Genomic DNA, 461,373 nt, shown 5'->3' with positions numbered 1-461,373 from the left:
CAGTAATTTGTTTATTCAGACTGAGCTTGATCCTGAGCGTGACGCTATTCTTTGCCACCGCCGCCCGCGCTCGCCGGATGAGCCGAGCCCCTGTCTGTTTCACATGATGGTCGTACATGATGGTAAACGTCATGACGTCTCGTTTGAAACAGACAGGGCAAAATTTCTTGGCCGCGGCAGAACCCCTGTTAATGCCATCGCATTAGAGAGCGAAGGTGCGCTCAGCAATACATCGGGGTCAGTACTGGACCCTGTACTGGCGATACGCCACACCATCATTCTACAGCCGGGGCAGCCGGTCACGATTGATATCATTTACGGCATTAGCGATACCCGCCAGCAAAGTCTGGCGTTGCTGGAAAAATACCGCGATTACCCTATCGCTGATCGCGTCTTTGAACTGGCATGGTCTCACAGCCTGGTGGTATTACGTCAGATGAACGCCAGTGAAGATGATGCCACGTTGTTTAATCGGCTCGCCAGCGCAGTGCTTTACCCAGTCCAGGAGCTGCGTGCCGAAGGTTCGGCGATCAGCCGAAACCGGCGTGGTCAGTCAGGTCTGTGGGGCTGGGCTATATCAGGTGATCTGCCGATAGTGCTGCTCAGTATTACCAGCGAGGAAAGTATCGCTTCCGTTACCACACTGATTCAGGCACACCGGTACTGGAGACAGAAAGGGTTGAATGTTGATTTGGTTATCCTCAATAACAGCCCGGGCGGCTACCAGCAGGGATTACAAAATCAGATTATGGATTTAATTTATGCCGGGTCTGAGGCCAGTCTGCTGGATAAGTCGGGTGGACTTTTCGTCCGTAATGGCGAGCATCTCTCCGCTGAGGATAAGTTGCTTTTGATGAGCGTGGCCTGTCTTTATCTTGATGACCGCGCAGGTGGCATTAAAGAGCAGCTTAACCAGCGCGTTCATCCCCTGAAACCCACGGTCACAACCTTCACTCCACGTGCTGTGCGGGAGCGTAACCAACATACGGACTGGAACCCGGATATCAGTCAATTATGCCATTTCAATGGGTATGGTGGGTTTTCACAGGATGGTCGGGAGTATCAGATTGTCCTGCGGGAAAATGCGCTGACACCGGCGCCCTGGTCAAACGTACTGGCAAATTCCCGCTTTGGCAGCGTGATTTCAGATGCGGGACAGGCCTACTCCTGGTATGAAAATGCGCATGAATACCGCTTAACGCCGTGGGAAAACGATCCGGTGAGCGATCGCAGCGGCGAAGCGTTTTATCTGCGTGATGAAGAGAGCGGTCAGTGCTGGTCACCAACGGCTTTGCCCGTTCGCGGACAAGGCGATTACCTGACCCGCCATGGTTTTGGCTATAGTGTCTTTGCCCACCGGGAAAAAGGTATAGACAGTGAGCTGACTATCCTGGTCGCCGAAGAGGCACCGGTCAAAATGGCGATCCTCACACTCAGTAACACTTCGGGACGGACACGAAAACTCTCCGTCACTGGCTATGTAGAGTGGACGCTCGGAGAATCGCGAACCCGCTCAGCCCCCCATATTGTGACTCAGGCAGCCACTATCCCTCACGGCTGCGGGGTGCTGGCGAACAATTTTTACGGTGATAACGGTGGCGGTCGCACTGCCTTTTTTGCCGTCAGCGGTAATGATTGTTCGCTGACAGGCGACCGTCGAGAGTTTATTGGCCGTAATGGTTCCCTGCACGATCCCTGTGCCCTGAAAATGCGCAGGCTTTCAGGCAAAACGGGAGCCGGTCTGGACCCCTGCGGGGCGGTACAGTCGACGGTTACCTTAATTGATGGGGATCAGAGGACATTTATTTTTATTCTCGGCGCAGATGAGAATCATGCACGCGCTCAGGAGACGCTGGCACATTATCTTAATGAGGACACAGTCCGTCAGGAGTTGAACCGGGTTCACAACCACTGGCATAACGTGCTCGATAAAATCGTGGTTAACACCCCCGACACGTCCGTAAATTTACTGGTTAATGGCTGGCTGTTGTATCAGACCGTCGCCTGTCGCCTTATGGCCCGAAGTGGTTACTATCAGTCTGGCGGCGCATTTGGTTTTCGCGATCAGTTACAGGACACGCTGGCACTGAGCCAAGCCGATCCGAAGCGGATGCGTGAACAGATATTACTGTGTGCATCACGGCAATTTATCGAGGGTGATGTACAGCACTGGTGGCACCCGCCTCACGGTAACGGTGTACGTACCCGCTGTTCCGATGACTACCTCTGGCTTCCGCTTGCCGTTTGCCACTATGTTGAAACGACGGGGGATAAAGATGTTCTGGAAATACGTACCCCTTATCTGGAAGGACGTCTGCTTCAGCCTTGCGAAGAGTCTGTCTATGACACGCCGGTCATCAGCGGCACCGAAGAGACACTCTGGTTGCACTGTGTCAAGGCTATCCAGTATGGGCTGAGGTTTGGAGAACATGGTCTGCCGCTGATGGGGGCGGGTGACTGGAATGACGGGATGAACCGGGTTGGTATTGAAGGTAAAGGTGAAAGTGTCTGGTTGGGCTTCTTCCTGTACGACATTTTACAGCGATTCGCGGAACTGGCGGAGCGCAGGCAGGACGACAGTATCGCCCTGATGTGTCGCTCGCAGGCCCTGCGCCTGCAACATAATCTCGAAGCCCACGCCTGGGATGGTGAATGGTACCGACGCGGGTATTTTGATGATGGTACTCCCCTTGGGTCGAAAGCTTCGCAGGACTGCCGTATTGATGCGATTGTGCAGAGCTGGTCTGTATTGTCCGGGGCCGCAATGCCGGGCCGCTGCGTGCAGGCAATGAAGGCGCTGGATAAACACCTTGTGGATAACGAGAAGGGACTGATCAAGCTGTTAACGCCTCCTTTCGATGGCCACGGTCCAAATCCGGGTTACATACAGGGCTACCTGCCCGGTGTGCGGGAAAACGGGGGGCAGTATACACATGGCGCCATCTGGGCTGTGATGGCATTTGCCCGCATGGGCAACGCCGAACGCGCCTGGCAACTCTGGTCCATGCTCAACCCGATAAATCATACCCTCAATGCCGATTCGGTCGGGATTTATAAAGCCGAGCCTTATGTCATGAGCGCCGATGTCTACAGCGTCGCTCCCCATAACGGACGAGCAGGCTGGAGCTGGTATACCGGTTCAGCTGGCTGGGCCTGGCGTCTTCTTACCGAGGAGTTGCTGGGAATAAAACGGTCCGGTACCGCCTTCACTATCCATCCACTGTTGCCTGATGAGTGGCCATCTTTTTCTATGACATACCAATACGGCGAAAGCCATTATCAGATTAATGTCTCACGTGGCGATGGCGAGTATCAGGTCACTCTGGATGGTCATCTTCTGCCTGACGACAGAATTCCTCTGCTGGACGACAGACAAAATCATACGATTGAAATCATTCAGAACTGACGCTGACTTAACATGCGCATTAACGCCTGCCGTTAATGCGCTGATTATCCCTGAGAACATCAATTGCGGTCTGCATGGCAACTTTATCATCACGTCTTTTTTGCCTGCCCTGCATCACCTGCAGATATTCAAGTAAGGTTCGGGTGTTGATTGGCCGGCCCTGTTTGCCTACAGCCAGCACGGCTTCACCAAGGATTATTTTCACGGGTGGTAACTGTGCCGGATACCAGTCAAGGGTGTCTTCTGATTTCATCATAAATTTCTCATGGAAGGACATTGTATCATAAATCAGGGATTCAATTTCTGATTCAGTAATAAATGTTCGCGACTCAACACCGCCATGTTTGTATGAGAGCAGATAATAACCCTTAAATTTTGCAGAGAATTATTTATTATAAACAATCACTCATCCCCCTTTCATGTTACGCACAGAACCACTCAGATACTGAGACACTACGAAAGAGGCGTTTTCCGGCAAGTTTCAGGGATATGTTTCAAACCAGGCTGATTATTCAGAAAAAACGATTACAAGTTATTTTATATTTTTACCCATATTCGTCTTCACCCTGTTGAATTTGAGAGCATAAAAAATCCAGAGGATAATTTATCGGACACCAGCAATAGCAAGGTTTATTTTTCACCGATAAAATTTCACTGATTTGACATTTCCGCTTAGCTCTTCTGGATTTCTGACCAGAAGCTGACAAATAATTTTATTTATTGAATTTAGATCTACATAAACTGTCTAACATGATGTGTATCGCTAAAGACGAATTTCTCATTTTTTCCTTATGCGTTACTACCTTCAATTGCATCAAGGAAAATTATGTCACAACCATTTACTAATCATTTACTTCATCCTCGTTATTGGCTTACATGGTCTGGTTTGGGCCTGTTATGGCTTATCGTTCAGCTTCCTTACCCCATATTACATATTCTGGGCTCTGGCCTTGGAAAACTCTCGAGACCCTTTCTGAAACGCCGGGAAGGAATTGCGATTAGAAATATTGAACTCTGCTTTCCCGAAATGACATCATTTGCCCGAAACCAGATGGTTAATAAAAATTTTGTTTCTCTTGGTCTGGGACTAATGGAAACGGGTATGGCCTGGTTCTGGAATGATGCGAGAGTCAAAAAATGGTTTGATGTCGAAGGAATTGAAAACCTGACCAATGCAACCAGAGGAGTAATGGTTGTCGGCGTTCATTTCATGTCTCTTGAATTATGCGGAAGAGTCATGGGGTTATGTCATCCGATGATGGCAACTTATCGCCCACATAATAATCCATTAATGGAGTGGGTTCAGACAAAAGGACGTATGCGCTCAAATAAAGCCATGATTAATCGACGTAACTTATCTGGCTTTGTCCATGCACTCAGGGCCGGTGAAGCTGTATGGTTTGCACCCGATCAGGATTATGGGCCTAAGGGCAGCGTTTTTGCCCCCTTTTTCTCCGTAAAAAATGCAGCCACGACTAATGGAACTTATGCACTGTCAAAACTTGCTGGTGCAGATTTAATCACTCTGAGTATGATCCGACGGAGCGATAAAAAAGGTTATCGGATGTATATCAGTAATCCATTATCAGGCTACCCCGAGGGAAACGAGGTCGTCGCAGCCACTTATATGAATAAAATCATCGAAAATGAAATCCTCCGCGCCCCTGAACAATACCTGTGGATGCATCGCCGGTTTAAAACCCGTCCGGAAGGCGAGGCTTCTTTATACGAATAAGAACATCAATTAACTGTTAGATATAACTTTTTATTGTCAACGAACTTATTTGTGAAACCTGAGATGATGAATTCCCGGTGATACGTCCCCCCGGTATTTCGCCAGGATACTGAACTCGGCCGGATGTTTTCACTAAAGACATGCTTTATTTCAGGCGTTTAGCGAAGCACGCCGCGGCTGCGACCAAGAAACAAGTTATCTCACCTGGCGGCAGTGCCGACATTATTCCCCGATTCAGCGTCCATCACTTTTTCCTTTAACCGCATCAGACAAGGGTGCGCACCACGCCGCCATCGACACGCAAAGCCGCCCCCCGTCGTTGCGGATGCCTGCTGCGACGCGATGTAAACCACCATGTTCGCGACCTCATCGGTGGTGGAGAAACGCTCAAGGAGAGAGGTAGGACGCATCGTTTTCAGAAAATCCTGCTCAGCCTGGGCCGGTGAAATTCCTTGTTCTTGCGCAGACGCCTCCATCCATGCCGATAAGCTCTCAGAGCGGGTCGGACCAGGCAAAACCGCATTAACAGTGACGCCACTACCCGCAATCAGTTCAGCCAGTCCTCGCGACACGCCCAGCAATGCCGTCTTGGTCACACCGTAATCAATCATCTCTTTCGGGATATTCAACGCCGATTCGCTGCTGATAAAAATGACGCGCCCCCAGCCGACGGCCTTCATTTTCAAAAGGTAATGTCTCGACAAACGCACCGCACTCAATACGTTGGTCTGAAACAAATCCAGCCATTCTTCGTTGGTCTGCTCGAAGAAACCATTAGGGTGTGCCGTACCCGCGTTATTAATCAGAATGTCGGCCTCTGGTACAGCGGCGACCAGCTCCGCACACCCCCGGGCAGTACTGATGTCCGCAACAACTCCGCTGAGGGCTGCGCCAGGCAGCAGCGCACGCATTTCATGCAATGTTGCCTCCACGCGCTCCCGCGAGCGCCCATTAATAACGACTGATGCGCCTGCTCGGGCCAGCCCCTCTGCAATTGCGCGGCCAATGCCTGCGGTGGAGCCAGTCAAGATAGCGGTGCGGTTTTTCAGTTCAATATGCATGTCAGTTATCTCTTGCTCATGGGATTAATTCTCAGTCGGCCTGATTTGCGGCATCGACTTGTACCGAACAGGCCAGAAAGGGTGTAACGGTATAGTGCGCCTGCCCGGTGACGGGCTGGCATGACGGGAAGCGGATGCTTTATCGTTTTAACGAACGAGAATAAGGACAGACTTACTCACATGGTCAAAAACGTTTCCTGTAAAGGGCTGCATTCATGCTTCCTGTGCCGTTGTGGAAAAGATGGTAATCAATTCTTTTGTGGATGATAATTACCAAATTATTCATAAAATTAATTCCAAAATAGAATGGATCGCTTTCAGGAATTGAGTGCTTTTATCGCTGTGGTCGAAACTGGCGGCTTCACGGCTGCCGCGCGAATATTGGGCGAGTCGCAGTCATCCATCAGTAAAGCAGTGAATGCCCTGGAAAAACGTCTCGGCGTTGCCTTGCTCCATCGCAGCACACGTAAAGTGACGCTGACAGACCAGGGGCAGAAATATTATGAGCGCACGAGACCGCTGCTTGATGAGATCAACATTGCCGATAATGAACTCGCCAGCAGCACGCTGGAAGTCACAGGCCTGGTCAGGATAGCCGCGCCCTCCACCTTTGGTCGCTTGCATGTGCTGCCGCTACTCCCCGAACTGCTGTCTCGCCATCCGGGTCTTAAGGTCGATCTGGTATTGTCCGATACGCTAAGAGATATGGTTGCAGATCGCATCGTTCTGGCGATTCGCTTAAGCCCCAGTAACGACCCTGATTCTGTTGTCCGCCGCGTCGGCAACACCTCCCTAATCTGTGCGGGCTCCCGCCACTATTTCGCCCAATACGGCATACCCGGTACGCCCGCCGATCTCATCGAACACAACTGCCTGGTCTATGGCGAGATGACGGAGTGGTCATTCACAGGACCAGCAGGCCGATTCAGCGTCCCCGTCTGCGGAAACCTCTCGTCGAATAGTGCCGAAACCATTCTGGCAGGTGTGCAGGCGGGTGTGGGGATTGGTATGTTTTACCGGGCGTCGCTTGTTGAAGCGTTGAAGCATGCCGATGTGATCACGGTGCTGGATGAGTTCGTCAATGAAAACCAGGACGTCAATCTTGTCTGGCCAAAGCGTCGGTTCATTTCCACCCGCGTGCGGCTCGCGACAGATTTTTTTACTCAGAAACTTCCGCTACGTATCTAGCCAAAAAAATCGCATTACCAGAGGTAGCGATGGCAACATCTTTGCTGATGTTGCAACAACCCATCGCTTTAGCGGTGCCAAAGCAGCACAGGCAAAACGAGATATGCGGGGTGTGACAGGAAGTTTGGACTTCCGCTCCTCGCTCATAGCGGCCCATCGGTTCAGTCGTTTTGTCCGCTCTGTGCCAGGTATAGTCATTCGAACCCTGAGGGTTACACTTTTAAGTGATTCAGGGTATGCGCTTACTGGTTACGAATATTGTGCCAGAATCATGTGATTTGATGATTGCCGCTTTGCTTTCGAGCCAGTAAGTGCTCCACGTTCGCTAACGAATACTCAGGGCATGCAGATAAACTGCTGGCTATATTTCTTTCGAAGAGCGTGGAATGCATACCAATCCCCGGTTAAAAGGAGTTGGTGATGACTGCTATAGATCAGTTTGCTGCTCATGTTGGTCTGGACTGGGCGGATAGAAAGCACGATGTCTGCGTTCAGTTTAAAAACGGTGAGCGCACATTCCATGTGATTAAACATACCCCGGAAGCGCTTGATACCTGGCTCAATGAGTTGCACCAGAAGGTCAGAGGCAGGATCGCTATCGCCCTTGAACTCAAGAAAGGCCCGGTAGTGTATGCTCTCCAGAAGTACCCCTTTGTTACTGTCTTTCCTGTACACGCGTTATCATTGGCCCGCTATCGGCAGACCTTCTGGCCAAGTGGTGCGAAGGATGATCCGCAGGATGCCGAGTTAGCGTTAGATCTGATGCTTCGCTATCCCCAAAAGATAAAAGCCATCGAACCCGACAATGCTGATATCCGTTTACTTCTACAACTAGTGGAGCAGCGTAGACTGCTGGTAGAAGACAAACGCCGCTTTGTTAATCGGCTCATTAACACGCTTAAGCAGTATTATCCTCAACCCCTTGAATGGTTCTCACATCGGGGTAGTTTGCTGTTGTGTGAACTGATTATACGGTGGCCCAGTCTGCAAAAACTGAAACGAGCCAGACGCGACACCGTTCGCCACTTTCTGAATGCCAAAGGTGGCCGCGCAACAGCCCTCACCGAGCAACGTGTTGCAAGTATTAATAACGCGATCCCATTGACTGCAGACCCGAGTGTTATAGAAGCTAATGCTTTGATGGCAACAGCACTGGCGACACAAATTAAAGTCGTGAGTGAAATCATCAAAACCTATGACGAACGCATTGAAACGCTATTTGACCCATTGCCAGATGCTGAACTGTTCAAATCACTTCCAGGCATGGGGCCGTGTATGGGACCGCGTATGCTTGCCGCACTCGGTGATAACCGCGACCGCTTTAACAGCGCCGAAGAAATTCAAAACTATGTTGGCATCGCGCCAGTAACCGAGCGAAGCGGTCAAAAATCTTGGGTTCACTGGAGATGGCAGTGTGCCAAGTTCGTCAGACAAACCTTTATCGAATGGGCTGCCAAGACGGTTAACTCATCATACTGGGCCAAGTTGTATTATCAGGGGATGCGAGAAAAAGGAAAATCTCACCAGTCTGCAATCCGGGCTCTGGCATTCAAATGGATAAGGATTATTTACCGCTGCTGGAAGACCAGAACCCGTTATGACGAAGCGAAATATTTGCTGGCACTGGAAGCGCGAAAATCGCCCTTACTAATGCCGTAGAAAGCTTGTCGAATGTCTCAGGGCGTGAAGCGGACGTTGTTAAGCTCATGCAGTATGGATTAACGAAGAGCAGACGTTATATTTTGTCCTGATTGACACGGGATGAAAGCTCCTGATGGCTCTCTTTTCGCTCGCTGTAACGATCAGCAAGATAATCGGTTTGTCCCTTAAGCAGCAGTGTGATTTTAAACAGCTCCTCGGCTACATCGACGATGCGGTCATACCATGACGAAGGTTTCATTCGTCCGTTTTCGTCGAACTCTTGCCATGCCCTGGCTACGGAGGACTGGTTGGGGATCGTAAACATCCGCATCCAGCGGCCCAGAATACGCATCTGGTTCACTGCATTGAAGGACTGTGAACCGCCGCAGACCTGCATTACCGCAAGTGTTTTGCCCTGCGAAGGACGAACCGCGCCTTCACTTAATGGTATCCAGTCAATCTGCGCCTTCATAACTGCGCTCATAGCCCCGTGCCGTTCAGGAGAACTCCACACCATCCCGTCACACCATCTGACCAGACCGCGCAGTTCGGTGACTTTAGGATGCGTGTCCGGCGCATCATCCGGCAGGGGTAAACCGGAGGGGTTAAACAGTTTTACCTCCGCGCCCATCGCCGTCAGCAGGCGACCAGCTTCTTCCGCGGCAAAGCGGCTGTAGGAGCGCTCTCTTACTGAGCCATACAGGATAAGAATCCGTGGCGGCTCCTCCAGGTGCAGGCGTTCAGCGATGTGTTGATCAAAGCATTCAGTATTCAGGGCAGGAAATTGTTCCATTATTCTTCTCCGGAGAGAGCAGGTGATTTCAAAGTTAACATATATGATTTATCATATGTATATTCTAAAGGGAACGGAGTGAAATATGCTACAACCTGTTCAGCTTTTCAAAATCCTGTCGGATGAAACACGGTTCGCCATCGTCATGCTTCTCCGGGAGTCAGGAGAACTGTGTGTCTGCGATATCTGCGCGGCCATTTCCGAATCTCAGCCCAAAATCTCGCGGCATATGGCTATCCTTCGCGAGGCCGGGCTGGTTCTGGACCGTCGTGAAGGCAAATGGATCCACTATCGTCTGTCACCCCACATACCAGCATGGGCCGCTGAAACAATCACGACGTCCTGGCAGTGTATGTGGGAGGATGTGCGTGGATGGCTGGATAAATCAACCTGCACCTCCTGCTAAGAAAGAAAAACACATTCGAATAATCATATGTAATGGAGTCTGATATGCTTTTGGCGGGGAGTATTTTTTTACTGACGCTGGTACTGGTGATTTGGCAACCCAGAGGCCTGAGTATTGGCTGGAGCGCGAGTATCGGGGCTGTGCTGGCGCTGGTAACCGGTGTCATCCATATCGCTGATATTCCCGTCGTCTGGAATATCGTCTGGAACGCGACAGCGGCTTTTATTGCGGTCATTATCATCAGCCTGCTGCTCGATGAGTCCGGTTTCTTTGAGTGGGCCGCACTGCACGTCTCCCGCTGGGGTAACGGACGTGGCCGCCTGCTGTTTACCTGGATAGTATTGCTCGGTGCCACTGTTGCTGCTTTGTTCGCCAATGACGGCGCCGCGCTGATCCTGACGCCAATTGTAATTGCGATGCTGCTTGCAATGGGATTCAGCAAGGGCACAACGCTGGCTTTTGTGATGGCCGCAGGATTTATAGCAGATACGGCCAGCCTGCCTCTCATTGTTTCTAACCTGGTGAATATCGTCTCGGCGGACTTTTTCAGTCTGGGGTTTACGCAGTATGCCTCCGTTATGATCCCCGTAGATGTGGCAGCGATTGCGGCCACGCTGGTCATGCTGCATCTCTTCTTCCACAGGGACATTCCTGCCACGTATGACGTTTCGCTGCTGAAGACGCCTGCCAGTGTGATAAAGGATCCAGCAACGTTCAGGGCGGGCTGGATTGTCCTGTTATTGCTGCTTGTCGGCTTCTTTATTCTGGAGCCTCTGGGGATCCCGGTCAGTGCGATAGCTGCTACTGGCGCAGCAGTACTGTTTATAGTGGCGAAAAGAAGTCACGCCATCAACACCGGAAAAGTCCTGCGCGGTGCGCCATGGCAGATAGTTATTTTTTCACTGGGCATGTACCTGGTGGTCTATGGTCTGCGCAATGCAGGACTCACGCAGTATCTGTCAGGCGTGCTGAACCTGCTGGCAGAAAAGGGGTTATGGGCAGCAACGGTCGGCACCGGCTTCCTGACCGCGTTCCTGTCGTCGGTAATGAATAATATGCCGACGGTGCTGATTGGCGCGCTGTCGATTGACGGGAGTACGGCGACTGGCGTCGTCAGAGAGGCAATGATTTATGCCAACGTGATTGGCTGCGATTTAGGCCCGAAAATCACCCCGATTGGCAGTCTGGCAACCCTGCTTTGGCTGCATGTGCTTGCCCAGAAAAATATAACGATTACTTGGGGATATTACTTCCGTATCGGCATTATCATGACTCTGCCCGTGCTGTTTGTCACTCTGGCCGCGCTGGCGTTGCGGCTCTCCATCACTTTGTAATGAGATACAGATATGAGCAAAATTACCATCTATCACAACCCTGCCTGCGGCACTTCACGCAACACGCTGGAGATGATCCGTAACAGCGGCAACGAACCGACGATAATTTATTATCTCGATACGCCACCGACACGTGATGATCTGATTAATCTTATTTCAGATATGGGAATTACGGTGCGTGCATTACTGCGTAAGAATGTTGAGCCTTATGAACGCCTGGGTCTTGATGAAGAGAAATTTAGTGATGAGCAGTTGATTGATTTCATGCTTCAACATCCGATCCTGATTAATCGGCCGATAGTCGTTACGCCGCTTGGTACTCGTCTTTGCCGCCCTTCAGAAATAGTGCTGGATATTCTACCGGAAGGTCAGAAAGGAGCGTTTACCAAAGAGGATGGCGAGAAGGTCATTGACGAAACGGGGATGCGGGTTAAGTAATTTGCCCACTTCAAAATATCTGACGCCTGTATACGCTATGCAGGCGTCCGCTTTTCGCTCACAGCAGACCTTATAAACACTAAGGTATGAGCGTCTAGGGGGCAGTCTTGGGCTATTAGGGTTTGAACTCATCACGACCCGAGAAGATCGTAACAGACTTAGCCCCCCTTGAGAGCGCAACATACAAATCAGTTGCCCCCATATTTCCCGCATCTAATATCACCGCGTGGTCGCATTCCAGACCTTTCAGAAGAAGAGTTGAGCCTATTGAACGGTGCGATACGCGTCCTTCACCTTGGTATCTACGTTGTTCACGAATAACTGATGCTGACTCTCTAATGCTTTTGTCAGGTGAGCTGATGGACAGATTTATCGCATCTTTTAGAACGTGCAGAGCTCCGGCCCTGAATACGCGCGTCTCCTCCTTCTCCTCGAGCAAAAAAAGTGCCGTTCGAATATTTTGTCGGGTGGGGGCCAGAGCAAGCGCTACTAATGCATTCTCAAGCGAAGAAGGAGCTGTTCTGTTTCGTCCAGCCTGAATAGAACTAATTCTTCGTAAGGTTGTGCTAACGCCAACGTTTGTCATCAACTCAGCTGCTGCCTGTAAAAGCTTTGGCATCACGTTGGTAGCATTAGCATCGTCAAGGGATGTAGCCATTTTTATCACGTCACTCAGTTCTACCGGTTCGACAACATCAATGCCATTGATTCGCTGTGCAAATTGATGCCTGGATGAAGCTCTTCGTGAATCACCTATAACTAAAACCGAGTCGTTGGGAAACTGTCGCAGCAGCGCGTAATATTCGCGCTGCTGGCGCTGGATATTGTCATTATGATTTCGTGAAAGAGGTCGAAAACGTACATAGTCAGGACAGGACTTTAAGTCGATACGCTCCCGGCGAAATAATCGATGTCTTTGCTCAAGGATCCACTGGCCCAAATATGGCGTTTGTGCATTTTTCCAACGCCAGGGCGTTTGTAAGGTTGCCAGAGTAGGGAAAAAAGTTTCAACGGTTTGGTTCCAGTCGGGCATAGGGCCGCTAAAGTTGAAGATACACTGCATCGGGTCACCAAAGACTACCGTTGGTAGCAAACGTGAAAGCGCACAAGTCAGTTCATGTTGCTCGCTATTGCAGTCCTGGTATTCATCGACCAGCAAACGCGAATAAGTAGCTGTGATGATTTCGCTAATATTACCGTTAACAACCAGATTCCGTACGGCACGGCGAAGAGAAGGGTAAAAAACGGCTGGATTTTCAGGACCCACACCAAGCGGACACAATCCCGGAAAGCAGCCAGCTATTTTCAGAGCCCATCCATCTATTGTTGTCACAACATAGTTCTGCGGAGGAATTGCAAAACGGCTCAGTCGCTTTTTGAGTGCCGTTACACCTGCGGTTGTATGTGTCAGCACGAGATACGGCTTCCTTTGCGCAAAACCAAGAACTTCAGTAATCAGGTGAGTTTTGCCACATCCCGCTGGTGCTACAATCAGGCCTTTAGTGGCGTTTAAAACGGCATCCACACTCATCGTGGATCACCGTTTTCCGCAGCCCACGCCAGCAGATCTCTTATAAATATTTTGAATGGTTGTGAAAACTGATTGATGACTGGACCCACGATATTCTCCGCCAGATCCTCAGCCTTCCCGATCGTTTTAAACCAACCATACTTGCCAGCAGCGTGAGCCACTGGCGTTCTCATTTCTTCTGTTGGTTCACCTGTGCACGTATCAAAGTTATAAGCCCCTCGGGAGCAGTTCTGAATGTGCTGATCCACTTGTTGTTGGCTGTTCAGATCTGCAGCAAGGAGAACGATGTCACGGATAGTCTCAGCAGGACACCAGGCTAGCAGGGCACCCTCTGTTGAAAAACCATTACCCCATTCAAAAATGGTCACACCACTAGCCCGGCAATGTTCTGTCTGTTGCCTGTGTGCAGGTGTCGTGATATCTGAATCTTTTAATAAGGCAGTTCGATATCCCAGTTGTGCAAAAACCTCGGCGCGTTTGAAATAATTGTCCCCGCCGCCGCCATCTGTAGCAAAGGCCCCCTGATCCTGAAACCCTGTTCTTCCCCTGCATTGTCTGGACAAGTCCAACCCTCTGATAAAACCAACCTCAGTTCCACCTTCGCCCACAATTACGGCTTTACTGAAAAAGGCTTCAGCGCAGGCCCTTAAGGTAGCTTGTTCCTTATCGTCCCCACTTAGTGTCAGGAAATTGTGTGAATGCTCTGGGGCTGGTTGTTCTAGTTTCCGCAACACACAGAGCTGGGTTGCCTTGAGTTCCCTGAGAACATATGGGGAATGGGTGGTGATGAATACCTGCGAAGTGGGTTCATCATCACGAGAACCCAGTTGATTCAAGAGTCGGCTGATCCTGTAAGGTTCCAGTCCGTACTCTGCTTCATCAACCAGTATGATCCCAAGACGCCCAACAGCTTTTTGTAACCCGCTCACCAGCAATCGGGTTGATCCTGTTCCAAGCATTCTCAGTGGCGTGTTATCACTGTTATGTAGGCTGATTGCGCTGTTAGACAGGGAGACGCCATTCACGTCCAGCAGCGCTTTAAGTTCTCCAACCTGAACGCCTAACTCATTTGCAATGGTTCTGACCTCGGTAAGGATGTTATCCAACTGCGGTAGTTGCCGGGCAGCAAAGTTGTGTCGTGTCTGTCGGGACAGTTCGGCCAACGTTAAACTGATATCAAAATCTTGTGCAGATAATTTATTCAGCACTGAGCGGTTGCCCCATGCCAGATGATGATGCGAGGTTGCCCCAAGGCGAGTAGGGCTTAACTGCTCACGGTGCTTCCACAATAACCTTTTCTCCAGCCCTTCCGCTGTTGCTCGTTCTGAAAATAAGCACCAGTCTGGTTCGAGATCTGCACCGACGACCATTCTCAGCGTGAGTACGGTTTCATCTCCTGCCCGAGGTTCATCATGGATCTCCTTTGTTTCGCTATTGAAACCACGAAGATAACGCCCATAGTTCTCAAGGTTCCGAAGCCCGTCATCAAGCTGTCCGAGAGTTACACTGATGCATACTGGATTGGCCGAATTCATGAGATAAAAATCAGCATCACTGAATGTGAACGATCTTCGCGCTCCGAGTACTAGGTCAATAGCATCAATAAAGGTCGATTTTCCTGAATCTCCAGGGCCTATCAGGCAATTCATCCCTGAACCTGGAAACCATTCTGCCTGCCGTATTGAGCGAAAATTCTGAATGCTGATGTGGCGGATAACAGCCATGTTTCGTTCCTTCTCAATCCACGAATGTTGTATTTGCGCCGTAATGGCAGGAATTATGGCACACCCTTTCTTATTTAATTGTGATGTTGCGGGTATCCACGCTGACTCAGCGGAGAGGAAACACTTCAATCAAAGGTCCGCTGTTCGTTCAGAGCAGACGTTCCTTGTCTCTGGCTATGTTGATCCCTAGGAAAGAGGTCATCACGCTGTGTTTATCAACCAGGGATGAACCTGAGCTAATTGGATGGCCTTTTAATGTTTTTTCTCAATCAAAAGGTATGGATGTGACCAGTCAGTTACCTCTTCGTAGGAAACAAACCCATCGTGCTCCAGCGCGCAAACGCCCTTGTGGCTGATAACATAATCGTACACAGCCTGGCTTTCCAGGCCCTGTAACATGTGCGACAGCAGCTTGCGTCGCATCACATCCGACTTCCAACGTTTACGCGCTGCCAAATCTTTCCAGGTGATGTTGAAAGGCTGGCCTACCGCATTGGTAACGCATTTACCGTAACGATTGGTTTTAGCAGTGCCTTCATAATGATCCAGCAGTAAAGCCAAATCTCGCCGTAAAGGCTTCAGAAGGCGTTTCCAGCGTTTCAGTACTCGTTCAGCCTCTGCCTCACCTAGCTCACGATTCAACAAGCGTCGGGTACTGGATTTAAGTGATAGGGTAACAAAACCAGCATTGAATACACTGGAAAACCGGAATTGCTTAACCAGCTCTTCCGCAACGCGCAGTACCCGGCAGATATAGCTCGTTTCCAATACTTCTAGGCTCTTTGCTGACACACCGACAGACCACAGCTCATGTCGCAGTATCTCAAGCTGGCACCCCTTGATATCATAATTGACACCACGTGCCAGACATGCCCACTTCATGGCAGAGGGCAAGCTCTGAAAGCCTGTACCAACTTCAAAGGATCTCCCGCCAATGTACGCAGTTTTATACGATTGCCTGTAAGCCACCGTTAACGATGACTCTTTCACCAGTTCCACGCCTGTTTCAGCCAGTCTCGACAGGAAATTGAAAATGAATACTTTATTCTTCGTAGTGGGATTCTCGTTATAGTAATCCAGCAGTGCATCCAGATTGATTTCAAGCGGCTCAAGATTGTTCCAGACCCCCACTACCAACTCCCTGAAGGCAGCGCTAGGGATATCGCGTTTAGACTGCACATGTTTGGCATGCTGCCCACGATCAATAGCAATCCCAATCAGTTCATCAAATGAGTAACTTTTACGCTTGGTGAAAATGTCAGTCAGATAATGGTAGCGATCCTTACGGCTAAGGTATGCCTCTCTGTCGTTGCCAAACAACTTACGCAGGAAACGTTGAGAAACAGCATATTCCCGGCAAGAGCTTTGAGCATTGGAATACCCGGTTAGTTTGATAATTCCCGCGCATACCAGTGCCTCCATTGCACGCTCGTTGGTCGGCCCACTTTTCTTGAATACTCCGGGGAGTTTCGCCCTACCCAGCTCAAAGGATACTGGCACAGAATAAGACCATTTTTTATTCGCCTTAATCTTTGCTTTTTTCCTGTTCTTGCGACTACAGGTAGCAACACAAATAACGTGCTGCAGAAATACTGCAATATTACGATAAAAAGGGCGCCGTAGACTTGGTACACCATTATAAGGAATACTGAAAACAACTTCTTTGAAATAATCCAGCGTTGAATCTGTGACAAGAATATTGTTGTACGTAATGTATGGCTTCATAATTCACCTGTATATAGAGATCAAAGCCCCATGCCCTGACCCCATTTATTTACAGCTGAATTACTCAAACCTTACGTGAACCCAACAAGGTTCAGATGGTTATTAGATGATAATAATATTGGAGGCTGGAGCCTCATGATAGCTGATACTGGGTAATGGCTATAGTATGTAATGACATATATATAATAATACAGCAACAGACCGTATAAATAGCCCTGCAGATGCAGCTATATACCCTGCAGACAAAAATAGCGAATAAATATCAGCTCAGTCAGAATGGGATTAGCGGATATGCAAAATATTACCGGTTTATTAAACGCTGAAACTCACGGCCCGTGATATTGAACAACAGTTGGGGCGCATGTTATTTTCTGAACTTCATCGTTTTGAAATCATTAAATCGCTTAAAATCGGCAATCCTTATAAACCCAGGTTATGGGGGAAAATGATCTCAGTCTTTCTCCTGTTATTGCACGAGGCAAAGCAATTGGGCTAAACCCTACCGGTAGTTAACAGGTCTGTCGTATCAAACCTGGGCGGTTTAAAACCATCTCTTTACAGAATTCAGGTTTCATACACCGGCCATTTCCACGTCCCCCAAACAAACGGCATCCCTGCCGCAACACTATTATCCCTGTTTCTGACGCGATTGAAGCCACTTCAGACGAAGGTTGTATTGCCAGTACTGCGGCTGCGCAAGAATCCCAAGCTTATCCAGCACAAGCGGCAACATAGCCCAAATAGCCTCTGAGTCGAACAACTGGATACGGTAGCGTGCCATAAGTTTATCAACGCGCTTGTCAGCAGCTTTTTTCGTTGTGCTAACCTGTTTACCATTTATGCTCGCTGACGGCTTGTACTTTGCTCTGGCAACCGGATAAGGAACATACTCACGTAGTAAGCGGGCGAACTCGGATTCAAGCATCGGATTTGCCAACGCGTCACGATCATAAAAAGCCAGCTTAGCAATCAGGTTCTCCATATTACGCAGGTTGTTCAGCATCAGTTTTTGCTTGCCAGGAGACAAACGCAATTCCAGACGCAGAAACCGCCGGAACTGGCGTTCATCAAGTACAAGAACCGTTTGCTCGTACCTCTTCTGAGTACTTATCTCCGGTGCATCAACCTTTTCGTATACGGAGGCCACAATGGTCGTAGACCCCAGCCTTAACCCTTCCTGCTCTCCATGTAAGTCATAAAAATCGCCCCTCCTGACCCCAGACAACCCAATGAAATAATCATGGAGTTTCATGCCAACCACATCCAGTGCGTAGTGGATAGTTGTTACCCAGGCATTGCGCAAGCCGCGATACAGGAACTTACCTATGCGCCCCTTACGCCCCAGCCACACAAACAAATCCGTTATCCGTTGCGAAGAGTAGTGCTGAGGACTGCATTCCATTCGCTGAAATCCACGCTGACTACTGGTCGGGTCAAAATGGATCACCAGCAGTATGGGGTGATTATGTGTTTTACCTTTCAGACGAATTTCCACTACCCAGCGATAATGTCCATCGCACTCATCCCTACCAGCAGGCCGAACTTCTATCAGATAGTCACCACCAGAGACAAGACCAAGCAAACGCTGTTTGAGTACAAGATTTTTCTTCCAGTCATGCATATCCGTTACCCATGCCAGTTTATCTACACCTCCATACATAGACTGGCCTGCACCATTAACTCCCAGAGGAACTTTGTCAGTTAAAGATGACACCCGTTCACGATTAAATTGCTGCTTCATATTCTGTTCCAATAGTTCATAGCAGCAACAGTGATCACTCATGCATATGCAGGTACCATCACTGTTACTGTTTATATTGTTGGTATGTCAGGGGTGGAATAAGGCTTACAGAGCACGTGTATTGCTAAGCCCGCGTGACTGAATCCAGCGTTGAATTTCATGTAACTCCCACCCCACAGCCCGACCACCATTGCCAGTGAGTTTTTTGGATGAGGGAAAATCCCCTTTTGATATGAGTCGGTACATCGTGGCGGCGGAAATCCCGGTCAGATGAAGAACCTCTTTTTTACGGAGAATACGGTTGGTGTTCATGCTTGTGCTCCTTTGAGCTGCTTCAGGAGCGGGGTTATTTACAAGCATGAAAAAGCGTGACGATCGGCTCGCGGATGGCCTTAACAGGCCTGAATCAGCCTTCCTTACAAAATTCCTTCGTTATAAAACGAATAAATGCCACCAAAAACCTTCATGAAAACGCGCGGCTTTCCTTGAGGCTCAATGCTGATAAAATAACCAGACATTAAATTAACTGGAGAAGGAAATGAGGGAACCTAGTAAAAAAGCAGACGCGGTATGCCATCGTGAGCGCATGAGTCGTAACGAGACATTTGAACTCCTGCAGAAGAAGCTCTATCTGGGGAGGGACACCCGGCATAAGTTGTCACTGATTGCCAAAAAATTGACGGGTGCAGGGTTTAATCCACATACAATCGACGGGGAAAAAGCCGCTCATGTTATTAGCACTTGCGTAAGCCACATGTACAACGAGCTCTTTGACAATAATGAGGAAAACTCTGTCGAAGGCCTTGAAGAACACCACAAAATTGCCGCAGCAACATGTCAGATATCCATGGATATTTACGCGGTTTATCAGCTCATCAGAGGCCGCTTCGACAAGTTATATTTCACAGGCGCGACTGATAAGGAAAAATACGATTCAGTTGCAGAAAAACTCAATGAATGTGAAGTCAAAAAACCCAAGCTAAAAGCACTGTCCGCTGGCCCTAAATGGACGCGAAGTGATGTAGCCTGGATATGTAACCCTGCGAATATTAACGAGTGCATTGAACGAAAAAACAAGAAACATGCGCCCCTTAAACTAACCAGGAATGACTCTGAGTTGTAGGGTTGAAAGCGATCGTCCTTAGTCCCCCAAGGGCTCTGCTCTTACATTAGCAAAAAAACATAAAGCCAACTCGTCGGGTTTAAGCAATGAATGCCAATAAATGCTACCTCGTGCAGAGCCCTTGGGGGACAAGGGGTTGGTGTATTTTTTTCGATTTCTTTGCCTTTTCTACGCTTATCTGAGTTATTTCCCATCTGTCGTTTCGTTGCTACTCTTTATTGGGCTACGAACACATGGTGGAAGCCCTATGGATACTGCTTTACTTGCGTCTCTTGATGGTGAAGGAAAGAAAAAGCTGGAGCGGGCAATCGCAACGCTACAGGGTGATGTGAATGCTGCTTCGGGCGTATTGTATGTTGATCCAAAGCTCAGACTTGAGTACTCACGCCGCATCAAAGCCATGTCTGACGATCTCTACGCCAAAGCTTCACGCGGGATCATTAGCTGGGAAAAAGCCGCAGAGGAAGCGAACCAGACGCGCAACCTTCTGATGGAGCTCATCCGCTACCGAAGCACACCTGTTGGCAAAGCACTGGCGCAAAAAATGAAGGCGCAGGGCAAGACGCTCAATGAGCTGATAGCCTATAAAACAAAGGCGTTGTACGGCGACAAAGTTAACTTTAATAATCTGTCTGTTTCACAGAAAAACGCGGTTTACAGCGCCGTGGTGCAATCGGCTGGTAAATCCAACCTCGAAGTAAATATCAAAATGCAGCGTTTGTCAGGTGCCGGACGTGGATTGATATTCCTTTCTCTTGCAGTAGCTGTCTACCAAATCTATGAAGCTGAGGATAGAGTGCTTGAGACTCAACGGCAGCTTGCCATCAGTAGCGCCGGGATTGCAGGTGCGTGGGGAGGAGGAGCGCTGGCGGGACTGATGTGTGGTCCTGGCGCACCTGTTTGCGTTGTTATTGGTGCTTTTGTTGGCGGTGCGATTGCCGCATGGGAAATCAGCGGATTCTGGGACTAACTATGTTTAAGCAGCTCGACAACGTAACACTTATGCTCAGGGAAGAACCTACACCGACATCAATGGGAAAATATGAAGTCCTGATTGCTGGAAAAGGTACGGGCATTATGGTTCCAGTACAGGTGATAGAAGCTGCTGTTCAGGTTGATGATAAACGCCTGCTGTTGTTTCTTACCGATGACGTTCCCTATGAAGAAGCGCTTAAAATCGCACTGCTCGACCTGAAAGAGGGTGTGAAAGAGATACTGACGTTGGGTGGCGCATATCTGACAGGATCGTTTACGGACCTGAACATACAACCTAATGCAGTTGAATTCAGCTTTATTGGCGATACAACATGGCGGGTTGAAATACCAGCGATGCCCTTTATGAAACTCCCGTTCATCGGCGATCCACGGGGCGTTTCGCGTCCACCGGCATTGAAGCATTACATCAAAATCACCGCCAGTCCCGCACCTGCTCGCTTCGACGGTAGCCGCTAATTATTGAGTAAGAGAAGGGAATGTTCTAGTAGCACTGAATCCGTCGGCTGGCTCTGACTTTTACCTTATCCCCACGGCAGTCATAGCGGGTAGTTGTGGATATGTCGCTGTGCCCTGCCAGCTGGCGTACTGTATTAATATCAACGCCCTGTTCTAACAAGCGCGTAATGAAGGTCCTGCGCATGTCATGCGGAGTAAAACGCGCTATGCCTGACGTTTGCTGTAACTGCTCCAGGATACCCGTTAACCCGGTTGTTGTCAGAGGTTGGGTGGCGGTCTTCCCGTTGCGCTGAATGCGGTTAAACAATGCATCCCCGGCCTCTTTCACGCCACTGGCTTTAATCCATGCGCGGATGGCTTTATCTACCGCTGCCGCAACGTGTATCTCCCGGTATTTACGCCCCTTCCCCTGCCTCACTGTAAGGATGCCGTTGTCATAGTCCCGGCACTCAAGGCTGACCAGTTCCCCGGTCCGCAAACCCGCGCCGCAAAGGGTCATGACAATGGCGGCATCACGACAACAGCGGATACGTTGCGGATGCCGTTTAGCAGCCTGAACGAGTGCACGAACCTCCTCCCGGCTGAGTGCCCTTCCCTTGCGCTGGTTATCGCCATTTACGCGCTTAACTGCCCGGATACGGGCAAGTGTGTCCGCCTCCAGGCAATTGAGGTTAAAGGCCGTCTGCGCGATGCCCCGGAGCGCGGACAGTGCCATGTTGACCGATGACACTGCGTAACCGCCATCCAGCAGTGCCGCACGTACTTTAGCGACAGCGGCGAAACTCAGTTGCTCCCAGGGGTAGCTGGCTGCATCCGCACCGCATTTAAGTATGCTGGCACTGCGGTTTAACAGGCTGGTGATACCCCTGCGTCCCGACGGGGCAAGACCGCTGATATAAGCGTCCAGCACGGTGGTTTCCACCACCGGCGCGACCTGACGCAGTGCAGCCCTTCTCATGTGTTTAACCTGCTATAACATGTATTAAACCAGGTAACTGTCTGCATCACACCAGCCCTCGCTCAGCCAGTGACACCGTCTCAGTCCCGGCCACAATAAAGTGGTCCAGCAACCGTACATCCAGCATTTGCAGTAGCTCCTGCAGCCGCTTAGTTATCTGGATATCACACTTGCTGGGTTCAGCCTCACCGCTGGGGTGGTTATGCACCAGGATGACCGCGGCGGCGTTATGCCTGAGTACCCGCTTGATTACCTCCCGGGGATGAACGCTGACCGTGTTTAATGAGCCCCGGAACAACATTTCGCGATGCAAAAACTGGTGCTGATTATCGAGCAGGATGATGCCAAACTCCTCATGCTCCAGCAGGGCCATTTCATACATCACGCACCGCCGTACATCATCAGGGGAGCAAAGCTGAACACCACGCTGGTAGCACCGGCTGATAATGTCGCGGGCCTGGTCCAGGATGCGGGTTTCACGCAGGGTAAACGTCGTCATGTTCAGAACTCCCGTTCGATGAAGTAAATGGCTTCGGGAAACAACTGGCGGCGAGCCGCGCCAGCACGCAAGGAGAAGGCTTTGCGGGGCATGGAGGTTCGCCCGTTGCTGTCGAAGAACCGGAGCGTTTCTTCGTCCATTCTGGTGACAAGGGACCAGTGAAACTGGTCGCTGAGCATAATCAGGCGGGAGTGGTCTGTTACCGCCAGAAACCGCCTCATTTCACTGAAAATCCGCCCTTCCACAAGACCGCGACTTCCCTCGAAAGGTTTGGTGATTTGGACCGGAAACTGGCGGTGGTAGTGGCCTTTCCGGAGTACCTGTGCAATCAGCCAGTCGAGCCGGTTTTCATCTATCCCTTCGGTCAGCCACTCATGCAAAGGCCAGCGTTGCTGATAGGCCTGAAGAAGTCGGTTCATGAGTGGTTTTCGCTTCACCCGACCGTCATACAGCCAGCTCAGCATATTCACCACACAGTACGCGCCGCAAAGACAGTCAAGCTCTCCCTGTACAGACGCGTGGATCCCTCTGTTAGCAGTCACAGATAATGTCTCCATTAATAATTAGCTGTCAGTGTGGCGGGATTAGCTTTCCCACATAACGGTGAGGGTGTAGATATTCAGGAAGTGGTAATGAACGAAATTTCTTTGCCAGAGTGCAAAAATGTCGCGTCCTTCCCCTGGGGGTAAATCACCGGCATAAGACAGGAAAACATAGCGCTGGCTCCAGCTGATATCGATTTCCTTTTCGAGCTCCGGGTCTGTCCCCATGTATTTGAAGTCAGTGATGTAATCGAAATACCATTCATCGTTGCGGGAAATAAGCCTTATTTCTACCGGATGAAACCCACCATTTTCAGCGCTGTAATTGATATCTTTGAATAGCAAAGTAACAGCACGAATATTCGGTTTAACTGGTGGATTTTTACTGAGTTCAGCCAGTAGAATATTAATGAGTTCCTGACTTACGGGCATGGACAGCCCTTCCTGACGGATAATATTCATTGTATTTATTCCGGTAAATATGCGTTTGGATTGATGACACAAATCACTAATTAATCCTAACCCGTAGTGGCTTTTCAGACGATAGGCGTCCTCCCGCCAGAAGGGATATAAAACGAAACGCTAAGTTGGCTATTAGTTTATGCATCAGTTACTGAATAATATGACACTATCCAGTAATGACATTTTACCAGAAATATACTTATAGAGCAAATAATTTCATCAAGAAACTAATTTCCCAATATTAATATGCTAACCCAAATATTTATTTCTAAAGAAGAATGGCATACTGATTTACCTCCATGGCAGGTGGGCAGGGTTCCGGGGTGGTTCCTCCTGCCTGCAGTGGCTGGAAATAAAGGTAACCGGTTAAAGTTATTTTTTATCGGGCGGCTATCCCGGCATAATAAATAAGTTCATTACTGACCTTTGAATTGCTCAAGCAAACGCTCACGCTCTTCCGGGGGAAGTTTCATTATTTGTTCAGCCAGGAGGGAAACATCCTGATGCTGGCTGGCCAAATCTTTTGTCACCTGCTTTAAAGCCTGCTCCATCAGCAATGCACGTGAGGCTGGCGACATGTTACGGAAAAGCTGAACCCACAGACTCAGCTGTTTATCAGCTCCCGCAACGCTGAATGCGTCATCTTTGGCCCTGCTTCGTTCGTTTTCAAGCGACATCGCAGCAGCACTTATATGGTAAACCACACCTTTGCCGACTTTTCGCTTACGCCGGATTTCCGGGTGGATCTCTGCCAGCTTTTCAAGGCGCATTCTTGCTCCCCTTGCAGTGCCCGGCATCCCTTCAATGCGCGTAAATTCGTCAGCCGTCAGCCAGTCTCTGGTTTCATCTGCAACCGTGGAAGGTAAGGTTTTTTTGTCCATATTAGCCTATGCGTTACTCATCTAAATTCTTACAGATATCAATGCGTTAATTCAAAAACCACAAGAAGATAATAAAAATACTTGAAAGGTATCTTTTGTTTGCATTTAATATCTGTGTACTGATTCCATGGAGTTAATACAGTGCCTAACTCAACAGCATCGCAGAAAAACCGGGGCAACGGAAGTTCCGGGAACTGGCATCGTGCCGATATTGTGGCGGCGCTGCATAAACGCGGGCTTACTCTTGCAGCCCTTTCACGCAGCCATGGACTCGCTCCCCGCACACTGAACAATGCTCTGGAGCGCCATTACCCTCGTGCGGAACGTATTATCGCAGATGCTCTGGAAACTACGCCGGAGAGCTTATGGCCGGAAAGATATGCCCTTAAATCAGTGCGACAAAGCAAGTAAGGAAGACAACAATGGCGACGACCATTACAGAAATAACGGAATGCTTTGAGTATTTTTTCAGTTCTCTTTACCGACGTGAATTTGTGAAAACACTGCGTCTGAATGAATGTAGCGAGCGGGAATTACTGCCATTAGTACGTTGCTATTTACTGGGTTGGTTTGCGGATAACGTCTCGCCTGAAGTCAAAAGCAGACTACCAGGAACGGTATCCGGGCATGGTTTCATTGACTTTGTGATTGACGATGTGGCTGTTGAGTTTGCAGTCCGTAAGCCAACAGCAGCTCGTTCCAGTGTCTCCGCAACCGTAAACAGCACGGAAGTGAAGAAGCTAATGAAGCACGACGGCAAAGCCCTGCTTGTACTGTTTGACTTCTCTGACACGCCCTATTCAGAAGAACAGATTGAATCTTTCCGTAACTGGCCCTCCCTGGGTCGGGGGAATCACCGTAAATCAGCTTTCAACGTTGTGTATTTCTTTGTGGAAAAACGCAGGCCGCTGGCACTGGGGAAAATCACCAAAAACATTCGTATCAGCTAACAGGATATTTAATGATGAAGAGAATTGTTACTTGAATCGCCACGGGTTTAACAGACACCTCAGAGTCATTTAAGATGGCTTAAAGAGAGGTGCCCATGAGCGGTAAGCGTTATCCCGAAGAGTTTAAAATTGAAGCAGTCAAACAGGTTTTTGATCGTAGTTATTCTGTTTCCAGCGTTACATGATAAAAGTTTGGATAAAACTATTCTCCCTCGCCCAAAATACCTACGCAATTTTTGACAATAGATTAAATGCCTTCATTTACTCTTAGAAATTCATTCACTCTGGATCCTACTGCAATACACTTAGCTTCTACCATGCTGATATAATAGTACGAAGGATTTGGCATATGCTCCATCATCCAAGGAAGTTCTTCTGAATATTCATTATCAGATGTTGAGATCATCCATACAGGTTCACCATTTAGGATTATAGGGGTGGCTTCATAGTAACGCTCATCCCAACCTCGCCCATTTTGGTCGGCATAATCCTTTGCTATTTGTATTGCTTTGTCCTGCGTAATCATTGCTGTGCTCCATACCAGACACTATACATAATCCCCCCGACCGTCACTGGTCCCAAGAGAATCCCTGCGGCTTCCTGTCGTAGGAGGGAAAAAGTAATCTCATAGGTATTCCCCAAAGGAAATTTAAATCCCTGAATGATGTATTCAGCGCTCATTCCCCTTGCTCTTAGCAAACCGATAGTTTCGGCAAGAGCTTCTTCAAGATAGCGTAGTATATATGACTTTGAATAAGCAGATTGCCTCATAAAGACCCGTAACTCGCGCAGCAGGTAAAATTTAGGGGCAATTGCCATATGGACTTGCTCGTGGTAAAGCGTGGTGAGCATTTTAAGGTAGGCTTCCTCTTTTGACATAGCTTCCGGATAGAAGTTACGGCCAACCACAGCATCTCCCCAGGGTTTTGTCGCCCCCTGTATAACATCCTTGTATTTGGTAATTTTTATTATTGGTTTATAACGCCAGCCACCGTTGCGGGGTAGATTCATACGCGAAGCAATCTCACCACTGTAACGAGGCATAACGACCCCCCTTAGAGGCTTTTTAAAAGTATCCCCAGGTTTCTTTCTGAACAGCAGTATCAGAACGGTATTAACGCCGATTAGGGTGATGGCTTCAGCCAGATCTTTAGCAGCAGCATCTAGGTCTGCTTCTGTTCTGGCATTGTTAGTTTTGACAGCAAAGTCATACAGCTTTTTTCCGGCTTCAAAAGCAACACCACCTATCGCCACCCACCCTACTACCAGCAGTATGATATCAGCAATCTCGCCAATCCCAAAGAAATGGGCACCAGCCCATATCACGACTACTCCAGCCATCGTAGCAAGCGCTTGTGGAGTAATCATAGCCAGAAGCTGTTCCCCGATATCAGACGGTAGCAGGGATGCAGCTTTAGTTAGGACTACCTGCAGTTTTGACTGCAAATCCATCCGGATAACGTCCATTGATATTCCTCATGGTAAGCAATGCTTTCGATTATAAGACTGCCAGAAAGTAAGGTATTGGGATATTTCTGATTAAGGCTAAAACTTATTCGGGGTAAGGGGCACTTCTTTGATCACAGGAAAAAAATTGCTTTACCAAACTGTAAGGTTGGTACGGTCTTGTCCTGTTCACTTTGTGCATATCCTCTCCCCTGAACCTTAATATTTCTATATATCGCCACTTTACACTTTTGCCATGATGCCTGTCTTTATGAGGCTCTCAGCCGTGGTTTACACTTTCCATTTTTGCCCCAAAAATCCTGGCATTTCTAATGCATGAAAGACATGGTGTTTTTTCGCATAAAAATGATTGTGACGTTCTACTAAATTCAATGAAAAGACAGGATTGATGCAAGCTGTTTCCCACCAGCAGCCTGCAACAAAACCAAGCGGCTAGAACCTGTTGCGAGGCATAGCCAGCAGGTATGACATCGAGAAGAATAATGCGCCCCAATACACCGAGTCATAGCTGTACGGGTCAAAATCAATATGCAGAAACCCTTTTACAAAATCGTAGCCGTTAGCAAAGATGTTAATCTGGATGGCTGCAATTACCCCTTGGCTACCCAGTCATATATTGTCTGGCGGCTCACCCCACAATGACGAGCATAAGCAGTTTTCGATATTAACATTCTGATACCTTTTCAGAAGTTCATTTTGGCGGATAAAGTTTAATAAAATGCTCGCTAATTTCTACAATTGAATTAAGTATGGGTTTAAACAATGAAAAATCAATGACTTTTCTATTCTCTCTAACTATATAGTTAGCGAATCTATCTTTACCAAATGTAGTTGCACTGTCATGCTCATTGCTTTTATCGAAGCTCTTCCCGTTATACTTCATGCCCAATACTGCTGGTTTGAAAAAATCCTCCAGAGAAGAATACTTACCTCCAGGTAATAATGGGGTGAATAGGACATAAAGGTTTTTCTCCAAGTGATAAAATGTCCCTTTCCTGACATCCTCCTGTGATTTTGGCAGATGCGGATACTCTTTTATTATCTGATTAATGAAATCAGACGGTCCGGTGTCATTATCAAATAGAATTATTACTGGGTTCTTTGGTAGCTGTCTTTCATACATTTTACAAAACAACCCATGCCGCTTTAAAAATCTGGTATAATCAGCCGCCCCACCAGATAAATCTAGAAAATATTTTTTCTTTTCATTAGCTTTAAATAAATTTATTTTTAATATCCTATTTTTTGTGTTTTTCTCCTCTCTAACCAGTTGTGGAAATTCTAAATACAAGGAATCAATCGCACACTTAAGATAAACAGGATCAGTTTTACCCTCCGTTAAGACTGTCAATTGTTCATTCCCATAGAAATTTTTATAGTAGAGAAATTTACTATATGCTTTCTCCCGGGAGTTTAATCTCTTCTTAAAATCCAATCCAAACCCTTTAATCACATATTTTTCAGGAAGTGCATTTTTCTTATCTTCTACATTATTATATTTATCAAGCATGTCGATAAAAGAAAATCGACCTTCTAATTCACTGAGCGTGCCTTTTCTTGGTTTACCATCTTTCCCAATTATAGTGTATGATCCCTCAAGATATAAAGAATGTGCCATGGCTCTTGTATTCTTTATATACTCTCTGCTTACATTTATTTTTTTGTTTACAATTAAACCTGTAACTTGCTGCCTTGATGTACACCTAGACACTCTGCTCTTTTGATGGTTTAGCGTGAAGCCCGCACGATGAATTTCGTTAACTAAAATCTCACCGACCTCATTTTTCTCTTCATTAGAAACTAATGCTTCAGGAATGTTTTTTTTGTTTGTTGAAAATGTAATGTCGTCTGCATAGCGACTATAGCTACAACCATACGCGACTGCCAGCCTTGATAATCTAAAGTCTAAAACCCTACAAATAAGGTTAGTTATTACTGGAGAACAAGGGCTTCCTTGTGGAAGCTTTCCATCAAAGCAAGCTATCTGTGCAATAATTGTTGCTACATTAGGATGTAATTTGAAATGTTGATTGGCTATGAAAAAACCTCTCACGCGACCAAAATTAAAGGATGGGAAGAAATTCTCAATATCAATATTAAGCACAGCATTTTTATTTCTATGCCTTTCAGCATTTGTTATTATCGTTTTATTTCTCTCAAAACCATGAGATAAATTCCGATTTGTATTATTTTTTGTCAAAATTTCTTCTTGGCATATATAGAGAAGTTCTGAAAGGCGTTTTTGAATATCTTTTAGTTTATCATCCGGGGCAAAAATCTCCCGTTCCCCGCCAGATTTTTTCTTTATAGTAAATCTTTTATATTGATTTTCTGGCCTTATTCTATATAAAACATTCGTCAAAAATGTAATTTTGATTTGAAGTAAATCAGCTAGCTCGAATTTGTTACGACATGCTTGCAACCTTGCAAGATAGGTAGGTTTAAACATAACAGTAAGTTCCATTATTGATTATGTTAATGCACATGCAGGCACTCTTACGCATTTAACGGTGACGCCAAGATGACTTGATGTCAGTCAGAGGGCGAATACTCCCGACCTTGTTTACACTGATTGCGATACCACAACCAACAAATCTACCTGCATGTGCTGTATCAAATTAGCATAATCATCATATAACTCAAGCTCTCTCAGTCGAATTTCCCGGAATCCTCAATAAGTTATCAAGACAATGAGTTTTGTGCTGACTCTGGATCCGCTTCCGGAGAGAAGAAAAACGCCTATAGATATACAAAAAGTGGTTGCCTCATTGCCTCATTGCCTCATTGCCTCATTGCCTCATTGCCTCATTGCCTCAAAAAAAACACAACACATTGAATTTAATGAATTTAATATTCAATACTGAGGCAAATCAGGGACAATTTGAGGCAACTCGCGTTGAAATCAGGTAGCCTCAGCATTTCAGTTGCCTCAAAACACCTCTTATTTGCCTCAATTAGGTTAATAATTGCCTCAACGTTGCCTCAAAAAAATTAATAAAAACCCATATATATTACACAGAAAGAAAATCAAACAAGCTCTGAGGCAACTGAGGCAATTAAAAATCACGTTGTTATTGAGTTTTTTCTTCACACCACTAGGGGTAAACAACAGAACGTAAGTCCACGGTTGTGCATTGTTCAGATGTTTTAAACGCGGCGTTTTAACCTGCCACCCTTTCCCGTGGGCGGGCTTTTTCAGCATCCCCGATTCACTGAGAATTCTCGCGACCGTGTCCTTATTGAAACCCTTAGCCACTTCATTCTTGAATGGAGCAGGCAGGACATAAAATAGAACCGGTTCGTCTTGCAAGAATTCTTTGGTTTGTCAGCTCTTACGATATATGTTATTGCTCAAGATATGCTTTCAAGATAATCTGCCCAGACCTGCAACCATTTCCTACACTCTGCATCATACTTGTAGAGGTTATAAATTCCTTCCACACCGCCTTTTGTATGCCCCAGAATAGCCTCAGCCACTTCGTTAGGACATTGAAGCCGCGATAGCCCGGTACGTACAGTCCGCCGTAAATCATGCGGTGTCCAGCTCGGTATATCTAACATTTGACCGGATTCACGTAAGCGCCAGGCATTCTCTGTCAGATACTTTTGCTGGATTGGTCGTCTTGTTCGTGTAGACGGAAAAAGGTAGGTGTCCGAGTTGAGGCGGAGCACTTTTAGAAAATCTATAGCCTGTGTCGATAGCTGAACGTAACGTTCTACGCCTGTTTTAGTCTCTCTCAGGTGTATCGTACCCTTCTCCAGATCAACATCCTTCCACGCCATGTTACAGACCTCACCGGTGCGGCAACCTGTCCACAAGGTCAGACGAAGCACGTTTTTGATTGTCGGTGAAAAGGCAGAACCCGGAAGCCACTGGAGAAACTTTTTAAGCTCAGCTTCACTCAGCACACGCGTACCACGATTATTGGTAAGCTTGATTCGAGTCTGACGGAGGCTGGACTTTGCCAACAGCGCGGGATTAGCAAAGCTGGCATCAAAACGCCCCAGACCGATAGCGAACTCATAGGCCAACGAGAGCTCCCGTAGAACGTTACCGGCTTGCACTTTTGCTCCTCTGGCGATAATGCCATTGATTAGCGTAATCACGTCATTGCGTGTGATTTCAGCGGCATTACGATCGCCCAGCTTATCAACCGCATCGGCATACAGTGTTCTGCGCACTTCATCCTGGCCCTTCTTCTTCCGGGCCCCCGGAATGATTTTGCCATCCTTAGTTTTGCGGTCCTCAATGCGCTCAGTCAGGTAGAGCTCAACTAATCCCTGCACAGTTAATTCAGGTACTTTAGCCTGTTCAGCCTCGATTGCACGAAGTTGTTTTTCCTGCTTGAGTTCTGATGCAGGACACCGACCTTCCTGACGGATGAGCTTTAATTCGTTGAGTTTAAGACGTGCAGCGGCGAGAGAAGTCTGCGGGAAGTTGCCAATTTTGACCTGGGCAAGTTTTCCAGTCACAGGGCTCGTGTAACGGTAGAAAAAAGACTTAACCCCAGTGGCACCGCAGGAGACGCGTAAACCACGATTTTCGCCAATATCAGCTTTATCTTTGTCGCCTGGCTTCATCATTTCTATCGCTTTAAACGACAGTGGCTTTGCCTCTTGTTTTCCTGCCATAAAGACTCCGTTATCATGCTCCCTACGCATTTATGAAACGAAATGTAGGTTGTGCTGTATGTAGCCATATTTTACCAGGCTATAGGTTGGCAAGCTACACTTTAACCTACATTTAAATGTAGGATTTCATGAGATCCAATGAGACAAAGTGAAACTCAATGAGAACAACAAATATCACTAACTCATTAAAATTTAAGAAAATGGACATCATAAACTGATGAGTACACTAGAGAATTTCGACGCCCACACGCCAATGATGCAGCAGTATCTGAAACTGAAAGCGCAGCATCCGGATATCCTGCTCTTCTATCGCATGGGCGACTTTTACGAGCTGTTTTATGACGATGCGAAACGCGCATCTCAGTTGATGGACATCTCGTTGACGAAACGCGGCGCTTCCGCAGGTGAACCCATCCCGATGGCCGGGGTGCCGCATCACGCGGTAGAGAACTATCTGGCAAAACTGGTCAGCCTGGGTGAATCGGTCGCCATTTGCGAGCAAATCGGTGATCCGGCCACCAGCAAAGGGCCGGTTGAGCGCAAAGTGGTGCGTATCGTCACCCCCGGCACCATCAGCGACGAAGCGTTATTGCAGGAGCGTCAGGACAACTTGCTGGCGGCCATCTGGCAGGACAGCAAAGGGTTTGGCTATGCCACGCTGGATATTAGCTCCGGGCGTTTTCGCGTCAGTGAACCCGCTGACCGTGAAACCATGGCGGCAGAACTGCAGCGCACTAACCCCGCTGAGTTGCTCTATGCCGAAGACTTCGCCGAAACATCGCTGATTGAAGGCCGCCGTGGCCTGCGTCGTCGCCCGCTATGGGAATTTGAAATCGACACCGCACGTCAGCAGCTCAACCTGCAATTTGGTACCCGCGATCTGGTTGGCTTTGGTGTGGAAAATGCCCCGCGCGGCCTCTGCGCTGCGGGTTGTCTGTTGCAGTATGTCAAAGATACCCAGCGCACCGCCCTGCCCCACATTCGTTCCATCACCATGGAGCGCCAGCAGGACAGCATCATTATGGATGCCGCCACGCGCCGCAACCTGGAAATAACCCAGAACCTGGCGGGCGGTATCGAAAACACCCTGGCATCCGTGCTCGACTGCACGGTCACGCCGATGGGCAGCCGTATGCTCAAACGCTGGCTGCATATGCCGGTACGCGATACCAAAACCCTTCTGGAACGTCAGCAGACCATTGGTGCATTGCAGGAAAACACCGGCGAATTGCAGCCAGTACTGCGTCAGGTTGGCGATCTGGAACGTATTCTTGCCCGTCTGGCACTGCGAACCGCCAGACCCCGCGACCTCGCGCGCATGCGCCATGCGTTCCAGCAACTGCCGGAGCTGCGCGCCCAACTGGCGCAGGTAAAGAGCGAACCGGTGCAAAACCTGCGGGAAAAAATGGGTGAGTTTACGGAGCTATGTGAACTGCTGGAACGCGCCATCATTGATGCCCCGCCGGTGCTGGTGCGCGATGGCGGCGTTATCGCGCCGGGGTACAACGCCGAGCTCGATGAGTGGCGAGCGCTGGCAGACGGCGCAACGGACTACCTCGACAGGCTGGAAATTCGCGAGCGCGAAAAGCTCGGTCTCGATACCCTTAAAGTCGGCTATAACGCCGTACACGGCTATTACATTCAGATTAGCCGCGGGCAGAGCCATCTTGCCCCCATTCACTATGTTCGCCGTCAGACGCTTAAAAATGCTGAGCGCTACATTATTCCTGAACTGAAAGAGTATGAAGACAAGGTTCTGACCTCAAAAGGCAAAGCGCTGGCGCTGGAAAAACAGCTTTATGATGAACTGTTCGACAAATTGCTTCCACACCTTGGCGATTTGCAGCAGAGCGCCACGGCGCTGGCAGAGCTGGACGTGCTGGTCAACCTGGCAGAACGTGCGGACACGCTGAACTACTGCTGTCCGACATTCAGCGATAAACCGGGTATCCGTATTGTTGAAGGCCGTCACCCGGTCGTGGAGCGTGTGCTCAATGAGCCGTTTATCGCCAACCCCTTGAACCTTTCGCCCCAGCGCAGGATGCTAATCATTACCGGGCCGAATATGGGTGGTAAAAGTACCTACATGCGCCAGACGGCGCTGATCGCGTTGCTGGCCTATATTGGCAGCTACGTTCCGGCGCAGAAGGTGGAAATTGGCCCTATTGATCGCATCTTTACGCGTGTGGGCGCGGCAGATGATCTGGCAAGCGGGCGGTCGACCTTTATGGTGGAGATGACCGAAACGGCCAATATCCTGCATAACGCCACGGAAAACAGCCTGGTGCTGATGGATGAAATTGGTCGCGGCACTTCTACCTACGACGGTCTGTCGCTGGCCTGGGCCTGTGCAGAGAATCTGGCCAATAAAATCAAAGCGTTGACGTTGTTCGCCACCCACTATTTCGAACTGACCCAGTTGCCAGAAAAAATGGAAGGCGTGGCTAACGTCCATCTTGACGCGCTGGAACATGGCGACACCATCGCCTTTATGCACAGCGTGCAGGATGGCGCGGCGAGCAAAAGCTATGGTCTGGCGGTTGCCGCACTGGCAGGCGTTCCTAAAGAGGTGATCAAGCGCGCACGTGGAAAATTACGCGAGCTGGAAAGCCTGTCGCCGAGTGCCGGCGCCACGCAGATTGATGGTACGCAGATGTCGCTGTTAGCCGTACCGGAAGAGACCAGCCCGGCAATGGAAGCGCTGGAAAATCTGGACCCCGATTCCCTCACGCCGCGTCAGGCGCTTGAGTGGATTTACCGCCTGAAAAGCCTCGTCTAACTCCCCCGGCCCGCAATGACCTTGCGGGCCATGCTTTATCGAATAATTTCCCCGAATGCCAGGCAAGCCCGATATCGGCTTCTATACTTTTTATTTGTCTCGACTGATTTCTCTCAATAATGAAAAGGAACCATGCTATGGCAATTCACAAGAAAGGGCAGGCTCACTGGGAAGGTGATCTGAAACGTGGGAAAGGGACTGTTTCAACAGAAAGCGGTGCCCTTAAAGAACTTCCTTATGGCTTCAACACCCGTTTCGAAGGCGTTCAGGGGACTAACCCGGAAGAGCTGATCGGCGCGGCACATGCGGCCTGTTTCTCAATGGCGCTTTCGCTCATTCTGGGCGAAGTAGGCTACACGGCAGATAGTATCGACACAACGGCAACCGTCACGCTGGACCAGGTTGACGGCGGGTTCGCGATTACCAAAGTCGCCCTGAAAAGTGCGGTAAAAGTACCGGGTGCCGACCCTGCTAAATTTGATGAAGCCATTCAGAAAGCCAAAGCCGGTTGTCCGGTATCGAAAGTATTAAATGCGGAAATCTCGCTGGAATACACGCTGAACTAATACGTCGTATTTTGCAGGAAACACTCCGTCCGGATTGTTTCCTGCCCTTCCCTACTGACTCAGCGCATCATCCGACGAACAAGCTTCGTGAATTGCTCACGTTCTTCCTCGCTTAACTTGCCAAGAAACTCTGCGTCCACGCCATTACCCACCGGGATGCTTGCATTCAGCACCGCTTCACCTTCCTCGGTCAAAAATAAAAAACGGCGTCGTTTATCGTCCGGATCGTGCTCACGGCGGACCAGACCACGCGTCTCCATACGGCTGAGCATTTCCGCGAGGGTCGCTTTCGTGCTGACCGCCACCTCCGTCAGGGCGACCTGTTCAATACCGGGATTTTCGGCAATAGAACGCATCACCGCATATTGTGGTTTGGTCAGTTCCGGCAGTACCTGTTGCCAGCGCGCCGTGTGCTGCTGGAATAGCTGACGTAGCAGGTGAAAGGCCTCTTTTCTTAACTCCATGAATGCTCCGTTATGGGTTTCTCCTCCCTATGATAGCCATTAACTTGCCGAATTTTAACGCGACTTTTTTTAGCAAAAAATGCGCATGTATACGAACAATCTTGTCTGTGACGATCCTCAGGAGTAGGTTATTTCAAAACGTTCGCATACGAACAATGATTGAGGTGGTGAATGAAACTGATAATCGGGATGACGGGGGCAACCGGCGCACCATTAGGCGTGGCGTTATTGCAAGCGCTACGGGAGATGCCAGAGGTTGAAACTCATCTGGTGATGTCGAAGTGGGCGAAAACCACTATTGAACTGGAAACGCCCTGGACTGCCCGCGAAGTGGCGGCACTGGCTGATGTCACTCATAACCCGGCCGATCAGGCAGCCACCATCTCCTCAGGCTCGTTTCGCACCGACGGCATGATAATTATTCCCTGCAGCATGAAAACGCTGGCAGGTATCCGTGCGGGCTACGCCGAAGGGCTGGTTGGTCGCGCCGCCGATGTGGTGCTCAAAGAGGGCCGCAAACTGGTGCTCGTCCCGCGTGAAATGCCGCTTAGCACCATTCATTTAGAAAATATGTTAGCGCTTTCCCGCATGGGGGTGGCGATGGTCCCTCCCATGCCCGCGTATTACAACCATCCGCAGACTGTTGATGACATTACCCAGCATATCGTGACCCGCGTGCTCGATCAGTTTGATCTGGAGCACAGCAGAGCACGCCGTTGGGAAGGCCTGCAGGCGGCACAGCATTTTTCACAGGAGAAAGAATATGGCTTTTGATGATTTACGAAGCTTCTTGCAAGCCCTTGATGATCAGGGACAACTGCTGAAAATCAGTGAAGAGGTTAACGCCGAGCCAGATATTGCGGCGGCGGCCAATGCCACCGGGCGTATCGGCGACGGCGCGCCTGCACTGTGGTTCGATAATATTCGCGGCTTTACCGATGCGCGCGTGGCAATGAACACCATTGGTTCCTGGCAGAATCATGCGATCTCTATGGGGTTGCCATCGAACACGCCAGTTAAAAAGCAGATTGACGAGTTTATCCGCCGCTGGGATACCTTCCCTGTCGCACCGGAGCGCCGTGCAAATCCGCTTTGGGCGGAAAATACTGTCGATGGTGAAGAGATTAACCTGTTTGACATCCTTCCGCTGTTTCGTCTGAACGATGGCGATGGCGGTTTCTATCTTGATAAAGCGTGCGTTGTCTCCCGCGATCCGGTCGATCCTGACCATTTTGGTAAGCAAAACGTCGGCATCTACCGTATGGAAGTGAAAGGCAAACGCAAACTGGGCCTGCAGCCGGTGCCGATGCACGACATTGCGCTACATCTGCATAAAGCGGAGGAGCGTGGCGAAGACTTGCCGGTTGCGATCACGCTCGGGAACGATCCGATCATCACCCTGATGGGTGCCACGCCGCTGAAATACGATCAGTCTGAATACGAAATGGCCGGGGCGCTGCGCGAAAGTCCTTACCCCATCGCCACCGCGCCGCTCACCGGTTTTGATGTACCGTGGGGCTCGGAAGTGATCCTCGAAGGGGTTATCGAGGGGCGTAAACGCGAAATCGAAGGCCCCTTCGGCGAATTTACCGGTCACTATTCCGGTGGACGCAATATGACGGTCGTGCGTATCGATAAAGTCTCTTATCGCACAAAACCGATTTTTGAATCGCTTTACCTGGGTATGCCGTGGACTGAAATCGACTACCTGATTGGCCCGGCGACCTGCGTCCCCCTGTATCAACAGTTAAAAGCGGAGTTCCCGGAAGTGCAGGCTGTGAATGCCATGTACACCCACGGCCTGCTGGCCATCATCTCCACCAAAAAACGCTACGGCGGTTTTGCCCGCGCGGTGGGCCTGCGCGCCATGACCACGCCGCATGGCCTGGGCTATGTAAAAATGGTCATTATGGTCGATGAAGACGTTGACCCGTTCAACCTGCCGCAGGTGATGTGGGCGCTGTCGTCAAAAGTGAACCCGGCAGGCGATCTTGTGCAGTTACCGAATATGTCGGTACTGGAGCTGGACCCAGGCTCAAGCCCGGCAGGCATTACCGACAAACTGATTATCGACGCGACGACGCCGGTCGCACCGGATACGCGCGGTCACTACAGCCAACCGGTACAGGATCTCCCTGAAACCAAAGAGTGGGTTGAAAAACTGACCGCCATGCTGGCCGCACGTAAATAAGGAGAAGAGAATGATTTGTCCACGTTGTGCCGATGAACACATTGAGGTGATGGCAACCTCACCGGTGAAAGGTATCTGGACCGTTTATCAGTGCCAGCATTGTCTGTATACCTGGCGCGATACCGAGCCACTACGCCGCACCAGCCGCGAACACTATCCGGAGGCGTTTCGTATGACGCAAAAAGATATTGATGACGCTCCGCAGGTGCCAACGATCCCACCGCTGCTGGCGGCAGATAAGCGTTAAGCCGGAAAGCGCGCAAGAAAAAGGCCGGTCATTTGACCGGCCTTTTGATGTTCAATGCTTATTCGCGGAAAAGCGCTTCGATATTCAGCCCTTGCGCCTGCAGGATTTCACGCAGACGGCGCAGACCTTCAACCTGAATCTGACGTACGCGCTCGCGTGTCAGACCGATTTCACGACCCACATCTTCCAGCGTTGCTGCTTCATATCCCAGCAGACCGAAACGACGTGCCAGCACTTCACGCTGTTTGGCGTTCAGTTCGAACAGCCATTTGACGATGCTCTGTTTCATATCGTCATCTTGCGTTGTGTCTTCCGGGCCGTTTTCTTTTTCATCGGCCAGGATATCCAGCAACGCTTTCTCGGAATCACCGCCCAGCGGTGTATCCACCGAGGTGATACGCTCGTTGAGGCGCAGCATGCGACTCACATCATCGACCGGCTTGTCGAGTTGTTCGGCAATCTCTTCCGCACTCGGTTCGTGGTCCAGTTTATGGGACAACTCACGCGCGGTACGCAGGTAGACGTTCAGCTCTTTAACAATATGGATTGGCAGACGGATAGTACGGGTTTGATTCATAATCGCCCGTTCAATAGTCTGACGAATCCACCAGGTCGCATAGGTGGAGAAACGGAAACCACGTTCCGGGTCGAATTTTTCAACCGCACGGATCAGGCCCAGGTTCCCTTCTTCAATCAGGTCCAGCAACGCCAGGCCACGATTGCTATAACGACGGGCAATTTTCACTACCAGACGCAGGTTACTTTCGATCATGCGGCGGCGAGAAGCAACGTCACCACGCAAAGCGCGACGTGCAAAATAAACTTCTTCTTCGGCCGTTAGCAGTGGGGAATAACCAATTTCCCCAAGATAAAGCTGAGTCGCATCCAGCACACGCTGGGTAGCGCCCTGCGATAACAATTCCTCTTCGGCCAGGTCGTTATCACTGGGTTCCTCTTCAACTAAGGCTTTCTCATCAAAAGCCTCTACTCCGTTCTCATCAAATTCCGCATCTTCATTTAAATCATGAACTTTCAGCGTATTCTGACTCATAAGGTGGCTCCTACCCGTGATCCCTGGACAAAGCACCTGAAAAGCACTTCATTACTGACCATTGCAGCGGCATCTGCGCGCGCTGCAACGACAACAATGAGGAACGGTTCAACCACTTTGCCGATTTATCGCTGCGGCAAATAGCGCAGCGGGTTTACGGATTTCCCCTTGTAACGAATTTCAAAATGCAAGCGTGTAGAACTGGTTCCGGAGCTACCCATGGTAGCGATTTTTTGCCCCGCCTTAACTTCTTGTTGTTCCCGGACCAGCATCGTATCGTTATGGGCGTAGGCACTCAGGTAATCATCGTTATGTTTGATGATAATAAGATTACCGTAACCGCGAAGCGCGTTACCGGCATAGACGACGCGCCCATCTGCGGTCGCGACGATTGCCTGTCCTTTGCTACCTGCGATATCAACACCTTTGTTGCCACCTTCGGTAGCAGAGAAGTTGTCGATAACTTTGCCATCTGTCGGCCAGCGCCAGGAAGCAATCGGCGTACTGGTTGACGTGCTGCTGATGGTCGGTTCGGTCGTGCTGACAGTTGGAGCCGTAACAGGCGCTGTGACAGGGGTCGCAGGCTTGTTGTTCGGCAACATTTTGTTAGCACTTTGTTCACCTGAATCCTCAGAATACGTAATTGTTGGTTTTGAAGCAACAGCTACGGTGGAATTTTGTGCAGGTTTTGAGACAATTCCTTGTGCGCTCGCATCTGCCTGAGTTATCGCGTTTCCGCCCGTTATTGGCGTACCTGATGCATTACCCACTTGCAAGGTTTGACCCACTGTCAAGCCGTAGGGTGCAGCAACATGGTTGCGCTGGGCAAGATCGCGGAAATCGTTCCCGGTTATCCACGCAATATAAAATAAAGTATCACCGCGTTTTACGGTATAGGTACTGCCGCCGGTATAGCTCCCTTTCGGAATGTTCCCATACTGACGGTTATAGATGATTTTGCCATTAACAGTCTGAACAGGCTGTTCCGGAACAGACTGAACAGGCGCGGTCTGTACCGGGCGCTGAACGGGCTGTACGGGCTGAATTTGCGGCTGTGACGCGGTACCGATTTTTGGTGGCGGAGTGATTAACATTCCGGAATTGCTGCTGGAGCTGGTGTTGCCACCCACCGAACTGACCGGAGCGGGTGCGTTGCTGGAGCTAGTACAGCCTGCCAGCCAGATAGAAACCAGTGATAGTGCCGCAACACGGCTTACGGTGAATTTAGGGCTTCCCGTGCTCATTTATCCCCCAGGAATGTGTTAGCTACCAATGACTTAAAATTAACCGTGAACGGTTTCGGCAAATTTGCCCACCATACGCTGATGCGGCATGAAAACATCAGGAAAAATCTGTTTATCAGGCCAGTTCGCCTTTAACCAGCGGCACAAAGCGCACGGCTTCCACGGTATCGATTACAAATTCGCCTCCCCGCCGACGAACACGTTTAAGAAGTTGCTGCTCGTCGCCCACAGGTAAAACGAGAATCCCGCCTTCATCCAGTTGGGACATCAACGCCGCCGGAATTTCTGGCGGTGCGGCGGTGACAATAATGGCATCAAATGGACCCCGTGCCTGCCAACCCTGCCAGCCATCGCCATGTCGAGTTGAAACATTATGTAAATCAAGTTGTTTAAGGCGACGTCGTGCGTGCCATTGCAGACTTTTAATGCGTTCAACCGTACAAACGTGATGCACCAGATGCGCCAGTATCGCAGTCTGATAACCAGACCCCGTGCCAATTTCCAGCACCCTGGATTGCGGTGTCAGCTCGAGTAAAGCCGTCATCCGCGCCACCATATAAGGCTGAGAGATAGTCTGGCCCTGGCCGATAGGCAGCGCCACGTTATCCCAGGCCTTATGTTCAAACGCCTCATCGATAAATTTCTCGCGCGGTACCAGAGAGATGGCTTCCAGCACATGCTCATCGGTAATGCCCTGCGCGCGTAATTGATCAAGCAGTGTTTGTACGCGTCTGTTCACCATCGTTCAGTCACTCCGGCGCGATCCAGCCAGCCCGAAACCACATCATGCGCGCTATGCGCAGTTAAATCCACGTGTAGCGGGGTGACAGAAACAAAACCCTCATCGATGGCGGCAAAATCGGTATCCGGCCCGGCGTCGTATTTCTCGCCCGGAGGGCCAATCCAGTAAAGCGTGTTGCCTCGTGGATCCTGCTGCGGAATGACCTTATCCGCAGGATGACGACTACCGCAGCGGGTAACACGAATACCCTTGATTTCACTGAGCGGCAAGTCCGGGACATTAATATTCAGAATACGCCCGGTACGTAACGGCTCGCGCGACAGCGCACGCAGAATGGAGCAGGTGACAGCCGCGGCTGTCTCGTAATGCGTCTGGCCGTTTAATGACACCGCCAGGGCCGGAAAGCCCAGATGGCGTCCTTCCATCGCTGCCGCGACAGTACCAGAATAGATAACATCATCCCCAAGGTTCGGCCCGGCGTTAATGCCAGAGACGACAACGTCCGGGCGCGGGCGCATCAGCGCGTTGACGCCCAGATAGACACAGTCGGTCGGGGTGCCCATCTGCACCGCAATGTCGCCGTTTTCGAAGGTGAAAGTTCGGAGGGAGGATTCCAGCGTTAACGAGTTGGATGCGCCGCTACGGTTACGATCGGGAGCCACGACCTGTACGTCGGCAAACTCCCGCAGGGCCTTTGCCAGCGTCTGAATACCTGGCGCATGAATCCCGTCATCGTTACTCAGCAATATTCGCATAATCACCCAAAGTATTGATAATTTCCCTTACCACACTGGTGGCGAAGCTACCTGCCGGCAGCCAGAAGCGTAACTCGACGGTCACGTCATCCCACCAGTTCCAGCTTAATTGTTGCGGAAAGAGCAGCATTGCGCGGCGCGACGCCTCAACCTTTTCACGTACCAGCAACGCCTGCAGTTCCGGCGCATCGGCAACGGCGGCCTGTTCAAATGACAGCGCTTCGCCCTGCGTTCCCCATTCGCCGCTTCCCGGCATTGAGGCGGTAATCATCAGCGCTTTATCATCAACGCGCGTCTGCAGCTCAGCACGCTCTTCTGCGGTCGCCACAAACCAACTTCCGCGCCCCGATAATTGTAGCGCATCGCCGTCAACAACTTGATTAAAGTCTGTTTTTTTCAGGCGCTCGCTAACAATCTGATTAAACAATGCACTGCGTGCCGCCGACAACCAAAAACTGCGCTTATTACGATCGCGCACCGGGGCATCGCTTTGAGCCCAACGTAGCGCCCCCTGTAGATTGCTGCCGCCGATGCCAAAACGTTGCGCACCAAAATAGTTCGGTACGCCGCCCTCGCGGATTGCCTGCAGGCGGGATTCCACGTCGTCCCGGTTGCTGATTTCGCGCAGCACAAGGGTGAAACTGTTGCCTTTAAGCGCGCCTAAACGCAGTTTGCGCTTATGGCGGGCATATTCCAGCACTTTACAGCCTTCCGGCTGAAACGCGCTCAGGTCCGGCATATCTTTACCCGGCACGCGCGCGCATAGCCATTGCTCGGTCACCGCGTGTTTATCTTTCTGCCCGGCAAAGCTGACTTCACGGGCGTGTATTTTAAGGAACTTCGCCAGCGCGTCGGCAACAAAGCGCGTATTGCAGCCGTTTTTCAGAATTCGCACCAGAATATGTTCACCTTCACCGTCGGGTTCGAAGCCTAAGTCCTCGATAACCACGAAATCTTCCGGATTGGCTTTCAGTAAACCGCTAGCCGCAGGTTTACCGTGCAAATAGGTTAGCTGGTCGAAGCCGGTCATTTCGCCGCCTTAAGCAGGAGCGCCACCGCCTCACAGGCAATACCTTCGCCACGTCCGGTAAAACCGAGTTTCTCGGTCGTGGTTGCCTTCACGTTCACGTCGTCCATGTGGCAGCCCAAATCTTCGGCGATAAACACGCGCATCTGCGGGATATGCGGCAACATTTTCGGTGCCTGCGCGATGATAGTGACGTCCACATTGCCAATCACGTAGCCTTTGGCCTGGATGCGACGCCATGCCTCGCGCAGCAGCGCACGGCTGTCTGCCCCTTTGAACGACGGATCGGTATCCGGGAACAGCTTACCAATATCCCCCAACGCCGCCGCGCCTAACAGGGCATCGGTCAGGGCATGCAACGCGACGTCGCCATCGGAGTGCGCCAGCAGGCCTTTCTCCCAGGGAATGCGAACGCCACCGATAATAATGGGGCCATCGCCGCCAAATGCGTGTACGTCAAAACCGTGTCCAATGCGCATTATGCCTTCTCCTGGTGTTAAGAATGGGTGAGATAAAATTCTGCAAGTTTCAGATCCTCAGGACGCGTCACCTTAATATTATCCGCGCGTCCGGCGACCAGTTCCGGGTGGAATCCACAATATTCGAGTGCCGAGGCCTCATCGGTGATGGTCGCGCCTTCGTTGAGCGCACGCGTCAGGCAGTCGTGCAGGAGTTCCAGAGGGAAAAATTGCGGCGTGAGCGCATGCCATAAATCGTTACGCTCAACGGTGTGGGCAATAGCCGTTTTACCAGGTTCAGCACGCTTCATGGTGTCGCGAACCGGCGCGGCAAGAATACCGCCGACCCGGCTGGTTTCACGCAGTTGTAGCAGGCGATTTAAATCATCCTGATGCAGGCAAGGACGTGCGGCGTCATGCACCAGTACCCACTGAGCCCCTTGCGCGGCTTTCAGCCCCGCCAGTACGGAGTCCGCACGTTCAGCGCCACCAGCCACAACGGTAATGGCGGGGTGTTGCGCCAGCGGCAAGCGGGCAAAGCGCTCATCACCGGGGCTGACGGCGATAATGACACGCCCCACGTTCGGGTTGACCAGCAAGGCCGCCACCGCGTGTTCGAGGATCGTTTTATCGCCAATGGAAAGATATTGCTTGGGACATTCCGTTTGCATGCGGCGGCCAAATCCGGCAGCCGGCACCACCGCACAAACGTCCGGAATAATTACAGACATGTCGTAAACCCGGGATTGTTTATCGATTATTTTGTGTGTTCTGTACTGACCCCTGGTTGCGTTTGGACGCGTCCGGCACCAGACGATAAAAGGTTTCGCCCGGTTTGGTCATCGTTAATTCGTTGCGAGCGCGTTCCTCAATCGCTTCCTGGCCGCCATTGAGATCGTCAATTTCAGCAAAGAGTTGATCGTTTCGCGCTTTTAATTTGGCGTTTGTCGCCTGCTGTGCGCCCACATCTTCGCTGACACGGCTATAGTCGTGAAGACCATTTTTGCCAAACCACAGTGAATACTGTAGCCAGACCAGCAAAGCCAGCAATAGCAGCGTTAGTTTACCCATCCTGCCCCCTGAAAAACGGCATCATCATCCCATAACTTTTTCTCAGACTCCACACCGGGGCCGGGTGATAACGAGTCACCGCGACAGAATGTAACATATTTACGCACCTTTCCGTAGGGTTGTCCCCAGGACACATCGTCTTAATGTGAGTTACGGTTTGAAGTATGGATGGCTTTAGCCCATCAGCCACATAAACAACGCGCCAAACATGGCCACAACCGTGAGCGCAGTGAGGACAATGCTGTAGAGCAGTTTGCCATTGACGATGGAATGCAGGGCTATACCCACCACAACCGAAACGGGCATCAACGCAAGGAAGAAAGGCCAGGTGTAGAGGAGGAAGAACAGCGTGTTAGGACCGTAAATCAGAAAAGGGATAGCCAGCGCCAACAGCCACGCGACAAAGCCCACTGCGGCCCCAGGCAGGGACCAGGTGGTCTCTTCGCTGGTCGTGATGGTATCCGACCTTGAGATGGTGATGTTCTGACTATTACGCATATCTGATCCCATTAACTGACTGGCCGACGAAACAGGATACGCCCCACGTTCTGCGTATCCCCGGCACTGTCTCAGGATCTGATCATATCGTCCCGTCTCATGAGGTCTAATAATTGGCTCACCAAATTTGTTACCAATTGTTCACCTTGCAGGTGAACTTCGGGTGTTTCAGGCGCTTCGTAAACGGCGTCGATGCCGGTGAAGTTGCGTAACTCCCCCGCGCGCGCTTTTTTATAAAGTCCCTTCGGGTCGCGTGCTTCGCAAATCGCCAGCGGCGTATCCACGAAAACTTCTATAAAACGCCCTTCCCCCACGCGCTCACGCACCATCTGCCGCTCAGCACGGTGCGGGGAGATAAACGCGGTCAGCACCACCAGCCCGGCATCAGCCATCAGGCTGGCGACTTCCCCGACCCGGCGAATGTTCTCTTTGCGGTCTTCATCGCTAAAACCCAGATCGCTACACAGGCCGTGACGCACATTATCACCATCGAGCAGGTAAGTACTGACACCCTGCTGATGTAATGCCTCTTCCAGCGCCCCCGCTACCGTCGATTTACCGGAACCAGACAGCCCGGTAAACCACAGCACAACCCCACGGTGGCCGTGGAGTTGCTCACGCTGCGCAACGGTCACCGGATGAGGATGCCAGACGACGTTCTCATCATGAGCGGCCATTACTTACCTCCCAGCAAATCACGCGCGCCCCAGTGTGGGAAATGTTTACGGATAAGCTGATTCAACTCCAGCTCAAAGGCGCTGAACTGCGACGGTACAGTCGTCTCCTGCTGATGCACTTCACGCACCATGCCGGCGCCTACGGTCACGTTGCTCAGGCGGTCGATAAAGATAACACCGCCAGTCACCGGGTTTTGTTGATACGCATCCAGGGTCAGCGGCTCATCAAAGGTCAAATCGACCAGACCGATACCGTTTAACGGCAGCGTATCCACCTGACGCTGGGTGAGATTGTTAATATCTACCTGATATTGAATGGCATCGACGCGGGCGCGGGTCTTTTTACCGGCCACTTTGATGTCAAAGCTCTGTCCTGGCGCCAGCGGCTGCTCAGCCATCCATACTACGTCGAGGGACGCGCTCTGCACCGCAGGCACGCTCTCCTGGGCATCCAGGATCAGATCGCCACGGCTGATGTCGATCTCGTCCTTAAGTACCAGGGTAATCGCTTCACCCGCATGGGCTTCCTGTAGGTCGCCATCAAAGGTCACGATGCGCGCAACGGTGGATTCCACCCCAGACGGCAGTGCTTTGATGCGCTGGCCAACCTTCACGCTGCCCGAGGCCAGCGTACCGGAGAAGCCACGGAAATCGAGGTTCGGGCGGTTAACGTACTGCACCGGGAAACGCATCGGCTGGGTGTCCACAACGCGCTGAATTTCGACGGTTTCGAGGACTTCCAGCAGCGTCGGGCCGCTGTACCACGGAATGTTGGCGCTCTGGCTGGCGACGTTATCCCCTTCCAGCGCCGACAGCGGTACAAAGCGAATGTCCAGATTGCCCGGTAGCTGTTCAGCAAAGGTCAGGTACTCTTGACGAATGTTCTCAAAGGTCTCTTCGCTAAAGCCGACCAGATCCATTTTATTGACCGCCACCACCAGGTGTTTAATGCCCAGCAGGGTGGAGATAAAGCTGTGGCGACGGGTCTGATCCAGCACGCCTTTACGGGCGTCAATCAACAGGATCGCGAGATCACAGGTTGACGCACCGGTAGCCATATTACGGGTGTACTGTTCGTGCCCCGGGGTGTCGGCAATGATAAATTTGCGCTTCTCGGTTGAGAAGTAACGGTACGCCACGTCGATGGTGATGCCCTGTTCACGTTCCGCCTGCAGGCCGTCGACCAACAGGGCCAGGTCGAGTTTTTCCCCCTGGGTGCCGTGACGTTTGCTGTCATTGTGCAGCGTAGAGAGCTGATCTTCATAAATCTGGCGCGTGTCATGCAGCAGGCGGCCAATCAGGGTGCTTTTCCCGTCATCGACGCTGCCGCAGGTCAGAAAACGCAGCAGGCTTTTGTGCTGCTGTGCGTGCAGGTACGCTTCGACGCCGCCTTCGTTGGCAATTTGTTGGGCAATAGTGGTATTCATGGCGGCTCCTTAGAAGTATCCCTGACGTTTTTTCAGCTCCATGGAGCCTGCCTGGTCGCGGTCAATCACGCGGCCCTGACGTTCACTGGTGGTGGAAACCAGCATCTCTTCGATAATTTCCGGCAGCGTCTGCGCTTCGGACTCCACAGCGCCGGTCAGCGGCCAGCAGCCAAGCGTACGGAAACGCACCATCCGCTGTTCGATCACTTCGCCAGGTTGCAGGTCGATACGATCGTCGTCGATCATCATCAGCATGCCGTCGCGCTCCAGCACCGGGCGCTCTGCGGCCAGATACAGCGGAACAATTTCGATATTTTCCAGGTAGATATACTGCCAGATATCCAGCTCGGTCCAGTTTGAGAGAGGGAACACGCGGATGCTCTCGCCTTTGTTAATCTGGCCGTTGTAGTTGTGCCACAGTTCAGGACGCTGATTTTTCGGGTCCCAGCGGTGGAAGCGATCGCGGAAAGAGTAGATTCGCTCTTTGGCGCGGGACTTCTCTTCGTCACGGCGTGCGCCGCCGAAGGCCGCATCAAAACCGTATTTGTTCAGCGCCTGCTTAAGCCCTTCGGTTTTCATGATATCGGTGTGCTTGGCGCTGCCGTGGACGAATGGGTTAATGCCCATCGCCACCCCTTCCGGGTTTTTGTGCACCAGCAGCTCACAGCCATACGCTTTCGCGGTGCGGTCACGGAACTCATACATCTCACGGAATTTCCAGCCGGTGTCCACATGCAACAGCGGGAATGGCAGCGTACCAGGATAGAAGGCTTTACGCGCCAGATGCAGCATCACGCTGGAGTCTTTACCGATGGAATACATCATCACCGGATTGGAGAATTCGGCGGCCACCTCGCGAATGATATGGATGCTTTCGGCTTCCAGTTGTCGCAGGTGAGTGAGTCGTTTTTGATCCATAACCGTTCCTTAAGCCAGATTCACCACGGAGGCGTCAAACGCTTCCGGGCCTGTCGTGTGTTGAAACCAGGCGAGTTCATGATGCAGTTGTACCACCTCGCCCACGACCAGCAGGGCGGGCATTGGCGCATCTTTCGCCAGTTCCTCAAGTTGTTGTAATGTGCCGGTTCTGACCTGCTGGTCAGCCCGTGTGCCGCGCGAAATCACCGCGACCGGTGTCTGTGCCTCTCGCCCGTGAGCGATGAGTTGTTCGCCAATTTCTGCCGCTTTCATCGTACCCATATAGATAGCCAGCGTCTGGCGACTTTGCGCCAGTTGCGACCAGTCAAACGGTGCGCTGTCGGCTTTGTAATGTCCGGTAACAAAGGTGGCACTTTGCGCGTAGTCGCGGTGTGTCAGCGGAATGCCTGCGTAAGCCGTCGCGCCGGATGCCGCCGTCACGCCGGGCACCACCTGGAAGGGGATACCTGCTGCCGCAGCCGCCTGTAACTCTTCGCCACCGCGACCAAAGATAAACGGGTCGCCGCCTTTCAACCGCACCACAGTTTTGCCCGCCTGCGCGGCCTCAACCAGCATGCGATTGGTATCATGCTGCGCAACCAGGTGCGAGCCTGCGCGTTTACCCACGCTGATCAGTTCCGCATCGCGGCGTACGAGTTCCAGCACGCCATCGGTTACCAGATGATCGTAAAACACCACGTCAGCCTGCTGGATAACCTGCAAACCACGCAACGTTAGCAGCCCGGCATCACCAGGCCCCGCGCCAACCAGAATGATTTCGCCGGTGCTACTGCCCGGTTTCGCGAGTTCATCAGCCAGCACCTGTTCCGCGGCCTGCTCTTTGCCCGCCGCCATCAGGCTGGCAAAGCGGCCACGAAAAGCGCTCTCCCAGAAACGACGACGTTCATCGGTGGTTTTACGAAATGCTTTAATGCGCGTGCGCCAGCGCCCGGCCACCTCAGCCATACGGCCTAAGTTCGCGGGCAACAACGCTTCAATTTTTTCACGCAGCAATCGCGCCAGTACCGGTGCGTTGCCGCCGGAAGAGATCGCCACCAGCAGCGGCGAGCGGTCAACAATCGACGGGAAGATAAATGAGCACAGCGGCTGGTCATCTACCACGTTGACAAGACGATGGCGGGCATTTGCGGCGTCAAAGACACGACGATTGACGTCCCCGTCATCCGTTGCTGCAATCACCAGAAAGACGTTGTCGAGTTGCGCTTCATCGAACGTATCCGCCAGCAGGTGGATCTCTTGCTCATCCACCAACTGTTGTAGTGAGGGTTCGAGATGTTTTGTCACCACCAGCACGCGTGCCCCCGCGCGGCGTAAAAAAGCAATCTTACGAGCGGCAACGTCGCCACCACCGACAACCAACACGGGGCGGTCTTTGACGTCAGCAAATAAAGGAAGGTAATCCACAGGGCAACAACTCACTCGCAACCAGTAATAGTGGGACTATAGGGGGGAGAGTAGAGTGAATGAAATTACGAATTGGAATGAGTAGTTCCGCAAAGGAATAACGAGATAAAAAAGCAAATGCCAAAAAGTGCTTAACCACCACATTTTTGCAGAGTTAAGAACAAATGAAATTGTGTAAACCGGGTCACAGTTTCATACTAAGCGCGATAAAATTTTTGTCGTAAAAGGACTCTCTATGCTCTCCGCATTGCGCCACCGTACCGCTGCCCTGGCGCTCGGCGTATGCTTTATTTTTTCTGCTCAGGCACGAGCACCTCATCCCGGTGAATTTGCAAGTAATCAGGCGCGCCATATCGCCACCTATTTTCCCGGCCGCATGACCGGCTCGCCGGCTGAAATGCTCGCAGCAGATTATATACGCCAGCAGTTTGCGCAGATGGGCTATCAGAGTGACATCCGCAAATTCAACAGCCGCTACAGTTGGGCTTCTCGTAGTAATCAGCACAACTGGCAGAACGTCACCGGCAGCACCGTTATTGCCGCGCATGAAGGCAAGCACCCACAGCAGATCATTATTGTGGCGCATCTGGACACCTACGCGCCGCGCAGCGATGCGGATACCGACAATAATCTGGGTGGTCTGACGCTACAGGGGCTCGATGATAACGCCTCAGGAGTGGGAGCGATGCTGGAGCTGGCGGAACAACTGAAATCGGTGCCAACGGAATACACTATTCGCTTTGTGGCGACCAGCGGTGAAGAGCAAGGTAACCTCGGGGCCGAGAACTTCCTCAAACGCATGAGTGAGCACGAGAAGAAGCAAACGCTGCTGGTGATTAATCTCGATAACCTTATTGTCGGCGATAATCTCTATTTCAACAGCGGTAAGAAAACCCCCGCATCGGTGCGTAAGCTCACCCGTGACAGGGCGCTGGCTATCGCACGCTCTCTGGGGATTAGCGCGACCTCCAATCCGGGCCTTAACCCTGATTATCCTCAGGGAACAAGCTGCTGCAATGATGCAGAAGTCTTTGATAATGCCGGTATTCCGGTGCTATCCGTTGAGGCCACCAACTGGAATTTGGGGAAAAAGGATGGCTATCAGCAGCGCGCGAAATCGAAATCCTTCCCGGATGGCGTGAGCTGGCATAACATCAAGCTCGATAACGTCCAGCATATCGATCAGGCCCTGCCGGGGCGTATCGACCGACGCAGCCGCGATGTAGTGCGTATTATGCTGCCGTTGGTCAAAGAACTGGCAAAGGCGGGGACAAAGTAAATCTGCTGTTCGTAAAAACGAAAAAAGGGAGCATCGGCTCCCTTTTTGTTATTTGATGCCCAGTGAGGCATTAAGTTGTTTTACTGCCGCCAGTCCCTGCTTACAGCCTGCATCCTGTTGCTCTACGCTGTAAGTCTCAAGCTGTTTTCTGCCTTCCGCGAGCTGGGTTTTCAGCATGTCCACCTGCGCTTTCGCTTCTTCATGTTTTGACGCTTCTTTGATGAAGCTGTCCATTTCAGCGAAGTATTGTTTGCAGGTTTCGGTTTCCGCATAAGACGCAGTGCACATCCCCATCAGCAGCGCCGCCAGCGCGATCTTTTTCATTGTCATATCCCTGAGTGATTAAATTAACGCCATCCCAAATGGCGCCAATACGATAGCAGAATCCGTGCGTGGGAATATGTCCGGAATCGGACATGGAGATGGAGTATGTGGCGGGGGATCCCTGCTGGCGCGGGGAACACTTGTTGATAAGCGCTACGATTTTTTCCTCGTCCGGTTTATCCCCGCTGGCGCGGGGAACACTCTAAACGTAACTCATTAAATTTAAACAGCAATTACCACTCCCAAAATTCTACCAACATTTCCGTCTTTTTTAAGATCGGTAATTCTTTGATTTTACTCATTAAAGAAAACCACACCATGTACAAACTCTCATTTCACCAGCGTATAACCCATAAAAAACGCCCGGTGGTTAGCCGGGCGCTTATCTTATCTATTTACTGAAAAGCCAAAAATCAGCCTTCGTGCAGGCCGCACTCGCGTTTCAGGCCGAAGAAGCGGGTGTCCTCTTCTGCCATGCCCGGTTCCCATTTACGGGTGGTGTGCGTATCGCCCACAGACAGGTAGCCTTCATCCCACAGCGGATGATATTTCAGGCCGTGTTTTTGCAGGTACTGATACACCGTACGGTTATCCCAGTCGATGATCGGCAGCACTTTGAAAACACCGCGCTGAATATCCAGCACAGGCAGGTTGGCACGGCTACTGGACTGTTCACGACGCAGGCCTGCAAACCATGTCCGGGCGTTCAGTTCTTTCAGCGCCCGGTTCATCGGCTCAACTTTGTTGATGTCGTTGTATTTTTCAATACCCTCAACGCCCTGCTCCCACAGCTTGCCGTAGCGTGCTTCCTGCCAGGCTGGGCTTTGCGGCGCACGGTAAATCTGCAGATTCAGGCCAAGCTTCTCGGTCAGCTCATCAATAAACTGATAGGTTTCCGGGAACAGATAACCTGTGTCCGTCAGGATAACCGGAATGTTCGGGCGCACCTGATTCACCAGATGCAGGCTCACCGCCGCCTGGATACCAAAACTGGACGAAAGCACATACTCACCCGGCAGATTTTCCAGCGCCCAGGCCACGCGTTCCTCTGCGGTTTGCGCTTCCAGTTGGGCGTTAGCCTCCGCCAGCGCCAGCGTGCGGTCGTCTTTCGACAGAGCATTCAGGGCAGATAGATCGAGTACGGACATAATTACCTCTCGTATGTTTACTTCCCTCACCCCTCCCTAAGGAGAGGGGGAAGGCAAGGAAGCTTAATCCCAGAGATCGCGCGCCGGGTCGAGCACCGGGCGGATAATGCCCGCACGGATGGTGAAATCACCGAACCCTTCACCCGCTTCGCGTTCTTTCGCCCAGCGCCCTACCAGTTCATCGAGCGAGGCAATGATTTCCGTCTCGGTAATGTTCTCTTTGAACATGCGCGGGATGCGCGTACCGATGCGGTTACCGCCCAGATGCAGGTTATAGCGACCAGGCGCTTTCCCCACCAGGCCCACTTCCGCCAGCATCGCGCGGCCACAGCCGTTCGGGCAACCCGTCACGCGCGTCACGATATGCTCATCACTCAAACCATGCTTCGCCATCACCTCTTCCACTTTATCGATAAACGACGGCAGGAAGCGCTCTGCTTCGGCCATCGCCAGCGGACAGGTCGGGAATGACACACAGGCCATCGAATTTTCACGCTGTGGCGTTACGGCATCCATCAGGCCGCTCTGGCGCGCGATTTTTTCGATTTTCGCCTTCTGGCTATCCGGCACACCGGCAATGATCAGGTTCTGGTTTGCCGTAATACGGAACTCGCCTTTATGGATCTTCGCGATCTCCAGCAGACCCGTTTTCAGCGGACGCCCCGGATAATCGAGAATACGACCGTTTTCGATAAACAGCGTCAGATGCCATTTATTATCGACCCCTTTCACCCAGCCAATGCGATCGCCGCGCCCGGTAAATTCATACGGACGAATCGGTTCGAATTTGATACCTGCACGACGCTCAACTTCCGCTTTGAAGGTCTCAACACCCACACGTTCCAGCGTATATTTGGTCTTCGCGTTTTTACGGTCGGTACGGTTACCCCAGTCACGCTGAGTGGTGACAACGGCTTCGGCAACCGCCAGCGTATGCTCAACCGGCAGATACCCAAACTCGCTCGCCGTGCGGGCATAGGTTTTCTTATTACCATGCTCGATGGACAGACCGCCGCCCACCAGCAGGTTAAAGCCCACCAGCTTGCCGTTTTCCGCGACCGCGACAAAGTTCATGTCGTTGGCGTGCAGATCGATATCGTTCTGCGGCGGGATCACGACCGTAGTTTTAAACTTACGCGGCAGATAGGTCTGACCGAGGATCGGCTCTTCATCGGTGGTCGCTACTTTTTCCTGATCGAGCCAGATCTCTGCGTAAGCGCGGGTACGCGGCAGCAGATGTTCAGAGATCTTCTTCGCCCACTCATAGGCTTCGGCGTGCAATTCTGACTCGTACGGGTTGGAGGTACACAACACGTTACGGTTCATGTCATTAGCGGTCGCCAGGGCGTCCAGACCAACAGAGTGCAGCATCTGGTGTACCGGTTTCACGTTCTTTTTCAGAATGCCGTGGAACTGGAACGTCTGACGATTGGTCAGGCGGATACTGCCGTAAATGGTGTTCTCAGCGGCGAACTTATCAATCGCCTGCCACTGTTTGGTGGTGATCACGCCTCCCGGCAGGCGGCAGCGCAGCAGCATCGCATGACGCGGCTCCAGCTTCTGTGCAGCACGCTCAGCGCGAATATCGCGATCATCCTGCTGGTACATGCCGTGGAAACGGATCAGCAGAAAGTTGTCGCCTTTAAAGCCGCCGGTCAGCCCGTCGTTAAGATCTTCCGCAATGGTCCCGCGCAGATAGTTGCTTTCCAGCTTCATGCGCTCGGCGTCTGTCAGTTTACCTTCGACCACCAGTGGGCCTGGATGTTTTTCACTCATTAGTAGACATCTCGCTGGTAACGGCGCTCTACGCGCAGCTCACTTAAATATTCGTCCGCCGCTTCGGCGTCCATCGCGCCAAATTCGGCAATCACGTCCAGTAAAGCCTGCTCAACGTCCTTCGCCATGCGATTCGCGTCGCCGCAGACATAAATGTGCGCACCGTCATTAATCCAGCGCCACAGTTCCGCGCCTTGCTGACGCAGTTTGTCTTGTACGTATACTTTTTCTTTTTGGTCACGCGACCAGGCCAGATCGATACGGTTCAGCACGCCTTCTTTGACGTAACGCTGCCACTCAACCTGGTAGAGGAAATCTTCCGTAAAGTGCGGGTTGCCGAAGAACAGCCAGTTTTTGCCTTCTGCCCCATCTGCCGCTCGCTGCTGCATAAAGGCGCGGAACGGTGCGATACCGGTACCCGGCCCAATCATGATGACCGGCGTTTCCGGGTTGGCAGGCAGACGGAAGTTATCGTTATGTTCGATGAACACACGCACTTCGCCCTCTTCTTCCACGCGATCGGCGAGGAAGCTCGACGCCCCACCCGCACGCGCGCGACCTTCAATGTCATAGCGCACCACACCGACAGTGACGTGCACTTCGGTTTCCACTTCCGCCTGCGAAGAGGCGATGGAGTAAAGACGCGGTGTCAGCGGACGCAGCAGGCCAATCAGCGCAGTGGCATCCAGTTGTGCCGGGGAGAAACGCACCATATCCACAATCGGCGTGGTCGCCGCATAGTGCTGTAATTTGGCCTTATCGCCCACCAGCGGCAACAATGATTCGCTGCGGGTCAGAGTGGCATAGTTTTCCACTATATTGCCGGTGTTGACCGTCAATTCGAAATGCCACTGCAGCGCTTCGGACAGCGGCAGAGTTTTGCCGTCGACGCTGACCGGTTCATCGCCTTTAAGCCACAGCAGCTCAACCAGCTCTTTCACCAGTGCCGGATCGTTCTGATACCAGACGCCCAGCGCGTCGCCCGGCTGATAGCGCAGGCCAGAATCGCCCAGATCGATTTCGATATGACGCACATCTTTTTCTGAGTCACGACCCGTGATTTTTTGATTCACTGAGAGTGTCGCGGTCAGCGGTTCTTCTTTCGTATAAGGGCTGGAGAAAACCTCATTCACCGCCCCCGTTGCCGTCACAGCGGCCTGGGCCGGCGTCTCTTTCGGGACTCGTGCTTTCAGTACTTCAACTACGCGCGCGCGCCATTCAGCGGCGGCGGCCTGGAACTCAACGTCTGCGTCGACGCGATCCAGCAGGCGCTCGGCACCCAGTTCAGCCAGTTTGCTGTCAAAATCTTTGCCTGCCTGGCAGAAAAATTCATAAGACGTATCGCCAAGCCCCAGCACGGCGAAAGCAGTGCCATCAAGCTTCGGCGCTTTTTTCGAGAACAGGAACTTATGTAACGCAACGGCCTCTTCCGGTGGCTCACCTTCCCCTTGTGTGGAAGCAACAATAACCAGCAGTTTTTCGTTAGCGATTTGTTTGAATTTATAGTCGCCCGCGCTCACCAGTTTGACGTTGAGTTTCGCCGCCAGCAGATCGTCACGCAGTGCTTCCGCAACGCGACGGGCATTACCGGTTTGCGAGGCGGAAAGTAGCGTAATGGTCGGGGTCTCGGCCGCCGCAGGTGTTGCCGTTGCAACTGCCGCTCCGGGTTGCTGGTTCAGCACGCCCCAAAAATAGCCGGAAACCCAGGCAAGCTGGGTGGGAGTTAAATCGGTTGTGACCGCCTGAAGGCGTGCCAGTTGCTCCGGGTTCAGCGGAAGCAAAGCGGAAGGTGGGACCTGAGTCGTCATGCGTCGTTATGTTCCAGTAAGCAAAAGCTGCTTATACGCCCTGTCAGCGCCATAAAAGCAGAAGAGAAAGTAAGGTTAACGGCGGGGATAATAACAATTAAAGAAAGGTTGGAAATAATAAATAACCAAAAGAACTAACCTGTTTTATTCATAGTTTATAACAGTAAAACAGATTAATTAATCTATTGATTTATAATGGAAAAATACAGGTCATCAGGCAAAGCGTAACGGTTAATCGCTTTTGCCGATTTTAGTTAATGATAAAAAAGGTCATTTCGGCTACCATGCCGCGGTTTTTCTAGCCAGTCAGAGAGTTCAGAATGTCCACCACGTTATTTAAAGATTTCATGTTTGAAGCCGCTCACCGTTTGCCACATGTTCCAGCAGGGCATAAATGCGGTCGTCTTCATGGTCACTCATTTATGGTGCGTCTGGAGATCACCGGCGAGGTGGATCCGCATACGGGCTGGATCATGGATTTTGCTGAGCTTAAGGCGGCGTTCAAACCGACCTATGATAGTCTGGATCACTACTATCTTAACGATATCCCGGGCCTTGAGAACCCGACCAGCGAAGTACTGGCAAAATGGATTTGGGATCAGTTGAAACCCATCGTTCCGCTGCTGAGCGCCGTGATGATCAAAGAGACCTGCACCGCAGGGTGTATCTACCGCGGCGAGTAATTTCGCTTCTGTGTCGTCAGCGCACCTGAGTGCGCTGATTTTATGGCTCGGTTTATCCCCGCTCGCGCGGGGAACACCATCGGGATGCCTAACATCTCGTTTTTGCGTACGGTTTATCCCCGCTCGCGCGGGGAACACAGCACTGGCGTTATCATGTTTGATATTGTTAACGGTTTATCCCCGCTCGCGCGGGGAACACAACTACTTCCGGGAAGCGCGGGAACGGCTCGGCGGTTTATCCCCGCTCGCGCGGGGAACACTCTAAATTTAACCCATTGAATTATAGAATTATTTATCACAGCTCAAATTCTACCGATTTTATCGACGTAAGCTGAATAATTAACCCATTGATTATTAATCAAAATAAAAACACACCGCAGGCAAAAGCTGATTTCACCGAACATCGTTGTTTCACAAACCTATATCCTGCCTGCCGGGCAGGTAAACGAAAACGCCCGGCCATAAGGCCGGGCGCTCAGGTAATACCTGTCTTGTCGGTGCAATAACACCGGCAGAAACCGAATCAGGCAATATTCAGATACTTATGCGTTTGCATCGACAGCCGCCAGTTGCGGGCGATACAGGTTTCAATGCACAAGCGGGTGGCGTCGTCTTTTTGGCTGATAGGCTGCAATGCAATGACCCGGTGTTTGTCATCGGTCAGTTGCGTCAGAAGCTCATCAAGCGCCTCAATGTCTCGGGTACGTCCAACCGGGTGTTTGATCTCATCGGCGCGTTCCAGCGCCTGCTGGAGGATGTCATAGCCTCCGCGCATATTTACCTTCGGTGACACGGTGACCCAGGTCGCATGAGACGTGCGCACTTCATGGGTACCGCTGGTCTCAATCTGGCAACTGAACCCCTGTTTTTCCAGAAGATGAGTCAATGGAATCAGATCGTGGATACAAGGTTCGCCACCGGTAATCACCACATGGCGCGCAGTCCAGCCCTGACGCTCAATAATTGCCAGCAGATCTTCACTGCTCGCCGCGCCCCATTTATCGCTCTCTTTGGTCTTGGCCAGAATGCTGTAGAGGGAGACTTCCCGATCTTCAAGCTTATCCCAGGTATGTTTGGTGTCGCACCAGGCGCAACCAACCGGGCATCCCTGTAAACGAATAAAAATGGCGGGAACGCCGGTAAAATAGCCCTCGCCTTGCAAGGTCTGGAACATCTCATTAATCGGGTACTGCATAATCAACTCTGATCGGGGAAAACATTAATTATTACAGATTTCGCTCTTGAGGGCGAGTTGAGGCAGGGGTAAATGTTGCGTGATTGTCATCGAAATAAAGCAAAAAAATGGACAATGGATAGCAGGCTTAGCATCATTTTATTTGTAATTAATTATTTCAGTAACGCTCATTTATATAAGAAAACCATTAAAATAAAACGCTAAACCAGAGAATAAAAATACTTTAATTTCAATATGTTATAAATATTTTTATTTTTAATGAATTTATTTCTGCGTTTGTCTGTCCAATTAAACTTGTTCCGCATTTAAAGCTTAAAATCACCTTAAGAAATCGATTTATTTCCGCCTCTCTTATTTAAGCATTGTTTAATTTTCGCTGAATACAATCCGCGAATTAACAACAATGAGCATGCGATCATGAAAACTCTACTGATCACCGGCGTCACCGGATTCCTCGGTGGTGCAGTGTTTGAGAAAATACTTAATGATGATAGTCAAATCAACTATTTACTTTTAGTCAGGGCAACGGATAGCCAGGCTGGCGTTGAGCGCGTAAAAGAGAACATGCGCAAATTCAATATCAGCGAATCTATCCTCTCCCGTCTGACCTGCGAACATATCATCATCGGTGATCTGGGTACGCCGGAGCAATTTCTGGACGACCCGCGTCTGGACAGTGTCACCCACGTGCTGAACTGCGCAGCCGTCGCCTCTTTTGGCAACAACCCGCTCATCTGGAAAGTGAACGTGGAAGGCACTCTGGCCTTTGCCGGACGTATGGCGAAAGTACAGGGGCTACAGCGTTTCCTGCATGTCGGCACCGCTATGTCGTGTGCGCCAGAAGCCGATTCGCTGGTCTATGAGAGCCAGGAATTCAAAGAAAACGCCGAGCACCTGGTGGAGTACACCCACTCCAAATCCACCATCGAACACCTGATGCGCAAAACCTATCCGGATCTGCCGCTGGTTATCGCACGTCCGTCTATAGTGGTGGGGCATACGCATTACGGCTGCCAACCCTCCAGCAGTATCTTCTGGGTATTCAGCATGGCGCTGATGCTGCAAAAATTCATGTGCTCACTGGAAGACCGTATTGATGTGGTGCCGGTGGACTATTGCGCCGACGCGTTGATCATGATGCTGAAAAGCGACATCCCGGCGGGTGAGGTCATTCATATCTCCGCAGGCGAAGAGAACAGCGTGAAGTTTTCTGATATTGATGCCGCGATGGCGTCCGCGCTGGAAACGGTACCGGTTAAAGATGTCTACACGCAGGTTAGCTACGAGACGCTGGTGAAGATGCGCCGTGAATTGAAAAACATCTTCGGCCCCTGCAACGAGCGCCTGATGCTTAAAGCCATGCGTTTGTACGGTGCGTTCGCCATGCTGAATGTCCGCTTTAGCAATGACAAGCTCATAGAGCTGGGCATGCCGAAGCCGCCACGCTTTACCGATTATATCGCTCAGTGCGTACAGACCACCCGCGGACTTTCCATTCCGCAGCAAATGGCCGTCGATTTTAAATAACGGTTATTGCAGGTAAAAAAATGCCAGCCCGAGGGCTGGCATTTTCATTTCAGAGAAAGACAGGCTTATGCCTGACCTTTGATCTCTTTACGACCGTTGTACGGCGCTTGTTCACCCAGAGCTTCTTCGATACGAATCAACTGGTTGTATTTAGCTACGCGGTCAGAACGGCTCATAGAGCCAGTTTTGATCTGGCCAGCAGCGGTACCAACAGCCAGGTCAGCGATGGTAGCGTCTTCAGTTTCGCCAGAACGGTGAGAGATGACAGCAGTGTAGCCAGCGTCTTTCGCCATTTTGATCGCAGCCAGAGTTTCGGTCAGAGAACCGATCTGGTTGAATTTGATCAGGATGGAGTTAACGATGCCTTTTTCGATGCCTTCTTTCAGGATTTTGGTGTTAGTTACGAACAGGTCGTCACCAACCAGCTGGATTTTGTCGCCCAGAACTTTGGTCTGGTAAGCAAAGCCAGCCCAGTCAGACTCGTCCAGACCATCTTCGATGGACACGATCGGGTACTGTTTGGTCAGGTCTTCCAGGAAGTGAGTGAATTCTTCGGAGGTGAATGCTTTGTTGCCTTCGCCAGCCAGAACGTATTTACCGTCTTTGTAGAATTCAGAAGCCGCGCAGTCCATCGCCAGAGTGATGTCTTTGCCCAGCTCGTAACCCGCAGCTTTAACAGCTTCTGCGATAACAGCCAGCGCTTCAGCGTTAGAACCCAGGTTCGGCGCATAGCCGCCTTCGTCACCAACAGCCGTGTTCATACCTTTGGATTTCAGAACTTTAGCCAGGTTATGGAACACTTCTGAACCCATACGTACCGCTTCTTTCAGGGATTTCGCGCCAACCGGCTGAATCATGAATTCCTGAATGTCTACGTTGTTGTCAGCGTGCTCACCACCGTTGATGATGTTCATCATCGGAACCGGCATGGAGTATTTGCCCGGGGTGCCGTTCAGTTCAGCGATGTGTGCGTACAGCGGCAGGCCTTTAGAGGCAGCAGCAGCTTTAGCAGTCGCCAGAGAAACAGCCAGGATTGCGTTAGCACCGAAGTTAGATTTGTTTTCAGTACCGTCCAGGTCGATCATGATCTTGTCAATGCCAGCCTGATCTTTGGCATCTTTGCCCAGGATTGCCTGAGCGATCGGGCCGTTAACCGCGCCAACCGCTTTCAGTACGCCTTTACCCATGAAGCGGGATTTGTCGCCATCACGCAGTTCCAGCGCTTCGCGGGAACCGGTAGAAGCGCCTGACGGAGCAGCTGCCAGACCAACGAAACCACCTTCCAGGTGTACTTCGGCTTCAACAGTCGGGTTACCACGGGAGTCGATGATTTCACGACCGATGACTTTAACGATTTTGGACATTAGGATTTCCTCAGTACAAGTTAAACTAAAACTCCAGACAAACAGTGCACCCATTTGGGTGCACTGCCGTTCTAACTCTTACTTCGCCTGACGCTTCTGGTACTCACTGGCGGCTTTCACGAAGCCTGCAAACAGTGGGTGCCCATCACGCGGCGTAGAAGTAAATTCCGGGTGGAACTGACAAGCGACAAACCACGGATGATTTGGCACCTCGATGATCTCGACCAACTGATCATCGCCGGAACGGCCTGCAACACGCAGACCCGCAGCTTCAATTTGTTTCAACAGCAGATTGTTCACTTCATAGCGATGGCGATGGCGTTCGACAATGGTCGGCTCGCCATACAGTTGACGGACCAGGCTGTCGTCGCCAAGCTGGCACTGCTGTGCGCCGAGGCGCATGGTGCCACCGAGATCGCTCTTTTCCGAACGTACTTCAATCTTGCCTTCTTCATCACGCCATTCGGTAATGAGCGCCACAACCGGGTACTTACAGTCTGGCACAAATTCCGTCGAGTTGGCGTTCTCCATACCTGCAACGTTGCGAGCAAACTCGATCAGCGCAACCTGCATCCCCAGGCAGATGCCCAGATAAGGAATATTGTTTTCACGCGCGTAGCGTGCAGTGGCGATCTTACCTTCCACACCGCGATAACCGAAACCGCCAGGGATCAGGATAGCATCCAGACCTTTCAGAATTTCGACACCACGTGTTTCAACATCTTGCGAATCGATCAGTTTGATGTTGACGGTAACACGATTTTTCAGGCCACCGTGTTTCAGCGCTTCGATAACTGACTTATAGGCATCCGGCAGTTCAATATACTTACCGACCATACCGATGGTGACTTCGTCTACCGGGTTCGCCTGCTGGTAAATAACCTGTTCCCATTCGGCCAGATTTGCTTCCGGGCAGTTCAAGCTGAATCGTTTACAAATATAATCGTCCAGCCCCTGCGATTTCAACAGGCCCGGAATTTTATAAATGGAATCGACGTCTTTAAGGGAGATAACCGCCTTTTCCGGAACATTACAGAACAAAGCAATCTTTGCACGCTCGTTTGCCGGCACGGCACGATCGGAACGACAAATCAGAATGTCAGGCTGAATACCGATAGAAAGCAGCTCTTTTACTGAGTGCTGAGTCGGCTTGGTTTTGACTTCACCCGAAGCGGCCATGTAAGGCACCAGCGTCAGGTGCATATACAGTGTGCGTTCGCGACCCACTTCAACGGCCATCTGGCGAATCGCTTCGAGGAACGGCAGCGATTCGATATCGCCTACGGTACCGCCGATTTCCACCAGCACCACATCATGGCCTTCACCGCCTTCGATGATGCGCTCTTTGATAGCATTGGTGATGTGCGGAATAACCTGAACGGTCGCGCCCAGGTAGTCGCCACGGCGCTCTTTGCGCAGCACTTCGGAATAGATACGGCCAGTCGTGAAGTTGTTACGACGGGTCATCTTGGTGCGGATGAAACGCTCATAGTGACCCAGGTCCAGATCGGTTTCAGCGCCGTCTTCGGTAACGAACACTTCCCCGTGTTGGATTGGGCTCATGGTACCCGGATCGACGTTAATATATGGATCCAGTTTCATCATGGTCACATTGAGGCCACGGGCTTCAAGAATGGCTGCGAGGGAGGCTGCGGCAATGCCTTTACCCAGAGAGGATACGACCCCGCCGGTCACAAAAATATAGTTCGTTGTCATGCTGAACCTGAGAAGTTAGGGTGAAACGATGGAATAACCAGGACGGGAAAGTAGTATACCTGAACAGGGCGTGCCTCACAAACTTTCATTCTCACCCCTTATCCCTAACCTCACCTGTAATAAGGAGTGAGAAAATAGCCACTTTCAGCAAAATGATTTTGACGTAAATCAAGCGCTTGTTATTTAAAAAATCATACAAATCGCACTTGAAAGCATAATATCTTTAGATATCAGTTTCCTGGCGTTTTACCTGCTGCCATACCTCTTCCATCGCTTCCAGGTCGATTCCGCTCATTTCCAGGCCGCGAGCGGCAACGATCCGCTCAACTTCGCGGAAACGACGTTCAAATTTCAGGTTCGCTTTTTGCAAGGCGACTTCCGCTTTTACCCCCAAATGACGCGAAAGATTGACCGTTGCGAACAACAAATCGCCCATCTCTTCTTCCAGTTTCGCCTCATCCACGACAGCCTGTTTTGCCTCATCCATCACTTCGTCGATTTCTTCGTAGACTTTGTCCAGCACCGGTCCCAGGGAGGTCCAGTCAAAGCCCACGGTTGCGCAGCGCTTCTGGATTTTGTGGGCACGCATCAATGCCGGGAGGCTATGAGGAATGTCATCCAGCGCGGAATGCTGTGACTTTTCGGCGCGTTCAGCGCTTTTAATCTGCTCCCAGCGGGCCAGCACTTCACTGCTGTTTTCCGCCTGCGCGTCACCAAAAATATGCGGATGACGGCGCTCCAGCTTGTCACTGATGGCCGCACACACATCGTCGAAGTTGAACAGATTTTGCTCCTGGGCCATTTGTGCATAAAACACCACCTGGAACAGTAAATCGCCTAATTCGCCGCGTAAATCGTCGAAATCCTCACGGGAAATAGCATCCAGCACTTCATACGTCTCTTCCAGGGTATAGGGTGCGATGGTGGCAAAGGTCTGTTCTTTATCCCACGGACAGCCATTTTCCGGGTCGCGCAGACGTTGCATGATGCCCAGCAGGCGGGTGATTTGAGTCATAGTTCTGTCCTGATGAAAAAAATGCCGGGTGGCGGCGTCGCCTTACCCGGCTTACAGAAGAGTGGATTTAACCGCCGTGCAATCGACGCGCGTCGATAACGTCCGGCACCTGGTTCAGCTTGCCAAGCACACGGCCAAGCACCTGCAGGTTGTAGATTTCAATATTCATATCGATAGTGGCCAGTTGCTCTTTGGTATCACTGCGGCTGGCGACGCCCAGAACGTTAACTTTCTCGTTAGCGAGAATGGTCGTGATATCGCGCAGCAATCCGCTGCGATCGTTGGCGGTCACACGCACCACCAGCGAGTAACCTGCCGAGTAGCTTTCCCCCCACACTGCATCGACGATGCGCTCAGGCGCGTGGGTGCGCAGCTCTTCGAGTTGGTCGCAGTCCGCCCGGTGAATAGAAATCCCACGGCCCTGGGTGATAAAACCAACAATGTCATCACCGGGGATCGGCTGGCAGCAGCGTGCAATGTGATGCATCAGGTTACCCACCCCTTCCACCACTACCCGGCCATTATCTTTGCTACGGTTTTGCGGCGCGTAGGTCTTCTGCTGCAACTGTTTCAGTGCCGCGGCATCCTGCTCTTCCGCGCTCGGCTTGTTGAACTGCGACTGCAGGAAGTTGACCATCTGGTTGAGGCGAATATCGCCGCCGCCAATCGCCGCCAGCAGTTCTTCCAGATCGTTAAAGTTGTAACGCGGCAGTAGCTGTTTTTCCGCCTCTTTCAGGCTGATACCGAGATGTGCCAGTTCGTCATCAAGGATCTGACGACCTGCGAGGACGTTTTTATCCCGATCCTGCTTACGGAACCAGGCATGGATTTTGGAACGGCCACGGCTGGTAGTAACGTACCCCAGGTTCGGGTTCAGCCAGTCACGACTCGGGTTCGGCTGCTTCTGGGTGATGATTTCTATCTGATCGCCCATCTGCAACTGATAGGTGAACGGTACGATACGTCCGCTGATTTTCGCCCCAATGCAACGGTGCCCCACATCGCTGTGGATATGGTAAGCGAAGTCGAGCGGCGTGGAGCCGGCAGGCAAGTCCACCACATCGCCTTTCGGCGTAAACACATAGACCCGATCGTCGAACACCTGGCTGCGTACCTCATCGAGCATTTCGCCCGAATCGGCCATCTCTTCTTGCCAGGCAATCAGTTTACGCAGCCACGCGATGCGGTCTTCATAACCACGACCGCCGCTGTTGGTGCCTGTCGTTGCGCCCTCTTTGTACTTCCAGTGCGCGGCCACGCCCAGCTCGGCGTCTTCATGCATCTGCCGGGTACGAATCTGGATTTCTACGGTTTTGCCCCCCGGCCCTAAAACTACCGTGTGGATAGACTGGTAGCCGTTCGGTTTCGGATTCGCGACATAATCATCGAACTCATCCGGCAGGTGGCGATAATGGGTGTGGACGATACCGAGCGCGGCATAGCAATCCTGCAGACGCTCGGCAACGATGCGCACCGCCCGGACATCAAACAGTTCATCGAAGGCGAGATGCTTCTTCTGCATTTTGCGCCAGATGCTGTAGATATGCTTAGGACGGCCATAAACCTCAGCTTTTACGCCCTCTTCTTTCATTTCTGAACGCAGGTGCCCAACAAACTCTTCGATGTAGTGCTCGCGGTCGATACGGCGCTCATGCAGCAATTTGGCGATGCGTTTGTATTCCGCCGGATGCAGATAGCGGAAGCAGTAATCTTCCAGTTCCCATTTAAGCTGACCGATCCCTAAGCGGTTGGCCAGCGGCGCATAGATGTTTGTACACTCTTTCGCCGCCAGCACGCGTTCGTCTTCCGGCGCTTCTTTCACTTCACGCAGATGGGCAATACGTTCGGCAATCTTGATGACGACACAGCGGAAATCGTCCACCATCGCCAGCAGCATACGCCGCACGTTATCCACCTGCTCAGAGGAGACGGAATCGGTATGGGTGGCTTTCAACTGCCGAATAGCCGCCATATCCCGGACGCCATGGATAAGCTCGACAATCGATTTGCCCACGCTTTCACGCAGGGTATCTTCACTGACGACATCGGCATCTGCCAGCGGGAACAGCAGCGCCGCTCGCAGCGTATCGAGATCCATACTAAGCATGGAGAGAATTTCCACCATCTCAACACCGCGCCATAACAGCAGATCGGCGTGAGGATGTCCCTGTGTTTGTCGCAGACAATATTCCCAGGTTTCGGCTAAGCGTTCACACGACGGCTGGCTGGAGATACCCAGACTGGCGATCCACTTCTTAGGATCGAATTCACCCGCTTTGTTCAAATGCGCACTTCTTACCGCAACCATTGTCCTCTCCTTTAAGGGACCGAGCCTGTCGAACTCGACAAGCCGAAATTAATCACTTGTGCTCGAATAACACCATGGATTCCAGATGCCCAGTGTGCGGGAACATATCCAGCATCGCCAGCCGCTTAATCTGGTAACCCGCATTGACTAACGCTTCGCTGTCACGCGCGAGCGTCGCCGGATTACAGGAAACATACACTACTTTGCCGGGCGCTAATTTTACAATGTATTGCATAACACCAGCGGCACCCGCACGCGCGGGATCAAGAAGTATTTTATCAAAACCCTGACGCGCCCACGGCTGCTTTGTGACATCTTCTTCCAGATTTTCATGAAAAAAGGTCACGTTCTGCAAACCATTTTGTCGGGCATTTTCACGCCCTTTCGCGACCAGTTCGCCAACCCCTTCAACGCCCACCACGCTTGCCGCCCTTTTTGCCAGCGGCAAGGTAAAGTTGCCCATTCCACAGAAAAGATCCAGTACGCGATCGTCCGGCTGCACATCCAGCCATGCCAGCGCGCGGGCAACCATTTGCTGATTTACGCCGTCATTGACCTGAATAAAATCCCGCGGGCTGAACGTTAAGCGTAGCCCGTCAGAGTTATACCAGGGAGATTCTCCTGTAACCTGTTCAAGTATCTCGCTTTCGGGCGCCAGAAAAAGCGCCAGTCCCTCGGAATGCGAAAAGCGTTCCAGTTTTTCCCGGTCAGCAGCACTCAGCGGCGCGGTATGGCGCAAAACCATCAGCGGACCATTATCCGCCAACACCAGTTCAACATGCCCCAAATGGCGCACCGCTTTTAGGCTCGCCAGACAGGTGTGCAAGGGCACAAGTAATGCCTCAAGACGGGGCACCAGGACCGGGCAACGTGAGACGTTAATGATGTCGCTGGCATTTGCCTTACGAAACCCCATCTCCAGACGCTGAGTTTTAGGCTGCCAGCTTAGACTCAGGCGCGCCCGACGCCGATAGGCCCAGGGCGACGCGCAGATAACCTCTTCGACATCGTGCTTCATTAAACGGGCAAGGGCGGCGCTTTTGCTGCGCTGTTGCAGGGCCACACTCGCATGCTGCTGCTGGCAGCCGCCGCAGACCCCGAAATGAGGACATACCGGCGCAACACGGTCAGGACTGTCGTTCAGACGGCGTTTTACTTCACCGCGTGCAAACTGTCGCTTGTCTTCAATCAGGGTAATTTCCGCCGTTTCTTGCGGCAACAATCCGGGGATAAACAACGCCTTACCATTATGTCGCGCACCCCCCTGCCCAAAGGTATCGAGGTCGTTTACTGTGACAGTTATGATCTGACGCGTCGTCACGCGCCGTTTTGCAGAGTAGAATTGCGCCATTGCCGAGAATTTTCTCAATTACAGATAATGACCACATTCTCCCATAACGGAACCCCATGACCAACTACAGCCTGCGTGCGCGCATGATGATCCTGATCCTCGCCCCGACCGTATTGATCGGTGTGCTGTTGAGTATCTTCTTCGTCGTTCACCGCTATAACGACTTACAGCGTCAACTGGAAGACGCAGGTGCCAGTATCATTGAACCGCTCGCCGTCTCCAGCGAATACAGCATGACGTTGCAGGACCGTGAGGCTATTGGGCAACTGATTAGCGTATTGCACCGTCGCCATTCCGAAATCGTGCGCGGCATTTCCATTTACGATGAGCAAAATCATCTGTTCGTCACCTCAAATTTTCAGCTCGATCCGGGTGAGTTACGCCTCGCAGACGGGTCTGCACTCCCCCGGCGATTAAGCGTAACGCGTAAGGGAGACCTGATGATCCTGCGCACGCCTATCATCTCGGAGGGTTACTCGCCGGATGAGTCCGCCATATCCGACGCCAAGCCCGCCGGTAATATGCTGGGGTATGTGGCGCTGGAACTGGATCTCAAATCCGTTCGTCTGCAACAGTACAAAGAAATTTTCATCTCAAGCCTGATGATTTTGTTCTGTATCGGTATTGCGCTCATTTTCGGCTGGCGGCTCATGCGCGATGTCACCGGGCCGATTCGCAATATGGTTAACACGGTAGACCGTATCCGCCGCGGCCAACTGGACAGCCGGGTGGAGGGGTTTATGCTCGGCGAGCTGGACATGCTTAAGAACGGCATTAACTCGATGGCAATGTCGCTGGCGGCCTATCACGAAGAGATGCAGCACAATATCGATCAGTCCACCTCGGATCTGCGCGAAACCCTGGAGCAGATGGAGATCCAGAACGTTGAACTGGACCTGGCGAAAAAGCGCGCCCAGGAAGCGGCGCGTATTAAATCTGAGTTTCTGGCTAATATGTCGCACGAGCTGCGTACGCCGCTTAACGGGGTTATCGGTTTTACCCGCCTGACGCTGAAATCGGAGCTGAATCCCACACAGCGCGACCATATGCTGACCATTGAACGCTCGGCCAACAACCTGCTGGCTATCATCAACGATGTGCTCGATTTTTCGAAACTTGAAGCCGGGAAACTGATTCTGGAGAGTATCCCGTTCCCGTTACGCAGCGCGCTGGATGATGTGGTGACGTTGCTGGCGCACTCCGCTCACGATAAGGGACTGGAGCTGACGCTAAATATCAAAAATGATGTGCCGGATAACGTCATTGGCGACCCGCTGCGCCTGCAACAGGTGATCACCAATCTGGTGGGCAATGCCATCAAATTCACCGAAAACGGTAATATCGATATCCACGTTGAACGGCGCTCGATTAGTAACAATAAAGTGCAAATTGAGGTGCAAATCCGCGATACCGGGATTGGTATTCCGGAGCGGGATCAGTCGCGCCTGTTCCAGGCATTCCGCCAGGCCGATGCCAGTATTTCACGTCGCCACGGCGGTACCGGCCTGGGGCTGGTTATCACCCAACGGCTGGTCAACGAAATGGGTGGCGACATCTCTTTCCACAGCCAGCCTAATCGCGGCTCCACCTTCTGGTTCCACATCAACCTGGACCTGAACCCGAACGCGGTTTCCGAAGGCCCTGTTACCGGTTGTCTGGCGGGTAAACGCCTTGCCTATATCGAACCGAACGCCGCCGCGGCACAAAGCACGCTGGATGTACTGAGCACCACACCGCTCGAAGTGATTTACAGTCCGTCGTTCTCAGCGCTGCCGCCGGATCACTATGACATTCTGCTGTTGTCTGTTCCGGTCACCTTCCATGAACCGCTGACCATGCAGCATGAGAAACTCGCTGCCGCCGCGGCGATGACCGATCATCTGCTGCTGGCGCTGCCCTGCCACGCCCAGATTAACGCCGAAGCGCTTAAACAAGATGGCGCGGCAGCTTGTCTGCTCAAACCGTTAACCTCAACGCGACTGCTGCCCGCCCTGACAGAGTATTGCTGTTCAACCCGTCAGATGGACTCGGTAGATATGAGCAAGCTGCCGATGACGGTGATGGCGGTGGATGACAACCCTGCCAACCTGAAATTGATCGGCGCGCTGCTGGAAGACCAGGTGCAACAGGTTGAATTGTGCGACAGCGGACCTCAGGCGGTGGAAAGGGCCAGGCAGATGCAGTTCGATCTCATTTTGATGGATATTCAGATGCCAGGCATGGACGGTATCCGCGCCTGTGAGCTGATTCACCAGCTTCCGCACCAACAGCAAACGCCGGTGATTGCGGTGACCGCCCATGCTATGGCGGGGCAGAAAGAGAAGCTGCTGAGCGCAGGCATGAACGACTATCTGGCAAAGCCGATTGAAGAAGACAAGCTTTACAATTTGCTGCTGCGCTACAAGCCCGGCGCGCTGGCCAGTAATGTTGTTGCAGCGCCGGAGCCTGTCGAACCCGACGTGCCGGCGGACGTGACGCTGGACTGGCAACTGGCGCTGCGTCAGGCGGCGGGAAAACCGGATCTGGCGCGCGAGATGCTGCAAATGCTGGTGGCTTTCCTGCCTGAGATTCGCAACAAAGTGGAAGAACAACTGGTTGGCGAGGCGCCAGAAGGGTTGCTTGATCTGATTCACAAGCTACACGGAAGCTGTGGTTACAGCGGCGTACCGCGGCTGAAAAACCTCTGTCAGCTTATTGAGCATCAGTTACGCAGCGGTGTGCCTGCTGAGGAACTGGAACCGGAGTTTCTGGAACTGCTTGATGAGATGGACAACGTCACCCGCGATGCCCGTAAAATGATGGGATAATCCTGATACCCTCTCCCACAAGAGAGGGTAATAACCAGGACAAAGCGTTTTATCTGCCCTGCCCAATTTTCAGTACAGCCGCCACGTTACGCGCGGTCATACGGACGTTTTCACCGGCATTGGCCAGCGCATCTTCCAGCGTACAAATTTTATAAATCACGCTGAAAACCGCATCAATACCGTGATCGTGCACAACACCCACATCCGCCGTCAAACTACCCGCAATGCCAATAACCGGCACGTTATAGCGTTTCGCCACTTTCGCAACGCCGACCGGCACTTTGCCGTGCACCGTCTGGCTATCAATACGACCTTCGCCAGTGATCACCAGGTCGGCATCAGCAACATGTTTATCCAGCGCTAACGCATCGGTCACGATTTCAATGCCCTGACGCAGTTCCGCGCCGCAGAATGCGTACAGCGCAGCACCCATTCCCCCTGCCGCGCCACCACCTGCAAGGTTCAGCACATCCTGATCCAGATCGCGGGCAATGATCTTCGCATAGTGCCCCAGCGCCTGATCCAGCCGGGCGATCATTTTCGGTGTCGCGCCTTTTTGCGGACCGAAGATTGCCGAAGCTCCCTCTTTACCCGTCAGCGGGTTCGTCACATCGCAGGCCACTTCAATGCGGCACTGCGCAAGACGTTTGTCCAGCTCACGAATATCGATCCTGGCGAGCGTTTCCAGTGCCGCACCGCCCGGGCCAATCTGCTGATCTTCGTTATCCAGCAATTTCGCCCCCAGCGCCTGCACCATCCCCGCTCCACCGTCGTTGGTGGCGCTGCCGCCAATCCCGATGATGATATGCTTTACGCCTGCGTCCAGCGCATGGCGAATCAGCTCGCCGGTTCCCCATGAGGTGGTGACAAGCGGATCGCGTTGCGCGGGTGGCACCAGTTCAAGGCCGCTGGCCGCCGCCATCTCGATAAACGCACATTTTTCGTCGCCTGACAGGCCATAAAATCCGTCGACGTGTTCGCCAAGCGGGCCTTTGACTGTAACCGAAACGATGCGCCCGCAGGTCGCGGCAACCATGGCTTCAACCGTCCCTTCTCCGCCATCCGCAACCGGCAATTTTACATATTCAGCCGTCGGGAAAATTTCGCGAAACCCGCTTTCAATCGCGGTCGCCACATCCAGAGCACTCAAACTTTCTTTATAAGAGTCAGGTGCGATAACTATTTTCATAAGCCATCCTTACGCATATTCACTGCCGCAAGCATATACCCGGAAGCTTCTGGAAAATGCCAGCCCGGGCATGGGCTGGCAATTCCATTAACGCACCATGCAAGGACGTTTGTTGTCGAACGTCCAGCCGGGGATAAGGTACTGCATCCCCATTGCATCGTCGCGCGCGCCCAGACCGTGTTTCTGATACAGCTCGTGCGCCTTCATCACCTGATCCATATCCAGCTCCACGCCCAGACCCGGCGTTGTCGGCACCTGCACCATCCCGCCTTTAATCTCAAACGGCTCTCGGGTCAGACGCTGGTTGCCTTCCTGCCAGATCCAGTGGGTGTCGATGGCGGTGATTTTACCCGGCGCCGCTGCCGCCACGTGGGTGAACATCGCCAGTGAGATGTCGAAGTGGTTGTTGGAGTGGGAGCCCCAGGTCAGGCCAAACTCGTGGCACATCTGCGCCACACGCACGGAGCCCTGCATGGTCCAGAAGTGCGGGTCCGCCAGCGGGATATCCACCGACTGCAGGGAGAGCGTGTGCCCCATCTGACGCCAGTCGGTGGCAATCATGTTGGTGGCGGTCGGCAGGCCGGTGGCACGGCGGAACTCCGCCATCACTTCACGCCCGGAGAAGCCCTGCTCCGCGCCACACGGGTCTTCCGCATAGGCCAGCGAGCCTTTCAGGTACTTACCGATTTTGATGGCTTCGTTCAGGGACCAGGCGCCGTTCGGGTCGAGGGTGACGCGGGCCTGCGGGAAGCGCTTCGCCAGGGCGACAATGGATTCCGCCTCTTCTTCACCGGCCAACACGCCGCCTTTCAGTTTGAAGTCATTGAAGCCGTATTTTTCATACGCGGCTTCCGCCAGACGTACCACGGCATCCGGGGTCATCGCCTCGTCATGACGCAGGCGGTACCAGTCGCATTTGTCATCCGGCTGGCTCTGGTAGGGCAGCGGCGTCGCCTTACGGTTGCCGACGAAGAACAGGTAGCCGAGCATTTCCACTTCGCTGCGCTGCTGGCCGTCACCGAGCAGGGAGGCGACGTTGACGCCCAGGTGTTTGCCCAGCAGGTCGAGCATGGCGGATTCAATGGCGGTAACCACGTGGATGGTGGTGCGCAGGTCAAAAGTCTGCAGGCCCCGGCCCGCGGCGTCACGGTCAGCAAAGGCGCTGCGCACCTCATTGAGGACATTTTTGTAGGCGCCGAGGGTTTTGCCGACAATCAGCGGCGTCGCGTCTTCCAGAGTCTGGCGGATTTTTTCGCCGCCGGGGACTTCGCCGACGCCGGTGTTGCCGGCGTTGTCGGTGATGATAACGATGTTACGGGTGAAGAACGGCGCATGCGCACCGCTCAGGTTCATCAGCATGCTGTCATGCCCGGCGACCGGGATGACCTTCACTGACGTAACAACAGGAGTCGAACATTGAGCGCTCATATTTTATCCTTTTACTCTGTCACTGACGTCCAAATACCGGGCGTTTTCTGTCAAATTTCCAGCCGGGGATCAGGTATTGCATCGGACCAGCGTCGTTACGCGCACCGCCTGGCAGGCTTTTGTAGATGGCATGGGCTTTTTCAATCTGCGCCCAGTCAATCTCCACGCCGAGCCCCGGCGCATCCGGTACCGCAATCTGCCCGCCTTTGATTTCCAGCGGCTGTTTCGTCAGGCGCGCCTCGCCTTCCTGCCAGATCCAGTGGGTATCGATGGCCGTCGGATTACCCGGCGCCGCCGCGCCAACGTGGGTGAACATCGCCAGTGAAATATCGAAGTGGTTATTGGAGTGGCAACCCCAGGTCAGACCCCAGTCATCACACAGTTGCGCCACACGTACCGCCCCGGAGAGCGTCCAGAAGTGCGGGTCCGCAAGAGGGATGTCTACCGCATTCAGCATTACAGAGTGGCCCATTTCACGCCAGTTAGTGGCGATCATGTTGGTGGCAACGGGCAGACCGGTGGCGCGACGGAATTCCGCCATCACTTCACGCCCGGAGAAGCCCTGCTCTGCGCCACACGGATCTTCCGCGTAGGTCAATACATCCTGGAGGCCTTTGCACAGTTCAATGGCTTCATCAAGCAGCCAGGCGCCATTCGGGTCCACGGTGATACGCGCATCCGGGAAGCGTTTTTTCAGGGCGCGGGCCGCGTCAATTTCCTGCTCGCCCGGCAGCACGCCGCCTTTCAGTTTGAAGTCTTTAAAACCGTAACGGTCCTGAGACGCCTCGGCCAGACGCACAACCGCGTCGCTGTTCATCGCTTCCTGATGACGCAGACGGTACCAGTCGTGATTGCCATCGGTTTTATCAAGGTATGGCAGGTCGGTTTTGGTGCGGTCGCCGATATAGAACAGATACCCTAGGACGGTTACGGCATCACGCTGCTTGCCCGGCCCCAGCAGCTCGCAGACCGGCACGTTCAGCGCTTTACCTAACAGGTCGAGCAGTGCGGCTTCAAGTGCGGCCACGGCATTAACGCGCAGTTCAAACGTCCATGCGCCTTTGCCAAAATTATCGAAATCGCTCGCCTGATTACCCTTATGAACGCGCTGAACCACTTTGTTCAGCCGCGCCACCTCCTGCCCCAGCACCATCGGAATAGCATCCACCAGCGTCTGGTAAATCACTTCCCCACCCGGTGCTTCGCCAACGCCGGTGTTACCGGCGTTGTCTGTCAGTACCACGATGTTACGTGTGAAATAAGCGTTATGCGCACCGCCAATGTTCAATAACATGCTGTCATGACCGGCAACCGGAATGACTTTCATATCTGTAATAACGGGGCTTGCTTGCGTACTCATAATTATCGTCCTGTGACAGGTTTCAATTCGATACGTTTGATATCTCCCACCAATACCAGGTAGCTCAGTACTGCCACCAGAGCATGGATACCAACGTAGATCAGCGCGCCGTTAAACGAGCCTGTAGTCCCAACGATGTAACCGATAGCAATCGGGGTAACGATACCGGAGATGTTACCGAACATATTGAACAGACCACCGCTCAGACCGCTGATTTCCTTCGGCGCCGTGTCGGCCATAACAGCCCAGCCCAACGCACCGATGCCTTTACCGAAGAACGCCATGGACATGAAACCGATAATCATCCATTCAACGTCGGTGTAGTTACAGAACACCATCACCATAGAGAGCAACATGCCAAGTACGATGGGGGTTTTACGTGCAATATTCAGAGAACCCGTACGACGCATTAACCAGTCAGAGATAATCCCGCCGAGCACCCCACCCGCAAAGCCGCAAATTGCCGGGATAGACGCGATAAAGCCCGCTTTCAAAATAGACATACCGCGAGCCTGAACCAGGTAAACCGGGAACCAGGTGATAAAGAAGTATGTCAGGGCGTTGATGCAATACTGCCCCAGGTAAACACCAATCATCATACGGGAGCCAAGCAGTTGCTTGATCTGACCCCATTTTTCGCTGAACGGGACTTTCGCTTTTCCGCTTTTCTGATCCATGTTGATCAGTGCGCCGCCTTCTGCGATGTATTCGAGCTCTTTCTTGTTCACCTTCGGATGCTGGTTCGGTTCGTAAATCACTTTCAGCCAAATGAAGCTGATAACGATACCCAGACCACCCATAAAGAAGAACACGTGCGACCAACCCACCTCATGGGTTAACCAACCCATAATCGGGGCGAAAATTACCGTTGCGAAGTACTGTGCGGAGTTGAAAATCGCGACTGCCGTCCCCCTTTCCTGTGCCGGGAACCAGGCCGCGACGATGCGACTGTTACCAGGGAAGGATGGCGATTCGGCCAGCCCTACCAGGAAGCGCAGGGTGAACAGCGCAACGATGATACCGAAGCCACTGAATACATCGACAAACCCTTGCAGCAGGGTAAACAGGGACCAAATGAAAATGGACCAGAAATAAACACGTTTGGAACCGAAGCGGTCAAGCAGCCAGCCACCCGGAATCTGCCCTATAACATAGGCCCAGGAAAACGCGGAGAAAACATAACCCATACCGATTGGATCAAGGCCGATATCTTTGGCCATTTCTGACCCGGCGATTGACAGCGTGGCGCGGTCACCGTAGTTGAAGGATGTGACGATAAACAACATCACCACTATCCAGTAGCGAGCATTGGTACGCTTTTCAGCGCTGCTCGCTGCTTGGCTTAATGTACTCATTGTTGTACTCCCGAAGCATAAATGTTCATGTACATTCATCCGGAACAGGACAACCTGTAGGGGTGAACCGAATGATGTATTTGTGTTTTTTGCAGTTTTACTGCCGGGTCGCTATTCCCTGCGTACTGCGTTTTTTTAACTTGCGGGAAAAGTATAAAAAGGGGTACCTGAACACTCACCGTGCAACAACACAACATTGTGTGGTCACGGCATGAAGGTTTCTTGCAAAAGCCCAGGGGGATGGGGACTAACTCACGGAAATGAAAAGTTGAGGCGCTAACATTTGGTTAAAAGTCAGCCTGTTTTGAATAATGTGAAACGCATCGCTTGACGCAGTGTAAATGCACTTTTTACCCCTCAGGAGAAGAGGGTTTTTACTGGCAAACGCCCAATGCTTACTCGATTCAGTTGCCGCATAATGTGCCGCGTCGCTATTTTACCGCTTACCGCCAGATAAGTGGGTTGCCCTCCTGTAGGGGGAGGGCAAAACCTCATTTTAACAATGTCGCCCAGTGTTCCACCCACGGGTTAGAAACCGACTCAGGCTCGGGATCCTCGCTGGCATCGATCAGCAAAACGTCTCCCACGCGCTGCGCACTTTGTTCCTGCAATAACGCGTCAAACTGTTTTCCGCCGCCGCAGAAATTTGTATAGGTGCTGTCGCCCAGGGCAATCACACAATAACGCAGCGCTGGCTGATAGCCGATTTTGTCACGAATGTACTGAAACAACGGCACAATGCTGTCCGGCAAATCACCCTGCCCGGTCGTTGATGTCACCACCAGCGCATACTTATCTTTATAAGCATCCCAGTCCGCAGGTTCCGGATCTTCAAATACGGTGGCGCTGTGCCCTTGTTCGCCCAGAATCGTTTGCGCCTCTTCGGCCACCAGCAACGCATTGCCGTACATGGTGCCAACGAAAATTCCGACTTCCGCCATGGTGCTCACTCCTTGCGTTAAATGTGAATCCCGCCATCCTGACCGCACCGCGAGACAAACTCAACCCTTTCATTGTCAGGGAGAAGCCCCAGCCAGCCAAACTGCGACAACGCCCGCATCCAGACATCATCCAGCCCGGCATGCAGCGTCAGCGGTTCGCCGGTAAAGGGGTGAGTAAGCGTTAACTGACTGGCATGGAGCATCAGTCGGTTACAGCCAAAATGTTCTGCCGCACTGCGGTTCTGACGCAAATCACCGTGTTTACTGTCGCCGATAATCGGATGGCGTAAATGGGCGAGATGGCGACGGAGCTGATGCTTACGCCCGGTTTGTGGGAGCAGTTCGACCAGGCCGTAACGTGTGGTCGGAAATTTACTGGTCGCCACCGGCATTTCGGTCGTCGCCATGCCGCGATAATGCGTCACCGCTGGCTGTGGGCCTTTATCTTCCCGGGCAAATTTGTCCGCGATTTTATCCAGCTCTTCAACCAGCGGATAATCCAGCACCGCCTCGTCCATCAGCCAGCCGCGCACGATCGCATGGTAGCGCTTCTGAATTTGGTGCTGCTCAAATTGCTGCGCCAGAAGACGCCCCGCCTCGCTCGACAGCCCCATCAGCAATACACCGGAGGTCGGTCTGTCGAGACGATGTGCAGTAAAGACATGCTGGCCTATCTGGTCGCGGACGGTTTGCATCACCACCACTTTTTCATCCCGATCAAGCCAGCTTCGGTGTACCAGCCAGCCTGAGGGTTTATTCACCGCAACCAGCCATTCGTCCTGATAGATAATCTCAAGCATCAGGCATCATCATTTGAGAAGAGCGCGTCGAGCTCTTGCAATTGCACAAGAATGACATCACGCGCGGGATGCGTCGCCTCGAGCGCAATTTCATAGTAAGGCGCAATAGCGAAGGATTCAGGCAGCGGATGCTCACCGTCCAGCAAGGCGTGCATGCGGGGAATCAACACCCATTGCAGCCACTCGTACGGTTCGAGGGTATCCATACAGAAAGGTTGAGTACTGTTGAACACGCTGGCATCCGGCGCAACGGACTGCCATTGGTTATGCTCACGTAACAGCGCCTCGATAAGCTGTAATTGCTGGCGCACGCGGGAAGGAAGCGTCATGAAAACCTCGATAACAAACGAACTGGCGCGCAGGATAGCATCTGTAGCGAGAAATAAAAAAAGGGAGCACTGTAAAAACAGTGCTCCCGGTTCGTTTCGCAGCAATCCAGCTACTTTTCGTGCTCCCTGCTCATCCTTGACAACTTTTCCTGCGGGTCTCCTGACCCTTGTTCATCCTTAAACTAGCGCATCCTGCCCACACCACCTCGATGTGGATTAGCCTCATCCGTAAAGCGTGTCCTTGATCTTCCTGATCCACCGAACATCCTGACCGGCTCTCGTTCTCCCTCCTGGAGGTGTCCTTTAATGCGTTCCTGCATTTTCCCTTTTACTTCATCCAGAAGCCTGTCCGTGAAGCACCATCCTGGTGTATCCCGTCTCGAAACAACATCATCCTGATGTTCGTTTCAGTGTGCGACTCCTTGTCGACGCAGATAGAATTACCCATTCCTCTTCGTCTTACAAGTGCGCCTAAGGCAAATATTTCCCCTGCTAACTATAATTTGACTAAGGTTATTATTTTCAATTTATTGATTTTATTATAAAAAACTAATAAAGAGACGTAGACCATAGGAAAGCAAGCAGGCGATCTCTCACAAGCTTTGTAAGAGATCTCTCACAAGAGGAATAGCAATAAAGATTACAGAACAGGCTCAAGTTGATTGAGGAAGTCCGCAAGATCTGAGGAAAGAACCGTACGCTGGCGGGTGCCCAATGTTTCTTTAATGACTTCACCGCTCAAGTTACACAGCGAAATCACATCAATGTCGCTGTCCAGAGTAGCAATAAAAAGTGTAGGCGAAAGCTTAAGTCTTTTCTGGGTGACCAGGTGGCCAATCAGGTTCTCCTGAACTCGCTGGAAATCGTCAGCGCTCCAGGTTTGCAGTAGTGTAAGCGTTTCCCCACGGAAGGTCGCTTGCATATCCCCGGCAAATTGTGTGGTGTAAAACACGCGAAGCGCAGGTTGTACCATAATATCCAGCGCGCGTTCAATCGCGTTTACATTTTGCTCCGGTAAAAACGGCTGCGGCTGCCACGTGACGAGGGTATCGGTCGAGGAGATAATGCACGGTGAAGGCACGCCATACAGCTCTTCACTTTGCGGCCAGGTACCGTATGACTGCTGCCATGCATCGCAATAGCGCGTAGTAAACGCTTTCAGGGCAAGGGCTATCTCTTTTTCCACCGCTTTCTCTCTTTATCTAAGCCAGGATACACTTTGCCTATTAGTGTACCCGTAAATATGGCGATGAAACATGTCTTCCTATGATAACCACCAGGCGCTGTCTGGCCTGACGCTTGGCAAAACCACCGACTACCGCGATCGCTACGACGCCAGCCTGCTGCAAGGTGTTCCCCGCAGCCTGAACCGCGATCCGCTGGGATTAAAAGCAGAGAATCTCCCCTTCCAGGGCGCAGATATCTGGACGCTCTATGAACTCTCCTGGCTTAACGCCAACGGTCTGCCGCAGGTGGCGGTCGGCCATGTGGAGTTAAACTACGCCAGCATCAATCTGGTGGAGTCAAAAAGCTTTAAGCTTTACCTTAACAGTTTTAATCAGACTCGCTTCGCGAGCTGGGACGAGGTACGTGAGACGCTTGAGCGCGATCTTAGCGCCTGTGCGCAAGGCGAGGTTTCCGTCGCGCTATACCGGCTCGATGAAATTGAAGGCCAGCCTATTGCCCACTTCCACGGCACCTGCATCGATGACCAGGATATCGTGATTGATAACTACGACTTCGACGCGGCACTGTTGACTGACGCGGCGAGCGGCAAAGTGGTGGAAGAGACGCTGGTTAGCCATCTGCTCAAATCGAACTGTCTGATCACCCACCAACCCGACTGGGGCTCCGTGCAAATCCAGTATCGTGGTCCGAAAATCGACCGGGAAAAGCTGCTGCGTTATCTGGTCTCCTTCCGTCATCATAATGAATTTCATGAGCAGTGCGTCGAGCGCATCTTTACCGACATTCAGCGTTTTTGTCAGCCAGAAAGCTTAAGCGTTTACGCCCGTTACACCCGACGTGGTGGGCTGGATATCAACCCGTGGCGCACAAATACCCGGTTTATTCCCGCAACCGGGCGTCTGGTTCGCCAGTAAACACACAATTTTTTGCTATCTGCGAGGGAGATTCATCGCGGCAGGTTGTTAAACGTCATAACCCGAGGCTATTGTAATCATCAGGGAAGATACAATTTTCATCCCGTAAGGAGTTCACTTGATTACACATATTAGCCCGCTTGGCTCGATGGATATGTTGTCGCAACTGGAAGTCGACATGCTGAAACGCACGGCCAGTAGCGACCTGTATCAACTGTTTCGTAACTGTTCACTCGCAGTACTTAACTCCGGAAGTCTGACTGATAACAGCAAAGAGCTGCTCTCTCGTTATGAAAGTTTTGATATCAACGTCTTACGCCGTGAACGCGGCGTAAAACTGGAGCTTATTAACCCGCCAGAAGATGCATTTGTCGATGGGCGTATTATTCGCGCGTTGCAGGCAAACCTCTTCGCCGTCCTGCGCGATATTTTGTTTGTGAATGGACAAATTCACAGCGCCGGGCGACTCCAGCATCTGAATCTTGAAGATTCAATTCATATCACCAACCTGGTCTTCTCCATTCTGCGCAATGCCCGCGCGCTGCACGTTGGCGAAGCGCCGAACATGGTCGTGTGCTGGGGCGGTCACTCCATCAACGAAACGGAATACCTGTATGCGCGCCGCGTCGGCACCCAGTTGGGTTTGCGCGAACTGAACATCTGCACCGGTTGCGGTCCAGGTGCGATGGAAGCGCCGATGAAAGGCGCGGCGGTGGGACACGCGCAGCAACGCTATAAAGACGGGCGTTTTATCGGGATGACCGAACCCTCAATCATTGCCGCTGAGCCGCCTAACCCGCTGGTCAACGAACTGATCATCATGCCGGACATTGAAAAACGTCTGGAAGCCTTTGTCCGCATCGCCCACGGTATCATTATCTTCCCGGGTGGGGTGGGTACAGCAGAAGAGCTGCTTTATCTGCTGGGTATTTTGATGAACCCGGCCAACAAAGATCAGGTGTTGCCGCTGATCCTTACCGGGCCGAAAGAGAGCGCCGACTATTTCCGCGTGCTGGATGAGTTTATCGTCAATACGCTGGGGGAAAGCGCACGTCGCCACTATCGTATCGTCATTAACGACGCTGCCGAAGTGGCCCGCCTGATGAAAAAAGCCATGCCGCAGGTGAAAGAGAATCGTCGCGAAACCGGCGATGCTTACAGCTTCAACTGGTCAATTCGTATTGCGCCGGATCTGCAGGTACCGTTCGAACCGACGCACGAAAACATGGCGAACCTGAAACTGTATCCTGACCAACCCGTGGAAGTTCTGGCAGCCGATCTGCGCAGGGCCTTCTCGGGCATCGTCACCGGTAACGTGAAGGAAATGGGTATCCAGGCCATTGAAAAATACGGACCGTACAAAATTCATGGCGACCGCGACATGATGCGTCGTATGGATGATTTACTGCAAGGCTTCGTCGCTCAGCACCGTATGAAGCTGCCGGGCTCGGCCTACATTCCTTGCTACGAAATCTGCACCTGAACCATAAGGGCGACCTATGTCGCCCTCTCTTTTCCTGGCTAGCCAATCGTTTGCGTTGCTCTGACGCCACAGATAAATATTCACAAAACCTATATTAATGCTGATAAAACGCTAAAACACGCAAATCAGGCAGGCCTTTTATCGCGTTTTAACCCACATACTTTGCTTGTGAATCCCGCCAATGATAGCCTTCGCGCCCATAAATTTCATGCGGCGATCTGTTCGCAGAGCTTTACCCCAACAATAACCGTATAAAAAGTGGATTATTGCATTTGCGATCGGGATCACTGATCCATCCATAACATAAATGTATCGTGCCGCCCGCCAATAGTTACGAGATGAAATTATAAAAAAACCGTAAAAGCGCAGAATTTCGTATTACCGCCGTGTTCTTTGGCATTGGATTTGACCAAAAAGCGGCATTTACTTTCCCTGGAGATATTAGATGGAAACGACTCAAACCGGCACCGTTGCTTCAATCGAGACCCGAAGCGCATGGCGTAAAACGGACACCATGTGGATGCTCGGACTGTATGGCACCGCCATTGGCGCAGGGGTTCTGTTCCTGCCCATTAACGCGGGCGTAGGTGGGATGATCCCGCTGATTATTATGGCGATTCTCGCCTTCCCAATGACCTTCTTCGCCCACCGCGGCCTGACCCGTTTCGTCCTCTCAGGTAAAAACCCAGGGGAAGACATCACCGAAGTTGTAGAAGAACATTTCGGCAAAGGCGCCGGTAAGCTGATTACCCTGCTCTATTTCTTTGCTATCTACCCAATCCTGTTGGTCTACAGCGTGGCGATTACCAATACGGTGGAAAGCTTTATGACCCACCAGTTGGCCTTAACCCCGCCGCCGCGCGCAATCCTGTCGCTGATTCTGATCGTCGGCATGATGACCATCGTACGTTTCGGTGAGCAAATGATCGTCAAAGCGATGAGTATTCTGGTGTTCCCGTTCGTGGTGGCACTGATGATGCTGGCGCTGTACCTGATTCCACAGTGGAGCACCAGCGCGCTGGATACTCTCTCTTTGAGCAGCGCAAGTGCGTCAGGCAACGGTCTGTGGATGACGCTGTGGCTGGCGATTCCGGTGATGGTCTTCTCCTTTAACCATTCGCCGATTATCTCCTCTTTCGCAGTCGCAAAACGCGAAGAGTATGGCGTGGAAGCCGAACGTAAATGTTCGCGCATTCTCTCTTACGCGCATATCATGATGGTACTGACCGTGATGTTCTTCGTGTTCAGTTGTGTACTGAGCCTCTCCCCGGCAGACCTGGCGGCGGCAAAAGCACAGAACATCTCCATTCTGTCATACCTGGCAAACCACTTTAACGCACCGATCATCGCCTGGATGGCACCGATTATCGCGATTATCGCCATTACCAAATCCTTCCTCGGCCACTATCTGGGTGCGCGTGAAGGCTTTAACGGGATGGTGATTAAATCCCTGCGCGGTAAAGGTAAATCCATCGAAATCAACAAACTGAACAAAATTACCGCGCTGTTTATGCTGGTAACCACCTGGGCCGTTGCGACGCTGAACCCGAGCATTCTCGGCATGATCGAAACCCTGGGCGGCCCGATTATCGCGATGATTCTGTTCCTGATGCCGATGTACGCCATTCATAAAGTACCGGCCATGCGTAAATACAGCGGCCATATCAGCAACATCTTTGTTGTTGTAATGGGTCTTATCGCTATCTCCGCCATCTTCTTCTCTCTGTTCAGCTAATCCCTTAGCGCCGTCAGCACGGCGGCGCTTTTCCCTGATCTTTTTAGCCATGGATACTGCATCATGATCAGCGTATTCGATATTTTTAAAATCGGTATTGGCCCTTCCAGCTCCCACACCGTTGGGCCAATGAAAGCCGGTAAGCAGTTCACGGACGACCTGATCGCACGCGACATGCTGCAAAACGTTACCCGCGTTGTGGTGGACGTTTACGGTTCCCTCTCACTGACCGGGAAAGGTCACCATACGGATATCGCCATCATTATGGGGCTGGCGGGAAATCTGCCGGACACGGTGGATATCGACGCCATTCCTGACTTTATTCAGGACGTTAATACCCACGGACGGCTGCTACTGGCAAACGGCGCCCATGAAGTGGAGTTCCCGGTTGATAAGTGCATGAATTTCCATGCAGATAATTTATCGTTGCATGAAAACGGGATGCGCATCACCGCTCTGAACGGTGAAAACGTGCTGTACAGCCAGACTTATTACTCTATCGGCGGCGGCTTTATTGTTGATGAAGCTCACTTTGGTCAGAGCAGTGACGCCCCTGTCGCCGTACCTTACCCGTACAAATCGGCTGCGGACCTCCAACAACACTGCCGCGAAAGCGGACTCTCTCTTTCCGGCCTGATGATGCAAAACGAGCTGGCGCTGCATGGCAAGGCAGAGCTGGAGGCGCATCTTTCCGCCGTCTGGGACGTCATGCGCGGTGGAATTGAACGCGGCATCACCACCGAAGGTGTGCTGCCAGGCAAACTGCGTGTTCCGCGCCGGGCGGCGGCATTGCGCCGTCTGCTGGTGAGTAGCGATAAAACCACCAGCGACCCAATGGCGGTGGTCGACTGGATTAACATGTTCGCGCTGGCTGTTAATGAAGAAAACGCGGCAGGCGGGCGCGTGGTGACGGCCCCAACCAACGGTGCCTGCGGCATTGTCCCGGCGGTACTGGCCTACTACGACAAGTTTATCCGTGAGGTCAACGCCAATTCGCTGGCGCGCTATCTGCTGACCGCCAGTGCCATTGGCTCGCTCTATAAAATGAACGCCTCAATTTCCGGTGCGGAAGTGGGTTGCCAGGGCGAAGTTGGCGTCGCCTGCTCCATGGCCGCCGCCGGGCTGGCTGAACTGCTCGGTGGAAGCCCTGCCCAGGTATGTATCGCCGCAGAAATCGGCATGGAGCATAACCTTGGCCTGACCTGCGATCCGGTGGCCGGACAAGTGCAGGTGCCCTGTATCGAGCGTAACGCCATCGCCTCGGTAAAAGCGGTCAACGCCGCGCGGATGGCGCTGCGCCGAACCAGCGAGCCGCGTGTTTGCCTGGATAAAGTTATCGAGACAATGTACGAAACGGGCAAGGATATGAATGCCAAATATCGCGAAACCTCGCGTGGTGGTCTGGCGATGAAAATCGTCGCCTGCGATTAATCATCCGGTGCCTCGTTTTGCGAGGCGTCTTCCCGAATCCCCTGCAGCGGATAGTCTCCCGGCCCCGTCAATGTTACCCTGAACGCCTGTATCATGGCCTGGAGGGAACGGTGGCTATCCATCTGCTTATTGTTGACGCACTCAACCTTATTCGACGTATTCACGCGGTTCAGGGTTCGCCCTGCGTCACCACCTGCCAGCACGCGCTGGATCAGCTGATACTCCACAGCCAGCCTACCCACGCGGTCGCCGTGTTTGACGATGAGGCCCGCAACCAAAGCTGGCGGCACCAGATGCTGCCCGATTACAAAGCCGGAAGGCCGCCAATGCCGGAAACCCTGCATGATGAGATGCCGGACCTGCGTGCCGCTTTTGCACAGCGCGGCGTACAAAGTTGGGTGTCGCCGGGTAACGAAGCTGACGATCTGGCCGCTACGCTCGCCTGCAAAGTGGCAAATGCAGGACATCAGGCCACCATTGTCTCCACGGATAAAGGCTACTGCCAGCTTCTGGAGCCGGGCATCCGCATTCGTGACTATTTTCAGAAGCGCTGGCTGGATGCCCCCTTTATCGCCAGCGAGTTCGGCGTTTCACCCCAACAGCTCCCCGACTACTGGGGCCTTGCGGGTATCAGCAGTTCAAAAATACCGGGGGTCGCGGGGATTGGCCCGAAAAGCGCGGCACAATTGCTGACCGACTTTCAGGATCTGGAGGGTCTGTATGCCCGTCTGGATGAGGTGCCGGAGAAGTGGCGCAAGAAGCTCGAAGAGCATAAAGAGATGGCCTTTGTCTGCCGCGATATCTCGCGCCTGCAAACGGATATTCATATTGATGGCAACTTACAGCAGTTGCGTCTTTCCCGGTAACCACCAACCGGCGTTTAGTCTGTAAAAGCGGGAAAGTAAACTGACCCGCCAGGCAGGTCAGTTATATGGGAAACGCTTAGCGCTCGTCGCGACGCCCACCCACCGCAGCCCACCAGCGACGGACGTGAACCGTCACCTCTTCGCGGTCATGGTAAAGCTGGCGCGCCTGGATCTCGGCATTGATGCCGTGCGCCTGAAGCTGTTCCTGAATATACGCCAGGTTCTGCTGCACCTCTTCGTAGCGCTTTTTCATTGGCAACTTGAGATTAAAAATGGCTTCACGGCACCAGCCGTTAACCAACCATTGCGCCATCAGCGCGGCCACTTTAGCTGGTTTTTCCACCATGTCGCAGACCATCCACGAAATGTTGTTGCGGTTTGGACGGTAGCGGAAGCCATCTTCCGGCAACCAGGTCACCTGGCCGGTATCCATCAGGCTTTGCGCCATCGGACCATTATCCACGGAGACAACCCACATATTGCGTTTGACCAGTTGATAGGTCCAGCCGCCAGGGCAAGCCCCCAGATCCACCGCGTGCATACCGTTCGCCAGGCGCTCGTCCCACTCATCGGCCGGGATAAACACATGGAAAGCTTCTTCCAGTTTCAGCGTTGAGCGGCTCGGCGCATCAGAAGGGAACTTGAGACGCGGGATGCCCATATAAAACGGTGAATTATTGGTAGTGTAAGAGTACCCGGTATAGCAACAGCCCGGCGCGATAAAGAACACATGCACCACCGGGCGCTTCGGCGTCTCGTAGTTCACCAGAATGCCCGCCTCACGCAGCGCCGCACGCAGCGGCACGGTGAATTTGCGGCAGAACTTCATCAGCTCTTTGCTTTCGTTGGTGTCAGCCACTTCAACGCGTAAGTCACCGCCTTTCTCCACGACACCCTGCAACATTCCCACGATCGGAGTAATGCGATCTTCCGGCGGCAGATTCTGTAATAACTCGCCGACCACAAACATCTGACGAGCGAAGATCAGCGAGCTGAACGGCAGTTCACGTGCCAGCTTGTCTGCGTCTTCAGGCTGATAACATTCGAAAATGACATAGCCCGCGTTCTCTTTGACGCGGGCAAAACCAAACACCTCGCGGCGCCCGGCTTTGTCGGTAATTTCTGCGGCACACTCTTTCTCGAAACCAGGGCGGCACAGTAAAACAACTTTATTCATGAACAACGCCCTTACGTTTCAGACGGATTGCACCAATAAACATTAACACCCATCCTGCCAGGAAGCAGACGCCGCCAACAGGGGTGACAAACGCCCACAGGCGCAGATGCGAAAGCGCCAGGCAATACAGACTGCCGCTAAATAACACCGTGCCCAGGGCCAGAAATACACTACTCCAGTAAAACCAGATGCTGATACGACGCTGCATCGCCACCGCCAGCCCCAGAACCGCCAGCGTATGGAATGCCTGATAGTTGAGGCCGGTTTGGATCCAGCCCATCTCAACAACGCCCATCGATTTACTTAAAACATGTGCGCCGAATGCTCCCAGCGCAACATAAACAAAACCGCTCACTGCGGCGAAAATCAACATGAAACGGCTGGTCATGTGCGTACCCTAAAGTCATGCGCTTACCGCGCGTACAATTATTGTTCGTAGCGGAAACGAAATTTTTCCTGCTCGCTTGCCGCTTTTGCCAGGATCCACTGTCGAAAGGCGGCTATTTTACCCAGTTCTGCCTGGCTGTCATGACAAACCAGATAAAACGCGTTCTTACTGACCAGAACATCATTAAAAGGGCAGACCAGACGGCCTGCTTCAATTTCGGACTGTGCCATCACATTGTTGGCCAGTGCGATCCCCTGTCCATGGATTGCCGCCTGTAGCACCATCGCGCTATGGCTAAAAATAGGTCCCTGCTGAACGTTAAGATTAAGACCCAATTGCCGCGTATAAGTTTGCCAGTCCCGGCGAGACGCATCGTGCAACAGGGTGTGCTGAGCCAAATCCGCTGGCGTTTTCAAGGGCTTATCACCGGTTAATAATAACGGTGAACAGACCGGCAACAGATATTCCGCGTACAATTTTTCAACACGCAATCCCGGCCAGTTGCCGCGACCATAAAAAATGGCCACGTCGACGTCATCCGCCAGTTTGTCTTCCTGGCGATCTACAGCCTGGATTCGAACGTCGATTCCCGGATAAGCTGAGTTAAAGCTAGAGAGGCGGGGTACCATCCATTGAATGGCAAAACTGGGCAGCAAACTGACCGTCAACGCCCCTTTAGCACTGCGGGCCTGGAGTTTACGCGTCGCTTCGGTCAGTTGGGAAAATATCTCTTTAATATCCTGAAAATAACTCTGCCCTTCCTCGGTTAATAGCAGAGAACGATTACGCCGACGAAACAATTTGAGCCCCAGAAAATCCTCGAGAGACTTGATTTGGTGGCTTACTGCGGCCTGCGTCACAAATAACTCATCTGCCGCGCGCGTGAAACTTAAATGGCGCGCCGCAGCATCAAAAACACGTAATGCATTAAGGGGTGGTAATCGCTTGGACATGGTTATCAGGCTTAGATGTTAAGGCGTTTTAACAAACAGGAAACAATGCGTAACCTATTAGTTTTTTTTATCTGAGCCATTATAATTTGTCCGTTGAGCTTCTACCAGCAAATACCTATAGTGGCGGCACTTCCTGAGCCGGAACGAGAAGCTTTTTTTGGAATGCGTGTTCTGAAGGGCTTTTGGCTTACGGTTGTGATGTTGTGTTGTTGTGTTTGCAATTGGTCTGAAATTCAGGCCACGGTAGCGAGACTACCCTTTTTCACTTCCTGTACATTTACCCTGTCTGTCCATAGTGATTAATGTAGCACCGCAAGATTGCGGTGCTTTTTTTTGCCCGAAAAACGGCGTTATTTCTTCTCCAGCGCAACCATCTCTTTCACATCGCTACGGTTGATTTGCTGTTCATTGCCGTTGGCATCTTTATACGAAATCATACCGGTTTGATCGTCAGTTTTCGGTTTCCCGTCGGAGACAATCGTACGCCCGTCATTGGTATGTAAGGCGTAGTTAGGACCGGAACAGGCGCTCAGTGCAAAAGTAAACAAACAGGCAGAAATAATTGCAGCAGTCTTTTTCATCTTCTTTCTCCTCATAGCAATTAATGCTAAATAAACCTCAATAACTGACAGGCTTAAACATCCATCTAACAGTAATTAGCATAACCTGCTTACAGAAGGTTGCCTGGACAAACAGACAATTCCGATGGTTATCAACCTCCTTGCTCCGGGGATGAATTTGCGCGACGATCAACAGATTGATACGAGGAATACCATGAACGCTTTCAACCCGGCGCAGTTTCGCGCCCAGTTTCCCGCGCTCGCCGATGCCGGTATTTATCTGGACAGCGCCGCCACAGCGTTAAAACCGCAGGCGGTCATCGATGCAACGCAGCAATTTTATAGCCTGAGCGCCGGTAACGTTCACCGCAGCCAGTTTGCCGAAGCGCAAAAACTGACAGCGCGTTACGAGTCTGCCCGCGATCAGGTGGCGACGCTGCTTAATGCTCCGTCGGGTAAGAACATCGTCTGGACGCGCGGCACCACCGAAGCCATCAATATGGTGGCGCAAAGCTATGCACGCCCTCGCCTGAATGCCGGGGATGAAATCATCGTCAGCGAAGCCGAGCATCATGCCAACCTGGTTCCGTGGCTGATGGTCGCAGAACAGACCGGCGCACGCGTGATTAAGCTGCCGCTGGGAGTGGATAACCTGCCGGATATCAGTCAATTACTACAGCTTATTACTCCACGAAGCCGCATTCTCGCTCTGGGGCAGATGTCGAACGTCACCGGCGGGTGTCCGAACCTGGAGCAGGCTATCGCTATTGCGCATGAGGCTGGCATGGTCGTGGTGGTGGATGGCGCACAGGGGGTCGTGCATTTCCCGGCTGATGTTCAGCGTCTGGACATCGACTTTTATGCCTTTTCCGGCCATAAGCTGTATGGCCCAACGGGCATCGGCGTGCTGTACGGTAAATCGCATCTGCTGGATGTCATGTCACCGTGGTTAGGCGGCGGCAAAATGATTACCGAAGTGACATTTGACGGTTTTCAGACGCAGCCTGTGCCGTACAAACTTGAGGCGGGTACGCCAAACGTGGCCGGGGTGATTGGCCTCGGCGCGGCGCTGGAGTGGCTTAACGGTGTTGATATCGCCCAGGCGGAAAGCTACAGCCGTGGCCTGGCGACGCTTGCCGAAGACGCGCTCGCAAAACGGGCGGGCTTTCGCTCTTTCCGCTGCCAGGATTCCAGCCTGCTGGCCTTCGATTTTGAAGGTGTACACCACAGCGATATGGTCACTCTGTTGGCGGGTTATGGCATTGCCCTGCGGGCCGGGCAACATTGCGCACAACCGCTGCTGGCGGCGCTTGGGGTAAAAGGGACGCTTCGCGCCTCTTTTGCACCCTATAATACCCAACATGATGTGGACGCGCTGGTTGACGCCGTTGACCGCGCCTTAGATTTACTGGTGGATTGATGATTAATGCCGCATTTGCCGGGCATCCCTTTGGCCATTCCATTACCGAAGAGACGCTACGCCAGACCTTTCTTCCTCTTAAACAGTGGGAAGATAAATACCGTCAGCTAATTTTGCTGGGCAAACAGTTACCCTCGCTTTCCGACGAACTGAAAGCGCAGGCGCGAGAAATCGCAGGCTGTGAAAACCGTGTCTGGCTGGGGTGTACAGCCGCAGAAAACGGCGCGCTGCACTTTTTTGGCGACAGCGAGGGTCGAATCGTTCGCGGTATGCTGGCCGTGCTGCTGACGGCCATCGAAGGCAAGCTGCCACAGGTCTTGCTGGCAGGCGATCCGCAGGCACTCTTTGACGAACTGGGATTGCGCGCGGAGCTAAGTGCTTCACGTAATCAGGGGCTGGCGGCCCTGGCGGCCGCCGTGCAGGATGCCGCACGTCAGGCGCTTGCCTGACGCTCCGCTTTTGCCATCATTTTTTTCAGTGCATGGGACACCGCCACAAAACCAAAGGTGGCGGTCACCATGGTCGCGGCGCCAAAACCTGACGCACAATCCATCCGTTTTGGCCCTTCTGCCGTGCTTTTCATCGCGCACACTGAGCCATCTGCCTGCGGGTAAACCAGCGCTTCGGTGGAAAAAACACAATCCACGCCCAGTTTGCCTTTGCTGTTTTTGACCACGCCAAAATCGCTTTTGAGGCGCTCACGCAGTTTTGCCGCCAGCGGATCCTGAATGGTTTTTGCCAGATCGGCCACCTGGATTTGCGTCGGATCGATCTGTCCGCCTGCACCGCCTGTGGTCACCAATGGGATTTTATTGCGGCGGCACCAGGCGATCAGCGCCGCTTTCGGGCGCACACTGTCGATGGCGTCAATCACGTAGCTGTAACCGGCCCCCATGTACTGGGCGACGTTATCGGCCGTCACGAAATCGTCAATCACGGTGACGCGACACTCCGGGTTGATCAGCGAAATACGCTGCGCCATCACTTCCGCTTTTGCCAGACCAACGTTGTCACGCAGGGCGTGAATCTGCCGGTTGGTATTGGTCACGCAGACATCATCCATATCGATCAATGTAATAGCGCCAATTCCTGTGCGCGCCAGCGCTTCGGCAACCCATGAACCGACTCCGCCGATGCCAACGACGCAGATATGCGAATCGGCAAACAGTTGTAGCGCTTTTTCACCGTATAAACGCGCCGTGCCGCCAAAACGCTGACGCCAGGCATCGCTGATTACCACAGACATAAGACCTCAGATGTAAAAAGGGTGAGGTTTATCCCTCACCCATGATGTTGCTGACAACCCTGGAGCGATGAAGTTAGGGGAACTCCCGGTGGCGCTTCGCTTACCGGGGCTACAAGCCCGTAGCCCGAGTCAGGCGCTTGCGCCGCCATCCGGGGCAACGCCACGCCATAAATCCGTTATTCTTGAAAACCAATTTTAGCGTATCACACTCAACCGCTAAAGACGTTACCCGTCCCCGGCGCGGTTTTCAGCACCCACACGCGACCATAATGGTTGTACCACCCGGCACGGTGACCGGCATCCGGGCCAATCCCCTGATAGATATCGAAGTGCTGCCCTTTAATGGCGCCCCCAACATCCAGCGCCACCATCAGCCGTAACTCATACTGACCGGTAAATTTGCCATTCGCATCAAGCAGCGGCACTTCTGCCAACAGCGTGGTGCCCGCCGGGATAATACTGCGATCAGATGCTACAGATGCGCGGCCAATCAGCGGTACCGCACTCGCCCCTTTCACCGGTGCGTAGGATTGCGGTTTAAAGAAGACAAATGACGGGTTTTCTTCCAGTAAGGCACGCACTTCCGCTTCACTGTGTGTTTCACCCCAGTGGCGGATTGCCTGCATCGACATGTCTTCTTTTTTATACTCGCCCCGGTCGATCAGCACTTTACCGATACTGCGATAGGGATGACCATTTTTGCCAGCATAGCTAAAGAAGTTCAGCGGGCTACCGTCGCCAAAATCAATATAGCCGCTCCCCTGAACGTCCATGATGAAGTTATCCATCAGCGAATTGCTATAGGCCAGCACGTAGCTGTCGCTCAATGCGCCCGCGTAAATCTCGGCGCGGGAAGGCAGACGCCCACGTTTAGGCGGCATGCGATAAATCGGATACTGGAACTCGCCCTGGCGGGTATGGCGCGCCTGCACAACCGGCGTGTAATAACCGGTGAACTGGACGTTACCGTAGTTATCCGCCCCTTCCATCTGCCAGGCATCAATACCGTACTGGCGCATCGTGCGGGTATCGCCTCCGGCACGCAGCCACTGCTGTACCGCGTTATAAACGTTGCTCTGTCCTGAATAGAGGCGCGGAGAAGCGCTGCGGATTTGATTTACCTGCTCGGCAAAGTCGCCCGCGTTAATCGGCGCGCCAGTCGCATCAGGCTGGTTTACCAGAGAGAAAGGCTGGGAGAATTTCCCGTCCTTATATTGTTGACCGCGATCGGTCGGCTTTGAAGTACAGGCGGCGAGAAGTGCTGCCATTGCGCCTGCGAGTAGATATTTTGCCCAACGTCCTTTCATTTCTCTCATCTTCTGGTTAATCCGGAGCGTGATGAAGATAACAAACCGCCCCTGCGAATGAAATGCGATTGCGCAACCTGCCGCAAATGCAGTACAAAAAACACCCTTATCGTACTGTTTTTATACAAATGTCGCGCTAATAAGCTATTCCGTTAAAAAAGGGTTGCATCAAAATGTTAGCGGAGTATAGTGCGCATCCACGGACGCGGGGTGGAGCAGCCTGGTAGCTCGTCGGGCTCATAACCCGAAGGTCGTCGGTTCAAATCCGGCCCCCGCAACCAATTAAAATCAGAAGTAAATTTACTCGATGGAAGAGTAAACGCGGACGCGGGGTGGAGCAGCCTGGTAGCTCGTCGGGCTCATAACCCGAAGGTCGTCGGTTCAAATCCGGCCCCCGCAACCAATTACAATCTGATGCAAGTTTACTCGATGAAGAGTAAAGACGGACGCGGGGTGGAGCAGCCTGGTAGCTCGTCGGGCTCATAACCCGAAGGTCGTCGGTTCAAATCCGGCCCCCGCAACCAACATATTAAGCACCCTCAAGGGTGTTTTTTTGTTTTTATTCTTCACCCTTCAGGCTGTGCCATTGTTGGCTGCCCTCATTCACCCCAGTCACGTACCTTTGTACGCTCCCGGGGATTCATTCCGTTGCCGCCTCGACACAACCTGAATGTTTCGAATAAAAATCCTGATTTCACCCTTCACGCTGTGCCATTGTTGGCTGCCCTCATTCACCCCAGTCACGTACCTTTGTACGCTCCCGGGGATTCATTCCGTTGCCGCCTCGGCACAACCTGAATGTTTCGAATAAAAATCCTGATTTCACCCTTCACGCAGTGCCATTGTTGGCTGCCTCATTCACCCCAGTCTCGTACCTTTGTACGCTCCCGGGGATTCATTCCGTTGCCGCCTCGAATAAAATCCTGACTAAAACACTAGCCTCTTCTTGCCAGCGTTGCGCCATCGGCAAAGTACGCCTTAATCCCTGCAAGAATCGACTCCGCCACCTCTTGCTGGAATTTCGCCGTCTTAAGCTTACGCTCTTCTTCCACGTTACTGATAAACGCCGTTTCGACCAGAATCGACGGAATATCCGGTGCTTTCAGTACCGCGAACCCGGCCTGCTCGACACTGTTTTTATGCAGGTTGTTAACATTACCTAGCTTGTTGAGCACCGCTTTGCCAAATTTCAGGCTGTCGTTAATGGTTAGTGACTGCACCATATCGAACATCGTATGGTCGAGATAACGATCGCCGCTCTTGCTAACCCCACCGATTAAGTCGGAGGCATTCTGCGTTTCCGCAAGGTATTTCGCCGCCGTACTGGTCGCCCCTTTGGTTGAGAGGGCAAAGACCGACGAACCGCTAGGCTGGCGGCTGCTAAAGGCATCCGCATGAATGGAAACAAACAGGTCGGCGCGCTGCTTTTGCGCTTTGGCGACACGCACTTTCAAGGGGATAAACACATCCTCATTGCGCGTCATGTAAGCTTTCATATTGCCTTCCTGCTCAATCAGCGCGCGCAGGCGACGGGCGATTTGCAGCACCACATCTTTTTCGCGGGTCCGGTATTTCCCGATAGCGCCCGGATCCTCACCGCCATGGCCAGGATCCAGCATAATAACGATCGGCCGATCCCGCCCCGCTTTGCCCGGTTGTGGCCCGCTTTGCGCTGGCGGCACCTGTTTTTCCAGGTCGCCCTGGTTGTACTCTTCCAGAAGCGCGAGCAGCGGATCCTGAACATCTTTCGCATTCGCCGGATAAAGATCCATTACCAGACGTTCTTTAAACCCTGCCACCGGCGCAAGGGCGAAGAGCTGCGGTTTAATATCCTGCTTAAGCTCAAACACCATACGCACCGTTTTTGGATCAAACTGCCCAACGCGCGCAGATTTGATAAAAGGATCATCGCCGCGAATTTGACTCCCCATCCCTTTCAAAACGGAGTTCAGGTTAACGTCTTCAATATCAACAACCAGCCGATCCGGATTGCTGAGCGCAAACTGGCGATATTTCAGCACACGGTTAGACTCAACGGTCACGCGAGTATAGGTTGACGCAGGCCAGACGCGCACCGCCACCACCTGACTGACGGCGGCAAGACCGACCTGACTCACGCTCAATAACCACATAGCGCCCGCCCCTTGTAACAATCGGCGGCGGCTCAGCCTTGATTGACTTCCCGACATGCTTCTCCCGAGCAAAAAAGATGAAATACTAAGTAAACGTCAGATTTGACCGAAAACTTTAACGAATGACGCATAAACTGTCATCTATAAAAGGGTAAACATACACAATCCATGCAATGGCACACAGGAATTATTCTTTGTCTAAGGCGAATTTATGGCTTGCACCCAGCGCCATAAAAGAATAAAAATACACAATTTACGAATAATCATGCAGTGAGGGTTGGCCGTGGTAAAGGAACGCAGAACCGAACTGGTACAGGGATTTCGCCATTCTGTTCCCTATATTAATACCCATCGGGGAAAAACGTTTGTCATCATGTTGGGTGGCGAAGCCATTGAACATGAAAACTTTTCCAGCATTGTCAGCGACATAGGCTTACTCCACAGCCTCGGCATTCGCCTGGTGGTGGTGTATGGCGCACGTCCGCAGATTGATGCCAATCTTGCTGCGCATAATCACGAACCGGTGTATCACAAACATACCCGTGTGACCGATGCCAAAACGCTTGAACTGGTGAAACAGGCCGCCGGTCTGCTGCAACTGGATATTACCGCTCGCCTCTCCATGAGTCTGAACAATACGCCATTGCAGGGCGCGCACATTAACGTGGTGAGCGGTAACTTCATCATCGCCCAGCCGCTGGGCGTGGACGATGGCGTTGACTATTGCCATAGCGGACGTATCCGTCGTATCGATGAAGAAGCCATCCACCGTCAGTTAGACAGCGGCGCGATTGTGCTGCTCGGCCCCGTTGCGGTGTCTGTCACTGGCGAAAGCTTTAACCTCACCTCGGAAGAGATTGCGACACAACTGGCCATCAAACTGAAAGCAGAAAAGATGATTGGCTTTTGTTCATCGCAGGGTGTCTACAACGAAGATGGACAGATTGTCTCCGAGATGTTCCCGAACGAAGCCCAGTCGCGGGTCGAATCGCTGGAAGAGCAAGGCGATTACCACTCCGGAACAGTACGTTTCCTGCGTGGCGCGATGAAAGCCTGTCGCAGTGGCGTTCGCCGCAGCCACCTGATCAGTTATCAGGAAGATGGCGCCTTATTGCAGGAGCTATTCTCTCGCGACGGTATCGGTACGCAGATTGTGATGGAGAGCGCGGAACAGATCCGTCGTGCCACCATTAACGATATCGGCGGCATTCTTGAGCTGATTCGTCCACTGGAGCAGCAAGGTATTCTGGTGCGTCGTTCGCGCGAACAACTGGAGATGGAGATCGATAAATTCACCATCATTCAGCGCGATAATCTGACCATCGCCTGTGCGGCGCTCTATCCGTTCCAGGAAGAAAAAATCGGCGAAATGGCCTGCGTAGCGGTACATCCGGACTATCGCAGTTCATCGCGCGGCGAGGTGTTGCTTGAGCGCATTGCGGCCCAGGCGAGACAGATGGGTCTGAGCAAACTCTTTGTCCTCACCACCCGCAGCATCCACTGGTTCCAGGAACGCGGCTTTACCCCGGTGGATATCGATTCCCTGCCGGAAAGTAAAAAAGAGATGTACAACTATCAGCGGCGTTCAAAAGTGCTGATGGCAGATTTGGGCTAAGTTGCACCATAGCCCTCACCGCCGGGTGAGGGCTATGTTCTAAAGCGTTTCAAAAATGGCATTCAGCCCGCTTCGCCGTTCGGTACGCGTGGCAATGGCCTGCGCCAGTATGCGTTCATCGGCATACAGCGACAGGCGTTTTTTCGCACGGGTAATCGCGGTATAAACCAACTCTCTTGTTACCACTGGCACAATCTGGCCTGGCAAAATCAGTGCCGCATGATCAAACTCCGAGCCCTGCGATTTATGCACCGTCATCGCCCAGGCGGTATCATGTTCCGGTAAACGACTGGGCTGTACCGATTTCAGACTACCGTCAGGTAACGGGAACCAGACCCGAATGCCCTGCCCCTGATCGAGTGCAATCCCAATATCGCCGTTAAACAACCCCAGCGAGGCGTCATTACGCGTGATCATGACCGGCCTGCCGTGATACCAGCGCGCATGCGCCGGGCGGGTAATCCGTCGCTGCCGGACCAGAGCCTGCTCAACACGATCGTTCAGCCCACTCACGCCAAATGGCCCTTCACGTAATGCGCACAGCAGTTGATATTCGCCAAAAGCGGCGAGGACCTCTTGCGGCTGCGCGCCATCGCGTACCAGCCCAAGAAAATGACCATAGCCTGCCAGCGCATCATCAATCATGCTCTGATAGTCTTCTGCGCTTTGCAGGTGCTTGTTTTCGATATCGCTAAAGCCCTGGCTCAGCACCGCGCTTGCCGCCGTTTTATCACCACGGTTAACCGCCGCCGCCAGTTGCCCGATACCCGAATCGCTGCCGAAGCGGTAACTTTTTTGCAGCAGGCACAGGCTGTCACGTAGCGCACTGGCCGAAGTGCCTTCTCCTGCGGGTACGGTTGTTCCTGTTATCCGCGAGAGCTGCGCGGCACGCTCTGGCGTAAACCCTTTATTGACCCAGGCGCAAATGTCTCCAAGTACCGCACCGGCTTCTACGGACGCCAACTGGTCTCGGTCCCCGAGGAATATCACCCGGGCATGTTGCGGCAGTGCATCAATCAGCCGCGACATCATCGGCAGGTCAATCATCGAAGCTTCATCCACCACCAGCACATCCAGATGCAGTGGATTGCCAGCGTGATAACGCAGCCGTTGGCTACCGGGCAGCGCGCCCAGAAGACGATGCAGGGTACTGGCTTCATCAGGTAGCGTCGCCTTTTGTTTGTCAGTCAACGGCAACTGGCGAAGCGCCGCTCCCAAAGATTCCGTCAGGCGAGCGGCTGCTTTTCCGGTTGGTGCGGCAAGACAAATGCGACAGCGTGCGCCATCAGCCATTTGCACCAGCGCGGCAAGCAGCTTCGCCACCGTCGTGGTTTTCCCGGTGCCAGGGCCGCCCGAGATCACCGATACGCGGCGGGTAAGCGCAACCGCCGCTGCCACCTTCTGCCAGTTAATGTCATCCGAAGGCTGAAACAGGTCGTCCAGCGCCTGCCGCAGACGGTTTTCATCTACCTCCAACGGTTGATTAACCCTGGCAAAAAAGTCGGCAATACTGCATTCGTTGCACCACATACGGTTCAGATACAGTCGCTCACCCACGAGGATCATCGGCGTTGCCACCTCACCCTCACTCACCGCAGGCGAGGCCAGTAACGTTTTTCGCCAGTCCGCCGGATAACCGGCTTCTTCATAAAGAGAGGCCAACAGCGGATGCGCTCTGGCGGGCAGGTTTTCCGGCGCTAAACGGGAAAGCGGCAGGCAGACATGCCCTTCTCCGGCATCAAAGCTCAGCATTGCCGCTGCCAGCATTACCGCCGGTTCATCATCGCTGGCCACGGCCAGGGCAAATTGCACATCCAGCGGACGCAAGATTTTTAGCTCTACAGCGTGTTGCAGTAACGTACGCAGTCTCATTGCGCCACCTCCAGCGTTTCCCCGGCAAACAGGGCATCCATCTGGCTTATCAGTGCCGCGTCAGGCCGGGTGGTAAAGATCCCCTGCTGCGAATTATCGGCCTCGACGCCACGCAGGAAGAGGTAAATAACGCCACCAAAGTGGTGCTCATAATCGTACCCGGCGATGCGGTGGCGCAGGTAACGATGAAGGGCAAGTGTATAAAGCTGATACTGCAAATCGTAACGGTGAGATTGCATGGCGGCAGCCATTGCCTCGCGGGTATAGGCCTCGGCGGATTCTCCCAGCCAGTTCGATTTATAATCCAACAGGTAGTAACGCCCTTCGTGGCGGAATACCAGGTCAATAAACCCTTTAAGCATGCCGCGCACCTCGCGAAAATCCAGCGGCGGACAGCCGGCAGACAATGGATCGTACTGGCGTATCAGCGCATCGAGCGTCCCGGCGCGCAGATTTTGGGCAATCGGGATATAGAACTCCATCTCTACCTGCTTTTCCTTTGCCGTTAACTGATGCAACGACGCCCCCGTATCGGCCAGGGGAACGTGAAGGATCGTGTCGATCCATTCGCTAATAACCGGCTGCCAGTGCTCTTCAAAACCGCCGCGCTGGAGTTTCTCTGCCACCCAGGCTGGGGCAATCGGCTGGGTGAAATCCAGATCTTCAAACAGGCTGTGTAAGAACGTCCCCGGCGAGGCGCCACGTGGGAACTGATGCGGCGTCAGCATTGGCTCAGCCAGCAGATCTCGCTCCCCGGCGGCATCAAGGTCCAGACGCGGCAATAAATCCTGCGCAATGCCATGCGCACGCTGTTGCAGCCCGGAATAGCTGGTCACGCGCCAGTCATCACGTACGGTTCGCGTCATCTGGCGGGCCGTTAACGCCTGCACGACGTCTTGCGGCGCCTGCCAGCGAACGTTGTCCGGCACATCGGGCATACAAAGGGCGATATTATCATTACACAGCGCCTCGACGCAGGCCCGAAGCCCCTGCGCATCGCGAGGTTGTCCCTGCTGAATAAGCCGCCCCAATGCGTTGAGATGGAAATCGCTGTCACCCGTTTTCTCGCCGCGACGACGAGAAATAGGGGCAATTCCCAGACTGCAATGCCAGACCGAGCGCGTCAGCGCCACATACAGCAGACGCAGATCTTCCGCCAGGCGTTCCGTCTCCGCCAGTTCTATGCTCTCCTCGGCTTTGCTGAGGTCCAGCACTGGCGCAAACGACGTGCGGTCGTGGTAAAACGCCTGATCCTGAACGCGGAAATTGGCGATAAAAGGCAGCCAGACCAGCGGGTATTCCAGCCCTTTCGATTTATGGATGGTGACGATTTTCACCAGATGTTTGTCGCTTTCCAGACGCAACTGTTCACTCGACGAATTCGCATCCGGTTCGGCGATATGCTGTGCCAGCCAACGCACCAGCGCATGTTCGCTCTCTACCTGTGTGCCTGCTTCCTGCAGTAATTCACTCAGGTGCAAAATGTCCGTCAGACGGCGTTCGCCACCCGGCGTCGCCAGCAGGTTTTCCGCCACGTGGCGCGCACTCATCAATGCACGCAGCATTGGCATAACGCCGCGCTTAAGCCACCTGTCCCGCCAGCCAGCAAACTCTTCTACTATCGCATCCCAGGCGGCTTCGTCCTGGTTAAGCGTTTCGATATCCAGTGCACTCAAACCGAGCATGGAGGTCGCCAGTGCGCTACGTAACGTGTTTTCACGTTCCGGCGCCAGCACCGCCTGTAATAGCCAGAGCAGCTCCTGCGCCTCCGGGGTATCAAACACGCTGTCACGGTTAGAAAGATAAACCGAGGGAATATTAAGAAGACCCAACGCATCGCGAATCAGTGACGCCTCATGGCGGCTACGAATCAGCACGGTAATATCAGAAGCTTTTACAGGACGAGTCGTTTTTCCCTCATGCAGCAACGCCTCCCCCTTCTGCCCGGCTATCAGCCAGTCGCGGATTTGCGTCGCGCAGAGTTCAGCCATAAAGGTTTGATAATCCCCGACGCCGACACCCTCGCTTTTCATCAGCCACATCGCCATTGCTGGCTGTTTTTCTCCTTTTATCGTAAACCGCAGCGACTGGTTCTTCGCCGCTGATTTCACTGGCTGGAAAGGAATTTGCCGAAACATAAAGGCGTTGTCGGTCTGGCTGAAAAGCTGATTAACACTCTCCACCATTCCCGGCGCGGAACGCCAGTTGGTATCAAGCGTATAGCGGGCGTTTACTTCATCGCGCGCTTTCATGTAGGTAAAAATATCGGCCCCACGAAACGCGTAAATAGCCTGTTTCGGATCGCCTATCAGAAGTAGCCCGCTTTCCGGCTGGTGGTGCCAGATACGACGGAAAATACGATACTGCTGGGGGTCGGTATCCTGAAATTCATCAATCATGGCGACCGGGAAACGGGTGCGGATCGCCGTTGCCAGCGCCTCGCCACTCGCGCTTTGCAAGGCGCTGTCCAGCCGACTCAACATGTCGTCAAAACCGAGTTCGCCACGGCGACGCTTTTCTCTGGCCACCGCTTCACGGATTTCGCGCATCGCGCTGGTTAGCATCAAATCGTTGAGCGTCAGCGGTGCATTCAGTAAGGTTTCAATCGCCTCGAAAACCGCATGTTCCGGTACCACACCGCCCTCTTTGGTCCGCTCACGCAGGAACGATTGCGCAAACTTTTCCAGCGCTTCCGGTAACTGATAACTACAGGTCGTCTCATTGGCCCAGGCGCTGATCTTCTCGATCCAGCGGGCCTGGTTGGTACGATTGAATTTTTGCCGCATGATCCCGGAGCCTTCAATTAGCGGCCCCAGTTCGTCCACGGAGGCAACCCACTGCTGCTTAACGCTATCGATCTGCTCAATGATTTTCTGATGGCGACTCTCCAGCGTTTCATCCGCTGGCGGTGCGGCTTTGATTTGCGGCGCTTCACCCTGCAAATAGCGGTCGATGGCTTTGAGCAAATCATGCGGGCCTTTCCACGACTCGTGAACCACCTGCGCCAGATCACGCGGCAAGGGGTAACAGTGGCGACGCCAGAAGTCTGCGCAGGCCTGGTAGCGCAGCAGTGACTCGTCTTCGATCAGTTGCTGTTCAAACAGCATGCCGGATTCAAAGGCATTGAGGCTAAGCATGCGCTGGCAAAAGCCGTGGATAGTAAAGACGGCCGCTTCATCCATCTGCCGTTCAGCGAGCATTAGCCACTGCGCGGCCTGTTGCTTATCGGTGATCTCGCGCAACAGGCTGGCATATAACGGGTTGTCTGTTGTTTCGCGCAAACAGGCGATGCGAAGTTCATGGATATTGCTGCGAATGCGACCGCGAAGTTCTTCGGTGGCGGCCTCGGTAAAGGTCACCACCAACAGCTCTTCGACGTTTAAAGGGCGTGGAAAGGCGGCATTGCCGCCTAAACCAAGTAACAGCCGCAGGTAAAGTGCGGCGATGGTGAAGGTCTTACCGGTGCCCGCAGAGGCTTCAATCAGGCGCTCGCCGGTTAGCGGCAAGCGGAGTGGATCAAGGGTCTCAGCGGTTTCACTCATTTTTCTCGCTCATCAGGGGTAAAGATTGCTGCAACGCGCTGACGCTGTCCCAGACTTTCCACCCTTCGGGCTGCGCATACTCCGCTTTCCCACTTTGGCTTCCGGAAATCTGTGACAATACCGCCATGCCCTGCGGCTCAACCACCGCCTGATGGAAGAAATCGGCAAGTTTCTGCGGCGTCAGCAGTTTTATCTGAGCCACTACTTTATCACGTGAATCGAAGCGCATATTGCCCCGATCAAAATCTTTACTGAGTTTTGAGGCTTCTTCGCCCAGCGTCTGCGGCGCCTGCTGGATTTGCGCGATAACCCCTTGTTGGATTTGCGCAAATTCTTCCGGCTTCATGGCACGCAGCTTCGCTTCCGCGGTGGGGAAGAAGGCCTTATAACGCTCCCACAACCAGGCAGGCTGCTTGCTGTTGCTCTGTAATAAGAAACCCATCCCCCACTGACGTCCAATGCTCATTGGGAAGGCGAAAACCGCATAACCAAGCTGCTCTTCGGTACGCAATTGGTTATAAAACCACGGCTGGATGATCTGCCCGAGCATTGCGCTATAAGCCGAGCTGGTGTACTCATCGACCCCTGACGGAACAAACACGGCGGCCAACGCGGAATCGGTGCTGTTGCCTGCTTTTTCGAATATCACCGACTGCGGTTTGTCGATCAGTACCTCTTTGTTGCGACACCATTCGCTGCCTTTCGCGCTCAATTGCTCCTGAACGCCGTGCGCCAGGTCTTTAGCCTGCTGGTCGGTAAGGTTCCCCACCACCAGAAATTCAGGACGCGCATTGGTTTTCAGTGCATCACGATAAGCAAGAATGTCATCCAGTGTGATTGACGGCAGCAGCGCACGACGGTCTTCTCGCTGGAAGTATGGCACCTGAGAGAGCATCTGGACTGGCATGATAGCCTGATCAAATGCTTTGCCTTTATCCGCGGAGTCCATCATTTGCGCATACCAGGATTTCGCCTGTTCAAGTTGCTCTGCGGTCGGCGTATAGCTGAAATATCCCGCCAGCAACGCCTGGAACAACTGTGGCAAACGCTGGGTATACCCGTTGGCGTTGAGCATCAGACCATTATTGGCATTGGTCGAGAAACTGATGCCGCCTGCCGCCGCCTGATTACTTAACTGGTCCAGCGCGATCCCCGCCAGATAGTCGTTCAGGGCGAACATTACCTGGTTTTTCGCGCTATCCATCGCTTTTGGATTACGCAGCACCACGCTCACATCCGCTTTCGGTTCGTTCGCGAAATAGCGGCTCGGCATGTAGACCACCCGCAGATTTGGCTCGTCAACGATCAGCTCCGGATTAGTGTACTCTTTCGCCGGTTTGATCAGCGTAAAGTCATCCGGAATATACGGATTAAGTTCGGGAGTTTTCAGCGTAATTTCGGCCGACTGCTGCTGCCACTGTGCAAACAGTTGTGGGGTGATTTTATTCACCTGATACGGCGCATCGACAAAATATGCTGTTTTGTCATGTGGCTCAGTAGGGCTGATATACCAGATACGGGCATTTTGCGGCGTCATTTCATCCAGACGTGCCTGCACGGCTTTGGCGTCGTACTGGTCGGCAATATTTACCGAATCCAGCGTATGCGCCACCGGCACGCGGATCATAGTGTCCGCCAGCCATTCCACGTATCCCATATCACGCGTAATCGACGGGTAGCGAAAATCGAGATCCAGAATGTGCGCCAGTTCGTCAAAATAGCGTTTATCCACGCCCTTCTCGCGCAGCATAGTGAGATAGCTAAAAATAGCCGCCACCACCTTATCACGGTTGGCCTGGCCTTTATCCGTCAGGGTCGCAGAGATAGCCAGCACACCGCTATTTCCGTTCACGACCGGGTCAGAATCTGCCCGGATACCTTCTGCCAGCCCCTGTTTTTGCAGCCAGTCAGAAAGCGTTCCCGGGCTACGGTTACCGATAAGATAGGTGATCAGCTCATCCGTTTTGCTACGAAATTGCGCGGTGTTGTTATCAATGCGAAATTCAACGCGCAGCACCTTGCGCGGCACCGCCGGAACATAGTGAATAATGATGCCTTTTTGCGCATCGGTAACTACCGGAACATCGATAGCTGGACGTTCAATGTTTTTATTCGGCACCCGGCCAAAGGTATCAACCGCAATTTTCGCCAGCTCAGGCAAAGGGCGATTACTGTAAATCACCGCTTTCATCAGATTGGCAGAATAGTATTTTTCGTGAAACGCGAGCAGCGCTTCGTGCACCGGACTACCGGGCTTATCACTCAGCGTTTCGAGGTTACCACCAGAGAAGCGTGCGCCAGGGTGCGCCGGGTTGATGGTCTCCGCGCTCACCTGCGCCATACGCATCCCGTCACGGGTACGCGCCATGGTCAACTCTGCATTGACAGCGTTACGCTCGCGATCGGCATATTTTTTCTCAAGCAACGGTGCGGCAATCGCATCAGCCAGTCGGTCAACGGCCCCTTCCAGCGCATTGTTTTCCACTTCCAGATAAAACGCGGTGCGATAGGGCGCGGTGCTGGCGTTATGGCTACCACCGTGCATTTTCAGAAATTCGGAGAGGCTATCCGGCTGCGGGTATTTTTTCGAGCCCATCAGAGACATATGCTCAAGATAATGGGCAAGGCCGGGATGCGCGGCAGGGTCTTCAAGGGAACCTACCGGGACGACAAGTGCAGAAAGGGATTTTACCGCCTGGGAATCGGAAACCAGCAATACTACCATGCCGTTGTCGAGACGAATCGCCTGATACTGGCGGGTATCTTTATCGCTCTTACGGATAGTTTCTTGTATCGGCTGCCAACCATTATCTGCCTGACTGTACGACGCCCAGAGGGCAAAGAACACAACGAAAGCTTTTAACCAGGTGCTGCGGGGCATTCACGAACCTCATCATTAACAATCCCCTCGCTTTCCAGCCTTGCTGAAACGTTCGGGGCAAAACGTGCGTCGGCAGCATGCCGAACTCTTGGTATATCAGTCCGTGACCCGTCGCGCATAATAAAGGATGGTTCTTATTTGCGCAATTTTTATACAGTCATTTGGACTGATTAAATCGATACAGCGGTAACAGGTAACGCTGCGAAAGTGTCGTTATCTGCAGGTAATGCTCAGGGGTGAGGGTTCTCCACAGCCTCTGATACCAGATATCTTCACCTTCGCCGGTTGAAAACAAACCGCCTTCATACGCTTGCAAGAATTTACTTTGCGCTTTTTGCAGCGTTGTCTCATCCGATAACATGGCATCAATTGCTGCGTCGTAACAGGCTTTTATCCATGCGCCACCGCTTTCTGGTAGCAGCAGCAATGGTTTTGCCATCCCTTCGCGATAGCCTTCAATCATGAGCGCCAAATGTTGCAATGCGTCGTCCGGCTTCATCGCAGGGAAACGCCATTCGCCACCACTGCGGACAAATAAACGACTCTCCCCAACCCCGCCGCTAGCACAGTAGACAAGATGCTCAAGCCAAAGTTGCAAGCCCTGGGTAACGCTGAGTTTCGATGGTCGCCAGCGTAACAGGCCATCGGGCTGTACATGCGCCAGCCATCCGCTCAGATGCACGCCTGCGCATTCCAGATCGACCTCCATGCTTTGACCGGGCTGGCGCTGCGCGATCACCCGGTCTGCCAGCTCCTGCATTTCAAGCTGCTGGGCTTCCCAGATAATCTCGCCAAACGCGCCATAGGGCAATGCTCCTGCCGCACGATAGTGACGAAAAAGCTTTTCAACGTCCTGTTGGTCCACCAGCGCATTGAGCAGTTCCTGGTTGAGCTGGTAGCGACTTAACCCTTCCAGAATAAAAGGTTCGGCATCGGGGATATCGCTCTCTTCCGGACGGAAATTGACGCGCAGTCGCATCTGGAAGAAGGCGCGTACCGGGTGTGCCCAGAAACGCAACAGTTGCTCAAGCGTGAGCGATTCCAGCGCAAGCGGGGAAAGTTGCTGAATAAATTCCGGGTGCGCCGTGCCCTGTTGGCTTGCCGCGGGCAACCAGTCGCTGGCAAAACTTTGCCATTCGCCAGGGCGGAAATTGGCAGCATCAAACGGCATACGAGGATGCAGATAGCAAATATGTTCTTTAACGCGCTTTTCACTCTCATCGCAATTTAGCGCTTCATCACCCGGCAGGCAGTGGCTTTGCCCAATATAATCAAGTAACTCCTGCACCAGCACAGACGCAAAACGTTCGCTGTTATCCTGAATCGAGCGACCGATATAGCTGATGTAGAGTTTTTCCTGCGCGGAAATCAATGCCTCAAGGAACAGGTAGCGGTCATCATCACGACGGCTACGGTCGCCGCGCTGGGATTGATGGCTCATCAGATCGAACCCCAGCGGTGCAAGGGTTCGCGGGTAGACGCCGTCATTCATACCCAACAGGCATACCACTTTAAAAGGGATAGAACGCATTGGCATCAGGGTACAGATATTCACCGGACCGGCCAGAAAGCGCTGGCTGATGCGCTCCTGATCGAGACGCTGCGCCAGTTCGTCGCGTAAGACGGAAAGTGGGATATCTTCGCCGTACGCTGCATCAATACCCTGTGCAATTATCGCCTGCCACTGCTGTTCGATGAGCGCCAGCGCGGCTTCTGTGTCCTGATCGGGCAGGAAAAAGTCATTGAGCATCTCCCGACAGACCGGCAGCCACTCTTCAAGCGGACGCGCCTGCGCCAGTCCCTGCCGCCAGGTATTAAGCTGCATGAGCAAGGAAGCGAGATGACCGACCAGCTCAGCAATCAGCCCGCTGGATTCATCATAAGGCAGAATGGATTGCCATTCCCCCTGACGACTTTCCATCGCGTATCCCAGCAGCATGCGGGTTAAACCAAATTGCCAGGTATGTTGTCCGGTCGCCGGGAGTTCCAGTTCACGAACATTATCGTCATCCATTCCCCAGCGAATGCCCGACTCATTGACCCACTGGCGCAGGTAACGCAATCCCTCTTCATCAATATTGAAACGCGCCGCCAGCACGGGGACATCCAGCAGCGCCAGTACGTCTTCCGAAACAAAGCGGCTATCGGGTAACGACAGCAAACTAATAAATGCCTGTAGCGCCGGATGCGCCTGACGTGCACGGCGATCAGAAATGGCGTAAGGAATGTAACGCTCACCCACAGCGCTACCAAAAACAGACTGGATATACGGACTGTAGCTGTCGATATCAGCCACCATCACCACAATGTCTCTTGGCGTTAGCGACGGATCGGCCTCCAGCATCGCCAGCAGATTGTCATGTAATACTTCAACTTCCCGCTGTGGGCTATGGCAGATATGAACCGTCACACTACGGTCATCGGGCTCAAGCAGGCGCTTTTTATCACTGCGCTCGTACTCTTCGGCATTTACTCCTGCGACGGCGCTATTTTGCAGTTCCAGCATGTCGTATTGCAGGTTCTGCAGAATGTGCCCCGGCGTAACATCAACAAACGCATCCAGGTCCTGGTAATTCTCCAGCCCGGCAAGCAGGTGCACATAATCGCGCCCCAGTTTGCCCCACGAGGCAAGCAGTGGGTTCGGTAAATTTTGCTCACCATCGCTGTTAAACAAGCCTTGTACAGCGCTCGTATCACGAAAAAGCGGGAGCGTTCGCTCGTCGCGATGATGTCGGCGCTGGCGGGTCAGCAGTTTGGCTAAAAATGCCGGGTCTTTAATATCACCCCAGTAGTAGCGGCAAGGGTTGGTAAAGAGCAGGTGTACATCAATATGCTTACCCAGCGCCTGTAACGCCTGTAGGTAGACTGGCGGCAGCGCTGAAATGCCACATATAAATACACGCGACGGTAACCCAGGCGGGCACTGCTCAGCCGATTCAAGCACATTGATAAAGCGCTGATAAAGATTGGCACGGTGCCAGTGCGGCTGTCCAAGCTCGGCTGTATGCTCCACCAGACGACGCCATAGCGGCGCCTGCCAGATTTGCGCCTCATCAAGGCCATCCACTTTTTTCCCGGCTTCCCAGAGGGTGAGCCACTCCCAACGATAGACAAGGTATTGATCGAAAAGATCCGCAATACGGGAGGAAAGCTGAAACAGCTTGCGCTTGTCGTCGTCATCGCTCAGATAGTGGCGCAACATAACAAATTCGTCCTGCTCCAGCATCTCTGGTAGCAGCGACATCAGTTTCCAGCTCATACTCTGTTTATTAAATGCGCTCTCTTTTGGGATGTCCGGCAGGACACGCACAAACATATCCCAGATAAAACTGGCAGGGAGCGGAAAGTCGATATTGGCGGCAATGCCAAACTTCTGCGCCAGCGTCATTTGCAGCCATTGCGCCATACCCGTGCTCTGAACCAGCACCACTTCGGGTTCAAAAGGATCGCTGAGGTGGTCGCGTTCAACGATAAACTCCATCAATGCTTCCAGCACATCCAAATGATTGGAGTGATAAACCCTTAGCATACGTGCTCCTGACTACTGGCTGTTTGGGCAAAATGTTCGCGTCATTTGCCCTTTTCTGCCCACTGGCGAAATGATAATAACCCTGATGCTGACACATCCCTGGTCGCTTGTCTGCTCCTTCTGTACCTGCCACCCTGCGGGTAGCGGCGGCGGATACATTTGCGCCTGCTGCCAGGCGTGGCGCCACAAAAGTCGGTACTGGCTCCATGCGTGAAAACCGGAGGCAAGCGCCCGATGATAGCCTCCCAGCGCGGTAACCACCATCACCAGCAAAACCATAGCCAGCAGCACTTCGGGCAGGCTAAATCCGCGCTGTCTTATGGAATCTGACATAGCGCCGTTTCCTTACTTGGGCAAAAATCACTCCAGCCGTGTGCGGAAAACACCACATTGTTACGCTCAACATGCCCGCCTCGCCATAAACGCTGTTTGCCACTTCCCACGGTTAATAACACGGCCTGGTCTGTGAGCACACGCAGGCATGCCTGCCAGGGTTCAGTTGGGTGTTGCAGACATTGCAACGCGGGCTCCCTGAGCCACGGGTGCCTTTGCGCCCACATCATCGCCGACTGCACCTGCGCATACTGGCGAAGGTGCTCGCTCTCCGTGCTCACCCGGCGTATATGGGGCTTCAATTGCTGGTTTAACCCATTAAGCATCAGGCTACCGAGTATGAGCATAAGCAGCACCAGTGCCAGTGAAGACATCCCGCGCTCACGGTTCACAAGTTAAAACCACTCACGCTAAAGGCAGCCGAAATATGTTGCGTGTTCTGCTCTTTGATTTGGCCTGCAAGACTGATGGTAAAGACAGGCGCAAAGCCAGTGATTTGCTGCCGGGTTACCGTAAACAGGGTGATATCTACCGTATTGGGATCCGTCATTTTATCCCAGCCCTTTCCCTCGCAGGATGTTGCGCCGCGCAAGGTTTCCAGCACGCCGTTTTGCAGACGAAACCCCGTCTGGTCGGCATCGCTGGCTGGCGATGTTTCCCATCGTCCGTTGCTGTTAGCATCCCATTGCACCACCACGCAACTCCCATTACGCCCGATAGTCAACGCTTGCCCCACACATTCACCGTTGCAATATCCGGCACGCTGAATGTGCCTGGCAACGGTATACAGGCGCTGCCAGAGTTCATCTTCAAGCATCTGATGACGAGTCTGTTGCAGCACAGCAGACTGTAACGCGGGAAGAAAGCGCGCCGCCGCCAGCAGAATAACGCTCCCTATCGCCATCGCCAGTAAGGTCTCCAGCAAGGAAAACCCCTGTTGCCGGTCTAACATGATTCGTCCGCCGCACGTTGACACATCCGTATCCTCCCCCAGCCCGACACCACGATCCGCCACTCACCCGCATCACTTGCGACCCGAATATGCCCTCCCCATGCCGTATTACGCAGGCCATAGAAACCTAATGAAGGTGTAATTTCCACGAGGTTAACCTCAGGCCACACAGGGCGAATAAGATACGGGGAATCGATCGAGCAGCCTGTTTGCAGCTCCTGGGTATGCAGGCACCAGACATCCTCAGAACGAGATGCCAGAATAAGCCGCTCCTGGTTATGCCAGTTGGCATCATCGCGCAGCATCTCCAGGAAATGCCGTACCTGTAACGCGGTTTGCCATAAGCGCTGCTGGGCCTGCCAGGTACGCCAGCCGGTAATCCCGATGCCGCTCAGAATAACGATCAGCACCACCGCAACCATCGTCTCAATCAGAGTAAATCCGTGTTCGTTTTTCATGGCGGCAGTCTGGCGCAGCATCGTCATAATGGCGAGCGGCCAGCGCCCGTTTTACGAGACGTCACGAAACAAACTGGCGGGTTTGCAGCGGGTTACAAACGGTCTGGAAGATATGCCGAAGAATACGTAATGAGGATAAAAAAACCGGCGCTCTGTGGCGCCGGTTATGCGATGCTGCGTTCGGTCAGATAGCGACCGGGGCTTTAATCGCCGGGTGCGGATCGTAGCCTTCGATTTCAAAATCATCGAAGCGGTAATCAAACAGCGATGCGGGTTTACGCTTGATTTTGAGCGTGGGCAGCGCACGCGGTTCGCGGCTTAGTTGCAGGCGCGTTTGCTCCAGGTGGTTGCTGTACAGGTGAGTATCGCCACCGGTCCAGACAAAATCCCCAGGTTCCAGGTCACACTGTTGCGCCATCATATGCACCAGTAATGCGTAGCTGGCGATATTAAAAGGCAGACCAAGGAAGATATCGCAAGAGCGCTGGTAGAGCTGGCAGGAGAGCTTGCCATCCGCGACATAGAATTGGAAAAACGCGTGGCACGGCGCAAGAGCCATTTTATCCAGTTCGCCCACGTTCCAGGCTGACACGATGATACGGCGCGAATCCGGATCGTTTTTCAACTGGTTCAGTACGGTCGAGATCTGGTCAATATGACGGCCATCCGGCGTTGGCCAGGCACGCCACTGTTTGCCATAAACCGGCCCGAGGTTGCCCTGCTCATCAGCCCATTCATCCCAGATAGAGACCTTGTTCTCTTTCAGGTAAGCGATATTGGTATCGCCCTGCAGGAACCACAGCAGCTCATGAATAATGGAGCGCAAATGGCAACGCTTGGTGGTCACCAGCGGAAAACCGTCCTGCAGATTAAAGCGCATCTGATGGCCAAAAATAGAGAGCGTGCCCGTCCCTGTACGGTCGTTTTTCGGGGTGCCCTCATTGAGCACCTTTTGCATCAGTTCTAAATACTGTTTCATGGTTCCTCAGGAAACGTGTTGCGGCGCACGACGACGATACGCCCAAACCATCATGATAATACCCGCAACAATCATCGGGATGGAGAGGATCTGCCCCATGCTGATGTATTGCACCCACGTCCCCGTAAATTGTGCATCCGGCTGGCGGAAGAACTCAACGATGATACGGAACGCGCCATAGCCAATCAGGAACAGGCCAGACACAGCACCCATCGGGCGAGGTTTGCGGATATAGAGATTCAGGATAATGAATAACACGATGCCTTCCAGCACCAGCTCATACAACTGGGAAGGATGACGAGGCAGAACGCCGTAAGTGTCAAAAATGGATTGCCACTGCGGATGAGACGGCAGTAATGCGGCATCTTCTGCGCGCGACCCCGGGAAGAGCATTGCCAGCGGGAAGCTCGGATCGACACGGCCCCACAGTTCGCCGTTGATAAAGTTACCCAGACGTCCGGCACCCAGACCAAAAGGAATCAGCGGGGCAATAAAATCTGCAACCTGGAAAAAGTTACGTTTGGTGCGTTTGGCAAAGACGATCATCACAACGATAACGCCGATCAAGCCGCCGTGGAAAGACATGCCGCCGTCCCAGACGCGGAATAAATACAGCGGATCGTTGAGGAAGATCGGGAAGTTATAGAACAGAACGTAGCCAATACGCCCGCCCAGGAACACCCCAAGAAAGCCTGCGTAGAGCAGATTTTCAACTTCATTTTTCGTCCAGCCACTGCCAGGACGGCCAGCACGACGGGTTGCGAGCCACATGGCAAAGACAAAGCCAACAAGGTACATCAACCCGTACCAGTGAAGAGAAACCGGCCCAATGGAAAAAATTACTGGATCAAATTCAGGAAAACGCAGATAGCCACTATTCATCTGTCACCACAACATGTTGTTATTCCGCCGAAAGTGGACAGCGGTATAGATGCGCGCCCGTTCTGGCGGGCGCTCCAAAGGCGCGAATGATAGCATAAGGAGGTCAGGCTGGATGCGGCGAAGTTGTAAAAGATATGTATACCCGTCATCCTTTACGCCGCAGGTGCGTTGGCTTCCCCAGCGCGCCACAGAGTTATCAGTACTCCGGGAATCTTACGTCTACAACCCACCGCGAATAAGACCACCCAGACCGCGTCGCTCCATAAATGCCGCGACCTGATGTCGTACTTCGGTCGCCAGTTGCGCCTCAAGCGTACGGTTGGCCAGCGTTTGCGCCTCAGCAAAATCAATACGCCGTAGCAGATATTTAATACGCGCTACCGACTTACCGTTCATCGACAGATGGCTAAAGCCAAGGCCAATCAGCACCGCCACACACATGGGATCTCCCGCCATTTCACCGCACAGACGCAGATCGACGCCCGCCTGTTCGGCTTCTCTGGCAATCATCGCCAGCGCGCGCAACACGGCAGGATGCAGGCTGTCATACATACTGGCCACACGCGTATTGTTACGATCAACCGCCAGAATATACTGAGTAAGGTCATTAGTGCCGATAGAGATAAAGTCGACCCGATTCGCCAGGTGCGAGAGCATAAACACCATTGATGGTACTTCAATCATCACGCCAATACGCGGTTTCGGAATGGCGTAACCAATCATCTCTTCGACTTCACGCCCGGCACGTTCAATCAGCCGTTTTGCTTCATCCACCTCATCAATGCTGGTGATCATCGGCAGCAGGATGCTGAGATTTCCGGTAGCCGCGTTCGCACGCAGCATTGCGCGCACCTGCACAAGGAAGATTTCCGGCTGATCGAGCGTAATCCGGATGCCACGCCAGCCCAGGCACGGGTTCTCTTCGCTTATCGGCATATACGGCAACTGTTTATCCGCGCCGATATCCAGCGTACGCAGGGTCACCGGCTTATCGTTAAACATCTGCAGCATGCCTTGGTACTGTGCGACCTGCTCTTCCTCCGACGGGAAACCACTTTGCAACATAAAGGGAATTTCGGTGCGATAAAGCCCGATGCCGTCAATACGACTACCGAGCTTCTCTTCATGCTCCGGACTGAGCCCCGCGTTGAGCATCACCCTGATGCGCTCACCGCTTTTAAGCTGCGCGGCGAGGTTCACATCATCTTCGGCAAGCCGGGTTAATTCATTCTCTTCGGTGATAAGTCGCTGGTATTCCTGCAACAGAACGGGCTCTGGATCCACCAGCAGCTCACCGCGATAGCCGTCCACCACCAGCGTGCGACGATGCAGCACAGAAGGCTGAATATCCGCCCCCATAACCGTCGGGATCCCGAGCGCACGAACCATGATTGCCGCATGGGAGTTGGATGCGCCATCGCGGACTACAACACCCGCGAGCCTGTCATGCGGAAGCTCCGCCAGCGTTGTCGCAGATAATTCATCGGCAACAAGAATAAAGCGTTCCGGCCAGGTATTGGGGCCTTGAATATTATCATCGAGATGGAACAGCAAGCGCTGGCCGAGCGTGCGTAAATCGCCAGAGCGTTCTTTCAGATAACCGTCACTCAATGCCGCAAACTGCTCGGCGAATCGTTCAATAACCGTTTTGACCGCCCATTCAGCGACCAGACCTTTATCTACCTCGGCAAACAGCTCACGGCGCAGACGCGCATCGGAAAGCAGATGCGAGTAAAGATCGAAAATCGCCGCCGTCTCTTTTTGCGCCCCAGCAGAAAAGCGCTTGCTATAACGACGAAACTCACCCGCCGCCTCTTCCAGCGCGCTGGTCAGCCTTTCCCTTTCAAGCGTTGTGTTGAGGGTCGAGGCTTCATAAACCTGTTCCATCAACGGCAGCGTTTCATCCATCCAGCCTTCGGCAATGGCCACGCCGGATGACGCAGGAAGCGCGCGAATACGCGTCTGGCGATACTGACCAAACAGCGCGGTTAGCTGCGACTGAGAGAGAATGGCCGCCATTTGGGTAGCCAGCGTCACCAGGAAGGACTCTTCGCTTTCATCGTACTGGCGCAGTTCACGTTGCTGAACAACCAGAACACCGAGAAGCTGACGACGCTGAATAATCGGCACGCCGAGAAAAGCGCGAAAACGCTCTTCTTTTACGGCAGGGATGTATTTAAAACTGGGGTGTTTTTGCGCATCAGCAAGGTTAATAGGTTCCGCCAGCCTGCCTACCAGGCCGACGATACCTTGATCAAACGCGAGAGTGACCGTACGCCCGCGCGGCTTTTTTAAACCGCGAGTCGCCATTAAGTAATAACAACGCCGGTCATGGTCTGCGAGGTAGACGGAGCAAACTTCCGTCTCCATCGCCTCGCAAATATCTGTGACCAGTATTTCCAGCGCTTCGTTCAGTCGCGGCGCGCTGGCAACTTTTTCAACGATTTCTCGCAAGCGGGTGAGCATAATGTGCGTGGCTTAACCTCTTTTACGTCGCCAGGCAGGTGCACTTTGTGGCTTAGGCGGAATCTCCTGAAGCGCCATCACGGCCCCTGCAAACTCTTTCATCACCCGTCGGTAGACATCGCGTTTGAACGACACTACCTGACGAACAGGATACCAGTAGCTCACCCAGCGCCAGCCATCAAACTCAGGGGTACTACTGGTTTGCATATTGACATCAGCATCACTGCTGACCAATTGCAGAAGAAACCATTTTTGTTTCTGGCCGATACAGACCGGCTTTGTATCCCAACGCACCAAACGTTTCGGTAACTTGTAACGCAACCAGTTACGGGTAGAAGCAAGGATTCGAACATCTTTACGATTTAAGCCTACTTCCTCGAACAGCTCCCTGAACATCGCCTGCTCCGGAGACTCACCTGGGTTGATTCCCCCCTGGGGAAACTGCCAGGAGTGCTGCCCGAAGCGTCTGGCCCACATGACCTGGCCCTGTCGATTACAGATTACGATACCCACATTTGGGCGGTAGCCATCGTCATCAATCACCGGACTACCTCAAAATAAACCTGAATTAATCGATTGTTTCACACTCGTGGAAAACGGTAAACCACTCAATTACGACGGAACAAACGGATAACATTTGAATAACTCACAATTATCGGCAAAGTTATAAACAGACGTCCCCTCGCCTGCCCGGTTTTATTCACCTTTTCTGTGGATAGACTTGTGAAGAACCGGAGATTTAACATTGGAAAACCCGGAGTAGTCTGAATATGCAAATAATCGACCCAGTGAATAATTACCTTAAATTCATTGAGTTAATAGGTTTATTTCTGTATTTGCATCACATAATGTGATGATCGTCACTATAGTGATCCTTGTACTGATGAAAGATCGAACAACGTCGTTTTTATCCACAGATTATGCCAATAACTTAGGCACATTTTGTGCAGAAATTCGATTTTCGTCGCACGTCAAGGCTGTAAATCGAAACAGTAGTGACACTTTTACCCAGTTATCCCATTTTTCTGTGGATAACATGGTGTAAGATCCTGTTCATTGTCAGTGACCAGATTTGAACAACCGCGTAGCGAGTTGCGCAACACCACCTTTTTCACGGAAAATTATCTTATGAATCAGTCCTTTTACCAGGACGGGTGGAAAAAGATCGCAGCCAGCGACGGTGTGCATAATTGCAGTTCATTTTTTAATCAAGGTTTTAGCATGTCCGCCATACAACCTTTACTAACGTCTCCTGAGTCTGAAATTCAGTTGCTTACCCAGGCGCAACATCTCGCAGGCTACACCCTGGGCGAACTTGCCCGGCTTGCCGGATTGCCCATTCCTCGCGATCTTAAACGCGATAAAGGCTGGACGGGTATCCTGCTGGAGCAGTGGCTCGGCGCCAGTGCAGGCAGTAAACCGGAGCAGGATTTCGCAGCGCTGGGCGTAGAGCTGAAAACGATCCCCATCGATAGCGCGGGCCGGCCGCTGGAGACGACGTTTGTCTGCGTCGCCCCGCTAACAGGCAATACAGGGGTGGTGTGGGAAACCAGTCATGTACGTCATAAATTGCGCCGCGTGTTATGGATCCCCATCGAAGGTTCGCGCGACATTCCCCTTGCCGAGCGCCGCGTAGGCTCGCCGCTGCTCTGGAGTCCCAGTGAAGAGGAAGAAACCCAGTTGCGCATGGACTGGGAAGAGTTGATGGACTTGATTGTGCTTGGCCAGGTTGAGCGTATTACAGCGCGTCACGGGGAGGTGTTGCAGTTACGCCCGAAAGCGGCAAACAGCAAAGCGCTGACCGAAGCCGTCGGCGCACATGGAGAACCTATCCTGACGCTGCCGCGTGGTTTCTATCTGAAAAAGAATTTCACCGGCGCGCTGCTCGCCCGCCATTTCCTGGTGCCAGGGGATTAACTTTTACCTCCGCGCGGCTGGCGCTTATAATCAGCCTTTCTTTTTTGGCAGGACTTTATAGATGTTATTTGCATGGATTACCGATCCCAATGCCTGGCTTGCCCTTGGCACGCTAACGCTGTTGGAGATTGTGCTTGGGATCGACAATATTATTTTCCTCTCACTGGTTGTGGCGAAGCTGCCCACCGCGCAGCGTAACCACGCCCGAAGGCTCGGTCTGGCTGCCGCGATGGTCATGCGATTGCTGCTGCTGGCTTCAATCGCCTGGCTGACAAAACTGACCACCCCGCTGTTTAGCGTATTGGATCATGCGGTATCTGCGCGCGATCTGATCCTGTTTTGTGGCGGTGTGTTCTTAATCTGGAAAGCCAGTAAAGAGATCCACGAAACGATCGAAGGTGATGAAGAGGATCTGAAAACCAATGTTCACTCGTTCCTCGGTGCAATCGTACAGATTATGCTGCTGGACATTATTTTCAGTCTCGATTCCGTCATTACTGCGGTTGGCCTGTCCGACCATCTGTTTATTATGATGGCGGCAGTGGTGATTTCGGTTGGCGTGATGATGTTTGCCGCACGCCCTATTGGTGAATTTGTGAATCGCCATCCTTCGGTGAAAATGCTGGCGTTATCCTTCCTGATTCTGGTGGGCTTTACCCTGATTCTGGAAAGCGTCTCGATTCATGTACCGAAAGGGTATATCTACTTCGCGATGTTCTTCTCTATCACAGTTGAGACGCTCAACTTGATGCGCGGTAAAAAAAACCCGTCGTAATACAAGGCTTCCCCGCAAGGGGAAGCTATTTTCCCCGTCTTTTTGTCCCTGCCCACACTTTAAGATTTTCCCCCTTTTTTGCACTGATACATCAGGTTATTACTAGAATGATGTGAGACACGAGCCAAATGAGGACAGAACGATGAAAAAATGGGCAGTGATTATCTCTGCAGTTGGATTGGCATTTGCAGTTTCAGGTTGTAGTAGTGATTACGTTATGGCAACCAAAGATGGCAGGATGATCCTGACTGACGGTAAGCCAGAAATTGACGATGAAACCGGCCTGGTTAGTTACCATGACCAGCAAGGCAATAAGATGCAGATCAACCGTGATGATGTTTCTCAGATCCTCGAGCGCTAAAAATCTTTAAAAAGGTCAGTCACCTGCTGACCTTTTTTGGTCTCCCCTCTTTCCCTTTGTTCCGCCCTCTGCCATGTTTATATTCCTTTGTCAGGACAACTGACGCAGTAAAGTAAGTTAAAGGAAGCCGGCTATGCACTATCACCGTATCCCCCACAGTTCACTTGAGATAAGTACCCTGGGGCTGGGCACAATGACGTTTGGTGAACAGAACAGCGAAGCCGACGCCCACGCACAGCTTGATTACGCCATCAGCCAGGGGATCAACCTGATTGATGTCGCAGAGATGTATCCCGTCCCGCCGCGCCCGGAAACACAAGGGCTGACGGAGACCTATGTCGGTAACTGGCTGGCGAAGCGCGGCAATCGTGAGAAAGTGGTCCTCGCCTCGAAGGTTAGCGGCCCCTCGCGCAATAATGACAATAGCATTCGACCAAACCAGGCGCTGGATCGTAAAAATATCCGCCTCGCGCTTGAAGCGAGCCTGAAACGCCTGCAAACCGATCATCTCGATCTCTATCAGGTGCACTGGCCGCAGCGTCCTACCAACTGTTTTGGCACACTGGGCTATAAGTGGACGGAATCTGCCCCTGTCGTCACGCTACTGGAAACGCTGGAGGCGCTGACCGAGTTCCAGCGCGCGGGCAAAATTCGCTATATCGGCGTGTCGAATGAAACGGCCTTTGGCGTGATGCGCTATCTGCAACTGGCGGAAAAACATGAACTACCGCGCATCGTCACCATTCAAAACCCCTACAGCCTGCTTAACCGTAGCTATGAAGTGGGTCTGGCTGAGGTGACGCAATATGAAGGGGTTGAGCTGCTGGCTTACTCCTGCCTGGCGTTCGGCACCCTCACCGGGAAATACCTGAACGGTGCGAAACCCGCAGGTGCCCGCAACACCCTGTTCAGCCGCTTTACCCGTTACAGTGGCGAGCAGGCGCAAAAAGCGGTTGCTGCCTACGTGGATATCGCCAAACGCCACAATCTGGATCCGGCGCAGATGGCGCTGGCATTTGTGCGTCGTCAGCCGTTCGTTGCCAGCACCCTTCTGGGCGCAACAACAATGGAACAGCTAAAAACGAATGTGGAAAGTCTGCATCTTACGCTCAGCGAAGAGGTGCTCGCCGAAATTGAAGCGGTGCATCAGGTCTATACCTACCCGGCACCCTAATATGAATCAGGCCGGGTAACCCGGCCTGTCTCTTAGCGGCGGCGTTGCCAAATCCACAGTGCCGCAATTGCCAGCGCAAACAGTACGCCGAACCCGACACCGACACCAACCACCGGCACACCCACTTTGACCGCCAGGGAGTAGAGTCCCAGCATCAACAGCATGGCGGTGTTCTCGCCGAGATTCTGTACCGCAATAGCGTTTCCTGCGCCAACAGAACGCTTACCCCGCTCCTGCAACACCGCATTAAGTGGCACCACGAAAAAACCACCCAGCATGCCGATAAGCATTAAGATTCCATAAGCCGGAAGTACTGCATGTTGTAACGAAAAGAAGGTTACTGCCACGCCAATCAAAATCCCGGCAGGCATACAACGCGCCACCGTCTCAAGCGTAACCAGTTTTGCGGCAAGCCCGGCCCCCACCACAATGCCCACCGCCACCATGGCATTGAGATAAGTCGGCGTGGCGTTATCCGTAATGCCCAGCGCAACGGGCACCCACAGTACCAGCAGAAAACGCAGCGTTACACCCGCGCCCCAGAACAGGCTGGTACCAACCAGTGAAAAACGCGTCTCGCCATTGCGCCACAACAATGAACAGGCAGAGAAAAAACTGCGCGTCATCGGGGTGAAACGCCAGGACTGCCCCGGACGCGCAGCCGCCAGGCGTGGAATCATCAGGTTTGCCGCCACCGCGCCTGCGTAGACCAGCGCACAGACGCCCAGCGAAGCCAGCACGTGCCAGTCAGCCAGAATACCGCCCGCCATGGAACCCAACAGGATCGCGGCAATCGTTGAGGACTCCATCAGTCCGTTCGCTTTGACCAGTTTGTCACCGGTTGTCAGTTCACCCAGGATACCGTATTTCGCCGGGGAATAGGCCGCCGCTCCCACGCCCACCAGGGTATAGCCGATGAAAGGGTTGATGCCGATGCAAATGCTGGCCGCCCCCAACAGCTTGAGGCCGTTGGCGACCATCATCACGCGTCCTTTGGGGAAGCTGTCAGCGATCTGCCCGACAAAGGGGGCAAAAAGGATGTAAGCGCCCACAAACACCATCTGCAGGATCGGTTGACTCCAGTCGGGGTAGAACTCCGCTTTCAACAGCGCCAGGGTGGCAAACAGCAGCGCATTATCACCAAAGGCCGACAGGAACTGGGCGACAATGACCGCTTTCATCCCCTTCGACCACAGTGAAGTGTTAGTGGGTACTGACTCATGCATTTTGGGTTTCCGCCTCTTCAACCATGCCTTTTAACGTCACAAAGTCAGGCTTCCCGCTGCCCAGTAACGGCAACTGTTTGAGGAAGCGTATATCGCGCGGAACCGCCAGTTCCGGCACACCTTGCGCACGCGCCTGCTGCTGGAGTTTCTCGCGCGTCAGTTGTTCATCGGTGGTGAACAGGACCAGCGCCTCGCCTTTGCTGGCGTCGGATTTGATCGCTGTGGCATGCATCTTCTCAGGCGATACCGCCAGCGCCAGTTGCTCCACCATCTCCAGCGAAATCATCTCACCGGCAATTTTGGCAAAGCGTTTGGCACGGCCCTGAATCTGCACGAAGCCTTGCTCATCAAAGCGCACAATATCGCCCGTGTCATACCAGCCGCTTTCCAGCTCACCCTGGGCATTTTCTGCCGCAGGCGCTTCCAGCACGCCGGGGTTCTCCACGCGCAGATAACCGTTCATGATGTTCGGTCCTTTCAGTTGCAGCCGGCCACCGTCATCAATACCCGGCACTTCAAGCAGGCGCGCGTCCATACCGGGCAGAATACGCCCAACGGTACCGGGCTTCGCCGCCATCGGCACGTTGATTGACACCACTGGCGCGCACTCTGTTACCCCGTAGCCCTCCAGAATGCGCAGACCAAATTTGTCCTGCCAAAGCTGACGGGTGCTGTCCTGGAGCTTTTCAGCCCCTGCTACCACATAACGCAGGCGGAAAAAGTCATACGGATTGGCGAAGCGGGCGTAATTCCCCAGGAATGTCGATGTGCCGAACAGCACGGTACAGTTCCGGTCGTACACCAGCTCCGGCACAATGCGATAGTGCAGCGGGCTTGGGTAGAGGAACACTTCTGCCCCGGTCAACAGCGGCGTAAACAGCCCCACCGTCAGACCAAAAGAGTGGAACAGCGGCAGCGCCGACATAAAGCGATCATTGGCGGTGAAATCGGCAATGGTGCGGATTTGCTCGACGTTCGCCAGAATACTTTTATGACTATGGACAACCCCTTTCGGATTGCCCTCAGAACCGGAGGTAAAAAGTATGATCGCCGCATCTTCGGGTTTTTGCGGCACCTGCGCCAGACGTGGCATCAGCACGCGGCTAAAGATCCACAGCTTATCTTCCAGCGTGACGCTGCCTTTTAAATCTTCCAGATAGACCCAGCGCACCTGGGTTAGCTGTTCCGGCAGATGCCAGAGCTTCCCTTTGTCCATAAAGGTACGTGAGGTAAATACCGTTTTGATTTCCGCTGCGGTAATGGCGCTGGTCAGCCCTTTAACACCGGCGGTGTAGTTCATCATCGCCGGAACGCGCCCGCGGGCGATGGCGCCAAAAATCACCGCGGCGCTGATACCGGCGTTCGGCAACATCAGGCCGATTTTCTCACCCTGTGCCGTGTATTTGTCGAGAATACGGGCGACAAACAGTGTCTTGGTCAGCAGCTTACGGTAAGTGTCCGGGGTGAAATTAATGTCTTCTACGCAGTGCTTGCCTGCGCCGTAACGATATTGTGCGGCAAGGAAGGCGTCGAATAAGGTTTCGCGCGGACGCACCGCCATGCGGGCTTCCATCATAATCTGATGCAGCATCTCACCGGCAATCTTACGGCGGTCGCGGGCGCGCGGCGCTTCCGGCATTGGCAGTTGCGTTGGCGGCAGAACATGCAGATGAATCTGTGGGAATAACCGCTGTTTAACCAGCCCTTTCAGACGGCTGAAAAAGGTCAGCTCCGCCCCCTCTATACGCAGCGGTACGACGGTTGCCGCCGACTTCGCCGCCACAAACCCCGCACCATCGTAGATTTTCATCAGCGAGCCGGACACCGAAATGCGCCCTTCCGGGAAAATCACTACCGGACGCCCTTCGCCAATCAGGCGGACAAGGTGTTTGACGGACATCGGCTTCGTCGGATCCAGCGGCACAAAATCGATGATCGGTTTAAGCCAGCGCATGTACCACTGCTGGCTAATGGAGGTATAAACCGCAAAGACCGGGCGAACAGGAAGAAAGAGCGCCAGCAAAATCCCATCGATAAAGGAGACATGGTTGGGGACAATCAGCACGCGCTCGCCGTGCAACGCCTGTGTATTGCCCGTGAGTCGCACACGGAACAGGACGCGAAAGAGGCCACGAAAAAAGCCAAATAACATTTCAACTCCTTTTGTTAGTCAATTCGACAGGTTATGAATAAATTGTGGCAGATTACACGAGAAGTGGGGGGCGGCGAAATGCGGGCGAAAAAAAACCTGCGCATCCGCGCAGGTTGGTGCAAGAAATTAAGTACGAAATGCGTACCGAAATAATCACCAATCAATACCTCTGGGATCTTGATTGTGGCTGGCGGCGCGTTAGCTCGCCAGCAGTAAAAAGCAAGCGAATGAGCCTAAGTGCAACGAGGTGTTTCTAATCATCCAGCTTGTTACACATTGACTTAATGGCAAAAAAAAACCTGCACATCTGCGCAGGTTGGTGTAATTCAAGTGTTCAACCCTCAGGTTGACTTCACCTATCAATACCTCTGGGATTGCTACTGTAGCAATCCGGCCAAATGCTCCTCCAGCAGACAATAGAAACAGCCTTTCGCAAAGTGTAACTAAAGGTTCGAACTGTATATTTCCGGATATATTTTCCATGTAACGTTTTCACGTCATTTCGCCGCGTCAGTTCACGTTTGCGGAAAGTGCCCTGGCGACAACCTTGATTAGCCAGCGCATTCCCGTAACATAACTGGGTGTGTAAACGCTTACCCCTAAATGAAGGTGCTCAATGGCGACAATAAAAGATGTAGCCCGGCTTGCAGGTGTCTCTGTCGCTACAGTCTCTCGCGTAATTAACGACTCCCCAAAAGCCAGCGAAGCCTCACGGCTGGCGGTCCAGACCGCCATGGAGAGTCTGAGCTATCACCCCAACGCCAATGCCCGAGCGCTGGCGCAGCAGTCGACGGAAACGGTCGGTCTGGTGGTCGGAGATGTCTCTGACCCTTTTTTTGGCGCCATGGTAAAAGCGGTTGAACAGGTCGCCTCCAGCACTGGCAACTTCCTGCTCATTGGCAACGGTTATCACAATGAGCAAAAAGAACGTAATGCGATTGAACAACTGATTCGCCACCGCTGTGCGGCACTGGTTGTCCACGCCAAAATGGTGCCGGATGCTGAGCTCATTGCGTTGATGAAACAGATCCCCGGCATGGTACTGATTAACCGCATTCTGCCCGGTTTCGAACAGCGCTGCGTGTCGCTGGATGACCGCTACGGTGCCTGGCTGGCAACGCGCCACCTCATACAACAGGGCCATACCCGGATAGGCTATTTGTGTTCCAACCACGCGATTTCCGATGCCGAAGACCGCCTGCAGGGTTATTACGACGCCCTCAAAGAAAACGGTCTGCCGTGTAATGAGCGTCTGGTCACTTTCGGCGAACCGGACGAGAGCGGCGGTGAACAGGCAATGACCGAACTGCTCGGGCGCGGCAAGAATTTTACGGCGATCGCCTGCTATAACGACTCGATGGCAGCGGGCGCAATGGGAGTGCTTAACGATAATGGCATTACAGTGCCAGATGAGATCTCGCTGATTGGCTTTGACGATGTGCTGATATCACGCTATGTCCGCCCGCGGCTGACCACGGTGCGCTATCCCATCGTGACGATGGCGACACAGGCAGCGGAACTGGCACTGGCGTTGGCAGAAAACCGTCCGCTCCCGGATGTCACGCATGTGTTTAACCCGACGCTGGTAAGACGCCACTCGGTCGTGACGCCGCAGGACAACTAGAGGGTAAAGCGATAGAGGTGGACGGTCGTGTCCGGGTAATCGAGGCCGTCGCCGATATAGTGCCAGCCAAAGCGCTCATAAAAATCACGGCAGGCGGAGTAAAGATGAAGCTCGCTAAACCCCATTTCCCGTGCAGACTCAATCACATGCTGCTGTAAAGTACGCGCCAGCCCCTGCCCGCGTGCGGATTCATCAACATAGAGCGCCGCCAGCCAGGGGAACAGATCCTGGCGGCTTATCAAATCGCAACGCCACAACCCTACGGTGCCAAGCAGCGTATCGTCATCCACCAGCACAAAGGTTAGCGGCAGATTGCCCGGCGTCTGGCTGTGGTCAATAATGCTTTCGAAGAACGCGCGCGGCAGCGAGTCACCAAACTCGCGCCAGAGCCACTCGGTCACCTGTTCAGCATGCTGTGGCGCGTCGTATAACGGAACCACTTTCACATTAATTTCCCCTGAAAAATCGGTACGGATTCAAACAGATAGCCGTCAAAGTCCGGGGCATCCTCGTCCGAGAGCTCCAGCAAACTCTTTTTTACGTTTTCAAGATGCTGCCACATGGCCTGCCAGGCGCCCATCACATCGCGACGGCGCAGGGCAGCGAGCAGTGTCTGCCTGTCGCCAAGCCATTTCAGGCGATAAGGACGGCTGGTAATGTGCACGTTGAACTGCTGCCACAGCGGGCTGCTGTCCATGTGGTGCCAGACACTTTCTACTGTTGCCAGTAGCATCTGGTTTTGCGAAGCCCCCGCCAGCACCAGATGAAACATTTTGCTGTTGTCCTGGCTGGTGTCGTTCAGGGCAATCGCGCGCTGTTCCTGTTCGAGGATGCGGCGCAGGTTATCGATATCCGCCCGCGTCGCCATTTTAGCGGCAAAGGCGGCGATGTTGCTCTCCAGCAACTGACGAGCCTGCAATATTTCAAACGGGCCGACATCACTGCTGAGAAAGCGCTCTTCTTCGTTTTCATGCTCCTGAGGAATACGCATCACATAGACGCCGGAGCCCTGGCGAATGTCGACAGTGCCCTGGAGTTCAAGCATTAAGAGAGCTTCACGGACAATAGTACGGCTGACGCCATACTTTTCGGCAATATTGCGCTCAGGCGGAAGGCGGGATCCCACAGGGTAATGCCCCTGGATTATTTGCGCGCGTAAATCTTCGCCAATCTCCTGGTACTGTTTTTTTTCCGGCGGGATTACAGCTTTTTCCACAATATCACCATCACCTGTACAGACCTGTAGTTGAAGCTCAGGCCGGAGAACCCCGGCCTTTGGGCGCGCTATCTTACCAAATTTAGTGCCTGATCGAGAACTTTCGCGCCATTTAAGGTGCCATATGCCACCGGATCGATCACATCAATAGGGATAGCGTATTGGTCGGTAAGTTTCTTATTTTCCGCGAGCTTAAAGCGCACCTGCGGCCCCAACAGTACAGCGATAATCTCGCCGCTGTGGTTGTCTAATTCATCGCGTAGCGCCTGCTCAGCGATGGCATAGATTTTCAGTTCAAGACCGCGATCGGCGGCGTTTTTTTCCATCTTAGTGACCACCAGTGATGTAGACATCCCGGCAGAACAACACAGGACAATACGTTTCATCACAGCTCCTTATTTCCATTCATCATCAAAAGAGATCGTAAGCTGGCGCTCGTCGCTTAACTGGCGATACCAGGAGAGCGACTTTTTCGCCCGCCGGTCACGGTTGTGGTCCAAATCGATCTCCACCAGCCCGTAGCGATTTTTAAAGGCATTCATTGGCGATACGTTATCCGTAAACGCCCAGAGCATATAACCGTGACAGTTGGCGCCATCCTCCCGCGCGCGCAACGTCTGGTACAGATGCTCACCAATAAATGCAATGCGGTAATCGTCTTCAATCACCCCATCGGCATTGCGGAACTGCCCTTCGTTCTCAACCCCCATCCCGCTTTCCGCCACAAACCAGGGGATGTTGCCGTACTCGTTTTTAATCCGCATCGCCATGTCATAAATGATAAACGGCCCAATTTCCCAGCCGCGCGACTTATTCATGCGCCGCCCCGGTAGCTCAAAGGGTTCGTAGTAATAAGCCGGGTGGAACGGCGTGTCGGGGTGCCAGGCGCGGGAAGGGGCTTTTACCCGATGCGGGTAATAGAGGTTAATGCCCAATTCATCCACGGTATTTTCACGAATGATCGCCAGTTCGTCGTCGGTGTAGTCCCAGCTCACCTGATGCTTCTCAAGCAGGGTAAACAGCTCCGGCGGGTATGCCCCTTTTACCATTGGGTCGAGGAAGACGCGGTTATAAAAGAGATCATACATGGCTGCCGCATGGACATCGTGCGGCGCACGGGAGCGCGGATAGGTCACTTCCGGGTTCAGAATGCACCCCACCGTTCCCGCGTACCCTTTCTCGCGAAACAGTTTCACCACTTTCGCCGTGGCAAGATTCTTATGATGATTCCACTGCATCCAGGTGCTGGTGTTCTGCTCATACGGCCAGCGCAGCGCATCCAGATAGACTCTGGTTTGCACCACGATGGGCTCGTTAAAAGTGAACCAGCGCGTCACTTTTTGGTGAAACCGTTCAAAGACCTTTTCGACGTAAAGCAGATAGAGTTCGACCACTTTTTTCGATGCCCAGCCGCCGTAGGTTTCCAGCAGGTAACCGGGCAATTCGTAATGTTCAAGGCAGATCATCGGCACAATGCGGTTACGCGCCATCTCGTCAAAGAGCTGGTCGTAATAGGCCGCATACTCTTCATCCACGACGCCATTTTCATAGTCGGTCAGAAAGCGCGACCAGTTAATGGAGGTGCGGTAGTGGGTCAGGCCAGCCTGCTTCATCAACTGTACGTCTTCGCGAAAACGGTGATAAAAGTCAGTCGCCACCGCCGGGCCATAGCCCTCATGCCAGACCTGCCTGTCGTTTTTGTACCAAAGATCGGGCCATGAATCCTGCCCCTCTTTTTTGCCGCTCCAGCCCTCGGTCTGCCAGGCTGACGCCGCCGCACCAAGCATAAACGACGGCGGGATGGTGAGTGTTTTCGTGCTCACGTCAGGCTCCTTTAGGCATTTTTCGCCATGTCAGTGGATTCAGCCTGCAGTTGCGCCTGCTCCGCGCGGCGGGATGCAATCTTCACAAAAGGCAGGTAAATAAGGATCGAGGCCAGGATACACACCAGTTGTGTCACTACCGCCCCCATCGAACCGGCGGTGGAAAGCCAGGCGTTAATCAGCGGCGGCGTGGTCCAGGGCACCATCACCACGGCCTTGCCCGCAAAGCCGGTAACCGTAGCAAAGTAACCGATTGAGCCGGTCACCAGCGGGGTGATGATAAAGGGGATCGCGAGGATCGGATTGAGCATGATCGGCATGCCGAATATCACCGGTTCATTGATATTGAAGATGCCAGGGCCGATGGAGAGCTTGGCGATCTCTTTCATCTCTTTGCGTTTGGTGGCAATCATCACCGCGATCAGCAGGCCAATGGTCAGACCGGAGCCGCCGATACTCATATACACATCCCAGAACGGCATGGTGATGATATTCGGCACCTCTTTACCCTGCTCAAATGCGCTCATGTTGACCGTGATCGCACCGAGCAGCAGAGGTTCGCGGATCGGCTTGATCATCTGGTTGCCATGAATGCCGATAACCCAAAACAACTGAGCGACAAACATCAACAGCAGGATACCCGGCAGGCTTTGCACCACGCGCTCTAACGGCTGTTGCACCACCTGATAAACGGCATCATAGAGGTACATGCCGGTGATCTGATGGAAGACAAAACCAAAAGTCGCGATAACCGTGGTGGTAATAATGGCGGGGATCAATGCAGAGAACGAGGCCGAGACGTTAGGCGGCACTGTATCCGGCATTTTGATTTTCAGCCCTTCACGGTTTTCCAGCCAGCAGTAAATCTCAACGGAGAGAATCGCGATAAACATGCCGAGGAACAGGCTACGGGTATCCGAGAACTGGCGCAGCAGCACATCTTTTACCACGTGCATTTGGCCATCGACCAGCATTTCCACCGTGGTTGGCGTCACGCAAATAAAGCAGATGACCGCCAGCAAACCGGGGAACAGGGTTTTGATGCCGTTAATACGCCCAAGCTCAATACCAATCAGGAATACCGCGCCGATATTCAAAAAGTTGAGCGTGGCGTAGTTGATAGCGCTGGTAATTGGCTTGAGCGCGGCCAGGAACGATAGCGCGTCAAAGCTGGCGAGGCCGTTTTTCGGATCCAGCACCATATTGGAGATAAGCACGGAGAAGGCGCCGACGATGATGACCGGCATCAGGGTAATAAACGAAGCCTTGATCGCCATAATGTAGCGATAGCTGTTGAATTTGGTCGCGAAGCTACCCAGAGAATCGATTAACTTTTCCTGTAGAGCCATTAGAGGTACCTCAGTAAAAGGGCTTTTTATCGTGTCAGGTATACAGCTCAATACCTTTTGGCATACCAAAAATAGCTATCGCTGGAAAATAGTTCTGTGATTAAGGTCGCAACGCGGCATCTGGTATTCCAGATTTGCCATATTTAGCAAATTTGGCATACCACCCTAAATAAACCAGGGTTTTCTTCCCGTTGCATCAAAAGCGTGATCGGCCCGGTTATTGTCTCTCCCTTGCCCCGCTGCGCTTTGATGAATGTGATAAAATAGCGGCCTTCATGTGATACAGGATCAGGTCATGGCGACAATGCTGGATGTCTCACTGCGCGCGGGTGTCTCCAAGGCTACGGTATCGCGCGTGTTGAACGACACAGGTCAGGTAAAAGAGAGCACCCGTAAACGGGTTTTTCAGGCGATGGAAGAGCTGGGCTATCGGCCTAATTTTCTTGCCCAGTCGCTGGCAACCCGCACCAGTAATAACATTGGCCTGGTGGTTTCCAGTTTTAACGGTTTCTATTTTGGCCGCCTGTTACAGCAGGCATCGCGCCAGGCGGAAGCCTATGGCAAACAGCTCATTGTGACCGACGGGCACGATGCCCCGGAACGCGAAGAGTTAGCGGTGCAGATGCTGGCCGACAGACGCTGCGACGCCATTATTCTTTACACCCGCTTTATGAGCGAGAAAGCGATCATCCGCCTGATCGATACCACCCCGATGCCGCTTATCGTCATTAACCGCGAAGTGTTTCAGGCCCACGATAAATGCGTTTTTTTTGAACAGCAGGATGCGGCGTTTCAGGCGGTGGATTATCTGATAAATCAGGGTCATCACGATATTGCCTGTATTACCGCCCCTATCCACACGCCAACCGGCAAAGCCCGCCTGATGGGATATCGCAAGGCGCTGGAAAAACACGGTATTCGCTGGGATCCAGACAAAGTGAAATACGGCGATTCAACCATGTCGCGCGGCTATGAACTGTGCCAGGAGATCTTACAAGAGGGCATTAAAGTCAGCGCGCTGTTTGCCTGTAATGACGATATGGCGCTGGGTGCGTCTAAGGCGCTGCATCAGGCGGGGTTACGTATTCCGCAGGATATTTCACTGTTTGGCTTCGATGATGCCCCCAGTGCCCGTTGGCTGGAGCCGGGGCTATCGACAGTCTATCTACCGATTGACACCATGATCACCACCGCCATCGATCAGGCTATGCGGCTGGCGAACAAAGAATCGATCGAAGCGATCCCGCCTTTTACCGGCACCCTGGTGCTGCGCGATTCAGTCGCCCCCGGGCCATTTTTCCCGGATGCGGCGGCGCCTGATCCGGGCGACCGATCGCACCAGCCGTAGCCCCGGTAAGCGTCCGCGCCACCGGGGTTATTCCCGGATGCGCCTTATTCGGGTTACGTTTTTGAAAACCGTTGATACCCTCGCCTCTCGGGGCGAGGCAGGACTTATACCTGCTCCAGTGCCAGCAGTTCTTCAATGGTCTGACGACGACGAATCAGCCGTGCAACGCCCTTATCAAACAGCACCTCCGGCAGCAGCGGACGACTATTATAGTTCGACGACATCGAGGCACCATAAGCCCCGGTATCATGCAGCACAAGGTAATCCCCTGGCGTCACGGCAGGCAGTGCGCGGGTTTCGACTTTACCGCCCTCCTGCTGGGTAAACACATCGCCAGACTCGCACAGCGGCCCGGCCACCACGGTATCGATACGCGGCACGGTGGTTAAATCACGCCCGTCCGCCGCCAGTGCGGTAATGTGGTGATAGCTGCCGTACATGGACGGGCGCATCAGATCGTTAAAACCAGCGTCAATCAGTACAAAGTGGCGGCTGCCCATCTCTTTCACGCTGCGCACCTGTGCCACCAGCACCCCGGACTCCGCCACCAGGAAGCGTCCCGGTTCGATCTCCAGTTTTACCGGATGACCCAGATGTTTCGCCACCTGTTCACGTGCGGCATTCCACAGGCTGTAATAGTGGTCCGTATCCACCCCCTCCTCCCCTTCATGATAAGGAATGGAGAGACCGCCGCCTGCCGAAATAGCCTGCAGATCCTGGCCAAATTCCACCACCTGGCGCACCATCGCACCGCACACCTGTTCAAGGTGGCCGTAATCCACCCCGGAACCAATATGCATATGAATGCCGATCAGTTTGAGGTTAAAACGCTGCATCACTTCCAGCGCGGCAGGCAGGTCGCTATACCAGATGCCGTGCTTGCTGTTTTCGCCACCGGTATTGGTTTTCTGGCTATGGCCATGACCGAAGCCGGGGTTAACGCGCAGCCAGACCGGGTGACCGGGCGAAACCTGCCCCAGTTGTTCCAGCATATCCACTGACCCGGCATTAACCGGAATGCGCAGCTCGCTCACGCGGGCCAGCGTCGCGTCATCAATCACGTCCGCCGTGAAAACAATATCCTCCGGATGCGTTTTCGGGTCGTAACCTGCGGCCAGCGCACGCTCAATTTCCCCTAACGACACGGAATCCACCTTCACACCCTGCTCACGCATCAGCCGCAGGATATGAATGTTCGAGCAGGCTTTTTGCGCGAAACGGATCACATCAAACTGCGTCAGGCGGGCAATCTGGTCGCGAATAATTTGCGCGTCATAAACCCAGACCGGGCAGCCAAATTCAGCAGGCAACCGAAGAAGATTAGCGGCATTAAGGTCGGTTGTGGTTTGTGTCAGTGGGCGTGGCATAACAGACTCCGAAAACGTTTTTTTATGATTACGCCACAGGCCAGGAGGAATAAAAAATATCGTTTTATCGTGAGTCTATGCAAAAATGATATGGATTCTCTTACCAGGATGCCGCCATGCCCGCCGTAAACTTACGCCACATTGAAATTTTTCATGCCGTGATGACCACCGGGAATCTGACGGAAGCCGCTCAGTTGCTGCATACCTCGCAGCCTACCGTCAGCCGGGAGCTGGCGCGCTTTGAAAAAGTACTGGGGTTGAAGTTATTTGAACGCACGCGCGGGCGTCTGCATCCTACGGTGCAAGGGTTACGTCTTTTTGAGGAAGTACAGCGCTCCTGGTACGGGCTGGATCGCATTGTCAGCGCCGCCGAAAGCCTGCGTGAATTCCGCCAGGGTGAGTTGTCGATTGCCTGCCTGCCAGTCTTTTCCCAGTCATTTTTACCGCTACTGTTGCAGCCTTTTCTGGCCCGCTACCCGGACGTTAGCCTCAATATCGTGCCGCAAGAGTCGCCGCTGCTGGAAGAGTGGCTCTCCGCCCAGCGTCATGACCTGGGGCTGACGGAAACAATCAGCACGCCTGCGGGGACGGAGCGCACGCCACTGCTGACTTTTAACGAAGTGTGTGTCCTGCCGGAAAACCACCGACTGGCGCATAAAGCACAGCTTACGCCAGGAGATTTTCATGGTGAGAATTACATTAGCCTGTCGCGCACCGACAGCTACCGGCAATTACTCGATGCTTTGTTCAACGAACATCAGGTGAAACGCCGTATGGTGCTGGAAACGCACAGCGCGGCGTCAGTCTGCGCGATGGTTCGCGCCGGGGTGGGAATTTCGGTGGTCAACCCGCTGACCGCGCTCGATTACGCCGCCAGCGGGGTGGTAGTGCGCCGTTTTAGTATTGATGTTCCCTTCACGGTGAGCCTGATCCGCCCGTTGCATCGCCCCTCTTCGGCGCTGGTCGAGGCATTCAGTCGCCATTTACAAGAGGCGATGCCGTTGATTACCGGTCCACTGAACGCAGTGCTGAACGCCGTTTAAGAGAGCATAAACGTTACGGCATCGGCGGCATGCAGGGCAGCCGTATCAAATACCGGGATCGGCGACTGATCTTGTGAAACCAGCAGGCCAATTTCAGTGCAACCGAAAATCACCCCCTGCGCCCCCTGCTCCGCCAGTTGCGCAATCAGACTGACATAATAGGCACGCGAAACATCGCTAAACGTACCGAGGCAAAGTTCGTCAAAAATAACCTGATTGACCCGCACGCGGTCTGACTCCCCTGGAATCAGCGTTTCAATACCAAACGCGTCACTCAGACGACCACGATAAAAATCCTGCTCCATGGTGTAGCGGGTGCCAAGCAGCGCCACTTTGGATTGCTTCTGCGCCACTATCGCCCGCCCGGTGGCATCGGCAATATGTAAGAAAGGCACATCGCAGCGTGCTTCAATCTGCCCGGCGATTTTGTGCATCGTGTTCGTACACAGCACGATACCCTGCGCACCAGCGTTTTGTAGCCCGACGGCCGCATCGGCCAGGATATCCCCGGCCTTTTCCCATTCGCCGCTGCGCTGGCACTCTTCAATCTCATGAAAATCTACGCTGTGCAGCAGCAGGCTGGCAGAGTGCAGACCACCCAATTGCGCCTTCACCCCTTCATTAATCAGGCGGTAATACGGAATGGTAGATTCCCAGCTCATGCCACCCAACAGTCCAATCGTTTTCATCATTCATCTCCCTCTGAGTAAGCACACAGTCAAGCAAACTCAGGGGGGAGTTTCAACCTGTCATGTCGAATTGCCGTCATGCCGCAACCAGACACTCATTCTTTATGAACTCTTAGTTTTCCTTTGTTGCACATCAAATCTCTTCCTGGGCACAGCGCAATCTGTAATCATCAATTTTTTAGTAAAAATTTTCGTATTTAAAACATTATCAGCCCCGACATCATTTTGTTATTTATAATAAGGATATTTTTAATGCCACAGCTTGAAAATTTTACAGTCGCAAAACCAAAACGTATAAAAGAAGGCGAAGAACCCTATGTTCATCATGTAATAATAAGTAGAACAAAAAGATATGATGCGATGATTGCCTACGGCGGACATGGCGGCGCGGAAATGCTGAAAGCCGCAGAGTTTAAAAGAAAGCGACTTCTGGAGAAAGACCCTGAGAGTGTGATCCCGGCACCTAAGATATTCAGAAGCCAACAGGAATTTAAAGATATCTGGACAAGTATCTTTAATGACCTGCAATTACGGAATAAATCGGGAATGTACACCTATGAGCTGTATGAAATCCATATTTTTGCGCATAGTAATTCTGATTTCATCATCATCAAAGAGGGCGAACATATTACAGAAGAAGTAGTAAAAACACTGGAGAAACTTAGGTGGCATCCACAAAATGGTTACCTGGTACTGCATAGCTGCCGGTCCGGGCGTTTTGAAGATGATGATATCATCGAACGAAATAGCAAAGAATGTATCGCCCGCTCGTTCTCCAAATTCCATGAAACTAACGTTATTGGACAAATGGTGTTTGCTTCTTACAATTCCATCATCCATTCGAGTGAAATCAGATATAGAGAGATGGCCAATGATTATGTCGAAGTCGACATTCTGGGAAGTAAAAACCTTGTACTTTGGGGGTATAAATCAGGAAACAAAATCAAAAAGCATTATTCGAAACAAGAAGAGTTCTCAGCATTAAACGATGGGCAAATCTGGCCGTGTAGGAAATTTCGCAATGGAGAAGAGTATAATCGTCATGTTGCACCAGAAAAGTTTAACTTTGATGATTTAACCTTTATATAAAATGAAGTTTCAATAACAGGCCGCAATCCATGACATTAATACGTTCATTATTTCTGATGGTTATGACGCTACTTACTAACTCTGCGCATGATGGTACAATTGATATGGCTTTTTCTATAACACCATCACTACTTCCCAAGTCTGAGTTATGGACAGTGAAACAGTCATGGATGATGCAACGAAAAGCCATAACGCCAGAAACGCATATAATTGAAAGTGATGAAAATCTGATAAACCTCATTATACATGCCTGGCAGGGTGATAAAAATGCGATGATTCAATATGCACGCATTCAGTTTCTCGTTGACGACAACGTTTTTCTTGAAGATTTTTATAAAAAAAATGCGCACCGTATTGTCAATCGCTATGGGCATCGTCTTAAACGCCCTGACGTATTTAATATGGATTACAGCGAATTTATTACTACACTGGCTGAAATGCGTTATCCGCTGGCTGCCAGACTAGCTACCGGAAGACTTAAATGGACAGCAGGTACAACCTACACAAAATTTAATCCATTAACACATGAAAACCGAAATAAGCTTATCCGGTATATGCGATATGCCATTGAGGGTGGGTATCATGAATATTCATCATTAGCAGATTATATACTCTTCCCATCAGGATTCGCATTCAAGAACAGCTACTTTAGCGAAGTAAATTCACTATTAGACAGAATTACCAACTTGTCTAAAGAAGAACTGATGGAAAGTTTTTCTGCCTATAAAATGAGCGCGCTCCATGGTTCACAATATGCCCAGATAAGAATAAGTGAATTTTATCTTTATGGTGCTGGTATAGAACAGAATCTGGAACAGGCATATGCATGGTCTTTAGTCGCTCAAATGAATTATCGTAATTATCAACAGAAATACGCTGACCAATACCGTTCTGAATCAGAAAATGAAGAAATCTTCGACAATTTTAATAAAACTATACGTGTCAAACTCAAAGAAAAAGGGCTTAGCCCCGAACAAAAAGAAAAAGGCTTGAAGATTGCTCTACAAATTAAAGATAACATATTAGAATGGAATTACTATACGTGGCGATCCGAGCATGATCCTATAATGCCAGAACCTTGAATTATCGATGTTTAAGTGATAAACAAAAAAACGCTGAATATAATACGCTATTTGGCGGTCAACTCTGGCCATGTAAAAAGTACAGAAATGGAAAGAAGACAAACAGAAAAGTGGCTTAGGATCAGTTTAATGACGATGTTCTTAATTTTATGTGAGAGAACAAGCATAAAATCGTTGACCTGCATGGCAGGCATCTCAGACGGCCGGATATCCTGGATTTACATTACCAAGATCTTATTCTCAAACTGGCAGATATGCAGTATCCCATGGCAGCGGCGTTGGTTTTAGGACGATTCCGGTGGAGTGCTGAGAGAACAGGTTTAATTCATAATCCATTGACACAGGAAAATCGTAAAAAGTTAATACACTATACTCGTTATGCCATAAAAGGCGGGTTTCCTTATCATTTATCACTTGCCAGTGCGCTACTTTTTGCCAGTGGTTTTGACTATTAAAGACAATAATCACATACAGATTAATATTTTACAGGAAAGAATTCCCAACCTATTACCAATAGTGCTGGAGGAGAGTTTCCTTGCATATAAAAAGTGTGCACTACAAGACTCGCTTTATACCCAGATTAAAATGATTGAATACCACTCCCATGGTTTTAGAGTAGCCCGGGACGTGGTGCAGGCTGGGCCTGGTCATTAATAGCCAGAAAAAACTTTCTCAATTTCATCAAAATCAATCACCACCTCCCCAGGAGGTGGTTTAGGGGTGACAATAAAAAGCCAGTCAGCTTACCACTGACTAGCTTTTTTATTACCCTTCAAAGAAGAACGCTATCAGGCGAATTAACGCGCCAGCCAGCCGCCGTCGACCGCGATGGTATAGCCGTTAATGTAATCAGATGCACTGGAGGAGAGGAAAACAATCGGCCCCATCAGGTCACTCGGTAAACCCCAGCGCCCCGCCGGAATACGGTCGAGAATAGCCGCGCTACGCTCTTCGTCAGCACGTAATTGCTGGGTGTTATTGGTCGCCATATAGCCCGGCGCGATGGCGTTGACGTTGATGTTGTGTTTCGCCCATTCGTTCGCCAGCAGACGGGTCACGCCCATCACGCCGCTTTTAGAAGCGGTATAAGACGGCACGCGGATACCGCCCTGGAACGAGAGCATAGAGGCGATATTAATGATCTTGCCGCCATTGCCCTGAGCGATGAAGTGTTTCGCCGCTGCCTGGGACATAAAAAAGACGCTTTTAATATTCAGGTTCATCACGTCATCCCAGTCCTGCTCGCTGAAATTGATCGCGTCTTCGCGACGGATCAGGCCAGCGTTATTGACAAGAATGTCGATTTTGCCGAACTCGGCCACCGCACGATCCAGCAGTGCCGGGATACCGTCGATTTTACGCAGGTCAGCCGTCAGGCTCAGGAAACGACGGCCCAGCGCCGTAACGCGCTCGATGGTTTCGGTCGGTTCAACAATGTTGATACCCACGATATCGCAACCCGCTTCCGCCAGACCCAGCGCCATGCCCTGGCCCAGACCTGTATCACACCCGGAAACGACAGCCACTTTACCTTGAAGAGAGAATGCATCCAGAATCATGTTGGTTCCTTAATCTTTCAACGCCTGCACCCGCAGGCATATTTTCGTTATGCCTGTGGTGCTTAGCGCAGATCTTTAACCGCGACGTGGTCCATATCATCAAAGACCTGGTTTTCACCGACCATACCCCAGATAAAGGTATACGCCTTCGTCCCCACACCTGAGTGAATAGACCAGCTCGGCGAAATCACCGCTTGTTCGTTATGCATCACAATATGGCGGGTCTCCTGCGGCTGCCCCATCATGTGGAACACGCATGCGTCCTCATCCATATTGAAGTAGAAGTAGACTTCCATGCGGCGCTCATGGGTATGACACGGCATGGTATTCCACAGGTTACCCGGCGCGAGTTCGGTCAGCCCCATGCTCAACTGGCAGGTTTCCAGCACGTCCGGCACGAAGTATTTATTGATGGTGCGACGGTTGCTGGTGAGGTTGTCACCCAGCGTGACCGGAGAAACATCCGCAGGCGTCACTTTTTTGGTCGGGTAAGTAGTATGTGCCGGTGCGCAGTTGTAGTAGAACTTCGCGGGTGTCGCGGTATCGACGCTGGCGAACACCACTTCTTTCGCCCCTTTGCCGACATATAACGCGTCGCGATGGCCGATTTCATAGCACTGACCATCAACGGTAATGGTGCCCGGGCCGCCGATATTGATAACGCCCAATTCACGGCGTTCCAGGAAGTAGCTTACGCCCAATTGCTTGCCCACTTCACCGCCAACAGAGACGGTTTTGGCGACAGGCTTAATGCCACCGACGATAATACGGTCGATGTGGCTATAGACCATGGTGTATTCGTCATCCACGAATACCTCTTCAACCAAAAATTCATTGCGCAGTCCCTGGGTATCCAGCGTTTTCGCATGCGCACTGTGGATGCTTTGTCTTACGTCCACATTTACCTCCGCAGTCAATGTTTCATTCGAATCGCACGTAACGGAGCGAATAAAAAACGTTCCGTTTTGCAGTATGGGCACATCTTATCCCGGCTAAAACACGTTTTCAATGTTATATAAAACAACGTTTCATTTTTTTAGTAATATATTTCTAAAACTGTAGTTGCGATCACGAACGTCTGGCATTTACACGAGGAAGAGGGGCGGTTCATTGGGCATGAGAACAGAATTTAATGATAACAAACAAATAGTTAATAACATCTTGAAGTTTTAACAGTCTGCAGGCATTTTTACTGCGCGAAATCTAAGATCCTTTTTGATATCGCAACGTTATCGCGTTTTTCAGGATGCGAAGCGCTACGTTTTCTTTTAAACTGCGCAGGTCGTCACACAAAGTAAAACGATGTTTTGATAAATTAACACCGAATTTTTGAAATATTGATGGCGTGTATAGCGGCACAAAAATGAATGCGTATACACCAGGGAAGTATCGACAAAGAAACAACAGGGTAGCGCGGCGCGTTGCCCGGGGACGTTTGAGTTAGTGTTTCTGTAACTGGCCTTGCCCTCCTTAACGGAGGGCTTTTTTTTAGGGGGAAAGGACGTTATCTGCAAGAAGGACTCAGTCGCGCTCTATCGCCAGCGCCACACCCTGCCCGCCACCGATACATAAGGTTGCCAGCCCTTTACGGGCATTACGTTTTTTCATTTCGTGCACCAGCGAGACCAGAATACGGCAGCCGGATGCACCGATAGGATGGCCAAGCGCAATGGCACCGCCGTTCACATTCACCCGCTTTTCATCCCACTCCAGCACTTTACCGACAGACAGCGCCTGGGCGGCATAGGCTTCATTGGCCTCAATCAGATCGACGTCATCCAGGTGCCAGCCCACGCGCTCAAGGCAGCGACGGGTGGCATAAACCGGTGCGATGCCCATCAGGGCAGGATCGACGCCTACGCTGGCAAAAGCACGAATACGGGCCATCACCGGTAAATTCAGCTCCTGCGCTTTGGCTTCACTCATCATCATCACAGCGGCGGCACCGTCATTAATGGACGAGGCGTTACCCGCGGTGACCGACCCCGTCAGTTCAAATGCCGGGGAGAGTTTCGCAAGCCCTTCTGCGCTGGCGTCGGTGCGCGGTTGCTCATCGGTATCAACCAGTAATGGTCGCCCGTCGGTGGACAGCGCTTTCACCGGCACGATTTCATCGCGAAAACGTCCGGAATCAATAGCGGCGCGCGCTTTTTGCTGCGAACGGAGCGCCCAGTCATCCTGGTTGGCACGGCTGATGCCGTACTCCCGCGCGAGGTTTTCTGCGGTTACGCCCATATGGTAATCGTTGAAGGCATCCCATAATCCGTCATGAACCAGGCTGTCGATAAGTTGGCTATTACCCAGTCGCGCCCCGGTACGGCTGTCAGTCAGCACATGGGGGGCACGGCTCATATTCTCCTGGCCGCCCGCAATGACCACATCGGCTTCACCGCACTGAATCGCCTGCGACGCCAGATGCAGCGCTTTCAGCCCTGACCCGCACACATCATTAATAGTGATAGCCGAAACCGTCATGGGCAGCCCGCCTTTAATCGCCGACTGGCGGGCAGGGTTTTGCCCGGCGCCTGCGGTAAGCACCTGGCCTAAAATGACTTCATCAACGGTCTGGGGGTGAATCCCGCTGCGATCGAGAAGCGCCTGAACGACATAACTTCCCAGCTCAACGGCAGAATGGTGCGATAGCGCCCCCTGAAAACAGCCGATAGGCGTGCGAACCGCAGCCACGATAACGACATCTTTCATTTCTACCTCAGCGCAAATTGACCCAGGCAATAGTAGTACGTTGTTATCAAGTATTATCGCAATTGTTTAAAATCGGTGAGATTCATCACACAGGCGGGCAGGAACAGGTTCGGGAAAGGAGGTGCGACGGGCAAGCCCGTCGCACAGAAGCAGCAGTAATCAGTTGTTTACCGGGATTACCGCACCTTTGTATTTGGTGCGGATCCAGTCCTGAATCTCTTTAGAGTGCAGCACGTTTACCAGCGCTACGATGTCTTTTTTCTTCTCATCGCCACGGTGTACGGTAATGATGTTGGCGTACGGGTTGTTTTCGCCGCTCTCAACCGCGATCGGATCGTGTACCGGGTCCAGGCCTGCGTCAATGGCGTAGTTGGCGTTGATCACCACCGCGTCACCTTCGTCGTTGTTATACATCTGCGGCAGCAGCGCCGCTTCTACGTTCGGCTGGAACTGCAGTTTTTTCGGGTTTTCAACGATATCGCTGATACGCGCAGAGACTTTATCCACGCCCGGTTTCAGCTTGATCACGCCCTCTTTTTCAAAGATAGAGAGGATACGACCTTCTTCGGATACCGCATCACGCATGATGATTTTGCCACCCTGCGGCAGGTCTTTCAGCGACTTGTATTTTTTGGAGTAGATACCAATCGGCTCAATGTGGATTGCGCCCGCGCTGACGAAATCATAGGTTTTATCGCCCGCGTGATCTTTCAGTACGCTGTTCAGGTACGGAATGTGCTGGAAGTAGTTGGCGTCGATTTCACGGCCAGCCAGCGCGGTGTTCGGCAGAATGTAATCCTGGAACGGTTTGATCTCCAGATCGATACCTTGTTTTGCGAGAATCGGTTTCGCCTGCTCCAGAATTTCAGCGTGCGGCACGTTAGAAGCGCCCACGGTCAGTTTGTCGGCCCAGGAGGAGAAGCTCATTGCACCCAAAGTCATGGCGGCAATCAGTGTCAGTGTTTTTTTCATGATGTGTTTCCCTAATTTTATTAGCGTTTATCTAACAGAGAAGTCAGTGCGTCGCCGCAGAACTGGATGATGAAGACAATAATCAAAATGGTCACTGTCGCCACCAGCGTGACGTCGCCATGGTTGCGCTGGAATCCTTCCAGATAAGCCAGATTTCCTAAGCCACCCGCACCGATAACCCCGGCCATAGCGCTGTAGCTCACCAGAGCAATCAGCGTCACCGTGATACCGGAAACCAGTGCAGGCGATGATTCAGGCAGTAAAACCCGAAAAATCAGTGTGCTAAGGCGTGCCCCCATCGAACGGGTCGCCTCGATAACCCCTTTGTCCACCTCACGCAGGGCAATCTCCACCAGGCGGGCATAAAACGGCGCGGCACCGACAATCAGCGCGGGCAGCGCGGCGTTCGCCCCGAGGATGGTGCCGACAATCGTTTTGGTAAACGGAATCAGCAGAACAATCAGAATGATGAACGGGATCGAGCGGAACACGTTCACCACAATCGAAATCAGGCTATAGAGCACGCGGTTTTGAAATAATCCGCCGCGGGCAGTCAAAAACAGCGCCAGTCCAAGAATGATCCCCAGCACAAAAGTCGCCGCGCCAGAGAGTGCCGTCATGTAGAGCGTCTCCTGCGTGGCCGCCCACAGTTGGGCCAGTTTCAGGTGCGGAAATAGTGTCTCAAGCATGTTTAATCACCTCGCCTTCAATATCGCTATGGCGTAAATCCGCGAGGATATTGTTTACCTGTTCCTCTGTGGCGACGACATGCACCCACAGTTGACCAAACACGCCATGAGCGGTTTGGGTCATTTTTCCATGCAAAATGTTGAAAGGCAGGCCGTAGCGCAACGTCAGTTCACCGACGACAGGCTGATGCGTGTTATGCCCGGTAAAGGTCAGCTTGATAACCGTACCGTCGAGACCCGCATTCAGCTCAGGGTTAAACTCTGCTTCTTCATACTGGCTAATCTGGCGCACAAACTGGCGGGTGATCGGCTGCTGAGGATGCGTAAAGACGCTGATCACATCCCCCTCTTCCACCACGCTGCCGTTTTCCATCACCGCCACGCGGTCACAGATTTTGCGCACCACATGCATTTCATGGGTGATGAGCACAATCGTCAGTTGGAAACGACGGTTAATGTCCAGCAACAGATCGAGGATCTGATCGGTGGTTTGCGGATCCAACGCCGATGTCGCCTCATCACAGAGCAGCACATCCGGGTTGTTTGCCAGCGCACGGGCAATCCCCACGCGCTGCTTTTGCCCACCGCTCAATTGCGACGGGTAAGCATTTTCACGGCCTTTCAGCCCCACCAGCTCAATCAACTCCGCCACGCGGGCATTGATTTTCGCTTTTGGCGCACCGGCAATCTGCATGGAAAAGGCGATGTTTTCTGCCACCGTGCGTGACCACAATAGGTTGAAGTGCTGGAAGACCATGCTGATTTTCAGCCGGGCCTGGCGCAATTGCTCGCCCTTTGCCGCAGAGATGTCCTGACCGTTTATCACTACGCTGCCGGAGGTCGGCTTTTCCAGACCGTTCAGCAGACGAATCAGCGTACTTTTTCCGGCGCCGCTGTAGCCGATAATCCCGTAAATTTGCCCCTGCTCAACCGACAGATTGACGCTGTCTACGGCGGTAATCGACGCCTTTCCCTGGTCGAAAATCTTAGAAATATTCCTGAGAACGATCATTGCATTACTTTTCCGTTTGGCGGTTTAGCAGTATGGAAGTCCAAACGATAATAATCAGTCATGAATATAATTCAAATAACTAAATAGACATTAGATATAACTTTCGGCGCTAAGAGGCGGCGATTCTCGCTATTCTGTCTAATGACTAAATTCAGCAATGGTTATCTGCTAAACGCATAATACGCAGGAAGATTGCTGGCAAAGTGGCTAAAAACACAGCAAAAATGCCAAATTCTGGCAATCGACACATCCGGACGGCTAACCACCTTTCCCTCCTGATGTCTAAATAGCACTTCATATTTCTTTTTGTTCTAATCGCCGGATAAACGTTCTTTAAACAGGCAAATTGACAGACCTATCATCCGCTCATCACGTTTATCTGTGGGTGATTAACCATGTCAGTATTGCATTCGATTAGTGAACTTATCGGCCAGACTCCGCTCCTCCAGTTGCATAAGCTGGAGACGGGCCCCTGCAGCCTGTTTCTGAAGCTGGAAAACCAGAACCCTGGCGGTTCTATCAAAGACCGCGTTGCGCTGTCGATGATTAACGAAGCCGAACGGCTGGGCCATTTACAGCCAGGCGGAACGATCATAGAGGCGACGGCGGGCAATACTGGCCTTGGTCTGGCGCTGATTGCCGCGCAAAAAGGCTATTCATTGATTCTGGTGGTGCCAGACAAAATGAGCCGGGAGAAGATCTTCCACCTGCGGGCGTTGGGGGCGAAAGTGGTTTTAACGCGCTCTGATGTCAACAAAGGGCACCCGGCCTATTATCAGGATTATGCCCGCCGCCTGGCGCAAGAGACGCCGGGTGCGTTTTACATTGACCAGTTTAATAACGAAGCCAATCCGCTGGCGCACTTTAGTACCACCGCGCCGGAAATTTACGCCCAGCTTGACGGTGATATCGACGCGATTATCGTTGGCGTCGGTTCCGGCGGCACGCTGGGGGGGTTGCAGGCATGGTTTGCCGAACACTCGCCGAAAACCGAATTTATCCTCGCCGACCCGGCAGGGTCCATTCTTGCCGATCAGGTTGAAACCGGGCAATACGGTGAACCCGGCTCCTGGCTGGTCGAAGGCATCGGTGAGGATTTTATCCCACCGCTGGCGCATATCGACGGCGTGCATAAGGCCTACCGGGTTACCGATGCTGAAGCGTTTGCCGCCGCGCGAGCTCTGCTACAAACCGAAGGCGTGCTGGCCGGTTCTTCAACCGGTACGCTGCTCAGCGCCGCGCTACGCTATTGCCAGGCGCAGACCACCGCCAAACGTGTGGTAACGCTCGCCTGCGACAGCGGCAATAAATACCTCTCCAAAATGTTTAATGATGACTGGATGCGCCAGCAAGGCTTGTTAAGCCGCCCGACGCGCGGCGACCTGACCGATTTCATTGCCCTGCGCCACGACGAAGGGGCCACCGTCACCGCCGCGCCGGATGACACCCTGGCCGCCGTGCTGGCGCGCATGCGTCTGTATGATTTCTCGCAGCTTCCCGTGCTGGAAAACGGCCGGGTCGTCGGCATTGTCGATGAGTGGGATCTGATAAGCCACGTACAGGGTGATAGCGCGCGTTTTTCATCACCGGTGAAAGAGGCGATGACACGCAACGTGGAAACCCTCGACAAGCACGCGCCGGAAAGCGCGCTGAAAGCCATTTTTGACCGGGGCCTGGTGGCTGTGATTGCCGACAATGACCGCTTTCTTGGCCTGATTACCCGCAGCGATGTTCTGACCACCTGGCGTAACCGCCTGGAACAATAAAGGAGTACAGATGAAAACGTTGAATACGTTGAGCGTGCACAGTGGCACCTTTACCGACCAGCACGGCGCGGTGATGCCGCCGATTTATGCCACGTCCACCTTTGCACAGCCTGCGCCCGGTCAGCATACCGGTTATGAATATTCCCGTAGCGGTAACCCGACTCGTCACGCGCTGGAAACCGCGATTGCCGAACTCGAAGGCGGCACGCGTGGTTATGCCTTTGCCTCCGGGCTGGCGGCGATTTCCACGGTGCTGGAATTGCTGGATAAGGATAGCCATATTGTCGCGGTTGATGATGTATACGGCGGCACTTACCGGCTTATCGAAAATGTGCGTAAGCGCAGCACCGGCCTGCGGGTGAGCTGGGTGAAGCCCGACGATCTGGCAGGGCTGGAGACCGCCATCCGCCCGGACACGCGGATGATCTGGGTTGAAACACCGACAAACCCACTGCTTAAGCTGGCAGATCTGGAAGCGATTGCGGCCATCGCGCAACGGCATAAGATCCTGAGCGTGGCGGATAACACCTTTGCCTCGCCGGTGATTCATCGCCCGATTGAACTGGGTTTCGATATTGTAGTGCACTCCGCCACCAAATACCTGAACGGACACTCTGACGTGGTGGCCGGGCTGGCGGTGGTGGGTGATAACCCGGCGTTGGCAGAAAAACTGGGCTATTTGCAAAATGCCGTAGGCGGCGTGCTTGACCCGTTCAGCAGTTTCCTGACGCTACGCGGAATCCGCACGCTGTCGCTACGTATTGAGCGCCACAGCAGTAACGCGCTGGCCCTCGCCCAGTGGCTGGAGCAGCAGCCGCAGGTGGAAAAAGTGTGGTTCCCGTGGTTGCCGTCGCATCCGCATCATGCGCTGGCGCGTAAGCAGATGGCGCTGCCCGGCGGGATGATTTCGGTGGTAGTGAAAGGCGATGACCAGTACGCCACTGCGATTATCAGTAAGCTAAAACTGTTTACGCTCGCCGAGAGTCTGGGCGGTGTGGAGAGTCTGGTGAGCCAGCCCTACAGTATGACGCACGCCTCTATTCCGCTGGAGCAGCGGCTGGCGAATGGCATTACGCCGCAGTTGATTCGGTTATCAGTGGGCATCGAAGGGGCGGATGATTTGATTGCCGACTGGCAGCAGGCGCTGGCGTAACGGCATTGACCTTCCCCGGTGGCGCTGCGCTGACCGGGGCTACAACGCCTCTCCTTTGAGGGAGAGGCTCAGGGTGAGGGGCAATACGACTTAGCGCTTATCGATACCGTTGAGGATATCCAGCACATCATCTGGCAGTGTCAGTTGCGCGCTGGCCAGGTTTTCCTGCAGATGCGCAGGCGACGAGGTGCCCGGAATCAGCAGGATATTGGGCGAACGTTGCAGCAGCCATGCCAGCGCAACCTGCATTGGCGTGGCATTTAAACGTTGCGCCACCGCGTTCAGTTCCCCGGATTGCAGCGGCGTGAAGCCACCCAGCGGGAAGAACGGCACATAGGCAATGCCCTGTGCGTTCAGCACATCAATCAGCGCATCATCTTCACGGTTTGCCACGTTATACATATTCTGAACGCAGACAATCGGCGTCATCGCCTGCGCATCGGCGACCTGCTTCGCCGTCACATTACTCAGCCCGATATGCCGGATCAGTCCGCGCTCTTTAAGGGCAATCAGTGTTTCCAGTTCAGCTTCCAGCGAACCTTCCGCAGGCCCGTGCACACCATGCATACTGCGCAAGTTGACCACTTCTATAGCGTCGAGGCCAAGATTACGCAGGTTATCTTCTACCGCGCGCGTCAGTTCTTCGGCGCTAAACGCAGGCAGCCAGTTGGCTTTGTCATCCCGACGCGCCCCAACTTTAGTCACGATGCACAGATCGGCCGGATACGGGTGCAGCGCTTTTTTGATTATCTGGTTAGTGATATGCGGACCATAGAAGTCGCTGGTGTCGATATGATTAACACCAGCCGACACGGCGTCACGAAGCACCTGAATCGCCTTCGCTTCGTCAGCCGGCGGCCCGAACACGCCGGGACCGGCCAGTTGCATTGCGCCATAGCCAAGACGACCAACTTCGCGGTCGCCAAGACGATAAGTAAGCGTGGGTTGAGACATGGAATACCTCCTGGGTGATAAGTGAACACATTGTAGGACGGCGCCGACAGAGGCAACAGCGTAATCTGTGCCATGCTACACGAGGAGAATATTTCTCATACAACGTAAAGGTGAGTCTTGAGGCGCTACCTAAATAAGAAACCTCTGATATAGTAAATCTATAGCTAATGAGGCCTCACTATGAAATTTCCTGAAATACCAGAAAACGAAACCGAGCGTCTTAAATCTCTTTATATGATGGACCTGCTCGATAAAAAGGATGACGAGCGCTTAGATCGCCTGACTCGTCTGGCAAAAACGGCATTTGACGTTCCAATAGGCATAATCAGCTTGTTAGATCGCGATCGGCAATGGCTGGTTTCCTGCAGCGGCGAAGTGAAAGTCCGTGAGACATCTCGCAATATATCCTTCTGTGCACATGCGATCCTGGCACAGGGGATTTTTATTGTGAAAGATACCAGCGTGGATGAGCGTTTTCACGATAACCCATTTGTTATTGGTGAGCCGCATATACGTTTTTACGCAGGCTGCCCGGTCCGCCTGCCAGATGGCTCGATCGCCGGAACAATATGTATTATTGATGACAAACCGCGCGACTTTACCCCGGAAAATATCAACGCGTTGCTCGATCTGGGTGCCATTGTCGAGGACGAATTTCATATCATCAGCATGGCGATGACGGACACATTGACCGAATTACCCAATAAGCGTGGTTTTTACAAACTGGGTGATAAACGCTTCTCATGGTTAACTGATAATAAACGATCGTTTAGCCTCATTTACTTAGATGTTGAAAACATCACCGCTATTAATGAATTCTTCGGACATAACGAAGGCGACAATACGCTCAAAAAATTTGCCTCGGTGCTTCTGCGCTGCCTGAAAAAGAATGACGTTGCCGCACGTCTGGAAGGAGGAAAATTTGTCATCCTGCTGGGCCATGACGATGATCGGGATGTGGACACCTTCCTGTTCAGCTTGCAGTCAAAAATTGATGATCTCAATGAAAAATCAATGAAAAAGTTCCGGCTACACTATTCTTACGGCATCGTGGAGTACGATCCAGACAGACACGGCAACCTGCTGGAGATGATGAACAACAGCGAGCACGTGATGTATCTGGAAAGAAAAAAACCGCCGCTAAACCCGACGCAGGCGCATAAATCCAGCGAAAACTCATAGCTCGCCGGAGTATAAGCAGTTATCACGAGGGTAAATGAAAATTTACCCTCTTTTTTTGAATGAATACCACCACCAATTCAACTATTATTTCATTGCCTCTCTTATTCAGCCATCAATTTATTTATACAAACCTACCCACCTCTTTATTAATGATAGATAGCATCTATTTATATAAATAAATTTTAAGCACATTCTTTTTTCTCATGGATTTTTCGATTTCAACGGTTATTATCCAGTTTAGGTTTAGTCAACATTCTGTATTTAGACAGTCGAACATTCAGAGAAAGACGTTTTGTTGATTAACCCACCCGGTATCCACAGTGGATTTATATTCCTATCCGTTCTTTTGGCTCACCGCAAACCCTTGCGGTGGTTACGATTTATTAACGCTAATCTGAAAGTAAATTCTAATGGGTATCGAGAATAGTCAAAGTAAAACCACCAGCACGAATCCTGTATATCGTTCTGGTCGTCATATGTCCTGGGGTGTGCTGGGATTTTGTTTGCTATTACTGATACTGAAATACATCAGTTGATCTTGCTTTTAATAACGGCATAAAAATAAACACCACCAGGTGATATATCCTGATGGTGTTTATTCACAGACGAAACAGACTGAGCGTAAACGCAAGCTATTACTCAAGCACAATTTCGCTACGCAGACGATTTTTCACCCATCCTGCTAGTGCCGAGGCATTTAACGCCCGTGAATAGAGATACCCCTGAGCAATATCACACTGCAATTCCCGCAGTTCATTACGCTGCTGTTCCGTTTCGACGCCTTCAGCCACAACAGTTTGATGCAGGCTCTGTCCAATCCTCACCACCGTTGTGGCAATGGCTTTCATCTTGCTACCTTCCCGCAGGTCGCGCATAAAGCTTTGATCGATTTTCAGCTCGGTCATTGGCAAATGCGCCAGCCGGGACAAGCAGGAAAACCCGGTACCAAAATCATCCATCGACAGCCCCACCCCCAACTCACGTACCGCACAAATGACTTCCATGGTTTCCGGTCGCTTATCCATCATGACGCCTTCGGTAATCTCAATGGTCAGGCAGTGTGCGGGGATGCGGTATTGGCGTAGCAGATAAGAGATATACTGCGGCAAACTGCTGTTATAAAAGTTAATCGGCGAAAGATTTACCGACACCACGGGCACATGAATGTCATTACTACGCCATTCCGCCATCTGGCGGCAAGCTTCATGGAGCGTCCAGCGACCAATGCCTTCGATTTCACCGGTCTCCTCAGCAAGTGCGATAAATTTACCTGGGGGAATATCGCCCAATACCGGGTCGGACCAGCGCGCCAGCGCCTCAACCCCATAAAGCTCGCCATTTTTGAGCCAAATCTGCGGCTGGTAGTGCAGATGTAAATGGTTGCTGGCAATAGCGAGTTTCAGTGCCGCCGCCAGCTTTAACCGCTCCTGATCCACCTGGTTCATTTCACTACTGAAAAAAAGATAGCCGCCCGACGCCGCCCCTTTTGCCAGATGCGAGGCGTGATTAGCCTGCTTAAGCAATAGATCGCGGGATATCCCGTGATCGGGATAGAGGCTGATGCCGGTACTTACCGTCACGTTCAGTGCAAGATCAGCCACATTAAACGGCAGACGGAATAACGCCTGAATACGCTGCGCAATTGTGGTTGCCTTCGCGGCATCGCAATCCGGGAAGACCAGAACAAAGGTGTCGCTGTCAGGATGGCTGACAAACGCCTGGCGGGAAAATTCCGCCGTCAGCCGCTGGGCAATGGCGGCCAGTACGCTGTCCCCGGCGGCATAGCCCAGAGCATCGTTAACATCTTTAAAATGGTCGAGGTCAAGGAAAAAGAGCGCGGCACACGCACAGGCGCCCTGCTGAAAAAGCGCATCAATATGACGATGCAGCGCGCTACGCTTTGGCAGACCGGTCAGCAGATTAAAGGTCGACAGTTGCGTAATCTTTTGCTGATCGATATGCACGACCACCATGCAGGGTGCGCCCGCACGCGCCGCCCCGTCATAGCGCACTGTGGCAGAAAGCGTGGTTTCTTCCCCGGTTGCCGACACAATCGTAAGCGACGTTTCCTCGCCGGGCGCCTCCGGGGAGGTGAACAGGGGAATATCCGCTGCTTTTCTGCCCAGCACCTGGCTTCGCGAATAACGCCATAGCGTCTCGGCCGCTTTATTAAAGAAAAAAACATTTTCCGCGCCGTCGATAAGAACAACAGCATCATGAACATATTCCAGCGCGGCAAGCATTGACTGCGAGCCGAAAATATCATTGTCAAAAGGCATGATAGTTTTTCTATACCAGGGAGGTCGGGGCAATACTAATAGAAAGCAGCCATTGGTTCAATATCAGCCAATAGCGATATTTGCAGGAAACTGCATTTATAGAGAAATTAAATAAATGGATAATTATTTATTGATAAAGTTTTAGCAAAAGATGCCGATAGGGTAAATAATAAAAACATGAATCAAATATGAAGAAATTGAGGAGATTGAGGTTTACTACAATTATTATTGAAAACTATCGTCTACGCTAAATACATCATCTTTTCATCTTGCCACCACGCAAGCCTGACGCCGCGCGGCCTCCCGCCATACAACGCAATTAACAACAGATAGATTAATAGACATCTTAAATAAGTGAATTTCTATTTATTGATAGCGTCACTTGACCTGCAACTTTGCCCACCTCAGTATATAAGGAAATTCTCAATTAAAGCGGACATCAACAATAAATGATGATCCACTTAACGTATTCAATGATTGATGGTAATACGTTCCGCAGAAATAAGGAGCCAGCGGTAATAGAGAAAGAGGCAGATAACATTGCTTAAATTTAGTGCGTGTTTAACACATCGAGGACAGGCAAATACTATGTATGACGATTTAAGTTCTTTGACTGCAAAACTGAAGATGTCCGGTGTCTCTTTCCAGAAAATAAACGACGAAGATGGTGCAACGATGCAAACAGCAGTAACAGTCACAACGCCCGATGTTAATGGTGATGTTAAAGAAACCATTGTTGAAACCGTGCCTGCGGATATTCACCTGGAAAGCTCTCAACCGGCACCCAACGTCAATACCCTCTCCTGGCCGAAAGCAAAACCTGCGCTGGTACAAAACGCGTTTTCCTCTCCGACCGGTGGCATTCTGGAAAGTGTTGCGGCCCTGTCCCGCCAGACGTCCGAACCGGAAATTCGCGAACGCAACCCAGTACGTCTGGACGTGTTATTTACCGTCATTGGCAGATAGCCCCGCCCAATTACCGGGTTGGCGCCCAGTTTTTCTCATAAGCGTGTCCTGACTCAGGTGAGGAAATTAGCCGCTCGTTGTGCTTTTCGACAGGGGCTATTCAGTCTGACAAGTCATGATTTTTAACAGGGTTACCGGAACGGAAACAGACCGGTCGGCCTTACTGTTTTCCGTACAGATTATTAAACATGCAAAAAATCATCGGAATTATTCTCACGCTGACGCTGCTTTTATTATCGTTGTTGGTGGTAGTCACCCCAATGAGCAGCGATAAACAATACCTTTTCGGCCTGTCAGTGATTGTGGCCGTTTTTATTCTTGGTCGATTTAAAAGCAAAAAATCGGTCCTGGCTATGCTGGTATTTTCGCTGCTGATGTCCACACGTTATATCTGGTGGCGCGCAACGACGACGCTGCATTTCGACTCCACGCTGGAGATGGTACTCGGCGGTCTGCTTTTTGCGGCTGAAATCTATTCCTGGACTATTCTGGTGCTCGGCTATGTACAAATGGCCTGGCCGCTGGAGCGCCCCATTGCCCCGATGCCGAAAGATCACAATACCTGGCCGACCGTCGATATCTATGTGCCTTCATATAATGAAAGCCTCGACGTGGTTCGCGATACGGTGCTGGCGGCGCAGTGCATCGAATATCCACAGGATAAAGTGAAGGTCTATATTCTGGACGACGGCAAGCGGGATGAGTTCCGGGATTTCGCTGCGCAAGCAGGTGTAGGCTATCTGACTCGTCCGGATAACAGCCATGCGAAGGCCGGTAACCTCAACCACGCGATGACCATCACCAAAGGTGAGCTTATCTGCGTATTCGACTGCGACCACGTGGCGACCCGCGTGTTCCTGCAGGCGACCGTCGGTGAGTTCTTCCGTGATGACAAACTGGCGCTGATTCAGACACCGCACCACTTTTATTCCCCGGATCCGTTTGAACGTAACCTGACGGCAGCAAAGAAAGTGCCCCATGAAGGCGCACTCTTCTACGGCCCGGTTCAGCAGGGTAACGACAACTGGAATGCGACCTTCTTCTGCGGCTCCTGTGCAGTTATCCGGCGCTCCGCGCTGGAGGAAGTGGGCGGTTTTGCGGTCGAAACGGTCACCGAAGATGCCCATACCGCGCTGAAACTACAGCGTCGCGGCTGGAATACGGCGTTCCTTGATATCCCTCTGGCGGCAGGCCTGGCGACCGAACGTCTGGCGCTGCATGTGAACCAGCGTATTCGCTGGGCGCGCGGCATGACGCAGATTTTCCGTATCGATAATCCGCTGCTCGGGCGCGGCCTCAAGCTGACCCAGCGTTTGTGCTACCTCAATGCGATGCTGCACTTTCAGTATGGGTTGCCGCGAGTGGTATTCCTTACCTCACCGCTGGTCTTTATGCTGTTTAATCTGAACATTATCTCTTCATCCGCGACGCTGATTTTCTCCTATGTGTTGCCGCACCTGGTGCTTTCCACCCTCGTGAACTCGCGCATCACAGGCAGGTATCGCTACGCGTTCTGGGGGGAAATCTATGAGACGGTGATGGCCTTCCATCTGATTCTCCCGACGCTGCTCAGCCTTATCTCACCGCGCCTTGGGAAATTTAACGTGACGGATAAAGGCGATCTGACCGATCGCGATTACTTTGATGCCTATACCGTGCGCCCGCTGATTATCACTGTGCTGCTGATGGTCGGCAGCATGATCTGGGTCGGCGTGCGTTATTACATGAATGACTACGCTGGCATCGACCCCCGCGTCATCCTTTTTAACATTGCCTGGGGCTGCTTTAGCACCATCATTTTATTGGCCTCAATCGCCGTGGCGAAAGAGAGTAAGCAGATCCGCAAAACGATCCGCATCTACGCCAGTCTGCCGACAAAAGTACTTTTCTCTGACGGCTCACACATGCTCACCCGCACCTTTGATATCTCCATGGGCGGTGCGCGCGTGGCGCTACAGAAAGGGGAAGACCTGCGCTACAAAGTCCCGGTACAGATTGAACTGGGGCTGGGGAATGAAATTGCCCATGTGCCGCTGCGTGCCGCTGGCGTGGGAAACAACGATATTCGCGTAGAGTTCGACAACCTGCCCCTCAACGAACGCCGCAAACTGGTACGCGTAGTGCTCTCTCGCGCCGATGCCTGGTACAAACCGCCCCATGCCCCGGACCGCCCGCTGGCCTCTTTCGCAGGCATTTTGCAGTGTGTATGGGAACTGTTCTTTGGCCGTAAAAAAAGCAGTGCAACGGTGAAATGCAAAATGGCCACCGTGGCGAAAAACCAGGAAGAGGTTAAACATGCGCTGTAATCCTCTGCTGTTAGCCACGGTCTTGCTGTGTGGCACCAGCGGTATCGCCTGGGCGGCACTGTCGACCAACAATGACGCATTGCCGGAACTGCCTCCGCTGCAAGGGGTAAAAAGCACTCAGGCAACCCCCGCTGCGGTTGTCGCCGCCGCGCCAAATGCCAGCAATCAGAACATCTCCAGTTCGTTGAGCTTTGGCGATATGGGGGCCGCAGGCGGCCTGACGCTTTCCGGCCAACAGTTGCAGAATGGCGTGAGTTTTACGCTGCCGGGCGATCTGGTGATTACCGATGCACATATCAGTCTGAATGTGGAGGTGAACCGCACGGATGTGCCAGGCGAAAACCTGCAACTGATGCTTAACGGGCAACCGCTGGGTGCCATTCCGCTCGATCAGGTCCAGCAGGAGAAAGGCTTCTGGAGTCTGGATGTTCCGGCATCAATGATTGCCTCGGGTAATAACCTGAGTTTCCAGTTAAAAACCAGCGACGACATTATCAATAATGGCTGGAGCTGTCAGCGCACGCTGCCGGAAGATTACCGCGTGACGTTAACACCCACATCGACGCTCAATTATCAGGGGCTGTGGCTGAACGTGCGCAAAACGCTCAGCACCTTCCCTCGCCCGTTCTTTGATACGAAGCAGACTAAAGATCAGGCGCTGAGCATCGCCTTTTCCACCAGCCCCGACGCGGATGTCCTTACCGCAGCCGCCATTGTCACCTCACACTTTGGCGTGATGAGTGCCGGTAAGCCCAGCCGTTTCGATGTGCAGTACAACACGCTACCTGCGGGTAACGGTATTTTACTGGGCAAACCTGGCGATCATATCGGTGAGGTGACCCTCGGCGAAAACCCAGGGGCGGCGTTGCAGGTGATTGATAACCCGCTGAACCCGGCTTACAAGCTGCTGGTGATAAGCGGCCACAACGAGACAGAACTGCGCCAGGCCGCCTGGCGTCTTACCCAACCGGCCCTGCCAGACAGCGACACTCTGCAAGTGACGGCGGTAAAAATGACGCAACGTGGTGAATACGACGCCCCACGCTGGGTCAACACCAGCCATCCGGTTGCGCTTCGCAGCTTACAGGCTGATGACGGCACTCTGGTGGCGCACGGTGTCTGGCATGGGGAAAACCAGCTCCCCTTCGTCACAGCGCCGGATCTGTTTATGTGGGATGGCAGCGCCGTACCGCTGCGTCTCACTTACAGTTTTGCGCAAAAAGTCTGGATCGATGACAGCAACTCGTTCCTCAATGTCAGCCTGAACGGTGAGTTCCTCAAGCGCCTGCCAGTGAGCAAAGACGGCATTTTCGCACCGGTAATGAATATGCTCGGTCTGACCCAGCGCCAGCAAAGCGCGGTGGTGAATATTGACCCACGCGCCATTCTCGGTAGTAACCAACTGGGTTTCTGGTTTGGTATCAAACCGCAGAAAAATGCCCCCTGTAATGCGCTGGGCGATGACAACGTTCAGAGCCGCATTGATGGCAACTCAACGCTGGATTTCTCCCATTCGTGGCACTTTGGGCAGTTGCCAAATCTGAACTGGTTCAGCAATGCCATGTTCCCATTCACCCGCAACGCTGACCTGGCGAACACCAGTGTTCTGATGTCTGCGCACCCGAACCTGGAAGAGACCTCTGTGCTACTGAACCTGATGGCGAAATCCGGGCGTGATACGGGTGTTAGCGCCAGCTACCTGCATTTGTTCACCGGAATGCCGCAACAGGAGAGCGGGCAGCAACAGTTAGCCAGTAGCGACGTGCTCGCCATTGGCAGCCTGCGTAATGGTGAACTGCTCAAACCACTGTTACAGGGCAGCGCCTTCTCCCTTAATGAAAACACGCTAGAAGTGAGTACCGCCAGCGTCTTCAGCCGCCTGACATCACTGTTCAGCGGCGAGCAGGCACGGACAGATATCGATGCCGCAAGTTACCTCAGCGACACCAGCCAGTGGCGTGGCCTGGTAAGCGTTCGTTCGCCCTGGAACACCGGGCGTGTGGTGGTGATTGCCACCGGCACAGACGATCATCAGTTGCAGCAACTGCCGGATGATATGACGAAACCGACGTTTAAAAGCAATGCGAACGGCGATTTTGTGGCGACGGGAGATGCTGGCGATGTGCGTAGCTGGCGCGTTGGCGAGCAATTTACCCGCGGCGACCTGCCGGGTTATCTGATGATTTTGTGGTTCGCCAGCCAACACATTTTCTGGCTGTCGCTTCTCGCGTGCCTGATTGCCGCGATTGCCAGCCCCATGTTGTACCGCACGTTGAAGCGACACGCTCAGCAACGCCTGCAGGATAAGACCGAACATGAATAAGCGTATTATTGGCAAACCACTGACGCACGCCTTTTACCTGCTGTGTCTGATTGGCACGAGCCACCCGGCATCTGCCGCCGACACAACGGATGCCAGCCAGAGCGCCAATGATGCGGCGGTAAAAAAACTGCTGACCCAGGCAAGCTACTGGCACAGTAAAGCACATGATGATATGGCGCTCGAAGCGCTGCAAAAAGTGCTGGCAGTGGATGAGCACAACGTCGACGCGATGTACCTGACGGCGCTTTATCAGCTCCAGCGGGGTAACACCCAGCAGGCAGACATCTGGCGCAAAAAAATGGCTGAGATAGCCCCGCAGGACCCGCGCCTGTCGGCGCTGAACAGTGCCAACTCGATGCAGTCCATTTCACCCTCTCAGCTCAATGCGGCGCGTAACCTGGCACAGCACGGGCAAACCAAAGAGGCGGTTGCAGCCTATCGCGCGCTGTTTAAAGGCAACCCGCCGGATGAACTCGCGCTGGAGTATTACCAGACGATGGCGGGCGACAGCGCCACCTGGTCAGAAGGGGTGGCCGCCCTGCGTCAGCGCGTGAAAATGATGCCGGATGACAACGCCAGCAAGCAGGCGCTGGCAATGGCGCTGACCTGGCAGCAAGAGACCCGTCGCGAAGGGATAGCACAACTGTCGGCCATCGCCGCAGATGACAAAAGCGCCGATAAAGCGCTGCAACAGGCGCTGCTGTGGCTGGAACCTAAAGCATCGGATCTGCCCGTTTATACCAGTTATGCTCAGCGTCACCCGGAAGATAACGCGCCGATGGACCACTACCGCAAGAGCGTGGAAGGGGATGCGACCAAATCCGGTTTTGATGCGTTGAACAGCGGCGATCTCGACTCAGCGAAGGACAAATTCGCCCAGGTTTTGCAGGGGCAGGCCAGCAATGGCAACGCGCTCGCCGGAATGGGCTATGTGGCGCTGCGCCAGAGCCGCTTTGCGGATGCCCAAAAGTATCTGCGCCGCGCATCACAGGAAAATAGCAACAACGAGAACAGCCTGCAGTGGGCGAAGGATGCCGATAATGCGCGGTTCTACGCCTCGCTAAACGAGGCCCGCAGCCTGAATCAGAAGGGACGCTATGCCGACGCACTCGCCAGCCTGGACACCAGCGTCAGCAGCGACTCCCGCCAGCGTCAGGCAGCAGATATGCTACGCGCCGACATTTTGCGCCGTCAGGGTAAACCGGCGGAATCGGAGCAGGTCTATCGCCAGTTGCTGGCGGATAACCCGCAAAATACCGATGTCCGCACCGGCCTGATGTGGGTACTGCGTCAGCAAAACAAACAGACCGAAGCCGAGCAGATCCTACGCACGCTGCCCGCCAGTCTGCGAACCCGCTACGCTACCTTTGGCGATAACGGTGATGACGAGCGTAAAGCCGCGCAGGCTGCATTGCAGTCGGGCAATGGGTCGAAAGCCATGCAGATCCTGCAGGCTGCCTGCGGCAAATACCCGCAAAACGTCTGGCTGCAACTCGATTATGCCCGTCAGTTGCGTAAAGCCGGGCAGAAACAGCAGGCCGCCACGCTGATGGCAAGCGTGGCGCAACATGCCGACAAGCGTAATGAAGCGCTGTATGCCGCCGCGGTATATGCCGCCGAGGATAACGACTGGTCGAAAAGCCAGAGTCTCCTTTCGCAGGTCCCACGTGTGACATTCAGCGCTGACATGACGGCGCTCAACAGCCGCGTTCAGAGCAACCTGCAAATGGATATCGCCCAGAACTATCTGCGTCAGGGTAATACACAGGCCGCCCGCAACTCCCTGCGATCGCTGGAACGTACGCCGCCGCAAACGCCTGTCGATCTTGGCCGTTACGCTCAGTTGATGATGCAGGCCGGGGATACGCCGCTTGCCCTGCAACTGGTTCGTGAAAACCAGGCTCAGGGGCTACATGGAACCCTGGCCGACTATGCCGGGCAAATCCGCGTGCTGAACCAGGCCGGACGCTTTGCGGAAGCAGAAAGCGTGCTTAACTCGCCGGTGCTGCAAAACAGCGCCAGCCAGCAAGAGATCGACAATATTCGTATCGCCAGCGTCATTGCCCGCGCCGACCGGTTACGCGAAAAAGGCAAACCCGATGCCGCCTGGAACCTGGTGATGCCCGCCCTGCGCGCCAACCCGGCTAATACCGATTTGTTACTGGCGATGGCGCGGGTGTATCAGTCCGATCATATGGACGATAAAGCCGATGAGATTTACACGTTCGTGCTGCGCAAATCGCCACACGACAAGCAGGCGTTAACCGGGATCGTCAACCTGGCGCTGGCACGTAATGATCATGATGCCGCCCGCCGAGCGTTTAGCGCGCTGGAACCATCGCAGGATGCGGATTACATGATGCTGGCCGCGAGAGTGGCGGCCGCAAACGGTGAAAATCAACGGGCAATGTCGCTGTTGCGTACCGCACAGTGGCGTCTGCAACAGGGTACAGAGGAAGATGAAAGCGACGTGATAAGCGACGTGGTCTCCCTCCCCTCCCCCACGCAGCAGGCACAACAGACCGCAATGACCAGCATTAATAACATGATGCAGGATCTACAGGACAAGACCGCGACCTGGACAGGTGGCGGTGTGTCACTGCGCACCCGTAGCGGTGAGTCTGGCCTTGGCGCACTGGACGAGGTGAAAGCGCCGCTAACGATTTCCGGCACGATAACCGATAGCGCCCGTCTGAGCCTGAACGTCTCGCCGGTCTCATTGAATGCCGGAGAGATGTCCGGCAACTCGGCAAACCGCTTTGGTTCGGGTCAGATCACGCATGCCACCAAACTGGCTGCCGCCGCAAGTACAACCACGACCACCACATCAACCGATGCGGACACCCAGAGCGGCCAACAGGCAAACGGTATGGAGACCAACCTGAGCCTGACCGGCGACAGCTACAAACTGGATATCGGCAATACGCCAACCGGCGGTGAGTTCACCCGCCTGGTCGGCGGTGTCGAGTGGATGCCGAAACTGTCGCGCAACAGCTCACTCGATTTGAAAGCTGAGCGCCGTGCGGTCACCGATAGCCTGCTCTCGTATGTCGGTGCGAAAGATAAAACCACTGGCGAAAGCTGGGGGGCGGTCACCCGTAACGGCGTCTCGGCCCAGTACGCGTGGGATAACGATCTTGTGGGTTTATATGCCCGTCTGGGCTTTGATACCTGGATTGGCGAAAACGTGCCAACCAACCACTCGGTCAACGCGCTGGCAGGCAGCTATTTGCGCCTGTTCCGCACCACAGAAAGCGAACTCAAGATGGGCGTCAACGTCAATTACATGGACTTTGACCGCAACCTGAGTAACTACAGCCTCGGTCAGGGCGGCTATTTCAGTCCGCAAAACTATATGGCGGTCTCGCTGCCCGTCACCCTGACACGCAAGATAGATAAATGGGACCTGACGCTGAATGGCGCGGTGGGGTATCAATCCTGGCGACAGGATCAGAGTGACTACTTCCCCGGCCACAGCACTTTGCAGTCACAACTGAATAGCCTGGCCAGTACCGTCGACAACGTGGATTCGGTGTACAAAGCCTCCGCGAAAAACGGTGTGGGCTATACGTTGGGCGTCGACGCACGCTATCGCCTGAGCGACAACGTGGCGCTCGGCGCCAATCTGGGATATGACACTTTCGGCAGTTATAACGAAGGTAAAGCGTTGTTTTATTTTAAATATTTTGTCGACCAAAACAAATAACCCGTGGGATGAATGATGTTTAGTAACCAAGACACCTATTTGCAACGCAACTATCAGGCAGGCTGGCATGACCTGGTGTATCTGTTTTTCAATGAATTTTCAGACGGGCAGTCGGACAAAGACCCGGAAGCGCTGAGACGTATTGGACAGATGATGGCCCAGTGGTATCCCATCGATCGTGCCACTACGGTGAGCGAACTGGAGAGCAGCATCAACCGCGTACTGGAGCTGTTTAACTGGGGATTCGTCAAGATGGCCCCGGCACAGCGTGAACTTATTCTGATGCATTGCGCCTGGCCGCACGCGCCGGAGCATCGCGATGAAGCGGGCTGGCGCCGCGCCAGTGCTACCGTACTGGAAGGGGCCTATTCGCAGTGGCTGGTTTCTCAGGGGGCGGGTAACCATGTTCCGGTTCGCTGGAAAGATAACGCCACCGAAGATGTATTGATTTTCCGTTACGCCATCAGCGAATAACGCCGCAAAGGTATTTCCATCCTGAACAGAGACAGTCAGGTGACCATTATGTTGAATGAAATTATTGTTGCTGGAAAAAAACTCGAGCTCGAAGATGTTCACTTTATGGAGGAAAATGCCTTTGTTTCACTGGTCTTTGATACCGCCGGGCGTATTATTTTTGCCAATCGCTATTTCTGCCAGTTAAGCGGTTTTAGCAGCGATGAAATTAAGGGCAAAGTATTATTCCAGGCCACGGATGAAGCATCCTTCTCGTCAGTACTCACGGCGATAAATATTATCCTGCTTACTGGTGAAACCTGGCACGGTGAAATTTATCAGCCAACAAAGAATGGCGAACAACTATGGATTGATGCCCGATTAACGCCGCGCAAAGATGAACAAGGCGAAGTGTTCGCCTTCGTGATGCTGGGCTTTGATATTACGCGGCATATGACCATACGCGAGAAGTTACACTATCGCGCGCACAATGACGCCCTGACCAGGACGTTGAATCGACAAGGCTATTTTATCCGTAGCCGCAAAAAAATCCGTGCCGCCAGAGCGCATGGCGCCCACACATTCGTGGCGATTCTTGATCTGGATAACTTCAAAAATATCAATGACGATCTGGGGCATGCTGCCGGCGATGAGGTGCTGCGCTGTTTTATTAGCCGGGTGAAAAACTGTATTTCGCAAGATACCCTGTTAGGTCGTCTTGGGGGGGATGAGTTTGCCCTGACCTTTATCGAAGGTATTGATGAGCCCGACGGACGACAATTATTACAGCACATTGTCGAGGAAACTCGCCAGCCCATGACCATAACCTCTCAGGCTCAGCCGGTCGGGTTATCGGTCAGTATTGGCGTAGCCAGATATCCCGAACATGGGCCAAATTTTTCATCGGTATTAAAAGCCGCCGACACCGCGCTTTATAAAGTTAAAGCACAAGGCGGAGACGATTTTATTAATTATCAGGTGACCGGAGTAACCGAGCCTGGCGGAATTATCAGTACCCTCGAGTGCTGATATTTAAGTTCACACAAAAACAGAGTTTGTCTCCAGAGGAAATAAGAATGTTAAAGGCTGTCATCCCGGTCGCAGGCCTCGGTACGCGTATGCTGCCCGCCACCAAAGCTATCCCCAAAGAGATGTTACCCGTGGTGGATAAGCCACTGATCCAGTATATCGTGCAGGAGTGTTATGCCAGCGGTGTCCGGGAAATCGTGCTGGTGACCCACTCCTCAAAGAATGCTATCGAAAACCATTTCGATACCTCCTTTGAGCTGGAGTCTCTTCTGGAATCACGTGTAAAAAACCAACTGCTGGAAGAAGTAAGAACCATTTGCCCGGCAGGTATGAAGATTATGCATGTCCGTCAGGGGCATTCGAAAGGTCTGGGCCACGCCGTGCTGTGTGCTGAATCGCTGATAGGCGACAACGATTTTATCGTGGTCCTGCCGGATGTGCTCATTGACGACAGCCGGTGCAACATCGCACAGGACAATCTTGCCGCGATGATCAACCGCTTCACCAGCACCGGCGCAAGCCAGCTAATGATTGAGCGCGTGGCACACGAAGATGTCTCGCGTTATGGCGTGGTCGACTGTGGCGGTTACAACCTGTCAGAAGGTAGCTTTGGCCTTGTGCGTGGCATGGTGGAGAAACCTAAAGTGGCGGATGCACCGTCGGATATGGCCGTTGTGGGGCGCTATGTGTTGTCGAAAGCTATCTGGCCGCTGTTGCACAAAACTCCTGTCGGGGCAGGCGGTGAAATTCAGTTAACCGATGCTATTGCCATGCTGCTTGAGCAATCCCCGGTTGAAGCTTACTGCCTGACCGGTAAATCCCATGACTGTGGCGATAAAATTGGCTACATGAAAGCCTTTGTTGAGTACGGTTTGCGACATGGCGCGACCGGCGAAACTTTCCGCCACTGGCTGCGTGATGAGCTTGTGTTGGCCCGCGCTGAGGCCGAAGCCGTACTGTAATTCGTTCCACAACCGGTAACGCCGTAGATCTTTTCTTTCACGGGTAGCCTCATTCAATAACAGGAAATCTCATGTTAAGAACTGCCTGGTTAATGACCTGTTTATCCCTTTCATTAGCCATTATGTCATTCTCAACACAGGCGCAGGATAATAACTGGACGCTGTTTAAGCATAATTATCTCAACGAAGATGGCCGCATTGTTGATCATGAGAATGGGGATATCAGCCACTCTGAGGGGCAGGGTTATGGCATGTTACTGGCGGTAATGAATAACGACCCGGCGACGTTCGAACAAGTGTGGCGCTGGACGCGCAACACGCTGCTTCGACCGTCGCTTTGGCTTTTCGCCTGGCGCTATGACCCCATCGAAAAGCGAGTGACCGATGAAAATAACGCCAGCGATGGCGATACGTTAATCGCCTGGGCATTATTACTGGCCGGGAAAAAATGGCATGACCAAAGTTATCTCACCGCCTCGGAGAATATTCAGGACGCACTGATCAACTGCCTGATTATTGAGCAGGACAACCAGACGTTACTTTTGCCTGGCTTATCAGGGTTCACCCGCGATGAGGGTTACGTGATTAATCCTTCATATTTTATCTTTCCGGCGTGGGAAAGTTTCTGGCAGCAACGACACAATGATATTTGGTTAAAACTCAGTAAATCGAGCGTTGCATTACTCGGCAAAGCCCGTTTTGGAAAAACTCAGTTACCCAGCGACTGGATTTTTGTCAAAAATGGTGGTGAAGTCGAGCCTGCCGATAACTGGCCCGCCCGATTCAGTTATGATGCCATCCGTATCCCGCTTTATTTAAGTTTGAGCGAGACACAGCCGCACTCAATGGACAACTTTCGGCATTTCTGGGCAAATTACAGCCGCAACGCTACCCCCGCCTGGGTAGATGTTTCCGGTGACGGGCAGGCGAATTATGACATGTCCGGTGGTATTCTGGCGGTGCGTGATTTAACGATGGGCGATTATCAACGAATGGATAAATCCCTGCATCCGGGAGAAGGTTATTATTTATCCGCTCTGCATATGCTTTCGTTATTCGCCGCGTCATTAAAAGGGTATTAAACCTGTTTTGGCAATTTGCCGCACTCCCTCGCGACAGGCACGAGGGCAGCATTAGATTCTGGCAGGACGCCTCAAAGAATAAACACTTATCGACCAGGAAAGCGCCTGTGCTGGTCGATGCGTTGTGTGGCGATCCGGGTGGCAAGACAAAGGCCAACCGCTAACGAATAATAAAAAACAATCACATCTCATGTGCAGGCATGAGGGAGAGACTTAATGGCAAAGTTGAAAATAATAAGATGTCATATGCAAATCACAGGGGTGTTTGTACGTCCACAACAGAGTGGGAATCTGCGGGCCGGGGAAATCAATGAACATCCGTAACCTTGAATATCTTGTCGCACTGGCAAAATACCGCCATTTTCAGCGCGCAGCGGAAGCATGTAATGTCAGCCAGCCGACGTTAAGTGCCCAATTGCGTAAGCTTGAAAACGAACTGGGCCTGCAACTGCTGGAGCGCACCACCCGAAAAATCCGCTTCACACAGACGGGATTGCGCCTGGTCGAACAGACCCAGGTCGTACTCCGGGAAATTGAAGCGCTGAAAAATATGGCCAGCAGCAGCTATCATCAGAGTCTGTCGCAAACGCTGGATATCGGCATTATTCCAACCCTGGCGCCTTACATGTTTTCCCACATGAACGCCGTGTGCCACGAGAATTTCCCGGAGATCGAGCTGGAAATTCATGAGGCGCAAACCAACCAATTGCTGAATATGCTGGAGTCAGACGCCATAAAATGCGCCATTATGACGTCCAATAAAGACACCAGCAAATACGTGGAACTGCCTTTATTTGATGAGCCTTTAATGCTCGGCGTCAGTCACCAACACCCCTGGGCGCGTCTTAATGATATTAATATGGGGCATCTGAAAAACAGTAAAATTCTGATGATTGATGATGGCAACTGCCTGCACAGCCAGGTGCTGCGTTATTGCTATCAGTTTGAGCTGGAACCCGATACGCGCTTCGTGGCAATGCACCTGGAGACATTACGTCGCGGTGTGGCATTCAACCGCGGCGTCTCCTTCTTCCCGCTGCTGTCCACCCAGCATGGTAATAATGAGAACATTAAATATCTGCGCTGTATCGCGCCGGAACCAAAACGCAAAGTGGTGCTGATTTTTCATCGCAGCGATCCGATGCGTAAGAAATACGAAATACTGCGCAACGCAATTGCACGATATATGGAACGCTACTTTATCGATTTCAATGTGATGGCGTAGCAGAACTCAGCATTATGGATGCTGACACATATCGCCGTGTTCCCGATTCTCTTCGCGACAATCATGCGCCCGCATGGTTGTCGCTTTTTCCATTAGCCCCTGCATAATCTGCTCCGGCAATACCACTCCGCGATGGTACAACTCTTCAATATTTAACCAGACCGTCACCAGCAGAATGGTGTAATCCGCAACCGCTAAGGGTGCCTGCTGCGAAGCGATAAACGGCAGACGCGCGCTAAGCCGGGCAAAATGTTCAGTGCTGACCTCATCCTGATAATAAGGCCGTGATAAAAGTTGATAGAGCTCGCTCTCATCGCCAGCGGCTACCCAGGACAGCCGCACCGCAATAGTTTTTACAAATGGCGGAACCAGGACATTTTCATCGGATAGCGGATCCAGATGTAAAGGGTGGCCTTGACTTTGCGGTTCAGCTTTCATCGTTTCCTCGATACCGGGTGTAATTATCCGTGGTCATTCTTATATTCATCGACCTGCCCGGGAATTTCTTTAGTGTTTTATATAAAATAGATAATAATTGCGTAATGATCCATGCTCATTTTCCTAAAACACGAATAAAAACCAATAAAAGCAAAAGCTTAAATACTGATCAATTATTGATAAAATCGATCTAAGTTTCTTCTATTTATATACGGCGTTTATTAAAGTGGCGATTATTCCGTTTTTAATAGGCAAACAAGGGAGATTGAAGGACTTATTTTAAAAAGGTGGCGTAAGAAAATTCCCATGTCGGGAATAATGATAAAGGAAATGTGATGGAGAAAGTGCCGGACATCAAACACAGTTTATGGAACTGATGGACAGGGACAGCAGCCAGGAGAGGGTATTAAGCCCGACAGTGTGTGCCGGGCGGCTGTCATTTACGGTCTTGAGGACGTACCGTCAGGGGTACGCGCCATCGTCCAGGAAGGTATTCCCCCCTCGCATGGATATTTCGCCGCTTTGGCTTCGTCAATGTCGATACCCAGACCCGGCTTGTCGTTCAGGTAGGCATAGCCGTGATCGATCTCCGGACATCCCGGGAAGACATCACGCAACGCGTCGTTCATGGGGGTGTATTCCTGAATACCAAAGTTCGGCGAGCTCAAATCAAGGTGCATGTTGGCGCAAACCCCGACCGGAGAAATGTCGCCCGGCCCATGCCATGCGGTACGCACACCGTTCAGTTCACTGTAGACGGCGAGCTTCTTCGCTGGCGTAATGCCGCCGATGGTGCTCACGTGGCAGCGAATGTAATCGATCAGTTTGTTATCGATAAGCGGCTTCCACTCATTCACATTCACAAACAACTCACCCATCGAAATGGGGGTAGAAGACTGCTGACGCAGCATTTTCAGCCAGTCAATGTTTTCCGGCGCCACCGGATCTTCAAGATAAAAGAGCTGATACTGTTCGAGCGTTTTGGCCAGATTAATGGCGGTCACTGGGGTCACGCGTTCATGCACGTCATGAATAAATTCGATACCAAAACCGAGCTTGTTACGCAGGTGGTCGAACAGACGTGGAACGCTTTTCGCGTAGGCATCCGGATCAAAATAGATACCGGGCGTTTTGCTGCGCGGAGAACGCTTCGGCTGAATGTTCTTCGCGCGAGCCAATTGCGTGGCGATCAGTTTGAGGTCATCGGTCCCCGCGCCGCCATACATCCCCATCTGGCAGCGAACATACTGATAGCCCTCTTCCATTCTGGCGCGGATGTTATCCTCCACTTCCACTTCATCGCCACCGTCGGTGTGACAATACAGTGGGATCCCATCACGGCATTTTCCGCCCAGCAGATCATAAACCGGCATCCCAGCCAGCTTACCTTTGATATCCCACAACGCCATGTCCACACCGGACAACGCATTGTTCATGACAGGGCCATTACGCCAGTAGCCGCTCACCGCGCCCGATTGCCAGATATCCTCAATACGCGTTGGATCTTTGCCAATCAGGAATGGCGCCATGTACTCATCGATCGCGCTTTTTACCGCGAAGATACGTTGGGTAAATGTTGCACATCCCAACCCATATAGCCCCGGCTCGTTGGTCTCAACCTTAACAACCGCCAAATCAATGCCACCTGGCGCCGTCAGAATCGTTTTCACGTTGGTGATTTTCAGATTACTCACTTTCACTCCTCAACTCAGCGAATTTACCGCATGTCATACCGTTGTGGACGACATGACGCATATTTGTAAGTTGTCCTACAACTTGGCATTGTTATATCACGCTTCTTTTACAGAGGAACATTGTGAGTTCCATTCTGTGACAGCGATCAAATCGCATTTAGCAAAAAGCAAATATATAATTTAAATTCAATTACTTAATATTATCCAAACGATCGTCATACGGAACTATTTGTGATCCTTGTTGCAAATTTATAGGTGGACTGTTGATTTTATCAGGGTGAAAATTCAACCTCTAAAAAGATAGTCGTCATACAAATTAAACGAGAGAGGAAACAACATGACCGCTTTATTTGATTTAACCGGGAAAACGGCACTGGTAACGGGCTCTGCGCGTGGACTGGGCTTTGCCTACGCAGAGGGCCTTGCCGCTGCGGGCGCGCGGGTTATCCTCAATGATATTCGCGACACGCTGCTTGCCGAATCCGTGGATACGCTGACAAGCAAAGGCTACGACGCACACGGTGTGGCTTTCGACGTCACCGATGAACAGGCCATTGAGGCGGCTTTTAGCAAGCTCGATGCAGAAGGGATCAGCGTTGATATCCTGATCAATAATGCCGGTATTCAGTACCGCAAACCGATGGTCGAACTGGAACTGGAAAACTGGCAAAAGGTGATCGACACCAACCTCACCAGCGCTTTTCTGGTCTCCCGCGCAGCAGCAAAACGGATGATTGCACGCAACAGCGGCGGTAAAATCATTAATATCGGTTCGCTCACCAGCCAGGCGGCCCGCCCTACCGTTGCCCCGTACACGGCGGCAAAAGGTGGCATCAAAATGCTCACCTGCTCGATGGCCGCAGAATGGGCGCAGTTTAATATCCAGACCAATGCCATTGGGCCCGGCTACATCCTTACCGACATGAACACCGCGCTTATCGAAGACAAGCAGTTCGACAGTTGGGTGAAAAGCAGCAACCCTTCTCAGCGTTGGGGGCGTCCGGAAGAGCTCATCGGCACCGCCGTCTTCTTATCATCCAAAGCATCAGATTATATCAACGGGCAAATTATTTACGTCGATGGTGGCTGGCTCGCAGTGTTGTAATTAACATCTACTGCCATTCGTTAAGCGAACGGCAGTAATTAAACGGGAAAATATCATGATTCAAAACATACAAAAAAAGTTAGCACCGATTCGCTGGCGTAAATTAATTCCGCTGGCATTTATTACCTATAGTCTTGCCTATCTCGATCGAGCTAACTATGGATTTGGCGCAGCTTCCGGTCTGGCTGAGGATCTCAATATCACACCAGGGATCTCCTCTTTACTCGGTGCACTGTTCTTCCTTGGGTATTTTTTCTTTCAGGTACCGGGAGGTATTTACGCTGAAAAAAGAAGTGCCAAGAAGCTTATTTTTTGGAGCTTAATCCTGTGGGGAATATTAGCAACAGCGACCGGTATGGTCCACGACGTTAAGGTCCTGGCAGTCATTCGCTTCCTGCTTGGCGTGGCTGAAAGTGTTGTGATGCCTGCCATGCTTGTTTTCTTAAGCCATTGGTTTACTAAGAAAGAAAGGTCAAAAGCCAACACCTTCCTTTTTCTTGGCAACCCCATCACCGTACTCTGGATGTCAGTACTGTCAGGCTATCTCGTGGATGCTTTTGGCTGGCGCGGTATGTTTATTATCGAAGGCGTCCCAGCTATCATCTGGGCGGCTATCTGGTGGTTTATCTTTGTTGACCGCCCCACGGATGCTAAATGGTTAACAGAGCAAGAAAAAGAAGATATTGAAGCGGCACTAGCAGCAGAACAAACCAATATTAAAGAAATTAAAAACTACAGCGAAGCATTTCGTTCTGGCAAAGTCTTATCACTCTCCTTTATTCATTTCTTCTGGAATATTGGGATGTATGGTTTCATTATGTGGCTACCCTCTATTTTGAAATCAGCATCTGGATTGAGCATCGTAGCAACAGGCTGGCTATCCGCAGCCCCTTACTTATTAGCTGTGCCACTTATGCTGAGTGCATCCTGGTATTCAGATAAATTTCTGAACCGTAAAATCATTGTTCTTCTGTTTTTAGGATTGGGCGCAATCTGCTTTATTGGATCGTTTACTGTTGGGGCATCCAATTTCTGGCTCTCGTATGTCTTGTTGATGGTTGCCGGTGGCGCGATGTATACCCCTTACGGACCGTTCTTTGCCGCAATACCGGAAATGATCCCACGTAATGTGATGGCAGGCGCGATGGCATTTATCGTTAGTTTCGGCGCTCTGGGCTCATTCGTCGGCTCATGGATTGTTGGTTATCTGAATGGCTTAACAGGCGGACCTGGTGCTTCTTATGTCTTTATGGGAGCCTCACTGGTAGTGGCGGTGTTGCTCACCTCACTCACCTCGTTTAGCACAAAAGAATCCGCGCAAGCAAAAGTACAAACTTGTTAAGATCGGGCGCCCGCCTGGGCGCTTTGATTTTAAAAATGATATAAAGTATGACGTTTCTAAACTGACTGTGGACACCCATCTTGAGCATAAAATCCATTCAAAAACAGAATGTTGTAAATGAAATTTATGATCAGATAAGCGCAAAACTGCTGGATGGCAGTTGGGCGCCGGGTAGCCGTTTGCCTTCAGAAGCGGAGCTGACCACTTCATTTAATGTCAGCCGGGTCAGCGTACGCAGCGCGGTTCAGCGCTTTCGCGATCTTGGGATTGTGGTGACACGCCAGGGCAGTGGCAGTTACGTGAGCGAAAATTTCACCCCGCAAATGTTGAGTAACGATCCGCGCCCAATCATGCACCTCAGCCGCGAAGAGTTTCACGATATGATGATTTTCCGTCAGACCGTGGAGTTCAAATGCGTGGAGCTCGCGGTCACACACGCGACTGATGACGACATCCGCCAGCTTGAAGAAGCGCTTAATAATATGCTGATCAACAAGGGCGACTACAAAAAGTACTCGGCAGCGGACTACGAGTTCCATCTTGCGATTGTCAGGGCATCACACAACAGCGTGTTTTATAACGTGATGAACTCTATTAAAGATATCTATTACTACTATCTTGAAGAGCTTAACCGTGCGCTGGGGATCACTCTAGAAAGTGTGGAAGCCCATATCAAAGTTTATATGTCGATCAAAAACCGCGATGCCACCACGGCGGTTGAAGTTCTTAACGAGGCGATGTCAGAAAATATTACTGCTATCGAAAAGATCAAATCGACGGACAGCGCTAAGAAATAGAAAAGGCTCGCCAGTAGCAGTCGCGAGGTGAAAGGGATTACCGGGTAGACTCCCGCTCCCCATGTATACCTTTCCGGGCAACCCGCCTCCCAAAACGAAAAATTCGTGACTCCTTTCGCATTTGTTTTCCAAAATGGCAGCTTTTATAAGCCCTGCTATTTCGGCCATGTACACGGCGGGAAAGCTCTGCTTTCAGATTTTCATCAAGAAGATAACCCAAAGCATCTATGACCATTTGTGAATGATCTGAGGGGCTCACCAGCGCCTGTTTTAACGCAAATGTTACTTTGGCGTTGTATTTCGTGAATACCGTCGCGCTAAACTGGGCAAATGACAGAAAAACACCTTTATTCCAGGGTAGAAAAACAGGCAAAAGCACAGCGAAAAAGCGCATAAAAATACCTATAATTTGGTTAATTTGCCGATGTTTTACGGCAAATTTTATCCCCTCAACCACGTTCATTTTCAGTTATTTTCCTGCCTGCACATGATCACATTTTAATGACGCCACATAGTTTGAAAAATAACATAAGCCTTTAATAATTAAAGAATTACTTCATTTTTATTGATTCAATTATTGAATTAATAAAGCACTCATTCAGTCTGTTTTTGTTGGAATGAAAGTCATAGAATCCTGGCAACACGCAATTCAGCGCCACATTTTATATCCATGGCAGATGACCGTTTATGACGTCGGTATTCGGTTACCATCTATCCGCAGGAGGAATTATGTCAGGCCAGTCTTCTACTCCAGTCGTAACATCCGTCAAAGTGATCCCGGTCGCCGGGCATGACAGCATGCTGATGAACCTGAGCGGTGCGCATGCGCCGTTCTTCACCCGTAACATCATTATCATCACCGACAACGCCGGCAACACCGGTGTCGGCGAAGTCCCCGGCGGCGAAAAAATCCGCCAGACTCTGGAAGACGCGACGCCGCTGATTGTCGGCAAAACCCTCGGCGCCTACAAAAATGTCCTCAATGAGGTGCGCAGCGCCTTTGCTGACCGTGACGCCGCGGGCCGCGGCCTGCAGACTTTTGACCTGCGCACCACCATCCACGTGGTCACCGCCATTGAATCCGCCATGCTCGACCTGCTGGGCAAACACCTGGGCGTCAACGTCGCCTCCCTGCTCGGTGACGGCCAGCAGCGCAGCGAAGTGGAAATGCTCGGCTACCTGTTCTTCGTCGGCAACCGTAAGGCGACGCCGCTGCCCTATCAGAGCCAGCCGGATGACAAATGCGACTGGTACCGCCTGCGTCATGACGAGGCGATGACCCCGGATGCCGTGGTACGTCTGGCGGAAGCCGCGTATGAAAAATACGGCTTCAATGACTTCAAACTGAAAGGCGGCGTGCTGGCCGGTGAAGAAGAAGCGGAATCCATTGTCGCCCTGGCGAAGCGCTTCCCACAGGCCCGCGTCACCCTCGACCCGAACGGCGCCTGGTCCCTGAACGAAGCCATCAAAATCGGTAAGTACCTGAAAGGCTCGCTGGCCTACGCGGAAGACCCGTGTGGCGCGGAGCAGGGCTTCTCCGGGCGTGAAGTGATGGCGGAGTTCCGCCGTGCCACCGGCCTGCCGACCGCCACCAACATGATTGCCACCGACTGGCGTCAGATGGGGCACACGCTGTCGCTGCAGTCGGTGGATATCCCGCTGGCGGACCCCCACTTCTGGACCATGCAGGGCTCCGTGCGTGTGGCGCAGATGTGCCACGAGTTTGGCCTGACCTGGGGCTCCCACTCCAACAACCACTTCGACATCTCGCTGGCGATGTTCACCCATGTGGCGGCCGCGGCGCCGGGTAAAATCACCGCCATCGACACCCACTGGATCTGGCAGGAAGGCAACCAGCGTCTGACCCGAGAGCCGTTTGAGATTAAAGGCGGGATGGTGCAGGTGCCGACAGCGCCGGGTCTGGGCGTGGAGCTGGATATGGATCAGGTGATGAAGGCGCACGAGCTGTATCAGAAACACGGTCTGGGCGCGCGCGACGATGCAATGGGGATGCAGTACCTTATCCCCGGCTGGACGTTCGACAACAAACGTCCTTGCATGGTGCGTTAATCCATAGTGATTCATACAAGGCCCGCAGGCGTAAACCTGCGGGCTTTTTTACAGCATGTTGATGACAAAGAAGCCCAGTGCGGTCATCAACAATGAGCCAAACACATGCACCATCACCGACGTGATGGCCCACAGATAATTGCCCATCTGTAGCTGGGAAAAAATTTCCAGCGAAAACGTTGAAAACGTGGTCATTCCCCCGCACAGCCCGGTAGTAATCAGTAATCGCCAGGTCGGATCCAGATGTGGCTGTCGCGTAAAGAACGCCAGCGCCCCGCCAATAATAAACCCGCCAGTCAGGTTCACCAGCAACGTGCCGGGCGGCAGATTCGGAAAGAGCGCATTCAGGCGCACTGAGAGCAGCCAGCGGATCACGCAGCCAGCCGAACCACCGACAATGACGGCAATGAGAGATTTCAGCATGTTTTCCTCAACAACAATAAAAGTGTCCGAGGCATGCAGGAGGGAAAAAGATAAGCGCCCGACATGCCTCCATTAAAAGAGTCATACCAGGCGTCATCAGCTTCGCTGGGAAGCGGTTGGGTAAGGTGGAACGCCATCACCTTGCATGCATTGTTCAACGTTTTTTGCCGGGAGGCAAGAAAGGAACATTCACACCCCGAATACATCCACATAAACGCAGCGGCACGACATTACAAGCTTACGTCACGTCAGCCCGGCGCAACGCCTTCATTCTGCAACGATAAAACCAAACATAGCCAGTGCAATAAAACATAGCCAATACTATATATTGTTGATTTATAAGATATTTTTTGCATTTATGATATTTACATGGCAGCATGACACTCTCTGATATTTGATGCATTTGACCCGTTTCGACACAGACGGGTATTGAAAGGTACGCACATGAGCTTCTACGCACTCCTCATTCTGGCATTTGGGATGTCTATGGATGCCTTCGCGGCATCCATCGGTAAAGGGGCGGCACTTTATCGCCCACCGCTGAGAGAAGCGCTGCGCACTGGCATCATCTTTGGCGTGGTCGAAGCCATCACTCCGGTGATTGGCTGGGGGATTGGCCTGGCCGCCAGCCAGTATGTTCTGCGCTGGGATCACTGGATTGCCTTTGCTCTGCTGATACTGCTCGGCGTGCGTATGGTAGTTGAGGGGATGAAAAAAGACGGGCAGGAACCGGTAAATGCGCCCAGACGGCACGGCTTTTGGTTACTGGTCACCACCGCTATCGCCACCAGTCTGGATGCTATGGCTGTCGGCGTAGGGCTGGCTTTTCTGGAGGTGAACATTGTCACCACCGCCTTGCTGATAGGTCTCGCCACCACCATTATGGCCACGACAGGGATGCTGCTGGGCCGTTTTCTGGGTGTCGCGATGGGTAAATGGGCCGAAGTGATGGGTGGCGTAGTGCTGATCGGCATCGGCTGCACCATTTTGCTGGAACATCTGGCAGTCTTTGCCTGACCTTTCCATCCCTTGTCCCGCCCCGAATGGTAACTGTGTCAACAGGTTGAGTCGGCGCTTCAATGCTTCTTAACCGTACTGAATAAAGAGCAGTTGCCATTCCCGATTATCATACCCGACTCTCTTTCTGCATTTTTTATTTCGATATTTTCGAACAAAAAATTGGGTTAGGGAAAACGAAATTATGCCTCTTAGTTTTACGCTCAATTTAAAGACGCCATAGCGCGTGTAATGTCTCTTTTTACGCTTTATACACATCCCAGTAACAGACTAAAAATACTTTATTTTTTCTGAAACCGTTGCCTGAAGCGCTATGAACTGCAAAACAGTTTGTTTAGAATATGAAAAGAATTGTAGTTTTTGTAAGTTCATGTATCTGGCATTATTTCGCTAAAACCTGATAGTTATCCAGAATATCAATTAGTAATCACACTAATTTAATAGCTTATTTTGAATGGAGTTCTTATGAAGAAAGTGGGTAAGTGGTTTACCGCACTGGTTGTTGTGGGTGCCCTGGCTGGCTGCGCGCGTACCGCACCGATTGAAAACGTCCGCACAACTGTCGGCACTGGCCATACTGCTGAGCAAGTAAAAAGCGCAATCTTTAAAGCAGGCGTACAGCGCCAATGGATTATGAATGAAGCGGGTCCGGGGGTTATTAAAGCTCGCCAGCAGAACCGCGATCACGTTGCAGAAGTTCGCATTAACTACACTGCAACAGGCTATACCATCAATTATGACAGTAGCCTCAATCTGCAAGCCGCAAACGGTAAAATCCACAAAAACTACAATCGCTGGGTAAATAATCTGGATAAAGACATTCAGGTTAATCTTTCCGCAATATCAGCACATTAAGAAGACATTCAGTTGGACCAGGCCGCTGGTCCAATTGCCCTATTTTCACCTCGGACAGGTAAGTGATGTATACAAAGGACACTCTCAGCGCATTGGATGCCATCACAGAGGCGCAGCGTATTGCTTTTGCGCCAATGTTGTTTCAAACCGCACGTTGTTTACGTAATACCAACGTGCTGACTTACCTTGATAAACAGGGAAAAGCGGGGGCGACAATCGAAGAAATAACAACCCATGTCAGCCTCAGCGAATATGCCATTAGTGTGTTACTGGATATGGGACTGAGCGGAAGAATTGTCATTTGCAAAGAGGGACGTTATTACCTGTCGAAAGTGGGTCATTATCTTCTTCATGATTCAATGACTCGTGTGAATATGGATTTTACTCAGGACGTCTGTTATCAAGGCTTATTCTTTTTAGATCAGTCCTTAAAAGAAACGAAACCCGCAGGACTTAAAGTATTTAGCGACGCGGAAACCATCTACCCGGTGCTTTCGCAATTACCATCGCCAGTCCGTAAAAGCTGGTTTGCTTTCGATCACTATTATTCCGACGGCGCATTCAATGCCGTGCTGCCGTATGTTTTCGCACATCGTCCTGCAATACTTTATGATGTCGGCGGCAACACTGGAAAATGGGCGTTACGTTGCTGCGAATATGATGATGATATCACAGTCACCATTCTTGATTTACCGCAGCAGATTGCATTGGCTCGCCAGAATATTGAAAACGCAGATTTATCGCATCGTATCCACTTCCACGAGGTTGATATGCTCAGCGAGGCATCGCTGCCTGCTGAGGCTGACATCTGGTGGATGAGTCAGTTCCTGGATTGTTTCTCCCCTGAGCAAATCATTGACATATTGGGGCGAATCTCAGCCGTTATGAAGCCAGGAGCACAACTTTACATCCTTGAGCTTTTCTGGGATGCACAGCGATTTGAAGCCGCGTCGTTTAGCCTGAATGCAACATCGCTTTATTTTACCTGTATGGCGAACGGTAATAGCCGCTTCTATAGTGTTGAAAAATTTTACTATTTCCTTGAAATAGCAGGTTTTAAGGTGGCGCAACGCGTGGATAATCTCGGCGCTGGGCACACCTTATTGATCTGCGAAAAATGTTAATATTTACCTTGTCTGGCGGCCGTGAATCGCGGCGCCAGGTCTATCGTTTTATCGCGGAAGCGCGTTGATGAAATTAGCCCTGAATCTGATCGACTGGCAGGCCCGAGCGCCTGGATTAAGTGAAGTAGCCGAGTGGCAACAATGGTCACGGCAGCCCCACGCCATAAACCCTGACGCGCCACAGGCCAAACTGACAGAACTGCCAATGATGACGGCAAGACGATTAAGTTCAGGCAGTAAACTTGCCGTGGAATGCGGTCTGGCGATGTTACGTCGCCACAGCATTGATGCGGTACTCTATACCAGTCGTCACGGTGAACTTGAACGTAACTACCGCATTCTGGAAGCCCTGGCCAATAAGCAGGATGTTTCGCCAACCGATTTTGCGATGTCGGTGCATAACTCTTCCGTGGGTAATCTGACTATCGCGGCGAAACAACCCATTGTCTCGTCCTCTTTATCTGCTGGCATGGACACCTTTCAACAGGGGCTTTGCGAAGTTACCGCACTCCTGCAGGCAGGGTTCAAACGGGTGCTGATGGTGGATTTCGATGGGCATCTGCCGGTCTTTTATCACCCGCATCTGCCCGAGAAAATGCCAACCTGGGCTTACGCTGTCGCGCTGGTCTTTGAGGCTGGCGACGAACTGCAATGTGCCACACAAAGCGGAAGCGATGGCGAAGAGCATCCGTTGCCCCAAAGCATGCAATTTTTGCAGCACTACCTGTGCGACGTCCCTGCCTTTACCATTAGCGGAGAGAAAGTTCAGTGGCAATGGAGCCGTCTATGACACGCCTCGCTGCCATATTAAACCGCCTGTGGCGGATACCAATGACCGGCTTTTGTTTCGCTCTGTTCGGTCTTGGGGGCGTATTGCTCTCTGTTATCTGGTTTAATCTTTTGTCGCTGGTCATTCGTGACAAACAGACCCGGCGACGTTACGCCCGACGCAGTATTTCAGCCTGCTTTCGCTTTTTTCTGGCAGTTGTCAGATTCGTGGGTGTCCTCGATTACCGGATTGAAGGTGAAGAAATCTTACAACAGGAAAGCGGCTGTCTTGTGGTCGCCAACCATCCGTCGCTTATCGACTATGTCATGATCGCGTCGGTGATGCCGGAAACGGACTGCCTGGTGAAAAGTGCCTTACTGAAAAACCCGTTTGTGAGCGGTCCCATACGCGCGGCCGACTATCTAATTAACAGCCAGTCAGAGACGCTGCTATCGCAGAGTCAACAGCGTCTTGACCGCGGCGATACCATTTTGATTTTCCCGGAAGGGACACGTACTCGTCCAGGTGAAGAGATGACGTTACAGCGCGGTGCGGCCAATATCGCCGTCCGTTGCGCCAAAGATTTGCGTATCGTTACCATTCATTGCACCGAACATTTTCTGAGTAAGCAGAGCAAATGGTACGACGCCCCACCGTCCAGACCGCTGTTTACCATAAAAGTTGGCGAACGCGTCCGTATTGATCGTTTTTATGAAGCTGAAACACAAGAACCGGCGCTGGCGGCAAGGCAGCTAAACCGGCATCTTTTACAGCAATTACAATCTGTTGAAATATCTATAGCAGGACTTAATGATGCAAGCGCTTTATCTCGAAATTAAAAATCTTATTATCGACACGTTAAATCTTGATGAGTTGACGGCGGAAGATATCAACACCGATGCAGCATTATTCGGGGATGGGTTGGGTCTGGATTCTATTGACGCGCTTGAGCTTGGTCTGGCGGTGAAAAATCAATATGGCATAGTGCTTTCAGCCGAGAGCGAAGAAATGCGACAGCATTTTTATTCCGTGGCAACACTGGCCTCTTTCATTCATTCACAACGCGCCTGAGAACGAGTCTTTTATGACAGAACAACGTGCTATCTATCAGGAAGTCTCCGCGCTTCTAACCAAACTGTTTGAAATCGATCCTGACGACATCAAACCTGAGGCCCGCCTGTACGAAGATCTTGAGCTGGACAGCATTGATGCCGTCGACATGATCGTGCAATTACAGAAAAAAACCGGAAAAAAAATCAAACCGGAAGAGTTCAAAGCGGTTCGCACGGTGCAGGATGTTGTCGAAGCGGTAGAACGTCTATTAAAAGAAGCCTGATTCACGGTGCGCGGTTTTAAAGCATTGCCGGGGATAGGTGCAGCGACTGGAGTGTTACTGCTGGCCTGGCCATTTATTATTTGGTTTGGCCTGAGGTATAACAACCTCCAGTGGTTGCTACCATTGATGGCGGTTATGCTAGTGTTACGCTTACGTCAGGTACGGCAAAAAGCCGGGCCGATGCGCTTTGTTATGCAAAGCGTGGCGTTGGCGGGAATTGTGCTGTGTATCGCCAGCATCCTGCTCAAAACCCACCAGCTTCTGCTGTTTTACCCGGTCGTCGTAAATATTGTGATGCTCACTGTCTTTGGCGGATCGCTATGGACAGCGATGCCGCTGGTCGAACGTCTGGCTCGTCTGCACGATCCCCATCTTCCTCCCGAAGGCATACAGTATACCCGCCGCGTTACCCAGGTATGGTGCCTGTTTTTCATCATCAACGGGGGGATTGCCCTGTTTACAGCAATGTATGGCGATATGTCGCTATGGGCTGCATGGAACGGCATGATTTCCTATTTGCTGATCGGTGCGCTAATGGGGGCTGAGTGGTTGGTACGTAGCCGGTTAATGAAACGAGAAAAACCATGAATCAGACCCTTCCCCTCGCGCAGTGGCTTAGCACGACTCGTCCGGATGATACGCCCGTGGCCTGGCTTGGTGAGCATACCTGGACGCTGGGGCAGCTTCGTTATGATGTCTCGCGGGTGGTCAATGCGCTGCAAGAACAGGATGGCGAGCGCTGGGCGCTATGCTTTGAAAATAGCTATCTGTTTATTGTCGCGCTGCTGGCAACGCTGAGCGCAGGAAAAACACCGGTTGTGCCTGGTCACTGCCGTGTCTCATTGCTGGAAGAGCAGCGCGCCCTCTTCAACGGGGTATTAAGCGATAAAACACTAGGTTGGCAAGGCACGCTTCTGGTGGTCAATTCGGCAAAAATGGTGCTGCCACTGGCCGCAACATTACCCGCTATCAATGACTGTCAGGTTATCGAGCTCTTTACCTCCGGTTCTACCGGCCAGCCAAAGCGGGTGGTAAAAAGCATTGCCTCGCTCGATCAGGAAGCCCTGCTTCTTGCCACACGCTTTGCCAAACGGCTGGAGGGTTGTAGAGTCGTTGCCTCCGTCCTCCCACAACATCTGTACGGTTTAACGTTTCGCATTTTCCTGCCAATGTCGTTAGGCCTGACGCTACATGCGGCAATGATTTTTTACGCGGAACAACTCAGTGCGGTGTCCTCTCAGCATACTTATCTTTTCGTCAGCAGTCCGGCGTTTCTTAAGCGCCTGGATCGCCAGTTGGCACCACCTCCCGTGACCATGGTCCTCTCAGCAGGCGGTATGCTGCCATGGAAGGAAGTGATGGATGTACAAAGCTGGTTTGGCATCTGGCCCGATGAAATCTATGGCAGTACGGAAACGGGGGTTCTCGCCTGGCGCCGTCGGTTACAGGATGGCACCCCCTGGCTGCCTTTCCCTGACGTGAGCATTACTGCAGAAGGCGACGCGTTTCGTGTCATATCGCCGATAATTGACGAAAAAGCCGGGTTATTGATTGATGATATTTTGCATTTTGAAGAAAACGGACAGTTTCACCTGCGTGGACGTCGTGGCCGGGTAGTGAAAATCGAAGAAAAACGTATTTCATTAAGTGAGATTGAACGTCGTCTGATGGCGCTGGACGGCATTGTTGATGCCGCAGCGCTCCCTGTATCGCGTGGGGGCCGACAGAGTATTGGCGTGTTGCTGGTGCTAAATGATGCCCTGCGCCAGACCTGGCGAAACAACAATGGCGAGGCGCTGGAACTGTCGTGGCGACGGGCACTCATTCCCTGGCTTGAGCCTGTCGCGATACCTCGCTACTGGCGTGTTATTGATGAAATCCCGGTCAACACTATGAACAAGCGTGTCTATGCGCAATTACAGGAGTTATTTTATGAAACCCCGTGAAATTGAACGTCATCAGACATCGCCAGAGCAGATCAGTGTTGTCCTGTACCTTGACCCAGAACTGTTCTGGTTTCAGGGGCATTTCAACGTTCAGCCGCTCCTGCCTGGCGTCGCACAACTCGACTGGGTGATGCACTACGCCAGTGAGCTACTTGCGCCGGGTTTTCATTTTCACAGCATCCAGAACGTTAAGTTTCAGTCGCCGCTGGTTCCGGGCAATACGCTGACGTTGACACTGATCTGGCAGGAAGAAAAACAGACGCTGACGTTCTGCTATCAACGTCATGATGGCGAGGCGCGCCATACCGCAAGCAGTGGGAAGATCCGTTTATGTCGCTAACCTATTCCCCTTGCGTGGTGATCCCTTGTTACAACCACGGGGCGATGATGGCGCGCGTACTTGCTCGTCTTGCGCCGTTTCAACTGCCGTGCATTGTTATTGACGATGGTAGTGACGACGATACCCGCCGGCTCCTTGATGATCTCACCGCCAGTCATCCCACGTTAACCTTGATCCGCCTCACACGGAACGCCGGAAAAGGTGTTGCCGTCATTCGCGGCCTGGAGGCAGCGGAACAGGCGGGCTTTACCCACGCGGTACAGGTTGATGCCGACGGGCAGCATGCCATTGAAGATATTCCGGCACTGCTGACACTGTCAAAACAGCACCCGGACGCGCTGATATCTGGTCAGCCCATCTATGACAGCTCTATTCCGCGTTCACGTCTGTATGGCCGTTGGGTTACCCATATCTGGGTGTGGATCGAAACGCTCTCACTGCAACTCAAAGACAGCATGTGCGGGTTTCGCGTCTATCCCGTCGCACCGACCCTGCAGTTGGCAAAACGCGCCAGACTCGGTCAGCGAATGGATTTTGATACCGAAGTGATGGTGCGTCTCTACTGGCAGGGCAATACCAGTTACTTTGTGCCGACACGCGTGACCTACCCGCTGGATGGCCTGTCACACTTTGACGCACTGAAAGACAATATTCGTATTTCACTGATGCATACACGTCTGTTTTTCGGCATGTTGCCGCGTATCCCTTCGCTGCTGTTTCGTCGCCGCCACTCACACTGGGCAAAGCAGCGGGAAGTGAAAGGGCTATGGGGAATGCGGATCATGCTGACCGTCTGGCGATTCCTTGGACGCCGTGTATTTTCACTGTTGCTCAGACCGGTGGTGGCGGTTTACTGGCTAACGGCCACATCCGCACGCCACGCTTCGCAAGGGTGGATTGGCCGCGTTAAAGCGCAGCTTGCCAGTCGCGGTCTGCCAGAGCCTTCGCACCTCAATAGCTATCAGCATTTCCTGCGCTTTGGCAATGCCATGCTCGATAAAGTGGCGAGCTGGCGCGGTGAACTTCGTCTGGATCGCGATGTGGTCTTTGCTGAGGGCGCAAAAGCAGCGCTGGGAGTTGAATCGCCACAAGGGAAACTGCTGTTGGCATCGCATCTGGGCGATGTTGAAGCGTGCCGCGCGCTGGCGCAACTGGATGGCACTAAAACCATAAATGCGCTGGTCTTTAGTGAAAATGCACAGCGCTTTAAGCAAATCATGCAAGAGATGGCGCCTCAGGCGGGGCTCAATCTGTTGCCTGTGAACGATATTGGGCCAGACACCGCGATAGTGCTCAAAGAGAAGCTGGATCGCGGAGAGTGGGTGGCGATTGTCGGCGACCGCATTGCCGTGAAGCGCCAGCGGGGTAGTGACTGGCGAGTGGTCTGGAGCCCGTTTATGGGTCAACTCGCCCCTTTCCCGCAGGGTCCGTTTATCCTCGCATCCATTTTGCGCTGCCCCGTAGTGCTTATTTTCGCCATTCAGCAACAGAACAAACTGCATATACACTGCGAACCCTTTGCCGATCCACTGCTACTGCCTCGTCCGCAACGCCAGGCAGCACTGCAAGACGCGGTCAACCGCTATGCCGCCCGGCTTGAACACTACGCGCTGCTCTCGCCACTGGATTGGTTCAACTTTTTCGATTTCTGGCAGTTGCCAGATGCAGTCACCGATAAGGAGTAAAGGTGCTTAACGATCCCCGTTTTACAGCCGAAGTAGAGCTAACCATTGCGTTTCATGACGTCGATATGATGGGCGTGGTGTGGCACGGCAACTACTTCCGCTATTTTGAGATTGCCCGCGAAGCCCTCCTGAATCAGTTCAATTACGGCTATCGCCAGATGAAAGAATCAGGCTATGTCTGGCCGGTGGTGGACACCCGGGTGAAATATCGCGATGTGTTGACCTTCGAACAGCGTATCCGCGTTCGGGCAACGCTTGAAGAGTATGAAAACCGCCTGCGGATCGCCTATCAAATTTTTGATGCGGCAACAGGTAAACGCACCACCACTGGCTACACCATCCAGGTTGCCGTCGAGGAGAAAAGCCGCGAGCTGTGCTTTATCAGTCCGCCGGTTCTGTTTGCATGCATAGGAGTTACGCCATGAAGTACTGGCCCCTGCTTATGTTATTGCTCAGCCCATGGGTTAACGCCGTCACGCTTGATGAACTCCAGCAACGTTTCACCGAACAGCCGGTCATCCGCGCCCATTTTGCCCAGACGCGAGTAATAAAAGATCTACCGCAGCCGCTACGCTCTCAGGGTGAAATGCTGATTGCCCGCGATAAAGGTCTGCTTTGGGATCAAAAAGCGCCGTTTCCGATGATGCTGATGCTGGATGACTCCCGCATGGTGCAGGTCGTCAATAATCAGCCTGCGCAGGTGATTACCGCTGAAAATAATCCGCAAATGTTCCAGTTTAATCACCTGTTGCGCGCGCTGTTTCAGGCCGATCGTCACGTACTGGAGCAAAACTTCCGTATCGAGTTTCATGACAAGGGTGAAGGGCGCTGGACGCTTAGCCTGATGCCTGTCACTACGCCGCTGGATAAGATCTTCGCGTCGATCGACCTCGCCGGACAGACCTATCTTGAGTCGATCCAGCTTAACGATAAACAGGGCGATCGTACCGATATCGCCCTTTCCCAACACCGACTGACGCCAGCTACGCTTACCGATGACGAACGCCAACGCTTTGCCGCACACTAACGCCCGTCGCGCGATGCTGCTGTGGGTCTGCGCCTGCCTTGCGATGCTGGGTATTCTGCTCATGCTCATCCCACAGGCCAGAATGAATAGCAGCGTGCTGGCAATGCTGCCCAAACAGGCGATGGGTGCCATTCCACCGGCGCTCAACGATGGCTTTATGCAGCGCCTGGACAAGCAGCTTGTCTGGCTGGTCAGCCCCGGTAAAACCGCTAACCCGGCGGTGGCTCAGGCGTGGTATGCACAACTGAGTAAAACGCCGGAACTCGTGGACGTAAAAGGGCCAATGGACGCCGTCAGTCAGCAGGCATGGGGCACTTTTTTCTGGCAGCATCGCAACGCACTGATTGATAGCATCACACGCGAACGCCTGCAAAACGGCGGAGAAAAACAGGCACAATGGATCCTGTCACAGCTTTACTCAGGGTTTTCCGGTGTCAGTGGTAAGGAGTTGCAAAACGATCCGCTGATGCTGATGCGCGGACAGCAAATGGCGATGGCGCAAAATAGCCAACGCTTGCGGTTAATGGACGGCTGGCTGGTTACCCAGGACGATGACGGCAATTACTGGTATTTGCTGCACGGCGAACTGGCGGGTAACTCTTTCGATATGCAGCAAACCCATCAGTTGGTTAATCGCCTCACTGCGCTGGAACAAACACTCACGGCGCAGTATCCGCAGGCCCGCCTGCTATCGCGCGGGACGATGTTCTATAGCGATTACGCCAGCCAACAGGCAAAGCGCGATATCTCAACGCTTGGCGTGGCGACAATCCTGGGGGTGATTCTGCTGATTGTCGCTACCTTCCGCTCAGTGCTGCCGCTTTTGCTGTGCCTTGTTTCTATAGCCATCGGCGCGCTTGCCGGGACAGTCGCCACCTTGCTGCTTTTCGGCGAACTTCATCTGATGACGCTGGTCATGAGCATGAGCATTATCGGTATCTCTGCAGATTACACGCTCTACTATCTGACTGAGCGGATGGTACATGGCGAGCACGCCACACCGTGGCAAAGCCTGACAAAGGTACGCAAAACGCTGCTGCTTGCGCTGCTCACCACTGTGGCCGCTTACCTTATCATGATGCTTGCCCCCTTCCCCGGCATTCGCCAGATGGCCGTATTCGCCGCCAGCGGCCTCAGTGCTGCCTGCCTGACGGTTATCTTCTGGCACCCGTGGCTCTGTCGTGGGCTGCCGGTACGTCCCGTACCGGCAATGGCACTTATGTTGCGCTGGCTGGCGGCCTGGCGACGCAACAAGACCCTCTGCATTGGACTCCCCACGGCACTCGCGCTCTTCTCGCTGGCAGGGCTTTCCCGTCTGCATGTTGATGACGATATCGCACAACTACAGGCGCTACCGCAGTCTATTCTGGCGCAGGAAAAAGCCATCACCCGCCTGACCGGACAGAGCGTCGATCAGAAGTGGTTTGTGGTGTATGGCGATACCCCGGAAGAGACGCTGACCCGCATGGAGAATTTTATCCCCGCCCTTGAACAATCGCGCCGCGAAGGGAAGATCGGCGGCTGGCGCACGGTTCCACTCAATTCGATGGCCCGCCAGCAGCAAGACCTTTTGCTCTTACAGCAGGCGGTACCGACAGTGAAGAAGACACTGCAGAGCGCCGGGCTAACCAACGTCGATCCCGATCTGAGCCCAATGACCGTCTCCGTGGACGCATGGCTTGCCAGTCCGGCCAGTGAAGGCTGGCGTCTGATGTGGCTGACGATGCCCGGCGGCGCAAGCGGCGTGCTGATTCCGGTTAGCGACGTCAAAGAAAGCGCTGCGCTGAGTGCGCTGGCTCAAAAACAATCGGGCGTAGCCTGGGTGGACCGAAAACAGACGTTCGATTCACTCTTTGCGCTGTATCGCGGTGTTCTGACCAGCCTCCTGACGGTGGCGCTGGCGGTGATTGCTTGCGGTGCGATGGCACGCCTGGGCTGGCGTAAGGGGCTTATCAGCATGGTACCCTCGGTGTTATCGCTGAGCTGCGGGCTGGCGGCGCTCTCCTTGAGCGGTCATTCGGTGAATTTATTCTCACTACTGGCGCTGGTGTTAGTACTGGGAATCGGCATCAATTACACGCTGTTTTTCAGCAACCCACAGGGGACGCCTCTGACGTCGCTGCTGGCTATCACGCTTGCGATGCTCACCACCCTGATGACACTGGGCATGTTGGTCTTTAGCGCTACCCAGGCAATCAGCAGCTTCGGCATTGTCCTTATCAGCGGTATTTTTACCGCGTACCTGCTTTCCCCGCTGGCGATGCCCAATAAAAAAAGAGAAAAAAGATGACGATACGAAATTTCTGGCAGGCCTGTGCCCTTGGCGCAACACTCCTGCTGGCGGGCTGTAGCCACTCAACGAAACAGGATGAAAACGGTCGCCCTCAGGCATGGCTGGAACCCGGCGCTCGCGTCACACTTCCCGCCCCCGGCATTACACCCTCGGTGAGTTCACAGCAATTGCTTACCGGTACCTTTAACGGGCAAACGCAGTCGCTGATGGTAATGCTCAACGCGGATGAGAAAAAAGTCACCTTAGCCGGGCTGTCATCTGTCGGTATCCGCCTGTTCCTGGCCACCTATGACAACAAAGGGCTGCATACCGAACAATCGATCATCGTGCCACAGCTCCCACCCGCCAGCCAGGTGCTGGCAGATGTGATGCTCAGCCACTGGCCGCTTTCAGCCTGGCAGCCACAGTTACCGAAGGGCTGGACGCTGCGAGATATCGGCAACAAGCGCGAGCTACGCAATGCGCGTGGCAAGCTGGTCACTGAGATCATCTATTTGCAGCGCAAAGGCAAACGCGAGCCGATTAGCATTGAGCAGCATGTCTTCAAATACCACATCACCATTCAATATTTGGGTGACTGATATGATTTATATTTCTGCCGTTGGCATCATTAATGCGCTCGGAAAAACGTCGGCCGAGGTTGCAGACAATCTGGTACGCGGCGTTTCTCCAGGGATGCGCCCCCGCAAGGACTGGCTAGTCAACCAGCCAGATGCCGTACTGGCAGGCGTGGATGGCGAGTTGCCCGCAATACCCGATGCTTTTTCTGCCCACCGTACGCGCAATAACCAACTCTTATTGGCCGCGCTGGCGCAAATCCAACCGAAGGTGGAAGACGCCATCGCCCAATATGGACGAGAACGCGTTGGGGTGGTGTTGGGTACCAGCACCTCCGGGCTGAATGAAGGGGACGAGCATGTTAATTTACGTCTCAACAACGAACCCAGCCTGCACTGGCAATATCCGCAGCAGGAGCTTGGCGACCCCTCGCGTTTTCTCAGCCACTGGCTGGCACTGGAAGGCCCGGCGTATACGTTGTCTACCGCCTGCTCTTCCAGCGCACGTGCCATTATCAGCGGTCGCCGCCTGATCGAGGCCGGTCTGGCAGATGCCGTTATCGTTGGCGGTTCAGATACGCTGAGCCGCATGCCGGTCAACGGTTTCAATAGCCTGGAGGCATTATCGCCCACACGTTGTCTTCCTTTCGCGCGCGACCGCAGCGGCATTACCATCGGTGAAGGCGCAGCGCTGATGCTGCTCACTCGAGAACCACAGCCTGTCGCGCTGCTTGGCGTTGGCGAGTCGAGTGACGCCTGGCATATCTCCGCGCCGCATCCTGAAGGTGAAGGGGCTATCCGCGCCATTAAGCAGGCGCTGGCAGATGCCGGAATACAACCGGACGAGGTCGGCTATATCAATTTGCACGGTACGGCGACAACACTCAACGATCAGATAGAGTCGAAAGTTATTCACGATCTGTTTGGCGAAAGCGTACCTTGCAGCTCCACCAAACATTTAACCGGGCACACGCTGGGGGCCGCAGGTATTATCGAAGCCGCCATCAGCATGCTTATCCTGCAGTTGAACCTTCCGCTGCCGCCGCAGGATTTTTCCCTCTCGCCTATTGATCCGGCGCTGCCCGCCTGTGGCATTTTACGCCAGCCTCAACCGCTGACGCGCCCGGTGATTTTGTCTAATTCGTTCGCCTTTGGCGGTAATAACGCCAGTATTCTGCTGGGGAGGATCGTATGAGCCGTTATCTCACCCCTTCTGAGTACCTGCCACACGATGCGCCGATGATGCTGCTCGAAGAGGTTATCGATGTCACCGACAGTTCGACGCATTGCCGGGTGAGCGTTACACATGACAGCGTACTGGCCCCCTTTATTGATGCGCAGGGTAATCTGCCAGGCTGGTTCGCACTGGAACTGATGGCGCAAACTGTCGGCGTCTGGTCTGGCTGGCATCGTCGGCAGAATGGTCAGCAGGCCATCACGCTGGGAATGATGCTGGGCGCCCGCGAATTTATCTGCGCCAGGGGGATTCTTCCCGCCGGAGCGACACTGGACATTGATGTTAAGTTGCTGATGCAGGACGAACGTTTCGCCAGTTTTGATTGTGCCATTTTCGTAGGTGATGAGCGCGTGGCCACCGGTCGCGTCAATACCTTCCAGCCTACGCCAGAAGAATTAACTTCGCTTTTTAATCAGGGAGATACACCATGATTCGTTCCGTTCTGGTTACTGGAGCCAGTAAAGGTATTGGGCAAGCGATTGCCTGCCAGCTTGCCGCTGATGGTTTTGTTATCGGCGTGCATTATCACCGGGATGAGACGGGAGCAAAAGAAACACTGGCAGCGATTGAAAACGCGGGCGGACAGGGACGCTTGCTCTGTTTTGACGTCGGCGATCGCCAGCAATCCAGAGACATTATTGAGGACGATATTGCCCGTCATGGCGCGTGGTACGGCATTGTCAGCAACGCGGGTATCGCCCGTGATGGGGCATTTCCGGCGCTAAGCGAAGAAGACTGGGACAGTGTTATCCACACTAACCTCGACAGTTTTTATAACGTCATTCACCCCTGCATTATGCCGATGATTGGCCTACGCAAAGGGGGGCGAATTATTACGCTGTCGTCGGTTTCTGGCGTGATGGGCAATCGGGGACAGGTGAATTACAGCGCCGCAAAGGCAGGCATTATCGGGGCGACAAAAGCTCTGGCCATTGAGCTGGCAAAGCGAAAAATCACCGTGAACTGCATCGCGCCGGGGCTGATCGATACCGGCATGATTGAAATGGAAGAAGCGGCGCTGAACGAAGCGATGGCTATGATCCCCATGAAACGTATGGGCCAGGCGGCAGAAGTTGCCGGACTGGCCAGCTATTTGATGTCAGATATTGCGGGTTATGTGACCCGCCAGGTTATTTCCATCAATGGAGGAATGTTATGACACGTCGCGTCGTGATTACGGGCATGGGCGGCGTGACCGCCTTCGGCGAGAACTGGGAGAGTGTTTCAAAACGTCTGCTGACCTATGAAAATGCCGTGCGCAAAATGCCGGAATGGCAAGTTTACGACGGGCTGCATACGCTGCTGGGCGCGCCGATTGATGACTTTACGCTACCGGATCACTATACGCGCAAGCGTATCCGCGCCATGGGGCGCGTCTCGCTATTTTCCACCCGAGCCACAGAGCTGGCGCTGGAGCAGGCGGGATTGATTGATGATCCGGTGCTGACCAACGGTCAGACAGGCATTGCCTACGGGTCGTCAACCGGCAGTACGGGGCCGGTAAGTGAATTCGCCACCATGCTGACGGAAAAACACACCAACAACATCACTGGCACCACCTATGTACAGATGATGCCGCACACCACCGCTGTTAATACGGGCCTGTTTTTTGGTCTGCGTGGTCGCGTGATTCCCACCTCCAGCGCCTGCACCTCTGGCAGCCAGGCCATTGGTTATGCCTGGGAAGCCATTCGCCATGGTTATCAGACGGTGATGGTGGCTGGTGGTGCAGAAGAACTCTGCCCTTCCGAAGCGGCTGTCTTTGATACGTTATTCGCCACCAGCCAACGCAACGACGCGCCAAAAACCACACCATCGCCCTTTGATCAACAGCGCGACGGCCTGGTGATCGGTGAAGGCGCGGGTACCCTGATCCTTGAAGAACTTGAACACGCCAAAGCCCGTGGCGCCACGATTTACGGTGAAATAGTGGGCTTTGCCACCAACTGCGATGCGGCGCATATCACGCAGCCCCAGAAAGAAACCATGCAAATTTGCATGGAACAGGCGCTGAATATTGCCGGGTTAAGCCCGCTGGATATGGGATACATTTCCGCTCACGGCACCGCCACAGACAGGGGTGATTTTGCTGAAAGTCAGGCAACCGCGGCTATTTTCGGCGAAAACGTCCCTATTTCTTCGTTAAAAAGCTACTTTGGTCATACTCTGGGTGCCTGTGGCGCACTGGAAGCCTGGATGAGTTTGCAGATGATGCGGGAAGGCTGGTTTGCTCCCACGATTAACCTGCAACAACCGGATGAACGCTGTGGTGCGCTGGATTACATCATGAGCGAAGCACGCCGCATCGACTGCGAATATCTGCAAAGCAACAACTTTGCATTCGGCGGGATCAACACATCCATCATCATCAAGCGCTGGGCCTGATAATGCTGCGCGTGGGCATGGGGAAAGTGTCGGTGCTTAGTGAAATGGCGCCTTCGGCACTGCGTCAACAGGTGCCGGAGAGGCCTCACCGTGCCTCCTGGCTTGCAGGGCGCGTACTGCTTAGCACCCTGCTCTCCCCGGCCTGCGTCCCGGTTATCGTTTACGGACGAAATGGCAAGCCGTACTTCGAAGAAAACATTCCGCTATGGTTTAACATCAGCCATAGCGGCGATGACATTGCGATAGTGGTCAGCGATGAGGGGGAAGTCGGCTGCGACCTTGAAGTCATACGTCCCAGAAAGAACGTGCAGCGGATTGCCCATGCGATGTTCACTGACGCGGAACAGCAGGAGCTTGCCTCTGCGGATGAAGCGCAGCAGTCCTGCATCTTCTGGCGTATCTGGACGCGCAAAGAAGCCATCTTAAAACAGTGCGGCAGCAGCGTCTGGCAGATGAACACTCTGGACAGTCATGAAGGGTTTTTTATTAGCCAGTTTTGTCTGGCAGATTCACTTGTTCTGGCCGTTTGCACCGCCCACCCGCACCAGCTCACCCCCCGCGATTTCTCCTTTCCGGGCTATATTGATGCGCTTCTTCCGACAGATAAAATCATCCGTCTCCAGTAACTTTATTCCGCGGACGGGGCAACAGAACGCTCAGCGGCCCGTTCGTTACGCTAATTTCGACAGATGAGTGCCCGTTTTGATCTTGCGTTTAAAAGCCCCGCCTCACCTGACGGGGCGACATTGTGGTTGTTAGCGGAATACAGAAATGGCTTCCGCCAGGCGTGTCACCTGACTGTTCAACCGATCTGACGCTTCTGCGCCCTCCTGAACACGGTCGGCATTTTGGTGGGTGAGTTTATCGAGCTCTTCTACCGCCAGGCTCATTTGGCTTATTGCCGACGCCTGTTCAGATGTCGCCTGACTGATATGCTCGATCAACTGGGTGACATGTTTAACCTTACCGACAATCTCCTGCATTGCTTTCCCTGCGTCATCGGCCAATTGACTACCGGAGCGAACCTGCGTCACGCTGGACTCTATCAGCGCTTTGATTTCGCTGGCTGCGCTGGCGCTACGCTGGGCGAGAATGCGTACTTCACCGGCCACCACCGCAAAACCTTTTCCCTGCTCCCCCGCGCGGGCGGCTTCCACTGCGGCATTCAGTGCGAGGATGTTGGTCTGGAAGGCGATACTGTCGATGATGCTGGTAATACTGGCGATTTGATCGGAGCTGGAGCCAATGTTGCCCATCATTTCTATCATGCCGCTCATCACTTTGCCGCCCTGCTCCGCCGCTTCACGCGCCCCCTGCGATAAGGCACTGGCTTCTGCGGCGGTAAGGGTATTGCTTTTTACGGTGGCCGCCAGTTCGTTCATTGTCGCGGCTGTTTGCTGCACATTCGCCGCCGCCTGATCCGTCTGGCGACTCAGGCTATCGTTTCCTTTACATAAGGCATCCGCTGCATTCAGCACGCTCACGGCCTGACTACTGACATCGTTGATCAGCCATCGGAACATCAGCCCAAGCTGGCCAATGGCCCGCAGAGTAACGCCGACTTCGTCGATGCGTTTCGGTTGTTCAACCTGCTGCGTTTCCCCCGTTGCCACCTGCAGGGCCTGATGACACAAACGCTCGACGGGGCGCACAATTTGCATTTCCAGCCATGCCATCAACGCCAGAAGCAGGACAGCCATCACCCCGGTAAACATGCCCATTTGTCCAGGCGCTAACTGACATAACATCCCGACGAGAATACTCAATAAAAAGGTCGTCATTAACGCCGATCGAAGCCGCCAGCGTAATGGCATAGTCACAAACAACGAGCGCCAGCGCATAAATCCTTTACGAATGATCAACCCTTTGAAAAGGCGCTTACTGTTTGTCCCGCTCTCACGAAACTGACGATACAGCGTTTCTGCACTGGCGACTTCGTCGGCATCAGGCCTGGTGCGTACCGACATATATCCCTTCACATTCCCTTTGCGGATGATCGGGATTGCGTTGGCGCGAACCCAATAATGATCGCCATTTTTGCAGCGGTTTTTTACCAGTCCGCTCCATGGTTCTCCCTGCTTAAGGGTAAACCACATATCTGCGAATGCGTGCGGCGGCATATCAGGATGACGAACCAGATTATGCGGTTGCCCCTCAAGTTCACTGAGCGAAAAACCAGACACCTCAATAAAGGCATCATTAGCGTAATTAATATAACTCTCAGGATCTGTTGTAGACATTAACGTCGCATCATTATCAAAAATGCGTTCTTGCTGTGTTACAGGGTGATTCTCACGCATAGAATGTATTCCCCATAAAGCTTAAGAGAGTTTAATTTATATTGAAGGCCTGTCGTTATGTTGAAAGAATCGAGATAAACGCAATAAAATTATGCTATTGAAATAAAATAGCCATTGATCTCAGCATAGTTCACAAACAGATTTTATCACCACAAAACGCCACTTCTATAATCTACGACAATTATTTTCATTTAAAAAAACTAAGCTTGCTTATCATTCTTAGCATCAATTAATAGAAGCACCCAGACCTGAAGAAAATAAAATCAAACCTTAATGCAAATTATAATGCTTATTTTAAATTGATATTTTAGAGAGGCTGAATTGCATTTTTATATACGCTTCAATTAACGGTGGGTTATTTTGGTTAAGTAAGGGGGCTATTGCTCCCTTACTTATAAGGCAGGCGGCGAGATAAACCAGTTTTACCCGGCATGATCCTCATGGGAGGATTCGCTATTGGCTTGATTTATAATAGCTTTAGCCATCCATTGCACGTTATCAATGACTTGTTGATTGTCCATGCCCCAGATATCTTTCATCACCAGAAAGACTTCCGAACCGTACAATAACGAAAAGGCGGCAATAACTTTGCGATACATCTCGGGGGAATATTTGTCCTTCACCGGTTCCATTACGCGAGCGAGCGTCGCTTTACGATTACCACGGACCAGCTTTTTTTCCATTTTATCCGGGGAGTGACGCTCAAGCGCCCATTGCTGCAATGAAACAAGCAGCGCAGCGCGCAAGGCACCTTCATGGCGAAACATTTCCGGGAACGCGAAATCAAACAACTCGGCAATACGCTCACCGACTTTATCATCGCTTTTGGGTTTCCATTCCCGAATGGTTTCCAGGCTCGCACCAACGGCAGCGGCAATAAGATCGCTTTGCGTAGGGAAGTAACGGTAAGCCGTCGCCCGTGAAACACCTGCTTCGGTGGCGAGTCTTGAAATGGAGGGAATCTCCCCTTTTTCAAACAAAAATAACGCTTTATTCATTAGCAAATCATACGTTTTCTTGCGTGTTACAGATGGCTCCAAAGCTTCCTCTCCATACATCATGACTTTCCCAACCACACCCGTTGTAACACAAACATAGCAAATCAACACTCGCCCATCCAGGCGGTGCGAAATGCAAAATCATGATCGGCTAAGAAATTAATTACCTTTAAAAACATGTGGTTAATTTTAACACTGAAAATTATTTGAGACAACCGTCTCATTTATGCTAGTTTTTTTGAGACGACCGTCTCAATCACTGCTACATTTTTTGAGACGGCAGTCTCAATCGTTGTCACACCAAATGCATTTCACTCTTCCGAATCTGAAATACTCGTTCGTTACAAAAGTGAGTTTAGTTAAGGAGAACACGTGAGCAAAGACAATGGCTACATATACGTCGTAACAACTCTTGACACGAAAAGCACGGAAGCTTTTTACGTTAAGTCGTTAATAAAAAAAACAGGCGCCGATGCCCTTATCGTTGACCTGACGACAGTGGCTGATAGCTCCGCAAGGGGTGCGGATATTTCAGCAACAACCGTGGCCCGCTTTCACCCTGAGGGAGAAAGTGCTGTCTTTTGTGGTGACAGAGGAAAAGCTATCACCGCAATGTCTCTCGCCTTTGAACTGTTCTTAAAAAGCCGTGAAGATGTGCTTGGGATAATCGGCTTAGGAGGGTCTGGCAATACCGCGTTAATTACGCCAGCCATGCAGGCCCTGCCAATTGGCGTTCCCAAACTGATGGTGTCAACTATGGCATCCGGAGACGTGTCCGGTTATATCGGTGCCAGCGATATCGCCATTATGAACTCCGTCACCGATATTTCAGGCTTAAACCGAATTTCCCGCAAAGTATTAAAAAGCGCAGCTAACCAGATTGCCGGTGCGGTGGTGTTCTATCAGGACGACAGCGAAGCCGTCACGGATAAACCCGCCATTGGTCTGACGATGTTCGGCGTCACCACGCCCTGCGTACAGCAAATCACACAAAAATTAGAAAACGATTATGACTGTCTGGTTTTCCATGCCACCGGTAGCGGGGGTAAGGCAATGGAAAAGCTGGCAGATAGCCACTTATTACACAGCGTACTGGATATCAGCACCACCGAAGTATGCGACTTCTTATTTGGCGGCGTTCTGGCCTGTAGTGATGACCGCTTCGGCGCGATCGCCCGCTCTAAAATCCCGTATATCGGCTCTTGCGGGGCACTTGATATGGTTAATTTTGGGTCCCGATCTTCGGTACCCGAGCACTATCGGGGTCGTCGGCTTTATCAGCACAACCCACAAGTAACATTGATGCGCACAACACCAGAGGAAAACGGCAAGATGGGGACATGGATTGCCGAGCGTTTAAATCGATGTGAGGGAGAAGTCAGATTTGCTATCCCCATGGGCGGTTTTTCTGCCCTGGACAACGTTGGCGGGGATTTCTGGGATCCAGAAGCAGATCGGGCTTTTCTCGATGCGTTTAAGGCAACATTTATCGAAACGCCGCACCGTAAACTGATCGTCAGCCCACACCACATCAATTCTGCCGAATTTAATCAGCTACTTATAAATTTACATAAAGAATTAATCCACTAAAGACGGAATTAAAGCCATGAAACATACGCGTGAAGGATTATTGCAAAAATTTCATCAGATGATTGCCCGGGGGGAACCCATCATCGGCGGCGGAGCGGGCACAGGTTTGTCGGCAAAATGCGAAGAGGCCGGGGGCATCGATCTGATTGTTATCTATAACTCTGGTCGTTATCGCATGGCGGGCCGTGGTTCATTAGCCGGTCTGCTGGCTTACGGCAACGCCAATGAAATTGTTATGGATATGGCAAAAGAAGTGCTGCCGGTCACCAAGAAAACGCCAGTCCTGGCGGGTGTGAACGGTACCGATCCCTTCTGCCAGTTTGATAAGTTTCTGGATGATATTAAAGCGATTGGCTTTGCAGGCGTACAAAACTTCCCAACCGTGGGGCTGATCGACGGTAATTTCCGTGCCAACCTCGAAGAGACCGGAATGGGATACGCTTTAGAAGTGGATATGATTCGTCTGGCGCATGAAAAAGGCCTATTCACGACGCCTTATGTCTTTAGCCGCGATGATGCCATTGCGATGACCGAAGCTGGTGCAGACATTATTGTGCCGCATATGGGGTTAACCACCGGAGGGAATATCGGCGCGGAAACGGCTCTCACCCTGAAAGACTGCGTGCCATTAATTAATGACTGGGCGAAAGCGGCAAAAGCAGTGCGTCCGGATGTTATCGTCCTGTGTCACGGCGGCCCCATTGCGACACCAGAAGATGCGAAATTCATTTTAGAGAACTGCCCGGAATGTAACGGCTTCTATGGCGCCAGTTCTATGGAGCGCCTGCCGACTGAAATAGCATTAACTGAGACCACAAGGCAATTTAAAGCAATAAGAAACTGATCGGGAGCACGTGTAGCCTGATAATCGATCCACCTTTTACCGGGGTTTGTATATGCACCCCGGTTTTTTATTGCCTGTTATTTCCACGGCCCGACATCACGCTACATTCAACGGACCATGTTTCTCATGCACCGGCGACAGCAGACTTGCCAGAATAAACGCCGGGTAATATCAAGGTCAGGAAGCGGGAGGTGTAAGAGGCTGAATCTCCTTATTTTTAACCCAGCCGCGAATCGTTTTCCCTGTTCCACTAATAAACTCAATTTGCGTCCAGCCCGCTTGCGTCTGTAAAACCCCCACCACATCATCCTTAACGATCCATGCTTTACGCCGGGTACTGGCATCTGCAGTTGAACTCAGATAAACACGTTCAGCATTCGCCTGTGCCAGCGTTTGCCAGTGCGTCTCTTGTGTTTTTTCCAGTTCAAGGCCCGTATTAATTTCAGGCATTAGTACGTCCATGCACCCGGCATGCGTTTGGCCGTCCGGGATCGTCAGTATTACACCGTCCGTGCTGGCGCTAATTTGGCCTGTCAATACTGATGTGGACCATGAGGTAATGGAATTCGTTTCCTGTGCTGAAACCTGCCCTGACAAAGAAAATGAACAGGTGCGTTTCACGCCACCTTCAGCAGATTCTGCATAATAACCGGTAATATGCCCGGCAGGTGATATAGCTAACATTAAACCTTCATACACTCCCGACTGGAGGCTGCTGGCATGAGAAGAAACGGCTGCCATTAATAGTGAAAAAGCTAAGGTCGTTCGCATTACTCGATTGTTTACCACTGTTTCGTCTCCAGGCTTTTATATGTGGATTTTAACATCGTAATCACCAAAATTACGTCGACTCAGGCATCTCATTATTTACCTGCATTCGGTTTCATGTCATTCAAACACGAATCGAAAGAGATGAAACCGCATAGTCAGGTTGCGTATCAAAAGGGAAATAGACGGAGCAGGTAAGATAGTGGCAGTCTGTAAAGCAGAGTGAATGACCTCTCTTTTATCTACGCCATTTATGGTTAACATCACCACGTCTGAGCCAGTGTCGTCATTTAAAGTGGTCGTAACAACTTGTGTAGCTGTCTGAATAAAGGCCATTGATTTACTTGGCTATGCAAAAAAGGGGAAGATATGCATGAAACGTCCAAACTGGTTTCAGATTTCTGCTGAGACTAATATCGAAGCCCAGAAAAAAGAGAATAATGGAATGGGCAAAAGCATGGCGTAGCGTGAAAAAATCTCCTTCGAAGTACTTTTTTGTTTCTGTTTGTTCTGCTATCGGAGTGTCATGATCTGAAAAGGTAGGACCGGTATTAAATTTACGGGTTCTCAATTGATTTTAACTAAAGCTCATTGGTCGGCAGATCGCGAGGCTATTCTCCGTCCGGCGAAAGAGACTAACCTTACCTTATTCGATACATTTCGCATCGTCGCTGTCAATTACTGCAAGAGTTTATATACTTCTCTATTGAACCGGGCTAGAAATTGCGAGCCAGCAGGCTTCATGCCCACCCGCAAAGCAATCCTTTTTGTTAAGGATAACAAATGCATACCAGTAAATGGAATGATGTGTTCCAGGAGTCAATATCATGACAAGTTACATGGCATTGACTTACATTTTCGAGGAAAAAGTTGCTCCATGGCGCTTTCCCTTCATCGTCCATCCTGACCTTGCCGTGCAAAGAATCAGAACGATGCCCCCCTCTTCGCTGAACTCGATGTTAAGTCGTCAGGATAAATTTCAGTCACAAAGTGGAGCAAATCCTTATCAGGCTGGTCGGGACATCCGTACTGTTGCCACAGTGGAGCTTGAGCGTGGCATTATGGTGGCTATTGATGATCGCTTTGGTTTGTGGTCGCCCGCGGTCGCTCTGTTCTTCATTGATAATGAGGGATGCCTTCAACTTCATGCTACGACGCTGCCTGATGCCTATCCGGTTAGCTCTATCATCCGTCGATATGAAGAAATGGTCAGCACATTCGGTAATCGTCCCGCGCCAACAGACATTCCTCTAAGTCAACGTCAACTTAGGCGTGCTGATTCAGCTATGCGAGGTGAAGAACCCAGTGCTGGCGGTGGCCGTAGTAGTCGAATAAATGAGCCTGACCGCCCACTCACAAAAGCTGAACGTTGGCAGGCGAGAAAAAATCTCATCAGTAAAGGCCAGCGTAGTGTGTATCCTGATGCGCAGACCGCCGCTAACCGGCTTGCTGAGAATAATATCGCAGTCGAAAAAGCAAAACTCGCTCAAAATGTCTATGGCCGTGCCGGGCAACCGATAAATGCGCTTGAAACCATGCCGGATGTGCCTGAAGGGTGGATTGATATAAGTAATGATGAGGACGCGCTATCTGCGATGGGGCTCACCCCCAAAATGCTGGCTGATAACTCTCTGGATCCTGATTTTTTCGCCCGTGTTTACGCGCCCGATGAATACGTATTTGGGAAAGATATGAATCCTACCGTTGTTTTTCGGGGAACACGACCTGATAAAATGATTGACTGGGCCAACAATGCAGCTCAGGGAATGGGACTCAATTCATCTTATTATAACAAGGCGGTTTCGATTGGTAGCAAACTTGCTGATAATGCAGGAAAAATCGATATTGCCGGTCACTCGCTTGGCGGCGGCCTGGCATCGGCTGCCGGGATGGCAAGTGGTAAAGCAACCTGGACATTTAATGCCGCAGGGTTGAACAGTGGTACTGTGACAAAATATGGAGGTGAACTTATAGGTGATGGTTCTGCAATATCCGCTTTCCGAGTGAATGGTGAAATACTGACAAAAACCCAGGAAATAAGTTTTTCAGATCTCCAGGATGCTAATTTTGACACCTCGCTTTTCGCATTAAAAACCGGCGTTTCGAATATGTTCCCTGATGCCATAGGTAAATCTCACGCACTGACAGGAGGAATAGGAAACATGCTGGATAAGCACGGGATGTCACAGGTAATTGATTGCATCGAGGCGCAAAAGGATGAGGATATTAGTTTTATTAAAAGCAGAGTTTAGCATGAAAAAGCTTATGCCCTTGATACTATTATCTTTTTTATTTTTTCTTTTATCGGCGTGTAATGATATGAAACAGATAGATCCAGAAAAACATTTTGCGGGTCCGCAGCTTGTTCTGGCTAAAGCCATTCAGGCGGCAGATCGTGGTTCCGTTTTGCGTCTGGCGAAAGAGACTGACCTTAATACGCCAGGCTCCGATGACCTTACGCTGCTGTTTTTCGCGATTAATGAGTCGATTTACAATGACAATCCACCTGAGCGATTAGAGATTGTGTCGGATTTGGTTCGCGAAGGCGCGGACCCGCTACAACCACAGCGAAATATGCCGGGTAGCCCAGCCGAGATCGCGGCAAAAGGCGATAAAGACATTTGGTTAAAAGCACTACTGGATGGTGGGCTGGATCCTAACGCCCGCGATAAGCCCTATCATGTCCCACTGATTTTCACCACTCTCGAGTCGAAAAACACAGCCACGCTCGCACTAATGCTTGAACGAGGGGTTGATATCAATACAAGGAATTCACTCGGTGAAACACCACTTGTGGATGCCTTCTTTAAAGGCGATTTTGATAAAGTTTTCTTTCTGTTAGACCACGGCGCCGATCCTAACCCAGTGAATAAGCAAGGTCGTTCCTTCAGACAGATGGTGAACAGAAAGATCCAGCAAGTTAAAGAAGACAGTGATTATTACAATAACTTAAAAAAACTGGATGCAAAAATGCATAGCCTCGGTGGTTGAATCACTGCTTTATACCGGAGCCAACGCTGAGGGGGCAAGTTATCCAATTGATGCCTTCACAGTAGGATTGTCCAGAAGGAGTAATATTCAGTTCAATTGACGAATAGAATGCTATTACTGCTGATTTAGCAAGGAAACTTGAATGTAATAGAGTTCGGGGAGTCGAAATTGGAGCGGGTGAAGGGAATCGAACCCTCGTATAGAGCTTGGGAAGCTCTCGTTCTACCATTGAACTACACCCGCCTTGTGGTGTGACAGGCATTATAAACCTTAAACACCGACTGGCAAGACGCTAAACGACTAACTGACCATAAATTAATCGCTTAGCGCAAATCTTAACACTTAGGTGGGCTACCTTGTGGCGGCAGATAACGCAGCGGATCAATAGCTGTTGCCTTATAACGGATCTGGAAGTGCAACTGTACTCCGTCTGCATCAGTGCTGCCCATCGTGGCAATTTTTTGCCCAATCTTCACACTCTGCCCGTTATTAACGAGGATAGTGTCGTTGTGCGCATAGGCCGTGATGTACTCGTCGCTGTGCTTAATCATGATCAGGTTGCCATAACCGCGCAATTGGTTCCCGGCATAGACCACCTTCCCTGCTCCGGCGGCGTAAACCGCCTGCCCGCGAGAGCCTGCGATATCAATCCCCTTGTTACCGCCTTCGGATGTGGAATAGGGTCTGATCACCTTGCCAGTGGTCGGCCAGCGCCAGCAGCGCTGCCCAACGGGCGGCCAGGAAGAGAGCGGCACAGCCGATGATGGCACGACTTTAGCCGTTTGGGCGCCACCTTTTGCAGAGGACGATTTCGACGCGCCATTCAGTTTCAGACGTTGACCGACCTCAATGGTATACGGCGGGGAAATCCCGTTAAGCCGGGCAAGGTCATTCACGCTAGTGCCGGTCTGGCGCGAAATTTTATATAGCGTATCCCCACGTTTTACCGTGTAAACATTGCCGCTATCAGACGATTTGCTGCCAGAACACCCCGCCAGCAATAACGCCACGGCCAGGCAAATGACAATGTGGAATGGGTTTCTTGTCAGGCTTCCTGCACGCAAAACAGATCCTCTGTAAAAAATGAATGACCCCTTATTCTAGGCAGGCAACGCCAGGATGCCAACCACTTACCGCTCACTGGCGATAAAGGGGTAGCCGTGAGCAATAATCTCCATGATTTCAGGTAGCCAGTTCGTGGCCGGGATTGCGTATCTGCAATATAAAACCGTTTCCGGTTGCCAATATGCTACCCGGCCTTTTGCTGGTAATGCCCTTTTCCGCCCTCTGGGCCAAACTGTTTGCCTGAGAACGGGTATAATGTTTAACCGTTGGCGCGACGCCACCGGTCAGGCTACGGAGTTGCGCCGTAGTCACACTGGCGTCGCGTCATACGGTTTTATATCGATCCGGAGAAATCATAAGCATGCAAGAACATGTCATTTTACTGGATGAGCACGGCTCACCCATCGGCATGGAAGAAAAGTATACCGCTCATCACCATAACACTCCGCTACATCTCGCCTTCTCTTCCTGGCTTTTCAATTCACGCGGCGAATGTCTGGTTACCCGCCGGGCCATGAGCAAAAAAGCCTGGCCGGGCGTGTGGACTAACTCCGTTTGCGGGCATCCGCAAGAGGGGGAAACGCCTGAGCAGGCAATGGTTCGTCGCTGTCGCTATGAAATAGGGGCGAATATTATCGACATCACGTCTATTGCTCCGGGTTTCCGCTACCGCGAGACCGATCCATCCGGGATTGTCGAAAACGAAATTTGCCCGGTCTTCGCCGCACAAATCATCACGCCATTGAATATCAATGCAGAGGAAGTCATGGCGTATCAGTGGGTAGAACTTGATGCCCTCTGCCATTCGCTGGTGGCAACACCCTGGGCATTTAGTCCGTGGATGGTGCTGGAGGCAGAAAACGCAAACGCGCAACTCAGAGAGTTTGCCGCCAGCGTCAGGCAATAAAAAAGCCCCGTGTTTGCACACCGGGGCTTTTTGACTTCTTAGCGACTTATTTTACCGGACGCATCGCCGGGAACAGGATCACGTCGCGAATGGTGTGGCTGTTGGTAAACAGCATAACCATACGGTCGATACCAATGCCCAGACCCGCAGTCGGCGGCAGACCGTGTTCCAGCGCGGTCACATAGTCTTCGTCATAGAACATCGCTTCGTCATCGCCTGCATCTTTGGCGTTAACCTGATCCTGGAAGCGCTGCGCCTGATCTTCAGCATCGTTCAGCTCGCTAAAGCCGTTACCGATTTCACGACCACCGATAAAGAACTCGAAGCGGTCAGTGATTTCCGGGTTCACGTCATTACGGCGCGCCAGCGGAGACACCTCAGCCGGATATTCGGTGATGAAGGTCGGCTGAATCAGATGTGCTTCGGCCACTTCTTCGAAGATCTCGGTCACGATGCGGCCCAGGCCCCAGCTCTTCTCAACTTTGATGCCAATGCTTTCTGCGATGGCTTTCGCTGAGTCGAAGTTATCCAGATCCGCCATGTTCGTTTCCGGGCGGTATTTCTGAATTGCTTCGCGCATGGTCAGTTTTTCGAACGGCTTGCCGAAATCGAACACTTCATCGCCATAAGGCACTTCAGTTTTACCCAGAATATCCTGCGCCAGGGTACGGAACAGGGATTCAGTCAGTTCGATCAGATCTTTGTAATCCGCGTACGCCATGTAGAGTTCCATCATGGTGAACTCAGGGTTGTGGCGAACAGAGATACCTTCGTTACGGAAGTTACGGTTGATTTCGAATACGCGATCGAAGCCGCCAACCACAAGACGTTTCAGATACAGTTCCGGCGCGATACGCAGGTACATGTCCAGGTCCAGCGCATTGTGGTGGGTTATAAATGGACGTGCAGACGCACCGCCAGGAATCACCTGCATCATCGGGGTTTCCACTTCCATAAAGTCGCGATTCACCATGAACTGGCGAATGCCGGCCATGATTTTGGAACGCACTTTGAAAGTGTTGCGGGAATCTTCGTTAGAGATCAGATCCAGATAACGCTGACGATAGCGGGCTTCCTGATCCTGCAGGCCGTGGAATTTGTCCGGCAACGGGCGCAGGGCTTTGGTCAACAGACGCAGCTCAGTACAGTGAATGGACAGCTCGCCAGTCTTGGTTTTGAACAGTTTACCTTTCGCGCCCAGGATATCGCCCAGGTCCCATTTTTTGAACTGCTCGTTGTAAACGCCTTCCGGCAGATCGTCACGGGCAACATAAAGCTGAATACGGCCCCCCACATCCTGCAGGGTGACGAAAGACGCTTTACCCATAATGCGGCGGGTCATCATACGGCCAGCGACAGCCACTTCAATGTTCAGCGCTTCCAGCTCTTCGTTTTCTTTTGCATCGAAGTCAGCGTGCAGAAGGTCTGAGGTGTGGTCACGACGAAAATCGTTCGGGAACGGCACGCCTTGTTCACGCAGCAATGCCAGCTTTTCGCGGCGAGTTTTCAGTTCATTATTAAGATCGACTGCCGCGTCAGCGCCCTGTGCTTGTTGTTCAGACATGTTGGTTCCTCATAACCCTGCTTTCAAACTTGCTTCGATAAATTGATCCAGGCTGCCATCCAGCACCGCCTGCGTGTTACGGGTTTCAACTCCGGTGCGCAGGTCTTTGATGCGAGAATCATCAAGGACATACGAACGGATCTGGCTACCCCAACCGATGTCGGACTTGTTGTCTTCCATCGCCTGTTTCTCAGCGTTCTTCTTCTGCATTTCCAGTTCATAAAGCTTCGCTTTCATCTGCTTCATGGCCTGGTCTTTGTTCTTGTGCTGTGAACGGTCATTCTGGCACTGGGTTACCGTGTTGGTCGGAATGTGGGTAATACGTACCGCAGATTCCGTACGGTTAACGTGCTGACCACCCGCGCCGGATGCGCGATAAACGTCGATACGCAGATCCGCCGGGTTGATTTCGATATCAATATCGTCATCCACTTCCGGGTACACGAATGCAGAGCTGAATGAGGTATGGCGACGGCCACCGGAATCGAACGGGCTCTTACGCACCAGGCGGTGCACGCCGGTTTCGGTACGCAGCCAGCCATAGGCGTAATCGCCGGAAATCTTGATGGTAACGGATTTGATACCCGCCACTTCACCTTCGGATTCTTCGATGATTTCGGTCTTAAAGCCGCGCGCTTCTGCCCAGCGCAGATACATACGCTCCAGCATGCTCGCCCAGTCCTGCGCCTCGGTGCCGCCGGAACCAGCCTGAATATCCAGGTAGCAATCGGCGTTGTCGTATTCACCAGAGAACATACGGCGGAATTCAAGCTGTGCCAGCTTCTCTTCCAGCGTATCGAGTTCAGCGACAGCTTCGTTGAAGGTCTCTTCGTCATCGGCTTCGACAGCCAGCTCCAGCAGACCGGAAACATCTTCCAGCCCCTGACTCATTTGGTCGAGCGTTTCAACAATGGCTTCGAGGGAGGAACGTTCTTTACCCAGCGCCTGTGCGCGATCAGGTTCGTTCCAGACATCCGGCTGTTCCAGCTCGGCGTTTACTTCTTCCAGACGCTCTTTCTTGGCGTCATAGTCAAAGATACCCCCTAAGAACGTCGGAGCGCTCCGTGAGGTCCTGAATGCGATTTTTTACCGGGTTAATTTCAAACATGGTCTGATTTCTTTAGATGGACTTGTCAAAATGCGGTCATAAGGGCGGAATTTTACCGGATTTCAGCCCTTATTAGTAGAGAATACTGGCGTTAAATTGGCCACAGGTGATCAATGATTAATTGCACGCTGCGATTGCCGCGAAACTCATTCACATCCAGTTTATAAGCGATATTGACGACGCGCACGCCGTTATCAGGCCAGCAGGTGGTGTCGACATTAAAAGCGATACCGTCGAGCAGCGGGCCGCCGCCGACCGGTTCAACCATCACTTTCAGATGGCGCTCCCCCACCAGCCGTTGTTGCAGAAGACGAAATTCGCCATCAAACAGCGGTTCCGGGAACATCTGTCCCCAGGGGCCGGCATCGCGCAACATTTCGGCTGTATCGAGGGTCATTTCATCAGGTTTTAACAGGCCATCAGAAACGATTTCACCTTGCAACAGTGCCGGATCCAGCCACTCGGTGACCAGCTCGCCAAAGTAGCGCTGGAACTCCTCGAAGCGAGCCTCCTCAAGCGACAGCCCCGCCGCCATGGCATGGCCGCCGAATTTGAGCATCAGCCCTGGGTAGAGTGTATCCAGACGCTCCAGCGCATCGCGCATGTGAAGGCCCTGGATTGAGCGTCCTGAGCCTTTTAAAGTGCCATCCCCGGCAGGCGCAAACGCGATAACCGGGCGGTGGAAACGCTCTTTAATGCGCGACGCCAGAATACCCACTACCCCCTGGTGCCATTCGGGATGATACATAGCAAGACCGCCCGGCAGGGTATCGCGGCTACGTTCCAGCTTCTCGCACAGCGTCAACGCCTCTGCCTGCATGCCCTGCTCAATCTCTTTGCGCGTCTGGTTTAGCGCATCAAGTTCGCTGGCCAGCACCCGAGCTTCGCCAAGATTGTCACTGAGCAATAGCGCCACGCCAACGGACATATCGTCCAGACGACCTGCGGCATTCAGACGTGGGCCAAGCGCAAAACCTAAATCGCTGGCCGCCAGTTTTTGTGCGTCGCGGTTGGCGACTTCCAGGAGCGCTTTGATGCCAGGACGGCACTTTCCGGCACGAATGCGGCTTAAGCCCTGCCAGGTCAGAATGCGGTTGTTGGCATCCAGCGGCACGACATCGGCAACGGTACCTAAGGCCACTAAATCAAGCAGTTCCGCCAGATTAGGGATAGCCAGCCCGCGCTCATCAAACCAGCCTTTGTCGCGTAAAAAAGTTCGCAGTGCCAGCATCAGATAGAAGGCCACACCCACCCCCGCCAGTGACTTCGACGGAAAATCGCATTCGCGCAGGTTCGGGTTGATGATGGCTTCGGCATTGGGCAATGTTTCGCCGGGAAGATGGTGGTCGGTGACCACCACCGGAATGCCCAGCGCATGTGCCCGTTCAACCCCGGCATGTGACGAAATACCGTTATCCACGGTCAGGATCAGTTGCGCGCCGCGTGCGTGTGCCTGATCCACCACTTCCGGACTTAACCCGTAGCCGTCTTCAAAACGGTTCGGCACCAGGTAGGCGATATTAGTGCCGCCCAGCGCACGTAAGGCCAGCACACTCAGTGCGGTACTGGTTGCGCCGTCGGCATCAAAATCACCGACAACCACAATACGCAACCCCTCGCGCAAGGCGTTATAGAGGATCTCTACCGCTTTATCGATGCCATGCAGCCGCTGCCAGGGCAGCATGCCTTTCACCCCGCGCTCCAGATCCGCCGCGCTACAAACACCGCGGCTGGCATAAAGGCGACGCAGAAGTGGGGGAAGATCGGCAGGTAAATCCGCCGCGTCGTTTGCCTCGCGGCGGCGAAGTCGAATTTCGGCTTTCACGTGAATTACTTACCGCCAGTCTGTTTTTGATGTTCGTCGAGGAAGGCTTTCATCTCTTTCGGCCCCTGATATCCCGGCACAAGGTAGCCATCGTTTAACACAACGGCTGGCGTACCGTTCACGCCAAACTGCACGCCGAGCGCATAGTGATCGGCGATATCAAGATCGCAACTGGCTGGCTTAACACCCTTACCGCTCATCGCATCATCTAAGGCTTTGTTGCGGTCTTTCGCACACCAGATAGCTTTCATATCCTGCTCGGCCTGACTCTGCAGCCCCTGACGCGGGAAAGCCAGATAACGCACGGTGATACCCAGCGCGTTGTAGTCTGCCATCTCTTCATGCAGTTTGTGGCAGTAACCGCAGGTGATGTCCGTGAAGACGGTGATCACATGCTTTTCCTGCGGCGCTTTATAGACAATCATCTCTTTTTCCAGTGCGTTGAGATGCGCTGTCAGCAACTGGTTGGTGACATTCACCGGCTGGGCGCCGCTGACGTCGTACATCGGCCCCTGAATGATGTGTTTGCCGTCATCGGTGACATACAGCACGCCGCTATTGGTCAGCACGGTTTTCATTCCGGCAACTGGCGCAGGCTGAATATCGGAACTCTGTACACCCAATTTTGCCAGCGATTGCTTGATAGCGGCATCGTCCGCATGCGCGGTACTGGTCAGCGCCGCCGCCAGCAGGGTGAACATGATAAAACCTTTTTTCATAACGTATCCTTTAAAAAACAACGATCACGCCCGCGGGTGATGTTGCTGATGAAGCTGTCGCAGCCGCTCCGTCGCGACATGCGTATAAATCTGGGTCGTAGAGAGATCGCTGTGGCCAAGCAACATCTGGACCACACGTAAGTCTGCACCGTGATTCAGTAAATGGGTAGCAAACGCATGACGCAAAACGTGCGGCGAGAGTTTTTCGCTGTCGATACCCGCCAGTTGCGCATAATGTTTGATGCGATGCCAGAATGTTTGCCGTGTCATCTGCTGAGCACGCTGGCTCGGAAACAGCACATCGATTGAGACGCCATTCAACAGCCAGGGACGCCCATGTTCCAGATAGTTTTCTACCCAGTACACCGCCTCTTCCCCCAGCGGAACCAGGCGCTCTTTATTTCCTTTACCGATGACGCGCACAACCCCCTGGCGCAAGCTGATGTCGCTCATCGTCAGCCCTACCAGTTCCGAGACGCGAAGCCCGGTAGCATAAAGCACTTCCAACATCGCTTTATCGCGTAACTCCAGCGGCTGGTCAATGGCTGGCGACGCCAATAACCGCTCAACCTGCGCTTCACTGAGATCTTTCGGAAGACGTTGTGGCAGTTTTGGCGAAGCAAGTAATGCGCTGGGATCGTCCTGACGAAACTTCTCCCGGTACAGATGCTGGAAGAAACGGCGCATCGCGCTGAGCAAACGTGCTGAGCTGGTTGCCTTGTAGCCGCCGTCCATCCTTTGCGCCAGCAGGTTTTGTAAATCATCCGCCTGTGCGCTTTCCAGCGACAGCCCCTGATGATGTAGCCATTCCACAAGCCCCTGCAAATCACGACGATACGCACTGAGGGTATTTTCCGCCAGGTTTCGCTCCAGCCAGAGGGCATCAAGAAATTGTTCGATACGTGCGAAATCTTGTTCCACCTGTGCTCCTCCTTGCTTCGAATCGTTGCATTATGCCTGATTGCGGTGTGATTCTGGTACACTGCTTGCAAAGACACATCCGGAATTGAGACGTTTACGTTATGAACATCGGCCTGTTTTATGGTTCCAGTACCTGCTACACCGAAATGGCGGCAGAAAAAATCCGCGATATCATTGGCCCGGAACTGGTGACGTTACACAACCTGAAAGACGACGCCCCCGTATTAATGGAGCAGTACGATGCTCTGATTCTTGGCATTCCCACCTGGGACTTTGGTGAATTGCAGGAAGACTGGGAAGCCATCTGGGAGCAGCTCGACACACTCAATCTCGACGGAAAAATCGTCGCACTGTACGGTATGGGCGACCAGCTCGGCTACGGCGAGTGGTTCCTCGACGCGCTCGGAATGCTGCACGATAAGCTGGCTCCGCGTGGAGTAAAATTCATTGGTTACTGGCCAACAGAAGGCTACGAATTCACCAGCACCAAACCGATCATTGCCGATGGACAGTTGTTTGTGGGTCTGGCGCTGGACGAAACCAATCAATATGACCTGAGCGACGAACGTATCCAGAACTGGTGCGAACAGATTCTGGTAGAAATGGCCGGACAGTTCGCCTGAGCTTAGTGCTGACGCTGCGCCGATTGTTGCGAAATCAGTCGGCGCAAATCACGCCACTCTTGCGCATCCATGCTATCTGCGGCCAGCCACAGATGCTGTCGGCGACCATCTTTTTCCCGACGCAAACGCAGAATCATGCCAATATTCAGCATCCACGGTGTTCCTACGATTTCCCACTCCACGCCTTGCCAGCGCAAACGTGCATCCATCAGCAGTTTGATCTCTCCCTGACAGGCATTAATGCGGCGCTGACTCCGTACGCTGTCGAACACCACCAGTGACAAAAGCAGTAACCAAAGCGGCGTATAGCTCAATGGCCAGGGTAACAGCAACACGAAAGCCGCCATCAAGCCATGGAGTAAAAGTGAGAGCCACTGTGAGCGCCATGAGACGCGTATATCAGATTGCCACAGGACCACGTTCCCGATTCCGTGTCTGAATTAACTGGATCATTCGCTGCAACGCCTCGTCCTGAGGTTTGCCGTGATTCATCAGCCAGTTAAATAAATCAGGGTCATCGCTCTGCAGAAGACGCACAAACACACGTTTGTCATCATCACTCAGCGAATCATATTCATGTTCAAAGAAAGGCATGATGGAAATATCCAGCTCACGCATTCCGCGCCGACATGCCCAATGAATACGGGCTTTGTTGTTAATATCCATGTTCTGAAACCTGCATAGCCACGATGGGTTGCCATTGTAACGTGTTTTTAATCATCCATCGGCGGAATATTTATGTTTACGAGGAGACTTCCAGAATAAATCCCATGCATTGCAACCATTACAGCCATTTTGCGTGCTTTTTCCCATACTCTTTATAAGGCACAAATCGCCTGTTTTTATCGCTTGCATTGGGCAACGGCTCTTTTACCATTAAGTGAAAATATGCATCAGGCTAATCAGGACAATACTATGGCTTTTACTCCGTTTCCTCCGCGCCAGCCGACCGCATCAGCGCGACTGCCGCTGACGCTTATGACTCTCGATGACTGGTCACTGGCGACTATCAAGGGCGCAGACAGTGAGAAATACCTGCAAGGCCAGGTTACAGCCGATGTGGCGAAACTGACTGACGATCAACATCTGCTGGCCGCGCACTGCGATGCAAAAGGCAAAATGTGGAGCAACCTGCGTCTGTTCCGCACCGCTGAGGGTTTTAGCTGGATTTTACGCCGCAGCGTCGCGGAGTCTCAGCTTAAAGAATTGAAAAAGTACGCCGTGTTCTCCAAAGTCACTATCGAAGCAGACAACGAACATGTCCTGCTGGGTGTCGCGGGGTTCCAGGCTCGCGCCGCGCTGGCCAATCTGTTTTCGGCCCTGCCGGATGCAGACAAACAGCTTGTTCATGAGGGTGAAACCACTCTTCTCTGGTTTGCCCATCCGGCAGAACGTTTTTTACTGGTGACCGACGTCGCCACCGCAGAAAAAGTAACAGAAGCCCTGCGTGGCGAAGCCCAACTTAACAACAGCCAGCAGTGGCTGGCGCTCAATATCGAAGCGGGCCTCCCGGTCATTGACACCGTTAACAGCGCGCAATTTATTCCCCAGGCCACAAATATTCAGGCACTGGGTGGTATCAGCTTCAAGAAAGGGTGTTACACCGGCCAGGAGATGGTTGCCCGCGCGAAATTCCGTGGCGCGAATAAACGCGCATTGTGGTATCTGGCGGGAAAAGCCAGCCGGGTGCCGGAAGCCGGTGAAGATCTGGAACTGAAAATGGGTGAAAACTGGCGTCGTACCGGTACAGTGCTGGCTGCCGCGCAACTGGATGACGGCAAACTGCTGGTACAGGTTGTGATGAACAACGATATGGAGCCAGACAGCGTGTTTCGCGTGCGTGATGATGCGAACACTCTGGCTATCGAGCCGCTGCCTTATTCGCTGGAAGAAGAGTAACGGACAGGAGCGCCTGCTGCGCTCCCCCGTGCTTGATGTTCAGGCTGCCAAATCCCAGCTATTCGTAGCCCCGGCAAGCGCCACGCCGCCGGGGAATTTTCGGCTAACGATTCCGCTTTTAAGCCTGTCCGACATACAAATAAATCGCCAGGAAGTGACATATGCTGCCGCCCAGCACGAAGCCGTGCCAGATAGCATGGTTATAGGGAATGCGCTTACAAACGTAAAATATCACGCCCAGCGAGTAAACCACCCCACCCGCGGCCAGTAACGTCACCCCGCCAATCGACAGTTTGGTCGCCAGTTGGTAAACCACAATCAGCGACAACCAACCCATGGTGAGGTAGGTCACCAGCGACAGCACTTTGAAACGGTGGGCAATGGTCAACTTGAACAGGATCCCCAGCAGTGCCAGGCCCCAGATAACAACCATCAATCCCCTTGCCAGCGGCGAATCCAGTCCCACCAGCAGAAAAGGCGTATAGGTTCCGGCAATCAACAGATAGATTGCGCAGTGGTCGAATTTCTTAAGCCACACTTTTGCCCGCTGATGCGGTATAGCGTGATAAAGCGTGGAGGCGAGAAACAGCAGAATCATGCTGCCGCCATAGAGACTGTAGCTGGTGATCGCCAGCGTGCCGGCATTACTGTCAACGGCCTGCACCAGCAGAAGCACCAGTCCAACAATACCAAACACCAGCCCGATGCCATGGCTGATGCTGTTGGCTATTTCCTCAGCCAGCGTATATCCCTGTGCGATTAATGGTCTATCCACCATAGTTAACTCCGGGAGAACTCAAAATAAAACGTCGCGCCTATAGAGTAACTGAGAATGATTCCAGTGCACACCTGTTCGCTTAAATAAATCATGATATTTATATGAACAGATAAATATCAATTAGTTATATAAGAATTTAAACTAACAGGCGTTACTGTTTTTCTAAAGAACCTTGAAATCAATCACATAAAACTGGTTCTGTCCGGGGTAGATATCGGCAATGACATTTTTGAGCTCAGGCAGGGACATGTTCTCCTGCTGCGCATGTTCTTCTGTCAGGTTGTCAAGGGTGGTCGTTGAGGTACCAATCACCTTGATGATGCAAAAATAGCCGTCATCCTCATAACGTCCCACGCGCAAGATATCCCCGACGCGAAAGTGCGATTCACTTTGATCGCGGATAGTAATTGTTTTGCGGCCTGCCAGAATGTCGTCCTGAAAGCGCTGAAAAAAAGTGATGTCGTTCGGCTGCATGTTATTATTCCCTGATGATAAATCTGATAAGTGAGTCGTTGACACAGTGAGTATGTTCTCCCACGCCGCTATCGCCAGTCTCAACAATCTTGAGATGATGGTCTACAACTATGTCGTCAAAAATCGTGACAAAGTGATGTACATGACCATCCGCGAACTGGCCGACGGCGCTGGAGTCTCAACCACCACGGTGCTGCGTTTCTGCCGCAAACTGCAATGTGAAGGTTATTCAGAATTTCGCGTCCGCTTTAAATTATATTTAGAGCAAAACGAACCCCAGCAGGCTAATTTTGGCGCCAGCGAAATTATCAGCTTTTTTAAAAGTGTGAATAACGACGAATTCGACACGTTATTAGATAAAGCAGTCGACATTATTTTATCGTCGGAGCGTATTATTTTTGTTGGTGCGGGCACATCCGGTGCTCTGGCAAAATATGGCGCACGCTTCTTTTCGAATGTCGGGAAATTCAGTAATCATATCGATGACCCTTATTTTCCGGTCACAAATGACATGGCCAGAAATGCACTGGCTATCGTGTTGTCTGTCTCCGGGGAAACCGAGGAGATCCTGCGTTTCGCCAGCCAGTTCAGCCTCCATCACTGCAAAGTCCTGACCATCACCAGCCATGAGCATTCGCGCCTGGCAAAACTGGCGGATTTCAATCTTTCCTGGCATGTCCCGCAAACACGCATTGCCGGTGTGTATGATATTACGACGCAAATTCCGGTGATCTATATTCTGGAATCACTTGGCCGAAAACTGGCGAAGAAAATAGCATAAAAAAACATATTGTTTTATTGGTGTAACAAATCACCTTAAGGGTAATTTGTTATATCGTGACATTTTTATTCCCTTTGCTAAACTCGAGCGCAGATTTTATTACCAGGGCGAGAGTAGCAACGATGAAAAAATTGACCTTACCGAAAGACTTTTTATGGGGCGGCGCCGTTGCCGCACATCAGGTTGAAGGCGGCTGGAATCAGGGCGGAAAAGGCCCAAGCATTTGTGACGTGCTCACCGGTGGCGCGCACGGCGTTCCACGCGAAATCACCCGGCAGGTCATCGAAGGAAAATACTACCCGAACCATGAAGCGGTCGATTTTTACGGCCACTACAAAGAAGACATCAAACTCTTCGCCGAAATGGGCTTCAAATGCTTCCGTACCTCTATCGCCTGGACACGTATCTTCCCGAAAGGCGACGAATTGCAGCCTAACGAAGAAGGCCTGAAATTCTATGATGATATGTTTGATGAACTGCTCAAATATAACATCGAACCGGTAATTACCCTGTCTCACTTCGAAATGCCGCTGCACCTGGTGCAGGAGTACGGCGGCTGGACCAACCGTAAGGTCGTGGATTTCTTTGTCCGCTTCGCCGAAGTGGTGTTTGAGCGCTACAAAGCGAAGGTTAAATACTGGATGACCTTCAACGAAATCAACAACCAGCGTAACTGGCGCGCGCCACTGTTCGGCTACTGCTGCTCCGGGGTGGTCTATACCGACCATGAAAATCCGGAAGAGACCATGTATCAGGTCTTGCACCATCAGTTCGTGGCCAGCGCGCTGGCCGTGAAAATAGGTCACCGCATCAATCCAGAAATGAAAATCGGCTGCATGCTGGCCATGGTGCCGCTGTATCCGTTCTCCTGTAAGCCAGAAGACGTGATGTTTGCACAGGAATCCATGCGTGAGCGCTATGTCTTTACCGATGTTCAGTTGCGTGGTTACTACCCGTCTTACGTGTTGAACGAATGGGAACGTCGTGGTTTCAACATCAAAATGGAAGCGGGCGACGAGCAGGCTCTGCGTGAAGGGACCTGTGATTACCTCGGCTTTAGCTATTACATGACCAATGCGGTAAAAGCCGAAGGCGGCACTGGTGATGCCATTTCCGGCTTCCAGGGCAGCGTACCGAACCCGCACGTAAAAGCGTCCGACTGGGGCTGGCAGATTGACCCGGTAGGTCTGCGCTATGCGCTGTGCGAACTGTATGAGCGTTATCAGAAGCCGCTGTTTATTGTTGAAAATGGCTTTGGCGCGTACGATAAAGTAGAAGAAGATGGCAGTATTATCGACGATTATCGTATCGATTATCTGCGTGCTCACGTTAAAGAGATGGTTGAGGCGGTCACATATGATGGTGTTGACCTGATGGGTTACACACCGTGGGGCTGTATCGACTGCGTCTCTTTCACCACCGGCCAGTACAGCAAACGCTACGGCTTTATCTACGTGAACAAGCATGATGACGGCACCGGCGACATGTCCCGTTCCCGTAAGAAGAGTTTTAGCTGGTATAAAGAAGTGATCGCCAGCAACGGCGAGAATATCTAACCGGGATACTGTTCCTCCGGCCCTTCTCCCCATCGGGGAGAAGGGCCGGGCAGAGGGGGAGTCGCTTACTTACCCCCCGCCAGTTCGATAAAGCTTCCCGTCACGTAGGATGCCTTATCGCTCAACAGCCAGACTATCGCCTGCGCCACCTCTTCCGGCTGGCCGCCACGCTGCATCGGCAGCATCGACTTCACCCGATCGACCCGCCCGGGTTCACCACCAGAGGCATGCATTTCCGTATAGATAAAGCCTGGTCGAACGCTGTTAACCCGAATACCCTGCGCCGCGACTTCCACCGACAAGCCCGTGGTAAGCGTATCCATCGCCCCTTTTGACGCGGCATAATCAACATACTCGCCGGGCGAACCCAGACGCGCCCCGGCCGAAGAGACATTCACTATCGCACCGCCTTTTCCGCCGTGCGGCAGCGCCATACGTTTAATGGCCTCCCGACAGCAGAGAAAGGTGCCCGTCACGTTAGTCCGCAGAACCTGGTTGATGCGCTCCGCCGTCATCGCTTCCACGCGACTTTGGGTAAACAGGATCCCGGCGTTATTCACCAGCGCGGTCAGCGGTTCATCCGCCTCATCAATGCGCGCGAACATCGCGGCGACCTGCTCTTCTTCGCCAATATCCGCCTGAACTGCGAACGCTTTTCCGCCCGCCGCGATAATGGTTTCAACCACTGACTGCGCGGCCTGCGCATTGTGTTGATAATTGACCGCGACCGTGTACCCTTCTGCGCCCAGCAGCATCGCTGTCGCCTTTCCTATTCCCCGGCTACCGCCAGTGACCAGTGCAATTGCCAATCTATATTCCTCCTGATAAAAAAGGCCGGGTAACGCGAACGTTCACCCGGCCTGTAGAAGCGTAGCGCTAATTACTGGTATTCGCTCATCGGCACGCAAGAGCAGAACAGGTTGCGGTCGCCGTAAACGTCATCAAGACGTTTTACCGTCGGCCAGTACTTGTTCGCTACACCCGCCGGGAAGACAGCCTGCTCACGGGTATAACCGTGATGCCACTCCGCCACCAGCTCGTTCTGCGTATGTGGTGCATTCACCAGCGGGTTATCGGCAAGCGGCCATTCGCCTGCTTTTACGCGGTTGATCTCGCCACGAATGGCCAGCATCGCGTCAATAAAGCGATCCAGTTCCGCTTTGCTTTCTGACTCCGTCGGCTCAACCATCAGGGTACCCGCAACCGGGAAAGACATGGTCGGCGCATGGAAACCGTAGTCAATCAGGCGTTTCGCAATATCCAGTTCACTGATACCGGTCTCTTCTTTCAGCGGGCGAATGTCGAGAATACATTCATGCGCCACGCGACCATCGCGCCCCGTATACAGAACCGGGAATGCCTCTTTCAGACGGCTGGCGATGTAGTTGGCATTCAGAATCGCCACCTGGCTTGCCTGTTTCAGCCCTTCGGCGCCCATCATGCGGATGTACATCCAGCTAATTGGCAGAATCGACGCGCTACCAAACGGGGCGGCAGATACCGCGCCCTGACGGGTCAGCATGCCTTCAATCTGCACCACACTGTGGCCCGGTACGAACGGTGCCAGATGCGCTTTCACGCCAATCGGCCCCATACCCGGACCGCCACCGCCGTGCGGAATACAGAAGGTTTTATGCAGGTTGAGATGCGACACATCCGCACCGATAAAGCCCGGAGAGGTAATTCCCACCTGAGCATTCATGTTCGCGCCGTCGAGATAAACCTGCCCGCCAAATTGATGCACAATTTCGCACACTTCACGGATAGTCTCTTCGTAGACGCCGTGGGTGGACGGGTAGGTCACCATGATGCAAGAGAGATTTGCCGCATGTTGTTCCGCTTTCGCGCGCAGATCGGCCAGATCGATGTTGCCGTTTTTATCACAGGCCACAACCAGCACCTGCATACCTGCCATCTGTGCGGATGCCGGGTTGGTACCGTGTGCAGAGCTTGGGATCAGGCAGATATCGCGATGGCCTTCGTTGCGGCTCTCATGGTAGTGACGAATCGCCAACAGGCCCGCATATTCCCCCTGCGCGCCAGAGTTCGGCTGCATACAAAGGGCATCGTAACCCGTCAGTTTCACCAGCCAGTCGGAAAGCTGGTTGATCATGTGGTGGTAGCCTTCGGCTTGTTCTGCCGGGCAGAACGGATGCAGTTCGGCGAATTCAGGCCAGGTGATCGGAATCATTTCCGCTGCGGCGTTCAGCTTCATGGTGCAAGATCCCAGTGGGATCATCGCCTGATTGAGCGCCAGATCTTTGCGCTCCAGAGAGTGCATGTAACGCATCATCTCGGTTTCGCTGTGATAGCGATTAAAGACCGGGTGGCTCAGGATCGCATCATCACGCAGCATGGCGGCAGGCACAGAGCGGCTGTCGAGCGCCACGTCTTTATCCAGCACGTCAATATCCAGTCCGTGCGCATCGCCCAGCACGACGGCAAAAAGTTTCTGCACATCTTCACGCGTGGTGGTTTCATCGAGCGTGATACCCACGGCATTCAGAATGTCGCTACGAAGGTTGATTTCAGCCGCTTGCGCACGCGCCAGCACGGCGGCTTTGTCGGCCACTTCCACGCACAGTGTGTCAAAGTAGTGCGCGTGACGCAGCTTAAGCCCTTTTTGCTGCAGGCCGGCCGCCAGAATATCGGCCAGACGATGGATACGACTCGCAATACGTTTCAGACCAACCGGACCGTGATACACCGCGTACAGGCTGGCGATGTTGGCCAGCAGTACCTGCGAAGTACAGATGTTGGAGTTCGCTTTTTCGCGACGGATATGCTGCTCGCGGGTCTGCATCGCCATACGCAGTGCGGTATTGCCCGCCGCGTCTTTGGAGACACCGATAATACGTCCCGGCATTGAGCGTTTGAATTCATCTTTTGCGGCAAAGAATGCCGCATGCGGGCCACCGTAGCCCATCGGCACACCGAAGCGCTGCGCAGAACCGAAGACAATGTCTGCCCCTTGTTTGCCCGGCGCGGTCAACAACACCAGCGCCATAAAATCGGCGGCTACGCTGACCACAATTTTACGGGCTTTCAGCTCGGTAATCAGTGCGCTGTAGTCATGCACTTCGCCGGTCGTGCCCACCTGCTGCAACAGCACGCCAAACACATCCTGATGATCCAGCACCTTGCTGGCATCATCCACGATAACCTCAAAACCAAAGGTTTCGGCACGGGTGCGCACCACATCGAGCGTTTGCGGATGAATGTCGGCGGCAACAAAGAAACGGTTGGCATTTTTCAGTTTGCTGACGCGCTTTGCCATCGCCATTGCTTCGGCAGCGGCGGTAGCTTCATCCAGCAGAGAAGCCGAGGCCATGTCGAGACCAGTCAGGTCGAGCGTCACCTGCTGGAAATTCAGTAAGGCTTCAAGGCGCCCTTGTGACACCTCCGGCTGATACGGCGTATAGGCAGTGTACCAGCCTGGGTTTTCGAGCATGTTACGCAGAATAACCGGCGGTAATTGCACGGCGGTATAACCCATGCCAATGTAAGACTTAAAGCGCTTGTTGCGACCAGCAATCGCTTTCAGCTCCGCCAGTGCGGCGTATTCGGTCGTGGCTTCACCCACCTGCGGCGGCGTGGCAAGCTGGATATCTTTCGGCACGATCTGGGCAATCAGTGCGTTTAACGAATCCGCGCCAACCGTTTTCAGCATCTCCTGCTGTTGCTGAGCATCCGGCCCAATGTGACGTTCAATGAAAGCGCCACGGTTTTCAAGCTGGCTTAAAGTCTGTGTCATGAGCGATGGTTCCTGAAACGTGCGGTGATTTTAAAATTGCCTCTTCGTCAGGAAGAGGTTTGGGGTGAAAGCGCTAATATTCTCTCACCCCCCCCTCTCCCCGTGAGGGAGAGGGAGAAAACCGTTATTCGTCTTCGAGTAAGGCTTCGTAAGCGGTCGCATCCAGCAACGCAGCAACTTCCGATTCATCACTGGCTTTGATTTTGAAAATCCAGCCTTCGCCGTACGGCTCACTGTTAACCTGCTCGGGCGCATCGCCCAGTGCCTCGTTAACAGCAACGATTTCGCCGCTAATCGGCGCATAAATATCGGAAGCCGCTTTCACGGATTCCGCGACGGCGCAATCATCACCTGCGGCAACGGTTGCGCCCACTTCTGGCAGATCAACAAACACCATGTCACCCAGCAGTTCCTGAGCATGTTCAGTGATACCGACGGTGTACGTGCCATCCGCTTCTTTACGCAGCCACTCGTGTTCTTTGCTGTATTTCAGTTCTGCAGGTACGTTGCTCATCACTAAATCTCCAAATAAGAATGAATCACGCGACGGCTTTGCCAGCGCGTACAAAAATAGGTTTCGTCACTTTTACCGGCATTTCACGATTACGGATCTGAACGATTGCCGTGTCGCCAATGCCCGCAGGCACACGCGCCAGTGCAATACTGTAGCCCAGCGTCGGCGAGAACGTACCGCTGGTGATCACGCCTTCTTGCGCGTTACCGTGGGTATCTGTGAACCGCACCGGCAATTCGTTACGCAGCACGCCTTTCTCGGTCATGATCAGACCGACTAACTGTTCGGTGCCTTTCTCGCGTTGTAATTCGAGCGCTTCGCGACCGATAAAATCACGGTCCGCCGGTTCCCAGACAATGGTCCAGCCCATATTGGCGGCGAGCGGCGAAACGCCCTCGTCCATCTCCTGACCATACAAGTTCATGCCCGCTTCAAGGCGTAAAGTGTCGCGCGCGCCCAGGCCACAAGGCTTAACGCCCGCCTGCACCAGCTTCTGCCAAAAATCGGTTGCCTGTTCGTTCGGCAGCGCGATTTCATAACCCGCTTCGCCGGTATAGCCGGTGGTCGCGATAAACAGATCGCCGGCCTCAACGCCAAAGAAGGGCTTCATGCCTTCTACTGCCTGACGCTGTTCGTCAGTGAACAGGGTCGCGGCTTTAGCCTGCGCGTTTGGCCCCTGGACGGCAATCAACGACAAATCGTCACGGACGGTGATATCAATGGCGAAAGGTTCAGCGTGTTGGGTAATCCAGGAGAGGTCTTTTTCGCGGGTGGCGGAGTTTACAACGAGGCGGAAGAAGTCTTCGGTGAAGTAGTAGACGATGAGGTCATCAATGACACCGCCCGACGCATTTAGCATGCCGGAATATAGCGCCTTGCCGGGTTTGGTGAGTTTCGCTACGTCATTTGCCAGCAGGTAGCGCAAGAATTCACGGGTTCGACTGCCACGCAAATCGACAATCGTCATGTGCGATACATCGAACATGCCCGCATCGGTACGCACCGCGTGGTGCTCATCGATTTGCGAGCCGTAATGCAGCGGCATCATCCAGCCATGGAAATCCACCATGCGTGCGCCGCACAGCGTGTGTTGTTCATACAAAGGAGTCTGCTGGGCCATCTTTTCCTCGTCGAATAAGCGGGGCTTTCACGTTTTCAGCGGTGAAAAAATCATCGCATGACAAGACGTCGACACCGATCCCGGTCGCCGACGCAAACGTTCACTTTCGCCTGAACTTATCACCGAAAGCGGCACTTAACCATAAGAGAAAATGGGTCATCACATTAGCTTATGACCATTTTTCACAAAAACCCCAACAGAATATTACACCAGACTTAAGCGCAAAATGGCGCATAAAGAATCACTACCGCATAGCGGGTATTGCAAATAGCGATATTTACCACCACAAAAGAGATAATTTTCCCGACAGCAAAAAAATGAGAGATGAGAAAAACTAATCTGAAAAATGACGTGAAATTAGAATTTTTCAAATGAGGCAGGGTATCCCTTCCCGCGAGGGGGAAGGGAAAGTGTGACGCAGTTAACGCAACCACTGAGGGAGGTCATTCAGTCCCATCGCCTGACGCAATAACTGTGGTTTTACCCCAGGCAATCTGTCCGCCAGTTTCAGGCCAATGTCCCGGAACAGTTTTTTTGCCGGGTTGGTGCCGGAAAACAATTCCCGGAAACCCTGCATCCCGGCCAGCATCAGCGCGGCACTGTGTTTACGGCTGCGTTCGTAGCGGCGCAGATACATGTGCTGACCAATATCTTTGCCCTGAGCGTGCAGCCGCTTGAGTTCGCTCACCAGTTCTGCCGCGTCCATGAAGCCCAGGTTAACGCCCTGCCCGGCAAGAGGATGGATGGTGTGCGCCGCATCGCCCATCAATGCCAGACGATGCCCGGCAAAATGACGCGCGTAACGTCCGGTCAGCGGGTAGACCTGCCGCTCGCTTTCCACGTGACACAACCCCAGGCGATTATCAAACGCGACGCACAGCGCCTGGTTGAAGGCCTCTTCGTCTGCCTGCTGCATTTGCGCAGCCAGCTCAGGCGGCAGCGACCAGACGATTGAACACAAGTGCGGGTCGGCCAGCGGCAGAAATGCGAGGATGCTTTCATCGTGGAAAACCTGCCGCGCAATAGCCTGATGCGGCTCATCGGTACGGATGGTCGCCACCAGCGCATGATGGTTATAGTCCCAGAAGGTCAGTGGAATATCGGCTTTATTGCGTAACCATGAGTTAGCGCCATCGGCCCCGACGACCAGCCGGGCGGTTAACATATTGCCATCTTTGAGGGTAAGAAACGCTTCGTTTTCACCCCAGGCCACCTGTTGCAGTTCCGCTGGTGCCAGGATTGACACATCCGAACACTGCAGGGCTTTGTTCCACAACGCCTGATGAATGACGCTGTTTTCAATAATATGACCGAGATGGCTGTAACCCATACTCTGATCGTCAAAGGCAATGCGGCCAAAGCTGTCTTTATCCCACACTTCCATGCCGTGATAACAACTGGCGCGATGGGCAATAATGGATGACCAGACGCCCAGGCGCGTCAGCAGTTTTTCGCTGGCGGCGTTGATCGCCGAGACACGCAGTTGTGCAGGGGCATCCTCTTTCAGGGGGACGGGTGCATGCTGTTCCAGCACCGCCACTCGCAGGCCACTGCCCTGTAATCCACAGGCCAGCGCCAGTCCCACCATGCCGCCGCCTACAATTGCCACATCAACATTTTGCACAAATAGCTCCTGAAGACCTTAACGCGCCACCCAGCCCAGAGTACGCTGCGCCAGCGCATCACGCGCCGGGGTAAATAATTCCATTGCCATCAAACCGACGTTACGCCCGACAACCAGCGGCGCCCAGCGATTAGCAAAAAGGTGTACTAAACCATCTGTCACGCCAATCGTAGCGCACTTATCATCACGGCGACGATCGCGATAGCGTGTCAGCACGCCATAACCGCCAACATCCTGCTGCTGTGTCCAGGCATCGGCCAGCGTTTCGGCCAGGCTCATCACATCACGCATCCCCAGGTTAAAGCCCTGCCCGGCAATCGGGTGGAGCGTCTGCGCGGCATTTCCAACCAGCACAGTACGATGTGAAATAGGCGAGGAGGCGGTGGAGAGAGAAAGCGGATAGGCGTTACGGACTCCCGCCTGCATGATTCGCCCCAGCCGCCAGCCAAAGGCTTTTTGCAGCTCATGGCAGAAGGTCTCATCGCTCCAGTTCAGGATCTGTTCCTGTCTGTCGAGCGGGTGACACCACACCAGCGAGCAACGTCCGTGCGACATCGGCAGCATTGCCAGCGGGCCGTGAGCGGTAAAACGCTCAAACGCGCGCCCCTGATGCGCCACCGAGGTCGTGACGTTCGCAATCACCGCAACCTGCTGATAGGGCGCCTGTTGCCAGCTAATGCCACATTGCGCACCCAGCGCAGAGCGGGAGCCATCCGCGGCGACCAGTAGGGTTCCGTTAATCGTCTCCCCACTTTCCAGTGCGACCGCCACGCGGTCTTCATCCCTGGAGAAGAAGCTCACCCGTGCGGGGCAATGGAGCGTCACGCCAGGCGCTTTTTTCAGAAGACTAAAAAGACGGGTACCGACATCGTGCAGTTCCACCACCTGCCCGAGCGCCTCAATGTGATAATCATCAGCATCAAGGGTCACGAAACCGGCGTGGCCGCGATCGCTGACATGCACGGTGGTAATCGGCGTGGCTTTCTCGACGATATGTGACCAGATTCCCACTCGCGCGAGCTGCTGGCACGTTCCCGCCGCCAGCGCGATAGCACGCGCATCAAAGCCTGGGTGATCCTGAGAACTCGGTTCGGTCGCTTCGATCAGATGAACAGGAAGGCGACCACCGGTTAAATGCGAAATCGACAGCGCGAGCGTCGCGCCTGCCATACCGCCACCAACAATAATCACACTCATAAGCGACGCGCCGCTGCCATCAGCGCCTCGATGTCATCGGCTTTTTTGACGACGCTGGCGGTGAGGTTTTCATTACCGTTTTCGGTGATCACAATGTCATCTTCCACGCGAATGCCAATCCCCCGATAGGCTTCTGGTACGTCGGCATCCGGGGCGATATAGAGACCCGGCTCAACGGTCAATACCATCCCCGGTTCAAGGATGCGCGAGCGATCCTGACCATAGACGCCGACATCATGGACATCCAGCCCCAACCAGTGGCTCAGACCATGCATAAAGAAAGGGCGATGCGCATTCTCAGCAACCAGCGTGTCAACCTCGCCCTTAAGAATGCCCAGTTTCACCAGCCCGGTGACCATGATGCGCACCACTTCCCCGTTCACTTCCTGAATCGAGGTGCCGGGGCGGAACAGGCGCAGGGCCGTTTCCAGTGATTCCAGTACAATGTCATACACTTCACGCTGCGCCGGGCTGAACTTGCCGTTAACCGGAAAGGTACGGGTAATATCGCCGGCATACCCCATGTATTCGCAACCTGCGTCGATCAGCACCAGATCACCATCACGCATCACGCTTTCGTTTTCGGTGTAATGCAAAATACAGCCGTTCTCCCCGGCACCGACGATAGTGGTATAGGACGGAAAACGGGCGCCGTGACGGTTGAACTCGTGGTGGATTTCCCCTTCGAGCTGGTATTCAAACATCCCGGGTTTGCAGGTTTGCATGGCGCGGGTATGTGCCAGCGCCGAAATCTCCCCGGCGCGACGCATTACCTCAATTTCTTCGGCTGACTTGAACAGACGCATTTCATGCACGATGGGTCGCCAGTCGGTCACCGTGGCCGGGGCCGTGAGATTCTGTCGAGAGCCTTTACGCAGTTTATCCAGCGCGGCAAAGACAATCTCATCGGCATAAGCGTATTCGCCCTGGGCGTGATAGACCGCGTCCAGGCCGTTGAGCAATTGATAAAGATGTTTACCTATTTCCGGAAACGCCAGCGCCCTGTCCACACCCAGTTTTTCTGGCGCCGCTTCCTGCCCCAGACGTCGGCCAAACCAGATTTCCGCCGTCTTATCGCGGATCCGGTTAAACAGGACGCTGTGGTTATGGGTATCATCACTTTTAATCAGCACCAGTACCGCTTCCGGCTCATTAAAACCGGTGAAATACCAAAAGTCGCTGTTCTGACGATACGGGTATTCACTGTCGGCACTGCGGGTCGCTTCCGGCGCCGCGAAAATAAGCGCCGCGCTGGCCGGCGCCATTTGCGCCAGCAACGCCTGACGGCGTCGGAGAAACTCAAGCTGTGTCATGACATCTCCTTTGAGCGGAATAGATTAATGCAGGGTTGGCTTACGCACTTCGGGTGCCGTTGGCTGCGGGCGGGTAAATGTGTCATGGCACAGCAGCGCCGCAACGCGCACATATTCGATGATCTCTTCGAGCGACATCTCAAGCTCTTCCTGATCTTCATCTTCGTCATAACCGAGCAAAGCAATGTTACGCAGATCGTCAATCGCTTCACCGGTTTCGCCGGTCACTTTGTCGAGTTTCGGCTGCGTGACGCCAAGCCCCAGCAGGAAGTGGTTAACCCAGCCTGCCAGCGCATCGGCACGGTCAAACACGCTCACGTCGTCGCCGGTCGGCAGATAAAGCTGAAACAGGAAACCGTCATCTTCCAGTGAGTCGCTGGTGGCGGCATGCATACTGCGCAGCGCCTGAGCGAGCTCATGGCCGAATGCCAGCCCTTCGTTAGTCAGGTCATGCAACAGCGGCTGCCAGGAGCTGTCGTTGTTGCCGCCACAAAGCATCCCCGCGATAAGCCCGTGCATTTCCGCAGGAATCAGTCCAACACCTTGCTGATTGAGCAACTGGCCTACATCGTTGTAACCAGGTATTTCGTTCTGTATAGACATGCGCATTCATCGTCGTTGGGGAGAATATTCATGGTATGCTACCACTTTGGACCCTGGTGATATACCCGTCATGCTTCACGTTACATGCCTTTGCATGCGCTATGAGTGAATTAAGGTATAGCAAAGAGCTTGAATCCTCTCACCAGGGTGGCTATAGTGACGCCCCTTCGCAGCCAGGACTCGGGTGTGAAGGCAGAGCGCAGTCAAACAGCAGGAAGGTGGCATGTCTGCACAACCCGTCGATATCCAAATTTTTGGCCGTTCACTGCGAGTGAATTGCCCGCCTGAACAGAGAGATGCTCTGAATCAGGCCGCGGAGGATCTGAATCAGCGGTTGCAAGATCTGAAAGTTCGCACTAGAGTCACAAATACTGAGCAGTTAGTCTTTATCGCAGCGCTGAATATCAGCTATGAACTGACTCAGGAAAAGGCAAAAACCCGTGACTACGCATCCAGCATGGAACAGCGTATTCGGATGTTACAACAGACCATCGAACAGGCATTGCTTGATCAGGGTCGCATATCCGAAAGACCGGGGCCGAAGTTTGAATAACACTTCAAGGTTAACTATGGTAGAGTGACCGTGAAGAAAAAATTTCTCTGAGATGTTCGCAAGCGGGCCAGTCCCCTGAGCCGATATTTCATACCACAAGAATGTGGCGCTCCATGGTTGGTGAGCATGCTCGGTCCGTCCGAGAAGCCTTAAAACTATGACGACACATTCACCTTGAACCAAGGGTTCAAGGGTTACAGCCTGCGGCGGCATCTCGGAGATTCCCTTCTTTCTACCTGGTACCATGACACAACTTTCTGCTCTTCCCCCATCACGTCAGGAAATCCGTAAAATCATACGGCAGCGTCGTCGCGCCCTTACCGCCGGGGAACAGGAACACTTTTCGATTGCAGCGGCAGCGCGCATGATGGCGTATCCGCCAGTCGTGATGGCGCATACCGTCGCCCTTTTTCTCTCCTTCGATGGCGAGCTGGACACCCAACCGCTTATCGAACAGCTCTGGCGCAGCGGCAAACGCGTTTATCTGCCGGTTCTGCATCCGTTCAGCCCGGGCAATCTGCTGTTTTTGCAATACCATCCGCATAGCGAGCTGGTTATCAATCGTCTGAAAATTCAGGAACCGAAACTGGACGTACGCGATGTCTTACCGCTTGCGCAGTTAGATGTCCTGATAACCCCGCTGGTTGCCTTTGACAGCCAGGGGCAACGGCTGGGAATGGGCGGGGGCTTTTACGACAGAACGCTGCAAAACTGGCAACAGTACGGGTTACAGCCAGTGGGTTATGCGCATGATTGCCAGCATGTTGATATGCTTCCAGTGGAAGAGTGGGATATTCCGCTCCCTGCGGTGGTGACGCCGTCGAGGTTGTGGAGTTGGTGAAACCACAGGGTGAGTGAGAACACATAAAAACGGCAACCCTCAGGTTGCCGTTTTGCATTTATCTCGCCATCCAGTACTGCAAAATCAGTACAGCAGGCGTGCGCGAATCGTACCCGGGATCGCCTTCATGCTCTGCAGCGCTTTTTGCGCCACATCTTCTTCGGCTTCAATATCGATAACCACATAGCCCATATACGGCGTCGTTTGCAGATACTGAGCCGCGATGTTGATACCGTCGCCAGCAAAGATCTGGTTGATTGCAGTCAGCACGCCTGGACGGTTTTCGTGGATATGCAGCAGACGACGACCGCCGTGCAGCGGCAGCGACACTTCCGGGAAGTTAACGGCAGAGAGCGTTGAGCCGTTATCAGAGTACTTAATCAGCTTACCCGCTACTTCCAAGCCGATGTTTTCCTGCGCTTCCTGGGTTGAACCGCCAATATGCGGCGTCAAAATCACATTATCGAATTCGCAAAGCGGTGAATTAAACGGATCGCTGTTGGTTGCAGGCTCAGTCGGGAACACGTCGATTGCCGCGCCCGCCAGGTGTTTACGTTTAAGCGCATCGCACAGCGCCGGAATATCAACAACCGTACCACGTGCGGCGTTGATCAGCAGTGATCCCGGCTTCATCAGCGCCAGCTCTTCCGCGCCCATCATGTTTTTGGTCGAGGCATTTTCCGGCACGTGCAGGCTGACAACATCGCTCATATTGAGCAAATCGGACAGGTGCTGAACCTGGGTCGCGTTACCCAGCGGCAGTTTGCTTTCAATATCATAGAAATAAACGTGCATACCGAGTGACTCAGCCAGAATGCCAAGCTGCGTACCGATGTGGCCGTAGCCAATGATGCCCAATTTTTTACCGCGCGCTTCGTAAGAGCCCACGGCCAGTTTGTTCCAGATTCCGCGGTGCGCTTTGGCGTTCGCTTCCGGAATACCGCGCATCAGCAGTAACAGCTCGCCAATCACCAGTTCCGCCACGGAACGCGTGTTAGAGAACGGGGCGTTAAATACCGGGATACCGCGCTGTGCCGCCGCATCCAGATTGACCTGGTTGGTACCAATACAGAAACAACCAATCGCAACCAGTTTTTCAGCGGCGGCAATAACATCTTCGGTCAGGTTAGTACGGGATCGAATGCCAATGAAGTGGGCATCACGGATAGACTCTTTGAGCTGCTCACTGTCGAGCGCGCCTTTGTGATACTCGATGTTGGTGTAACCTGCTGCACGAAGGCTATCGAGTGCTTTCTGATGCACCCCTTCGACGAGCAGAAATTTAATCTTGTCTTTCTCCAGTGATACCTTTGCCATTTACCCGACCCTGTTTTTGTCATAACTGATGTTGTGTGGATATTCATCCGCTGTAGTCAACATATCAAAAAAAACTATTGCAGCAATATGAACGTTTGCGTCGGCCCTGTGAAGGAATGTCATACAGTGAGAAATGGCAGAGGAATATGCTGGAAATAGCCACAGAGGCGGGAGGATTATCAGGGCGAATCCAGAAGCGTGACAGATGTCACCAAATTTGCTCTTTGAGATTTTTTTCATGGGGGAACACGTCCCCCACACAGATCATTTTGTGATGGTTTTGACGCCATCGGCGCTGCCGATCAAAGCCACATCCGCGCCGCGGTTGGCAAACAAGCCCACGGTTACCACACCCGGAATGCCATTAATCGTATTTTCCAGCGCAACAGGATCGATAATTTCCAGACCAAAGACGTCGAGGATCACGTTGCCGTTGTCGGTGACCACATTCTGGCGATATTCAGGACGACCGCCCAGCTTCACCAGTTCACGCGCTACGGCGCTTCGTGCCATCGGGATCACTTCCACCGGTAGCGGGAATTTACCGAGGATCTCGACCTGTTTGGACGCATCGGCAATACAGATAAATTTATCGGCTACCGAGGCAATGATCTTTTCGCGCGTTAACGCGGCGCCGCCGCCTTTGATCATCTGCATCTGGCCGTTGATTTCATCCGCGCCATCAACATAAATTCCCAGACGATCGACTTCGTTCAGATCGAATACGGTGATACCCAGGCCTTTCAGTTTTTCTGTCGAGGCGTCGGAACTGGAGACCGCCCCTTCAATCTGACCTTTCATGGTACCGAGCGCGTCAATAAAGTGCGCAGCGGTAGAGCCGGTACCAACACCTACGATAGTACCCGGTTCAACATATTTCAGCGCTGCCCAACCCACTGCTTTTTTTAATTCGTCCTGCGTCATCGTCGTTCGCCTGTGGTGAGAATGGTGTGGAATTCGAAGCGCATTATAGAACATGGAAGGGGGAAAAGTCCCTGTGAGCTGTGTCACATTACCAGCAGGTACATTTTCGTCTGTAAGAGACAAAAAATTATGTCATAGTGCTGAGTAATTATTTTGCAGGAGTATGTCAGTCAGATGAAACGTCCGGACTACAGAACGTTACAGGCGCTCGATGCGGTCATTCGGGAACGTGGGTTTGAGCGCGCCGCGCAGAAGCTGTGTATCACTCAGTCCGCCGTATCGCAGCGTATTAAACAGCTCGAAAATATGTTTGGTCAGCCTCTGCTGGTGCGCACCGTCCCACCGCGCCCCACTGAACAAGGGCAAAAATTGCTGGCGCTGCTGCGCCAGGTAGAACTGCTGGAAGAAGAGTGGCTGGGTGATGAGCAAACCGGCTCCACCCCACTCCTGCTGTCGCTGGCGGTGAACGCCGACAGTCTGGCAACATGGCTGCTGCCCGCGCTGGCGCCGGTACTGGCCGACTCGCCAATTCGTCTGAATTTACAGGTTGAAGACGAAACCCGCACTCAGGAGCGTCTGCGTCGCGGCGAGGTGGTCGGTGCGGTAAGTATTCAGCCGCAGGCTCTGCCAAGTTGCCTCGTTGACCAGCTTGGCGCGCTTGATTACCTGTTTGTCGGTTCAAAAGCCTTTGCTGAACGTTACTTCCCGAATGGCGTAACCCGCTCGGCGTTACTTAAAGCGCCTGCCGTGGCGTTTGATCATCTCGACGATATGCATCAGGCCTTCTTACAGCAAAACTTCGACCTGCCGCCGGGCAGCGTACCCTGCCATATCGTTAACTCGTCGGAAGCATTTGTTCAACTGGCAAGGCAGGGAACGACCTGCTGTATGATCCCGCATCTACAAATCGAAAGAGAGTTGAATGCCGGAGAGCTGATCGATCTGACGCCGGGTCTCTTCCAGCGCCGGATGCTGTTCTGGCACCGGTTTGCGCCAGAAAGCCGCATGATGCGCAACGTCACCGACGCACTGCTGGCGTACGGCCACAAGGTGCTAAGGCAAGATTAAAACATTGTCTTACCGGGGCGACATATCGTGCAAAATGCAGCCCCCGGTAAGCGTGGCGCATCGGGATTTCCCAGATGCGGCCACATATCCCACTCATTTGAAATTACTGCGTTTTGTCCGTTGTTGCTGGCTGCTGAGTCTGGCTCTGCGTTGGCTCAAGCTGGAACACAACGTCCACCTGATCGGCAAACTGAATGGTCGGCTGTTCGTACGTTTCCTGTGCGGATACCGGCGCCGCATCTGCTTTCATCATGCGAACCATCGGGCTCGGCTGATAATTAGAAACGTGGTAACGCACGCTATACACCGGGCCAAGCTTCGCGTGGAAACCGGCTGCCAGTTGTTCGGCCTGATGAACCGCATCATCAATGGCGGCTTTACGCGCCTTATCCTTGTAAGAATCCAGTTGCGCAACACCCAGCGAAACGGAACGGATTTCATTCAGACCGGCTTTCAGCGCACCATCCAGCAGAGAATTGAGCTTCTCCAGATCGCGCAGGGTTACTTCCACCGTACGTACGGCGCGCCAGCCTTTCAGCACGCTTTTACCGTTTTGGTAATCGTAATCCGGCTGGGTGCGCAAGTTGGCGGCGTTGATGTCTTTCTTCACTACGCCATTCTTGTCGAGGAAGGAGAGATACTCGGCAACGCGGTCGTCTGCCTGTTTCTTGGCGGTTGCAGCATCTTTCGCCTGGATGTTCACTTCAATCGCCAGGGTGGCAATATCCGGCACTGCGTCCACGCTCGACGTACCCGAGGTAATAATGTGCGGGCCATCAGGCAGTTCACTTGCCTGTACCGACATGACACTCAGTCCCACTAATGCCGCCAGGGCCATCACTTTGAATTTCACGGTTGCTCCTCCATGTTGCTTATTACGTCCGTAACAAAACGGCACGCCAGGCAAAAGCTTAGCGGATACCGTTGGTTTGTCTATCAGACCAGACTTAGTTTAATAACGCCTGCATATGGGCCACGCCCTCTTTTGCCAGTTGCGCGGCAATAACCCACATTACCGCCCCGACGATCAGATTGATGATACGTTGCGCTTTTGCCGTACGCAGACGCGGGGCAAACCAGGCCGCCAGCATCGCCAGGCCAAAAAACCAGATAACAGACGCACTGATCGTCCCCATCGCAAACCAGCGCTTCGGCTCTGCCTCCAGTTGCCCGCCGAGACTGCCGAGTACAACAAAGGTATCCAGATAGACATGAGGATTAAGCCAGGTCACCGCCAGCATGGTTGCGATGATTTTCCAGCGTCCCTGCTTCATCGCTTCGGCGCTGGCAAGCTCGATATGACTGCCGAATGCGGTTTTCAGCGCGCCATAGCCATACCACAGCAAAAAAGCGACGCCGCCCCAGGTGACCAGCCCCAGCAGCCAGGGAGATTGCATCAACAAGGCGCTGCCGCCGAAGACCCCGGCGCAAATCAGCAGCAAGTCGCTCAGCGTACACAACAAAGCCGTCATGATGTGGTACTGGCGACGGATCCCCTGGTTCATGACAAAGGCATTTTGCGGCCCCAGGGGCAAAATCAACGCCGCACCCAATATAAGACCTTGAAAATAATAGGTTATCAAAATAGATTCTCACTCATCTTTTTCTGGATGCAGACTATAACGCGCGAGAATCATTAGCGGAAATTGAATATTTTAATGAGTAATAAGCGAAGCTAATAATAGAAAGCAATAAAAAGGCCGGCAGTGCCGACCTGATTCTTTACTCTTCGGCAGGCTCTTTTACCCGCTTGAAATTCACATCCATTTGTGGATAAGGGAAACTGATACCGTGCTCATCAAAGCTGCGTTTCACTTTCTCCAGCACATCCCAGTAAACGTTTTGCAGATCACTACTGTTACTCCAGACGCGTACCACAAAGTTGATGGAAGACGCCCCGAGTTCATTCAGACGCACCGTCATTTCCCGGTCTTTCAGAATACGATCATCAGCCTGGATGATATCGGTCAGCAATTTCGTAACCAGATCGATATCGGAGTCGTACGCAACGCCAATAATAAATTCGTTACGACGCACCGGCTCGCGGGAAAAGTTGATAATGTTCCCGGCGATAATTTTACCGTTGGGAACCACGATTATGCGGCCATCGGCGCTGCGCAGCGTGGTGGAGAAAATCTGCACCTGCAGAACGGTACCGGCGACGCCCCCCAGATCAACATATTCCCCGGAACGGAACGGGCGGAATGTCACCAGCAGTACCCCGGCGGCCAGGTTTGAGAGTGACCCTTGTAGCGCCAGACCGATTGCCAGACCGGCGGCACCCAGTACAGCGATGACTGAGGCGGTTTGTACCCCCACGCGCCCCAGTGCGGCTATCAGGGTAAATGCAATGACGCCGTAGCGCACCAGCGCAGAGAGAAAATCGGCAACGGTGGCATCAATGTGCCGCGCCCGCATCAGTTTATTGACGGTGTTTGAAATCATGCGGGCAACGATCATACCCACAATAATGATGGCAATGGCGGCAACAATGTTAACAGCGTAACTCAGCAGTAACGCCTGATTGGTCACCAGCCAGGAGCCTGCGTCATTGATGCTATCGACGACGTGAAGATCTTCCATTCTTTGTTCCTTATGTTGATCCGTACGAGAACAATCCTTCCCGACGGTGGCGGACAGACACCTAAAGGGTAAACAATAAGGGACGATTTTGCCAAATGGATCACATTTAATGATGAGTGCAGGCTATTGAATCGGAAATAAAAAAGGCCCGCATAAGCGGGCCTGATTCAGGAAACAAGGCAAAAATTACAGAACGTCAACCGCGTTCAGTTCTTTGAAAGCCTGTTCCAGACGCGTGATCATAGAAGACTGCGCTGCACGCAGCCATACGCGCGGATCGTAGTATTTCTTGTTCGGCTGGTCTTCGCCTTTCGGGTTGCCCAGTTGACCTTGCAGATACGCTTCGTTGGCTTTGTAGTAGTTCAGAATACCTTCCCAGGTCGCCCATTGGGTGTCGGTATCGATGTTCATTTTGATAACGCCGTAGCTTACGGAGTCTTTGATTTCCTGAGCAGTAGAACCGGAACCGCCGTGGAATACGAAGTTCAGGGCGTTGTGCGGCAGGTTATGTTTCTTGCAAACATATTCCTGAGAGTCGCGCAGGATAGTCGGGGTCAGTTTCACGTTACCCGGTTTGTACACGCCATGCACGTTACCGAAGGAAGCGGCGATGGTGAAGCGCGGGCTGATTGCGTTCAGTTTGGTGTATGCGTAATCAACGTCTTCCGGCTGAGTGTACAGTGCAGAAGCGTCCATGTGACTGTTGTCCACGCCGTCTTCTTCGCCACCGGTGCAACCCAGTTCGATTTCCAGCGTCATGCCGATTTTGGACATGCGCGCCAGATATTTGGAGCAGATCTCGATGTTTTCTTCCAGGGACTCTTCAGACAGGTCGATCATGTGAGAAGAGAACAGCGGTTTGCCGGTAGCAGCAAAGTGTTTTTCACCCGCGTCCAGCAGGCCGTCGATCCACGGCAGCAGTTTCTTGGCGCAGTGGTCAGTGTGCAGAATAACCGGAACACCGTAGTGCTCTGCCATCTGGTGTACGTGATGCGCACCAGAGATCGCACCCAGGATAGCAGCACCCTGAGGAATGTCGGTTTTCACGCCTTTACCCGCGATGAATGCAGCACCACCGTTGGAGAACTGAACGATAACCGGTGCTTTCACTTTCGCAGCGGTTTCCAGAACGGCGTTAATGGAATCGGTGCCCACGCAGTTAACTGCTGGCAGCGCAAAGTTATTTTCTTTCGCTACCTGGAACACTTTCTGTACGTCATCACCGGTAATGACGCCCGGTTTTACGAAATCAAAAATTTTAGACATGTTTTCGAGTCCTGTATCTGTATCTTCGACCGTTGGAAAAAAGTTCGCGAGCATGACGCGCGCTGAAAATTGGGCAGGTTTACCTGCCCATTGAATACTTACTTCTTAGCGCGCTCTTCGAGCATTGCGACTGCCGGCAGCACTTTGCCTTCCACGAACTCGAGGAACGCACCGCCACCAGTGGAGATGTAGGAGATTTTGTCAGCGATACCGAACAGGTCGATAGCCGCCAGAGTGTCGCCGCCGCCTGCGATGGAGAACGCTTCGCTGTCAGCGATGGCGTTAGCAACGATTTCAGTACCTTTGCGGAAGTTCGGGAATTCGAACACGCCAACCGGGCCGTTCCACAGAATGGTTTTCGCGTTTTTCAGGATATCAGCCAGTTTCTGCGCAGAAACATCGCCCAGGTCCAGAATCTGCTCTTCGTCTTTGATGTCAGAAACAGATTTCAGGGTAGCGGTCGCGGTTTCGGAGAACTCGGTAGCAACACGAACATCTGTCGGAACCGGAATATCGCAGGTGCCCAGCAGGCGTTTTGCTTCGTCAACCAGGTCAGCTTCGTACAGGGATTTACCCACGTTGTGGCCCTGAGCAGCAACGAAGGTGTTGGCGATGCCGCCACCGACGATCAGCTGGTCAGCGATTTTAGACAGGGAGTCCAGAACGGTCAGTTTAGTGGAAACTTTAGAACCACCAACGATAGCGACCATCGGGCGAGCAGGTTCTTTCAGCGCTTTACCCAGCGCTTCCAGTTCGTCAGCCAGCAGCGGGCCTGCGCACGCAACATCTGCGAATTTACCGATACCGTGAGTTGAAGCCTGTGCACGGTGAGCAGTACCGAAAGCGTCCATCACAAATACGTCGCACAGTGCAGCATATTTTTTGGACAGCGCTTCGTCGTCTTTCTTCTCGCCTTTGTTGAAGCGAACGTTTTCCAGAACAACCAGTTCACCTGCAGCAACTTCAACGCCATCCAGGTAGTCTTTAACCAGACGTACCGGGTTGGACAGTTTGTCTTTCAGGTAATTAACAACCGGCAGCAGAGAGTACTCTTCGTTGTACTCGCCTTCGGTCGGACGACCCAGATGGGAGGTAACCATCACTTTCGCGCCTTGTTTCAGCGCCAGCTCGATGGTCGGCAGAGAAGCACGGATACGCGCATCGCTGGTCACTTTGCCATCTTTAACCGGTACGTTCAGATCCGCACGGATGAAAACGCGTTTACCTGCCAAATCCAGATCGGTCATCTTAATTACAGACATGGTGAATCCTCTCAATGATTCATAAAGTTTTGCGAACGCAATGTGCGCCCTACCTGAAACCTTTTGCGGCCATCTCTAACGTCGTGTCGAGCATTCGGTTAGCAAAGCCCCATTCGTTATCGCACCATACCAGGGTTTTAATAAGGTGCGCGCCACTGACCCGTGTTTGCGTGCCATCAACAATGGCACTGTGCGGATCATGGTTAAAATCTGTTGAGACCAACGGTAATTCCGTATAGTCAACTATACCATGAAATGTTCCCTGTGCTGCTTTTTGCAGCAAGGCATTGACTTCACACGCTTTTACCGGATTTTTCACCGTCACGCTCAGGTCGATGGCCGTCACATTTATGGTTGGTACGCGTACCGCAATCGCCTCAAACCGGTCATAAAATTGCGGGAAAATACGGGTGATACCCGCCGCCAGTTTCGTGTCCACAGGAATAATAGACTGGCTGGCTGCACGCGTACGGCGTAAATCAGGATGATAGGCGTCAATCACCTGCTGATCGTGCATTGCGGAATGGATCGTGGTGACAGTACCCGATTCAATTCCCCAGGCGTCGTCAAGAAGCTTAAGAATCGGAATAATGCAGTTCGTGGTGCAGGAGGCGTTGGACACAATACGATCGTCAGCTTTTAAGGCATCCTGGTTGACGCCAAAAACGACCGTCGCGTCGAGATCGTTACCGCCGGGATGCGAGAACAACACTTTCTTCGCCCCCGCCGCCAGATGCGCTTCGCCATCGGCACGGCTGCCAAACACGCCAGTGCAATCGAGCACTACATCAACGCCCAGCTCACGCCAGGGAAGCGCGGCAATATCGCGCTGGTGAAGAATACGAATCGCGTCTTCACCGACAAACAGCTGCTCGCGCTCCTGATGTACATCCCATGCGAAACGCCCGTGGCTGGTGTCATATTTCAATAAATGGGCCATGCCTGCCGCATCTGCCAGTTCATTGATTGCCACCACGGTGACTTCCGCCCGACGCCCGGATTCATACAAAGCACGAACCACGTTGCGCCCGATGCGACCGAAGCCATTAATCGCTATGCGTACGCTCATAGATCTCCTGCAAGGTTACCCAATTTGAGGTGGCTCACAGAGTAATGCAGCAACCTTTACAGGGGAACCTCGCCTGTCACAAACTGCGTTTGATTGATTAATTGTCGAACATTTAAGCGACTGAAACGCTTCAGCTAGAATAAGCGAAACACAGAATAAAAGGAATCCATGTCCAGCCCTGGCGACCATTTATCTGACTTGCGTCACATTTTTTGCGGGAATACGTCGAGGTAAAAAACAAAACGGTAACCTGTCGGTTACCGTTTTTGTATCCGTCCCCTCTCCCACCGGGAAAGGGGCAGATTGAGGGCATCAGCCCTCAATCCAATAGCAATTACAGCAGCGCTTTCGCTTTAGCGATTACGTTGTCTACGGTAAAGCCGAACTCTTCAAACAGCAGTTCTGCCGGTGCAGACTCACCGAAGGTGGTCATCCCGACGATAGCACCGTTCAGGCCCACATATTTGAACCAGTAGTCAGCGATACCCGCTTCAATTGCCACGCGTGCAGAAACCGCTTTCGGCAGTACGGATTCACGGTAGGCCGCATCCTGTTTGTCGAACGCGTCGGTGGACGGCATGGAAACCACGCGCGCCTTCACGCCTTCGGCAGTCAGTTTTTCCCATGCGGCAACCGCCAGTTCAACCTCAGAACCGGTGGCGATGAAGATAAGCTCTGGCTGACCAGCGCAATCTTTCAGCACGTAACCACCACGGGCCACGTTTGCCAGTTGCTCAGCGGTACGCTCCTGCTGCGCCAGGTTCTGACGGGACAGAATCAGCGCGGTCGGGCCATCGGCACGCTCAACGCCGTATTTCCATGCCACTGCAGATTCTACCTGGTCACACGGACGCCATGTGCTCATGTTCGGGGTTACGCGAAGGCTTGCCACCTGCTCAACCGGCTGGTGAGTCGGGCCATCTTCGCCCAGACCGATAGAGTCGTGGGTGTAGACCATCACCTGGCGCTGTTTCATCAGGGCCGCCATACGCACCGCGTTACGGGCATATTCCACAAACATCAGGAAGGTGGAGGTGTACGGCAGGAAACCACCGTGCAGGGAGATACCGTTAGCGATAGCGGTCATACCGAACTCGCGCACGCCGTAGTGGATGTAGTTACCGGCAGTATCTTCGTTAATCGCTTTAGAGCCAGACCAGATGGTCAGGTTAGAAGGCGCGAGATCTGCGGAGCCGCCGAGGAACTCAGGCAGCAGCGGGCCGAAGGCTTCAATCGCATTCTGGGACGCTTTACGGCTGGCGATTTTGGACGGGTTCGCCTGCAGCTTCGCGATGAATTCGTTGGCTTTTGCGTCGAAATCAGACGGCAGCTCACCGCTCATACGGCGGGTGAACTCTGCGGCTTCCTGCGGGAAGGCTTTGGCGTAGGCTGCGAACTTCTCGTTCCAGGCGGATTCTTTCGCCTGACCTGCTTCTTTTGCATCCCACTGGGCATAGATTTCAGACGGGATTTCAAATGCCGGGTGTTTCCAGCCCAGCGCTTCGCGGGTCAGTGCGATTTCCGCGTCGCCCAGCGGCGCGCCGTGGGAGTCGTGAGTACCCTGTTTGTTCGGCGAACCGAAGCCGATGATGGTTTTGCACATCAGCAGGGACGGTTTGTCGGTGACTGCACGCGCTTCTTCTACTGCACGTTTGATGGAGTCAGCGTTATGACCGTCAACACCACGTACTACGTGCCAGCCATAGGCTTCAAAGCGTGCGGCGGTATCATCGGTAAACCAGCCTTCAACGTGGCCGTCAATGGAAATGCCGTTGTCGTCGTAGAACGCAACTAGCTTGCCCAGTTTCAGGGTACCGGCCAGGGAGCATACCTCGTGAGAGATACCTTCCATCATGCAGCCGTCGCCCATGAACGCGTAAGTGAAGTGGTCAACAATGTCATGGCCCGGACGGTTAAACTGCGCCGCCAGGGTTTTCTCCGCAATCGCCATGCCCACAGCGTTGGCAATGCCCTGACCCAGCGGGCCGGTGGTGGTTTCCACACCTGCGGTGTAACCCACTTCCGGGTGACCCGGGGTTTTTGAATGCAGTTGACGGAAGTTTTTCAGCTCGTCAATCGGCAGGTCGTAACCGGTGAGGTGCAGCAGACTGTAAATCAGCATTGAACCGTGGCCGTTGGACAGCACGAAACGGTCGCGGTCAGCCCATGCCGGGTTCTGCGGGTTATGGTTCAGGAAATCACGCCACAGGACTTCGGCGATGTCAGCCATACCCATCGGGGCACCCGGGTGACCGGATTTGGCTTTCTGTACCGCGTCCATGCTCAGCGCACGAATGGCATTGGCAAGCTCTTTACGTGAGGACATTTTGACTCCAGATCGGACTGTTAAAGGCCATGCCCGGAACGACTTGACTACAGCGCGTTATGGGCTACGCCGGAAAAAAGTGCCAACAATGTAACCCAAGCGGCAAGTCATGTACATGGAGCATCCTTTTGAGGATTAAGAAATCTCTGGAAGGTGTATGCTCGTTGCGCAATGGACTCGCCCCGTAATCCTTCTATTCTTTATACTTGTGCAACTGCACCGGCTCGTTTGTGCGCGGCGCATTATCAGAATTATGAATTAACCTGCGTGGAAGATAAGAGATGAAAATTCGCCCGGCTTTGCTTGCTCTGACAACAGCGACCCTGTTGGCAGGTTGCCAGAATATGGACTCCAACGGTTTTATGACCTCCGGTGCAGAAGCTTTTCAGGCCTACACATTGAGCGACGCTCAGGTTAAAAGCCTGAGTGACGAAGCCTGTAAGCAGATGGACAGTAAAGCAACGATAGCCCCTGCGGGCAGTCAGTATAATCAGAGACTTAGCAAGATTGCCGCCGCGCTGGGCGATAATATCAACGGCCAGCCGGTGAACTACAAGGTTTACGTAGCAAAAGATGTTAACGCCTTTGCCATGGCGAATGGCTGTATCCGTGTTTATAGCGGTCTGATGGATATGATGAATGACAACGAGGTCGAGGCGGTAATTGGCCATGAAATGGGCCACGTTGCGCTTGGTCACGTGAAGAAAGGCATGCAGGTGGCGCTTGGCACCAATGCCGTGCGTGCCGCGGCCGCATCGGCGGGCGGCGTCGTAGGCAATTTATCGCAATCTCAGTTGGGTGACCTGGGCGAGAAACTGGTGAATTCGCAGTTCTCACAGCGTCAGGAGTCCGAAGCGGACGATTATTCCTATGATCTGTTGCGCAAACGTGGAATTAGCCCGATTGGGCTGGCCACCAGCTTCGAAAAATTAGCAAAACTCGAAGAGGGTCGCCAGAGTTCTATGTTTGACGATCACCCGGCCTCGGCTGAACGTGCGCAACATATCCGCGATCGCCTGGCGGCGGACGGTATTAAGTAATTTGACATATAACATCCCCGGTGGCGCTGCGCTTACCGGGGCTACGAGTTACGCGCGTCGGTCATATCCTTCTCCACACTATCCATAAGCCGAACAGGCGCTTCATGCTTTCCAGGACGCTATAAATAAAAAACTGACCGATTTACATGATTAAACCGGTCAGTTAAAGGTGAGTCCTGATTACTCGTCTTCGAGGTAGGTATACCCGTACAGCCCTGCTTCAAACTCTTCGAGGAACTGCTGTTGCAGCGCATCGTCCAGATCGGTCTGTTTCACCTGATCGCGGAACTGAATCAGCAAAGTTTTCGGATCGAGCTGCACATATTGCAGCATATCGGCCACGGTATCGCCTTCATCCGACAGTTCAACTTCCACGCTGCCGTCAGGGAAGACAAAGACGTCCACCGCTTCGGTATCGCCAAACAGGTTATGCATGTTACCGAGAATTTCCTGGTACGCGCCAACCATAAAGAAGCCCAGCATCGGCGGGTTTTCCGGGTCGTACTCCGGCATCGGCATGGTGGTCGCAATACCATCGCCATCCACATAGTGATCGATAGCGCCGTCGGAATCGCAGGTGATATCCAGTAACACCGCACGACGTTCCGGCGCGTGATTCAAACCTTCCAGCGGCAGCACCGGGAAGAGTTGATCGATACCCCAGGCATCCGGCATTGACTGGAACAGGGAGAAGTTGACGTAAATCTTATCCGCCATACGCTCCTGCAGTTCGTCAATAATCGGACGATGCGCGCGGTTGCTCGGGTCGAGCTGCTTTTGCACTTCATGGCACATGTTCAGATACAGTTGCTCTGCCCAGGCGCGCTCCTGAAGATTAAAGGTGCCAGAGGAGTAACCGATGTGAATATCGTGCAGATCCATCTGGCTGTCGTGCAGCCATTCGCGCAACGAGCGGCGGTTGCCTGTTTCATGCATCTCCAGCCAGGTTTCCCACATGCTTTGCAGCGGGCGGGCAGCGTCTTCTGGCGGAGGTGTCGCGTCGGTATATTCGTTACGCTCCACACCGATGATGTTAGACACCAGCACAGTGTGGTGTGCTGTCACCGCACGGCCCGACTCGGTAATCACTGTCGGATGCGGCAGACCATTCTCTTCACAGGCATCGCCAATCGCCCAGATAATATTATTGGCATACTCATTCAGGCCATAGTTCACCGAGCAGTCTGACTGGGAACGCGTACCTTCATAGTCCACACCCAAACCACCGCCCACGTCGAAGCACTGAATGTTGACACCCAGCTTATGCAGTTCAACATAAAAACGTGCCGATTCACGCACGCCGGTGGCGATATCGCGAATGTTGGCCATCTGCGAACCAAGGTGGAAATGCAGCAGTTGCAGGCTGTCCAGACGACCGGCATCACGCAGAATATCCACCAGTTGCAGAACCTGCGTCGCCGCGAGACCAAATTTGGATTTCTCGCCGCCGGAGGATTGCCATTTACCGGAGCCCTGCGACGCCAGACGCGCACGCACACCCAGGCGCGGCACCACATTCAGGCGCTCGGCTTCTTCCAGCACAATCGCGATTTCCGACATCTTCTCAATGACCAGATAGACCTTGTGGCCCATTTTCTCGCCAATAAGTGCCAGACGGATGTATTCACGGTCTTTATAGCCGTTACAGACAATCACCGAGCGGGTCATGCCCGCATGGGCCAGAACCGCCATTAATTCGGCTTTCGAACCGGCCTCAAGACCCAGCGGCTCGCCGGAATGGATCAACGACTCAATAACGCGACGATGCTGGTTTACTTTAATCGGGTAAACCAGGAAGTAATCGCCATTATAGCCATAGGATTCGCGCGCGCGTTTAAAGGCGGCGTTAATAGAGCGCAGACGATGTTGCAGGATCTGCGGGAAGCAGAACAGCGCAGGTAAACGCTGGCCTTGCGCCTCACGGGCTTTTACCAGTTGAGCCAGGTCAACACGGGCTTCCGGGACATCAGGATCCGGGCATACGCTGATATGGCCCAGTTCGTTGACGTCATAATAGTTATTACCCCACCAGGCAATATTGTAAGTACGAAGCATCTTGCTGGCTTCCTGGGAGCTCATCGCAACCTCCTGCATGGAACGTAGTACACCGTGTTCGCCTGCTGACGAAGGCGAAAATGAAGACATGTCGTCAGACATAGCGAACCTCAACTCTTTGTATTAAGTGTAAAACAGTTAACTACTATCACAACGTTACGTTGCGATAACAACCCATAAACAGTCTGGCTATGCAGCATAAGATGCTGAAACGCCGACTGTGCGACCGGTTTCTTGTTCATAACATTGTAAAACACGTGACCGAACGAAATATGACGGTTCGGCGAAACCACGAGAAAACCCCTGAATCAACAGGAGAGCCCTTGTTCAGTCATCACTGTGCCATACCGGCCCGGGAGTCCTGAGAAGCGCCGAAATGGGTATAACATCGGCAGGTTTGCAGATTTGAAATGCGGGTTGCGGGGAATAAACGCGCGTCAGAACGACGCAACGGATTCTGCTGAAAGCAACGGTTCATTATCTCGTATCACCTCCACACACGTCTTGCGACCTGCGACAAGCCAAAGCCATAAATTGCTTAACCCGGCTGGAAGTGGCAACACGAGAAGTCCCGTGCGCTTTTAATATGAGCCGCGCGCGGCGTTTTATACCGATAACGGGGTGAAAATGCAAAATAAAAAATTACGTTGGCGCCATCCATAGGGAAAATTTCTGTAACCAATTCAGACAGAACCTGTGGAGACTCAAAAAACGCTGGCAATGGGATTAAGAATTAACCTAGAATAGCCATCCAGATGTTAATCCATCTATACTGATTAACACTTAGACAGTCCGTGTCGCTACCTGCACGTCCTCGCGGAACAACCGTGAAGGCATCCTGACACAATGTCTAAGCCAACCGTATTATTCCAGGGTGAAAACACAATATGGCAAAACACCTTTTTACGTCCGAGTCCGTCTCAGAAGGGCATCCTGACAAAATTGCTGACCAAATCTCCGACGCCGTGCTTGATGCGATCCTCGAACAGGATCCGAAAGCGCGTGTTGCCTGTGAAACCTATGTAAAAACCGGCATGGTGCTGGTCGGTGGTGAAATCACTACCAGCGCATGGGTGGATATCGAAGAGATCACCCGTAACACCGTTCGTGAAATTGGTTATATCCATTCTGATATGGGTTTTGATGCCAACTCTTGCGCGGTACTGAGTGCAATTGGTAAACAGTCTCCTGATATTAACCAGGGCGTTGACCGTGCCGATCCGCTGGAGCAGGGTGCAGGCGACCAGGGTCTGATGTTCGGTTATGCGACCAACGAAACCGACGTGCTGATGCCAGCGCCGATCACCTACGCACACCGTCTGGTTGAGCGTCAGGCAGAAGTGCGTAAAAACGGCACCCTGCCGTGGCTGCGCCCGGATGCGAAAAGCCAGGTCACTTTCCAGTATGACGACGGCAAAATCGTCGGCATCGACGCGGTCGTTCTCTCTACTCAGCACGCAGAAGATATCGACCAGAAATCGCTGAAAGAAGCGGTAATGGAAGAGATCATCAAGCCGGTCCTGCCGACCGAGTGGCTGAACGAATCCACCAAATTCTTTATCAACCCGACTGGCCGTTTCGTTATCGGTGGCCCGATGGGTGACTGCGGCCTGACCGGTCGTAAAATCATCGTTGATACCTACGGCGGCATGGCGCGTCACGGTGGCGGCGCGTTCTCTGGTAAGGATCCGTCTAAAGTTGACCGTTCCGCAGCCTACGCAGCCCGTTATGTGGCGAAAAACATCGTAGCGGCTGGCCTGGCTGACCGTTGTGAGATTCAGGTCTCTTACGCTATCGGCGTGGCAGAACCGACCTCTATCATGGTGGAAACTTTCGGTACTGAGAAAGTGCCTGCTGAACAGTTGATCCTGCTGGTGCGCGAGTTCTTCGACCTGCGTCCATATGGTCTGATTCAGATGCTGGACCTGCTGCACCCGATCTATAAGCAAACGGCTGCTTATGGTCACTTTGGTCGCGAAACCTTCCCATGGGAAAAAACCGACAAAGCGGCTCAGTTGCGTGAAGCTGCCGGCCTGAACTAACAGGACGGCGTAGCCCCGGTAAGCGTCTGGGGTGTTTCCCGGATGCGACCGAGTTTAACAGGCCAGCCTTGTGCTGGCCTGCTGCTTTTCAGAGCCCGGTAATCCCGCGCTTTTACAAAAACCGACTAAACTTCTAAAGCGTTTTCAATACGTTAATGATAACGATTACATAGCCGCCTTGCTGTTATTGATACTGCTTATTACCCGGTCTTCATTAATTAAAGGCCCGCTGTTACATCCCCCTTTCGGTTTAGTCCGAAACTACCGTCATCCCCTCCCGCCTCTATTTCTTATATCTATAATATTTATCAGTTTTATTTGCCTGCCCGTTTTTGGTCGAATGTAACCGATTACACTTGCGTGACGTTCATCACAAAAAACAGCCCGGCATTGACCTACGTTTACCATCGCAAAAACTGATATAACGAATGGAGGGCATCATGCCTGACAATAAAAAACAGGGACATTCAAACAAGGCGATGACCTTTTTTGTCTGCTTCCTTGCTGCACTGGCAGGACTTCTCTTTGGCCTGGATATTGGTGTTATCGCCGGGGCGCTGCCCTTTATCACCAATGACTTTAAAATTGACTCCCACGTACAGGAGTGGGTGGTCAGTTCAATGATGTTTGGTGCCGCCGTCGGCGCCGTGGGTAGCGGATGGATGTCGTGGAAACTCGGGCGTAAAAAAAGCCTGATGATCGGCGCAATCCTCTTTGTTATTGGTTCTCTGTGTTCTGCCGTTGCCCCTAACGTCGAAGTACTGATTATTTCCCGCATTATTCTTGGTCTTGCTGTGGGGATCGCGTCTTATACCGCCCCGCTCTATCTGTCCGAAATAGCGCCGGAAAAAATCCGTGGCAGTATGATTTCGATGTACCAGTTGATGATCACCATCGGTATTCTCGGTGCTTATCTGTCGGATACAGCATTTAGCTATAGCGGCGCATGGCGCTGGATGCTCGGCGTGATTGTTATTCCGGCGATCCTGCTGCTTATCGGCGTGTTCTTCCTGCCGGATAGCCCGCGCTGGTATGCCGCCAAACGCCGTTTCCATGACGCTGAACGCGTGCTGTTACGCCTGCGTGATACGAGCGCCGAAGCCAAAAACGAGCTGGATGAAATTCGCGAAAGCCTGCAGGTGAAACAGACCGGCTGGGCGCTGTTTAAAGAGAACAACAATTTCCGTCGCGCGGTCTTCCTTGGCGTGCTGTTGCAGGTGATGCAGCAGTTCACCGGTATGAACGTCATCATGTATTACGCGCCGAAAATCTTCGAACTGGCAGGCTACAGTAATACCACGCAGCAAATGTGGGGGACGGTCATCGTCGGTCTGACCAACGTCCTGGCCACCTTTATTGCGATCGGCGTTGTCGACCGCTGGGGCCGCAAACCCACGCTGGTGCTTGGCTTCCTGGTGATGGCTGTCGGCATGGGGGTTCTGGGGACCATGCTGCATCTGGGCATTCACTCGCAGGGCGCACAATACTTCGCCGTCGCCATGCTGCTGATGTTTATTGTCGGGTTTGCCATGAGTGCCGGTCCGGTCATCTGGGTGCTGTGCTCGGAAATTCAGCCGCTGAAAGGGCGTGATTTTGGTATCACCTGCTCAACAGCAACCAACTGGATAGCGAACATGATTGTCGGCGCCACGTTCCTCACCATGCTGGACTCCCTTGGCAACGCCAATACCTTCTGGGTCTATGGTGGTCTGAACGTCCTGTTTATTATCCTGACGCTGTGGCTGGTTCCGGAAACCAAACATATTTCGCTGGAGCATATCGAACGTAATCTGATGAAAGGTCGTCCGCTGCGCGAAATCGGTTCCCATAATTAAGTTGATGGCGTGCCTGTAAACCACTGGCACGCTCTTCCACATGCGATACCGCAGGCCAGCCCTCATCCGACGGCTGGCCTGCTCACCTTCTGGCAGAATAATCTGAATTTTCTACCCGCTACGGTGACATTCATATCGGCAAAAATTTCCACCGCCCTGCGCTTGCTGCGGCCAATACGCCATTTTCTATCTTCCAACGCCCCCGAAGAGTGAAACGTTAGTTATTACGCCATTCATTTTTATTATTTTCATTTGAAACATGATAATGATAATTATTGTGTTAACATTCAGTTATTATTTAGTAAAAACATATGTATGTCACTGTAATGTAAGGAACATGGCGGGTGTCGCTTCCCGTCCGTCTTTTCCTTGCACGGGCATATTCTTTAATAGCCAGGAACACGCATGGATCACATTGTTTACGTTGTGGACGATGATAATTCCGTCAGGCAGGCGCTGGTCAGCCTGCTGCGAGCGGAGGATTATCGGGTGGCCGACTTTTCCTCAGCGCAAGCGTTTCTGTCCCACCCTTTTACCTCACAGCCAGGCTGTCTGATTCTGGATATGAATATGCCCGGCGCCAGCGGTTTCGACGTCACCGACGCCCTTTCCCGGCTTGGACATGTGATTCCGGTTATTTTCCTGACCGGTTTTGGCACCATTCCGCTCTCGGTCAAAGCGATGAAGGCAGGGGCATATGAATTTATGACCAAACCCGCTGTCCCCGGCTTGCTGCTCCAGGCCGTTGCCGATGCCCTGAAACTGGCGGAGAAAACCCTCGACGAAACGCAAGAGATACAGGCGTTGACCACGCGTTATGACTCACTGACGCCGCGCGAAAAAGAGGTGTTTCAACTGGCGATTGGTGGCCTGCTGAATAAACAGATCGCCACCGAAATGGGCGTTAGCGAGATCACCGCCAAAGTACATAAAAAACGGGTGATGGAGAAAATGCAGGTCCGTTCCCTGACCGATCTGGTCAGGGCTGCAGACCGTCTGAATATTCAAAAAACCCTCGGGCGATAGCGGCCAGGTTCAGGCTTCAGCGGGGTGTGTCGGCAAGGTAAAGGTAAAGACACTGCCGCAAGGCTGGCGAGGTTCCGCCGTCAATTTACCGCCGTGCTTTTCAATAATGCCGTAGCTGATACTCAGCCCCATCCCCATACCCTGCTCCTTGGTGGTATAGAAGGAGTCAAACAGACGCTTCTGCACTTCGGGCGTAAAGCCTACGCCGGTATCGGCGATGGCCAGGCGAATTTTACCGGGTTGCGGATTCTCTGAACTCACCGTCAGCATTAGCGGATGATCGTCTATCCCCGCCATGGCATCGATCGCATTGACGATCAGGTTTAACAGCACCTGCTGTATTTGTACGCTATCGCCAAAAATCTCAGCATCCTGCGCCGCAAGATGGTAATGCAACGCGATCTCCTGACGTTCCAGTTCGCTGCGCGACAGCGCCACAATATGGTAGACAAGGTGATGCAGGTTAATGCGCGTGCAGGCAGAGGTCTGGTTGCGCGTTAGCGCCTGCAAGCCGCGGATAATATTACCCGCCCGCTCACCCTCGCTGATGATCTCCTCAAGGCTTGCGCGCGCATTACCGAGCATCGCAGGCTCGCGGCTCAGCCAGCGCAGACTGGCGCCCGCATTGGCCACAATCGACATCAGCGGCTGGTTAATCTCATGGGCGATAGAGGCCGTCAGTTGACCAACGGTGGTCGCGCGGGAAACACGGGCGAGATCGGCCTGCGCCACGCGAACCGCATCCTCAGACTGGCGGCGCGCCGTGATATCCGTGATAACGCCGAAATACTCCGTGACGTTAGCCTCATATTCCACCGGGTTGCCCACGCCCAGAATATAACGGCACTCCCCGTCCGGGCGGAAAATACGAAACTCCGCCCGCATGGAGACGCCATTACGCACACTATCGTTAACCAGCGTGTTGATCCGGGGGAAATCCTCCGGATGCACCAGCGTCATAAAGTCGGCCATTGATAGCGTACGCTGATGGTCGGGCAGGCCAAGAATGCGCGCATACTCGTCGGAAACAAACATCACATCCTGTTCCAGCTCCCAGCGCCAGGTGCCGGTATTGCTGATTTTCTCCCCAAGCATCAGCGAGGTCTGGCTGGCGCGTAGCTCTTTTTCCGCCCGGCGACGCTGCACATTCTCTTCGACCCGCTCGGCATAAAGGCGCGCAGTCTCCAGCGAAACCGCCGCCTGCGCCGCCAGCATCCTGACGATACGCGAATGCCCGGCGGTGAAAATCTCCGGCATCACCCGATTTTCCAGATACAGCACCCCCACCAGCTTGCCCTGTTTATGCATCGGTACGCACATAATGCCCGCGCCGGACGTTACCAGATAGGGATCCTGACTGAACGGGCCGAACAACTCAGACTTGCTGATACGAATCTCCTGCCCGGTACGCATCACCGCCGCCAGTACCGACAGCGGCATATCGGTAGCCAAGGGGCGCTCCCGGACAATCTGTACCTTCACCCCTTCCGAGGATGTTTCCGCCCACGCCTGGGTTTCGGGAATGGTATTATCAAGGATGCGAATCAACAGCCCACGCTGCGCCCCCGCCCGCTCCAGTAACATCGTCATCAACGTATGGACGAGGCGGTCGAGGTCAATCTCCTCGGTCATGGCACGTACCGCCCGCAAAACACTTTCCAGATCGTGCATCATTTCGTTTTGCGCGAAAGTGATGGTGTCATAAGGCGAACGTGGCCCTGAGGAGGCCAGATGGGGGTACAGGCGTTCAAGCTGACGTAGTTTTGCCACCGCCCCCCAGCGCCGCCAGGCGGAGAAAGCATTTTTGAAATAGCCATCTGCGGCGACATGCCAGCCCATCGCTTTGGCAAAACCCCCGGCCAGTTCACACGCCAGCCCATTCACCGGGTGGCATTCAGTCTCTGCGGAAAGGGCTATCGCGTTTTCGTACCAGCCGATGGCGATATCGTTGCTCTGCTCCAGTCTCGCCAGCTCCGCACGTACCAGCGCCGCCTTGTCGGCAAAGGTCGTCGGGTTATGCTCCGCCCAGCGGGCGATAACGTCATAATGAACGACAAGGGTTTCCCGCTGTGCGGGCGTCACGGTTGTCGGCGTCACCCTCTGTGCCAGTGAGAGGGCGCTGTAGAAATGGTAATCCAGCAGATGCAGATAGCCCGGCACCATATCGGCTACCGGGGCCGCCTTTTCCAGGCAACGGGAAGCATCGTCATACTCACCCGCCATAAAATGGGCCATTCCCTGATAGAGCCAGAACCAGAAAATAGTCAGCGGTATCGGCTGACTCTCATGCTTATTGGTCGCGTTCAGGAGCGCCTCGGAATAGAGGTTATGACCACTTAAATTGCCCGAACCGGCGCTACGCAAATGGTTAACGTACAGGCGCTGGATAAGAAGCATGACCTCGACATCCGGGAAACGTAGTTTGCGGATAAAACTCAGCCCACCTTCAATGGTCGTCAGCACCCCGTCGAGGTGATCGCCACGGATCAGGAAGTTCATCGTCTGATGGCGGATAATAAAGCAGGCGGCGGTTAAATCCCCGTGCTCGACCGCCGCCGTAAAGCACGCTTTAGCGTGATCCACCGCAACGCTAAGCGGCTTCACCCAGGCACTGCACAAATCCACCGCCAGAAAGGTACGGCCCATAAAGGGGGTTAGAGGTTGCTCCTCAACCAAATCGCGCCCCAGCAGCGTATACCTGTACCCCTTTTCGTAGGCGTGATAGCGACAACCAATCATGACGCCATACCAGGCAATCGCCGTGGTAAACGCGCCGCTAACGCCATGCTCCAGGGTCATTAGTATGACCCTGCAGAGTAAAAGAAAATGCAGGCGCGGGGCGGTAAACGCGGCAAACATACTGGCGCTGAGCATCAGGTTGATGACGGCTTCTGCCTCGGGGTTATTAATTCGCGCAAGCTGGCGAAAATGGCTTTCCGGCTCATCTCCAAGACGGGCCTCAATGATTTGCCAGCCCTCGTCGCACTCAGCATCTGTCGGCGCACGGCTCAGGTGAATACCGAACACCGCAAGCCAGGCCAGGGCGGTCTCCAGCGCAAGGCTCATATCCGACTGTCGCATCTGCACTTCTGCCATCATGCCTGCGGTAATCGCCTTTTGTTGCAGGCTGCCGGGCGCGCGCAGGAGTTGATGACACAGGGTCAGCGCAGATGGAAGATTACCCTGCAAAAACTCACACTCCGCCTCTTCAAAAACGAGCGCGAAATCCTCATCAGGCGCGGTAATCAGGGCATCTTCTTTCAATAACCGCGCGGTACGCAGATAGCGCACCGCCGAGGCGTAATCCCCGGTCAACCGGGCGCGCTGCGCGGCAAGACGGCAGATCGCACGATAATGGTCGCGTTCGGGAGATACGCGAATACAGTCGATGGATGACGCAATGTGGTGGACCGCCAGAAACAGATTTTCATTGCTGTCATTTTGTGAGACGGCCTCAGTAAAGAACCGCGCGGCAGCAAAATTGAGATGACAAATATCATCCGCTTCGAGCAATTCCTGCGCCGCCTTCTGCACCCGATCATGGGTAAAGGCATACTGGTCGCCGCTGCGGCTGATCAGTCGGGCGGCAACCGCAGGCAGAAGCTGTTCATGTAGCAGCTCCGGCGCTATCTTCTGCATCGCGCTGAGCAGTTCGGGATTACCGTTTCCCCCCACGCAGGCCAGACAACCCAGCAGTCTGCGCGTCAGGGGGGGCATCTCCGCCAGTTGTTGCAGGACAAGGCTTGCCACATTTTCCGTGTAATTACGTGAACGGATCGCCTGTGCGTCGTAGTGCAACTTGCCGTGCTGTTTGTGATGGGTAATCAGCCCGTCTTTGACGATGCGCTGAATAAACTCATGGGTAAAGAGTGGGTTACCGTCGGTTTTTTCGTGGATCAGCGCCGCCAGTTCGCCAAGGCAGGCGGCCCGCGTCTGCAACAGTTCCGCCAGCCATCGCGACACCGCTTTCACGCTCAACGGCTCAGGCCGCAGCTCGACGGTATAGCGGGCACCAACGCGCAGTGTCGACAACTGCGCCTGTTCGCTGGCATCCGCAAACACACCGCTGTCAGCGTACGAAACCACCAGCAGCAGCGGCAGCGACTCGCTGCAACTGATAAGGTGTTCCAGCAGGTGCAGGCTGGCCTGATCTATCCAGTGAATATCATCAATCAGCAGAACCAGCGGTCGGTCCGGGGTGGCAAACGCCTCAACCAGCCGATGCGCCATCATATTGAAACGCATTCGGCTATCCGCCGCCTGGGTATTCACAACAGCCAGGGGCGGGTTTTCAAGCAGTAGACCTAACTCCGGCACCAGATTGACCGCCAGCGCGGCATGAACGCCAAGCGCCCGTGTTAAACGCATTTTCCAGCGGGCCACCTCTTCCGCCCCCTGGCCTAGTAACCAAAGGGTCAGCGCGCGAAACGCAGAGGCAATGACCGTATAAGGCAGAACCGGCGAATACTGGTCGGCCTTACTCACGGCGAGTAACGCCTGCCGCTGTTGCAGCTTCCTGAGCGCCGAGGCAATGAGCGAAGATTTACCGCAGCCCGGCGGCCCACCGATCGTGACCAGGGCATGCGCGCCACTTTCCACCACCCGGTCAAATACCGTCAGCAGTTGATGGTGCTGCGGATGGTCGAGAAAAAGCGGGTCCGGCTGCAAACGCGCGGCTACCCGGTCCTGCAAGCCGGGAATAAACGGCGTAATTTCACCATTTTTGGCCAGCGAAGCCTCGCAGCGACGCAGGTCGGCAATCAACCCGTCGACCGTCTGGTAACGATTGTCCGGCGATTTTTCCAGCAGTCGCAAAATAATATCCGACAGCGTTGCCGGAACCGATGAGCGTACCTGTCGGGGTGGTCTGGGAGCGGAGGCAATATGATGATGGGCCCATTCCGCCTGCCCGCCTTCGCTGAGATCGAAAGGCAGCTCGCCGGTCAGCAACTCGTAGAGCACAATGCCAAGGCTATAGAGATCGCTGCGGCTGTCGACCCTGTCCGGCGTACGGGAGGTGTGCTCCGGCGACATGTACGCCAGCGTACCGCCAGGCTCCGTCAGGCGAGACGGGTCAAAGGCATCCGTCCCTTCGCTGGCGAGGCCAAAACCGCCCAAACGGTAAGCGCCGCCGGGGTCGATAAAAAAGTGACCGGGTTTGATATCGCTGTGCATTAATCCCTGCGCATGCATCTGGCGTAGCGGGGCACACAGGCCAATGGCAACCGAAAGAAAATCGGCAATGCTTCGGGTGCGCAGGCGAGGCAGTTGTGCAAGCGTGCGGAAAGGAAATGGCGTATAGACCAGCGCGTAATGGCCATGGTAACTGGTACTGCTGAACGGCTTTACCGCCCATGCGCCAGAGAGTCGCCTGCGCAGCGCAAATTCATTTTTTAAGCGTTGGGTGGTATGAAACGCGGCTTCATCACTTGAGACGGCCGCGCAGGCAAGAATAAAACTGCTGCCGGAGTGTAGCGGCTGGCAAAGCGTCCAGGCGATCCCTCCTTCCTGCGTCAGCGGAGTGAAAATGATGTCATCGGTTAAGGTGACCACCTCACTATCCATCATTTTACCGGCAGCAGAAAGTTTCTCGCTCATTAGCGCTCCTCACACAGAGAGTTCGCGGCGGATCTGTTCCAGCAGCGTTTCGATTTTAATGGGCTTACGCAGCAGTGTAACGCCCCCAAACTCCGGAGCATAACGCGACAGGTTTTCATCTTCATGTCCGGAGATAAAAATCACCGGCGGCGGCGCGGCAAGTTGAGCTACCCGGCGATACAGGTCCAGGCCACTCATGCCTTTGAGCTTGATATCAATAATAAGCAGAGATGCGTCAGACAGCGCAGATTCATGATGAAGAAATGCCTCCGCAGAGTCGAAGGCGTCAGAGTCGTACCCCTCCGACTGGAGCAGGTTGCTTAATCCACTACGGACGGAACGTTCATCATCAATAATGACAATGCGCGGTGACAGCCTCATGCCGTACTCCTCTGTCTGCCCTCAGGCTAAGGGGCGCGTTTGTCGTCAGTAGGTGGCGTGCCGCTGATTTTGGGCACACATTCATGACGAAACCAGGCCATTGTCACCGGCTCGCGGCGCAGAAGTCGACGGGCGAGCGGAATCAGTTGTTCGCCGACCAGCATACCAAAAAGGCCCAGCAGGGCGATGATCGGTGGTGCGGGTGAGTGAACCTGCATTGCGCCATAGATAACACCCACTAACAGGCCCGTTGCCAGGGAAATTACGTACGATTTCAACATGGTTAGCCTGCCTCTGGATGGCGGTCCGCCGTTTGCACTGCGGCCTGTGGCTGACTAATGGCGGCCTGGGGTTCATGGTGTGAGCGCAGCGCTGAGACCGCCTGCTCTCCCGCCAGCATGCCTAGCAGCCCCACCAGGGCTACCGCCGGCGGGGCTGGCGAACGGACATTCAGCAAAGCATAGACCAGCCCAATAAACACACCTGCGCCGAGGGAAATGAGCGCTGTACTCATGGTCATTCTCCCCTTATCGGGTTCAGAGCCGGGCGACGCTGACGCACCGCCCCTGCACATTATTTATTAGCCGGCACCGGCGCCAGAGTACGGTGCGCCCCTTTGGCACGCGCTGGCGCTTTGTGCACCATGGTATACGCGTAATCAACGCCCATCCCGTAAGCACCGGAGTGTTCTTTGACGATATCCATCACCGCGTTGTAGGTCTCTTTGTGCGCCCAGTCGCGCTGCCACTCCAGCAACACCTGCTGCCAGGTCACCGGGATCACACCCGCCTGAATCATGCGCTGCATCGCGTAATCATGCGCTTCTTTCGAGGTACCGCCGGAAGCGTCAGCCACCATATAGATTTCATAGCCGCCTTCCAGCATGGCACACAGGGCGAACGTGTTGTTGCACACTTCCGTCCACAGGCCGGATACCACCACTTTTTTCTGGCCATTTTTCGCCAGCGCATCACGCACTTTCTGGTCATCCCAGGAGTTCATGGATGTGCGCTCAAGAAGGTCGTGCTCGGGGAATACGTCCAGCAGTTCAGGGAAGGTATTTCCGGAGAAGCTTTCCGTCTCAACGGTGGTGATGGTGGTCGGAATGTTGAAAACTTTTGCCGCTTTCGCCAGGCCAACAACATTGTTTTTCAGCACCTGGCGGTCAATAGATTGCACGCCAAACGCCATCTGCGGCTGCTGATCGATAAAAATAATCTGGCAATTCTGGGGAGTCAGTACTTCAAGCTTAGCGTTGGTCATAAGAATACCCGTTGTCGTTAAGTAGCAGTTTCCCGTGAAAGGGGAGCGGACGTTTTGCTGACAGTGACCGGGGTATTCTCGCGCTGCTCAGACAGGCGAAATGACGTTCGTCCCGGACGCTGCTGTCGGGACGGATAGTAAGAGTTGTCAGAAATGAGAACTATTATCTCTGTGTATAACTATACGTTCGTATAGGTATACCTTCGTATAACTAGACGCCGTTTTCGCCAGCTCACCATAATCCCTCCCACTTCCACGCTCTGTTCTGACGGAGCATCGCATCTTATCGTCCGGCGGGATTATGCCTGCTTCGGATGTCTCAGACAGGAGGATTTATGGTCTCGCTCGGCAAAGCTGAACTGATATTACTCAACGGCAAATTTCATACGGTAGACAGGGAAAACCCGGTTGCAGAAGCGGTCGCCATCCGTGACGGCAAATTCCTGGCGGTAGGCTCCCAGGCCGAAGTAATGGAATATCACAGCGACGGCAGCAAAGTGGTGGATCTCAAAGGCAGCACCGCCATTCCAGGGCTTAACGACTCGCACCTGCACCTGATTCGCGGCGGTCTCAACTATAACCTCGAACTGCGCTGGGAAGGGGTACCATCGCTGGCGGACGCCCTGCGGATGCTGAAAGAACAGGCGCTGCGCACCCCCTCGCCACAATGGGTACGCGTGGTGGGCGGCTGGAGCGAATTCCAGTTTGCCGAACGCCGGATGCCGACCCTGGAGGAGATCAACGACGCCGCGCCGGATACCCCGGTCTTTATCCTTCATCTCTATGACCGCGCCCTGCTCAACCGCGCCGCCCTGCGCGTTGTCGGCTACACCAAAGATACGCCGAACCCGCCAGGGGGAGAGATCCAGCGCGACAGCAACGGCAATCCCACCGGCATGCTGATTGCGCGGCCAAATGCCATGATCCTCTATGCCACGCTGGCCAAAGGGCCGAAGCTGCCGCTGGAACAGCAGGTTAACTCCACCCGTCAGTTTATGCGCGAGCTAAACCGTCTGGGCCTCACCAGCGCTATCGACGCGGGCGGCGGCTTCCAGAACTACCCCGAAGATTATGAAGTGATAAGCGAACTGCACGCCAAAGAGCAGATGACCATTCGCATCGCCTACAACCTCTTTACCCAGCGCCCCGGCCATGAGCTGGAAGATTTCGAGAAATGGACCGACATGCTGACTCCGGGTCAGGGCACCGATTTCTTCCGTCACAACGGCGCGGGTGAAATGCTGGTCTTCTCTGCCGCGGATTTTGAAGATTTCCTTGAACCGCGCCCGGACCTCGCGCCAGGCATGGAAGATGAGCTGGAACGCGTGGTGCGCCATCTGGTCGAGCACCGCTGGCCGTTCCGCCTGCACGCCACCTATAACGAATCCATCAGCCGCATGCTCGATGTGTTTGAGCGCGTGAACCGCGATATTCCGTTTAATGGCCTGCACTGGTTCTTTGACCACGCAGAAACCGTGACCCAGCAAAACATTGACCGCATCAAAGCGCTGGGCGGCGGTATTGCCGTGCAGCACCGTATGGCGTTTCAGGGTGAGTACTTCGCGGAACGTTATGGCATGGACGCGGTGCGCCACACGCCGCCGGTAACGAAAATGCTCGAAACCGGCGTACCGGTCGGGCTGGGAACCGACGCGACCCGCGTGGCCAGCTACAATCCGTGGACTGCGTTGTACTGGCTGGTCTCCGGGCGCACCGTCGGCGGTATGCAGATGTACGACGTTAATGCGCGCCTGGACCGCGACACCGCGCTGATGCTCTGGACACAGGGCAGCGCCTGGTTCTCAAGCGAACAGGGCAAAAAAGGCCAGATAAAAGTGGGCCAACTGGCTGACCTCGCCGTGCTGAGCAAGGACTATTTTCGCGTACCGGAAGAGGAGATCAAAGGCATTGAGTCGGTGTTGACCGTAGTCAATGGCAATATCGTCTATGCCGCGGGCGGTTTCAGCTCAGAAGCCCCGCCTGCAATTCCGGTGCTGCCGGAGTGGTCGCCGGTGGTCAACGTGCCGGGTCACTACCGCAGCGCGCCGCCACAGCAAACACGTGTCGGCATGATGCCCGCCGCACACCACTGTAGCGGCCCGTGCGGCGTGCATAACCACCAGCATGGTGTGGCACGCGGATCTTCCATTCCGGTTTCAGACGATAACGCCTTCTGGGGCGCGCTCGGCTGTAGCTGCTTTGCGTTCTGATGCCTATGAAAAATACAACGCTGATGTCGCCCCGTATTGATGCGGGGCTGTTCTTCCTGCGCCTGACCGGCGGGCTGCTGCTTCTCTATGTGCATGGTCTGCCGAAGGTGCTGAATTTTCATGAAGAGCTCACCCGCATTGAGGATCCGTTCGGCTTTGGCCCCTGGTTCAGCCTGCTACCTGCCATTCTGGCAGAGGTGGTATGTCCGATATTCATCATTTTCGGTGTTGGCACGCGGCTGGCCTGTCTGCCGATTATCGGCGTGCTGCTGGTTGCCATGCTGGCTGTGCACCCGCAATGGAGTATCGCGGAAGGACAATTTGGCTGGCTGCTGCTCATCATCTTCACCACGCTGGCATTAACCGGCCCGGGTAAATGGCGGCTAAGTATGCCGGGCAACCAGGAGTTCAGGCATGGCGCAAGTCAATGATGTTCACGCGGCGACGGTACAAACCCCGTCGGCCGCATCCGCTGGCGCCTCCTCCTGGCAGCCACTGCGCCAGCCGGTATTTCGGATGCTATGGATTGCCACGGTGGTCTCTAACATCGGTTCATGGATGAACGATGTGGGGGTGAACTGGACCATGCTGACGTTAAGCGCCAACCCGCTTTCCGTGGCGCTGGTTCAGGCGGCGAGCAGTCTGCCGATGTTTCTCTTCGCCCTCCCTTCCGGGGTGATGGCGGACATTGTCGACCGACGCAAATATCTGCTGTTTTCCCAGTTGTGGGTGTTTATTGCCGCCAGCGGGCTAACCCTGCTCTCTTTAGCCGGGTTAGTAACGCCAACGGTGCTGCTGGTTGCGGCCTTCTTATTAAGCACTGGCGCGGCCATGAGTTCTCCGCCGTTTCAGGCCATCGTGCCGGACCTGGTGGAAAAACACGAACTGGCCCCGGCCATCGCGCTGAACTCGCTCGGCATTAACATCAGCCGCGCCATCGGCCCGGCGCTGGGCGGGCTGATCCTCTCTTTTGCCGGACCGTGGGTGGTATTCGCGCTCAATGCGACATCAGTGCTGGGCGTCGCCTGGGTGCTGTGGCGCTGGAAAGCAGAACCGTTGATTCAGCGCCTGCCGCCGGAGCACTTTTTCCCCGCCGTTCGCGCCGGGCTGCGCTATGTGCATGCCGCTCCGGTACTGCGTAACGTGCTGGTGCGTACCGTGGCGTTCTTTACCTTCGCCAGCGCAGGCTGGGCGCTGTTGCCGCTGGTGGCCCGCCGTGAACTGGGCCTTGGGCCTGGCGGTTACGGCATCATGCTGGCCTGTATCGGCCTGGGGGCGATTTGCGGTGCGATTGTGCTACCGCGTTTACGTAAGCGCTTCAACCCGGACCGGCTGATGGTGATTAATAGCGTGATTTTCGCGATCAGCATGCTGGCGCTGGCGTTTATCCGTCATTTCTGGCTGCTCAATGCGTTTGAATTCTTAACCGGTTTCGCCTGGATTGCGGTGCTCTCCACCCTCAATGTCGGGGCGCAGCGTAGCGCCGCCAAATGGGTGAAAGCCCGCGCGCTGGCGGTCTATCTGACCGTCTTTTTTGGTTCGATGACGCTCGGTAGCGCCATCTGGGGCCAACTGGCATCGCACTTTAGTATTCCTGCCTCATTGTGCGTGGCAACGGTGGGCATGCTGCTGGCAAGCCTGACGGTGCTACGCTGGCAACTGAATAAAGATCCTGACCTCAATCTGGACATTCGTGATATCGACAGTAATGCCCAGGCGCTCGATATCTCACATGAACGTGGCCCGGTCATGGTGATGTATGAATATCTGATCGATCCCGAGGATGTCTCGCGCTTCGTCGTCTGTATCCAGGAGATTCGCCGGGTGCGGGTACGCGGCGGCGCACTAAGCTGGTCTGTGTATGAGGATATCCAGCGCCCCGGCGTCTTTGTGGAGTCGTTCGTGGTCGGCACCTGGATTGAACATTTGCGCCAACTGGAGCGCCACACGGTAAATGACCTGCTGATTCAAAGTAAGGTACAGGCCTTCCATCGCGGCGGACATCTTCCCGAAGCACGTTATCTGATAGCACCCATAATGTAACAGTTACCCACATCAACCCAAGCAAGAGCGACAGTGAGGATTTACGTATGAGCACAATCAAAACGCAGGACGGTACGCAGATTTATTACAAAGACTGGGGCGCGGGAAAACCGGTATTGTTTAGCCACGGCTGGCCGCTGGATGGCGATATGTGGGACAGCCAGTTGAATTTCCTGGCCGAACGCGGCTATCGCGTCATCGCCTTTGACCGCCGCGGTTTTGGCCGCTCCGACCAGCCGTGGGAAGGATACAACTACGACACCTTCGCCTCCGACATTAACGACCTCATCACCACGCTTGATCTGCAGGATGTGACGCTGGTGGGCTTCTCCATGGGCGGCGGCGATGTGTCGCGTTATATCGGTCGTTACGGCACGGCGCGCGTTAAAGCACTGGTCCTGCTGGGTGCGGTGACACCGATTTTCGGCAAAACGGCGGACTACCCGCAGGGTGTCGATGCCAGCGTTTTCGAGGGCATTCGCGACGGACTGCGCAAAGACCGGGCGCAGTTTATCAGCGATTTCGCCACGCCGTTCTATGGCATTAACGCCGGGCAGACGGTTTCCCAGGGTGTACTGACCCAGACGCTGAACATTGCTTTGCTGGCCTCACTCAAAGGGACCATTGATTGCGTCACGGCTTTCGGCGAGACCGACTTCCGTTCGGATATGGCCAAAGTTGACGTGCCGACTCTGGTGATCCATGGCAGCAACGACCAGATCGTACCGTTCGAATCGACCGGTAAAGTGGCTGCAGAAATGATCCCGGGCGCGCAGTTAAAAGTGTATGACAACGCGCCGCACGGTTTTGCGGTCACCCATCAGGATCAACTGAACAACGATCTGCTGACCTTCCTGCAATCGCTATAAGCCAGAATGAAGCCTCGCTCCCTGTCCGGAGGAGGCTTTTTCTTGCACTCCCCCGCTCCCCGCCCTATCCTCTGCGATTATGAAAACCTCCCGTCTCCCCATCGCTATACAGCAGGCCGTCATGCGCAGCCTGCGGGAAAAACTTGCCCTGGCCAATCAGAAACTTGAGCGTAACTATCCGGAACCCAAACTGGTTTATCAGCAACGGGGCACTGCGGCAGGCACAGCCTGGCTCAATACGTATGAAATCCGCCTGAACCCCGTGTTGCTGATGGAAAACCAACAGGCGTTTATCGACGAGGTGGTGCCGCACGAGCTGGCGCATTTGCTGGTGTGGAAACATTTCGGCCGCGTTCCGCCACACGGTAAAGAGTGGAAATGGATGATGGAAAGCGTGCTCGGCGTCCCTGCGCGCCGTACTCACCAGTTTGAGCTGGAGTCGGTGCGGCCCAATACCTTTCCCTACCGCTGCAAGTGCCAACAGCATCAGTTGACCGTGCGGCGACATAATCGTGTGGTACGCGGTGAGACCACCTATCGCTGCGTACAGTGCGGCGAAACGCTGGTACCTGAGCGCTAATTACATGAACCATTAAGAATGTTTTCCGCGCCAACTGATTGCATCTGACAATCGCTTCCGCTACGTTGCGCACTCCAGTTGACAGGGAGTTTGCAATGTTACGCGTTATCTCATCTTTACTGCTTATCCTCAGCGCGCCGGTACTGGCGGACGGCATCAATAGCTTCGCGCAGGCCAAAGCCGCCGGGGTTAAAGTCAACGCCGACGTTCCGGGCGACTTTTATTGCGGCTGTAAAATTCAGTGGCAGGGAAAAAAAGGGGTGGTCGATCTGGCCTCCTGCGGTTATAAGGTGCGCAAAAATGAAAACCGCGCCAGCCGTATTGAATGGGAGCATGTTGTCCCGGCCTGGCAATTCGGCCATCAGCGTCAGTGCTGGCAAGATGGCGGGCGGAAAAACTGCGCCAAAGACCCTGTTTATCGCAAGATGGAAAGCGATATGCACAACCTGCAACCCGCCGTGGGTGAAGTGAATGCCGATCGCGGCAACTTTATGTATGGCCAGTGGAACGGTGGCGAAGGCCAGTACGGGCGCTGTGAAATGAAGATCGACTTCAAGGCCAAACTGGCCGAGCCGCCTGCCAGCGCCCGTGGTGTGATTGCCCGCACCTACTTCTATATGCGCGATCAGTATCAGCTCACCCTGTCGCGCCAGCAGACACAGCTTTTTACCGCCTGGGATAAACTCTACCCGGTGACCGACTGGGAATGTACGCGTGAGTCGCGCATCGCTCAGGTTCAGGGGAATCATAACCCTTACGTGCAGCGCGCTTGCATGGCGCGAAAGAGCTAACCTACACTAGCGGCAATTGTAAATTTTGCAGGTGTATTGCCCCTCACCCCACCCCTCTCTCTACAAGGGAGAGGCCGCAAATCGCGACCTGTTAAGGTGAGGGGAAATGCGCCACACTTCACACGGAAATCTGAACTATGCGCATCCCACGCATCTACCACCCTGAACTCATCCAGACTGGCACTGAAATCGCCCTCGCCGACGATGCGGCAAACCATGTTGGCCGCGTATTACGTATGGGCCAGGGGCAGGCTATTCAGCTCTTTGACGGTTCGAACCAGGTGTTTGACGCCGAAATCACCCGCGCCGATAAAAAGAGCGTTATCGTTAAGGTGACCCAGGGAGAGGTGGACGATCGGGAGTCACCGCTGCATATTCATCTTGGCCAGGTGATGTCTCGCGGCGAGAAAATGGAATTTACTATCCAGAAATCGATCGAACTGGGTGTAAGCCTCATTACGCCACTTTTTTCTGAGCGCTGCGGCGTTAAACTGGATGCCGAGCGCCTGAATAAAAAGATTCAGCAGTGGCAGAAGATCGCCATCGCCGCCTGTGAACAGTGTGGTCGTAACCGTATTCCTGAGATTCGCCCGGCAATGGATCTCGAACAGTGGTGTGCAGAAGAAGAGAACGGCCTTAAGCTGAATCTTCACCCGCGCGCCAGCCAGAGCATTAATACTCTGCCGTTGCCAGTGGAACGCGTACGATTACTGATTGGCCCGGAAGGCGGGTTGACGACAGACGAAATCGCCATGACCTCGCGCTACCAGTTTACTGATATTCTGTTGGGACCCCGCGTATTGCGCACAGAGACAACTGCCCTTACCGCCATTACCGCGCTGCAGGTGCGTTTTGGCGATCTGGGTTAAACGGAGAAGCCTATGATTAAGCTCGGCATCGTGATGGACCCCATCGCGCAGATTAATATCAAAAAAGACACCAGCTTCGCCATGCTGCTCGAAGCGCAGCGTCGTGGCTACGAACTGCACTATATGGAAATGGCGGATCTTTACCTGATCAACGGCGAAGCCCGTGCGCGTACCCGTCTGCTTTCCGTCGAGCAAAACTACGACAAATGGTACGAGTTTGGCGGCGAGCAGGATATCGAACTCGCCTCGCTGGATGTAGTGCTGATGCGTAAGGATCCGCCGTTCGATACCGAATTTATCTACGCCACCTATATCCTTGAACGTGCGGAAGAAAAAGGCACGCTGATCGTCAATAAGCCGCAGAGCCTGCGCGATTGTAACGAAAAGCTGTTTACCGCCTGGTTCCCTGACCTGACCCCGGAAACGCTGGTGACGCGCAATAAAGCGCAGCTTAAAGCGTTCTGGCAAAAGCATACCGATATCATCCTCAAGCCGCTGGACGGCATGGGCGGCACCTCGATTTTCCGCGTCAAAGAGGGCGATCCGAACCTGGGGGTTATCACCGAAACGCTGACCGAGTTGGGCACCCGCTACTGCATGGCGCAGAACTATCTGCCGGCTATCAAAGATGGCGACAAACGTGTGCTGGTGGTGGATGGCGAGCCGGTTCCATACTGCCTGGCGCGTATCCCGCAGGGTGGCGAAACGCGTGGTAACCTGGCCGCCGGTGGCCGCGGCGAGCCGCGTCCGCTGACCGAAAGCGACTGGGCGATTGCCCGCCGCGTCGGCCCGACGCTGAAAGCCAAAGGGCTGATTTTCGTCGGTCTGGATATCATTGGCGACCGTCTGACCGAAATTAACGTCACCAGCCCCACCTGCGTGCGCGAGATCGAGGCGGAGTTCCCGATCTCTATTACCGGCATGCTGATGGACGCAATCGAGAAACGCCTGGCGAAATAATAAATATATTTACCCTCGATAATTCGGGTTGCTCAACGGTGCCAGGGCACAGACAGCGCGAATTATTGCAGGTAAAGGGATGGCGGGAGGGAACCCGCTCATAAACTCCAAAGTCTGGCTAGTGACAGCGTGCAGCTTTCCCCTCATACTAGGCTGCTGCTTTTTTGAACCAGGAAACAGAACCTCTGACAATGAATTTACAGCATCACTTTCTTATTGCCATGCCTGCTCTCCATGATCCCCTTTTTCGGCGATCGGTGGTTTATATTTGCGAATACAACGAAGACGGTGCCATGGGGCTTATCATCAATAAGCCGCTGGAAAACCTGAAAGTTGAAAGCGTCCTGGAGAAACTGAAAATTAACCCGGAAGCACGCGATCCGGCCATTCGTCTGGATAAACCCGTGCTGCTTGGCGGCCCACTGGCGGAAGATCGCGGGTTTATTCTGCACACGCCGCCTGCCAGCTTCTCTTCCAGCATTCGCGTCTCGGATAACACCGTAATCACTACCTCGCGCGATGTTCTGGAGACCCTGGGCACGGCCGATCAACCTAAGGACGTGCTGGTCGCGCTGGGCTATTCCTCATGGGAAAAAGGCCAGCTTGAACAGGAGATCCTGGATAACGCCTGGCTTACCGCTCCTGCGGATCAAAATATCCTGTTTAAAACGCCTATCGCTGACCGCTGGCGGGAAGCGGCAAAACTTATCGGCATTGATATTTCGACCATGCCGGGCGTGGCGGGACATGCCTGATGAGCGGAACCCTGCTGGCCTTTGATTTTGGTACCAAAAGTATTGGCGTCGCCATCGGACAACGCGTGACCGGTACAGCGCGCCCGCTGAATGCTCTGAAAGCGCAAGACGGGACGCCGGACTGGAAACTTATCGAGAAGCTGTTAAAAGAGTGGCAGCCGGAAGCCGTTATTGTCGGCCTGCCGCTGAATATGGATGGCACAGAGCAGCCCTTGACCGCGCGTGCGCGCAACTTCGCCAATAAAATCCATGGCCGCTTCGGCGCAAAAATTATTTTGCATGATGAGCGGCTGAGTACGGTAGAAGCCCGTGCGGGTCTGTTTGAACGCGGCGGTTTTCGTGCATTGAATAAAGGCAGTGTTGATTCTGCCTCTGCGGTTATCATCCTCGAAAGCTACTTCGAGCAGCATCTGTAATTCTCAGGCTGAGCGCCGCTCAGCCTTTTTTGCCTTCTCCCTTCCTCAAAACGCAATCCCCCGATCCCCCTCACATTTCCAGGGCGTGCTTTTTGCTTTTTCACTAATGTTTCTATAAAAGAAACATTAGTCAGGAATGAAATGCGTCAGGGTTTCTGTGTCAGCCGCCGTGCCAGAGTGTGAAGTTCGCTCAGGCGTTCATCAATGACAGCATCGTCAACCTGCCACATTCCGGCAAACGCCAGCGCGGCAGAGTGCGCGCCAAGAGGCTTCGCCATTGATACCTCGCCGTCATCGTGATGCCAGACCACGCGTCCAAGCTCACGCTGTTGGGCGATATGCGGCGCAAGTTGCTGCCACTGTTCGTCGACAAAACGTTTTTGCAGTTCTTCATCGCTCTCTGCCGCCAGAAGCGACATACCGATGACCGACTGCCATGCAGGAAGCATATGAAAACCGGCCAGCGCCTGGCTCATCTGGCTACCGGGTTCAGAGTGATAGATATAAATCACCTGATCCTCCCAGAGCACGCCCATCGCCACCACGATATCTTTGGGCGCGTAGCTTTCCAGCAGGGGGAGCGCCTGGGAAAAGAGTGCCGAGCCGCGTATCGCCTGCGCCGCGAGCGCATGAATACCGGGGCCGGGAAGGTAACGACGCTGCTCATCCTGCATCGTCAGGCCGATGGACGCCATCGTCATCAGCAACCGGTTTACACGGGTGGTATTTATGCCCATCAGACGCGCCAGTTCGCGACAGCCAATCGCGCGGCCGCTGGAGACCAGGTACTGCAGGCAGCGAATGCCATCAATCAGGCTTTGGTTCGGTTGTGAGGACATAACAGGCTTTATCTCTCAGGTGGCAGGAATTTTCGATTTTACCGTCAGTTCAGTAAAGAAGGATACAAGGTATGAACATCTATCCGCAAACTGCGTCCAGAACCTTTCCCTCTGAACAGTTGCATGCCGATCTGCTGGTAGCGGGCGGTGGCCTCGCGGGTCTTTGCGCTGCGCTCGCCGCCGCCAGGGATGGGTTACAGGTTGTGTTGATCCAGGACCGACCGGTACTCGGCGGCAATGCGTCCAGCGAGGTTCGCCTGTGGGCCAACGGCGCCACATCGCATATGGGCAACAATAACCGCTGGGCGCGTGAAGGCGGCATCATGGGAGAAATCCTCGAAGAGAATCTCTGGCGCAACAAAGAGGGCAACCCGGTTATGTTCGACCTGGTGCTGCTGGATATGGCAAAAAGCCAGCCTGGGCTGACATTGCTGCTCAATACCACGATTTACGAACTGGAGAAAAACCAGCGAACCCTCACCCAGGTCAGCGCCTTTAACGCCATCAACGAGACATTTTATACCGTCACCGCCGACCAGTTTTGCGACGCAACGGGGGATGGAGTGCTGGGCTTTCTGGCCGGGGCAGAGTACCGCGAAGGCGCCGAAGAGGTGGACGAACTGGGGGAAAAAATGGCGCCCGGCGACAACTTCGGCCACAAGCTCGGGCACTCGATCTATTTCTACACCAAACAGACGAACGGCCCGGTGAATTTTGTTCCCCCTTCGTTCGCGTTAAAAGATATTACCGCGATTCCCCGCTACAAACGCCTGACATCCACCCTGAATGGTTGCGACCTGTGGTGGCTGGAATGGGGCGGACGGCTGGACACCATTCACCAGAGTGAAGAGATCAAATGGGAGTTGTGGAAAATCGTCTGGGGCGTGTGGGATTACATTAAAAACTCCGGCGAGTTCCCGGAAGCGGCCAACATGACCATCGAATGGGTTGGCGTCATTCCCGGTAAACGCGAAAGCCGTCGTTTTATGGGCGATCATCTGCTTTGCCAGCAGGACATCATAGAACAGCGCGACCACTATGATGCCGTGGCCTACGGCGGCTGGTCTATCGACCTGCATCCGGCGGACGGGGTCTACAGCACCCATGATGGCTGTCGCCAGTTTCACAGTAAAGGCACTTATACCATCCCGCTGCGAAGCCTTTACAGCCGCTCGCTGGATAATCTCTTCCTGACCGGACGGCTCATTTCCGCCTCTCACGTTGCCTTTGGTAGCGCCCGGGTGATGTGCACCTGCGGTCTGCTGGGCGAGGTCGTCGGCCGCGCTGCCGCGCTGTGTAAAACGCACGACATCACCCCGGCAGAGCTGGCTCAGCGGGATAATGTCGGCCAGTTGCAACAGCGGTTGCAGGCCAGCGGCTGCTACATTCCCCGTCAGTGGTTACAGGACCCGGCACTCGGCGCGTCGGTCACCGCCAGCAGTGAATACGCCCTCAGTACGCTTGCTCCTAACGGCTACTGGCATTCGCTCGGCGAAAGAATGGCGCTGCTGCTGCCTGTTAAAGCCGGGGAGTCATTGCCCGATATGACCTTTACCCTGCGTTCCGCTTCTCAGCAGCCACTTGAGGTCTCGCTTCTGGGTAGCGCACGCAGCGGTAATTTCACGCCCGATTATCAGTACGCCAGCACAACGCTGCACGTTGAGGGCGAGCAGGCGCAGACGGTACATTTCCCGTGGCAAAGCGAGCGCGATCAGTATGTCTTTATCGCCTTTGAAGCGTGTGAACAGGTGGACATTGCCCTCACCGACACCCACCTGCCCGGCATTATGACCGTGTTTAATAGCCTGAATGCCCGCGTCGCCAAACATACCCGTCAGGTGGTGGATGGCGACTATGGCGTCGATGAGTTTGACTTCTGGTTGCCGCGTCGTCGCCCACATCAGGTAATGCCTGCGTTGCGTTTTAGCCAGCCATTAAGCTGCTATCGCGCCGACAATGTGCTTAATGGCCGCCTGCGCCCCGAGCAACAGGCCAATGCCTGGGTACCTGCCGCCGATGACGTCAAACCGGTATTACGCTGGCACTGGGATGCGCCACAAACCTTCACCAGCCTGACACTGGTACAGGACAACGATTTCGATAACGCCATGGAAACCGTGCAGATGGGCCATTTCCTGCCGGTGACGCCGCACTGCATTACCCACTATCGTCTGTGGGCCGATGACACCCTGCTGGCCGAGGAAACAAATAACCACCACTCCGTGCGTGAACACCGGTTATCTACCCCCATTACCGCGCAAAATGTACGCCTGGAGATCATTGCCACAGCAGGCGCTTTACCGGCGGTTTACGCGCTGAATATCCGCTAAAGTCGCCCCTGCGCCTGCCGTTGCTGGCGGCTTTGGTCGAAGGTCTGCATTCCCGCCTGCTGCCCGGTCTGTAACACGCCGGGCAACTGGTGGTTTTTCCCTTCACGGATAAGGTTGGCTATCGCAGGTGTGTTGATAAGCAGCTCAAACAGCGCCACACGTCCGCCCTGCCTGTCTGCCGCCAGCCGCTGGGACAATACGGCCTGCAAGCTTCCGGCAAGCTGGCTACGCACCGGCTCTTTCTCCTCGGCGGGGAAACTGTCCACCAGACGTTCAATAGCCTGCGGTGCGCCGCGTGTATGTAACGTCGCCAGCACCAGATGCCCGGTTTCGGCGGCGGTCAACGCCAGGCGGATGGTCTCGCTGTCACGCAATTCCCCCAGCAGAATGACATCCGGGTCTTCGCGTAATGCCGCGCGTAACCCCGCCGCAAACGAGGCGCAGTGCGGGCCGATTTCCCGCTGTTGGATCAGGCAACGTTTACTCGTATGGATAAACTCCACGGGATCTTCCAGGGTCAGGATATGCCCGTCGAGATGGTGATTAAGGTTATCCACCATCGCCGCCAGCGTGGTGGATTTACCGCTGCCTGTCGCCCCGGTAACCAGAATAAGACCGTTATCGCACCTTAGTAATTCAGGGATAACGGCGGGCACATCCAGCATATCCAGCGTCGGGCAGGTGTCAGGCAACAGTCGCAGCGCAAGCGACACCCCTTCGTGATGTAAAAACGCACTGGCGCGAAGGCGTTGAAGCCCTGGGGTACTGAGGGCAAAATCTATCTGTCCGCACGCCTGCCACTGCTGTTGCTGCTGCGTGTTTAAACTTTCGGCGAGCAGCGCGTGAATATCCACCGCGTCGAACGGTGCGGCTTCCAGCCGTCCTTGCCTTCGCCACAGTGGTGGACGGCGATCGCACAGGTGTAGATCCGAGACATTATGCTTTACACTAAGCTCCACTATTTTTTCCATATCCATAAAGCCACCTGGGAACATGAACGATATTGCGCATAACCTGGCACAGGTCAGGGACAAAATCTCAGCCGCTGCAACGTCCTGCGGCCGTGCTCCAGAAGACGTTACGCTGCTTGCAGTCAGCAAAACAAAACCTGCGAGCGCCATCGAAGAAGCTTACGCGGCGGGTCAGCGTGGCTTTGGTGAAAACTACGTTCAGGAAGGCGTTGATAAAATTCGCCATTTCAAGGATTCGGGCATCGCGGATATCCAGTGGCACTTTATCGGCCCCTTACAGTCCAACAAAAGCCGCCTCGTGGCTGAACATTTTGACTGGTGCCATACCGTGGACCGCCTCAAAATCGCCAGCCGCTTAAGCGAGCAGCGACCTGACTCTCTGCCACCGCTGAACGTGCTGATTCAGGTCAATATCAGTGATGAGCAGAGCAAATCCGGCATCTCCCTTGCTGAGCTGGACGCGCTGGCGGCGCAGGTGGTGGAATTACCCGGTCTTTGCCTGCGTGGACTGATGGCGATCCCTGCTCCCGAGGCTGATTATGAACGGCAGTTTGCCGTGGCCCGCCAAATGGCTGTCGCATTTGACGCACTTAAGGTACGTTACCCTGGCGTGGATACCCTTTCGCTGGGCATGTCAGACGATATGCAGGCCGCGATTGCGGCAGGCAGCACCATGGTGCGCATCGGAACCGCCATTTTTGGCGCGCGCGATTACACAAAAAACTAAGGAAAACTGAGGAACGCCATGAATACGTTGTCCACTCTCCTGTCACTGATTATCCAGGCTTACACGATGGTGCTGTTGCTGCGTATCTGGATGCAGTGGGCGCGCTGTGATTTTTATAACCCGTTTTCCCAGTTTATCGTGAAAATCACCCAGCCGATTGTTGGCCCGCTGCGTCGCATTATTCCGTCGATGGGGCCCATTGACAGCGCATCGTTGCTTATCGCGCTGCTGCTGTGTGTCGTGAAAGTCTTCCTGAACCCGTACGTCTCCATGAACGGCGTGTTCATCGTGCTGGCGGCGGTGCTGATTGTTATTAAAACGCTCGGTTCGCTGATCTTCTGGGTGCTGTTGTTAATGGCAATCATGAGCTGGGTCAGCCAGGGCCGTAGCCCGGTGGAATATGTGCTGCTGCAGCTTACCGAACCGCTGCTGCGCCCGATTCGCCGCCTGCTGCCATCAATGGGCGGTCTCGATTTCTCGCCGATGATTCTGGTGCTGCTAATGTATGTCATCAATATGGGCGTGATGGAGTTTCTGGCTAACACCATCGTACCGTTAGCCTATATCTGGAACTGGGCATGAGTGCTGTCACATCCTGTGACGACGGGCTGGTGCTGCGGCTGTATATTCAGCCAAAGGCCAGCCGGGACAGCATTATTGGGCTGCATGGCGACGAGCTAAAAGTCGCCATTACCGCCCCACCGGTCGATGGGCAGGCCAACGCCCATCTGGTGAAATATCTCGCCAAACAGTTTCGGGTGGCCAAAAATCAGGTGCTGATTGAAAAAGGCGAACTGGGCCGCCATAAACAAGTCAAAATTACCCATCCGCAACAGATACCTTCGGCCGTCACGGCCCTGATGAATTAGGATCTATTATGCAAAAAGTTGTTCTCGCAACCGGTAATGCCGGTAAAGTGCGCGAGCTTGCCTCGCTGCTGAGTGATTTCGGTCTGGATATCGTGGCGCAAACCGAACTGGGCGTGGAATCCGCCGAGGAGACCGGCCTGACGTTTATTGAAAACGCGATCCTGAAAGCGCGCCATGCCGCTGAGGTGACCGGTCTGCCCGCGATTGCCGACGATTCCGGCCTGGCAGTTGATGCGCTGGGCGGCGCGCCGGGGATCTACTCCGCACGTTACTCTGGCGTGGATGCCACTGATGAAGCGAATCTGCAAAAATTACTGACCACCCTGCAGGATGTGCCGGACGATAAACGTCAGGCTCAGTTCCACTGTGTGCTGGTCTATCTGCGTCACGCCGCTGACCCGACGCCGCTGGTGTGCCACGGTAGCTGGCCTGGTGTGATTACCCGTGCGCCTGCCGGTCAGGGCGGGTTTGGTTACGATCCGATTTTCTTCGTCCCGACGGAAGGTAAAACCGCCGCCGAACTGACCCGCGAAGAAAAAAGCGCTATCTCCCACCGTGGGCAGGCGCTGAAACTGTTACTGGAAGCATTACGTAATGGCTAATTTGCCACCTTTAAGTCTTTATATTCACATTCCGTGGTGCGTGCAGAAATGCCCGTACTGCGACTTTAATTCCCATGCATTGAAAGGCGAAGTGCCTCACGATGATTATGTGCAGCACCTGCTCGCCGACCTTGATGCTGATGTGCCTTACGCACAGGGGCGTGAAGTAAAGACGATCTTTATTGGTGGCGGTACGCCGAGCCTGCTCTCCGGCCCGGCGATGCAGACGTTGCTGGATGGCGTGCGTGCGCGCCTGACTCTGGCGGCGGATGCGGAAATCACAATGGAAGCCAACCCCGGAACGGTCGAGGCCGACCGCTTTGTTGAGTATCAACGTGCCGGGGTGAACCGCATTTCGATTGGCGTTCAGAGCTTTAGCGAGCCGAAATTACAGCGGCTGGGGCGTATCCACGGCCCGGAGGAAGCCAAACGCGCCGCGCGACTGGCAACTGGCCTTGGGTTGCGCAGTTTTAACCTCGATTTGATGCACGGTCTGCCGGATCAGACGCTGGAAGAGGCGCTGGACGACTTGCGCCAGGCCATTGAACTGAACCCGCCGCATCTCTCCTGGTATCAGTTGACCATCGAACCCAACACGCTGTTTGGCTCGCGCCCGCCGGTGCTGCCGGATGACGATGCACTGTGGGATATTTTCGAGCGTGGCCACCAGTTACTGACCGCCGCGGGCTATCAGCAATACGAAACTTCGGCGTACGCGAAAGCGGGCTACCAGTGTCAGCACAACCTCAACTACTGGCGCTTTGGCGATTACCTGGGTATTGGCTGCGGTGCGCATGGCAAAGTGACCTTCCCGGATGGGCGCATTTTACGTACCGCGAAAACGCGCCACCCACGCGGGTATATGCAGGGTCGCTACCTTGAGCGCCAGCACGATGTGGAAGCCGCAGATAAGCCGTTCGAGTTCTTTATGAACCGCTTTCGTTTGCTGGAAGCCGCGCCGCGTGCGGAGTTCGCGCTGTTCACGGGGCTGGATGAAAGCGTGATCCGCTCGCAGCTCGACGAGGCCCTGGCGCAGGGCTACCTCACCGAGTGCGAGCAGTACTGGCAAATCACCGAGCACGGTAAGCTGTTCCTCAACTCCCTGCTGGAACTTTTCCTGAGCGAATAAAATGTACAGAACTATCCCGCTCGTTTTATTAAGCGGGATACCTGTTTCCCCGCCAATTAAAAGCCTGATATTGCTATACCGCTTACCGGCCAAATACATTCCCATAATAAATATTGTTATTTCAATTTATTCATAGCGATAATATTTAACGTTTTTTAAAAATATCCACACTGACAAAAAATAAAAATTGTGAGACAGACACCTTAAAGATGTCAGACAACCAGGATAATATGTCATACAGAAATAAGGATTATTGATTTTAGATATAGACCATTAATGTGCATGGAGCCAAACAATGAGTAAACTCTCTCTTTCCAAAACACTTGTGTGTGCATCGCTTATTTCGTTATTTTCTTTGAATGCTATTGCGCAGGATAAAGTCACGTTAAAGCTTGCGCATAACCTTGAGCGAAGCCATGTTGTACATCAGGCTTTAGATGAAATGGCTAAAGAAGTCAAAAAACTGTCTGATGGTAAAATGACGATCCGCATTTACCCCAGCAGCCAAATGGGAAGCGCAAGAGAGACCCTGGAATTATTACAAAATGGCGCCCTTGATATGACTAAAGGTTCCGCCAGCGATCTTGAATCTTTTGATAACGTATACGCTATTTATAATCTTCCATTCTTGTTTAAAGATCAGGCGCATTTTAATAACGTTGTTTTCGGTAATGTGGGTAAAGAAATCATGGAGTCTACAAAAGACAAAGGTTTCTTCGCGCTTTCTGCTTACGTTGCTGGCACAAGAAGCTTTTATGCCGGGAAGCCCATTACGAAACCGGAAGATTTGAAAGGCCTGAAAATACGCGTTCAGGCCAGCCCAACCACAATAAAAATGATTGAGTTAATGGGTGGCTCACCTACGCCCATTTCATTTGGTGAGGTCTATACTGCCATGCAGCAGGGCGTTGTAGACGGAGCGGAAAATAATGTACCTTCCTGGGTACAAACGCGCCATATCGAGATTGCAAAAGTCTTTTCGGAAGATGAGCATGCTTCAATTCCTGATTTCCTGGTTATTTCAACTAAAACCTGGAACAAATTAACTCCTGAACAAAAAGACATTTTACAAAAAGCAGTTAAGCATTCAGAAACATACCAGCAAAAACTTTGGGCTCAAATCGATGCCGATACCCGTGCTCAGGCAATATCGCAGGGTGGTAAAATTGTGAAAGTGGATAAAGCTCCCTTCCGCGCAGCCGTGCAACCTCTGTTTGATGAGTTTAAAAAAGATCCTAAACAGGCCGCATTATTAGCAAAATTCGAAGCCGCTGCTGAATAATATCTACCAGGGCCAGTCATTGGCCCTTATTCACCTGGATAATTAAAGATGATATTTAACCGCATAAAGCTGGCGGTCGATCACACGATCGCGGCGTTTTCTATTATGGTGATGAGCGTACTGGTTATTTGCGTCGTATGGCAAGTATTTAGTCGTTATGTTCTCAATCAGCCCAGTACATCAACCGATGAACTTGCACGCTTTCTGATGATTTGGGTAGGTTTACTCGGTGCAGCCTATACCGTTGGCGCTCAGCGCCATCTGTCAATTGACCTCCTGTCAATGGCGCTACAACCGCGTAAACAGGCCCTATTGACCATCGTAGTAAATCTGCTGATTTTCCTTTTTTCTGGCGGAGTCATCGTAACGGGAGGAATGAAATTGATCGGCAAAACGCTGGCAACCAACCAGGTGTCAGCCGCGATGCAAATCCCTATGGGTTACGTCTATCTTATTTTGCCACTGACCGGAATCGTAATGATGTTCTACGCCTTGTGGTTCATAAATGTTGGCATGGATAAACTAAAAAATCCCATCGAAGGAGTAGATTAATGGATGGATATATCGCATTAACGTTATTTGGTTCCTTTTTCATCCTGGTTTTCCTTGGCGTACCTATTTCATTTGCTATTGGTATTTCTACCGTTAGCTCCATGCTCCTTATGTTTCCCTGGGACATTGCCGTTATTACGGTTTCACAGCGACTGGCTAATGGGCTGGATAATTTTGCCCTACTGGCTATTCCTTTCTTTATTTTTGCCGGAACACTGATGAATCGAGGCGGGATTGCTCTACGCCTGATTAACCTTGCGCAGGTCATGGTTGGCCGCGTGCCCGGTTCTCTGGGGCATGTTAACGTACTGGCAAATATGATGTTTGGTTCTATTTCAGGCTCTGCGGTTGCCGCAGCGGCAGCGGTAGGCGGAACACTTCATCCAATCCAGACCCGACAGGGTTACGACCCTACCCTTTCAACCGCCATTAACGTTTCGTCCTGTATTACCGGCCTCTTAATACCACCATCCAATGTATTGATTGTTTTCTCACTCACGGCTGGGGGCGTCTCCGTTGCCTCGCTGTTCATGGCGGGTTATTTACCGGGCATTTTGATGGGGCTGGTCATCATGATGGTATGTGCGGTTATCGCCAGCCGACGCGGATATCCGCTTTCAGAAAAACCGTCACTCAAACAGGCACTGACAGCGTTTTTTGCTGCGTTACCTAGCCTATTATTGGTCATCATTGTTATGGGTGGCATCCTGGGGGGCGTATTTACCGCAACAGAAGCATCTGCTATTGCTGTGGTTTACACTTTCATCTTGTCAGTTTTCGTTTATCGCGAAGTGAAGTGGAGTGAGCTACCGTCGTTGGTCCTTGAATCAGTGGTAACAACATCTATTGTTTTATTGCTGATCGGTTTTTCCGTTGGGATGTCATGGGCAATGACAAATGCAGATGTACCCTACATGATTAGCGATGCGCTGATGTCTATTTCTGAAAATCCGCTCGTTATTCTTTTATTAATTAATCTTGTTCTTCTTATTGTTGGCGTTTTTATGGATATGACCCCAGCGGTACTTATCTTCACGCCAATTTTCCTGCCTATTGCGCAAGACTTAGGTATGGACCCGGTACACTTTGGTATCATGATGGTTGCGAACCTGTGCATCGGATTATTAACGCCACCGGTCGGCAGTGCCTTGTTTGTTGGCTGCTCTATTTCGGGCGTTAAAATTCAACACTTGATTAAGCCTTTACTTCCTTTTTATGCCGCACTACTCGTAGCGCTGGCATTGATTACTTATATACCGCAAATCTCGCTATGGCTCCCCCGCATACTGGGTTTGATGTAACTCGATCAGGCAGGGAGAAACAACGCCCTTTCTAATCCGAAAAAATGAAATGGGCCACCACGGTGGCCCATTTCATTTTCCTCGCCGGGGAGTGATCTGAATCCAGCCCGGCACACACGGGCTGGTTGATTTATTTGATAATGCCCTGGCGACGCATAACGGCGATGTCCCGCTCCCAACCTTCGTAATCCATCCGGGCTTTGCTATTGGTGATATCCAAATTGCTCAGTTCGCTGCGAAGTTCATTACGTTTTTTGCGCAGCGGCTCCCGCTTTTTATCGTAAGCCTCCAGGGTTTTCATGACCTCTTCGCGCTTGAGCTGAAACTTGAGTTGATAGTCCCGACGCTGGTCCACGAGTGCCGTAGCACGCGCTTTTCGCAGCGGTGTGGCATCGCAATCCGGTTTTTTCTGGCACTCGGCCAGCGCCGGTTCATAAATCGTTTTGTTGTAGTTATTTTCAAAATGCAGCGGATCGTTCTGCCTGCCCACCTCCTGAAGCTCCTCCAGCAGCGCGTGTTGCACATCATCACGGGTTAACTGTTTGCCGTTTTTGTCTTTGCCCCACGAAGCGGCAATTTGGGCGTCCAGCGCGTCAATCTCCTTTTGGAGCTGCTCTTGTTTCTCAAGGGATTTATCCAGCGCTTTTTTCTGGGCGGCCCTGTCGGCTTCAATTTTGGCGAGGCGGGGATAAAAATCGCTGTCGGTGATCACCAGATACTTCTCTTTGTTGTTAATGTCCGGTTTCGGATACCCGGCAGGTTTCGCCGCCATCTGCATAGAGAAGAACTCGGTGGTCCAGCCGGAATCTTTTGTCCCCACCGCCTTGACCATCGCCGAGAACTTCACCGGGCGCCCTTTGGTCCAGGTCTGCTCCATAAACTGATAGTTTCCGGCCATACCGACCATGGAATAGAGATCTTCCGTGGCGGAGATATCGCCTTCGGCGGCATAGGTCGCCTGGTTACCGTGCGAATCAAGCAGGCGCAATGTGATGCTATCCAGTTGCATTAGCCCTTCCTGCGCCTGGTTAAATTGCTTTTTCAGCACCTCATCGGTGGGGATATTGCTATCGGCCAGCACGCTGCCCGACAGAAGTATCAACGCCGCCAGTCCTGCAGCCCATTTCATTTTCATCGTCAAAAATCCTTTTAATGTCTCATCCATTAATAACCTTGCGAGTCATAGGACAATTATTTGGAAGGCGGGTTCCAGTGTCAGCAGAAGGTTGTGGTGAAACAGGGAGAGAGTGGCAGAGTATGGGGATGGAAATAATACGCTCACATGCAAAACAACTCAGACGCGAACTGACACAAGAAGAAAGACGGCTTTGGTATCTGTTACGCAGCCGCCGATTTTCTCGTTACAAGTTTCGTCGGCAGCACCCTGTCGGTCATTACATTCTTGATTTCGCCTGCTGCGAGGCACGGCTTGCCATTGAGCTGGATGGTGGTCAGCATGATGAGCGGTACGAATATGATGTTCAGCGAACGGTATGGTTAAACAAAAAAGGCTGGATGATCATGCGGTTTTGGAACAATGAACTCTGGCAAAACGAAGAGGCCGTGCTGGAGCGGATATTTGAGACGCTGCAAATGCTGTTACCCTCACCCCGGCCCTCTCCCTAAAAGGGAGAGGGGGAAATCAGCACCGTAGTCTCAAATCGCACTATCGGTTCCCTCGCCCCTCCGGGGAGAGGGTTAGGGTGAGGGGAACAGACAGAAGAGAAATAACAGAACCTTACTTAAGCCCGCTCACCAGCGCTTTACGGTTAGCTTCCAGCGACACCACGCGGCTACACACATCTTTACCGAACTGCTGGAAATCCGCTTCCTGGTTTTTCCACTCGTTCTGGATGGCGGTCTGCAAACCGCCGAGACTACCGAGCACACCCTGCAGCGGGTTGCCACCGCCTTTCAGTACCGCTTTGGCGCCCATCTCGTTAATGCTGTCCTGCAGAATACCGCCCATCGCCTGGTTCACCAGTTGTTGACCATTAGCCTGCACGTCATCAACCGCTTTATAGTGGAACGCCAGGCCATCGCTGCGATGCTCAATAATTTTGTTCATCTGCTCTTTAAGCTGGGCATCCAGCTTGGTCAGGCGGCCACGCATATTGCTGCTCTCGCCCACTTCCTTGACGATGATTTGGTCCAGCGCCACGCGACTTTTCTCTACGCGTGAGCGAGCACCTTCATCAATCCATGGCAGCGCGCTGCGCAATTCAGACTGATAATCCCTTGCCTGCTCGCGTTGTGCGGCGCTCAGCGAATACTGTTTACCGTTGAAGGTCACGTTACCTTCCGGCGTTAAGATCAGATTACCGTTCTCGCCTTTCACCTGGACGGTTTGCGGGCTTAGAATCACATCATCACGCGGGTTCACGCTACATTTGTAATCCGCATTCGCGGCAAAAGCCGTTGCCGTCAGTGCTACCGCCAGTAGCGTCTTGCGCATCATAACCACTCCTGTAGAGACAAAATGGGCCGGCAATTGCCGACCCTTTCATTCTTAGTCCCACCAAATATCGAAAAGTTCGCTGACGCTGACCTCTTCGAATTTGTGCTCCTCAAGCCACTTACGAATCAGCGCCCGGTCCTCTTCGGTGCAATGACCAATGTTCGGTTTGCAGACCAGACCTTCCCAAGCCAGGAAACCGCTACCGCCAAAGATCAAACCGTTAGCTTCAACGGCTTCGCTGATAAACTCATCGACCAGCTTATCAATCTGTTCTTCAGTGGTGCCTTCCGGAAAACGCCATTTGACGGAAAAACCGATCTCCTGAAACTCGTCAATGTGCATCTTTTTACGCAGACGACGACTACGGTTCTTTGCCATTATTTTACCCTCTCGAACATTAAGTCCCATACGCCGTGGCCAAGACGATGACCACGTTGTTCAAATTTGGTTACCGGGCGCGAATCCGGGCGCGGCACATAATCTTTAGTCGACGACAGGTTCTGATAACCCTCAATAGAGGACATAACTTCCAGCATGTGCTCTGCATAGGCTTCCCAGTCTGTCGCCATATGAAACACGCCGCCCAGTTTCAGCTTGCTCTTCACCAGTTCAGCAAACGGCACCTGAACGATACGGCGCTTATTATGACGTGCTTTATGCCACGGGTCAGGGAAAAAGAGCTGAACCATGTTTAATGAATTGTCAGGAATCATTTTGTGCAGCACTTCGACGGCGTCATGACACATCACGCGCAGGTTTCCGACGCCCTCTTCATGTGCCGAGGAGAGACATGCCCCCACACCCGGTGAATGCACTTCAATACCTAAAAAGTTCTGCTCAGGACGGGTTTTCGCCATTTCCACCAGCGATGCGCCCATACCGAAGCCAATCTCCAGCGTCACCGGCCCGCTATTGCCAAACAGGGCGGCAAAATCGAGCGGCTGCTCAGCAAACTCAACGCCCATCACCGGCCAGTAATTATCAAGCGCGTGCTGTTGCCCTTTGGTCAGGCGCCCCTGGCGGCGGACAAAGCTGCGGATACGGCGCAGCGGGCGGCCGTTTTCATCAAATTCTGGTGAGATGACGTCGTTATTCATAAATAAGTCTGCTTGTGAGAGTGTTCAGGAAACGGGCATTATCCAAAGTTCGATACAGTATGCAAGATGAAAGCACCGGAAAGTTCCGGTTTACACGTTCATGCCGCTGTGCTGCAATCAGCCCCCCTGTTAACGCGATGTTGGTGACCATGCAAGCGTCTCAATTTTCAGCCCAGGTTCTGGACTGGTACGACAAATACGGGCGTAAGACCCTGCCCTGGCAAATTGAAAAAACGCCTTACAAAGTATGGCTATCCGAAGTGATGTTGCAACAGACCCAGGTCGCAACTGTCATCCCTTATTTTGAGCGTTTTATGGCACGGTTTCCCACCGTCACCGACCTGGCTAATGCGCCGCTTGATGAAGTGCTGCATTTATGGACCGGGCTCGGCTATTACGCCCGTGCGCGTAATCTGCACAAAGCGGCAAAACAGGTGGCCGAACTGCATGGCGGCGTCTTCCCGCAAACCTTTGAAGAGGTTGCCGCACTGCCAGGTGTTGGACGTTCAACTGCCGGCGCCATTCTTTCTTTATCACTGGGTAAACACTTTGCGATCCTCGACGGCAACGTGAAGCGCGTTCTTGCGCGTTGCTACGCGGTTGCAGGCTGGCCGGGCAAGAAAGAGGTGGAGAAACGTCTGTGGGAGCTGGCTGAACAGGTGACCCCGGCCAAAGGGGTGGAACAGTTTAACCAGGCGATGATGGACTTAGGCGCCATGGTCTGTACACGTTCAAAACCCAAATGCACGCTTTGCCCGCTGCAAACAGGCTGTATTGCCTACGCGAACCACTCATGGGCCGAGTATCCTGGCAAAAAGCCCAGACAAACGCTGCCGGAGCGCACCGCATATTTCCTGTTGATGCAACATGGCGATCAGGTCTTCCTGCAACAGCGTCCACTGGTTGGGTTATGGGGCGGCTTGTTCTGTTTCCCGCAGTTTGAAGATGAAGCGTCATTACATGACTGGCTGGCGCAACATCAGATTAAGGCCGATAATCTCAGCCAACTGATTGCGTTTCGCCACACGTTCAGCCATTTCCATCTGGATATTGTGCCTATGTGGCTTACCGTGTCCTCGTTCAGTTCTTGCATGGATGAAGGTACAGGTCTTTGGTATAACTTAGCGCAGCCGCCGTCAGTGGGCCTGGCAGCCCCCGTGGAGCGCCTGTTACAACAATTACGCATCGGCGTGGCGATGTAACGCCGCGCAGAGTAAAGAGGACTATTTATGAGCCGCACTATTTTCTGTACCTTCCTGCAACGTGATGCAGAGGGGCAAGACTTTCAGCTCTATCCGGGGGAACTGGGTAAGCGTATTTATAACGAAATCTCCAAAGAAGCCTGGTCCCAGTGGCAGAAAAAGCAGACGATGCTGATCAACGAAAAGAAACTCAACATGATGAACGTTGAGCATCGCAAACTGCTTGAGCAGGAAATGGTGAGTTACCTGTTCGAAGGTAAAGATGTGCATATTGAAGGCTATACGCCGGAAGATAAAAAATAAATGCATGGCCGCAGCGATGTTCCGCCGTCTGCGGCCTGATTCAGGGTCATTTGTGCAACCAACAATACTTCCGGAATGATGAAAAAATTTTTAGCGCTAGCGATCATTGCGCCGTTGCTTATTTCTTGTTCCAGCTCAAATAAAAATGGCGAGACCTATAACGAAGCCTGGGTTAAAGATACCAACGGTTTTGACATTTTAATGGGGCAGTTCGCCCACAATATCGAGAACTTATGGGGATTTAGCGAAGTACTGATTGCCGGTCCAAAAGATTACGTCAAGTACACCGATCAGTACCAAACCCGAAGCCACATCAACTTCGACGAAGGCACCATCACCGTCGAGACCATCTCCGGCACAGACCCTACGGCACATTTGCGCCAGGCTATTATCAAAACCCTGTTAATGGGTGATGATCCGGGCTCTATCGATCTCTATTCCGACGCGGATGATATCCAGATATCCAAAGAGCCGTTCCTGTATGGCCAGGTGGTGGATAACACGGGCCAGCCCATTCGCTGGATGGGGCGTGCGACCAGCTTCGCAGATTACCTGCTGAAAACGCGGCTGCAAAAACGCAGTGTCGGGTTAAAAATCATTTACAGCGTGACGTTTAATCTGGTGCCAAACCATCTGGATAAACGTGCGCATAAATATGTTGGCATGGTACATCAGGCCGCTCGTCGCTACGGCGTTGACGAATCGCTGATTCTGGCCATTATGCAGACCGAATCGTCATTTAACCCTTATGCGGTCAGCCGCTCCGACGCGCTGGGGCTGATGCAGGTGGTGCAGCATAGCGCTGGTCGTGATGTGTTCCGCGCGCAGGGCAAATCCGGTACCCCGAGTCGCAGCTATCTGTTCGATCCGGAAAGCAATATCGATACCGGCACGGCTTACCTGGCGATGCTCAATAATGTCTATCTTTCCGGGATAACCAACCCCACCTCGCGCCGTTATGCCGTCATCACCGCTTACAATGGCGGTGCGGGTAGCGTTCTGCGCGTCTTCTCCAGCGACAAAGTGCAGGCCGCGAATATCATCAACACGATGGCGCCGGGCGATGTCTATTCCACCCTGACCACTCGCCACCCTTCTGCGGAGTCACGTAACTACCTTTATAAAGTGAATACCGCGCAGAAAAGCTATCGTCGCACGAAGTAAGAGGTGACTTATCCCCTTCCGTTTAGCGGGAGGGGATAAGAATTCCCTTTGAACACGGATGTCCCCCGCATACAAATGTGACGAACGTCACTATATTCGACTGCAACCATATCAAGTTTGCATTTATATGTCGGATGTAACAATCTCGCCCCAACTTCGATGATAGAATCGCCTCACATAACAACAGTAATTGTCTTAATTCCAACATCTATACCCTAAATAATTCGAGTTGCAGGATGGCGGCAACGCAGCGAATCCCCAGGAGCTTACTCTGGTAAGTGACTGAGATAAGTGAGAAAAGCCAACGCACATGCAGCTTAAAGTATGGTGGGTATATCAGACTCCTTCGGTGAGGAAACTAACATGAATCTTAAGCTGCAGCTTAAAGTGATTATCTTCCTGCAGTTCTGCCTGTGGGGGAGCTGGCTGACTACGCTTGGCTCTTATATGTTTGTCACCCTGAAATTCCAGGGTGCGGAAATTGGCGCGGTCTATAGCTCCCTGGGTATTGCCTCCGTCTTTATGCCTGCGTTGCTGGGTATCGTGGCCGATAAGTGGCTGAGCGCGAAATGGGTTTACGCTATCTGCCATCTGGTGGGCGCTATTACCCTGTTTATCGCCGCTGGCGTGACCACACCGGGTGCGATGTTTGCGGTTATCCTGCTCAACTCGCTGGCGTATATGCCCACGCTGGGCCTGGTCAACACCATCTCCTACGCACGCCTGCAAAACGCCGGTTATGACATCGTTACGGACTTCCCACCGATTCGTATCTGGGGCACCATTGGCTTTATCCTGGCGATGTGGGCGGTGAGCTTCTCTGGCTTCGAACTGAGCCATATGCAGCTCTATATCGGTGCCGCACTCTCCCTGGTGCTGAGCCTGTTCTCCCTGACCCTGCCGCACATGCCGGTAAGCAACACCCAGAAAAACCAGACCTGGGTGGAAATGCTGGGCCTGAACGCCTTCGCGCTGTTCAAAAACAAACGCATGGCGATTTTCTTTATCTTCTCCATGCTGCTGGGCGCGGAACTGCAGATTACCAATATGTTTGGTAACACCTTCCTGCACAGCTTCGACTCAAATCCGCTGTTCGCGAATAGCTTCATCGTGACGCACGCCTCCGTGCTGATGTCTATCTCGCAGATTTCAGAAACTGTCTTTATCCTGGCGATTCCGTTCTTCCTGGGCCGTTACGGCATCAAGAACGTCATGCTGATGAGTATCGTTGCCTGGATGCTGCGTTTCGGCCTGTTCGCTTACGGCGATCCAACCCCGTTCGGCACCGTCCTGCTGGTTCTCTCCATGATCGTTTACGGTTGTGCGTTCGACTTCTTCAACATCTCCGGTTCTGTATTCGTCGAGAAAGAAGTGAACCCGGCTATCCGCGCCAGTGCGCAGGGTATGCTGCTGATGATGACCAACGGCTTCGGCTGTATCCTTGGCGGTATGGCGAGCGGTAAAGTGGTTGAGATGTACACCGTTGCAGGCGCAACCGACTGGAAAACCGTGTGGCTGATTTTCGCCGGTTACTCTGTGGTTCTGGCCTTTGCGTTCATGGCGATGTTCAAATACAAACATGTTCCGCAAGCGGCTGGCGTCGTGCAGAAAGCATAAGCCTGACTGATTTAATGCCTGCCCGGTGCGCGTGATGCCACCGGGCTTTTTTATGTCTGGCGGTTAGCGTCTGCCGCTAGCCCAGTGTCGCCAGCACATACGAGACCGCCAGCAGATCGGCGCTGCCGCCGGGGCTGAGATTGCGACTGATTAATGCCTTATCCATCTCTTGCAGGCGCGCAATGTTCCAGCCGTTTTTTAACAGCGTCTGCGCATATTCCTGCACATAGCACAACCCGTCGATACCGCCGCGGGAGACCAGATTACTGTCGGGATTTATCGCCATTAAGCGCAGCAGCGCATGGTGAAAACGCCGTTCACCCGCCTCCTGATACCAGTACGGCAGCACATGTTGGCGTATCGTGGGAAAGCCCAGTTCCGCCTCACCGCGCGCGCCGGTCAGGCCAAACTGTTGATACTGTTTTTCACCCGCCGTTGTCGCATGCGTGCGGGAAGCCAGCTCTCGCGCCACCAGCCCTTTGCAGATCTCAGCCACCTGCTGACAGACCGATTGTGCACAGACCAGACGGTTCAGACCGCGTAAACGCCCCGCCGCAAAGCAGATCAGTCCCAGGGAAAAGATGCCGCCTTTATGGGTATTTACACCGTCGGTCGCCTCGAACATAGCCTGTTCGCAGGCCATTCCTGCCGGGCGCAATAAGCGCAACTGTTCGCTGGCGGGTTTTAAAGCATGCTCGAACCCGGCTTTTTCGAAGACGCGAAACCAGGGGGTGATGGCATCGATACTGCGTAAAAATAACGCGTGATCCATATCGCTGTGCGAACCATTGTTCGCCATGTCCACCAGCCCCGGTTTGGGGGTGAGATTGACTTCAAGACGCAGTGCCGTAGCGGCCAGCGCCCAGACATCAAAACGGGCGAGTTTAGTCGCGAGCGAACCAGCCATCGATCAGGGTCTCCACACGTGACACGACCTCTTCCATGGGATGACGGCGCGAACGGGCGCAACCGTGGGCAGGTTCATCGCAGACCAGGCAGCGTCGGGTGCTGAGATCCAGAGACTGACGTCCCACCTGACCGTTTTTCGGGCATATCACATCAAAATCCCACAGTCTGCCAAGCGGATGCGTCTGTTCCAGTTCAATACACTGGGCTTTAATTTCCGCCGCGGCATGGTCAACACACCACAGAGCTTCCGCACCGGTCGGCAACCACAGTACCTGGCGATCCAGCACTGGCCAGTGATTCTGCCACAGCAGTTGATCGCACGCCTGTAGCGCCACCCCCATAGTATTACGGTAACGGATACTGTCTTTCTGCGCGCCTGGGGTAACCAGCGTCAGGGAGATAACCGGATGGTGATAATGAGTGAGCCAGTCAGCCTGGCGCGCTGCACGGTTTTCTTTCGCCGTCAGCAGCGCTTCAAGGCTGACGCCCGCTCTTACGGGCGTCAGTAATGTCATTAGATGTTCTCCTTCACCTGACGCACAACGTCAATCACGCTACCGTCACGATAGCGAATCACCCCGACGATACGGTCGGTGAATTCAATAGGTTTCGGTGTCCCGGTCAGCGAGATCGCACGCGCGTACAGGGCTTCGATATCCACCACTTTCAGCCCGGCATTCACCAGGCGCTCGCGGATTTCCGGGCGTGCCGGGTTCACCGCGATGCCGTGGTCGGTTACCAGCACATCAATGCTTTCGCCCGGCGTGAGCAGCGTGGTGACGCGTTTTACAACGGTCGGGATGCGGCTGCGCAGAAGCGGTGCCACAACAATGGTCAAATTCGCTGCCGCTGCAACGTCACAGTGGCCGCCGGATGCGCCGCGCATCACGCCATCGGAACCGGTGATAACGTTGACGTTGAAGTCAACGTCGATCTCCAGCGCACTGAGGATAACCACGTCCAGTTGGTCACAGCAGGCCGCTTTGCTGCCAGGGTTGGCGTAAACGTTGGTAGAGATTTCCACGTGGTTCGGGTTACGCGCCAGCGATGCTGCCGCCTCACTGTCAAAGCACTGCGTATCCAGCAGTTTTGCCACCAGACCTTTTTCGTGCAGCGAGACCAGACCACCGGTGATACCGCCCAGCGCAAAGCTTGCCTTCACGCCGAGACGTTCCATTTTCTCTTCCATAAAACGTGTACAGGCCGTTGAAGCCGCACCGGAACCCGTCTGCATGGAGAAACCATTTTTGAAATAGCCGGAATGCTCGATAACATCCGCCGCATAACGGGCAATCATCAGTTCACGCGGGTTGCTGGTCACGCGCGCCGCGCCAACGCTGATTTTCGCCGGGTCGCCTACGCTCTCGACCTGCACGATGTAATCCACCTGATCCTGTACCAGGCTGGCTGGCATGTTCGGGAACGGCACCAGCTCTTCGGTCAGCAACACCACTTTTTTAGCGAACTGCGCATCGACCATGGCATAACCCAGCGAACCACAGCAGGATTTCCCCTGGGTGCCGTTAGCGTTACCAAATTCGTCGCTGCACGGTACGCCGAGGAAGGCGACATCGATATTCAGCTCGCCATCCTGCAGCAGTTTCACGCGGCCACCGTGCGAGTGGATTTGCACCGGCTCCGCCATCAGGCCGTGGGAAATCGCATCCGCCAGTTTGCCGCGCATGCCGGAGGTGTAGATACGGGTGATAACGCCGTTTTTGATATGCTCAATCAGGCTTTCGTTACAGGTCATCAGCGAGCTGGAAGCCAGCGTCAGATCTTTAAAGCCCAGTCGCGCCAGGATTTCCACCACGTTATTGATCACCCGGTCGCCTTCGCGAAACGCATGGTGGAACGAAATGGTCATGCCATCTTTCAGGCCACTGCGGGCAATGGCATCTTCCAGGGTGGCGCACAATTTGCGGTTATGTTTGCTGTCGAGATCGGCAAGCCACGGCGTGCTGGCATGGGCGCTATCGAACGGTTTTAAATCGCGCAGATGCGGAAAGTTAACGTGGAGAAGCTCTGTCTGATTCATTGTTCTGTCCTTACCGACGCACGCCGGACGCGGCGGCACGTTCCAGCACCATTCGCGCATGATTAATAATGGGGCCGTCGATCATCTTACCGTTCAGCGACACCACGCCCAGCCCGTTGCGTTCGCCCTCTTCTGCGGCTTCGATCACTAACTTCGCGTGATCCACTTCGTGCTGCGTTGGCGCATACGCGTTGTGCAGCAGATCGATCTGGCGCGGGTTGATCAGCGACTTACCGTTAAAGCCCATTTTGCGGATCAGATCGACTTCGCGCAGGAAACCGGCTTCGTCATTTACGTCCGACCACACCACGTCAAAGGCGTCGATCCCGGCGGCACGTGCCGCATGCAGTACGGCACAGCGGGCATAGAACAGCTCGGTGCCGTCGCCGCGTTCGGTTTGCATGTCCATCACGTAGTCAAACGCCGCCAGCGCGATGCCAATCAGACGCTGAGAACTGCGCGCGATCGCCACGGCATTGATAACGCCGATCGCGGATTCGATCGCCGCCATCACCTTCGTGGATCCAATTTCACGCCCGCAGGCCATTTCGATGCGTTCAAGATGGCGTTCGAGTTCGTAAATATCTTCCGGCGTGTCGGTTTTTGGCAGACGAACCACATCCACCCCGGCGCGCACCACGGCTTCCAGATCTTTCAGGCCAAACGGGGTATTGAGCGGGTTGATACGAACGACGGTTTCGATGTCTTCGTACATCGGGTGTTGCAGCGCATGAAAGACCAGCAGACGCGCAGTGTCTTTTTCACGCAGCGCCACGGCATCTTCCAGGTCAAACATGATGGAGTCCGGGCGGTAAATAAACGAGTTGGAAAGCATGGCGGCGTTGGCGCCTGGGAGAAACAGCATGCTACGACGAAGCTTTTTCATTGCAGTTTCTCCCAGTCAATATTGTCACTGTCACTGGCGCGTAATACCGCGCTCTGTAGGCGGGCGCGGATCACACAATCCAGCGCACCTTTATCTTCAATAATGATCAGTCCCTGGTGGACTTCCATGGCGCGCAGCGTGGTGGTCACCACATGGCGAATTTGATCGCCAAACTGCTTAATCACTTCACTGTGGATGACGATGTCCAGCTCGCCATCAGCGGGGGCTATTTTCACCATCAGGTCGCTGGACTCCATAGTCCCGGCCAGCGCCTCCCTAACAATTTTCATAATTTATTTCCTGAGTTTTTTAAGCGACTTCCGCGCTGTAGTGCGTTTCGAGATGCACGAAAGTGGTATCCGGTACTATTTCCCGAATACGGGAAAACTGGTGCGTCTTAAGTAGACGACGAACTTCCGAGGCAGAGATGGCATTGCCCGTGGCTTTGATGCGCGGGATCTCCACCACCTCTACCGCGCCTGTAAGCAGGCGGTGCATAGTCTGGTTGTACTGGCGCGTAATATCGCAAAACGGCTCTGAGCCGATAAATCGATGGGTAATACCCAGCGCGGGGGCGATGTGGTCGCGAAAAATCAGCAGATCGATTTCGCTCCACGCCTGCTGTACCTTGCCGGTCTCTTTGAGGAAATAGGCCGGAAATGTCGCCCGCGAAATGATGTATTCCGATCCCTTGTGAACGGTCACGTTTGGCAGATGAGCGACCCCTGCCCGTACCATGTCCAGACGGTCGGTGAAGGGGAAAAACGACGCATCCTCCTGAACCACGAACAGATGTAAGTGGTCGCAGGAATGCGCCGCTTGTTCCACCAGATGGCGGTGCCCAAGGGTGAACGGATTAGCGTTCATCACGATAGCCCCAACGCGCTTTCCTTCTACGCGATAAGGCTGCAATGAGCGGCAGTAACGGCTGATGCCAAAGGGCGTGTTTTCCATTAACACCGCGTTGTTGCCGCTCTGCGCAATAGGCCAGAATCCGCTGTGTGCAAAGCGCTCCTTGTTACAGGGGCGCGTACAGAGGAACAGATGAAAATGGCCCCGTGACAGCGCGAGGTGTTCCACCTCAGCCAGCAAACGGGCGCTAAGATTTTCGCCGCGCAGGTTTTCATCTACCGCCACACATTTGATGACATTGGCGGCCAGGCCCGCACAACCCACCAGCCGGAGTCCCGACCAGGCTTCAACGAAAGTGGTGATATCGTTGTCCATGCCTAAGCCGCTGTCCGCGAGCAGATTACGAATCTGCGTAAAACGCTGCGCGCCGCTTGTGACATCCGCAATGCGAAAATCAATGGGAGGTTGTGCTTGCATAAATCCGCCGCGTTCCTTAGTGCATGGGCGACAGCGATAAGGCTGGCGCGTCCATAATCACATTGCTGAGATGACCGATATTCTCGATCTCCACTTCGATGCGATCGCCCGCGTTCATGAACAGCGGTGGATTACGTTTTTTGCCAACGCCACCCGGTGAACCGGTGATGATCACATCGCCAGCATTCAGGCGCGTGAAGGTACTGATGTACTCGATAAGCTCCGCCACTTTGTGGATCATGCTGGCGGTGTTGTCTTCCTGCACCATGCGGCCATTCAGCCAGGTGCGGATCGCCAGACTGTGCGGATCCGGAATCTCATCCGCCGTGGTCATCCACGGACCGAACGCACCGGTCTGACGCCAGTTTTTACCGGCGGTAAACCAGGTGTGCTGCCAGTCGCGTGCAGAACCGTCCATATAGCAGCTATAACCGCCAACATGGCTCAATGCCTCTTCACGGGAGATGTTCTCTCCGCTTTTGCCGATGATCACCGCCAGTTCACCTTCGTAATCAAACTCGCTGGAGTGACGCGGTTTGAGTACCGGAGTCTGGTGGCCGGTTTGCGAATCGGCAAAACGGACGAACAGCGTCGGTGCCGGGTTGTGCTGATCAAACTCTTTACGTTTGTCGGCGTAGTTCATGCCGACGCAAAGAATTTTCCCTGGGTTATCAATCACCGGCAGAAATTCCAGCGCATCGAAGCTCAGATCCGGTTTTTCACCAGACAACTGCTGCGCTTCATTTAACGCGTTGGCAGCGAGCAACGATTTCAAATCGCTGTAACGATCGCCCAGACGGCGTCCCAGATTGATCACACCATCCGCCTTCACGATCCCGTAACTGCGGATCCCCTGATGGACAAAGCTTGCGAGTTTCATATCAGTTCCTGTAACACATGAATCAGACGAGGAAGTTGCCGAGAACCAGCAGTGATACCGAGACGTTGATCGCGCCGCCGATACGGGTAGCGATCTGGGCGAACGGCATCAGGCTCATACGGTTACCTGCAGTGAGGATGGCAACATCCCCGGTGCCACCCTGCCCGCTCTGACAGCAGGAGACGATGGCGACATCAATCGGATGCATACCGATTTTTTTACCTACGAAGAAGCCCGTGGCGACCAGCGCGGACACGGTGCTGACAATCACCAACAGGTTAGTGAGGGTGAATGCGTGTACCAGCTCCTGCCACGGGGTGATAGCCACGCCCACAGCGAAGAGGATTGGGTAAGTCACAGAGGTCTGGAAGAATTTGTAAACGACCTGAGAACCTTCAAGGATCTTCGGCGATACGCCGTGAACCAGTTTGACCAGCACCGCCATAAACAGCATGCCAACCGGCGCTGGCAGACCAATCAGTTTGTGGCCCAGCATACCCAGCATGTACAGCAGCACGGCCAGCAGCGCACCGGATGCGATAGTGGTGACGTCAGCTTTACCGCTGAACGCAGGCGTAGCAGGGGTTTTCTCATCGGTGTTATCACGATTCGGCATCAACTGACCTTCACCAGTCAGGTGCGGGAAGCGTTTACCCAGTTGGTTCAGACAGCCAGAGATAATGATGGCAGTCAGGCCGCCAAGCATTACCATCGGCAGTACGCGACCCAGCGCAACGCCCTGATCCATATGCAGAATGGTGGCGTAACCGATAGAAAGCGGAATGGCGCCTTCACCCACACCACCCGCCATGATTGGCAGAATGATAAAGAAGAAGATCTGGAACGGTTCGAGACCGAGCAGCAGCCCCACGCCCATCCCAACCAGCATGCCGACGATTTCGCCACACAGCATCGGGAAGAAAATACGCAGGAAGCCCTGAATCAGCGTGGTGCGATTCATGCTCATAATACTGCCGACAATAATGCAGCAGATGTAGAGGTACAGAATGTTAGTGGATTTGTAGAACTTGGTGGTGGACTCGACAACCACATCCGGCAGCAGGCCATAATAGACCATTGCAGAAGGGATGAAGGTAGCGCAAATCGCCGCCGCACCCAGTTTACCGATAATCGGCAGGCGTTTACCGAACTCACCACAGGCGAAGCCGAAAAACGCCAGCGTTGCGACCATCACAACGATATCACTGGGTAATTTACCACCCAGACAATCGATGGCGATTAATGCACCAGCAAGTAAAAACAACGGCAATGGAATAATCCCGACTTTCCAGGTATCCATAATGTGCCACCATCTGTCTTTCAATGATGGTTTTTGAATCGATAGCGACTCAGAGGTAATAGAAAAAGAATCGTCAGTTGTGCTCATAATTAAGCCCCTTGGTTATTTTGCATTTGTAGCTTAAAGGGCCAGGTTTTTACGTTATGTGAGGCGCAGCATAATAAAACCGAAGTTTTAATGGCACCTATGGTTTTTATGGTTTCTTTAATTTAGTGTGATTAATGCCGTAATTATTTCCGTGGTTTTTATGGTTTTTTTAAATAAAAAAACAAGTTAATAACATTTCCAGAAAGTCTTTGTTTCTTTAGCGTCGCCAGTCAGCATCAGGTGTGCAAGGGATCACAAGTTTCCAGTAAACTCGCCACTGTCAACAGGAAAGATGTTACATTACCGTTTTTGTTGCTCTGTGCGTACCACACCATGAAAGTTTCCTTCCAGATTAAGCTCTTTATTTCGCTGGTACTGTTTTTCTCCGGTTTGTTCATCTTACTGGGTGGTTATTATTATATCGATGTCGGTCGCCAGCTTTATCAGGAAATGAGTACGCGAGCAAAAATACAAGCTGAAGAAATAGCGATAATTCCGAATTTACGCAAATCGGTTGCGGAAAAAGATATTCCCGCGATTGCAGAATTTATGCAACAAGTAGTCGATCGCAGCGATGCCAGTTTTATTGTCATTGGCGATGATAAAGGCATTCATCTATTCCATTCGGTTTATGATGACCGTGTGGGGACTACGCTTGTCGGGGGCGATAATCAGGAAGTGTTACAGGGTAAAAGCCTGACCACTATCCGCCAGGGCGGCCTGGGTATTTCCTTACGCAGTAAAGCACCGATATTCAATGACGCAGGCAAGGTGATTGGTATTGTTTCCGTGGGTTATCTGACCAGCTATCTCGATACCATCACCCTCGGCAAGGCAATCAATATCTTTATTGCCGCCGTACTGCTGTTAGCGGCACTGTTTATCTTCTCGTGGTTCTTTACCCGCAGTATCAAGAAGCAGATCTTTTCACTGGAGCCGCGAGAAATCGGCCTGCTGGTGCGCCAGCAAAAAGCGATGATGGAGTCGATTTACGAAGGGGTGATCGCCATCGACAGCAATCTGCGCATCGAGGTGATAAACCAGGCCGCGAGAACATTGCTCAATCTGAGCCAACCCACGCGCGAACTGCGGGGGCAATTGATCTCCGACGTGATTCCGGCCGTGCCCTTTTTCTCCCGCAGTGCGATGCTGGCGAAAGATACACACGATGAGATCTGCCGTTTTAATCACGCGACAGTCATTGCCAGCCGTGTGCGCATTATGCTGGAAGATAAGCTGCAAGGTTGGGTCATTACCTTTCGCGATCGTAATGAAATCGACAGCCTCAGCGCCCAGTTGAGCCAGGTGAAACGTTATGTCGATAACCTGCGTATCATGCGCCACGAGCAGCTTAACCGGATGACGACACTTTCCGGCCTGCTGCATATGGAACGCTACGACGAGGCAATTCGTTATCTTCAGGCCCAGTCGGAGCATGCGCAGGAGCTGCTTGACTTTATTTCGTCACGTTTTAGCTCCCCTACATTGTGCGGTTTGCTGCTGGGTAAAGCGGCCCGCGCAAGGGAAAAAGGGGTAGAGTTGGTTTTTGACCCTGGCTGCCAGATGTCGCGCCCCGCGCACCTGCTGGTGGAAGCCGAACTGATATCGATTATTGGTAACCTGCTGGATAACGCCATTGAAGCAACGCAACGCGCCGCGTTGCCGCACGAGCCCGTTGAGGTCTTGATCCTGCAAAATGAGCGCGAGCTGATTATTGAAGTGGCAGATCGCGGCATCGGGATCGACCCGTCCCTTCGGGATCGTATTTTTGACCGAGGGATGACAACGAAACGCAACGGCGATCATGGCATCGGCCTGTATCTGATCTCCAGCTATGTCACGCAGGTGGGCGGCACCATTGAAGTTTCTGATAACGCGCCGCGCGGAACGATTTTCTCTTTATTTATTCCGGAAACGGGTCAGATACAACGCCCCGCTCCGACTCTGGAAGATCAGAATTATGCGACATGAACAGATAGATGTGCTGATAGTAGAAGATGAAAACGAGCTGGCGCAGCTCCATGCAGAACTGATTGGTAAGCATCCACGATTGCGGCTGGTGGGTATCGCCACATCCCTGGCAGAAGCGAAGGCGCTGCTCGCCAGTAAGCAACCACAACTGGTGTTGCTCGATAATTATCTGCCGGATGGCAAAGGGATTACGCTGATTAGCGACCCGATGATCATTCGCGCCAACTGTTCGGTTATTTTCATTACCGCCGCCAGTGACATGGATACCTGTAGCCAGGCGATTCGCAACGGCGCGTTTGATTACATTCTTAAACCGGTGTCGTGGAAACGTCTGAGCCAGTCACTGGAACGTTTTGTGCAGTTCACCGAGCAGCAACGGGTGTGGAAGATTGTCGATCAGCAGAACGTGGATTCGCTGTATCAGTTGCAGGCAAAGAACTACAAGCTGGATAACGGCAGTAAAGGGATCGAGGAGAATACACTGTCTCGCGTACAGACCCTGTTTGCCGATGCGGGTGAGCGCTGTTTTTCCGTGGATGAAGTGGTGACGGAGACGGGGCTCAGTAAGACCACCGCCCGCCGCTACCTGGAGCACGGCGTGGAGTCCGGTTTTTTATCGGTTGAGATGCAATATGGCAAGATTGGGCATCCACGCAGGATGTACCGCCGTGCGGGCGAAGGGGTATAGGTTTCGCGGTTTTCACCTCACCTGAACGTATCCCGGATTAGTAAGCGACATCCGGGCTATCCGCCCTCTCCCTGTGGGAGAGGGCCGGGGTGAGGGCATCAGACCGCAGAGGACTGTTTCAACACATTGCCGTATAAGCGCTTAATCCCATCGGCATCTGTCTCGGAGTAGACCCCCTGCAGCTCCGGCGAGAAACCTGGCAGCAAATTGACGCCCTCTTCCAGCGCCAGGAAGTAGCGTTGTACCGCGCCGCCCCACACTTCACCAGGCACCACGCATAGCACACCAGGCGGGTACGGCAGCGCTCCTTCTGCCGCAATCCGTCCTTCCGCCTCACTGATACGCACCAGCTCCACGTTGCCGCGAATATACTCCTGATGGGCATCCTGCGGGTTGACGGCAACCGCCGGGAAACTCGCCTTGCGAAACATCTCTTTTTGCAGATCTTTCACATCGAAGCTGACGTAAAGATCATGCATCTCCTGGCAAAGCTGGCGGAGTGTATAGTCGCGATAACGCACCGGATACTTGTTGTAGATGGTCGGCAACACATCTGCCAGCGGCGTATCGTCTTCTATGTGACGCTCAAACTGCGACAGCATGGCCACCAGATGGGCCATCTTCGCTGTGCTTTCCGCTGGTGTCAGCAGGAACAGAATAGAGTTAAGGTCGCATTTTTCCGGCACAATGCCGTTCTCACGCAGGTAGTTGGCGAGGATCGTCGCCGGAATACCAAACTCAGTGTACTCACCCGTTTGCGCATCAATGCCCGGCGTGGTGAGCAGTAGCTTACAGGGATCCACAAAGTACTGATCCTGCGCGTAACCTTCAAAACCGTGCCAGCTTGCACCGGGCTCAAAGCTAAAGAAGCGACGCTCGCGAGCAATGATCTCTGTCGGATGATCCTGCCACGGTCGCCCGGCAATGACTGGCGGCACGAACGGCTGGATCATTTTGCAGTTGGCGATAATCGATTTGCGCGCCTCAATCCCCACTTCTACGCACTCGGCCCACAGGCGGCGACCACTTTCCCCCTGATGGATTTTGGCGTTCACGTCGAGTGCCGCAAACAACGGGTAGAACGGGCTGGTCGAGGCGTGCAACATAAAGGCGTTGTTCAGGCGCTTATGCGGGCAGAAACGTGCCTGGCCGCGCAGATGATTATCTTTTTTATGGATCTGCGAGGTTTGCGAGAAACCGGCCTGCTGCTTATGCACGGACTGGGTAACGAAGATCCCCGGATCGTTCTCATTGAGTTCCAGCAGCAACGGCGACGTGTCGGCCATCATCGGAATGAACTGTTCGTACCCCACCCATGCCGAGTCAAACAAAATGTAGTCACACAAGGTGCCGATTTTGTCGATCACCTGACGGGCGTTATAGATCGTGCCGTCATAGGTGCCGAGCTGGATCACCGCCAGACGAAACGGGCGCGGCTGGTTGGCTTTTTCCGGCGCTACTTCGCGGATCAGTTCGCGCAGGTATTTTTCATCAAAACAGTGTTCATCAATGCCACCGATAAAACCGAACGGGTTGCGGGAGGCTTCCAGATACACAGGCGTCGCCCCGGCCTGAATCAGCGCGCCATGGTGGTTGGATTTGTGGTTGTTACGGTCAAACAGCACCAGATCGCCACGCGTCAGCAGCGCGTTGGTAACAACTTTATTCGCGGCAGAAGTGCCGTTCAGCACAAAGTAGGTTTTATCTGCGTTGAACACTTTCGCCGCAAACTTCTGCGCATGTTTAGCGGAGCCTTCGTGAATCAGCAGATCCCCCAGCTTCACGTCGGCATTGCACATGTCAGCGCGAAAAACATTTTCACCAAAGAAATCGTAGAACTGTCGGCCCGCCGGATGCTTTTTAAAGAACTCACCGTGCTGATGACCAGGACAGGCGAAGGTGTCGTTTTTCATCTCGACATATTGACGTAGCGTATCGAAAAACGGCGGCAGCAAATTATCTTCATAATCACAGGCGGCGGTCTCCAGCTCCAGCCAGTCCTGCTCTTTGCCATTAATCACCGCCGTGACGCCGTCCGGCGTTTCTTCCAACGTCTGGTCAAATAAGAATACCGGCACGTTGAAGCCCGTCCGTTTGAGCAAGGCCAGAATGCCGCTACGGCTTTCCGCCAGCGTAATGACGACTGCCGCCACATCCGTAAAATCGGTACTGTCCAGCGTCACCATCTGGCGGTGGGTAGACAGGGTGGAGATCAGCTCGCGGCTGACGGCAATTTTCATTGTTTTCATAAGCACAGATACCCGTTTCAGGGGAAGAAAAGGCCCCGGGCAAAGCAGGCGCCTTACCCAACGAACGTGTCTGACTGGAACCCGCTCCGACCGCCAGACATCAGTAAAAGCAGATACACTCTGATTTTAATGTTGTCCTGAAGTGAGCGTACGGTAGCCTCACCGCATGGTGAGTGTAGTATGGGATAAAACTGAACGGGTGCACGTTCGCAGCGTGGCGCGGCGTCTCTGTATGAGCGATAAAATCTGCGTCATTTCAGGTGTCCCCGTGAGGTTGTGAAGAAAATTCGCGCAATCATGTCATCATTTTTTCGCAGGTGCAACCAACGAAGCGAAGGCCAAATGCAACATAATGCAATTGCCTTTTTAATGATTTTCATAAGTGATTATATTCAAAAGCTAAATACAGTTATTACCCGCATTAATCGGGCATAATAATGTGCTTCGTTGCGTCATACTATGCAGTTGTGTTCGCAAAACCTCTGGAGAAAAAACGTGTTAACAGGACCTTATATCAACGCCGCCGCCGTTTTGCTGGGGGGAACGATTGGTGCACTGCTGAGCCACCGTTTACCGGAGCGGGTTCGCTCCTCAATGCCCTCGATCTTTGGTCTTGCCTCGCTGGGCATCGGCATTTTGCTGGTGATTAAATGCGTCAATCTGCCCGTTATGGTGCTTGCAACCCTGGTTGGCACCTTGATAGGTGAACTCTGTTATGTGGAGCGCGGTATCAGCGGCGCGGTGAACGGTTTACGTAAATTAGTACAAAAGCGCCGCTCAGCAAGCCATGCGCTGGATGCTCACGAATCGTTTATCCAAAGCCTGGTGGCGATTATCATTTTGTTTTGCGCCAGTGGCACCGGGATTTTCGGCGCCATGCGTGAGGGGATGACCGGTGACCCAAGCCTGCTGATTGCCAAAGCGTTTCTCGATTTTTTCACGGCGGTGATATTCGCGACTTCGTTAGGTTTTGCCGTCGCGTTCATCTCCGTACCGATGCTTATTATTCAACTGACGCTCGCTACCTGCGCCACGCTTATTTTACCGTTGACCACACCCGCGATGATGGGTGATTTCACCGCCGTAGGCGGCGTGCTGTTGCTGGCAACGGGCCTAAGGATTTGTGGAATTAAGATGTTTGCGGTGGCGAATATGCTGCCTGCACTGGTGCTTGCGATGCCGCTCTCTGCCCTGTGGACCACTTTTTTTGCCTGAGTTCGCGTGCATCATCAGCAAAGTGGTGATAGATTGTGCAGTCTGCAACGATTTGAAGAAATTTCGTTGACGAGGCGAGGCGGATCGGGTTTAATGCGCCCCGTTGCCCGGATAGCTCAGTCGGTAGAGCAGGGGATTGAAAATCCCCGTGTCCTTGGTTCGATTCCGAGTCCGGGCACCACTATTTATAAGGCCTCGCTGAAAAGCGGGGCTTTTTCCTTTCTTCGCTACGGTAGATTTCTGATCGTTGCAGCACGTTATTTGGTTGCTGGATTTCTCGCCATTTTCGCAGAGGTTCTTTATTGTTAGACACCTCAACATCTTCTGATATGCCTTTTCCTAACCTCACAGCTACGGTCTTTCTACGGTCCTCTACGGTTCCTTTCTCTCAGATCATTCATAATGAAGTAGAAAACATGGGGGAAACGGGGAATTTCATGTTTTACCTTATTTAACAAGAAATTACCCATCATCACCTTGGGGGAAAACCGGGGAGACTCCTCTTCATCAAGGGGGAAGAACTCAACTTCATAAATCCTCCCCTGTCAGTCGGGGGTATCCACCATCTCCTCCATCTGTAATAATCGCATTTAAGCCTTTCATTTCTTAACATTACCTGAATCCCCCGTCCTCCACGTCATCATAAAATGATTTATCCGTAGTAATACTACTTGAGCTAAACGTACTGGACTGTTAAACCTGAGTATCCGCTCTAAGCTGGGGTTCAACGAACCAATACAACGCTGTGCTTAATCAACGGGGAGCAAATCACACACTCTAACTATTAGCAATGCCCACTCCTGGCACAAAGCGGCTAAGTTAACTGAGTTGAAGGCCAACTGTGAGCGATCTGCGGACGTTGCTAACAGCGTTCTACATGAACCAGCGGGGGATTGCCCACACAGCAAATACATATGGAACCCTGATCAGGGAAAATAATAAACTATCAATAGAAAAATACGGTGAAGATGAATTAGGAACGAAAAAAACAGTTAATGGAAGGTGATAATTTTCTTGACACTGACCGAGGATAGGTTAACGTTTATTTCTCCAGCGAATTAATTAACAAGCCTGAAAGAGGTAAACTTCATGACAAATAGCTTTAATGCAAAGCGTAAATGAAAATTACGTTTTCGTTACTTGCAAACCTGGCTCAAAAAACACACTCGCTGTATGCTTTTTGCACGATTTTGTTTCAGTCCGCAATTAGTAGTTATGAATATATTGTAACCGAGCCATTAAATACGTAAATATTAGTAGACTACCTTTTTTCAGAAAAAAGATAGATAATTTTAAATAGGATATCTATGCGCAGCCAAAATTTCTTTGATAAGTTAATTGAAAAATTCCAAAATGATAAAAAGCTTAGTGATAATGACAAAGCTGCGGTATTTAAAAACTTAGCCAGCCTTAAAGATACAAAAGTTAACATTTTGATTACTGGTGCTACTGGCTCAGGAAAATCTTCTACAATAAATGCATTGTTTGATTTTGATAAAGCTAAGGTTGGGACTGGTGTTGATCCGGAAACAATGTCAATTTCAAAGTATGAGTTAGATAACATTGTACTTTTTGATTCACCAGGCCTTGGTGATGGGAAGGAAGCAGATCGTCGACATGCAAAAAATATCATTAACAAGCTAGTTGAGAAAGATGATAACGGTGATCTTTTAATCGATTTGGTTCTTGTTATTCTTGATGGTAGCAGCAGGGATTTGGGTACCTCGTTTGAATTGATTAACAATGTTATAATACCAAATTTAGGTGACGACCATTCTCGACTTCTTGTTGCTATAAATCAAGCCGACATGGCAATGAAAGGTAAACACTGGGATTACAATGGAAATATCCCGGAACCAAAATTAATTGATTTCCTTAATGAGAAGGTTTTATCAACAAGAAAAAGAATAAAAGAGGCCACCGGAGTTGATGTTACTCCAATTTATTATTCGGCTGGATACAAAGATGAAAATGAGGAACAAAAGCCATATAACTTATCTAAGCTTTTTGCATATATTCTTAGGAAAACGAAAGAAGAAAAAAGAATAGTTTTTGCTAATGATGTTAATAAAAAAGAAACCATGTGGGAGAAAGATGATAAGTTAGAGGACTATCAAAAAGAAATAAAAGAAACATTTATTGAATCATTAACGAAATCGGTATCAAAAGGTGCAAGCTCTGGATCTGACATTGGTGGTTCTATAGGTGGTATTTTTGGTAAATCCGGCGAGGTTTTAGGAAGGGTAGTTGGCGGAGTTGCTGGGGGTATCTTCGGCTTTCTGGGGGGGTTATTTTCTTGATGCCTGAATTTTCATCTAGATTTTTTGATATAGCTAGAATGAGAAATCTTCTTATCCCTCTAGATTTAGCTCTTGTCGGAGCAACAGGGGTTGGCAAAAGCACCACTATTAATTGTTTATTTGGTAGTGGTGTTGCTGCTGTAGGTGATGGTGTTGAGCCGGAAACCAAAATTATATCGTCTTACAATGTAAGTGAGTATTTTAGGATTCACGATACAGCAGGTTTTGGCGATGGTATTAATGAAGATAAAATATATTCTAAGGATCTATCATTTCTTCTTTCAAAAAAAGTAAAAGCTAAAGGCGGAGAAGATTTATTTGGTTTTATAGATATCGCTTTAGTTATTCTAGATGGAGGAAGCCGTGATTTAGGAACAACATTAAAATTATTGGATAATGTTGTTCTTCATTGTATTGAACCAGAGAGGGTTATTGTTGCAATAAATCAGGCAGATCAAGCAATGAAGGGAAGGTATTGGAATTACGCAAAGAATAAGCCAGAACCAGAACTACTATCGTTCCTTGAGGAAAAAAGCAGTTCCATTCAACGTAGAATTAATGAATCGACAGGATTAACCATAGAACTGCCGATTTTCTACAGTGCATATCATAAATATAACATTTCCAGCCTTCAGGAACAGATACTATGCCAGCTTCCGCATACCAGACGTTTTTAGCCAAATACTGAATGCACTCAAATACGCTATATCAGATAACAGTCCTCTCAAGTAGCTGTCTCTTATACACAACCCCCTGGTGTTAACATCGGGGATTTTTTTAACTTTTTCTGGCATGTAGTAAATGCGCGTGATTCGTTTCATGGCAACGCCCCCTTTGATTAAGGATAGCGTTGAATCACCCCGTTGAATTCACAGCACATAGCCGACTCCGAAACCAGCCACATATGGGCAATGGTCCTTACCCTGATGGCAGGTAATTGTATCCGACTTAAACACATATTATTTCTGTGAACACTTCCCCAACGGCAATCTTTCCACTTAAGACCAGAGTCAGACCGTAAAGCCTGTTCTTGCTGCATTTCTCCTCTTCATTCATTTCATGTGGCAATAGCATTTCTTTCGCCACGCCAGAAAGTCAGCTCAGCGATTAACAACGCCGTGCCGGGGATGGGTCAACCCTGACGTACTTAACACCAGTCACAGGAGGTAATATGTCCCGTCCGAAACGCTTCCGTTTTACCAGTCAGCTCATTAAATCCCTCCCCCCAAACTCATCAGATTCACGCAGCACTGATGCCGAATACAGCGACTCCGAGATTTCTGGCCTGAAATGTCTGGTCAGCAAGGGAGAAGGACGTAAAAAGTTTTTGCTCCGCTACCTCTATCATGGACGAAAACGTGCCATAGCCATCGATCACTGGCCAGAGGTGGATGTCGCTCTTGCTCGTAAAATTGCTTTGGAACATAAACGCTCGCTTGCCACAGGTACTGACACTAAACAGGAACGCGAAAGCAAGAGAAAAGAGATGACGTTTGATGAACTCTTTAATCAGCATTATCTGCCATGGGCAGAATCCACTAAACGTAGCTGGAGAAAGGACATTCAGCGCTACCGGGATCATATCCGCCCCGCCATTGGTCAGATGCTGCTAAGTGATATAACACCCCGCAGCATTCTTAGACTCCAGCAAATGCTAAGTATTTCACTGTCAGCAGCAACCTGTAACCGTGTCATCGTACTGATTAAAGCGGTGTTTACCTGGGCTGGAAGGCAAAGCATCACCTTTGTTCATCAAGCAAGAGTTGTACAGCTTCTCAGGGAAAACAACGCCCGACAACGCTATTTCACCGAGGATGAAATTCGTCGTATTTTCCTCTCCTCCGATAAGGATATCAGCCCGGTTGCTGCCCGTTATGTCAAACTGTTACTGCTCATCGGACTTCGGCGCGATGAACTGCGTCTGGCAAAGTGGGAAAATCTTGACCCGGTAAAACGCACCTTATGGCTTCCGGTGTAGTGGTTTACTGAATTTGGCCACCTGAACAGAGGTGATATGCTCACCTCAGAACATTACAGGTGCCTCAATGAAAAAAAGAAATTTCAGCGCAGAATTTAAACGCGAATCCGCTCAACTGGTACTTGATCAGAACTACACCGTTGCAGCTGCGGCCAGCGCTATGGATGTGGGTCTTTCTACCATGACGCGATGGGTAAAGCAGTTGCGGGATGAACGACAGGGCAAAATACCTAAAGCCTCCCCTATAACCCCGGAACAGATTGAAATACGTGAGCTGAAGAAAAAGCTACAACGCATTGAAATGGAAAACGACATATTAAAAAAGGCTACCGCGCTCTTGATGTCAGACTCCTGAACAGTTCTCGTTAATCGGGAAACTCAGAGCGCAGTATCCTGTGGTCACACTTTGTCACGTGTTCGGGGTTCATCGCAGCAGCTACAAATACTGGGGAAAAAGCTCAGAAAAGCCAGACGGCAGGCGAGCTATGTTACGTAGTCAGGTTCTGGAACTGCATAACATCAGCCATGGCTCTGCTGGCGCAAGAAGTATCGCGATTATGGCAACCCTGAGAGGCTTCAAAATGGGACGCTGGCTTGCCGGAAGGCTCATGAAAGAACTGGGTCTGGTGAGTTGTCAGCAGCCTACCCACCGATATAAACGTGGTGGTCATGAACACATCGTTATCCCGAATCGCCTTGAGCGACAGTTTGCAGTGACAGAACCGAATCAGGTGTGGTGCGGCGATGTGATGTATATCTGGACAGGCAAGCGTTGGGCTTACCTTGCTGTTGTTCTCGATCTGTTCGCAAGGAAACCGGTGGGTTGGGCAATGTCATTCTCACCGGACAGCAAGCTGACCATCAAAGCGCTGGAAATGGCGTGGGAAGCTCGCGGTAAACCAGCCGGAGTGATGTTCCACAGTGACCAGGGTAGCCACTATACAAGCAGGCAGTTCCGGCAGTTACTATGGCGTTGCCGAATCAGGCAGAGTATGAGCCGACGTGGAAACTGTTGGGACAACAGCCCGATGGAACGCTTCTTCCGGAGTCTGAAAAACGAGTGGGTGCCAGTGACAGGTTATATAAACTTTAGCGAAGCTGCTCATGCGATCACAGACTATATCGTCGGGTATTACAGCTCGCTAAGGCCGCATGACTATAACGGTGGATTACCACCAAACGAATCGGAAAGTCGATACTGGAAAAACTCTAAAGCGGTGGCCAGTTTTTGTTGACCACTACAGTCTGCTTTGCAGCCATGCGGAGTGGTTTCTTGCCGGATGTGCTTTATCGGGCGTGTTCGTCATATCCCTGTCCCAAATCAGGCTGGTTGAGGTATTACCGGATACAACCTTTGAAATCGATAATGCACTTATTTCACTGATTGAACAGTCTGACTTTATGGAAGCGTTACCCCACATGAACATTATTCATCAGATAATGGATTACAGGGGCAAAAAAACAAACGAATAATCGTAATTAAAACCACAACATATTATTAGTGATGATTTAATCACATTAACATGTAAAGTGAGAAAGTTATGATTATTGATAGAGAATACGCACTTGTTTATACGGCAGCAAAACTTAACACTGACCTGCGTGACTATGAAAAAGAAATAAACAGAGCAGCCAGCGTAACGTTTGGCAATGACCTGGCTGACATAACAGTATATCAGTTCAGTTTTATCATCAGCATCAGGACCGACGGTGAAAAGATAAAACACGGTCTTCTTGTTAACTTTGGTAAAAACATAGCGAGGCAGGTATCATCACTTTGTGCATCCGCAATGCGATTCTACCCGAATGAAAAACATAAGCCGAGCCGTCAACTTTTCCGTTGCATAAATTAGTTTGTGCAAAGACTGTACTCCTGACACTCTTTAAATTAAAATTGGCCAGCTAAAATAACATATGAGGTTTATGATGGCTGGCCAGTATGAAAAGGCAATAACAATAAAACAAGCAATAGATTCGATTAATTTACGCCACTATCTTCTGCCTGCAATTCAAAGGAAATTTGTCTGGAGCAGCATGCAGATATGTCTTCTTTTTGACTCCATCATGCGAGACTACCCGATAAACTCTTTCATGATGTGGGATATCCGTAGTGCCAGCATTAAAAACGATTACAAATTCTATGAATTCCTGAAAGAATACTGCCAGCGATTTAATGAAGAAAATCCCTGCGTACCAACAAATGCAGGGTTCCATGATTTCAAGGCGGTGATTGATGGTCAGCAGCGTCTCACATCTTTATATATTGGATTGTGTGGAACGTATGCGTATAAACAACCCCGGGTATGGTGGCCTTCGGCACAGGATGATCGCATCCTGCCGCCCAGAAAGCTTTACGTCGATTTAACAGCGCCACTTAAGTCAGACGACGAACTCATGATGAAGTACAACTTCAGGTTTCTGACCGACAAGCAATACACTGATTCACTTACCGATAACAAACATCACTGGTTCTGCCTTCACGAAATATTCAAATACGAGCAACATGATTCTCCGGATGATATTTTATTTAAAGTTGTCGTACCAGAACTCGAAAAAAGAGGACTCATTTCCAGCGAATTCTCCAGAAAAACCCTGCTTAAACTTTATACAAAAATAAGAACTGAGAACATCATCCATTACTTCAATGAGAGCAGTCAGGACATTGACCATGTTTTGGATGTTTTCATACGCACGAACAGCGGAGGGACAAAACTTGAGTTCTCAGACTTACTGATGTCAATAGCGGTAGCGCACTGGCAGGGGGATTTCAGAAGAGAACTGGATGAACTGACAAAAAACATTTATCAGAATAATGAAATGGGTTTTTATATTGAAAGAGACTGGTTCTTAAAAACCAGCCTGATGCTTATTGACTCTGACGTCCGGTTCAAAGTAAAAAACTTCACTTCAGAGGAGGTCGGTAAGATACAACAGCAATGGTCTGAAATAAGATCTTGTATCAAGGAGACTTTTATACTCATCAGACGATTCGGCATCAACCCGCAGTCTTTGATATCTAAAAACGCAGTCATTCCTGTGGTCTACTGGCTTTACAAAAAGCAAATCAATGGACATTCATTATATACAACGATTAATCTCCTGAATAAAAACCACAATGAACGCTCAATAATTAGCCAGTGGTTTTACATGGTACTTCTGAAAGGGATCTTTGGAAGCCAGGCCGATGCACTACTCACGAGCATCAGAGATGTAATGAAGAATAGTCTTTCAGATATTCATTTTCCTCTTGAGAAGATTATTGACAGATATAAAGGCTCGAATAAAGATCTCAGATTTGACGACGAATACATCGAAAGCCTTCTCAATATCAGATATGGCGAAGGTCGTTGCCGTGCACTATTGCATCTTCTGTTCCCTGAAATGAATCCAACCGAGGTATTTCATATTGATCACCTTCACCCAAGAAATCACTTCTCAAAGAAATATCTTGAAAAATTAGATTATGTTGCGAACTCACCGGAGAATCTCGGCTTTTATGAAAACCCGGAACACTGGGACACCATACCTAATCTTCATTTACTGAATCATTCTCAGAATATAAGTAAACATGATACTTCCTTGAAACAATGGTTATCTCAGTCATCAAACAACTATTCGCCATCAATGCTGTTAGTTTCAGATGAAAATATTGAATTCAGTCGCTTCCCGGATTTCTACAATGAGCGAAGAAGCGCCCTGAAGCAAAGACTACTGAATCGGGTGTTTCTTACAACAAAAATAGATTCATCACCATCCACAATGGATACGGATGAAGAAATTCTCACCGACTGAACGTTCAGCCCCGATAGTGCCGGGGCTTCAGTACTGATGGTCAGCGCAATGTTTCTACTGGCCTGACTGAAAGAACGTTGGCTACACAAACGGGCAAACGTATTCTCAGTGCAACGCATGACATACAAAGCCTGTCATCAATATGAAATTGCGATAAAATCGGGCCAATAACAGTACATAAGAAACATACAACAGGATAAGAAATGACAAGCCTTCAGCAGCGTGCAGAGCTACACCGTCAAATCTGGGCCATTGCCAATGATGTCAGAGGCTCAGTAGATGGATGGGATTTTAAACAGTATGTACTCGGTGTGCTTTTCTACCACTTCATCAGTGATGAATTTTTCCAGCTACATGGAAGATTGGAGCATTCATTATGCAGCACTTGATGACAGCATCATTACCGACGACATCAAAGACGATGCCATCAGGTGTAATTCATTTGAATAAATTACTATACGCATTGTCAATTGAAGAGTACAAAACCTCGCATAACATAGCTATTGATGCTGCATGATGTTTTTCTCCTCCACAGGTTGCATTGGATGAAAGCCATGAAACCGCTTTATCGCTATCCCCTATAATTTTCTTAAACTCTTTTCCAATTTCCATTCCATTTGAAGAGAAAAGATCAGCACGTTTATAATTCCAATTATTCCTAACATCACTAGGAAAGGACCAGTTTCGTTTCCCATCCAGAATATTAGATATAATAGCAATTTCCACCCAATCATTTTTCTTCTTATTTATTTCATCGAAAACATATTTTTTGAGACCAACCCATGTTGCTTTATGTGGTTTTTCAGCAGAGCTGACAAATTTTATTTTCTGGTAGTCCTCACTGATTACACCGACATAATTCCTATGAATATAAACATTCTCATGATCACCTTCAATTTTTGAACATAAGCTTGCAATATCTCTATCATCAAATCCTATATTTACTATTTTAAAAATCCTTAGAATATCAATGGCTGAAAAAAATGCACAATAATATGCAGTTACCAGAGGCCATGATGGGTTATAATCCTTGCTATCAACGAGCTTCTTAAGGTTATCATATTGTGTCCTGACCCTGTAGTATCCTATTAAAAAATCAATCAAAAGTGACTCTGAGAAGACTAACTGCGAATTTGTATTAGCCTCAAACCTCCCCGGATGTCCTGTTTTCAAAACCACAAAACCATCGTCTAACAATATTCGTTTTGTAGTACCATTTACGTTGATTGATGTAATATCCTCTTTATCAAAATTGGAGGCTTCCATCAAACTCAGCAAGCGCTTTTCAATTTTATCGGACAAGTAACCAACAATTTTATTCATTAAAATAAATCCTGCTGAGGCATTTTTGCTTTCAGATCAATATCCATAAGATCTATAATATCTTGAGAAAGTTTGTTTATTGTATCTTCGTTAGTACCGGAGTGCGACTCGAAATCAATTCTTTGCAATACCTCAAATACACTCTCAAATGACTCAACCTTATAGTTACCTTCGTAAGCCATTGCCATATGGCAAGCTTTTTCAAATGTTCTGAATATGGCTTGGAAAACTGCAGATTGAACTAGTCGAGCCTGTTGGCCTACTTCTTCTAAGTTTCTATAGACGCCAGACAGGAAATTAAATATCAATCTTTTTTTTGCTTCATACTGTAAATCCTTTAAAGGTGATAAAACCAATATTCTATTTACAGCAGCCTCAAATGGAACATGTGATAAATACCCTCTACCTTTTTGAATTGAACTCATACGCCCATATAAAGGAAAATCTTTATCTTGACTCAATTCCTCAAATAATTTTAATCTTATACCATCTGTTGAATCTTCATCGACAAGATATTTTGTGAGTTCAATCCTAAGAGTTTTAGGGACACCTTTTTGATTAGAGTTAATATCTATGAAATACTGAATTTCTTCGTTTTTATTCAATCCAGATAGAATACAAACAGGTACTTTCAAATCTCTTAACGTCTCGCTTGCTAAATGAGAACCGTATAGTCTATGCTGTCCATCTATGACCAAAAATAAACCATTAGTTAATCCAAAACTCAGCCTAGAAGTAGTATTGTCATATTTTATTTCTGATGGATCTTGGCATGATAAAATTATTGCACCCGGAATTACTCTTTCCTCTAGAAGATATTTAGATATTTTCTTAGCTCTAGAAGCATCCAAAGCTCGTTGAAAACCACTATCAAGGTCTTCTTCAACTCTCGAAACTCTGACACACTGAAATAATTGCTCTGGAGTCATTGTAGTTAGATAGAAACTGATTTTACCTCTGCTTAAATCTAATCCAAAATTCTCGAATACTGTCATTTTTGGCCTTCATCAGTAGAGTGAAATAAAAAGGCATAGCCATAATCGATAAAAGATCATACTGCCTCTAAGTTTTAAAATCAAAGTACTCACAAAATCAATCACTTGTCAAGGATTACACTCAGTATAAGTTCTTCCTGGATGTATGGTCGCATCTTGGTAGTATTATAAAACACAAAAATCATAAAAACTCTGCTTTACCAAAGCCGCCATGCACAACAAAAGAGCTTTGTGAGATTAAATGTAAGCACTCAACCCCATAAAAAATGTTAGTAAAGCGATGTAATTACTTTGCTTGCTCATGATGAAGTTCTCTCACCTAACGCAATATAGTTGATAGAACTTGGATACGAAGATGGGCCATTTTAAACCATGGCAATTTGATGGTAGGAGTATGGTAGCTTCGAAACGCTGTGTTTGAACCTCATTTGAGGCTTGTAGCGCCCAACTGAAGCATTTTTCTTAAGGTAATCCAGTAAAAGGCTGTCAGTTCTACTAGATCGTTTGGTCTTCTTTTAAGGGATTGAAAATCCCCGTGTCCTTGGTTTTGGTTCGATTCCGAGTCCGGGCACCACTTATTCAGAGAACCCGCCCACAAGGCGGGTTTTTGCTTTTCTACGACCGGGCTCTTCATCGAACTCCGTTCGATTATTCGCCGCAAGCGGCTCCCCCCGCTAGGGCCAGCGCGACATGCGCGCTATTCAACGCCTCCGGCGTTAGTCCGGGTCCGGGCACCACTTATTCAGAGAACCCAGCCTATGGCTGGGTTTTTGCTTTTCTGCGACCGGACTCTTCATCGAACTCCGTTCTATTGGTTTCCGCTTCTCCTTCAGGCAGAAAATCGGTGTTAGGGGGAGCATTCCCTCCCTTTCCCGGATGGCGGCGCAAGCGCCTTATCCGGGCTACCCCCCTTTAACTCTAAAGACTCGCCAAACATCACATTCCCGCGCCATAAACCACATAAAAATCATGCCATTAGAGAAATATTTTTTAACATAAACTGTTTACATGGTAACGATAATTCATATCATCTTGATAATCACTATCACCACTAAGGTGATGCGCTTGCGGCACGGGAGAATCAACGCCGCCGTACCTTTGGATTAATCAGGATTACCACAATAATGAAACCTCGTTACTTTTGGACGTTAAGTCCTTGTTTACTGATGATGTTAAACGCAAATGCCGCAGCAGAAGGTCAAAAAGAAGAGACACTGGTGGTGGCCGCCAGCCGTGCGAATCACAGCATTACCGACATGGCGCAGACCACCTGGGTCATTGAACAGGCGGAAATTGAACAGCAGGTTCAGGGCGGTAAAGAGTTCAAAGAGGTGCTGGCGCAGTTGATTCCCGGTATGGATGTCAGCAGCCAGGGCCGCACCAACTACGGTATGAATATGCGTGGTCGTTCGATGATGGTGATGGTCGACGGCGTGCGTTTAAACTCCTCGCGCAGCGACAGTCGCCAGCTTGATTCAATCGATCCATTTAATATCGCCCGCATTGAAGTTATCTCCGGCGCAACCTCCCTCTATGGCGGCGGCAGTACCGGTGGTTTGATCAATATCGTGACTAAAAAAGGCCAGCCGGAAACAGAAGTCGAGTTTCAGACCGGCATGAAGACGGGCTTTAACAGCCATAACGATAATGACGAAAACGTCGCGGCGGCGGTCAGCGGCGGAAACGACAATGCATCCGGTCGTCTGTCGGTGGCGTATCAGCGCTTTGGCGGCTGGTATGACGGCAAAGGCAATGAGGTCAATATCGATAACACTCAAACAGGCCTGCAGTACTCAGACCGTCTGGATGTCATGGGCACCGGTACGCTGAATATCGACGCTCATCAGCAGTTGCAGCTCACCACTCAGTATTACAAAAGCGAATCCGACGGTAAGCACGGCCTGTACCTTGGCGAGAATTTCTCGGCGGTAACCGGTTCTGGCAAAGCGTACAACAAAAACAACCTCGACTCCGACCGCATTCCGGGCACCGAGCGCCACCTGATCAACCTGCAATATTCCAACACCGATTTCTGGGGCCAGGACCTGCTCGCGCAGATTTACTACCGTGATGAAAGCCTGACGTTCTACCCCTTCCCTACCCTCTCCGGCGGCCGGGTGACCAGTATTGGCGCATCGCAGCAAAAGACCGATTTCTACGGCGGCAAGCTGACCATCAACAGCAAGCCACTGGAGGATTTAACCCTGACATGGGGCGTGGATGCCGAACATGAAACTTTCGACGCCAACCAGCAATTTTTCGACCTTAACAAAGCGGCGGCCAGCGGTGGCATGAAGCTGGACAACGCCTGGAACGTCGGGCGTTATCCGGGTTACAGCATCACCAACCTCGCTCCTTTCCTGCAAAGTAGCTACGACATCTCCGCTATCACCCTGAGCGGCGGCGTGCGCTATCAATACACAGAAAACCGGGTCGATGACTTTATTGGTTACGCGCAGCAGCAGGCGATTGCCACAGGCAGAGCCACCTCAGCAGACGCGGTGCCGGGCGGGAAAACCGATTACAACAACCTGCTGTTTAACGCAGGCATTCTGGGCCATCTGACGGATCGCCAGCAGTTGTGGTTTAACTTCTCACAAGGCTTTGAGATCCCGGATTTGGCGAAATACTACGGCTCCGGCACCTACCAGTTGAGTAATGGGCACTATCGTCTGGTCAACAGCGTGAACGTCAACGACTCAAAACTCGACGGTATCAAAGTCGATGCGTATGAGCTGGGCTGGCGTTTCACCGGGGATAATCTGCGCACCCAAATTGCCGGTTACTACTCACTTTCTGACAAAACCATCAACATCAATAAAACCGACATGACCATCAATATTGAAGATGACCAGCGTCGTATTTATGGTGTTGAAGGCCAGGTGGATTACTTCTTTACTGATAGCGAGTGGAGCACCGGCGCGAACTTTAACGCCATCAAATCGCAAACCCGCGTTGACGGGAAATGGCAAAAGCTGACGGTCGACAGTGCAAGCCCGTCGAAAATGAGCGCATGGGTCACCTGGGGGCCGGGCGACTGGACGCTGCGTCTGCAAAGTACCCAGACCTTTGATCTCTCTGACGAAGCCGGTAAGCACATCGATGGCTATAACACCGTTGACCTGTTAGGCAGCTATGTACTGCCCGTGGGCAAGCTGAGCTTTAGCGTCGAAAACCTGCTGGATGAAGATTACACCACCGCCTGGGGACAACGCGCACCGGGCCTTTATAGCCCAACATACGGTGCTGAGAATCTGTATACCTACAAAGGCCGCGGTCGTACCTTCGGCCTGAACTACTCGGTATTGTTCTGATGGCCGCTGCCGCCTGCGATGTGGGCGGCAGTTTTTGCCAAGAGCAGCTTCACTCCTTGAGTCACCCGGCCCCGCTTTTAGAAGAAAGCTTTTCGGAGAACGAAGAGCCTCATAATGCAGGCAAAACCCAAGAGAAAATGCGTTTTCGAGTCATTAAACAATTCCGGCATCGTCTCCCCCCAGATACCGTGCATGCAAAAAAGCAGAACTCACTGCATCAATATCTTTTCCTGCGATACCCAACTCTTCAAAATGATTGCGCCATTCTCTGACTACGCGCCAGATAGAATCAATTTCCGCAATAGCATCGGCCCGACTTAAACCAAAGCGCTCGCACCAGGTGAGCGCATTACTCAGCGTAGCCTCTTTACCAGCAGCCCCCACGCCAAGGTGCAGACGACGATGGTGGGAATGCACCGGACGAGGCACCACATCGTATAATGGGCTGATACGCCACGCGAGATTGATGGCAGTTTGAGGCTCTTGCATCCCTCTGACTGGCGTTTGCTCTGGCGACTCCATCAGGACAAAGCCATGATTGCGTAAATGGTCATCATCATTGTTGACCAGAATATTGAATATCATCCGGCGATAGAGCTCTTTTAAGTCTTCAACAAGGCAGCCCGCATTAAGATGGCGACGCATAGCGTCTGCGAGTTCAGCATAACTGCTTTCAATGGATGCCATTTCATGGATATTCATCAGTGTCAGTGCAGACACGAAATGACGTCGTCCTGTCGTCTCTCCAGACCCAACACGATCAAAACGTTTAATCAACATCGCAAAGTGCCCCTCCCCAATATCCTCAAAGCGGGTCTCGGGAACATGGAGTCCTGCTGAATGTGCAAGTCTTAGCGTTGCATGTTCTACTGCCGGGTAACAAAAACCTCGATCTGTACGGGAAGAGAATTTCGCCAGCCAGTGACTGCCATCTTCAACCACCACCGTGGCTTTTGGACGCATCCCCCCCATACTGGAACCCGCATCGAATATCCCGTGAAGATTTGCAGGCAAAGGTACGCCATTCTCAATTCGGTCGGCTGCATCCAATAGATATCCCAGTGACTTGATATCCGCTGAGTCCTTTAGCTCTCTGGCCGGTTCTCCGTCGGGAGTAATATCTAAAGCGCCTGTCCGGTTGGGCCCTGCTTCAAGCAGGTACACTGACTCCGGTAACGAATTTGCCGGTACTCTCCTTTTGGCTTCAATGACGCGACGGCCCCATGCATCGGGTGCAGCATCACGGATACCACCAAATAGCGCTGATTCTTGCGCAAATAATTCCTGTCTGGCTACTTGTTGTCCATGCAACATTCCTAACCCGACAGGATCTACTTCAATCGCCCCATTTCGTTTCAGGTATTTCAGACCATAGACAAAACGCGATGCCAGGAGCTCAACACCCTCTTCTTGCAAGTGCAATTTCCCGGCAGGCACCGACTGGGTTGCTCCCGGCAGAAACGCGTGGATCATTAACGTCTTTTCAGAAGTCATACTCTTCCAGTTCCTTGCTGCTGAGTGGCCTTGCCCGGCGAGGGCGAGCAGCAGCGTCCATGGCATCTACCACGTTATCTTGTTTCGTCAACACATCTGCTAGCGTTGCACCAGGACGGATAACATCGAGATAGCGAAAGATCTGACCAATTGCGACGCCGGCATCACCATTTTCGATGCGACTGACGGTGTTTCGACTCAAATTTGCACGGACAGCTACTTCTGACTGGCGCATTTTTCGGGCGATGCGACTCTCAGCCAGCTTGCGCCCCAGCGCGCTGAGTTGCAGGCTTTGTTCAGAAGAGAGTAAATCCTGTTGAGAACGCTTCATTCTGCACCTTAAAAGTGTCACTAAATTAGTTAGGTTTTATTTTAGGTGCATTTTTCTGAATTTCAAACTCGGAAGCGAGGGTTCGCTCAAAAAACGCACCTTAAAAGATGCATTATTGAAGTTGCGCTGCTTTTAAGGTGCGAAATATTCAGTGTTGATGTGCTACGTAAGTGCGCGCCTTTTACTTATAACTGCGTTAATCCTTCGGTCGTGCACAGCCAGCGCGGTGCTTTCATTCCCGCCGCTCAGACAACTGCATGGTTTTACACAACGCGGTATTGGGCGCAGGCGGCTCATTTGAGCGATCCATAAATACATGATATTTAACTGGATCATTTACGATAATTCGCTGTTCAAACAGTGCACTTTCGGCGGGTCATTACTCCCCTCACCCAAACACCTTCTCCCCCAGCGTCAGCGCTTTATCCAGATACGCCTCCCCGCTTCCCAGTTCCGGCAGTAATAGCAGCTCAGACGCTTTCACCTGCGCACCGCAGTAATCAAAAATGCCGTGGGCAATTTGCGCGTGAAAGGCGGCGGTAAAGCCGTGCCGGTCGTAGGCACCCTGGCTTGCCGCGCCAAGGCCAATAATATGGACCGGCAGGCGGCCCAGTTTTTTCACCACCTCTCCTTCGGCGGTCTCTTCATAAGCCCAACCGTTGGTAAACACGCGGTCAATCCAGCCTTTCAGCAGTGCGGGCATTGACCACCAGTAGACCGGGAACACCAGCACCAGCGCATCAGCCTTATCAATTCGAGCCTGCTCTGCCACAATATCCGCCGGGACAGGTGCGGTAAGCTTGAACGCGGCAAAGTCCTGCGCGGTGAAGGTCGGGTTAAAGCCTTCGGCGGTGAGATCGACAATCTCTGCGGTGTGTTGCGGATGAGTGGTAATCCCTTTCGCCATGGCGGCAGCGACACTGTGGCTCAGAGAGTGTGAATCCGGGTGAGAAACGACGATTAAAGCATGCATTTGGCGACTCCTGGTTGCGGGATGGCGTAAGCAAACGTACTCTATATACCAAAGGTAACCTACCAATAGTAACTTACCTTTGGTATATAAGCATGTCAACGGAGAATTTTTACGATGGGCAGTCAGAGCACACGCCAGCGTTTATCACGGCAGGAACGCTATACCCAGTTGATTGAGGTGGCCTGGCATATCATTCGGGAAGAAGGCACAGAAGCCCTGACACTCGGCCATCTCGCAGAACGCGCCGGGATCACAAAGCCGGTGGTTTATGATCATTTCACCAGCCGTTCGGGCCTGTTTGCCGCACTTTATCGGGAATATGATCTTCGCTCGACGGCACGTATGGACGCACAGCTTAGCCAGACAGAACCTGTGCTGGAGAAGCTCGCGGCGGTCATTGCCGATGCGTACATTGAGTGTGTGCTGCTATCGGGGCGCGAAATGCCAAGTGTCATTGCCGCACTCAGCGGCACGCCGGAACTGGAGCAAATCCGTCAGGACTACGCCACGACATTTACCGAGAAATGCCGGGCGCTGTTTACCCCTTTCTGCAATGGCAATACGTTACAAACACCCGCGCTATGGGCGATGCTCGGTGCCGCAGAAGGGTTATCCTGGGCGGTAGTGATTGGCAAAATCAGCGCACAGCAGGCGAAGGAGGAACTGGTGCAGGCGATCGTGACGATGGTGCGTGGCAGCCAGCAATGATGAACACAAGGGGAAGCCCCTTCCCCTTGTATTATCAAAATGGTGACACACGTTGCCGTTACATCAGCCAGCCTGACCAGGCGCTGCGTTTTTCAAACGTTCATTACGCAGGCGCAGTGTGGCGGGCAAAATGCGTTGTTGTTCGGTCGGCTCATTGCCCTCAATCAACTGGGTGATGAGGTCAAAACAGTCATACGCCAGGCGCGGAATGTTCTGCTCGACGGTATCAATACTCAAGGTGAGAGAGTCGTAGAGATAGTGATCGTCGAAGCTGGCAATGTGAATATCACTTTGCAGTAAATGGTGTTGACTCATATAACGCAACACCCCTTCAAGCAGCCCACATGCCGCCGTAAACAGGGCTTTGGGCGGACGTCCCAGCTTCGCACACAGGGCGGCAAACATTTCGTAGCCGCTGCTGGGGTGATAGTTGCCGTGAATAATCCACTCAGGGCGCAGCGCCACCCCTGCTCTCTCCAGCCCTTGCGTGAAACCCGCCAGACGATCTTTGGTTGGCGACAGTCGCGGTTGCCCACCTAAAAAGTAGATTTCATCCGGATTCGCACGGGCCAGACGTTCAACCAGATCGGCGGTGGGTGTCACCGCATCGGTGATAACCAACGGCAACGGCGTGCTATTCATATGGCGGTCAAACAACACAACGGGCAGTTGCTCGCTGAGTTTCAGGTAATCGGCGTCGTTGAGCATGCTGGAGGCGACAATCAGCCCGTCCACCTGACGGGAGACCAGATTGTTGACCACCACCGACTCCTGGCTGGCGTTTTCATCGGTACAGGAGATAAGAAGCTGCAAGCCCGCCTCACGACACAAGTTTTCCAGTTCATGAGAAAAGGCGGCAAACCCGTGGTTGGTTATCTCAGGGACCACCAGGCCGAGCGTGTGGCTGCGATCCTCGCGCAACAGGCGGGCATGAATGCTCGGCTGATAGTGGTGCTGTTGAGCAAGCGAAAGCACACGCTGACGGGTTTCCTGCGCCACGCGTAACTCTTTACCTCGTCCATTGAGAACCAGACTGGCGGTGGCTTTTGAGACACCCGCCAGCGCGGCAATATCAGTGATGGTAACGCGTTTTGTTTTTCTCACGACAATGCATCGGTTAATGAAACAAGCTGTTATTCTACCATGCAAGGACGTAACGACCAGTATTGCGCCCGCAGTTCGCCACTTCCGCTAAAGGTTATTTGCGCAGGATGTGACGGGAAGTAGCGGCTGCTCATTACGCCAGCGCCCTCATTGATGAAGATCTCAACGCTTGAGCTGTCGCATAAAATTTGCAGCACATTTGCCTCTCCGTCCCAGTAACGCGAGAGCCATTCGCCATTTTCCAGGCTACAACGGTCAAGACGCAGATGGTCTTTATGCCAGTGCAGGATAAGCGTATCGCCAATATTCAGCGTCAGCTCACCTTCGCTCTCGACCCATAGCTCCAGGCTCCGGGCATCCATCACCGGTGCGTCATCCACACGCCCTGCAAAACGGCGCTCATTTTCGCGCAGCGCCTGCAATTCCCTGACCGGCTGTTGATACAACTTACCGTTACGGTTGGAAAGCTCGCGCACGCAGGTCATTTGATGGATCCAGCCCTGCGCTACCGTCGGCTGGCGCATCTCTTCGCCATCCGGCACCCCCATCCAACCCACCAGCAGGCGCCGACCGTCAGCGCTTAAGGTGGTTTGCGGGGCGTAAAACTCAAATCCGGCGTCAAGCTCATGCAGCGCGCCATGTTCAAATGTCGCCTGTTCAGGGGTGAATGCCCCACTCAGGTACGCGCTCGGGTGGGTATTAAGGAAACGGTGCGCTTCACGTGCCACCCCTTGCGGGCAACAGATGAGGAAAGTATCAGCGCCCAGAGTGAACAGGTCCGGGCACTCCCACATATACCCTGCGTCGCCTAGCCCACCGAGGCCGCTTCCCGCCAGTTCGCCGAGCATCTGCCAGTGGTGCAAATCGTCGGAACGAAGCAGCAGCACTTTGCCGCGTAGCGCCAGATCCTGGGCGCCGAGCACCATGTACCACTGGTTTTCATGCTGCCAGACTTTCGGATCTCTGACGTGCCCGGTGTAGCCCTCCGGCAACGCGATGACGGGCCCCAGCTTATCAAACCCGCCTTCGGCGTTCTGCACCGCCAGACATTGCCAGGCCGTGCGACCACCCCCGGCGAATTTCACGTTGCCGGTATAACACAGCGTCAGTGCGCCCTGGTTGTCGACCGCGCTACCGGAATAACAACCGCTGCGGTCATACTCCTCTTCCGGCATCAGCGCTATCGGCTCATGCTGCCAGTGCAGTAGATCCGCTGAACTCCAGTGCCCCCAGCATTTGTGATTATGCTGACAGCCGAGCGGGTTCCACTGATAAAACAGATGAAACCGCCCCTGAAAATGGATAAAGCCGTTGGGGTCATTCAACAGCCCCGTCGCCGGGGCCAGATGCCAGGCCGGATAGTGACTGTCTCGCAGTGCTTTCGGTTGGCCTTTAAGTACTGACAGTAAAATCTTCGGCAACAGGGCTGATGGCGTCATTATTCGGAGTCCGTTTTGTATTTAAGCAGGTAAGAGATAACAAAGGCGACGCTGAAAGCAATCACCATCCCGATAGCATAATTCAGTAACGAGCTGGCCTGTACAATCGCCATGCCCGGAATGCCCGTTAACCCTACGGCTGTCATATAGACATGGACCGAGACCACCCAGGCACCGCCAACCGCCCCACCAATCAACGCTGCAATAAAGGGTTTTACAAAACGCAGGTTGATACCAAAAATCGCGGCTTCTGTAATGCCAAGAAGCGCCGAAAACGCCGATGGCAGGGTAATGGCTTTGATTTTGGCATCTTTGGTTTTGAACCACACCGCCAGACAAGCACCGCCCTGAGCCACGTTGGCCATCGCCCAGATAGGCAGCAGGAAGTTCACGCCAATGGACGGGTTGCCCAATAGCCCCGCTTCGATCGCATGGAAACTGTGATGCACGCCGGTAATGACAATCACCGAATAGAGACCGCCGAACAACAACCCTGCCAGCCAGCCGGCATGGGTGATGAGCGTGCTCAACACAAAGGAGATACCGTCACCCAGCGCACGCCCCGCCGGACCGATGACCAGCAGCGCGACAAAACCGGTGATAATAACCGTCAAAAACGGCGTCAGAATCAGATCCAGCGCGTCAGGAATGACCCGGCGCAACTGTTTTTCCAGGACACTCATAAACCAGACGGCAAGCAGCACCGGGAAGACCGTGCCCTGATAGCCGATCATCGCCACTTCGATACCAAAAAAGTTCATGGTATGGAACCCGGCGGCTACGCCCCAGGCGTTGGTCAGCGCCGGGTGCGTCAGAATGCCGCCCAGCGTCGCGCCCAGGAAGGGGTTACCGCCAAATTCACGCGCCGCGGTGAAACCAATCAGGATAGGCAGAATAATGAACGCCGCAGAGCTGAACATATCAAGCATGATATAGAGCGCGTTTTCCGGATTGACCCAGCCGTAGGTTTTCACCATTCCCAGCAGCCCCATCAACAAACCCGACGCCACGATGGCTGGGATGATCGGGACGAAAATGTTCGACAACAAACGGGCCGCGCGCTGGAGCGGATTCAGTTTGCGGGCAGCGATGGCAGCGGCCTCGGACTTGCTCGTTTCGCCAATACCCGCCTCTTTGATAAAGGCGGCATAGACTTTATTCACCACGCCAGTGCCGAAAATAATCTGCAACTGTCCGGCATTGCGAAAACAACCTTTCACCCCTTCAACCTTACCGATCGCCGTGGTGTCTGCTTTGGCATCTTCCGCCAGAACCAGCCGCAGTCGCGTAGCGCAATGCGCTGCGCTGACGATATTGTCCTTACCGCCCAGCAGCGGTAAGAGCGAGCGGGAAATCTGTTCAAAGTCCATATAAGCCCCTGTTTTATGGAGATTTGTAATAATTAGCGCGTCAAGAAGCCCCTTAACGGGGCTTCATTATCAGAACCAGGTTTCCATCTGCACGCCGAAGGTCCATTCGCCGCCAGACTTAAAGCCGTTGCTACCCAAAGCATCATCGCTGGCATAGTTGTCCAGCTTGTGATCCCAGTCCATCCAGGAGGCGAAAAGACGCAGTTCCGGACGTTTCAGGAACTCACCCACATCACCCGCTTTCAATGTTGGCGCAACGGTGAGTTTGTAGAAGCTGCCGTTGACCGCATTGCGGCTGTTGTACCCCTCCGGTTTGAGATCCATGTACTGATAGCTGCCTTCATACTGCATCTCGAAATTCTGCGTCAGTTCCTGTATCAGTCGCATGTTAACCGTCGCCCACTCGTAGCTGTCGCCTTTGACGTAACGGTCTTTGCTGCTCTGTGCCAGTACCGCAGGGGCAATATGCCAGCCACCACCCAGTGGGGTCATGCCGTAGGTCGCCAGACGCCAGGTATCGGCCTGAGGTAACAGCGCGCCATCCGCCCCTACTGTTTTCACCTCAGCACCGAGGCCATGGCCGTAAAGCAGCGCGGTTTTCGACATCCCCTCACGCAAGCCATAGAAACTTTCGTTGTGCAGCCCTAACAGCGCATGGACACCGGTGTTAGCCGCATCGCTTTTCACTTTGTTGCCATCGAGGTCAAGGCGGTCGTTGTTGTCTTTTGCACGCATGCCGCTAACCATCGCCTGCACCGGGCCAAAGTAGTTGTTCAGCGTCAGGATGTAGTTCTGGGCATTATTTTCACTGTTTTCGATATCGCCAAAGGTGCGGCCATAGAGGGAGAAGTTGCTACGCGCGTTATCACTCCACTTCATGTCATAGATACCTGCGCCGGTCCCGGCGAGGAAAATCACGTCCGAATCAAGCCAGTGAATATCGAAGTTATCGCGGTCAAAGCGTTTTCCCGCCCAGACGGTAGTGTCTTTAAACGCGCCGGTGAAGGTGGGCAGATGGCCCAGCTCGGTAAAGGCCTGACGCAGGTTGAGGTCGCTGCTCGATGCCGTCCAGTCGTTGTAGCTGCGCTGCCCGTCGGCCAGCATCACTTTAAAGCGCGTGGTGGCGCCGTTAGCCAGCGTCTGTTTATGTTCAAGATTCATCTCAACATAGGTATCCGGTTCGTTGCCCAGACGCCCGACATGTCCACCCGTTTCACCGGCTGGCGTCATCCCTGGCCCACCCTGGGTTTTAGCCGCGGAGTCGCTCATCAGCAGCCCCGAACGGGCATAGCCATGGAACTCAAAGCCACCTTCCTGTGATGATTTCTGCTCCAGTTGCGTGGTGCGCTGCGCCACCTCAGCCGTGGTGGTCTGCGTTTTCTGCTGCTCGGTTGCCACCTTTTTTGCCTGCAACTCGGCGGCTTCTGCTCTTTTTTCTGCGTTAGTCGCCCGTTGTTCGGCGGCCTGTAAACGTTGTTCCAGCGCGGCAAGGCGCGCCTCGATGCTGCTGTTTCCCGCCTCTGCTGCAAGGGCAGAACCCGACCCCATTAACAAACCAAGCGTGATAGCGAGCGTGCTTTTTCTCATTGTTTTTGCGTCCCTATGAAAGAGGTAAGAGTGCTGAATATTTTGCTAAACCGGTTTAGTCGCGAATCATAATCGTGGTTAATTTCAACCTGCAAACAAATTAGCTAAACCGGTTTAGTGAATGTGAGGAGGGTCGCAAATCGTTATGGAAATCAGCCCTGCGGCGCCATCAAAGCCGCAAGATGGGGCAACGCGGTCATCGCCCCTTTCGCCGTGGTCGCCAGTGCACCGCATCGCTGCGCATACTTAAGGCCCAATGCCAGATCTGGCTCGCTTTGGGGTAAACCTGTTTGCGCCAGTTGCCACAGCAACCCGGCCACAAAGGCATCACCCGCACCGGTGGTATCCACGCTAGTTACGGGCACGCAGGGATAATGGAAAATGTCGCCCTGGAAGAGCGCCTGCACGCCAGCTTTGCCCTGAGTGACCAGCAAAAGTTTGATCGCAAAACGTTCTGCCAGCGTTTTCATCGCGACACGTAAATCCGTGGAGGCCGTCATGAAAGCCAACTCTTCTTCTGAGAGTTTGACCACATCGGCCAGAGCGAAGGCACGCTCCAGACACCGCTGCAGCATCTGCGGATCCTGCCAGAGATCGGTTCGAATATTAGGATCAAAACTGACGAAGCCGCCTGCTTCACGTATGCGCTGCATGGCGAGTAACGTCGTGGTCCGCGAAGGTTCAGCCGAGAGCGCAATAGAACAGCAGTGTAACCACTCCCCCTGCCGGAAAGCTGGCAAATCATCAGCCTGCAAGAAAAGATCGGCGCTGGGGCGCACCATGAAGGTGAAGGAACGCTCGCCTTCGTCGTCAAGGGCGACGACAACGGTGGATGTCCGCTGTGCCTCGTCAAAGGTCATATAATCCGTGTTCACCTTTTCCTGACGTAGCGTGTCGTACATAAATTTGCCAAAAGGATCCTGCCCCACCCGGCCGATAAAACCGCTTTTCCCTTCCAGCCGCGCAATGCCAACGGCGACATTGGCCGGAGCTCCCCCCGCGCACTGCATTAATCGCCCGTCGCCCTCTGGCAACAGATCAACAACGGCATCACCCAGACACCAGACTTGAGCTGACATGGTTTTCTCCCAGTAGAATGTATCGCTAAAATCTAATTAAACCGGTTTAGCAAAGCAAATCTATTCTGCTACCAATGCAAAATGAGGTGCGCTACATCAAACACAGGGTCTCGCCTGGCGGTCTGCTTGTGGCATTGGCTTTTTGGGCGGTTTAGCCGTCACTCCTGCCAAATTCATCAATTCCAGTGCCTCACGAAATCACATCCTGATATTCTCTTTGGTCATCGCAACGTTCACATCTGCCACAACATCGTGCTAACCATCAGGAGTCAACATGAGCCAACCGTTACATGCCGAGCCGCTGGTCTGGGGTCACGGCCCACGCACTTTTGAAGTTTTTCTGGAACCCACCTGTCCGTTCTCCGTGCGCGCGTTTAACAAACTGGATGCGCTGCTAAAAGAAGTGGGTGAAGACAAGGTGACGGTAAAAATTCGCCTGCAATCGCAGCCCTGGCATTTGTTTTCTGGCGTCATTGTGCGCTGCATTCTTGCCGCCTCCACGCTGCCCAATGGTCGCGATGCCGCACATAAGGTGATGCAGGCGGTTGCCGACCACCGGGAAGAGTTCGAGTTTACCGACCACTGCAGCGGCCCGAATATGGATGCCACCCCGCAGCAGATCATCGAGCGAATTGAAAATTATAGCGGCGTGAAGGTGAGCGAAGCCTTTGCTCGCCCGGAATTGCAGGCGGAAATCAAATGGCACTGTAAGTATGCGCGCCAGAACGGTATCCACGTCTCCCCCACCTTTATAGTCAACGGACTGGTACAGGCGGATCTGGGCAGCGGTGATGATATCAGCGCCTGGGCGGCGCGTATTCTGGCCTGATCGGAGCGGGGAAACACGCCCCTATCCGACGGCTGCTACACTGCTTCAATACCTTAACGAAAAGGCAGGTCAACATGTCAGAGAACACCTATCAGCCCCCAAAAGTCTGGACGTGGGATAAAGACAGCGGCGGCGGCGCGTTTGCCAATATCAACCGCCCTATTTCCGGCGCGACCCATGACAAAGAATTACCCGTGGGTAAACACCCGCTACAGCTTTATTCGCTGGGTACGCCGAACGGCCAGAAAGTGACGATCATGCTCGAAGAGCTATTGGCGAAGGGCGTGAAAGAGGCGGAGTATGACGCCTGGCTCATCCGCATTGGTGAAGGCGATCAGTTCTCCAGCGGCTTTGTGGACGTGAACCCGAACTCCAAAATTCCGGCGCTGCGCGACCACTCCACCACCCCGCCAACGCGCGTATTTGAGTCCGGCGCCATTCTGCTGTATCTGGCAGAGAAGTTTGGTCACTTCCTGCCCAAAGACCCCGCCGGGCGGACTGAAACACTGAACTGGCTGTTCTGGCTGCAAGGCTCTGCGCCGTTCCTCGGCGGCGGCTTTGGCCACTTCTATAATTATGCGCCGGTGAAAATCGAGTACGCTATCAACCGCTTTACGATGGAAGCCAAGCGCCAGTTAGATGTGCTCGACAAACAGCTCGCAACCCACAAATTCGTGGCGGGTGACGAATACACCATCGCCGATATGGCCATCTGGCCGTGGTATGGCAACGTGGTGCTGGGCAACGTTTACAACGCCGCCGAGTTCCTTGAAGCCAGTGGCTACCAGAATGTTCTGCGCTGGGCCAAAGAGGTTGCTGAGCGTCCTGCCGTGAAGCGTGGGCGTATGGTCAACCGTACCTTTGGTGAGCCAAGCGAACAGTTGCACGAACGCCACGATGCCAGCGATTTCGACACCCACACCGAAGACAAACGCAACGGCTAACCCCCCTCTTCCCGGACGGCAAGCGTCCGGGAATTCCTTTCCCAGGCCAGCCTGAGACTGTTTTTATCACATCGTATTTACAACCTCTGATATAACCAGTAAGAATGCCTTTTATTTACCCATAATCACGCCAAATGTCTGAAAATGCGCTAAAACAGCAGATCCAGAATCTGAAAAAGCATAACGCCCGTCTGGTGCGAATTGCGCGTGATGCCCGTAACAAGCTCAGCGCGGCGCTGGATGGCACGGGCCTCTGTTTATGGCAGCTTGATGTGCCCAGCGGGAAACTGATTATCTACAACCGACGCTGGGGATCGATGCTCGGCTATCAGCCAAAAGAGCTCAGCGCCCACTTTGATGTCTGGAAAGAGCACCTGCATGAGGATGACCGCCAGCGCGTTCTCGATGCGTTTTATGACCACCTCAACGGCAAAACCCCGTTCTATGAAGCGCTGCACCGTATGCAGCATAAAAACGGCACCGTCACCTGGGTGCTGGACCGTGGGCGTGTCACTGACCGGGACAGCGACGGCAAGCCGTTAAAGGTCACCGGTACCCACATCGACATGACCAAAGAGAAGCAGTATGAAGAGCAACTCGCGGCGCTGGCGAACCACGACCCGCTGACCGGGCTGGCGAACCGCCACGCGCTGATTCATCATTTCGATACGCTCAAGGCGGCTGGCCCGTTGTGCATAGCGTTTATCGATCTGGACGATTTTAAAGTCGTCAACGACACCTTTGGTCACCGTAGTGGTGATGAATTATTGATACAGTTAAGTCGGCGCCTGCGTGAAGCCTGTCCGGAAGGGTCAGTGGTAGGGCGTCTGGGGGGCGATGAGTTTGTCCTGCTGCTACCGTTTGCGCTCAATAGTTTGCTTATCAACAGCACCGCGCATAATTGCCTGCACGCCGCGCTAACGCCCTTCGAGCTGGATAATGGCGAGGCACAGGTGGGAGCATCCATCGGTATTGATGAAGTACAGCGCGGCGACGATTTTGTTAACGCGCTACGCCGCGCAGACCAGTCGATGTATCAGATAAAACATACCGGTAAAAATGGTGCAGCCATTGGTCACACGCTGCTGTCCCTTTCATACCGGCAGGCGGAACCGACATGAAAATGACACGCCAGGCTTCGTTGATTCAGCTACTGGCAGAACATGAGACATTGACCACCGACGCACTCGCCGTGCAGCTTGGCGTCAGCAAAGAGACCATCCGTCGGGATCTAAAAGCGCTACAGACGCAGGGAAAAATTGTGCGCCGCCACGGTCGGGCGCGATTACTTCACACGCCGCAACAGAGTGATGGCGAGCCGTTTTACGCCCGGCGTAAAAGCCATTATGCAGATAAAGCCGATATTGCCCGCCACGCCCTGAACTGGATTGAGCAAGGGATGACGCTGGCGCTGGATGCCAGTTCGACCTGTTTTCATCTGGCGCGCCAGTTGCCGGATATCCCCCTGACAGTCTTTACCAACAGCCTGCCCGTTTGCCAGGAGATGGCGCGCCGCCAGCATATCAATCTCATCTGCTCCGGCGGGCGGCTGGAGCGGCAAAATCGCTGCTACGTGAACCCGGCGCTGGTCACAATGCTGAAATCGCTTGAGGTCGACCTGTTTATTTTTTCCTGCGAAGGGGTGGATGCCAGCGGGGAGATGTGGGATTCAACGAAATATAACGCCACCTATAAAGCGCACCTTCTGCGTCGTGCAAATCAGTCTTTATTGCTGATTGATAAAAGTAAATTTTACCGGGCCAGCGAGGCGAAAATCGGTAATCTGGCGCTGGTCACCCAGATGATTACCGATGCCAAACCCGGTCTGGTTCATCTTTGAGGTTCGGTGAAATCCATATCCAGTTCGCGCAGGGCTTCCAGCGTCGCCAGGGCTTCTTCCTCATCAATCACGCTCATGGCAAACCCCACGTGCACCAGCACCCACTGACCAAGCAGCGCGGCGGGTTCGCTTTCACACACCAGCATAATATTCACGTCGCGGCGAACGCCGCAGACATCGACCTGCGCCAGATGATGAGCGCTTTCACCGACGCTCACCACCTGGCCGGGCACACCAATACACATAGTTACTCCTGATCGACTTCGATACTTTTGATTTGCATGCCGCTGTCGTTTTCCCGCTGCAAGCCGGGGCTGTGGCAATGCGGGCACACCTCATCCCCGCTCACCTCAACGCTTTCGTTGCAGTTCCAGCACCAGGCCAGCGAAGGACGCTGTGAAAGATGCAACTGACACCCTTCAGCCACCGTTCCCCGGCAGGTTATCTCAAAGCCAAAACGCAGGGCGCTCTCCTCGATACAGGCAAACGCCCCCAGTTCCAGCCAGACGCCCGTTACCCGCTTTGCCCCATGCTGCTGAGCCTGTTGTTCAAGGATCTCAACCAGGTTCTGGCACAGGGAAAGCTCATGCATACTCGCCGCCTTTAAGGCCAGCAAACAGGGCTCGGCGGCTGAGCTGCGGGTCACGCACCGGCAGAGAAAGCACCATACGCAGGCAATCCTGGGCCAGCGTTTTCCCCTGCCCGACGGAGAGATCGTGCGCCAACGGCGACATCAGTGAACAGGCGCAGTACTGGGATATCCCATCCAGTTCGCCGACGGTAAACATCATCTCGCCAAAGGGAAGTTGCAGGCCGATCTTCTCCCCCACTTTTCGCGGGGGCCAGCACTGATCCGGGCCGGGAAAGATAGCCAGGCTCAGCATCCAGGGCGTCAATACGCAGCCGATCCATTGCCCTTCAAACAACGTAAAGCCGGGGACAAAAACCGGCATAGTCGGATGTAAAAAGGGCAAATCCTGCATCTCATCTGTGGCAATGCGCGCAAACGCTGCTTCCACCAGTTCATGCGGGGAATGTTGAAAACCGAGGAAATCAGACATACGCGCGCTCCCGTAATGCCGGTGTTACGCCGGATTCCTGTAGCGCCATAAGTACCGCCTGTAACGCAGGCTCCAGGCTTGCCTCAACGATTGGCGTCAGCCCGATGTTCGGCTCCAGCGAGTGGGGAATCACCCCCACCAGGGTAATGTTATCCGGGAATTCGCCGGTAAAGCGCAGGGCGGAAAGGACATCAGATAGCCCCAACTGATGGGGCGAGATTTTATTGTTGAACAGCACCGGCACCTCTTCATCACGCAGGATAAGCAGCGCGCCCGGCTCGCTTTTGCGCGACACAATCGCATCAACGATGATCAGGTGGGTGCGATTCGCCATGGCTTCCAGCAACTCCATGCCCGCAGTGCCGCCGTCCAGCACCTCTACGCCTTCTGGCATGACATAACGCTGCTCCAGCGCTTCAATAACGCGAACGCCAATACCTTCGTCGCTCAATAAAATGTTACCGACCCCCAGTACCAAAATACGCATCACAGCACCTTCACCGAGACAACATCGTTACCGTCCGCGTCGACAACATGCACCGCGCAGGCCATGCAAGGGTCAAACGAGTGGATGGTACGCACCACTTCCAGTGGTTTATTCGCATCCGCAATCGGAGTGCCAATCAGCGACTGCTCATACGGCCCGATATCGCCATTAGCATTACGCGGACCGGCATTCCAGGTCGACGGCACTACCGCCTGGTAGTTGCTGATTTTGCCGTCCTTGATAACCATCCAGTGCGACAACATACCGCGTGGCGCTTCCAGGAAACCCACCCCTTTAAACTCGCCCGTCGCCGGAATATCCGGTTTCACGAACGTCACGTGGTCGCCTTTACCGATATTGGTAATCAGCGCCTTGTATTGATGCTGCAGGATATGCTGTAGCTCGCAGGCGTGAACGGTACGGCCAATCACGCGGCCAAGTGTGGAGTGCAACTGCTCGACGCCAAGGGTTTTCCCGGTAAGTTTCTGGTAGATAGCAATGATATCGTTAAGTTTTTCCCAGGTCGTTTCCCGTTTCGCGGCCAGCTTATTGAGCATGTTCGCCAGCGGGCCAACTTCCACGGTTTTGCCATAGAAGGTGGGGGATTTCACCCAACTGTATTTGCCCTCGTCCTGCCAGCCCGTATAGGCAGGCACGGTCGTCCCTTCCCACGGCGCCTGCGGTTCCTCATCTTTATACCAGGCGTGTTTCGCGCTCTCCTGAATCCCCTTGATCAGGTATTCGTCACTGTGGGAAGTGATTTCACGACGGGTAGCGAGGTCCCCGTTGGCAATGTAGCCGCCGGGGAAAAGGAAGCTGCCATTCTGGGCATCAGTAGGGAATTCCGGCGCGCTCAGATAGTTAATCGCGCCTTTGCCCATCGTCAGCCATTCCGGGTAGAACGCCGCGATCACCGCCGTATCGACCTTGTAAACCTGCTCGACAAAGTCTTCCAGCCGGTCAATAAAGGTTTTGATGTACATCAGGCGCTCAAGATTGAGCACGCCCAGCCCATCGAGGTTAATCGGGTTAGCCACGCCGCCAACCGCCAGGTTCTGGATATGCGGGCTTTTGCCACCAAGCAACGCCACCACGCGGTTGGCATCACGCTGACACTCGAGCGCCTGCAGATAGTGCGCCACGGCAATCAGGTTAATTTCCGGCGGCAGTTTCATTGCCGGATGTCCCCAATAACCGTTGGCGAAAATACCTAACTGCCCGCTGGCAACCAGCGCTTTGATTTTCTGCTGCACTTTGGCGAACTCTTCGGCGCTGTTTAGCGACCAGTTCGAGATGCCTTTTAACAATGCCGACGCTTTTTGCGGATCGGCCTGCAAAGCCGAGGTGATATCTACCCAGTCGAGTGCGGAAAGCTGGTAGAAATGCACGATATGGTCGTGGGTGGTGTGCGCCGCCAGAATAATATTACGGATGTACTGAGCGTTTAGCGGCACATTGATTTTCAACGCGCTTTCCGCCGCACGCACCGAGGAAATCGCATGGGTGGTGGTGCAAACGCCGCAAATGCGCTGCACGATCATCCACGCGTCGCGCGGATCCCGCCCCTTCACAATCTCTTCCATTCCGCGCCACATGGTTCCCGATGCCCAGGCACGGGAAACCACGCCGTTTTCAATTTCGCAATCAATGCGTAAATGACCCTCAATACGGGTCACCGGATCGATGGTGATACGTTGACTCATGCTTTACTCGCCTCATGGCTTTCTGATTGTTTTAACGGAGGAATTATGGGTAACAGGCGGATAAGTAGGATGTACGCGCAAATCTCCGTTGCCACAAAACCAATGGAAATGATCAGCTCTTCAGCCGTTGGGAAGTAGTGGTAGCCGTCACCGGGGTTGAATGCCAGTAAAGAGTAGGACAGACGCCACAGCGCACAACCCAGCAGCATACTCACCGCACCGGTAAACAGGAACCGGGCGTCGTTGCGCAGGCGTGGCACACGAAACACCACCAGCGGGAAAGCCAGCAGCAGTATTTCGGCCCAGAACATCAGGCTGTAACCATCCCCGGCAAAAGCGAACGACAGTTTGTTACGCCAGATAAGCTCGCCAAAGCGCGCCACCAGAAACAGCGCCAACAGCACACTCAACGTACCGGTAAGTTTACTGAACAGGTGCCGTTCATCCGGCCCGTTTCCTTTTAACCCCGCCTGTAGCAAAGAACCTTCAAAAATGAGGATGGAGAAGCCCATAATAAACGCCGTCAGCAACGAGAAAAGCGGCAGCATTTCATAGCTTTGCCATAGCGGATGCACTTTGTGTCCGGCGGCAATCATCAGCGATCCCATTGACGACTGGTGCATGGTGGGCAGTAACGCACCCAGCGCAATGATGAAAAACATCACTTTATTGAGCCGTTTTAGTGACACCTTCCAGCCCAGACGCTCCAGCAAAGCAGGGGCAAACTCCAGCGCCATCACGCCGATATAAATCGTCATGCACACCGCAGTCTCGAACAGCACCGAGTTGACGTTAAAATGGCCCGGAATGTAGAAATACGGCAGGTTCCAGTAACGACCAACGTCGACGGTAATGGATAAGCCCCCCAGCGAATAACCGAACAGGCTGGCCAGCAGTGCCGGGCGCACCAGCGGATGATATTCGCCACGATTAAAGGCATAGACCATCCAGGCGAGCGCCCAGCCGCCACAGGCGAAACCGGTGCCGATGAGCAAGTCGAAGGCGATCCAAATCCCCCACGGATACCCACCATTCAGGTCGGAAACGGATCCCAGACCGAAAACCAGGCGCTTGAGGATAAACAGCCCGCACAAGACGATCAGCGGCCCAAACATATAGATCGGTTTACTGAGTAACTTTCCGCCAAGCGGCTGCGGATCATGATGCATCGTCATCCCCTCCCTTATGGTCATCGCTTCGGGTATGGCGATACACCAGCGCGGTCAAACCCGCAAGAACGGCCAGCGGCAACATCATCCCCTTGTACACCGTATGCTGAATGTTTTCTGAACGCGCACCGGTCGAAATATCATCCAGCTCCGGCAAGCCCAGACAGGTATAAGGCACGCCCGTCAGTACCATGACCTGCGTGCCTCCCCCTTCATGCTCGCCATAAAGGTGCGGATGATATTTCGGGACTTCGCGAACGTTAGGATCGTTGGCATCCAGCGTCTGGCGCGGGTAAGAATATTCACTGCCGGGTTGCAGTTTCAGACGCTTTTGCGCCTCGGCCAGCAACGCTTCGCGCGTACCGAAAATCACCGCGCCGGTTGGGCAGACTTCGACACACCCCGGCAGCCCCCCTTTGTTGAGCCGCTCCACGCCCGCCTGATTACAGAGCTCACATTTATGCAGCGCGCCGAAGGGGTTGTTGTAATCGTACTTCGGCACGTTGTAGGGACAGGCAACCATGCAATAGCGGCAACCGGTACAGACGCTGGCGTCGTAATGGACGATGCCGGTTTTGGGATCTTTTTTCAGGGCCGAAACCGGACAGACAGAAACACAGTTCGGGTCAACGCAGTGCATGCACTGTTTTTTGATGTAGGCATAACCGTCTGTCGGCTGATCTTTATGCTGCGCCGTACCGCTACGCCACACCTGGATAATATTGTTGGTATAGGGGGTGAGTTTGGCATTATTCGACCAGGTCTGTTCGCCCTGTGGGTTACGTGCCGGGAAGTTGATATCCTGACAGCGGGTGACGCACGCCTGGCAACCGACACACAGGGTGGAGTCGTAGAGCATTCCCCACGCGCCCGGTATCGCCGGGCGGTTATGCACAGCGGCGGAAACGGGTAGTGCTCCCCCCGCCAGTAGCGCTCCGCCGGAGGCCACCTTCAGAAAGTTACGTCTGTTCACGGTCACTCTCCCTGTGAGTCAGCGTTGTTTTTCTTTTGCTGGCGGCCCAGCTCGCGCACCGTCATTACCCCTACGCCTGCCAGTAATCCCACCACACCACCCAGCAGACCGACAGCGGAAGCCGACATCACGCCGCCTTCTTTGCTGTTCACCTGTGGCTTATCAACGCGAGGCGTGGTGTTTTCAACATGCGCCAGTTGGTGGATGCCTTTGTGGAAGCCAACGCCCTCTTCGTTACAGCCATAGCAAGGGTGACCAATGGAAACCGGCCAGACACCGCCCACGTCGCAGAATTGCAGCGTTGAACAGTTGCCCCAGGTTTCAGGACCTTTACATCCCAAATGGTAGAGGCACCAGCCTTCACGATGCCCGTCATCGCCAAACTCTTTGGCGAAGCGTCCGGCGTCGAAATGGGGACGCCGCTCGCAATGCTCGTGAATCAGGCGGCCATAGGCAAAGAGCGGACGGTTTTTCGCATCAAGCTTCGGCGGTTTGCCAAAGGTAATAATGTGCGCCACCGTGGCGAGGAAATTGTGTGGGTTTGGCGGGCAGCCTGGAATGTTAATCACCGTTTTGCCTGGGAGCACCTCTTGCAGGCCCACCGCCCCGGTGGGGTTAACCCCGGCTGCGGCCACACCGCCCCATGCAGAACAGGAACCAATCGCGATAATCGCCGCGGCATTTTCTGCCGCTTTACGGATATGGTCGATAATCGGTTCGCCCGCCACCATGCAATAAATGCCGTTATCTTTAAGCGGAATCGAACCGTCTACCACCAGAACGTACTGTCCTTTATAGGTTTCCAGAGCGTGGTGTTTATTCTCTTCGACCTGGTGACCAAACGCGGCGCTCAGTACTTCGTGGTACTCCAGCGAGATGGTTTCCAGCACGAGGTTTTCAACGGTGGGATGCGTTGCGCGAAGCAGCGATTCAGTACACCCAGTACACTCCTGTGCGCCAATCCAGACCACGGGCGGGCGCCTGCTCTGGGTGACGGCTTGCGCCATCTTTGCAGCAGCAGTGCTGCTAAGCCCCATCGTGGCTGCCAGTGCGGTACAAAGCTTCATAAAATCGCGACGATTAATGCCGCAGGAGGTAAAAGAAGTCAGTTGAGGAATTTCGTCGGCCATGCATTGTCATTCCTTTGCCAAAAATTAGCCCTGTTTTTACACTGGATTTAAGCAATGGGTGTGCGCGTGCGATCAAGTAATCATACAAAAAGTGTGTCTATACGAACGAAACATTCAATATCAGCGTGGTATGTCACAAAGTACAGGGTGTTTACACAGGGCATAAAAACGAAGAAAGCCACGCAGAAGAGTGGCTTTCTAAAAGGGTAAAAACGGTTCCGGTATGCTTAGCGTTCGGCCCGGTAGCCAGCCATAAAAAAACGCATCGCCGTGCCGGAATGGCTCTCACGGAAAAAATCCATGATCATCTCTTTATCCAGCCCATAGCGGCGCGTCAGCACGCCAGCCTCCCAGGCACTCAATTGCCTGTCACCGGTTTTTTCGAACATACGATGCGAAAAACCGAGCACAAAACCGCGTTTATAGTCAGAACAAAAACGCGCGACCCTACTGGCTTCATCCGCCTGTGTTGCCTTAAGCCCTGCCATCAACCCTTTGCCAAAATGGTTTTCCATTCTTACTGCCCTCAACCGATATATACATAACTATATAGCGATATTTTGAGCAGTAACAGTGTTATTTAAAACGCGACCCATTCATCTGACGAAGAAGCGGCTTTCTTAGCCGTACCGCGCAAGGCAGGTGTTTTCACTGCTGTCGGCGCCGCGACATTGACCTGCTCATTAGCAGACAAACGGAACTGTTGTACAGAACGCTGCAACTCTTCTGTTTGTACCTCAAGCGCCGCCGCTGCAGCAGAAATTTCTTCTACCAGCGAGGCGTTCTGCTGGGTGACGCTATCCATCTGAGTAATCGCGACGCCTACCTGCGAAATGCCTTTGCTCTGCTCCGCGGATGCGGCAGCAATCTGTTTCATGATGGTGGTCACTTCGGTAACCGCACGCAGAATGCCTTCCATCGTAGTGCCGGTGTCATTGACCAGTTTGGCGCCTTTCTCCACGCGGGTAACGGAGTCCGCGATAAGCGATTCGATCTCTTTCGCCGCGCCCGCGCTTCGGCTGGCCAGGTTACGCACTTCGCCTGCAACAACCGCAAAGCCACGCCCCTGCTCACCCGCACGAGCAGCTTCAACAGCGGCGTTAAGTGCCAGGATATTGGTCTGGAAGGCGATGCTATTAATGACCGTAGTGATTTCCGCAATTTTCTTCGAGCTTTGAGAGATGCCATCCATTGTGCTGATGACCTCCTCTACCAGCGCGCCGCCCTTACTCGCCGTTGAGGAGGCGACATCGGCCAATTCACTTGCCTGGCTGGCGTTATCGGCGTTCAGTTTCACCGTTGCCGTCAGTTGTTCCATGCTGGCTGCTGTCTGTTCCAGCGCTGCCGCCTGCTCTTCGGTACGGGAAGAGAGATCATTGTTGCCGCTGGAAATCTCGGTCGCGCCGCGCCAGATATTCTCACTACCGTTACGGATAGAGCTGACCGCATCTCGCAGGCTATCCTGAGTCGCACGCAGCAAGGGCACGACACGTCCTACGCAATTGCGGCCAAAATCCGGGATTGGCTGGCTAAGGTCACCCTGCGCCATTTTCGTGAAGTGATCACGAATGGCATCCAACGGTCTCACCAGCATCGTCACCAGGTAGCGGTCGGTGAATAGCAGAATCAGTAACCCCAGCACCATTGCCACGATAATAATCGCACGGGTGATGTGGGTCTGGCTGTCAACCATCACACGGGTTTCGTCAAGACTAACACCTGCCGCTTTATTAAAGCTGTCAGTGGTTGCGCCAAATGCCCGACTCAATGCAGGGGTCACGGTGTTTGCCTGCTGACGATAGGCTTCAACCGACCCTTGTTGGGCCGCCTGCATCTGCGGTGTGATGCCCTGATCAAGCAGTGCCTGCCAGGCAGCGATTACCTGCTCTGATACCTTGGGATCCATAGGTCCTGGAGAGATAGCTTTAAACTCGGTGAGTTTTTTCGCCATGCTCTCAAGCGACTGCTGTGCAGGACCAAAATCGACTGCACCGCCTGCGCTTTTTGCCTCCATCGCACGACTAAGGCGCGTAACAAAACGGAAATACTGGTCATTGCCCTGGCTAAGCAACGTCATCTGTGACACAAGCTGGCGATCAACTTCATTGCCATCAGCCACTTTTGAAAGAGAGAAAACGCTATACAAACCGACGCCGGACCACAACAGGCCAAAAATGCCCAGGATCACCAGCATGACGATTCGGATAGTAAAGTTTTGAAGCATACGCATAATTATTTCCTTGCAGTGAAAGGACATGCTTACTCGGAATTGAGAGTTAATTCCTTTATCGGCAACATTTAGGGAATTTGTATGGTTCAAAGTAAAAAATTGATCACAAAATGGGCAATATTTGTCCATATCCCATCGTGGTTTACCTTCACTTATGGATGTTATTTTTTGAAAACAAGGCGCGGTTTATCATTCGATTTTTAAGGTTAGCAACCTAACTAAACTATATGTAACTGCTTTATATTATGAGAGAAATTTATTGATGAGTTATTACATCCGTAATTAAAGTAAAAATACAAAACGTTTTTTATAAATAAAACAAAAATTAAAAAAGATCTGAGAAAAACATTATAAATAAACAAAAAAAGACACCCAATAAATGAAATAACAACATACCGACACCGCATTCAAATTTAAAACAAAGATGTAAGAATCATAATAAAATACAAAAATAAATATTAACCATGCTGCCATAAATAAAATCAAAGAAACAATAACCATGCCATTTGTAATGTTAATGCGTTTTTTGTTACCCGTAATGGTGACAAAAGGCGGTCTCCACCGTGACGTCCAGAGAGAATGGTAACCTTCTGATTAAAATGCGATAAATGGAACAGCGCATTGCTTTGAAAGTGACACTGCGCAGGCAGGATGACGGGAAGCGTGGAAAGCCAACTGTTATTTCGATCATATTCAATAAATATAATTTATCGTTTTTCCGTCTCATAGCAACAACGGTGCACGAACGTCATAACCTAAGAATTTTCTCAGAAAATTTGCGCATCTTCCGGAAAAGCTCGCATGCCGCATCGCCGACAGCACTGTCGATATGAAGCATTTGCGCAAGCCTATTTTACCTTGCCGTAACGTCTTAAACACAATATAACCTCAACGCCCAGAGCCCCTTCGTCGGAGTTCAGTGTCGACAATCTATTTCAGCACCTGATAACCCCATAAAGCGAATAATCGCGCGATGTTATCATTAGAGAGAAGAACGCTAGCGAAGAGATTTTTTTATCCCGCCGAGAGCACGCCACCAGAACCGTTATAGAATAAAAACACTGTTTTGACCCTACATCTACAAGAAAGGAGACATCATGCCCTGGTTTGCCAACCCTGCTCGCTATGAGCAGATGCAGTATCGTTACTGCGGTAAAAGCGGCCTGCGCCTGCCCGCACTGTCGCTGGGTTTGTGGCATAGCTTCGGCCATGTTCAAGCCCTTGATTCCCAGCGTGCTCTGTTACGTAAAGCCTTCGATTTAGGCATCACCCATTTTGATTTAGCCAATAACTACGGTCCGCCTCCGGGTAGCGCGGAAGAAAACTTTGGGCGTTTGCTGCGTGAAGATTTCACCGCTTACCGCGATGAGTTGATCATATCCACCAAAGCAGGATATGACATGTGGCCCGGCCCTTACGGTTCCGGCGGCTCCCGTAAGTACTTACTCGCCAGCCTCGATCAAAGCCTGAAACGCATGGGGCTGGACTACGTCGATATCTTCTATTCGCACCGTGTCGATGAGAATACGCCGATGGAAGAGACCGCCGCTGCGCTGGCCCAGGCCGTACAGAGCGGCAAAGCGCTCTATGTCGGTATCTCCTCTTATTCAACGCCGCGAACCCAGACAATGGTAGCGCTGCTGCGCGAGTGGAAGATTCCCCTGTTGATCCATCAGCCTTCTTACAACTTGCTTAACCGCTGGGTCGATAAAACCGGCTTACTGGATACGCTCGACGCCAACGGCGTTGGCTGCATCGCCTTTACCCCGCTGGCACAGGGATTGCTGACCGGAAAATACCTTAACGGGATCCCGGAAGGTTCGCGGATGCAGAAAGAAGGGAAGAAGGTTCGCGGCCTGTCGGAAAAAATGCTGACCGAAGCCAACCTCAGCAGCCTGCGGCTGCTCAATGAGATGGCCACCGCTCGTGGGCAATCCATGGCGCAGATGGCGCTGAGCTGGCTGCTGAAAGACGACCGTGTCACCTCCGTGTTGATCGGCGCAAGCCGTCCGGAGCAACTGGAAGAAAACGTGCTGGCGCTAAACAATCTGACATTCAGTGAACACGAACTGGCGCAGATCGATAAGCATGTTGCCGACGGTGAACTCAACCTCTGGCACGCCTCCTCCGATAAGTAAAAATGATGGGGGCGCAGTTCCCCCTTCTTTTATTACCATTCAGGTGGTTTATCGGCATTTCATAGAAAAATTCGCACTATTTACCCCAGCAATGACGCACTTTCCGAGGGTAACTCCCGTTATCCCGCTTTTTATCCCCGCTAATCACCGCATTGCCATCTGGTCATTTATAGCATCATAAGTCATATCGACTGTATAACCAGAGGCACTCAGTATGTCGTTAACGTCAGAGCCGGAAGCTCAATCGTTGCCATTCCTGGGAATGGCGCCGTTTTTACGTATGAGCATCGCAGGTATTGACTTCTCCTCTATGGCACAAGAAATGATCGCCCTTGCGGAAAAAGCACCGGAAGATGCGACCCTGTGGATGAACCTTGCCACGGCCATGATGAGCCTGAAACATGAAGAGTTAGGTCTGCAAATTCAAAACCAGGCGCTGCAGATGCAACGCGTTTACCACTGGCATGCGCGTCAGCCAACGAAACTGCGTGTACTGATGCTGATGGTGCCGGGTAATCTTTCGGCCAATATTCCGCTCGACTGCCTGCTTGAAGATAGCGACATCGATCTCATCAATTACTATGTCGATCCCACTGCGCCGCATCCGTTGACGTCACCCGTGCCGGAACACGATCTGGTGATGGTGGCGATTGGTGCCAGCGACGAACAAAGTGCCGTTTTGCAGCGCCTGGAGAATGTTCTGCGCGACTGGCCTACGCCGGTCCTGAATCCACCTCAAAACGTCCCCAATTCTGAACGCCACAACGCCAGTATCCTGCTGCAAAATGTGCCCGGTCTGGTGATCTGTCCGGCGCTGCATATCAGCCGCCAGTCTCTGCAGTCTGTGGCAGCGGGAGAGAAGTCCGTCTCCGATATCGCCGACGATCACGCCTTCCCGATTATTCTGCGCCCGGTCGGCAGCCATGGTGGTCACGGTCTACAAAAAGTGGATAACCGTGAGGCCGTCGCGTCCTATCTGCAGCAGAACGACGAGGATACGTTTTTCTTGTCCCGTTTCGTGGATTACAGCGGTGACGACGGTCTGTTTCGCAAAATGCGCCTGGTGCTAATCGACGGCAAAGCGTATGCCTGCCATATGGGCGTGTCGTCCAACTGGATGATCCATTACGTCAACGCAGGGATGTACGAAGACGAAAACAAACGCGCTCAGGAAGCCCGCTTCCTGAACGAATTCGCTGATTTTGCCGCACGCCACCATGATGCGCTGGACGCAATTAGCCAGCGCACAGGCCTTGAGTACATCGGTATCGATTGTGCCGAGACGCAGAACGGCGAACTGCTGATTTTTGAAATCGATCCGGCGATGGTCGTGCACGCCATGGACGACGAAGTGATGTTTCCCAACAAGCAGATTCATATGCATAAAGTCAAAACTGCTATGCGGGAAATGTTGTTACAACGGGCCGGTAAAACGCTCTAACCCATTTATGCTACACAGGTATGAACATGTCATTGAATCCGAATAACGCACTGAACTTCTCCGGCGGCCCGGGCGCGCTGCCCGAGGTGGTATTAAACCAGGTCCAACAGGCGATCATTAATGTCCCTGAGGCGGGGCTGTCCATTCTTGGTATCAGCCACCGTTCAGACTGGTTTGAAAATGTGGTGCGTGAAACCGAAAACAATATCCGCACGCTGTTGGGCCTGCCTTCCAACTACCATATCCTGTTCCTGCAGGGTGGTGCGACACAGCAGTTCTCTATGGTCCCGATGACCATGCTGCGGGGGAAAAAACACCCGGCAGAATATTTTGATACCGGCTACTGGAGCCGTAAAGTGGTGACCGAGGCCATGCGTGAAGGCCCGGTTCGCGTCATCTGGAGCGGTGAGGAACATGGGTATCGTCGTTTGCCGACCGATGAAGAGTTAGATTTTTCGCCGGACGCTCCGTACATTCACTATGTCTCCAACGAGACGGTAGAAGGTCTGCAGTTCAATCGTATTCTGGGCCGCGACGACGTGCCGCGCGTCTGTGACATGTCTTCTGACTTTTTGTCTAAGCCGTGTGAGGCCGATAAATTCTCGCTGATTTACGCCCATGCGCAGAAAAACATTGGTCCGGCAGGCGTTACCATCGTACTGGTTCGTGACAGCGTGGTACAAAACGCCCCGGATAACCTGCCGTCATTCCTGGACTATCGCCGTCAGGTTGAGTCACACTCGAACTTCAACACCCCGCCGGTCTTCGCAATTTATGTTGTACTGCTGGTCACACGCTGGCTGCTCAATGACGTCGGTGGGCTGGAAAACATGGCTCAAATCAACCAGCAAAAAGCGAAATTGCTGTATGGCCTGATTGACGGCAGCAATGATTTCTTCCGCCCATGGGGTGAAGCGGCTTTCCGTTCTGATATGAATGTTGCGTTCAATTTGCCGACGAAAGAGCTGGAAGCGTTGTTCCTGAATGAAGCGACAGCCGCTGGATTCTCCGGCCTTGGCGGTCACCGCGCGATTGGCGGCGTACGCGCCTCAATCTATAACGCGCTGACGCTCGGTGCGGTAGAAAAACTGACCGGTTTTATGGAAGATTTCCGCTTTAAACACCACGCGAAATATTGATTCGCCTGCTCCACTGCTGCTCCGGCAGCAGTGGAGCGTCACGACAGGTTACACCTGTGCCGGGTCTATCTCCGGGCGCTGATATTCCGGCCATACCAGCACGACCAGTTCCGGGTAGGCCTCCATGCTGAACTCGCGAAAACACTGGCGCAGGTTCAACACATCAAGGTCAGAGTGCATCACTTTTTCGCCGTTTAAACAGCGCTTTTTAATATTGTCATAATACTTGTAGACGGCAGAATTGAGATCGCTGCAACGGCGCTGCGCCTCAAATAACCCGGGAACGCTATTTATCTCCGCCATGTTCATGCGTTTAATCGTCGCATGAAGAAAATCGATATATTCATGATTTACACGCCAGTACCACACCGGGGTAATGGCATTCATTAGCATTGCGAAATGGTCTTCGCCCTCCTCTTTGGACAGAGGCTTAGCTTGCGGCGCCAACGTTTCAGTTTCAGCTATGGACGGCTTTTTATTGTTCTCGCGCATCAATAAAAGTACGCCGCCCGTTAACAGCAATAAAATGACAACAGAATAATAAATACTGTTCATATGCAGGCTCCATTTTTTTTGATTTTAAAAGTGCGCCATGATATTGTCAACGAACCTCACGCCTGAACTTCTCCTACCTTATTGATATTAAAGGATATTAGAAATGCTCCCCGAGAATCTTGTCCCGGCTCGATTTCACATTTCTGTTACGGAAACAGAACCGGGAGAAGCAGAAAAAGACACTAATTTAACTCAGGGAAAAAGAACGCTCTCTGATTACGCCAGCGATATATTAGCGAATGCCAATCGTACCGGTCAGTCACGGAATATGTTGCTTGAGGAGCGCGATCGTCATATAAAAGATCGATTATATCGTGTGGTAAAAATCGAAACTTTTGCCCGCCTGCTGAACGATTTGCAAGCCGAAGGCGAGATTGATGCCCAGACATTAAGCCAAATAATTTCCGAAAAGACCAAACAAATTAATGAAGCAGGAAATGAAATTTGGCTTAATCTCATTACCCGCGAAAAAGATACGCCTTTGTTTTATAAGCTAGGGGATGAATGACGTGGAGAAAATAGATAATAACGACGTTTATTTGACTTTAGACAATCAACCCAGCGACGAATTTATCTTAAAGCAAAATATTGATGCACTGATTCAAAGTAAGAACGCCACCATACAGCGCATTGCCCATGAGCTCATCTCTATCCCTGCAGCCCTTGTACGACTAAAGTGGCAAAATCGCCGGGAAATCTATGCCTTTCAGGTAAAAGAAGAGATCTATGGTGCGACCATAAACGCTATCGTGGAGGAGCGCCCTGAACTGCTGGAAAAGATAATGGCCAGGCTGGAAGCCAATTACCAGCATATCCTTGCCAGAGAGACAGCAACCCTGCGCATCAGCCGTAAGCTTGCCGATGAAGAATACCGCACCGCGGTTGTGACGACCGTTGCGCCTGAGGAAAAACCTGCGCCAGAAGACGCTGCAACGCCCCTCACGTCAGAGCCTGCGCAAGCACTGAAATAACCTTATTATCCCTCCCCTTATTATCAATAATTATTCACCCGATTTGACTATTCACTGAATCATTCCCACTGTATTGGTTTACGCATTCTCAGGTTAACATCCCCTAAAATAAGGTGTTATATCGTCGGCTGAGCGGGCCCTGAAAACAAAAAGGCCGACCCGCAGGCCAGCCTTAATAAGCAAACGCGAAGGTTACTTCGCGGCTGCAACCTCTTCGCCGACCAGGCCAATTTTGAGATAGCCCGCGCGATGCAGAGTATCCATCACCTTCATGATGGTTTCGTAATCAACAGTCTTATCCGCACGGAAGAAGACCGTCGTGTCTTTCTTCCCTTCGGTGAGGGCATCAAGCTGAGTCACCATCGTTTCGTCAGTCACCGGATCGTTACCAATGAACATGCTGTTATCCGCTTTGACGGACAGGTAAATGGGTTTTTCCGGACGCGGCTGCGGCTGACTGGTGGAAGCCGGCAGATTAACTTTCACATCTACCGTTGCAAGCGGCGCAGCCACCATGAAGATAATCAGCAGAACCAGCATAACGTCGATAAACGGCGTTACGTTGATTTCGTGCATTTCGCCGTTATCGTCGAGGTTTTCGTTAAGACGCATTGCCATGGGGCATCAACCTACTCGTAGTTTCTGGGCGGCGTGAACGGGTTTTGCTGCGGCGCTGGCAGCCAGATCCAGATCGCGGCTTTGCAGCAGCAGAACCTGTGCGGCAACATCACCCAGCGTCGCTTTATAACCGCCGATCATGCGGGCGAAGATGTTATAGATAACCACGGCAGGAATTGCCGCCACCAGACCGATCGCTGTGGCCAGCAACGCTTCCGCGATACCCGGTGCAACCACGGCAAGGTTAGTGGTCTGCGTCTGGGCAATACCAATGAAGCTGTTCATGATGCCCCATACGGTGCCAAACAGCCCCACGAACGGGGAAATAGCGCCAATCGTCGCAAGATAACCATTACCACGGCCCATATGACGGCCCGTAGCGGCAACGCGACGCTCAAGGCGGAAACCCGTGCGCTCTTTAATACCTTCGTTATCTTCGCTACCCGCGGACAACTCCAGCTCATTTTGGGCTTCGTTAATTAACTGCGTGCTGAGGCTTCTGGCATGGAAAGCGGAGGCGATGTCACTGGCCTGATCCAGCGAACGGGCATCAGCCAGCAATTGCTGTTCACGTTTAAGACGGCGTTTATGCGCAATCATCTCAGCACTTTTACTAAAGAAGATTGCCCAGGTGACCACTGATGCCAGAATCAACCCGATCATCACAATTTTTACTACGATGTCGGCATGTTGATACATACCCCAAACGGAAAGATCCGCCTGCATCAAATTATTACCCACTGTGTATCTCCACGACGCATATCACAAAATCTGAGCATAATAATATCAAAACATCGTCGAATTGATAGTAGTTCTCATTAGTATTTACATACTGCCGCAATATTCCCGCTTTTTCCTTGCGCTCACGCAGTAAAAAAGTTTCATCGCCGAATATTCATAAAATTTTATGCTTTATCAGAACAGGCACCGATGCATCGTCTGGCATTCATGGTAGTCTGGACATCCAGACGTATAAAAACAGGTTAGGCGAACATGACGGCGAAGCATATTGATACCGCTCTGGTGAACGCGGGGCGCAGCAAGAAATACACGCAGGGTTCGGTGAATAGTGTCATTCAACGGGCTTCCTCCCTGGTTTTCGACACTGTCGAAGCGAAAAAGCAGGCCACGCGTAATCGCGCAAAAGGCGAGCTTTTTTACGGGCGTCGCGGCACGCTGACCCATTTCTCGTTACAGGACGCCATGTGTGAGCTGGAAGGCGGCGCGGGATGTGCCCTTTTCCCGTGTGGCGCCGCGGCAGTGGCAAATACCATTCTGGCGTTTGTAGAACAGGGCGACCATATCCTGATGACCAATAGCGCCTATGAACCAAGCCAGGATTTTTGTACGAAGATCCTCACCAAGCTCGGCGTGACCACCAGTTGGTTTGACCCGATGATCGGCTCAAGCATTGTGCGTCTGATTCAGCCCAATACGAAAATCGTGTTCCTCGAATCCCCTGGCTCCATCACCATGGAAGTTCATGACGTACCGGCAATTGTGCAGGCGGTCCGAAGCGTTGCGCCAGAGGCGATCATTATGATCGACAATACCTGGGCGGCAGGCATTCTCTTTAAAGCCCTTGAATTCGATATCGATATTTCTATTCAGGCCGCCACCAAATACCTGATTGGCCACTCTGATGGGATGATCGGCACCGCGGTTTCCAACGCCCGTTGTTGGGATCAACTGCGTGAGAATGCCTATCTGATGGGGCAAATGGTCGATGCGGATACGGCGTATATGACCAGCCGTGGCCTGCGTACCCTTGGCGTACGTCTGCGTCAGCATCATGAAAGCAGTCTGAAAATCGCGAAGTGGCTGGCTTCACACCCGCAAGTCGCGCAGGTTAACCATCCGGCGCTGCCCGGGAGCAAAGGTCATGAGTTCTGGAAGCGCGATTTTAGCGGTAGCAGCGGCCTGTTTTCCTTCATTCTGAACAAGCGTCTTAACATTGAAGAGCTGGCGGCCTATCTCGATAATTTCTCATTGTTCAGCATGGCCTACTCCTGGGGTGGGTATGAATCATTAATTCTGGCAAATCAACCGGAACAGATCGCGGCTATTCGTCCTGATGGCGGCGTGGATTTTAGCGGTACTCTGATTCGTGTTCATATTGGTCTGGAAGATGTTGATGATTTAATTGAAGATTTGGCCGCAGGTTTCCAGCGTATCGTTTAAATTGTTAACTGCTGGTTGAAAATTCTGATTACGCTAGCAGAATACTCTGTATTAATTGCGTCTGGGATCAAGGTGTTTCGGGCGATAAGCAGGTACAATAGCCTTCTCTAAGCGGTACCACAGGAAAGTCCATGGCTGTAATTCAAGACATTATCGCTGCGCTCTGGCACCACGACTTTGCAGCGCTGGCGAACCCACATATTGTTGGCGTCGTCTATTTCGTGATGTTTGCCACACTCTTTTTAGAAAACGGATTGCTTCCGGCCTCGTTTTTACCTGGGGACAGTTTGCTTTTATTGGCTGGCGCACTGGTGGCGCGTGGTTGCATGGACTACCTGTCGACACTCCTGATCCTGACGTCTGCCGCTAGTCTGGGCTGCTGGTTAAGCTATCTGCAGGGACGTTGGCTGGGGAATACGCGAGTGGTGAAGAGCTGGCTGGCGCAGTTGCCGGAGAAATATCACCAGCGCGCAACCTGCATGTTTGACCGTCACGGTTTGCTGGCGCTGCTGGCCGGGCGTTTCCTGGCTTTCGTGCGTACTCTGTTGCCAACCATGGCCGGCATTTCAGGCTTGTCCAGCCGCCGCTTTCAGCTTTTCAACTGGCTCAGTGGCCTGCTGTGGGTCGGCATGATCACCACGCTGGGCTATGCCATTAGCATGATCCCCTTCGTTAAGCGCCATGAAGATCAGGTGATGACATTCCTGATGATTCTGCCGCTTTTCCTGCTGGTCGCCGGGCTGGTGGGTACGCTGGCCGTCGTGATTAAGAAAAAATACTGCAGCGCCTGATACCTTTCCTTTTTCCTTCTCTCAAAAGGAGAAGGAAAATCATCCTGCTTGCATCATGCGAATTCTCGCAGCATCTTCCCCCGGCGTGACGCCAAAATAGCGTTTAAACTCGCGGCTGAATTGCGACGGGCTCTCATACCCCACACGAATGGCCGCAGCACTGGCTTTCATACCATCATGGATCATCATCATTCGCGCTTTGTGCAGACGGTAGCTTTTAAGGTACTGCAACGGCGAGGTGCTGGTCACCGACTTAAAGTTATGGTGAAACGCAGAGACGCTCATATTGGCTTCCGCCGCCAGTTCGTCGACGCTCAGGTTTTCCGTGTATTGGCTCTCAATGCGTTTCAGCACCCGGCTGATTAAGCTGAAATGGGTCTGGCGGCTAACCAGCGCCAGCAGTGCGCCGCCACGCGGTCCAGTGAGCACGTGATAGAGCAGCTCGCGAATGATCTGTTTTCCCAGAATACGGGCATCCAGCGGGCGTTCCATCACGTCGAGTAAACGCTCCGCCGCACACAGGATCTCTTCGGACAGCGTGGCAGAGTTGATGCCGCTTGCCGCCATCGCAGGCTGGAAAGATTCATCTTCGCCAATATCCATCAGCAGTTCCTGTAGCTGCAGAATGTCGACGTTAAGGCGTAACCCCGCCAGCGGAACCTCCGGCGTTGCATAGGTCTCACACTCAAAGGGTAAGGGTACGGTAAGCAGTAAATATTCATTGGTATCATAGCGAAATACACGCTCGTTGATATAACCAATCTTATGGCCGGAGAAGAGAAAAACGATCCCCGGTTGATACATCACCGGCGTGCGGGTTCCCGGTTCAGTACCGTAAAGTAAACGGATATCCGGAAGCAGCGTACTGAGATAGTTTTCATTATTTTTCAGTAGTTTTACTTTATGCGTTAGCGCCTGGCAAATCTCGTCACGGTTCATAGCTCGCCGCTCCTTCACTGTTTTTCGACCGCTACAGTGTGCAATCTTTTGTGCGGTTTCTCCAGCAAGCTGGAGAAACAGGCAAGACATCGGCAGAAATGTGCATTGAGAGGTAAGCCCACCACGGCCACAATTATTGCCATCGGGCAGCATACTGCCTGCTCATCTATCACCCACATAAAGGGAACGAGCAATGAACAACTTTAATCTCCATACCCCTACCCGCATCCTGTTTGGTAAAGGCGCGATTGCCAATTTGCGTGAACAAATCCCGGCAGACGCTCGCGTCCTGATTACCTACGGTGGCGGTAGCGTGAAGAAAAACGGTGTGCTGGATCAGGTGTATAGCGCGCTGGAAGGTCTGGATGTGCGGGAATTCAGCGGTATCGAACCCAATCCGTCTTACGAAACTCTGATGAAAGCCGTCAAAATCGCGCAGGATGAAAAAATTACCTTCCTGCTGGCGGTCGGCGGCGGCTCAGTGCTGGATGGCACCAAATTCATCGCTGCAGCGGCGCATTACGCAGAAGGCGTAGATCCGTGGGAAATTCTGCAAACCTACGGCAGCAAAATCACCAGCGCAATCCCGATGGGTTCCGTGCTGACGCTGCCGGCAACCGGCTCCGAATCCAACAAAGGCGCGGTTATCTCCCGTAAAACCACTGGCGATAAACAAGCGTTTATGTCTGAACACGTTCAGCCGATTTTTGCCGTGCTGGATCCGGTTTACACCTACACTCTGCCACCGCGCCAGGTCGCTAACGGTGTTGTGGACGCCTTCGTGCATACCGTCGAGCAATATGTCACGTACCCGGTAAACGGCAAAATCCAGGATCGTTTCGCTGAAGGCATTCTGTTGACGCTGATTGAAGAAGGTCCGAAGGCGCTGAAAGAACCGGAAAACTATGATGTCCGCGCCAACGTCATGTGGGCGGCCACCCAGGCGCTAAACGGCCTGATTGGTGCGGGGGTGCCGCAAGACTGGGCGACCCATATGCTCGGCCATGAGCTGACGGCAATGCACGGTCTTGATCATGCCCAGACGCTGGCGATAGTGCTCCCTGCCCTGTGGAATGAGAAACGCGACACCAAGCGCGCCAAACTGCTGCAATATGCAGAACGTGTCTGGAATATCACGGAAGGTTCTGAAGACAGTCGTATCGATGCCGCTATCGAAGCAACCCGTGGTTTCTTTGAGCAGATGGGTGTGCCGACGCGTCTGTCCGGTTACGGTCTGGACGGCAGTTCTATCCCTGCATTGCTGGCAAAACTGGAAGAACATGGCATGACAAAACTCGGTGAACATCAGGATATTACTCTTGAAGTCAGCCGTCGCATTTACGAAGCGGCACGCTAAGCTTTTTACTCCGCTGCCTTTCGTTTTTGGACTTTTCGTCCAGACTTAATGCACACAACCTTACCGGGACTTGTCCCGGTAAGCTCATACAGGAGGAATGCATGACACATCCAACCGTGATTAAGCTTTCGGACGGCAACCTGATGCCGCAGCTGGGTCTTGGCGTGTGGAAAGCGGGCAATGAGGAAGTGGTTTCCGCCATTCACAAGGCGCTGGAAGTGGGCTATCGCTCTATTGATACCGCTGCCGCGTATAAAAATGAAGACGGCGTCGGCACGGCATTAAAAAGTGCAGGCGTTGCGCGTGAAGACCTGTTTATTACCACAAAACTGTGGAATGACGATCAGAAACGCCCACAGGAAGCATTGCAAGAAAGCCTCGATAAACTGCAGCTCGATTATGTTGATCTCTACCTGATGCACTGGCCGGTTCCGGCTATCGATCACTATGTTGAAGCCTGGAAAGGAATGATCAAACTCCAGGAACAGGGGCTGGTGAAGAGCATTGGGGTATGTAATTTCCAGATTCATCATCTGCAAAAGCTAATTGATGAGACGAACGTGACCCCGGTTATCAACCAGATTGAACTGCACCCTCTTTTGCAGCAGCGCCAGTTGCATGCCTGGAACGCCACGCACAAAATCCAGACCGAATCCTGGAGCCCTCTGGCACAGGGCGGCGAAGGGGTATTTGACCAGAAAATTATCCGCGAGCTGGCGGATAAATACGGCAAGACCCCCGCACAGATTGTGATTCGCTGGCATCTGGACTGCGGTCTGGTTGTGATCCCGAAATCCGTCACTCCGGCGCGCATTGCCGAAAACTTTGACGTCTGGGATTTCCGTCTCGATAAAGACGAGCTGGCCGAGATCGCTAAACTCGATCAGGGTAAACGTCTTGGCCCTGACCCGGATCAGTTCGGCGGCTAATGCCTTTTACTCTCCACCCGCCCGGCCTCCATGCCGGGCTTTTTTTTCTCTGAAATCAGAAACATCAAGAAACAATTTAACCCTATTCTTATTGTGTATTTGTTCACATTTGTAGCGCAGCATAATTTATGCTGAAACCACATAATCACTTGTAATGATTATTTATTCGCGATGTTTTATTTACACCATGAATAGGGATGACTTTATGGCCGAAAAAACCACGTCAGGAGTCCGATGGCTCCCTTTAATTATTATCGTTGCTATCGCCACCGGCCTCTGGCAAATAGCCCCTCCGGAAGGACTCAGCGCCCAGGCCTGGCATTCAGCTATTGTCTTTGTCGCAACCATTGCCTCGATCGTCGCGAAAGTGCTGCCTATTGGCGCTGTCGGCATCATCGGTATTACCGTGTTCGCCCTCACCTACGCTGCGGGTGATAAAACCGCTAATGGCGCTATCCTCACGGCATTAAGCGAGCTGAACAGTTCACTTATCTGGCTTATCGTCGTCGCCTTTATGATCGCTCGTGGTTTTATCAAAACCGGGCTTGGTCGACGCATCGCACTACAAATGATCCGCCTGCTCGGTAAGCGCACGCTTGGGCTGGCATATGGTCTGGCGTTTGCCGATCTGATCCTCTCCCCCGCCATGCCAAGTAATACCGCGCGTTGCGGTGGGGTCATCTACCCGATTGCCGACTCACTGGCCCGCAGCTTTGACTCTCGTCCGGAAGATGAATCGCGTAGCAAAATCGGTACCTTTCTTATTACCTGTATCGGCAACGTTAACGATGTCACCGCCGCGCTGTTTATGACCGGCTATACCGGTAACCTGCTGGCGGTGAAGCTGGCGGCAAACGCAGGCGTCACGCTGACCTGGGGCGGCTGGTTTATCGCCGCGCTGGCCCCCTGCGTTGTCTCCTTGCTTATCGTGCCGGTGCTGGTTTACTGGATAACGCGTCCCGAAATCAAACATACCCCGGACGCCCCCGTCCTGGCGCAGCGTGAGCTGGCATTGATGGGGAAAATGAGCCGCGGCGAATGGCTGATGCTCGGCACCGTCCTGCTTCTGCTAATACTGTGGATCTTCGGCGATGCGCTGGGGGTGGACCCGACAACCGCATCTTTTGTTGGCCTGTCGGTACTGTTACTTTCCGGAGTACTGAGCTGGGAAGATGTGAAAAGCGAGAAAGGGGCCTGGGATACGCTGATCTGGTTTGCGGCGCTGCTGATGATGGCGAACCAGTTGAAAAAACTGGGCTTCACCACCTGGTTTGGCGGCGTGATTGGTGAAAGCATCGGAAACGCAATGGGCGGCACCAGTTGGGTGATTGTACTGTTGCTGCTGAATGCCGCCTATTTCTATACCCACTACTTTTTCGCCAGCGGTAATGCGCAAATCGCCGCACTGTACGCCGTCTTCCTCGGCGTGGGTATTCACCTGAATATTCCCGCCGCGCCAATGGCGCTGATGCTGGCGTTTACCAGTAGCCTCTATTGCTCACTGACGCAGTACACCCACGCACGCGGTCCTATTCTGTTTGGCGCCGGTTACGTGCCAACAGGCACCTGGTGGCGAACAGGGTTCTTGATTAGCCTGTTCAATCAGGCTGTGTTTATGACCATCGGCCTTGTCTGGTGGAAAATGCTGGGGCTGTACTAATTAGTCCTTTTAGCCCGGCCTGAGTGCCGGGCTGATTTCCACCGACTCACTCAGCCGTGCGGGATGCCTGTATTTCTTTATACGGCACCCGCTGGCAGATATCCGGCGTTGTGCCCTCTTTATCCGTTGGCAGTTGCGTTTCAGGTAGCGTACACAGTACACCCACTTCCGATGGACCCGAGCCGTAAGGTCCACTCAACCCATATGAGAGCAACACATCGTATTGCTGCCCCTGCGCACTGATAAGCAAGCGGGAAAGGTTAATCTTGTCGATTGGCCCAACGGGTAAAAAGAACGACCATTCATGCTCGCCTGCAAAAGCGAAGAAGCCCTTGCTATCGGTTACGGTGCTGGCCCCTGGACGATAGCTTTTCAGCGTAATAGTGGCCGCAGGTATAGGTTTTCCGCTGCTATCCACCAGGCGGCCTTCCAGTGCGGGTTGAGACTGGGTGTATGCCACACACCCGCTTTGCAATAGCGCTAAAAGCGCGATACCCGGCCAGAATCGTGTTGCCATCACTCGCTCCTTGAATTCAGATAAACATCTCTTCGTATATGAAGACTTACGCCTGCACAAAGGCAATGCTACTCTGGGTACAGTGCCCCACAAGAAGAATCGACTATGCGAAAACTATTGGTATTGCTTTTTATTTGCAGCTTTTCCGCGTTTGGTGAATCTCCTCAGCGTAGCGTGGAATTGCTTTATCAGCACTATAAGGATAATCAAGCCGGGGTCATTTTTGATGCTTCCGGCAAGGATCAGGTGATTTCCAGCCGGCTCATGAAAGAGGTCGCAGAGGATCAGAGGCTGACGGCGGAGGGAGATGTAGGCTATTTGAATTACGATCCTATCTGCGGTTGCCAGGATTATGACAACCTGGTGCTGGAGCAGGTCGATATCGTGCCCCATGATAGTCAGCACGTTGACGCGGTGGTCCGCTTCCGCCCATTCAGCGATGGGCCGGAGACCGTTACACAGACGCTCTCTCTGGTGGATGAAAACGGCCGCTGGCTGATTGACGACATCGTCAATGAAACCCAGAGCTTATACCAGGGGATTAAAGAGTATAACCGCGAGCGACAGCAGGAAGCGCTGAGCGATAAAGCGGACGAAAAACATGTCACCAGCACACCTTCTTCCCAGCCTTCTCCCTAGCAGAGTGGCAGACACGTTGGCGCGTTCCCGGATGCGGCGCAAGCGCCTTATCCGGGCTACAGCCCCTCTCCCGAAGAGTAAGGGGTAGGTGAATCGTTAGCTCGCCTTACGCTTCACCGCTTTTTTTGCGTTATCGTTTTTCATTACGCCGCTTTTCACCGCGCCACTCTTCACAGCACCCGTTTTCACAGCATCACTTTTCACTGCGCCGTTTTTCGCAACGCCACGCTTTGCGGTTTCGCTGCGTGTGGAACCGTTCTGACGCTGATGAACAATCGGGGTGTGTTTGGTCAGCGCCGGACGGGTATTACGATTCTGGCGACGCGCTTCACGCATTTCATCCAGCGTCGGGGCCGGTACCAGACAATCGCGACGTGAACCAATCAGGTGCTTTTTACCCATCTCTTCCAGCGCCTGACGGATCATCGGCCAGTTCGCCGGATCGTGGTAACGCAGCAGCGCTTTATGCAGACGACGCTGTTTGTCGCCCTTCGGCACCACCACATCTTCACTCTTATAACCAATCTTACCGAGCGGGTTTTTCCCGGTGTAATACATGGTCGTTGAGTTAGCGAGCGGTGACGGATAGAAGTTCTGCACCTGGTCGAGGCGGAAACGGTGGCGCTTGAGCCACAGCGCCAGATTGACCATATCCTCATCGCGCGTACCAGGGTGAGCAGAGATAAAGTACGGGATCAAATACTGCTCTTTACCGGCCTGCTTCGAGAAGGTATCAAATAGCTCTTTGAAACGGTCATAGCTCCCCATGCCCGGTTTCATCATCTTCGACAGCGGCCCTTCTTCGGTATGTTCCGGGGCAATCTTCAGATAGCCACCCACGTGGTGCGTCGCCAGCTCTTTGATATAACGCGGATCTTCTACGGCGATGTCGTAACGTACCCCGGAGGCGATCAGGATCTTTTTGATGCCTTTCAGATCGCGTGCGCGGCGGTACAAATTGATCGTCGGCTCATGGTTGGTATCCATGTGCTGGCAAATATCCGGGTACACACAGGACAAACGGCGACAGGTTTGTTCCGCGCGCGGCGACTTACAGCGCAGCATGTACATGTTGGCCGTTGGGCCACCCAGATCGGAGATGACGCCGGTAAAACCCGGAACCGTGTCGCGAATTGCTTCGATCTCGTTAATGATCGAATCTTCCGAACGGCTCTGAATAATGCGCCCTTCGTGTTCGGTGATCGAACAGAAGGAGCAGCCACCAAAGCAGCCGCGCATAATATTGATGGAGAAACGGATCATTTCGTACGCCGGAATACGGCTGTTACCGTAGGCCGGATGCGGAACACGCTTGTACGGCAGGGCAAAAACACTGTCCATCTCTTCGGTAGAAAGCGGGATAGCCGGCGGGTTAATCCAGATGTAGCGATCGCCATGTTTTTGCATCAGTGCACGAGCACAGCCGGGGTTGGTTTCATGATGCAAAATACGCGAAGCGTGGGCATACAGCACTTTGTCGCTTTTGACCTTCTCAAAGGAGGGCAGCAGCACGTAGGTTTTTTCCCACGGTTTCGGACGCGGTGGCTGAACAACGACAGCTTTCGCTTCGGCTTTTTTCGGCTCGACAGGTTTGTTGTCCGCACACGGCAAATCTTCGCCGTAGGGATGCGGAATCGGGTCGATTTTACCCGGCATATCAATAATACGTGAATCCACGCCGCTCCAGCCCGGCAGCGCTTCTTTCACCATGATCGCGGTGTTACGGACATCGCGAATCTCTGAGATAGGCTCGCCCTGTGCCAGACGGTGCGCCACTTCCACCAGCGGACGTTCACCGTTACCGAACATCAGCATGTCGGCTTTGGAGTCCACCAGCACCGAACGGCGCACGGTATCGGACCAGTAATCGTAATGGGCGGTACGGCGCAGGCTCGCTTCAATGCCACCGAGGATCACCGGCACATCTCTCCAAGCCTCTTTGCAACGCTGGGTATACGCAAGCGTCGCGCGATCCGGACGTTTACCCGCCACGTTATCCGGGGTGTAGGCATCGTCATGGCGCAGCTTACGATCCGCCGTATAGCGGTTGATCATCGAGTCCATGTTGCCTGCGGTCACGCCGAAGAACAGGTTTGGTTTACCCAAACGCATAAAGTCGTCTTTGCTGTTCCAGTCCGGCTGGGCAATGATGCCAACGCGAAAGCCCTGGGCTTCGAGCATACGACCACAGATAGCCATACCGAAGCTCGGGTGATCGACATACGCATCGCCGGTAACCAGAATGATGTCGCAGCTATCCCAGCCGAGTTGATCCATTTCATCGCGGGACATAGGTAAAAACGGAGCCGGACCAAAGCAGGCCGCCCAGTACTGGGGCCATGAAAAAAGGTCACGATCCGGCTGGATCAGGGATATTGCGCTCATCTTGCTTCCAAAAAAGTGGCAAAAAAATAAACAAAGGGCGTGGATTATACGCTGGATCAATACATGAAATGAAGGAATATGTGTGGGGTTTTCGCCTCAGAACCCTAAGAGGATATAGCCCGGATAAGGCGTTTACGCCGTCATCCGGGAACGCCGTCGGGCGACAGAGTAGCATCCATATCGACTAGGCCGCCGGATTCACCAGCAACTGCCCGATCGAGCCGCGATCCGCCATCTCCAGGGTCTGACTGCCATACTGGAACGGGAAATGCGGCCATGACGGTTGCCCGTAATAGACCAGCAACTCCACCTGGCCATCAACCCACACGGTATCTTTCCAGCCACGATCTTCCGGGAACGGCATTGCGCCATTGACGTTACGCACCTGGAACTGTACGCCTTCCATATGGAATGATTGCGGCATGTCCGCACGCACTGTCCAGCGCTCCCAGGAGCCCTGCTGAGCGGTAATGTCGATACGTTGCGGATCCCACAGTTGCCCGTTGATCCCCGGATCGCTGCCCAGTGTAATATCGCGGCTGCGCACAGGCGTACCGGTCATGATGTCCGATGGCAAAAGCCGCATCGGTAAAGTATCGGTGACCAGTGGCAGCAGCCCGGTAGGCCGCAGCGTCAGTACCAGGGTGGAAATCAAAATACTGGAGGGCTCAAAAAAGCCGCGCAGACGATCCATAATGCCAGCCGCTTCACCGCAGGTGACAGAAACCTCATCACCGTTGGTCATATCAACCAGCACCTCACGACGTTCACCCGGCGCCAGCGCCAGTTGCTTGATCGACACAGGAACAGGCAAAAACCCCTGATCGCCGGAGATCACATGCAGGGGACGTCCGTCACTCATCTGCAACTGATAACGACGAGAATTTGAGGCATTGAGCAGACGTAAACGCACCCAACCGCGCGACACCTCGACAAACGGGCTTTGCGCACCGTTGACCATCAGGGTATCGCCGACAAAGCCGCCGCTGCCTGGCTCGCTGTATTCCGGCGTACCAAAATTATCCAGTCGTTTATCCTGGATAATAATCGGGAAATCATCCACACCGTAGTGGTTCGGAATGGGCAGCGATTTACTGACGTCATCTTCCACCAGCCACATTCCGGCGAGGCCATTATAAACCTGCTGTGCGGTACGGTTCGGCGTGTTGGCGTGATACCAGAGCGTGGCGGCACTTTGGCGAATCGGCAGCACTGGCGCCCAGTCATTATTCGCAGTCATCATCCGCGCGGCGCCGCCAATTAATGGCCCAGGCACTTGCAGCCCGCTCACCGTCATAGAGACATTTTCTGCCAGACGGTTGCTGTAAATCATTTTGACGTCATCACCGCTCCAGACCCGGATAGTCGGCCCAAGATAACGCCCGTTAACCCCCCAGACCTGCGCGCGCGTTCCGGTGGCAAATGACCAGTGCGTACGCTGAAGAGTCAGGAAAAGCGGCTGCCCGCGACGGGATTCAATTAACGGAGGTATCGGCAGCGGCGGTTGCTGCCCGGCGGCGTTCGCCCTCAGCGGTATCGCGCCTGCGCAGAATGCAGCCCCGGATACCTGAATAAATTGACGCCGACTGAGTGACATAGTTGCTCCGTGTAAAAACTGAATAAACCGCGCGGGAAATCATTTCCCGGCATCAATATAGCAAAAGGATTAGACCCTTCCTGTGGCCTCGCGCTCAGCCACTTCTTTGTCCAGCTCATCGATTTTCGTTTTCATCAGCTCATGGCAATGCGCGGCCAGTTCACGAATCTGATCTTTACCGTAACCAGTGGTATCGATGGGGGGCAGCATTTCGACAATCACCAACCCGTTTTTCAGGCGGTTAAGATTGATTTTATTCGACGTACCAGAGACACAAACCGGAATAATCGGCACGCCAGCGGCGATGGCTGCGTGGAACGCCCCTGTTTTGAACGGCAGCAACCCACGCCCACGGCTTCGGGTACCTTCCGGGAACATCCAGACAGAAATATTGCGCTTCTGAATATGTTTCACCACCTGTGCAATGGTGCCGTGCGCCTTTGCCCGGTTATTACGATCGATCAGCAGGTTGCCCGTTAACCAGTAAAGCAAACCAAAAAACGGCACCCACAGCAGACTCTTTTTGCCGACGGTGACGGTTGGCGGTTGAACGATGTTAGACGCGGTGACCATATCGTAGTTGTTCTGGTGATTCGCGATATAGATAGCCTTGCCATGCTGCTCGTAACCCTGCGGGAAACGCTTTTCGACCTTTAAACCAAATACCGGAGCCAGGCGGCCAAACATATGCCCGAAGGTAGCAACATGCTTCGGATTACGTGGGCTGAACAGGCAGTAAAGAGAACCAAAGACACACACCAGAATGGAATAAATAACAACGATGATGAAGCGAACAATAAATAGCATAGCTACCTCGAAAACCCATCCCTATGTGCATAAACACTAGCCTGCAACACTCAGGCCTGGTTAGATGCGGGGTCGTAAAAACGTATTGTTAATCGCAACTCTGGAATAAACAACGCTTTTACGGGAAAAATTAGTCATTCCCCCAACGATGTGTGGGGGATGAATGCAGAACAATTACTCTTCGCTGTTTCCGACGCTGGGGCGGGACGGTGAATCAATCTCAACGCGATCGATACGCTGCAAGCCGCGCATCAGCGTCCCGCGACGGCCACGTTCTCCCTGCACTTTCTGCAGTTCTTCCGGGCGCAGTTTGATTTTACGTTTACCCACATGAATCGTCAGCGTGCTCTGCGGCGGCAGCAGGTAGAGATGCGCCAGGCCGTCTTCGCCTTTGGCGGCTTCCGCCGACGGAATGCCGATTATCTTGTTGCCTTTGCCTTTTGACAACTGCGGCAGATCGCCCACCGGGAACATCAGCATGCGGCCTGCCGTGGTGATCGCGAGCAGCATATCCGCGTCGTTTTCAATTTCCAGCGGCGGCATCACACGGGCGTTATCCGGCAGACTGATCAGCGTCTTACCCGCACGGTTGCGCGCCACCAAATCGTTGAATGTGCAGACAAAACCGTAACCGGCATCGCTCGCCATCAGCAGTTTCTGGTCTTCGTTGGTCATGACCATATGCTCAACAACGGCACCCGGCGGCAGGGTCAGTTTACCGGTTAACGGCTCCCCTTGCCCACGCGCGGAAGGTAACGTGATCGGGTCAATGGCATAGCTGCGCCCGGTCGAGTCGATAAAGACCACCGGTTGATTGCTCTTGCCCTTCGCCGACGCTTTCCAGCTATCGCCCGCTTTGTAGCTTAAGCCCTGTGCATCAATGTCATGGCCTTTAGCGCTACGTACCCAGCCCATTTGCGACAGTACGATAGTCACTGGCTCAGACGGTTGCATATCGTGTTCGTTCATCGCTTTCGCTTCTTCGCGTTCATGCAGCGGTGAACGGCGGTCGTCGCCAAAGGCATCGGAATCCGCCTGCAGCTCTTTCTTGAGCAGATTATTCATCTTGCGCTCAGAGGCAAGGATAGCCTGCAGTTGATCGCGCTCTTTTGCCAGCTCGTCCTGCTCGCCGCGAATTTTCATCTCTTCGAGTTTGGCGAGGTGGCGTAATTTCAGTTCGAGAATGGCTTCGGCCTGGGTCTCGCTGATGCCAAACCGCGACATCAGAACCGGCTTCGGCTCATCTTCGGTGCGAATAATATGAATCACTTCGTCAATATTGAGGAATGCTACCAGCAGGCCTTCAAGTATATGCAGGCGCTTGAGTACTTTCTCCAGACGATAATTCAGGCGACGACGTACCGTATCGCGACGGAAAGTCAGCCATTCGGTGAGGATCTCCAGCAGGTTTTTCACCGCCGGACGTCCGTCCAGACCGATCATGTTGAGGTTAATACGGTAGCTTTTTTCCAGATCGGTGGTGGCGAACAGGTGGTTCATAACCTGCTCCATATCCACGCGGTTGGAGCGCGGCACAATCACCAGACGGGTCGGGTTTTCGTGGTCGGACTCATCGCGCAGGTCATCCACCATCGGCAGCTTTTTGTTGCGCATCTGGGCGGCAATCTGCTCCAGTACGCGCGCGCCGGAAACCTGGTGCGGCAACGCGGTAATCACCACGGCGCCGTCTTCTTTTTTCCACACCGCACGCATACGTACGGAGCCGCGACCGTTCTCGTAGATTTTACGGATTTCAGTTCGCGACGTGATGATTTCTGCTTCGGTCGGGTAATCCGGCCCCTGAACGATATCCAGAATCTGGTCGAGGGTGGTTTTCGGCTGTTCAATCAGGGTGATCGCCGCTTTTGCCACTTCACGCAGGTTATGCGGCGGGATATCGGTCGCCATCCCGACTGCAATCCCGGTGGTGCCGTTTAGCAGAATGTTCGGCAGGCGCGCCGGCAGCATCTTCGGCTCCTGCAGCGTACCATCAAAGTTTGGAACCCAATCCGCCGTCCCCTGCCCCAGTTCACCCAGCAGCACTTCCGCGTATTTGGACAAACGGGATTCGGTATAACGCATTGCGGCGAAGGATTTCGGGTCGTCCGGCGCCCCCCAGTTCCCTTGTCCGTCAACCAGCGGGTAACGATAGGAGAACGGCTGTGCCATTAAGACCATGGCTTCGTAACAGGCGCTGTCGCCGTGCGGGTGATATTTACCCAGTACGTCGCCCACGGTACGGGCGGATTTTTTGAATTTGGCGCTGGCGCTCAGCCCCAATTCAGACATAGCGTAAACAATGCGACGCTGAACAGGTTTCAGGCCATCACCGATAAACGGCAACGCACGGTCCATGATGACGTACATGGAATAGTTCAGATACGCGTTTTCCGTAAATTCATGTAGCGCAAGGCGCTCTGCCATATCGCTCATTAAGTGTGGTTCCTCAACATATGCGTCCGCCTTTTCGGCGGCAATATTGCCGCAGATACTACCCTATCTGTGACGTCAAGGCATAGTGATGCGCGTACAAAACCTATCGCGCCGGGGGACTTTCGCCTGTTCAGGCATCTGGCGGCCACCGAAGGCTGGTGGCCGCGTCAGGCTTACACGAGGGGAAGGTAAATATCGGTCTTGAGTTCGTGCTCAGGCACCTGATGCACAAAATTCAGATAGTGGAAAAAGACCGGAAAATCGCGCACGGTTTCGCCACTCTCCGGCAGCCAGTGCCGAAAGAGGTGATACACGCTCTCTCCCACGGAGTCGAGCGAGCCATGATGACGGATGACCGCGCAGCGCCCGCCGGGGATTTCGCCATTTTCGACGCCAAACGTATTTGCCGGTACTGCCTGCTCCACGGCCGCACAAATATCAAAGCGGAACGCGTCGGCAGGCACTGACTCGGGATCGTCCCATGCAATACCGTATGTCGGATAACGCTCAACCGGCGAAAGACCGCTACTTCGCCGCCACTCAATAAATGTCGCGGCGCTGGCATTCACCTGCGCCGGGTCGCCCCGGTGTTTTAGCATCGCCACTGGCGTGGTCGGAAACAGGACTATGTTGATCTCTTTCATCGTTCGCTCCTGAGAAACGTTTTTCGGTACGCGTCGGTGCCAGTTCACCCAGTCCGGTTCACGACGAAACTGACGGGGACTGGCGCCTAACGCCGTTTTGAAGGCGCGACTGAACGACTCCGGATTTTGAAAACCCGCATCCAGGGCGATATCGATAATTTTATCGTGCGGATTAAACGCCAGCCGCCATGAGGCGTGACGCAGCCGCAGCCACTGGATATAGCGATAAAGCGGCATTCCGCTCCAGGCTGTAAACATCCGGTGAAAGTGAAAAGGCGAGCAGTGCGCAATCGCACTCAATGCCTCCAGTAATAAGGGCTCATCCAGATGACGTTCAATGTAGTGACAAACCATTCTGAAACGTGCTGAATAAACCGCCTTACGCGTGTCATTCATCGCATCCTCCTGAGGCGCTACTTTGGCGGTTCGACGAAGGTTAATCCTGACCGATCTTGCGCAATACGCGCAGTCGTTTCAGTCCCACTCCGAAAGCGATTATTGCTTTAAATGCAAAAGTCTTTGCACGCTTTGCCAGTTTTGTCATTGACGCATGCGGGATAAAATTACCGGCATTAACGTTTCGCTAAGGACAAAAAATGAGCAATATCCTGATTATCAACGGCGCAAAAAAATTCGCCCACTCTAAAGGTCAACTCAATGACACCCTCACCTCTGTCGCCGAAAGTTTTCTGCGCGATAACGGACACGCAGTAAAAAGCGTACGTACCGACGGTGATTATGATGTTAAAGAAGAAGTGCAGAATTTTCTCTGGGCCGATGTGGTTATCTGGCAGATGCCAGGCTGGTGGATGGGTGCTCCCTGGACCGTAAAAAAATACATGGACGATGTGTTTACCGAAGGCCACGGCTCGCTGTATGCCAGCGATGGGCGAACCCGTTCTGACGGCGCGAAAAAGTACGGTTCCGGTGGTCTGATTCAGGGGAAAAAATACATGCTTTCTCTGACCTGGAACGCACCGCTTGATGCCTTTACCGATGAAGAGCAGTTCTTCCATGGCGTCGGCGTTGACGGTGTTTATCTGCCGTTCCACAAAGCGAATCAGTTCCTTGGGATGGAAGCTCTGCCGAGCTTTATCGCGAATGACGTGATCAAAATGCCAGATGTGCCGCGTTATATTGAGGAATATCGCAAGCATCTTGCGGAGATTTTTGCTTAACTGTGAAGCTGGACTTAGAAGGAGTTAACCATGTTGACAGTGATTGCTGAAATTCGTACCCGTCCTGGCCAGCACCATCGCCAGGCGGTCCTTGATCAATTCGCAAAAATTATCCCGACTGTATTGCAGGAAGAGGGTTGCCATGGCTATGCGCCGTGGGTTGACCATGCCGCAGGCGTCAGTTTCCAGACGAGCGCACCAGACTCCATTATCATGGTGGAAAACTGGGAGAGCGTGGCGCATTTAGAAGCGCATCTGCAAACGCCACATATGAAAGCCTGGAGCGAAGCCGTGAAAGGCGATGTGCTGGAAACGCATATCCGCATTCTGGAACAAGGGGTCTAATCCCCTCGTTGTCCCCCGATCTTGTCTCAGGGTTTCCCGGATGCGGCGTAAGCGTCTTGTCCGGGCTATACAAGGGATCGGCGATACGCGTTGCCATTAACCCTGTGAGATAAAGGCTATAAATTTTCATCTCACAGGGGTAAATCACGATGACAGCATCCTTCATGCGACATCAAAAGCGATTCACCATCCGCAGACGTTGGTCTCTTCATCAGACTCATAGCCACGCACGATGTTGATCAGATCTTTGACCGCATCCGCCGCCACAGTGGCATCTTGCAGCTCTGCCAGCGCAGAGAAATCTTTATCCACTGACACGCCGTTGTTGTTATTGGTCACCGTCAGGATAAAACCCTTCTCGCTTGCGCTCTTATCCGCCAATTTTTCAACCAGCTCAGCCACCGCCGCGACGGCGATATCCGGCACATAGAGCGCCATCGGTTTCAGATACACTTTTTCTGCCGTTGTTTTGCTGCCACGGTTTGTGACGGCCAGCGAATAGCCTTTGTTTTCCGTTGTCATGACATCCCCCTCAACCTTCAATCAGTACTTTGGGATCGACCCAAAAATCGACGTTGAATACCGTATCGTCTGATAGCGCTTCAATGCGGTGCCACTTTTCTGCCGGAAATACGCCAAACTGTCCGGCTTCGATGGTCATCGTTTCCACCGGTTGCGGGCTGGTTTCATCGGCATAGCCGTAATAGCGAATCGCCCCCTGCATAACGCACAAGCGTGGATTTACCCCCTGGCGCGTACCGGCATCCAGATGCCGCTGCCAGATAGAGGCGGGGGCAGTCTCTTTAGTCCATAACGGTGTTGAGCGCACGTGCACATAATGTGTTGGTATAACAATGCGTTGCATGTTTCATCCTTAATAAAATATGCGTCGGTTGAAACGATATATTGCAAATAAAATACACCTTTAAAGTGAGAATAAAAGCGTTGAAGCGGCGTTGTACGCCATGAGGAGTAGAGGGGGAGTAGACCGGGAAGGAGAGAGATAACGGTTATGAAAAAGCGCAGCCGGGACATCCGGTTGCGCCGTAAAACGCCTTATTCAGGCGTGCCTGATTTCAGAACCGCAGGGATCTGGCGAGGCAATACCGCCAGTTTCAGAACATTACGCCGACTGTTTTTGCAACGCTTCCCACAGGCCCACAAGGTAAGTGACACCCAGCGCGCGATCGTATAATCCGTAGCCCGGACGACCGGTTTCCCCCCAGATAAAACGGCCATGATCCGGGCGAATATAACCCTCGAAACCATTGTCGTGCAGCGCTTGCATCACTTTGTACATATCCAGAGAGCCGTACTGTGACGGATGTGCGCACTCATAAAAGTCTTTATCCTTAATAAGTTTAATATTACGCACATGGGCAAAATGAATACGCTTGCGACGGGTAAATTCAGCCAGAATCTCGTAGACATTATTTTCAGGGTCTTCGGCAATTGAGCCCGTACACAGGGTGATACCATTGGCTTCTGAATCGACGGCGTTACAGAGCCAATCCAGATCCTGACGATTTTTGACAACGCGCGGCAGGCCGAAAATAGAGTACGGCGGATCGTCCGGATGAATTGCCATTTTGACACCAACGTCTTCACAAACCGGAATGACTGCCTTGAGAAAATAAACTAAATTTTCCCGTAATTTTTCGTCGTCGACACCTTTATAACTGGCGAATAATTTCTGTACCTGCGCCAGACGTTCAGGTTCCCACCCAGGCAGTGCAAAGCCGTTTGAATTACTGAGCACCTCACTCACCACCTCTTCCAGGCTTTTATCAATATCCTTTTTCTCAAAGGCCATGGTCAGGGAGCCGTCTGGCAGAACATAGTTCATGTCAGTCTTCATCCAGTCAAAAACAGGCATAAAGTTGTAGCAAATGACCTTCACACCAAACCGCGCCAGATTGCGAATGGTTTGCTTGTAATTTTCAATGTAACGGTCGCGGCTCGGTAGGCCAATTTTGATGTCATCATGAATATTAACGCTCTCGATGACTTCCATTTTCAGGCCGGCGGCAGTGGCCTGGCCGACCAGCGCTTCAATCTTATCTTCGGGCCATATTTCCCCCACCGGGATGTCGTACAACGCACCGACAACCCCTTCGACGCCCGGAACCTGACGAATATATTCCAGAGAAACTTTGTCCTCTGTTGACCCAAACCACCGCATTGTCATCTGCATAGAACAACCTCAACCCGAATGAGCAAAAATATCTACCATACTAGTAGCTGATGAGCAGTACAGTAAAACGATGGGCTTTAATAATCAATAGATTTTCTGAATCAATAAACGAGGTTAAATATATTGAACAATATGTTAAGCGCCCGTTAACAATCTAACTACAAGCACAGTTAAAACACTATTTCAAAATTTGACCCCCTTCACATAATTAAAAACTTATCTGGTATGGTAGTAGACTGTGCGGTTTTTAGGTATACCGTAAATACAGCTCAGTTATTGCATTTATAAAAAAACCTTAGGTAAAAATTTCAGGAGCAAGTCGATCATGACGTTGATTAACGACGATTTTATGATTAACAGTAGAGCAGGAAAAATACTATATACGCGCTATGCGAAGAAACAGCCGATACTGGATTATCATTGTCATCTTGAAGCCCGGGACATTTTCGAAAACAAACCTTTTCGCGATATCACCCAGCTCTGGCTTGAAGGTGATCACTACAAATGGCGAGCCATGCGCGCCAATGGCATTCAGGAAAAATATATTACAGGCAATGCTTCTGCTGAGGAGAAGTTTGAAGCCTGGGCTAAAACGGTTGAATCCAGCTTTGGCAATCCGTTATATCACTGGACACATCTTGAACTCGCCACCTATTTTGATATTCACACCCCGCTAAACCGTAACAACTGGCGTGAAGTGATGAATGAATGTAACAATAAACTAAAAAATAGTGATTTTTCACCTCGCGCACTTATTTCGCGGTCAAATGTTGAAATTATTTGCACGACGGATAAGCCCCTGGATGATTTGAAATATCACCAGCTTCTTAAAAATGAGAAAGGGTTCGCTACGCGCGTATTACCGACATTTCGCCCCGATGAGTTATTCGAAACGGATCCTATCCGGTTTAGCCAATTTGTCACTCAACTCGCTGAAATAAGCTCAGTCAATATTACGCATTTTTCATCATTCATTGCTGCGATTGCCGCGCGTATCGATTTCTTCCATGAGGTTGGCTGTCGTATTTCCGATCATGGCCCGGTAGAAGTGAGCTATCAGCGCGTCAGCGATGAACAAGCAGAGGCGCTTTTTGCGGCCAGAATAGCGCAACAAACACTTTCCGCCGAAGGGATGCAGGCATGGAACAGCATTATCTTTGTGAAACTCGCTGCTCTCTATAAGCAAAAAGAGTGGGCAATGCAGATTCATTTCGGTGCTATCCGAAATAATAATATACCGCAATATCACGCTATTGGTATTAATAGTGGTTTTGATTCAATTGCCGACCAACAGAACCTGGCTGCGAATTTAAATGCCCTGCTTAACGCAATGGCGGAAAATAATGGTCTGCCTAAAACCATTCTCTATAATTTAAACGCTGGTTATAACGATATTGTAGCCTCGGCATTGGCTAATTTTCAAAGTGGCGAAGAAGGGATTAAATCACCCATGCAGTTCGGTTCTGGATGGTGGTTTAACGATACCCAACGCGGCATGAACAATCAATTAATGACTCTGGCCGACCAGGGATTACTTGCCAATTTTATTGGCATGCTTACGGATTCCCGTAGTTTTGTGTCTTATACCCGCCATGATTATTTCAGACGTATTCTTTGCAATCTTATAGGCGGTTGGGTGGATCGGGGCGAAGTACCAGAAGATATGGATATTTTATCCAGTATGATCAAAGGGATTTGCGCTGACAACGCCCGTTCTTATTTCAATTTCTGATTTTATAATCGAGATAAAACATGAAGAACTCAGAAAGAAAAATTACCATACCTGTCAGTATCGGTTATGGCCTTACCGATATTATGGGTGGTGGTGCTTTTACCGTCATTGGCGCATGGCTATTATTTTATTACACAACGTTTGTGGGCCTCTCGCCATTAGAAGCCGCTTCCATCGTAGCTATAGCGCGAATTGTCGATGCTATTATCAGTTTGTTCATGGGAACATTCACAGACCATTTTTATAAAAATAGACTGGGTAAGAAATTTGGTCGTCGCCGATTTTTCCTGCTGATTGGTTCACCGTTAATGCTGGTTTATGCTCTTCTTTGGCTTAATGGCATGAACTACTGGTTCTATCTCAGCGTATATCTTGCCTTTGAAATTATCGCTGCCATGGTGCTTATCCCGTGGGAAACGCTGCCCTCTGAAATGACCAAAGATTTCAACGCCAGGACAAAACTATCCACCGGGCGTATGTTTCTTTCTGCAACGGGAACCTTTCTCGCCACATTTATTCCGGGGCTGCTGATTGGCTACCTCGGCGAAAAGAGTGCGGAAGCCTATCTGATAAACGGCATCGTATTTGCCGTGGCTTTTATGGTTTGCGTATTTATCTCGTGGAAAGTGACCTGGGAGCGCGAATTAACGCCGGAAATGCTTGCCGAACTGGAAAGCGATCGCTCAGCTTCACGGGTCAATATTCTGGGCCTTTTTAAGGACTACTTGTCAACGCTGAAAGTGAGAGCCTTCCGTAAACATCTGGCCATCTATCTGCTCTCGTTTACCGCCAAAGACATTTACAATACCGTTTTCGTCTTTTTCTGCGTCTATTGCCTGCAAGTTTCCTCCGCGTTTGCGGGAAGCCTGCTGTCGATGAGTATCATCGGTCTGCCCGTTACGCTGGTGGCCGGTTTCGCTATCATCAAATTTGGCCCATCAAAACTTTATGTTTTTGCCTACAGTACGATGATGCTTTGCCTTGGCGGTATTCTGCTGATTTATCTCTTCCCGACGGAGCAAAAAGCCCTGTTGCTGATTATCCTGGCCGGTTTGTACCAGGTCGGTCGCTGTGTTCTGGAATTTACCCCGTGGAATGTCTTCCCGTTTATTCCGGATATTGATGAGATGATTACGCGTCAGCGCCGTGAAGGTCTGTTTGCAGCGGTGATGACCTTCTCTCGCAAAACTACCGTCGCTATTGCGACCTTTGTTGTCGGTTTTATTTTGCAGGAGGGCGGTTTTGTAAAAGGCAGCCAGGTCCAGCCAGAACAAGCAGTGCATACCATTGCCATGACACTGTTTATTGGTACCGCAGGTTTGCTGGTTCTCGCCTTATGGCAGGCTCTGACCTTCCATTTGAATAAACAGACCCACAAAGTGTTTGTTGATGAAGTAGATAGACTGAAAAAGAATGGTTCACGTGCCGCAGTAACACCTGAAACACGCAGCATTGTGGAAGATCTGACTGGGGTAAAATATGAAAAACTCTGGCCGGAAATTGCCCCTGAAACACAGCCCCTCTCGCCGAAACAGAAAGCGATAATGGACTAACTGAGGCAAGCACTCTTCAGGCCATCAGGCCTGAAGAGTCTCAGTGGCTTAAACTTCAATATCCGCCATATCACCTTTTTCCTGCAGCCAGTTGCGACGATCTTCCGAACGTTTCTTGGCCAACAGCATATCCATCATTGCATTCGTCCGCTGATCATCGTCATCACTGATGACGAGCTGCACCAGTCGGCGAGTGTTAGGATCAAGCGTCGTCTCGCGCAACTGCATCGGGTTCATTTCACCCAGGCCTTTAAAGCGCTGCACGTTTGGCTTGCCTTTCTTACGCTTAAGCTGCTCCAGCACACCCGTTTTCTCTTCTTCGGTCAGGGCATAGTAAACTTCTTTGCCCAGATCGATACGATACAACGGCGGTAGAGCAACGTAGACATGGCCGTTCTTCACCAGCGTGCGGAAATGTTTCACAAACAGCGCGCACAGCAGCGTCGCAATGTGCAGACCATCCGAGTCAGCATCCGCCAGAATACAGATCTTGCCGTAACGCAACTGGCTCAGATCGTCACTGTCCGGATCGATACCGATCGCCACAGAGATATCATGCACTTCCTGCGAAGCCAGCACCTCATCAGAGGAGACTTCCCAGGTATTCAGGATCTTACCTTTCAGCGGCATGATCGCCTGATATTCACGATCGCGCGCCTGCTTGGCAGAACCGCCCGCCGAATCACCTTCCACCAGGAACAGCTCGGTACGGTTGAGATCCTGAGCGGTACAGTCAGCGAGTTTGCCTGGCAGCGCCGGGCCACTGGTGAGCTTTTTACGCACCACTTTCTTCGCGGCACGCAGGCGACGCTGGGCGCTGGAAATCGCCATTTCCGCCAGCATTTCTGCGGCCTGCACGTTCTGGTTCAGCCACAGGCTAAAGGCATCTTTCACTACGCCGGAAACAAAGGCCGCACACTGGCGCGATGACAGACGCTCTTTGGTCTGCCCGGCGAACTGCGGATCCTGCATCTTCACCGACAACACATATGCACAGCGTTCCCAGATATCTTCCGCCGAGAGCTTCACGCCGCGCGGCAGAATATTGCGGTATTCGCAAAACTCACGCATCGCGTCGAGCAACCCTTGACGCAAACCGTTTACATGAGTACCGCCCTGCATGGTAGGGATCAGGTTGACGTAGCTTTCCGTCAATAACTCACCGCCTTCCGGCAGCCAGAGCAGTGCCCAATCCACGGCTTCGGTTTCAGCCGCAAAGTTGCCAATAAACGGTTTTTCCGGCAGCGTCGGCAGGCCATTTACCGCTTCGGCAAGATAATCATTCAGACCGTCCTGATAGCACCAGCGCTGCTCGGCGTTGTTCACCTCATCTTTAAAGGTGATTTCCACGCCAGGGCACAGCACGGCTTTCGCTTTCAACAGATGGCTCAGGCGGGAGACGGAAAAACGCGGGCTGTCGAAGAACTTCTCGTCCGGCCAGAAGTGGACGCTGGTACCGGTCGCGCGTTTCGCGCAGGTCCCGACAACCTTGAGGTCGCTGACCTTCTCGCCATTTTCGAAAGCGATATTGTAAATCTGACCGTCACGCTTCACGTTCACTTCCACGCGACGAGACAGGGCGTTGACCACAGAAATCCCTACGCCGTGCAAGCCACCGGAGAACTGATAGTTCTTGTTGGAAAACTTGCCGCCAGCGTGCAGACGGCAAAGAATCAGCTCGACCGCAGGCACCCCCTCTTCCGGGTGAATATCCACCGGCATACCGCGACCATCATCAATGACCTCGAGAGATTGATCGGCGTGCAGAATGACATCCACGCGCTTCGCGTGGCCTGCCAGCGCTTCGTCCACGCTGTTATCAATAACTTCCTGACCAAGATGGTTGGGACGGGTGGTATCGGTATACATCCCCGGACGGCGGCGAACCGGCTCAAGCCCGGTGAGTACCTCTATGGCATCAGCGTTATAGGATTGCGTCATGGTGTGTTCGTAGATAGTGACCGCTTCGTTTCCCGGCGGGCTCAATGGAGCCCAAGGAAATCGACAATCTGTGTGAAATGATTCTCAAAGCCCACAAATGCATGGTTACCGCCCTCTTCTACCGTCTGACGACATGCGTCGTAATACGCCACGGCCTGGCGGTAATCCAGCACTTCGTCCCCTGTCTGTTGCAGCAACCAGATTAAATCCGGCGCGTCCAGCGGGTCGACCTGCATCACTTTGAGCTCGTAAATATGGCGAGACTCTAGCACATATTGCTCCCCGGTGTAGGGGTTCTCGTTGTTACCGAGGAACTCTGCCAGCAATTCAAACGGGCGAACAGCAGGATTCACCACTACCGCTGGCAGCGTAAAGCACTGAGAGAGCCAGGTTGCGTAGTAGCCCCCAAGGGACGAACCGACAATACCCAGCGGCTGCCCGCCATGTTGCATCACCAACGATTCCAGCAGTTCCGCAGCCTGCGCCGGGTAAGCGGGCAACTGGGGAACGACAACGTTGATATCAGGGTAATGTTCAGCCAGCCAATGACGCAACTGCGTCGCTTTCGCAGAACGCGGCGAGCTGTTAAAACCATGCAAATAAAGGAGCGTGGCCATCAGTATCCTTCTGACGCGGTATCCGGGTTGAACCGCGTGCATTGCAAACGACAGACCTCAGTTTGCAGGCTTCCGTCCGGGTACAGATCCAACCAGCGCCAGCCCGGCGCGATTGTGTCGAGCGTGAAATTGGCACAATGCGGTTTAAACTGCACGCAGGTCGATGGCGTCGCTAACAGGCGGCGGCCATTCCAGTTGAGGTCCAGCTCCTGGTGAATATGCCCGCATAACAGGTAGCGAACATGTGGGAAACGCGCCAGCACGTTATCCAGCTCTGCGGCATTGCGCAGGCTGTGTTGATCCAACCAGCTACATCCCGAAGGCAACGGGTGATGATGTAACAATAGCAGCGTATGACGTTCAGGACTGGCACTCAGTTTTTTTTCCAGCCAGTCGAGCTGGAATTCACTCAACTCACCGTGCGGAACGCCAAATACCTGGCTATCAAGCAGGAGAATTTGCCAGTTATCGCCAGTGATTACCCGTTTGGATGAGGATATTCCTGCTTCCTGCAGTGCGGTATACATCGCCGGTTGAAAGTCATGATTGCCTGGCAGCCAGACACAAGGCGCGCCAAATCTTGCGATGCCCTCAGCAAAATGCTGATAAGCCGCAGCGGTCTGATCCTGCGCCAGGTCGCCCGTGGCGACAATCAAATCACACTCACGCTGCTGGGCCTGAATGGCATCCAGTACGGCCTGATAGCTTTCCCAGGTATTCACACCTAACAACGTTTCATGTTTTTCGGCAAACAGGTGAGTGTCTGTAATTTGTAATATCCTGACTCTGGCCCCACCAGCCAGAGGAAGGTTTAACAGGCTTTCCAAATGGTGTCCTTAGGTTTCACTACGCTAACAAACCGGAATCGCCATTGCTCCATGTGCTAAACAGTAACGTAGCCAGTCGGCCAGAAACTGATTAATTTGATGCTTTTCGTCGCGTTGATGCAACTTTTTATTCGGATAATCATAACGCGCTTTAAAACGAAAGATCTGCTGACTCGAACACACTTCGGCTACCATCGCGTCGTGATACAGGCGCACTGTCATTGATGGCAGGCTCCAGTAGCTGACTGCGGGCAGGGTCTGTTCGATTTCCACAAGCGTAGTGTAGCGGGTGGACTCGACAATCGTTAACCGGTATTGCGCATTCGCCACCTGATAGCTCACTGTTTCGCCTGCCTCGTCGTTACGCGGCAACAGGCGGCGGAGCTGCGCGAAATTGGTCTCGCACAGGCGCATCATTTCAGGGAAGTCAGGTGTATAACGCTTCATTTTTTCCACTCGTTTCGTAAGCTCTCATAATGCAGTTGCAGCCATTGCAGGGCGATGACAGACGCTGCGTTGTCGATTTTCCCCTCTTCTACCAACTGGTAAGCCTGTTCCCGGCTCACCACATGAACACGAATATCTTCGTTTTCATCCACCAGACCGTGAATACCTTCGGCCTGCGTGGCGTCCACTTCGCCAACCAATATGGATAAGCGCTCGCTGGTGCCCCCAGGGCTTGCCAGATAGCTCAACATCTTTTTCACCCGCCCCACGGTCAGCCCGGCTTCCTCTACCGCCTCACGTCGAACGACATCTTCAACAGACTCGCCCTCTTCGATCATGCCGGCCACCATCTCCAGCAACCATGGGCTTTCGCTGGTATCAAACGCAGCAATGCGAATCTGTTCGACTAACACCACTTCATCCCTTACTGGGTCAAAGGGTAGCAAGACTGCAGCGTGGCCGCGTTCAAAAATTTCGCGCCGTACCTCACCGCTCATCTCACCATTGAACAAACGATGACGAAAACGGTAGAGTTCGAGCGAAAAAAAACCGCTATAGAGCGTTTCCCGTGCAATAATTTCTACATCGTTTTTTGTGAAAGTCACAGCAGAGGTTTCTGGCTTACTCATGCGGATATCCTGTTATTAATTAATGTTGATTTTGTGGTTTTCAAGCCTGTTTGACTGCCGTTTAAAGCGCCATGTGATAGATTGGGGCAAATTTACGTCGGATGGCACTTTACGCCAACCTTCAGCGGTGGCGCTCTCTGTTAGAATCGGCGAATATTTCTGAATTTAGATCAGCGCTATTCATGCTTCACAACAAGGAATGCAAATGAAGAAATTGCTCCCCATTCTTATCGGCCTGAGCCTGACAGGTTTCAGTGCTATGAGCCAGGCAGAAAACCTGTTGCAGGTTTATCAGCAGGCGCGTTTAAGCAACCCCGATCTGCGTAAATCCGCCGCCGATCGTGATGCAGCTTTCGAGAAAATTAACGAAGCGCGCAGCCCGTTACTGCCACAGCTGGGTTTGGGTGCGGATTACACCTACAGCAATGGCTATCGCGACAGCAATGGTGTGAACTCCAACGCCACCAGCGGCTCCCTGCAGCTTACGCAAACCTTGTTTGATATGTCCAAATGGCGTGCGTTGACGTTACAGGAAAAATCCGCAGGCATCCAGGATGTGACGTACCAGACCGATCAGCAAACGCTCATTTTGAATACTGCCACCGCTTATTTTAACGTATTAAGCGCGATTGACTCGCTCTCTTATACCGAAGCGCAGAAACAAGCTATCTACCGTCAGTTAGACCAAACTACCCAGCGTTTTAATGTGGGTCTGGTTGCGATTACCGACGTACAGAACGCCCGTTCACAGTATGACACCGTACTGGCTAACGAAGTGACCGCCCGTAACAATCTCGACAATGCCGTCGAGTCACTGCGTCAGGTCACCGGTAATTACTATCCGCAGTTGGCATCACTGAACGTTGATGGCTTCAAAACAGACAAACCTCAGGCGGTTAACACACTGCTGAAGGACGCAGAAAGCCGCAACCTGACGTTGCTGCAGGCACGTCTGAGCCAGGATCTGGCGCGTGAGCAGATTCGCCAGGCGCAAGATGGTCACCTGCCGACGCTCGATTTGACCGCGTCTACTGCGGTATCGAATACTTCTTACAGCGGCTCCCGTACCAACAGCGCCCAGTATGACGACAGCAAAATTGGTCAGAATAAAGTGGGCCTGAGCTTCTCCCTGCCGCTGTATCAGGGCGGGATGGTGAATTCGCAGGTGAAACAGGCACAGTACAACTTTGTTGGCGCAAGCGAGCAACTGGAAAGCGCACACCGCAGCGTTGTACAGACCGTTCGTTCCTCCTTCAACAACGTGAATGCCTCCATCAGTAGCATCAACGCGTATAAACAAGCCGTTGTTTCTGCGCAAAGTTCTCTGGATGCGATGGAAGCAGGTTACTCCGTGGGTACACGTACCATTGTGGACGTACTGGACGCAACCACCACGCTGTATAACGCGAAGCAGCAACTTTCCAGTGCGCGTTATAACTATCTGATTAACCAGTTGAATATTAAATCTGCTCTCGGCACCCTGAATGAACAGGATCTCCTGGCGCTGAACAATACACTGGGTAAACCTATCTCTACCTCGCCAGAAAATGTGGCGCCGGAAAACCCAGAGCAAGAAGCTCGCGTTGAGAAGATGGCAAACGGACAGGCTCCTCAGACACAGCCGGCCAGCGTGCGCAAAACAACGCATTAATTCTTTTTTCCCATTATTATCGTACGGGGGCATACAGCCCCCGTTTTTACGTAAGGCAACGTAAAGATCCCCCCTGCTGACCCGCCTCCTGCTTCATTTTCAGACACTCATCCACTATCCTGACCTTTTATTAATACCTGTGGGTCTCGGAAGACAAATATGAAACGGACAAAAAATATTAATCATGCGATGTTTCGCAAAAGCTGGGGCGCGCGTCACCTGACGCCCGTAGCGCTGGCCGTGACTGCCGTCTTTATGTTGGCAGGGTGCGAACAAAACGATGAAACAGTAAAAATGTATCAAAATGCCGATGACTGTGCTTCGGCGAACCCGGACAAAAGCGCCGAATGTAAAACCACCTATGACAATGCGCTGAAAGAAGCAGCGCGTACCGCGCCGAAATATGCATCGCGCGAGGATTGCGTCGCTGAGTTTGGCGAAGGTCAGTGTCAGCAAGCTCCTGCTCAGGCAGGTATGGCGACGGAAAACCAGGCGCAGGCACAACAGTCTGGTGGCAGTTTCTGGATGCCGCTGATGGCGGGTTACATGATGGGTCGCCTGATGGGCGGCGGCGCGGGTTATGCCCAGCAGCCGTTGTTCAGCTCCAAAAACCCGGCCAGCCCGGCCTATGGTCAATACACCGATGCCAGCGGCAAAAGCTATGGTGCAGCCCAGCCTGGCCGTAGCGCAACGGTTTCGAAAACCGCGATGGCACCAAAACCTGCAACGACCTCCACCATCACGCGTGGCGGTTTTGGTCAGTCCGTGTCCAAACAAGCCGCCTCTATGCAGCGTAGCGCCAGCGGCACCTCAACCCGTTCAATGGGCGGCTGATGACCATGGAAAGAATCAACATTGTCGAACGTCCCGACTGGCGCGAGAAAGCCACCGAGTATGGTTTCAACTTTCACACCATGTATGGCGAGCCATACTGGTGTGAAGATGCCTACTACAAACTGACGCTCGCCCAGGTGGAGAAACTGGAAGAGGTCACCGCCGAGCTCCATCAGATGTGTCTGCAGGTTGTGGATAAGGTTATCGCCAGTGATGAACTGCTGGCGAAATTCCGCATTCCAAAGCACACCTGGGGCTTTGTACGTCAGTCCTGGAAAACCGGGCAGCCGTCGCTTTATTCACGCCTTGACCTGGCGTGGGATGGTACCGGCGAACCGAAGCTGCTGGAAAATAATGCCGATACACCAACCTCATTGTATGAAGCGGCATTTTTTCAATGGATTTGGCTGGAAGATCAGATAACCGCCGGCAAGCTGCCGGAAGGCTGCGATCAATTCAACAGCCTGCAGGAAAAACTTATTGAGCGTTTTGCAGAGCTACGTGAACAGCATGGCTTTAACCTGCTGCATTTCGCTTGCTGTCGCGATACCGTTGAAGATCGAGGTACCGTGCAATATCTGCAAGACTGCGCCGCAGAAGCGGATGTGGCCAGCGAGTTTCTCTATATTGAAGATATTGGCCTGGGGGAAAAAGGGCAGTTTACCGATCTGCAGGATCAGGTGATCAGTAATCTGTTTAAGCTGTACCCCTGGGAGTATATGCTGCGCGAAGACTTCTCGACCAAGCTGGAAGATGCAGGCGTTCGCTGGCTGGAACCGGCATGGAAGAGCATTATTTCGAACAAAGCGCTCCTGCCAATGCTGTGGGAGATGTTCCCCAACCATCCGAACTTGTTACCCGCCTGGTTTGCTGAAGATGCTCACCCGGAAATGGAAAAATACGTCATTAAGCCTATCTTCTCTCGCGAAGGGGCAAATGTGTCCATTATCGAAAATGGCAAAACGATCGAAGAAGTCGAAGGCCCATACGGCGAAGAAGGGATGATCGTCCAGCAGTTCTGTCAGTTACCCAGGTTTGGCGACAGCTACACGCTGATTGGCAGTTGGCTTATCAACGATCAACCTGCGGGTATTGGTATTCGTGAAGACCGGGCGTTGATCACCCAGGATCTGTCACGTTTCTATCCGCATATTTTTGTTGAGTAACGTGCGACAAGGAGCCCTGGGTGCGCATACGCTTCCCGGGGCTACAAAGCCTTAGCCTACCTGCACCGACAGCATACTCAGGCTGCCCATTTCCAGACCGTCTACCGGAATCGAGATATTCTCCACCCCATCCCACGCCCCCAAAACATAGAGCAGCGGCAGGAAATGGTCCGGTGTAGGGTTAGAAAGCGAACCACCTTCATGCTCCATATAATTGACCAGCGGATGCTGTTCGGTTGGCCCTTTCCATGTCAGGTTATTCTTCACAAATTCGTTGAAAGCGGTCGCCCACGGATAAGGCGAGCTATCGCCATGCCAGCGTGCCGTACGCAGGTTATGCACCACGTTACCGCTCGCCACCAGCATTATGCCTTCATCGCGCAGTGCCGCCAGCTTACGCCCTACTTCCATATGCCATGCCGCTGGTTTGGTACTGTCGATACTCAATTGCACCATCGGGATATCGGCATTCGGATACATTTTGATCAACACGCCCCAGGAGCCGTGGTCAAAACCCCAGGCTTCTTTATCTAAAGTGACCGACACGGGCGACAGCAGTTCAACCAGATGCTGGGCCAGCGCAGGCGAGCCCGGTGCCGGGTAATGGGTGTCGTACAATGCCTGAGGAAATCCCCCAAAGTCATGGATTGTCTGCGGCGCTTCCATCGCGGTTACCCCGGTGCCACGCGTAAACCAGTGTGCTGAGACAACCACAATAGCTTTAGGACGCGGCAGTGTTTCGCCAAGCTGAGCCCAGGCGCGGGTATAAACGTTATCTTCCAGAACATTCATCGGGCTGCCGTGGCCCAAAAACAGTGCTGGCATGCGAGGTGCAGACATGATGATATCCTTACTGAGTGTGTCATATTTAATGAACACACATTACGCTTATTCATCGGGTGATGAACTCAGATAAGCATGATGAAGATATTCAGAATTTTTGAATGTAAGAATTGCGTAAAGGTGATGCGGCGGCCTCGCTTTGGAACCCATTAATATTTAACATTAATGAGAATCATTATCATAAGGAGTGATACATGTCAGCCCCACTGATTCTGACGTTACTTGCTGGCGCTGCTACCTTTATCGGCGCCTTTCTGGGGGTTCTTGGCCAGAAACCGTCAAACCGTGTACTGGCATTTTCGCTGGGATTTGCCGCCGGTATTATGCTGCTTATCTCCCTTATGGAGATGCTGCCAGCCGCACTGGCTACCGAAGGCATGTCACCCATGCTGGGCTATGGCATGTTCGTCATCGGCCTGTTGGGCTACTTTGCCCTTGACCGTATGCTCCCCCATGCACACCCGCAGGATTTAATGCAGGGTTCGTGCTCGCAGCACCCGGCCCCCCGCAAGATCCAACGTACGGCGATCTTATTGACGCTGGGCATCAGCCTGCATAACTTTCCGGAGGGGATCGCCACTTTTGTGACGGCCAGTAACGATCTTGAACTCGGTTTCGGTATTGCCCTGGCGGTAGCCTTGCACAATATTCCAGAAGGTCTTGCAGTTGCCGGACCGGTTTATGCGGCAACGGGTTCAAAACGAACGGCAATTTTTTGGGCGGGGATATCCGGCTTTGCCGAGATTCTCGGTGGGGTTCTAGCCTGGCTGATTCTGGGAAGCCTGGTCTCACCGATGGTGATGGCGGCGGTCATGGCAGCGGTTGCCGGCATTATGGTCGCGCTCTCTGTTGATGAACTGATGCCGCTGGCTAAAGAGATAGACCCCAACAACAACCCAAGCTATGGCGTGCTTTGCGGGATGTCAGTAATGGGCCTTAGCCTGGTTGCGCTGCAAACGATGGGATTTGGTTAATACAATCAGGCGTTGCTCGCGCCTATTGAGCAACGCCGCTTTCAGAAGCCGCTTCGGGTTTCGCCTGCCCTTGCTCATTTGCTTGCATGGACTGGATGATCTTTAACGCGCGCTGATAGCCTTCCTGTTGTGCATCACGATCCTGGCGAAATGCCCTGCAATTCCGGCGCAGGCACATGATATGCGCGAACATCACGAGCACAACGACAAAAAAACCGCACCAATAAATCAGCATACCCCTTCCTTATCACGCTCCACATGAGGTTGCGCGAGCCATTACGTCATGGGTACCACTTTATAAGTAGCAAGCCGTTGTCGCCATTAGCGAGATCAACAAAGCGGATAAATGAGGTATTTTCAGTAAGGTACTCACGGGGAAATAAAAAAATCCGAAGTCGGTGCCCGGCTTCGGATTTTTTTCATTGTGCGGCTATCACTTAGCTGGCTTTACGCTCATGCTCCAGACGATAAGCCACCAGATCTTCGATGGTGACAACAGCCATGTTGTGCTCGCGAGCGAACTGGATACACTCCGGCGCGCGCGCCATGGAGCCATCATCTTTCGTCAGTTCACACAGCACACCGGCCGGTTTGAACCCTGCCAGGGTCACCAGATCAATCGTCGCTTCGGTATGACCACCGCGCGTCAATACACCGCCCTGCTGCGCACGCAGCGGGAACACGTGGCCCGGACGATTCAGGTCAGAAGGTTTAGCGCCATCGGCAATGGCAGCACGCACGGTAGTAACACGATCGGCAGCCGAAACACCGGTAGTAACCCCCGTAGCCGCTTCGATGGTAACGGTAAAGCCGGTACCGTAAGCGCTGGTGTTGTTTTCAACCATCATCGGCAGATCAAGTTGTTTACGACGATCTTCGGTGATGCACAGGCAAACAATGCCGCTACCGTGACGGATGGTCAGCGCCATCTGCTCAACGGTCATGGTTTCAGCGGCAAAGATCATGTCGCCTTCATTCTCGCGATCTTCATCGTCGAGAACCATTACACCGCGACCTTCGCGCAGTGCAGTTATAGCATTTTCAATACGTTCGAATGGCGTGCCAAAAGAAGAAAGCAGCGTCTGATTCATGGTAAAAGACCTCAATAAAGTTATGGTTACCAGAATCAGGGCAGTCTTAGGAGTATAAAAAAATAACGCGAGCAGGCCTCCAGGCCCAACTGAATCGTTACTCTCTCCCATCCGGACTTTAACCGTCGGCCCCGGAATTACACCGGATCTGCTGACCTTTCGATTTGCATCGAAAGCGCTCGCGGGCTTTCAACTTGTCCTTCATCTTTCACGCCGCTGCTGCGTTGCTTCCTTCACTCATCCCAGTCACATAGTTGACTATGTTCCTGGAATTCGCTCAGTTGCCGCCTTGCCGCTACGCGAAATCTATTGGACATCGCTGATTTACCGCCGGTGGGGAATTTCGCCCCGCCCTGAGAATAAGCGGGATAACTATAACGCTATTGATTACCTTCGGCAACGCGTAACCTTCAAACAAATCTGGTTTATCGTTATGGCATATCACACTACAATAATTGTCAGAACCTATCCGAACAGGGAACATACAAATGATTGACCCGAAAAAAATTGAACAGATTGCGCGTCAGGTCCACGAATCGATGCCAAAAGGGATTCGCGAGTTCGGGGAAGATGTTGAGAAAAAAATCCGCCAGTCTCTGCAGGCGCAACTGACTCGCCTTGACCTCGTCAGCCGCGAGGAGTTTGACGTACAGACACAGGTACTGCTCCGTACACGCGAAAAACTAGCGCTGCTCGAGCAACGTCTGAACGAACTGGAAAATCGCAATGCGTCAGCAGAGGTGAAACCAGCTCCGGCAATTCCTCCGGTTGATTCGCCAGATACAGGCGTTTAAGCCAATTCTGACATCCCCCGCATAGCCAACCGCAAAGGGGTAATCGATAAGGTTTTCATCGATTACCCTACGATATTCCGGGAGTCCATCTGTCTTTTTGTTACTTCTCCATTTATGATAATATCACCTTCAATACTAACGAAAATATGCGTCTGATTTAAAAAAATAACCCAAGGAGAATATATGGATATTTTTCCTGAATACTACTCGCCCTACTTTTTCGCCCTCGCATTTGTGGCGCTTATAGGTATTGTGGAAATTGTCTCACTGTTCTTTGGGAATGTTATTTCTGGTGTTATTGATTCACATCTGGGTGATTATGACGGCGTCGCCTCAGGCCATTTGAACCAGTTTTTCCATTACCTTAATTTTGGTCGCGTTCCCGCACTGGTTGTCCTTTGCCTTATCGCCGGTTGCTTCGGCTTGTCTGGCATTTTTTTACAGCACATGAGCGTGACACTGCTGCAAACCCCGCTTCCCAATATAGTCCTGACCCCTTTCTGCCTTATATTTTCAGGTATTTGCACACACTATACCGGTAAACTTTTAGGGCGCTGGCTACCGGGAGATGAAACCAGTGCGATCACAGAAGATGATTTTATTGGCGCTATGGCCATTATCACGGGTCACAGTGCGGAGCCTCAACGCCCTTGCGAAGGAAAATTTAAAGATAAGTTTGGGCAGGTACATTATTTACTTCTGGAACCCGAAGAAGGAAAGACGTTTAAACGAGGCGATAAGGTCCTCATTATTTGTCGGTTGTCCGCCAGCCGTTATTTGGCGGAACTGAACCCCTGGCCGAATGAATTGTAAAAACAAAAGGAAGTATTATGGAAAATCTCTTGAATCTATTTCCCTCATGGATGAGTTATGCCCTGATAGCCGTTTTTATCTTATTGGTCATCGGGATTATTTTTGCCCGGTTATACCGTCGGGCCTCGGCTGAGCAGGCGTTTGTACGAACAGGTTTAGGTGGGCAGAAAGTGGTAATGAGTGGCGGCGCGATTGTGATGCCTATCTTCCACGAAATTATTCCGATTAACATGAACACCCTTAAACTTGAGGTGAGCCGTTCTACGGTTGACAGCCTGATCACTAAAGATCGTATGCGCGTTGATGTCGTTGTTGCCTTTTTCGTACGCGTAAAACCGTCGATTGAGGGGATTGCCACTGCCGCACAGACATTGGGGCAGCGTACATTGTCACCAGAAGATCTCCGCGTGCTGATTGAAGATAAATTCGTTGATGCCCTGCGTGCTACGGCCTCCCAGATGACCATGCATGAGTTACAGGACACTCGCGAGAACTTCGTTCAGGGTGTGCAAAACACCGTTGCGGAAGATCTGTCGAAGAACGGTCTGGAGCTGGAAAGCGTCTCGTTAACCAACTTCAACCAGACGGAAAAAGTGCATTTCAACCCGAACAACGCCTTTGATGCCGAAGGTCTCACCAAACTGACTCAGGAAACTGAGCGCCGTCGCCGTGAACGTAACGAAGTCGAGCAGGACGTTGAAGTCGCAGTCCGTGAGAAGAACCGCGATGCCCTGGCGCGTAAACTTGAGATTGAACAGCAAGAGGCATTTATGACGCTTGAGCAGGAGCAGCAGGTGAAAACCCGCACCGCCGAGCAGAATGCCAAAATCGCCGCCTTCGAAGCAGAGCGCCATCGTGAAGCCGAGCAAACACGTATCCTGGCGGAACGGCAAATTCAGGAAAGTGAAATCGAACGTGAACAGGCAGTACGTTCCAGAAAAGTTGAGGCTGAGCGTGAAGTTCGCATTAAAGAGATCGAGCAACAGCAGGTGACGGAGATTGCCAACCAGACGAAATCCATCGCCATCGCGGCGAAGTCAGAGCAACAGTCACAGGCGGAAGCAAAAGCCAACGACGCGCTGGCGGAAGCCGTTCGTGCCCAGCAAAACGTAGAAACCACGCGCCAGACCGCAGAAGCCGATCGTGCAAAACAGGTTGCGCTGATTGCCGCAGCTCAGGATGCGGAAACCAAAGCGGTTGAGCTGACGGTACGCGCCAAAGCCGAGAAAGAAGCGGCAGAATTGCAGGCTGCAGCCATCGTCGAACTGGCGGAAGCAACGCGGAAAAAAGGGCTGGCGGAAGCCGAAGCGCAGCGCGCGCTGAACGATGCGATCAACGTGCTTTCCAACGAACAAACCAGCCTCAAATTCAAACTGGCACTTCTGCAGTCTCTGCCTGCGGTTATCGAGAAATCCGTTGAGCCAATGAAGTCCATCGAAGGTATTAAGATCATTCAGGTAGATGGGCTGAACCGCGGCGGAGCAGCAGGCGAAGTGACCACAGGTACGGTTAACGGTGGCAATCTGGCGGAGCAGGCACTCTCTGCCGCCCTCGCCTACCGAACCCAGGCGCCGCTGATTGATTCGCTGCTTAATGAAATTGGGATTTCCGGCGGCTCGCTGGCAGCCATGGCAACACCGTTAAATTCATCGCCTGCGGTCGGGCCAAATGAAGAAATCGCGATCACAACGGTAAAAGAGGAATAGTTTCTTCCCACCTTATGTAACCCCATCCCTGGCCCATAAAGCCGGGGATTTTTTTATTCTGAACACGCCTTTTCAGTACGTAACGTTCGGAACGGAAGCCGTTTTGCGTGAACGATCCAGTAATAAAACATCCGAGGGGAAAAGCTCTTGTCCCTGTCGAGGCACTCACCAACAATCGCTGGGTCAGCAAGGGGCTGAAACGGGAAAGCCCCTCCCGAGGAAGGGGCTTTAATAAGGAAAGGGTTATGATGAAGCACATCATCATACTGATTGTTCTGTTAACGATAAGTTTCGCAGCTTACTAACAGCCAATCAGAGGGGGGAGAAATCCCCTCTCACCCTTGTTCCTTTAATTTAGGTCGAAAAAGCAGCACCGTCAACAGCGAGGAGAGCCTCATAACGAGATGTTCGATGCATCTCCCGCATTGCTTACTTCTCTCTGTCTTTCTGGATTTTCCTGATGATGTTGGTGGTCGAACAGCCATCTTCAAAGTTGAGCACCAGCACTTCACCGCCGTTGGCCCACACCTCTTCGCTCCCGGCGATCTCCTCCGGCTTGTAGTCACCCCCTTTCACCAGCTTATCCGGCAGAACGGAGGCAATCAGACGCTGCGGCGTATCTTCTTCAAACGGGACCACCCAGTCCACGGCTTCCAGCGCGCTGAGAACAATCATACGTTGCTCAAGCGGGTTAACCGGGCGCGAATCCCCTTTCAGCCGTTTAGTGGAAGCATCGCTGTTCACCGCAACGATCAGACGATCGCCGAGCTTACGGGCATTCGCCAGATATGACACATGGCCCGCGTGCAGGATGTCGAACACGCCGTTGGTCATGACCACTTTTTCGCCACGTTTGCGTGCTGCCGCCACGGCGTCGCGCAGTTCTTCTTCGGTCATCACACCAAAACCCGTCTCCGAACGCCCGCGCACCGCGTTTTCCAGCTCGACAGGCGAAACCGTTGAAGTCCCGAGTTTACCCACCACAACGCCAGCAGCAGCGTTCGCGAAGAAGCAGGCTTCTTCCAGCGAATTACCTGCGGCAAGCGTAGCAGCCAACACACCAATCACTGTGTCACCCGCACCGGTCACGTCATACACTTCCTGCGCCTGCGTCGGCAGATGCAGTGGTGCTTTGCCCGGCTGTAGCAGCGTCATTCCCTGTTCAGAACGGGTGACCAGCAGCGCAGTCAGGTCGAAATCGGCAATCAGCTTCATGCCACGTTCAACAATATCGTCTTCGTCTTTGCATTTGCCGACCACGGCTTCAAATTCGGAGAGATTCGGCGTCAACAGGGTGGCACCACGGTAGCGTTCAAAGTCGGTCCCTTTCGGGTCGATCAGTACAGGCACGCCTGCACCGCGCGCCAGCGTGATCATCTGCTGAATGCTCGTCAGCGCCCCTTTGGCGTAATCGGAGAGCACCAGCGCGCCGATGCTGCTCAGCGCCTGATTAATCCGTTCATGCAGCGGCTCAGGATCCACACCATCAAAGCCCTCTTCGAAATCGAGACGAATCAGTTGCTGATTGCGCGACAGTACGCGCAGCTTAGTGATGGTGGGGTGAGTTGGAACAGAAACGAAGTCGCATTTCACGTTGACGTCCGCCAGCGCTTTGCTCAGTGCACGCGCCGCATCGTCAATACCGGTCAACCCAACCAGACGCGCGCCCGCGCCCAGAGAAGCGATGTTCATTGCTACGTTCGCCGCACCACCCGGACGCTCTTCAATGGTTTCGACCTTCACCACTGGCACCGGCGCTTCCGGTGAAATACGGCTGGTTGGACCGTACCAGTAGCGATCCAGCATCACATCGCCTACGACCAGCACTCCCGCTTGATTAAACTCTGGCAGCGTTACTTTCATTCCTGTCTCCTGAGAGATACAAAATTTGCGCGCGATAATAGCACACTTACGCGTCCTCGCACGGCTCCACCAACCACTTGTTCCAGCAGGCTCGCACCATCGCGCGTTCAGCGACAAAACATGCCTCCGGAACATGCCCTGGCAGCTCCTGTAGCGCCAGGTGATGCAGCTCATCACGCAACGTTGTATAGGCGGTGGTAAGTGCCTGCGCTTCCTGCTCTTCCATAATGCCGTTTTGCGCCAGCCCTTCCAGAATGCGGACATTGTCCGACCAGCGCGTCAGTTTCGGTTTTGCATGGGCATAACGCAGCACCAGATACTGGGTGATAAATTCGATATCGGTAATTCCACCCTCATCGGCTTTAATATCAAAGCGATCCTTGTGCTTATTGCTCAAGTGGGCGCGCATTTTTTCGCGCATCTCGCGCACCTCGGTTTGTAACGTTGCACCATCACGCACGGTCATGGTGATATCGCGGCGGATGGCATCAAATTGCGCGTTTAATTGTGGATCGCCATAGACAACGCGGGCGCGAACCAGCGCCTGATGTTCCCACGTCCAGGCTTCGGTGCGCTGGTAGTCGGCAAAGGATTCGGTTGAGGTCACCAGCATTCCCGCCGCACCGGACGGTCGCAAGCGCGCGTCCACTTCATACAGGATCCCGGATGAGGTGCGCGTACTGAACAGGTGCATCACGCGCTGGGCAAGGCGCAGATAAAATTGGCGGCCATCGATTTCCCGCTCGCCGTCAGTCATCACGTCCACCGGACAGTCATGAAGGAAAATCAAATCCAGATCGGAACTATAGCCCAGCTCCCAACCGCCCAGTTTGCCGTAACCGACCACTGCAAACCCACGGCCTTCACGGTCGCGTAAGTGTTTCGGTTGCCCATAACGCGATACCATCAGGCTCCACGCCTGTTGTACCACGGCTTCAATGATGGCTTCGGCAAGCCATGTTAAGTGATCGCTCACTTTCATCACGGGGAGTGTGCCTGCCAGATCTGCTGCCGCCACACGCAACAATTGAGCCTGTTTAAACTGGCGTAACGCCTCCAGTTGCTGCTCTTCATCGTCATCCGGCACTCGCAGCAGATACTGACGTAGCTCATCCCGGTAGGCATTCATCGCCGTGGGCTGATAAAGGGTATTCGGATCAAGCAACTCATCCAGCAATAACGGATAACGCGCCAGCTTACTGGCCACCATCGGCGAGGCGGCACATAGTGAAATCAGATGCTTACGCGCACCGGGAAATTCGCTGAGCAGCTCAAGATACGTCGTACGCGTGACAATTCCCGTTAACAACGGCGTCACGCGAGACAGCGGTACAGGGGCATCCTCACGGGAGCAGACATCACTCAACAGATGCGGCATCAGGTGGTCGAGCACCTGGCGGCCGCGTGGGCCAATGGTGCGCTTATCCAGCTCTTTGCGAAAATCAGCAATCATCGCGACCACGCGGCAGCGATCATCGTCAGAAAGGTGCGCCAGCACAGGCGTGCTGTCATCTTCCTGAAACGCATCCTGCCACAACTCACTCCATTGCCCGCAGAGCGCATCCCCCTGCTCTTCGGCTTCGTCATCGCCAATCAGGGTGTTGAATACCCCTCGTACGGCAGACATCTGCTTTTCAAGCTCAGCGGTCAGGGTTTCCCAGTCAGCGACCCGCATCCCCCAGGCCAGACGCGCGCGATTGAGTTCATCTGTCGGCAGCGTCTGCGTTTGTTCGTCGTTAATGCTTTGCAGCAGGTTTTCCAGACGGCGCAGATACAAATAGGCCTGGCGTAACGCCGGTGCATCGCCAGGCGGCAGCAAACCCAGCTTATCGATAGCGTCCAGCGTCGGTAACAGTGAACGGGACTGCAACGACGGCTCGCGCCCACCGCGTATCAACTGGAACACCTGAACGATAAACTCAATCTCACGGATGCCGCCCGCGCCCAGCTTAATGTTATCTTTCAGACCACGGCGGCGCACTTCGCGGGCAATCATCCCTTTCATGTTACGCAGAGACTGAATAACGCTGAAATCGATATAGCGACGGAAGACGAACGGCCGCAGCATGGCCCGTAATTCGCCAGCGTAAACATCGTCCTTATCGCCCATAATGCGGGCTTTCACCATCGCATAACGTTCCCAGTCGCGCCCCTGCTCCTGATAATAATCTTCCAGCGCGGCAAAACTCAGCACCAGCGGACCGCTGTCGCCAAACGGGCGCAGCCGCATATCCACGCGATAGACAAAGCCATCCTGCGTCGGCTGGTCGAGCACTTTGATCAGGCGCTGCCCCAAGCGAGTAAAAAACTGGGCGTTATCAAGTTCGCGTCGCCCACCGCGCGTTGAACCGTTTTCCGGCCAGGCAAAAATCAGATCGATATCGGACGAAAAGTTAAGCTCCCCGCCACCCAGCTTGCCCATGCCAAGGATCAGCAACGGCTGCGGTTCCCCCTGCTGATTGCACGGCGTTCCCCACTCGCGACAGCAGGCATCGTAAAGCCAGTCGCGTGCAGCGACGATCAGGGTCTCCGCCAGTACGCTCAACTGCTGCAACGTCTCCTCTTCTGCCACCAGCGCCAGCGACTGCGCCCAGGCAATGCGCACCATCATATGGCGACGGAACAGGCGCAGCGCACGCATTAATGATGCCTCATCTCCCACACCTTCCAGCGATTCGCGAAGGGTTTGCGCATACTGCTTCCACTCGTCCGCCTGTGGCGGTGCGCTTTCCAGCTCAGTCAGCCAGTCAGGATGCGCGGCAAGGCTATCCTGCACAAAATCACTGAAAGTAAGCACTAACTGCGCTTGTTCACTAAGCGGTGTTTCACTGAATGACTCAGGCAAGCGGGCCAGTACAGTTTGCCAGTGCTGCTGTAGCTGTGGAGAGTGCGGCATCATCGGGGGGTTCCTTGACCGGGTTAGCGTTGTCCACTGTGCAGCCAGAAGGGCTGCTGACAGATTGCTTCGTTACGGAAATGTTCGATTTCAATACGCTGGCGTGTCTCAATGGCGTGGAGCAAGCCTTGCCAGTTTTCCAGCCAGGCATTTGCCTGCGCCGCATCGTAATAGCCAGCAAGCAACAGCACATTGTCAATTTCTCGTGCCAGACGTGGCAACTGGTCGCGATAACTGTCTCCCAACGGATGCGCGAACGTACTTTTGAGTTCAGCGGCGCAGCGGGACAAATGGGTATCGGCAAAACGTTTGAAGGAGTCGGCAAATTTCGCCTGCGCTTTGTCATCGAGGAAGGTGCGCCAGCCCTGGGAAACCAGCCACTCTGTCAACAGCAGTTTCGCCGTTGCCGCCTCTGCGCTCCATGCGGCCGTCGCTGCGGAGACATCTGACGTCAACGTTGTGTCCGCCTGAGTCAGCAAATCGCGCAGGCGTGCGCTCGCTTTACGCGGCACAATGCCGCCGAACAACATAAGAGTATGGCGAATGAGCGTAATCGCAGACTGTACGTCCGCTTTGGCCCGGGTATCGCCGCGAACCCACAGTTCTTCATGGTACTGCCACTGCGAAAGTCCCAGCTCCAGCGCGGCGGTAAAAGCCTGCTCCGTTGTGGCTTTCGGTTGAACTTTGAGTATGGGCGTCGGGCGGCGATGACGTTCGGCATTACCCTGCGCCAGATGATAGCCGCGTGCGGCCTTACTCAGGCTTCCCTGACGCAGCCCTGACTGGGTCACGAGCTGACGGGCAAGTTTGAGGATATCCGCCGGATCGCCGCTTAGCAGTTCAAGCTCAAGCTCACAGATAGGCTCAGCCAGCTCGCCGGCTTTAACTTCACCCAGGTCCAGCCCAATCTCAATACGGCTTTCACCGACGTTAACCAGCCATTTCTCCCGGTAGAAATCGGTGCTAAAGAGCGGCTGTGTCTGCGCCTGGAGATCTTCTGGCAGCGCGCCATCCGGCCAGACTTCCTGCGGAAAGCGAGCCAGATCCAGCTCCGGTTTATCCAGCGCGATATTATATTCAGGACGTTGATGTAACCCGCCGACAACGCGTCCGGCGATTTTCATCGTCATTTCGTACTGACCGTCGAAGCCGCGGATACGCAGCCCCATATCATGACGACGCAGCCAGTTATCTGCCGTTTCGTAATAGATGTTGAGTAACTGGGTGGGCGCTACGCGATCGTCGGTGAGCGAATGAAGATGGTTACGAAGCGTTTCAACGCTGTCGGGATGTACGTAAAATTTTAATTCGATTTCCTGAGCCATGGCTTTGCACTTATGGTTATGTCACATCAGTCAAAATTTCGGCGAACTAACGCGCCCGATGTTTGTCAGTAGATAGTATTTTGTGTCAGATTGCCATGCAATGCGCGATATCATGGGTGTAAAAGTTCACTTATGCGCTTTGTTCGACCCGGATGATTCCGATTGATGCCGCCTGCCAGCTATCGTCAGACTGTTGGCACTGTTTTTATTCACGCTTAAAGATAATAACGACGCCTGATGCTTAAATTACGCCTGATTGGAATGACCTTATTTGCGCTTAGCGTTTCCACATTGGCCCATGCCGAAGAAAAACGTTACGTCTCTGATGAATTGAACACCTGGGTTCGCAGTGGCCCGGGAGATAACTACCGCCTCGTGGGCACGGTAAACGCCGGCGAGGAAGTGGTGCTGTTGCAAACCAATGAAGCGTCTAACTACGCACAGGTACGCGACAGCAGTGGCCGTACGGCCTGGATCCCTCTTAAAGAACTCAATACTCAGCCCAGCCTGCGCACGCGCGTGCCGGAACTGGAAAACCAGGTGAAGACCCTGACCGATAAGCTCAACAATATCGACAATACCTGGAACCAGCGCACGGCGGATATGCAGCAAAAAGTGGCCGGTAGCGATGGGGTCATTAACAGCCTGAAAGAAGAAAATCAGAAGCTTAAGAACGAGCTTATTGTCGCACAGAAGAAAGTGAACGCCGCTAACCTGCAACTCGACGACAAACAACGCACCATTATCATGCAGTGGTTTATGTATGGCGGCGGCGTATTGGGTGCGGGTCTCTTCCTGGGCCTTGTGCTGCCGCATTTAATCCCGCGCCGTAAACGCAAAGATCGCTGGATGAACTAAGCTGATTAGCCATCTTCTCTACACTTACGTATTATCTGTCGGCAAAAATAAGAACCTGTCTCAATTTCCGATAAGGCAGGTTAATGAAAAGTCACAGATGTGAGGAGTCAGGCGGCGTGAAGAGTTATCTGGTCGGTGGCGCAGTTCGCGATGCGTTACTGGGCCTGTCGGTCAAAGACAAAGATTGGGTGGTGGTTGGCGCCACGCCAGCAGAGATGCTCGACGCGGGCTACCAGCAGGTAGGCCGCGATTTTCCCGTGTTTCTCCATCCACAAAGTCACGAAGAGTACGCTCTTGCCCGTACTGAACGAAAATCAGGCTTCGGTTATACCGGTTTTTCCTGCTATGCCGCGCCGGATGTAACGCTTGAGCAAGATCTGTTACGCCGCGACTTAACCGTCAATGCACTTGCGCAGGATGATAACGGCAACATAATCGATCCCTATGGCGGTCAGAACGATTTGCACCGCCGCCTGCTGCGCCATGTTTCCCCCGCGTTTGCCGAAGATCCCTTGCGTGTTCTGCGTGTGGCGCGTTTTGCCGCCCGCTATGCGCATTTAAGTTTTCGCATTGCTGACGAAACCATGGCGCTCATGCGCGATATGACCACCGCAGGTGAGTTGGCGCATCTGACGCCTGAACGCGTCTGGAAAGAGACGGAGAACGCCCTCAAGACCCGTAATCCACAGGTCTTTTTCCAGGTGTTGCGTGACTGCGGGGCGCTAAAAGTGCTATTCCCGGAAGTGGACGCGCTGTTTGGCGTACCCGCGCCGGCAAAATGGCATCCTGAAATCGATACCGGTCTTCATACCCTGATGACCGTGAGCATGGCTGCGATGCTCAGCCCTGAGGTCGATGTGCGTTTTGCCACTCTCTGCCACGACCTGGGAAAAGGGTTAACCCCACCGGAACTTTGGCCACGCCATCACGGGCATGGCCCGGCGGGCGTCAAACTTGTCGAGGGCGTCTGCCAGCGATTGCGCGTACCGAACGATATCCGCGATCTGGCCAAACTGGTGGCGGAATTCCATGATCTGATCCATACCTTCCCAATCCTGCAGCCAAAGACCATCGTTAAATTGTTCGATTCGATTGACGCCTGGCGCAAGCCGCAGCGGGTTGAGCAAATCGCCCTGACCAGCGAGGCCGACGTGCGCGGACGTGCGGGGTTTGAGGCGTGCGACTACCCGCAGGGACGTTTGCTGCGTGAGGCCTGGGATGTCGCAAAAGCGGTCTCCAGCAAAGCGGTTGTTGAGGCAGGTTTCAAAGGCATTGAAGTGCGTGAAGAGTTAACGCGCCGTCGCATTCAGGCCGTGGCCGACTGGAAAGAACAACGTTGCCCTCAGCCAAAAGACTGAGGGCATGTTATTTAGATAAAGATGAAGTAGACCGCGGCAGCGACAATAAAGCGATAGATCGCAAACGGGATAAACGAGATACGTTTGATCAACTCCAGGAAGGTTTTGATCGCGATAAGAGCGACGATAAACGCCGTCACGAAGCCGACGGCAAACATCGGAATGTCACCCACGGTCAAGAACTTAAGACTCTTATACAAATCCAGTACGGTGGCGCCCATCATCATTGGCACCGCCAACAGGAACGAGAACTCCGAAGCCGCATAACGGCTCACGCCCATGAGCATGCCACCTGAAATTGTTGCTCCAGAACGGGAGAACCCCGGCCATAGCGCCAGACACTGGAAGCAGCCAATCATAAATGCCTGACGCAAGGTGATATCGTCCACCCCTTCGGCGCGCGGCACTTTTGGTTTGAGGCATTCCGCCGCAATCAGCAGTACCCCACCCACCACCAGCGCATACATCACGTTAATGGGGTTAAAGAGAGATTTAATGGCATCGTGGAAAACAAGGCCGAGAACAACGGCGGGAACCATGCCCAGCAGGATATGAATGAGCGTCAGGCGACCTGTGCCTGTGCCTTCATGGGGGGTACGACCAAAGTGAATACCAATCAATCCAAACAGGCGACGCCAGAACATCACCACCACAGCCAAAATCGACCCTAACTGAATCACAACTTCAAACGTTTTTGCGGTATCTCCCTCAAAACCCAGTAAATGCCCCACAAGAATCATGTGGCCCGTACTGGAAACCGGTAAAAACTCCGTCAATCCTTCGACAACACCCAAAATTGCTGCCACCAGCAGCGAGTGCATATCGCTCATCAAATAAACCCCTAAACAGACATAAAAAACGGCTTACCACAAGGGAAGCCGCGTATGGCCATGACGTATGACCAGAAGACTAGCGCTTGGTTTAATAATTATGAATTTAAATAATTTTTTTCAGATTATTGCCACGCTCAATGATGACGCCAACGTTGGCGGCCCGGGCGACAGCCCCTGGCTTGCTCAATTTGATGCGCACCCATGGAGAGTTAAAACGGCTCAGCAGTAAATCAGCGACCTCTTCGGCGACCCGTTCCACCAGCGCAAAACGGCTTCCTTCGACATGCGCAATCACGGTTTCTGCTATGTCTGCATAGCTCAGACAATCATTAACATCGTCGCTCTTTGCCGCCTGGCGGTTATCCCATGCCATTTCGATATCGAACACCAGCTTTTGCTCAATCGTCTGCTCCCAGTCATACACACCGATAGTGGTGATTACCGAAAGTTGCTCTATAAATACAATGTCCATCACGCCCCACCTGCTTTTTGGCTAACCTGGATACCACTTTCCATAATTTATGCGTATTATCCACTGATGCAGATAATAAAACGACATTTTCACAATGGAACAGCGTTATGAGTGCAATCGCGCCTGGAATGATCATCCTCGCGTATCTTTGCGGCTCAATATCCAGCGCCATTCTGGTCTGCCGCATCGCAGGTCTGCCTGACCCACGTGAGAGTGGCTCTGGCAACCCAGGGGCGACCAACGTATTACGAATTGGCGGCAAAGGAGCAGCCGTAACGGTACTGATTTTTGACGTGCTAAAAGGCATGCTGCCGGTATGGGGAGCCTATGCGCTTGGCATCACCCCCTTCTGGCTTGGCCTTATTGCTATCGCCGCCTGCCTTGGGCATATCTGGCCTGTTTTTTTCCATTTTCAGGGCGGAAAGGGCGTAGCTACTGCCTTTGGTGCGATTGCGCCCATTGGCTGGGACTTAACGGGCGTGATGGCGGGAACCTGGCTGCTGACCGTCCTGCTTAGCGGTTACTCTTCGTTAGGTGCGATTGTCAGCGCGCTGATTGCGCCCTTCTATGTCTGGTGGTTTAAACCCCAGTTTACCTTTCCGGTTGCCATGCTCTCCTGCCTGATCCTGATACGTCACCACGACAACATTCAGCGGTTATGGCGTCGTCAGGAGACAAAAATCTGGCACAAACTGAAGAAAAAAAAGTAGACGGATCCCCTCCCGGATAAAAAGTATCATATCCGGGAAAATGCCCTGTTCATCCCTTTCATTGCCTGAATGGACTGAATTCTGCCGTTACGCCTGTATCGCATCAGGCGTAACGGCGCGCTAAGCCACGTCCCGTGCCCCTCCCCCATATCCTGATGATGTCGTCTATCCTTAACGCTCGATTAACTTTTTGAGCCAGGGGGCAACACAGTGACAAAAATGACCAGTGATTTTTTCATTGAGAGCCTGAAAGCCTGGGGTGTCAGCCGAATTTATGGCTACCCCGGTGATGGCATCAACGGTGTGCTCGGTGCGCTGCAACGCGCGAATAAAGCGGGCAATGGCATTGAGTTTATCCAGGTACGCCATGAAGAAATGGCGGCGTTTATGGCAGCAGGACATGCCAAATTCACCGGCGAGTTGGGCGTGTGTCTCTCAACCGGAGGCCCAGGCGCCACCCATCTGCTGACCGGCCTGTATGACGCGAAAATGGACCATGCTCCGGTGCTGGCCATCGCCGGTCAGGCAGAGGCCACCGCACGCGGCGCCAGCTATCAGCAAGAATTAAACCTCGATCGTGTTTTCGCCGACGTGGCGAACTTTGTACAAGAAGCCGCCTCCCCCAGCCAGGTACGCCACCTTGTCGATCGCGGCGTACGTATCGCAGTGGCGCAAAACGGTGTAACGGTCCTGATATTGCCGAAGGATATTCAGGACGAACCCTGGCAGGCGCCGCCGCATACCCATGGTTTCACCCACTCAGGAGCGGGCTATCAACGTCCGAAAATCGTGCCTTATGAGGCCGATCTGCAACGTGCCGCGGATATTCTTAATAGCGGAAAGAAAGTGGCGATACTGGTTGGGGCGGGTGCCCGTAGCGCAGCACTGGAAGTGGTGCAACTGGCCAATCTGCTTGGTGCTGGCGTGGCAAAAGCGCTGCTCGGCAAAGATGTACTACCGGATGACGCGCCTTTTATCACCGGCGCGATCGGTTTGCTGGGTACGAAACCGTCTTACGACATGATGATGAATTGCGACACGCTGCTGATGATTGGTACCGGTTTTCCATGGACAGAATTCCTGCCGAAAGAGGGGCAGGCCCGAGCGGTGCAGGTCGATATCGATCCGGCAATGCTGGGGCTACGCTACCCGGTCGAAGTTAATCTTCATGGCGATGCAGCGGAAACCCTTCGCGCACTGCTGCCGCTGCTGACGCATAAAACTGACCGTAGCTGGCAAGAGGAAATTGCCAGAGGGGTGAAATCATGGTGGGAGACCCTTGAGGAACGAGCGATGGCCGACGCCAAACCGGTTAACCCGCAACGCGTCGTCTGGGAAATGTCACCGCTGCTGCCGGACGATGCCATCGTCACGTCCGATTCCGGCTCGTGTGCCAACTGGTTTGCACGCGATTATAAAGTGAAGCAGGGCCAACGCGCCTCACTGTCTGGCGGCCTTGCCTGTATGGGTGCCGCTGTACCTTACGCCATCGCCGCAAAATTTGCCTACCCGCAGAAAGTGGTGGTCGCGCTGGTCGGGGATGGTGCCATGCAAATGAACAACATGGCAGAACTGATCACCATTCAGAAATACTGGCAAAGCTGGAGCGATCCGCGCCTGATCATTTGTGTCTTCAATAATCAGGATCTTAACCAGGTGACCTGGGAGCAGCGCGTAATGGAGGGCAATCCGCGATTTGAGGCAACCCAGGACATTCCCGATGTGGGTTATGCCCGCTTCGCCCAGTCGCTGGGCCTCAAAGGGATTTTCGTGAATGATCCACAACAGTTACCGATTGCCTGGCAGCAAGCCTTGTCAGCAGCGCGCCCCGTTGTACTGGAAGTGAAAACCGATCCGGAAGTGGCGCCGCTACCGCCGCATATCACCCTGAAACAGGCAAAAGCCTTTATGGCCTCAATGGCCAAAGGGGATCGCTCTGCCGGGAAGATTTTCGCCGACACGGCAAACCAGTTGATGAGTGAAATATTGCCGGGCAAAAAATCGTAGCGACAAAAAACAGGCCGGGCGTGTCAGAAGCCCGGCCTGCCGGGGAGTTAGTGCGAAGGCAGCAATTCCGTTTTAATCCACCCGGTCTCACGCTTATCAAAATGTTGATAAGCGGATACCACATCTGACAATGGCTCCACCTGAGTCAGCACCTGGGTGGGGTCGATAGCCCCCACGCGCACCAGTTCCAGCAGGTGCGGAATAATCGCGTGGTGATTACAGTTACCCATTTTCATGGTCAGATTCTTATTCATCGCCATCCCAATGGGAAAGGTCTGCGCGGCGGGAGGGTAAACGCCGATAATGCTCAGTGTCCCCGCTTTTTTCAGCCCCTGAATCGCCCATTCCAGCGACTGGCTCGGCGCATCGCCCGGAACCCAGTTTCCGTTCTGGACATGCTGATGCTCCGCATTGTCCGGCGCCACCTGTTGCACTTCCTGACGGTATTGCTCTGCTTTCTGTTCGGCTTGCTGAGCCGCCGGGCCATGGTGAGCGTGCTCGCTATCAACACCAACGGCGTCAATAGCAATATCAACACCCAGCCCACCGGTGAGTAATGCAATGGCTTCCAGCGGATCTTCTTTATCGAAATTAACGGTAAAGGCCCCCTGTCGGCGCGCCATCGCCAGTCTGTCATCATGTGAATCGACGGCAATGACGCGTCCGGCGCCCATCAACAGTGCGCTGGCAATCGTAAACTGACCAACTGGCCCGCAGCCAAACACCGCCACCGTGTCGCCGCGCGTAATGTCTGCTATCTCCGCGCCAAACCAGCCCGTCGGAAAGATATCGCTGACAAGAATCGCCTGTTCATCACTGACCTCCTGCGGGACTTTTACCAGCGTATTAGAGGCAAAGGGTATACGCGCCTTTTCTGCCTGTAAGCCGTTGACAGGACCGGTCGCTTGCGGGCCGCCAAAGAAACAGGTACCGGCCTGTGGGCCGTTCGGATTGGCATTATCACACTGCGCGGTGTTACCGCTGCGACAGGGAGGGCAGTAGCCACAAGAGAGCGTCGAGCAAACCACCACCCGATCGCCGACATCAAAATTACGCACCTGGTCGCCCAGTTGCTCAATAATGCCGACGCCTTCATGGCCGAGGATGGTGCCCGCTTTCATATCGCTAAAGGTGCCACGGATAAAGTGCAGATCGGTACCGCAAATGGCCGAGGCTGTAAGACGAATAACCGCATCAGTGGGTTGTTCAATCTGTGGTTCGGCGACGTCATCAAGACGAATATCGCCAGTAGCGTGCCAGACGAGAGCTTTCATAATGTCTCCTCTTTCGGTGATGTAGAAGAGGCGTCATAACTGAACATCCCTGCCGGCTATGGCAGCCGATTTTGACTCGCAAAGGGGAAAGTATAGTCAGTGATCTGTGGAGATGCGGACGATAGCGGCAAGGAAATGGGAAGATAAAAAGAGGGAAACCAAACGATAACCCCGGTAAGCGTAGCCACCGGGGGAGTAGATTACGCAGCGGGTAATTCCGCCAGCGGCCAGCGCGGGCGCACAGTTACGCCAAGTCCGGCAACGCCACCGGCTTTCAGACGCACCATTCCGGCATAGGCAATCATTGCACCATTATCGGTACAAAATTCCGGGCGAGCATAGAACACCTCACCACGGCGTTTTTTCATCATCTCAGCCAGTTTTGCGCGAAGCGTACGGTTTGCGCTAACGCCACCCGCCATAACCAGACGGGTAAAACCTGTTTGGTCCAGCGCACGTTTACATTTGATCATCAGCGTATCGACCACCGCGTCTTCAAATGCACGGGCGATATCGGCACGCGTTTGCTCATCCGGTTCATTTTCACGAATGGTATTCGCCGCGAAGGTTTTCAGGCCAGAGAAACTGAAATCAAGACCGGGCCTGTCCGTCATAGGACGCGGGAAGACAAAGCGCCCTTCCGTCCCCTGCGACGCCAGTTTCGATAACATGGGTCCACCAGGGTAATCAAGACCGAGCAATTTGGCCGTTTTGTCAAACGCCTCACCGGCAGCATCATCAATGGATTCGCCAAGCAACTGGTACTCGCCAATCCCCGTCACGCTAATCAGTTGCGTGTGTCCGCCGGAGACCAGCAGCGCCACAAACGGGTATTGTGGTGGATTATCTTCCAGCATGGGCGCCAGCAGGTGGCCTTCCATATGGTGAACCGGAATGGCCGGAACATCCCATGCAAATGCCAGCGCCCGGCCGACCGTTGCGCCGACCAGCAACGCGCCGACAAGACCCGGACCTGCGGTATAGGCAACCGCATCGATATCTTTTGCCGCCAGCCCTGCCTCTTTGAGCGCCGCCTGAATCAACGGTACGGTTTTACGTACATGATCGCGGGAGGCCAGTTCAGGCACAACGCCGCCGTAGTCGGCATGCAGTTTTACCTGACTATACAATTGGTTGGCTAAAAGGCCGTTCTTGTCGTCATAAATAGCGATGCCGGTTTCATCGCAGGATGTTTCAATTCCCAGTACACGCATGGCTGTTTTTTACCTCGCTTCAATGCCGCGCAGTGTAGGATCAATGCCCCTTGTTGTAAACTTTACTCACCCCCTTGAAGGACTTCGTGTATACTCCCCACCCTTACAAAAGTCCCTTTCAAAAAAGGCAGCGGTGCTTTACAAAGCAGCAACTGTTGAAGTAAAATTCCGCACCATTTTGAAATAAGCTGGCGTTGACGCCAGCGGCAAACCGAATTTATCAAAGGTGAGAGGCACATGCCGGTAATTAAAGTACGTGAAAACGAGCCGTTCGACGTAGCACTGCGTCGCTTCAAGCGTTCCTGCGAAAAAGCAGGTGTTCTGGCGGAAGTTCGTCGTCGTGAGTTCTATGAAAAACCGACTACCGAACGTAAGCGCGCTAAAGCTTCTGCTGTGAAACGTCACGCGAAGAAACTGGCTCGCGAAAACGCACGCCGCACTCGTCTGTACTAAGTCTTCTGAGAGTTTAGCTCTCAGTTTCAGACCGAGTTGTAGTTGTAAGGCCGTGCTTCCGAAAGGAATGCGCGGCTTATTTTCGTTTATGCATTAGCAAGTACACAAAATCATTCAGGATGCATCAAGGCGGCAAGAGCGTGAATTCCCTGAGCTTACTGTAGTCAGTCAGTGACAGGAGTGAACGATCGTAGCCAACGCAGAGGCAGTTCGACTGACAAAGTGTAATTATGGGGCATATGGCTGGACGAATTCCACGCGTTTTCATCAATGACCTGCTGGCTCGCACCGACATCATCGATCTGATCGATGCGCGTGTGAAACTGAAAAAGCAGGGCAAGAACTGGCACGCATGCTGTCCATTCCATAACGAAAAAAGTCCTTCCTTCACCGTAAACGGTGAAAAACAGTTTTATCACTGCTTCGGCTGTGGGGCGCACGGCAACGCGATCGACTTTCTCATGAACTACGACAAGCTCGAGTTTGTGGAAACCGTCGAAGAGCTGGCCGCCATGCATAACCTGGAAGTGCCCTATGAAGCAGGCAACGGGCCAAGTCAGATAGAGCGCCACCAGCGGCAAAGTCTCTATCAGTTGATGGATGGCCTGAATGCGTTTTATCAGCAATCCCTGATGCAACCTGCCGCTGAACCGGCGCGCCAGTATCTGGAAAGGCGCGGTTTAAGCAGCGATGTCATCGCCCGTTTTGCGATTGGTTACGCCCCTCCCGGCTGGGACAACGTTTTAAAGCGTTTTGGTGCAAATCAGGAAAATCGTCAATCTTTGATTGATGCGGGCATGCTAGTCACTAACGATCAGGGACGCAGTTACGATCGTTTTCGCGAACGGGTGATGTTCCCCATCCGCGACAAGCGTGGTCGGGTAATGGGATTTGGTGGCCGAGTGCTGGGTAACGATACTCCCAAATATCTCAACTCACCAGAGACCGATATTTTCCATAAAGGCCGCCAGTTATACGGGCTTTATGAAGCGCAGCAGGACAATGATGAACCGCAGCGGCTTTTAGTCGTGGAAGGTTACATGGATGTGGTTGCGCTGGCGCAATATGGCATTAACTACGCCGTTGCGTCACTCGGAACGTCGACCACAGCAGACCATATTCAACTGTTGTTTCGGGTAACGAAAAACGTCATTTGCTGTTATGACGGCGACCGTGCAGGCCGCGATGCCGCATGGCGGGCGCTGGAAACCGCATTGCCGTACATGAGCGACGGACGTCAGCTACGCTTTATGTTCCTGCCGGACGGTGAAGACCCGGATACGCTGGTACGTAAGGAAGGTAAAGCAGCATTTGAAGCGCGGATGGAGCAGGCGATGCCGCTCTCCACGTTTTTGTTTAACAGCTTACTGCCGCAGGCGGACTTAACCACGCCGGACGGGACAACGCAACTTGCCGCGCTGGCGCTGCCGTTGATTTCTCAGGTTCCGGGTGAAACGCTACGTATCCAGCTCAGGCAGTTACTGGGTAACAAAATTGGCATCTTTGACGACGCGCAGCTTGATCGTTTAATGCCAAAACAGGCGGAAAATGCCACGGCCCGCCCGGCGCCTCAGCTAAAACGCACAACCATGCGTATACTGATAGGATTGCTGGTCCAGAGCCCGGAACTCGCGCCGTTAGTGCCTCCGCTGGAGGGGCTGGATAAATCCAGAATGGCTGGACTTGGCTTATTTACAGAACTGGTCAACACTTGTTTGTCACAGCCTGGATTAACCACAGGGCAGCTTCTGGAACAGTATCGCGGAACAAAAGAAGCCGCAACCCTTGAAAAACTGGCGATGTGGGACGATATAGCAGATAAAGACATTGCAGAAAAAACGTTCAACGACGCGCTCAATCATATGTTTGATTCGATGCTTGTACAGCGGCAAGAAGAGTTGATAGCTCGTGACCGCACACATGGTTTAAGCAGCGAAGAACGCCGGGAGCTCTGGCAACTAAACCAGGAACTGGCGAAAAAGTAAATTCAACGGCTTAAGTGCCGATAATCGTTCGGGAAGCGCCCGACAGCCGCATTGAGAGGCAGCGGCAAAAATATAAGTAAGCCCTCGTTACACCAAGTTGGCGGTTTTATTTCGCTGACCGACACCAACCCTCTTGAATTAAGTGTGGATACCGTCTTATGGAGCAAAACCCGCAGTCACAGCTGAAACTTCTTGTCCAACGTGGTAAGGAGCAAGGCTATCTGACCTATGCCGAGGTCAATGACCATCTGCCGGAAGATATCGTCGACTCCGATCAGATCGAAGACATCATCCAAATGATCAACGACATGGGCATTCAGGTGATGGAAGAAGCACCGGATGCCGATGATCTACTGCTTGCCGAAACCGCCAACAACACTGATGAAGATGCAGAAGAAGCGGCTGCACAGGTTCTTTCCAGTGTTGAATCTGAAATCGGTCGTACAACCGATCCGGTGCGCATGTACATGCGCGAAATGGGTACCGTTGAACTGTTGACCCGCGAAGGCGAAATTGACATCGCTAAGCGTATCGAAGACGGGATCAACCAGGTTCAGTGCTCCGTTGCCGAGTACCCGGAAGCCATTACCTATCTGCTGGAACAATATGATCGTGTTGAAGCGGAGCAGGCTCGCCTGTCTGATTTGATCACTGGCTTCGTCGATCCGAACGCGGAAGAAGATCTGGCACCTACGGCGACTCACGTCGGTTCTGAGCTCTCTCAGGAAGAGCTGGACGACGATGAAGACGAAGATGAAGACGAAGATGGCGATGACAGCAGCGACGATGACAACAGCATCGATCCTGAGCTGGCGCGCGAAAAATTTGCCGAGCTGCGTACACAGTACGAAAAAACCCGTGACACCATCAAAGCGAAAGGCCGTAGCCACGCTGATGCCGCAGCCGAAATCCTGCAGTTGTCCGAAGTCTTCAAACAGTTCCGTCTGGTACCGAAACAGTTCGATTACCTGGTAAACAGCATGCGCACCATGATGGATCGCGTGCGTACCCAGGAACGCATTATCATGAAGCTGTGCGTTGAACAGTGCAAAATGCCGAAGAAAAACTTCATTACGCTGTTTACTGGCAACGAAACCAACGAGACCTGGTTCAATGCAGCCCTGGCGATGAACAAGCCGTGGTCTGAAAAACTGCATGAAGTGTCTGAGGACGTTCAGCGCGGCCTGCAGAAACTGCAGCAGATTGAAGAAGAGACCGGCCTGACCATCGAGCAGGTGAAAGACATTAACCGTCGTATGTCCATCGGTGAAGCGAAAGCGCGCCGTGCGAAGAAAGAGATGGTTGAAGCGAACCTGCGTCTGGTTATCTCTATCGCCAAGAAATACACCAACCGTGGTCTGCAATTCCTCGATCTGATTCAGGAAGGCAACATCGGTCTGATGAAAGCGGTAGATAAGTTTGAATACCGTCGCGGTTACAAGTTCTCCACCTATGCAACCTGGTGGATCCGTCAGGCAATCACCCGTTCTATCGCGGATCAGGCGCGCACCATCCGTATTCCGGTGCATATGATTGAGACCATTAACAAGCTCAACCGTATCTCCCGCCAGATGCTGCAAGAGATGGGCCGCGAGCCGACGCCGGAAGAGCTGGCCGAGCGTATGCTGATGCCGGAAGACAAGATCCGTAAAGTGCTGAAAATCGCCAAAGAGCCGATCTCCATGGAAACGCCGATTGGCGACGATGAAGATTCGCATCTGGGTGATTTCATCGAGGACACCACCCTCGAGCTGCCGCTGGACTCTGCGACCACCGAGAGCCTGCGTGCCGCTACGCACGACGTTCTGGCTGGCCTGACCGCCCGTGAAGCAAAAGTGCTGCGTATGCGTTTCGGTATCGATATGAATACCGACCACACGCTGGAAGAAGTGGGTAAACAGTTCGACGTTACCCGCGAACGTATCCGTCAGATCGAAGCGAAGGCGCTGCGTAAACTGCGCCACCCAAGCCGCTCTGAGGTTCTGCGTAGCTTCCTCGACGATTAATTCGTCCGCATTTTCTGCCTTATCAGACGCCATCCTTCGGGGTGGCGTTTTTTTATCCGTATTAATTGAAAAATAAATCCAGATATCAATGCCAGACTATTTCACATTATTTTAAATATATTTCCAATATGAATATTTTGGGAAAAATGCTTGATAAAATAAATATAACCCTGCGAGCCACCATTAATTTATTACGCTTTTAAAATTTATAAACAGGCAATAAAAAGAATTACAACCCACATTAAAAACAACAAAAAACCAAAAATTACAAATAGTTAATCTTAAAAGAACAATAGTAAAAGCTATTATACTCAGCATTATTAAATTCGTTGCAGTTGTATATAAGAGCTGCTTGTGCTAAAAAACGGGAAAATAAAAGATAGTCCCCGAACTCGCAAGTTTCAAATGTACCTGGTAAACGTCACCACCATGGCGACTGGGTATTTTTTTGCATTTCAAGAAACAGGATGATAACTGAGTGGTATGTCCTAAATCGGTTGCTGTGACGGTGCGCCTGTTAACTATGGCCTGGACACCGACCGTCACGTAGAGATTACCAACAGGAAACAAAATGGATTTTAACGTGAACACGGAAACAGAAGAGCAAGCGCTGATTAACAGCGTACGCAGCACATTGACGGAGCAAGGTGATGCACTCCGCCATCTGGCAGAAGTCATCAATGCGGAAGAGAAGATGACTAAACACCGCATCTCCACCCTACTCATCACCGATAATTCACAGGATGTGATTGGTTCAGTCAGGATTTTCGACTGACACCTCACCTGTTTATACCGACATAAAAAGTCTTCCCCTCAGCAAATTTTTGCCGGGGAGAATAACGTTGAAAGTGACATGTCTACACATAAAGTAAAGTTGCTGGCGTCCTCGTTACGCGCACGTACGGCCAAATTTAATCTTGCCTGGATCCAGCAGCATCTTGCCTGGATTGTTATTGCCGCCCCGATGGCGCTGCTCGTCATCTATTTGGTGATTTTCAGCCAGCCGCGATATATGAGCGAATCAAAGGTCGCGGTAAAACGTCCCAGTGATATTGAAGGCGCCAGCCTGAATGTCGGCTTGCTGCTGGGTGCATCCAACCCCAGTTCCACCGAAGACGCGTTGTATCTCAAGGAGTACATCAACTCAGCAGATATGCTGAAAGTACTCGATAAACAACTCGATTTTCACGATGCATGGAGCCATAGCGGGCTGGACTTCATTCATCATCTCTCTAAAGATACAACGGCAGAACAGTTCCTCAATTACTACCGCGACCGAATCTCTGTGGTCTTTGATGACAAAACCGGTCTTTTGACGATTCAGACCCAGGGTTTTACGCCGGAATTCTCACAGCAGTTCAATAAAGCAGTCCTGAAAGAGTCAGAGCGTTTTATTAACGAGCTCTCCCATAAAATCGCGCGAGAGCAGTTGAACTTCGCCCAGGAAGAACTACAGCAGGCCCGTATTCGCCTTGATAAAAGTAAAGCAGAATTACTGGCTTACCAGAATCAGAACAATATCCTCGATCCCGAAGCCTCCGCCACTGCTGCCACCTCTCTGGTGATGACCTTACAAGGTAAAAAAGTTGAGCTGGAAGCCGAGCTGCGTAATTTATTGAGTTACTTGCGTGAAGATGCGCCCCAGGTCATTAGCCTTCGTAATTCAATAAAAGCCCTGCAGGCACAGATCGACGCAGAGCAGAGCAAAATCACCGCGCCAGGCGATAAGAAACTCAACAGCATGGCGGCTGACTTTGACGAGATTAAAGCACGCGTCACCTTCGATACCGAAATCTACACGATGGCGATCAAAGCCATTGAAAAAACACGCCTGGAAGCGGCACGTAAACTCAAAGTGTTGTCGGTCATCAGTTCACCGCAACAACCGGAAGAGTCCAGTTTCCCCAATAGCGGCTACCTGCTGGCAAGCTGGTTGTTAGTCTGCTGCCTACTCTTCGGCACCATCAAATTGCTGCTGGCCGTGATTGAAGATCACAAAGACTAATTTTGGACGCACAGTGAATTTTACAGAGTTGAACATGAAATTATTAAAATCGGCACTGCTCCTTCTGGTCTGCCATGCGGCCTGGGCGGCAGGTCCGACAGGTATTACAGCCGATCCAAATCTGACAGGGGCGGCGCCGTTGCCGTCGATTATCTCCGGCAAGACAGAAGAAACTCAGAACGCAACCGGGTTTGACAACACACCGCCACCCGTGGCTGCTGCACTGCCCAGCCGCATGTTCGGCGCACAGTTGTTTACCTCTATCAGCGCAGCTTCAGGCGCAGGTCTGGGGTTCAACCCAGGCTATGTGATTGGTCTCGGTGATACCATCCAGATTCGACTGTGGGGCGCATTCCAGTATGACGGGGCGCTCACCGTTGACCCGAAAGGCAATATTTTCCTGCCTAATATTGGCCCGCTGAAAGTCTCGGGCATGACCAATGCGCAGTTGAACAATACCGTCACCAGTAAGATCAAAGAAGTTTATACGTCGAACGTTAACGTCTATGCCTCCCTGCTGCAGGCTCAGCCGGTGAAAGTTTTCGTGACCGGCTATGTGCGAAGCCCAGGCCTATATGGTGGCGTGGCATCTGACTCCCTGCTCTCTTATCTGAGCAAAGCTGGCGGCGTCGACAGTGAGCGCGGCAGCTACGTTAATATCATCGTCAAACGTGGCAAATCGGTTATCTCACGCGTGAACCTGTACGATTTTCTGCTGAACGGTAAGCTGAGCCTATCGCAGTTTGTCGATGGCGATACCATCGTCGTTGGTCCACGTCAGCATACATTCAGCGTAGAAGGCGATGTGTTTAACAGTTACGACTTTGAGTTCGCCAACAGTACGATTCCGGTCACAGAGGCACTCAATTGGGCGCGTCCGAAACCCGGCGCCACCCACATGACCATTATCCGTCAGCAAGGTACCGTAAAACGTAGCGAATACTATCCTCTCGGCTCCGCAGCGGGCCGCTCTCTGCAGGATGGCGACCGTCTTATCGTGAGTTCAGACCGCTATGCAGGCACCATTCAGGTACGTGTTGACGGCGCCCATTCCGGCGAACATGCGATAGTTCTGCCATACGGTTCGACCATGCGTCAGGTGCTATCGCAGATCCGCCCGAATAGCATGTCGCAGATGAAGGCCATCCAGTTGTACAGAACATCTGTTGCGGAGCGTCAGAAAGAGATGCTGAACCTGTCGTTGCAGAAACTGGAAGAGGCCTCTCTTTCAGCACAATCCTCAACGCAGGAAGAGGCCCGTTTGCGCATGCAGGAAGCACAACTGGTTAGCCGGTTCGTCAATAAAGCGCGTGCTGTCGTTCCGAAAGGGCAAGTCGTGCTTAGCGAAAGCAACATCGACTCGGTGCTGCTGGAAGATGGTGACGTCATCATGATTCCGGAAAAAACGTCGCTGGTTATGGTGCACGGGGAAGTGCTGTTCCCGAACGCCGTCTCCTGGCAGGACGGAATGGATGTGGACGATTACATCAAAAAATGCGGTGGGCTGACGCAGAAATCCGGCAATTCAAAAATCATTGTGATTCACCAGAACGGCGAGTCGGTTGATGCTGACGATGCAGGAAAACTGCAACCCGGTGACGAAATCATGGTTCTGCCGAAATACGAATCGAAAAACATTGAAGTTACGCGTGGTATTTCGACCATTCTTTATCAGCTTGCCGTTGCCGCCAGGGTTGTGCTGACAATCTAATCAGCTCTGTCGCAGATGCTTTTCCCGGCATGCCGGGGAAAGCGAAACAAGCAGCGGTAAAAACGTTTTCTTCTTTAATCAACGGATTGATATTGATGGAACGAACGAGAAACAGACTGGGTATTTATTCCGGGGGGATCTGGCGCATTCCGCATCTGGCCAGTTTTCTGCCTGGAGAACCAGTGCGGCTTTCGCCTTATAAAACCATTCCCGAGCAGGTGAATGCTATCGCCGTCTGGGGCCACCGCCCCAGCGCGCAAAAGCCTGTTGCCCTGGCACAATCCGTTGGTCTCCCGGTTATTCGCCTGGAAGATGGCTTTATTCGTTCTCTCGGGTTAGGCGTTCAGGGTTGCCCGCCTCTCTCCATCGTCGTTGATCATTTAGGCATCTATTACGACGCTTCGGTTCCGAGCTCGCTTGAATGCCTGGTAAAAGATAATGACGGCAATAAGCCGCTCGCTGCTGAAGCGCAGGCAATGATGCGCGCCATCGTTGACAATGATTTGTCGAAATACAACCAGGCGCCGCCGTTTGTCGCACCGGATATTATGCCAGAGGCCGTGCTGGTGATTGACCAGACGTTTGGCGATATGTCTGTCACCAAAGGCAACGCCGGCCCGGAAAGTTTCCAGCAGATGCTTGAGGCAGCAAAGCAGGAAAATCCGAGCGCAGAGGTTTGGGTGAAGGTGCATCCGGATGTGCTATGCGGCAAAAAGGCGGGGTACTTTGCGAACCTGAAATCCGACGACCGTGTGCGCGTATTTGCCGAAGATATCAGCCCGCAATCGCTACTGCGGCACATGCAAAAGGTGTATGTGGTCACCTCGCAGTATGGTTTTGAAGCGTTGCTGGCAGGCAAACCCGTCGTCTGCTTTGGGCAGCCATGGTATGCGGGCTGGGGACTAACAGATGACCGTCACCCAAAGGCCCGTGAGCTTGCCGCACGCCGACAACCGACCACACTGAGCAATCTGTTTACCGCCGCCTATTTGCGCTACTGCCGTTACCGACACCCGATAAGCGGAAAATCTGCAACGCTGGCCTGCGTTGTCGACTGGCTGGTATTACAGCGTAACCACAACCAGTCACGCCGCGGCACGCTATGGGCGCCGGGATTAAGCCTGTGGAAAACAGCAATACTGAGGCCGTTTCTGAAAACAGCGGAGAACCAGGTACGCTTTGCGAAGCAGTGTCGACAAGCCAGCGCGCTTATCGCCTGGGGGACAAGGGGAGAGAAAAAATGGCAGGCGCAGGCAGATGCACAGCGCATTCCACTGTGGCGGATGGAAGACGGGTTTATCCGCTCCTCCGGCCTGGGTTCCGATTTGCTCGCCCCCCTGTCTTTAGTGCTGGATAAAACCGGTATCTACTACGACGCATCCCGTCCAAGCGATCTGGAAAACCTGCTGAACGCCAGCAGCCTGAGCGAACATCAGCGGGAGCGTGCGCAAGCCCTTCTGCAACAACTTGTGCGCAACAAAGTCAGTAAATACAACCTTGGACAGGAGTGGCACTTACCGCCCGAGGCTACCGGTAAAAAAATCATTCTGGTACCCGGTCAGGTGGAGGATGACGCCTCGATTCTGACAGGGGCGAGATCTGTTAACACCAACCGGGATTTATTGCGTACGGTACGCGAGCGCAATCCTGACGCGTTTGTTGTCTTTAAACCGCACCCGGATGTGCTGGTTGGCAACCGTAAAGGACAAGTCGTGGCGGAAGATATCGCCCGCTGGGCCGACTGCCAGGCGCTGGATGCCGATATCATTCAGTGCATTCAACTCGCTGATGAGTTACACACCATGACCTCTCTTTCCGGCTTCGAAGCCTTAATGCACGGTAAGCGAGTATTTTGCTATGGCCTGCCTTTTTATGCCGGCTGGGGACTCACTCAGGATGAGCACAATATTCCCCGGCGCGCCCGACAGCTCAGTCTTACGGATTTAGTGTGGCAAACGCTTATCGCGTACCCAACTTATATCCATCCACAGCGACTGGAGCCAATGCAGGCAGAAGAGGCCGTAATGTGGCTGAGCACCGCGCCACGCGGTGAAATGAAAATCACGAAAAAAAGTATCGGCCGATTAGCCAGACAGTACCGCAAGTTATTGATGTTTTACAAAGTTCGTTTTGGTTAGTGTTAATTTGAGACTCATGGACGATGATGCAAAATAATACCGTTAAGACATTACTCGCTGGGAAAAAATATCTGCTGTTGCAAGGACCAATGGGGCCTTTCTTCAATGATGTCGCCAACTGGCTGGAGACGCTGGAACGCGAAGCGGTAAATGTTGTATTTAATGGTGGCGATCGTTTTTATTGTCGACATCGTCAGCACCTTACTTATACACAAACGCCGAAGGAATTCCCGACCTGGCTGAAAGAGACCTGGAAGGTTTATCCATTCGACACCATCTTGTGCTTCGGTGACTGCCGTCCATTGCATAGGGCGGCGCATGCCTGGGCGAAAGCGAAAGGTATTCGTTTCCTGGCTTTCGAAGAGGGCTATCTGCGGCCTCATTTTATTACGCTTGAAGAAGGCGGAGTGAATGCTTTCTCCCCCCTGCCCCGTGATCCTGATTTTTACCGGAGCTTGCCAGATTTCCCGCCCTCAGAACCCCAGCCACTGAAACCGTCCTCAGGCCGCCGTTACATCCACGCGACATGGTATTATCTTGTCGGCTGGCGTTATAGACACGAGTTCATGCATTATCGCCATCACAAATCTTTTTCACCATGGTACGAGGCAAAATGCTGGGTGCGCGCGTGGTGGCGTAAGCAATGGTATGGCTGGAAACAACGTGGCGTAATGGAGACGCTGCAGACGACATTCGATCAACGCTATTACCTTGCGATTTTGCAGGTCTATAACGATAGTCAGATCCGCAACCATAGCCCATACGCTGATGTCCGGGATTATATTAACGATGTGATCTTCTCGTTTGCACGCAAAGCGCCGAAAGACGATGTGCTGATCATTAAGCACCACCCTATGGATCGCGGGCATCGTCTGTATGGCCCGTTGATTAAGCGGCTGAGTAAAAAGTATGGCGTGACCAATCGCATAATTTATGTCCACGATTTACCGATGCCGGAATTACTGACGCATGCCAAAGCCGTGGTGACTATTAACAGTACGGCGGGAATTTCAGCGTTAGTGCATAACAAACCGTTGAAGGTGATGGGCAACGCCCTGTATGACATCAAAGGGATGACATATCAGGGACACTTGCACCAGTTCTGGACGGCAAATTTCAAGCCGGACATGAAGTTGTTTAAGAAATTTCGTGAGTATTTGCTGGAGAATACGCAGATAAATGCGGTGTATTATACTAATAGCTTAAACTATAAACACATCCACTTATTTTACAAAACAGAAATTGGAAATAATCAATCCTCTTTTTTTTGTTCACGCGAGCATTCAAAATTGGACATAAAATAAAACCCGACGAAGGTAATAATTGAACAATCACTATTGAATCATTTTCTTCTTAACCTTCACGGCTTTTTATGCCAGGAAAGTTTTTGTACCCTCCGTTTAAAAAAGCTATTCTGTAGTAAGCGTTATGAAATAAACTACAAAGGGAATAATAAAATTAAAAATGGGTACAATGACATGTCATTTTTTTAAAACTTTAGCATTACTCTTTCTGTTTTTGATGGCATCTTTAAAAAACCCACCTGGAGTTCTTATCAATTTCCTCACTTTCTTGCTAAATTTTCCAGTCTTTTTCTTCTCTTCCTTTAGATTATTTACTTTAAGCTCGGCACTATTTCCCGAATGACTTTCAATATGTAATTTGGAGTCTTTAACGATACTATTTTCGACCAATACCTTTGTTCCATTGGATTTTGCATTAGATGATTTGAGTGTTTCCTTAATTTTCTCACGACCACCAAAAGAGTAAAAAAGCGGCGCATCCAGACTGATCCCTTCCGCAGAGGATCCTAAAATAATCGTTTTATTATTATAGTTAATTTTATTAAATAAAATTTCATTAATAATTTTCCGTTCTGTACCATCACTTGCTTTTGTTTTCTTGTAATTTGATTGGCCAAATGAGTAGACTCTATTAAGCATATGCCAATAGAATTGCAATACTTTTCTTTTATCAACTAGCAAATCTTGATTAATGAGTTCTTGAGCGTGCATGGCATCAAATGCAGGAATAGCTAAACCTTCGTGTGCATAAAAAGCGTCAGACGCACAAATAACCGGTTTCATAAAAGCGAGGGAAATTAAACCAACCCCAGAATTCATTAATAATACTTTATCTGCCAAATCTATTAGGTCATGTATATGCGTATCATCTTCTGCATATAAGACACCATTTATTCTAGGAAGATCTTTTTCTAGAGGATGATTCTTACAAATTACAACCCATTCTTCTTTGGGAAGGTTTTCAGCTATATATTCAACCCAACTCTGAAATCCACCAACTGATCCAGCAGCACCTGCAAAATAGGTTGTAACGGTATCCGTTGGTCTTTGAAACGGCACGAATAACACTTTCCGATCACCAATCTGGTATAATTCTTTTAAAAATCCAGATGTTTTTCTCGGTGAATTATGTTCTAATGTGTGCTCGCCATTCCTTAAATTGAAAAGATAATTTTCAACTTCATCTTCTTGTTCTTGAGTTAATTTTCGTTGCCAGGCCTCTGGCGAATAACTTTTACTGTCGTAATTAAACCCATTATGATCTAAGAACCACGAATCTGGCAGAGCACCACGATCAAAAACAACAAACGGAATATTTCTTTCTTTAACACCTGCATATAATGCCAAACGGTGCTCATTTCCATAAGGATTTAGGAAGAATACTCTATCAATTTCATTTTTACTAATGTAACGAAACAATGAATCAATATTAGAAAATAAGTTCTCAGACATAAAAACCAAACTACCAAAAAGTGGAGTTAAATGTCTTATTGCTTTGAAAGTACGAGATTTTGTATCAATTAAAAATAACGTTTTACTCTTAACATTAGTGTTACTTAAAGGAAAAGGTTGTTCTTTATCCTGATCAAATTTCTTCATTAGATTTTCTAATAAAGAAAAATTCCTTTGCGTTTGATGATAACCCGGAATTGATCTCGTAGGGTGCCACAGATGCTGAAAGAAGATCCCCCGATTAAAAACATCTATCCCATATAAAGCAAAATAAGCTCTAAAACCACGATAATTATCAATGCTATTTGATTTGGTATTATTGTAATAATCGGCAGTCTTGGGGCCTTTAGCATAATAACTGCTAAGCCTATGTAATACATCATAATCTTCTGCACCATGACCATAAAATTCTCTACTATGCCCTCCAATAGCTAAATAGTGATGTTTATTAACCACCATCGCAGAACTGCCATAAGCGGGAAACGCTACAAAATCTTTATGTGATTCATAAATTTTTCTATGTATATAGCTATTTTCACTACATTCTGAATTATGAGAAGAAGATAAAGTCTCTTTAGTCCCATTCTCAGTCAGGAAAAAGACAGGAACGCAAAAGAAATCGTATATTGAATTAACCATATCTCTTGCCAGGACCTCAGTATGGATACGTTCATACATATCTTTGTTTCCAAAGAAATCAATATCGTTAAATAAAACGACATTATCTTCTGAATATTGAACCCCTAAATCTCTAGCATGGCCTATGCTAAAAATTTGAGAGCCCGCATCAATATCTAATATTTTCAAATGAGAATGAGAACCCAATCCCTTTAAAATATTAGAGAATTTTTTAGGGGTTCCGTAATTAACAATGAGAATATTAAATTTTTCAGATGGAATGTTTCCGATAATACGACTTAGCCTCTCTTCAGCCTGGTAAAGCCCTTCGGTAATTCTTAATGGTATTATAACAGTAACTTTCATATTCATTTTACCTAACTGTACTTACTAACATCTTTTGTATATGTATCAATCGCATCACCAACATCTTCGAAGTAAGTTACTTCATTGCTTCTTCCTATATAGATTGCTATATCGCAATATTGTTTTAATAAATTTAAACTATGTGTTACCATTAAAAAATTGGAATATCTCCGCTTTGAGTTAAATATATCCAGGCATTTTTTCTTAAATCTTGCATCACCAACAGCTGTAATTTCATCAACCAGATAATAATCAAATTTGAAAGCCATACTTAACCCAAACCCAAGACGAGAACGCATTCCTGATGAGTACGTTTTTATTGGCATATCGAAATATTTACCCAACTCGGCAAATTCTTCTACAAAGGTGACTTTCTCTTTTAGCTCTTCTTTTTTTGCATATAACCGGGCAACGAATTTCACATTTTCTCGCCCCGTTAAGCTTCCCTGAAAACCACCAGAGAGCCCTACAGGCCATGAGATTGAGCTGTCAGTAACAATTTTTCCACTATCGGGACGATCTATACCACCGATCATTCTTAATAACGTCGATTTACCTGCACCATTACGCCCTATCAACGCAATACTTTTCCCCGATGGCAATTCGATGTTTAAGTCTTTAAAAACGTAGTGCCTTCCTTTAGGAGTTCGATATGATTTAGTCAGGTTTTCTATTTTGATCATGAGGTTAACATTGCCTCTTCGCGTTTATGATAAACTGCCAGACCTAAAAAGAGAGCAACCAGAGCGCAAAGAGCCAAATAGTTCAAACTTACGCCTTCGCTAACGTAGCCTGCAACGACAGATTCCCGGCTTAACTCAACAGCATGAATAATGGGGTTCCAAAGTAGATACGGCCAAAACTCCTTCGGAATGGCATGAAGTGGAAACATGACGCAAGATATAAAGTAAAGAGGTTTGAGAACGATTGGTAAGAATTTTTCGGCCTCGGGAAACGTTTTTCCAAGGACCATAAAAATCAGGCCAAAACCGAAAGCGAAAAGAATAAGTAGACTCCAGGTAAGAATTAGAGTGAGGATACTAGTAATTGTAATTTTTTCACCAAACACTCCTACAATACACATAAGAACAATATATACACCGCTGTATATAAGTGTTTCGAGTAATGTACGAGCAATAATTGTATCAACGGGCTTTACTGGTCTATAATTAAATAACCCTTGGTTAGCCTCAATAGCACCAATAGATCTCGTAGAGATATTACTAAATAAAAAATAAGGAATTAACCCATTCAGTAAAAATACTGGAAACGAAATATCAGGCATAGTGCGATGCATAATATACCCAAAGACTGCTAATAAAATAAGCAAATGTGCCGCTGGCTCCAGTATCGCCCACAGATACCCCAAACGGTACTTACCAAATCGCGTTTTAATCTCGCGTAAAAACAGCGCTTTCACAGCCGCTTGCTGAACTTCTAACCCACTTCTGACCATTAGTGATGCAACCTTCATGTCATGAGACACGCTACCGCCCCTGGCTTTAGCTACCAGCATGCTCGGGGGATGCGTATAAATAAAAACTAAAAATTTATCTTGCTAATTTTTTAACCTGCCGAATTTTCGCATTTTGGGAATGAAATTCCTGACAGGAAGGTAAAGACAAAAGGATAAAAATTGCGGGTATCTTCCTGATACAAACTTACTGAACTTCCAAATCAGCTATAAATGTAGCGAGGTATCCGGATAGATCCTATAAGTTATAATCTATTAATATAACGATATTAATTAATAAGTTCTATAACTATAAAAGCTCGTTCGAAAAATTAATAAAATCTTTTAATATCAGTTAGTTAAAAACATTTAAAATTCACAAAACGAATAACTCCTAAATATTTCATAATTTCATGAATAATATTGATGTGAAAAATATTTCATGATATTTATTTCGCCTGCCAAACTTATACATTTTTACAACCAAAATATATTGCACTTAACATTGAATATGCACTGAGCTAACGTATTACGATAAAGGATAATTAAAAATCTCATTAGTCAACTAACTTGAAAAAACGACAAGTTGATGGTTATTTAAAATAGATTTCATTCATTAGTTGTAGTGATGCTTTAGTGCAAAAATTAGTTTTATAGCGCCTCACCAATCACGTGGCGGGTGGTTCATGATAAATCTTGTATGTTGTTCTGTTTAGGCTGCTGAGCTTTCGAAGCTCCCAAATTTGAGACGCATCGATAGCAAAATGTTGTCGTCTTCGGGAGTCTACCTGCGCGGCATTCTCTTCAAAATTTCCAGTGTACGGAGCAATGAGTACCGCGAGTTAAGAGTCATCATTATGTTTAAGCAGACTTAACCCGTTTGAACGTCGCTCATACAACCCACTGCCATCGGCTTTTAAAGCCGAACCTAAGCCACACAGGATCAGTTGATCTTCCACCGCTCGTTGTAAGTGTTCCCCGAAGGTTTGCCGGAATTCATGCCGTAGAAAAAAACACGCAACCATGGCACAAGTATATCGAGGCTATCTATTTTCCCGATGTTGGATGCGGAACTTAAGTATAAAGGATTGATAATGCGTTGTTTATAAAACAGCCAGATGGAATGTTGATGCTGGATCGCCTGGAGAAGTTACTTTATAATTGCCCGCCACGGCCCCTTAGCTCAGTGGTTAGAGCAGGCGACTCATAATCGCTTGGTCGCTGGTTCAAACCCAGCAGGGGCCACCAAATTCAAGGACTTACGTTAATAGCGTAAGTCCTTTCTTTTTGGGGGTCCCGTGGGGGTCCGATGAGGAAGTAATCTCAGGTATGAGATCGTTTGGTCCTTTTCATCTACAAAACGCTGATAACGGATTATCGATGTTCTGTTCAGTTGTGTGAGCCAACGGCGCAGTGAGTTGCAAATTAGCAACACGGTTATTTGAGCGCCCCGATTCAGGGGAGCGCAAAATTGCGCCGGGTGCGATACCCAATATCCGGGTGACGGTAGGCATAACCCCGCCCTTGGGTAATATTCAATCGGCCGAAATCTCAGCCGATTGTTGAAACGAGGGTTTTACAAAAATCTTGTAAATATGGAAGTTGACCTGGATTGATAGCCAAATCCTTGGCAGAGGTGGGAAGTATTTTGCCCTCGGGTTTTCCCCAGAAATGGTGAGAACTAAGACGCGGGGAGGTTAAAGGGCTTATCGCCGGGGTGATGGTTTGCGCCAGTGATATTCAGGTGCGGTCATTCGCTGGCGGCACCTTTCTTTAGCAGACAGAGCGCTGTTAAGACGGGTACGGATGATGAGCTTATCCTGTCCGTTCAGTTCATGGCCCTGCTGACGGGCCATTTCCTTTATTGTTTCTTCGAGGTTATTCCGATCAAGCATACTCACCTCAGTTGATGGAGTTTGTACCCTGAGCAAATACAGCCAGGCTTACAGCAAGCCGTTCTTTCATATGCTCGGCCCAACCATTAAAAATTGCTTTGTCTGTGCCGGGAAACGTCACCAAAAAAGATATCAGAATGTCATCAGTGAGCTTGTCCTGCTGATCCCAGTCAACGATGAATTGCCGAAATAGTGAGTACGCCTTTTCCGGGTCTGTGTTCTGCCACGTCGCCACTACAGCATCGAATGGAGGCACGATGTAAGTCACCAAAACGGGTAAAGGCTCATATTTTGTTGGTATCAGCACCTCACGAATGAAAGTCTCACCTTCCGGCCATAACTGAGGGGTCTTTATCACTGCTGATCCTCCACATAGATACCAGCAGAAATAATTGCCCCCCCGATACGGCGTTTACCATAGCAAAGCGGTACAGGGAGCCCCTGAGCTGTTGTGTTTACAGGGCTACCAAATGCATAGGAGGGTTTATTATCGGCGTCCTGTTTACTGGCTAATCCCGCAGCCTGCGGGGAAAGCATCTGGACAATTCCCCCAGCCATCATTCCGGCACCACCAGCTACTAAGGCTGCGCCGCCGTAAGCATATGTCAATGCTCCAACGACGACTAAAACAGCACCGAGGATGGTCTGGAGTAGTCCTCCCCGTTTACTGCCAATAACTACAGGCACAATTCGGATTTCACGTCCCGCGTTTGGGTAATCAAGATCATCTTTTCCAATGTTGTCTTTCCCACGGAATACGGCATATGTTAGCCCGCGCGCACGACTTGAGCGCATGTAAGCTTCAAAGCCTGGAATAGTTGCGGCAAGGGCTCTTCCGGCCTCCCCTGTTGTTCGGATAAGCCGGTGATGGAGCTTGCCAAAAAGCTTACCCAGTTGGCCCCCAAGGCGAATCGTTGTCATTACTTCCTGGTTCATTGTGGGCATGATTTTTTGCTCCTGCTGTAGATGACGTTCAGAACTGTTTTTAAATCGAATAACTTTCTTCTTGAGGTGCTACCGGATAGTGGAGGCGTGCCCGCCAGGTGTTTCGCAACTGTTTGACGATGTAATCCAGTGACCTCAGCCACATCACTTATCGTTAGAACCCACTGCTTTTTCTTCATGATTGAATGCCAATGATGTCGAACAAAAAACATACAAACCATCATCTTTGCCACTTTTTGTAATTTCGCGCCCTTTTAAATCAGCAGGTTGCCGGATGATGATGATGACCACGAATATAGAAAACCAGCCGTTTCCCGCGATGCCGCCGACCCGTGGCGGGTCGTATGTCCAGGAGTACCTTTTCAAATGAGAGCTATTCTCAAATGAGCAAAGGCGACCGAAGCCGCCCTTTTTCCTGTCACGCCGCGCCATTCGATTTGACCAGCCCGCGATAGTCCAAAGCGGCCACACCCGCATCAATGCGCACCTTCCAGGCCACACCATCGACCGTGAAGCCGTCCATCTGCTCCAGATATGGCGTATCCATACCATCGAGATAAGCCACCTCGATGGTGTCAGTGCCCTGCGCGGCGGCTACATACCACTGTTTGTTATTGGCCTTATCCAGACGTGGTTCAACAATAACCTGAGCCATATCCTTCACCATGTTGATGATGCCGGGGTTCTGGTTCAATGTGCCGTTCTGATCCACAGGGAACAAAGAAGAGGAAGAGAGCACAGCACGATTTGCTGCACCTTCCAGCGCGGCAGGCACGAGGATATAGGCCGGGATGACATTAATCGGATCACCGTTCGCATCCTCCTGCAGGCGCATAGTCTTGCGGGCCTCGTTCAGTCCGTCCGTATCCATCCCCTTTGAAATGAGGTTGTTGTGGTCCGCATGGAACAGCGCCTTACCATCGGTGAAGCTGGCGTTTGCAGTGAGTTGCAGATAGACAAGATTACCGACCGTTCGCGCTGCTGCTCGTCCCATAGCCTGGGGAATGGTGGAAAGCTGACTCAGGTCGTCATTGATGATGGCCTGACGGGTAACAGAGAAAATATTGCCATACGTCGCCAGCGCGATAGGGACGCCGTTGTCACTGGTAGTGACGTATTTGTATTCAGCCCCCTCTGGCACCTTTTCCAGTTCAGAGAAACCATTCAGGCCCACACGTTTTGCTTCATGGAAGTTAGACAGGGAGCCTGTTTTAGTCCACTGCTGGAAAGTCTCACCACTGTTCTGCCAGCCTGTGAGTACAGACTTTTCAGCGCCACCAGCAAGGATATGGGAAAAGTCGCTGGTACTGTGCGTAAAGGCCAGATTCACAATCTGCGAGCGGTTGCCAAATCCGCTGATGCTGATGCCACGATCCACCAGCGAAGCCTGAGCCATTTCAAACAGACTCATCATTGCATAGGGGTTTCCACGCTCCGCGCGTTCATGCCCCAGACGGGCATTAAGCCCCTGTCTAATGCCGTCGCCAACGATGTTACCGTTGCCCGCATAAACATGGGAAAAAGCGTTTTTGTTAGATGGTGTGGCAGTGCGCCCCATTTCGGCCAGCAGCAGGTCTTTTGCTTTGTCCGGTGTACAGTCGGCATCTTCCAGGCACTGCATTTTCAGCGCATCATGCTTGCCACCAAACATAGCAAACAAATCTTTAATACCGTTGATGCGGTTCTGTTCCGGCACAATGGAACCAGTAGAGCATTTAGGATGGGTGATCATCCCTTTGATGTTGTCGGGCATATGTTCAAAATCCTCAATTCGTTTTGATTCGATTCGGGCCATCGCACTGACAGCCGGCAGTAACTCATCTGCAAATCCCTGCGCTACACATTCGCGGCCATCCATCCAGGTTTCCTCCTCCAGCAGGGACGCCAGCACCTCAGCAGACTTACCTGTTTTACGTGCATAAGCGGGGATCAGGACGTTTTCCACCTTGTCCAGCAGCTCGGCATAGTCGCGCATGTCGTTGGCGTTTCCGCCAGAAATACCCCACGGCTTGTGAATCATCATGAGCGCGTTCTCAGGCATGACGATACGATCACCAGCCATCGCAATGACTGACGCCATAGAGGCGGCCAGACCATCGATATGCACCGTGATTTTTGCCGGGTGTTTATTCAGAAGGTTGTAAATAGCGATGCCGTCAAAGACATCGCCACCGGGTGAATGAATGTTCAGATTGATATGAGAAATATCGCCCAGGGCTTTCAGGTCTTCGGAGAACTGCTGTGCCGTAATCCCCCAGCCACCTATCTCTTCGTAAATCTGAATGGTTGCACTTGCGCCATCGCTGGCAGCTTTGATGTTGTACCAGCTTGTCATACCCATGCCCCCAGCGTGTGGTGATGCCAGTAGTTCACACTGCTGCGCACAATCTGGCCTTTAGTGGGGACAGGCATTTCAGGGTGATTCTTTTTAATGAACGCCTGGTACTCCTCGATTTTCTTCATGGTATCGGCGTCGATATGGACGGTACCGCCCTTATCGTGCGTCGATTTGTTCTTATCAGCCATCTTCTTACCTTTATCGTGATTAATGGTACAAGTCACATCATTGATCACTAAAAGTGGTAAGTAAAATGATTTTAATCAGAAAAAAAGGTTAACACATTGAATTATTCCCAATTCTCAATTGTTATTTCGTTAGAGGGAAAACTCCGTGCATGGTAAATGGTTCGTTGACTCCATCGCTCATTGTGAAAAATCCAAGGCGAACAGCTTCATCCGTGAGATTAAACATAGCAAGATGATGTTCTTTAGGAGTTACCAGTGAGGAAAAGAGATTAATCCCCAAGGCAGATGTATCAACCTCAACAGAGACACCCGAAAAGTCGAGTTCTAAGCATTCATCAAGAATTTTTTGATCAGCCGCCGGGAAACTATTTTTATATACCTCATTATATTTTGGCTGAAAATATCTTATCAAACCAGCCTCTGCCAAACATATTATCTGCTTTACAGATAATATGTTTTCCCTTACGCTTAAAAATCTTGCTTCATCTTCATCACCTCTAATACTACCTTTATCCAATCCGTTGAAAATAGCACCAAGATAGTAATCATCATACTCAAAGATAAAAATGATTATCTGGTCATCAGGATGATGGTATGTAGAATCTGCTAATATTTTTTGTAATGTAGAATGACTCTTTAATCTGTCTATAGCTGTTCTTTTGCCATCAGCATAGGCTTGACCGACATACAGCACATCGTAAGAATAAAAAACCTTCTCCATAGTAAATAGTGCTAGCTGAGTGCTAGGCCAAAAACGAATGACATCATCATTTTCATTTAAAGTTTGAATTTGATTATGAGGATAATCAGAAACAACTAATCGAACCTCATCCTCAATAAATTCAAATGGAAATTTATAACTATATTTAACTTCCTTTCCCTTCTCTTTACTTATTATATATCCAGAAACCATTCCATCATCAAGGCACGGGTTTTCTGGTGCGCAAAAAGCTTTCAGACTTTTACATACCATATAAATATGGCTGTTATCAGCTATTTCCCGATGTTCTTGCCTCATTACTCCTTGCGAATGCAATTGCTCAGGAGTAAACATCAACCAGCCTTTAGAAGTTATAATGACCGAAAACTCAGATAAAAATTTACGAACACCCTTCATGATATATCTCCACCAATTCAGTATGACGTTTATTATTTTCCCACTTGTTACCCACTTTACACCCTCCCCCACTTGCTCCCCACCCGTATTTTAGTAACCTCCTCTCAAAGCCAGTAATGGCAAGGGTTTAAGCAGTTTTCCCCACTTGGTCCGTGTATATGGGCGCAAAGTGGGGAATTAGGGGTATCACTCCCCACCTCCCCCACCAGCGCTCCACTTAGTTACCCACTTCTCTCAGGGATTTCACGGTCAGCACATCGCCGTCCTGAATAACCCGGCCATCATCAATCAGTTTCTGCAGCCAGCGAGCGTAATGCTTGGTATTAATGCCAGTGGCTTTCAGATCGTCACGAATGACCGCCCTGTTACATGGCTCCCCCCGCGCTATCCGGCTTCTGATTGCCTGCCACAGCGCCATGTGGTTATCGGTGAGTTTCTCCACCCCGGCCAGTTCAGGATCAACCTCTTTAGCCTCACGAGGCACATCACGAACCACCAGCGAGCACACCATTTCCCCGTCTTCATCCGTGTACAGTTCGGCGGTACGAAGGTCATAGGCTTTACGTTCTGGCTCCTCAGCATCCTTCATCTTGGTGCATGACAGGATCAGCGCCTGTCCTTCTCCTTCTCGCTTCACATTGAACTCAGCATCAAGCGCCGCCCGGAACGAACTGGAACCACGCGCCCCCTTTGCCTCATCCTTGCCGGAGTGATGAACCACCAGCACTGTTGCGCCCGTTTTCTGCTTGATAACGTCACAGCCTTCGATAAACGCCCCCATGTCACGAGCATCGTTTTCATCATTACCGCCAAAGCAACGCGCCAGCGTGTCGATCACTACCAGCCGCACAGGCATAGCGCATTCCGCTGTGATCTGCCTGGCTGCCAGAATGACTTCTGATACCTCGGATTCACGCACAGGGAAGACGGGACGGTTAACCAGCCAGAGGTTATCAACCTGCTGGCCATGTACCTGCTCCCACGCTTTAATACGGCGGGGAACGCCTACACCTCCCTCACCAACCACATACAGCACAGCGCCGCGCTCAACCTTCTTACCTGACCATGAAGCACCAGCAGCAATATGGCAGGCCCATGAAACAGCCAGGAAGCTTTTATACGAACCACTGGGGCCGTATATGCTGCACAGTGACTGTGCCGGGAGCATATGCTTAATCACATAGTCCTGGCGGACGTTATAGCCCTCGGAGCCGCGTGTAAGTGGTAGCTTTGAGCGCTTTTTATCAATGGTGGCATCCGGGAATGCTCGCTGTATGCGCTGCGTGTCGGACAGCCAGAGATTCATTTCCTCTTCGCCTATTTCATCCACCAGCACAGAACGGCGGGCAATAATCATCTGTTTGCGATCAGTGTCGAGATAACCGGCATCGCACAGAGCCTCATAGGGCATTTCAACAATCTGTTTTAAGCGTACCGCCAGTTTGCCATAGCGCGTGGTCGGGTCTTTATGCTGGTGGATTGCCTTTTCCAGATCGGTGCGGCTGTAGTGCTTACCATGTGCCCAGAGATAAGAGCACGTAAACAGGGCATCCGATACTGTCTCTACTGCTGTCAATTGTACTGTCATTTAGGAATGCCTCCGCTCATCTGGAACTTACCGAGCAAGGGATGGAACCAGTACGCCGAACCGTATTTACGCTTGGCGCTGCGGAGAACAAGTCGGGCCGCTTCCCTGAATTTCTCGTCAGGGGCAACAAAACCACCGGATTTCAATTTCACCAGCATCACACCTGTGTTTTTCGCCAGTTCCTCGGCCTTCTTGGTAGAAATGCCATACTCAGCCGCCAGCGTTGCGACAGGAGTCATACCCGGAGGTATTTCTCCACCCTGGCTATCTGTGAGCACTCTGACCTTCTCTTCCAGTACAGTGACTTTATCCACCAGCAGATCGAAGCGTTTTTCCAGTTCGTTGAATTTGACGTTGCTGATCATGGGCACACCTCACTATTTCTATCAAAACGCTCACGTTCGGCTTTAAGAAACTCATCGACGTTGTAGGCCAGGCTCTCAAATAGTTGTCCCAGCGCGGATATTTCTTCGTTTTCTATCTGATTCGGATAACACACCAGCAGCGTAGAAATGAATTTCGCCTGTGCTGCGCTTAATGCTGCGATACGTAAAGCCTCTTCATGATGTTCAATGGTTTTGTTGTCCCCGATGTACCGGATTGCGTACTTAGCCATGACGCACCTCCTGATGGACAGCACTGTCGAACTCCCATCCACGACGGGAGTTGTAATCGAAGAACACAACACGGCAAGGAGCATGAGCGCGGATTTTGGCGGCAAAGACCAAGTTCCAGCCGGGAAATGCATCACGGGCGGCATCTTCGGTGTCAGCATCAAAACGCAAGACGATAGGGGAGCACTCCGGGTAGTGCTTAGGAGTGGCAAGGAATAGCCATGTAAATTCAGGGCGAGTTTGGATAGACTGATTGTCAGCCATAACTGTTACCTCACTTAACGGTTTGGTCAGAAACCCGGTTAGTGGTGGTACACTGCCGGGTTTCGCACTTACAAGGTGAATCGCACCTTTGCTTTTAAAGCTACATTCAAGTGAATCGCACTTCAAGTCTTTTATTGTCATTTTTTTTGCGTATACTGAATCGCACCTAGCACAAGGAGATTCAGGAATGGCAACGGGTTCAACTAACAATAAATCACAGCAGCTTAATGCTCGCTTTCCACATGATGTTGTCGCAGACTTAGAAAGCAATCTTGAAGATGGAGAGACAAAAGCACAATTCATTGTCACGGCGGTAAAAGGTGAGATCAAACGCCGCCAGCGTAAACAAGCCAAGGAAGCCGCTAAAGAGTGATGCTTAATATTTGCGCATCGCTTAAAGATACTCGCACCTGACATCACAGGAACGCTCATCCTTTGACCACCAGCACAAGGCCTGGTATGCTGATCATGTTTCGTTGTAATGCACTGGCGGCCATGCGAGGCCGCCTTTGTTTTATCTGACATACCCCACCCTTACGCCGTCTGAGTACGACGAGTAGATGCCAGAAAACTATCAAGATCAGACTTGAGGTAAATGACCTTGCGGCCAACTTTATGGAATGGAATCTTTACCCGACCAGTATGAGCCCAATTAGCTAGGGTTTGAGTGGTTACACCAAGTTCAGCAGCAGCCTCGCTGCGAGTATATTTTTCTTTATGACTGACGTTAGAGAAATTCATAAGTATCACCGTGTATTATCAGTTAATCACGGAGTTACTTTATTATTGCCGTTTATATTTCGACAGACAGCGTAACTAGTTACCCAATGGCATAACTAGTTCACTGTGTTGACATCGAGTAAAAAGGGGGTAAATCGAGATTTACTCCCCCTCTGAAATAACTATTTTGAACATCCTATTTTTTGGCTTTACATCAGGATTTAAACCAGATTCTTTAAGCCATTTTTCGATTGTGCCAACAACAGGAACATCATTCCATTTAGCTCGGAGATATGAATATATTTCCTGCGACAATCCAGCGAGACTAGCATTTGGATATTTATTCCATGTATTTGAGGCAATCAACAGTGCGGATGATTGATGTCTATTAGTTTTCCCCTTTTTCGCTTTACTTCTATCTGCACTTATTATCTTCTTTGCACTTGCCTCAAGCCTAACCTCTTTCATCATTGTTTCAATTAACATTTCAGCATAAAAGCGACGCATGTTTGTAGCTAGTTGTTCGAACCCTAGCACCTCAAATATGCATGCAGCTTTAATTAATTCACTAGATTCTTCTGTTTGTAATAAAACGGGGTCGCCTGGATGCACAGTTTCATTTTCGAATTGAGAGCCGAACTTCATATCATTAATATTATTCACAAGCTCTACTTTTCCAACATCATCTAAGTTTGAAAATTCAATCCCCAGCATTTCACATATGCTTCGCTGCTTGAATAAAGAAGACACACCGCTTCTGATTCGGTCAACCAAAGCGTCAAGATCTTTAAAATCCTCTTCACCAATAGAAAACTCAGCCCTAATTCCTGACATTTATATCTCCAATATGACCAGAATTTAACAGTTCAAATAAAAGTCTCCGCTTATCTTCATCATTCAAACCCTCCAACACCTGATGAAGTTGGGAATCCAGAGCCTTACGGCTTTCCACCAACCCCGCCTTTTCCAAGAGAAAGCGCTCTACCTTTTCGGCTGATTCCTGTAGCTCGTCTGCACCGAAGTGCAAATAACCTTGCGTCACATCAGCACTTCTTGCCGTTCTGTGGTTCATCAGGCGCTTAATGATGTACTGGTCAAGACCTGCCAGCGCTGCCGCTGATCCATATGTCCGGCGGGCATCATGAAATTTAAACTCCACCAGCGGGAGATTATCGGGATTTGGCTCCGGCACCGTTGCAGCCACGATACGCTTAATCACCTTGCGAGGCTCACCAATGACACCACCAGAGCGACCAGGGAACACCAGTTGCTCGCCATCCTTTCTGATACTCAATCGACGCCGGAAGAGCCTCAGAATTGAATCGGTGATCGGTAATTCGAGGGGATCGCCGTTTTTTGTCTCGTCTATCCAGAAATAGCGACCGCCAAGATTCACCCTTTCCCAGGTTAACTCGGTAATTTCAGATTTACGCAGGCCAGTGAACATAGCCAGATACACGGCATCGCATACGGAATGGGCAAAATCGTCTCTCGCTTCTTCCGCTTGCTGTCTCACCTTCTCGATAGCGCTAAACCACCTGCCAAGATCGTTATTTCTGACACGCTCTGTTTTTCGAACCAATCCATGCCATTGACGTTTTGTACTGAGTACCATCGTTGGCGGTTCAGGTAACAGGCTATGCCCTTCTTCGTCCCGGTAATGGTCCCAGGCAAAACGGCATACGGCCCGAAGTGCCCGCCCCCATGAATCAGCCTGTGCCCTGCTGCCTGTGCCAACGCCAGCGCGATAAAGGCTCTTATCCTTACCAAACCATGCCGTACCATCAGTAATGGCCCTGTGGCGGCGTTCTACGCGCTCTCGCGTGATATTCATAATCGGTTGATTCAGCCAGTCACCGGAATAGTTAGTCAGCAATGACCGGTACTGTTCTGCTGTGGTTTCTTTCACCCGGTACCCCCTGACACGAAGACGCTCATCAAAGGCCATAAGCAGGGTGATCTGCTTTTTCTGCTCTTGCCGCCGCTTATCGTTCGGGTTCGCATTCGATTTAGCTATTTCAGCCAGGGCAGCAATAGCCATTTCACGCGCACTATCGACAGAAAGATCCGGGAAGCGGCCAAGCGTCACCCGGAAGTGCTCTCCTTGCCTTTTGCGCGACACACTGAATGTCTTCACCCCACCAGCAGTGACACGCAGCAGAAGCCCAGAGACATCGCTATCTCTGTACTCAGCACGACTGCCTTTAGTCGCGGCTGGCAGGGCTTCAATTTTCGCTTTGGTAAACCTGAATGTTTTATCGGTCATTTTGTTGCGCAAAAAAGATCGCTTGGTCGCAAACTCCCGTATGGGGGTGCCATGGGGGTCTTATAAGTGGGTAAAACAGAGTATTTCTGGTTATTTATACAGTGTCAATGATTTTGGTAAATTATTGATTTTATATGAATAAGTATAAACAGTTAGAGGGGGAAATCCATTCTCATAATCGCTTGGTCGCTGGTTCAAACCCAGCAGGGGCCACCACTTTTTGTCTTTAAAATCATAAGCATAGACATTTTAAATAGAGGTGGTTGTCAAACTTACCTTGGCTGATGTTCCTTTTTTGTCCCCCTATCTTTAAACCTGTCGAGCACTCAGGTTGATTCTTGCCTAATTTTTAGGCTGAAAAATGCTCGTAAAGCATTCTTCCAAAACTGTCCCTAGCAGGATTGAAGCTATCATGGAAAAATTTTACTCACTGATTCATAGCCCCCTGGATTCTCTTATAGCACTGCTTGGCGCTGCTCTCTTGTCAATATTAGGGGCATTCATCAAAGATTGGTTGCTGAGACTCTTTAGCCTCTTCTCTACAAAAGTTAAGAAGCGAAAAACTGCCAATTCGCGCCTTCTATATAGGCAAGCGCATTTTCTTCTAGCAGATCCTGCATTTTTATCACTCTATTCATTCAGAGCCTTAAAAGTGACTTTTGTCTGGGTAGTTGCAAATATATTATGTATCCTTTTAACACTGTATTTGCAGGAGAAATCGGAAGCATTACTTATGAACCATAGATTGAACTTAACGCTGGTTGAGATGTTTAAATCAACAGATCCAGGGATCTTCTCAATTGTTATGTATATGATCATAGTGGCATTTTTGTTAATTTACAGCACGCTATGCGGATACAAAGTAACAGTACGCAGTCGCATTCTTTTCAAAGCATACAATATGCGTAAGCGACAATTAGCCATCAAAGTAAAATTTCCTTGAATAAACTAGACAACATGCATGACAATCCCTCGAAAGACATTACCTGACAAATATAGAAAATATGTGAATTATTTAGATCAATTTATCAACTTCGTTTCAACCTTATATACCCCTCGAAGAGCCTGTACGACTCTTTTTATGATTTTTGGGGGCATTATTTCTTTGTGTCTTTTGTTACCTCTATTACATCTCTGGTTGAGCCCAGTATTAAAACCTATTGCACAAAATTATGAGATTTATATTTTATCAATCTCCCTCATAATTGGCATTTCATTAGGAATTGTGATTTTCAGCATAATAGATTTCCTTATTTTAGAAATTTATGGGTACTTTGTTTATAGAAAGAGAAAAACTCAATGCCAGTTGAAAGAAATTGAAGATGCTAATATTCGCAATGAAGAAATCTCAACTAAATTTCATACAGCCTACTATCATCTAAGCAAAAATAAAATTGAAATTATTAGAAGCTTGATAACATTCTCTACTCGCAGTTATGCCAGTGAAAATGAGGATGTAAAACTCCTCGAGGAATCAGGGTGGATAGAAGCACTGACATATATTAGCAACGATGAAAAGGTCTATCAACTTAATCAAGCAATTAGATTATTCGCTGATGAAAAATGGAATGAAGAAATAAAAACAAACACTGAACACTTCCTTAATTTTGACTTAGAAACTTCAACGAAGATCATTAATGCAATGTCGAACGTTAAGCTTAAGGCTGAATTAGATGACTTTAATTTTTCTTTTTATAAAAAAGACATTGAAAAGTGCTTCATACTAAATGAGTTTACACCGAATATGTATGCATTCAGGTTCAAGGAAAGATATGAAGAAAAATTTAAAGAGCTGTATGATAAACCTTTCAGAAGTGAACGCTTATTTTCCATAAAAAAAATAGAAAGCGATGACTATGATGAATCCATACCTTTTTAAGGAAGATGGGTGTGAAATAGGCAGGTGAGCAATTTCATTTTTTCAGTAACAAACTTTTCCCACCTCCTATTTGAGCCTTGCGGAGGAAGATTGTAGCAAAACAATCGTTCTTATTTTAATCACAACAAGCGATCCATCCAACTCGCATAAAATAATATTTATCGTTATTAATCTTATAGTTATGAAGTTACAGAGTTACTCTTTCGATCCTCAAAACTGGAAAATACTGAAATCTTTTTCAATCTTTTCAGTTTGTGAACTCCAGCAAGCCGCCAGCCCTGGCGCGCCCTAGCGGTCTGGTTTGAAGAAAAATAAAACTGAAAAAATTATGCGATCCAAAACCCGCGGGCGGGTGCGGTGTAGCGCCGTTTTTGTCTACGGCGCCTTTATTTTGTTGGGGTATGGCTGCGCCAGCCTGCCGGGATGCGTTTGATCGTTTCGGGGTATTACTCGCGGATGTTCTGTCGGGAGATGCGCTCACAGCGCGTTGCAGCGCGACTGACGAAGGGGCATAAAAAAGCCCGCACACTGGCGGGCTAAGATGATTTCATTCAGGCAATGATAGTGGCGTATTTTCCCCTGGTTGTTCCTGCTTTTGTCGCCGTCTGTGTGAACGCGCCAGACTGAACAGGCGCGCCCGTTCCGGGGTGTGTATGGCTGGCACACTGACTGGCCAGCTCCGCTAGCAGGTCGATAGTCTCCAGTAACATGGTCAGGGCATTGGTCTTTTCAGTGCCAATATGCACGGTCCGTCAGCCCGCGGGGGTATGGAATGAAGTGGAAGCAAGATTATTAGGTATTGATTAACGGCTGGATAGGGATAAACGCCGGTAAATTTTTGTTATTAAGAAAACGGTAAGCACACCGAGCAACGCAGACATCAATCCAAGAAAAATCAGCACCGAGAGAGTATGACTGAAAAGCCCACCGAGGCTTGTGAAATCGCTCAGCCGTGCGAATTGCTTAGGCGTCATTACACGTATCACTATTTCCGGGATAGTTAGAAAGAAAATAATCACGACCAAAAAACTAATTACCGCGTTTCCATGTTTTTTCATAGCGTTCCCTGCCTGGCCCGTATATTGTGATCGATTATCAACTGACTGTTTCACTCATGCTTAACCTGAGTTAAAGCACAATAAACTTTTCCAACGACATACACGCCAATAATTCCGATAAAGATGGATGACAGACCAATGAAAATCATCGCCGAGAGGAATGGACTGAATAAACCATCCAAACTTGTAAAATCGCTAAGTCTGGCAAGTATGTCATTCGGAACCTTCCTTAAGATGACCTCAGGAATTATTAGAAAAGAAATAATTGCCGCTAAAATATAAATAAGAATTTTTCGATTTTTTTTCATTCGTAACGTTGCCCATGTTAGCGACTATGATCAATCATTAAATATTAATGTTACAACAATGCAAATGGAAATGGAAATGGAAATGGCAGAAAACTATCTTAAATTGGAAACTCCGTCAGATAGAAGGATGGCGATTGCTTTAACTAAATCGTTACGGGAGATCCATGCCAGTCATATGGAGACCGTCGCAAACGTTAAACTTGGCAGTCAACGGCTTATTAACTATGGCTCCTGCTTAGTGCCTGACGAGTACTACGGGAGTACGTGCCATGAGCAATGGAGTGAAGATAAACGCTTGTATTTATCTTTGTTAGAAATATACAAAAGAAATGATGTCGTTCTTGATATGGTTCAACTCTATTTCCAAAAAACATTCAAGCGTCTGGGAGATGAGAAAAGTAATACGCTGGTGTCCTATATAAAGCAGAAAATCGGAGAGAAAGCATATGAAGCTGCTGATCGTTCAAGCAAACTAGCTCTTTCTCTGACAATTGCTAAATTGATTGTAAGTAGCACTGATTTTCAGGAATCTTATATTAAGAAAGTAAATGAAATGTCCACTTGGTTTGTGAAAGCCACGGCATTGTATGCTAAAGCTCAGATAGCCGCATTAGCAGCAAATAAACTGAAATTTCAGGATGTAGAATATTACCAATTACTTTATCGAGAAAAGCTGGAAATGCTATACTTTCTTATTGAACTTCAAATGTCTAAAATAATCTATGAAGTAGAGTCTGGAAGGAACAACGAGGAAGTCATTGGCGACGCTTTATATGAAATATTGAAAAGATGAAGAAATTATTATTATTCTTGTGGGGAGCCCACTCTCACTTAGTACCCATCGCACTCATTCTTGCTGGGGCTTTTTTGTTTATTCAATTCATTCCTAGCTATTCAGGGATACTTACTTTTTTATGGTTTATTATCGTCTCTTATTTTTATATCAAATATAATCGCTGGTATTAGCACCGCATTTATTACAGCTAAAATGCTCCTTCGTTGGCAGATTGAGTATGCCGGAAGATCTCTAAATGTGAATGGCACGATTATGCGGATACTTACACCAGCAGGGGCCACCAAATTCAAGGGCCTAAGTGAAAACAGAGGCCCTTTGCCGTATTAAAATCCATGTGAGAAGCGAACTGAGATGCGCTTAACTTGCCGGGTCAAACTCGACGTTCACCCGCGCGCGCAGCTCTTCCTTCATATACGAAGTAAAGTATTCAGGGTTTTTAATCACCACGCGGTCAGCGGACTCGATTTTATCCGCCCATCCCGCCACTTTTTTTGTGAACTCCGGGTGCCACCCTTCCCGCTCCCCTCGCGCGATAATCTCCTCGGCGTGAGCTGGAACACCAAGCTCTTTCAGATACTTAAACATCCCCTTCACTGTACTCTCATCCATGGAATGTGGTGTTGAGGCTGATGTGTTCATACCGCCAATAAAGTCCAATGCTTTCTCAATTACTGTTGGCATATTCGTATCCTTAAATTAACCATCTAATAATCACCTCTTCACTATGACCTGAAATGGCGAAGAGTCTGCAATTGATGGTCAAATCTGTTACCTGGCCCCAAAATCAGCTTCACATGTGACGTTTTTCTGCGCGATGACGCCCCACACAAGCGCAAAGACTTTTCCTCATTGACCAGGGGCCGGGACTTTAGCGCGTTAGCCCACGCCAGTCATTGTGGTAACGGCCAGTACAGTCCTCAGGAAGGGTACATACAACACAATGCTCTTATAAGGCTTACAAGTATGCTGAAATATCAGGTAAGTTAGTCCTCCACCTGACTATCGCCAGGCGGGTATGAAGTAGAGGGACTATCATGATCGGTAAAGCTTTATATGAGTTATTAAAAAAATGAAGCAGGCAATTTTATGGTTTTTACAGTCATATATCTATTTAATCCCTTTGGCCCTTATTGTGGCAGGGGCATATATCTTCGCGAGATTTATACCTGATTATTTTGGGATACTGACCTTTTTGTGGCTTATTATCGTCTCATTTTTGTATATCAAGTATAACCGCTGGTATTAGTGTAGCTGGCTCTGGTTGCGATCACGATTTGAGTCGATATTCGTCTGGTATAAGATGTTCAATGGCTCGTGCGGGGGTTCACGGTTATATTCTGACAGCCCTCTTTCCGTGATAACCCACACTTCATTCAATGTGCTCTTCATTGCCCCTTATGTGCTCACATAAACGCCGTATCATGCTCCCGGCTGTACGCGTCCCGCACGAACTCAACCCATGATGAATCTGCCGTTGGCTTACACAGCGCCTTCCAGAATACCTCGTCAAAACAGCCCGTCAGGAAAAGATAGCGACATACATTCATGACCTCATCGGGACGCCATTCACGCGAACTGCCAATGCCCATCAGGGCAGACTCCAGTCTGCTATACGTTAAATTATCCTCTTCATCTGCCCATGCCCGGTTAAGACGTTCATAAATGGATGCGCCCTTCTGTGCGCTGACCTCAAAAAAGTCGCCATATAATTCATGGGGAAGATACTGATGTTCGCCACCCAAATCATGCAAAAACGGATAAACACCGGACTCCCAGGCAAAGATGTACGCGTCGGTATATTCCTCGTGATGCTTACCCAAATGCATGATCTGAATTCGCTGCTGCGTGAACATGGCTTTCATTATGTGTTGATCAGACATCGAACCTGACTCCTTTTCAAATGCGAGAATAATTTTCGGCTCTAAGGTAATGCACAATGCACCAGGCCGCCAGCGGTGAAAACGTGGCGGCGTGAGCGTTTTGTCTATTTTGAGAATTAGCCCCCAATCCCGCCCGGAATAGGCTTACTGCGCATCTGCATTTGCAGTTATGTTAATGCCGCTAAAAAAGTGTTTTTCCGTTGCTAAATAGATTGCCGCATCTTAATTTCACCTCGAAATTATTCATATAGAAAATACCCCATCTCATCACGCTGAAAGGATAAAAGCCCATTTTTTGGCGGGGTGAACTTTGCCTGTTCGCTGTCTAAAATAAGGAATCTCAAGGTTTCCTTTACCATTCGCCAGCAAAAACGGCAAGATAAAAACCAGAAAGAGAACAATTAAATCAGAAGGTTATGAAAAATCTGCATGTTTTCAGTTGCGCCAGACAGTACATGATATTTAGCTATTTTCTTCGTCTGGCCTGAATAGTGTGCGGCGAAATAAACCTGTACACCGGAAAAAACATCTGTTTGTTAGCCCTGGGAGTCTAGGAAAAATCCTGGATTAATACTTCTGTACTCATCATTACAAGGAATGAAAAATGACGCTGCCCGGACTCAACCCCGAAGCAAATATGCCTGGCTATGATTTTGCGCGCTTTAGCGGTAAAGGTGCGACAGATTTCAATTTCGATGCGCTTGGCGCAGCGATGGACTGTACACGTGATTTTGCGCAGGCTGGAATTATCTATGCCGATGGCACGGAGCGGTACTTGGTGCGCCCCAGCAAACGTCACCCGAATGGACAAAGCGGCATCGTAACGCATGTGGTTGTGACAAAGCCTCCCGCACAAGGGTCAAAAACCACGGTGGGTAAATCGTTGACCGACGCCGTCTCCGCAACCTCTCTCGGTCCGGAAATCGCCTCCACCGTCCTATCCTGCGGCGCAATGATCATTACCGCCGGGGTGATGGCCACCGCGGGCGCCGCCGTCCCGCTCACTGCAGGAGCCAGCGGCGCGCTGGTCGCCCTGGGCTATGCCGGCGCCGCTGCCACGGGTCTGCAATGCATCAACGGCCTCTACCGTTTATATGACCTGGTGGAGAATGGCGGCGAAGATGTGGCCTGGCTGGATTCGCAAGGCTGGTATAACGCCACCTCTACCGCGCTCGATCTTATCTCGCTGGCAAGCGCAGGTGGCGTACTGAAAGAGGTGGTCACGACGTGGCGCGCAATGAAATCCGTTTCGTCGTTAAAAGCGTCTCAGTGGCTGAAAGAGTACCCCCGCCAGGATCGCAAACGCCTGACGGAGCTCATCATCAAGCTGCAAAACCCTGGCATCAGTAATAAAGAAATCAAAGCCCTTATCCGCGCAGGCATTTATCCTAAACGCTTCCCGGTCGAGCCGGTGCAGGTGGAGCTCGCCCGGCAACTGGGTAACCTGGTGACCAGTGCGGCGGCGCTGGCGGGAAGCGCAGTGAGCGGTGTCGTCGCCTCGCCGGGCAATATTCCCAAAACAGGCCGCTATATTGTGGGCACCATTCAGTCACTGGCGGTACTGTAATGCGCCTGGCCACGCTCATTTCCGGATGGCTTTTTTGTGATCTGCTGGCCCATGGAAGGGAGATGGAACAGGTTATTGCCCGTGGCGATAATAGCCTGTTGCAACATTCAACGCCCGAACTGGAGCGCTGGTTTGATAAACCGCCATCTGAACTGCCCCGGCAGAACGGATTTCCTTTGGCGTTTGTGCTGTTGTTGTTCCTGTTAGCCTTCGCCTGTAATTTACTGACGCTGATGGCGATACTGCCAAAACAGACACCGCCAGTCCGGGCGCTTATCTTCTTCCTGCCCGCTATCCTGTTTATTTTCAGCAATCTGACCGCCACCTATATGATCGCACGCGGTAAAACATCCGGGCTGGCCTGGTATGGCCTGGTGCATGGCGTCCTTACCGTGCTGAGTGCGCTACTGCTGGTATTTACCGTGCTGGATGGGCAGACGCATCATGCGGTCATCATGCTGGTGGCTCTGCTCATCATGCTGGCCTGCCGCTATGTGCTTAATGGACGCGGATTTATTTTATTCGTGCTCTACGGTCGCACGCAGCGTATCGCAACACTATCTCGCGGAATGCGCATACGATCGGGCCAATAAGGACAAAAAAGCCGCCGGTGCGTAACGCATGGCGGCTTTTTTAAGCTGATGGCTATAAGCCAGTGCTAAAGGTAATCAGTCCGAGCACAATACCGGGCGAATTGGCTATCACAATCGGCCAGTTTTTCCTTTCACTCAGTAAACCGTACGTCACCCACAACACGCAGTTCACGGCGGCGGCCAGCGGTTGTAGCGGGTTAGTTTTCACCCCGTGCAGATTATCCAGAATCAACGGTATATACGAGATATACATAAAACAGCAGGCAATGGTCGCCACCCAGCCCACAACAGCATGCGCTCTTGCGTACAACATCACGCTTCGCCTTATGACGTGTGAATGTTCACTCCGCGTCAACGCGTCGGGCAACTGAATCCCGGCTCACCAGGGTTCCCTGATGGGAAAACACGGTTTTTTCGTCGGGATGCAGTAAAATTTCGACCGCATCGCGGATCATTTCGTCCATCGGGACGTGGATAGTTGTCAAAGAAGGCGTGTAGTACTTACCAATCACCGAATCATCGAACCCGGCCAACGAGATCTCTCCCGGCACCGATTTCCCCGCATCCTGAAACGCTTTCGCCAGACCAATGGCCATATCGTCATTGGCGGCCAGCACGCAGGTGAACGGGATATTGAGCGCCAGCAACTGGCGTCCCGCCTCATAACCGCTTTCTGTGCTCCAGGCGCCCCGCACCACCAGTTGCGGATCGGGGCTGATACCCGCTTTTCGCAACGCATCGCGGTAGCCGCGTAAACGGCGTTCACCTGTCGGCGAACCACATACGCCCGCCACAAATGCAATCCGGGTATGCCCCTGCGCCAGCAAATGTTCCACCATCTCCTCGCTGCTGCGGCGATGATCGGTAAATACGCAGCGGTTTCGGTTTCTGATAAGTTCACGATTGATGACAACTATCGGAGTCTGGTTGCCGTCAATGATGTCATCCAACTCACTGACCGACAGATATTTGGGGTAGATCATGATGGCTTCACAGCGAAGCTCAAGGAGCAAACCAATCGCATCGCGCTCGTCCTGAGCGCTGTGTTTCCCGTCTGCAAGCACCAGTTGACGGCTGTGACCTTCACTGCGCGTCGCCGCCTGATAAACCATGCTTGAGAAGAACGGGCCGTTGTACAACCCGTTGGTGATAACCAGCCCAATCGAATTCGTTTTGTTATTAGCAAGATTGCGCGCCAGTTGGTTTGGCCGATAACCGGTATCAGCAACGGCCTGTAAAATTCTGGCCTTCACCTCTTCCCGGACAAATACCTTACCGTTTAGCGCGCGCGATACCGTCGCCTTTGACACTCCTGCCATTCTGGCGACGTCCAGTATCGTTACCATAAGAAAACCTCAATCAATGGGTGGCTCACACTGAGCCAGAAACATCCGGCTCAGAAACATGCTGCAAAAGAGTGCGACTCGCGAAGCCCGACGGGTTACGTCGTGACGCCGTTGACACCATGTTCGTGCGCCCGTGCCTCCTTATGCGAGAGACATCAGCGGCGCCCCCATACCAATCGCGCCATCAAGCTGGTGCTTTGTCAGCGTGAAATCCTCACTGTTAACCACCAGAACCGGGGTTGTCAGATCATAGCCTTCGCGTTCGATGCTGGCTTTGTCGAATTCAAGAAGAGGCGTACCCGCTTTGACCACATCCCCCTCTTTCACCAACGGACGGAAATGCTGCCCCTGCAGGTTGACGGTATTTAACCCAACATGGATCAATAACTCTGCTCCATTATCGCACAATAACCCAATGGCATGATGTGATGCGATCACGGTCGCCACCGTCGCGTCACACGGTGCCACAACTTTGCCTTCTTCGGGCTTGATGGCAATACCATCGCCAAGCGCTTTACCGGCAAAGGCTTCATCTGCCAGGCTCTCCAACGCCACCACTTCCCCTTTTAAGGGGCTAAGCATCTTCACTGCACTGGCCGCAGCGGTATTTGACGTCGCTTGCGCTTTGACAGGTGTTGCCGGTTTCGTCTCCTCTTCGTTTGCCGGATCTTCAAAGCCCACGAACTGCACCATCACAATCGTCAGCACGATACAGGTTCCGGCCCCTACCAGTTCGCCGATAAACGACATCGGCGCATTCGGACTGATAGCATTGACCAGGGTAAACAAGCCAGGCAACGCGGCATACGCGTAGTACAGGCTACCGAAGAGACTGGCGACGACCGCACCCATCGCCCCGCCGATACAGCCGCAAATAAACGGCTTTTTAAAACGCAGCGTCACACCGTAAATCGCCGGTTCGGTGATACCAAAAATCGCCGTGATCCCGGCAGACATTGAGGTCGCTTTTAACTGGGTATTGCGGGTTTTCAGGAACACGCCAAACACCGCCGCCATCTGACCAATAACCGCAATAGTCTGGTAAGCCTGGAAGGAGTCGTAACCCTGGGTGTCAAAATTGGCCATGATTACCGGCGTAATCCCCCAGTGAACCCCGAAGATAACAATAATCTGCCACACGCCGCCAATCACCGCCGCCGCAACGGCCGGTGCTGCGTGGAAGAGCGCGTTATAGCCATTTGCCACCCCCATTGCCGCCCAGGTGGTAATGGGGCCAATCACAATCAGGGTCAGCGGCACGATGACAACGAAACAGATCAACGGCGTAAAGAGCGGGCTGACCACGTCCGGGATCCACTTTTCTACCCGGCGTTCAAACCAGGAGAGCGCCCACACCAGGAACAGCGGTGGCAAAACCGAGGAGGTATACACCGTTTTAGAAAGCGGGAAGAAAAGGAAATTGATGCTCTCCCCGCCAGCAATACGCCCCGCCAGCGCAGCCCAGTCAGGGCTAATCAGCGCACAACAGCAGAGAACCGCGATAAACGGGTTACATTTGAAATGGCGCGCCGCCGTAATGGCGATAAACACCGGCAGGAAGGCAAACGGCGTCCAGGACATAAAGTTGAGCACGGCGAAAGTGCCGGTGGTTTTGATATCGGCATCCATCAGACTGACAACAATCAGCAGCCCTTGCAGAATACCTGCCGCCGCCAGAATGTAGACAATCGGCGCGAACACTGCCGACATGGTGGCAATCACCGCGTCAAGCTTACGCGTTTTTTTCGGGGCGCTGCTTATGGAACCATTCTCTTTTACCAGACCTGACATCGCGTTGAAGACGTCTGCCACGTGGGTACCGATCACCACCTGAAACTGTCCGCCGCTTTCCACCACCGCAATGACCCCAGGCAGGCTTTGCACCAGACGTTTCGCATCAGCGGGCGTTTCATTAAGGACCAGACGTAAACGCGTGGCGCAACGGGTAAAGCTGTTGATGTTCTCTTCCCCTCCGACTTCCCGGAGGATATCACTTGCTAACTTATTGTAATCCCGAATAACAGCCATCTTTTTTCTACCTTTTATTTTCGGTAACTGAGTCATGCAATGAATGAAACCGGTTTCATGCTAACCTGGACAACCAGCCATGCAACCGGTTTCATGGAAATATGAGAGCTAAATCACTTGATGAGGTGAATATGAAACAGCCGGGAAGTGGGGAAAAAACGTACCGGGAAAGTATTTCTTTCAGGAATGCTAACGCCTGTAACTTGTGACCTGTATTATGATTTCAACCATATCTGCTTAGCTGAACTGATGCTAATCTTTCAGGGTTGAACGCAGCGGCTGCGGGTACGACAATGAGCTTATTTCGTGTTTGATCATTACCAACTACCATTAACTCAATCTTTAAGCGCCTTAGCGAAAGACCATGAACAAACCCATAAAACGGCTTGAGATCATTAAGTACGCCATTGAACTGGAAGACGAAGGCATTATTCAGAGCCAGCTTCCTTTTCTAAAAAACGAAGTCACCGACAGTGAACTGGCGTTCATCGTATGGGCGCTTGAAGAGAAAAACTTTTCCGATGCGTTGCGCACTATCAATGCCTGGCTGCAGAGCCAGCGTTCAGTGGTGCAGTGGCAGGATCCCCAGGTTGCCGCCAGCAAACTGGAACTGAAAGCGCTGGAAGAGCAATTGCGTGAGTTAATCGATAAACGTAACACCCGCATTCAGTTGCTGGATGATTTCAACGATCTGTACCTCACCCGTCTTGGGCCACTGATGTCACAGATCCTGCGCCTGCGTAAGATCCTCGCCGAAGCCGCCGTGCGTCGCCAGGAAGCCGAAGCGCATCGTCGTGAGGCCGATTATCTTCGCTGCCAGAAATATCTGTCGCAGGCGGTGGAGGTGCTGGTCACCCTTACCCGCCGCTGGCAAAGTTTTCCGCCCCAGTCCCCGCAGGCTGCGGAAGCGCGTAAGCATTTGCAGCAGCAGAATGCGCTGATCGCCTCTTTGCTGGCCGAAGCGCAGGAGCTGGAGCAAGGCTTAACGCGTGAAGATGAACCGGCGCGTCAGGCGCGGGATGAAGCGCGCCAGGAGTATGAAGATTACCAGGAACAACAGCACGATGCCGAGCAGCGTTTTGGCTTCGAGCAGAAAATGTCACCGGATGAGCGCGTTGAGCTGAAACGCTTGTGGCGCCAGGCCAGTAAACTTTGCCACCCGGATTTGGTGGACGATGCCTTTAAAGAAGAGGCGCATGCCATGATGGTTCAGTTGAATCAGGCCAGGCAGCGCGGCGATCTGGGGGCAATTCGCCTTTTGTTAACCCGCCTGCAAAAAGGGCTGGAGCCGTTAATGGCCAGCGATCGTCTTAACGATCTTGCCCGCCTGCGCCAGCGTATTCATGAGGTGAAGCAGCATATTGCCAGCCTGATCGATGAGCTGAATGCGCTGGAGAAAGAGGAGTCGTGGCAACTGGTGTCGTCACTGACCGATCAGGAAGGGTATTTCCGCCAGCAAGAGAAAGCCCTTGCCGAGATTCGTCAATCTCTGGAGCAGCAGGTGAGCGAAGCCGAATACGACGAAGTGGCGTAATCTGCAACCTCCCGGATGCGGCGCAGGCGCCTTATCCGTGCTACAACCGGTTTTCTCCCTCTTCCCTGGGCCTGAGGAATCCCCACAAAAATGCGAGCACGAACGGTCCCCTCTCCTCTTTGGGGAGAGGGCCAGGGTGAGGGGAATATGCAGCTCAGGAGGTGGGTTCCGTTCACCTTATGTTCATGGCGAAATGGAACCTCCGAACACGTGAACGGGTAAAGGGGAACACCGCGTTCCCCTTTACAATCCCCGCGGCCCCGCAAAGAAATCGGTGCTTCGCACTGCGTTCGCCTCCCGCCCCGCTGCCTGCGGTCGGTTTGACTCGACGTCCTGTCTCGACAAACCTCAGTCCGCCATCCCTGGCGGCCTGCCCTTGTCATCGGGTCTTCGTCTCACCGATTTCAGCGGGGACTCAACCCCCTCGCTGCACGCTCCGCGCCAAGGGGTTACAAAGTTGTCGCAGTGGTTGTCATGCGGCAAAAAGAGTCAGTCGTGGCTAACAAGGTTGAAGACGTTTACAGTATCTACGACCGGTTTTCTCCCCCTCCCTCTGGCCTGAGGAATCCCCACAAAAATGCGAGCACGAACGGTCCCCTCTCCTCTTTGGGGAGAGGGCCAGGGTGAGGGGAATATGCAGCTCAGGAGGTGGGTTCCGTTCACCTTATGTTCATGGCGAAATGGAACCTCCGAACACGTGAACGGGTAAAGGGGAACTGCAGCGAACTACTTCTTATGCCAGTAAGCCTGACCACGAACCCGTTGCTGGTCGATAGCGTCAGTCGCATAGTGATCCAGCAACGCTTTCACGACCGCACCCTCGCCCGTCAGCCAGATAAAATAGTCTTCCGACGGCACAGCAACCGGCGTCAGCTTTTCCACCACCGTCTGCCCGTCATGGCCAATCACCCAATCAATGTTGTAATCACTCAAATGGGCGAAATAATCTTTGTACGAGGCGTCCCCTACGGTGACCACCGCTTTGACTTCCGGGCGCACCGTCAGGCGGTTTAACCCTTCCAGCCGACGACGCAACGCCGGCATCCCGGACTCATCGCACACATACAACTGCCAGGCATAATCTTCCGGCACCACCAGCGATCCACGCGGTCCGCCGATGGTCAGCTTGTCGCCTGCCCGGGCCTGCATCGCCCAGGTGCTTGCCACACCACCTTCATGAATAAAGAAATCGATCGCCAGCTCCTGGCGGCGCTCATCATACAGCGGTGTGTAATCACGCGTTGCAGGGCGTGGACCCTCAGCCCAAACGATGCCCTCATCGGTTACCTGTGGAGGCGTAAACGCGCTACCCGGCTGTGGGAAAAAGACTTTGGTATGGTCGTCGAACCCGCGAGAGATAAACCCCTCCAGCGCCTCGCCGCCCAGCACAATGCGCTGAAATCCGGCCCCCACACGCTCGACGCGTAACACAGTCAACTCGCGAAAACGCAACTCATTGCGTACACGCTGCGGATAACGTTGTTGTTTGATTGTCATAATCGGCCTTCGTGAAATTGAATACGATATATCTAAATTGATTTTTAAATGATAATGATTGCTGTTTATTGAGATGGCAAGCCTTTTTTAGATACATAAAATCAGAAGCGCACAACCTGCAAAAAAGAAAATTAAAAACCATTAAAATCAATAAACTATAAAAATAAACAGAACCAGACTTGTCATATTTTTAATTTTAGATATAAATTAGATATATCAAATTAACCAGGGAGCAGAACATGCGACATCATCACAATGCATTCGATGAAGAATGCCAGCAGGGTCACGACAGCGAGTGTCACGCCGGGCGTCGCGGGGAACATCATCGCGGCCACCACGGCGAAGCCCATCATGGGCGCGGCGGCGGACGGCGTCAGCGCTTTTTCGGCCACGGCGAATTACGCCTGGTTATCCTGGATATCCTGACCCGTAATGCCAGCCATGGTTATGAGTTGATTAAAGAGATCGAAACCCTGACCCAGGGAAATTACACACCCAGTCCGGGTGTGATTTACCCGACGCTGGATCTCTTGCAGGATCAGCAGTTTATTATTATTCACGAGGAAGACGGTGGTCGTAAAAAGATAGCCATTACCTCGCAAGGTCAGGCGTGGCTTGCCGAAAATAGCGAGCACCTGCAGCATATTCAGGCGCGAATCAAGGCGCGAAGCGTGGGTTATCAGTTACGAAAAGATCCGCAAATGAAGCGCGCGCTGGAAAACTTCAAGGCGGTGCTGGATTTGAAAGTTAACCAGTCAGAAATCAGCGCCGCCCAGTTAAAACAAATTATCGGTATTATCGACCGGGCGGCGCTGGATATCTCTCAACTGGATTAAGCCATCGCCCCGTCTTCACGCAGGCGGAAAACTTGCACCAGCTCGCGCAGGTGCGTCGCCTGCTCATTAAGCGCCGCCGCCGCCGCAACGGACTCTTCCACCAAGCTTGAGTTCTGTTGCGTGGTGGAATCAATCAGCCCGATAGCGCTGTTGATTTGTGAAATACCGTCGGTCTGCTCGCGGCTTGCCTGGCCTATCTCGCGCAGGATCACATCCATCTCCTGAACGTTGCTCACCATGCCGTTGATCAAACTGCTGGCTTTTTCCACCAGCGCCATGCCCTCACGGGTCTGGCTGGTGGAGTTTTCAATAAGCTGGCGGATTTCATTGGCAGATGCGGCACTTTTTTGCGCCAGTTGACGCACTTCACCGGCCACAACCGCAAAGCCACGACCATGCTCGCCTGCACGTGCCGCTTCCACTGCCGCATTTAGCGCCAGGATATTGGTCTGGAAGGCGATGGCGTCAATCAGGTTGATGATGTCAGACATACGGTTGGAGGTCTCATTGATCACACGCATCTTCTCGGTGACCTGTTTCATCATCTCGCCATTGTTTTTAACCACATTGGCCGCATCCGCAGACAGGCTGGTGGCTTCGGTGGTGTGATCGGCCGTGTTTTTCACGGTCGCGGTAATCTGCTCCATCGACGATGCAGTCTGTTCGACAGAGCTGGCCTGCTCCTCTGTGCGGGCCGCCAGATCCTGGTTTCCGGCCACAATTTGCGCCGCGGCGCTTGAGATGCTGGCCGAGCCAAACTGCACTTCCTGAACAATGTCCACCAGGCGGGTTTTCATCTCCATCAAAGCACGCAGCAGGATACCGGTCTCATCACGATAGTCGGAGTGGATAGTGCGGGTTAAATCACCGCTGGCAATCGCCTCGGCGAACGTCACCGCTTCACGCAGCGGGCGAGTAATGGCGCGCACTATCACCCATCCCAAAAGCGTACCCACGCCGATACTGATAATCGCCAGGGCAATCAGCAGTAAACGGTTGGTGCTGAAATCGCTTTGAACCTGCTCACTACCATGACGCATCTGCGCATCCTGGATAGCAATCAGGGCCAGCACTTTCTCTTTGTAGGCTTTTTGGATTGGCACCATTTTGGTCATCATTTCAGTGATAGCCGCCGAATGATCATCCTTCTTCACGTCTTCCAGAATACGAAAACGCGAGTCCAGAAATTGCTGACGGATATCTTTAATCTCGGCGAGGATTTTTTGCGATTCGCTGTCATGGAGGTTTTTTGTCAGATCGTCCAGAAGAACCGTTACGCGGGAACTAATTTCGCCGAGCTGCTTCTCGGTCTCTGCCTGCCATTTACCATCCGTGTCCAGTAACATAAGTTGCTGCGTACTGACAAAGCTCTGGAAGTTATCGATGAGTTGATTGGCTTTTACGGTGGTCGGATAATCATTGTGAATAATATCCTGCATTCCATTATTAGCACGATTCAGACTGAACAGTGAAAGAGCGGAGCTGGCTACCATCAAGACAATAAAAAATCCGAACGCGAAAAATAATTTCGCACCAATTTTTACATCATGTAAAAACATATATTCCCCCATGCACATGATTATAATTTTGCGAAAAAACCCTTTTCAACAAAGAGTTAGATGCGTTTCTTTAAAAGAGACGCCAGAAATAATATCTCCACTGCATGTTATCGGTAACCGCTGCGCTAACTTTATGAGATTGATCGTTTTTTTATTTCAGTTGTGATTATTCTGATAGTTATCAGCTATTAATTGAGATCTATCGATCGTTATATGTTCTGAGGGAAGAAGTTGCGCAACGTATATTAACGCCACTTAATTCTTTTTTAATAGGAATAACAAGTTAAATTAAATGGAATATAATTGTTCAAAAAAGAAACTATATTTAATATTAATTTAACATTTTATAAATATAAATAGAACAAATTAAAAGATGCAATATAACCATATAAAAAACAAGGTTAAATAAATACAAAGAGAAAATTCCCTCTCTATAAATAGAGAGGGAGAGGAATTAATGCAGCACGGAAACGGCGTCCTGCAAACGGCTGGCGCGGTGTTTTACCATTGAGGAAACATTGGCGTTTTCGGCTACCAGCCCGGCATTTTTTTGCGCGATGGTATCCAGCTCTGCCACGGCATGGGTCAGCTCTGACAGCCCTTGCGCCTGTTCAGAAGTCGACTGGCTAATCTGGCCAATCAGGGAGGTCACGTTTTGAACCTGGGTGACGATATTATCCATTGTCCTGCCTGCCGCATGGACCTGTTCATAGCCCGATTGCACTTTGCTGGCGCTGGCATCAATCAACTTGCGAATATCATTTGCCGCACTGGCGCTACGGCTGGCAAGGTGGCGAACTTCCCCGGCCACCACCGCAAAACCTTTGCCCTGCTCACCGGCACGGGCGGCCTCCACTGCGGCATTGAGCGCCAGGATGTTGGTCTGAAAAGCGATGTCATTAATCAATGCGGTGATTGAACCGATGCGCTGCGTACTGTCAGCAATTTCGTCCATCGTTTTCACCACCGTTTCCATCGCTTTTCCTCCATTCGCCGCCGCGCTGCTGGCGGAGCTGGAGAGCTTGTCAGCCTCTGTCGCGGTATGGGAATTATTTTGCACCGAGGCGGCCATCTGGCTCATCGTGGCAACGGTCTGCTGCACATTGACGACGGTCTGGCGAGTACGCTCGTTCAGATCGTCGTTACCTTTTGCCAGCGTTTCGCTACCGCTGCGTACGCTACTCACCTGACCGGAAACATCGTGAATCAGCCAGCGACACATTAACCCCAACTGCCCAACGGACCGCAGAGTAAGACCCAGTTCGTCGCTACGTTTCAGATGCGTCACGCTGTTACGTTCACCGGTCGCCACGCTGAGGGCCTGACGGGCGACTTCCTCAACCGGGCGCACAATTTGCCATTCAAGGCAGGCACAGCCCAATAGCAAGATCGCGGCACTCAACAAAATCGTCGCCGGACCATTCCCGGAAAGCCACAGACCAGCCGCCAGCACCATCCACAAGAGCGCCATCACCCCGCGTGTCCGCCAGCGTAATGGCAGAGAGGGCAGTTTACCCGGCCAGCCCCGGCTAACCACCAGCCCTTTATGGATCCGCTTTTTAGCTCGCCCTTCCTGAATGGCTTTATATAAAGGTGTGACAGCGGCAATTTCTTCCTGGGTGGCGCGGGTACGAATGGACATATAGCCCGTCACTTTTCCGTTACGCACCATTGGTGCAGCGTTAGCCCGTACCCAGTAATGATCGCCATTCCGACGGCGGTTTTTAACAATACCGCTCCAGGGTTCGCCCTGTTTCAGGGTGTACCACATGTCCGCAAAGGCGGCTTTCGGCATATCCGGGTGGCGTACCAGGTTGTGCGGCTGGCCGATCAGTTCGTCCAGCTCAAAGCCGCTTACCTGAGAGAAGGTGTCATTGGCGTGGGTGATATAGCTTTGCAAATCGGTGGTCGACATCAGGGTGGTGTCAGCATCAAGGGTGTATTCCCGTTGCGTGACAAACGGCGGAGCAGACATGATAAGCATCCTTTGCAAGTTATTCGGCTGTTAAAAATTTTATCGAATGTTATTTCGGCGATAATGAATTTATCTTTAGTTGTTAAATTTGATTTAGATCGCAATTTGCGATTAAACCGCACTATTTGTATGATTTTAAGCTGCTGATTTATATAGTAACGTTTTGAAACTACCAAGTTTTCCTGATTTATCGCTGCGCGAAAATGAGGCAATAATCGCACCACCACGGTGCATTTCGCTTAAAAAACGCGCACTGCGCGTTTTCTTTTCCTCTATTTCAGAGCGTAACAAAGGGTAAGATCCGGGATCTAATCTCGTACAAATGCATTTTTCCCTGGTGTTTATCCCGATTTTCATTTACGGCTTCGATGTGGCGCAATCCCTGCAATACTTAAATCAGTATCATGTGATACGCGAGCCCCGGGAGCATATTTTGAACAGATTACCTTCCAGCGCATCGGCTCTTGCCTGCAGCGCACACGCACTGAACCTCATAGAGAAACGAAAGCTTGATCATGAGGAGATGAAAGAATTAAACCGAGAGGTACGAGAATACTTTAAAGAGCATGTCAATCCGGGGTTTTTAGAGTATCGAAAATCTGTTACTGCCGGCGGGGATTACGGAGCCGTAGAGTGGCAAGCGGGAAGTTTGAATACGCTTGTCGACACCCAGGGACAGGAGTTTTTAGATTGTCTGGGTGGGTTTGGTATCTTCAATGTGGGGCACCGTAATCCAGTAGTGGTTTCCGCCGTACAGAATCAACTCGCAAAACAACCTCTGCATAGCCAGGAGCTTCTCGACCCACTGCGGGCGATGCTGGCAAAAACGCTGGCGGCATTAGCCCCTGGCAAACTCAAATACAGCTTCTTTAGCAACAGCGGCACGGAATCCGTCGAAGCGGCATTAAAGCTCGCTAAAGCGTATCAGTCGCCACGGGGCAAATTTACCTTTGTCGCGACCAGCGGCGCGTTCCACGGTAAATCCCTGGGTGCGTTGTCTGCGACGGCGAAATCGACCTTCCGTAAACCGTTTATGCCGTTGCTGCCGGGCTTCCGTCATGTGCCGTTTGGCGATATCGAGGCCATGCGTACCCTGCTCAGTGAATGTCATAAAACCGGCGATGATGTCGCTGCGGTGATCCTTGAGCCCATTCAGGGCGAAGGCGGCGTTATCCTGCCACCGCAGGGTTATCTGCCGGCCGTACGTAAGCTGTGTGATGAGTTTGGCGCGCTGCTTATCTTTGATGAAGTGCAGACCGGGATGGGCCGTACGGGCAAGATGTTCGCCTGCGAGCATGAGAACGTCCAGCCGGACATTTTATGTCTTGCGAAAGCGCTCGGCGGCGGCGTGATGCCGATCGGCGCGACTATCGCGACCGAAGAGGTCTTCTCCGTCCTGTTCGATAATCCTTTCCTGCATACCACTACGTTTGGCGGTAACCCGCTGGCCTGTGCGGCCGCGCTGGCGACCATCAACGTGCTGTTGGAAGAGAACTTACCGGCACAGGCAGAGCAGAAAGGTGACATGCTGCTAGACGGCTTCCGCCTGCTGGCGCGTGAATACCCGGACCTGGTGCAGGATGCACGCGGCAGAGGGATGCTGATGGCTATCGAGTTTGTGGATAACGAAATCGGCTATACGTTTGCGAGCGAAATGTTCCGCCAGCGTGTACTGGTTGCCGGGACACTCAACAATTCGAAAACTATTCGTATTGAACCGCCGTTAACACTGACGATTGAACAGTGTGAACAGGTACTCAAAGCGGCACGCACCGCGCTGGCAGCAATGCGCGTGGCGGTGGAAGAAGCGTAAAGACGGTGCGCCCTTCTCCCCCTCACCCCTGCCCTCTCCCTCAAGGGAGAGGGTGAAAAACAGCCCCCCACCCGCTCGATCGGTCCCCTCTCCTCTTTGGGGAGAGGGTCAGGGTGAGGTAAACACCGCGCACCACTCCAAACCGCTATTCCGGCATCAGCCCCACAAACGCCCTTTTCTTACGCGGCTCCGACATCAGATCTTCCAGCTTCGCCACGCAGGCCAGATAGTGTGGCGTCTCCTTGTGCGCCAGCACAGCAGCCTCATCCTTATACGCCTCGTAGATAAAAAACCGCGTCTTCACTTTCGGATCCTGCAACACATCAAAACGCAGATTTCCCGGCTCCTTCACTGCCCCCTCGTGATTGGCGCGAAACACCTCAAGAAACTCATCGATCTTGTCCGGCTTGATGTTAATTTCCACCAGCGTCACATTCATTGTTGCTCTCCCTGTTTCTCTTCCTGCCAGAACTGATACGCCTCACGGGCGCTCATATTCTCGTGTACCACTTTTTTTACTGCTTTGAGCATGGCGAGCGGCGCGCTGGACTGGAAGATATTGCGCCCCATGTCCACGCCGGACGCCCCCTGGTCGATGGCGCGAAAACACATCTCTAATGCCTCCAGCTCAGGCAATTTCTTGCCCCCGGCAATCACAATCGGCACCGGGCAACTGGCGGTGACTTTCTCAAACCCCTCTTCGACAAAGTAGGTTTTGACAAACTGCGCCCCCATCTCGGCGGCGATACGGCTGGCCAGCGAAAAATAGCGTGCATCCCGCGCCATCTCTTTGCCGACGCCGGTGACCGCAAGCGTAGGGACACCGTAACGGTTCCCGGCATCCACCAGCTTGATAATGTTATTGATCGACTGATGCTCATGCTCGCTGCCGATATAAACCTGGGCCGCCACCGCACAGACGTTCAGCCGCAGGGCATCCTCCATCGCTACCGCCACACACTCGTTCGACAGTTCGGTCAGAATAGAGTTACCTCCCGACGCCCGCAGCACCACCGGTTTATTGGTAGCGGGCGGCACCTGGCTTCGCAGCACCCCACGGGTACACATCAGCACGTCCGTTTCGCCAAACAGCGGGGCGATGGATAAATCGATACGCTCAAGGCCAGTAGTCGGCCCCTGAAAATAGCCGTGGTCAAACGCCAGCATCACCGTGCGGTTGCTTTTCGGGTTGAAGATGCGCGACAGGCGCGACTGCATCCCCCAGTCCAGCGCCCCGCAGCCTTTAAGCGTAAACGGCACATTCTGTTGCGGCCGGTCGAGGCCAAAATCTTTGCCATCTTTAATGTCATCTAAATCCGCCATCGTTTCCTCCCATCAGAAGTCGTATTTGCCAATGTTCTCTTTGGTGAACACCACGCGTTCCGGCAGCAGCACAATCCCGTTGCCTTTCGCTTCATACTGATAGCCCTGCACGCTGTTTGGCTCGACTTTAAGCGTGCCGATATCTTTCACGTCGACGCTGTCGCCCACGTTAAGATCGCCTTTTTTCAGCAGATGTTCGGCGACATTCACCGAAATTTTCCCCTGTTGCACCACATCCCACAGGCCAAAGGCTTTCACCGTACCGCGCTCTACATATGGGCGCATGACGTTCGGGGTACTAAAGCCGACAATCGCCACTCCTTCCCGTTTCAGGTTCTCCGCAGCCTGCGCTGCCGCTGGCAGAGCATTGGCATCCGGCGCAATGATCGCGTCCAGATCCGGATACGCTTTTAAGATCCCTTCTGCGGTTTGCAGCGATTTGGTCGCATCGTTATAGCCAAACTGGGTGGTGACGATTTGCCACTGGGGATGATCTTTCTCGATTTTGGCTTTCGCCTCTTTTACCCACTGGTTCTGGTCGGTCACCGTTGGGCTTGAATAGAAGAAAGCGACTTTGGCATTCGGTTTGGTTACCTGTTTTGAAGCCATCTCCACCAGCAGACCACCCAGTTGCTCTGGCGTCCCCTGGTTGATGTAGATGCTGCGACACTCAGGCTTGGTATCGGAGTCCCAGGTCAGCACTTTCACACCGCGCTGCATCGCCCGTTTCAGCGCCGGGCACAGCCCATCCGGCGAAACGGCGGAGACAATAATGGCCTTGTAGCCCTGGTTGACGAAGTTGTTGATGAGCTGAACCTGGCCGGAAACGCTCGGTTCGGTCGGGCCGTCATAGGTCACATCCACACCCAGGTCTTTTCCCGCCTCTTTCGCGCCGTTGCCGCCGCTGGTGAAGAAGCCCACCCCAACCAGTTTGGGAATAAAGGCGATACGGTCAGCCGCCTGGGCAGCCATGACGCTACCCGCCAGCGCCAGCGCGCTCAGTTGCACTATCAGTTTTGTCTTCATCTCATGCTCCAAAAAATTAACGCGAGAGAACCCGATGCCAGGTCATACGCACCCATTCCCGGTGCAGACTCAGCGAACGTCCCATCACCACCACCACCAACAGCGCCCCTGACAACGCGCTCGACACCTGGTTGGGGATGCCGACCATCTGTAACCCCTGCTGTAAATACCCCACCAGCAACGCTGCCAGCGCAGTACCCAGCACCGAACCTGAACCACCATAAATATTGGCCCCGCCCAACACTGCGGCAGTAAGTGCAGGCATCAGCAAATCGCGCCCCAGATCGGAACGCGCTGAACCGAAATAAGAGACCAGCACCACGGCGGCAATGGCCGATGCCACCCCGACCAGCCCGTAAAGTGCGTAAGGCATACCGTTCACCGACAGCGCCGCATAGCGCGCCGCACGCGGGTTCTGCCCGAGTAAAAAGAGGTGACGGCCAAAACGCGCCCGGTGCGTGATCAGCCAGAAAAACAGCGTGATCACCGCAAACAGCACCAGCGGTACGGGCAGGCCCAGCAAAGTGAGATTGGCAAAGGCGGTAAAGCTATCCGGGAAACCGCTGATACCTTCATAACCCGTCGCGCCCGCCATGCCGGAGAGCAACAGCGCGCCACCGCCATAGAGATAAAGCGTGCCGAGGGTAATGACCAACGGACTGATGCCGGTGTAGTGAATCAACGCCGCGTTGACCAGCCCGCATAGCAGCCCAAGCGCCAGCGTCAGCACTATGGCCACGCTCATCGGCCAGCCCGCCTGCATCATCACTCCCAGCGCGATGGCGCACAGGCCAATAGTCGAGCCAAGCGAGATATCGATACCGCCGCTGATGATCACCAGCGTCAACGGCAGCGCCACAATGCCAATACAGATAAAGTCACTGGTGCTGAACAGCAGCATATTGACGTCCAGCATGCGCGGGTTCAGCGCGCCAAAAAGCAGGATCTCCAGCACCAGTAACAGCAGCAGCGCAAATTCCCAGTTGAGCTTCATTTACGCCACCTCTTTGTTTTTACGTTTGGGAAAAGGGGCCACGTTTTTGCTCCCCTTATTGCCGGGCACAAAGCGGCTGTATTTCAGTTGCCGTTGATGGCGGGCCAGCGCCTGGCGTAAACGTCCGTCCAGCACCAGCACGCCGAGCAACACCAGACCCGCGATAAAGTCATTCCACCAGGCCGGGAGCTTAAAGAGCACCAGCACGGTGTCGATTTGGGTGAGGAAAAAGGCACCGAGAAACGCGCCGACAAGCGTTCCCGTCCCGCCAAGCAGCGAGATACCGCCGAGCACGCAGGCGGCGATGGCTTTCATCTCCAGCCCGCTGCCGGTCTGATTCGGTACAAAGCCAATCTGCGAGGCAAAGACAATCCCGGCGCAGGCCGCCAGCACGCCATTCAGGGTAAAGGCCAGCATCCGCGTGCGGTTCACACCGACACCGAGCTGGCGGGCGGCGGCGAGATTATCCCCCACCGCATAAAAGTCGCGGCCAAACGCCGTGCGCGCCAGCACCCAGGTCCCTGCGCCGAGCATCAGCAGCACCAGCCAGCCCAGAGGGGAAACCCCGGTCGCCCCCGCCACAGAGAGTGATTTCAGACTGGCAGGCAGCCCTTCAATCCACTTACCGCCTGTCCACAGCAACATTGCCCCGCGATACAGCCCGAGCGTACCCAGCGTTGCCACAATCGCCGGAATTTTCAGTCCCACCACCAGCAGGCCGTTAAAGGCCCCGGCCAGGGCGCCAATCGCCAGGGAGAAAAGCATGGCGACAGGCAGACTGTAGCCACTGTTCAGCGCCACCCCGACGGCAATGGCGCACAGCCCCACTGTAGAGCCCACCGACACATCAATATTGCGGGTCAGCATCACCAGCGTTGCGCCGAGCGCCAGCAACATCAGGATCTGGCTACTGGCGAAAATCATGCCCACGGTTTGCAGGCTGAAAAAGGAAGGGTTCAGCGCCACCAGCACCACAAACAGCGCCAGGATAGCCAGAAACGCGCTGAGCTCACGGTTTTTCAGTAATGTTTTCATGGCTGTCCCCCGCCGAAAGCCAGTGTCATCATGCGATCCACACTCACCGCATGGCGCGGCAGTTCCCCGCTCAGTCGGCCCTGATGCATAACCAGCACCCGGTCGGCCAGCCCTGGAAACTCATCCAGATCGCTTGAGATCATCAGCACCGCCACGTTTTGCGCCGCCACGCTTTTGATCAATTGATAAATATCCGCCCGCGCCGCCACGTCCACCCCGCGCGTCGGTTCATCGACAATCAGCAACAGCGGGTTGGCCTCCATGCAGCGCGCCAGCAACACCTTTTGCTGGTTCCCGCCGGAGAGGGTGCGGACAATTTGATCCGCATGATTCAGCTTGATCCCCAACGCCCGGTGATAGCGCTCCACCACCGCTGCTTCACGTTTGCGCTGCTGCCAGAGAGAGGGTTCATTCAGGGCAACCGTGTTCCAGCGTACCGGGGCATCAAGAAACAACCCCGACACCTGGCGGTCTTCCGGCAGATAAACCAGCCCGCGCGCCAGGCGTGCGCGGGTGGAATCGCCACTGATCTCACGGTTCTCCAGCCAGATACGCCCCGCGCGCACCGGGCGCAGGCCATAAAGGGTTTCAGCAAACTCGGTACGCCCGGATCCCACCAGCCCTGCCAGACCAACGATCTCCCCGGCGTGGATCTCAAGGCTGAGATCGATAAACCCCTCCCCCGTCAGATCATCCACCCGCAGCACCGGGAAATCCTGCGGCTGGGTACGGCGATTGCCCGGCAGCGCCAGCCACAGTTTTTGGGTATCGCTTAAGCTTTTTTCGCGGCTCGCGGGCGTCATGGCGGTAATCAGGGCGTTGTCGTCGAGGCTGGCGATTTCACCGCTCAGCACTACAGCCCCGTCGCGCATCACCGAGACATGGCTTGCGAGCGCGCGGATTTCCGGCAATTTATGAGAGATAAAAACAATCCCAACACCCAGCTCTTGCAGGGCGCGGATCTGGCGGAAAAGTCGGTCAGTTTCGCCGGGCGTAAGAGAGGCGGTGGGTTCGTCGAGGATCAGGATCTTCGCGTCGCGCATCAGGCCGCGTAAGATCTCAACCATTTGCTGATCGGCCACTTCCAGCGTACTGGCGGCAGCCTGCAGGTTAAGCTGGCAGTTAAGCTGCTGCAGTTTCTCAGTGAGCAACGCGTCATGTTGTGCGCTGCGCGGCAGGCGAAACAGGATATTTTCCCGCACGCTCAGGTTGGGAAACAGCATCGGTTCCTGCGGGACCAGATAGATACCAAGCTGATGCGCCTGATTCGGCTTAAGGCGCGCAAACGCCTTGCCGCAAACGAAAAGTTCACCGCTGTCTGGCGTTTCCACCCCGGCGATAATTTTCATTAGCGTCGATTTTCCCGCGCCGTTACCGCCCATCAGCGCATGGACCTGGCCTGAATACAGCGTGAAATCAATGCCTTTCAGGACCGTGACGCCTGAAAATTGCTTATTGATACCTCGCGCTTCAATCAGTGGATTCATTGCAGCCCCGCTATTGAACAAATGATTTTTTATTTCAATAATGTTCAAAAGCGTAGACGGTGAACTATATTTACAACCGTGCAGTGATCACACTTTTATGTATTTGGATCTCTCTATTCCAACAGCGACATCAAAAGATCTGTTTTGCCAGGCGGCTCACATTTTCACCGCAGGCAAGCACGAACATATGATCTAAATTTTTATAAGAGTTCAGATATGAGCGAAAAAAGAACATTAGAAGAAGGACGCTTTGCAGGTCTGGCGCTGGCAGAAGAAGAGCTGGTGGCCCGTGTGGCCTGGTGTTACTACCACGACGGCCTGACACAAAACGATATCGGCGAGCGGCTGGGTTTACCGCGCCTCAAGATTTCGCGCCTGCTGGAGAAGGGGCGGCAGTCCGGGGTGATCCGCGTACAGATTAACTCCCGCTATGAAGGGTGTCTGGCGCTGGAAACGGAGCTGCAACGCCAGTTTGGCTTACGCCTGACCCGCGTGCTGCCAGCCCTGAATACCCCGCCCATGAGCGTGCGGCTCGGGATTGGCGCCGCACAGTCGTTAATGGGAGTGCTGGAGCCGGGTCAGCTTCTGGCGGTGGGATTTGGCGAAACCACTATGAGTTGTCTGCAGCACCTGAGCGGGTTTATCAGTTCGCAGCAAATTCGCCTGGTGACGCTCTCCGGCGGGGTCGGCCCCTACATGACCGGGATTGGCCAACTGGATGCCGCCTGTAGCGTCAGCATGATCCCCGCGCCATTGCGCGTATCGTCGCCGGAGGTGGCAGAGATCCTGAAACGGGAATCGAGCGTGCGGGATGTGATCCTCGCCGCCACCGCCGCCGATGTTGCCGTGGTGGGTATTGGATCAGTGAATCAGAAGCGCGATGCCACGATCCTGCGCTCGGGCTATATCAGCGAAGGCGAACAACTGATGTATGCGCGCAAAGGGGCCGTCGGCGACATCCTGGGCTTCTTTTTGCAGGCCGATGGTGAACGGGTCGAAGGGCTGGAGATTCATCGGGAATTACTCGGCGTCACCCTGGATGAGCTGGCGCAATTGCCGACCATCATCGGTGCCGCCGGGGGCGTGGAAAAGGCAGACGCGATTTATGCCGCACTCAAAGGCCGCCGTATCAATGGCCTGGTGACGGAAGAAACAACAGCACGCGCGGTCCTGGCGTTGGCGCAATAACGCGCCGCTTGCCGCGCTGCGCTGATAACAGCGAGGCAAGCCCATGAGTTACCTTTTAGCGTTAGATGCAGGGACCGGCAGCATTCGTGCAGTGATCTTCGATTTAACCGGGAGACAGGTTGCCGTCGGCCAGGCGGAATGGAAACACCTGAGCGTGGAAAATGTGCCGGGCTCAATGGAGTTCGATCTCGCCACCAACTGGCAACTGGCCTGCCAGTGCATTCGCCAGGCGCTGGCGAACGCGGGTCTTTCCGGTGCGGATATCAAGTCCATCGCCTGCTGTTCCATGCGCGAAGGCATTGTGCTGTATGACCAGTACGGTGATGCCATCTGGGCCTGCGCCAACGTCGACGCGCGCGCCAGCCGGGAAGTGGCCGAACTCAAAGAGATCCACAACGATCGCTTCGAATCCGAAGTCTATGAGGTCTCCGGGCAGACGCTGGCCCTGAGCGCGATGCCACGCCTGCTCTGGCTGGCTCACCATCGCCCGGATATCTATCGCAACGCGGTCACGATCACCATGATCAGCGACTGGCTGGCGGCGCGCCTTTCCGGCTGGCTGGCGGTCGATCCTTCCAACGCGGGCACCACCGGCATGCTCGATCTGTTTACCCGTGACTGGCGGCCTTCCCTGCTGGATATGGCCGGACTGCGCGCCGATATTCTTTCGCCTGTAAAAGAGACCGGCAGCGTGCTGGGCGAAGTGACCAGAGAGGCGGCACAGGAGAGCGGTTTGCGCGAAGGCACGCCGGTAATCATGGGCGGCGGCGATGTCCAACTGGGTTGTCTGGGGCTGGGGGTGGTACGCCCCGGACAGACGGCAGTGCTGGGGGGGACATTCTGGCAACAGGTGGTCAACTTGCCGCAGGTGCGGACCGACCCGGAGATGAATATTCGCGTAAACCCGCATGTGATCCCAGGCATGGCGCAGGCGGAGTCGATCAGTTTCTTTACCGGCTTAACCATGCGCTGGTTCCGTGACGCCTTCTGCGCGGAAGAAAAATTGATTGCCGAGCGTATGGGAATGGACACCTATAGCCTGCTGGAAGAGATGGCTGCTCGCGTTCCGGCGGGCTCCCACGGCGTGATGCCGATCTTCTCCGATGCGATGCATTTCAAGCAGTGGTACCACGCGGCGCCGTCGTTTATTAACCTCTCCATCGACCCGGAAAAATGCAATAAAGCGACGCTGTTCCGCGCGCTGGAAGAGAATGCCGCCATCGTCTCAGCCTGTAACCTGGCACAGATTTCCCGCTTTTCCGGCGTGAAGTTCGACAGCCTGGTGTTTGCGGGCGGCGGTTCAAAAGGGGCGCTGTGGAGCCAGATTTTAAGTGACGTCACAGGCCTTCCTGTACGCGTGCCGGAAGTCAAAGAGGCCACCGCGCTGGGCTGCGCCATTGCCGCAGGCGTCGGGGCGGGTCTGTATGACGATATGGCGGCAACCGGTGAACGACTGGTGAAATGGAGCCGGGAGTTCACGCCGAACCCGCAGCATCGCGAGTTATATAACGAGATGATGCAGAAGTGGCAGGCGGTGTATGCCGATCAGCTTGGTCTGGTGGATAGCGGGCTGACAACATCCATGTGGCAGGCACCGGGCCTGGTACGCGCATCATCCCCCCGTCTTTCTGTCTGAGGGCCCAGGCCGCAACCCCTGATGCGCTACGGCGAGGCAGAAACGCTCGATCGGTCCCCTCTCCCCGTGGGAGAGGGCCAGGGTGAGGGCATCAGGCCTTGCCAATCTTTGAATCCCATCACAATCACCGCATTCCCCTTTTCCCTTTTCTCCGCCAAACGCTAAATTACAACTCATCCGACCACATAACAAAAAATTAACACTGGAAGCGATATGAGCCATTACCCGTCGTTATTTGCCCCACTGGATTTGGGTTTTACTACGTTAAAGAACCGCGTATTAATGGGGTCAATGCACACCGGTCTGGAAGAGCGCCCTGACGGCGCGGCCCGGCTGGCGGCCTTCTATGCCGAACGAGCACGCCATGGTGTGGCGCTGATTGTCACCGGCGGTGTGGCGCCGGCGCTTTCGGGCGTAACGATGCAGGGTGGTGCGGTACTTAACGATGAACATCAGCTTCCGCATCATCGCCTGATAACCGATGCCGTACATCAGGAAGGCGGCAAAATCGCCCTGCAAATTTTGCATACCGGGCGTTACAGCTTTCAGCCAAACCTGGTGGCGCCGTCCGCCATTCAGGCGCCGATTAACCGTTTTACCCCGCACGCTCTGCGTCATGACGAAATCCTGGCGCTGATCGACGACTTTGCCCGCTGTGCACATCTGGCACAGCAGGCCGGTTATGACGGCGTGGAAGTGATGGGCTCAGAAGGCTATTTGATTAACGAGTTTCTCGCCGCACGCACCAACCAGCGGGAAGACGAATGGGGCGGCGATTACGCCCGGCGAATGCGCTTTGCCGTGGAAGTGGTCAGGGCGGTGCGTGAACGGGTAGGCCGTGATTTTATTGTTATCTACCGCCTGTCGATGCTCGACCTGGTGGAAGGCGGCGGCGTCTTTGAGGAAACCGTCCAACTGGCGAACGCCGTTGAAGCGGCGGGCGCGACCATCATCAACACCGGTATCGGCTGGCACGAAGCCCGTATCCCGACCATTGCCACCCCGGTGCCGCGCGCGGCATTCAGTTGGGTTACCCGCAAGCTGAAAGGCAAAGTGGGCATCCCGCTGGTCACCACCAACCGCATTAACGATCCGCAGGTGGCAGACGATATTCTCTCTCGCGGCGATGCCGATATGGTGTCGATGGCGCGCCCGTTCCTTGCCGATGCCGGGATCCTTTCCAAAGCGCAAAGCGGTCGCGCTGATGAGATCAACACCTGCATCGGCTGCAACCAGGCCTGCCTCGATCAGATCTTCGTGGGCAAAGTGACCTCGTGCCTGGTCAACCCGCGCGCCTGCCACGAAACCAAAATGCCGCTCACACCAGCCACCCGCCAGAAAACGCTGGCCGTGATTGGCGCAGGTCCCGCCGGTCTGGCCTTTGCCGTCAACGCCGCTGCCCGTGGACATAGCGTGACGTTGTTTGATGCGGCTGCCGAGATTGGCGGTCAGTTCAATATCGCCAAACAGATCCCCGGCAAAGAGGAGTTCTACGAAACCCTGCGCTACTACCGCAAAATGATCGACATCACCGGCGTAACGTTACGGCTCAATCAGTTTGTGCAGCCTACCATGCTGGAAGCCTTTGACGAGGTGATCCTCGCCAGCGGCATTGTGCCGCGCACGCCGGAGATCGAGGGGATCACCCATCCTAAGGTGCTGAGTTACCTTGACGTTTTGCGCGATAAAGTGCCGGTCGGCGAGAAGGTGGCGATTATCGGCTGCGGGGGAATTGGTTTTGATACCGCGATGTATCTTAGCCAGCCGGGCGAACCCACCAGCCAGAATATCGCAGAATTTTGTGTGGAATGGGGCATCGATACCAGCCTCAACCATGTGGGCGGTTTGCGCCCGGAAGGCCCACAGTTGCCGAAAAGTCCGCGTAAGATCGTGATGCTCCAGCGTAAAGCCAGCAAACCGGGTGAAGGTCTGGGGAAAACCACCGGCTGGATCCACCGTACCACCCTGCTGTCGCGCGGGGTGAAAATGATCCCGGCGGTCAGTTATCAGAAGATCGACGACGAGGGGCTGCATGTCTTGATCGGCGGCGAACCGCAGTTGCTGGCGGTAGACAATGTGATCCTGTGTGCAGGCCAGGAGCCGCGCCGCGAGCTGGCAGAGCCGTTACAGGCAGCGGGAAAAACGGTGCATTTGATTGGCGGCTGCGATGTGGCAATGGAGCTTGATGCCCGCCGGGCGATAGCCCAGGGCACGACGTTAGCGCTGACGATTTGATGTGTTATGACGACCCGGATGGCGGCGCAAGCGCCTTATCCGGGCCAGGGGTTGTTTCCGGTATTCGGGCGCGCTTTTGTAGCCCCGGTAAGCGCAGCGCCACCGGGGGAAAATCAGCGCTGTCTGCGCAATTTCACCGCTTTTAGCACCACAAACTTACCGTTAGACGCCACGTTGCTGCAGTTACTAAAAATCTTCTTAAGCTTACGGAAATAATCAAGATGACGGTTGCCCACCACAATTAATTCACCGCCATATTTCAGGCTGCGGCGAGCATCGTGGAACATCTGCCAGGCAATATGATCGGTGATGGCGCTTTGCTGATGGAACGGCGGATTGCACAGCACCACATCAAAACGGTCCGGTTCAATACCCGACAGCCCGTTATTGACCATAAACTCGCTACGCTCCAGCGCGTCCGGCATGTTACGTTCCACATTCAGGCGGCTGGAGGCCACGGCCATATGGGATTCGTCGGTAAAGAGCACACGCGCCTGCGGGTTCTGCGCCAGCAGTTGCAGACCAATCACGCCGTTACCACAGCCGAGATCGACCATCTCCCCTTCCACGTTTTCCGGCAAATGCTTGAGGAAAAGACGCGCACCAATGTCCAGCCCGCTGCGTGAAAATACATTCGCATGGTTATGGATGGTCCAGTCCGTTCCCTCTAATTGCCAGTCATAGGTCTGCGGCGCATCAGCTACCGCCGGAGCAGTAAAAGTACAGTGGATCAGACGCGCTTTTTTCCACGCCAGCGACGTAGTGGTCGGGCCGAGGTATTTTTCAAACAACGCCATGGTGGAGTTGTGAATATCACGCGCTTTGGCACCGGCGATAATCTGCGTTTGTGGGGTCACGACGCGACGCAACGCACAAAGCTGTTGCTCCAGCAGCGCAAGCTGTTTGGGTACTTTAATCAGCACGCGCGCAGGGGCAGCCGGCAGTTCGCTCAGACTATCCAGGAAAGTTACGGCGTCTTCGTCCATCCCGTTCAGACGCAGGTTATGGCGGGTAGCCTGCTCCGCGATAAACGAGTCATTCACGCTGACAGGACGATATTCCGCCAGGGCACAGGCCAACGCGCCGAAGCTATCGTTAAAGATGAGCGTCGTGCCTTCGGTCTCATTTACCTGATTTAGCAGATATTCATCTGCCGCATCCCACGCCTGTAACGACGCTTCTTCGGCATTGGGTGGGAAACGCTCTAATGCAAATGACTGTCCAATTAACTCAACCTGGCCCATCGACCCTCCGGGGTGCTAGAATTCGCGCGTTTTATCGCTTAATTATCCGGAGTTGTAAACCCCTTAAACATGACAACACTCACTTATTTGCAGGGTTACCCCGAATCACTGCTGGCACAGGTACAAACGCTGATCGCGCAAAATCGGCTGAGCGAGGTTTTACTCAAGCGTTACCCCGATACGCACGACATCACGACCGATAAAGCGCTCTATGTTTATACGCAGGATTTTAAAAATCAGTTTTTGCGTAACGCGCCGCAAATCAACAAAGTCGCTTATGACAGCAAAATCCATGTGCTCAAAAACGCGTTAGGGCTGCATACCGCGGTGTCGCGCGTGCAGGGCGGTAAGCTCAAAGCGAAAGCAGAAATCCGCGTCGCCACCGTTTTTCGCCAGGCACCGGAAGCCTTTCTGCGTATGATCGTGGTGCATGAACTGGCGCACCTGAAAGAGAAAGAGCACAACAAAGCGTTTTATCAATTATGTTGCCATATGGAGCCTCAGTATCATCAACTGGAATTTGATATGCGTTTGTGGCTTTTATGTAAAGACGAAGGGTGGCTTTGATATGAAATTAAATAAAACATCAACGACCCAAAAATAATTAAAGTCATTTATTCTGCATTTATTAATATGCGATCCCTGTCACTAATAATGCAACGAGTTAACCTTTACACGATGACATAAAAAACCCGTAACTCTCTGTAAATAATAAGTTATTTAAAAAATCCCGTATCACTATCTACCAAAGTGGATTCAGATAAACATCCAGAGCGTTATTTATCTTATTTTTGAATCATATGATTCAAGATTTGAATTTGACGCAGAGGGACAATAAAATCATTATGTAGAAATACTTTTACAGCTTGTTGTAGAAGTATTCTCGAAGCATTTAGATGATTGGTTTTAATACCTGTTCGCACTCGGGCACATTTATGTCAGCGAATAGGGATATAAACCCTTTACTCACCATGTATCCCTGATGGGATACATGGTTTTTTTATGTCTGAACTTATTCAAGAGAGGCTTTGAGGCGGGCGACGGCTTTTCTGAGATTTTCATCCGCCACTGACACATAAGACATACGCAGCGTCGATGCATCCGGGTTATCCGCATAGAAGAACTCGCCCGGCACATAGACCACGCCATTCGCCAGCGTCTTTTTCAGCCAGTCGGTGGTGTTCTTCTCGTACTTAAATTTGGCCCACAGGAACATGCCCCCTTGCGGACGGTGAAAGGTCAGATGCTCGCCCAGTTCACGTTCGATCTCTTCGCATAACACCTGACATTTATCTTTATAAGAAGCGCGGATAATTTTTAACTGCTCAGGCAGGCGGCCCGTCTGCAAATAGTGATAGGCCAGCGACTGCGACAGGGAGCTGGTATGCAAATCCGTGGCCTGTTTCAGGGTCACAATCTGCTTTTTAATCCACTCCGGCGCAACAACCCAGCCGACGCGCGCACCCGGCGCCAGAATTTTGGAAAACGTCGAGGTGTAAATAACGTTCTCGCTGTTGTCTATCTCTTTTGCCCAGGCAGTTAATGGCTTGAACAGTTTGTCGGTAAAATTAATTTCGCTATAGGGATCATCTTCGATAATGACAAAGTTATAGCGCTTAGAGAGCGCCACCAGCTTTTTGCGGCGCTCATCAGAGAGTGTGACCCCGCCAGGGTTGCCGAAGGTCGGCACAATATAAACGGCTTTGATGGTGGTGGTTTTGACCAGCTCTTCCAGCTCATCAACCTTCATGCCTTCTCCGTCTGTACCAACAGATGCAAGCTGAGCTTCCGCCAGATGGAAAACCTGCAACGCGGCCAGATAGGTGGGTCTCTCCACAACAATGACATCGCCAGGGTTAATCAGCACGCGGGCGAGCATATCCAGAGACTGCTGAGAACCGGAGGTAATCACGACTTCATCAGGGTTACAGGTAATCAGACGCTGTTCCAGAAGCTGGCAAATTGCCTCACGCAAATCCGGGCTGCCTTCGCTCAGGCCATATTGAAAAGCATCTTTCCAGGAAACGGATAACACTTTATCCATCGCCATCTGGAGCCCTTCGCGATCAAAGAGATCAGGATTAGGAATGCCCCCGCCAAGAGAGATAACCCCTTCCATTTTGCTGTGTTTTAATAATTCGCGGATGGCAGATGACTGCACATTTTTGACTTTATCGGAGATTCTCTCGTCTGACATTACCTTAACCTTACCCTTTGTTTTGCCGTTCGATCTTATTATGTTGCGATAGTTTTCATGCTAAGCATTTCCGTTATACAGCAATAAAAAGAGGCCGTAAACGGAGCCGCCCGCCCACTCATTTTATTTATACTATGCCAATATTTTTATTTTTTCTGGTTTAATATTCCGCGGATGGCGCTCAATATTAATTAAATAGATATCTATAACCGGCAAGTGTCCGGGATTTCTTCTGATCATCGTCCGATCATTTTAAAACAATGCAGAAGGCTTATCTGCGCTCAACCATCCAGCCAGCATTATTATTTGAATTGCGGCCCGTCTCTTATGTGTGTTCAGTAACTGTATTTATACACAGTCAATGTACATACAAGGTCGAGGCAAATGAAAAGAGAAAGATACTGCCTTTCTGTTGCGGTTTTATCCTGCTCAGGAAAGGCAATCAGATATGTATGTTCAAACGCACGGGCACAGGATGGATGGCTTTTACAGCCTGCCGCCAGGGGCTTGAGGATGGTGAAACAGTGACCGCCGCCGCAATGTGTGCGGCCACACACCACCATTTCTTATGTCAGGCAGGCTATCGACAACATCCTGATCTCACAGGTTTATTCCGAATAGGGCTGGTGACGTTCCCCACCCGTTTTCCACTTTGATGCCGGAGCATCGCTCCGGCATCATCACCTTTAGCCTTGATTCACTTCCGCTACCAGAACGGCGGCGGCGCGTTTTTTCTTCAACATATAGCCCGCCCCCAGCACCAGCAGCCATGCCGGGATCAGACATACAGAGATACGGATCCCCGGCGTCATAAACATCACCACCAGGATCCCTGCCAGGAAAAGCAGGCAAATGATGTTAGTCAGCGGATAACCGAGGCTTTGAAAAGCGGTGGTTTTTCCGGCTTTTTGCATGGCGAGACGGAATTTCAGGTGGGTGATACAAATCATCGCCCAGTTGATCACCAGGGCCGCCACCACGAGCGCCATCAGCAATTCAAAGGCTTTGCCCGGCATTACATAGTTGATCAGCACGCACAGCGCCGTGGCCAAAGCCGATACCCCCAGCGCGGTCAGCGGGATCCCCCGGCGGTTCACCTTGAGCAGCGAACGCGGCGCGTTACCCTGCTGCGCCAGGCCAAACAGCATGCGGCTATTGCAGTAAACACAACTGTTATAGACCGACAGCGCGGCGGAGAGCACCACCAGATTGAGGGCGTTCGCGACGATGTTGCTGTCCAGCGCATGGAAAATCAGGACGAACGGGCTGCCGCCTTCCACCACGTTTTTCCACGGATAGAGCGACAGCAAAACGGCCAGTGAACCCACATAAAACAGCAGAATACGGTAGATAACCTGATTAGTGGCTTTGGGAATGCTCTTTTGCGGATCGTCGGCCTCTGCCGCCGTGATCCCCACCAGCTCCAGACCGCCAAAGGAGAACATGATCACCGCCATCGCCATGACCAGGCCACTGATGCCATTCGGGAAGAATCCACCGTCCTGCCACAAGTTCGCCACCGATGCATCCGGACCACCGCTGCCGCTAAACAAAAGATAGCCGCCAAAAGCAATCATGCTGATGATGGCCGCAACTTTGATAATGGAGAACCAGAACTCCATCTCGCCGTACACTTTGACGTTCGTCAGGTTGATGGCGTTAATTGCCACAAAGAAAATGGCCGCTGAGACCCACGTTGGCACGTCGGGCCACCAGTATTGAATATAAATCCCAACCGCCGTCAGTTCCGCCATACTCACCAGCACATAGAGCACCCAGTAGTTCCAGCCGGACATAAACCCGGCAAAAGGTCCCCAGTAGCGGTTGGCAAAATGGCTGAAAGAGCCCGCCACTGGCTCTTCAACCACCATTTCACCGAGCTGGCGCATAATGAAAAAAGCAATCACCCCGGCGATGGCGTACCCCAACAGTACCGACGGCCCGGCCATGCGAATGGTCTGCGCAATGCCTAAAAAAAGTCCGGTGCCTACGGCCCCACCGAGCGCAATCAACTGGATATGACGGTTTTTTAACCCGCGTTTTAATTCGTTAGTGTGTTGTGCTGCCACCTCTGACCTCTCCCCTGTCTGTAAACGTCACCTTCGGCCAGAGCAACTTTCAGGCCAGCCAGCGGGGAGAACACGACAATGGTAGGCTAACTATCTGAATAAGCTGGAGATATAAATTTCCAGTCGCATCCACAGCTTGAGCGCGGCGATTGAATTTTCAGCAACTTCGCGCAATAAGTACGCTTAAATCGCACGATGTATGAGAAAAACAGCCTCTGCATGCATGAAAACGAACCGTTTTGGTGCAGCGGAAAAAAGCGCAGCGCCGTCAGACTTCTCGTCATCAAAAAAGCTGTTAGTCTGGTAGCCACTCTTTCGTTCCGGTATTGGCGCACATGTATAACATCGACGACTTTGATCTGAAAATCCTCACCTTGTTGCAGGCCAATGGCCGTTTAACTAACCAGGAGCTGAGCGATCTCATCGGCCTTTCTGCTTCCCAGTGTTCACGGCGTCGTATCGCGCTGGAGCAGGCGCAACTGATTCTGGGCTACCATGCGCGGCTTGCACCGGATGCCGCCGGGCGCGAGATGCTGGGTCTGATTGAGGTACGTCTTTTAAACCACACGCAGGAGTATGTGGAAAGTTTCCACCAGATGGTGAGCGAAGTGGACGCGATTCTGGATGCCTGGAAAACCACGGGCGATGCCGATTACCTGCTCAGGGTAGCCGTGCCGGATTTGCCAGGTCTGAGCCATTTAATCAGCCATATTCTGGCGCAAAATAAAGGGGTCGCTCATTTGAAAACTTCAGTTGTCCTTAACCGCCTGAAAGAGAATGGCCAGTTGATGCCGGGCAGTGGTCTTGCGCCCTAATACAGGGCGACACGCCTTATTTTGGTGCAATCAATCGGTTAATTAATGTATCCGGTGAGACAAAAATACACACCTCAACCGAATAACAGCGTGAAAACGCACAAAACACGCAATCTTCTCTTTTTGCCATATCAATACGTTAGCGATATGGCCGCCTGTTTTTCCTCCATTCAGTCGCATCAGGAAGCGGATCTGGTGCGTTTTTTGCAGGATATTTCTTATCTTTAGCAATTGTTGAATCGTACTTTCTTATGGATAACGTCCTGACTCCCAATAAACTTGCTCATACCTGGCTGGAAGATGCGCTGGCGCTGCTGTTCGGTACGCTAATGATCTCTTTTGGCGTGATAATGTTTCGCCAGGCGGGCGCGCTCACTGGCGGTACGGCGGGTATCGCTTTTCTGATCCATTACGCGACTCACCTGCCGTTTGGCGTGGCGTTCTTTTTGATCAACCTGCCCTTTTACTGGCTCTCTGTTCGCCGGATGGGCATGCAGTTCACGCTGAAAACGTTCTGCGCCGTGGCGCTGGTATCGTTGTTCTCCGATCTGCACGGGCGCTTTATCCATTTCGATCAGCTTAACCCCTACTACGCCACGCTGTTTGGCAACATCATGGTCGGCATTGGTTTTGTGGTGCTGTTCCGTCATAAAGCGAGTCTCGGCGGCGTGAATATTCTGGCGCTCTATCTGCAGGATAAAAGCGGTATCCGCGCCGGTAAATTCCAGATGGTGGTCGATGCCTGTATCGTGACCGCATCGCTGTTCTTCGTGAGCCTGCCGATGCTGGCGGCCTCCATTGTGGGCGCCGTGATTCTGAATTCCATTATTGCCATGAACCACCGCCCGGGACGCTATGCGGTGTAATGGATTGACCTCTGACAGTAATATCAGGAGTAGTGACTGTGTTCCAGAACGTTGACGCCTACGCGGGCGACCCTATCCTGTCGTTGATGGAGACTTTCCATCAGGACACCCGTACTGACAAAGTGAACCTTAGCATCGGGCTGTATTATGACGAGCAGGCTATCATTCCTTGCCTTAAGGCAGTACAACAGGCCGAAACCCGCCTGCAGAGCCAGCCGCAAAAAGCCAGCCTCTATCTGCCGATGGAAGGTTTCGCCCCTTATCGCAGCGCCATTCAGACGCTGCTGTTTGGCGACAACCATCCGGCACTGAACGCCGGGCGTATCGCCACCATCCAGACGCTGGGCGGTTCCGGCGCGCTGAAAGTGGGTGCCGATTTCCTGAAACGCTACTTCCCGGACTCCGGGGTGTGGGTCAGCGATCCGACCTGGGAAAACCATATCGCTATTTTTGCCGGTGCCGGGTTTAAGGTTCACACCTACCCGTACTTCGATAACGCCACGCGCGGTGTCGATTTCAGCGGCATGCTCAACAGCTTAAAACAACTGCCGCCGCGCAGTATCGTGCTGCTCCACCCGTGCTGCCACAACCCGACGGGCGCGGATCTGACGAATGCGCAGTGGGATGAAGTGATTGAGGTGCTGATTTCCCGCGATCTGATCCCGTTCCTCGACATTGCCTATCAGGGCTTTGGCGCGGGTCTGGAAGATGATGCCTACGCCATTCGCGCTATCGCCAGCACCGGCCTGCCTGCGCTGGTCAGCAACTCCTTCTCCAAAATATTCTCGCTGTATGGCGAGCGCGTGGGTGGGCTGTCCGTGGTGTGTGAAGATGCTGACGCCGCCGGACGCGTGCTGGGCCAGTTGAAAGCCACCGTACGTCGCAACTACTCCAGCCCGCCGAATTTTGGCGCGCAGGTCGTCTCCACGGTGCTCAATGACCCGGAGCTTAACGCCCTGTGGCGTGCCGAAGTGGACGCCATGCGCACCCGTATCAGCGAAATGCGCATGGCGCTGGTGGATGTCCTCAAAGATGCCCTGCCGACGCACGACTTTACCTACCTGCTGACCCAGCGCGGGATGTTCAGTTACACCGGGTTCAGCGCTGAACAGGTGGATAAACTGCGCGAAGCCTTTGGGGTCTACCTGATTGCCAGCGGCCGCGTCTGCGTGGCGGGCCTTAACCACAGCAATATCGGTCGCGTGGCCTCAGCCTTCGCCGCCGTTCAGTAAGGCATCAGGCCTGTTTTTGTTGCGCGAGCGTGACAAAAACAGGCGGTTCCCAGGCCGTTATCGCCGGTAACGGCCCTTCAAACTTCACCACGTCCACCCGACAACTCTGCGCGCTGCATCCTTGTCCCAGACGCGAACTGCCGCGATCTTCTGTTAAAACGTTGGGATTGCCATGTTTATCGAGTGGCTGCGCATCTTCTGTATTCTGCGGATCATACCAGGCGCCGGTGGACATCTGCACCACGCCGGGCCGGATGGCCTCGCTCAGTTTCACCCCAGCCAGTAACGCACCTCGCGTATTGAACACTTTCACCACTTCGCCGTCGTGAATGTCGCGCTCAGCGGCATCATGCGGATGCATCCACAGAGGTTCACGCCCGGCAATTTTGGTCTCCCGACTTACGCTGCCGTGGTCGTACTGGCTGTGCAGGCGGGTACGCGGTTGGCTGGAGAGCAAATGCAGCGGCCATTCGCGGGCGACCGCCTGCTGATATTGCGCCTCCGGCTCGTGCCAGTACGGATGCCCCGGACACTCTTCGTAGCCAAAATCGGCAATGGTCTGCGAAAAAAGCTCAATTTTGCCGGAAGGGGTGGTAAGGGGCGCGTTCAGCGGGTCGTCGCGAAAATCTTTAAGCAAGATCTGCGGCCGGGCGGGGCGTGAAAATTCCAGAACACCCTGCTGCCAAAACGCATCGAAGGCCGGGAGCGCGATCCCGTCGGCCTCGGCACGGGGGCGCGACTGTTCATACATCTCCTCCAGCCATGCTCTGGCGTCCCGCCCTTCGGTGTAAGCCTCACCAAACCCGAGACGGGCCGCCAGCCCGCTGAAAATGGCATAGTCGTCACGCGCATCGGCAAACGGCGCAATATGCTGGCGCATGGCAATCATAAAACCGTCGTTGCTGGCGCTACCGATATCCTCCCGCTCAAGCGAAGTGGTGGCGGGCAGGACGATATCGGCGAATTTAGCCTGTGCGGTCCAGTACTGCTCGTGGACCAAAATGGTTTCCGGGCGCCGCCAGGCGCGTACCAGCTTGTTCAGATCCTGATGGTGATGAAAGACATTGCCGCCCGCCCAGTAGACAAAGCGAATATCGGGGTAAAGGTGGGTCTGCCCGTCAAATTCATAGGGTTCGCCGGGGTGCAGCAACATGTCGGAAAAACGAGCGACCGGGATTTTGCCCTCAACCGGATTGCGCCCCTGGGGCAAACGCGGGCCGGAAAAGACGCGACGGTCGGCCCCCGCCAGGTTGGTTGAGGCGTAGCCGAAGCCCAGCCCACCGCCGGGAGTGCCAATCTGCCCCAACAGTGCGGTTAACGCCACTGTCGCCCAGAAAGCCTGTTCCCCCTGACGGGCTCGCTGAACCGACCAGGCAATGTTGATCATCGTGCGATGCTGTGCCATCTCATGTGCCAACTGGCGAATCACCCCGGCAGCGAGTCCGGTTCTGGACTCGGCCCATTCCGGGCTTTTTACTACGCCGTCGCCCCGGCCAAAGAGATAATCCCGGTATGGCGCGAACCCGACCGTGTGGCTGTCGACAAAGGCCTGGTCGTATAACGCGTCGGCAATCAGCACCTGGCAGAGCGCCAGCAGCAACGCCGTATCGCTGCCGGGTTTGACCACCAGCCAGTCGGCATCCGGCACGGCCGAAAGATCGTTTTGTACCGGGCTGATATTGATGAAACGGGTGCCGTTGCGGCGCAATGTCTGCAACCAGTGCTGTAGCGCGTGGTCGTTGGCCCCGCCGCCGTTAACCTGCGCATTACGTAGCGGCAAACCGCCGATGGCGACAAACAGTTGGCAGTGTTCCGCCAGTACCGGCCAGTGGGTGTGCTGGCGTTGTAAGGTGTCGAGATCGCCAAGAATATGCGGCAAAATGCGCTCCCCGGCGGCGATACTGTAGGTGTTGGTGCTGCCGGTGTAGCCGCCAAAGAGATTGAGAAAACGGTGAAGCTGGCTCTGCGCATGATGAAAACGGCCGGCGCTGGACCAGCCATAAGAGCCGCCATAAATCGCCGCATTGCCCTGCTCGCCTTTAACCCTGGTGAGTTCATCGGCCACCAGCGTCAACGCCTGCTCCCAGCTCACTTCGACAAAGGGTTCACGCCCGCGCCCCTCCCGGCTGGCGGCGCCCCCTTTCAGAAACCCTTCCCGCACTGCCGGGCGACGAACGCGTGATGTCCCCTGCACCGCGCCCGGCAACGACTGCCCAATCCGTGACGGGTTGCTGTCCCACGCAACCGGGCTGACCGCGGTCAGTTTGCCGTCATCGGTGGTCACCCGATAGGTTCCCCAGTGCATTACCGCAAGTTGCTCGGGTTTCATGGTGATACCTCGATATAAAACCTGTTAATCAGGCAGTTATTGTTGCAGGCAGCCTGGACCCGGACAGCGCGCAACAACCAGAACGTACATGAAGTACGTGAGGATTGTGAGCACTGCCCTGCGCCAAAATGGCAAATGAGATAGCCTGATGGGCAGGTTTTTAATGCATCGTCATCCCACCGGTCACGTTAATCGCCTGCCCGGTCATATAGGCCGCAAGCGGGCTGGCCAAAAACGCCACCACACCAGCTACATCGGCTGGCTGCGCCGTGCGGCCCAGTAACACCTGCGAGCAGTCTTCGGCATAGATGGCTTCCGGCGTCATGCCGCGCAGCTCTGCGCCTTCCCGACGCTCGCGCCACTTCATCTCCGTCTCGACAATGCCGGGGCAGACCGCGTTCACCAGAATATTGTCACGGGCAAGCTCAATGGCCATCACTTTGGTCAGGCCGAGCACCGCATGTTTAGAGGCCACGTACTGACCCATTAGCCGGTAGCCATTTTTGCCAGCCTGCGAGGCGATGTTGATGATACGTCCCGCCTTTCTGGCCCGCATCAGCGGAATGGCCGCCTCAGAGAGCCAGCCAATCGCTTTGACGTTCACATCCAGGATGCGCTGCCAGTCCGCCTCGCTCATGGCATCGACCGCGCTCATCGCCGAGATGCCGCAACTGTTGACCAGGATGTCCACGCCGCCGAAAGTCTCCACGGCAGCGCCAATGAGCTGATGGGCCTGTTCACGCGAGGCAACATCGGTACGTAGCACCAACTGGCGCAGGCTCTGCTCCCGCGCTCTGGCGGCGATATCACCGATCACTACGTTCGCGCCGCCCCGATGCAACAGTTGCGCAATGGCTTTACCGATGCCCTGTAGACCGCCCGTCACCACCGCGGTCTGGCCGCTAAAATCAAGGGCAATCATCGCTTATTCCCGAAACGGGTCGTCACTGATACCGGCTTCCAGCACCAGCTTCGCGTACTCCTGAGCGGAGAACAGCGAGTGATCGCGATAGTTGCCGCAGGCAAGCGGTGTGACCGCAGGCACATCCGTTGCGGTAAGCACACGCTGCAAGACACGGGTCAGCGCCGCGGCGATGTGTTTCGGATCGTGCTCATCCCACAGGATCAGATAGAAACCGGTGCGGCAGCCCATCGGCGAAATGTCGATAACCCCTTCCAGCTCTTCACGCAGGCCAAATGCCAGCAGGTGCTCCAGGGTGTGCAGCGCCGCAGTGGGAATGGCATCCACATTAGGTTGCAGGAAACGTAAATCAAACTTCTGCACCACGCTGCCAAGCCGGTGACGTTCATAACCTGCCACGCGGACATACGGGGCTTTGACTTTGGTATGGTCGAGGGTAAAGCTCTCTACAACTGGCATGTTTATCTCCTGAATAGATGAAATAGCGGCCTTACTCGCGACGAATACGGCGGGCAAAGCGGGTTCCGAGGGTCTGGATAAGCTGGACAATGACAATCAGCACCAGCGCGGTGACCAGCGTGGCGAAGGCATCAAAGCGCTGGTAACCATAGGTAATGGCCAAATCGCCGATACCGCCGCCGCCCACGGTGCCGGCCATGGCGGTCGCCCCCAGCAGGCCAATGGTGGCGGTCGTGAGGGCCAGGATCAGAGATGACGCGGCTTCCGGCAGCATAAAGTGCCAGATGGTCTGTAAAGCGGTGGCGCCCATGGCATCGGCGGCTTCGAGGATCCCCTCGTCCACCTCCAGCAGCGAGCTTTCCACCAGCCGGGAAATATAGGGGGCAATAAAGACAATCAGCGGCACAATCGCACCCGCCGTACCAATAGTGGTGCCCACCACCAGACGGGTGAAGGGCAGAATGGTAATCAGCAAAATAATAAACGGCAGCGAGCGGACAACGTTGATTGTTGGGTTCAGCACCTGGTGCACAAATCGGTTGGGCAGAATGCCGCCTGGGCGGCAAACCACCAGCACAATACCCAGCGGAATACCGAGCAGCGAACCGAAACCTAGCGAAACAGCGATCATCACCAGGGTGTCATGCAATGCCAGCAGGAATTGATCGCCGGTGACAGCGGTGTCAATAAAATCAAACATGGGTGATTTTCACTCCTGCGTCGCGAAGATGGGCAATGGCGCGCCCGGTTTGCTCAGGCTCGCCAAGAATCTGTACGATCATGAACCCCAGAATGCGGCTCTGGACTTCGGACATGCTGGCAAAGAGGATATTCACCTCGATGGCATAGTCCTTGATGATGCGGTTGATAATGGGCTGTTGCGCCGTTGCGCCCACAAACTCAAGACGCAGGGCCTGCGCGCCGTTATCCCGTTGCAGCACAGCGGAGACGCGCTCCGGCAGCTTGTCGTGAATCACCGACTGCACGAAACTGGCGGTGACCGGATGCAGCGGCTGGGCAAACAGGTTAAAAACGTCGCCCTGCTCCACAATGCTGCCGTTTTGCATCACCGCGACCTTGTTACAGATTTTCTGGATTACCGACATTTCGTGAGTAATCAGCACGATAGTGATGCCATAGCGGCGGTTGATCTCCTGCAACAGTAGTAAGATCTGCACTGTGGTATGGGGATCCAGCGCCGATGTCGCCTCATCACACAACAGGACTGACGGGTTGGTCGCCAGCGCACGGGCGATACCGACACGCTGTTTTTGCCCGCCTGACAACTCGTTCGGGAAGCTATGCACCTTATCGCTGAGATTGACGAACTCCAGCAGCTCCGTCACGCGTGCCTGAATAAACGCCTTATCACGCCCCTGTAAAATGAGCGGAATGGCCACATTGTGAAAAACCGTTTTTGAATTCAGCAAATTAAAGTTCTGAAAGATCATGCCAATATCTTTCTTGATGGCACGCAGACGCTTACCGCTAAATTCCTGCAACACTTCGCCATTAATGACCACCTCTCCCTGGCCTGGCGATTCGAGACGATTGATTAAACGTAGCAAGGTACTTTTCCCTGCACCGCTATAACCAATAATCCCGAAAATATCGCCCTTAGCAATACTAAGGTTAATGTCCTTTAATGCCAGAACCGGGTTTCCTTTTCTGGAGAATGTTTTACTGACATGGCGAAACTCAATCATTGCATCGTTCATTTCAAATAATCAGGTTGCAGATAACCGTTATATTGCTCGTGAGTCAGAATGTAATTTTTGAAATCGGCTGAGTGATATCCGGCGACAATATCTTTAGCAAACTGCGCGTCTTTATTTTTCCCGGCGATGGTGACAACGTTTATAAACTGGCTCACCGGGGTTTCAAGCTGTAATGCCGAATTAAGTTTCAGGCCGCTGGAGACGGCAAAATTCCCCTGAATCAAACCGTAATCCACATCTGGCAGCGCACGTACCTGCTGGGCGTTATCCATCTCTTTGAGGACAATTTTATACGGATTTTCGAGGATATTACGCTGCGAGAAGGTGGCCGGGTCGCTGTCTGGTTTGAGTTTTACCCAACCAAGGCTTTGCAGCACTAACAGGGCACGATATTCATTAGGTGGCTGATTAGGAACAGAAATCACTGTGCCTGCCGCCGGGGTTTTCAGCGTTTTGATTTTACCGCCATACAGCCCCATTGGCGGTGTGGGCACCTGCACGATACCGATGTTGTCGATCCCCAGACGTTCATTCACCGATTTTAAATACACCGGGTGCTGCATGATATTAGCTTCGATGTTGCCACGGGCAACCGCATCGTTTACCTGAATACCATCGCTGAAATCTTTATATTCGACTTTATAGCCTTTCTTAATCAGAAAAGGTGCGACACCTTTTTCAAACTGTTCTTTATAGGGTCCTGGATTAAAGCCAACACGAATAATATTATCCTGCGCCGCAGCCAGAAAAGAAGATGATGACAACAAAGCAAAGACAAAACCTAATACAACTGGCTTTTTCATAACGCAATTTCCCTGTTGGTGTGCAATTAAAAGTGATTAAATCACAGCCGACTGTGCGTTGTAAGTCACATTACCGGATTTCATTTTGCTTTTTTAGCATAAATATAATCAGGAAATTCATATCTAAAAATCGCCAATGAATAGCTAATTTTGTTGCTTAGACAATCCACAAAAATAAATTAAAGATGGAAACATATTGATAAATCAATTCGAGAACACCATGCCTGATTTTAATGCCTCACCGCTGGTTGATGCGCTGGAAGAGAATTTATTCAGTGTACTGGAAAAACTGGCCGCCCAGGTGAACACCCCCGATTTACCGCTGATCGATCTTTCGAGCGGCAGCCCGGATCAACCTACGCCGCCGGAAATCATCGCCTCTCTGCAAGCGGCGATCCAGCGGCGTGAAAACCACGGTTATCCCTCATTCTGGGGCAAACCACAGGTCCGCCAGGCGATAGCCGACTTTTATCAGCGTCATTATGGCGTGACCCTGGATCCCGACAGTGAAGTGGCGGTCTTTCAGGGCTCGCATATCGGCGTGGGTGGGATCCCTCGTGCGGTACTCAGTCCAGGGCAATACCTGATTTCTACCGACCCCTGCTACCCCATTTACCGCTCGGCGGCGTTGCAGTCGCAGGCACATTTTTACGGCCTGCCGCTTCACGCTGAAAATCAGTTCCTGCCCAATTTCAATGACGTGCCAGATGACGTTGCCGACCATGCCGGGTTGGTTGTCCTCAACTATCCGCATAACCCGACGGGTGCGCTGGCAACACCGGCGCTGTTCGCCAGCGCACTGCAATTTGCACAGCGTTACCACGTGCCCATCCTGCATGATTTTGCCTATGCCGCTATTGGCAGCGATGCCGCAGACACTCCGCTGAGCCTCTTTTCTCAGCCTGATGCGAAAGCGTGGGGAGTAGAGACGTATACCTTCTCGAAGACCTTTAATATGGCGGGCTGGCGCTTTGGTTTTGCGGTCGGTAACGCCTCGATAATCAAGGCATTTAAAAAACTGCATACCCACAGCTACAGCACTGTGTTTGGCGCGATTCAGGATGCGGCAGTCACGGCGCTCGCCCTCCCCACTGCGCGTTTAGCGCAACTGGTATCGGTCTATCATCAGCGCCGCGAGCGTGTGTTACACCGCCTGGCGGCGCTGCGCTGGCCGGTAGGCGAAAAGCAGGGCACCTTTTTTCTGTGGCTTGCGGTACCGCCCGCGTTTAGCTCACAGCAATTTGCCCAGTTGTTATTGCAGGAATCGCATGTGCTGGTCGCGCCTGGCGCTGGCTTTGGGCCAGGGGGAGAAGGGTTTATTCGCATTAGCCTGACGGCGGGGGATGATGCATTGCAAAGCGCGCTGGATCGCATTGCCGGGCTGCATCTTTTTTAACAAAAAGAGTGACGTGCGAGACGTTTTCCATAACCGGGAGATGAACCTTTTTTCATCTCTGCGCATCATGTTACAGTGCCAGACAGTGCTCAGTTAAAGGAACTCGCTTAATGATACGTTTTGCTGTCATTGGCACAAACTGGATCACCCGCCAGTTTGTCGATGCCGCCCATGAAACGGGCAAATATAAACTCACGGCGGTGTACTCCCGTAGCCTCGAGCAGGCGCAGGATTTCTCCAGGGATTACCCCGTCG

General features: G+C 52.4%; 413 protein-coding genes, 6 tRNA genes, 1 other RNA gene, 7 pseudogenes, 1 CRISPR repeat array and 2 riboswitches (2 of these 430 cut by a window edge). Of the genes and pseudogenes, 193 read left to right on the top strand and 234 right to left on the bottom strand.

Annotation, left to right across the window (positions count from 1 at the left end):
• Positions 1-3,406: the final stretch of a glycoside hydrolase family 94 protein gene (locus tag C5523_RS05615; RefSeq protein WP_108700730.1), read on the top strand. Its footprint begins 5,177 nt before the window's first position; only the last 3,406 of its 8,583 coding nucleotides appear in the window; its start codon lies off the left edge, out of view; its stop codon occupies positions 3,404-3,406.
• Positions 3,407-3,425: 19 nt separating this feature from the next.
• On the opposite strand, the gene C5523_RS05610 is transcribed toward C5523_RS05615, so the two are convergent.
• Positions 3,426-3,659, bottom strand: a complete 234-nt coding sequence (locus C5523_RS05610) for a hypothetical protein (RefSeq protein WP_065370677.1) — start codon at positions 3,657-3,659, stop codon at positions 3,426-3,428.
• A gap of 573 nt (positions 3,660-4,232) precedes the next feature.
• Between C5523_RS05610 and lpxP the strand changes: the two genes are divergently transcribed.
• Positions 4,233-5,141, top strand: coding sequence for a kdo(2)-lipid IV(A) palmitoleoyltransferase (lpxP, locus tag C5523_RS05605; protein WP_108700729.1), 909 nt, complete (start codon positions 4,233-4,235; stop codon positions 5,139-5,141).
• Positions 5,142-5,406: 265 nt separating this feature from the next.
• Here lpxP and C5523_RS05600 read toward each other — a convergent pair.
• A pseudogene (locus tag C5523_RS05600) lies at positions 5,407-6,202 on the bottom strand (SDR family NAD(P)-dependent oxidoreductase).
• Positions 6,203-6,526: 324 nt separating this feature from the next.
• Here C5523_RS05600 and C5523_RS05595 point away from each other — a divergent pair.
• Together C5523_RS05595 and C5523_RS05590 are read left to right on the top strand one after the other, a co-directional pair.
• On the top strand, positions 6,527-7,390 hold the full coding sequence (locus C5523_RS05595) for a LysR family transcriptional regulator (RefSeq protein ID WP_255423377.1): 864 nt from the start codon (positions 6,527-6,529) through the stop codon (positions 7,388-7,390).
• Positions 7,391-7,810: 420 nt separating this feature from the next.
• Positions 7,811-9,049, top strand: a complete 1,239-nt coding sequence (locus C5523_RS05590; protein WP_108700727.1) for an IS110 family transposase — start codon at positions 7,811-7,813, stop codon at positions 9,047-9,049.
• 76 nt (positions 9,050-9,125) lie between these two features.
• On the opposite strand, the gene arsH is transcribed toward C5523_RS05590, so the two are convergent.
• Positions 9,126-9,824, bottom strand: a complete 699-nt coding sequence (arsH, locus tag C5523_RS05585) for an arsenical resistance protein ArsH (protein WP_071193831.1) — start codon at positions 9,822-9,824, stop codon at positions 9,126-9,128.
• A gap of 85 nt (positions 9,825-9,909) precedes the next feature.
• On the opposite strand from arsH, the gene C5523_RS05580 reads away from it, so the two are divergent.
• Genes C5523_RS05580 through arsC form a run of 3 tightly spaced genes read left to right on the top strand, consistent with a single transcriptional unit; the run spans position 9,910 to position 12,002 of the window.
• A complete protein-coding gene (locus C5523_RS05580; RefSeq protein WP_071193832.1) occupies positions 9,910-10,230 on the top strand; it encodes a transcriptional regulator in 321 nt (106 codons plus the stop codon).
• A 44-nt stretch (positions 10,231-10,274) separates the two neighbouring features.
• Entirely contained in the window at positions 10,275-11,564 is a 1,290-nt protein-coding gene (locus C5523_RS05575; RefSeq protein ID WP_108700726.1) for an arsenic transporter, read from the top strand.
• A 12-nt stretch (positions 11,565-11,576) separates the two neighbouring features.
• Positions 11,577-12,002 (top strand): glutaredoxin-dependent arsenate reductase, encoded by a 426-nt coding sequence (gene arsC / locus C5523_RS05570; protein WP_108700725.1) that lies wholly within the window; start codon positions 11,577-11,579, stop codon positions 12,000-12,002.
• 115 nt (positions 12,003-12,117) lie between these two features.
• Here arsC and C5523_RS05565 read toward each other — a convergent pair whose 3' ends face one another.
• The 5 genes from C5523_RS05565 to C5523_RS05545 form a co-directional block, all read right to left on the bottom strand.
• Complete coding sequence (locus C5523_RS05565; protein ID WP_108700724.1) at positions 12,118-13,533, bottom strand: UvrD-helicase domain-containing protein; 1,416 nt, start codon at positions 13,531-13,533, stop codon at positions 12,118-12,120.
• Positions 13,530-15,257 carry an ATP-dependent endonuclease gene (locus tag C5523_RS05560; RefSeq protein WP_108700723.1) on the bottom strand — a complete coding sequence of 576 codons (1,728 nt, stop codon included), beginning with the start codon at positions 15,255-15,257 and terminating at the stop codon, positions 13,530-13,532. Before C5523_RS05560 ends, C5523_RS05565 begins: the two co-directional genes overlap by 4 nt.
• 252 nt (positions 15,258-15,509) lie before the next feature.
• Positions 15,510-16,982 carry a hypothetical protein gene (locus C5523_RS05555; protein ID WP_108700722.1) on the bottom strand — a complete coding sequence of 491 codons (1,473 nt, stop codon included), beginning with the start codon at positions 16,980-16,982 and terminating at the stop codon, positions 15,510-15,512.
• Positions 16,983-17,610: 628 nt separating this feature from the next.
• Entirely contained in the window at positions 17,611-18,723 is a 1,113-nt protein-coding gene (locus tag C5523_RS05550) for a hypothetical protein (RefSeq protein WP_108700721.1), read from the bottom strand.
• Between the two features lie 105 nt (positions 18,724-18,828).
• A complete protein-coding gene (locus C5523_RS05545) occupies positions 18,829-19,035 on the bottom strand; it encodes an AlpA family transcriptional regulator (protein WP_108700720.1) in 207 nt (68 codons plus the stop codon).
• Positions 19,036-19,261: 226 nt separating this feature from the next.
• Here C5523_RS05545 and C5523_RS05540 point away from each other — a divergent pair, with 226 nt between their 5' ends.
• The 3 genes from C5523_RS05540 to C5523_RS05530 all read left to right on the top strand — a co-directional run bounded on the left by C5523_RS05540 (position 19,262) and on the right by C5523_RS05530 (position 21,298).
• Entirely contained in the window at positions 19,262-19,846 is a 585-nt protein-coding gene (locus C5523_RS05540; RefSeq protein WP_108700719.1) for a hypothetical protein, read from the top strand.
• Between the two features lie 247 nt (positions 19,847-20,093).
• Positions 20,094-20,816, top strand: a complete 723-nt coding sequence (locus C5523_RS05535) for a hypothetical protein (protein WP_045509885.1) — start codon at positions 20,094-20,096, stop codon at positions 20,814-20,816.
• Between the two features lie 2 nt (positions 20,817-20,818).
• Positions 20,819-21,298, top strand: a complete 480-nt coding sequence (locus C5523_RS05530; protein WP_045509460.1) for a hypothetical protein — start codon at positions 20,819-20,821, stop codon at positions 21,296-21,298.
• A gap of 25 nt (positions 21,299-21,323) precedes the next feature.
• Here the strand turns inward: C5523_RS05530 and C5523_RS05525 are convergent, their stop codons facing one another.
• From C5523_RS05525 to C5523_RS05505, 5 genes are all read right to left on the bottom strand, one after another.
• Positions 21,324-22,256, bottom strand: coding sequence for a site-specific integrase (locus tag C5523_RS05525; protein WP_108700718.1), 933 nt, complete (start codon positions 22,254-22,256; stop codon positions 21,324-21,326).
• 46 nt (positions 22,257-22,302) lie between these two features.
• Positions 22,303-22,755, bottom strand: a complete 453-nt coding sequence (gene radC, locus C5523_RS05520; RefSeq protein ID WP_108700717.1) for a DNA repair protein RadC — start codon at positions 22,753-22,755, stop codon at positions 22,303-22,305.
• 2 nt (positions 22,756-22,757) lie between these two features.
• Positions 22,758-23,219: a hypothetical protein gene (locus C5523_RS05515; protein WP_108702287.1), complete on the bottom strand. Its 462-nt coding sequence runs from the start codon at positions 23,217-23,219 to the stop codon at positions 22,758-22,760.
• Between the two features lie 120 nt (positions 23,220-23,339).
• The gene (locus tag C5523_RS05510; RefSeq protein WP_223878767.1) at positions 23,340-23,759 is read right to left on the bottom strand and encodes a DUF2787 family protein; all 420 of its coding nucleotides are present in this window, start codon (positions 23,757-23,759) and stop codon (positions 23,340-23,342) included.
• A gap of 416 nt (positions 23,760-24,175) precedes the next feature.
• Positions 24,176-24,640 (bottom strand): hypothetical protein, encoded by a 465-nt coding sequence (locus tag C5523_RS05505; protein ID WP_085007648.1) that lies wholly within the window; start codon positions 24,638-24,640, stop codon positions 24,176-24,178.
• Between the two features lie 141 nt (positions 24,641-24,781).
• Between C5523_RS05505 and C5523_RS05500 the strand changes: the two genes are divergently transcribed.
• From C5523_RS05500 to C5523_RS27965, 3 genes and pseudogenes are all read left to right on the top strand, one after another.
• Entirely contained in the window at positions 24,782-25,051 is a 270-nt protein-coding gene (locus C5523_RS05500; protein WP_075184078.1) for a helix-turn-helix domain-containing protein, read from the top strand.
• 11 nt (positions 25,052-25,062) lie between these two features.
• Positions 25,063-25,590 (top strand): hypothetical protein, encoded by a 528-nt coding sequence (locus C5523_RS05495; protein ID WP_085007650.1) that lies wholly within the window; start codon positions 25,063-25,065, stop codon positions 25,588-25,590.
• Positions 25,591-25,685: 95 nt separating this feature from the next.
• Positions 25,686-25,769 (top strand): annotated as a pseudogene (locus C5523_RS27965) (transposase); the annotation flags it as partial.
• Between the two features lie 68 nt (positions 25,770-25,837).
• Here C5523_RS27965 and C5523_RS05485 read toward each other — a convergent pair.
• The 5 genes and pseudogenes from C5523_RS05485 to C5523_RS05460 form a co-directional block, all read right to left on the bottom strand.
• On the bottom strand, positions 25,838-26,116 hold the full coding sequence (locus C5523_RS05485) for a hypothetical protein (protein WP_108700716.1): 279 nt from the start codon (positions 26,114-26,116) through the stop codon (positions 25,838-25,840).
• Positions 26,113-27,057 carry a hypothetical protein gene (locus C5523_RS05480; protein ID WP_108700715.1) on the bottom strand — a complete coding sequence of 315 codons (945 nt, stop codon included), beginning with the start codon at positions 27,055-27,057 and terminating at the stop codon, positions 26,113-26,115. The genes C5523_RS05485 and C5523_RS05480 overlap by 4 nt, the downstream gene beginning before the upstream one ends.
• Positions 27,058-27,748: 691 nt before the next feature.
• The gene (locus C5523_RS05470; protein ID WP_108700714.1) at positions 27,749-29,506 is read right to left on the bottom strand and encodes a retron Ec67 family RNA-directed DNA polymerase/endonuclease; all 1,758 of its coding nucleotides are present in this window, start codon (positions 29,504-29,506) and stop codon (positions 27,749-27,751) included.
• 657 nt (positions 29,507-30,163) lie between these two features.
• Positions 30,164-30,358: pseudogene (locus C5523_RS27960) on the bottom strand (hypothetical protein); the annotation flags it as partial.
• A gap of 50 nt (positions 30,359-30,408) precedes the next feature.
• Positions 30,409-31,689, bottom strand: a complete 1,281-nt coding sequence (locus C5523_RS05460; RefSeq protein WP_108700712.1) for a site-specific integrase — start codon at positions 31,687-31,689, stop codon at positions 30,409-30,411.
• A 217-nt stretch (positions 31,690-31,906) separates the two neighbouring features.
• On the opposite strand from C5523_RS05460, the gene mutS reads away from it, so the two are divergent.
• Together mutS and C5523_RS05450 are read left to right on the top strand one after the other, a co-directional pair.
• Positions 31,907-34,468 (top strand): DNA mismatch repair protein MutS, encoded by a 2,562-nt coding sequence (mutS, locus tag C5523_RS05455; protein ID WP_108700711.1) that lies wholly within the window; start codon positions 31,907-31,909, stop codon positions 34,466-34,468.
• 137 nt (positions 34,469-34,605) lie between these two features.
• A complete protein-coding gene (locus tag C5523_RS05450; RefSeq protein WP_039077674.1) occupies positions 34,606-35,034 on the top strand; it encodes an OsmC family protein in 429 nt (142 codons plus the stop codon).
• A 59-nt stretch (positions 35,035-35,093) separates the two neighbouring features.
• Here C5523_RS05450 and C5523_RS05445 read toward each other — a convergent pair whose 3' ends face one another.
• Positions 35,094-35,498: a MarR family winged helix-turn-helix transcriptional regulator gene (locus C5523_RS05445; RefSeq protein WP_108700710.1), complete on the bottom strand. Its 405-nt coding sequence runs from the start codon at positions 35,496-35,498 to the stop codon at positions 35,094-35,096.
• A 171-nt stretch (positions 35,499-35,669) separates the two neighbouring features.
• Between C5523_RS05445 and C5523_RS05440 the strand changes: the two genes are divergently transcribed.
• From C5523_RS05440 to C5523_RS05430, 3 genes are read left to right on the top strand one after another with little or no spacing between them, the layout of a single operon-like run.
• Complete coding sequence (locus C5523_RS05440; protein WP_108700709.1) at positions 35,670-36,272, top strand: non-oxidative hydroxyarylic acid decarboxylases subunit B; 603 nt, start codon at positions 35,670-35,672, stop codon at positions 36,270-36,272.
• Positions 36,262-37,689, top strand: a complete 1,428-nt coding sequence (locus C5523_RS05435; protein WP_039077677.1) for a non-oxidative hydroxyarylic acid decarboxylases subunit C — start codon at positions 36,262-36,264, stop codon at positions 37,687-37,689. The genes C5523_RS05440 and C5523_RS05435 overlap by 11 nt, the downstream gene beginning before the upstream one ends.
• Positions 37,690-37,699: 10 nt before the next feature.
• The gene (locus C5523_RS05430) at positions 37,700-37,936 is read left to right on the top strand and encodes a non-oxidative hydroxyarylic acid decarboxylases subunit D (protein WP_039077678.1); all 237 of its coding nucleotides are present in this window, start codon (positions 37,700-37,702) and stop codon (positions 37,934-37,936) included.
• Positions 37,937-37,994: 58 nt separating this feature from the next.
• On the opposite strand, the gene rpoS is transcribed toward C5523_RS05430, so the two are convergent.
• The 13 genes from rpoS to cysG form a co-directional block, all read right to left on the bottom strand.
• Complete coding sequence (gene rpoS / locus C5523_RS05425) at positions 37,995-38,987, bottom strand: RNA polymerase sigma factor RpoS (protein ID WP_039077679.1); 993 nt, start codon at positions 38,985-38,987, stop codon at positions 37,995-37,997.
• A 125-nt stretch (positions 38,988-39,112) separates the two neighbouring features.
• The gene (gene nlpD, locus C5523_RS05420; protein ID WP_223878793.1) at positions 39,113-40,171 is read right to left on the bottom strand and encodes a murein hydrolase activator NlpD; all 1,059 of its coding nucleotides are present in this window, start codon (positions 40,169-40,171) and stop codon (positions 39,113-39,115) included.
• A gap of 175 nt (positions 40,172-40,346) precedes the next feature.
• Positions 40,347-40,973, bottom strand: coding sequence for a protein-L-isoaspartate(D-aspartate) O-methyltransferase (locus tag C5523_RS05415; protein WP_039077681.1), 627 nt, complete (start codon positions 40,971-40,973; stop codon positions 40,347-40,349).
• A complete protein-coding gene (gene surE, locus C5523_RS05410; RefSeq protein ID WP_039077682.1) occupies positions 40,967-41,728 on the bottom strand; it encodes a 5'/3'-nucleotidase SurE in 762 nt (253 codons plus the stop codon). Before surE ends, C5523_RS05415 begins: the two co-directional genes overlap by 7 nt.
• On the bottom strand, positions 41,709-42,758 hold the full coding sequence (gene truD / locus C5523_RS05405) for a tRNA pseudouridine(13) synthase TruD (RefSeq protein ID WP_071193819.1): 1,050 nt from the start codon (positions 42,756-42,758) through the stop codon (positions 41,709-41,711). Before truD ends, surE begins: the two co-directional genes overlap by 20 nt.
• Positions 42,755-43,234 (bottom strand): 2-C-methyl-D-erythritol 2,4-cyclodiphosphate synthase, encoded by a 480-nt coding sequence (ispF, locus tag C5523_RS05400; protein WP_039077684.1) that lies wholly within the window; start codon positions 43,232-43,234, stop codon positions 42,755-42,757. Before ispF ends, truD begins: the two co-directional genes overlap by 4 nt.
• A 17-nt stretch (positions 43,235-43,251) precedes the next feature.
• Entirely contained in the window at positions 43,252-43,944 is a 693-nt protein-coding gene (ispD, locus tag C5523_RS05395) for a 2-C-methyl-D-erythritol 4-phosphate cytidylyltransferase (RefSeq protein WP_039077685.1), read from the bottom strand.
• Positions 43,945-43,963: 19 nt separating this feature from the next.
• The gene (gene ftsB / locus C5523_RS05390; RefSeq protein ID WP_039077686.1) at positions 43,964-44,284 is read right to left on the bottom strand and encodes a cell division protein FtsB; all 321 of its coding nucleotides are present in this window, start codon (positions 44,282-44,284) and stop codon (positions 43,964-43,966) included.
• A gap of 174 nt (positions 44,285-44,458) precedes the next feature.
• A complete protein-coding gene (locus C5523_RS05385) occupies positions 44,459-44,782 on the bottom strand; it encodes a DUF3561 family protein (protein ID WP_039077687.1) in 324 nt (107 codons plus the stop codon).
• A 71-nt stretch (positions 44,783-44,853) separates the two neighbouring features.
• Complete coding sequence (gene cysC / locus C5523_RS05380) at positions 44,854-45,459, bottom strand: adenylyl-sulfate kinase (RefSeq protein WP_039077688.1); 606 nt, start codon at positions 45,457-45,459, stop codon at positions 44,854-44,856.
• Positions 45,459-46,886, bottom strand: coding sequence for a sulfate adenylyltransferase subunit CysN (gene cysN / locus C5523_RS05375; protein ID WP_039077689.1), 1,428 nt, complete (start codon positions 46,884-46,886; stop codon positions 45,459-45,461). The genes cysC and cysN overlap by 1 nt, the downstream gene beginning before the upstream one ends.
• A gap of 9 nt (positions 46,887-46,895) precedes the next feature.
• A complete protein-coding gene (gene cysD, locus C5523_RS05370) occupies positions 46,896-47,804 on the bottom strand; it encodes a sulfate adenylyltransferase subunit CysD (protein ID WP_039077690.1) in 909 nt (302 codons plus the stop codon).
• 9 nt (positions 47,805-47,813) lie between these two features.
• Entirely contained in the window at positions 47,814-49,229 is a 1,416-nt protein-coding gene (cysG, locus tag C5523_RS05365) for a siroheme synthase CysG (RefSeq protein WP_107223843.1), read from the bottom strand.
• 235 nt (positions 49,230-49,464) lie between these two features.
• Here cysG and C5523_RS05360 point away from each other — a divergent pair, with 235 nt between their 5' ends.
• Positions 49,465-50,508 carry an aminopeptidase gene (locus C5523_RS05360; RefSeq protein WP_039077692.1) on the top strand — a complete coding sequence of 348 codons (1,044 nt, stop codon included), beginning with the start codon at positions 49,465-49,467 and terminating at the stop codon, positions 50,506-50,508.
• A 48-nt stretch (positions 50,509-50,556) separates the two neighbouring features.
• Here C5523_RS05360 and C5523_RS05355 read toward each other — a convergent pair whose 3' ends face one another.
• From C5523_RS05355 to cysJ, 4 genes are all read right to left on the bottom strand, one after another.
• Complete coding sequence (locus C5523_RS05355; protein WP_039077693.1) at positions 50,557-50,832, bottom strand: DUF5339 domain-containing protein; 276 nt, start codon at positions 50,830-50,832, stop codon at positions 50,557-50,559.
• 413 nt (positions 50,833-51,245) lie between these two features.
• A complete protein-coding gene (cysH, locus tag C5523_RS05350) occupies positions 51,246-51,980 on the bottom strand; it encodes a phosphoadenosine phosphosulfate reductase (RefSeq protein WP_039077694.1) in 735 nt (244 codons plus the stop codon).
• A 63-nt stretch (positions 51,981-52,043) separates the two neighbouring features.
• A complete protein-coding gene (gene cysI / locus C5523_RS05345) occupies positions 52,044-53,756 on the bottom strand; it encodes an assimilatory sulfite reductase (NADPH) hemoprotein subunit (protein ID WP_108700708.1) in 1,713 nt (570 codons plus the stop codon).
• Positions 53,756-55,564 (bottom strand): NADPH-dependent assimilatory sulfite reductase flavoprotein subunit, encoded by a 1,809-nt coding sequence (cysJ, locus tag C5523_RS05340; protein ID WP_108700707.1) that lies wholly within the window; start codon positions 55,562-55,564, stop codon positions 53,756-53,758. Before cysJ ends, cysI begins: the two co-directional genes overlap by 1 nt.
• A 320-nt stretch (positions 55,565-55,884) precedes the next feature.
• On the opposite strand from cysJ, the gene queD reads away from it, so the two are divergent.
• Positions 55,885-56,247, top strand: a complete 363-nt coding sequence (gene queD / locus C5523_RS05330) for a 6-carboxytetrahydropterin synthase QueD (RefSeq protein WP_108700706.1) — start codon at positions 55,885-55,887, stop codon at positions 56,245-56,247.
• A gap of 48 nt (positions 56,248-56,295) precedes the next feature.
• Positions 56,296-56,507: a CRISPR direct-repeat array (repeat unit 29 nt; unit sequence CGGTTTATCCCCGCTCGCGCGGGGAACAC).
• Positions 56,508-56,770: 263 nt separating this feature from the next.
• On the opposite strand, the gene queE is transcribed toward queD, so the two are convergent.
• Positions 56,771-57,442, bottom strand: a complete 672-nt coding sequence (gene queE, locus C5523_RS05325) for a 7-carboxy-7-deazaguanine synthase QueE (RefSeq protein ID WP_039077698.1) — start codon at positions 57,440-57,442, stop codon at positions 56,771-56,773.
• A gap of 417 nt (positions 57,443-57,859) precedes the next feature.
• Here queE and C5523_RS05320 point away from each other — a divergent pair, with 417 nt between their 5' ends.
• Positions 57,860-58,969 carry an SDR family oxidoreductase gene (locus C5523_RS05320; protein ID WP_071193823.1) on the top strand — a complete coding sequence of 370 codons (1,110 nt, stop codon included), beginning with the start codon at positions 57,860-57,862 and terminating at the stop codon, positions 58,967-58,969.
• A 65-nt stretch (positions 58,970-59,034) separates the two neighbouring features.
• Here C5523_RS05320 and eno read toward each other — a convergent pair whose 3' ends face one another.
• The 5 genes from eno to rlmD all read right to left on the bottom strand — a co-directional run bounded on the left by eno (position 59,035) and on the right by rlmD (position 66,723).
• Positions 59,035-60,333 (bottom strand): phosphopyruvate hydratase, encoded by a 1,299-nt coding sequence (gene eno, locus C5523_RS05315; RefSeq protein WP_039077700.1) that lies wholly within the window; start codon positions 60,331-60,333, stop codon positions 59,035-59,037.
• A gap of 78 nt (positions 60,334-60,411) precedes the next feature.
• Positions 60,412-62,049, bottom strand: coding sequence for a glutamine hydrolyzing CTP synthase (gene pyrG / locus C5523_RS05310; RefSeq protein ID WP_039077701.1), 1,638 nt, complete (start codon positions 62,047-62,049; stop codon positions 60,412-60,414).
• A gap of 223 nt (positions 62,050-62,272) precedes the next feature.
• A complete protein-coding gene (gene mazG, locus C5523_RS05305; RefSeq protein WP_108700705.1) occupies positions 62,273-63,064 on the bottom strand; it encodes a nucleoside triphosphate pyrophosphohydrolase in 792 nt (263 codons plus the stop codon).
• A 67-nt stretch (positions 63,065-63,131) separates the two neighbouring features.
• Positions 63,132-65,372, bottom strand: coding sequence for a GTP diphosphokinase (gene relA, locus C5523_RS05300; protein WP_039077703.1), 2,241 nt, complete (start codon positions 65,370-65,372; stop codon positions 63,132-63,134).
• A 52-nt stretch (positions 65,373-65,424) separates the two neighbouring features.
• Positions 65,425-66,723: a 23S rRNA (uracil(1939)-C(5))-methyltransferase RlmD gene (rlmD, locus tag C5523_RS05295; RefSeq protein ID WP_108700704.1), complete on the bottom strand. Its 1,299-nt coding sequence runs from the start codon at positions 66,721-66,723 to the stop codon at positions 65,425-65,427.
• A gap of 56 nt (positions 66,724-66,779) precedes the next feature.
• Here rlmD and barA point away from each other — a divergent pair, with 56 nt between their 5' ends.
• Positions 66,780-69,530 carry a two-component sensor histidine kinase BarA gene (gene barA, locus C5523_RS05290; RefSeq protein WP_039077705.1) on the top strand — a complete coding sequence of 917 codons (2,751 nt, stop codon included), beginning with the start codon at positions 66,780-66,782 and terminating at the stop codon, positions 69,528-69,530.
• Positions 69,531-69,579: 49 nt separating this feature from the next.
• Here barA and C5523_RS05285 read toward each other — a convergent pair whose 3' ends face one another.
• The 8 genes from C5523_RS05285 to syd form a co-directional block, all read right to left on the bottom strand.
• Positions 69,580-70,719, bottom strand: coding sequence for a glycerate kinase (locus C5523_RS05285; RefSeq protein WP_071193826.1), 1,140 nt, complete (start codon positions 70,717-70,719; stop codon positions 69,580-69,582).
• A gap of 87 nt (positions 70,720-70,806) precedes the next feature.
• Positions 70,807-72,147: a glucarate dehydratase gene (gene gudD / locus C5523_RS05280; RefSeq protein ID WP_103245282.1), complete on the bottom strand. Its 1,341-nt coding sequence runs from the start codon at positions 72,145-72,147 to the stop codon at positions 70,807-70,809.
• 19 nt (positions 72,148-72,166) lie between these two features.
• Positions 72,167-73,507, bottom strand: a complete 1,341-nt coding sequence (locus C5523_RS05275) for an enolase C-terminal domain-like protein (RefSeq protein ID WP_039077079.1) — start codon at positions 73,505-73,507, stop codon at positions 72,167-72,169.
• Positions 73,508-73,509: 2 nt separating this feature from the next.
• Positions 73,510-74,862, bottom strand: coding sequence for an MFS transporter (locus tag C5523_RS05270; RefSeq protein WP_039077080.1), 1,353 nt, complete (start codon positions 74,860-74,862; stop codon positions 73,510-73,512).
• Positions 74,863-75,353: 491 nt separating this feature from the next.
• On the bottom strand, positions 75,354-75,803 hold the full coding sequence (locus tag C5523_RS05265; RefSeq protein ID WP_039077081.1) for a flavodoxin: 450 nt from the start codon (positions 75,801-75,803) through the stop codon (positions 75,354-75,356).
• Positions 75,804-75,820: 17 nt separating this feature from the next.
• Positions 75,821-76,603: a tRNA pseudouridine(65) synthase TruC gene (gene truC / locus C5523_RS05260; protein WP_108700703.1), complete on the bottom strand. Its 783-nt coding sequence runs from the start codon at positions 76,601-76,603 to the stop codon at positions 75,821-75,823.
• A complete protein-coding gene (locus C5523_RS05255) occupies positions 76,603-76,932 on the bottom strand; it encodes a YqcC family protein (protein ID WP_039077097.1) in 330 nt (109 codons plus the stop codon). The genes truC and C5523_RS05255 overlap by 1 nt, the downstream gene beginning before the upstream one ends.
• A 640-nt stretch (positions 76,933-77,572) precedes the next feature.
• Positions 77,573-78,118 (bottom strand): SecY-interacting protein, encoded by a 546-nt coding sequence (syd, locus tag C5523_RS05245; protein ID WP_039077083.1) that lies wholly within the window; start codon positions 78,116-78,118, stop codon positions 77,573-77,575.
• A gap of 70 nt (positions 78,119-78,188) precedes the next feature.
• On the opposite strand from syd, the gene queF reads away from it, so the two are divergent.
• The 5 genes from queF to xni all read left to right on the top strand — a co-directional run bounded on the left by queF (position 78,189) and on the right by xni (position 84,549).
• Entirely contained in the window at positions 78,189-79,034 is an 846-nt protein-coding gene (queF, locus tag C5523_RS05240) for an NADPH-dependent 7-cyano-7-deazaguanine reductase QueF (RefSeq protein ID WP_079498496.1), read from the top strand.
• A gap of 118 nt (positions 79,035-79,152) precedes the next feature.
• The gene (ppnN, locus tag C5523_RS05235) at positions 79,153-80,517 is read left to right on the top strand and encodes a nucleotide 5'-monophosphate nucleosidase PpnN (RefSeq protein WP_039077085.1); all 1,365 of its coding nucleotides are present in this window, start codon (positions 79,153-79,155) and stop codon (positions 80,515-80,517) included.
• A gap of 445 nt (positions 80,518-80,962) precedes the next feature.
• Positions 80,963-82,252 carry an HAAAP family serine/threonine permease gene (locus C5523_RS05230; RefSeq protein ID WP_039077086.1) on the top strand — a complete coding sequence of 430 codons (1,290 nt, stop codon included), beginning with the start codon at positions 80,963-80,965 and terminating at the stop codon, positions 82,250-82,252.
• A gap of 63 nt (positions 82,253-82,315) precedes the next feature.
• Positions 82,316-83,683 carry an L-serine ammonia-lyase gene (locus tag C5523_RS05225; protein WP_079498497.1) on the top strand — a complete coding sequence of 456 codons (1,368 nt, stop codon included), beginning with the start codon at positions 82,316-82,318 and terminating at the stop codon, positions 83,681-83,683.
• A 110-nt stretch (positions 83,684-83,793) separates the two neighbouring features.
• The gene (xni, locus tag C5523_RS05220; protein ID WP_071194394.1) at positions 83,794-84,549 is read left to right on the top strand and encodes a flap endonuclease Xni; all 756 of its coding nucleotides are present in this window, start codon (positions 83,794-83,796) and stop codon (positions 84,547-84,549) included.
• 76 nt (positions 84,550-84,625) lie between these two features.
• Here the strand turns inward: xni and rlmM are convergent, their stop codons facing one another.
• The 4 genes from rlmM to C5523_RS05200 all read right to left on the bottom strand — a co-directional run bounded on the left by rlmM (position 84,626) and on the right by C5523_RS05200 (position 87,648).
• A complete protein-coding gene (rlmM, locus tag C5523_RS05215) occupies positions 84,626-85,726 on the bottom strand; it encodes a 23S rRNA (cytidine(2498)-2'-O)-methyltransferase RlmM (RefSeq protein WP_108700702.1) in 1,101 nt (366 codons plus the stop codon).
• A complete protein-coding gene (locus C5523_RS05210; protein ID WP_039077090.1) occupies positions 85,719-86,114 on the bottom strand; it encodes a DUF423 domain-containing protein in 396 nt (131 codons plus the stop codon). The genes rlmM and C5523_RS05210 overlap by 8 nt, the downstream gene beginning before the upstream one ends.
• A gap of 38 nt (positions 86,115-86,152) precedes the next feature.
• Complete coding sequence (gene gcvA, locus C5523_RS05205; RefSeq protein WP_039077091.1) at positions 86,153-87,067, bottom strand: glycine cleavage system transcriptional regulator GcvA; 915 nt, start codon at positions 87,065-87,067, stop codon at positions 86,153-86,155.
• Between the two features lie 350 nt (positions 87,068-87,417).
• The gene (locus tag C5523_RS05200) at positions 87,418-87,648 is read right to left on the bottom strand and encodes a YgdI/YgdR family lipoprotein (RefSeq protein ID WP_039077092.1); all 231 of its coding nucleotides are present in this window, start codon (positions 87,646-87,648) and stop codon (positions 87,418-87,420) included.
• A gap of 193 nt (positions 87,649-87,841) precedes the next feature.
• Here C5523_RS05200 and csdA point away from each other — a divergent pair, with 193 nt between their 5' ends.
• Together csdA and csdE are read left to right on the top strand one after the other, a co-directional pair.
• Entirely contained in the window at positions 87,842-89,047 is a 1,206-nt protein-coding gene (gene csdA / locus C5523_RS05195) for a cysteine desulfurase CsdA (protein WP_108700701.1), read from the top strand.
• Positions 89,047-89,496: a cysteine desulfurase sulfur acceptor subunit CsdE gene (gene csdE, locus C5523_RS05190; RefSeq protein ID WP_108700700.1), complete on the top strand. Its 450-nt coding sequence runs from the start codon at positions 89,047-89,049 to the stop codon at positions 89,494-89,496. Before csdA ends, csdE begins: the two co-directional genes overlap by 1 nt.
• Here csdE and tcdA read toward each other — a convergent pair.
• Complete coding sequence (tcdA, locus tag C5523_RS05185; RefSeq protein WP_108700699.1) at positions 89,481-90,293, bottom strand: tRNA cyclic N6-threonylcarbamoyladenosine(37) synthase TcdA; 813 nt, start codon at positions 90,291-90,293, stop codon at positions 89,481-89,483. The two genes, csdE and tcdA, sit on opposite strands and share 16 nt — an antisense overlap.
• A gap of 67 nt (positions 90,294-90,360) precedes the next feature.
• Between tcdA and C5523_RS27880 the strand changes: the two genes are divergently transcribed.
• On the top strand, positions 90,361-90,492 hold the full coding sequence (locus C5523_RS27880; RefSeq protein WP_255423368.1) for a hypothetical protein: 132 nt from the start codon (positions 90,361-90,363) through the stop codon (positions 90,490-90,492).
• A 10-nt stretch (positions 90,493-90,502) separates the two neighbouring features.
• Here the strand turns inward: C5523_RS27880 and mltA are convergent, their stop codons facing one another.
• Entirely contained in the window at positions 90,503-91,600 is a 1,098-nt protein-coding gene (mltA, locus tag C5523_RS05180; protein WP_039077096.1) for a murein transglycosylase A, read from the bottom strand.
• A 204-nt stretch (positions 91,601-91,804) separates the two neighbouring features.
• Here mltA and C5523_RS05170 point away from each other — a divergent pair.
• The 3 genes from C5523_RS05170 to C5523_RS05160 all read left to right on the top strand — a co-directional run bounded on the left by C5523_RS05170 (position 91,805) and on the right by C5523_RS05160 (position 92,124).
• Positions 91,805-91,881, top strand: a tRNA-Met gene (locus tag C5523_RS05170).
• Between the two features lie 45 nt (positions 91,882-91,926).
• Positions 91,927-92,003, top strand: a tRNA-Met gene (locus C5523_RS05165).
• 44 nt (positions 92,004-92,047) lie between these two features.
• A tRNA-Met gene (locus tag C5523_RS05160) sits at positions 92,048-92,124 on the top strand.
• Between the two features lie 411 nt (positions 92,125-92,535).
• Here the strand turns inward: C5523_RS05160 and amiC are convergent.
• Entirely contained in the window at positions 92,536-93,789 is a 1,254-nt protein-coding gene (amiC, locus tag C5523_RS05155) for an N-acetylmuramoyl-L-alanine amidase AmiC (RefSeq protein WP_072039691.1), read from the bottom strand.
• A 226-nt stretch (positions 93,790-94,015) separates the two neighbouring features.
• On the opposite strand from amiC, the gene argA reads away from it, so the two are divergent.
• On the top strand, positions 94,016-95,347 hold the full coding sequence (gene argA, locus C5523_RS05150; RefSeq protein ID WP_039077099.1) for an amino-acid N-acetyltransferase: 1,332 nt from the start codon (positions 94,016-94,018) through the stop codon (positions 95,345-95,347).
• Positions 95,348-95,386: 39 nt separating this feature from the next.
• On the opposite strand, the gene recD is transcribed toward argA, so the two are convergent.
• The 12 genes from recD to rppH form a co-directional block, all read right to left on the bottom strand.
• Positions 95,387-97,219 (bottom strand): exodeoxyribonuclease V subunit alpha, encoded by a 1,833-nt coding sequence (gene recD, locus C5523_RS05145; protein ID WP_039077100.1) that lies wholly within the window; start codon positions 97,217-97,219, stop codon positions 95,387-95,389.
• Positions 97,216-100,761, bottom strand: a complete 3,546-nt coding sequence (gene recB / locus C5523_RS05140) for an exodeoxyribonuclease V subunit beta (RefSeq protein WP_108700698.1) — start codon at positions 100,759-100,761, stop codon at positions 97,216-97,218. The genes recD and recB overlap by 4 nt, the downstream gene beginning before the upstream one ends.
• On the bottom strand, positions 100,754-103,642 hold the full coding sequence (gene ptrA, locus C5523_RS05135; RefSeq protein ID WP_108700697.1) for a pitrilysin: 2,889 nt from the start codon (positions 103,640-103,642) through the stop codon (positions 100,754-100,756). The genes recB and ptrA overlap by 8 nt, the downstream gene beginning before the upstream one ends.
• Positions 103,643-103,799: 157 nt before the next feature.
• Positions 103,800-107,171, bottom strand: coding sequence for an exodeoxyribonuclease V subunit gamma (gene recC, locus C5523_RS05130; RefSeq protein WP_108700696.1), 3,372 nt, complete (start codon positions 107,169-107,171; stop codon positions 103,800-103,802).
• A gap of 12 nt (positions 107,172-107,183) precedes the next feature.
• On the bottom strand, positions 107,184-107,504 hold the full coding sequence (locus C5523_RS05125) for a prepilin-type N-terminal cleavage/methylation domain-containing protein (RefSeq protein WP_039077104.1): 321 nt from the start codon (positions 107,502-107,504) through the stop codon (positions 107,184-107,186).
• Entirely contained in the window at positions 107,489-107,896 is a 408-nt protein-coding gene (locus tag C5523_RS05120) for a DUF2509 family protein (protein WP_108700695.1), read from the bottom strand. The genes C5523_RS05125 and C5523_RS05120 overlap by 16 nt, the downstream gene beginning before the upstream one ends.
• Positions 107,893-108,456 carry a prepilin peptidase-dependent protein gene (locus tag C5523_RS05115; protein WP_108700694.1) on the bottom strand — a complete coding sequence of 188 codons (564 nt, stop codon included), beginning with the start codon at positions 108,454-108,456 and terminating at the stop codon, positions 107,893-107,895. The genes C5523_RS05120 and C5523_RS05115 overlap by 4 nt, the downstream gene beginning before the upstream one ends.
• Positions 108,450-108,914, bottom strand: a complete 465-nt coding sequence (locus tag C5523_RS05110; protein WP_071193791.1) for a prepilin peptidase-dependent protein — start codon at positions 108,912-108,914, stop codon at positions 108,450-108,452. The genes C5523_RS05115 and C5523_RS05110 overlap by 7 nt, the downstream gene beginning before the upstream one ends.
• Positions 108,915-109,098: 184 nt before the next feature.
• On the bottom strand, positions 109,099-109,893 hold the full coding sequence (thyA, locus tag C5523_RS05105) for a thymidylate synthase (protein WP_039077107.1): 795 nt from the start codon (positions 109,891-109,893) through the stop codon (positions 109,099-109,101).
• 6 nt (positions 109,894-109,899) lie between these two features.
• Positions 109,900-110,775 carry a prolipoprotein diacylglyceryl transferase gene (lgt, locus tag C5523_RS05100; RefSeq protein ID WP_039077108.1) on the bottom strand — a complete coding sequence of 292 codons (876 nt, stop codon included), beginning with the start codon at positions 110,773-110,775 and terminating at the stop codon, positions 109,900-109,902.
• A gap of 219 nt (positions 110,776-110,994) precedes the next feature.
• Entirely contained in the window at positions 110,995-113,241 is a 2,247-nt protein-coding gene (gene ptsP, locus C5523_RS05095) for a phosphoenolpyruvate--protein phosphotransferase (protein ID WP_039077109.1), read from the bottom strand.
• Positions 113,242-113,253: 12 nt separating this feature from the next.
• Entirely contained in the window at positions 113,254-113,784 is a 531-nt protein-coding gene (gene rppH, locus C5523_RS05090; RefSeq protein ID WP_039077110.1) for an RNA pyrophosphohydrolase, read from the bottom strand.
• Between the two features lie 452 nt (positions 113,785-114,236).
• Between rppH and C5523_RS27605 the strand changes: the two are divergent.
• The 5 genes and pseudogenes from C5523_RS27605 to C5523_RS05070 form a co-directional block, all read left to right on the top strand.
• A pseudogene (locus tag C5523_RS27605) lies at positions 114,237-114,311 on the top strand (hypothetical protein); the annotation flags it as partial.
• A 151-nt stretch (positions 114,312-114,462) separates the two neighbouring features.
• Entirely contained in the window at positions 114,463-115,158 is a 696-nt protein-coding gene (gene mutH, locus C5523_RS05085) for a DNA mismatch repair endonuclease MutH (protein WP_079498541.1), read from the top strand.
• 61 nt (positions 115,159-115,219) lie between these two features.
• Positions 115,220-115,933, top strand: coding sequence for a TerC family protein (locus C5523_RS05080; RefSeq protein ID WP_039077111.1), 714 nt, complete (start codon positions 115,220-115,222; stop codon positions 115,931-115,933).
• Positions 115,934-116,075: 142 nt separating this feature from the next.
• Positions 116,076-116,294, top strand: a complete 219-nt coding sequence (ygdR, locus tag C5523_RS05075; RefSeq protein WP_039077112.1) for a lipoprotein YgdR — start codon at positions 116,076-116,078, stop codon at positions 116,292-116,294.
• A gap of 133 nt (positions 116,295-116,427) precedes the next feature.
• Positions 116,428-117,468 (top strand): NADP(H)-dependent aldo-keto reductase, encoded by a 1,041-nt coding sequence (locus tag C5523_RS05070; protein WP_039077113.1) that lies wholly within the window; start codon positions 116,428-116,430, stop codon positions 117,466-117,468.
• Between the two features lie 32 nt (positions 117,469-117,500).
• Here the strand turns inward: C5523_RS05070 and lplT are convergent, their stop codons facing one another.
• A complete protein-coding gene (lplT, locus tag C5523_RS05065; protein WP_108700693.1) occupies positions 117,501-118,694 on the bottom strand; it encodes a lysophospholipid transporter LplT in 1,194 nt (397 codons plus the stop codon).
• Entirely contained in the window at positions 118,687-120,846 is a 2,160-nt protein-coding gene (aas, locus tag C5523_RS05060) for a bifunctional acyl-ACP--phospholipid O-acyltransferase/long-chain-fatty-acid--ACP ligase (RefSeq protein ID WP_071193777.1), read from the bottom strand. Before aas ends, lplT begins: the two co-directional genes overlap by 8 nt.
• 616 nt (positions 120,847-121,462) lie before the next feature.
• Between aas and galR the strand changes: the two genes are divergently transcribed.
• On the top strand, positions 121,463-122,470 hold the full coding sequence (galR, locus tag C5523_RS05050) for an HTH-type transcriptional regulator GalR (protein ID WP_071193776.1): 1,008 nt from the start codon (positions 121,463-121,465) through the stop codon (positions 122,468-122,470).
• On the opposite strand, the gene C5523_RS05045 is transcribed toward galR, so the two are convergent.
• The 5 genes from C5523_RS05045 to C5523_RS05025 form a co-directional block, all read right to left on the bottom strand.
• Positions 122,467-122,916, bottom strand: a complete 450-nt coding sequence (locus C5523_RS05045) for a GNAT family N-acetyltransferase (RefSeq protein ID WP_079498509.1) — start codon at positions 122,914-122,916, stop codon at positions 122,467-122,469. The genes galR and C5523_RS05045 overlap by 4 nt on opposite strands.
• Entirely contained in the window at positions 122,913-123,686 is a 774-nt protein-coding gene (locus C5523_RS05040; RefSeq protein ID WP_039077118.1) for a GntR family transcriptional regulator, read from the bottom strand. The genes C5523_RS05045 and C5523_RS05040 overlap by 4 nt, the downstream gene beginning before the upstream one ends.
• A gap of 68 nt (positions 123,687-123,754) precedes the next feature.
• Positions 123,755-124,072 carry a PTS sugar transporter subunit IIB gene (locus C5523_RS05035; protein WP_039077119.1) on the bottom strand — a complete coding sequence of 106 codons (318 nt, stop codon included), beginning with the start codon at positions 124,070-124,072 and terminating at the stop codon, positions 123,755-123,757.
• Positions 124,073-124,081: 9 nt separating this feature from the next.
• Positions 124,082-125,509 carry a glycoside hydrolase family 1 protein gene (locus tag C5523_RS05030; protein WP_108700692.1) on the bottom strand — a complete coding sequence of 476 codons (1,428 nt, stop codon included), beginning with the start codon at positions 125,507-125,509 and terminating at the stop codon, positions 124,082-124,084.
• Between the two features lie 11 nt (positions 125,510-125,520).
• Entirely contained in the window at positions 125,521-126,858 is a 1,338-nt protein-coding gene (locus C5523_RS05025; RefSeq protein ID WP_039077121.1) for a PTS sugar transporter subunit IIC, read from the bottom strand.
• A 295-nt stretch (positions 126,859-127,153) separates the two neighbouring features.
• On the opposite strand from C5523_RS05025, the gene C5523_RS05020 reads away from it, so the two are divergent.
• The gene (locus C5523_RS05020; protein WP_108700691.1) at positions 127,154-128,206 is read left to right on the top strand and encodes a LacI family DNA-binding transcriptional regulator; all 1,053 of its coding nucleotides are present in this window, start codon (positions 127,154-127,156) and stop codon (positions 128,204-128,206) included.
• 104 nt (positions 128,207-128,310) lie between these two features.
• Here C5523_RS05020 and lysA read toward each other — a convergent pair whose 3' ends face one another.
• Positions 128,311-129,573 carry a diaminopimelate decarboxylase gene (gene lysA / locus C5523_RS05015; protein WP_039077123.1) on the bottom strand — a complete coding sequence of 421 codons (1,263 nt, stop codon included), beginning with the start codon at positions 129,571-129,573 and terminating at the stop codon, positions 128,311-128,313.
• 116 nt (positions 129,574-129,689) lie between these two features.
• Here lysA and C5523_RS05010 point away from each other — a divergent pair, with 116 nt between their 5' ends.
• On the top strand, positions 129,690-130,616 hold the full coding sequence (locus tag C5523_RS05010) for a LysR family transcriptional regulator (RefSeq protein WP_039077124.1): 927 nt from the start codon (positions 129,690-129,692) through the stop codon (positions 130,614-130,616).
• Here the strand turns inward: C5523_RS05010 and C5523_RS05005 are convergent.
• On the bottom strand, positions 130,613-131,305 hold the full coding sequence (locus C5523_RS05005; protein WP_039077155.1) for an aspartate/glutamate racemase: 693 nt from the start codon (positions 131,303-131,305) through the stop codon (positions 130,613-130,615). The genes C5523_RS05010 and C5523_RS05005 overlap by 4 nt on opposite strands.
• A gap of 252 nt (positions 131,306-131,557) precedes the next feature.
• On the opposite strand from C5523_RS05005, the gene C5523_RS05000 reads away from it, so the two are divergent.
• On the top strand, positions 131,558-132,394 hold the full coding sequence (locus tag C5523_RS05000; RefSeq protein ID WP_071193769.1) for a hypothetical protein: 837 nt from the start codon (positions 131,558-131,560) through the stop codon (positions 132,392-132,394).
• 29 nt (positions 132,395-132,423) lie between these two features.
• Positions 132,424-133,476, top strand: a complete 1,053-nt coding sequence (locus tag C5523_RS04995) for an SEL1-like repeat protein (protein WP_108700690.1) — start codon at positions 132,424-132,426, stop codon at positions 133,474-133,476.
• Between the two features lie 797 nt (positions 133,477-134,273).
• Here the strand turns inward: C5523_RS04995 and kduD are convergent.
• The 6 genes from kduD to C5523_RS04960 all read right to left on the bottom strand — a co-directional run bounded on the left by kduD (position 134,274) and on the right by C5523_RS04960 (position 140,411).
• Positions 134,274-135,035 carry a 2-dehydro-3-deoxy-D-gluconate 5-dehydrogenase KduD gene (kduD, locus tag C5523_RS04985; protein WP_039077128.1) on the bottom strand — a complete coding sequence of 254 codons (762 nt, stop codon included), beginning with the start codon at positions 135,033-135,035 and terminating at the stop codon, positions 134,274-134,276.
• 62 nt (positions 135,036-135,097) lie between these two features.
• Positions 135,098-135,934: a 5-dehydro-4-deoxy-D-glucuronate isomerase gene (gene kduI / locus C5523_RS04980; protein WP_039077129.1), complete on the bottom strand. Its 837-nt coding sequence runs from the start codon at positions 135,932-135,934 to the stop codon at positions 135,098-135,100.
• 622 nt (positions 135,935-136,556) lie between these two features.
• Positions 136,557-137,738, bottom strand: a complete 1,182-nt coding sequence (locus C5523_RS04975; protein ID WP_039077130.1) for an acetyl-CoA C-acetyltransferase — start codon at positions 137,736-137,738, stop codon at positions 136,557-136,559.
• A gap of 159 nt (positions 137,739-137,897) precedes the next feature.
• Positions 137,898-138,710: a MetQ/NlpA family ABC transporter substrate-binding protein gene (locus tag C5523_RS04970; RefSeq protein ID WP_039077131.1), complete on the bottom strand. Its 813-nt coding sequence runs from the start codon at positions 138,708-138,710 to the stop codon at positions 137,898-137,900.
• 20 nt (positions 138,711-138,730) lie between these two features.
• Entirely contained in the window at positions 138,731-139,399 is a 669-nt protein-coding gene (locus C5523_RS04965; RefSeq protein WP_071193766.1) for a methionine ABC transporter permease, read from the bottom strand.
• Positions 139,392-140,411 carry a methionine ABC transporter ATP-binding protein gene (locus C5523_RS04960; protein WP_039077133.1) on the bottom strand — a complete coding sequence of 340 codons (1,020 nt, stop codon included), beginning with the start codon at positions 140,409-140,411 and terminating at the stop codon, positions 139,392-139,394. Before C5523_RS04960 ends, C5523_RS04965 begins: the two co-directional genes overlap by 8 nt.
• Before the next feature lie 395 nt (positions 140,412-140,806).
• Between C5523_RS04960 and C5523_RS04955 the strand changes: the two genes are divergently transcribed.
• Together C5523_RS04955 and C5523_RS04950 are read left to right on the top strand one after the other, a co-directional pair.
• Entirely contained in the window at positions 140,807-142,177 is a 1,371-nt protein-coding gene (locus C5523_RS04955; protein ID WP_108700688.1) for a pyridoxal-phosphate dependent enzyme, read from the top strand.
• Positions 142,178-142,187: 10 nt separating this feature from the next.
• The gene (locus tag C5523_RS04950) at positions 142,188-143,330 is read left to right on the top strand and encodes a PLP-dependent aspartate aminotransferase family protein (RefSeq protein WP_108700687.1); all 1,143 of its coding nucleotides are present in this window, start codon (positions 142,188-142,190) and stop codon (positions 143,328-143,330) included.
• A 90-nt stretch (positions 143,331-143,420) separates the two neighbouring features.
• On the opposite strand, the gene C5523_RS04945 is transcribed toward C5523_RS04950, so the two are convergent.
• Entirely contained in the window at positions 143,421-144,284 is an 864-nt protein-coding gene (locus C5523_RS04945; protein ID WP_108700686.1) for an aldo/keto reductase family oxidoreductase, read from the bottom strand.
• A gap of 180 nt (positions 144,285-144,464) precedes the next feature.
• Here C5523_RS04945 and C5523_RS04940 point away from each other — a divergent pair, with 180 nt between their 5' ends.
• Entirely contained in the window at positions 144,465-145,466 is a 1,002-nt protein-coding gene (locus tag C5523_RS04940; RefSeq protein ID WP_052249186.1) for a sensor domain-containing diguanylate cyclase, read from the top strand.
• Between the two features lie 635 nt (positions 145,467-146,101).
• Here C5523_RS04940 and C5523_RS04935 read toward each other — a convergent pair.
• Positions 146,102-147,745, bottom strand: a complete 1,644-nt coding sequence (locus tag C5523_RS04935; RefSeq protein ID WP_071193762.1) for an EAL domain-containing protein — start codon at positions 147,743-147,745, stop codon at positions 146,102-146,104.
• 675 nt (positions 147,746-148,420) lie between these two features.
• On the opposite strand from C5523_RS04935, the gene C5523_RS04930 reads away from it, so the two are divergent.
• From C5523_RS04930 to oxyR, 9 genes are all read left to right on the top strand, one after another.
• Positions 148,421-148,711 carry a hypothetical protein gene (locus C5523_RS04930; RefSeq protein WP_223878765.1) on the top strand — a complete coding sequence of 97 codons (291 nt, stop codon included), beginning with the start codon at positions 148,421-148,423 and terminating at the stop codon, positions 148,709-148,711.
• A gap of 188 nt (positions 148,712-148,899) precedes the next feature.
• Positions 148,900-151,017, top strand: coding sequence for a UDP-forming cellulose synthase catalytic subunit (gene bcsA / locus C5523_RS04925; protein ID WP_108700685.1), 2,118 nt, complete (start codon positions 148,900-148,902; stop codon positions 151,015-151,017).
• Positions 151,007-153,340: a cellulose biosynthesis cyclic di-GMP-binding regulatory protein BcsB gene (locus tag C5523_RS04920; protein WP_108700684.1), complete on the top strand. Its 2,334-nt coding sequence runs from the start codon at positions 151,007-151,009 to the stop codon at positions 153,338-153,340. Before bcsA ends, C5523_RS04920 begins: the two co-directional genes overlap by 11 nt.
• On the top strand, positions 153,333-157,046 hold the full coding sequence (locus C5523_RS04915) for a cellulose biosynthesis protein BcsC (RefSeq protein ID WP_108700683.1): 3,714 nt from the start codon (positions 153,333-153,335) through the stop codon (positions 157,044-157,046). Before C5523_RS04920 ends, C5523_RS04915 begins: the two co-directional genes overlap by 8 nt.
• Positions 157,047-157,058: 12 nt before the next feature.
• Positions 157,059-157,520 (top strand): cellulose biosynthesis protein BcsD, encoded by a 462-nt coding sequence (gene bcsD / locus C5523_RS04910; protein WP_039077141.1) that lies wholly within the window; start codon positions 157,059-157,061, stop codon positions 157,518-157,520.
• A gap of 48 nt (positions 157,521-157,568) precedes the next feature.
• On the top strand, positions 157,569-158,528 hold the full coding sequence (locus C5523_RS04905; RefSeq protein WP_108700682.1) for a sensor domain-containing diguanylate cyclase: 960 nt from the start codon (positions 157,569-157,571) through the stop codon (positions 158,526-158,528).
• A 41-nt stretch (positions 158,529-158,569) separates the two neighbouring features.
• Entirely contained in the window at positions 158,570-159,490 is a 921-nt protein-coding gene (galU, locus tag C5523_RS04900; RefSeq protein ID WP_172960920.1) for a UTP--glucose-1-phosphate uridylyltransferase GalU, read from the top strand.
• Positions 159,491-159,561: 71 nt separating this feature from the next.
• Positions 159,562-160,572, top strand: coding sequence for a glycosyl hydrolase family 8 (locus C5523_RS04895; protein WP_107223935.1), 1,011 nt, complete (start codon positions 159,562-159,564; stop codon positions 160,570-160,572).
• A gap of 310 nt (positions 160,573-160,882) precedes the next feature.
• Entirely contained in the window at positions 160,883-161,797 is a 915-nt protein-coding gene (gene oxyR / locus C5523_RS04890; protein ID WP_039077145.1) for a DNA-binding transcriptional regulator OxyR, read from the top strand.
• A 12-nt stretch (positions 161,798-161,809) separates the two neighbouring features.
• On the opposite strand, the gene C5523_RS04885 is transcribed toward oxyR, so the two are convergent.
• Together C5523_RS04885 and C5523_RS04880 are read right to left on the bottom strand one after the other, a co-directional pair.
• Entirely contained in the window at positions 161,810-162,235 is a 426-nt protein-coding gene (locus tag C5523_RS04885; RefSeq protein ID WP_079498532.1) for a hypothetical protein, read from the bottom strand.
• A gap of 440 nt (positions 162,236-162,675) precedes the next feature.
• Entirely contained in the window at positions 162,676-163,929 is a 1,254-nt protein-coding gene (locus C5523_RS04880; protein ID WP_039077147.1) for an enolase C-terminal domain-like protein, read from the bottom strand.
• Between the two features lie 337 nt (positions 163,930-164,266).
• Here C5523_RS04880 and C5523_RS04875 point away from each other — a divergent pair, with 337 nt between their 5' ends.
• The 3 genes from C5523_RS04875 to C5523_RS04865 all read left to right on the top strand — a co-directional run bounded on the left by C5523_RS04875 (position 164,267) and on the right by C5523_RS04865 (position 167,173).
• Entirely contained in the window at positions 164,267-165,034 is a 768-nt protein-coding gene (locus C5523_RS04875) for an SDR family oxidoreductase (protein WP_039077148.1), read from the top strand.
• A gap of 55 nt (positions 165,035-165,089) precedes the next feature.
• Entirely contained in the window at positions 165,090-166,376 is a 1,287-nt protein-coding gene (locus C5523_RS04870; RefSeq protein WP_108700680.1) for an MFS transporter, read from the top strand.
• Positions 166,377-166,456: 80 nt separating this feature from the next.
• The gene (locus tag C5523_RS04865; RefSeq protein ID WP_039077150.1) at positions 166,457-167,173 is read left to right on the top strand and encodes a FadR/GntR family transcriptional regulator; all 717 of its coding nucleotides are present in this window, start codon (positions 166,457-166,459) and stop codon (positions 167,171-167,173) included.
• A 37-nt stretch (positions 167,174-167,210) separates the two neighbouring features.
• On the opposite strand, the gene C5523_RS04860 is transcribed toward C5523_RS04865, so the two are convergent.
• On the bottom strand, positions 167,211-167,636 hold the full coding sequence (locus C5523_RS04860) for a hypothetical protein (RefSeq protein WP_108700679.1): 426 nt from the start codon (positions 167,634-167,636) through the stop codon (positions 167,211-167,213).
• Positions 167,637-167,902: 266 nt separating this feature from the next.
• Here C5523_RS04860 and gudD (C5523_RS04855) point away from each other — a divergent pair, with 266 nt between their 5' ends.
• Positions 167,903-169,243 (top strand): glucarate dehydratase, encoded by a 1,341-nt coding sequence (gene gudD / locus C5523_RS04855; RefSeq protein WP_108700678.1) that lies wholly within the window; start codon positions 167,903-167,905, stop codon positions 169,241-169,243.
• Between the two features lie 48 nt (positions 169,244-169,291).
• Here the strand turns inward: gudD (C5523_RS04855) and crcB are convergent, their stop codons facing one another.
• Positions 169,292-169,666 carry a fluoride efflux transporter CrcB gene (gene crcB / locus C5523_RS04850; protein WP_108700677.1) on the bottom strand — a complete coding sequence of 125 codons (375 nt, stop codon included), beginning with the start codon at positions 169,664-169,666 and terminating at the stop codon, positions 169,292-169,294.
• Positions 169,667-169,746: 80 nt separating this feature from the next.
• A riboswitch (Fluoride riboswitch) is annotated at positions 169,747-169,816 on the bottom strand.
• A gap of 294 nt (positions 169,817-170,110) precedes the next feature.
• On the opposite strand from crcB, the gene mntP reads away from it, so the two are divergent.
• The 20 genes from mntP to acpT all read left to right on the top strand — a co-directional run bounded on the left by mntP (position 170,111) and on the right by acpT (position 186,863).
• Positions 170,111-170,683 (top strand): manganese efflux pump MntP, encoded by a 573-nt coding sequence (gene mntP / locus C5523_RS04845; RefSeq protein WP_108700676.1) that lies wholly within the window; start codon positions 170,111-170,113, stop codon positions 170,681-170,683.
• A 465-nt stretch (positions 170,684-171,148) separates the two neighbouring features.
• Positions 171,149-171,538, top strand: a complete 390-nt coding sequence (locus tag C5523_RS04840) for a lipoprotein (RefSeq protein ID WP_039077942.1) — start codon at positions 171,149-171,151, stop codon at positions 171,536-171,538.
• Between the two features lie 65 nt (positions 171,539-171,603).
• Positions 171,604-172,662, top strand: a complete 1,059-nt coding sequence (locus C5523_RS04835; protein WP_108700675.1) for a methyltransferase — start codon at positions 171,604-171,606, stop codon at positions 172,660-172,662.
• 67 nt (positions 172,663-172,729) lie between these two features.
• Positions 172,730-173,452, top strand: coding sequence for a beta-ketoacyl synthase chain length factor (locus tag C5523_RS04830; RefSeq protein WP_108700674.1), 723 nt, complete (start codon positions 172,730-172,732; stop codon positions 173,450-173,452).
• Positions 173,449-174,270 (top strand): 1-acyl-sn-glycerol-3-phosphate acyltransferase, encoded by an 822-nt coding sequence (locus C5523_RS04825; RefSeq protein WP_039077945.1) that lies wholly within the window; start codon positions 173,449-173,451, stop codon positions 174,268-174,270. Before C5523_RS04830 ends, C5523_RS04825 begins: the two co-directional genes overlap by 4 nt.
• Positions 174,245-174,502 (top strand): phosphopantetheine-binding protein, encoded by a 258-nt coding sequence (locus tag C5523_RS04820; RefSeq protein WP_107223434.1) that lies wholly within the window; start codon positions 174,245-174,247, stop codon positions 174,500-174,502. Before C5523_RS04825 ends, C5523_RS04820 begins: the two co-directional genes overlap by 26 nt.
• A 13-nt stretch (positions 174,503-174,515) precedes the next feature.
• Positions 174,516-174,767: an acyl carrier protein gene (locus C5523_RS04815; protein WP_039077947.1), complete on the top strand. Its 252-nt coding sequence runs from the start codon at positions 174,516-174,518 to the stop codon at positions 174,765-174,767.
• Positions 174,768-174,773: 6 nt separating this feature from the next.
• Positions 174,774-175,355: a hypothetical protein gene (locus tag C5523_RS04810; RefSeq protein ID WP_107223435.1), complete on the top strand. Its 582-nt coding sequence runs from the start codon at positions 174,774-174,776 to the stop codon at positions 175,353-175,355.
• Positions 175,352-176,713, top strand: coding sequence for an AMP-binding protein (locus C5523_RS04805; protein ID WP_108700673.1), 1,362 nt, complete (start codon positions 175,352-175,354; stop codon positions 176,711-176,713). Before C5523_RS04810 ends, C5523_RS04805 begins: the two co-directional genes overlap by 4 nt.
• Positions 176,700-177,053 (top strand): 3-hydroxyacyl-ACP dehydratase FabZ family protein, encoded by a 354-nt coding sequence (locus tag C5523_RS04800; protein ID WP_108700672.1) that lies wholly within the window; start codon positions 176,700-176,702, stop codon positions 177,051-177,053. Before C5523_RS04805 ends, C5523_RS04800 begins: the two co-directional genes overlap by 14 nt.
• Positions 177,044-178,738: a glycosyltransferase gene (locus C5523_RS04795; protein WP_108700671.1), complete on the top strand. Its 1,695-nt coding sequence runs from the start codon at positions 177,044-177,046 to the stop codon at positions 178,736-178,738. The genes C5523_RS04800 and C5523_RS04795 overlap by 10 nt, the downstream gene beginning before the upstream one ends.
• Positions 178,739-178,740: 2 nt before the next feature.
• Positions 178,741-179,163: a thioesterase family protein gene (locus tag C5523_RS04790; RefSeq protein ID WP_039077952.1), complete on the top strand. Its 423-nt coding sequence runs from the start codon at positions 178,741-178,743 to the stop codon at positions 179,161-179,163.
• Positions 179,160-179,765 carry an outer membrane lipoprotein carrier protein LolA gene (locus tag C5523_RS04785; RefSeq protein ID WP_108700670.1) on the top strand — a complete coding sequence of 202 codons (606 nt, stop codon included), beginning with the start codon at positions 179,160-179,162 and terminating at the stop codon, positions 179,763-179,765. The genes C5523_RS04790 and C5523_RS04785 overlap by 4 nt, the downstream gene beginning before the upstream one ends.
• A complete protein-coding gene (locus C5523_RS04780; RefSeq protein WP_108700669.1) occupies positions 179,734-182,055 on the top strand; it encodes an MMPL family transporter in 2,322 nt (773 codons plus the stop codon). Before C5523_RS04785 ends, C5523_RS04780 begins: the two co-directional genes overlap by 32 nt.
• A complete protein-coding gene (locus C5523_RS04775) occupies positions 182,052-182,639 on the top strand; it encodes a DUF3261 domain-containing protein (RefSeq protein ID WP_108700668.1) in 588 nt (195 codons plus the stop codon). Before C5523_RS04780 ends, C5523_RS04775 begins: the two co-directional genes overlap by 4 nt.
• Position 182,640: 1 nt before the next feature.
• Positions 182,641-183,810, top strand: a complete 1,170-nt coding sequence (locus C5523_RS04770; RefSeq protein WP_108700667.1) for a beta-ketoacyl-[acyl-carrier-protein] synthase family protein — start codon at positions 182,641-182,643, stop codon at positions 183,808-183,810.
• Positions 183,807-184,283 (top strand): 3-hydroxy-fatty acyl-ACP dehydratase, encoded by a 477-nt coding sequence (locus tag C5523_RS04765; protein WP_107223443.1) that lies wholly within the window; start codon positions 183,807-183,809, stop codon positions 184,281-184,283. Before C5523_RS04770 ends, C5523_RS04765 begins: the two co-directional genes overlap by 4 nt.
• The gene (locus C5523_RS04760; RefSeq protein WP_039077958.1) at positions 184,280-185,011 is read left to right on the top strand and encodes a 3-ketoacyl-ACP reductase FabG2; all 732 of its coding nucleotides are present in this window, start codon (positions 184,280-184,282) and stop codon (positions 185,009-185,011) included. Before C5523_RS04765 ends, C5523_RS04760 begins: the two co-directional genes overlap by 4 nt.
• On the top strand, positions 185,008-186,237 hold the full coding sequence (locus C5523_RS04755) for a beta-ketoacyl-ACP synthase (RefSeq protein ID WP_108700666.1): 1,230 nt from the start codon (positions 185,008-185,010) through the stop codon (positions 186,235-186,237). The genes C5523_RS04760 and C5523_RS04755 overlap by 4 nt, the downstream gene beginning before the upstream one ends.
• A gap of 2 nt (positions 186,238-186,239) precedes the next feature.
• Positions 186,240-186,863, top strand: a complete 624-nt coding sequence (gene acpT, locus C5523_RS04750; protein WP_108700665.1) for a 4'-phosphopantetheinyl transferase AcpT — start codon at positions 186,240-186,242, stop codon at positions 186,861-186,863.
• Between the two features lie 129 nt (positions 186,864-186,992).
• Here acpT and C5523_RS04745 read toward each other — a convergent pair whose 3' ends face one another.
• A complete protein-coding gene (locus C5523_RS04745; protein WP_039077960.1) occupies positions 186,993-188,537 on the bottom strand; it encodes a PAS domain-containing methyl-accepting chemotaxis protein in 1,545 nt (514 codons plus the stop codon).
• Positions 188,538-188,959: 422 nt separating this feature from the next.
• A complete protein-coding gene (locus tag C5523_RS04740) occupies positions 188,960-189,598 on the bottom strand; it encodes a TetR/AcrR family transcriptional regulator (protein ID WP_052249207.1) in 639 nt (212 codons plus the stop codon).
• A 309-nt stretch (positions 189,599-189,907) separates the two neighbouring features.
• Between C5523_RS04740 and C5523_RS04735 the strand changes: the two genes are divergently transcribed.
• A complete protein-coding gene (locus tag C5523_RS04735) occupies positions 189,908-191,125 on the top strand; it encodes a Tm-1-like ATP-binding domain-containing protein (protein WP_071196025.1) in 1,218 nt (405 codons plus the stop codon).
• 16 nt (positions 191,126-191,141) lie between these two features.
• Positions 191,142-191,969 carry a phosphoenolpyruvate hydrolase family protein gene (locus C5523_RS04730; protein ID WP_039077962.1) on the top strand — a complete coding sequence of 276 codons (828 nt, stop codon included), beginning with the start codon at positions 191,142-191,144 and terminating at the stop codon, positions 191,967-191,969.
• Between the two features lie 177 nt (positions 191,970-192,146).
• Here the strand turns inward: C5523_RS04730 and C5523_RS04725 are convergent, their stop codons facing one another.
• Positions 192,147-192,740 carry a hypothetical protein gene (locus tag C5523_RS04725; RefSeq protein ID WP_108700664.1) on the bottom strand — a complete coding sequence of 198 codons (594 nt, stop codon included), beginning with the start codon at positions 192,738-192,740 and terminating at the stop codon, positions 192,147-192,149.
• 824 nt (positions 192,741-193,564) lie between these two features.
• Here C5523_RS04725 and C5523_RS04720 point away from each other — a divergent pair.
• A complete protein-coding gene (locus C5523_RS04720; protein WP_108700663.1) occupies positions 193,565-194,989 on the top strand; it encodes a hypothetical protein in 1,425 nt (474 codons plus the stop codon).
• 1 nt (position 194,990) lies between these two features.
• On the top strand, positions 194,991-195,728 hold the full coding sequence (locus C5523_RS04715; RefSeq protein WP_108700662.1) for an ankyrin repeat domain-containing protein: 738 nt from the start codon (positions 194,991-194,993) through the stop codon (positions 195,726-195,728).
• A 169-nt stretch (positions 195,729-195,897) separates the two neighbouring features.
• On the opposite strand, the gene C5523_RS04710 is transcribed toward C5523_RS04715, so the two are convergent.
• Together C5523_RS04710 and actS are read right to left on the bottom strand one after the other, a co-directional pair.
• Positions 195,898-195,971, bottom strand: a tRNA-Gly gene (locus C5523_RS04710).
• Positions 195,972-196,063: 92 nt separating this feature from the next.
• Positions 196,064-196,792 carry an amidase activator ActS gene (gene actS, locus C5523_RS04705; protein ID WP_039077964.1) on the bottom strand — a complete coding sequence of 243 codons (729 nt, stop codon included), beginning with the start codon at positions 196,790-196,792 and terminating at the stop codon, positions 196,064-196,066.
• A gap of 362 nt (positions 196,793-197,154) precedes the next feature.
• Here actS and idi point away from each other — a divergent pair, with 362 nt between their 5' ends.
• Positions 197,155-197,700 carry an isopentenyl-diphosphate Delta-isomerase gene (gene idi / locus C5523_RS04700; RefSeq protein WP_172960876.1) on the top strand — a complete coding sequence of 182 codons (546 nt, stop codon included), beginning with the start codon at positions 197,155-197,157 and terminating at the stop codon, positions 197,698-197,700.
• Positions 197,701-197,746: 46 nt separating this feature from the next.
• On the opposite strand, the gene lysS is transcribed toward idi, so the two are convergent.
• The 5 genes from lysS to xerD form a co-directional block, all read right to left on the bottom strand.
• Positions 197,747-199,264, bottom strand: a complete 1,518-nt coding sequence (gene lysS / locus C5523_RS04695; protein ID WP_039077966.1) for a lysine--tRNA ligase — start codon at positions 199,262-199,264, stop codon at positions 197,747-197,749.
• A 9-nt stretch (positions 199,265-199,273) separates the two neighbouring features.
• Positions 199,274-200,372 (bottom strand): peptide chain release factor 2 gene (gene prfB / locus C5523_RS04690; protein ID WP_103245268.1). Its coding sequence is split into 2 segments (ribosomal slippage): positions 199,274-200,296 and positions 200,298-200,372, totalling 1,098 coding nucleotides; the frame shifts between segments, so codons are not numbered across the junction.
• Positions 200,373-200,463: 91 nt separating this feature from the next.
• Positions 200,464-202,197 carry a single-stranded-DNA-specific exonuclease RecJ gene (recJ, locus tag C5523_RS04685; protein ID WP_039077968.1) on the bottom strand — a complete coding sequence of 578 codons (1,734 nt, stop codon included), beginning with the start codon at positions 202,195-202,197 and terminating at the stop codon, positions 200,464-200,466.
• Between the two features lie 5 nt (positions 202,198-202,202).
• On the bottom strand, positions 202,203-202,916 hold the full coding sequence (gene dsbC, locus C5523_RS04680) for a bifunctional protein-disulfide isomerase/oxidoreductase DsbC (protein WP_039077969.1): 714 nt from the start codon (positions 202,914-202,916) through the stop codon (positions 202,203-202,205).
• A 24-nt stretch (positions 202,917-202,940) separates the two neighbouring features.
• Positions 202,941-203,837: a site-specific tyrosine recombinase XerD gene (xerD, locus tag C5523_RS04675; protein WP_039077970.1), complete on the bottom strand. Its 897-nt coding sequence runs from the start codon at positions 203,835-203,837 to the stop codon at positions 202,941-202,943.
• Between the two features lie 101 nt (positions 203,838-203,938).
• Here xerD and fldB point away from each other — a divergent pair, with 101 nt between their 5' ends.
• Positions 203,939-204,460, top strand: coding sequence for a flavodoxin FldB (fldB, locus tag C5523_RS04670; RefSeq protein ID WP_039077971.1), 522 nt, complete (start codon positions 203,939-203,941; stop codon positions 204,458-204,460).
• A gap of 2 nt (positions 204,461-204,462) precedes the next feature.
• Here fldB and C5523_RS04665 read toward each other — a convergent pair whose 3' ends face one another.
• Together C5523_RS04665 and sdhE are read right to left on the bottom strand one after the other, a co-directional pair.
• The gene (locus tag C5523_RS04665) at positions 204,463-204,879 is read right to left on the bottom strand and encodes a protein YgfX (RefSeq protein WP_039077972.1); all 417 of its coding nucleotides are present in this window, start codon (positions 204,877-204,879) and stop codon (positions 204,463-204,465) included.
• Positions 204,860-205,126: an FAD assembly factor SdhE gene (gene sdhE / locus C5523_RS04660; protein ID WP_039077973.1), complete on the bottom strand. Its 267-nt coding sequence runs from the start codon at positions 205,124-205,126 to the stop codon at positions 204,860-204,862. Before sdhE ends, C5523_RS04665 begins: the two co-directional genes overlap by 20 nt.
• 249 nt (positions 205,127-205,375) lie before the next feature.
• Here sdhE and ygfZ point away from each other — a divergent pair, with 249 nt between their 5' ends.
• On the top strand, positions 205,376-206,359 hold the full coding sequence (gene ygfZ / locus C5523_RS04655; protein ID WP_071196007.1) for a tRNA-modifying protein YgfZ: 984 nt from the start codon (positions 205,376-205,378) through the stop codon (positions 206,357-206,359).
• Positions 206,360-206,477: 118 nt separating this feature from the next.
• Here the strand turns inward: ygfZ and C5523_RS04650 are convergent, their stop codons facing one another.
• Together C5523_RS04650 and yqfB are read right to left on the bottom strand one after the other, a co-directional pair.
• Positions 206,478-207,137, bottom strand: coding sequence for a hemolysin III family protein (locus C5523_RS04650; protein ID WP_039077975.1), 660 nt, complete (start codon positions 207,135-207,137; stop codon positions 206,478-206,480).
• Positions 207,138-207,299: 162 nt separating this feature from the next.
• A complete protein-coding gene (gene yqfB, locus C5523_RS04645; protein WP_108700660.1) occupies positions 207,300-207,611 on the bottom strand; it encodes a N(4)-acetylcytidine aminohydrolase in 312 nt (103 codons plus the stop codon).
• A 52-nt stretch (positions 207,612-207,663) separates the two neighbouring features.
• Here yqfB and C5523_RS04640 point away from each other — a divergent pair, with 52 nt between their 5' ends.
• On the top strand, positions 207,664-208,392 hold the full coding sequence (locus C5523_RS04640) for a MurR/RpiR family transcriptional regulator (protein WP_039077977.1): 729 nt from the start codon (positions 207,664-207,666) through the stop codon (positions 208,390-208,392).
• A 122-nt stretch (positions 208,393-208,514) separates the two neighbouring features.
• Positions 208,515-209,948, top strand: a complete 1,434-nt coding sequence (locus tag C5523_RS04635) for a 6-phospho-beta-glucosidase (protein ID WP_108700659.1) — start codon at positions 208,515-208,517, stop codon at positions 209,946-209,948.
• A gap of 65 nt (positions 209,949-210,013) precedes the next feature.
• On the opposite strand, the gene C5523_RS04630 is transcribed toward C5523_RS04635, so the two are convergent.
• The 4 genes from C5523_RS04630 to gcvT form a co-directional block, all read right to left on the bottom strand.
• Positions 210,014-210,757: an SDR family oxidoreductase gene (locus C5523_RS04630; protein WP_071196005.1), complete on the bottom strand. Its 744-nt coding sequence runs from the start codon at positions 210,755-210,757 to the stop codon at positions 210,014-210,016.
• Positions 210,758-210,828: 71 nt separating this feature from the next.
• Positions 210,829-213,702, bottom strand: a complete 2,874-nt coding sequence (gcvP, locus tag C5523_RS04625) for an aminomethyl-transferring glycine dehydrogenase (RefSeq protein ID WP_108700658.1) — start codon at positions 213,700-213,702, stop codon at positions 210,829-210,831.
• Between the two features lie 124 nt (positions 213,703-213,826).
• Positions 213,827-214,216: a glycine cleavage system protein GcvH gene (gene gcvH / locus C5523_RS04620; RefSeq protein ID WP_039077981.1), complete on the bottom strand. Its 390-nt coding sequence runs from the start codon at positions 214,214-214,216 to the stop codon at positions 213,827-213,829.
• Positions 214,217-214,241: 25 nt separating this feature from the next.
• Entirely contained in the window at positions 214,242-215,336 is a 1,095-nt protein-coding gene (gcvT, locus tag C5523_RS04615; RefSeq protein WP_108700657.1) for a glycine cleavage system aminomethyltransferase GcvT, read from the bottom strand.
• A gap of 41 nt (positions 215,337-215,377) precedes the next feature.
• On the opposite strand from gcvT, the gene C5523_RS04610 reads away from it, so the two are divergent.
• Positions 215,378-215,674 (top strand): hypothetical protein, encoded by a 297-nt coding sequence (locus tag C5523_RS04610; protein ID WP_108700656.1) that lies wholly within the window; start codon positions 215,378-215,380, stop codon positions 215,672-215,674.
• 83 nt (positions 215,675-215,757) lie between these two features.
• Here C5523_RS04610 and ubiI read toward each other — a convergent pair whose 3' ends face one another.
• Genes ubiI through C5523_RS04590 form a run of 4 tightly spaced genes read right to left on the bottom strand, consistent with a single transcriptional unit; the run spans position 215,758 to position 220,073 of the window.
• On the bottom strand, positions 215,758-216,960 hold the full coding sequence (ubiI, locus tag C5523_RS04605; protein ID WP_108700655.1) for an FAD-dependent 2-octaprenylphenol hydroxylase: 1,203 nt from the start codon (positions 216,958-216,960) through the stop codon (positions 215,758-215,760).
• A gap of 18 nt (positions 216,961-216,978) precedes the next feature.
• Positions 216,979-218,157, bottom strand: a complete 1,179-nt coding sequence (gene ubiH / locus C5523_RS04600; protein ID WP_039077984.1) for a 2-octaprenyl-6-methoxyphenyl hydroxylase — start codon at positions 218,155-218,157, stop codon at positions 216,979-216,981.
• Positions 218,154-219,470 (bottom strand): Xaa-Pro aminopeptidase, encoded by a 1,317-nt coding sequence (pepP, locus tag C5523_RS04595; protein ID WP_039077985.1) that lies wholly within the window; start codon positions 219,468-219,470, stop codon positions 218,154-218,156. The genes ubiH and pepP overlap by 4 nt, the downstream gene beginning before the upstream one ends.
• 24 nt (positions 219,471-219,494) lie before the next feature.
• Complete coding sequence (locus C5523_RS04590) at positions 219,495-220,073, bottom strand: YecA family protein (protein WP_125123904.1); 579 nt, start codon at positions 220,071-220,073, stop codon at positions 219,495-219,497.
• Between the two features lie 223 nt (positions 220,074-220,296).
• On the opposite strand from C5523_RS04590, the gene zapA reads away from it, so the two are divergent.
• The 3 genes from zapA (at position 220,297) to C5523_RS04570 (ending at position 221,467) form a co-directional block, all read left to right on the top strand.
• Complete coding sequence (gene zapA, locus C5523_RS04580; protein ID WP_039077987.1) at positions 220,297-220,626, top strand: cell division protein ZapA; 330 nt, start codon at positions 220,297-220,299, stop codon at positions 220,624-220,626.
• Positions 220,627-220,667: 41 nt separating this feature from the next.
• A non-coding RNA gene (gene ssrS / locus C5523_RS04575) (6S RNA) lies at positions 220,668-220,851 on the top strand.
• Between the two features lie 19 nt (positions 220,852-220,870).
• The gene (locus C5523_RS04570; RefSeq protein WP_071196000.1) at positions 220,871-221,467 is read left to right on the top strand and encodes a 5-formyltetrahydrofolate cyclo-ligase; all 597 of its coding nucleotides are present in this window, start codon (positions 220,871-220,873) and stop codon (positions 221,465-221,467) included.
• Between the two features lie 84 nt (positions 221,468-221,551).
• Here C5523_RS04570 and serA read toward each other — a convergent pair whose 3' ends face one another.
• Together serA and rpiA are read right to left on the bottom strand one after the other, a co-directional pair.
• Positions 221,552-222,784 (bottom strand): phosphoglycerate dehydrogenase, encoded by a 1,233-nt coding sequence (serA, locus tag C5523_RS04565; protein ID WP_039077989.1) that lies wholly within the window; start codon positions 222,782-222,784, stop codon positions 221,552-221,554.
• 264 nt (positions 222,785-223,048) lie between these two features.
• Positions 223,049-223,708, bottom strand: a complete 660-nt coding sequence (rpiA, locus tag C5523_RS04555) for a ribose-5-phosphate isomerase RpiA (protein ID WP_039077990.1) — start codon at positions 223,706-223,708, stop codon at positions 223,049-223,051.
• A gap of 174 nt (positions 223,709-223,882) precedes the next feature.
• Between rpiA and argP the strand changes: the two genes are divergently transcribed.
• Entirely contained in the window at positions 223,883-224,776 is an 894-nt protein-coding gene (gene argP / locus C5523_RS04550) for a DNA-binding transcriptional regulator ArgP (RefSeq protein WP_039077991.1), read from the top strand.
• 103 nt (positions 224,777-224,879) lie between these two features.
• On the opposite strand, the gene C5523_RS04545 is transcribed toward argP, so the two are convergent.
• From C5523_RS04545 to tkt, 7 genes are all read right to left on the bottom strand, one after another.
• Positions 224,880-225,629, bottom strand: coding sequence for an oxidative stress defense protein (locus C5523_RS04545; protein ID WP_108700653.1), 750 nt, complete (start codon positions 225,627-225,629; stop codon positions 224,880-224,882).
• Positions 225,630-225,723: 94 nt separating this feature from the next.
• Positions 225,724-226,359, bottom strand: a complete 636-nt coding sequence (gene argO, locus C5523_RS04540; RefSeq protein WP_039077993.1) for an arginine exporter ArgO — start codon at positions 226,357-226,359, stop codon at positions 225,724-225,726.
• A gap of 139 nt (positions 226,360-226,498) precedes the next feature.
• Positions 226,499-227,359 carry a small-conductance mechanosensitive channel MscS gene (locus tag C5523_RS04535; RefSeq protein WP_108700652.1) on the bottom strand — a complete coding sequence of 287 codons (861 nt, stop codon included), beginning with the start codon at positions 227,357-227,359 and terminating at the stop codon, positions 226,499-226,501.
• 186 nt (positions 227,360-227,545) lie between these two features.
• A complete protein-coding gene (gene fbaA / locus C5523_RS04530) occupies positions 227,546-228,625 on the bottom strand; it encodes a class II fructose-bisphosphate aldolase (protein ID WP_039078179.1) in 1,080 nt (359 codons plus the stop codon).
• Positions 228,626-228,723: 98 nt separating this feature from the next.
• Positions 228,724-229,887 carry a phosphoglycerate kinase gene (gene pgk / locus C5523_RS04525; protein WP_039077995.1) on the bottom strand — a complete coding sequence of 388 codons (1,164 nt, stop codon included), beginning with the start codon at positions 229,885-229,887 and terminating at the stop codon, positions 228,724-228,726.
• A gap of 49 nt (positions 229,888-229,936) precedes the next feature.
• Positions 229,937-230,956: an erythrose-4-phosphate dehydrogenase gene (gene epd / locus C5523_RS04520; protein WP_108700651.1), complete on the bottom strand. Its 1,020-nt coding sequence runs from the start codon at positions 230,954-230,956 to the stop codon at positions 229,937-229,939.
• Positions 230,957-231,290: 334 nt separating this feature from the next.
• Positions 231,291-233,282, bottom strand: a complete 1,992-nt coding sequence (tkt, locus tag C5523_RS04515; RefSeq protein WP_071195997.1) for a transketolase — start codon at positions 233,280-233,282, stop codon at positions 231,291-231,293.
• A 281-nt stretch (positions 233,283-233,563) separates the two neighbouring features.
• Between tkt and C5523_RS04510 the strand changes: the two genes are divergently transcribed.
• The gene (locus tag C5523_RS04510) at positions 233,564-234,322 is read left to right on the top strand and encodes a M48 family metallopeptidase (RefSeq protein WP_039077998.1); all 759 of its coding nucleotides are present in this window, start codon (positions 233,564-233,566) and stop codon (positions 234,320-234,322) included.
• Between the two features lie 180 nt (positions 234,323-234,502).
• On the opposite strand, the gene speA is transcribed toward C5523_RS04510, so the two are convergent.
• Both speA and yqgB read right to left on the bottom strand, forming a co-directional pair.
• Positions 234,503-236,479, bottom strand: coding sequence for a biosynthetic arginine decarboxylase (gene speA, locus C5523_RS04505; RefSeq protein WP_072039714.1), 1,977 nt, complete (start codon positions 236,477-236,479; stop codon positions 234,503-234,505).
• Positions 236,480-236,487: 8 nt separating this feature from the next.
• Complete coding sequence (gene yqgB / locus C5523_RS04500; RefSeq protein WP_271849771.1) at positions 236,488-236,577, bottom strand: acid stress response protein YqgB; 90 nt, start codon at positions 236,575-236,577, stop codon at positions 236,488-236,490.
• A 687-nt stretch (positions 236,578-237,264) separates the two neighbouring features.
• On the opposite strand from yqgB, the gene metK reads away from it, so the two are divergent.
• The 3 genes from metK to C5523_RS04480 all read left to right on the top strand — a co-directional run bounded on the left by metK (position 237,265) and on the right by C5523_RS04480 (position 241,280).
• Positions 237,265-238,419 (top strand): methionine adenosyltransferase, encoded by a 1,155-nt coding sequence (metK, locus tag C5523_RS04490; protein WP_039078000.1) that lies wholly within the window; start codon positions 237,265-237,267, stop codon positions 238,417-238,419.
• 440 nt (positions 238,420-238,859) lie between these two features.
• Positions 238,860-240,254: a sugar porter family MFS transporter gene (locus C5523_RS04485; protein WP_039078001.1), complete on the top strand. Its 1,395-nt coding sequence runs from the start codon at positions 238,860-238,862 to the stop codon at positions 240,252-240,254.
• 405 nt (positions 240,255-240,659) lie between these two features.
• Entirely contained in the window at positions 240,660-241,280 is a 621-nt protein-coding gene (locus tag C5523_RS04480; RefSeq protein ID WP_071195995.1) for a response regulator transcription factor, read from the top strand.
• Positions 241,281-241,289: 9 nt separating this feature from the next.
• Here the strand turns inward: C5523_RS04480 and C5523_RS04475 are convergent, their stop codons facing one another.
• The 5 genes from C5523_RS04475 to C5523_RS04455 are packed head-to-tail and all read right to left on the bottom strand — an operon-like array spanning position 241,290 to position 248,522.
• Positions 241,290-246,878 (bottom strand): AAA family ATPase, encoded by a 5,589-nt coding sequence (locus C5523_RS04475; protein WP_108700650.1) that lies wholly within the window; start codon positions 246,876-246,878, stop codon positions 241,290-241,292.
• A gap of 9 nt (positions 246,879-246,887) precedes the next feature.
• Positions 246,888-247,259 carry a response regulator gene (locus C5523_RS04470; RefSeq protein ID WP_039078004.1) on the bottom strand — a complete coding sequence of 124 codons (372 nt, stop codon included), beginning with the start codon at positions 247,257-247,259 and terminating at the stop codon, positions 246,888-246,890.
• A gap of 26 nt (positions 247,260-247,285) precedes the next feature.
• Positions 247,286-247,540: a XapX domain-containing protein gene (locus C5523_RS04465; protein WP_108700649.1), complete on the bottom strand. Its 255-nt coding sequence runs from the start codon at positions 247,538-247,540 to the stop codon at positions 247,286-247,288.
• A gap of 2 nt (positions 247,541-247,542) precedes the next feature.
• Complete coding sequence (locus C5523_RS04460; RefSeq protein WP_079497175.1) at positions 247,543-247,773, bottom strand: DUF1427 family protein; 231 nt, start codon at positions 247,771-247,773, stop codon at positions 247,543-247,545.
• A 59-nt stretch (positions 247,774-247,832) separates the two neighbouring features.
• A complete protein-coding gene (locus C5523_RS04455; protein ID WP_039078007.1) occupies positions 247,833-248,522 on the bottom strand; it encodes a hydrolase in 690 nt (229 codons plus the stop codon).
• Positions 248,523-248,857: 335 nt separating this feature from the next.
• Here C5523_RS04455 and C5523_RS04450 point away from each other — a divergent pair, with 335 nt between their 5' ends.
• The 10 genes from C5523_RS04450 to ruvX all read left to right on the top strand — a co-directional run bounded on the left by C5523_RS04450 (position 248,858) and on the right by ruvX (position 258,015).
• Positions 248,858-250,732, top strand: a complete 1,875-nt coding sequence (locus tag C5523_RS04450) for an amidohydrolase (protein WP_071195991.1) — start codon at positions 248,858-248,860, stop codon at positions 250,730-250,732.
• Positions 250,733-250,737: 5 nt separating this feature from the next.
• A complete protein-coding gene (locus tag C5523_RS04445) occupies positions 250,738-251,163 on the top strand; it encodes a DoxX family protein (protein WP_082027065.1) in 426 nt (141 codons plus the stop codon).
• Positions 251,147-252,775: an MFS transporter gene (locus C5523_RS04440; RefSeq protein ID WP_108700648.1), complete on the top strand. Its 1,629-nt coding sequence runs from the start codon at positions 251,147-251,149 to the stop codon at positions 252,773-252,775. Before C5523_RS04445 ends, C5523_RS04440 begins: the two co-directional genes overlap by 17 nt.
• 47 nt (positions 252,776-252,822) lie before the next feature.
• Positions 252,823-253,644, top strand: coding sequence for an alpha/beta fold hydrolase (locus tag C5523_RS04435; RefSeq protein WP_039078011.1), 822 nt, complete (start codon positions 252,823-252,825; stop codon positions 253,642-253,644).
• A gap of 79 nt (positions 253,645-253,723) precedes the next feature.
• Positions 253,724-254,224 carry a SprT family zinc-dependent metalloprotease gene (locus C5523_RS04430; protein WP_039078012.1) on the top strand — a complete coding sequence of 167 codons (501 nt, stop codon included), beginning with the start codon at positions 253,724-253,726 and terminating at the stop codon, positions 254,222-254,224.
• 95 nt (positions 254,225-254,319) lie between these two features.
• The gene (gene endA / locus C5523_RS04425) at positions 254,320-255,015 is read left to right on the top strand and encodes a deoxyribonuclease I (protein ID WP_039078013.1); all 696 of its coding nucleotides are present in this window, start codon (positions 254,320-254,322) and stop codon (positions 255,013-255,015) included.
• 137 nt (positions 255,016-255,152) lie between these two features.
• Positions 255,153-255,884 (top strand): 16S rRNA (uracil(1498)-N(3))-methyltransferase, encoded by a 732-nt coding sequence (rsmE, locus tag C5523_RS04420; RefSeq protein WP_108700647.1) that lies wholly within the window; start codon positions 255,153-255,155, stop codon positions 255,882-255,884.
• Positions 255,885-255,896: 12 nt separating this feature from the next.
• Positions 255,897-256,844, top strand: coding sequence for a glutathione synthase (gshB, locus tag C5523_RS04415; protein ID WP_108700646.1), 948 nt, complete (start codon positions 255,897-255,899; stop codon positions 256,842-256,844).
• A 191-nt stretch (positions 256,845-257,035) separates the two neighbouring features.
• Complete coding sequence (locus C5523_RS04410; RefSeq protein WP_039078016.1) at positions 257,036-257,599, top strand: YqgE/AlgH family protein; 564 nt, start codon at positions 257,036-257,038, stop codon at positions 257,597-257,599.
• Entirely contained in the window at positions 257,599-258,015 is a 417-nt protein-coding gene (gene ruvX, locus C5523_RS04405; RefSeq protein WP_039078017.1) for a Holliday junction resolvase RuvX, read from the top strand. The genes C5523_RS04410 and ruvX overlap by 1 nt, the downstream gene beginning before the upstream one ends.
• 146 nt (positions 258,016-258,161) lie before the next feature.
• Here the strand turns inward: ruvX and C5523_RS04400 are convergent, their stop codons facing one another.
• Positions 258,162-258,854: a hypothetical protein gene (locus C5523_RS04400; RefSeq protein ID WP_039078018.1), complete on the bottom strand. Its 693-nt coding sequence runs from the start codon at positions 258,852-258,854 to the stop codon at positions 258,162-258,164.
• A 71-nt stretch (positions 258,855-258,925) separates the two neighbouring features.
• Here C5523_RS04400 and C5523_RS04395 point away from each other — a divergent pair, with 71 nt between their 5' ends.
• The gene (locus tag C5523_RS04395; protein ID WP_108700645.1) at positions 258,926-261,184 is read left to right on the top strand and encodes an FAD-dependent oxidoreductase; all 2,259 of its coding nucleotides are present in this window, start codon (positions 258,926-258,928) and stop codon (positions 261,182-261,184) included.
• Here C5523_RS04395 and C5523_RS04390 read toward each other — a convergent pair.
• Positions 261,181-262,161 carry a type IV pilus twitching motility protein PilT gene (locus C5523_RS04390; protein ID WP_108700644.1) on the bottom strand — a complete coding sequence of 327 codons (981 nt, stop codon included), beginning with the start codon at positions 262,159-262,161 and terminating at the stop codon, positions 261,181-261,183. The two genes, C5523_RS04395 and C5523_RS04390, sit on opposite strands and share 4 nt — an antisense overlap.
• 16 nt (positions 262,162-262,177) lie before the next feature.
• Between C5523_RS04390 and C5523_RS04385 the strand changes: the two genes are divergently transcribed.
• From C5523_RS04385 to C5523_RS04350, 8 genes are all read left to right on the top strand, one after another.
• A complete protein-coding gene (locus C5523_RS04385; protein ID WP_071195983.1) occupies positions 262,178-262,882 on the top strand; it encodes a YggS family pyridoxal phosphate-dependent enzyme in 705 nt (234 codons plus the stop codon).
• Positions 262,883-262,900: 18 nt separating this feature from the next.
• The gene (locus C5523_RS04380) at positions 262,901-263,464 is read left to right on the top strand and encodes a YggT family protein (protein WP_071195982.1); all 564 of its coding nucleotides are present in this window, start codon (positions 262,901-262,903) and stop codon (positions 263,462-263,464) included.
• Complete coding sequence (gene yggU, locus C5523_RS04375; protein WP_039078023.1) at positions 263,461-263,751, top strand: DUF167 family protein YggU; 291 nt, start codon at positions 263,461-263,463, stop codon at positions 263,749-263,751. The genes C5523_RS04380 and yggU overlap by 4 nt, the downstream gene beginning before the upstream one ends.
• Positions 263,752-263,759: 8 nt before the next feature.
• Complete coding sequence (locus tag C5523_RS04370; protein WP_039078024.1) at positions 263,760-264,353, top strand: XTP/dITP diphosphatase; 594 nt, start codon at positions 263,760-263,762, stop codon at positions 264,351-264,353.
• On the top strand, positions 264,346-265,482 hold the full coding sequence (gene hemW, locus C5523_RS04365) for a radical SAM family heme chaperone HemW (protein WP_108700643.1): 1,137 nt from the start codon (positions 264,346-264,348) through the stop codon (positions 265,480-265,482). Before C5523_RS04370 ends, hemW begins: the two co-directional genes overlap by 8 nt.
• A gap of 295 nt (positions 265,483-265,777) precedes the next feature.
• Positions 265,778-266,764, top strand: coding sequence for a TRAP transporter substrate-binding protein (locus C5523_RS04360; protein ID WP_108700642.1), 987 nt, complete (start codon positions 265,778-265,780; stop codon positions 266,762-266,764).
• A gap of 48 nt (positions 266,765-266,812) precedes the next feature.
• On the top strand, positions 266,813-267,316 hold the full coding sequence (locus tag C5523_RS04355; RefSeq protein ID WP_108700641.1) for a TRAP transporter small permease: 504 nt from the start codon (positions 266,813-266,815) through the stop codon (positions 267,314-267,316).
• The gene (locus C5523_RS04350) at positions 267,316-268,617 is read left to right on the top strand and encodes a TRAP transporter large permease (protein ID WP_071195979.1); all 1,302 of its coding nucleotides are present in this window, start codon (positions 267,316-267,318) and stop codon (positions 268,615-268,617) included. The genes C5523_RS04355 and C5523_RS04350 overlap by 1 nt, the downstream gene beginning before the upstream one ends.
• A 130-nt stretch (positions 268,618-268,747) precedes the next feature.
• Here the strand turns inward: C5523_RS04350 and C5523_RS04345 are convergent, their stop codons facing one another.
• Positions 268,748-269,752, bottom strand: coding sequence for a DUF1202 family protein (locus C5523_RS04345; protein WP_052249208.1), 1,005 nt, complete (start codon positions 269,750-269,752; stop codon positions 268,748-268,750).
• A gap of 128 nt (positions 269,753-269,880) precedes the next feature.
• On the opposite strand from C5523_RS04345, the gene C5523_RS04340 reads away from it, so the two are divergent.
• Positions 269,881-270,243, top strand: a complete 363-nt coding sequence (locus C5523_RS04340; RefSeq protein ID WP_108700640.1) for an endonuclease domain-containing protein — start codon at positions 269,881-269,883, stop codon at positions 270,241-270,243.
• Between the two features lie 112 nt (positions 270,244-270,355).
• Here the strand turns inward: C5523_RS04340 and C5523_RS04335 are convergent, their stop codons facing one another.
• Genes C5523_RS04335 through trmB form a run of 3 tightly spaced genes read right to left on the bottom strand, consistent with a single transcriptional unit; the run spans position 270,356 to position 272,172 of the window.
• On the bottom strand, positions 270,356-271,075 hold the full coding sequence (locus C5523_RS04335) for a DUF2884 domain-containing protein (protein ID WP_039078029.1): 720 nt from the start codon (positions 271,073-271,075) through the stop codon (positions 270,356-270,358).
• Positions 271,076-271,126: 51 nt separating this feature from the next.
• Positions 271,127-271,453, bottom strand: a complete 327-nt coding sequence (locus C5523_RS04330) for a YggL family protein (RefSeq protein WP_039078030.1) — start codon at positions 271,451-271,453, stop codon at positions 271,127-271,129.
• Positions 271,453-272,172, bottom strand: a complete 720-nt coding sequence (gene trmB / locus C5523_RS04325) for a tRNA (guanosine(46)-N7)-methyltransferase TrmB (RefSeq protein WP_039078031.1) — start codon at positions 272,170-272,172, stop codon at positions 271,453-271,455. Before trmB ends, C5523_RS04330 begins: the two co-directional genes overlap by 1 nt.
• 149 nt (positions 272,173-272,321) lie before the next feature.
• Here trmB and mutY point away from each other — a divergent pair, with 149 nt between their 5' ends.
• From mutY to C5523_RS04305, 4 genes are all read left to right on the top strand, one after another.
• The gene (gene mutY / locus C5523_RS04320; protein WP_172960875.1) at positions 272,322-273,374 is read left to right on the top strand and encodes an A/G-specific adenine glycosylase; all 1,053 of its coding nucleotides are present in this window, start codon (positions 272,322-272,324) and stop codon (positions 273,372-273,374) included.
• Between the two features lie 27 nt (positions 273,375-273,401).
• A complete protein-coding gene (locus C5523_RS04315; RefSeq protein ID WP_039078032.1) occupies positions 273,402-273,677 on the top strand; it encodes an oxidative damage protection protein in 276 nt (91 codons plus the stop codon).
• A 75-nt stretch (positions 273,678-273,752) separates the two neighbouring features.
• Positions 273,753-274,841, top strand: coding sequence for a membrane-bound lytic murein transglycosylase MltC (gene mltC, locus C5523_RS04310; protein ID WP_039078033.1), 1,089 nt, complete (start codon positions 273,753-273,755; stop codon positions 274,839-274,841).
• Between the two features lie 363 nt (positions 274,842-275,204).
• Entirely contained in the window at positions 275,205-276,458 is a 1,254-nt protein-coding gene (locus tag C5523_RS04305) for a nucleoside permease (RefSeq protein ID WP_039078034.1), read from the top strand.
• Positions 276,459-276,534: 76 nt separating this feature from the next.
• Here the strand turns inward: C5523_RS04305 and citG are convergent, their stop codons facing one another.
• The 8 genes from citG to C5523_RS04265 are packed head-to-tail and all read right to left on the bottom strand — an operon-like array spanning position 276,535 to position 283,887.
• Positions 276,535-277,365 (bottom strand): triphosphoribosyl-dephospho-CoA synthase CitG, encoded by an 831-nt coding sequence (citG, locus tag C5523_RS04300; RefSeq protein WP_039078035.1) that lies wholly within the window; start codon positions 277,363-277,365, stop codon positions 276,535-276,537.
• Positions 277,343-277,882, bottom strand: coding sequence for a citrate lyase holo-[acyl-carrier protein] synthase (citX, locus tag C5523_RS04295; RefSeq protein ID WP_047368905.1), 540 nt, complete (start codon positions 277,880-277,882; stop codon positions 277,343-277,345). The genes citG and citX overlap by 23 nt, the downstream gene beginning before the upstream one ends.
• On the bottom strand, positions 277,882-279,405 hold the full coding sequence (gene citF / locus C5523_RS04290; protein WP_039078037.1) for a citrate lyase subunit alpha: 1,524 nt from the start codon (positions 279,403-279,405) through the stop codon (positions 277,882-277,884). Before citF ends, citX begins: the two co-directional genes overlap by 1 nt.
• A 10-nt stretch (positions 279,406-279,415) precedes the next feature.
• Entirely contained in the window at positions 279,416-280,291 is an 876-nt protein-coding gene (gene citE / locus C5523_RS04285) for a citrate (pro-3S)-lyase subunit beta (RefSeq protein ID WP_039078038.1), read from the bottom strand.
• Positions 280,288-280,581 carry a citrate lyase acyl carrier protein gene (gene citD / locus C5523_RS04280; protein ID WP_039078039.1) on the bottom strand — a complete coding sequence of 98 codons (294 nt, stop codon included), beginning with the start codon at positions 280,579-280,581 and terminating at the stop codon, positions 280,288-280,290. Before citD ends, citE begins: the two co-directional genes overlap by 4 nt.
• A gap of 19 nt (positions 280,582-280,600) precedes the next feature.
• Positions 280,601-281,620, bottom strand: a complete 1,020-nt coding sequence (citC, locus tag C5523_RS04275; RefSeq protein ID WP_103281496.1) for a [citrate (pro-3S)-lyase] ligase — start codon at positions 281,618-281,620, stop codon at positions 280,601-280,603.
• 16 nt (positions 281,621-281,636) lie between these two features.
• Positions 281,637-282,500 carry a fumarylacetoacetate hydrolase family protein gene (locus tag C5523_RS04270; RefSeq protein WP_039078041.1) on the bottom strand — a complete coding sequence of 288 codons (864 nt, stop codon included), beginning with the start codon at positions 282,498-282,500 and terminating at the stop codon, positions 281,637-281,639.
• Between the two features lie 22 nt (positions 282,501-282,522).
• Positions 282,523-283,887 carry a 2-hydroxycarboxylate transporter family protein gene (locus tag C5523_RS04265; RefSeq protein ID WP_071195975.1) on the bottom strand — a complete coding sequence of 455 codons (1,365 nt, stop codon included), beginning with the start codon at positions 283,885-283,887 and terminating at the stop codon, positions 282,523-282,525.
• Positions 283,888-284,220: 333 nt separating this feature from the next.
• Here C5523_RS04265 and C5523_RS04260 point away from each other — a divergent pair, with 333 nt between their 5' ends.
• Together C5523_RS04260 and C5523_RS04255 are read left to right on the top strand one after the other, a co-directional pair.
• Positions 284,221-285,858, top strand: coding sequence for a sensor histidine kinase (locus tag C5523_RS04260; RefSeq protein ID WP_108702286.1), 1,638 nt, complete (start codon positions 284,221-284,223; stop codon positions 285,856-285,858).
• A complete protein-coding gene (locus C5523_RS04255; protein WP_039078043.1) occupies positions 285,848-286,546 on the top strand; it encodes a response regulator in 699 nt (232 codons plus the stop codon). The genes C5523_RS04260 and C5523_RS04255 overlap by 11 nt, the downstream gene beginning before the upstream one ends.
• 98 nt (positions 286,547-286,644) lie before the next feature.
• Here the strand turns inward: C5523_RS04255 and C5523_RS04250 are convergent, their stop codons facing one another.
• Positions 286,645-288,795, bottom strand: coding sequence for an ornithine decarboxylase (locus C5523_RS04250; RefSeq protein ID WP_071195974.1), 2,151 nt, complete (start codon positions 288,793-288,795; stop codon positions 286,645-286,647).
• A gap of 495 nt (positions 288,796-289,290) precedes the next feature.
• Between C5523_RS04250 and C5523_RS04245 the strand changes: the two genes are divergently transcribed.
• The 9 genes and pseudogenes from C5523_RS04245 to C5523_RS04200 form a co-directional block, all read left to right on the top strand.
• A complete protein-coding gene (locus C5523_RS04245; protein WP_039078045.1) occupies positions 289,291-290,010 on the top strand; it encodes a DUF554 domain-containing protein in 720 nt (239 codons plus the stop codon).
• 105 nt (positions 290,011-290,115) lie between these two features.
• A tRNA-Phe gene (locus C5523_RS04240) sits at positions 290,116-290,191 on the top strand.
• Positions 290,192-291,317: 1,126 nt separating this feature from the next.
• Positions 291,318-292,310 carry a GTPase family protein gene (locus tag C5523_RS04235; protein ID WP_108700638.1) on the top strand — a complete coding sequence of 331 codons (993 nt, stop codon included), beginning with the start codon at positions 291,318-291,320 and terminating at the stop codon, positions 292,308-292,310.
• Positions 292,310-292,987: a GTPase family protein gene (locus tag C5523_RS04230; RefSeq protein WP_108700637.1), complete on the top strand. Its 678-nt coding sequence runs from the start codon at positions 292,310-292,312 to the stop codon at positions 292,985-292,987. The genes C5523_RS04235 and C5523_RS04230 overlap by 1 nt, the downstream gene beginning before the upstream one ends.
• Before the next feature lie 494 nt (positions 292,988-293,481).
• Complete coding sequence (locus C5523_RS04225) at positions 293,482-294,288, top strand: integrase arm-type DNA-binding domain-containing protein (RefSeq protein ID WP_223878764.1); 807 nt, start codon at positions 293,482-293,484, stop codon at positions 294,286-294,288.
• A 67-nt stretch (positions 294,289-294,355) separates the two neighbouring features.
• Positions 294,356-295,523 (top strand): annotated as a pseudogene (locus C5523_RS04220) (IS3 family transposase).
• Between the two features lie 306 nt (positions 295,524-295,829).
• Positions 295,830-296,141 carry a hypothetical protein gene (locus tag C5523_RS04210; protein ID WP_108700636.1) on the top strand — a complete coding sequence of 104 codons (312 nt, stop codon included), beginning with the start codon at positions 295,830-295,832 and terminating at the stop codon, positions 296,139-296,141.
• 70 nt (positions 296,142-296,211) lie between these two features.
• Positions 296,212-298,080, top strand: a complete 1,869-nt coding sequence (locus tag C5523_RS04205; protein ID WP_223878763.1) for a DUF262 domain-containing protein — start codon at positions 296,212-296,214, stop codon at positions 298,078-298,080.
• Positions 298,081-298,283: 203 nt separating this feature from the next.
• Positions 298,284-298,524 (top strand): annotated as a pseudogene (locus C5523_RS04200) (type I restriction-modification system subunit M N-terminal domain-containing protein); the annotation flags it as partial.
• On the opposite strand, the gene C5523_RS04195 reads toward C5523_RS04200, so the two are convergent.
• Both C5523_RS04195 and C5523_RS04190 read right to left on the bottom strand, forming a co-directional pair.
• On the bottom strand, positions 298,519-299,403 hold the full coding sequence (locus C5523_RS04195; RefSeq protein WP_108700634.1) for a hypothetical protein: 885 nt from the start codon (positions 299,401-299,403) through the stop codon (positions 298,519-298,521). The pseudogene C5523_RS04200 and the gene C5523_RS04195 sit on opposite strands and share 6 nt — an antisense overlap.
• The gene (locus tag C5523_RS04190; RefSeq protein ID WP_108700633.1) at positions 299,403-300,398 is read right to left on the bottom strand and encodes a DGQHR domain-containing protein; all 996 of its coding nucleotides are present in this window, start codon (positions 300,396-300,398) and stop codon (positions 299,403-299,405) included. Before C5523_RS04190 ends, C5523_RS04195 begins: the two co-directional genes overlap by 1 nt.
• 1,124 nt (positions 300,399-301,522) lie before the next feature.
• Here C5523_RS04190 and C5523_RS04180 point away from each other — a divergent pair.
• A complete protein-coding gene (locus tag C5523_RS04180) occupies positions 301,523-303,712 on the top strand; it encodes a TonB-dependent siderophore receptor (protein WP_071194569.1) in 2,190 nt (729 codons plus the stop codon).
• A gap of 153 nt (positions 303,713-303,865) precedes the next feature.
• Here C5523_RS04180 and C5523_RS04175 read toward each other — a convergent pair whose 3' ends face one another.
• The 3 genes from C5523_RS04175 to C5523_RS04165 form a co-directional block, all read right to left on the bottom strand.
• The gene (locus tag C5523_RS04175) at positions 303,866-305,206 is read right to left on the bottom strand and encodes a type II toxin-antitoxin system HipA family toxin (protein ID WP_071194568.1); all 1,341 of its coding nucleotides are present in this window, start codon (positions 305,204-305,206) and stop codon (positions 303,866-303,868) included.
• Positions 305,196-305,537 (bottom strand): helix-turn-helix domain-containing protein, encoded by a 342-nt coding sequence (locus C5523_RS04170; protein ID WP_071194567.1) that lies wholly within the window; start codon positions 305,535-305,537, stop codon positions 305,196-305,198. The genes C5523_RS04175 and C5523_RS04170 overlap by 11 nt, the downstream gene beginning before the upstream one ends.
• Before the next feature lie 388 nt (positions 305,538-305,925).
• Positions 305,926-306,510: an NAD(P)H-dependent oxidoreductase gene (locus tag C5523_RS04165; protein ID WP_039078049.1), complete on the bottom strand. Its 585-nt coding sequence runs from the start codon at positions 306,508-306,510 to the stop codon at positions 305,926-305,928.
• Positions 306,511-306,624: 114 nt separating this feature from the next.
• Between C5523_RS04165 and C5523_RS04160 the strand changes: the two genes are divergently transcribed.
• Positions 306,625-307,218, top strand: coding sequence for a TetR/AcrR family transcriptional regulator (locus C5523_RS04160; protein WP_071194566.1), 594 nt, complete (start codon positions 306,625-306,627; stop codon positions 307,216-307,218).
• A 63-nt stretch (positions 307,219-307,281) separates the two neighbouring features.
• On the opposite strand, the gene C5523_RS04155 is transcribed toward C5523_RS04160, so the two are convergent.
• The 5 genes from C5523_RS04155 to C5523_RS04135 all read right to left on the bottom strand — a co-directional run bounded on the left by C5523_RS04155 (position 307,282) and on the right by C5523_RS04135 (position 313,797).
• Positions 307,282-308,322: a substrate-binding domain-containing protein gene (locus C5523_RS04155; RefSeq protein WP_039078051.1), complete on the bottom strand. Its 1,041-nt coding sequence runs from the start codon at positions 308,320-308,322 to the stop codon at positions 307,282-307,284.
• A 29-nt stretch (positions 308,323-308,351) separates the two neighbouring features.
• The gene (locus C5523_RS04150; protein WP_071194565.1) at positions 308,352-309,761 is read right to left on the bottom strand and encodes a sucrose-6-phosphate hydrolase; all 1,410 of its coding nucleotides are present in this window, start codon (positions 309,759-309,761) and stop codon (positions 308,352-308,354) included.
• A complete protein-coding gene (locus C5523_RS04145) occupies positions 309,761-311,131 on the bottom strand; it encodes a sucrose-specific PTS transporter subunit IIBC (protein ID WP_071194564.1) in 1,371 nt (456 codons plus the stop codon). Before C5523_RS04145 ends, C5523_RS04150 begins: the two co-directional genes overlap by 1 nt.
• Positions 311,132-311,200: 69 nt before the next feature.
• Positions 311,201-312,718 (bottom strand): carbohydrate porin, encoded by a 1,518-nt coding sequence (locus C5523_RS04140; RefSeq protein ID WP_071194563.1) that lies wholly within the window; start codon positions 312,716-312,718, stop codon positions 311,201-311,203.
• Positions 312,719-312,870: 152 nt separating this feature from the next.
• On the bottom strand, positions 312,871-313,797 hold the full coding sequence (locus tag C5523_RS04135) for an aminoimidazole riboside kinase (RefSeq protein WP_071194562.1): 927 nt from the start codon (positions 313,795-313,797) through the stop codon (positions 312,871-312,873).
• Between the two features lie 274 nt (positions 313,798-314,071).
• Between C5523_RS04135 and C5523_RS04130 the strand changes: the two genes are divergently transcribed.
• The 4 genes from C5523_RS04130 (at position 314,072) to fucR (ending at position 317,410) form a co-directional block, all read left to right on the top strand.
• Entirely contained in the window at positions 314,072-314,626 is a 555-nt protein-coding gene (locus tag C5523_RS04130) for a thioredoxin domain-containing protein (RefSeq protein ID WP_071194561.1), read from the top strand.
• Between the two features lie 74 nt (positions 314,627-314,700).
• Positions 314,701-315,570, top strand: coding sequence for a glutathione-dependent disulfide-bond oxidoreductase (gene yghU, locus C5523_RS04125; RefSeq protein WP_071194560.1), 870 nt, complete (start codon positions 314,701-314,703; stop codon positions 315,568-315,570).
• Between the two features lie 134 nt (positions 315,571-315,704).
• Positions 315,705-316,691 carry a sensor domain-containing diguanylate cyclase gene (locus C5523_RS04120; RefSeq protein WP_039078058.1) on the top strand — a complete coding sequence of 329 codons (987 nt, stop codon included), beginning with the start codon at positions 315,705-315,707 and terminating at the stop codon, positions 316,689-316,691.
• Entirely contained in the window at positions 316,688-317,410 is a 723-nt protein-coding gene (gene fucR, locus C5523_RS04115; RefSeq protein ID WP_071194559.1) for an L-fucose operon activator, read from the top strand. Before C5523_RS04120 ends, fucR begins: the two co-directional genes overlap by 4 nt.
• Here fucR and hybG read toward each other — a convergent pair.
• The 10 genes from hybG to C5523_RS04065 form a co-directional block, all read right to left on the bottom strand.
• Positions 317,401-317,655, bottom strand: coding sequence for a hydrogenase maturation factor HybG (gene hybG, locus C5523_RS04110; RefSeq protein WP_071194558.1), 255 nt, complete (start codon positions 317,653-317,655; stop codon positions 317,401-317,403). The genes fucR and hybG overlap by 10 nt on opposite strands.
• 2 nt (positions 317,656-317,657) lie before the next feature.
• Positions 317,658-318,002 carry a hydrogenase maturation nickel metallochaperone HypA gene (hypA, locus tag C5523_RS04105; protein WP_071194557.1) on the bottom strand — a complete coding sequence of 115 codons (345 nt, stop codon included), beginning with the start codon at positions 318,000-318,002 and terminating at the stop codon, positions 317,658-317,660.
• Positions 317,995-318,471, bottom strand: a complete 477-nt coding sequence (hybE, locus tag C5523_RS04100) for a hydrogenase-2 assembly chaperone (RefSeq protein WP_079497109.1) — start codon at positions 318,469-318,471, stop codon at positions 317,995-317,997. The genes hypA and hybE overlap by 8 nt, the downstream gene beginning before the upstream one ends.
• Complete coding sequence (locus C5523_RS04095) at positions 318,464-318,958, bottom strand: HyaD/HybD family hydrogenase maturation endopeptidase (RefSeq protein ID WP_039078063.1); 495 nt, start codon at positions 318,956-318,958, stop codon at positions 318,464-318,466. Before C5523_RS04095 ends, hybE begins: the two co-directional genes overlap by 8 nt.
• Positions 318,958-320,661 (bottom strand): hydrogenase 2 large subunit, encoded by a 1,704-nt coding sequence (gene hybC / locus C5523_RS04090; protein WP_108700631.1) that lies wholly within the window; start codon positions 320,659-320,661, stop codon positions 318,958-318,960. Before hybC ends, C5523_RS04095 begins: the two co-directional genes overlap by 1 nt.
• Positions 320,658-321,830, bottom strand: a complete 1,173-nt coding sequence (gene hybB / locus C5523_RS04085) for a Ni/Fe-hydrogenase cytochrome b subunit (RefSeq protein ID WP_039078065.1) — start codon at positions 321,828-321,830, stop codon at positions 320,658-320,660. Before hybB ends, hybC begins: the two co-directional genes overlap by 4 nt.
• Positions 321,820-322,803, bottom strand: a complete 984-nt coding sequence (gene hybA, locus C5523_RS04080) for a hydrogenase 2 operon protein HybA (RefSeq protein ID WP_107223714.1) — start codon at positions 322,801-322,803, stop codon at positions 321,820-321,822. The genes hybB and hybA overlap by 11 nt, the downstream gene beginning before the upstream one ends.
• A gap of 2 nt (positions 322,804-322,805) precedes the next feature.
• A complete protein-coding gene (gene hybO / locus C5523_RS04075) occupies positions 322,806-323,933 on the bottom strand; it encodes a hydrogenase 2 small subunit (RefSeq protein ID WP_052249210.1) in 1,128 nt (375 codons plus the stop codon).
• Positions 323,934-324,160: 227 nt separating this feature from the next.
• The gene (locus C5523_RS04070; RefSeq protein WP_071194553.1) at positions 324,161-324,448 is read right to left on the bottom strand and encodes a DUF2623 family protein; all 288 of its coding nucleotides are present in this window, start codon (positions 324,446-324,448) and stop codon (positions 324,161-324,163) included.
• A gap of 65 nt (positions 324,449-324,513) precedes the next feature.
• The gene (locus C5523_RS04065) at positions 324,514-326,163 is read right to left on the bottom strand and encodes a methyl-accepting chemotaxis protein (RefSeq protein ID WP_039078068.1); all 1,650 of its coding nucleotides are present in this window, start codon (positions 326,161-326,163) and stop codon (positions 324,514-324,516) included.
• A 1,097-nt stretch (positions 326,164-327,260) separates the two neighbouring features.
• On the opposite strand from C5523_RS04065, the gene C5523_RS04060 reads away from it, so the two are divergent.
• From C5523_RS04060 to C5523_RS04050, 3 genes are all read left to right on the top strand, one after another.
• The gene (locus C5523_RS04060) at positions 327,261-328,301 is read left to right on the top strand and encodes an aldo/keto reductase (protein WP_107223713.1); all 1,041 of its coding nucleotides are present in this window, start codon (positions 327,261-327,263) and stop codon (positions 328,299-328,301) included.
• Positions 328,302-328,515: 214 nt separating this feature from the next.
• Positions 328,516-329,742 (top strand): RimK family alpha-L-glutamate ligase, encoded by a 1,227-nt coding sequence (locus tag C5523_RS04055; protein WP_039078070.1) that lies wholly within the window; start codon positions 328,516-328,518, stop codon positions 329,740-329,742.
• Positions 329,743-329,768: 26 nt separating this feature from the next.
• Entirely contained in the window at positions 329,769-330,881 is a 1,113-nt protein-coding gene (locus tag C5523_RS04050; RefSeq protein WP_172600618.1) for a phosphoserine transaminase, read from the top strand.
• A 48-nt stretch (positions 330,882-330,929) separates the two neighbouring features.
• On the opposite strand, the gene C5523_RS04045 is transcribed toward C5523_RS04050, so the two are convergent.
• Positions 330,930-331,436, bottom strand: coding sequence for an ESA_00282 family adhesion-associated protein (locus tag C5523_RS04045; RefSeq protein ID WP_039078072.1), 507 nt, complete (start codon positions 331,434-331,436; stop codon positions 330,930-330,932).
• A gap of 103 nt (positions 331,437-331,539) precedes the next feature.
• Between C5523_RS04045 and C5523_RS04040 the strand changes: the two genes are divergently transcribed.
• Together C5523_RS04040 and C5523_RS04035 are read left to right on the top strand one after the other, a co-directional pair.
• Positions 331,540-331,944 (top strand): hypothetical protein, encoded by a 405-nt coding sequence (locus tag C5523_RS04040; protein WP_039078073.1) that lies wholly within the window; start codon positions 331,540-331,542, stop codon positions 331,942-331,944.
• Positions 331,937-332,407 (top strand): cytoplasmic protein, encoded by a 471-nt coding sequence (locus tag C5523_RS04035; protein ID WP_107223711.1) that lies wholly within the window; start codon positions 331,937-331,939, stop codon positions 332,405-332,407. The genes C5523_RS04040 and C5523_RS04035 overlap by 8 nt, the downstream gene beginning before the upstream one ends.
• A gap of 192 nt (positions 332,408-332,599) precedes the next feature.
• On the opposite strand, the gene exbD is transcribed toward C5523_RS04035, so the two are convergent.
• Entirely contained in the window at positions 332,600-333,025 is a 426-nt protein-coding gene (gene exbD / locus C5523_RS04030; RefSeq protein WP_039078075.1) for a TonB system transport protein ExbD, read from the bottom strand.
• 6 nt (positions 333,026-333,031) lie between these two features.
• Positions 333,032-333,766 carry a tol-pal system-associated acyl-CoA thioesterase gene (gene exbB, locus C5523_RS04025; protein ID WP_039078076.1) on the bottom strand — a complete coding sequence of 245 codons (735 nt, stop codon included), beginning with the start codon at positions 333,764-333,766 and terminating at the stop codon, positions 333,032-333,034.
• Between the two features lie 252 nt (positions 333,767-334,018).
• Here exbB and metC point away from each other — a divergent pair, with 252 nt between their 5' ends.
• Both metC and yghB read left to right on the top strand, forming a co-directional pair.
• Positions 334,019-335,206, top strand: a complete 1,188-nt coding sequence (metC, locus tag C5523_RS04015; protein WP_108700630.1) for a cystathionine beta-lyase — start codon at positions 334,019-334,021, stop codon at positions 335,204-335,206.
• Between the two features lie 131 nt (positions 335,207-335,337).
• Entirely contained in the window at positions 335,338-335,997 is a 660-nt protein-coding gene (yghB, locus tag C5523_RS04010) for a DedA family general envelope maintenance protein YghB (RefSeq protein ID WP_039078078.1), read from the top strand.
• 39 nt (positions 335,998-336,036) lie between these two features.
• Here the strand turns inward: yghB and C5523_RS04005 are convergent, their stop codons facing one another.
• A complete protein-coding gene (locus tag C5523_RS04005) occupies positions 336,037-336,936 on the bottom strand; it encodes an AraC family transcriptional regulator (protein WP_108700629.1) in 900 nt (299 codons plus the stop codon).
• 193 nt (positions 336,937-337,129) lie between these two features.
• On the opposite strand from C5523_RS04005, the gene yqhD reads away from it, so the two are divergent.
• From yqhD to C5523_RS03990, 3 genes are all read left to right on the top strand, one after another.
• Positions 337,130-338,293: an alcohol dehydrogenase gene (yqhD, locus tag C5523_RS04000; protein WP_108700628.1), complete on the top strand. Its 1,164-nt coding sequence runs from the start codon at positions 337,130-337,132 to the stop codon at positions 338,291-338,293.
• 101 nt (positions 338,294-338,394) lie between these two features.
• Entirely contained in the window at positions 338,395-339,222 is an 828-nt protein-coding gene (dkgA, locus tag C5523_RS03995) for a 2,5-didehydrogluconate reductase DkgA (RefSeq protein WP_039078081.1), read from the top strand.
• A 205-nt stretch (positions 339,223-339,427) separates the two neighbouring features.
• The gene (locus C5523_RS03990) at positions 339,428-340,882 is read left to right on the top strand and encodes a DASS family sodium-coupled anion symporter (protein WP_039078082.1); all 1,455 of its coding nucleotides are present in this window, start codon (positions 339,428-339,430) and stop codon (positions 340,880-340,882) included.
• A gap of 46 nt (positions 340,883-340,928) precedes the next feature.
• On the opposite strand, the gene C5523_RS03985 is transcribed toward C5523_RS03990, so the two are convergent.
• Positions 340,929-341,399 carry a carboxypeptidase-like regulatory domain-containing protein gene (locus C5523_RS03985; protein ID WP_079497101.1) on the bottom strand — a complete coding sequence of 157 codons (471 nt, stop codon included), beginning with the start codon at positions 341,397-341,399 and terminating at the stop codon, positions 340,929-340,931.
• 105 nt (positions 341,400-341,504) lie between these two features.
• Between C5523_RS03985 and C5523_RS03980 the strand changes: the two genes are divergently transcribed.
• Positions 341,505-342,038: a DUF3828 domain-containing protein gene (locus C5523_RS03980; protein ID WP_079497100.1), complete on the top strand. Its 534-nt coding sequence runs from the start codon at positions 341,505-341,507 to the stop codon at positions 342,036-342,038.
• Positions 342,039-342,134: 96 nt separating this feature from the next.
• Here C5523_RS03980 and C5523_RS03975 read toward each other — a convergent pair whose 3' ends face one another.
• The 5 genes from C5523_RS03975 to C5523_RS03955 form a co-directional block, all read right to left on the bottom strand.
• Positions 342,135-344,423 carry a YgiQ family radical SAM protein gene (locus tag C5523_RS03975; protein ID WP_169038818.1) on the bottom strand — a complete coding sequence of 763 codons (2,289 nt, stop codon included), beginning with the start codon at positions 344,421-344,423 and terminating at the stop codon, positions 342,135-342,137.
• A 184-nt stretch (positions 344,424-344,607) separates the two neighbouring features.
• On the bottom strand, positions 344,608-346,020 hold the full coding sequence (gene ftsP / locus C5523_RS03970; protein WP_039078083.1) for a cell division protein FtsP: 1,413 nt from the start codon (positions 346,018-346,020) through the stop codon (positions 344,608-344,610).
• Positions 346,021-346,089: 69 nt separating this feature from the next.
• Positions 346,090-346,827: a 1-acylglycerol-3-phosphate O-acyltransferase gene (locus C5523_RS03965; protein ID WP_039078084.1), complete on the bottom strand. Its 738-nt coding sequence runs from the start codon at positions 346,825-346,827 to the stop codon at positions 346,090-346,092.
• Between the two features lie 174 nt (positions 346,828-347,001).
• Positions 347,002-349,260, bottom strand: a complete 2,259-nt coding sequence (gene parC, locus C5523_RS03960) for a DNA topoisomerase IV subunit A (protein WP_039078085.1) — start codon at positions 349,258-349,260, stop codon at positions 347,002-347,004.
• 173 nt (positions 349,261-349,433) lie between these two features.
• Positions 349,434-350,300, bottom strand: coding sequence for a GyrI-like domain-containing protein (locus C5523_RS03955; protein WP_071194544.1), 867 nt, complete (start codon positions 350,298-350,300; stop codon positions 349,434-349,436).
• Between the two features lie 200 nt (positions 350,301-350,500).
• Here C5523_RS03955 and C5523_RS03950 point away from each other — a divergent pair, with 200 nt between their 5' ends.
• Positions 350,501-351,082, top strand: a complete 582-nt coding sequence (locus tag C5523_RS03950) for an NAD(P)H-dependent oxidoreductase (RefSeq protein ID WP_047373098.1) — start codon at positions 350,501-350,503, stop codon at positions 351,080-351,082.
• A gap of 30 nt (positions 351,083-351,112) precedes the next feature.
• On the top strand, positions 351,113-351,427 hold the full coding sequence (locus C5523_RS03945) for a putative quinol monooxygenase (protein WP_039078088.1): 315 nt from the start codon (positions 351,113-351,115) through the stop codon (positions 351,425-351,427).
• Between the two features lie 183 nt (positions 351,428-351,610).
• On the opposite strand, the gene C5523_RS03940 is transcribed toward C5523_RS03945, so the two are convergent.
• The 3 genes from C5523_RS03940 to uxuA form a co-directional block, all read right to left on the bottom strand.
• Positions 351,611-351,949, bottom strand: a complete 339-nt coding sequence (locus C5523_RS03940) for a DUF1869 domain-containing protein (RefSeq protein ID WP_108700627.1) — start codon at positions 351,947-351,949, stop codon at positions 351,611-351,613.
• 10 nt (positions 351,950-351,959) lie between these two features.
• Positions 351,960-352,292 carry a DUF1971 domain-containing protein gene (locus C5523_RS03935; protein WP_039078090.1) on the bottom strand — a complete coding sequence of 111 codons (333 nt, stop codon included), beginning with the start codon at positions 352,290-352,292 and terminating at the stop codon, positions 351,960-351,962.
• 258 nt (positions 352,293-352,550) lie between these two features.
• Positions 352,551-353,621 carry a mannonate dehydratase gene (uxuA, locus tag C5523_RS03930; protein WP_039078091.1) on the bottom strand — a complete coding sequence of 357 codons (1,071 nt, stop codon included), beginning with the start codon at positions 353,619-353,621 and terminating at the stop codon, positions 352,551-352,553.
• Between the two features lie 325 nt (positions 353,622-353,946).
• Here uxuA and uxaC point away from each other — a divergent pair, with 325 nt between their 5' ends.
• Both uxaC and C5523_RS03920 read left to right on the top strand, forming a co-directional pair.
• Positions 353,947-355,353: a glucuronate isomerase gene (gene uxaC / locus C5523_RS03925; RefSeq protein ID WP_108700626.1), complete on the top strand. Its 1,407-nt coding sequence runs from the start codon at positions 353,947-353,949 to the stop codon at positions 355,351-355,353.
• Between the two features lie 20 nt (positions 355,354-355,373).
• Entirely contained in the window at positions 355,374-356,906 is a 1,533-nt protein-coding gene (locus C5523_RS03920) for an MFS transporter (RefSeq protein ID WP_071194541.1), read from the top strand.
• Between the two features lie 48 nt (positions 356,907-356,954).
• Here C5523_RS03920 and parE read toward each other — a convergent pair whose 3' ends face one another.
• Genes parE through nudF form a run of 5 tightly spaced genes read right to left on the bottom strand, consistent with a single transcriptional unit; the run spans position 356,955 to position 361,367 of the window.
• Positions 356,955-358,847, bottom strand: coding sequence for a DNA topoisomerase IV subunit B (parE, locus tag C5523_RS03915; RefSeq protein WP_039078188.1), 1,893 nt, complete (start codon positions 358,845-358,847; stop codon positions 356,955-356,957).
• 41 nt (positions 358,848-358,888) lie between these two features.
• Entirely contained in the window at positions 358,889-359,464 is a 576-nt protein-coding gene (gene yqiA / locus C5523_RS03910; RefSeq protein ID WP_039078094.1) for an esterase YqiA, read from the bottom strand.
• Positions 359,464-360,291 (bottom strand): 3',5'-cyclic-AMP phosphodiesterase, encoded by an 828-nt coding sequence (gene cpdA, locus C5523_RS03905; protein WP_039078095.1) that lies wholly within the window; start codon positions 360,289-360,291, stop codon positions 359,464-359,466. The genes yqiA and cpdA overlap by 1 nt, the downstream gene beginning before the upstream one ends.
• A gap of 24 nt (positions 360,292-360,315) precedes the next feature.
• A complete protein-coding gene (locus C5523_RS03900) occupies positions 360,316-360,738 on the bottom strand; it encodes a DUF1249 family protein (protein WP_039078096.1) in 423 nt (140 codons plus the stop codon).
• Entirely contained in the window at positions 360,735-361,367 is a 633-nt protein-coding gene (nudF, locus tag C5523_RS03895; protein ID WP_039078097.1) for an ADP-ribose diphosphatase, read from the bottom strand. The genes C5523_RS03900 and nudF overlap by 4 nt, the downstream gene beginning before the upstream one ends.
• A 205-nt stretch (positions 361,368-361,572) precedes the next feature.
• Between nudF and tolC the strand changes: the two genes are divergently transcribed.
• The 3 genes from tolC (at position 361,573) to C5523_RS03880 (ending at position 365,018) form a co-directional block, all read left to right on the top strand.
• Entirely contained in the window at positions 361,573-363,018 is a 1,446-nt protein-coding gene (tolC, locus tag C5523_RS03890; RefSeq protein WP_039078098.1) for an outer membrane channel protein TolC, read from the top strand.
• Between the two features lie 159 nt (positions 363,019-363,177).
• Complete coding sequence (locus C5523_RS03885) at positions 363,178-363,852, top strand: DUF1190 family protein (RefSeq protein ID WP_108700625.1); 675 nt, start codon at positions 363,178-363,180, stop codon at positions 363,850-363,852.
• 5 nt (positions 363,853-363,857) lie between these two features.
• Positions 363,858-365,018, top strand: coding sequence for a glutathionylspermidine synthase family protein (locus C5523_RS03880; protein WP_039078189.1), 1,161 nt, complete (start codon positions 363,858-363,860; stop codon positions 365,016-365,018).
• 51 nt (positions 365,019-365,069) lie between these two features.
• On the opposite strand, the gene ygiD is transcribed toward C5523_RS03880, so the two are convergent.
• Positions 365,070-365,858 carry a 4,5-DOPA dioxygenase extradiol gene (gene ygiD, locus C5523_RS03875; RefSeq protein ID WP_108700624.1) on the bottom strand — a complete coding sequence of 263 codons (789 nt, stop codon included), beginning with the start codon at positions 365,856-365,858 and terminating at the stop codon, positions 365,070-365,072.
• A 197-nt stretch (positions 365,859-366,055) separates the two neighbouring features.
• On the opposite strand from ygiD, the gene zupT reads away from it, so the two are divergent.
• The gene (gene zupT / locus C5523_RS03870) at positions 366,056-366,835 is read left to right on the top strand and encodes a zinc transporter ZupT (protein ID WP_108700623.1); all 780 of its coding nucleotides are present in this window, start codon (positions 366,056-366,058) and stop codon (positions 366,833-366,835) included.
• A gap of 22 nt (positions 366,836-366,857) precedes the next feature.
• Here zupT and C5523_RS03865 read toward each other — a convergent pair whose 3' ends face one another.
• Both C5523_RS03865 and ribB read right to left on the bottom strand, forming a co-directional pair.
• The gene (locus tag C5523_RS03865) at positions 366,858-367,070 is read right to left on the bottom strand and encodes a hypothetical protein (protein ID WP_039078102.1); all 213 of its coding nucleotides are present in this window, start codon (positions 367,068-367,070) and stop codon (positions 366,858-366,860) included.
• 202 nt (positions 367,071-367,272) lie between these two features.
• A complete protein-coding gene (gene ribB / locus C5523_RS03860; protein ID WP_108700622.1) occupies positions 367,273-367,926 on the bottom strand; it encodes a 3,4-dihydroxy-2-butanone-4-phosphate synthase in 654 nt (217 codons plus the stop codon).
• A gap of 95 nt (positions 367,927-368,021) precedes the next feature.
• A riboswitch (FMN riboswitch) is annotated at positions 368,022-368,291 on the bottom strand.
• Between the two features lie 123 nt (positions 368,292-368,414).
• On the opposite strand from ribB, the gene ubiK reads away from it, so the two are divergent.
• The 4 genes from ubiK to C5523_RS27955 all read left to right on the top strand — a co-directional run bounded on the left by ubiK (position 368,415) and on the right by C5523_RS27955 (position 371,544).
• Complete coding sequence (gene ubiK / locus C5523_RS03855) at positions 368,415-368,720, top strand: ubiquinone biosynthesis accessory factor UbiK (protein ID WP_039078104.1); 306 nt, start codon at positions 368,415-368,417, stop codon at positions 368,718-368,720.
• Positions 368,721-368,903: 183 nt separating this feature from the next.
• The gene (locus C5523_RS03850; protein ID WP_039078105.1) at positions 368,904-369,533 is read left to right on the top strand and encodes an OB-fold-containig protein; all 630 of its coding nucleotides are present in this window, start codon (positions 368,904-368,906) and stop codon (positions 369,531-369,533) included.
• Between the two features lie 17 nt (positions 369,534-369,550).
• A complete protein-coding gene (locus C5523_RS03845) occupies positions 369,551-371,239 on the top strand; it encodes a flotillin family protein (protein WP_108700621.1) in 1,689 nt (562 codons plus the stop codon).
• Positions 371,240-371,484: 245 nt separating this feature from the next.
• Complete coding sequence (locus C5523_RS27955; RefSeq protein ID WP_115464832.1) at positions 371,485-371,544, top strand: type I toxin-antitoxin system Ibs family toxin; 60 nt, start codon at positions 371,485-371,487, stop codon at positions 371,542-371,544.
• Between the two features lie 124 nt (positions 371,545-371,668).
• Here the strand turns inward: C5523_RS27955 and hldE are convergent, their stop codons facing one another.
• Genes hldE through C5523_RS03825 form a run of 3 tightly spaced genes read right to left on the bottom strand, consistent with a single transcriptional unit; the run spans position 371,669 to position 377,323 of the window.
• A complete protein-coding gene (hldE, locus tag C5523_RS03835; protein ID WP_108700619.1) occupies positions 371,669-373,102 on the bottom strand; it encodes a bifunctional D-glycero-beta-D-manno-heptose-7-phosphate kinase/D-glycero-beta-D-manno-heptose 1-phosphate adenylyltransferase HldE in 1,434 nt (477 codons plus the stop codon).
• A 46-nt stretch (positions 373,103-373,148) separates the two neighbouring features.
• Positions 373,149-376,001, bottom strand: a complete 2,853-nt coding sequence (gene glnE / locus C5523_RS03830) for a bifunctional [glutamate--ammonia ligase]-adenylyl-L-tyrosine phosphorylase/[glutamate--ammonia-ligase] adenylyltransferase (RefSeq protein ID WP_369944444.1) — start codon at positions 375,999-376,001, stop codon at positions 373,149-373,151.
• Between the two features lie 20 nt (positions 376,002-376,021).
• Positions 376,022-377,323 carry an inorganic triphosphatase gene (locus C5523_RS03825; protein WP_108700618.1) on the bottom strand — a complete coding sequence of 434 codons (1,302 nt, stop codon included), beginning with the start codon at positions 377,321-377,323 and terminating at the stop codon, positions 376,022-376,024.
• A 237-nt stretch (positions 377,324-377,560) separates the two neighbouring features.
• On the opposite strand from C5523_RS03825, the gene C5523_RS03820 reads away from it, so the two are divergent.
• Positions 377,561-378,181, top strand: a complete 621-nt coding sequence (locus C5523_RS03820; protein ID WP_039078109.1) for a TIGR04211 family SH3 domain-containing protein — start codon at positions 377,561-377,563, stop codon at positions 378,179-378,181.
• Between the two features lie 116 nt (positions 378,182-378,297).
• Complete coding sequence (locus tag C5523_RS03815) at positions 378,298-379,539, top strand: multifunctional CCA addition/repair protein (RefSeq protein ID WP_039078110.1); 1,242 nt, start codon at positions 378,298-378,300, stop codon at positions 379,537-379,539.
• An 11-nt stretch (positions 379,540-379,550) separates the two neighbouring features.
• On the opposite strand, the gene bacA is transcribed toward C5523_RS03815, so the two are convergent.
• The gene (gene bacA / locus C5523_RS03810) at positions 379,551-380,369 is read right to left on the bottom strand and encodes an undecaprenyl-diphosphate phosphatase (protein WP_039078111.1); all 819 of its coding nucleotides are present in this window, start codon (positions 380,367-380,369) and stop codon (positions 379,551-379,553) included.
• Positions 380,370-380,475: 106 nt separating this feature from the next.
• Positions 380,476-380,844, bottom strand: a complete 369-nt coding sequence (folB, locus tag C5523_RS03805) for a bifunctional dihydroneopterin aldolase/7,8-dihydroneopterin epimerase (protein WP_079497094.1) — start codon at positions 380,842-380,844, stop codon at positions 380,476-380,478.
• A gap of 107 nt (positions 380,845-380,951) precedes the next feature.
• On the opposite strand from folB, the gene plsY reads away from it, so the two are divergent.
• Entirely contained in the window at positions 380,952-381,554 is a 603-nt protein-coding gene (gene plsY, locus C5523_RS03800; RefSeq protein ID WP_039078113.1) for a glycerol-3-phosphate 1-O-acyltransferase PlsY, read from the top strand.
• Between the two features lie 210 nt (positions 381,555-381,764).
• Positions 381,765-383,561, top strand: coding sequence for a thiamine pyrophosphate-requiring protein (locus tag C5523_RS03795; RefSeq protein WP_108700617.1), 1,797 nt, complete (start codon positions 381,765-381,767; stop codon positions 383,559-383,561).
• Between the two features lie 47 nt (positions 383,562-383,608).
• Here the strand turns inward: C5523_RS03795 and C5523_RS03790 are convergent, their stop codons facing one another.
• Together C5523_RS03790 and tsaD are read right to left on the bottom strand one after the other, a co-directional pair.
• Positions 383,609-384,835, bottom strand: a complete 1,227-nt coding sequence (locus C5523_RS03790; RefSeq protein WP_039078115.1) for a zinc-dependent alcohol dehydrogenase — start codon at positions 384,833-384,835, stop codon at positions 383,609-383,611.
• A 200-nt stretch (positions 384,836-385,035) separates the two neighbouring features.
• On the bottom strand, positions 385,036-386,049 hold the full coding sequence (gene tsaD / locus C5523_RS03785; RefSeq protein WP_039078116.1) for a tRNA (adenosine(37)-N6)-threonylcarbamoyltransferase complex transferase subunit TsaD: 1,014 nt from the start codon (positions 386,047-386,049) through the stop codon (positions 385,036-385,038).
• A 237-nt stretch (positions 386,050-386,286) separates the two neighbouring features.
• Between tsaD and rpsU the strand changes: the two genes are divergently transcribed.
• The 8 genes from rpsU to C5523_RS03745 all read left to right on the top strand — a co-directional run bounded on the left by rpsU (position 386,287) and on the right by C5523_RS03745 (position 397,651).
• Complete coding sequence (gene rpsU, locus C5523_RS03780) at positions 386,287-386,502, top strand: 30S ribosomal protein S21 (RefSeq protein WP_001144069.1); 216 nt, start codon at positions 386,287-386,289, stop codon at positions 386,500-386,502.
• A gap of 239 nt (positions 386,503-386,741) precedes the next feature.
• Positions 386,742-388,487: a DNA primase gene (gene dnaG / locus C5523_RS03775; RefSeq protein ID WP_079497196.1), complete on the top strand. Its 1,746-nt coding sequence runs from the start codon at positions 386,742-386,744 to the stop codon at positions 388,485-388,487.
• A 158-nt stretch (positions 388,488-388,645) separates the two neighbouring features.
• The gene (gene rpoD, locus C5523_RS03770) at positions 388,646-390,493 is read left to right on the top strand and encodes an RNA polymerase sigma factor RpoD (RefSeq protein ID WP_039078118.1); all 1,848 of its coding nucleotides are present in this window, start codon (positions 388,646-388,648) and stop codon (positions 390,491-390,493) included.
• Between the two features lie 571 nt (positions 390,494-391,064).
• A complete protein-coding gene (locus C5523_RS03765; RefSeq protein WP_079497092.1) occupies positions 391,065-391,268 on the top strand; it encodes a hypothetical protein in 204 nt (67 codons plus the stop codon).
• Between the two features lie 78 nt (positions 391,269-391,346).
• On the top strand, positions 391,347-392,498 hold the full coding sequence (locus C5523_RS03760) for a capsule biosynthesis protein (RefSeq protein ID WP_071194530.1): 1,152 nt from the start codon (positions 391,347-391,349) through the stop codon (positions 392,496-392,498).
• Between the two features lie 34 nt (positions 392,499-392,532).
• Positions 392,533-394,209 carry a polysaccharide biosynthesis/export family protein gene (locus C5523_RS03755; protein ID WP_108700616.1) on the top strand — a complete coding sequence of 559 codons (1,677 nt, stop codon included), beginning with the start codon at positions 392,533-392,535 and terminating at the stop codon, positions 394,207-394,209.
• 95 nt (positions 394,210-394,304) lie between these two features.
• Positions 394,305-396,347, top strand: a complete 2,043-nt coding sequence (locus C5523_RS03750) for a capsular polysaccharide biosynthesis protein (RefSeq protein WP_108700615.1) — start codon at positions 394,305-394,307, stop codon at positions 396,345-396,347.
• Between the two features lie 26 nt (positions 396,348-396,373).
• Positions 396,374-397,651, top strand: a complete 1,278-nt coding sequence (locus tag C5523_RS03745; protein ID WP_108700614.1) for a capsule biosynthesis protein — start codon at positions 396,374-396,376, stop codon at positions 397,649-397,651.
• Between the two features lie 177 nt (positions 397,652-397,828).
• Here the strand turns inward: C5523_RS03745 and C5523_RS03740 are convergent, their stop codons facing one another.
• From C5523_RS03740 to C5523_RS03730, 3 genes are read right to left on the bottom strand one after another with little or no spacing between them, the layout of a single operon-like run.
• Entirely contained in the window at positions 397,829-400,087 is a 2,259-nt protein-coding gene (locus tag C5523_RS03740; RefSeq protein ID WP_172960874.1) for a capsular biosynthesis protein, read from the bottom strand.
• 11 nt (positions 400,088-400,098) lie between these two features.
• Positions 400,099-400,770 (bottom strand): ABC transporter ATP-binding protein, encoded by a 672-nt coding sequence (locus tag C5523_RS03735; protein ID WP_039078122.1) that lies wholly within the window; start codon positions 400,768-400,770, stop codon positions 400,099-400,101.
• Positions 400,767-401,543 carry an ABC transporter permease gene (locus C5523_RS03730; protein WP_039078194.1) on the bottom strand — a complete coding sequence of 259 codons (777 nt, stop codon included), beginning with the start codon at positions 401,541-401,543 and terminating at the stop codon, positions 400,767-400,769. The genes C5523_RS03735 and C5523_RS03730 overlap by 4 nt, the downstream gene beginning before the upstream one ends.
• A 1,169-nt stretch (positions 401,544-402,712) precedes the next feature.
• On the opposite strand from C5523_RS03730, the gene C5523_RS03725 reads away from it, so the two are divergent.
• A tRNA-Ile gene (locus tag C5523_RS03725) sits at positions 402,713-402,788 on the top strand.
• A gap of 458 nt (positions 402,789-403,246) precedes the next feature.
• Here C5523_RS03725 and C5523_RS27590 read toward each other — a convergent pair.
• From C5523_RS27590 to C5523_RS27380, 11 genes are all read right to left on the bottom strand, one after another.
• Positions 403,247-403,435, bottom strand: coding sequence for a hypothetical protein (locus tag C5523_RS27590; protein ID WP_108700611.1), 189 nt, complete (start codon positions 403,433-403,435; stop codon positions 403,247-403,249).
• A 7-nt stretch (positions 403,436-403,442) separates the two neighbouring features.
• On the bottom strand, positions 403,443-403,793 hold the full coding sequence (locus C5523_RS03715; RefSeq protein ID WP_223878761.1) for a hypothetical protein: 351 nt from the start codon (positions 403,791-403,793) through the stop codon (positions 403,443-403,445).
• Entirely contained in the window at positions 403,790-404,371 is a 582-nt protein-coding gene (locus C5523_RS03710; RefSeq protein WP_108702282.1) for a tail assembly protein, read from the bottom strand. The genes C5523_RS03715 and C5523_RS03710 overlap by 4 nt, the downstream gene beginning before the upstream one ends.
• Before the next feature lie 153 nt (positions 404,372-404,524).
• On the bottom strand, positions 404,525-404,812 hold the full coding sequence (locus C5523_RS27205) for a hypothetical protein (RefSeq protein WP_155525386.1): 288 nt from the start codon (positions 404,810-404,812) through the stop codon (positions 404,525-404,527).
• Positions 404,799-406,715, bottom strand: coding sequence for a ClpP-like prohead protease/major capsid protein fusion protein (locus tag C5523_RS03705; protein ID WP_108700610.1), 1,917 nt, complete (start codon positions 406,713-406,715; stop codon positions 404,799-404,801). The genes C5523_RS27205 and C5523_RS03705 overlap by 14 nt, the downstream gene beginning before the upstream one ends.
• Positions 406,712-406,906 carry a hypothetical protein gene (locus C5523_RS03700; protein WP_108700609.1) on the bottom strand — a complete coding sequence of 65 codons (195 nt, stop codon included), beginning with the start codon at positions 406,904-406,906 and terminating at the stop codon, positions 406,712-406,714. The genes C5523_RS03705 and C5523_RS03700 overlap by 4 nt, the downstream gene beginning before the upstream one ends.
• A gap of 121 nt (positions 406,907-407,027) precedes the next feature.
• Entirely contained in the window at positions 407,028-408,023 is a 996-nt protein-coding gene (locus C5523_RS03695; protein ID WP_108700608.1) for a hypothetical protein, read from the bottom strand.
• Positions 408,024-408,240: 217 nt separating this feature from the next.
• Positions 408,241-409,611 (bottom strand): helicase RepA family protein, encoded by a 1,371-nt coding sequence (locus C5523_RS03690; protein ID WP_108700607.1) that lies wholly within the window; start codon positions 409,609-409,611, stop codon positions 408,241-408,243.
• Positions 409,608-409,976 carry a hypothetical protein gene (locus C5523_RS03685; protein ID WP_108700606.1) on the bottom strand — a complete coding sequence of 123 codons (369 nt, stop codon included), beginning with the start codon at positions 409,974-409,976 and terminating at the stop codon, positions 409,608-409,610. The genes C5523_RS03690 and C5523_RS03685 overlap by 4 nt, the downstream gene beginning before the upstream one ends.
• A complete protein-coding gene (locus C5523_RS03680) occupies positions 409,973-410,227 on the bottom strand; it encodes a hypothetical protein (protein WP_108700605.1) in 255 nt (84 codons plus the stop codon). The genes C5523_RS03685 and C5523_RS03680 overlap by 4 nt, the downstream gene beginning before the upstream one ends.
• Positions 410,220-410,489 carry a host cell division inhibitor Icd-like protein gene (locus C5523_RS27380; protein WP_172960873.1) on the bottom strand — a complete coding sequence of 90 codons (270 nt, stop codon included), beginning with the start codon at positions 410,487-410,489 and terminating at the stop codon, positions 410,220-410,222. The genes C5523_RS03680 and C5523_RS27380 overlap by 8 nt, the downstream gene beginning before the upstream one ends.
• Positions 410,490-410,676: 187 nt before the next feature.
• Here C5523_RS27380 and C5523_RS27375 point away from each other — a divergent pair, with 187 nt between their 5' ends.
• Positions 410,677-410,862 (top strand): YlcI/YnfO family protein, encoded by a 186-nt coding sequence (locus C5523_RS27375; protein WP_172960872.1) that lies wholly within the window; start codon positions 410,677-410,679, stop codon positions 410,860-410,862.
• Positions 410,863-411,023: 161 nt separating this feature from the next.
• On the opposite strand, the gene C5523_RS03670 is transcribed toward C5523_RS27375, so the two are convergent.
• The 3 genes from C5523_RS03670 to C5523_RS03660 all read right to left on the bottom strand — a co-directional run bounded on the left by C5523_RS03670 (position 411,024) and on the right by C5523_RS03660 (position 413,475).
• The gene (locus C5523_RS03670; RefSeq protein WP_108700603.1) at positions 411,024-411,230 is read right to left on the bottom strand and encodes a helix-turn-helix domain-containing protein; all 207 of its coding nucleotides are present in this window, start codon (positions 411,228-411,230) and stop codon (positions 411,024-411,026) included.
• Between the two features lie 141 nt (positions 411,231-411,371).
• Positions 411,372-412,043 carry a hypothetical protein gene (locus tag C5523_RS03665; protein WP_108700602.1) on the bottom strand — a complete coding sequence of 224 codons (672 nt, stop codon included), beginning with the start codon at positions 412,041-412,043 and terminating at the stop codon, positions 411,372-411,374.
• Positions 412,030-413,475: an integrase family protein gene (locus C5523_RS03660; RefSeq protein WP_108700601.1), complete on the bottom strand. Its 1,446-nt coding sequence runs from the start codon at positions 413,473-413,475 to the stop codon at positions 412,030-412,032. Before C5523_RS03660 ends, C5523_RS03665 begins: the two co-directional genes overlap by 14 nt.
• 412 nt (positions 413,476-413,887) lie before the next feature.
• On the opposite strand from C5523_RS03660, the gene C5523_RS03655 reads away from it, so the two are divergent.
• Entirely contained in the window at positions 413,888-414,418 is a 531-nt protein-coding gene (locus C5523_RS03655) for a hypothetical protein (protein WP_108700600.1), read from the top strand.
• 63 nt (positions 414,419-414,481) lie between these two features.
• Complete coding sequence (locus tag C5523_RS03650) at positions 414,482-415,354, top strand: hypothetical protein (RefSeq protein ID WP_155525385.1); 873 nt, start codon at positions 414,482-414,484, stop codon at positions 415,352-415,354.
• A 551-nt stretch (positions 415,355-415,905) separates the two neighbouring features.
• Here C5523_RS03650 and C5523_RS03645 read toward each other — a convergent pair.
• A pseudogene (locus tag C5523_RS03645) lies at positions 415,906-416,103 on the bottom strand (hypothetical protein); the annotation flags it as partial.
• Between the two features lie 54 nt (positions 416,104-416,157).
• Positions 416,158-416,412 (bottom strand): hypothetical protein, encoded by a 255-nt coding sequence (locus C5523_RS03640; RefSeq protein WP_108700598.1) that lies wholly within the window; start codon positions 416,410-416,412, stop codon positions 416,158-416,160.
• Between the two features lie 384 nt (positions 416,413-416,796).
• Here C5523_RS03640 and C5523_RS03630 point away from each other — a divergent pair, with 384 nt between their 5' ends.
• On the top strand, positions 416,797-417,513 hold the full coding sequence (locus C5523_RS03630; protein WP_108700596.1) for a hypothetical protein: 717 nt from the start codon (positions 416,797-416,799) through the stop codon (positions 417,511-417,513).
• A 360-nt stretch (positions 417,514-417,873) separates the two neighbouring features.
• Here the strand turns inward: C5523_RS03630 and C5523_RS03625 are convergent, their stop codons facing one another.
• Both C5523_RS03625 and C5523_RS03620 read right to left on the bottom strand, forming a co-directional pair.
• Entirely contained in the window at positions 417,874-418,197 is a 324-nt protein-coding gene (locus C5523_RS03625; protein ID WP_039078157.1) for a DUF1889 family protein, read from the bottom strand.
• Positions 418,198-418,919: 722 nt separating this feature from the next.
• Positions 418,920-419,396 (bottom strand): hypothetical protein, encoded by a 477-nt coding sequence (locus tag C5523_RS03620; protein WP_155525384.1) that lies wholly within the window; start codon positions 419,394-419,396, stop codon positions 418,920-418,922.
• Between the two features lie 604 nt (positions 419,397-420,000).
• Here C5523_RS03620 and C5523_RS03615 point away from each other — a divergent pair.
• Entirely contained in the window at positions 420,001-420,963 is a 963-nt protein-coding gene (locus tag C5523_RS03615) for a hypothetical protein (protein WP_039078159.1), read from the top strand.
• Positions 420,964-421,025: 62 nt separating this feature from the next.
• Positions 421,026-421,556, top strand: coding sequence for a hypothetical protein (locus C5523_RS03610; protein WP_146158945.1), 531 nt, complete (start codon positions 421,026-421,028; stop codon positions 421,554-421,556).
• A 52-nt stretch (positions 421,557-421,608) separates the two neighbouring features.
• Here C5523_RS03610 and C5523_RS03605 read toward each other — a convergent pair whose 3' ends face one another.
• The 3 genes from C5523_RS03605 to C5523_RS03595 all read right to left on the bottom strand — a co-directional run bounded on the left by C5523_RS03605 (position 421,609) and on the right by C5523_RS03595 (position 424,930).
• The gene (locus C5523_RS03605) at positions 421,609-421,869 is read right to left on the bottom strand and encodes a hypothetical protein (protein WP_079497083.1); all 261 of its coding nucleotides are present in this window, start codon (positions 421,867-421,869) and stop codon (positions 421,609-421,611) included.
• A gap of 28 nt (positions 421,870-421,897) precedes the next feature.
• Positions 421,898-422,902, bottom strand: a complete 1,005-nt coding sequence (locus tag C5523_RS03600) for a LacI family DNA-binding transcriptional regulator (RefSeq protein ID WP_108700594.1) — start codon at positions 422,900-422,902, stop codon at positions 421,898-421,900.
• A gap of 141 nt (positions 422,903-423,043) precedes the next feature.
• A complete protein-coding gene (locus tag C5523_RS03595; protein ID WP_108700593.1) occupies positions 423,044-424,930 on the bottom strand; it encodes a beta-glucoside-specific PTS transporter subunit IIABC in 1,887 nt (628 codons plus the stop codon).
• A gap of 364 nt (positions 424,931-425,294) precedes the next feature.
• On the opposite strand from C5523_RS03595, the gene C5523_RS03590 reads away from it, so the two are divergent.
• Positions 425,295-426,464 (top strand): DNA repair protein, encoded by a 1,170-nt coding sequence (locus C5523_RS03590; RefSeq protein WP_039078163.1) that lies wholly within the window; start codon positions 425,295-425,297, stop codon positions 426,462-426,464.
• A gap of 726 nt (positions 426,465-427,190) precedes the next feature.
• On the opposite strand, the gene C5523_RS03585 is transcribed toward C5523_RS03590, so the two are convergent.
• Positions 427,191-427,964: a siderophore-interacting protein gene (locus tag C5523_RS03585; RefSeq protein ID WP_304596238.1), complete on the bottom strand. Its 774-nt coding sequence runs from the start codon at positions 427,962-427,964 to the stop codon at positions 427,191-427,193.
• Between the two features lie 236 nt (positions 427,965-428,200).
• Between C5523_RS03585 and C5523_RS03580 the strand changes: the two genes are divergently transcribed.
• A complete protein-coding gene (locus C5523_RS03580) occupies positions 428,201-428,797 on the top strand; it encodes a PadR family transcriptional regulator (protein WP_079497081.1) in 597 nt (198 codons plus the stop codon).
• Here the strand turns inward: C5523_RS03580 and C5523_RS03575 are convergent.
• The 3 genes from C5523_RS03575 to C5523_RS27370 all read right to left on the bottom strand — a co-directional run bounded on the left by C5523_RS03575 (position 428,794) and on the right by C5523_RS27370 (position 432,622).
• Positions 428,794-430,356, bottom strand: a complete 1,563-nt coding sequence (locus C5523_RS03575; protein WP_039078166.1) for a methyl-accepting chemotaxis protein — start codon at positions 430,354-430,356, stop codon at positions 428,794-428,796. The genes C5523_RS03580 and C5523_RS03575 overlap by 4 nt on opposite strands.
• 454 nt (positions 430,357-430,810) lie before the next feature.
• The gene (locus C5523_RS03570; protein ID WP_108700591.1) at positions 430,811-432,331 is read right to left on the bottom strand and encodes a PAS domain-containing methyl-accepting chemotaxis protein; all 1,521 of its coding nucleotides are present in this window, start codon (positions 432,329-432,331) and stop codon (positions 430,811-430,813) included.
• Between the two features lie 135 nt (positions 432,332-432,466).
• Positions 432,467-432,622 (bottom strand): hypothetical protein, encoded by a 156-nt coding sequence (locus C5523_RS27370; RefSeq protein ID WP_172960871.1) that lies wholly within the window; start codon positions 432,620-432,622, stop codon positions 432,467-432,469.
• A gap of 142 nt (positions 432,623-432,764) precedes the next feature.
• On the opposite strand from C5523_RS27370, the gene ygjG reads away from it, so the two are divergent.
• Positions 432,765-434,144: a putrescine aminotransferase gene (gene ygjG, locus C5523_RS03565; RefSeq protein WP_047373471.1), complete on the top strand. Its 1,380-nt coding sequence runs from the start codon at positions 432,765-432,767 to the stop codon at positions 434,142-434,144.
• A gap of 145 nt (positions 434,145-434,289) precedes the next feature.
• Here the strand turns inward: ygjG and lsrG are convergent, their stop codons facing one another.
• The 6 genes from lsrG to lsrA are packed head-to-tail and all read right to left on the bottom strand — an operon-like array spanning position 434,290 to position 440,009.
• Positions 434,290-434,583: a (4S)-4-hydroxy-5-phosphonooxypentane-2,3-dione isomerase gene (lsrG, locus tag C5523_RS03560; RefSeq protein WP_108700590.1), complete on the bottom strand. Its 294-nt coding sequence runs from the start codon at positions 434,581-434,583 to the stop codon at positions 434,290-434,292.
• The gene (lsrF, locus tag C5523_RS03555) at positions 434,580-435,467 is read right to left on the bottom strand and encodes a 3-hydroxy-5-phosphonooxypentane-2,4-dione thiolase (protein WP_071194481.1); all 888 of its coding nucleotides are present in this window, start codon (positions 435,465-435,467) and stop codon (positions 434,580-434,582) included. The genes lsrG and lsrF overlap by 4 nt, the downstream gene beginning before the upstream one ends.
• A gap of 12 nt (positions 435,468-435,479) precedes the next feature.
• On the bottom strand, positions 435,480-436,493 hold the full coding sequence (lsrB, locus tag C5523_RS03550) for an autoinducer 2 ABC transporter substrate-binding protein LsrB (protein ID WP_071194480.1): 1,014 nt from the start codon (positions 436,491-436,493) through the stop codon (positions 435,480-435,482).
• A gap of 16 nt (positions 436,494-436,509) precedes the next feature.
• Positions 436,510-437,487, bottom strand: a complete 978-nt coding sequence (gene lsrD / locus C5523_RS03545) for an autoinducer 2 ABC transporter permease LsrD (protein ID WP_039078171.1) — start codon at positions 437,485-437,487, stop codon at positions 436,510-436,512.
• Positions 437,488-438,522 (bottom strand): autoinducer 2 ABC transporter permease LsrC, encoded by a 1,035-nt coding sequence (lsrC, locus tag C5523_RS03540; RefSeq protein WP_108700589.1) that lies wholly within the window; start codon positions 438,520-438,522, stop codon positions 437,488-437,490.
• Positions 438,519-440,009, bottom strand: a complete 1,491-nt coding sequence (gene lsrA, locus C5523_RS03535; protein ID WP_039078173.1) for an autoinducer 2 ABC transporter ATP-binding protein LsrA — start codon at positions 440,007-440,009, stop codon at positions 438,519-438,521. Before lsrA ends, lsrC begins: the two co-directional genes overlap by 4 nt.
• Positions 440,010-440,225: 216 nt before the next feature.
• On the opposite strand from lsrA, the gene lsrR reads away from it, so the two are divergent.
• The 3 genes from lsrR to C5523_RS03520 all read left to right on the top strand — a co-directional run bounded on the left by lsrR (position 440,226) and on the right by C5523_RS03520 (position 445,068).
• Positions 440,226-441,197 (top strand): transcriptional regulator LsrR, encoded by a 972-nt coding sequence (gene lsrR, locus C5523_RS03530; RefSeq protein WP_039078174.1) that lies wholly within the window; start codon positions 440,226-440,228, stop codon positions 441,195-441,197.
• Between the two features lie 43 nt (positions 441,198-441,240).
• Positions 441,241-442,833, top strand: a complete 1,593-nt coding sequence (gene lsrK, locus C5523_RS03525) for an autoinducer-2 kinase (RefSeq protein ID WP_108700588.1) — start codon at positions 441,241-441,243, stop codon at positions 442,831-442,833.
• 213 nt (positions 442,834-443,046) lie between these two features.
• Positions 443,047-445,068: an NADPH-dependent 2,4-dienoyl-CoA reductase gene (locus C5523_RS03520; RefSeq protein ID WP_108700587.1), complete on the top strand. Its 2,022-nt coding sequence runs from the start codon at positions 443,047-443,049 to the stop codon at positions 445,066-445,068.
• A gap of 113 nt (positions 445,069-445,181) precedes the next feature.
• Here C5523_RS03520 and rlmG read toward each other — a convergent pair whose 3' ends face one another.
• Positions 445,182-446,312 (bottom strand): 23S rRNA (guanine(1835)-N(2))-methyltransferase RlmG, encoded by a 1,131-nt coding sequence (rlmG, locus tag C5523_RS03515; protein WP_079497075.1) that lies wholly within the window; start codon positions 446,310-446,312, stop codon positions 445,182-445,184.
• 69 nt (positions 446,313-446,381) lie between these two features.
• Here rlmG and C5523_RS03510 point away from each other — a divergent pair, with 69 nt between their 5' ends.
• Positions 446,382-446,879, top strand: a complete 498-nt coding sequence (locus tag C5523_RS03510) for a M48 family metallopeptidase (RefSeq protein ID WP_039077543.1) — start codon at positions 446,382-446,384, stop codon at positions 446,877-446,879.
• A gap of 445 nt (positions 446,880-447,324) precedes the next feature.
• Here the strand turns inward: C5523_RS03510 and C5523_RS03505 are convergent, their stop codons facing one another.
• Entirely contained in the window at positions 447,325-448,509 is a 1,185-nt protein-coding gene (locus C5523_RS03505; protein WP_039077542.1) for a PLP-dependent aminotransferase family protein, read from the bottom strand.
• A gap of 686 nt (positions 448,510-449,195) precedes the next feature.
• Complete coding sequence (locus C5523_RS03495) at positions 449,196-450,578, bottom strand: amino acid permease (RefSeq protein WP_107223824.1); 1,383 nt, start codon at positions 450,576-450,578, stop codon at positions 449,196-449,198.
• Between the two features lie 335 nt (positions 450,579-450,913).
• On the opposite strand from C5523_RS03495, the gene C5523_RS03490 reads away from it, so the two are divergent.
• The 3 genes from C5523_RS03490 (at position 450,914) to C5523_RS03480 (ending at position 453,491) form a co-directional block, all read left to right on the top strand.
• Positions 450,914-451,393, top strand: a complete 480-nt coding sequence (locus tag C5523_RS03490; RefSeq protein WP_039077540.1) for an Lrp/AsnC family transcriptional regulator — start codon at positions 450,914-450,916, stop codon at positions 451,391-451,393.
• A gap of 251 nt (positions 451,394-451,644) precedes the next feature.
• The gene (locus C5523_RS03485) at positions 451,645-452,259 is read left to right on the top strand and encodes a YitT family protein (RefSeq protein WP_039077539.1); all 615 of its coding nucleotides are present in this window, start codon (positions 451,645-451,647) and stop codon (positions 452,257-452,259) included.
• Positions 452,260-452,297: 38 nt separating this feature from the next.
• A complete protein-coding gene (locus C5523_RS03480; RefSeq protein ID WP_107223823.1) occupies positions 452,298-453,491 on the top strand; it encodes an amino acid aminotransferase in 1,194 nt (397 codons plus the stop codon).
• Between the two features lie 4 nt (positions 453,492-453,495).
• Here C5523_RS03480 and C5523_RS03475 read toward each other — a convergent pair whose 3' ends face one another.
• The 6 genes from C5523_RS03475 to C5523_RS03445 form a co-directional block, all read right to left on the bottom strand.
• Positions 453,496-455,820, bottom strand: coding sequence for a molybdopterin-dependent oxidoreductase (locus C5523_RS03475; protein WP_108700586.1), 2,325 nt, complete (start codon positions 455,818-455,820; stop codon positions 453,496-453,498).
• 160 nt (positions 455,821-455,980) lie between these two features.
• The gene (locus tag C5523_RS03465; protein ID WP_108700584.1) at positions 455,981-456,742 is read right to left on the bottom strand and encodes an SDR family NAD(P)-dependent oxidoreductase; all 762 of its coding nucleotides are present in this window, start codon (positions 456,740-456,742) and stop codon (positions 455,981-455,983) included.
• Between the two features lie 3 nt (positions 456,743-456,745).
• Positions 456,746-457,201: an S-ribosylhomocysteine lyase gene (locus tag C5523_RS03460; protein WP_039077535.1), complete on the bottom strand. Its 456-nt coding sequence runs from the start codon at positions 457,199-457,201 to the stop codon at positions 456,746-456,748.
• Positions 457,202-457,232: 31 nt separating this feature from the next.
• Positions 457,233-457,901, bottom strand: coding sequence for a methionine ABC transporter permease (locus tag C5523_RS03455; RefSeq protein WP_039077534.1), 669 nt, complete (start codon positions 457,899-457,901; stop codon positions 457,233-457,235).
• Positions 457,894-458,907 carry a methionine ABC transporter ATP-binding protein gene (locus C5523_RS03450; RefSeq protein ID WP_108702281.1) on the bottom strand — a complete coding sequence of 338 codons (1,014 nt, stop codon included), beginning with the start codon at positions 458,905-458,907 and terminating at the stop codon, positions 457,894-457,896. Before C5523_RS03450 ends, C5523_RS03455 begins: the two co-directional genes overlap by 8 nt.
• An 8-nt stretch (positions 458,908-458,915) precedes the next feature.
• Entirely contained in the window at positions 458,916-459,722 is an 807-nt protein-coding gene (locus C5523_RS03445; RefSeq protein WP_039077532.1) for a MetQ/NlpA family ABC transporter substrate-binding protein, read from the bottom strand.
• Positions 459,723-459,942: 220 nt separating this feature from the next.
• Here C5523_RS03445 and C5523_RS03440 point away from each other — a divergent pair, with 220 nt between their 5' ends.
• Positions 459,943-461,118 carry an aminotransferase class I/II-fold pyridoxal phosphate-dependent enzyme gene (locus C5523_RS03440; RefSeq protein WP_108700583.1) on the top strand — a complete coding sequence of 392 codons (1,176 nt, stop codon included), beginning with the start codon at positions 459,943-459,945 and terminating at the stop codon, positions 461,116-461,118.
• A 110-nt stretch (positions 461,119-461,228) separates the two neighbouring features.
• Positions 461,229-461,373, top strand: partial view of a Gfo/Idh/MocA family protein gene (locus C5523_RS03435; protein ID WP_108700582.1) — the 5' portion only. 854 nt of this gene lie beyond the right edge of the window; the window shows 145 of its 999 coding nt (coding positions 1-145); its start codon is at positions 461,229-461,231; the stop codon falls past the right edge of the window.

Origin of the sequence: Phytobacter sp. SCO41, from assembly GCF_003073275.1 — a bacterium.
Lineage (GTDB): Bacteria > Pseudomonadota > Gammaproteobacteria > Enterobacterales > Enterobacteriaceae > Phytobacter > Phytobacter diazotrophicus.
The sequence above is the reverse complement of the archived record's forward strand: the minus strand, read 5'-3'. Positions and strand labels throughout refer to the sequence as shown.

Bases quoted from the DNA above. Each gene is read 5' to 3' on its own strand.
- C5523_RS05610 (WP_065370677.1), bottom strand. From the start codon at position 3,659: ATGAAATCAGAAGACACCCTTGACTGGTATCCGGCACAGTTACCACCC.
- lpxP (WP_108700729.1), top strand. From the start codon at position 4,233: ATGTCACAACCATTTACTAATCATTTACTTCATCCTCGTTATTGGCTT.
- C5523_RS05590 (WP_108700727.1), top strand. From the start codon at position 7,811: ATGACTGCTATAGATCAGTTTGCTGCTCATGTTGGTCTGGACTGGGCG.
- arsH (WP_071193831.1), bottom strand. From the start codon at position 9,824: ATGGAACAATTTCCTGCCCTGAATACTGAATGCTTTGATCAACACATC.
- C5523_RS05580 (WP_071193832.1), top strand. From the start codon at position 9,910: ATGCTACAACCTGTTCAGCTTTTCAAAATCCTGTCGGATGAAACACGG.
- C5523_RS05575 (WP_108700726.1), top strand. From the start codon at position 10,275: ATGCTTTTGGCGGGGAGTATTTTTTTACTGACGCTGGTACTGGTGATT.
- arsC (WP_108700725.1), top strand. From the start codon at position 11,577: ATGAGCAAAATTACCATCTATCACAACCCTGCCTGCGGCACTTCACGC.
- C5523_RS05565 (WP_108700724.1), bottom strand. From the start codon at position 13,533: ATGAGTGTGGATGCCGTTTTAAACGCCACTAAAGGCCTGATTGTAGCA.
- C5523_RS05560 (WP_108700723.1), bottom strand. From the start codon at position 15,257: ATGGCTGTTATCCGCCACATCAGCATTCAGAATTTTCGCTCAATACGG.
- C5523_RS05555 (WP_108700722.1), bottom strand. From the start codon at position 16,982: ATGAAGCCATACATTACGTACAACAATATTCTTGTCACAGATTCAACG.
- C5523_RS05550 (WP_108700721.1), bottom strand. From the start codon at position 18,723: ATGAAGCAGCAATTTAATCGTGAACGGGTGTCATCTTTAACTGACAAA.
- C5523_RS05545 (WP_108700720.1), bottom strand. From the start codon at position 19,035: ATGAACACCAACCGTATTCTCCGTAAAAAAGAGGTTCTTCATCTGACC.
- C5523_RS05540 (WP_108700719.1), top strand. From the start codon at position 19,262: ATGAGGGAACCTAGTAAAAAAGCAGACGCGGTATGCCATCGTGAGCGC.
- C5523_RS05535 (WP_045509885.1), top strand. From the start codon at position 20,094: ATGGATACTGCTTTACTTGCGTCTCTTGATGGTGAAGGAAAGAAAAAG.
- C5523_RS05530 (WP_045509460.1), top strand. From the start codon at position 20,819: ATGTTTAAGCAGCTCGACAACGTAACACTTATGCTCAGGGAAGAACCT.
- C5523_RS05525 (WP_108700718.1), bottom strand. From the start codon at position 22,256: ATGAGAAGGGCTGCACTGCGTCAGGTCGCGCCGGTGGTGGAAACCACC.
- radC (WP_108700717.1), bottom strand. From the start codon at position 22,755: ATGACGACGTTTACCCTGCGTGAAACCCGCATCCTGGACCAGGCCCGC.
- C5523_RS05515 (WP_108702287.1), bottom strand. From the start codon at position 23,219: ATGCTGAGCTGGCTGTATGACGGTCGGGTGAAGCGAAAACCACTCATG.
- C5523_RS05510 (WP_223878767.1), bottom strand. From the start codon at position 23,759: ATGAATATTATCCGTCAGGAAGGGCTGTCCATGCCCGTAAGTCAGGAA.
- C5523_RS05505 (WP_085007648.1), bottom strand. From the start codon at position 24,640: ATGGACAAAAAAACCTTACCTTCCACGGTTGCAGATGAAACCAGAGAC.
- C5523_RS05495 (WP_085007650.1), top strand. From the start codon at position 25,063: ATGGCGACGACCATTACAGAAATAACGGAATGCTTTGAGTATTTTTTC.
- C5523_RS05485 (WP_108700716.1), bottom strand. From the start codon at position 26,116: ATGATTACGCAGGACAAAGCAATACAAATAGCAAAGGATTATGCCGAC.
- C5523_RS05480 (WP_108700715.1), bottom strand. From the start codon at position 27,057: ATGGACGTTATCCGGATGGATTTGCAGTCAAAACTGCAGGTAGTCCTA.
- C5523_RS05470 (WP_108700714.1), bottom strand. From the start codon at position 29,506: ATGTTTAAACCTACCTATCTTGCAAGGTTGCAAGCATGTCGTAACAAA.
- C5523_RS05460 (WP_108700712.1), bottom strand. From the start codon at position 31,689: ATGGCAGGAAAACAAGAGGCAAAGCCACTGTCGTTTAAAGCGATAGAA.
- mutS (WP_108700711.1), top strand. From the start codon at position 31,907: ATGAGTACACTAGAGAATTTCGACGCCCACACGCCAATGATGCAGCAG.
- C5523_RS05450 (WP_039077674.1), top strand. From the start codon at position 34,606: ATGGCAATTCACAAGAAAGGGCAGGCTCACTGGGAAGGTGATCTGAAA.
- C5523_RS05445 (WP_108700710.1), bottom strand. From the start codon at position 35,498: ATGGAGTTAAGAAAAGAGGCCTTTCACCTGCTACGTCAGCTATTCCAG.
- C5523_RS05440 (WP_108700709.1), top strand. From the start codon at position 35,670: ATGAAACTGATAATCGGGATGACGGGGGCAACCGGCGCACCATTAGGC.
- C5523_RS05435 (WP_039077677.1), top strand. From the start codon at position 36,262: ATGGCTTTTGATGATTTACGAAGCTTCTTGCAAGCCCTTGATGATCAG.
- C5523_RS05430 (WP_039077678.1), top strand. From the start codon at position 37,700: ATGATTTGTCCACGTTGTGCCGATGAACACATTGAGGTGATGGCAACC.
- rpoS (WP_039077679.1), bottom strand. From the start codon at position 38,987: ATGAGTCAGAATACGCTGAAAGTTCATGATTTAAATGAAGATGCGGAA.
- C5523_RS05415 (WP_039077681.1), bottom strand. From the start codon at position 40,973: ATGGTGAACAGACGCGTACAAACACTGCTTGATCAATTACGCGCGCAG.
- surE (WP_039077682.1), bottom strand. From the start codon at position 41,728: ATGCGAATATTGCTGAGTAACGATGACGGGATTCATGCGCCAGGTATT.
- truD (WP_071193819.1), bottom strand. From the start codon at position 42,758: ATGACCGGCTTCGACCAGCTAACCTATTTGCACGGTAAACCTGCGGCT.
- ispF (WP_039077684.1), bottom strand. From the start codon at position 43,234: ATGCGCATTGGACACGGTTTTGACGTACACGCATTTGGCGGCGATGGC.
- ispD (WP_039077685.1), bottom strand. From the start codon at position 43,944: ATGTCTGTAATTATTCCGGACGTTTGTGCGGTGGTGCCGGCTGCCGGA.
- ftsB (WP_039077686.1), bottom strand. From the start codon at position 44,284: ATGGGTAAACTAACGCTGCTATTGCTGGCTTTGCTGGTCTGGCTACAG.
- C5523_RS05385 (WP_039077687.1), bottom strand. From the start codon at position 44,782: ATGCGTAATAGTCAGAACATCACCATCTCAAGGTCGGATACCATCACG.
- cysC (WP_039077688.1), bottom strand. From the start codon at position 45,459: ATGGCCGCTCATGATGAGAACGTCGTCTGGCATCCTCATCCGGTGACC.
- cysN (WP_039077689.1), bottom strand. From the start codon at position 46,886: ATGAATACCACTATTGCCCAACAAATTGCCAACGAAGGCGGCGTCGAA.
- cysD (WP_039077690.1), bottom strand. From the start codon at position 47,804: ATGGATCAAAAACGACTCACTCACCTGCGACAACTGGAAGCCGAAAGC.
- C5523_RS05360 (WP_039077692.1), top strand. From the start codon at position 49,465: ATGCTCTCCGCATTGCGCCACCGTACCGCTGCCCTGGCGCTCGGCGTA.
- C5523_RS05355 (WP_039077693.1), bottom strand. From the start codon at position 50,832: ATGAAAAAGATCGCGCTGGCGGCGCTGCTGATGGGGATGTGCACTGCG.
- cysH (WP_039077694.1), bottom strand. From the start codon at position 51,980: ATGTCCGTACTCGATCTATCTGCCCTGAATGCTCTGTCGAAAGACGAC.
- cysI (WP_108700708.1), bottom strand. From the start codon at position 53,756: ATGAGTGAAAAACATCCAGGCCCACTGGTGGTCGAAGGTAAACTGACA.
- cysJ (WP_108700707.1), bottom strand. From the start codon at position 55,564: ATGACGACTCAGGTCCCACCTTCCGCTTTGCTTCCGCTGAACCCGGAG.
- queD (WP_108700706.1), top strand. From the start codon at position 55,885: ATGTCCACCACGTTATTTAAAGATTTCATGTTTGAAGCCGCTCACCGT.
- queE (WP_039077698.1), bottom strand. From the start codon at position 57,442: ATGCAGTACCCGATTAATGAGATGTTCCAGACCTTGCAAGGCGAGGGC.
- C5523_RS05320 (WP_071193823.1), top strand. From the start codon at position 57,860: ATGAAAACTCTACTGATCACCGGCGTCACCGGATTCCTCGGTGGTGCA.
- eno (WP_039077700.1), bottom strand. From the start codon at position 60,333: ATGTCCAAAATCGTTAAAGTCATCGGTCGTGAAATCATCGACTCCCGT.
- pyrG (WP_039077701.1), bottom strand. From the start codon at position 62,049: ATGACAACGAACTATATTTTTGTGACCGGCGGGGTCGTATCCTCTCTG.
- mazG (WP_108700705.1), bottom strand. From the start codon at position 63,064: ATGACTCAAATCACCCGCCTGCTGGGCATCATGCAACGTCTGCGCGAC.
- relA (WP_039077703.1), bottom strand. From the start codon at position 65,372: ATGGTTGCGGTAAGAAGTGCGCATTTGAACAAAGCGGGTGAATTCGAT.
- rlmD (WP_108700704.1), bottom strand. From the start codon at position 66,723: ATGGCGCAATTCTACTCTGCAAAACGGCGCGTGACGACGCGTCAGATC.
- barA (WP_039077705.1), top strand. From the start codon at position 66,780: ATGACCAACTACAGCCTGCGTGCGCGCATGATGATCCTGATCCTCGCC.
- C5523_RS05285 (WP_071193826.1), bottom strand. From the start codon at position 70,719: ATGAAAATAGTTATCGCACCTGACTCTTATAAAGAAAGTTTGAGTGCT.
- gudD (WP_103245282.1), bottom strand. From the start codon at position 72,147: ATGAGCGCTCAATGTTCGACTCCTGTTGTTACGTCAGTGAAGGTCATC.
- C5523_RS05275 (WP_039077079.1), bottom strand. From the start codon at position 73,507: ATGAGTACGCAAGCAAGCCCCGTTATTACAGATATGAAAGTCATTCCG.
- C5523_RS05270 (WP_039077080.1), bottom strand. From the start codon at position 74,862: ATGAGTACATTAAGCCAAGCAGCGAGCAGCGCTGAAAAGCGTACCAAT.
- C5523_RS05265 (WP_039077081.1), bottom strand. From the start codon at position 75,803: ATGGCGGAAGTCGGAATTTTCGTTGGCACCATGTACGGCAATGCGTTG.
- truC (WP_108700703.1), bottom strand. From the start codon at position 76,603: ATGCTTGAGATTATCTATCAGGACGAATGGCTGGTTGCGGTGAATAAA.
- C5523_RS05255 (WP_039077097.1), bottom strand. From the start codon at position 76,932: ATGACGCTTCCTTCCCGCGTGCGCCAGCAATTACAGCTTATCGAGGCG.
- queF (WP_079498496.1), top strand. From the start codon at position 78,189: ATGTCTTCCTATGATAACCACCAGGCGCTGTCTGGCCTGACGCTTGGC.
- C5523_RS05230 (WP_039077086.1), top strand. From the start codon at position 80,963: ATGGAAACGACTCAAACCGGCACCGTTGCTTCAATCGAGACCCGAAGC.
- C5523_RS05225 (WP_079498497.1), top strand. From the start codon at position 82,316: ATGATCAGCGTATTCGATATTTTTAAAATCGGTATTGGCCCTTCCAGC.
- rlmM (WP_108700702.1), bottom strand. From the start codon at position 85,726: ATGAATAAAGTTGTTTTACTGTGCCGCCCTGGTTTCGAGAAAGAGTGT.
- C5523_RS05210 (WP_039077090.1), bottom strand. From the start codon at position 86,114: ATGACCAGCCGTTTCATGTTGATTTTCGCCGCAGTGAGCGGTTTTGTT.
- gcvA (WP_039077091.1), bottom strand. From the start codon at position 87,067: ATGTCCAAGCGATTACCACCCCTTAATGCATTACGTGTTTTTGATGCT.
- C5523_RS05200 (WP_039077092.1), bottom strand. From the start codon at position 87,648: ATGAAAAAGACTGCTGCAATTATTTCTGCCTGTTTGTTTACTTTTGCA.
- csdA (WP_108700701.1), top strand. From the start codon at position 87,842: ATGAACGCTTTCAACCCGGCGCAGTTTCGCGCCCAGTTTCCCGCGCTC.
- csdE (WP_108700700.1), top strand. From the start codon at position 89,047: ATGATTAATGCCGCATTTGCCGGGCATCCCTTTGGCCATTCCATTACC.
- tcdA (WP_108700699.1), bottom strand. From the start codon at position 90,293: ATGTCTGTGGTAATCAGCGATGCCTGGCGTCAGCGTTTTGGCGGCACG.
- C5523_RS27880 (WP_255423368.1), top strand. From the start codon at position 90,361: ATGAAGTTAGGGGAACTCCCGGTGGCGCTTCGCTTACCGGGGCTACAA.
- mltA (WP_039077096.1), bottom strand. From the start codon at position 91,600: ATGAAAGGACGTTGGGCAAAATATCTACTCGCAGGCGCAATGGCAGCA.
- amiC (WP_072039691.1), bottom strand. From the start codon at position 93,789: ATGTCGGGAAGTCAATCAAGGCTGAGCCGCCGCCGATTGTTACAAGGG.
- recD (WP_039077100.1), bottom strand. From the start codon at position 97,219: ATGAGACTGCGTACGTTACTGCAACACGCTGTAGAGCTAAAAATCTTG.
- recB (WP_108700698.1), bottom strand. From the start codon at position 100,761: ATGAGTGAAACCGCTGAGACCCTTGATCCACTCCGCTTGCCGCTAACC.
- ptrA (WP_108700697.1), bottom strand. From the start codon at position 103,642: ATGCCCCGCAGCACCTGGTTAAAAGCTTTCGTTGTGTTCTTTGCCCTC.
- recC (WP_108700696.1), bottom strand. From the start codon at position 107,171: ATGCTAAGGGTTTATCACTCCAATCATTTGGATGTGCTGGAAGCATTG.
- C5523_RS05125 (WP_039077104.1), bottom strand. From the start codon at position 107,504: ATGTCAGATTCCATAAGACAGCGCGGATTTAGCCTGCCCGAAGTGCTG.
- C5523_RS05115 (WP_108700694.1), bottom strand. From the start codon at position 108,456: ATGTTAGACCGGCAACAGGGGTTTTCCTTGCTGGAGACCTTACTGGCG.
- C5523_RS05110 (WP_071193791.1), bottom strand. From the start codon at position 108,914: ATGAAAAACGAACACGGATTTACTCTGATTGAGACGATGGTTGCGGTG.
- thyA (WP_039077107.1), bottom strand. From the start codon at position 109,893: ATGAAACAGTATTTAGAACTGATGCAAAAGGTGCTCAATGAGGGCACC.
- lgt (WP_039077108.1), bottom strand. From the start codon at position 110,775: ATGAATAGTGGCTATCTGCGTTTTCCTGAATTTGATCCAGTAATTTTT.
- ptsP (WP_039077109.1), bottom strand. From the start codon at position 113,241: ATGCTCACCCGCTTGCGAGAAATCGTTGAAAAAGTTGCCAGCGCGCCG.
- mutH (WP_079498541.1), top strand. From the start codon at position 114,463: ATGTCCGCCATACAACCTTTACTAACGTCTCCTGAGTCTGAAATTCAG.
- C5523_RS05080 (WP_039077111.1), top strand. From the start codon at position 115,220: ATGTTATTTGCATGGATTACCGATCCCAATGCCTGGCTTGCCCTTGGC.
- ygdR (WP_039077112.1), top strand. From the start codon at position 116,076: ATGAAAAAATGGGCAGTGATTATCTCTGCAGTTGGATTGGCATTTGCA.
- C5523_RS05070 (WP_039077113.1), top strand. From the start codon at position 116,428: ATGCACTATCACCGTATCCCCCACAGTTCACTTGAGATAAGTACCCTG.
- lplT (WP_108700693.1), bottom strand. From the start codon at position 118,694: ATGCATGAGTCAGTACCCACTAACACTTCACTGTGGTCGAAGGGGATG.
- aas (WP_071193777.1), bottom strand. From the start codon at position 120,846: ATGTTATTTGGCTTTTTTCGTGGCCTCTTTCGCGTCCTGTTCCGTGTG.
- galR (WP_071193776.1), top strand. From the start codon at position 121,463: ATGGCGACAATAAAAGATGTAGCCCGGCTTGCAGGTGTCTCTGTCGCT.
- C5523_RS05035 (WP_039077119.1), bottom strand. From the start codon at position 124,072: ATGAAACGTATTGTCCTGTGTTGTTCTGCCGGGATGTCTACATCACTG.
- C5523_RS05025 (WP_039077121.1), bottom strand. From the start codon at position 126,858: ATGGCTCTACAGGAAAAGTTAATCGATTCTCTGGGTAGCTTCGCGACC.
- C5523_RS05020 (WP_108700691.1), top strand. From the start codon at position 127,154: ATGGCGACAATGCTGGATGTCTCACTGCGCGCGGGTGTCTCCAAGGCT.
- lysA (WP_039077123.1), bottom strand. From the start codon at position 129,573: ATGCCACGCCCACTGACACAAACCACAACCGACCTTAATGCCGCTAAT.
- C5523_RS05010 (WP_039077124.1), top strand. From the start codon at position 129,690: ATGCCCGCCGTAAACTTACGCCACATTGAAATTTTTCATGCCGTGATG.
- C5523_RS05005 (WP_039077155.1), bottom strand. From the start codon at position 131,305: ATGAAAACGATTGGACTGTTGGGTGGCATGAGCTGGGAATCTACCATT.
- C5523_RS05000 (WP_071193769.1), top strand. From the start codon at position 131,558: ATGCCACAGCTTGAAAATTTTACAGTCGCAAAACCAAAACGTATAAAA.
- C5523_RS04995 (WP_108700690.1), top strand. From the start codon at position 132,424: ATGACATTAATACGTTCATTATTTCTGATGGTTATGACGCTACTTACT.
- kduD (WP_039077128.1), bottom strand. From the start codon at position 135,035: ATGATTCTGGATGCATTCTCTCTTCAAGGTAAAGTGGCTGTCGTTTCC.
- C5523_RS04975 (WP_039077130.1), bottom strand. From the start codon at position 137,738: ATGAAAGATGTCGTTATCGTGGCTGCGGTTCGCACGCCTATCGGCTGT.
- C5523_RS04970 (WP_039077131.1), bottom strand. From the start codon at position 138,710: ATGAAAAAAACACTGACACTGATTGCCGCCATGACTTTGGGTGCAATG.
- C5523_RS04965 (WP_071193766.1), bottom strand. From the start codon at position 139,399: ATGCTTGAGACACTATTTCCGCACCTGAAACTGGCCCAACTGTGGGCG.
- C5523_RS04960 (WP_039077133.1), bottom strand. From the start codon at position 140,411: ATGATCGTTCTCAGGAATATTTCTAAGATTTTCGACCAGGGAAAGGCG.
- C5523_RS04955 (WP_108700688.1), top strand. From the start codon at position 140,807: ATGTCAGTATTGCATTCGATTAGTGAACTTATCGGCCAGACTCCGCTC.
- C5523_RS04950 (WP_108700687.1), top strand. From the start codon at position 142,188: ATGAAAACGTTGAATACGTTGAGCGTGCACAGTGGCACCTTTACCGAC.
- C5523_RS04945 (WP_108700686.1), bottom strand. From the start codon at position 144,284: ATGTCTCAACCCACGCTTACTTATCGTCTTGGCGACCGCGAAGTTGGT.
- C5523_RS04940 (WP_052249186.1), top strand. From the start codon at position 144,465: ATGAAATTTCCTGAAATACCAGAAAACGAAACCGAGCGTCTTAAATCT.
- C5523_RS04935 (WP_071193762.1), bottom strand. From the start codon at position 147,745: ATGCCTTTTGACAATGATATTTTCGGCTCGCAGTCAATGCTTGCCGCG.
- C5523_RS04930 (WP_223878765.1), top strand. From the start codon at position 148,421: ATGCAAACAGCAGTAACAGTCACAACGCCCGATGTTAATGGTGATGTT.
- bcsA (WP_108700685.1), top strand. From the start codon at position 148,900: ATGCAAAAAATCATCGGAATTATTCTCACGCTGACGCTGCTTTTATTA.
- C5523_RS04920 (WP_108700684.1), top strand. From the start codon at position 151,007: ATGCGCTGTAATCCTCTGCTGTTAGCCACGGTCTTGCTGTGTGGCACC.
- C5523_RS04915 (WP_108700683.1), top strand. From the start codon at position 153,333: ATGAATAAGCGTATTATTGGCAAACCACTGACGCACGCCTTTTACCTG.
- bcsD (WP_039077141.1), top strand. From the start codon at position 157,059: ATGATGTTTAGTAACCAAGACACCTATTTGCAACGCAACTATCAGGCA.
- C5523_RS04905 (WP_108700682.1), top strand. From the start codon at position 157,569: ATGTTGAATGAAATTATTGTTGCTGGAAAAAAACTCGAGCTCGAAGAT.
- C5523_RS04895 (WP_107223935.1), top strand. From the start codon at position 159,562: ATGTTAAGAACTGCCTGGTTAATGACCTGTTTATCCCTTTCATTAGCC.
- oxyR (WP_039077145.1), top strand. From the start codon at position 160,883: ATGAACATCCGTAACCTTGAATATCTTGTCGCACTGGCAAAATACCGC.
- C5523_RS04885 (WP_079498532.1), bottom strand. From the start codon at position 162,235: ATGAAAGCTGAACCGCAAAGTCAAGGCCACCCTTTACATCTGGATCCG.
- C5523_RS04875 (WP_039077148.1), top strand. From the start codon at position 164,267: ATGACCGCTTTATTTGATTTAACCGGGAAAACGGCACTGGTAACGGGC.
- C5523_RS04870 (WP_108700680.1), top strand. From the start codon at position 165,090: ATGATTCAAAACATACAAAAAAAGTTAGCACCGATTCGCTGGCGTAAA.
- C5523_RS04860 (WP_108700679.1), bottom strand. From the start codon at position 167,636: ATGAACGTGGTTGAGGGGATAAAATTTGCCGTAAAACATCGGCAAATT.
- gudD (WP_108700678.1), top strand. From the start codon at position 167,903: ATGTCAGGCCAGTCTTCTACTCCAGTCGTAACATCCGTCAAAGTGATC.
- crcB (WP_108700677.1), bottom strand. From the start codon at position 169,666: ATGCTGAAATCTCTCATTGCCGTCATTGTCGGTGGTTCGGCTGGCTGC.
- mntP (WP_108700676.1), top strand. From the start codon at position 170,111: ATGAGCTTCTACGCACTCCTCATTCTGGCATTTGGGATGTCTATGGAT.
- C5523_RS04840 (WP_039077942.1), top strand. From the start codon at position 171,149: ATGAAGAAAGTGGGTAAGTGGTTTACCGCACTGGTTGTTGTGGGTGCC.
- C5523_RS04835 (WP_108700675.1), top strand. From the start codon at position 171,604: ATGTATACAAAGGACACTCTCAGCGCATTGGATGCCATCACAGAGGCG.
- C5523_RS04830 (WP_108700674.1), top strand. From the start codon at position 172,730: ATGAAATTAGCCCTGAATCTGATCGACTGGCAGGCCCGAGCGCCTGGA.
- C5523_RS04825 (WP_039077945.1), top strand. From the start codon at position 173,449: ATGACACGCCTCGCTGCCATATTAAACCGCCTGTGGCGGATACCAATG.
- C5523_RS04820 (WP_107223434.1), top strand. From the start codon at position 174,245: ATGCAAGCGCTTTATCTCGAAATTAAAAATCTTATTATCGACACGTTA.
- C5523_RS04815 (WP_039077947.1), top strand. From the start codon at position 174,516: ATGACAGAACAACGTGCTATCTATCAGGAAGTCTCCGCGCTTCTAACC.
- C5523_RS04805 (WP_108700673.1), top strand. From the start codon at position 175,352: ATGAATCAGACCCTTCCCCTCGCGCAGTGGCTTAGCACGACTCGTCCG.
- C5523_RS04800 (WP_108700672.1), top strand. From the start codon at position 176,700: ATGAAACCCCGTGAAATTGAACGTCATCAGACATCGCCAGAGCAGATC.
- C5523_RS04795 (WP_108700671.1), top strand. From the start codon at position 177,044: ATGTCGCTAACCTATTCCCCTTGCGTGGTGATCCCTTGTTACAACCAC.
- C5523_RS04785 (WP_108700670.1), top strand. From the start codon at position 179,160: ATGAAGTACTGGCCCCTGCTTATGTTATTGCTCAGCCCATGGGTTAAC.
- C5523_RS04780 (WP_108700669.1), top strand. From the start codon at position 179,734: ATGACGAACGCCAACGCTTTGCCGCACACTAACGCCCGTCGCGCGATG.
- C5523_RS04775 (WP_108700668.1), top strand. From the start codon at position 182,052: ATGACGATACGAAATTTCTGGCAGGCCTGTGCCCTTGGCGCAACACTC.
- C5523_RS04770 (WP_108700667.1), top strand. From the start codon at position 182,641: ATGATTTATATTTCTGCCGTTGGCATCATTAATGCGCTCGGAAAAACG.
- C5523_RS04765 (WP_107223443.1), top strand. From the start codon at position 183,807: ATGAGCCGTTATCTCACCCCTTCTGAGTACCTGCCACACGATGCGCCG.
- C5523_RS04760 (WP_039077958.1), top strand. From the start codon at position 184,280: ATGATTCGTTCCGTTCTGGTTACTGGAGCCAGTAAAGGTATTGGGCAA.
- C5523_RS04755 (WP_108700666.1), top strand. From the start codon at position 185,008: ATGACACGTCGCGTCGTGATTACGGGCATGGGCGGCGTGACCGCCTTC.
- acpT (WP_108700665.1), top strand. From the start codon at position 186,240: ATGCTGCGCGTGGGCATGGGGAAAGTGTCGGTGCTTAGTGAAATGGCG.
- C5523_RS04745 (WP_039077960.1), bottom strand. From the start codon at position 188,537: ATGCGTGAGAATCACCCTGTAACACAGCAAGAACGCATTTTTGATAAT.
- C5523_RS04740 (WP_052249207.1), bottom strand. From the start codon at position 189,598: ATGATGTATGGAGAGGAAGCTTTGGAGCCATCTGTAACACGCAAGAAA.
- C5523_RS04730 (WP_039077962.1), top strand. From the start codon at position 191,142: ATGAAACATACGCGTGAAGGATTATTGCAAAAATTTCATCAGATGATT.
- C5523_RS04725 (WP_108700664.1), bottom strand. From the start codon at position 192,740: ATGCGAACGACCTTAGCTTTTTCACTATTAATGGCAGCCGTTTCTTCT.
- C5523_RS04720 (WP_108700663.1), top strand. From the start codon at position 193,565: ATGACAAGTTACATGGCATTGACTTACATTTTCGAGGAAAAAGTTGCT.
- C5523_RS04715 (WP_108700662.1), top strand. From the start codon at position 194,991: ATGAAAAAGCTTATGCCCTTGATACTATTATCTTTTTTATTTTTTCTT.
- idi (WP_172960876.1), top strand. From the start codon at position 197,155: ATGCAAGAACATGTCATTTTACTGGATGAGCACGGCTCACCCATCGGC.
- lysS (WP_039077966.1), bottom strand. From the start codon at position 199,264: ATGTCTGAACAACAAGCACAGGGCGCTGACGCGGCAGTCGATCTTAAT.
- dsbC (WP_039077969.1), bottom strand. From the start codon at position 202,916: ATGAAAAAAGGTTTTATCATGTTCACCCTGCTGGCGGCGGCGCTGACC.
- fldB (WP_039077971.1), top strand. From the start codon at position 203,939: ATGAACATCGGCCTGTTTTATGGTTCCAGTACCTGCTACACCGAAATG.
- sdhE (WP_039077973.1), bottom strand. From the start codon at position 205,126: ATGGATATTAACAACAAAGCCCGTATTCATTGGGCATGTCGGCGCGGA.
- ygfZ (WP_071196007.1), top strand. From the start codon at position 205,376: ATGGCTTTTACTCCGTTTCCTCCGCGCCAGCCGACCGCATCAGCGCGA.
- C5523_RS04650 (WP_039077975.1), bottom strand. From the start codon at position 207,137: ATGGTGGATAGACCATTAATCGCACAGGGATATACGCTGGCTGAGGAA.
- yqfB (WP_108700660.1), bottom strand. From the start codon at position 207,611: ATGCAGCCGAACGACATCACTTTTTTTCAGCGCTTTCAGGACGACATT.
- C5523_RS04640 (WP_039077977.1), top strand. From the start codon at position 207,664: ATGTTCTCCCACGCCGCTATCGCCAGTCTCAACAATCTTGAGATGATG.
- C5523_RS04635 (WP_108700659.1), top strand. From the start codon at position 208,515: ATGAAAAAATTGACCTTACCGAAAGACTTTTTATGGGGCGGCGCCGTT.
- gcvP (WP_108700658.1), bottom strand. From the start codon at position 213,702: ATGACACAGACTTTAAGCCAGCTTGAAAACCGTGGCGCTTTCATTGAA.
- gcvH (WP_039077981.1), bottom strand. From the start codon at position 214,216: ATGAGCAACGTACCTGCAGAACTGAAATACAGCAAAGAACACGAGTGG.
- gcvT (WP_108700657.1), bottom strand. From the start codon at position 215,336: ATGGCCCAGCAGACTCCTTTGTATGAACAACACACGCTGTGCGGCGCA.
- ubiH (WP_039077984.1), bottom strand. From the start codon at position 218,157: ATGAGTGTGATTATTGTTGGTGGCGGTATGGCAGGCGCGACGCTCGCG.
- pepP (WP_039077985.1), bottom strand. From the start codon at position 219,470: ATGACACAGCTTGAGTTTCTCCGACGCCGTCAGGCGTTGCTGGCGCAA.
- C5523_RS04590 (WP_125123904.1), bottom strand. From the start codon at position 220,073: ATGTCTATACAGAACGAAATACCTGGTTACAACGATGTAGGCCAGTTG.
- zapA (WP_039077987.1), top strand. From the start codon at position 220,297: ATGTCTGCACAACCCGTCGATATCCAAATTTTTGGCCGTTCACTGCGA.
- C5523_RS04570 (WP_071196000.1), top strand. From the start codon at position 220,871: ATGACACAACTTTCTGCTCTTCCCCCATCACGTCAGGAAATCCGTAAA.
- serA (WP_039077989.1), bottom strand. From the start codon at position 222,784: ATGGCAAAGGTATCACTGGAGAAAGACAAGATTAAATTTCTGCTCGTC.
- rpiA (WP_039077990.1), bottom strand. From the start codon at position 223,708: ATGACGCAGGACGAATTAAAAAAAGCAGTGGGTTGGGCAGCGCTGAAA.
- argP (WP_039077991.1), top strand. From the start codon at position 223,883: ATGAAACGTCCGGACTACAGAACGTTACAGGCGCTCGATGCGGTCATT.
- C5523_RS04535 (WP_108700652.1), bottom strand. From the start codon at position 227,359: ATGGAAGATCTTCACGTCGTCGATAGCATCAATGACGCAGGCTCCTGG.
- fbaA (WP_039078179.1), bottom strand. From the start codon at position 228,625: ATGTCTAAAATTTTTGATTTCGTAAAACCGGGCGTCATTACCGGTGAT.
- pgk (WP_039077995.1), bottom strand. From the start codon at position 229,887: ATGTCTGTAATTAAGATGACCGATCTGGATTTGGCAGGTAAACGCGTT.
- epd (WP_108700651.1), bottom strand. From the start codon at position 230,956: ATGAGCGTACGCATAGCGATTAATGGCTTCGGTCGCATCGGGCGCAAC.
- tkt (WP_071195997.1), bottom strand. From the start codon at position 233,282: ATGTCCTCACGTAAAGAGCTTGCCAATGCCATTCGTGCGCTGAGCATG.
- C5523_RS04510 (WP_039077998.1), top strand. From the start codon at position 233,564: ATGAAAATTCGCCCGGCTTTGCTTGCTCTGACAACAGCGACCCTGTTG.
- speA (WP_072039714.1), bottom strand. From the start codon at position 236,479: ATGTCTGACGACATGTCTTCATTTTCGCCTTCGTCAGCAGGCGAACAC.
- yqgB (WP_271849771.1), bottom strand. From the start codon at position 236,577: ATGCTGCATAGCCAGACTGTTTATGGGTTGTTATCGCAACGTAACGTT.
- metK (WP_039078000.1), top strand. From the start codon at position 237,265: ATGGCAAAACACCTTTTTACGTCCGAGTCCGTCTCAGAAGGGCATCCT.
- C5523_RS04485 (WP_039078001.1), top strand. From the start codon at position 238,860: ATGCCTGACAATAAAAAACAGGGACATTCAAACAAGGCGATGACCTTT.
- C5523_RS04480 (WP_071195995.1), top strand. From the start codon at position 240,660: ATGGATCACATTGTTTACGTTGTGGACGATGATAATTCCGTCAGGCAG.
- C5523_RS04475 (WP_108700650.1), bottom strand. From the start codon at position 246,878: ATGAGCGAGAAACTTTCTGCTGCCGGTAAAATGATGGATAGTGAGGTG.
- C5523_RS04470 (WP_039078004.1), bottom strand. From the start codon at position 247,259: ATGAGGCTGTCACCGCGCATTGTCATTATTGATGATGAACGTTCCGTC.
- C5523_RS04465 (WP_108700649.1), bottom strand. From the start codon at position 247,540: ATGTTGAAATCGTACGTAATTTCCCTGGCAACGGGCCTGTTAGTGGGT.
- C5523_RS04460 (WP_079497175.1), bottom strand. From the start codon at position 247,773: ATGAGTACAGCGCTCATTTCCCTCGGCGCAGGTGTGTTTATTGGGCTG.
- C5523_RS04455 (WP_039078007.1), bottom strand. From the start codon at position 248,522: ATGACCAACGCTAAGCTTGAAGTACTGACTCCCCAGAATTGCCAGATT.
- C5523_RS04450 (WP_071195991.1), top strand. From the start codon at position 248,858: ATGGTCTCGCTCGGCAAAGCTGAACTGATATTACTCAACGGCAAATTT.
- C5523_RS04445 (WP_082027065.1), top strand. From the start codon at position 250,738: ATGAAAAATACAACGCTGATGTCGCCCCGTATTGATGCGGGGCTGTTC.
- C5523_RS04440 (WP_108700648.1), top strand. From the start codon at position 251,147: ATGGCGCAAGTCAATGATGTTCACGCGGCGACGGTACAAACCCCGTCG.
- C5523_RS04435 (WP_039078011.1), top strand. From the start codon at position 252,823: ATGAGCACAATCAAAACGCAGGACGGTACGCAGATTTATTACAAAGAC.
- C5523_RS04430 (WP_039078012.1), top strand. From the start codon at position 253,724: ATGAAAACCTCCCGTCTCCCCATCGCTATACAGCAGGCCGTCATGCGC.
- endA (WP_039078013.1), top strand. From the start codon at position 254,320: ATGTTACGCGTTATCTCATCTTTACTGCTTATCCTCAGCGCGCCGGTA.
- rsmE (WP_108700647.1), top strand. From the start codon at position 255,153: ATGCGCATCCCACGCATCTACCACCCTGAACTCATCCAGACTGGCACT.
- gshB (WP_108700646.1), top strand. From the start codon at position 255,897: ATGATTAAGCTCGGCATCGTGATGGACCCCATCGCGCAGATTAATATC.
- C5523_RS04410 (WP_039078016.1), top strand. From the start codon at position 257,036: ATGAATTTACAGCATCACTTTCTTATTGCCATGCCTGCTCTCCATGAT.
- ruvX (WP_039078017.1), top strand. From the start codon at position 257,599: ATGAGCGGAACCCTGCTGGCCTTTGATTTTGGTACCAAAAGTATTGGC.
- C5523_RS04400 (WP_039078018.1), bottom strand. From the start codon at position 258,854: ATGTCCTCACAACCGAACCAAAGCCTGATTGATGGCATTCGCTGCCTG.
- C5523_RS04395 (WP_108700645.1), top strand. From the start codon at position 258,926: ATGAACATCTATCCGCAAACTGCGTCCAGAACCTTTCCCTCTGAACAG.
- C5523_RS04390 (WP_108700644.1), bottom strand. From the start codon at position 262,161: ATGGATATGGAAAAAATAGTGGAGCTTAGTGTAAAGCATAATGTCTCG.
- C5523_RS04385 (WP_071195983.1), top strand. From the start codon at position 262,178: ATGAACGATATTGCGCATAACCTGGCACAGGTCAGGGACAAAATCTCA.
- C5523_RS04380 (WP_071195982.1), top strand. From the start codon at position 262,901: ATGAATACGTTGTCCACTCTCCTGTCACTGATTATCCAGGCTTACACG.
- yggU (WP_039078023.1), top strand. From the start codon at position 263,461: ATGAGTGCTGTCACATCCTGTGACGACGGGCTGGTGCTGCGGCTGTAT.
- C5523_RS04370 (WP_039078024.1), top strand. From the start codon at position 263,760: ATGCAAAAAGTTGTTCTCGCAACCGGTAATGCCGGTAAAGTGCGCGAG.
- hemW (WP_108700643.1), top strand. From the start codon at position 264,346: ATGGCTAATTTGCCACCTTTAAGTCTTTATATTCACATTCCGTGGTGC.
- C5523_RS04360 (WP_108700642.1), top strand. From the start codon at position 265,778: ATGAGTAAACTCTCTCTTTCCAAAACACTTGTGTGTGCATCGCTTATT.
- C5523_RS04355 (WP_108700641.1), top strand. From the start codon at position 266,813: ATGATATTTAACCGCATAAAGCTGGCGGTCGATCACACGATCGCGGCG.
- C5523_RS04350 (WP_071195979.1), top strand. From the start codon at position 267,316: ATGGATGGATATATCGCATTAACGTTATTTGGTTCCTTTTTCATCCTG.
- C5523_RS04345 (WP_052249208.1), bottom strand. From the start codon at position 269,752: ATGAAAATGAAATGGGCTGCAGGACTGGCGGCGTTGATACTTCTGTCG.
- C5523_RS04340 (WP_108700640.1), top strand. From the start codon at position 269,881: ATGGAAATAATACGCTCACATGCAAAACAACTCAGACGCGAACTGACA.
- C5523_RS04335 (WP_039078029.1), bottom strand. From the start codon at position 271,075: ATGATGCGCAAGACGCTACTGGCGGTAGCACTGACGGCAACGGCTTTT.
- C5523_RS04330 (WP_039078030.1), bottom strand. From the start codon at position 271,453: ATGGCAAAGAACCGTAGTCGTCGTCTGCGTAAAAAGATGCACATTGAC.
- trmB (WP_039078031.1), bottom strand. From the start codon at position 272,172: ATGAATAACGACGTCATCTCACCAGAATTTGATGAAAACGGCCGCCCG.
- mutY (WP_172960875.1), top strand. From the start codon at position 272,322: ATGCAAGCGTCTCAATTTTCAGCCCAGGTTCTGGACTGGTACGACAAA.
- C5523_RS04315 (WP_039078032.1), top strand. From the start codon at position 273,402: ATGAGCCGCACTATTTTCTGTACCTTCCTGCAACGTGATGCAGAGGGG.
- mltC (WP_039078033.1), top strand. From the start codon at position 273,753: ATGATGAAAAAATTTTTAGCGCTAGCGATCATTGCGCCGTTGCTTATT.
- C5523_RS04305 (WP_039078034.1), top strand. From the start codon at position 275,205: ATGAATCTTAAGCTGCAGCTTAAAGTGATTATCTTCCTGCAGTTCTGC.
- citG (WP_039078035.1), bottom strand. From the start codon at position 277,365: ATGGCTGGTTCGCTCGCGACTAAACTCGCCCGTTTTGATGTCTGGGCG.
- citX (WP_047368905.1), bottom strand. From the start codon at position 277,882: ATGACATTACTGACGCCCGTAAGAGCGGGCGTCAGCCTTGAAGCGCTG.
- citF (WP_039078037.1), bottom strand. From the start codon at position 279,405: ATGAATCAGACAGAGCTTCTCCACGTTAACTTTCCGCATCTGCGCGAT.
- citE (WP_039078038.1), bottom strand. From the start codon at position 280,291: ATGAAAAAGCTTCGTCGTAGCATGCTGTTTCTCCCAGGCGCCAACGCC.
- citD (WP_039078039.1), bottom strand. From the start codon at position 280,581: ATGAAAATTGTTAGGGAGGCGCTGGCCGGGACTATGGAGTCCAGCGAC.
- citC (WP_103281496.1), bottom strand. From the start codon at position 281,620: ATGCAAGCACAACCTCCCATTGATTTTCGCATTGCGGATGTCACAAGC.
- C5523_RS04270 (WP_039078041.1), bottom strand. From the start codon at position 282,500: ATGAAACTCGCAAGCTTTGTCCATCAGGGGATCCGCAGTTACGGGATC.
- C5523_RS04265 (WP_071195975.1), bottom strand. From the start codon at position 283,887: ATGAGCACAACTGACGATTCTTTTTCTATTACCTCTGAGTCGCTATCG.
- C5523_RS04260 (WP_108702286.1), top strand. From the start codon at position 284,221: ATGAAAGTTTCCTTCCAGATTAAGCTCTTTATTTCGCTGGTACTGTTT.
- C5523_RS04255 (WP_039078043.1), top strand. From the start codon at position 285,848: ATGCGACATGAACAGATAGATGTGCTGATAGTAGAAGATGAAAACGAG.
- C5523_RS04250 (WP_071195974.1), bottom strand. From the start codon at position 288,795: ATGAAAACAATGAAAATTGCCGTCAGCCGCGAGCTGATCTCCACCCTG.
- C5523_RS04235 (WP_108700638.1), top strand. From the start codon at position 291,318: ATGCGCAGCCAAAATTTCTTTGATAAGTTAATTGAAAAATTCCAAAAT.
- C5523_RS04230 (WP_108700637.1), top strand. From the start codon at position 292,310: ATGCCTGAATTTTCATCTAGATTTTTTGATATAGCTAGAATGAGAAAT.
- C5523_RS04225 (WP_223878764.1), top strand. From the start codon at position 293,482: ATGTCCCGTCCGAAACGCTTCCGTTTTACCAGTCAGCTCATTAAATCC.
- C5523_RS04210 (WP_108700636.1), top strand. From the start codon at position 295,830: ATGATTATTGATAGAGAATACGCACTTGTTTATACGGCAGCAAAACTT.
- C5523_RS04205 (WP_223878763.1), top strand. From the start codon at position 296,212: ATGATGGCTGGCCAGTATGAAAAGGCAATAACAATAAAACAAGCAATA.
- C5523_RS04195 (WP_108700634.1), bottom strand. From the start codon at position 299,403: ATGAATAAAATTGTTGGTTACTTGTCCGATAAAATTGAAAAGCGCTTG.
- C5523_RS04190 (WP_108700633.1), bottom strand. From the start codon at position 300,398: ATGACAGTATTCGAGAATTTTGGATTAGATTTAAGCAGAGGTAAAATC.
- C5523_RS04180 (WP_071194569.1), top strand. From the start codon at position 301,523: ATGAAACCTCGTTACTTTTGGACGTTAAGTCCTTGTTTACTGATGATG.
- C5523_RS04175 (WP_071194568.1), bottom strand. From the start codon at position 305,206: ATGACTTCTGAAAAGACGTTAATGATCCACGCGTTTCTGCCGGGAGCA.
- C5523_RS04170 (WP_071194567.1), bottom strand. From the start codon at position 305,537: ATGAAGCGTTCTCAACAGGATTTACTCTCTTCTGAACAAAGCCTGCAA.
- C5523_RS04165 (WP_039078049.1), bottom strand. From the start codon at position 306,510: ATGCATGCTTTAATCGTCGTTTCTCACCCGGATTCACACTCTCTGAGC.
- C5523_RS04160 (WP_071194566.1), top strand. From the start codon at position 306,625: ATGGGCAGTCAGAGCACACGCCAGCGTTTATCACGGCAGGAACGCTAT.
- C5523_RS04150 (WP_071194565.1), bottom strand. From the start codon at position 309,761: ATGACGCCATCAGCCCTGTTGCCGAAGATTTTACTGTCAGTACTTAAA.
- C5523_RS04145 (WP_071194564.1), bottom strand. From the start codon at position 311,131: ATGGACTTTGAACAGATTTCCCGCTCGCTCTTACCGCTGCTGGGCGGT.
- C5523_RS04140 (WP_071194563.1), bottom strand. From the start codon at position 312,718: ATGAGAAAAAGCACGCTCGCTATCACGCTTGGTTTGTTAATGGGGTCG.
- C5523_RS04135 (WP_071194562.1), bottom strand. From the start codon at position 313,797: ATGTCAGCTCAAGTCTGGTGTCTGGGTGATGCCGTTGTTGATCTGTTG.
- C5523_RS04130 (WP_071194561.1), top strand. From the start codon at position 314,072: ATGAGCCAACCGTTACATGCCGAGCCGCTGGTCTGGGGTCACGGCCCA.
- yghU (WP_071194560.1), top strand. From the start codon at position 314,701: ATGTCAGAGAACACCTATCAGCCCCCAAAAGTCTGGACGTGGGATAAA.
- C5523_RS04120 (WP_039078058.1), top strand. From the start codon at position 315,705: ATGTCTGAAAATGCGCTAAAACAGCAGATCCAGAATCTGAAAAAGCAT.
- fucR (WP_071194559.1), top strand. From the start codon at position 316,688: ATGAAAATGACACGCCAGGCTTCGTTGATTCAGCTACTGGCAGAACAT.
- hybG (WP_071194558.1), bottom strand. From the start codon at position 317,655: ATGTGTATTGGTGTGCCCGGCCAGGTGGTGAGCGTCGGTGAAAGCGCT.
- hypA (WP_071194557.1), bottom strand. From the start codon at position 318,002: ATGCATGAGCTTTCCCTGTGCCAGAACCTGGTTGAGATCCTTGAACAA.
- hybE (WP_079497109.1), bottom strand. From the start codon at position 318,471: ATGTCTGATTTCCTCGGTTTTCAACATTCCCCGCATGAACTGGTGGAA.
- C5523_RS04095 (WP_039078063.1), bottom strand. From the start codon at position 318,958: ATGCGTATTTTGGTACTGGGGGTCGGTAACATTTTATTGAGCGACGAA.
- hybC (WP_108700631.1), bottom strand. From the start codon at position 320,661: ATGAGTCAACGTATCACCATCGATCCGGTGACCCGTATTGAGGGTCAT.
- hybB (WP_039078065.1), bottom strand. From the start codon at position 321,830: ATGCATCATGATCCGCAGCCGCTTGGCGGAAAGTTACTCAGTAAACCG.
- hybO (WP_052249210.1), bottom strand. From the start codon at position 323,933: ATGGCCGACGAAATTCCTCAACTGACTTCTTTTACCTCCTGCGGCATT.
- C5523_RS04070 (WP_071194553.1), bottom strand. From the start codon at position 324,448: ATGGAAAACCATTTTGGCAAAGGGTTGATGGCAGGGCTTAAGGCAACA.
- C5523_RS04065 (WP_039078068.1), bottom strand. From the start codon at position 326,163: ATGCGTATGCTTCAAAACTTTACTATCCGAATCGTCATGCTGGTGATC.
- C5523_RS04060 (WP_107223713.1), top strand. From the start codon at position 327,261: ATGCCCTGGTTTGCCAACCCTGCTCGCTATGAGCAGATGCAGTATCGT.
- C5523_RS04055 (WP_039078070.1), top strand. From the start codon at position 328,516: ATGTCGTTAACGTCAGAGCCGGAAGCTCAATCGTTGCCATTCCTGGGA.
- C5523_RS04050 (WP_172600618.1), top strand. From the start codon at position 329,769: ATGTCATTGAATCCGAATAACGCACTGAACTTCTCCGGCGGCCCGGGC.
- C5523_RS04045 (WP_039078072.1), bottom strand. From the start codon at position 331,436: ATGAACAGTATTTATTATTCTGTTGTCATTTTATTGCTGTTAACGGGC.
- C5523_RS04040 (WP_039078073.1), top strand. From the start codon at position 331,540: ATGCTCCCCGAGAATCTTGTCCCGGCTCGATTTCACATTTCTGTTACG.
- C5523_RS04035 (WP_107223711.1), top strand. From the start codon at position 331,937: ATGAATGACGTGGAGAAAATAGATAATAACGACGTTTATTTGACTTTA.
- exbD (WP_039078075.1), bottom strand. From the start codon at position 333,025: ATGGCAATGCGTCTTAACGAAAACCTCGACGATAACGGCGAAATGCAC.
- metC (WP_108700630.1), top strand. From the start codon at position 334,019: ATGACGGCGAAGCATATTGATACCGCTCTGGTGAACGCGGGGCGCAGC.
- yghB (WP_039078078.1), top strand. From the start codon at position 335,338: ATGGCTGTAATTCAAGACATTATCGCTGCGCTCTGGCACCACGACTTT.
- C5523_RS04005 (WP_108700629.1), bottom strand. From the start codon at position 336,936: ATGAACCGTGACGAGATTTGCCAGGCGCTAACGCATAAAGTAAAACTA.
- yqhD (WP_108700628.1), top strand. From the start codon at position 337,130: ATGAACAACTTTAATCTCCATACCCCTACCCGCATCCTGTTTGGTAAA.
- dkgA (WP_039078081.1), top strand. From the start codon at position 338,395: ATGACACATCCAACCGTGATTAAGCTTTCGGACGGCAACCTGATGCCG.
- C5523_RS03990 (WP_039078082.1), top strand. From the start codon at position 339,428: ATGGCCGAAAAAACCACGTCAGGAGTCCGATGGCTCCCTTTAATTATT.
- C5523_RS03985 (WP_079497101.1), bottom strand. From the start codon at position 341,399: ATGGCAACACGATTCTGGCCGGGTATCGCGCTTTTAGCGCTATTGCAA.
- C5523_RS03980 (WP_079497100.1), top strand. From the start codon at position 341,505: ATGCGAAAACTATTGGTATTGCTTTTTATTTGCAGCTTTTCCGCGTTT.
- C5523_RS03975 (WP_169038818.1), bottom strand. From the start codon at position 344,423: ATGAGCGCAATATCCCTGATCCAGCCGGATCGTGACCTTTTTTCATGG.
- ftsP (WP_039078083.1), bottom strand. From the start codon at position 346,020: ATGTCACTCAGTCGGCGTCAATTTATTCAGGTATCCGGGGCTGCATTC.
- C5523_RS03965 (WP_039078084.1), bottom strand. From the start codon at position 346,827: ATGCTATTTATTGTTCGCTTCATCATCGTTGTTATTTATTCCATTCTG.
- parC (WP_039078085.1), bottom strand. From the start codon at position 349,260: ATGAGCGATATGGCAGAGCGCCTTGCGCTACATGAATTTACGGAAAAC.
- C5523_RS03955 (WP_071194544.1), bottom strand. From the start codon at position 350,300: ATGAATGACACGCGTAAGGCGGTTTATTCAGCACGTTTCAGAATGGTT.
- C5523_RS03950 (WP_047373098.1), top strand. From the start codon at position 350,501: ATGAGCAATATCCTGATTATCAACGGCGCAAAAAAATTCGCCCACTCT.
- C5523_RS03945 (WP_039078088.1), top strand. From the start codon at position 351,113: ATGTTGACAGTGATTGCTGAAATTCGTACCCGTCCTGGCCAGCACCAT.
- C5523_RS03940 (WP_108700627.1), bottom strand. From the start codon at position 351,949: ATGACAACGGAAAACAAAGGCTATTCGCTGGCCGTCACAAACCGTGGC.
- C5523_RS03935 (WP_039078090.1), bottom strand. From the start codon at position 352,292: ATGCAACGCATTGTTATACCAACACATTATGTGCACGTGCGCTCAACA.
- uxuA (WP_039078091.1), bottom strand. From the start codon at position 353,621: ATGCAGATGACAATGCGGTGGTTTGGGTCAACAGAGGACAAAGTTTCT.
- uxaC (WP_108700626.1), top strand. From the start codon at position 353,947: ATGACGTTGATTAACGACGATTTTATGATTAACAGTAGAGCAGGAAAA.
- C5523_RS03920 (WP_071194541.1), top strand. From the start codon at position 355,374: ATGAAGAACTCAGAAAGAAAAATTACCATACCTGTCAGTATCGGTTAT.
- parE (WP_039078188.1), bottom strand. From the start codon at position 358,847: ATGACGCAATCCTATAACGCTGATGCCATAGAGGTACTCACCGGGCTT.
- yqiA (WP_039078094.1), bottom strand. From the start codon at position 359,464: ATGGCCACGCTCCTTTATTTGCATGGTTTTAACAGCTCGCCGCGTTCT.
- C5523_RS03900 (WP_039078096.1), bottom strand. From the start codon at position 360,738: ATGAAGCGTTATACACCTGACTTCCCTGAAATGATGCGCCTGTGCGAG.
- nudF (WP_039078097.1), bottom strand. From the start codon at position 361,367: ATGAGTAAGCCAGAAACCTCTGCTGTGACTTTCACAAAAAACGATGTA.
- tolC (WP_039078098.1), top strand. From the start codon at position 361,573: ATGAAGAAATTGCTCCCCATTCTTATCGGCCTGAGCCTGACAGGTTTC.
- C5523_RS03885 (WP_108700625.1), top strand. From the start codon at position 363,178: ATGAAACGGACAAAAAATATTAATCATGCGATGTTTCGCAAAAGCTGG.
- C5523_RS03880 (WP_039078189.1), top strand. From the start codon at position 363,858: ATGGAAAGAATCAACATTGTCGAACGTCCCGACTGGCGCGAGAAAGCC.
- ygiD (WP_108700624.1), bottom strand. From the start codon at position 365,858: ATGTCTGCACCTCGCATGCCAGCACTGTTTTTGGGCCACGGCAGCCCG.
- zupT (WP_108700623.1), top strand. From the start codon at position 366,056: ATGTCAGCCCCACTGATTCTGACGTTACTTGCTGGCGCTGCTACCTTT.
- C5523_RS03865 (WP_039078102.1), bottom strand. From the start codon at position 367,070: ATGCTGATTTATTGGTGCGGTTTTTTTGTCGTTGTGCTCGTGATGTTC.
- ribB (WP_108700622.1), bottom strand. From the start codon at position 367,926: ATGAATCAGACGCTGCTTTCTTCTTTTGGCACGCCATTCGAACGTATT.
- ubiK (WP_039078104.1), top strand. From the start codon at position 368,415: ATGATTGACCCGAAAAAAATTGAACAGATTGCGCGTCAGGTCCACGAA.
- C5523_RS03850 (WP_039078105.1), top strand. From the start codon at position 368,904: ATGGATATTTTTCCTGAATACTACTCGCCCTACTTTTTCGCCCTCGCA.
- C5523_RS03845 (WP_108700621.1), top strand. From the start codon at position 369,551: ATGGAAAATCTCTTGAATCTATTTCCCTCATGGATGAGTTATGCCCTG.
- hldE (WP_108700619.1), bottom strand. From the start codon at position 373,102: ATGAAAGTAACGCTGCCAGAGTTTAATCAAGCGGGAGTGCTGGTCGTA.
- glnE (WP_369944444.1), bottom strand. From the start codon at position 376,001: ATGATGCCGCACTCTCCACAGCTACAGCAGCACTGGCAAACTGTACTG.
- C5523_RS03825 (WP_108700618.1), bottom strand. From the start codon at position 377,323: ATGGCTCAGGAAATCGAATTAAAATTTTACGTACATCCCGACAGCGTT.
- C5523_RS03820 (WP_039078109.1), top strand. From the start codon at position 377,561: ATGCTTAAATTACGCCTGATTGGAATGACCTTATTTGCGCTTAGCGTT.
- bacA (WP_039078111.1), bottom strand. From the start codon at position 380,369: ATGAGCGATATGCACTCGCTGCTGGTGGCAGCAATTTTGGGTGTTGTC.
- folB (WP_079497094.1), bottom strand. From the start codon at position 380,844: ATGGACATTGTATTTATAGAGCAACTTTCGGTAATCACCACTATCGGT.
- plsY (WP_039078113.1), top strand. From the start codon at position 380,952: ATGAGTGCAATCGCGCCTGGAATGATCATCCTCGCGTATCTTTGCGGC.
- C5523_RS03790 (WP_039078115.1), bottom strand. From the start codon at position 384,835: ATGAAAGCTCTCGTCTGGCACGCTACTGGCGATATTCGTCTTGATGAC.
- tsaD (WP_039078116.1), bottom strand. From the start codon at position 386,049: ATGCGTGTACTGGGAATTGAAACATCCTGCGATGAAACCGGCATCGCT.
- rpsU (WP_001144069.1), top strand. From the start codon at position 386,287: ATGCCGGTAATTAAAGTACGTGAAAACGAGCCGTTCGACGTAGCACTG.
- dnaG (WP_079497196.1), top strand. From the start codon at position 386,742: ATGGCTGGACGAATTCCACGCGTTTTCATCAATGACCTGCTGGCTCGC.
- rpoD (WP_039078118.1), top strand. From the start codon at position 388,646: ATGGAGCAAAACCCGCAGTCACAGCTGAAACTTCTTGTCCAACGTGGT.
- C5523_RS03765 (WP_079497092.1), top strand. From the start codon at position 391,065: ATGGATTTTAACGTGAACACGGAAACAGAAGAGCAAGCGCTGATTAAC.
- C5523_RS03760 (WP_071194530.1), top strand. From the start codon at position 391,347: ATGTCTACACATAAAGTAAAGTTGCTGGCGTCCTCGTTACGCGCACGT.
- C5523_RS03755 (WP_108700616.1), top strand. From the start codon at position 392,533: ATGAAATTATTAAAATCGGCACTGCTCCTTCTGGTCTGCCATGCGGCC.
- C5523_RS03750 (WP_108700615.1), top strand. From the start codon at position 394,305: ATGGAACGAACGAGAAACAGACTGGGTATTTATTCCGGGGGGATCTGG.
- C5523_RS03745 (WP_108700614.1), top strand. From the start codon at position 396,374: ATGCAAAATAATACCGTTAAGACATTACTCGCTGGGAAAAAATATCTG.
- C5523_RS03740 (WP_172960874.1), bottom strand. From the start codon at position 400,087: ATGAAAGTTACTGTTATAATACCATTAAGAATTACCGAAGGGCTTTAC.
- C5523_RS03735 (WP_039078122.1), bottom strand. From the start codon at position 400,770: ATGATCAAAATAGAAAACCTGACTAAATCATATCGAACTCCTAAAGGA.
- C5523_RS03730 (WP_039078194.1), bottom strand. From the start codon at position 401,543: ATGGTCAGAAGTGGGTTAGAAGTTCAGCAAGCGGCTGTGAAAGCGCTG.
- C5523_RS27590 (WP_108700611.1), bottom strand. From the start codon at position 403,435: ATGCTTGATCGGAATAACCTCGAAGAAACAATAAAGGAAATGGCCCGT.
- C5523_RS03710 (WP_108702282.1), bottom strand. From the start codon at position 404,371: ATGAACCAGGAAGTAATGACAACGATTCGCCTTGGGGGCCAACTGGGT.
- C5523_RS27205 (WP_155525386.1), bottom strand. From the start codon at position 404,812: ATGGCGCGGCGTGACAGGAAAAAGGGCGGCTTCGGTCGCCTTTGCTCA.
- C5523_RS03705 (WP_108700610.1), bottom strand. From the start codon at position 406,715: ATGACAAGCTGGTACAACATCAAAGCTGCCAGCGATGGCGCAAGTGCA.
- C5523_RS03700 (WP_108700609.1), bottom strand. From the start codon at position 406,906: ATGGCTGATAAGAACAAATCGACGCACGATAAGGGCGGTACCGTCCAT.
- C5523_RS03695 (WP_108700608.1), bottom strand. From the start codon at position 408,023: ATGAAGGGTGTTCGTAAATTTTTATCTGAGTTTTCGGTCATTATAACT.
- C5523_RS03690 (WP_108700607.1), bottom strand. From the start codon at position 409,611: ATGACAGTACAATTGACAGCAGTAGAGACAGTATCGGATGCCCTGTTT.
- C5523_RS03685 (WP_108700606.1), bottom strand. From the start codon at position 409,976: ATGATCAGCAACGTCAAATTCAACGAACTGGAAAAACGCTTCGATCTG.
- C5523_RS03680 (WP_108700605.1), bottom strand. From the start codon at position 410,227: ATGGCTAAGTACGCAATCCGGTACATCGGGGACAACAAAACCATTGAA.
- C5523_RS27380 (WP_172960873.1), bottom strand. From the start codon at position 410,489: ATGGCTGACAATCAGTCTATCCAAACTCGCCCTGAATTTACATGGCTA.
- C5523_RS27375 (WP_172960872.1), top strand. From the start codon at position 410,677: ATGGCAACGGGTTCAACTAACAATAAATCACAGCAGCTTAATGCTCGC.
- C5523_RS03670 (WP_108700603.1), bottom strand. From the start codon at position 411,230: ATGAATTTCTCTAACGTCAGTCATAAAGAAAAATATACTCGCAGCGAG.
- C5523_RS03665 (WP_108700602.1), bottom strand. From the start codon at position 412,043: ATGTCAGGAATTAGGGCTGAGTTTTCTATTGGTGAAGAGGATTTTAAA.
- C5523_RS03660 (WP_108700601.1), bottom strand. From the start codon at position 413,475: ATGACCGATAAAACATTCAGGTTTACCAAAGCGAAAATTGAAGCCCTG.
- C5523_RS03655 (WP_108700600.1), top strand. From the start codon at position 413,888: ATGGAAAAATTTTACTCACTGATTCATAGCCCCCTGGATTCTCTTATA.
- C5523_RS03640 (WP_108700598.1), bottom strand. From the start codon at position 416,412: ATGAAAAAACATGGAAACGCGGTAATTAGTTTTTTGGTCGTGATTATT.
- C5523_RS03630 (WP_108700596.1), top strand. From the start codon at position 416,797: ATGGAAATGGCAGAAAACTATCTTAAATTGGAAACTCCGTCAGATAGA.
- C5523_RS03625 (WP_039078157.1), bottom strand. From the start codon at position 418,197: ATGCCAACAGTAATTGAGAAAGCATTGGACTTTATTGGCGGTATGAAC.
- C5523_RS03620 (WP_155525384.1), bottom strand. From the start codon at position 419,396: ATGTCTGATCAACACATAATGAAAGCCATGTTCACGCAGCAGCGAATT.
- C5523_RS03615 (WP_039078159.1), top strand. From the start codon at position 420,001: ATGACGCTGCCCGGACTCAACCCCGAAGCAAATATGCCTGGCTATGAT.
- C5523_RS03610 (WP_146158945.1), top strand. From the start codon at position 421,026: ATGGAACAGGTTATTGCCCGTGGCGATAATAGCCTGTTGCAACATTCA.
- C5523_RS03605 (WP_079497083.1), bottom strand. From the start codon at position 421,869: ATGTTGTACGCAAGAGCGCATGCTGTTGTGGGCTGGGTGGCGACCATT.
- C5523_RS03600 (WP_108700594.1), bottom strand. From the start codon at position 422,902: ATGGTAACGATACTGGACGTCGCCAGAATGGCAGGAGTGTCAAAGGCG.
- C5523_RS03595 (WP_108700593.1), bottom strand. From the start codon at position 424,930: ATGGCTGTTATTCGGGATTACAATAAGTTAGCAAGTGATATCCTCCGG.
- C5523_RS03590 (WP_039078163.1), top strand. From the start codon at position 425,295: ATGAACAAACCCATAAAACGGCTTGAGATCATTAAGTACGCCATTGAA.
- C5523_RS03580 (WP_079497081.1), top strand. From the start codon at position 428,201: ATGCGACATCATCACAATGCATTCGATGAAGAATGCCAGCAGGGTCAC.
- C5523_RS03575 (WP_039078166.1), bottom strand. From the start codon at position 430,356: ATGTTTTTACATGATGTAAAAATTGGTGCGAAATTATTTTTCGCGTTC.
- C5523_RS03570 (WP_108700591.1), bottom strand. From the start codon at position 432,331: ATGTCTGCTCCGCCGTTTGTCACGCAACGGGAATACACCCTTGATGCT.
- lsrG (WP_108700590.1), bottom strand. From the start codon at position 434,583: ATGAATGTGACGCTGGTGGAAATTAACATCAAGCCGGACAAGATCGAT.
- lsrF (WP_071194481.1), bottom strand. From the start codon at position 435,467: ATGGCGGATTTAGATGACATTAAAGATGGCAAAGATTTTGGCCTCGAC.
- lsrB (WP_071194480.1), bottom strand. From the start codon at position 436,493: ATGAAGACAAAACTGATAGTGCAACTGAGCGCGCTGGCGCTGGCGGGT.
- lsrD (WP_039078171.1), bottom strand. From the start codon at position 437,487: ATGAAGCTCAACTGGGAATTTGCGCTGCTGCTGTTACTGGTGCTGGAG.
- lsrC (WP_108700589.1), bottom strand. From the start codon at position 438,522: ATGAAAACATTACTGAAAAACCGTGAGCTCAGCGCGTTTCTGGCTATC.
- lsrA (WP_039078173.1), bottom strand. From the start codon at position 440,009: ATGAATCCACTGATTGAAGCGCGAGGTATCAATAAGCAATTTTCAGGC.
- lsrR (WP_039078174.1), top strand. From the start codon at position 440,226: ATGAGCGAAAAAAGAACATTAGAAGAAGGACGCTTTGCAGGTCTGGCG.
- lsrK (WP_108700588.1), top strand. From the start codon at position 441,241: ATGAGTTACCTTTTAGCGTTAGATGCAGGGACCGGCAGCATTCGTGCA.
- C5523_RS03520 (WP_108700587.1), top strand. From the start codon at position 443,047: ATGAGCCATTACCCGTCGTTATTTGCCCCACTGGATTTGGGTTTTACT.
- rlmG (WP_079497075.1), bottom strand. From the start codon at position 446,312: ATGGGCCAGGTTGAGTTAATTGGACAGTCATTTGCATTAGAGCGTTTC.
- C5523_RS03510 (WP_039077543.1), top strand. From the start codon at position 446,382: ATGACAACACTCACTTATTTGCAGGGTTACCCCGAATCACTGCTGGCA.
- C5523_RS03505 (WP_039077542.1), bottom strand. From the start codon at position 448,509: ATGTCAGACGAGAGAATCTCCGATAAAGTCAAAAATGTGCAGTCATCT.
- C5523_RS03490 (WP_039077540.1), top strand. From the start codon at position 450,914: ATGTATAACATCGACGACTTTGATCTGAAAATCCTCACCTTGTTGCAG.
- C5523_RS03485 (WP_039077539.1), top strand. From the start codon at position 451,645: ATGGATAACGTCCTGACTCCCAATAAACTTGCTCATACCTGGCTGGAA.
- C5523_RS03475 (WP_108700586.1), bottom strand. From the start codon at position 455,820: ATGAAACCCGAGCAACTTGCGGTAATGCACTGGGGAACCTATCGGGTG.
- C5523_RS03465 (WP_108700584.1), bottom strand. From the start codon at position 456,742: ATGATTGCCCTTGATTTTAGCGGCCAGACCGCGGTGGTGACGGGCGGT.
- C5523_RS03460 (WP_039077535.1), bottom strand. From the start codon at position 457,201: ATGCCAGTTGTAGAGAGCTTTACCCTCGACCATACCAAAGTCAAAGCC.
- C5523_RS03455 (WP_039077534.1), bottom strand. From the start codon at position 457,901: ATGTTTGATTTTATTGACACCGCTGTCACCGGCGATCAATTCCTGCTG.
- C5523_RS03450 (WP_108702281.1), bottom strand. From the start codon at position 458,907: ATGATTGAGTTTCGCCATGTCAGTAAAACATTCTCCAGAAAAGGAAAC.
- C5523_RS03445 (WP_039077532.1), bottom strand. From the start codon at position 459,722: ATGAAAAAGCCAGTTGTATTAGGTTTTGTCTTTGCTTTGTTGTCATCA.
- C5523_RS03440 (WP_108700583.1), top strand. From the start codon at position 459,943: ATGCCTGATTTTAATGCCTCACCGCTGGTTGATGCGCTGGAAGAGAAT.